Source organism: Ralstonia mannitolilytica, assembly GCF_905397375.1.
GTDB classification, from domain to species: domain Bacteria; phylum Pseudomonadota; class Gammaproteobacteria; order Burkholderiales; family Burkholderiaceae; genus Ralstonia; species Ralstonia mannitolilytica.
In genome coordinates this window covers 398,401-856,870 of sequence record NZ_CAJPVG010000001.1, presented here as the reverse complement: position 1 = coordinate 856,870, position 458,470 = coordinate 398,401, and the positions used below count along the sequence as shown (strand labels likewise).

Below are 458,470 nucleotides of genomic sequence, written 5' to 3'. Positions count from 1 at the left end.
GGCTCGCCACCTGATACCGCAGAAACTGCCCCACGCCGAGCCCCGCCACGCACGCGTCGATGGCCGGGGCGCCGTGGTTGCATTCGAGATTGCCGCCGATCACGATGCGCTGCTCCCGGCCGCGCTCCTGGAACAGCCACGTCGTGCGGCCGCTCCCGGAGAACCGGATGCAGTTTTTCTGCGCGAGATCCGCCGGTTTCTGCGGAATGCCTCGGCGCTGGAGGTACGCGGGGCTCGCCACGACGACCCGGCTGACACGGCTGACTTGCTGCGCGATCAGGTTGGAATCGTCGAGGTGGCCGATGCGTATGCCAACGTCGACACCCTCTTCCAGCAGGTTCACCACACGGTCGAGCAGCAGCAGACGGCATTGCACCTTCGGGTACCGCTCGAGAAACGGGATCACCGCGGGCGCCACATGCCGCTGGCCAAACAGGACCGGCGCGGTCATGGTGAGGAGGCCGCTGGGTTCTTCCTGGCGCGCCCGCAGGCGATGCTCGGCCTGGTCGACCGCGCCGAGGATGTCCCGGCACGACGCCAGATACATCCGTCCCTCGTCGGTCAACGACAGGCGGCGCGTTGTGCGGTTGAGCAGGCGCACGCCCAGGTCGGCTTCGAGCGTCGCGAGCGTGCGCACCGTGGACGGCAACGACGATCCGAGCGCGGCGGCTGCCTTGGACAGCGTCCCGTTGTCCACGATCGCCACGAAGGTCTGCATTGCGCGGAGCTTGTCCATCTTTGCCAGGCGGGTTGCACATGGGTCGACAGATTAGTCCATTTTTTGGATGAGTGAAGTTCGTGTCGAGCCATTTATCCGGCGACCGTATCAATCAAGAATGGGGCTCCCTTTCCTGAACGGAGCCGCCCCATGTCTTGCAAGCCGGCACAGCCCATCAAGCTCTACCGCCATGCCCTGTCGGGGCACTGCCACCGCGTCGAATTGCTGCTCAAGCTGCTGGAGCTGCCGTATGAACGGATCGACATCGACCTGCGCGCCCGGGAGCACAAAACGCCAGCGTTCCTGCAGTTGAACCGCTTTGGCCAAGTCCCTGTGATCGACGACGGCGGCACCGTCATCGCCGACTCCAATGCCATCCTCGTCTACCTGGCCAAGCGCTATGACGATGGCAGATGGCTGCCCGCCGACCCGGTCGGCGCCGCGCAGGTGCAGCGCTGGTTTTCGGTCGCCGCGGGGCCGCTTGCCTCGGGGCCGGCCGGGGCGCGCCGGGCCGCCGTTTTTGGCGCGCCGCTGGATGCGCAGGCGCTGATCGCGCAAAGCCATGCCCTGCTGGCGATCTTCGACGAGGAACTGGCCGAGCATGACTATCTGCTGGGCCCCACACCGACCCTGGCCGACATCGCGTGCTACAGCTACATCGCGCATGCACCGGAAGGCAACGTCTCGCTGGACAGCTACGCGCACGTGCGGGCCTGGCTTTCGCGCATCGAGCAATGGCCGAACTTTGTCGCCATGCAGGCGAGCGCCGTGGGGCTGGCCGCCTGAGGCGACACGTCAAGGGGCAACGCCATGGAGTTACCAGAACAGGCCTCGCCGTTTCACCGGGGCGAGCGCGCCGTGCAGGACCGGGCGGGCGTCCGGGACCGCGCAGAGGCGCACGGGCAACGCGGCATACGAACCTACCTGCTGGAACAGCACCAGGAGTTCTTCGGAAAGATCCCGTTTATCGTGCTCGGCGCCCTGGACGGCGACGGAAAGCCGTGTGCCAGCCTGCTGGCGGGCCACGCCGGTTTCATCCGTGTGCCCGACGCCTACAGCCTGCACATTGGCGCCCTGCCCGACCCCGAAGATCCGCTGGCGGGCGCGCTTCATGTGGGCAGCGACGTCGGCCTGCTCGGCATTGAAACGACGACGCGGCGAAGAAACCGGTTGAACGGCCCGGTGCTGTCTCTCGATGCTGCCGGCATGGTGATCGGCGTGCGGCAGAGCTTCGGCAACTGCCCGAAGTACATCCAGGTGCGCAGCCTCGCGCCGCGCCAGCGGGCAACGGCGCCTGCCGCGGCGCAATCGGTGCCGGCACTCGACGATGCGGCGGTGCGGCTCATCCGGTCTTCCGATACGTTCTTCATCGCTACGCATGCAGCGACGGCCGGGCCTGCCAGGGCGACGGGAGCGGATGTCTCGCACCGCGGCGGCAAGCCGGGGTTCGTCCGTGTCGATGACGACGCAACGCTGCTGTGGCCCGACTTTATCGGCAACAATTTCTTCAACACGCTGGGCAACCTGCATGTGAACCCCTCGGCGGGGCTGCTGTTTCCGGACTTCGAATCGGGCGACCTGCTCCATCTCGCGGGCACATGCGAGATCGTATGGGACGGGCACGATCTGCAGGCGTTCGAAGGCGCGCAGCGCCTCGTGCGGTTTCATGTCGAGCGCATGTATCGGCGGCCGCAAGCCTTGCCCTGGCGGTTCTCTGCGCCGGAACCGTCGCCGTTCCTCGCCGGGACCGGTGCGTGGCCGGCCCGCTAGCGCGCTGCCCGCAGCCGATCCACCTTCACACCACCACGCCACTGGACCGACCATGGAAACCCGCCCGCCTCTGCCTCCGTTCAATCGCGACACCGCCGTCCAGAAGATCCGCCTGGCCGAAGACGCCTGGAATTCGCGCGACCCGGCCCGCGTCGTCCTGGCCTACAGCCCCGATACCCGCTGGCGCAACCGTGCCGAGTTCCCGCTCGGGCGCGAACAGGCGCAGGCGTTCCTGGAGCGCAAGTGGCGGCGCGAACTCGACTACCGTCTCATCAAGGAGCTGTGGGCATTCGAGGGCAACCGTATTGCCGTGCGCTTCGCCTACGAGTGGCACGACGACGCCGGCCAGTGGTACCGCAGCTACGGCAACGAGAACTGGGCATTCAACGAGCACGGCCTGATGACCCACCGCCATGCCAGCATCAATGACCTGCCCATCAAGGAAGAGGACCGCAAGTTCTTCTGGCCGCTGGGCCGCCGCCCCGACGATCACCCTGGGTTGTCCGACCTGGGCCTCTGAGCCGGCGCCCGGCACCATGGACGCGCCCGCCGGTCAGCGCAGATCGCACCGCATGCAAAGCGGCGATGCCTGCCCGGCGTCCCTGAACGCCGCCGATGCCCTGACCTCGGCCGGCGCGTTCTCCACGGGAAAGAGATAAAACCCCCAACGCGCGAAGTAAAGCGGCGCCCGCGCAGAAAGCAGGTAAGCCTGTCGCACGCCGCTGGCACGCGCACGCACGAGCAGCGTGCCAATCAGGCGACTTGCGATACCTTGATCGCGATACATCGGGTCGACCACGACCGAACGAATCACGATGGATGCCCCTCCACGCTCAGCAGCAGCGCAGCCAATGACGCGGCCTTTGTCCAGTGCAACGTGAAATGCTTCGATGGTGTCCTGAATATCGATATCGTCAGCCGGCAGCCTGGCACTCTTCAGGAGCGCAGCGACTTGGCACCAATCGGCAAGAGAAGCCGGGCGCAATTGAACTTCGTGGCTGAGCATGGGGCTGTCTCTAGGGAGCATTATCGGGGCGACAAGAAAAACCCACGGCCCGCCTCATGATGTTATTGTCTCTTCGTCACTTCCTTTGTTTCGCGGTCCGCCGGAAGTGCGCTGAGAGATTAGCACCGCGCCAAAACAAAAAAATATCGCCCGTTAGGGCGATCCAAAACACAAGGGCAGTTGTATTGCTAGGCCGCGCATCGCCGGCGGCAGGCGACTGCCCCGCTCCCCCGCTCTTATTCTCAACGCCCGCCAATCTGCGCCCATGGCGCCGACGCAGAAGCGTACGAAAAACCGCCAGGAATTTCAGTAGCACAATCAGCCGAGTCCTCGTCCTACATGATTCCTACGACGCCGCTTACACCCTCGATAAAAGTCTTTTCACTATTTTGCCGTATATGCGCGCCGATTAACTTGAAGGATCAAAACTGTCTGCTTATCCTTTGCTCGCCCCAAAATACCCCGGCGAAATCGGCACGCCTTCGAGCAGGACGTTATGACAGCGCGATTAAAACCGCGCAGAAAAGAGATCACCGCGCTGAGCCCCCGCGACTTTGCGATTTCGCTCTTGCTCCCCAGTGATGGGGAACCCGATGAATTGGACCGCGCGGGGGTTGCGGCATGGGCAAGACACCTGTTGGCCTCGCTCGAGCGTCATCGCCCCGGACATATCCACCCCCGGGCGATACGCCAGCGGCGCGCGCTTCTCGCCGTTGTGCCGCCGGGCGCGCGGCGCACCTCGAACACCGCGCATTGATCGGGCGCCCCTAGGCGGCACAGCTTGGACGCCGCTGCAAGCGTGGGTTCAACGCCCGCCCGCACCCGATTCCGTGATCGCGCTGTACACCAGCGTGCGCAGCTGTCGGCGTACCGGGTAGGCGGACGACGGCAGAACCTGCGTGAGGAAGAGCCCGATCAGGTCTTCCTGCGGGTCCACCCAGAAGAAGGTACCGGCCGCGCCGCCCCAGAAGAAGTCGCCGGCGCTGCCGGGGATGAGCGTGGCCGCCGGCGATATCGTGGTGGCAAAACCCAGCCCGAAGCCAACGCCGTCGTAGGCCGCCTCGCTGAACATCGAGCGCGGCGACAAGGTCGAGATGTCGGCCCCACCCGGCAGGTGGTTCGCGGTCATCAGCGCCACCGTCTTCGGCCCCAGCAGGCGCACGCCGTCGAGTTCACCGCCTTGCAGCAGCATGCGCGAGAACCGCAGGTAATCGGCCGCCGTGGACACCAGGCCGCCGCCGCCCGACACGAAGCTCGGCGGCGCGAGGTACCGGCTGGTGCGCGGATCATCCTGCAGCGCGGGCCGGTCGGACACCAACGCCGAACCGAGCGCCCCCACGGCATAGCACGCGCAGAAGCGCGACGCCTTGTCCTCGGGCACGTAGAAGCCCGTATCGATCATGCCCAGCGGGTCGAAGATGCGCTCCTTCAGGAACGTCTCGAACGGCATGCCGCTGATCTTGCCGACGAGGTAGCCGAGCACATCGGTCGACACGGAGTAGTTCCACGCCTCGCCCGGCGAGAACTCCAGCGGCACACCGGCCAGCTTCTCGATCATCTCGTCGAGCGTGCCCTGCGTGGTGACGTCGCCGAGCTTCAACCGCCGATACGCCGCATCGACATTCGTGTTCTGGTGAAAGCCGTAGGTGAGGCCAGATGTGTGGCGCAGCAGATCGACCATCAGCATCGGGCGCTTCACCGGGCGCGTCTGGAAGCCCTCCATGAAGCCGCCGGCGAACACGCCCAGGTCCTTCCATGCCGGGATGAACTTGCTGACCGGGTCGTCGAGCGCAACCTCGCATGCTTCGACCAGCATCATGAACGCCACCGAGGTCACCGGCTTGGTCATCGAATAGATGCGGAAGATCGCGTCCTCGGCCAGCGGCACCTGCCGCTCCCGGTCGGCGAGGCCGAGCACAGAATTGAGGACGAGCTCGCCACGCCGCCATACCTGCGTGAGCGCGCCGGGCAGCTTGCCCGTGGCGATGTAAGCGTCGTCGATGAAGCGTTCGACCCGTGCGAGCCGGTCGCGGGACATCCCGTGCGGTTGCGTGGCTTGCCTGTCCATGCGGTCTCCTTGCGTTTGCGAAACGGCTTCCGGCGCGCGCGGCAGCGTTGGCGGCGTGGGCCGGTCCAGCCGACACTGTACAGCCGGGCGCGCGACGCGGGACAGGCCCCAGCTGTGCTTCAATCGCGGTTCTAACGCACCCTCGCCCCAACATGAAGCGCTTGGACGACCTGTATCTCTTTACCCGCGTGGTGGAAGCCGGCGGCTTTTCCGCCGCCGAGCGGGCCACGGGCATTCCCAAGTCGCGCCTGAGCCGGCGCATTGCCGAGCTCGAGGCGCAGCTCGGCACGCGGCTGCTGCATCGGTCCAGCCATCGTGTGTCGGTCACGCCGGTGGGCGAGGCGGTGTATCGGCATGCGCGCGACATGGCCGATGCGTCGGCCGCCATCGAGGCGCTTGCCGGTGCGGCGCGCAGCGAGCCCGCAGGTGTGCTGCGCGTGGGCACCTCGCCGCTGCTGGCCGAAACGCTCGTGGCCGGCTGGCTGGCAGCGTTTGCCGAGGCCCACCCGAAGCTGCGCGTCGAGCTCGATCTATCCAACACCTACGTCGACCTGGTCGAGCAGCGCATCGACGTGGCCATCCGCGCGGCTACCGGGCCGCTGCCGTCACGCGAGGTGGTGGCGCGGCACCTGGCCGTGTCGCCGCGCGTGCTGGTGGCAAGCCCGGCGCTGATCGCGCGGCTGGGCGAACCGGCCTCGCCCGCTGCGCTCGAAGACCTGCCCTGCCTCGGCCAGGGCACCCTCGCGCGCAGCCGCGACTGGGTGCTGCACGACGCGCGCGGACACCGCCTGGCGCTGCCGGTGCGGCCGCGCTTTGCGAGCGACAACATCATCGCCCTGCGCGAAGCGGCCATCGCGGGGCTGGGGCTGGCCGTGCTGCCGCTGCACTGTTGCCATGCCGCGCTGACCGAGGGGCGCCTGCGCACCGTGCTGCGGGAGTGGACGCCCGAGCCGGCCGACCTGCATGCGTTGTATCCGTCGCGCGCCGGCGTGCCGCCGTCGGTCAAGGCCCTGGTGGCATTTCTGCGCGATCGGTTCCAGCAGGAAACGACCATGAAGCCGCTTGCCGCGCGAGTTGGATGAAACCCGTAAATCGACATTTACGGAGTTACATGAAATTTTTCCATCGCACGCATGCCGATCTGTGATGCGAAACAGGACGGGCACACCGTCTTGCGTGCCCGCATGCGTGCGCGACGGCAGGTGTCAACGTTCAGCGCAGGCGTTCGAGCGCTTGGGCCGCAATGCGACGCGTGATCGCTTCGGCCGGCTCTTCCGCTGCGAACCGGCCCGCCTGACCGGACCACAAATTGATGAAGTCGCCCGAGCCCGTCGGCTCGGTCTTGGCGCGCAGCGGTGCAAGCGCCCCGCCTGCCGTCGGGAAGGCCGGTGCCAGCGGGTTCATCGGGCCGATCTCCCGCATCAGCCGGTTGACGATGCCGCGCGCCGGACGCCCGGTGAACAGATTCGTCAGCGCCGTATCGGCATCCGTCGCCTGCTTGAGCGCGGCACGGTGGATGGCGGAGGTCTTCGCCTCGGGCGAGAGCAGATACGCCGTGCCGATCTGCGCGGCAGACGCACCCAGGGCGAACGCGGCCGCCACGCCGCGCCCGTCGCCAATGCCGCCGGCCGCAATGACGGGCACCTTTACCGCGTCCACCACCTGCGGCACCAGCGCAAACGTACCGACCTGCGATTCGATGGTCGTCGCGAGAAACATGCCGCGATGCCCGCCCGCCTCGTTGCCCATGGCGATGACGGCGTCCACGCCGCGGGCCTCCAGCCAGCGCGCCTCTTCCACCGTCGTGGCGGCGGAGATCACCTTGGCCCCCGTGGCCTTCACACGCGCCAGCAGCTCGGGCGCCGGCAGGCCGAAGTGGAAACTCACGATCTCTGGCCTGAGGTCTTCCACCACCGCACACGTCGACTCATCAAACGGTGCGCGATTGGCCGCCGGTGCCTGCGCGTTCGGGTCGATGCCGAACTCGGCGTAGTACGGAGCCAGATGGGCGCGCCACCTGGCTTCACGCTCGGGGTCGGGCTGCGGCGGGGTGTGGCAGAAGAAGTTCAGGTTGATGGGCGCGCGCACGGCGGCACGAAACTGCTCGACCTGCTGGCGGATCTGCTCGGCATTCAGCATCGCGCACGGCAGCGAACCGAGGCCCCCGGCACGCGCCACCGCAATCGCCAGGTCCACGCCGGCGGCCCCGGCCATTGGCCCTAGCACGATCGGCACGTCGATGTTGAACAGCTCCAGGATGCGGGCATCGGGCCATGCGCTCATGATGGTCTCCAGCAAGATGATGACGATGCGCCCATGGTAATGCGGCGGACTTCTGCGGCGTTCCGAGGGGCACCGTACCGGCCGCGCTCGTAACCTGATTGAACCACATTCAGCGGTTACAATCGGCTCACTCGATCTGCTGCTGCCGCCATGCCTGCCAACACCCCACCGCTGATTGCCGACGACGCCGTACTGGACATGCTCAACACCGTGAACCACGTCCAGGGCCGGCCGCACGACTTCTGGCAATCCGACGACGATGTGTCGGACTGGCTCGTGCGTGCGGGCTGGTGGGCCGAACCGTTCGCCGGCCAATCTCCGCCCGGCGTTCTGCTGGCGGTGGCGCGGCATCTGCGCGAGGTGATCCGGCAGCTGGTGGAAGCGCGCAAGGCGGGGCGGCCCTGCAGTGCCGACGCCCTGAACACGTTCCTCCGACAAGCGCCGAGCCACCCGATCCTGATCTGGACGGCCGGCACGCCGCGTGTGGAGCGCGTGCGCCCCGCCGATTCCGTGGAGCAGCGCCTGGCCGCCCTGGCCGAAGCCGCCGCCCACCTGCTGGCCGAAGGCGACTTCCGCCACATCCGCCAATGCGAGCACCCCGACTGCGGCCGATGGTTCTACGACCGCACCAAGGCCCACACGCGCCGCTGGTGCAGCATGGCGCTCTGCGGCAACCGCCACAAGGTGGCGGCCCACCGCAAACGCCTACCGGGCTGAGCCGTCGTTCCAGCATTGCAACGCGGCGTCGCAGCGAGGGGCGCTGCGCACGCGCCGCCCGATTCGTAACCTGTTCTCCCGACACATTGCATTGCAGGAGAACAGCATGACGCAAACCCAGACAACCGCATCTGCGCCCCGACTGGGCGGACGCACCGCCATCGTGACCGGCGGCTCGCGGGGCATCGGCGCCGCCGTGGCGCGGCGCCTGGCAGCCGACGGCGCACGCGTGGCGGTCGTCTACCGCAGCAACAGCAAGGAAGCCGACGCGGTGGTGCAATCCATCCGCAACACCGGCGCAGAAGCGATTGCCGTGCAGGCCGACGTGGCCGACGCCAGTTCCATCAACGCCATGGTGAGCACCGTGCGCGAGGCCTTCGGCGCCATCGACATCCTCGTCAACAACGCCGGCATTCTGGAAAGCCAGGCGGTGGGCAGCATCGACGAGGCGTCGTTCACCGCGCAGTTCCGCACCAATGTGCTGTCGACGATTCTGGTGACGCAGGCCGTGCTCCCGCACGTGCCCGCGCGCGGCGGCCGCATCGTCAACGTATCGTCGAGCCTGGTGTACCGGCCGCGCGCAGGGCTGTCCGTCTATGCGGCAAGCAAGGCCGCCGTGGGCGCGCTCACCCATTCGTTTGCGGTCGAACTGGGCCCGCGCAACATCAGCGTCAATGCCGTGGCCCCCGCCATGACGCGCACCGACATGACCGCCCCGATCCCCGATGAAGTGAAAGCGCGCATGCGCGAATCAACCCCGATGGGCCGCCTGGCCGAGCCGGAAGACATCGCCGACGCCATCGCCTTCCTGGCCTCGGACGACGCCCGCTGGATCACCGGCCGCACCCTGATGACTGACGGCGGCTTCATCTGAGAAAGTAACCAGCCAAAACGCGTGCAACGCCGCCAACTCCCGCACGCAGAGGGTGTGGCCGTACCCTGCCCTAGATGGCGCCTTGGATTTTTGTCGCGGGGAGGAAAAAGAAGGGAGGCTGTCTGAGCGCAGCGAGTTTGCCTCCCCTCCCTCCCCGTGACACAAATCCAAGGGGAAGTCGCCATCTCGGGCGCGCCTTTCTTTGCTTGCTTTCTTTGGCAAGACAAAGAAAGTAAGTCGGCCCCGCCAGGGGCCGAAACCCAACAAAAACCAGCACGAACAAGCCGCGCCCAACAATTTACTCAGCCAACTGCTTCACCAGCCGATAAAGAAACTCCCTCCCGTCGTACAACCGCGCAATCTCGATCCGCTCATCCAGCCCGTGCGTGCGCAGATCCGCCGGCTCCGTAAACAACCCGGACACCCCATACATCGGAATCCCCGCATTGCGCATGAAGCGGCTGTCCGTCGCGCCCGTGCTCATCGCCGGGATTACCGGCACGCCCCACATCTGCTGCGTGAGCGCCTCCACCGTCTTCACCAGATCGCCATTGAGCGGCGAGGCGGGGCTCGCCAGCGGCTTGTTGACATAGCGCACGCTGATCTTGTCGTTGCCCAGCACCTGCTTGAGTTGGCGGTCGATATCGGCAGGATCATCGTGCGGCAGGATGCGGCAATTGACCGTCGCCTTGGCCGACTGCGGCAGCGCGTTCTCGGCATGGCCCGCGTTGACCATCGTCGCCACGCACGTGGTGCGCAGCTGCGCGTTGTAGAACGGATTGGCGGAAAGCCGGTCGATGGCCGCCTGGTCCGGCTTGCCGGTGCCGACGGCACGCATGTCTTGCGCCAGTTGCCCCGTCGCCAGCGGTGCGCTGCGCGCAAAGTAGGTCTGCGTCACGTCCGCCAGCCTGACGGGAAACTGATACGCCCCCAGCCTGTCCAGCGCGGCCGACAGCGCATAGATCGGGTTCGTCTTGGTCGGCACCGAGCTGTGTCCGCCTACGTCGCGCACCTCCAGCTCGTACGTCGTGTACATCTTCTCGGCCACCTGGATGCGGTGCAGCACCGGTTTGCCGTTGCGCAGCTCGCCACCGCCGCCTTCGTTGATGCCGAACTCCGCCTTCACCAGCTCGGGCTTGTTGTTGACGATCCAGTACGCGCCGTTGCTCGGCACGTCGCCGCGCTCCTCGTCGGTGGTCAGCGCGAGGATGATGTCGCGCGAGGGCTTGAAGCCTTCCTGTTTGAGCTGGCCCAGCACCGACACGAAGGCCGACGCCATCGCCTTGTCGTCAATGGCGCCACGCGCGGTGAAGTAGCCGTCGGTTTCCTGCAGCTTGAACGGATCGGTCTTCCAGTCTTCACGCTTGGCCTCCACCACGTCGATGTGACCGAGCAGCAGCATCGGCTTCTTGGCGCCGGTGCCCTTCCAGCGCAGCACGAGGTTGCCCTTCTTCGGGAAGGGCTCGATCACCTGCATGTCGCCGGCCGCAAAGCCGGCCTCGCGCAGGCGCTTTTCCATGGCATGCGCGGCCTGGGTGGTGTCACCGGCCGAATGCGTCGTGTTGATCTCGACCAGCTCCTTGTAGATGTCGTGATAGCGCTGCTGCTCGGGCGTGAGCGAGGTGGGCGCAGGCTTGCTGGCGGGAATGGTCTGGGCGAAGGCTCCGGCGCTGCATGCAAGCACGGCAGCAGACACCAAGGCTCGAACGGGAACACGACGACACTGGAAACGCATGACACCTCCGGATAATCGTTATGGGGGCCGCATCGAACAAAAAGCGGGGTCGACCCGAAGGCCGACCCCGCAGTGTAGCCCCGGCGCAGCCGCTTCGCTGCCGGAGCAATCGCAGTGCTGTGCCGCCGTGCGCTACATGGCCACGCGGAACACCGCCACCGCGCGGCGCAGTTCGTCGGCCTGTTCTTCCAGTGCCTGCGCGGCGGCGGCAGCTTGCTCGACCAGCGCGGCGTTCTGCTGCGTCACGTCGTCCATCTGCGTGACGGCTTCGTTGATCTGCTCGATGCCGCTGCTCTGTTCGGCCGAGCCCGCGCTGATCTCGCCCATGATGTCGGTCACGCGCTTCACGGCCACGACGATCTCTTCCATCGTCTTGCCGGCACGCGCCACCAGCGTGGAGCCCGACTCCACGCGCGCGGCGGAATCCTCGATCAACGACTTGATCTCCTTCGCCGCGCCCGCGCTGCGCTGGGCGAGCGTGCGCACTTCACCGGCCACCACGGCAAAGCCGCGGCCCTGTTCACCCGCACGCGCGGCTTCCACGGCGGCGTTCAGCGCCAGGATGTTGGTCTGGAACGCGATGCCCTCGATCACGGCAATGATGTCGGTGATCTTGCGCGACGACTCGCTGATCTCGCCCATCGTATTGACCACGTCCTGCACCACGGCACCGCCCTGCACGGCGATCTCCGATGCGCTCACCGCGAGCGTGCTGGCCTGGCGGGCGTTGTCGGCGTTCTGCTTGACGATGCTCGTGAGCTCTTCCATGCTCGACGCGGTTTCTTCCAGCGAGCTGGCCTGCTCCTCGGTGCGCTGCGACAGGTTCGTGTTGCCCGCCGCGATCTGCTGGGTGGCCGAAGCGATCGACTCGCTGCCCCGGCGCACCGTCACCACGGTCTCCTTGAGCTTGGCTTGCATCTGCTGCAGCCCTTCCATCAGCACGCCCATCTCGTCACGCGAGTGGATGCGGATGTCAGTCGTCAGGTTACCGCTGGAGATCTCGCGGAAATGCGCGAGCATCTCCTCCAGCGGGCGCGAAATGGCACGCGAGAGCACGACATAGCACCCCGCCGCCAGCGCCAGCCCCACCGCAATCACGATCAGGAACATCCAGACGAGGCGGTTGAAGAACGACTGCGCGTTGTTGTACGCCGAGGCCGCAATCTCGGCCTGGATGGCGTTCAGACGGTCCGCCTTCACCGCATACGCACAAACAGTTCGTACAGCTTGTCCAGGACCAGCGGGCGCGCTGCCGCGTAGTCGTGGCGGTCGAAGGCGGCCAGGACCGGCTCCATGCCTTCGCGAAAGAACGTGTCGCGCAGACGCTTGGCCTCGGTGGCGGTCTGCTCCTCTTCCGGCGTGGCGAACGGCAGGGCGTTGTAGGCCTTCCACCCCTCGTCGCTGGCGGCGATCTGCGCGCGAGCGGCCTTCACCAGGTCGGCGATCTTCGCGTCGTCGCTTTCATAGACGGCGCGGTCGAGCGCCGTGCGTGCCTGCACCAGCCGCGACACCGCCTGGCCGAGCGCCCGCGTGGACGCGAGCTGGTTGGCGTAGGTTTCCTTGAGCGCCGCGTTCGAGCGCAGGTTGCCGTATAGCCCCAGCGCGCCAACGCCTGCAAGGAATACAGCGAGAACGAACAGCACCAGCGCAAGCCGGGCCTTGATGGAAAGCGTCTTCATATCTGCCGTGCACTACTCGATGGGAAAGCGGGGGTGTTGCCCGGTGTGCTGGAAGCACCCGTTTGATATAAACGAAGCTAACGACAGATTCTCAGAGAGCTTTAACCGATCTGTGGCCCTGGCTGCCTGCGGGGCACGGCCTTGCGCCCCGCAAGGCCTTGCCCCGCAAGGGCTGGCTTGAAACGAAATTCAGAACTGCACGCAGGTTCCGAACACCGGCGCGTGAAATCACGAGCGCGGCATACGACCACCGGCGGAGCGCGGCTGCACCGCCGGCAGCACCCGCCAGGCCAGCAGCGCGCTACCCGCCGCCACGAGCCACACGACCGGCCATGACGACCACGCCAGCAGCTGCGGCAGGCACAACGACGTGAGGCCGAGCGCCGCAAACGCCCCCGTGTTTCCCAGGCCCAGCGCGGTGCCCGCCCGCTGCGCGCCGGCCAGCGTCGCGAGTTCCGTGTAGCCGACACCATGCCACGCCGACACACAGATGCCGCCGGCCACGATGACCGCCACCAGCGCCACGCGCATGACCGTCAGGTCCATCGACCACGCCCACGTCATCCAGGCCACCCCGGCCAGCGCGACAAACAGCGCCGCACTCCAGCGGGCGCAGGTCAGCAGATATGCGCGGCGATTGCCGTGCCGATCGGTCCTGCGGCCGCTCCAGACGCGCATGACGGCCGCACCGCCCTGCACCGAGGCCATCGTCAGGCTCAGCGTGAGGACGCCGGCATGCGCGAAATCGCGCAGGAACACCGTGGCAAACGCCACCACCGCGCCCTGCGGTACGCACAGCAGGCCAATGGCCAGCGCCATGCGCCACAGCACCGGATCGCGCAACGGTGCGGCGCCGGCCGCTTCGCCGGCCCCAGCCATGCTGGCCTGCGCGATGCCGGGCGCCTCGTGCACCCACAGCCACGTCAGCACCGCCGTCACAGCGCAGGCCGCGGCCAGCCCGCCGTAGACCGCGCCAAAGCCGGCATGCGCGGCCAGGCCCGGCAACACCAGCGCGCCAATGCCGCCACCCAGCGGCACGGCAGTCTGGCGGATGCTCATGGCGAGCCCGCGCTCCCCTTCGCGAAACCAGCCCATGACCGCGCGGCCGCTGGAGCCGTTCACGCTGCCGCCCAGCAGCCCGACGCTCAGCATGCCCGCCACCAGCCACGCCAGGGGCGGCGCGCTGCCATGCAGCGGCACCGCGCAGCACGCCATCACGAGCAACGCCAGCGCGGTCAGGCCGAGCCCCGCGAGCAGCACCGTGCGGTCGCCCCAGCGGTCGGTCAGCAGGCCCCATGGCAGTTCGCTGACGGCAATGCCCAGCCCCAGCGCCCCCAGCGCGACGCCCAGCTCCGCATTGCCCAGGTGATACGCAGAGCGCATGAACACGGCCGTCGTCGGGATGCCCGAGAACGCCGCCGAAAAACTCGCGTTGGCCGCCACGCCCACGCCGAGCACCTTCCAGCGGTGATGGCGTGAAACCTCGCCTGCGGCGGCCGGGGAACAGACTGCTGTCGTCATGGTGTGCTCCAGGAGTGCGTTTGACAGCGTCAGCATGGCGGAGCAACATCCGTCTTGAATGACGTTATTCCCTCATTTCAAGCCATCATGCGCAGAATCGGTTTTCTGGTGTTTCCCGGCTGCAGCCTGCTCGACTTCACCGGCCCACTGACGGCCTTTGACGTGGCGAACCGGCTCGCTGCGCAACCGGCGTATCGGATTGATGTCGTGTCCGAAGGGGGCGCGCAGGTGCAGAGCGCACCGGGCCTCGTCATGCAGACGCAGCCGCTGGACGACCCGGCCTTCGACACGCTGGTCATCTCGGGCGGCAACGGCCCGCGCGAAGATGCGTTTTCTGCCCGGCTGATCGCCTTCGTGCAGGAAGCGGCGCGGCACTCGCGGCGCATGACCAGCGTGTGCTCCGGCGCGTTTGCCCTGGCGGCGGCGGGGCTGCTCGACGGCCGCCGCGCGACCACGCACTGGCGCATGGCGGCGTTGCTGCAGCGGCGCTATCCGCGCGTGCAGGTGCAGAGCGACCATATCTTCATCCACGATGGGCCGGTGTGGACGTCGGCAGGGATCTCGTCGGGCATCGACCTGGCGCTGGCGCTCATCGAAGACGACCTGGGTGTCGACGTATCGCGCGCGGTGGCACGCGAATTGGTGGTGTATCACCGGCGCCCGGGCGGGCAATCGCAGTTCTCGGCGCTGCTGGAGCTGGATCCGGCATCGAGCCGCATCGCCCGGGCGCTGAGCTATGCACGCGAGCACCTGCATGAAGCGCTCGATGTCGACCGCCTGGCAGAGGTCGCGCACCTGAGCCGCCGCCAGTTCGACCGCGCCTTCGTGGCCGAGACGGGACAGACGCCCGCCAAGGCCATCGAAAAACTGCGTGCAGAAGCCGCGCGCCCGCGCGTAGAGGCGGGCGACGAATCGCTGGAGCAGGTGGCGCGCGCGGTCGGCTTTGCTGATCCGGAACGCATGCGGCGCGCGTTCATCCGCGTGTTCGGCCAGCCGCCGCAGTCCGTGCGGCGCTCAGGCCGCGCCGGGCATGCGCGCCTGGTCGCGTAGCAGCGCCGCTGCCCCGATTCCGTTACCCTGACGCGCCCGAATGTCCTGCACCGCCATCACGATGTCCGCCGACGCCACCCTGCCCCTGCTCTACAGCTATCGCCGCTGCCCCTATGCGATGCGCGCCCGCCTGGCGATGCTGCAAGCCCACCGCCGGTTCCAGACCTTCGAGATCGTGATGCGCGACAAGCCGGCCGAGCTGCTTGCGCTATCGCCCAAAGGCACCGTGCCGGTGCTGCGCCTGCCCGACGGCACCGTGCTGGAAGAAAGCCTGGACATCATGCGCTGGGCCTTCGAGCCGGACGACGCGCAAGGCTGGTGGCGCCGCGCCCAGGCCGACGACAACCTCGCGCTGCTGCGCACCAACGACGGCGAGTTCAAGCGCCTGCTCGATCGCTACAAATACCCCGAGCGCTATCCAAACGAAGCCGTCCCGCGCGAGACGGTGCGCGCACAGGCCGTTGAGGCCCTGCTGGCGCCGCTGGAATCGCGCTTGCAGCATCAGCGGTATCTGGGCGGGGCGCAGCCGTGTGCGGCCGACCTGGCGATCTTCCCGTTCGTGCGGCAGTTTGCGGCGGTGCAGCCCGATTGGTTCGCGGGCCAGCCGCTGCCCGCCGTGCAAGCGTGGCTGGCCGGGTGGCTCGCCAGCCGCCTGTTCGCGGTGTGCATGACAAAGCAGCCCGTGCAGGCCTTCGCGGTGTTTCCCGACTACGAGCCGTCGACCGACCGGATGGAGTGATCCTTGCCATGAACGACGCACACGATGCCGCCCCCGACAGCACCGCCGCCCGCGTCGCGTTGTGGCGCGCGTTGCACGTGCAGAGCGACGCTGCGCCCCACGTGCTGGAAGACGAGGTGGGCCTGAAGCTGCTCGCGCCTGAACCGGGCTGGCAGCAGCGCGGCGACATGCACCCCCAGTTCACGCGGCCGTTTCGCGCGTCCATCGTGGCGCGTGCGCGGTTCATCGAGGACCTCGTCATCGAACACGCGGCGCACGGGTTGCGCCAGTACGTGATCCTGGGGGCGGGGCTGGACAGCTTTGCGCAGCGCCGGCCCGACGTGGCCTCGCGCATGACGGTGTTTGAAGTGGACCCGCCCGGCCCGCAGGCCTGGAAGCGCCGGCGCCTGATGGAACTCGGCTATGGCGTTCCGGACTGGCTGCGCTTCGTGCCGGTGGATTTCGAGGCGCGGCAATCGTGGCAGGACGCCCTGGTCGATGCGGGCTTCGATGCCGGCAAGCCCGCCGTCGTGGTATCGACCGGCGTGAGCATGTACCTGACCAAGGAAACGAATGCGGCCACGCTGCGGCAAGTGGCATCGCTGGCGCCGGGCTCGATCTTTGCCATGACGTTCCTGCTGCCGCTGGAGATGGCGGACCCGGATGTCCGCCCAGGGCTTGAGATGGCCGAGAAAGGCGCGCGTGCGAGCGGCACGCCCTTCATCAGCTTCTTCACCCCGGCCGAGATGCTCGCGCTCGCGCGGGACAACGGCTTGCGCGAGGCGCAGCACATCTCGGCAGACGCATTGACGGCGCGCTACTTTGCCGGCCGCGCCGATGGCCTGCGCCCGCCACGCAATGCCGAAGAACTGCTGATCGCAACGGTCTGATCCGTGCAGCCCGCGCACAGGCGCTGTGTGCGTGCGCGGATTCTCGCGGCGGGGCGCCTCTCCTAGACTGGCCCGACTTCCACAGCCCTTTCAGGAGAAACCCATGATGTTGACCCCCCGACGTACCGGCGCACTCGTTGCCGCGGCCTTGCTCGGCTCACTCGTCGCCCAGGCCGGCCATGCCGCCGAGCAAAGTGTCGTGCCGCTGCCGCTCGTGTCGTTTCCGACCGCCAGGCTGCAGTGGCGCGAGTTGCCGGACACCGGCGGCATCCAGGTGGCCGACGTGCGCGGCAGCATCACCGGCAAGGGGCCGTACGAAGCGTTCGTCATCTTCCCGGCCGGCAAGGGCAATCCGTACCACGTGCATACGCAGAACCTGCCGACGGTGGTGCTCAAGGGAACGTTCTACGCCGTGATCGACGGCAAGCGCGTGGCGTATCCGGCGGGCTCGTTCTATCAGCTGCCCGCCGGCATGCCGCATTACAGCGGCTGCGAAAAGGGGGAGGACTGCCTGCTGTTCCAGTATCAGGCCGACCGCTTCGACCTGGTGCCCGTGGCAAAGAACTGAGCGCCGCGCGCTACTGATCGCGCAGCGGCCCGGGCAGCGCCTTGAGTCCGATCCACAGCACCGCGATCACCACGTTCACAGGCACGCTGAGCGCGCTCGGCACGTAGAACAGCACCGACAGGCGCGGCGTGCCGAGCCCCAGTTCCAGCGCGCCGCCCAGCGCATAGCACAGCAGCCCGCACCACGCCCATCGTCGCATGTAGGCGAGCAGCCAGTGCGCATGTGCCTTGTTGAAGCGCCACGCGGCCGACCGCTCGAACAGGTTGCCGCGGCTGGCGTCCTTGAACAGCCAGCCGAAGAAGAAGTAGCGGTACAGCAGGGTGCGAAAGGCGAGCTCTTGCATGACGACTCCTTCAGCCCACGGCCTCGGTCAAGCAAGTTTGGCGCCAAAAACACGTGCGCGCCACGCCCGCCGGCATCGAGTCGACGATGGCGCACCCCGGTGCCGCGTGTCAGCTCGCCAGCTTCTTGAACGTCTCCAGCACCGCCTCACCCTTGAACGGCTTGACGATCCAGCCTTTCACCCCGGCCGCCCGGCCGCGGTCTTTCATGGCGGTGCTGCTTTCGGTGGTGAGCATGATGACGTTGACCGTCTTGTTGCCGAGTTCACCGCGCACCTTTTCCACCATCGTGAGGCCGTCCATGTTCGGCATGTTGACGTCGCTGATGACGAGCTTCACGCCGGGGTTGGCCTTGATCTTGGCCAGGCCGTCCTTGCCGTCCACGGCGGTATCCACGGCGAGGCCGTGCTTCCTCAGAAAACCGGCCACCTCGTCACGCACGGTGCTCGAATCGTCGACCACCAGGATCCTTGTCATCGTCTTCTCTCCTTTTTCGTCAGAACAGTTCCAGCTCGCCGCTGGGCTGCACCTCGTCACGTACCTCGGCCACGAAATCGAGCGGTGCATGCGCGCACACGCAAACGGTCGCCGCCACGCGCACGTCGCCGTTGATGGTGACCGCATACGACGCTACATAGCCGGGTTTGAGCACATCGAGATACGACACGCAACGCGCACTCACCGCATACGGCGTCGACATGCCGAGGTCCGGAAACGCCTGCAGCAGCTCCTGGTTGATCGCGCCGCAGCACAGGTTGGCGATCTCCATGCACGCTTCGTCAAACGGGCGCCCGTTGCCTTCGCCGGCGAAGTACCGGCGCGTGGGCTCCGATGCATCGAAGCGCAGCACCAGCAGCAACCGGAACGCCACCGACGAGATGGTCAGCAGGACGGCCTGCTCGCCTGCAACGGCATCGTCATCCGAGGCGGCGGCCACGGCCACGCTGCATGCGTCCTCTGCGTGCAGTACGAGCCGCGTGCGCGCCGCCTTGCGGAAGATGCGGTCCAGGCTGTCCTGTGCGTTGGTGCCGATCACGTGCGGTCCGTCCACGATTCAAACGCGCTGGCCAGCGCCTCGACGCTCGACAGCGATGCGGTGATCATCTTGCCGCCCGCCTGGATGTCCTGGAACGTGGCGGTGGTGGTGAGGTCGTTCAGGTGCAGGCTGTCGCGGTAGCTCTTCGAGAGTTCCTCCGAGCGCGCCGCCAGCGTGCGGACCTCGCTGGCGACTACGGCAAAGCCGCGCCCCGCCTGGCCCGCACGCGCGGCCTCGATGGACGCATTGAGCGACACGATCACCACGTGCCGCACGATCGACTGCAGCTCCTGGTTCTTGGCATGCATGTCGTGGTTCTGCTCCATCAGCGAAATCATCTGCTCGTGCCAGCGCTCGAACGTGAGCGCCAGGCCGCGCAGGCGCGCTGCCTCCTGCGCAATCCGTCGGGCGCGGTCGGCCAACTGCGACTTGGCGTGCGCGGCCGACTGCAGCTCCGTGCGCAACTGCTCGATGACTTCCAGCTGGTCTGCCGCGGCATCGCGCATCTGCGCGACGGAGGTCTCCAGCGCGGCAACCTCGTTCGCGTGCCGCTGCGCGATGGCGGTTTGCCTGGCGACGGCTTCCGACAACTCGGAGGCCTGCTGCTGCGCATCGCGCAAGCTGCTCGCCAGCGCGTTCACGCGACGCTGCTGCACGAACCACGTCACCGCGCCCAGCACGATCCCCGCCGCCAGCGCGGCCAGCATGGTCGATTCCATCACGATGCTTCCTGATCCTCGGCCACACGCGTGGCACCGGCCGGGCCAACGGCGGCATGCACGCTGTCCACCGCCAATCGCTCGGGCAGGCAGATGACCATCTGGAACGGGCGGAATGCCGCGCCCCTGCGGTCGTCGGTGAAACGCAACTCGATGCGGCCCTGCTCGCGGCGCAGGAATTCCTGCACCGCGTCCATGCCGACCCCCCGGCCCGACACAGCCGTCACCTCGTCGGCCGTGGAGAACCCCGGGCGGAAGATGTACTGCGCGATGTCTTCGTCGCTGGGCCGATCGTCCGGTCCGATCCAGCCGCGCTCCACGGCAATCGCGCGGATGCGATCGAGTGCAAGGCCGCGGCCGTCGTCGCACAGCGTGATCTGCAGCATGCCCCGGTCGACGCCCACCTCGATGTCGAGGGAGCCGGCGGCGGGCTTGCCTTGTGCCATGCGCACGTCGGCGGTTTCGATGCCGTGGTCGACGGCGTTGCGCAGCAGATGGGTGAACACGTTCTGCAACACGCCGCGCGCCGCGGTCCGCATGCGGTAACCGTTGTCGTCGATGCGCACGCGGACGGGCTCCTTGCCAAGCTCGCGCGCAAGCGAGGGCAGCGACTGCAGCGTGCTGCCCAGCAACTCGCCAAGAGTCTCGCTGTCTGCCAGGCGCAATTGCTGGTACACCGTCTCGCGCATGGCGGCCAGTTCATCGAGGCTGGCCGGGTTGGCCGCTTCCAGTGCCCGCAGGCTCTCGTGAATGCGCGCCAGGACCGCTGGTGCGGCGTGTGCGGCCGCGCCGTGTGCCGGTTCCGACTTGCGGCCGAGCTTCACCTCGTTGATGCGTGCGTAGTTCTCGATGGCCTCGCGCACGCGCGTCAGCTCCGCCATCAGCCAATCCTGGTCCCACGCGTGCTCGCTGCCCGGCTCGCGCAGCGCATGGTAGGTCTGCTCCGTTTCGTGCACCACGTTGGTCAAGTACTGCAGGTTGTACGTGCGCGCGTTGCCCTTGATGGTGTGCATGTTGCGGAAGAGCGCGGCAATGGCGGCGCTGTCGGCCTGCGAGTACTGGCGGATGATGCGCTCGTTCTCGTGCACGAAGCTCGTGGAGCTCTCGATGAAGTGCTGGAACTTCTCCTGGCTGACCGCGAGGATCTCGCCGATGATCTCCAGGTTGCGGCGCTGCTCGCTCGCTTCAGCGGCCAGCTTGCGCAGTTCGGTCACGTCGCGCACGCACAGCATCAGGCGCAGGATCGTGTCGCTGTCGTCGGTAATGGCCGACCACGACAGGTCGAGCGTCTTCACACGGCCATCGGGCATGCGCTTCTCGACTTCGGTGGCCAGCAAGTGCTGGTTGAACGCGAAGTTGATGATGTCCTGCCCCAGGCACGCGTCCACGGCCGCCTCCACCTGCGACAGCGCATCGGGGCCGAGGTTGGTGTCGGCAAAGACGAGCGCCATGAGGCTGCGCCCGGCAATGTCCTGCGTCTCGAAGATCGATTCGAGATAGATGGAGTACTCCTCGTGCACCGTGCCGCTGCCCACCACGGTCAGGATGCCCTGTTGCATGTTCTGCAGCATCGCCTGGATATCGGCCGTCTTCTGCTTGAGCAGCGCGGCGTTCTCCTGGATCTTCTCGATCATCCGGTTGAATGCGACGACCGAATGGCCGATTTCATCCATGCGGCCCACAGGCACACGGCGCGTGAAATCCTGGCTGGCGGCGATCTCGCTCATCTCGGCCTGCATGCGCGTCAGCGGCCGGGTGATCTGCCGGTACAGCAGCATGCCGATGGCCGTCAGCACCACGATGGCAATGCCGCTCACCGCGCCAATGGCAGTGGCCGTGGTGGCGAGCTTGCCGTTGAGCACGGTGATGGCTGCGTCCTTCTCGCGGTTCTTCTCGATGCGCAGCGTCTCGACGATCTTCTCCAGCACGTCGCGGTAGCTCGCCACGTTGGCAAACAGGAAGGCCTGCGCCAACTCGTTCTTGCCCGCGAGCTTCATGTCGGTGGTCTGCCCGATTGCCTCGACATAGCTGTCGACGGCTTCCTTGGCCTGTGCAACCAGGCCTGCCTGGGCATGGCTGTTGGCGCGTGTGGCCTGCACCTGCAACGCAGCGCGCAGCGCGGCCTCCTTGGCCTGCAGATCGTCCCGGGCCTGCGCAACGATGTTGCCGTCGGGCGCATACACGAGCGTCATCGTGGCCAGTTGCACGTCCTTGACGAGCGCCACCAGATCGGCCGATGCCAGCGCACTCGGCACCACGCCCTCGGTCACCTTGCGCACCTCTGCGGCGCCGCTGCGCGTCTGGTAGACGGCATAGCCGCCAATGGCCGCCAGTGCAATGAACATCAGCACGACCAGCAACGTAATCCGCTGACGAATAGTCATTTTTCAATTCTCTCGATTCAATCGCCCCGCCTGAAAGCGAGGTACACGCCCGTTGATTTCCTGAACATCGGAGGCGCAATTATTGAAGTCGAAAGATGACCAATCGATGACTGCCATATTCATCATCCGGCTATTGCAATGCGCAGGCATTGCATACCGACATCCTTACCGTGCTTGGCTTGGCGGCAAACCGGTGCTTGCACCCTACTCACGTGGGGAATTTCAGCAAGCAGCTAAAGTTTCTCGCGTTGCCGCCGTTAAAAGTGCGCGGCTTTTTAAGCTCGATTTTTATTGCTGGAATTTCAAATCCAGCAAAAAGGCATTTCTCAGGTTTCCCATTCCGGAGAAACCGGCGGCTGCACGCGGGCGCGGCGCAGACGCGCACAGTGGCCGCCCGGCTGCGTTCCTGCCAGAATGCTCTGCGGATACATCCATTACGGAGCCAGCGTCATGACCAAGAACAGCGCGCCCGACAGCGCCGTGCCCGCATCCGAATTGATCGATGCCCGCATCGCGGAGCTCGGCGACTGGCGCGGGGCGATGCTTGCCCGCCTGCGTGCGCTCATCCATGCGGCCGACCCGGAGGTGGTCGAAGAATGGAAATGGAGCGTGCCCGTGTGGTCGCACGACGGCATCATCTGCACCGGCGAGGTCTACAAGCAGGCGGTGAAGATGACGTTTCCGAAGGGCGCGTCCGTGCCGGACCCGGCGGGCCTGTTCAATGCGAGCCTGGAAGGCAATGCGCGCCGCGCGATCGACTTCCGGGAGGGCGACAAGGTCAACGAGAAGGCGCTGAAGGCGCTCATCCTGGCGGCCGTTGCGGTCAACCAGTCCAAGACCCGCCGCTAGGCTCGCGTTGGCCGGGCCGAGCCGCTAACATACGGCCCGCCTGATCAACCAACGGAGCCATTGCAGTGATCCAGCCCACCCCCGTCTTCAAGGACAACCTCGCCCAGCTGCCCGCCATTGACGGCATCGAGCGCATCGATCTGATCGACGGCCAGGGCGCCGTGGTGGCCGACATCGAGAACAAGCCCGGCAAGCAGGGGTCGCTCGCGGTGTATCACTACCTGCAGCAGACGTTCGGCCAGCTCGACGCGCAGGCAGCCGAGCACGGACTGGCCGTGTTTGCCGAGCACACCGCCGACGCGCGAAACCGCCCGGGCGCGCACCCGAACGTCGACCGCCTGCTCGCCATCGCGGCGGGTGCACCGGCCCTGCGCATCCACGTCGTCAAGGCCTGACGCCGCTGCTGCTAGCGTGCCCGCGCGAGTGCAGCGTTCACCTTGACCGGCTCGCCGCTGCCCGCGGGCGGCGGCTCCACCAGAAACGACTCGATGACGTCGGGCTCGAAGAAGAGGCAGTACGTCGACCCGCCGTACTGGAAGAAGCCGAGCTCCTCGCCCTTGCGCACGCGCTGGCCGGGCGTGACGTCGATCATGCAGGACGACACCTCGCCCATGCCGATGAACACGCACGCCACGGTGCCCATGCCCGGGTCATCGCAGGCGATCGTGATGACGGCGCGCGCGGCCACCGCGGCGCTGTAACCCTGCGAATCGTTCAGTCCCTCCGGATCGGCGCCCTCCGATTCCACGCACGAGTAGTACGTGCCTTCCACGTGATACGTATCGACGATCGTGCCGCCGACGGGCGCGTGCCAGCGGTGGTAGTTGTACGCGCTCAGGAATGCCTGATAGACGCTCCCGCCGGCAAAGGTCTCCGCCAGGTTCGCCTTGCCCGGCCCGAAGATGTCGCGCAGCGAATACGGCTGCGCCTTGATCCAGAACGTATCTTCGTAGCGCGCATTGCGCGTGATGTTGTACGGCGCGGCCTCGCACGCGCTGACGACGAGTTTGGGGTCGTCCTCGCCCGCCACCGGACGCATGCCGGCACGGAAGCGCCGCGTGAAGAAATCGTTCCACGAGGCAAAGCCCCAGTACGGCTGCGTCGGGTCGCACAGAAACTGGTCCATGCCGACACGCCGCGTCGCTTCGGGGCAGAACCAGCCGTCGGGCGCATGCGTGTTCAGGTAGGCGCGCGAATGCGGCCCGCTGAGGAAGGCGCTCCAGCCGTTGAGCACGGCCTTGAGCGCGTCGTTCATGCGCCGGTCGCGGAACAGCGCGTAACCGGAAGGCATGCATATCGGCCAGTCGAGCAGCGCATTGATCGGACACACCACCATGCTCGATTCATTGAACCGCGGCGCCGTGGTCACGACGTGATCGATGGCAAGGAGCAGTTCGCGGGTGTCCCGATAGCCGAGCACGTAGCCGCGGTCCCGAGCCTCGTCGATCGCGCGGGCCATGTGCATGCGCAGCGCCGGTTCGCGGTCGATCAGGCTTGCCAGCGCGCGTACGGCGGAGACGGCCGGCGTCGTGGTCCGGCGGGATAACGCCTGCTCCACGAGTTCGCAGCGAAACGCGGCAAGTTTGTCTTCGCCCTCGGGCAGCCAGTCGCCCAGCCGGCGGCGGCGGTCCTGCGGGCCATTCGATGTTGCATTCAAGTTGAGCTCCTTTTTTTCAAACCCGGTGCCGTTCGGCCGCTGCGGTCGCAGGCCGGCGCTGGCGCAGGCATCGCACCAGTTCTTCGGCGTACGGCACGAGTTCCAGCAGCACGAACACGGCCAGCACACCGCCCACGTAAGCCCAGGGCAGCGGCGGATCCTTCAGGCGCAGACTGAAGTCGGGCGTGGCCGACCCCACGCCAAACAGCCCCAGCACCTCGTCCCAATGCAGCAGCGCCAGCACCGACAGCGCCATGAGCGGGATCATCTCGAGGAAGCTGTGCACGTGCTGCTCGAACGGCGTGACGTTGCGGCGCGAAACGGCATAGCTGACATCCCAGAGCGCCGTGGCTTCGTGCACCACGTAGGCCACGGCCATGATCACCAGCACGAGCGCGTTGACGTGCAGGAACAGCGCAGCCAGCACCGGCACGCCCATCTCGGCGAGCATGAGCAGATGCAGCACCGACTCCTTGGCGCCGGCCGTCTTCTCGATGTGCGTGGCGCGATGGCAGCACCAGTCGGCCACGCCCGCGACCACCCACAGCGGGATCAGGAAATACATCAGGTACAACTCGAAGAGCTGCTGCATCGCGTCTCCAACGGCACGCCGGCCCAGCCTGTGATCGACCTGTGCGACGACGCAACGTCCGTTCCACGCCTGCGCCGCGGCATCCCGCTTGCTGGGCGCTGCGCATCCTGCAAGGCGTTCCCGATGAAGACACCGAAGCCCCCTTCCCCTGCCGGCCCGCCGGACGAGACGGACCCGACCCAGCAACCCGAATCGCTCGATGCATGCCGGCGCTGCGACCTGTGGCGGCGTGCCACGCAGGCCGTCCCTGGCGAAGGCAAGCGGCGTGCACGCATCATGCTTGTCGGCGAGCAGCCCGGCGACGGCGAAGACCTGGCCGGAAAGCCGTTTGTCGGGCCCGCCGGCAAGCTGCTCGACCGGGCGCTGGCCGACGCCGGCATCCCGCGCGACGACGTGTTCATCACCAACGCGGTCAAGCATTTCAAATGGGAGTTGCGCGGCAAGCGCCGCCTGCACAAGACACCGGGGCAGCGCGAGGTGCAAGCGTGCATGTACTGGCTCGAGCGTGAACTCGAACAGGAGCAGCCCGCCGTGGTCGTGGCGCTGGGCGCAACGGCCCTGAAGGCGCTGCTCGACGATGCGCATGCGCGGCTGCAGGAGCACTTCAGCAAGGTCTCGCGTCACGCGGGCCGCATGGTGCTCGCGACGTGGCATCCGTCCTATGCACTGCGGGCGCCCGATACGGCCACCCGGGAGCGCGCTTATGCCGACATCGTCGCCGCGCTCAAGCACGCACGCACGCTGGCCTCGGACAAGTAGCGGCGCGGGCGCGCGAGTTGCGTCGCCATGGCGGACACACCATCAGGAGCGATCATGACCAGGCCATCACGACAACATCGCGCGCGAGGCGTCATCGTGCGGTCACTCTGCGTTGCCGCGGCGATGGCGGCGGCGGTCGTCAGCACCAACGCCTTTGCACAGGCCACAGGGGCGCAGTCGGGCAGCGGCAAGGGGACATCGGTGACATCGGACAGCACCACGGCTAGCGGCAGCACCAGCCGCACCGACAACCCCGTGGGCCGCGACGCCAGCCGCAACCGCAGCCGCATCGGGACCAAGCCCTCCGGCGAGTACGTGCCGCGCACGGGTTCAAGCTCGCATCAGGACAAGCACGGCAACGTGGTGAAGGACCAATCGACGGGCGGCAGCCCGCAGGGGCGTGAACGTCCGCCCGCGAGCCCGCCGAACATTCCGGCCACGCAGCCCTGAAGCGAAGCGCACAGGCGCTTGCCACAGCGTGCGTACGTCTGCCAGTACGCGCGCCGCCTCAACGGATCCAGGAGCGCATATGGCGAACGAACACTCCACGCCCGCAGCGAAGCCCGCCCCCGGCGATCAAGCCAGGCCCGGCACTCCCGGCACCGGCGAAGCCGTCTGCCCGGATTGCAATGGCACCGGCCGGCGCGGCGACGTGCCGTGCCCCACGTGCGAGGGCACCGGCAAGGTCATTCAGGGCATCGGGGGCGGATGACAGGGCGGGCTCAATGCGGCGCAGCCGCCACGCGGCGCGGCGCCGGTCGTCCATGGCCCGAAGCCTTCAGAAACGCATAGCCCTGCAGAGTCACACGGGCATAACAGCGGTCCGGGCCGCGGCGCTCCAACGTGACGAGCTCTTGCTCGATCAGCGCTTCCATATCGGCGCGGTCAAGGTCGTCCGAGGCGACGCCGTCGTTGACGAGAAGCAGCACGGCAAATTCATGGGGACTCAGCACAGTTGACTCCAGCTTGTTTGTGGGCCACGGCACGCCGCCGCGACGGTGGGCTTGGTTCACTGACACCATGAGCACTGCAAGGGCTGCCGGATACATCGAGAGAGGGCATGGGCGGCTTGCAGGAGAAGCCAGCATAGGCACAGCCGCCATGCCATTCAAGGCGCCAATTCGGCGCTTTCCGGCGCGATCTTTGACCTGCGCGCGAGCCACGGCGGCAACATACGTTTGCCGTGCAGCCGGGCGCATGTGCAACAACGATTGCGCGACGTGTGCGTCGCAGGAAAATCTCGCCCTCCCCCGTTCGCGTTAGAACGTTTGCCAAAAGAAAAGCGCTCCGGTGGTCACTCACCGGAGCGCACGGAGATGGCGTTGCCCGCGGTCAGACGTCGTCGGCGACGACGTTGCCTCGGCGGCCGAACCCATGCAGGGTGTCGATGCGCTCGGCGCGGGGCAGGCGCGCATAGGGGTCTTCGAGCTGCGCGTGCACCCCGAAGGCATGCAGCGCACGGTGGTGCTCGGTCACGCGATCTGCCGCCAGTGCCGCCGCGTGCCCGTGCACGACGGCTGTCACGCTGCCGTAGTGGCGTGCCATGCCGGGGCGCAGGCCATGCGGCGCAGGGGCCTCGGGCTCCACCCAGTCGCTGCGGCCGAGCCGGCCGCGATAGCCGAACCGATGGAAGCCCGCCGCATCGGCCGTGACGGTGTCTGCGGACGGGGCCACGTCGCGCGGCTGCGGAGCCTCGGTGCGGGCCAAAGACGGCTCGGCACGGTCGCCGCTCTCGGGCACGACGATCGCCTTGGAGGCGAGCACGGGCTCCTCGGGGTCGTATTCCGGGCTGCGCACGAACGGCTGCGGCGGTGTGGCGGTGCCTGCCGGCGCCGGGCGGCCGGTCCACTCCTGCCACGTCCGCACGTGCGTGATGTCGCCGTCGTCGTCGTGGTCGACCACGAGCAGGCGCGTGTTGTGCGGACGTTGCCAGGCCGGCTTGCGTGCCTGCATGGCAGCGCGCGAGGCCGCTGCGCTCGGGGTGAGCGCCGGCGGCTTGGTGCGCGCGATCTTGCGGCGGATGGTGCGGTCGAGCCGCGACAGGATCATCCACACCACGAGCACCCCGCCCATGCCGGCAATGATGTTGCCGTACATGCGCAACTGCTCGAACGGCAGGCCGCTCGGGCCCACGCTGCTGATGGAGTACCCGACGTACAGCCCCAGCAGCCCCCAGATCGAGATCACCAGGATCGGCCGGAAGATGCGGAACCACAGCACGTGGTGCAGCGTGCCGACGATCCCCTTGTCGGAAAACGACTGCCGGATCGAGTTGCGCGAGACATCAATGACGAGCATGGTCATGGCGAATTCCCCTGTTGTTGTATGCCCCGGTCAGGGCTTGTCCAGCGCGCGCGGGCACGCTGGCGCTGAAAGGCGACGGCCGGAAAGCCGACCACGGTGGTGATGAGGTTCAGGATCCAGAACGCGACCGGGTACCAGACGGTATCGATGAAGTAGCGCAGGATGCCGTCGTCGTAGCGGCGGTCGATGAAGCAGCCGATCAGCAGCTGCAGCACGCACGTGATGAACAGCAACGTGCCGTGCCAGCGCGGGAAGGCTTCCATGCGCCACTCCGGCGGCATGTCGACAACCAGGCCCAGCACCGACCATGTGATGACGAACAACATGTTGTAGGCCCACACGACCGACAGCGCGTACTCGAAGAAGATCGGCCACATCATCGACTGCCGCAGGCTCAGCATGGCGGGGGCGTACTTGATGAGCGCCTGGATGCCGCCCTTGGCCCAGCGCAAACGCTGCTTGTACAGGCCGCGGAAAGTCTCGGGCATCAGGATCCACGACAGCGCGCGCGGCTCGTAGCGGATGATCCAGCCGCCCACCTGCAGCTTCCAGCTGATGTCGATGTCTTCGGTGAGCATGTCATTGCTCCAGTAGCCCACCTCCTCGATGGCGTGCTTGCGGAACATCACCACTACGCCCGACACCGTCAGCAGCCGGCCGTACACCTGCTGCGTCCGCTTGATGAGCCCCACGATCGACGAGAACTCGCCCACCTGCATGCGACCCAGCAGCGTGGAGCGCGTGCGGATGCGCGGGTTGCCGGTGACGGCGCCCACGGTCGGGTTGTCGATCAGGTGGCGGATCATCCAGGCGATGGCGTCCACGTCGAGGATCGAATCGCCGTCGATGCACATCAGGTACTCGGCATCGGTCACCTGCGCGGCGGTGGTCAGCCCAATGGCCTTGCCCTGGTTGGACGACTGGTGGATCACGACCAACTGCGGGTACTGCGCCGCCAGTTCGTTCAGCCGCTCGCCGGTGCGGTCGGAGCTGCCGTCGTTCACGGCGATGATGTCGTAGTTCGGATACCGCATGCGCGCCAGGTGGCTGATCACCTCGCGCACATTGGCCTCTTCGTTGTAGCACGGCACGATGATCGACACCTTGGGGTAGCTCTTTACCCCCAGCAGCGCCAGGGGGTGCCGCACGTGGCTCGTCCCGCGCTCGAGCAGGAAGTAGTGCAGCAACCCGCCGATCATCCAGAAATACGACATGAAGAACGGGTAGTAGAAGACGAAGCCGGAGATCCAGCGCTTGACCAGAAGGGGGTCGAACATGTCAGCCTCCCGCCTTGTTGCTGGTGCTGGTGCTGGGGCCTGCCGGCGGGTTGGCCGCCTCCGTGACCGCCGGCTTGCGGTCCTGCGCGCCGTCGGGGGACTGGCCGGGCTGCAGCACCGGCACCGCGCCGTTGAGCTTCTCGGCGCTCGGCTGCGCCTTGCGCGTTTCGATGTAGGTCTTGAGCGACATCACCTCGCGCAGCACCTCGGTGTCTGGCCGGCCGGCGATGAAGTCGTCGGGGTAGTAGCCGTAGTTGAGCGCACCGGCGGCACGCAGCTGGCGCATCTGATCGCGCAGCACGGTCGTCGGGATCGGCTTGTCCTGGTTGCGCCAGTCCACGGCCTGCAGCTCGAAGATGGTCTTCTTCAGGCCGTCCTTGTGCTTGGCCACGGCGGCGGTCAGCTTCTTCATCCAGTCCTTCGGGTCCTTCGCTTCTTCCATGTACGGCATGGCTTCGAGCGCCACGTAGTCGTAGGCGTGCAGGAAGTCGTCAAAGTTCTGCGCGGTCCACTCCTCGGCCTTCGGGTCCAGCACGGGGCTGGCGAAGATGTTGCGCGCGGTCAGCATGTCGCGGCCGTTCTGGTAGCCCTGCGCCACGGTGATCAGCTCGTGCGAGAAATCGATCAGTGCCTTGGTCTTGGCGCGCGTCCACTTCTGCATCAGCTCGGGCGACTGGCGGATCTGGTTGATGTCGCCGGGCAGGCCCATGGCCTCGTAGGCCTTCAGCGCGGCGGGGCTGGCATCTTCGTAGTCGTCGAGCACGCCATCGTCGTGGAACAGCACGCCGTCGATGATCGAGTTCTTGGCCAGGTCTTCATAGATGTCGCGGATCACCTTGCGCGCTTCCGGATCGAACGGCGACAGGCGCGGCGGCTTGACCGTGCCCGGCCGCTGCGGTGCGCCCGGCACCGACTGCACGAAGTGCGTGGCCGCGGGTTCCTTCTCCGGCAGCTTGAAAGACAGCAACGGCAGCCACGCATACACCTCCACCTTCGCACGCGTCTTCAGCTGCCACGACACGCGCGAGAACAGGTCTGCGCGCATCGGCATGTGGCGGTTCGGGAAGTACACGGCATCCACCGCGCCGTTGCCCTTCGGGTCGGCAAAGGCCTGCAGGTAGACCACGCGCGGGGCGAGGTCCTTGATGCGGTCGATCAGCTTGCCGAGGTTGGCTTCCTGCTGCTTCGGGTCCGGGTCGTAGATGTAATCCATGTCGACCTGCACGACACGCTGCACGGGGTTGATCTCGCCGTGGTGCGTGACGGGCTCGCGCAGCGAACGCTCGAGGTCGCCCGTGTTGGTGTCGTAGCCCATCAGGCTGCGGCGGATGGCCGTGAGCGGCACGTCCGGCGTATTCGGGCCCGGCTCCAGCGTGAGCATGTACTTCAGGCCGACGTTGGCGGCTTCCTGGTCCAGGATCAGGTTGTGCGCGCCGTACGGCCACACCACGGTCTGCACCTTGGCGCCGATGTTCTTCTCGATGAGGTCGACACTGCGCTGCAGGTCGGAGCGCACGCGCTTGCGGTATTCCTCGTCGGTTTCATACCGGCCCAGCTTCGGCAGGTAGGCGTGCGTGCTGGCGGCGGGCATTTCGTTGCCCTGCGGGTTGCCCAGCGTGCCGTGGTGCATGTCGTGCGTGTGCGTGGCGAATTCGGCCAGGCCCGAGGCCTGCATCTCACGCACCTGGTTCCAGTTCATGAAGAAGTCGCGCGACACGATCTGCTTGTCCGACAGCTTGATCTTCGCGCCCGGCGGGGCGTTGGTCCACTCCGTCACCAGGCCGAACACGGCCGGAAAGCGGAACTGCTTGAGCAGGGGGAAGACCTTCGTGTAGTGGCTTTCATAGCCATCGTCGAAGGTCAGCAGGATGGGCCGCTTTGGCAGCGGCTTGCCGCCGTTGCGCGCAGCGTCGATCTGGGCCAGCGTCACGGGGTGATAGCCGTTGGCCTGGATCCAGCTGAACATGTTGGTCAGCATCTTGGTGTCGACGGCGAACCCGTCGGGCAACGTCTCGAAGCTGGCCCGCAGGTTGTCGCGGATGTCGTGAAAGCACAGCACGCGGAAGGTCTTGCCGTCGTCCGGGTCGGGCTTGGGCAGGAAATCCACCTGGATGGCGGCGGCCGGGCGCGCAGCCATGAGGGCGAGCGCCACGGCCAGTGCCATCCAGGCGAAGAGTCGTCGCAGCGACGGTTGTCGGAAAGCTTGCATGGGCATCACAGCGGAATGTTGAGGTTCAGATACAGGAACTTGCGGTTCTCGGGCTGGCCGTCGTAGCGATGGCGGCCATAGCCGATGCCGTAAGAGACCTGCGTCTTGCGATTGATCTGCCAGACGTGCTCCAGCCGCGCTTCATACATCGGGCTGGTGCCGAACGACTGCTGGTTGTAGACGCCGCCCGTCAGGTACACGCGCTGCGTGAACGACTTGTCGGCGTAGCGCCAGGGCGTCCACGACCAGATGGCGGTGGCCTGCCCGCTGTAGTCGCGCGAGGGGCTGAAGTAGTTCAGGCCCGTCATCGTGTTGCTGCTGGTGTCTGCGCCAAACAGCACGCCGAGCGTGTGGCGCGGCGAGACGAACACCTGCTGGTAGAAATTCGCGCCCCAGCGCTGGCGCAGGTTGTCGTCGGTGTAGCGCGACACGCCATATGTGAGCGATGCGTAGCGCGTCTCGTCCCATGTGTAGCGCACGTTGCCGCTGATCGTCTTGCCCGTCACGCCGACCTGGTACGCCTTGTAGGGCACTTCCAGGTCGTCGTTGGTAATCATCCCCGAGACCTTCCAGTGGTCGCTCGGGATCCACGTGGCATCGAGCGTGCCGCCCGTCTTGCCGGCCGAACCGACCGACTGGTGCACCTCGCCGTTCACTTCCACGCCCGTGTTGAACCACTGCACGCCCGCGCCATTGCGCACGCGGCTCTGCGACGTGCCGTCAAAATTCGCACGGCCCGAGAAGTTGTGGAAGAACAGCCGGTAGTGATCGGCAAACGGGCTGCTGTACGCCTTCGTGTCCACGCCAAACTCGTTGTTGGCGAACACCGAGTTGCCCTTGTCCGCGGTCGACTGGATGATCAGCTGCGGGCTCTGGTAGACGTCCAAGTCCTTGCGCAGCGCGCGCACCGAGCCATTCTCGGGAAAGCGTTCGTCCAGCCCGCTGGCGACATCCTTGGCGGTCTTCAAGTCGTCCACCGCCAGCGATGCACGGCCGTAGCCGGCCACCACGCTCAGGTCGTCCGGGTGTTCGGCGAGCGCGGTCCGGTACATCTCGCGCGAGCGGTACGGCTCGGCCTGCACCATGGCGCCGTCGGCGCGCGCGCTGACCAGCGAGGCCGCAAACGGCGCTTCGTGCCGCCATTTGTCCATCTCGGAAATCCCCTCGTGCGTGCGGCCCGTGAGGACGAGGTACTGTGCTTCCAGCCGCTTGACGCGCGAGTAGTCGGGGTTGGGCGTGCCGGCTTCGGGCGCGAGGCGCACGTACTCCGGGTTGTCGGCCTTCATCTTGTCGAGCAGCGCGCGGGCGTCTTCAAAGCGGCCGGTGTCGAGGTAGGCGTAGAACAGGCCTTCCTGCACGTCGCCCGTCTCGATCTCGCCGGGGCCGGCATCCTTGAGCGCCTGGGCGTATGCGGCGGCAGCCTTGTCGGGCGTATCCAGGTACGCATAGGCATCGCCGGCGGCCACACGCGTGTAGGCCGGGATCTTGCCCGTCTGTGACATCGCCTCATAACGCTTGACGGCATCCTTCATGCGCCCGCGCGAGGCCAGCGCCACCACCTCGTCGGCGACGATCGCCTGGCGGAATTCGGCGTTCTCGAGCGTGTCGGGCACCTTCTTGATCAGCGCCTCGATCTCGGCCACGGCCTGATCGATGATGACGAAACGCTCCGGCCCGTTGATGACCTTCAGCTGCTGGCGCCCCCAGCGGATGCGCTGCGCGGCGGCGGCATGGTCGACATGCCAGGACTCGGCCTCCGTGAACCAGTCCGGATGCTGGCGCAGGTGCTCCTGCGCCAGCGTGGCGGCACCCTCGCGGGTCTCGCGCATGACTTCGTCGTGAAAGGCTTGCCGGTCGGTCGGCATGGCGCCGGCCGGTGCGTTGTCCGGCGGGTTGCCGGCGGCGTGGGTTGCCGCGGCATTGGCCGCTTCGGGCGATACGGGCAGCGGTTCGAGCACGCCGGGGCCCTGGGCGCTCCGTCCCGCCGGCGCGGCGGCAGCGGCGTCCGGAGACGGCACGCCCGGCGGCAGGATCACCGTGGGCGACGGCGCGGGTGCTGCCTCGGCGGCAGGCATCTGCGCGGGGGCGGGCGCTGCCGTGGCCGGGGCGTCGGCCGGCGGCACGGGCTGCTGCGCCACCAGCAAGGCCGCGGCCGGCGGCTCGGGCAAGGCTGCGTCACCGGCCATCACCGTGGTGGAGGCCAGCGCGGCGGGGCCGCTCGATGCGGCATCGCTCAGTTGTGCGTCGATCAGGCGGCGTGTGGCCGCGTTGGCGCTGTCGTCGATCGCTGCGTGCGCAAACAGGGGCGCGGTGCCGACCACCACAACGGTGGCGGCGGCAATGGCGCAGCGGCGGGGATGCCATGACGCGGCCGCGCTCGTGCGCTCGGCCGGCAGGCTCCAAAGAGTGGGCTCGTGGTTTGTCATTGTTCTGGTGTCCAGTAAGCGGCGCGTGCATGGGCACGCTCTCCGCATTGCATGGAAAGCGGCTGCGGCCGGTCAGCCCAGGCGGGCCGTACCGTTGGCGGCACGCAGGGGCGCGCGCATCGGCTTGGCGGGTGCCACGCCGCCAAAGGCACGCGTCATGGCAGCCCAGCGCGATTCGGCGCCAAGGTCTGGCGCCCCGGCGGGCGCAGACGAAGACACCATCACGGCATCCCGTGCCGGCGTGCCAAGGGGAATGGCAGGTGCGCCCGTCTGGACAAACGGGGCAGAGTCTTCTGGCACACGGCTCGCCACGTGCGGCGTCGCCGTGCCTGCGGCGGCTTCATGCGAGGTGCCGCCCTGCAGTTCCAGCGGAATCCCGAGGCGCATGGCTGCGTACACGGCTTCGCTCTTGTTGCGCACATTCAGGCGGCGGTACAGCGTGCAGGCGTGCGTCTTGACGGTGGCTTCGGAAATGCCGAGCAGGCGCCCGACACCCTTGACCGAATGTCCGCGCGAGAGCAGCACCAGCACTTCGTACTGCCGCAGCGACACATTGAGCCGCTCCGCTGCTTGCGCCGCATCGAGCGCCAGCGGCGCCGCAGCGTGCGGTGCGCGCGGCATCAGCGGCGGGTACGACTGGCCGCCGGCCAGCACGAGTTGCAGGGTTGCCAGGAGGACTTCCGGCGATTGCGTCTTGGAGGCGTACGCGTCTGCCCCGCATGTCATAGCAACGTGCGCCTCTTCGGGCGACAGACTTGCTGCAAGCAGCACCACGTGGCGCGCCTCGCTGCGGGCGATGGTTTCGCGCAGCAGCGTCGCATCGATCGGCGCTTCGGCCTCCTCCAGGCCGATCACGAGCAGATCGGCCTGCACATCGACGGGCTGCAGCTCGCCAAGCGCGCGTGCGGGCAGTGCGGGAGCAACGACTTCCAGGCCCAGGGCGGGATGCGCGAGCAGCTGCGCAAGTCCGGCTCGCAACAACGGATGATTCTCCAGCAGGACTGCTTTCATGGTTTCCTCGTTTTCTTGTGAAGCGATTCCGGTCACACATGCGCAAGCGCCCGCCGCGGCAAGCGCGCGCGCAGATGACCGTCGAAACCCCGGGACCGTCCGAGAAAGCGCCCTGCCACGCGCCGGGCCAAAGCCGCCGGTGGAAAAGCGAAGTGCGAATGCCGTGGGGACACATCCGATTCCGGATTCGCTTATAGGAAGAGCGTGTTCTGCACGTGCCGCGTGTGATGCATACGCCCTGCACTTGCAGAGTGACCGCACGTCATGGAGCAAGCATTGGGCCAGGCGCGTGCAGCGCAACATCTGCTTACATTTCCGGCACAAAAGCCGGGGGCGGGAAAGCGGCCGAGACCCGCAGTGGCAAAGGATTGCCGGGCTGATGCAGTGATTGCTGCAATGCAGAAAATACGCCCGGTTTCTGTAACGAATCTGTTACGTCTGCCCGGTGTGCGACGTCGGCGTGCTCCTACCGGCGGACGTCGTCTGAACGTTTTTACAACCTGTTTTAAAACTTACCGAGGCGCCCGTCAGACGCCACATTGCATGGACCTGCGCTGTCCGGTTGACAGCCGGATGACGCCGCTGTTACGGCTTGCGGCGCATGACGAATAGAAACAGGCTGTCGATGGCTCCCACCATGAAGATCAGCGCCGCGGCGGTGTGCAGCATCCACGTGCCATCCGGGAACGGCAGCGGGATCGACGTATGCGGAATGGCCGCCACCACACACGCCGCGACCGAGGTGCGCACCACCGGCACCCACCATGTCCGCTGCGCGGGCGGTGGATCGTCGCGATGGCGCGGCGCCGGCTCGGAGTTCTTGGCACGTTCGTCGGGCGTCGGGCAGGACATGCGGCGGGAGGAAGAAGTGATGGCCATGCTGCATTGTTGAACACAACCGGCCGAAGCGAAACCGAGAACAGCCGCATCCGAGCCGTTCATTTCCCCCGACAGAAATCGCCTAGGCCGATTGCGTGGCCAGGGGGGCCAGGTTCTGCAGCATGTCGGTGGTGATTTCAGCCAGGCCGTATTCCGGCTTCCAGCCCCAGTCGCGGCGGGCCACGCTGTCGTCGATCGAGTTCGGCCAGCTTGCCGCAATCGCCTGGCGGAAGTCCGGCGCGTAGTCCACTTCGAATGCCGGACGGTGCTTGCGGATTTCCGCCGCCAGCTGCGCCGGCGTAAAGCTCACCCCCGCGAGGTTGTAGCTGCCGCGCTCGGTGATGCGCTCGGCCGGCGCTTCCATCAGCTCGATGGTGGCCCGGATCGCGTCGGGCATGTACATCATGGGCAGCGCCTCGTCGCGGTCGAGAAAGCACGTGTAGCGCTCGCCCTTCACGGCGGAATGGAAGATGTCGATGGCGTAGTCGGTCGTGCCGCCGCCGGGTGCGGTCTTGTACGAAATCAACCCCGGATAGCGCAGGCTGCGCACGTCGACGCCATGGTGCTCGAAATACCAGCGGCACCAGCCCTCCCCCGCCAGCTTGGAGATGCCGTAGACCGTCCTGGGCTCCATGATCGTGCTCTGCGGGGTGCTGTCCGGCGGGGTGGTCGGGCCGAACGCCGCAATCGAGCTGGGCCAGAAGATCCGCTCGAGTTGATGGTTGCGCGCGGCCTCGAGCACGTTCAGCAACCCGTTCATGTTGAGCTGCCAGGCCCAGGTGGGCGACTGCTCGCCGGCCGCCGACAGCGCCGCCGCGAGGTGATAGATCTGCGTGATGCCGTGGCGCTCGATGATCTCGCGCAGCTGGCCGCGATCGGTCACGTCGAGCGTCTCGTGGCGGATCTGCGCGTGCCGGCCGCGCGGCACCATGTCGCTCGTCACGACGTTGTTGTTGCCGTAGCGCTCGGCCAGCGCGGCCGCCAGTTCGGTGCCCAGCTGCCCGTTCGCGCCGATGATGAGGATGCGTGGCGCCGCGCCCGCGGTGCCGCTCGTTCCAGTCCCGCTGCTCATCAGATGATCCCCAGTTCCTTGCCGGCTGTCTCGAAGGCCTTGAGCGCCGCATCGAGCTGCTCGCGCTCGTGCACCGCGCTGATCTGCACACGGATGCGCGCCTGCCCTTTGGGCACCACGGGATAGAAGAAACCGATCACGTACACACCGAGTTCCAGCAGGCGCTTCGACAGGGCCTGCGCCTTTTGTGCGTCGTACACCATGATCGGCACGATGGGGTGGTCGCCCGGCTTGATGTCGAAACCGAGTTCGACGATCTTGCGGCGGAAATACAGCGCGCTGGCTTCGAGCTTGTCGCGCAGGGCGGTATCGGCCTCCAGCAGGTCGAGCACCTTGATCGTTGCCCCGACAATGGACGGCGCCACGGTATTCGAAAACAGATACGGACGCGAACGCTGGCGCAGCAGCGCCACGACTTCCTTGCGCGCGCTGGTGAAACCGCCCGACGCCCCGCCCAGGCCCTTGCCCAGCGTGCCGGTGATGATGTCGATCTTGCCGAACACGCCGCGGTGCTCGTGCGAGCCGCGCCCGCGCTTGCCGAGAAAGCCCGTGGCATGGCATTCATCGATGCCCAGCAGCGCGCCGAATTCATCGCAGATGGTGCGGATTTCATCCAGCCGCGCAATCGTGCCGTCCATCGAGAACACGCCGTCGGTAAAGACGAGCTTGAAGCGCGCGCCCGCTGCGTCGGCGGCCTGCAACTGGGCGCGCAGGTCCTCCAGATCGTTGTGCTTGTACCGATAGCGCTGCGCCTTGCACAGGCGGATGCCGTCGATGATGGACGCATGGTTCAGTTCATCGCTGATGACGGCGTCCTCCGCGCCGAGCAGCGTCTCGAACAGCCCGCCGTTGGCGTCGAACGCCGAGCCGTAGAGGATGGTGTCTTCGGTGCCGAGAAACTTCGCCAGCCGGGCTTCCAGCGTCTTGTGCAGATCCTGCGTGCCGCAGATGAAGCGCACCGAGCTCAGGCCAAAGCCGTGCGTCTGCAGCGCCTCATGCGCGGCCTTCAGCACCTCGGGGTGCGACGACAGGCCCAGGTAGTTGTTGGCGCAGAGGTTGATGACCTCCTTGCCGTCGTCCGTGCGGATCACGCTGCCCTGCGGCGACGTGATGATGCGCTCGGTCTTGTAGAGACCCGCTTCGTCGATCGCTTCGAGCTCGCGGCGGATGTGCGTGTAGAAGGCGTCGGCACAAGCGTTGGCTGTCGTTGTCCCCATGGGGCTCCTCCTGTAGACTGCGCTGATCGATAAATCGAACAAGTTCGATATATCGAATAATTTGTTCAATTTACAAGATACCCACCGATGGCACAAGCCCCTGCCACCGATGTACTCGCCGACGGCCCCCCCGCCGTGGGCGCCAAGCTGCAAGCGCTGCGCCAGGCGCGCAAGATGTCGCTCGACGAGCTGTCGCGCCGCGCCGGCGTTTCCAAATCCATGCTCTCGCAAGTGGAGCGCAACCTCGCCAACCCCACGGTTGCCGTGCTGTGGCGCCTGGCCACGGCGCTGGGCGTGGGGCTGGCGGATTTCCTCTCGCCAGACGGCGCGGCGGATGCGGCGCCTGCGGTGACGGTCATCCCTGCTCACTCCATCCCAGTCATCAAAAGCCCGGATGGCAAGTGCGAATTGAAGATTCTTGGCCCGGTGGAACTGGCCGCGCGCTTTGAATGGTATGAACTCGCGATCCAGCCGGGTGGCGTGCTGGCCTCCGAACCGCATGAGGCGGGCGCGAAGGAGCATCTGTCCGTGCTGAGCGGCACGTTGACGGTGCAGTCAGGCCCGAGCGAGAAGAAGGTGCGGCATGGGGAATCGGCGCGTTATCCGGTGGATGTGCAGCACGCGATTTCCAACGCCGGCAAGACGGTGGCGACGGCGCTGCTGGTGGTGGAGTATGCGCAGTAGCGCCGCAGATGAGCCGGCTACGCCGCCTGCAGCGGCGGCACCCGCCACACCCGCGGCAGCAGCATCCCGAGCATCAGCCCGCGCAACGCCATGAAGGCCAGCATGGCGACCCACAGCCCGTGGTTGCCCCACAACGGCTGCAGCGTGACCGACAACCCCCAGAACGCCACCGCCGCCACGGCCATCGTCACGAGCAGTTCGCGCGTGCGCGTCGCACCGATGAATACGCCGTCAAACTGGAAGCCCCACACCGACGCAACCGGCAGCAGCGCCGCCCACACGAGGTAATGGCGCGCGGCTTCGCGCACGGGCGGCTGGTCGGTCAGCACGCCGATGATGGCGGCGCCGGCAAGCGCATACACGGCCGCGAAGAGGCCCGCCCCGAGCACGGACCAGAACGTCGACACGCGGATCGCCATGCGCAGCGCAGCCCGATCCCGCGCGCCCAGCGCGGCGCCCACCAGGGCTTCCGCCGCATGCGCGAAGCCGTCCAGGCCATAGGCCATGAAGGTCAGGAAGTTGAGCAGCAGCGCGTTGGCGGCCAGCACCACGTCGCCCTGCCGGGCGCCCGCGTGGGCAAACCAGCCGAAGGCAGCCAGCAGGCAGAGCGTGCGCAGGAAGATGTCGGTGTTCAGGCCCATCAGGCGGCGCCACGCGTCGGGCGCCATCAATTCGGCGCGCGTGAGCGGCGGCAAGCCCGTCGGCCGCTGCAGCCACAGCAACAGCATGCCGAGCGCAAAGCCGGCCATGTCGGCCAGCGCCGTCGCCGCGCCAATGCCGCCGACGCCCATGCCGGCCCCAAGCACCAGACCCAGCACCGCAGCCATGTTGACCGCGTTGATGAACACCTGCAGCAGGAGCGCGCGCCGCACCTGCTGCCGCCCGAGCAGCGTGCCGAGAACCACGTAGTTGGCGAGCGCGAACGGCGCCGACCAGATCCGCGCGTGGCAATAGACGTCGGCCATGCGCGTGACGGATTCGCTTGCCCCCAGCAGCGCCAGGGTGATGCGGATGGCTGGCACCTGCAGCACGAGCAGCGCCGCGCCGATGGCCCACGCCAGCAACAGTGCGCGGACCACGCTCGCTCGCAGCGCACGCGTATCGCCGGCCCCGTGCGCCTGCGACACGAGACCCGTCGTCCCCATGCGCAGGAAGCCGAAGCCCCAGAATACGAAGTTGAAGAACACGCCACCCAGCGCCACGCCGCCGATGTATTCGGGCCCCGGCAGGTGCCCCGCCACGGCCGTATCCACGGCCGACAGGATGGGCTGGGTCAGGTTGGCGAGGACGATGGGAAAGGCCAGCATCAGCACGCGCCGGTGCCACTGCGCGGGTGATGCAGGTGCAACCGAAGTGACGGAAGAGGACTCCATGCGGGCAAAAAACTGGCGGAAACAGTGAAAAAGCGGTGCAACCGCCCTTGATTTCGCTATCATTGCGCCCCATTGCGAGCTCCGGCAATCGAGCGGCACGTGCGGCACCCCGCACAACGTCGCCGGTGACTATACGCGAATCCCCCCGGAGGGCAGGCATCGTGCCCCGCCCTTCATCGCGACCGGACTGGTGCGGTTGATGCTTCGCGTCAGCCGGCACCCGCATGTCCCAGGCTGGTGACACCCACCACACGGGACGGTGGGCGATGCCCAAACCGCATCGCCTCGTTAGAACGAAGCGGACTCCTCACCAAACCGCGATGCCCTGTCGAGCCTCCGACTCGCCGGGGTGGAGACTCCTCTTGGAAAAAAACGTACAACGCAACCTTGGCGCCTGGGCCCTGATGCTGACCGGTCTGGGCTCGATCATCGGTTCGGGCTGGCTCTTCGGTGCCGGCCATGCCGCGCAGGTGGCCGGCCCCGCGGCCATCTTCACGTGGGTCATCGGCGCCGTCGTCATCCTCGCCATCGCCCTGACGTACGCCGAACTGGGGGCTATGTTCCCCGAGTCGGGTGGCATGGTGCGCTACGCACGCTACTCGCATGGCTCGCTGGTCGGCTTCGTGGCGGCCTGGGCCAACTGGATCGCCATCGTCACCGTGATCCCCATCGAGGCCGAGGCCTCCATCCAGTACATGAGCTCGTGGCCATGGCCGTGGGCGCAAGGCCTGTTCCAGAACGGTGAGCTGACGCCGGTCGGACTGGCACTCTCGGCAGTGCTGGTCGTCGTGTACTTCCTTCTGAACTACTGGGGCGTGAAGGTGTTTGCCAAGGCCAACAACGCCATCACGATCTTCAAGTTCATCATCCCGGCGGCGACGGCCGTGGCGCTGGTGGCGGCGGGCTTCCATCCGGGCAACTTCGGCATGGGCGATGCCGCGAGCGGCACGGCGCAGGGCTTCGCACCGTACGGCTGGTCTGCCGTGCTGACGGCCATTGCCACCAGCGGCATCGTGTTCGCGTTCAACGGCTTCCAGAGCCCGATCAACCTCGCGGGCGAGGCGCGCAACCCGGGCCGCAACGTGCCCATCGCGGTGATCGGCTCGATCCTGCTGGCGGCGGTGATCTACGTGGCGCTGCAGGTCGCCTTCCTGGGCGCGGTGCCGCCGGAATCGCTGGCCGGCGGCTGGCACGGCATCGACTTCCACTCGCCGTTCGCCCAGCTGGCGATCGCGCTGAACCTGAACTGGCTTGCGCTGGTGCTGTACATCGACGCGTTCGTCAGCCCCTCGGGCACGGGCAGCACGTACATGGCCACCACCACGCGCATGATCTACGCCATGGAGCGCAACAACACCATGCCTGCCATCTTCGGCCGCGTGCATCCGGTGTTTGGCGTGTCGCGCCCGGCCATGTGGTTCAACCTCGCGGTGTCGTTCATCTTCCTGTTCTTCTTCCGCGGCTGGGGTGCGCTGGCGGCTGTCATTTCGGTGGCGACGGTCATCTCGTACCTGACGGGGCCGATCAGCGTGATGTCGCTGCGCCGCAGCTCGCCGCAGCTGCATCGTCCGCTGCGCCTGCCGGGCCTGTCGCTCATCGCGCCGTTCGCCTTCGTGTGTGCGTCGCTGATCCTGTACTGGGCCAAGTGGCCGCTGACAGGCGAGATCATCGTGCTGATGCTGGTGGCCCTGCCCGTGTACTTCTACTACCAGGCCAAGGCCGGCTGGCCCGACTTCAAGACCGAGCTCAAGGGCGCCTGGTGGATGATCGCCTACCTGCCGACCATCGCCGCGCTGTCGTACTGCGGCAGCACGCAGTTCGGCGGCCATGGCTACATCCCGTACGGCTGGGACATGGGCATCGTGGCGGCCATCTCGCTGGTCTTCTACCACTGGGGCGTGGCCAGCGGCTGGCACACGCGCTATCTGGAAGAAGTCGACAGCGTGCACGAAGAGGCCCGGCTGCACGGCGGCCAACGTGCGCCGCGCGGCGTGCCGCAGAGCATCTGAGCGGCGGCTCACCGCTGCACCGAAGACAACGCCCGACCGGCTCGCCGGCGGGCGTTTTTCTTTGCGCGCAAGCGCTTGCGTTCGGAGAACGTGTCATTGGGCCACGCCCCTCCGTGGTGGGGCATCCGGACCGCCAGCCCGCGCCGCTGCTGGCGTCACAAAAAGTTCATTCAACTCTATGTTCAGGGGACCGTTTAGCAGAATGTCCGATCCTGCGCTCGCTGCCCTGACCCATGACGTCCTCGCCGCTCCCCCTGCCTGCGGGCATCGCTCCCGAGATGCTGCGCACGGTGTTCCAGCCGATCTTTCGCCTTGCCACCGCGGAAGTGCTCGGTTATGAAGCGCTGCTGCGCGGGCCGGTCGGCTCGGCCATGGAGACACCCGCGGCGCTGTTCGCGGCGGCCCGCGACACGGCCGGCGCGATCGCGCTGGAGACCGCCGCCGCACGCCTGGCCATCGCCCGCTTCTCGGCCATGCGGCTGCCGGGCAAGCTGTTCCTGAACTTCAGCGCCCAGGGCGTGCGGCAGCTGCTGCAAGATCATGCCCGGCTGCTGCACGCGATTGCCGACCACGACCTCCACCCCTCGCGCATCGTCATCGAGCTGACCGAGCAGACGCCCATCGACGACCTGCCGAGCTTCGCGCAGGCGCTGTCGGTGGCGCGGGACTTCGGCCTGCAATGCGCGCTCGACGATTTCGGCACCGGCAATGCCAACCTCAACCTGCTCATCGAGCTCACGCCCGACTTCATCAAGCTCGACAAGTATTTCCTGCGCGACATCGCCAAGCATCCCGCCAAGCTCGACATCGCACGCTCCTTGCAGCAGACGCTCAAGGGCGGTGCCACCAGCATCATCGCCGAAGGGCTGGAGACCGAAGACGAGCTGGGCGTGGTGCGCGACCTAGGCATCCGGTTCGGGCAGGGCTTCTTCCTGGCGCGCCCGCACGACACACCGGCGAGCGACATGTCGAATCACGCGGCACGCGTGCTGCAGTCTTCGCAGATTGCGGTGTTTCCACAGGCCGTGCGCGTGGGGTGGCGTGCCATCACGGCCAGCAAGCTGCTGCGTGTGGCGCCCACCCTGCCCCTGCGCAGCAGCAATGACGACGTGCTCCAGCTGTTCAACCGCCACCCCGACCTGCACGCCGTGGCGCTCCTCGATGAAGACGAACGCCCGCTCGCGCTCATCGCGCGCCGCGCCTTCATCGACCGCTATGCGATGCCGTATCACCGCGAGCTGTACGGCAAGAAGCCGGCGCTGGCGTTTGCCAACCGGCAGCCGGTGCTGGTGGAAAAATCGGCCTCGCTCGAAGACATGTCGGCGCTGCTGATGAGCGAAGACCAGCGCTACCTGACCGACGGCTTCATCATCACCGAGAACGGCCGCTACCTGGGCCTGGGCACCGGCGAAGAACTCGTGCGCACCGTCACGGAAATCCGCATCGAGGCCGCGCGCTACGCTAATCCGCTCACGTTCCTGCCGGGCAACATCCCGCTGAACCTGCACATTGAACGTCTGCTGGAAGCGCGCGCGGAGTTCTACGCCTGCTACGTCGACCTCAATCACTTCAAGCCCTTCAACGACCAGTACGGCTACTGGCAGGGCGACGAGATGCTCAAGATGGCCGCCGCCGTGCTGGCCGCCGCGTGCGAGCCCACGCGCGATTTCCTGGGCCACGTGGGCGGCGACGATTTCCTGATCCTCTTCCAGAGCGCCGACTGGCGCGCGCGCATCGCGCAGGCGATGGCGGCATTCAACGCCAACGCCCTGGCCATGTATACGCAGGCCGACCGCGCGGCCGGCGGCATTCACGCAGAAGACCGCAAGGGCCTTCCCGCCTTCTTCCGCTTTGTGACGATGGCCGTGGGGGCCCTGCATGTCCATCCCGGCGCGGCGCGCAACAGCGACGACATCGGCACCGCGGCGGCGCTCGCCAAGCGGCGTGCAAAGCAGAGCGAGAGCGGGTTCCATCTCGAAGCGATGTACCCTGCACAGGCCTTCACCATGGCGTAGGAGAGCGCCGGCGAGCGTCAGCAAAGTTTGCACCGAGAAGCCGCGGCAAATAGCCGCGGTAAAAATGACAAAAACGTCCATGCACGTGCAGCGCGCTCAACGTTTTGCATTTTCTGCATGTCACATTTACACGGCCATGTGGCGACCTGCTCCCACCCCGGCGAATTAGGCCAAGAACGGCTTTCTTATTGGGGTTTCGGAGTGTCAGCGAAACCCTTACAGTCTCGCCCGCGATTCGCCTTTTCGATGTAGTCGAGACCCCGACAAGAAGCACGACGGTACGAAGCAACAGGGTTTTTTGGGCGCGTCTTCACGCCTCGTCACCTCCCCCGGCTTGTGGCGCTTTTTCAACTTGGGACACCCCGAGATTGGCGGAGCCTTGCCCAACGCCGGAGAAGTGGCGAGTGATCAACGCCGTGGCCCCCATGCCACTGCCCCACTTGCAAGGAAGTCCTGTTTCATGCGTACCCGTCTGTTCTCCCTGGGCTTGATCGCCGGCGCAACGTTTGCGCTTTTTTCGGCGCCCAGCCAAGCGTCCTGCGTTGCCAATCCGCCCACGCAATCCAACGCCACATTCCCCGCCAGCCTGACCGGCAAGCTCGCGTATCACAGCTATGTGAGCTACGGCGATGGCACCAGCCAGATCTTCATCTACGACTTCGCTGCGCGCACGCTCACGCAAGTCTCCAAGGCGACCTGGGGCATCCAGGATCCGATGAACGCCGTGTTCAGCCCGGATGGCAAGTGGCTCGCCTTCATGGGCATCAAGAACAACGCGTGGAACCTGTTCTTCTGGCAGATCGGCACGAGCAACATGCCGATCAACCTGACCAACAGCAGCGGCCAGACGCGCAATGAAGACCCGAAGTTCAGCGCGGACGGCAAGTCGCTGTACTTCAAGCAGAACGGCGACGTGATGCAGGCCGCGCTGTCGTACACGAGCTCTGGGCCGGTGTTCACCTCGGTAGTGAACCTGACCCGCACGGCGCCTTCGCAGGAAAACTCGATGCCGTTTGCCACGCCGGACGGCACGGCGATCTTCTACACCACGGGCACCGGCTCGGGCATGGGCCTGTACAAGCAGACCGTGGGCAGCACCGCGAAGGTGGCCTTCGACACGCCGGCGGGCCTCGCCACGTACTACCCGATCGTGCGGGCCGACGGCACCGTGTTCTACGCACGCTGGCACGACGCTGCCAGTCAGGCCGACCAGATCTACACCAAGGTCAACCCGGGCGACACGCCGAACCAGCTCTCGCTCAACGACTGCAACAGCAACAACTCCGACCCGGCCCCCGTCAACGGCACGAACTACGTGTTCTTCTCGTCGACGAGCGCGGGCGGCTACCAGCTCTACCTCGGCGACGTGACCACCGGCCAGCGCTGGAGCCTGTCGCAGTTTGGCGTGAACTCGGATACCAGCAAGGCGAAGCTCGGCTCGAACTACTACGCCGGCGGCGGCGCCGCGGCGGCGGCACCGGCCGTCACGCTGCTCTCGCAAGGCAAGCCGGCCAGCGCATCGTCGAGCTACAGCGCGAGCCTGGGTCCGGCCTATGCGTTTGACGGCAACACGACCAACACACGTTGGGATTCGATCGAAGGCAGTGCCGCCGGGACGCAATGGCTGATGGTTGACCTCGGCACGACGCGCACCATCACCGGCGTCGACCTGTACTGGGACGCGGGCGCCAAGGTGTATTCCATCCAGACCTCCAACGACGGCGTGAACTGGACCAACCTCTACTCGACCTCGAACGGGGCGTCCTGGGGTCACACGTCGCTGGCCAACCTGAAGGGCAGCGGCCGCTATGTGCGCATGTACGGCACGCAGCGGGCCACGCAATGGGGCTACTCGGTGAACGAGATGCAGGTGTGGGGCTACTGATCGGCAAGCCGCAGATCGGGCATCGCTGACCTGACAACGCCCCGGTGGCTTCGGCCATCGGGGCGTTTGTCATGGGCGGGCGGTTGAGGGCTAACCCGTAGATTGTCAAAACCTGAACATTCAGGCCGGCTCGGGCTGGGCACGATGGCGGCTCCGCACCCCGCCAGAGGATCGACGATGCCCTCCCGTACCCCGCCGCACACGACACCGCCGCACGGCATCAGCCGGCGCGACTTCCTGACGCTGGGCACCGCCGCCGCGGGCCTGGGCGCCCTGGGCCTGAGCCTGCCGGAAGCCGCGCACGCTGCCGATGCCAACTGGCATGCCGGCCAGCTCGTGCACCTGATTCCGGCGGCCAGCCACAACCGGTTCCTCATCAAGGCATCGTTCCAGGCGCCGCTGCCGCGTGCGCCGTGGCTGCTCGTCAACGGCAAGCGCATCGCCGGCGAGCAGACCGATACCGCTGGCCGCTTCTGGCGCTTCGACGCGCGCAGCCTGCAAGCGGATACGCCGTACACGCTGCGCATCGTCGATGCCGGCGGCAAACCGCTGGCCGATGCCTGGTCGCTCAAGACCTTCCCCGCGCCCGGCGCCACGCCGGCACGCCTGCGCATCCTGGCCTACACGTGTGCCGGCGGCTACGACGGCCCACCCCTGGCCGGCAAGACGGCGTGGCTCGACATGAACGCACGCCGCCGCCTGCTGGCGCGCGGCATGTCGTTCGCGCCCGACACCGTGATCGCCAACGGCGACCACATCTACTGGGATCTCCAGACCTCGCAGAACAAGCCGTTCGCGCGCCAGGTGCGCGAGCTCATGTGGGAAAAGTTCGGCGGCGCGCTCGACATGTCGGTGCCGATGTCGCATCCGAAGAACGAAGCCATCTTCACCCGCGTGTGCGACTACCAGATCGCCGGTCTGTACGGCACCACGCTGCGCTCCACACCCGCGTACTTCCTGACGGACGACCACGACACCTTCGAGAACGACGAGTTCGATGACAAGGTCGCCACGCTGCCGCCCGAACCGTACGGCCTGGTCGGCGCGGAGCTGACGCAGCACCGCTATTACCCCGAGTTCCTGCCCGATGCCAACCGCCCCGTGTGGCTGCCCGGCGGCGACAAGGCCGGCATGCCTGCCGACACGAACAGCGCCTTCGGCACGCTGCGCTATGGCGCCCTGCTCGAAGCCGTGCTGTACGACTGCCGCCGCTTTCTCGACAACAAGGGCATGCACGCGCGCGTGGTGCCGCAATGGGTGGAAGACTGGGTCGTGGCACGCACGCGCGCAGAAGACACCGCGCATTTCTTCCATGTGCCGTCGCTGCCGTTTGCGTATTCATCGGGCAAGCTCGGCGACTGGTATCCGGATCTGCTCGACAAGAAGAGCGGGCGGCTGGTCGGCAACGTGCCCAAGCCGGGCTGGCAGAGCGGCTGGCATGCGCAGCATCAGCGCCTGGTCGCTGCGCTGGCGCAGCAGAAGCGCCGCGCCGCAGTGATCGTGCAGGGAGACTTCCACGCATCGGCCGCCGGGTCGATGTCGCGCTCGGGCGAGCTCGCACTCGCGCAACCCGTCCACACGGTCATGACGGGCACGCTGGGCACGGGCGACCTGGCATTTCCGTCGGCCTTCCGCAGCATCGAGACGACGCCGGCGTTGTCGGTCGCCATGCAGGAAGCCCTGCGCCCGACCGAGAAGAACGGCTTCACCATCATCGACGTGGCGCCCGAGAAGATGACGTTCTCGCTGTTCACGTGGCGTCCGCCCGAGCCAGTGGAGGCCATCGACACGCTGCAGCCCGCGCTGGTGTACGAGGTGCCGCGCTTGGCCTGAGGGCGCGGCGTCAGTCGGCGCGCGTTGCGGTGGCGCTCACCAACAAGGCCATGTCGTCGATTTCGATATGGCCGTAGCGCAAGCGGATCGCGCCCAGCTTGACGAGCGCCTGCAGCTCCTTGCTCAGCGTCTGGCGGCTGATGCCGAGCATCATGGCCAGCGCGTCCTGCGAAGTGGAGATGGTCGTACGCCCTTCTGCCGACTGCGAGACGTCGCCATGGGCGAGCATCGCAATGCGCCTCGCCACGCGCGCCCGCGTGCCCTGCAGCGCCGCACCGGCGAGCGAACCATAGGCGAGCCGCAGGCGCGTGGCCACCAGCCGCGCCATCGCGCCGGCAAAGGCGGCATCGCGCATCAACGCGTCGAAGCGCTCCCCGCTGACGGCCAGCACTTCGGCGTCTTCCAGCGCAATCGCGCAATGGCCGCGCGGTTGCTGATCGAGCGTCGATACGCCGCCAAACCAGTTGCCCGGCTCGACAAGCGCGAGGATGGCCTCATCGCCGTCGGCATTGAAGACCGACAGTTTCAGCACGCCGCCGGCCACACCAAAGAACGCGTGTGAACCCGCGCCGACCGGATCGCCCTGACGGAACAGCAACCCGCCCGCCGCCACCGGCACCGGAACGGACGCCTCCAGCAGCGCATCGGCCGCATGCCGCGGCAGGCTGCTGAACCAGGCGTTGCTGTAGAAGACCGCGCTATCCACGGCGCCGCCCCAGCACCCAGCCCACCGACAGCACATAGCGGCTGCCGCCCTCCACCCGCGTGACACTGTGCTCACATGCATCGGGGCGGAACAGCTTGATGCGCCGCGTCTGGAAGATCGGGCTGGCGCAGACGAATTCCCCGCCCGAACGCGGCGACTTCAGCACGATGTTGAGCCGGTAGTGGCGGCCATCGGCGACCGGGTCGGTATGTGGGGGAATCTCCGCCCCGTCCGGATAGCGGATCAGGTAGCTGTCGAACGGGAGCGGCCACAGCGCGGTGGCCAGCAGCATCTTGTCGTAGCCCGTGCCCTGGCGGCCGCGCTGCCAGCGGAAGGCGGTCGTGAAGAATGCGCGCAAGGAAGACATGGCATCGGCAGGTAGGGGAACGCCGCCATCTTAGCCGCGAACACAACGTGCGGACAGATGCCCTTTTGGCCAATGCACGCGGCCACGCGGGTGCCCCGTGCCCACCCCGCCTTGCATGCCAGGCTGCATGGACTATCGTGTCAGAACAGCGTTGCGGGGGCTACATGCCCATCGAGCTCAACCACACCATCGTCTGGTGCCGCAACAAGGAGCGCTCCACACGCTTCCTGCGCGACATCCTCGACTTGCCCGAGCCGATTCCGTTCGGGCAGATGCTGGTCGTCCCGCTATCGAACGGCGTGTCGCTCGACTTCTTCGACAGCGACTCGCCGATCGCCATGCAGCACTATGCCTTTCTCGTGAGCGACGCCGAGTTCGACCGCGCGTTTGCGTCCATCCAGGCGCAGGGGCTGCCGTACTGGGCCGACCCCGGCAAGCACCGGGCCAATGAAACGTACGCGCACAACGGCGGGCGCGGCCTGTATTTCGACGATCCCGACGGACACCTTCTGGAAATCATGACCCGGCCCTATGACCTTGCCGGCTGAACCAGCCCGGACCCTGGCGTTACGCCCGCACCACCTCGTACCGCATCTCGACGAACGTGTCCTTGTACGGCAGCGCCGAGGTGAGCTTCAGCGGCGGCGTGACGATGCGGCGCGGCAGCAGCGGCAGGCCGCCACCCAACACCACCGGCATCACCTGCACGATCAGCTCGTCAAGCAGCCCCGCATCGAGAAACTGGCCGGCCAGCTCGCCGCCGCCGACGATCCATACGTTGCGGCCGCTGGCGGCGGCCAGCATGTCCCGATGGACTGGCGCCACATCGCCGTGTGCGAAGCGGATGTCAGCGCCTTCCACGCGCGGCAGCGTGCGCGACGTGAAGACCCACGCCGGCGCCGCATACGGCCACGGCTGCGCGTGCTCCGTGCCCGGCTTGACGAGCTCTCGCAGCAGCCATTCATACGTGGAGGCGCCCATCGCCAACGCGCCGACCTCGCGGATGAAGCCGTCGTAGCTCGTGCCCTCGAGCGAGCCGAACTGCATCAGCCAATCGAGCGAGTGGTCCGGCGTGGCGATGAACCCGTCGAGGCTGCTGGCGGCGTAGTACTGGGTCTTGGACATGGCATGCGCTCTCGTTGTTGTTCGGGGGACCGCAATGCTACGGGATCGGCAGCGCGCGAGTTTTAGATCGGCTGAGGCGCAACGGACGCCGTCGCCCCAGCGCATGCCTGGGCCGCTACAATCGGCGCCCCGCCTTTTCCAACGCCGGCACGGATGCCCTACGGACTCATCGCCTTTGACTTTGACGGCACACTGGCCGATTCCTTCGACGCGTTCGTCGATGCACTGAATGCGGCAGCAGCGAAACACGGATTCCACCGGCTCGAAGGTGCACGGCTGGCGCAGGCGCGCGGAGCATCGGCGCGCGACGTCATGCGCCTGCTGGATGTGCCGTTGTGGAAGGCCCCCGCCATCACCCTCGAGATGCGGCAGCAGATGCGTGAGCGCATCGCCCAGACCCGCCTGTTCGACGGCGTCGCGGACACGCTCGCAACACTCGCAGGGCGTGGTGTGCGTCTGGCCATCGCCACATCCAACGCCGAGGACAACGTGCGGGCCGTGCTGGGGCCGGCAACACGGTGGGTCCACCACTACAGCTGCGGCATCTCGGTATTCGGCAAGGCGCGCAAGCTGGCGGCGCTCACGGCCTCGACACGCGTGCGCCCGGAAGACGTGCTGTATGTGGGTGACGAAATGCGCGACGCCGATGCGGCGCGCGCCGCAGGCATCGCGTTCCGGGGAGTGGCCTGGGGATACACGGCGCCAGACGCGTTGCAGCAACACGCGGGGGCGCCGCTGCTCGGCCGGCCGGAGGATTTGCTGGCCTTGTAGCAGCGGCCGCAGCGCTGGCGGCAGTCCGGTGCCATCGCTGCACGCCGGCGCCGCCGCCCCGCTCTCAGCGCTCCGGGCCCAAGTCGTCGACGGCGCGCCCGCCGGCGGAGTGCAGCGCCGCTTCGGCGGCATCCACCTCCGAAGGCTCGGCTTCGATGGTCAGCAGGAAACGCCCGCCGATCACGACGTTCTGAAACTTGCGCTCGTACGTCTCGGCAATCTCGCCGCCGGGCTCGTAGTCGCCGCAGAGGAAGTTGCCGCACAAGGCGCCTGCCTCGTCAGCCTGATGCGACAGCGCCACGCGCTCGCGTGCGAGGCCCGTGCTCAGCACGGCGAGGCGGGCCGCTTCGGCGGCGGCGGAGTCTGTGAAGATGCGGACGATGGTGGGCATGGGGGTTCTCCTGGCTGGTGAACCCGAACATCGACGCATCGGCCGTGCCCGCCAATGTGCCCGGTGAGCGACTCAGAACAGCGCCATCTGGCGCATCCCGAACCCGATCGCTTCTTCCACGCGCATGCGCGCATGCGACAGCGAACCCTCGATGCCAGACAGCGTGCCGGCCAGCCAGCGGTAGACCAGCGGCAGCTGACCGCGCGGGCTGAGGTGGATTTCACCGAGCTTCTTGCCGCGCTTGTCGCGGTAGTAGTGGGAGCGATAGCCGCGTTCCCAATGCGTGATCGGGCCGCGCCATTGGCGCGGGCGACTCGGTTTGGCGGGGGGTGTTTCGGTGGGCGGCGCCGACACCGGTTCCTCCCAGCCGAATGCGGGTTTGGCGAACAGCGGCAAACCTTCCAGATCGGGGTCGAAATCCATCGTCGTACGCTCAAGCTAGCGCCGCCGCTGGCTTTGCAGACACTCACGGCGCGTAGCCCGCATGATACCTGGGTTTGTGGCCAACGGCACGTGCAAACGCAAGCGGGCCGGGCACCGGCGCAACGTTGCAGCGCGCGGGCCGTCCTTGCTTCGGTATCATGGCCGCTTCCTCCCTCAGGCCGGTAGCCGCATGAAGATCGACTGCAACGTTCCCAAAACCGCCCGACTCGCGTGCGCCCTGTTGTTGGCTGCCGCGTGCGCCCTTCCCGCCCATGCCGAAGAAGGCGCGCTTGCGCCGCTGATCCGCCATCTGGCCGATCGACTCGTCACCGCAGATCAGGTCGCCCTGAGCAAATGGGACAGCGGCCAACCCGTCTATGACGCGGCACGCGAAGCGCAGGTCATTGCCAATGTCTCGGGCGAAGCGCCGGCATACGGGCTGGCCCCCGTCGATGTGGGGAGCGTGTTTGCCGACCAGATCGAAGCCAACAAGGAAGTGCAGTACGCCCTGCTCAATGACTGGCGCCGGGCCGGGGCCGCACCCCAAGCGCAGCGGCAGAGCCTGCGCGACGTCATCCGGCCCAGGCTGGACGGCTTGCAGAAATCCATCCTGCAAGCGCTGCGCGACGCGGCCCCGGCACGCGGCCGCGCGGATTGCCCGGTGCAGGTGGCAAAGGAAGTCGAGCGCGTCACGCGGGAGCAGTCGCTCGACACGCTGCATCGCATTGCACTGGACCGCGCGACAGCGCGGCTGTGCGTGGCGCACTGAGCTGCGCTGCGGCGCCATGAAACAGCGGCGCGGCCCCTCGGCGGGGCGCGCCGCAACGTGCATGCTCAGGAGAGAGGCCGGGCCCCCATCGGCCCCGAATCAGCCCAGATCCACCGGCACGAAGATCTTCGTGTCGTCACGCTGCACGAGCAATGCGACATGCTTGCCGGCGCGATCCACCAGCGTGCGCAGCTCCTGCACCGACGACACCGGCGTACCGTTGAGCGACAGGATCACGTCGCCCGGCTGGATCCCGACCTTGGCCGCGGGGCCCGTCGCATCCATCACGACCAGGCCGCCGGCCAGACCGCTCTGCCGCTTCTCTTCCGGCTGCAGCGGCCGCACCGCCAGACCAAGGCGGCCCTGGTTGGGCGCAGCGTTGTCGCTGGAGGCCACCTTCGCGTCCTTGGCGGCGCCCACGGTTACCGACAACGTGACCGGCTTGCCCTGACGCATCACCTGCAGCGGTACCGTCGTCCCCGGCTTGATGTCGGCCACCTGCTCCGGCAGATCGCCCGATCGATCGATGTGCACGCCGTTGATCTGCAGGATGACGTCGCCGGGCTGCAAACCGGCCTTGGCCGCGGGGCCGCCGTCTTCCACGGAGTTGACGAGCGCGCCCTCGGGCCTGGGCAGCCTGAAGGAATCGGCCAGCGACTGGTCGACCTCCTGCACCGCAATGCCCAGGCGCCCGCGCGTGACCTTGCCCGTAGCGACGAGTTGCTGCTCCACCTTCATCGCCACGTCGATCGGCACGGCGAATGACAGGCCCTGGTAGCCGCCGGTCTGGCTGTAGATCTGCGAATTGATGCCGATGACCTCGCCACGCTGGTTGAACAGCGGGCCGCCCGAGTTGCCGGGGTTCACGGCCACATCGGTCTGGATGAACGGCACATAGGTGTCGTCGGGCAGCGAGCGCGACTTGGCGCTCACGATGCCAGCGGTGACGGTGTTCTCAAAGCCGTACGGCGAGCCGATCGCCACCACCGGCTCACCGACCTTGGTGTTGGCCGGGTTGCCGATCTGCACCACCGGCAGGTTCTTGGCCGAGATGCGCAGCACGGCCACGTCGGACTGCTTGTCCACGCCCAGCACCTTGGCCTTGAATTCGCGGCGGTCCGTCAGCTTGACGTTCACTTCTTGCGCGCCATCCACCACGTGGGCGTTGGTGAGGATCAGCCCATCGGCCGAGACGATGAAGCCCGAGCCCAGGCCGCGCACGATCTGGTCACCGCGCTGCTGCGGCATCTGCGGCATGAAACGCTTGAAGAATTCGGCGAACGGATCATCGGGGCTCATGCCGGGCGGCAGCCCCTGCATGCTGGTGCGCTGCGCATGCGCGGTGGTGCTGATGTTGACCACCGCGGGGCCATAGCGCTCGACGATGCCGGAAAAGTCCATCGGCGCCGGCACGGCCACCGGGGCCGTTGCAGCGGCGGGGGCTGTCACCGCGGCCACGGGAGCGGCCACGGCGCGCGTGATCATGTCTTTCTGCAGATACGCATAACCGCCTGCAACGGCGACCACGGCGGCCAGGCCGGCCGCGCTGCGTGCCAGGGTTTGACGTGTCATTGTCGTGTCCTCTCTTGCTGGTGCGAGGGCAACGGCGGGCGGACTCGCCTGCGGTGCCCATCGGTTGCAGGCATCGTAGGCGGCCAGACTTAAACGAGACTTAAACGCGGGGGCGGCACCTGGCGTCACATGCCGCCCGCCTGGCTATGCACGCGCCTGAAACGGAAAGCGCAGCACGACACGCAGGCCGCCTCCCTCGCGCTCCTCCAGAGCCAGCGTGGCGTCGTGCGCCTGGGCGATCTCGCGCACGATCGCGAGCCCCAGGCCGCTGCCGCCCGTGGGCGCCTGCGTGGGGCGGTAGAAGCGGTCCAGCACGCGCTCGCGCTCTTCGGCGGGAATGCCGGGGCCGTTGTCTTCCACCACGAGCTGCGCGCCGCCGTCGGGTGCATGGCCGGTGATCACGTCGACGCGCGCGCCGCGTGGGCAATAGCACAGCGCGTTGTCGACGAGATTCACGAGCAGCACGCGCAGCGCATCGGCATTGCCGATCACCGACGCGGGCTGCGACTCCACGGCGATGCCCAGGTCGATGCCCTTCTGCACCGCCGTTGCCGAGAGCTCGCCCACCACGTCGGCCGCCACCGCATCGATCGCAACCGGCGCACGCTGCGTATCGGCGGCGCCAGGCTCCTGCCGCGCCAGCGTCAGCAGCTGGCCGACGAGGCGGATCATGCGCTCCACACCGCGATGCAGATCGGCGTGCGCCGCGCGGCGTTCGTCCTCGTCCTGCGCGCGGTCGGCCACCTGCAGCTGCAGCTTGAGCGCGGCCAGCGGCGTGCGCAGCGCATGCGCCGCATCGGCGACGAACGCGCGCTGATGCGCGAGCGCTGTCCCGAGCCGCACCAGCAGGTCATTCAGCGCGTTGGTGAGCGGGCGAATCTCGGCAGGCAGCCCATGCGTGGGCAGCGGCGACAGCGCTGCCGCATCGCGCGTCTGCACTTGCTGGGCGACTGTCCCCAGCGGCGCGAGCCCCCGCCCCACCGCCAGCCATACGATCCAGGCGAGCAGCGGCAAGAGGATCAGCAGCGGGGCGACTGTCCGCAGCGCCATGCGCGCCGCCACCTCGTGCCGCGCGCTGTAGGGCTGCGCGATCTGCACCACGGCAGGCCCGAACGCGACGCTATACACGCGCCAGGCACCCTCTGGCGTGTTCACATCGGAAAAACCGAGCTCCGCGCGCTCCGGCAGATCCGGCCTCGCATGCGACAGATACAGGCTGCGGCCCGAGCCGTCCCAGATGCGGATGACGACGTCGTCATCGCGCGCGATGCCCGCCAGCGCGGGCGGGGGCGGGTCGATCCACTGGCTGGGCAACGCGGCGGCCACCTGCTGCATCTGGTAGTCGAACAGCGCGTTGGCCTCCTGGCGCGCCTGCGCATAGATGAGCCCAGTGGCAATGACGATGCCGGCGAGCAGCCCGCCGGCCAGCCACCACAGCAGCGTTTTTCGGATCGATTGCATGGGCTATTGGGCGTCTGCGCCGGTGGCAGGTTCCGCGGGCGGCGTGGGCGTCTCGCGCGGGATCACATACCCCACGCCGCGGATGTTCTGGATGAAGTGGCTGCCAAGCTTCTTGCGCAGCGCGTGGATGTAGACCTCGACCGTGTTGCTGCCGACTTCTTCGTCCCAGCCGTACAGGTTGTCCTGCAGCTGCGCGATCGACCACACCTTGCCGGGCCGCGCAAGCAGCGCATGCAGCACGGCAAACTCACGCCCCGACAGCTTGACCGGAATCCCGGCGCGCAGCACCTCGCGCGTCACGGGGTTGAGCAGCACTTCGCCATGGCGCAGGAGCGGATCGGCACGGCCGCCCTGGCGGCGCAGCAGCGCATGCATGCGCGCGGCAAGCTCCTGGAGGTCGAACGGCTTGACGAGGTAATCATCGGCGCCGGCGTTCAGGCCCGCCACGCGGTCTGCCACGGCATCGCGCGCGGTCAGGATCAGGATGGGGATGGCAATGCCGCGCTGACGGACCTCGCGCACCACCTCCAGTCCGTCGCGCTTGGGCAGGCCGAGGTCGAGCAGCATGAGGTCGAACATGGAACCGCCTGGCTCCGCGGCGTGGGCACCGGGCGCCGTCACGGCCTGCACGGCGGCCTCGCCGTCGCGCACCCAATCGATCGCAAAGCCGTCGTGGCGCAAACCCTTGCGCACGCTTTCGCCGATCATGTCGTCGTCTTCTACGAGAAGCACCCGCATGGCAGAAGAAATAAGGGGCCGGGAAAGGCTCATTGTAGAACTGTCCCGCAGGTGGGCTGTGCGGCGCTGCCGGCATGGCGTGCCGACATGCTGGCCGGACACGGCTGTCACACATGCCCGCATGGGCCGAACGTCCCGGCCGGCGGCCTCGCGCGCGATCGCCGCGGCGCAGCCGGAGCGCGCTGGATGACGCGGTTGCACCGCAGACGGCTTGCCTTTATCGTGACGCGATCCCTGTCACGAACATCGTGCGCACATGAGCGCCCAGCAAGCCACGCCCTCCGACGCCACCGAACCCGTCACCGACCTGCGCGCACGCATCCGCGCGGCACGCCCGTCGCTGTCTCCGGCCGAGCGCCAGGTGGCCGACTGGGTGCTGCGCCAAGCGGGCACGGTGCTCAGCCTGCCGGTGGCCGCCATTGCGCGCGAGGCCGGCGTCAGCCAGCCCACGGTGATCCGCTTCTGCCGCTCGATGGGCTGCCACGGGCTGTCCGACTTCAAGCTGCGGCTGGCACAAGGCAACGTCGGCCCCGAGGCCGCACGCCACACAGGCACGGCCCAGGCGCCCGCCCGTGCCGCACGCGCCGCACATGCAGCCGCGCCGTCCGGCACGCGCGTATTGCAGAACACCATCGACGCGCTCACCGCGTTGCAGGATCGTTTCGATGCGCGCGCGCTCGACGCCGCCGTCGCGCTGGTCGCCGGTGCGCAGCGCATCGACCTGTATGGCTTCGGCAGCTCCGGCGTCGTCGCTGCCGACGCGCAGACCAAGTTCTTCCGCTACGGCATCGCGGCCAACGCATATAGCGATCCGTATCTGGTGTCGATGTCGTTGAACGTACTGCAGGCCGGCGACGTGGTGATCGCCATTTCCAAGTCCGGCACGCTGCCCGAGCTCCAGACGGCAGTGGAACGCGTGCGCGAGCTCGGTGTGCAGGTGATTGCCGTCACGGCGCCGGGCAGCCCGCTGGCCGCCCTGGCCGACGTGGTGCTGCCCGCAGACGTGGACGATGCCGTGACCGACCGCTCCATGGTGGCGCGGCTGCTGCACCTTGCGCTGCTCGATGCGCTGGTGGTCGAGGTGGCGCTGCGCAAGGGCAACGCCGTCCCGCCCCGGCATCCGCTGCCGGAATAGCGCGGCGTCAGTGGCCCTGCGCCACGGCGTGGTCCATCGCCGCGCACAGGCCGATGAGGCCGGGATACGGCGAGTGGATGACATACACCGGCATCGCCGCCACGTACGCTGAAAAGCGCCCCTTGTCTTCAAAGCGCCGCCGGAAGGGCGAATTGGCAAAGGCCGGCCCGAGGCGCGGCACGATGCCGCCGCCGATATACACGCCGCCCCGCGCGCCCAGTGTGACAGCCAGGTTGGCCGCGATGGTGCCAAGGAACGCGCAGAACGTGTCGACGGCATAGCGGCAGCGCGCGTGGTCGCCGGCGGCATCTTCCATCTCGCCCAGGGCGATGGCGGTGATGTCGGCGGCGCGGCGCACGGCGGGGCCCTGCTGCCACAGGTCGAAGCACACGCCCAGCGCTTCGTAGATCAGCTCCAGGCCCATCCCCGAAATCAACCGTTCCGCCGAGACATGCCCGAAGCGCTCGCGCGCGAAGCGCCAGATGGCGACCTCCTCGTCGTTCATGGGCGGAAACGCGACATGCCCGCCTTCGCCTGCCACGGCGATGTAGCGGCCGTCCGCCGTCGGCAGCAGCGATGCCACGCCCAGGCCCGTGCCCGCGCCGAGCAGCGCGCGCGGTGCATCGGCCACGCTTGCGCCGCCGCCCACCTGCTCCAGCTCTTCGGCGGGCAGGAACGGCAGCGCATGGGCCAGCGCCGCAAAGTCGTTCAGCACGACGAAGGTGTCGAAGCCCAGCGACTGCCGCATGGCTTCGATGGAGAAGGCCCAGTCGCGGTTGGTCATGCGGATCTGGTCGCCGAGCACCGGGTTGGCGATGCCGATGGCCGCGTGGCGCACACCCGCTGCGGCAATCTCGGGCGGCAGCGATGCCAGGTACGCCCGCATGGCCGCCTCGAGCGAGGGGTAATCGTCGCCGGCGAGGACGCCGATGTGCGCAAGGCGCATGGGCGCCATCTCGAGTGCAAAACGCACGTTGGTGCCGCCCACGTCGGCCACCAGGCGCGGATAGGCCGTCACATCGGCCACGGTGCCCGCGCTCACTTCATGCAGTCCAATAGACATCGAGCGGTACCTCCCGCTGATGAATGACATAACTCACGGGTAGCGCGGGCTGTGCCACGTCCTGCGCCGCCGTGTCGAACACCGCGCGCTTGATCGGCCCCGCGATCGACAGGAACAGCCGCCGCGCCGCGCACAGCGCCGAGAGGTTGAGGCTGATGCGCCGGTGCGGTGCGGTGCCCGGCCGCACGGGCAGGTAGCCGGGCGGCTTCGTGCGGTCCACGCCGTCCGGCAACTCGGGCGCATCGGGAAACAGCGAGGCCGTGTGCCCGTCGTCGCCCATGCCGAGGATCACGACGTCGGGCTGCTGGAACGGCGCGTTGGCCGTAGCGACGCAGGCATCGACGTCCACGGAGCCGCCATGCACCTGCAGCGGCAGCACAAGCGGAAAGAATCGCGCCGCGGCGGCTGCGTCCTGCAGCAGGTGTTCGCGGACCAGGCGCGCGTTGCTGTCGGCATGGTCAGGCGGCACCGCGCGTTCGTCGACGAGCGTGATCGACACATCGGCCCAGCGCAGGGGCAGCACGCGCAACGCCGCAAACAGGGCAATCGGCGAGCGCCCGCCCGACACCGCCAGGCACGCGGTGCCCTGGTCTTCGATCACATGCGCGAGCGTACTGGCGATGGATGTGGCGAGCGCCTGAACCTGCGCCGCCGCGTCGGTGGCTGCGTGCCAGCGGGGTGCCATTACATCTCCTCGTGCCAGGCGGCGTTGTCGCGCGAGAGCAAGGCGCTCGATGCCGCGGGGCCCCAGCTGCCTGCCGTATACCCCTTGGGCGGCGTACGTGCCTCGTTCCACGCTTCGATGATGGGCTCGACCCAGCGCCACGCTTCGGCCTGCTCATCGCGGCGTACGAACAGGCCAAGCTTGCCGTTGACCGCATCCATCAGCAGGCGCTCATACGCGCCGGCATGGCGCACGCCGCCGTGGTCGGTGAAATCCAGATCGAGCGTGGACGGCTGCAGGCCCAGCGCCGCGCCCGGCGTCTTGGTCAGGAACTGCAGGCGGATGCTCTCTTCCGGCTGCAGTCGGATGACGAGCCTGTTCTCCGGAAACTGGATCAGCGGCTTCGGGAACAGCGCGTGTGGCACGTCATGGAAGCGCACCACGATCTCCGCCAGCCGCTGCGGCATGCGCTTGCCGGTGCGCAGGTAGAACGGCACGCCGGCCCAGCGCCAGTTGGCAATCTCGGCCTTGATGGCGACGAAGGTCTCGGTGCGGCTGTCCGGCGGAATGCCCTGCTCCTGCAGATAGCCCTGCACCGGCTGGCCCGCGATGGCGCCCTCCTGGTACTGCCCGCGCACGGTCTTGTCGGGCACCTCCTGCAGCGGGATCGGCTTGAGCGCCTTGAGGATCTTCAGCTTCTCGTCGCGGATGGCGTCCTGCGACAGGCTCGACGGCGGCTCCATGGCCACGATGCACAGCAGCTGCAGCAGGTGGTTCTGCACCATGTCCCGCAGCGCGCCGACGCCGTCGTAGAAATCGCCGCGCTTTTCCACGCCGAGCTGCTCTGCGATGGTGATCTGCACGTCCTTGATCCACTCGCGGCGCCACAGCGGCTCGAACAGCGCGTTGCCGAAGCGGATCGCCATCAGGTTCTGCACCGACTCCTTCCCGAGGTAGTGGTCGATGCGGTAGATCTGGTCTTCGGCAAAGTACTCCGCCACGGCGGAGTTGATGCGCTCGTTGGAGGCGAGGTCCGTGCCCAGCGGCTTTTCCAGCACGAGGCGCACGTTCGGCGTGTTCAGCCCGACACGGGCCAGTTGCTTGCAGATGTCGACAAAGATGCCCGGTGCGGTGGCGAGGTAGCACACCGTCACGGGGGCGCGGTCTTCGCCGAGGGCGGCGGCCAGCGCATCGAACTGCTCGGGTTTGCGGGCATCGACCTGCTGGTAGACGATGCGCTCGGCAAACGAGGCCCACGCGTCATCGGAGACCGGCGCCCCGGAGTACAGACGCATGGTCGGGCGCGTCTCGCGCTCCAGCAGCGCGAGATAACCGGCGGTTTCCAGCGGCTGCGTGCCGATGGCGAAGATGCGCCCGCGCGGGTGCAGTTCGCCGCCCTGGTGCGCATCGAACAAGGCCGGGATCAGCTTGCGGCGGGCCAGATCGCCCGTACCGCCAAACAACACCATGTCGAATGCGGGCACCGACATCGTCATCTCCTGTGTGTGAGCCATCGATTAGGCTAGCCTAGCTGACTGGAGCCTGTCATCCAATGAAACGGGCATGCGCCAGGGGGCATTGAGCTCGCATGGCGTCGTTGCGGCCCAGAGGCCCGGCTCAGGGCAACGCGCGCCCGCTCGATTGGACGACAGGTCCGGCCAGCACCTGTTTTGGCCTCATTTTGTAGTATTACTACATCGCGAGCAAGGTGCTGCAACGCTGCCCGAGCAGGGGTTTCCTGCCCGACTTGCGACGCGGATCGTGGCTCCTGGCGCGCCTTCTGGCACGCAATTCGCGTGCACGCCGTTGCGAGACGACGCATCCTTGTGGAAAACCCTGTCCCACAACGGGCGTGTTTGTAGGAAAATTACAGCACACCTCCCACCCCGGACCCCACTTCCTGGAGAACCCGCATGGCCCAGCACCGCCTGCATGACGTCGTGGCCGACGTCACCCAGCGCATCATCGACCGCAGCCGCGGCCCGCGCCAAGCCTATCTGGACGTCACCCGCATGAACGCCGGCCGCAAGGTCGAGCGCACGCTGCTCTCGTGCACGAACCTCGCCCACGGCTTCGCGGCCATGGAGGGCGAGACCAAGATCCGGCTCAAGGCACTGGAGCGGCCGAACATCGGCATCGTGTCGGCGTACAACGACATGCTCTCGGCCCACCAGCCGCTGGAGGCATTTCCGGCGTGGATCAAGCAGGCTGCGCTCGAAGCCGGCGGCACCGCGCAGTTTGCCGGCGGCGTGCCGGCCATGTGCGATGGCGTGACGCAGGGGCAGGACGGCATGGAGCTGTCGCTCTTCTCGCGCGACACCATTGCGCTGTCGACGGCCGTGGCGCTGTCGCACCAGATGTTCGACGCGGCGCTGTACCTCGGCGTGTGCGACAAGATCGTGCCGGGGCTGGTGATCGGGGCGCTGTCGTTCGGCCACCTGCCGGCCGTGTTCGTGCCGGCCGGCCCCATGACCACCGGCATCAGCAACGACGAGAAGGCCCGCACGCGCCAGCTCTACGCCGAAGGCAAGCTCTCGCGCGCCGACCTGCTCGAAGCCGAATCGAAGTCGTACCACGGCCCCGGCACCTGCACGTTCTACGGCACGGCCAACTCCAACCAGATGCTGATGGAGATCATGGGCCTGCACCTGCCGGGCACCGCTTTCATCAACCCGGGCACGCCGCTGCGCGAGGCGCTCACGCGCGAGGCCGCGCGCCAGGTGCTCAAGCTCGTCTACAGCGGCAACCAGTACACGCCCATCGCCGATGTGCTCGACGAGCGCGCGTTCGTCAACGGCATCGTCGGCCTGCTGGCCACGGGCGGCTCGACCAACCACACGCTGCACCTGATCGCGATGGCGCGTGCGGCGGGCATCCTGCTCACGTGGGACGACTTCAACGACCTGTCGGGCGTGATTCCGCTGCTGGCGCGTGTGTACCCGAACGGCAAGGCCGACGTGAACGAGTTCCAGGCCGCCGGCGGCCTGTCGATCGTGATCCGCGAACTGCTCGACGCCGGCCTGCTGCACGAGGACGTGACGACGATCATGGGCAAGGGCCTGCGCCGCCATACCCAGGAGCCTTTCCTGGAAGGCGACAAGCTGGTGTGGCGCGACGGCATAGCTGCGTCGCTCGACACGAACATCGTGCGCGGCGTGGCCGAGCCGTTCTCGCCGGACGGCGGCCTGCGCGTGCTCGAGGGCAACCTCGGACGCTCGGTCATCAAGGTGTCGGCGGTCAAGCCGGAGCATCGCTTCGTGGAAGCCCCGGCGCGCGTCTTCCATGCGCAGGACGACCTGATCGACGCTTTCAAGGCCGGCGAGCTGGAGCGCGACTTCGTCGCCGTGCTGCCGTACCAGGGCCCCGCCGCCAACGGCATGCCCGAGCTCCACAAGCTCACGCCGACGCTGTCGGTGCTGCAGGAGCGCGGCTTCAAGGTGGCGCTCGTGACGGACGGCCGCATGTCGGGGGCATCGGGCAAGGTGCCGGCGGCGATCCACGTCACGCCGGAAGCGCTCAACGGCGGGCCGCTGGCGCGCGTGCGCGATGGCGACATCGTCGTGCTGGATGCTGAGGCGGGCACGCTGTCCGTGCGCGTACCGGAGGCGGAGTGGAACGCCCGCAAGGTCAGCACGCCGGATCTTTCGCACTATCACGCGGGCGTCGGGCGCGACCTGTTCTCGGGCTTCCGCCGCAATGTGTCTGCCGCCGAGGAAGGCGCCTGCACGCTGTTCGTGTCGCCGGGCGCGTAGGCGGATGACGATGCGGCCGTCTTCGCTGCTGAGGCCGGCCGCGTTTACAGCACGGACTTGTCGACCGGGATGCCGAGCTCGCCGGCCATCTGCTCGACCAGCGCCTGAAGCCTTGCCACCTTGTCGGCCAACTGCTTGTGCTCGGCCTTCAGGGCTTCGAATTCGGAAGGCGGAATGGCTTCGTCGGGCGCATCCGCATCACGCGGCCGCACGTCGCTCTGGGCCACTTCACCGCAGAGCCGGTGCGTCCAGCGGCTTTCTCGCTCGCCGGCCGCGCGCGGCAGCCTCACGACGTAAGGCGGGTCGTTCTCGGCCAGTTCTTCCAGAAACGCTTCAACGGACGAGATGTCTGCAAACGCGTGCAACCGCGCGGCGTTCAGGCGCAGCTCGGCGGCCGTTTGCGGACCGCGCAACAGCAGCGCGGTCAGAAGCGCCACGGACTGGCTCGGCACGCCGAGCACGCGGCCCATGTTGTGCTCGAAGCGCGGCACGCGGCTGCTGCTGCCTTCCATCACGAGGCTCAGCGATTTCAATCCGTCGATGGCGGTGAGGATTTCCGCTTCAGTAACGTTCATCACCGGCGCGCGTGCGGTCTTCTGGTTGCAGCCGGCAACCAGCGCGTTGAGTGTGAGCGGATAAGTGTCGGGCACCGTGTGCTGCTTCTCGACCAGGACGCCGAGCACGCGGCCCTCGAGAGCGGTGAGCGCCCGGATGGCGCGGATGGGGGGACGTGACTGGGCGTCCGGATTGGCGTTCATGGCGGTGGCGACGGAGACTGTTGTGGCAAACAAGCCGCGAGCCTGCCAGCCCGCGACCCGAGATGCCCACATGATATCCGTCACGCGCAGGGGCAAACCCGGCCTGCGCGCGCAATCACCGCTGCTCAGCCCTTGGCCGGACCGCGCACCAGCAGCACCGGCGTGGTCGCCAGGCGGACGAACTTTTCGGCCACGCTGCCCAGCATGGCGTGCGCCAGGCCGCGGCGGCCGTGCGTGCCCATCACGACCACATCGGCGCCGCTCTGCAGGGCTTCGCGCTGCAGGGCACCGGCCACATCCTCGCCCACGCCTTCGGTTTCCACCAGCGTGGTTTCGTTTGCGAGGCCCGCCGCGGCCAGCGCGTCCGCGGTCTCCTTCAACAGCAGCGTGCCGGCTTCGATGAACGACTTGCGCAGCTCCGTCGGGTCGTAATAGCCGACGTCGAACAGCATCGCCGGGCTGTCGACGATGTAGACGGCGCGCACGATGCTCTGGAACGCCTTGGCCAGGCGGATGGCTTCGGCCAGGGCCAGCTTGCTCGTGTCGCTGCCATCAACGGCGACCAGGATCTTCTTGTACATGGTTCAAGCCTCGCAGGAGAGTGGTTGTCGGAACGGCGCTGGAGCAGCGTCCGCCCCCAGGCTATTCTGTGACATCGGCAGCCCTTTTTCGTTGCGCCAGATCAGATGGCCGTGTTCGCGCGGCACAACAATGCATCGGTCTCCACCCACACCCACGCCTGAACTCATTGCCGCCTACCAGCGTGCGCGCTATCGCGTGCGCGGGCCGCAAGGCGACGTGCTGCTGCGCCTGGATGCCGTCAACCCGTGCGTTGCGGGGCTGCTCGCGCAGGCCGACGCGCCGTGGGCGGTGTTCGTGACGGCGCACCAGCCGTTCTCGCGCCCGGTGTCCGCCGAGGAAAACACCGCCCGCCAGGCCGAACTGCTCGCCTGGGTGATCACACGCGGCATGGCCTGGCTGCCCGGCGAGGGCGGCCCGCCGGACGACATGCCCGCGCACGCATGGGCGCCGGAGCCGAGCCTGCTGCTGTTCATCGACGACCCCGCCGTCGCCGACACGCTGATGCTGACGTTCGAGCAGAACGCCGTGGTGCTGTGCGATGCGCAGGGTTTTTGTACCTTGCGTTGGCACCCGTATCTGCCATTCTGAATTCCATACGATTTGCACTTGCACGCAAAGTGGCGCGTGCGATCCATAAGTGCTGACGTTGATACACCGCAGGAGGTTCGTATGGAACTGCACATGCAATCGCATCATTGGGAGCGCCGCATGCCCGACTGGCTCGCCGCGAGCGTGGCAGGGATCGTGGGCGGCGCACTCGTCATCGTGCTGGAGTTCTTCTGGTCGACCATGGTGCTCAATGAAAGCCCGTGGCGCCCGACACACAAGATCGCGGCCATGGTGATGGGCCGCGGGGCGCTGGAAGACATGGCGCTGTTCAGCTTCAGCATCGTCGGCGTGGCGCTCGTGCTGCACTTCGTGCTCGGCGCCCTCATGGGGATGATGCTGGCGGCCATCATCGCGCCGTTCCACTTCGATTCGAGCCCGGGCATGCTCGCGGTCATCGGGGTGGCGTTCGGGATCGTCGCGTACGTGGTCAATTTCTACGGCATGACGGCGGTCTTCCCGTGGTTCGTGTCGGAGCGCGGGTCGGGACCGCTGCTGGCGAACCTGCTCTTTGGCGTGGTCGCCGCCATCGCGTACGGCATGCTGGAACGGCGCGGGCAGGAAACGATGCGCTGACGCACCGCATTTTTCCTGCGGCGCCGCAAGTCGAGCGGCGCCACCAAGAGACGGCCGCCTGCGGCAACGTGTGCCGAAGGCGGCCGTTTTGCATTGCAGCGCAACAGGCTGCGCGCGCATCGAGGCGATCCGCATGCCCGGTGCGCCTCGTCCTTACGTTGCCTTGCACGAACCCGGTGCGCGAACTAGCCTAGGGTCGAAGGAGTCCCTGCGCGGGAGGTGCCCATGGCCCTTGCGATTGCGCTCGTTCTGATCGTCGTGCTGGCGGTGGGGTTTCACGTTGCCAGCCCCTGGTGGATCACGCCAATCGCGTCCAACTGGGGCCGCATGGACGACACGCTGACGATCACCATCGTCATCACCGGCGTGCTGTTTGTCGCCATCAACCTTTTCGTGGTGGCCGCGCTGCTGCGCTACCGGCACAAGGACGGCCACCGCGCCAGTTACGAACCGCACAACAGGCGCCTGGAATGGTGGCTGATCGGCGTCACCACCGTGGGCGTGGCCGCACTGCTCGCGCCGGGCCTCTTCGTCTATGCCGATTACGTCCGCCCGCCGCCCAACGCGCTGCAGATGGAGGTGCTCGGCCAGCAGTGGCAATGGCGCTTCCGCTTTGCCGGCCCCGGCGGCAAGCTCGGCACGACCGACGTGCGCTACATGACGAACGACAACCCGTTCGGCATGAACCCGGCTGACCCGAACGGCCGCGACAACTACCTGATCGACACGCCGGAGCTGCACCTGCCGATCAACCGCCCGATCCAGGTACTGGCACGCTCGCGCGATGTGCTGCACGACTTCTATGTGCCGCCATTTCGTGCGCGCATGAACATGGTGCCCGGCATGGTCACCACCTTCTGGTTCACGCCGACCAAGGCGGGGCGATACGACATCCTGTGCGCGCAGCTCTGCGGCATCGGCCACGCCAACATGCGCGGCGTGGTCGTGGTGGAAGACGAGGCCGCGTTCGCCCGCTGGCTGGCACAGCAGACCACCTTCGAGCAACGCCAGAAAGCCAAGGCCCAGGCCGCTTCGGCATCGGCCGGCGGCCCGTCGCAGGCGTTGGCCGAGCAGGGCAGGACGCTGGCGCAGGCCAAGGGCTGCGTCGCATGCCACAGCGTGGACGGCAGCCCCGGCGTCGGCCCCACGTGGAAGGGCCTGTACGGCAAGACCGAAACCATGGCCGACGGCAGCACCGCGCATGTCGACGAGGCCTACCTGCGGGCATTCATTCGCGACCCGAAGGCACGCGTGGTGAAAGGCTTCGCGCCGATCATGCCGAGCTTCGACCTCAGCGAGCAGGAGCTCTCCGCACTGGTGGCGTACATCCAGGCGCAAGGCGGCGCGCCCGCAGCCACCACGGCGAAACCGTAGCGAGGAGACGCCATGTCCTACGGCAACAATGACCACGGCGATCCCAGCCATGCACCGCAAAGCTTCTGGACGCGCTACGTCTGGAGCCAGGACCACAAGGTCATCGCGGTGCAGTATTCGCTCACGGCCATCGCCATCGGGCTCGTGGGCCTCGTGCTGTCGAACCTGATGCGGCTGCAGCTCGGCTTTCCGGGCAAGTTCGCCTTCATCGACGCCAATCACTACTACCAGTTCGTCACCATGCACGGGATGATCATGGTGATCTACCTGCTCACGGCGCTGTTCCTCGGCGGCTTCGGCAACTACCTGATCCCCCTGATGCTCGGTGCGCGGGACATGGTGTTCCCGTTCCTCAACATGCTCAGCTACTGGGTCTACCTGCTGGCCGTGCTGGTGCTGGTGGCGAGCTTCTTCGTACCGGGCGGGCCGACAGGCGCGGGCTGGACGCTGTATCCGCCGCAGGCCATCCTGCCCGGCACACCGGGCACCGACTGGGGCATCGTGCTGATGCTGGTGTCGCTGGCGATCTTCATCGTCGCGGCCACCATGGGCGGCCTCAACTACGTGACCACCACGCTGCAGGCGCGCACGCGCGGCATGACGCTCATGCGCATGCCGCTCACCGTGTGGGGCATCTTCACGGCCACGGTGCTGGCGTTGCTGGCCTTTCCCGCGCTGTTCGTGTCGGCGCTCATGATGCTGCTCGACAAGACGCTCGGCACGAGCTTCTTCATGCCGGCCGTGGTTTCGATGGGGCAGCAGCTCAAGCACGCCGGCGGCAGCCCGCTGCTGTTCCAGCACCTGTTCTGGTTCTTCGGCCACCCGGAGGTGTACATCGTCGCGCTGCCTGCCTTTGGCATCGTGTCCGACCTCATCAGCACGCACGCGCGCAAGAACATCTTCGGCTACCGGATGATGGTGTGGGCCATCCTCATCATCGGCGCGCTGAGCTTCGTGGTGTGGGCCCACCACATGTTCGTCGCCGGCATGAACCCGTACTTCGGGTTCTTCTTTGCCACCACCACGCTCATCATCGCCATCCCGACGGCGCTGAAGGTCTACAACTGGGTGCTCACGCTGTGGCGCGGCGACATCCACCTGAGCGTGCCGATGCTGTTCGCCATCGGGTTCATCAGCACCTTCGTCATCGGCGGGCTGACGGGGCTCTTTCTCGGCAACGTGAGCGTGGACATCCCGCTGTCCAACACGTACTTCGTGGTTGCGCACTTCCACATGGTGATGGGGGTGTCGCCGATCCTCGTGGTGTTCGGCGGCATCTATCACTGGTACCCCAAGGTGACGGGCCGCATGCTGAACGACACGCTGGGCCGCGCGCATTTCTGGATCACCTTCATCGGCACATACCTGATCTACTTTCCGATGCACTACCTGGGCGTGCTCGGCATGCCGCGCCGGTATTACGCGTACGAGGGCTACAGCTTCATCCCGCCGTCCGCGCAGACGCTCAATGCGTTCATCACCGTCGTCGCCATCGTCGTGGGGGTGGCGCAGCTGCTGTTTCTCTTCAACCTCGCATGGAGCCTCGTGCGCGGCAGACAGGCCGGCAGCAACCCGTGGCACGCCACCACGCTCGAATGGCAGACGCCGCAGACGCCGCCCGGTCACGGCAACTGGGGGCCGGTGCTGCCGGTGGTCCACCGCTGGGCCTACGAGTACAGCCCGCCCGGCCGCAGCGATGATTTCGTGCCGCAGAACGAGCCGCCTTCCCGTACGCCCGATGCGCCGCCCACGGCAATGAGGTGCGCGCATGACGACCCTGCCCCGCCACTTCGTTCCCGACACCGGGCCGGCTCTGCCCAACGCCGGCCGCGTGGGCTTGCGCGTCTTCATGGCCGTGGCGACGGCGTTGTTTTCGTTGCTGATCCTGGCCTATGCGATGCGCATGCGCGAGCCGGATTGGATGCCCGTGCCCCACCCGATGCTGCTGTGGTGGAACACCGGCGCGCTGGTGCTGGCGAGCCTGGCGATGGCGCAGGCGCGGCGCACCGGGGCCCGCCAGGCCGCCTGGCTGCTGGCCGGCGGTGCGCTCGCGTCACTGTTCGTCTTCGGGCAATGGATGGCGTGGCAGCAACTGTCCGCCCATGGCGCAGGCGTGACGGCCAACCCGTCCAGCAGCTTCCTCTACGTCTTCACCGGCCTGCATGCAGCGCACGTGCTGGGGGGGCTCGTCGCATGGGCCATCACGGTCGCGCGCCTGAATGCACATCGCGTGCGCGCCCACCGCGCCGTCACGCTGTGTGCCACGTACTGGCACTTCCTGCTGGCCGTCTGGCTCGTGCTGCTCGCAGCGATGTGGTGGATCACCCCCGCATTCGTCGCCGCGATCTGCGGGCCGCTGTATGGAGCCGCGCCATGAGCATGCCCACGCTCCCCACTGATTCAGCCGACGCCGCCCCGCAAGGCTGGCGCGGCATCGTCGCCGACTGGTCCGCCGACCGCGAAGCCTTCAAGGTGCCGTGGGGCAAGGCCATGATGTGGATCTTCCTGCTGTCGGACACCTTCGTCTTCAGCAGCTTCCTGATCGGCTACATGACGGTGCGCATGTCGACCACCGTGCCGTGGCCCGACCCGTCCAAGGTGTTCGGCCTGTCGGTGGGCGGTGTGGAGGTGCCGCTGCTGCTGATCGCCATCATGACGTTCGTACTCATCAGCAGCAGCGGCACGATGGCCATGGCGGTGAACTTCGGCTACCGGCGCGACGCGCGGCGGGCCGCCCTGCTGATCCTGGCGACCGCGTTGATGGGCGCGATGTTCGTGTCGATGCAGGCGTTCGAATGGACCAAGTTGATCGTGCACGAGGGCATCCGCCCGTGGGGCAACCCGCTTGGCGCGGCGCAGTTTGGCGCGTGCTTTTTCATGATCACGGGCTTCCACGGCTTTCACGTGACCTGCGGCGTGATCTACCTGCTGGTGATTGCGCGCAAGATCGTGCAACCCGGCTTCACCGAACACGGCAAATTCCAGATCGTCGAGATCGCCGGCCTGTACTGGCACTTCGTCGATCTCGTCTGGGTGTTCATCTTTGCGCTGTTCTATCTGTGGTGAGGCATGTCATGGACCACACCGGACCCGCTGGCACCCACGCCCCGCACGGCCAGCATCATTCCATCGGGGTGTACCTCAAGATCTGGGGGCTGCTGTTCGTGCTCAGCACGCTGTCGTACCTGGTCGACTACTTTCGCGTGGCAGGGCTCACGCGCTGGGTGCTCATCGTCGTGCTGATGATCGCCAAGGCGGGGCTGATCGTCTCGGTGTTCATGCACATGATGTGGGAGCGGCTGGCGCTGGTGTACGCCATCCTGCTGCCGCCCCTGGCGCTGCTGGTGCTGATGGTGCTGATGGCCGCGGAAGCCGGCCACACCTTCGGCACGCGCCTGCTGTTCTTCCACTGAGCCGGGGCGCCGTCAGGCGATGGAGGTCGCGTCCAGCGCCTGCGTGAAGTCGGCCAGCAGGTCGGCCTCGTCTTCGATGCCGACCGACACGCGCACGAGCGAATCGGCAATGCCCATCGAGGCGCGACGCTCGGCGCCCATTTCCCAGTAGATCGTCGGCGCCACGGGGATCACCAGCGTGCGCGTATCGCCGAGGTGCGTGGCGCGCACGGCATAGCGAAGACGGTTGAGCATGTCGATGTAATCCGCGCCGTCCACGAGTTCGAAGCTGAGCAGGCCGCCGTAGCGGCGGAACAGTTCGGTGGCGCGGGTGTGCTCCGGGTGCTCAGGCAGGCCGGGGTAGTAGACGCGCGCCACCTTCGGATGGGCCGCCAGCGTGCGTGCCAACGCCAGCGCGTTGCTGCAGGTGCGGTCCACGCGCAGGGCCATCGTTTCGGCGCCCACGGCAATGCGGTGCGCCGCATCGGCAATCAGCGTGGCGCCCTGGTCGCGCAGGCCCTTCTTGCGGATCTGCTGGATGCCCTGCATCTCGGGCTTGACCTTGCGATACGCCGGGAAGATGTTCGGATACGCCGCCCAGTCGAACAGCCCCGTATCGACCACCGCGCCGCCCAGCGCGTTGCCGTGTCCGCCGATGTACTTCGACAGCGAATGCACAACGAGGCTCGCGTGCACATCGCGCCCGCGGAACAGCCACGGCGAGGTCATCGTGCTGTCCACCACATACAGCAGACCCCGCTCCTTGCAGAGCGCGCCGATGCCCTTGAGGTCGGCCACCTGCGTGCGCGGGTTGGCGATGGTCTCCACGAAGACGAGGCGCGTGTTCGGTTGCACGGCGTCGGCCACGGCCTGGGCAGACGTGGCATCGACAAACGTGACTTGCACGCCCAGGTTCCGCAATGTCTCGAACACGCTGTTGGTGTTGCCGAACAGGAAGGCGCTGGACACCACGTGGTCGCCCGCGCGCAGCAGCGTCGAGAACACCGCCGCGATGGCCGCCATGCCGGTGGCAAAGCAGGCGGTGGCCAGGCCCTCTTCCATCAGGGTGATCTTCGCCTCGAGGGCGGCGGTGGTCGGGTTGCCCTGGCGCGCGTAGGTATAGCCGGGCTTGCCCTGGAACACCTCGATCAGCTCTTGCGTGTTGGAGTAGCCGTACGTCGTCGACGTGTGCAGCGGCTTGTGGACGGCGTAGTGCTCGACGCCGGCTTCGCGGTCGGCGTGCAGGAGGGCGGTGGTCAGTCCGGTCATGGCGGGGGCAGCAGGAAACGGCAGAAAAGGCGGAAAGTCGGACATTATCGCGCGAATCGGGGGCCACCTGGGGCGCCGGGGCCTCGCGGCGTGGAACGTGGCTTGCGTCGCACGCTCGCGTTGCAAGAGTGTCCGGAGACTCACGACTGGTGACGAATGCATCGCCCCCCTCCCTGCCGAGCGCCAGCCTGCAGCAGCGCATTTTCGGCGCCCTGTGGCGGTCCATCTGGCGCTACCGCAAGCGAGTGCTCGCGGCGGTGGCGCTGCTGGTGCTGGCCAAGCTCTGCGCGGTGGGCGTGCCCATCGTGCTCAAGTGGATCGTCGACGGCTTTAGCGACGCCACGCGCGCGCGGGTGTTTCCCGCCTTCCTGCTGCTCGCCTATGCGGTGCTGCGCTTTGGCGGCACGCTGTTCGGCGAGTTGCGCGACATGGTCTTCTCGCGGGTGGCGCAGCCCACGGTGGCGGGCTTCATGGCGCAGGCGTTCGAGCACCTGCACCAGCTCGGACCGCGCTTTCATGCGAGCCGGCAGACCGGCGGGCTGATCCGCGACGTGGAGCGCGGCACCACCGGCATTGAATTCCTGCTCGGCGTGGCGCTTTTTACCATCCTGCCCACGCTGGTGGAAATCGGCTCCGTGCTCATCATCATGATGAGCCGCTACAGCGGGTGGTACCTCGTCACCATCCTGGTGACCTTCGCGGCCTACTGCACCGCCACCGTGCTCCTCACACGCCGGCGCGTGCGGCTGCAGCGGCAGATGAACGAGTTCGACTCGATGGCCGGCAGCCGCCTGCTCGACAGCATGCTCAACCACGAGGCGGTCAAGGTGTATACCAGCGAGCGCTTCGAGGCCCGCCGCTACCGCGACATCCTGCGCAAGCGCATCGACACGGCCGTGGCCAACCAGCGCGCGCTGTCCTTGCTGCACGTATCGCAGAGCGGCGTGATCGCGGGCGGGGTGGCCACCGTGATGCTGCTTGCCGGGCAGGACGTGACGCGCGGCGTGCTCTCCGTGGGCGACCTCGTGCTGATCAACGCGTACATCATCCAGGTCTGCCTGCCGCTCAATGCGCTCGGGTTCATGTTCCGCGAGGCGAAGGACGCCGCCATCAACGCCGAGCGCCTGTTCCACCTGCTCGACCAGCGCCCCGACGTGGCCGACATGCCGAACGCCGCCCCCTTGCGCGTGACGCATGGCGACGTGCACTTCGAGCACGTGGAATTCGGCTACGAGGCCGCGCGGCCGATCCTGCACGACCTGTCGCTGCACATCCCGGCCGGCCGCACGGTCGCAGTGGTGGGCGGCAGCGGCTCGGGCAAATCGACACTCGCGCGGCTGCTGCTGCGCTTCTACGACCCATGGTCCGGCCGCGTGTCGATCGACGGGCAGGACCTGCGCGTGGTCACGCAGGAGAGCGTGCGCCGCGCCATCGGCATCGTCCCCCAGGACACCATCCTCTTCAACGACACCATCGCCTACAACATTGCCTACGGCCGCGAAGGCGCCACCATGGCCGAGGTGATCGAGGCGGCACGGGCCGCTTACGTGCACGACTTCATCGCCGCGCTGCCCGAGGGCTACCAGACCATGGTCGGGGAGCGCGGACTCAAGCTCTCGGGCGGTGAAAAGCAGCGCATCGCCATTGCGCGCGCGCTCTTGAAGAACCCGTCGATCCTGATCTTCGACGAGGCCACCTCTGCGCTGGACACGCGCTCAGAGCGGGCCATCCAGCGCGAGCTCGACCGGCTGTCTGCGCACCGCACGACGCTGGTGATCGCGCACCGGCTGTCGACCGTGGTGGACGCGCACGAGATCGTGGTGCTCGAGAAAGGCCGCATCGTGGAACGCGGCCGCCACACCGACCTGCTCGCCGCCGGCGGCGTCTACGCGCAGCTCTGGACGCTGCAGCGCCAACAGTCCGACCTCGAACAGGCGCAGCACCGGCTCGCGCAGCAGCCGATCAACCTGGTGGCGCTGGTCGTCAGCGTGCTCGACGGGCTGCGCGAAGCTATCGACGCGCGCCGCATCACCGTGTATTCGGTCATCCGGTCGGAGACGCCAAGCATCACCGGCGACCCGAGCCGGCTGCAGGGCATCGTGGGCGATGTGCTGACCCACGCGGTGCTCGCCAGCCAGCCGGGCAGCCGTGTGGAAATCGTGCTCGAACGCGTGGAGGCCATGGCGCAACTGCGCGTGACCGACACGATCCCCGTCCCGGCGGCGGCGCAGGCAGCCATCCCGAGCGCGTCCCAACCCGGGCCACCCGAAGTGCCGGAGCCCGAAACTGCGCGCGTCGCCCTGGGCGGGCCCGCTGCGCCCACCCCCGAGCCCTTCGACATGCTGGACCCCGTCGAGCCGCTCGCGCCGCTGCGGCAGCCCGCCAGCCCGTTCGACACCGAACCCGGCGAAGCCACCGTCAAGACGGCCACCCCCACGCTCGACCCGCTGTGGATTCGCTCGGTGGTGGAACAGCACGGCGGGCGGTTTGCGGTGGTGCCGCTTTCGCATGGCGGTGGCACGACATACGTGATGGATTTCCCGATCCGCGCCGTTGCGCCGCTGCCTGCCCTGCCCGACGAAGCCGAAGTCATACCGGGGCTGGAGCGCCCGCCCGAGCCCGCACATGCGCCGCTGCCGTCGACCGACGCGCTGGCCGGCGTGCACGTGCTGATCGTCGACGACCAGGAAGACGCGCGCGAGATGCTGCAGCTGCTGCTGGAGGATTACGGCGCCACCGTCACCGCTTATGGCAGCGCAAGGCTGGCACTCTCCGCCCTGCGCGCGGCGCCGAGCAGTTCGTGGCCCGACGTGCTCGTCTCCGACATCGCCCTGGGCGACGACGAGGACGGCTACACCCTGCTGCGCGAGGTGCGCCTGCTCGAAACCCAGCGCGACATGCCGCTCGATGCACGGCTGCCTGCCGTCGCGCTGTCCGGCTATGCGCGGCCCGAAGACCGCACGCGCGCGCTGCTGGCCGGCTTCCAGCTTCACCTGGCCAAGCCGACGGAGCGCGGCGAACTGGTCACCGCCATCCTCAGTGTCGTCCGTGCGCGCCGCGCGCCCGCGCGTGTGGCGCATGCCCCCATCTCATCCCATCGTACGCAGGAGTCTTCATGAGCATGCTGGCCGATTTTGATCCTTCCACCGCTTCCGGCACCCGGGCCGATGCCCCAGCCGGCGCCCAGCCGCAGACGTCTTACTTTGCCGGACCCGACGCGGCACGCCGCGCCGTGGAGATGGCGCTGCCGCTCATCACGCAGGCCATGACACGGCCGCAGGAAGTGGGCGACAGCGGCTTCCTGCACATCGTGGTGATGGACCCGGCACGCTCGCCCGCCGATTGCAGCTTCGACGAGGCGGTGCTGCACGAACACTCGGTGGGCGACCGCACCCGCTGGGATGCGGACTACGCTGCATACGCGCGGGCCAAGGCGCGCCTGGCGTGGCAGCACGGCATGAGCACGCACGCCCTGCAGGCGCTGCGCCCGCATGTGCTGCGCGCCGGTGACACCAACCTGTGGGGCAGCGCGGTGCTCGACGGCATCGTGGTGGGGGTGAGCGGCGCGTTGCCGTTCTATGACGAAGCGTTCGCGCATGTGGTGGCCGCGTGCCTGCGCGCCATCGCCAAGCAGGCTGCCGCGGCCTCGGCCGGCACACTGCGCCTCGCGTGAGCCCCGCCTGCACCTGGCAAGCGTGATGCCGTCGCCGCTGCGATTCTCCTTGTCGGCCGCGTAAGAATTACGAGCACCGCGCGCCGGCCCCACGCGTCAAACACCGCAGCGGTGCGTCGCGCCCGTGCCCCTGCGGCGCCGCGCGGCACGCTGCAAACGCTTGTCCGGACAAGCGAAAAGCGGTTCTCCTCCTCGCCGTTCGCTTCCGGCATCGATGCACGCAGCAGCACAAGGTGGCGACCGTGGCACGCGGGCTGCTGAGGGCATCGCACGTGGCCTGGACCACCAGATCGCCCCCACATCGCCACGACATGAGGAGAACCGACATGCGTATCGCCATGGTCAGTGAACACGCTTCGCCACTCGCCGATCTGGGCGGCGTGGACTGCGGCGGACAGAACGTCTATGTGCGCCACGTGGCGCGGCAGCTGGCCCGGCTGGGCCACCAGGTCGACGTCTTCACACGGCGCGAACGGCCTTCGGAGCCCGAGATCGTGCCGTTCGACGCGGGATGCCGCGTCATCCACGTGCCGGCCGGCCCCGCCGCCGTCCTGCCCAAGGAAGCGCTGCTGCCGCACATGCACGCGTTTGGCCGCTACCTGCTGAATCAGTGCGCACGCGCCCACGCGGCCGGCAACGGCTATGACGTGATCCATGCCAACTTCTTCATGTCGGGGCTTGCGTCGCTGGCCGCCGCGGCGCGGCTGCGGCTGCCGCTCGTGATGACGTTCCACGCGCTGGGCCGCGTGCGCCGGCTGCACCAGGGCAGCGCGGACGGGTTCCCGGATGCGCGCTTCACGATCGAAGACACGCTCGTGCAGCGCGCCGAGCGCATCATTGCCGAGTGCCCGCAGGACCAGACCGACCTGGAAACGCTCTACCACGCACGGCCCGAGCGGATCGACGTGGTGCCGTGCGGCTTCGATGCGGCCGAGTTTGCGCCCATCGACCGCGCTCAGGCCCGGCACCAGCTCGGCGTGCCGGCCGACGCGTTCGTCGTCCTGCAGCTCGGCCGCATGGTGGCGCGCAAGGGCGTGGACAACGTCATCGAGGCCATCGGCAAGCTGCCGCCCGATGCGCGCAAGCGCGTGCGCCTGTACGTGGTGGGCGGCAACACCGTCACGCCCGACGTGGCCGCCACGCCGGAACTCGGCCGGCTGCAGGCCGTGGCCGCCGCAGCCGGCGTGACCGAGCAGACGGTATTCGTCGGCAAGCGCGGCCGTGCCGACCTGCGCGCGTGGTACAGCGCCTGCGATGTCTTCGTGAGCACGCCGTGGTACGAGCCGTTCGGCATCACGCCGGTGGAAGCCATGGCGTGCGGCCGCGCGGTGATCGGCGCCGACGTGGGCGGCATCCGTTCGACGGTGCGCCATGGCCGAACTGGCTTCCTCGTCCCGCCTAAAGACCCGCAGGCACTGGCCGCGCGGCTGCTGCAACTGATGGAACAGCCCGAGCTGTGCCGTGAGTTCGGCCAGGCCGGCCTGGTGCGCGCCCGCATGCTCTACACGTGGCTCGGGGTGGCCGGGCAACTGGAGAAGGCCTACCTGAAGGCCATCGACATGCGCGCCCGCGCCAACGCCCGGATGAACGGCACGCCTTCGGTCGCCAATGCCTCGGCGCTGGCGGGGCTTGCCGCCTGAACCGCCTTCCTCGCACTTCGCAATTCCTCGCACTTCGCAACACGCTCCCATGACCCAGACCGACTTGAATACCAACGCCAATACACCGCCCACGCTGCGCAACCACGTCATCGTCGTCACCGGCGCCGGACGCGGGCTGGGCGCCGCCATCAGCCGCGTGCTGTCTGCCGACGGCGCCACCGTAGTGGCCACCGACCTGGACGCCGCCAATGCCGAGCGCACCGCCACCGAGCTCATCGCCGAGGGCGGCCAGTCGCACGCCATTGCCCTGGATGTGGGCGACGAAGCGGCCGTGCGCGGCGCACTGGATGACGTGGTCGATCGCTTCGGGCGTATCGACGCGGTCATCAACAACGCGGCCATCGACATCACGCTGCCCATCGATGAACTGAACGTCGAAGACTGGGACCGCGTGGTGCGCACCAACCTGCGCGGCCCCTTCCTGCTCGCCAAGCACGCCAGCGCGCTGATGCGCAAGCGCGCCGGCGGGACCATCGTCAACATTGCGTCCACCGCCTCGCGCCGCGCGTGGCCCAATGCGTCGGTCTATCACGCCACCAAGTGGGGGCTGCTCGGGCTGTCGCACGCTCTGCACGCCGAACTGCGCCCGCACGGTATCAAGGTGTCGGCCGTGATTGCCGGCGGCATGCGCACGCCGTTCCTGCTGGACCGCTTTCCCGACATCGACGTCAACAACCTGCAGGACCCGGCCAACGTGGCGGCGGCCGTGCGCTTCGTGCTGCTGCAGCCGGCTGAAACGGTGATCCCGGAAGTGATGGTGCTGCCGATGCGGGAGACGTCATGGCCGTGATGCTGGCGCCAGCGCGGCGGACGTTGCCTGCATCGGGTGCGGCGGTCTTCCTGGACAAGGACGGCACGCTGCTGCAGGACGTGCCCTACAACGTCGACCCCGCCCGCATTGCGCTGGCACCGGGCGCAGGCGACGGGCTGCGCATGCTGGCCCGCACCGGCCTGCCGCTGATCGTGGTCAGCAACCAGCCCGGCGTCGCGCTGGGCTACTTCCACATCGAAGCGCTGGAGGCCGTGGCGCAACGCCTGGCCGAGCTGTTTGCGCAGCACGGCGCCACGCTTGGCGGCTTCTACTTCTGCCCGCACGCGCCGCTGCCCGATGGCAGCGCCGGCTGCGCATGCCGCAAGCCGCACGACGGGCTGCTGCGGCAGGCTGCCGATTCGCACGGCGTGACGCTCGAACACTCGTGGATGATCGGCGACATCCTCAACGACGTAGAGGCCGGCCGCCGCGCGGGCTGCCGCACCATCCTCATCGCCAACGGCAACGAAACGCACTGGCTGCCCGGGCCGATGCGCGTGCCCGACTACATCGTCGGGCGCTTCGACGAGGCCGCCGCCATTGTCATCGCCCAGCACGCGCGCCACGCGGAGGCCGTTGCATGAACGTGGCCGGTATCCCCGAGCGCCGCGCCGTGTGGGCCAACGCCGCCCGCATCCTGTGCGTGCGCCCCGACAACCTCGGCGACGTGGTGATGACCACGCCGGCCTTTCACGCGCTCAAGACGAGCGGCCCGGCCGACCGGCACCTCACGCTGCTGACCTCGCGCGCCGGGGCCATCGCCCAGCCGCACCTGAGCGACATCGACGACGTGATCGCCTGCGACGTGCCGTGGGCCAAGCATGCCAACGCCGCCGATGCCGAGCAGACGACCTCGCTCATCCGCACGCTGCGCGACGGTGCGTTCGACGCGGCCGTCATCTTTACGGTCCACACGCAGAACCCGCTGCCGGCCGCGATGCTGTGCTTCCTGGCGGGCATTCCGCTGCGCCTGGCGCACTGCCGCGAGAACCCGTATGCCCTGCTGACCGACTGGATTGCCGACGCCGATGCGCGCATCGCCGCCACGGCCCCCGGCGACGTGCGCCATGAAGTGCGCCGCCAGCTGGACCTCGTGGCGCAGGTCGTCGATACGCACGCGCACCTGCCGCAGCGCCTGCGCTTTACCGTGCGTGCGGCCGACCGCGATGCGGTGCGCGCCAAGCTTGCCGCCCATGGCATCGGCCCGCGGTCGCCGTGGATCGTGCTGCATCCCGGGGCGACCGCGGCATCGCGGCGGTATCCGCCCGAACGCTTTGCCCGCATCGCCAATGTGCTGGCGCAGCGCTACGACTGCCCGGTGCTCGTGACCGGCGCGCCGGGCGAGGCCGAGCTCGTGGCGCAGGTATGCGCACCGGGCCAGGCCGCTGGGCGGCGCGTGATCAACCTGGCCGGTGCGCTGGTGCTCGGCGAGCTGGCGGCGCTCATCGAAGGCGCGGCGCTGCTGGTGTCCAACAACAGCGGGCCGGTGCACCTGGCCGCCGCCACGCAGACGCCGGTGGTCGACCTCTACGCCCTCACCAACCCGCAGCACACGCCGTGGGCCGTGCCGCACGCGGTGCTCTCGCACGACGTGCCGTGCCGCTACTGCTACCGCAGCGTCTGCCCGCTCGGCCATCAGGCGTGCCTGACCGGCGTGACGGAAGACGAAGTCATCGCGGCAACGCACGCGCTGTGGCAGCCGACGCGCGTGGCGCAGGCCTTGTGGTCCGCACTTGCCTCACCGGGCTTGGCCGCACCCACACCGGTTGCCTGAGCCCTTTACCTTGTCCCACCACCGATTGCCGGAGCCCTGCATGGAAGCCAAACCGCTCTATACCCTCGGCATCAACGCGGCGTATCACGACTCGTCGGCCACGCTCGTGCGTGACGGCGTGGTGATCGCCGCGGCCGAAGACGAACGCTTCACGCACGTCAAGCACGCCAAGCGGCCGGTGCCGTTTTCCACCTGGCAGCTGCCGTATCACGCGATCGACTATTGCCTGGCCGAAGCCGGCATCGATCTGGCCCGTGTCGACCACGTCGCCTACTCGCTGGACCCGGCACTGCTGGCCGATCTGCAGGGGCAGACGCACATCGCCCTGCCGCTGCAGCCGTCGGCACAGACCGACCTGGCGCCCGGGACCGCGCCGTGGGACGCGCTGTTCCTGTCGTACGTGGTGAACGCGCCGCGCCAGCTGGCAGGCGGAGCACCGCACCACCTGCGCGCACGCTTCGCCAATGTCAGGCATGACGGGCCGTTCCGCTGGTCGTATGTCGAGCACCATCTCGCGCACGAGGCAAGCGCCTTCCTGGCCGCGCCGTTTGACGACTGCGCGGTGCTCACCATGGACGGCCGCGGCGAGCGCGCCACCACGTCGTACGGCCTGTTCCGCAACGGCGAGTACACGCGCCTGCAGCAGGTGGACCTGCCGCACTCGCTCGGTCTGCTCTATGAAGAGGTGACGGACTACCTCGGCTTCCTGCGCTCGTCCGACGAATACAAGGTGATGGCGCTGGCCTCGTACGGGCAGCCGCGCTACGTCGATGCCTTCCGCGAGATGGTGACGATCAGCGGCGACGGCCGCTACACCGTCGCGCCGCTGCGGCTGGAAGCGCGCTTCGGCCCGCCGCGCCAGCGTGGCGGCCCGATGGAGGCACGGCACTTCGACATCGCACGCTCGCTGCAGCAGGTGCTGGAAGAAACCGTGCTGACGATGACCCAGTGGCTGCATCAGGCCACCGGCGCGCGCAACCTCGCCATGGCGGGCGGCGTGGCGCTCAACTGCGTGATGAATGCGCGTGTGCGTGACCGCGGCCCGTTCGAGCAGGTATGGGTGCAACCCGCCGCCGGCGACGCGGGCACGTCGCTGGGTGCGGCGCTCTGGACCGACTACCAGGCGCGCGGCAACAAGCGGCGGCTCTGGAAGATGGACCACGCCTACCTCGGCCCCGCCTACAGCGACGAGGAGATCGAACAGTTCCTCACGTGGTCCAAGCTGCCGTTCGAGCGCCTGGACAACATCGCGGAACAGACCGCGGAGCTGCTCGCGCAGGGCCAGGTGATCGGCTGGTTCCAGGGCCGCATGGAGTTCGGCCCGCGTGCGCTGGGGGCGCGCTCCATCCTCGCCTCGCCCATCCCGCCCGACATGCAGGCACGCCTGAACGAGATCAAGGACCGTGAAGACTTCCGCCCTGTCGCCCCCGTGGTGATGGAAGAGCGCGCTGCCGACTGGTTTGTCGGTGCCCAGCAGCCCGCGCCCTTCATGCTGTTCGTCTTTGACGTGCGCGAAGACCGCGCCGCCCAGATCCCGGCCGTGCGCCACGTCGATGGCACCGCGCGCGTGCAGACGGTGAACCGCCGGCAGCATCCGCTGTATTACGACCTGCTCGCCGCCTTCGAAAAGCGCACCGGCGTGCCGATCCTCGTCAACACGTCGTTCAACACGCGCGGCGAGCCGATGGTCTGCAGCCCGCGCGATGCGGTGGAATCGTTCTGGACGTCGCCGCTCGATGCGCTGGTGATCGGCCCGTTCCTGCTGCGCAAGACACCGCGCGCAGGCGGCGCAGAGCAGGACGGCGCGGCCCGCGCCACTACCGGCGTGCGGCGCGTGCCCGGCCTGGCGGGGGTCGCATGAACCAGCCGTTGCCGTTTGATGTGTCGCAGGTGCCCTTGCGGCGGCGTGCGCCCGCCGTGTCGGTCGTCATTGCGACATGGCGGCGACCGCAGATGCTGCAGCGCTGCCTCGATGGCCTGCTGGCCCAGACCTTTGATGCGCACCAGCTGGAGCTCGTGGTTGCCGACGACGGGCCGGACGACGAAACGCGCGCGGTCGTCGAGGCCTTTGCCGCCGCCGCGCCGGCCTGGCGCGTGCGCTACGTGCCCGTGCGCGAAACGCAGGGCCCCGCCGCAGCCCGCAATCGCGGCTGGCAGGCCGCCAGCGGCGACATCATCGCCTTCACCGACGACGACACCATCCCGGCGCCCACGTGGCTGGCCGAAGGCTGGCGCGTCATGACGGCGGCCGACGGCGGCACCGCGCCCGATGCCGCCACGGGCGCCATCCGCATGCCGCTGCCCGCGCAGCCGACCGATTACGAACGCGACGCCAGCGGCCTCACGCGCGCCGAGTTCGTCACCGCCAACTGCTTCGTGCGGCGCGCGATGCTCGAGCGCATCGGTGGCTTTGACGAACGCTTCCGGCTGGCCTGGCGCGAAGACTCCGACCTGCAGTTCCGCATCCTCGATGCGGGCGGGCACATCGCACAGGCGCCGAACGCGCTGATGCACCACCCGGTGCGGCCGGCGCCGTGGGGCGTGAGCGTGTCGCAGCAACGCAAGGTGTTCTACGACGCGCTGCTCTACAAGAAGCATCCGCAGCGCTACCGCACGCGCATCCGGCCCGTGCCGCCGTGGCACTACTACGGCATGGGCGCCGCGGTGGTGGTGGCCGTTGCGGCGCTCGCGCTGGGACGGCCGTGGGTGGCGGCGGGGGCTGCGCTGCTCTGGCTGGCGCTCACGCTGCGCTTTGCAGCCATGCGCCTGCGGGGCACCACGCATTCGCCGCGGCACGTGCTGGAAATGCTGTGGACATCGATCGCCATCCCGCCGCTCGCGCTGTACTGGCGCCTGCGCGGTGCGTGGCACTTCCGGGTGTGGTTCCTATGACGCCGCCTGTCGAACTCCTGCGCGGCGCACGCCGCATCGCCGTGTTCCGGGCCTTGCAGCTTGGCGACATGCTGTGCGCGGTGCCCGCGCTGCGCGCGTTGCGGGCCGCTGCACCGCACGCGCACATCACGCTCGTCGGCCTGCCGTGGGCGCGGCAGTTCCAGCAGCGATATGCCGATCTGCTGGACGACTTCGTGCCCTTCCCCGGCGGCAACGCGTTTCCTGAAGCCGGCCCCGCCGACACCGATGCCACGCAGGCGTTCTACGCCGACATGCAGGCGCGCCGGCTGGACGTGGCCATCCAGCTGCACGGCAGCGGCCCGCAATCGACGGAAGTCGTCCGGCGCTTCGGCGCACGGCAGGTCTTCGGCTTTCAGCCCGATGCGGCGACCGCGCGCCAGGCCGATCCGGCACTGCTGCCGTGGCCGACGCAGTTGCCCGAGGCCGAGCGCCTGCTGGCGTTGCTGACCTACCTGGGCGCCCCTGCGGTACCGGCCATCCCGGACTTTCCCCTGCGGCGCGAGGACTACGCCGAGGCGCTTGCGCTGCTGCGCCATCGCGCGCTCGACCGCGACCGCCTCGTCTGCCTGCATGCCGGCGCCCGCATGCCGTCACGCCGCTGGTGGCCCGAGCGCTTTGCCGCGGTGGCAGACACCTTGATCGTCAGCGGGTTTCACGTGGTGATGACCGGCGCGCCGTCCGAAGCCGAGCTGGTGGACGCCGTGCGCAGCCGCATGCGCCAGCGCGCGGCATCGGTCGTGGGGCAGACGTCGCTGGGCGGCTTGGCGGCGTTGCTGCGGCTGGCCCGGCTGCTCATCTGCAACGATACGGGCGTCTCGCACGTGGCGGCGGCCGTGCGCGCGCCGAGCATCGTGGTCGCGTGCGGCAGCGATGTGGCGCGCTGGGCCCCGGCAGACCGCATCCTGCATCGCGTGCTGGCGGCCGCGCCGCCGTGCCGGCCGTGCATGCACTGGACGTGCCCGACCCAACATGAATGCGCGCGCGATGTGAGCGTGCGGCAGGTGCTCGACGCCGCCTATGGCGCGCTGTTCGACCCCGAGCTGGAACTGCGCACGTCGCCGCCGGCACCCACACGCGCCGCGTCGGCACCCATCCCGCCCTCCGCATCCAAGACATTCGGGAGCACCACGCCATGAAGCGGTCCACCGCACGACGCCTGCGCATTCTGACGTGGCATGTGCACGGCAACTACCTGTATTACCTCTCGCAGGTGCCGCACGATTTCTACCTCGTCACGCGTCCGCCTGACGCATCGGGCTGCGTGCCGCCCGGTTATGCCGGCAAGGTGGGCGCGCTGCCGTGGGGCGACAACGTTCATGAGGTGCCGTTCGATGCCGTGGCGGGCGAGCGGTTCGATGCCGTGCTGTTCCAGTCGCGGGTGCACTGGGAGCAGGACCGCCTCACGGTGCTGAGCCCCGCGCAGCGCGCCCTGCCGACGATCTATCTCGAACACGATCCGCCGCAGGAGCACCCCACCAACACGCGCCACTGGGTGCAGGATCCGAACGTGCTGCTGGTGCACGTGACGCCGTTCAACGCGCTGATGTGGGACAGCGGCATCACGCCCACGCGGGTGATCGAGCACGGCGTGCACCTGCCCGTGCCGGCGCGCTACAGCGGCGACCTGGCGCGCGGCATCGTGGTCGTCAACCACCTGGCCAGGCGCGGGCGCCGGCTCGGCGCCGACGTGTTCGACACGCTGCGCCGCCAGGTGCCGCTCGACCTGGTGGGCATGGGCGCCGAAGACGCCGGCGGCATCGGCGAGGTCGGCAACCTGCATCTGCCCGCGTTCTGCGCGCGCTACCGCTTCTTCTTCAACCCCATCCGCTACACCAGCCTGGGGCTGGCCGTGGTGGAGGCCATGACCATCGGCATGCCCATCGTGGGCCTGGCCACCACCGAGATGAGCACCGTCATCGACAGCGGCCACAACGGCTATGTCGACACGCGCCTCGATGCGCTGGCCGACGCCATGCACACGCTGCTGCACGATCCGGCTCTCGCCCGCCGCTGGGGCGACGCCGCACGCGACACCGCACGCCAGCGCTTCGGCATCGACCGCTTCGTGGCGGACTGGCTCGATGCGTTCGATGCGGTCATGGCGAATCGCCAGGAGGCAGCATGAGACACCACGGTGACCCGCACCATCCCGGCCATCCCGAGCCCCATCACCACTGGCGCGACCAGCGTCGCGTGCTGGTGACCGGCGGCGCGGGGTTCCTCGGCTCGCACCTGTGTGACCGCCTGCTGCGCGACGGGCATGACGTGCTGTGCGTCGACAACTTCTATACCGGCACCAAACGCAACATCGCGCACCTGCTCGGTCACCCGCGCTTCGAGGTGCTGCGCCACGATGTCACCTTCCCGCTCTACGTGGAAGTGGATGACATCTACAACCTCGCCTGCCCGGCCTCGCCCGTCCATTATCAGCACGACCCGGTGCAGACGACCAAGACCAGCGTGCACGGCGCCATCAACATGCTCGGGCTGGCCAAGCGGGTCGGCGCGCGCATCCTGCAGGCATCGACGAGCGAGGTGTATGGCGACCCGCGCGAACACCCGCAGACCGAGGCGTACTGGGGCAACGTCAACCCGATCGGCGTGCGCTCGTGCTACGACGAGGGCAAACGCTGCGCAGAGACGCTGTTCATGGACTACCGCCGCCAGCACGGCCTGGACGTGAAGGTGGCGCGCATCTTCAACACCTACGGCCCGCGCATGCACCCGAACGACGGGCGCGTCGTGTCCAACTTCATCATGCAGGCGCTCGCCGGCGAGCCCATCACGCTCTATGGCGACGGCCGCCAGACGCGGGCGTTCTGTTACGTCGATGACCTGATCGACGCCCTCGTCCGCCTCATGAACACGCCGCCCGACTTTGCCGGGCCGGTCAACCTCGGCAATCCGGTCGAGATGAGCATGCTGGAGATTGCGCGGCACATCGTGGCGTGCACGCGCTCGAATTCGGAACTCGTCTTCCGCCCGCTGCCGCAGGACGACCCCACGCAACGGTGCCCGGACATCACGCTCGCGCGTGAGAAGCTCGGCTGGGAGCCGTCTACCGCGCTGGAAGTGGGGCTCGCGCGCACGGTCGAATACTTCCGCCAGCAGTTCTTCCTGGCGCCGGCCCCCGTGCTTGCCTGAGACCTCGGGCGGGTCAGCCGATCGACAAGGTCGGGATGGCCTGGCGGCGCTGGCGGTCGGCGTCCATCTGCCGCCACAGCGCGGCCGTCGCGGGCTGCACGGTGTGCCGGCGCAGCAGCGCGCGCGGCAGGCGCACGAGCGCCGCTGGCAGCGCCTCGCCCAGCACACCCTGTTCGGCCATCGCACGCAGCGCCCGGCCGGTGACGCGCCAGGCGAGATCCTGCGGCAGCCGCAGCCATGCGGCCAGCAACTCGTTGCGCGTGAGCAGCGCGCGCCGCTGCATCACGTCGCGCACCGGCGAGGGGTTGTGGTGCGTGACCACCTCGCGGCAATAGACGATGCGCCAGCCGGCATCCACCAGGTCCAGCGCCAGCACGCTTTCCTCCCCGCCGATGAAGAGGTCGTGCCGGTACCCCCCTGCCTCGGTAAAGGCACGCGCGCGCACCACGCAGGCGCCTGCCATGAAACCGAGCAGCGCCGGGCCCGGCAGGCCTTCGGAGGGCAGCGTGCTGGCCGCCATCGGCTCGCACGCCGGATCGTCCCGCCGCGTGGGGCCCACCACGACGTGCGCCGCCACCACCGCCACCGAGGGATACCGCTGCAGGACGTCCACGGCACGCGCGATGGAGCCCGGCAGCCACACCGTGTCGTCATCGCAGAACGCCACGTACGGTGTGTCGACCGACGCGACACCGAGGTTGCGGCCGGCGGCGCCATAGTTGCGCGGCGCGCGCACGAGCGTCACACCCGGAAAGCGGGCCGCGATCTGGTCGGCCGTGCCGTCGGTGGAGCCGTTGTCGACCACGACGATGGGCCACGGCTCGGCCAGGGCCGTGAGCTTGCCGAGCGTTTCCAGCACGGTGGCCGCACGGTTGTACGTGAGCACGACGATGGAGCATGGCACAGGCGCCGTGCGGGCGTCATCCAGTGGTTGCATGATCGGAATCTCCTTGTTCCAGCAGCCAGAAGCGCTCCGGCTGGTAGACGTCTTCGATACCGCCGGGGCCGAACGCGCGCAACTGGCTTGCATAGCAGGCGACGGCGCGCCGCTTCTGGCGGCCGTCCACGGCGCAGACCGGCGAGACCGGCGTGGTGACGATGCCGCGCTCGGCCAGGGCGACCAGGCGCGACTGCACGGCGCCGCGCCCGCGCCGGTACAGCGCGTCTTCGTAGCCGATCCACAACCGCTTCGGCAGCTTGGGCAGCATCAGCAGCGCCGCTTCGTGCACGAGGACGTGGTCGCTATGGAACAGCCCGAGCGGCACGAACACCGCCTCGGCGGAGTGACGCGCGACCAACCGGTACAGTGCGCGCTCCAGCGCATCGAGGGCGGGCGTCTGCCCGTACTGGCTGTCGCAGAAGTCGAGGTGATGCACGGTGGCGCTCACCTGGGCGTGGGCCTGGGCATCCTCCTGCCGACGCACGGCGATGGCCTCGGTGGAATGGGCAAAGCCGGCCTGGGCGTCCCACTCCGTGGACATCGGGGTGCCGGGCGCGCCGCCGAACACCGTGGCGGTGTGGCTGCCATGGTGCGCGGCCAGGAGGTTGCCGCACGAGAAGATCGCGTCGTCAAAGTGCGGTGAGATCACCAGCACCGGCCCCAGACGCGCGACGCGATCGTGCAGTGCGCGGCTCATGCGCGGGACGCACCCGGTGCACGCGCGCCGTCGCCGGACTGCGGATCGAGCTTGACCTTGATCCACCCGGGCTGGCGCGTATCGAAAGCGCGGTAGGCGTCCAGCGCCGCGGCCATGGGCTCGCGCACCGACAGCACCGCCGCCGGGTCGATCGCGCCCCTGCGCACCAGCTCGACCAGCTTGGGCAGATAGCGGCGATGGTTGCAGTTGCCCATGCGCAGCGTGAGGTTCTTGTTCATCGCCATGCCGATCGGGAACGTCGTGTCGGTGGGCGGATACACGCCGATGATCGACAGCGTGCCCGCCTTGGCCAGCCCTTCCACGGCCCAGCGCAGCGCTTGCGACGGCGCATCGCCGGCCTGCCATGGCGCATTCTCGTTGGCGTCGGACACCGCGCCGGTGCCGCGCGCCTGCGGCGCGGTGGCCTTGCGTTCGGCGGCAAAGGCCTGCGTGGTCTTGTCGTCGGGCCGCGCCGGGCCGTGGTCGGCATGCTGAGCGTCCACGCCGACGGCGTCGATGGCGCAATCCACGCCGATGCCGCCGGTCAGCCGGCGCAGCGCCTGCACCGGGTCTTCACGCTCGAAGTCGATCACCTCGGCGCCCTGGGCGCGCGCCATGTCGAGCCGGTCCGGCACATGATCGATCGCGAAGATGCGCCCCGCCTGCATCAGCTTGGCCGAGGCGATCACGAACTGCCCCACCGGGCCCGCCCCGAACACGGCCACGGTGTGCCCCGGCTTGATGTTGGCCAGGTCGGCGCCGAAGTAGCCCGTGGGGAAGATGTCGGACAGCAGGATCGCCTGGTCGTCGCTCACCTCGTCGGGCAGCTTGACGAGGTTGACATGCGCGAAGGGCACGCGGGCCTTCTCGGCCTGCAGGCCGTCAAACCCGCCGGCGCCTTCGGGGCCACCGTAGAACGCCGTGCCGGCGAGGTGGCCGTGCGGATTGGCGACGTCACATTGCGCGGTGTAGCCCGCACGGCAGTACGCGCACGCCCCGCACGCAATGGTGGACGGAATCACCACACGGTCGCCCACCGACAGGTTGCGCACGTCCTCGCCGAGGGCCTCGACCACACCCACGCCCTCGTGGCCAAGGATGCGCCCTTCCTTCACATCGGACATCGTGCCGCGCACGAAATGCAGGTCCGTCCCGCAGATGGCGCTAGCCGTCAGGCGCACGATGGCGTCGGTCGGCTCGCGCAGTGTCGGCTCGGGCACGTCTTCCAGACGGATGTCTCCGACGCCGTGAAATACGACAGCTTTCATGATGGACCCCTCGTTGGATGATTGGACGCTCATGACACGCAACTGCAGTGCCCGCGTCGCCTCGGGCGCAGCGAGGGTGCGAAGGCCGTCAGTCCCCCAGTACCGCCAGTGCAAGGAACAGCAGCGTGCTGGCGCACATGCAGATCGTGGCGACCCACGCCGTACCGTGCAGCGCCGGGGAACTGCGAAACGGCCCCATCACGGTCTTGCGTCGCGACATGAGCTGCAGCATGACCATCACCGGGGTGGCGGCCAGCCCGTTGAGCACCGCGGCCCAATAGAGCAGCTTGAAGGGTTCCACCGGCAGGAACACCATGCCGGTGCCCATCAGCATCACCAGGGCCAGGAACAGATAGAACTTGGGCGCGCGGGCCGGCCGGTCTTCCAGGCTCCTGCGCCATCGGAACGCCTCTGCGGCGGCATATGCGGCGGAGCCCGCCAGCACCGGCACCGCAAGCAGGCCGGTGCCGACCACACCCAGTGCAAAGAGCATCTGCGCAAAGCGGCCCGCGACCGGCTTGAGCGCCTCGGCGGCCTGCGCGCAGGTCTCGATCTGCGTGACGCCGTGGGTGTGCAGCGCATAGGCGCCGGTGAGCATGATGCAGAACGCGATGAGCGCGGAGACCGCCATGCCGACCGTCGTATCGAGGCGGATGCGCGCCAGCTGAGCCTCGGCCTGCCACGGCGCCTTCTTCAACGGTTGCTCGCCGTCGGCCAGCCGCGTCTCCTCGACTTCCCCGGCGGCCTGCCAGACAAACAGGTACGGGCTGATGGTCGTGCCGAACACGGCAATCAGCGTCATCACGTAGTCCTTGGACCACCGCATCTTCGGCACCACCGTGTCGTGCAGCGCCTGCGCCCAGTCCACCTTGACCACGAACGCCGTTGCCACGTAAGCGAGCAGTGACAGCGCGACCCATTGCAGATAGCGCGCGTACCGGCGGTACGGCATCCACACCTGCAGCACGAGCGAGACAACGGCAAACCCGCACGCATACAAGGCAGTAGAGCCGCCCAGCAGCAGCCGGATGCTGTCGCCCATGGCTGCGATATCGGCGCCGACATTGATGACGTTGGCCAGCGTGACCAGCGCAACGAACGCATACGCAAGCCACGGCGAATGATGTCGGCGGATGTTCGCCACCACGCCGGAGCCCGACACCCGCCCGAGCCGCGCGCTGACGAGCTGGATCGCAATCATCAGCGGCAGCGTGAGCAGCAGCGTCCATAGCATGCTTGTCCCGGACTGCGCACCGGCCTGCGCATAGGTCGCAATGCCGCTCGGGTCGTCGTCAGCCGCCCCGGTAATGAAGCCGGGCCCCAGCCGGCGATACCACGGGGCGTCGTCCGCGTCCGGCACGATGGCGGTCAGCTGCGGTTGTCGGTGGGCGGCGCTTCGGGCGTCTGCCGGCCGGGGTCGTGGAGCTTGTCGCGCGTGACGCCCGGCGGCACTTCACCCTGGCGGATGCGCCGCGCTGTGTCGTGCACGCTCTCCGGTCTCGGCGCGGTGCTCCCCGGGCGGCCCAGCGCGGCGTCGGCGGGACGTTCGCCCGGCTTGCGGTGCGACTCGGCCTGTTCCCAATCGGCCTGGCGCTTCTCTGCGCCACGGTTTTCGGTCTGCTGCTTTTCTCGCATGGTGGCCTCCAGTGTCCAGTGGTGTGCGGGTTGTGCGGTCGTGCGGATCAACGGCGCTTGCGGATCAGGCTGACCTGGCCGTTGCGCTCCAGGATGGCGGCCTGCACGTCGTCGAGCGTGCGCGTGCCGAGCGTCTGGCGCACGGTCTCTTCGATGTCGCCAACGGTCAGCAGCGCCGCATCCATCTGGTCCTGCTGGAACCGGCCGTCGCGATAGACCTCCCGCTCGCGCCCCGCGATCATCCGGTCCAGCCCGGGCAGCCGCACGCACGCCCAGCCCAGCAGCCGATGCACCGCCACGAGGGCGAGCGACGCCGACAACGTCGCCACAAACGGCGACGCGCCCACGATCGCGCGGCTCAGCGTTGCACCCAGCAGCACGGCGACAACGAAATCGAACGGCGCACGCTGCCCGAAGGACCGCCGGCCCGACAGACGCACCAGCACCAGGCCGATGGCGAACACCACCACGGCACGCATGGCGGTCTGCAGCGGGTTGAGGTCCTTGCCCTCGCCAAACAGGAACAGCAGCGCGTCCATGGCACCTCCTGCCGTCGATGTGGATTGCTCTTCCACCGCCCAGCAAGCGGCGTGCCGGGCAGCACCCGCCACATGCGCCCGCCATGGCATGCGGTGTGCTGAAGATGGAGGACCGTTCCACCCACCGATCGAGAACCGCCATGCCTGACCAACCACAGCAGCAACCGCCACAGCATCAGGACCGCCAGCCCGGCACCGAAAGCGACATGACGCCGCGCCCGCGTGCGGAAATGGAACACTACGTCGGCAGCGGCAAGCTCACCGACAAGGTCGCCATCGTCACCGGCGGCGACAGCGGCATCGGCCGCGCGGTGGCCATCGGCTTTGCCAAGGAAGGCGCCGACGTGCTGATCGCGTACCTGGACGAACACGACGACGCCAACCAGACCTGCCGCCTCGTGCGTGCCACCGGCCGCCGCTGCGAAGCGATCGCCGGCGACCTCGGCGACGAAGCGCACGCCCGCGCCGTCGTCACGCAGGCGGTGGCCACGTTCGGCAAGATCGACATCGTGGTCAGCAACGCCGCCGAGCAGCACCCCCAGCAGAGCCTGGCCGACATCGACGCCGCGCAGCTCGAGCGCACGTTCCGCACCAACGTCTTTGCGATGTTTTACCTGCTGCGGGCCGCGCTGCCGCACCTGCACGAAGGCGCGCGCATCATCACCACCACGTCGGTCACCGCGTTCCGGGGCAGCGGGCACCTGGTCGACTACGCCGCCACCAAGGGCGCGATCCTGGCGTTCACGCGCTCGCTGGCCCAGCAACTCGCCGAGAAGGGCATCCTGGTAAACGCCGTGGCGCCGGGCCCGATCTGGACGCCGCTGATTCCGTCCACCTTCGATGCCGAGCATGTCGCCAAATTCGGCAGCAACGAACCGCTCGGCCGCGCCGGCCAGCCCGACGAGGTGGCGCCGTGCTACATCTTCCTGGCGTCGGCCGACGCCAGCTATATGACGGGCCAGACGCTGCATCCGAACGGGGGTGAGATCGTCAACGGCTGAGGGCTTCCTGCCCAAGCAGCGTTCAGCCCGTGCGCGCCGGTACGGGCTGGACTGCGGTGCGCTCAAGTTGCGGCGGCACAGGCCGTTATGCAATGTAATAAAGTCAGAACAAAGCGACATGCTGACCGATCGGCCCGGGCGATAGAATGACGGGTCGCCGCCGTTCGAGCGGCGTGCGCCCCTTAACGCCTCGCACCGCAGTTCTGAAACGCCTCCATGTGGATTGTCCAACTCGCGCTGCGAAGGCCGCTGACGTTCATCGTCCTCGCCCTGCTGATCCTGCTGGCGACGCCGTTTACGCTCATGCGTACGCCGACGGACATCTTTCCGGAAATCGACATTCCGGTCGCCAGCATCATCTGGAACTACAACGGGCTGCCTGCCAAGGAGATGGCCGACCGCATCGTGTCGGTCACGGAGCGCAGCCTGACGACCACCGTCAACGACATCGAGCACATCGAGTCGCAATCGTTGGGCGGCGTGTCGATCATCAAGGTCTTCTTCCAGCCCAACGCCAACATCCAGACCGCACTCGCGCAGATCGTGGCGAGCACGCAGGCGCAGGTGCGGCAGTTGCCGCCGGGCACCACGCCGCCGCTGGTGATCAAGTATTCGGCGTCGAGCATTCCGATCCTGCAACTGGGCCTGTCGAGCAACACGCTGTCGGAGCAGGAACTCAACGATGCGGCGGTGAACTTCCTGCGCCCGCGCCTGATCACGGTGCCGGGCATTGCCGTGCCGTTTCCGTATGGCGGCAAGAGCCGGCAGATCACGGTCGACCTCGACACGCAGAAGCTGCTGGCCCAGGGCCTGACGCCCGTGGATATCGTCAACGCCGTGGGCGCGCAGAACCTGATCCTGCCGGCCGGCACGCAAAAGATCGACGCCACCGAATACGGCGTCACGCTCAACGGCACGCCGGGCAGCATCGCCGCGCTCAATGCGATTCCGGTCAAGACGAGCAACGGCGCCACACTCTATCTGGGTGACGTGGCCAATGTGCGCGACGGCTTCTCGCCGCAGACAAATGTGGTGCGCCAGGACGGCCAGCGCGGCGTGCTGCTCTCCATCCTGAAGAACGGCGGCGCGTCGACGCTCGATATCGTCAACAACATCTACAAGCTCCTGCCGGCCGCGGCCGCCGTGTTGCCGCAAGACCTGAAGATCACGCCGCTGTTCGACCAGTCGCTGTTCGTGAAGGCGGCCATTGAAGGCGTGGTCCGCGAGGCGCTGATCGCCGCATGCCTGACGGCCGCGATGATCCTGCTGTTCCTGGGCAACTGGCGCAGCACGGCCATCATTGCGGTGTCGATTCCGCTGTCGATCCTGTCGTCGATCATCGTGCTGCACCTGATCGGCGAGACCATCAACCTGATGACGCTGGGCGGCCTGGCGCTGGCGGTCGGGATTCTCGTGGACGACGCCACCGTCACCATCGAGAACATCGAGCGCCACCTGCACGAAGGCAAGGAGCCGATCACCGCGATCCTCGACGGCGCCGCCGAGATCGCCGTGCCGGCCTTCGTGTCGACCCTCTGCATCTGCATCGTCTTCGTGCCGATGTTCTTCCTCACGGGCGTGGCGCGCTACCTGTTCGTGCCGATGGCCGAAGCAGTGATCTTTGCGATGCTGGCTTCCTACGTGCTTTCGCGCACGCTGGTGCCGACACTCGTGATGATGCTCATGACCGGCCACACGCAAGACGCCTGGAAAGCCGGCGCAAAACCGAGCACGTTCGGCCGCATCTACCGGGCATTCAACACGCAGTTCGAGCACATGCGCGGCAACTACGCCGCCATCCTCGGCGGGCTGCTGGAATACCGCCGCGTGTTCGCACTGTCGTTCCTGGGCTTCTGCGTGGCGTCGTGCGCCCTGTACCTCGTGCTCGGGCGCGACTTCTTCCCCGATGTGGATGCCGGCCAGATCCGCCTGCACATGCGCGCGCCGTCGGGCCTGCGGATTGAAGAAACCGCACGGCTGGCCGACGAAGTGGAAACCGCCATCCGCGAGATCATTCCCAAGCAGGAGCTGTCGACCATCCTCGACAACCTGGGCGTGCCGAACTCGGGGATCAACCTGTCGTACAGCAACGCGGGCACCATCGGCACGCTCGACGGTGAAATCCTCATCGCCCTGCACGAGGGCGAACGCAAACCCAGCGCGGAATACATCCGCCGCCTGCGCGAAGAATTACCGAAGCGCTTTCCGGGCGTGGAATTCGCCTTCCAGCCTGCAGACATCGTCAGCCAGATCCTGAACTTTGGTTTGCCGTCGGCCATCGACGTGCAGTTCTCCGGCGCCGACGTGGCGACCAACCAGCAGCTTGCGGGCATCCTGGCCAACCGCATCAAGCAGATTCCTGGCGCGGTGGATACGCATGTGCACCAGCGTTTCGACCAGCCCACGCTCGCCTTGAACATGGATCGCACGCGCATCCAGCAGGTCGGCCTGGAAGGGCGCGACGTGGCGCAGAACCTGCTCGTGTCGCTCAGCTCAAGCTTCCAGACCTCGCCCACCTTCTGGCTCAACCCGATCAACGGTGTGGTGTACCAGGTGGCCGTCACCAGCCCGCAGTACCGCGTCGATTCGCTCGACGCGCTGCTGCGCACGCCGGTGGCAAGCTCGCGCGGTGGCGCCGCACAGGCAGGCGGGCCGCAGTTGCTGGGCAACCTCGTGCAGGTGAGCCCCGCGGTGCAGCCGCAAGTGGTGTCGCACTACGACATCACGCCGGTGGTGGACGTCTATGCCGCCGTGCAGGGCCGCGACCTGGGCGCCGTCGCCAAGGAAGTGCAGAAGGTCGTCGACGACATCCGCCCAAAGCTGCCACGCGGCGCGCAGGTCACGGTGCGCGGTCAGGTCAACACGATGGAATCGTCGTTCCTTGGCCTGGGCGTCGGGCTCGTCATGGCCATCGTGCTGGTGTACCTGCTGATCGTGGTGAACTTCCAGTCGTGGATCGACCCGCTCATCATCGTGACCGCCCTGCCCGCCGCGCTGGCCGGCATTGCGTGGATGCTGTTCCTGGCAGGCACGACGCTGTCGGTGCCGTCGCTCACGGGGGCGATCATGACGATGGGCGTGGCAACCGCCAACTCGATTCTGTTGATCTCGTTCGCGCGCGAGCGATTGGCCGAAGGCATCGCGCCCGTGCAGGCCGCGCTCGAAGCCGGCGCCACCCGCCTGCGTCCGGTGCTGATGACGGCGCTGGCGATGATCATCGGCATGGTGCCCATGGCGCTGGGCCTCGGCGAGGGCGCAGAGCAGAACGCACCGCTGGGGCGCGCGGTGATCGGCGGTCTGCTGTTCGCAACCGTCTCGACCCTTTTCTTTGTTCCGGTGGTGTTTGCCAGCGTGCACAACAGATTGCAGCGGCGCGCCGCCCGGCGTAGTGACGATTTGCGGGGAAGCGAAGGACATGTCTGAGCAAACATCCAGTGCCCATCCTGGGGCGCATTCCGGGCATCCAGCGGACGGCCCGCCGCACCACGTCGTCACCGTCGACCCGATCGAACAGGTGGACCGCGCGCCGGCCATGCGTCGCGCACGCTGGGTCGTGATCGTCGTGGTGGTTCTGCTGGCGCTGGGCGCTGGGCGCACGCTGGTCAGCCGCTACTACAACGCGCATGCGCTGGAGCGTCAGGTGAGCGCGCAGACCAGCCGCTACGTCACCACCACTGCACCCAAACCGGCCAACGCCAGCCGCGAGCTGACGCTGCCGGGCACGCTGCAGGGCTACGTTGAATCGCCGATCTATGCCCGCACCAGCGGGTACGTGCTGCGCTGGTTCAAGGACATCGGCGCCCATGTGGACAAGGGCGAAGTGCTGGCGCTGCTCGACACGCCCGAAGTCGACCAGGAACTGAACCAGGCACAAGCCACACGCAACCAGGCCGCCGCACGCAAGGCGCTGGCGCAGACGTCGCTCACGCGCTGGCAGAACCTGCGCCAGAAAGACGCCGTCTCGCAACAGGAACTGGACGAGCGCACCAGCGCCGCCAACCAGGCCCAGGCCGACCTGGCCGCCGCCGAAGCCAACGTGCGCCGCCTGCAGGAGCTGCAAGGCTTCCGCCGCGTGGTGGCACCGTTTGCGGGTGTGGTGACCAAGCGCAACGTCGATGTCGGCACGCTGGTCAATGCCGGCAACGCGGGCGCCAACCGCGAGCTGTTCACGCTGGCGCAGACCGATCCGCTGCGCATCTACCTGTATGTGCCGCAGGCGTATTCGCAGCAGGTGAAGGTTGGGCAGGACGTGGCCGTCACGCTGTCGGAACTGCCGGGCCAGACCTTCCACGGCACCATCGCACGCGCCTCGGGCGCCATCGACGCCACGACCCGCACCATGCAGGTGGAAGTGCAGCTGCCCAACAAGGACGGCCGCCTGCTGCCGGGTGCGTACGTGCAGGTCGCCATCAAGGGCAAATCGTCCGGCGATAGTGCGAGCGCGAGCGCCAGCGCGCAGGGCACCTACCTCGTGCCGACGAACACGCTGCTCTTCCGCAAGGAAGGCCCGCGCATCGCCATCGCAGAAAACGGCCGCGTCGACCTGCGCCCCGTCACCATCGGGCGCGACTACGGCCGCACGGTGGAGATCGTCTCGGGCCTCAAGCCCAACGACGCGTTGATCCTCAACCCGGCCGATTCCATCGAGCAAGGCGAGGCGGTGACCATCGTCACGCCAGCGCCCGCTTCGGCACCGGCGGCATCGGCGCCGCGCGCATCATGATGGGTCGACCGCGGTTGCGCTCTGCCGCGCTGGCGGCTTGGCTGATCGTCTCGCTGGCCGGCTGTTCGCTGGCACCGACGTACGAGCGCCCCGCCATGGACGTGCCGGCGCACTGGCAGACCGAAGCACCGTGGCGCGCCGCGCAGCCCGCCGATGCAGCGCCCAAGGGACCGTGGTGGCAGCGCTTCAACGATCCACAGCTCGACAGGCTGATCACAAAGGCGCTTCAGGAAAACCAATCGCTCAAGGTTGCGCTGTCGAACCTGGAGCAGGCACAGGCGCAGACGCGCGTGGCACGCGCCAGCCTGCTGCCGACCATCACGGCCACCAACAACGACACGCGCACGCGCACCTCGTCGGAACGGCCGCTTTCGTCGTACACCAGCCCCACCATGTCGACCGTGCAAAGCGATTTCGTGGTGCGCGCCGAGGTAAGTTACGAAGCGGATCTGTTCGGCCGCGTGCGCAACACCGTCGCCAACGCGGCGGCGAGCGAAGCGCAGGCCGGCGCCAATGCCGAGAACTTCCGCCTGCTGCTGGCCGCGCAGGTCGCCACCACCTGGTACAACCTGCGCGAGACCGATGCGGAAATCGCCGTGGTGCAGGAAGGGCTGGCGCTGCAGCGCAAGGCGCTCGATTTCGTCACCTCGCGGCATCAGGACGGCGTGGCATCGGGGCTCGATCTGGCGCAGCAACAGGCGCTGGTCGACAGCACCGCCACGCAGGCCGAACTGCTGACCAAGCAGCGCGCGCAGTACGAACACGCGCTGGCCACATTGGTCGGCACACCGGCGCCTGCGTTCCATCTCGACCCGAACCCGCTCAAGGGCACGGCGCCACAGATTCCGGTGGCGCTGCCGTCCGACGTCATCGAACGCCGCCCCGACGTGGCGGCCGCTGAACGCGGCGCCGCTGCTGCCAACGCGCAGGTCGGCGTGGCGCGCGCTGCGTTCTTCCCGAGCGTGATGCTCAACGGCGGCGCCGGTTGGGAAAGCCGCGATCTGGCGCTGCTGTTTTCTGCGCCGACGCTGCTGTGGTCGTTCGGCACGCAGATCGCCCAGACGGTGTTTGACGCCGGCCGTACGCGGGCGCGCGTGGACATTGCCAACGCCGCCTACCAAGGTGCGATCGCGAACTACCGCCAGACGGTGCTGGGCGCGCTGCAGGAAGTCGAAGATGGTCTGGCCGGACTGCAATCGCTCGACCGTGCCGCAAGCCAGGCGAGCCACGCCGTGGAAAGCGCCCGCAAGGTCTACGACATTGCCAGCGCGCGCTATGAGGGCGGCCTGGCAACGTCGTTGGACGTGATCACCGCGCAGCAGTCGCTGTTGAACAACCAGCGCACGGCGGTGCAGATTCTCGGCCAGCAGATGACGACGAGCGTGTTTCTCGTCAAGGCGGTGGGCGGCGATTGGAACCACGTGATGGCCCCACCAACGCCCACGTCCACGCCAACGGCCAACCGTTAAGCCTCAGGCGCGCAGGAAGCGCGCGCCCACAAACAGCCCGGCCAGCCAGCTCAACGTCAGCGCCACGGCAACGAGCAACTCAAGCAGCGCGGTCGCCTCGCCCGGCACGCTCATCGCCAGCGCAATCACTGCGGCCATCAACGCAGCCGCTGCGAACAGGCTGACCAGCAGCGCGCCCAAACCCGATGCGAGTGTGCGTACGAGCGGCGGATGCACATGCGCCGGCGGACACAGCACAGCCATGCGCGCCCGCACATACGCCGTCGTGCGCGCCGCATCGGTGGCCTCCGCGTGATGGCGCATCACGTGCATCCAGGTTTGCGTGTCGAGCACGCCGGAACTGAGTTCCTGCGTCACGCGGCGCAGCGCAGCGCGTTCGCGCGCATGGTCGGTGGCGTCAGACGGCGTTTCGTTGGGGTTCAGCCTGTCGAACACGGCCGGCGCGGCGGCCGGATCGCTGGCGCGCACCTCGTGCCGATACGTCACGCGCACGCGGCGGGAGCGGGCGAGATATGCGAGCGTCCCGACCGGCACCAACACCTCCGCCGCGAGCAACAGCGCAAGCGGCCATCCCGCCGACGTCGCACCGGATGCCTGCGCGGCCCACGCCTTGAGCCCACCGCTCATGCCCAGCGTGGCGGCCAACTGCAGCAGGCAATATCCCAGCCAGACCCACGGAAACCAGCGCACACGCAAGAACGCCACCACCACCAGCCCCAACGGAAACGCCAGCACCGCCAGCGCCGGCAGCGACCGTGCCGCGCCGTCGCCCGTCTCGCCCGACATCAGGACCATGGCCATCGCCAGCACCGCCACCAGCGCGGGCAGCGTGTTCAGCCACAGCAGCGTCACCAGCCAGCCGCGAACGCCATACAGCCGATGCGCCCGCGCACGCGCCGCCGATATCGCAATCCAACTTCCTTGCATGAAGCTCCTCATCCGGGTCCGCCATGCGGCGCGCCGGGGCGCGGCATGGATTTCTGAATTTCGGCGATTGTGTCATTGGGGCAAAGCGGGCGCCCCCCTCTAGAGTGGGGGCGGCAGCACATTGTCGCCAATGACTGGGCCGATCCAATGCCGACAAGGGATTGCGGGTGATTAGTTGTTCTTAAATCAGATGTTGAAATCACTGAGTGTTGTATCGGCGCCTTATGTGGGCGCATTCGCCGGCAAGCGCCAGCATGTCCGCCGCGCATACCGGTCGGAACCATTTGCATGCGATGTGTGCGACGAGGCTCCTTACACTCGCTGCAACCTCACAGGAAGCCGATATGCGCCCACACCGTCTGCCGCAGTGAGGAGCGCTACCATCGACGCTTCTTTCGCTTTTTTTGTTCACACCCGAATCGACATGACCGACATCCAACGCCTCCACACCAACGCCCGCATGAGCCAGATCGTGATCGCCAACGGCATCGTGCATCTGGCCGGCCAAGTGCCTGACAGCGACTTCAAGTCGATCACCGAGCAGACCGAGAACATCCTCGCGCGCATCGACGCGTTGCTGGCTGAAGCGGGTGTCGACAAGACGCGTCTGATCTCCGCCAACATCTGGCTGACCGACGCCAAGCACTTCGCCGAGCTGAACGCCGCGTGGGAAGCCTGGGTGCCGGCCGGCCACGCGCCGACGCGCGCCTGCGTGCAGTCGGGCCTGATGCGCCCGGGCATCGATGTGGAGATCGCCGTCACGGCGCTGGCCAAGGGTTAAGGAGCCAACCGCCATGCGCTTTGACACCCTTGTGCTGGGCGCCGGCATTGTCGGCGTATCGGTGGCGGTGCATCTGCAGAAACGCGGGCACGCCGTCGCGCTTGTCGACCGCCGTGCGCCGGGCTTTGAGACGTCGTTCGGCAATGCCGGGCTGATTCAGCGCGAGGGTGTGTATCCGTATGCGTTCCCGCGCGACCTGTCGACGTTGTTGCGTTATGCGGGCAACACGTCGGCGGACGTGCATTACCACCCTGGCGACCTGCCCCGGTTGCTGCCGTTTCTGTGGCAGTACTGGCGCAACTCCCACCCCACGCGGCACGCGGCGATTGCGCGGGCGTATGCGCCGCTGATCGCGCACAGCGTGAGCGAGCACCGCGCTCTGGCCGAAGCCGCCGGCGCCACGCATCTGATCCGCCCCAGCGGCTGGATCAAGGTCTTCCGCAATGCCGCCACGCAAGACAAGGAAACGCGCAACGTCGAGCGCTGGCAACGCGAATACGGCGTCGCCTTTGAAGCGCTGGACCCAGCGCGCCTGCGCAGCGTTGAACCGCATCTGGACACATCGCTGCTCGGCGGCCTGCGTTATACGGAAGCGGATTCCGTGAGCGACCCGAACGCGCTGGTCACGGCCTACGCAAGGTATTTCGAGCAACTCGGCGGCCGCCTGTTTGAAGCCGATGCCAACACGCTCACGCCGAACGCCCCGTGGCTGTTGCAAACCAAGGAAGGCGAGCTGCGCGCAGACAACGTCGTCATCGCCATGGGCCCCTGGGCGGACGTCCTCACCTCGCGCCTGGGCTACAGCCTGCCGCTGGCCGTCAAGCGCGGGTACCACATGCACTACGCACCCGCGCAAGGTGCGCAGTTGAACCATCCCGTGCTCGATGCAGACGGCGGTTATGTGCTGGCACCGATGGCGCGCGGCATCCGGCTGACGACGGGCGCGGAACTCGCACACCGCGATGCTCCGAAGACGCCCGTGCAGCTCAATGCCGTCGAGCCCGTCGCGCGCAAGCTCTTCCCGCTGGCCGAGCGTGTGGATGCGGAACCCTGGATGGGCGCACGCCCCTGCACGCCCGACATGCTGCCGATCATCGGACCGGCGCCGCACCACGCAAACATGTGGTTCGCGTTCGGCCATGCACACCACGGCTTGACGTTGGGGCCCATCACCGGGCGCTTGATTGCGGAAATGATGCTGGGCGAAACACCGGCTGTGGATGCTCGCCCGTTCCGTGCTCAGCGGTTCTGGGATTCAGCGGGCTAGTTCCATCCGCGCGGGTGCGGGGCGGGTATTTGATCGGCAGGCCATCGTCACGCCGGTCCTTCGGCGCCCTCGCCCGCCTAAAACTCCATATCCAGCTCATCGATATCTGCCTGCTCAGCCTTCGCCCCGGCAATCCATTCGGCGACGTGCGGGTGCTCGAGCACGCGCAGGCAGTACTCGGCAATCTCCGGATCGAGCTTGACGTTATAGGTCAGGAATCGCATGACGACTGGCGCGTACATCGCGTCGGCCATGCTGATCTCGCCAAACAGCCAGGGGCCGCCGTACTGGGCGAGGCATTCGCGCCAGATCAGCGTGATGCGCTCGATGTCGTGCTGCGCGCGGGACCAGATGCGGAAGTTCGGAAAATGTGCGCGCAGGTTCATCGGCAGCGCCGAGCGCAGCGCGCTGAAGCCCGAATGCATCTCACCGCAGATCGATCGGCAATGCGCGCGGGCATGTCGGTCGGCGGGCAGCAGCTTGGCCTCGGGCGAGAGTTCGTTGAGGTATTCGGCAATCGCCAGCACGTCCCACACCTTGCGGCCTTCGTGCGTGAGGCACGGCACGAGAATCGACGGCGACAGCAGCAGCAATTCCGCCCGCGATGAGGCGTCGATCGGCACGCTCACCGTCTCGAAAGGCAGGCCGCTGAGCTTGGCGAGCAGCCAGCCGCGCATCGACCACGACGAATAGTTGCGACTGCTGATCGTCAGCGTTGTCAGGTCGACGGATTTCATGTCGGTCCCCGGTTGTCCCCGTTTTTCAATCAGGTGCATGACCGGCGTCAGGCACCTTGCCGGTGCGCTGGTTGCACCCGCGCGCTGCAAAGACGCGTGCCACGCCGCACCCTGCGTGGATGCCGCGCAAAGCCTGTGCCAGTCATCATCAGCGCGGATGCGGTTTGGCGCCCACCGGCATGTGAGTTGGCACATGTATTGCCTGCTTTGTTCCACCGGCCTTGACGTGTCTTGCGACGCCATCACGGAAGCTGCCATGAACCTGCTCGCGTATCCCCTCTACCAGTGGCTGTCCGAATGCCTGCGGCCCGCGCGTGCATGGGCCTCGTTCTCCCGGCTGGCGATGGCGCAGTGGCCACAGTCGACCGAGCATCCCACTGCCCGGGCAGTGGATGCGTGGCTCGAACTGCTGGAGTGCAGCGCGATCACGCACCGCCGCCCATCGTTCGGTATCGACAGCGTCGAGGTCGACGGCCGCGTGGTCCCGATCGTGGAAGAGACCGCGATGCAAACGCCGTTCGGAACCCTCGTGCACTTCCGCAAGACCGCGCCCACGCCGCAACCGCGCGTACTGGTTGCCGCGCCCTTGTCCGGGCACTTCGCCACGCTGCTGCGCGGCACGCTGCGCACGATGCTGGCCGATCACGATGTGTACGTGACGGACTGGCACAACGCGCGCGACATTCCGGTGTCAGCCGGGCGCTTCGGCTTCGATGAATACGTCGGCCACCTGATCGATTTCATCCGCCACATCGGCCCCGACGCACACGTGCTGGCCATCTGCCAGCCGACCGTGGCCGCGCTCTCGGCGGTCTCGCTCCTGGCCGCCGACAACGACCCCGCGCAGCCCGCCAGCCTCACACTCATGGCCGGCCCCATCGATTGCCGCGTGGGCCCCACCGCGGTGAATGCGTTGGCCAACAGCAAACCGATCGAATGGTTCGAGAAGAACCTGATCGGCGTTGTGCCGCCCGGCTTTGCTGGCGAGCAGCGCCGCGTGTATCCGGGCTTCGTGCAGTTGAGCGCGTTCATGTCGATGAATTCGGAACGCCACGTGCAGTCGTTTGAAGAGATGTATTACCAGCGCGCCAAGGGCGACCCGGCCAAGGCCGACACGATCCGCGCCTTCTACGACGAATACCTCGCCACGTGCGACCTCACCGCCGAGTTCTATCTGGAAACGGTCGAGAAGGTGTTTCAGCAATACGCATTGCCGCGCGGCGAGTTGATGGTCGGCGGTCGGCTGGTCGAACCGGCGGCGATCCATCGCACCGCGCTGCTGACGGTCGAGGGCGAGAAGGACGACATCTGCGCGGTCGGGCAGACCGTCGCCGCGCAGGATCTGTGCTCGGGGCTGCCGCCCTACCTGAAGACGCACCATGTGCAGGCCGGTGCGGGCCACTACGGCGTGTTCAACGGCAGCAAATGGGAAAAGCAGATCTACCCGATCGTGCGCGCCACCATCCACGACAACGAGCCCTTCGACGCCAGCACCACCGCCAGTGACGAAGACAACGCGCACCGCGTCACACTGCGCGCGCTGCTCGATGCGCGAGCGTCGAGCCAGGCCGTCACCCGCCGACGCTCGCGCAGGATGGCGCTCACACACTGACTGTCAGCGAGGCGTCATTCAGCAGGGCGAGGATCGAAGCGGGGCAGGTCGTTCTCCATCGATGTTGATCGATTCACGGAGGGTTGCGATGAACACGCACACCACGGAGTTCCAACGCGCTGCGAGCCTGTTGCATCCGGGCGGCAATCCCATCCGGCTCAATACAGGCGACTTCGTTGCGGTCGATCGCCGCCAGGATGCCAGGTACGAAGCGACCTATCGCCCGCAGGCGCTGTACAGCCGCGCCGACGAAGGCTTTGCCGCCAACAACGAAGCCTTCCTGCTGCATGAGGTCGCCACCAACCGGCCGATCTATCTGGAAGACACCGGCCCGACCGATTTCCATCTGCATCTGCCGCCGGGCGCGTTTCAGTTCGTGCTGGTCACCTCGGGCGTATTTACGTTCGACTATGATGGCCGGCTGCATTACGTCGGCCCGGGCTCGGTGATCCTGCAAAGCGCAATCGTGCATCGGCAGCTTTTTTACACGTGGTCGGGCCTGTCGACCGAAGACAACCTGAGCACGCCGCAAACCGTGGTGCCCGACGCACTTTCCATGGGGTGCTCGGGCAAGTTTCTCGAAGCGTTCATCACCGATCCGACGACGTTTCCCAACCCGACGATTGTGCCGTCGGCGCTGATCGACGAAGCCGAGACGCCGCGCATCGCCTGGAGTCATCCGGCACATGACCGGCCGGCCGGTGCAGACTTCTGGGTGCAAGACCCGCTGGAATTGCATGCGCTGTACAAGCCGCTTGCCGGCGACTCCATCCAATCGCCCGGACCGGTCTACGTGCGCGACACCGGCATCGAAGCACCCAGCGGCCAGCTTGTGACGGGACACATCATTGCCACCGACCCGCGTGGTCAGTCGAGCCTTCCCAAGAGCCAGGCAGGGGCAGTGGACGCGGCGTCCTTCTCGAAAGGCGAGGTGGTCGTTTACCGCGTCATTCGCGGCACGGCCGAATTCAAGGACGGCGCGGGCAATATGCTCGAGCTGGCCGCCGGCGACGTGGTCACGGCAGGCCAGCATTCGGTCAGGCTTGTCGGCATGGGCGAAGACACGCAGATCCTCCGCCTCGGCCTGCTGAGCAACATCGAAAAGCTGCGCAGCTGGACGCGCGCGCAATGCGACGAGATCGACGGCCTGGCGGGCCGCATCATCAACAGGACGGAGACGCGCCCGCAACGGACCGAGGGTAAGCCGGTCGGGTATCTCTACGAAACCGTCGCGGCATCCAACGGGAACACGGGCCGCTTGAGCGTGGCAAACGGAAAGCGGGTGTAGTCCGAACTCGTCACGCCGCCGCCGTCGCACTCCACCACGGCCCTGGCAATGGGCACGAACACGGGCCGGCAATACATGCGCGACTTCAGCAGCACGAAGCGCGCGGCATGCGGGTCCACGCCGATGTGCGTGAAGATGCCGAGGTCCCAATGCTCCTGCGGCGTCTCCGTGACGACGATCTGCGCCGCGCCGATGTCGAGCAGCGCCGTTCGCCCCATGCGGATGCGCTGGCCCGTATAGGTCGGCCCCGTGATGGTGTATTCGCCGTCGCTGATGGCGACGACCTTGCCCGTCAGCGCGCGCGGCACGGGGTAGATGCCGAGCTGCACGAGCGGCACCTTGTCGCCCACCGGCAGCGTGACCGTGGCCCCCTTGCCCGCCTCGATCATCGCCGCGACGGCTTCCGGGTCGCACACCGGCCCGACAGCGATGCCGGTCAAGCCTTGCCGCAACGCTTCGTGCAGGACGTGCATGTCGTCGCACGTGCCGCCCGACATGCAGTTGTCGCCATGATCGAGCAGCAGCACGGGGCCGCTGCCCGGGGCGTCGGCCAACTTGGCCGCACGCGCGATCGATTCGGTCAACGGTTCAGAGCGATAGACGAACCCTTCGCGATCAGCCCAGATGGCATCGGCAATGCGTTGCGCCGCAGCGTCGGCGGCATGTTTGTCGCCGTTGCCGACCACCACGACGGAAAGGCACGGCGCGGCAATGTCGGCCAGCCCGAATCCGGCCAGGACCGACACGGCCAGCATGCCGTCGTTCTCGGCCTGCTTGGCGAGCGCCACGGCGCGGTGCATCGCGCCTTCGTCGGTGCGGCTGCGCAGGGTGTGCGTGACCATCGGCAGGCGGCGCCACGCGAGCACGGGGTTCGCGCGGCCGGCCAGCTTGTCGAACAGCAGGCGGCCGGCGTGCTCGCCGGTTTCGTACATGTCAACGTGCGGATACGTCTTGAAACTGACTGCGATGTCGGCCAAGTCGATGAACTTCTGCGTGAGATTGCCGTGCAAGTCGAGCGCGACGGCAATCGGCACATCGGGCACCACCGCGCGCAGACGTTCGAGCAGATCGCCTTCGCCATCGTCGCTGTTCTCCGCGACCATCGCGCCGTGCAGGTCGAGCAACAGCGCATCGCACCCGGGCGCCGCCGCGACGATGGCGTCGCACAACGTGGTGTATGCCTCGGCAGCGACGCGTCCGCTGGGGTTCGCTCCGGCCACGACGGGCACGACGATTTCCGCGCCTGCCGCCTCCGCCAGATCGATGAACGCACCAGCCGCCGTGCGCGTGCCCTTGGCGGCACGGTACGCGTCGGCGCCGTAGTGCGGATGGAACGATGCCAGCGACGTCGGCACCGGCGAGAACGTATTCGTCTCGTGATTGAAGCGGGCGATCAGGATGCGCATGGGCGGTCGGGGGGTTGTGTCAAACGCGGCCAGCGGCCTGCAGCATTGCGTGCAGCAGCACGTTGGCCCCGGCTTCCAGATGTTCGGGGCGGGCGTCTTCGATCTCGTTGTGGCTGATCCCGTCCTTGCACGGCACGAAGATCATCGCGGTGGGGGCCACGCGCGCCAGGTAGACCGCGTCATGGCCTGCGCCGCTGATCACGTCCATCTCCGACAACCCCAACTGCCGCGCGCCGCTGCGCACCGCGTTCACCAACGTGGCGTCAAACGGCTGCGGCGGGAAGTAGACGACCTGGCGCAATGCGATGTCGATGCCGCTGCGGGTGCGCAACTCCGCCACTGCGTCATGCAGCGCCGCATCCATGTCGGACAACATCGCGTCGTCGGCCGCGCGAAAGTCGATCGTCATCGAAACCTGGCCCGGAATCACGTTGCGCGAATCCGGATGCACGCTCAGGCAGCCCACCGTGGCGCGCGCATGCGGCGGGCGCTCGAGCGCGATGCGGTTGGCAATGCCGACGAGTTCTGCGGCTGGCAGCAACGCATCGCGGCGCAGCTCCATCGGCGTGGGGCCGGCGTGCGCTTCCATGCCGGTCAAGACCACGTCGTACCAGCGCTGGCCGAGCGCGCCCGTCACCACGCCGATGGTCGTGGCGTGCGCCTCCAGCACCGGCCCCTGTTCGATATGCGCTTCGAAGTAGGCGCCGACGGCTCGGCCGCCAACAGGCTCACTCCCCGCGTAGCCGATACTGCGCAACGCCTCGCCCACGGCCACGCCGTCGCGGTCCTGCGCGGCCAGCACGGCGTCCAGCGCAAACTCGCCGATGAACGCGCCGGAGCCCATCATCACCGGCACGAAGCGCGAACCTTCTTCGTTGGTCCACACGGCCACTTCGATGGGCGCTTCCGTTTCGATGCCCGCATCGTTGAGCGCGCGCACGACCTCGATGCCCGCGAACACGCCGTAGTTGCCGTCGAACTTGCCGCCGGTCGGCTGCGTGTCGATGTGGCTGCCGGTCATGACGGGCGGCAGCGCGTTGTTGCGCCCTGGCCGGCGCGCGAAGAGGTTGCCGATGGCGTCCACACGCACGGTGCAGCCCGCGGCTTCGGCATGTGCAACGAAGAAATCGCGGCCTTGCCGGTCGAGATCGGTCAGTGCAAGGCGGCACACGCCGCCCTTGGGCGTGGCGCCGATGCGCGCCTGCTGCATGAGCGTGTTCCACAGGCGCGCGCCGTTGATGCGCAAAGTGGTGTCGAGTTGGGTGGTCGTCATGATGTGTACGTTTAAGCGGCCAGGCCGACGCCAAGGTAGCGGTCCTTGATGGCGTCGTCGGCGCGGAAGGCTTCGTTGGTGCCGGTGTAGACCACGCGGCCCTGTTCGATGATCACGTGGCGATCGGCGAGCTGCGTGCAGACTTCGAGGTTCTGTTCGACGAGCAGGATGGATACGCCCGCCTGCTTGATGACCTTCAGCTGCGCGACGATCTCTTCCACGATGACGGGCGCCAGACCTTCGACCGGTTCGTCGAGCATCAGCAGGCGCGGGTGGTTCATCAGCGCGCGCCCGATGGCGAGCATCTGCTGCTCGCCGCCGGAGAGGTTGGCGCCGCCGTTGCGCCGCCGCTCATGCAAGCGCGGGAAGATGCGATAGATGTCGGCCAGCTGCCACGGAGAATCCCGCCGCGCGCCGAGCTTCAGGTTTTCCTCCACCGTCAGCAGCTTGAAGATGCCGCGATGCTCCGGCACCAGGCACAGGCCCTGCGCGGCAATGCGATGCGGCGGCTGCCCAGCGATGTCCTTGCCGCGAAAACGCACCTGCCCGCCGCGCGGCGTCACCACGCCGGCAATCGTCTTCAGGGTGGTCGATTTTCCGGCGCCATTGCGGCCGAGCAGCGTCACGAGTTCGCCCTCTCCCACCGTGAGCACCACGCCCTGCAGCACGTGGCTCTTGCCGTAATAGCCGTGGAGGTCTGCAACGTCGAGAATCGCCGTCGTCGTCATTTCTTGCCTCCCGTGATCATGTTGCCGAGATACGCGGCGCGCACGCGCGGGTCCGACCGCACGGCGTCGGGCGTGCCCTCCATGAGCACCTTGCCCTGCTGCATGACGGTGATCGTGTCGGAGATGTCCATCACGATGTCCATGTTGTGTTCGATCAGAACGACGGTGTGGTCCTGCGCGAGGCCGCGAATGAGCGCCTTCATGGCGGGCAGATCGTCCACGCCCATGCCGGAGGTCGGCTCGTCGAGAAAGATCGCACGCGGGTTGGCGGCCAGGGCCATGCCGACTTCCAGCCGCCGCTGCTGGCCGTGCGAAAGCGCGGCGGCTGGCGTGTCGGCCAGGCGCGGCAACTCCAGCCGTTCGAGCACGCGGTCGACCGTATCGGTGCAGGCCAGATCGCCCTGCGGCAGGCGCCAGCCGTGCATGGCGCGACGCGGCGTGGTGCCGAGAGCGGCCAGGCGCAGGTTCTCGCGCACCGACAAGCTCGGGAACAGGCTCGTCACCTGGAACGAACGTGCGATGCCGCGCTGCACGCGCTGGTAGTCGGCTTCGCGCGTCACGTCGTGGCCATCGAAGACGATGGTGCCGCTGGTGATCATGCGCGTGCCCGTGAGCATGTGGAACAGCGTGGTCTTGCCCGCGCCATTGGGCCCGATGACGGAGTGGACCGTGCCGGGCATCACACGCAAGTCAACGCCGCCCAGTGCGGTGAACTTGCCGTACTGCTTGACGATGCCGGTGGCCTGGAGGATGGGCGTGGTGGTCATGCGCGCTCCTCCTGCACCGCCGGTGCGTGACGCGGCGCGCGCACGCGCTGCCACAGCTTCTGCGCGAGCCCGAACAGCCCGCGCTGCATGAACAGGCTCACCGCAATCAAGAGGAAGCCCAGCAGCATCAGCCAGCGCGGCCACAGGCTCGAGAGCCAGTCCGACAGCAACACATAGAACGCTGCGCCCAACACCGACGCAAACACGTTGCCCGTGCCGCCGATGACGGTCATCACCAGAATCATCTCGCTGACGTGGTAGTCGATATTGGCCAGCGGCGCGATGCCCGTGAGCATGGCGTGCAGGGCGCCAGCCAGCCCCGTCACCGCACCGGAGATGACAAACGCGAGCAGCTTGAAGGCGCGCACGTTGTAGCCGACGGCGAGCGCACGTTCTTCGTTGTCGCGAATCGCCAGCAGCGTGCGGCCAAACACCGATTCCGTCACACGCTGCACGAGGAAGAACACGACAAGGAACAGCACTGCCACGAACGCGTAGAACGCCCACGGCGACGCCGCAAACGCCGGACGCGGAATGTCCAGCAGGCCGTTGTCTCCGCCTGTGAGCGACGGCGTGGTGTAGGCCAGGAAATAGAACATCTGGGAGAAAGCCAGCGTCAGCATGACGAAGTACGTGCCGCGCTGGCGGATCGCAAACCAGCCGACCACCGCCGCCACGACCGCGCCCACCACCACGGCCAGGACAAGCGCCACCGGCATCGGCAGCGCCAGTTGTGTGAGGCCGATGCCCGCGGCGTAGCTGCCGAGCCCGAAGAAGATGCCTTGCCCGAACGACAGCAGCCCCGTGTAGCCGAGCAGCACGTTGCAGGCCATCACGGCCATCGCGTAGACGAGCACTTCGGTGGCCAACGTGCCTGACCTGAGCACCAGCGGCAGCAGCAACGTCACGCACAGCGCCAGCCACCAGAAGCGGTGTCGCGAAATTCCATGGAATGCGGCTTGCATCATCCCCTCCCCAGCAGGCCGTGCGGGCGCAGCAGCAGCACGGCCGCCATCGCCACGTAGATCATCAGCCGCGCGCCCTCGGGCCACAGCGTGCTCATCAGGCTCTGCACGATGCCGACCAGCAGGCCGCCGACCAGCGCCCCCGCAAAGCTGCCCATGCCGCCCACCACCACAACCACGAAGGCGACGCCGAGGGCCTCCACGCCCATGAACGGCTCCGCGCCGCGAATGGGCGCCGCCAGCACACCGGCCACCGCTGCCGTCGCCGCGCCCAGTGCAAACATCAAGCTGAACAGGCGGAACACGTTGATGCCGAGCAGCGAGACCATCTCGGTCGATTCACTGCCCGCGCGCACCGCGCTGCCCAGGCGCGTGCCCTCCAGCAGCCACCACAGCGCGAGCGCCAGCACGGCTGTAAAACCGATGACGAACAGGCGGTATTTCGGGTAGACGAAATCGCCCCACATCACCACGCCCTGCAAGGCATCGGGTGCCGGTACATCGACGCCCAGCGGCCCCCACGCCACGATGATGAGTTCCTGCACGACCAGGGCCAGACCCACGGTGACGAGGATGTGGAATTCGTGCGCCTGCGCGTAGACGTGGCGCAGCAGCACCTTCTCCGTCACCCACGCCAGCGCGCCGATGACGATGGGCGCAAGCACGAGCGCCAGCCAGAAATCCATGCCCATCTGCAAGGCCTGGAAGCAGAGATACGCGCCCAGCGCATAAAACGCGCCGTGGGCGAAATTGACGAAGCGCAACAGCCCGAAGATGATCGACAGCCCCACCGCCAGCAGGAAGTAGAGCATGCCGATCCCCACGCCGTTGACGACCTGGAGCAGGTAGACGTTCATTGCGTTGACCGAAATGGCACTCAGGAAGACAAGCGCCCGTGCTTCAACAGCTGAAGCCAGCCGGGCGTGCCGCAGATCAGACCCTCAGGCCATCTTGCACTGCGTCTGCTCCACCGGCAGGAAGGCCTTGCCGACGGCGACCACTTCGGCGAAGTCGTCCTTGTCCTTCATGCGGTTCTTGGGCTTGCCCTTGAGCAGGTAGTAGTTCTTGAGCACCTGGTGGTCGGCCGCGCGAATTTCTTCGGGGCCCGTCAGACCGTCGTACTTCATGCCCTGCAGCGCGGCAATCACGGCCTTCGGATCGGCGCTGCCGGCCTTGGCCATCGCGTCGAGCAGGATCTTGGTGCAGGTGTACGAGCCTGCCAGGCTGTAGTTCGGGTTGGTCTTGAACGCGGCCTGTGTGCGCTTGACCAGATCGCGGTTGGCAGGCGTATCGACGTCGTGCCAGTACTGCGCGCCGAAGTACACGCCATCGCACAGGTCGGCGCCGAGCGATTCGAACTGCTCCAGGCCAGACGCCCACGCCACCAGGATCGTCGTGTTCTTCTTCATGCCGAAGCTCACCGCCTGGCGCAGCGTGTCGGACGATTGCGAGCCGAAGTTCAGGATCAGCAGCACGTCGGGCTTGGCGGCCATCGCGTTGGTCAGGTAGCCGCTGAATTCCTTCTCGGTGAGCGCGTGATAGCTGTTGCCCACATGCTCGATACCCTTTTCCTTGAAGATGTTCTTGGCCGCCGAGAGCAACCCATCGCCAAACACGTATTGCGGCGTGATGGTGTACCAGCGCTTGGCCTTGGGCATCGATTCGATCAGCGGGCGCACGGTGCGCTCGATGGCGCCGTATGTGGGCACCGACCAGCGGAAGGTCGCACGGTTGCAGTCCTTGCCGGTAATTTCATCGGCGCCCGCGGTCGTGATGAACACCCCGCCGAACTTCTCCGCCTCCTTGCCCATCGCGAGCGACTCGGACGACAGGATGCCGCCCGCGAAGTAGCGCGCGTTCTTCTGCTGCGCGAGTTCCTGCATCTTGCGCACGGCCGTGGCCGGCTTGCCTTCGGTGTCGAGCACGCTGTACGCCAGCGGGCGCCCCAGCACCTTGCCGTATTGCTCCACGGCCAGTTTCATGCCCAGGTCGGCGAATTTGCCGTTGGCGGCAAACGCGCCGGACATCGGCACCGGGCAGCCGAGTTCGATGGCATCGGCGGCCAACGCGGAACGGGCCTGCAGCACCGACGCGGGCACGGCGGACAGCGCCGCCAGTTTGAGCAAATCTCGACGATTCAAAGCGCACTCCTTGGGGTCGTGTGGATACAGAACAGCGCTCGGAGCCACCACCGGCGGCAGCTTCCTCCAGGCCTTCACCGGCAAGGTCTTCGCCGGCCATCCCGTCGAGCAAGAACCAGACCAGTTTCTTATATTTGTTATGATAAATAGGCGAAATCATCATAGAAGCCGCCTCCACGCCGCGTCAACGACGACGAAGTCGGTGTTTACGCCAAGGTATGGACGATGAAGGCGCCGGGCGACGATGCGAAAACGCGGTGCGTGCGCACGATCGGAGGGCATGCATGCACCACGTCGGGCAAGCCCTGCAGCACAGCCCGGCAGTTAGAATGCGCGCAACAAGGAACGGACATCCATGGCCACACTCGGAGCAGGCAAGACACCGCCGATCGGCATCCGCAAGCAGAAACGCGCTGATCTCGTTGCCGAAGAACTCAAGCGGCTGATCACGCAGCGCAACCTCAAGCCCGGCGACAAGCTCCCGCAGGAGGTCAAGCTGCAGGAGACCTTCGGCGTGAGCAAGGGCACCATCCGCGAAGCCCTCAAATCATTGGAAGTGCAAGGCCTGGTGAGTGTGAGCACGGGGCCCGCCGGCGGCGGCACCATCGTCGAGGTGCCGCTGGACCGCACGTTCCAGCTCATGCAGAACTATCTGTTCTTCAAAGACATCGGCATTGCGGATGTCTACACCGTGCGGCGCCTGCTGGAGCCTGAACTGGCCGCCGGCGCCGTGCCGCATCTGACCGAAGACGACTTCCGCGCGCTCGAGCACACCATCGACCTGTGCGACCCAGCGTCGACCAAGGCTGCTGCGCCGCTCGACCAGCGCCAGGAAGACCTGAGCTTTCACGACATCCTGGCCGCTGCCAATCCCAATCCGATGCTGCGGTTCTGCTGCGAGCTGATCAACGAGATGATTCGGCAGCTTGTGGTGTTCGGCAACGAAACCTCGCCGAAGGACCACGCGAAGTTCGGCGCCTCCAACGTGAAGTTCCACCGGCAGATTCTGGATGCGGCCCGCGCGCGCGACGCCGACACCGTGCGTGCACTCATGAGTACGCACATGGAAGACTGCACGCACCACGTCACGCGCATGAAGGGCCGCGTGCATGGCCGCCTGGTGCTGGATTCGGAGATGCCGCGCCGCGGCCGCCCGCTCATCGACGGGCACGACGACGGCGACGAAGAGTAACTGGCCCGGCCGCTCGGCCGTCATTCGATGGGATCGAACGGCAGGCCGACGTAGTTTTCTGCGATGGTTCTCCGTCCGGCCTCGGAGTCGAGGAAGTAGGCGTAGTCGGTCTGCTGCATGCGCCTGTCGAACGCGTCGCGGCCAGGAAACTCGTGGAGCAGGTTGGTCATGAACCACGAGAACCGCTCGGCCTTCCAGATGCGGCCGAGCGCAATCGAAGAGTATTTCTGCAGCCAGTCCGTTCGCCCCTCGTGGTACACCCCGCGCAGGATCCGGTAGAGCGTGTTCACGTCGCTCGCGGCGAGGTTCAGCCCCTTGGCACCGGTCGGCGGAACAATGTGCGCCGCGTCGCCCACGAGGAAAAGCCTGCCGTACTGGATCGGCTCGACAACGTAGCTGCGCAGCGGCGCGATGCTCTTCTCGATCGACGGGCCCGTGACCACGTGGGCGGCCACGTCCTCGGGCAGACGCGTCCGCAGCTCCTTCCAGAAGCGATCGTCGGGCCAGGCTTCCACGCGCTCATCGAGCGGCACCTGCAGGTAGTACCGGCTGCGCGTGGTCGAGCGCTGGCTGCAAAGCGCAAAGCCGCGCGCATGGTATGCATAGATCAGCTCGTCACTGACGGGCGGCGTGTCGGAAAGCAGCCCCAGCCAGCCGAACGGATAGACGCGCTCATAGTGCGTCAGAAGATGTTCGGGAATGCTCTTGCGCGAAACGCCATGAAAGCCGTCGCATCCCGCGACGTAATCGCAGTCGACGCGCAACGATTCGCCGTGCGTCTGGAAGCTGACGTAGGGCTTGTCGGTGTCGAGGTCATGCAGGCGCACGTCGGCGGCTTCGTACACGGTCTGGGCGCCGCTGGCCTTGCGGGCGGCCATCAGGTCCCGCGTGACTTCGGTCTGCCCGTAGACCGTCACGGTCGAGCCGCCGGTCAGCGTTTTCAGGTCGATGCGGTCGCGTCGTCCGCCATAGATGAGTTCGATCCCCTCGTGAATCAGGCCTTCCCTGTCGAGGCGCTCGCTGACGCCCGCCTCGCGCATCAGTTCGACCGTGCCCTGCTCGAGCACGCCGGCACGGATCCGGCCAAGGACGTATTCCCCGGTTTGCCGCTCGAGCACGACGTTGTCAATGCCGGCCCTGCTGAGCAGTTGGCCGAGCAGCAGGCCCGACGGCCCCGCACCGATGATGGCGACGCAAGTCTTCATCGCGATGTCTCCTTGTGTTGCCGGGGGTTTTGGGGCCCTTGTGCGGGCGCGACAAAGCCGAAGGCGGCAACGATCGGGAAACGCAGCAGCAGGATGGGCCACCGGGACGGCGAGGAGGGGCACTCGGCAAGGAAGCGCTGCACGTGGAGTGCGGCTGTTGCGTGGGTCGTGCTCATTCGCCAACCCCGGCCGGTGGCGCGGAGCCGGAGAGCGTCGCACAGGCGTGATGCCTGCGCCGTGGGGCGCCAAATCATCTTGTCTCCTTGATCCTTCGGATCTGTCGCTGTTCGTCCGCGGCGGCAGCGGATGTTCTTGTTGCGAACATCCGTACGGATAACGGATCTGCGGTGGATCGTAGGAAGAGGAGCAAAATTTCACAACGCCATATTGGGAATACCCGGTATCTCGATTTCGGATAGTGCTTCACGTAGAGCGCGGAGCCGACACCGAAGCCCTCGCAGCGAGCGGATTGCCGCGCGATGGCGCACCGGCGCGGCAGGACGCTTCAATACGTCTTGTAGGGCAGGAACTTGCCGCTCATCACAATGCGAACGCGGTCGCCTTTCGGGTCCGGCTCGCGCGTGAGATCCATGTTGAAATCGATCGCGCTCATGATGCCGTCGCCAAACTCCTCGTGGATCAGCGCCTTGAACGTGGTGCCGTACACGCTGATGAGCTCGTAGAACCGATAGATCAGCGGATCGGTCGGCACGGCCGTCGGCAGCGAGCCCTTGTACGGCGGCACCTGCAGTAGCGCGATGGCCTCTTCAGGCAGGTCCAGCGCCGCACCAATGGCGTTCGCCTGCGCTTCGGTCAGCGTCATCTGGCCGAGCAGCGCTGCCGTGCTCCACTCCTTGCTGTGGCCGATCACCTCGGCCAACTGCGCCCACGTCAGTTGCTTTTTGATCTTCTGCAGGAAGATCAGGTCGGTCACATCTTCGCGTTGCATGGCGGCTCCTCGGGCGGTTCGGAAAACGGCGTGCAGCATGAGCAAGATCGATACCATGCAGAAAGCCGCGCACCCATGGCAGCGCTGGGCCTGTCGCCTGCGATTTCCGCACCGCAGCATCGCCGTCCATCGCCCTCGACACGGTGCATGGTCCCGAACGAACTAGGGCAAACCCCGAGATTGACAGCGCTGTCAATTGTGTCCATTCTTGCGTCCGTCGGCCCGCCACACTATTCAGAAGAGAACGCCGACACCGCTGTCATGCGACATGCGGTTCCAATATCAGGAGACAGTCCATGGAGCTCGAATTCGCGCGCCGCTCGACAGCACGTCCGGCCGCACGTCAGCAGTCCCGCAGCAAACGCATCGGCATGTCGGCCATCACCGCCGCGGTGCTCGCCCTGGGCGCGGCCGGCGCGCACGCGTATGACGTCACCACCAGCCCGTATCTGACCGGCGACTGGGGCGGCCTGCGCACCCGCCTGGCCGAACAGGGCGTGACCTTCAATCTCGGCTACGGCAGTGAAATCGCGCACAACTTCAGCGGCGGCACCGAACACCTCACGCGCTACACCGACCAGTGGGTCATCGGCACCGCGATGGACCTGCAGAAGCTCGTCGGCTGGCAGGGTGCAACGTTCCAGGCGACCGTGACGGACCGCAACGGCCGCAACCTCGGCAGCGATGCGAACATCGGCAACAACATGCTGATCCAGGAAGTCTATGGCCGCGGCCAGACGTGGCACCTGACGCAGTTCTGGCTGAACCAGAAGCTGCTCAACGATCGCCTGGAGATCAAGGCCGGCCGCGTGACGGTGGGCGAAGACTTCTTCTCGTTCTCGTGCGACTTCCAGAACCTGACGTTCTGCGGCTCGCAGCCGGGCAACCTGGTGGGTGGCTACTGGGTGAACTGGCCGACCAGCCAGTGGGGCGCGCGCGCCAAGGTGCACACCTCGGCCGACACCTACGCGCAGATCGGCGTGTACCAGGTCAACCCGAACTACGTGGATGACGGCTGGGCCCGCCGCAACGGCTGGAAGCTCAACAACCCGGGCGGCACCACCGGCGCCCTGATCCCGCTGGAATTCGGCTGGATGCCCAAGATCGAGGGCCGCCCCGGCACGTACCGCGTGGGCGTCTGGTACAACACGTCCGACGGCAAGGACCTCTACGAAGACGTGAACGGCAACCCGCGCGGCATCACCGGGCTGGATGCGCGCCAGCGCAACGGCCAATACGGCGCCTACCTGAACCTGCAGCAGCAGATCACCGGCGCGCCCGATGGCCGCGGCGCCACGGTGTTCCTGAACTTCTCGCAGGCGGACCGCAACACCGCGCAGACCGATCACCAGATCTCGGTCGGCGTGCAGTACAAGGGGCCGTTTGACCGCCTGCAGGACACCATCGGCTTTGCCGTGGGCGCCACGCACAACAACGGGCGCTTCGCCGACTACGTGCACCAGGTCAATGCCCGCACCGGCGCGAATACCGTGGTGGGCGACGGCTACGAGTACGTGAGCGAGCTCTACTACAGCTGGTCGCCGGTGAAATCGGTGTACTTCCGGCCGAATCTGCAGTACATCCTGCATCCGGGCGGCACCACGCAGAACAAGAATGCGTTCGTCGTCGGCCTGAAGACGGGCGTCACCTTCTAAAGCATCGACGCAAAACAGGAGACCTTCATGATTTCCCGCGTACTGAACACCCTGGCCGCAGCGGCCATCCTCACCTTTGCCGCAACGTCGGCGCACGCCAGCAAGGAAGCGCCGGTGATCGGCTTCTCGATCGACGACCTGCGCGTGGAGCGCTGGACGCACGACCGCGATTACTTTGTCGAATCGGCCAAGAAGCTGGGCGCGACTGTCAACGTGCAGTCGGCCAACGCCAACGAAGCCAAGCAGATCGCCCAGATCGAAAACCTGATCGCGCAGAACGTCGACGTGCTCGTGATCGTGCCGTTCAACTCCAAGGTGCTGGGCAACGCCATCGCCAGCGCCAAGAAGAAGGGCATCAAGGTCGTGTCGTATGACCGCCTGATCCTGAACGCCGATGTGGACGGCTACGTCACGTTCGACAACGTGAAGGTGGGCGAGCTGCAGGCACAGGGCGTGGTCAAGCTGGCCCCGAAGGGCAACTACTTCCTGCTCGGCGGGGCCTCGACCGACAACAACGCTCGCCTGCTGCGCGAAGGCCAGATGAAGGTGCTCAAGCCGCTGGTCGACAAGGGCGACATCAAGATCGTCGGTGAGCAGTGGACGCCCGAGTGGGACCCCGCCAAGGCGCAGAACATTGTTGAGAACGCGCTGACGGCGAACAACAACAATATCCAGGGCATCGTGGCGTCTAACGATGGCACGGCCGGCGGCGCGATCCAGGCGCTGGCGCGCCAGAAGCTGGCAGGCAAGGTGCCGGTGTCCGGTCAGGACGCCGACCTGGCTGCCGTGCGCCGGGTGGCCGAGGGCACCCAGGCCATGACGGTGTACAAGCCGATCAAGCAGATCGCCGCGACCGCTGCCGAAATGGCCGTCGACTTCGTCAAGGGCACCACGCCGAAGTTCAACACCAAGCTGAACAACGGCAAGAAAGACGTCGACACCATCCTGCTGACCCCGACGCTGCTGACCAAGGACAACCTGGACGTGGTCGTCAAGGACGGCTTCTATACGCGCCAGCAGGTCTTCGGCAAGTAAGCCGTCGATGCAGTGGTCAGTCGTAGTCAGTAGGAGAACGCCATGAGCAGTAGCGGCACCCTGTTCGAGATGCGCAACATCGTGAAGTCGTTCTCCGGTGTGCGCGCGCTCGACGGCGTCAGCCTGGCAGTGAAGCCGGGCGAGTGCGTCGGTTTGTGCGGGGAGAACGGCGCCGGAAAGTCGACCCTCATGAAGGTGCTGTCGGGGGTCTACCCGTACGGCACCTTCGAGGGCGAAATCCTCTGGGAGGGGCAACCACTGCACGCGCATTCCGTGCGCGACAGCGAGCGCGCCGGCATCGTGATCATCCATCAGGAGCTGATGCTGGTCCAGCAGCTCTCCGTGACGGAAAACATCTTCCTGGGCAACGAGATCACCAAGCCCGGGGGTCGCATGGACTACGACGCCATGCACGCCAAGGCCGAGGCATTGCTCGCGCGCCTGCGACTGACCGACGTGAACGTGGCCGCGCCCGTGATGAACTACGGCAGCGGCCACCAGCAGCTCTTCGAAATTGCCAAGGCGCTCGCCAAGAACGCGCGCCTGCTGATCCTGGACGAACCGACGTCGTCGCTGTCGGCCAAGGAAATCGAGGTGCTGCTGTCCATCATCGAAGACCTCAAGCGCAGCGGCGTGGCGTGTGTGTACATCTCGCACAAGCTCGACGAGGTCAAGCGCGTGTGCGACACCATCACCGTCATCCGCGACGGCAAGCACATCGGCACGCGCCCGGCCGCCGACATGCGCATCGATGACATCATCACCATGATGGTCGGCCGCGAGATGACGTCGCTGTTCCCCAAGATCGAACACACCGTGGGCGAGGTGGTGATGGAAGCACGCAACGTCACCTGCTGGGACGTCACCAACCCGAACCGCAAGCGCGCGGACAACGTGAGCTTTGCCGTGCGGCGCGGCGAGATTCTCGGCATTGCCGGCCTGGTCGGCGCGGGGCGTACGGAGATGGTGTCCGCGCTGTTTGGTGCCTACCCCGGCCGCTCCACCGCCGAGATCATCATGGAGGGCAAGCCGGTCAAGGTCGGTTCGCCGGCGGAAGCGATTGCCAACGGCATCTGCCTCGTCCCGGAAGACCGCAAGCGGCACGGCATCGTGCCGCTGATGGCCGTGGGCGAGAACATCACGCTGGCCACGCTCGCGCAGTACGCACGCGGTCTGCGCGTCGACAAGGGCGCCGAGCTGACCACCGTCGATCGCGAAATCAAGCGCCTGCGTATCAAGACCGCCAGCCCGGCGCTGTCGATCGCCAGCCTGTCCGGCGGCAATCAGCAGAAGGCCGTCGTCACGAAGATGGTGCTGGCGATGCCGAAGGTGCTGATCCTGGACGAACCGACGCGCGGTGTCGACGTCGGCTCCAAGTACGACATCTACAAGATGATTGCCGACCTGGCCGCCAGCGGCGTCGCGATCATCATGGTCTCGTCCGAGATGCCGGAGATCCTGGGCATGAGCGATCGTGTCCTCGTCATGGGCGAGGGCCAGGTGCGCGGCGACTTCGTCAATCAAGGCCTGACCCAGGAGCGCATCCTGGCCGCAGCCATCCATGCAGAACCGCAGCCCCAGGCTGCCTGAACAGAGCTTCGCCATGTCGAACATCCTGCAATCCCAACTCGCCCGCCAAGGCGGTAACGGCGGCCCCCGCCTCGACAGCCGCGCCATTCAGCAACTGTTCGTGCGCTACAAGGTGCTGGCCCTGCTGCTGGCCGTGGCGCTCATCTGGATCTTCTTCCAGGTCCAGACCAACGGCACGTTCCTCAAGCCCAACAGCATCTCCAACCTGTTCCTGCAGATGTCGGTGACCGGCATGCTGGCCTGCGGCATGGTGTTCGTCATCATCGCCGGGGAGATCGACCTGTCGGTCGGCTCGCTGCTCGGCCTGCTGGGCGGGCTGGTCGCCATCCTGACCGTCAACCTGGGGTGGAACACGTGGCTGGCGGTCATCACCGTGCTCGTGGCCGGTGCGGCCATCGGCGTGGTCAACGGCTTCATCACGACCAAGCTGCGCGTGCCATCGTTCATTGTTGGCCTGGGCGGCATGCTGGCCTTCCGTGGCCTGCTGCAATGGAGCACCGACAGCGTGACGATCGCGCCCGTGCCCGATGACCTCGGCAACCTGGCCCAGAGCTTTGTGCCGGCATCGCTGGCGTGGTCGCTGGCCGCTCTCATCGTCGCCGGTTCGGTCTTCCTGACCGTGCGCCGCCGCCGTGACCGCGCACGCCTGTCGCTCTCGTTGCCGCCGCTGTGGGCCGACGGCCTGAAACTGCTGGCCATCGCGGCGGCATCGTTCGGCTTCGTCGCCGTGCTCAACCAGGCCAACGGCGTGCCGCTGCCGGTGTTGATCCTGCTGGTGCTGCTGGCCATCTTCTCGTACGTGGCCACGCAAACCGTGTTCGGCCGCCACGTGTATGCGGTCGGCGGCAACATGGAAGCAACGCGCCTGTCGGGCGTGAACGTGGGCCGTGTGAAGCTGTTCGTGTTCGTGCTGATGGGTCTGATGTGCGCCTTCGCCGGCATCATCACCACGGCGCGCTCGGCGGCGGGTTCGCCGTCGGCCGGCGTGGGCGGCGAGCTCGACGCCATCTCCGCCTGCTTCATCGGCGGCACCTCGATGCGCGGCGGCTCGGGCACCGTGTACGGCGCGCTGATCGGCGCCCTCGTCATGGCAAGCCTCGACAACGGCATGCAGCAAATGAACGTCGACGCCTCGTGGCAGATGATCGTCAAGGGCGGCGTGCTCGTGCTCGCGGTGCTGATCGACGTGCTGTCCGGCTCCAACCGCGGCTGACAAGGCGAGCGGAACCCAGCCGGGCGCAACGCAAAGCACAGAGACGGTCTGGCTGTCCCTGCCCTGGATGGCGCCTTGGGTTTCTGTAAGCGGGCATCTCCGCCCGTTTCGGAAATCCGACGACGTTCTCGCCATCCCGGGGGTGCCTTTCTTTGCTGACTTACTCTGGCAAGACAAAGAAAGTCAGCCGGCCCCGGCAGGGACGAAAGCACGGGATGGACCACCACCGTCCAACCCCCGCCCCACCCCAACACCCAACCCAACTCCAACACCGTGGCTAACTACCAACCCCCCGCTCGCGTACTGGTCACCGGCGTAGCCGGCAACCTCGGCCGCAAGGTCGTCGAGGCACTGGCCTCCGCCCCATGGTGCACCGCCATCATCGGTATCGACTGGGTCGACCAGAACGTGTCGTTCTCTGCGCAGGCCACCCAGCGCCTCCAGTGGGTCAAAGCCGACCTCACGCAGGCCGACGGCGCATGGACCGGCGTGCGCGAGAACGTCGATGCCGTCATCCACCTGGCCGCCATCCATTCCACGCCAGATGCGACGTGGGAGCAGGCATTGGCCTCGTACGGCATGACGCTGAACGTGCTGCAGGCCGCCGCCACGCGCGGCGTGCGCCGCTTCGTGTTCGCCTCGTCCAACCACGCCATGGGCGCGTACAAGGATCAGCCGCTGGCCGCCACCATCGGCCCCGGCAAGCTCACCGCCGAGCTGCCGCCCGCGCCCGGCACGCGCTGGAACAACGGCACCGAAGACGTCTATTCGCTCGCCTACGGCACCTCCAAGGCGATGGGAGAACGGTTGTGCAAAGCCATCGCCGAAGTGTCTGCGGCCAACGGCGGCAAGCTGTCGATCGTGTCGCTGCGCATCGGCTGGGCCCTGCCCGACGAAAACGATCCCAACGACATCAACTATTCCGGCACCGCCGGCACGCCCGTGCCGGACGAACTGCCCGACGAAGCCAGCCGCATCGCCCTGCGCTGGTTCCGCAACATGTGGCTATCGAACGGCGACCTGCGCCGGCTGTTCCTCAGCGCCGTCACGGCAGACCCGGAAAGCTGGCCGGCACCGGCCATCGTCGTCAACGGGGTGTCGAACAACAGCGGGATGGACTGGGGGCTGGAGACCGGCCGGAAGCTGCTGGGTTATGACCCGCAGGATGACCTGTATGCGCTGGTCGGTGTATCGCAGTAGCCGCGCCGCCAGCAGCAAAAAAGGCCCGGCATGATAGCCGGGCCTTTTGCATTTGCAGCGTCTGGAGTCAGGCCACGTGGACGGGTCGCAGGACGTCTTCCGGGTCATCCTCCTGGCCGTGCGCTGCCTGGGGTGCACGCAGCTTATCGCGCGCCAGCACAACGGCGGCGCCGAGGCCGATCCCCCCGATCAACGACAGCAGCATCAACGCCAGCGGACCGGGGCCCGAGCGATACTCCGGCAACGTCGGGCCGGAAACAAACCGTGCTTCCGTGATGTGCTTGTTCCGCATCTGCTCGGCCACCAGCATGATCTGGTTATAGACTTCGCGAACCTTGTCATCCTGAAGATCCTTGTCAGCGAAGACTGCCTTCGCCGTCTTCACGAACTCAGCCAGCAGCGCGGCGCCTGTCTGCGGCTGAGCGCTGCGTTGTTGAATGCGGTCATAGAACTCCATACGCAGTGCATTCTGCGCACCATCGCGTTCGAGCAACGTCAACTGCGCCTTCAGGTCGGCAATCTCGGTTTCAATGCCGACCAGCTGCGCCATGGGCGACAGATAGCGTGAGGACTGGCTGTCGCTCCCGGTCGACAGCAACTGCCGCGCTTCCATCTTCGACGCTTCCGGATACTTGCCAGCGATCGCCCGCGCCGCTTCCAGCCGGCTGCCCGCCTGCGCCAATGCCACGCGCTTCTGAATGATCTGGTTGTCGATCGTCTGCTTCTTGGTTTTCGCCTCGCCGGCCTTGGTGTAGATCGTATCGACGAGGTCCTCGCTGAGCATGGTGTCCTTGATGTAGTCGCCCATCAATTGGACACGTGCCTGCGCATGCTCTGCGGATGGGTCTTTGAACGAGATCGAGAACCCGAGAATGCCGGCGGCATCGAGGACACCCTTTGCATCCACGATATACCGCAGATCCTCCTTGGACAACGGTAGAACAGGCTGCACGTGGGCCTGCACGAAATGTTCGCTCAGGTGTCCGAGCAGGTAGTTATCGTTTGCGTCGTTGGGCTTCTTGTTTTCTTCGAGATAGCGGCGCAGCGTCTCGCGGTCCCAGAATGCCGCCTTTTGCGCGTTGTACTCGGCAAACTTGCGGGGGGCACGCAGGAAACCCTCACTGGAATACTGCCGACCCATCCAGAAAGCTACGGCGAAAATCAGTGCGGCAAATGCAACGGAAAACAAAACGATCTGTCGCCGTAATTGCCAGCAGCGCGACATTAATGCTTGCCAATCCAGACCAAACTCGCCGTCTTCCGCATATACCGCGGCATTGCCGTTCTTCATCAATTCTTCCGTCCAAAAAATCGTTCAATTACTGCCGGCGAGTGGCCGCAATCGCGCCCTCGACTTGGTCCATTTCGCCAGAGTCGCGCGGGTAGCGGAGGGGGCATCGGGCCAAAGAGGCTCGCCAACCTTGCCATGAGGCCGTGCAGACATGACAGCTTGGTGACGAATTGCGCGAATAGAAGCGATGACGAAACGGAACAGACGTTTACGTTTTCGTAATCATTTCAGGAGGGCCCGGCCGGTCACCGGAAATCCCAATATAGGCGATCGGCAAACCGTTGTGCGAATAACCCGCACTGCAACATAACGTCCCGGTCAAGGTTCCACCACCCCCCGACCGGGTGGGTCAGTCAGTGGATTGGGGCGGCACAAGGGCGCCTGACGTCACTTTTTAATTTGCCTGGCTGCCATGGCCAGCCGCATTTTAAATCCGGGGTGGACAGGTGGACTCCCGGATTACCAGCTCGTATTGTAAATTTTCGTGCACCGAATGCGGTTTCAGCCCCGGTAAATGCGGGCGATGAATCGCGACGAGCTGTTCCACCGCCGCATGCGCCATCGCCTGGATCGGCTGGCGCACGGTGGTGAGGGCGGGCCACAGCTGGCGGGAGAGCGGCGTGTCGTCGTAGCCGCAGATGGACAGTTCTTCCGGCACCTTGATGCCACGCGCCTGCGCCACGCGCAGCACGCCGGCGGCCATGTCGTCGTTGCCGGCAAAGATCGCGGTCGGCCGCGGCTCGCGTGAGAGCAACCGCTCGGCGCAGGCGACGCCCGATTCAAACGAATGCTCGCCCTGCTCGACCAGGCGCTCGTCGACCTCGATGCCGGCTTGCGCCATCGCATCGCGGTAGCCGAACACGCGCTGGTATGCAGCGCCGTGGTGCGGGTCGCACACCACGAAGCCGATGCGGCGGTGGCCCAGGCCGATGAGGTGCAGCGTCATGTCGCGCGCGGCGGCGCGGTCTTCGGTGTTGACGGACAGGCCCTTGTGCTGGCGATCGGCCGGTGCGAGACGTACGTAATCGATGCCGGCTTCATCCAGCGCCGCAACCAATGACGACACGTCCGACACCGGCGGCGTGAGGATGACGCCGGCCAGTGCACGCTGGCGGGCGCTCTGGATGATCTGCGCGGCGAGGCCCGGATCGCGGTAGTTGCAGGGGGTGAGCAGCAGGCTGTAGTCGAGCGCCCGGCACGCTTCGAGCGCGCCGTGCTGGATGTTGACGATGTAGTTGTCCGACGGGTTGTCGTAGACCAGCGCGATGATGTCGGCGCGCTTGCTGGCCAGTCGCCGGGCGGCGGGGTTGGGCCGGTAATCCAGCGCCTGCATCGCCTCGACTACCTTGGCGCGCGTCTTTTCGCTAATGTTGGGCTCGTGGTTCAGCACGCGCGAGACGGTCTTGATCGACACGCCCGCATGCGCGGCAACATCATCGACGGTGACGGCTCCGGCGCTGCGTTTCATGGTCTGCGATTGGGGTTCTGGAAGACGCGGCGGGCGCCACTGGTGCGCCCGTCGTGCGGTCGATTTTACCGCCAACCACCGCGCCGCGCGGGGGGAAATCCGTGCGTGTTCAGGCGCGCGCGCCCCGTCCCAACGCGGGCAGGCGCACGATGCCCTGCGCCAGGCTCACACCCAGCAATACGAGACCGCCGCCGATCCAGTGATAACTGTGCACGGTCTCGCCGAGCATGACCGCGGCCAGGCCGGCCGTGAAGACCGGCATCAGGTTCATGAGCACCGCCGTGCGCTCGCTGCCGATGCGCTTGAGGCCGAGCATCCAGAGGTACGACGCGACAATCGACGAGGCAATGCCCGCAAACACGACCAGCCCGATGCCCTTGGCCGGAATGGCCAGGCTGTGCGCCGTCATGGCCACGGGCACGAGCATTACCACGGCCATCAGCACCTGCACATACAGGTTCAGCCACTGCCCGAACGGCAGCGCCCAGCGCCGATACAGGATGTTGTACAGCGCGTAGGCCGTGGCGCCGACGAGCACCAGCACGTCGCCGTGGTTGATGCCGCCGTCGAACAGGTTGGCCGGCTCTCCGCGGCCGAGCAGATACAGCACGCCCAGCAGCGAGACAACCACCCCCGCCACCGCCTGCGCGCCCACGGGCTGACGAAACACCGCCACGTTCAGGACCAGCCCCAGCAGCGGGATCAACGCGCCGATCACGCCCATGTTGGTCGCGCTCGTGCTGTGCGCCGCGTAATACGCGAGGCACTGGTACATCACCATGCCGAGCAGCGCGAGCACGGCAAAGCGCCGCCACTGCGCCGCGATCGCCTGGCGCTGGCGCCACAACGGCCGCGCACAGAACGGCGTCAGCACGATCGCCGCCACCACCCAGCGGTACAGCGAGATGGCCGCCGGGTCGACCACACCGGCCGCGGCCTTCGACACAATCGTATTGGCAGCCCAGATCAGCACTGCCAGCAAGGGATACAGCACAGGCACGAGGGCCTCCGTGGAACAATCGAAGAAGGCAGTGTAGTGATGTCCGGTTCAGAACATATACTGCAAACCGGACAACTTCACCGCTCGAAGACGACAACCGAGCGAGCCCCATGTACACCGCCTACCGCGAAGCCGATCTGCGGGTGCCCAAGGGCGCACCGTTCTACTTCCGCTACGACCATTTCGCGCCCGAAACCGACATCGAGCCGCACACGCATCCGTGGGGCCAGATCAACCGCATCAGCCTGGGGCTCATGGAAGTGGCCGTCGATGGCCGCCGGTTGACGGCGCCGGCGGAGTACCTGATCTGGGTGCCGGCCAACCAGCCGCATTCCGCGTCGATCCGGCAGGCGACGGATTTCCTCTCGGTGTACGTGGCCGAGCCGCTCGCGCAACGGCTGCCGCCCATGGCATGCCTGATTCCGCAGACGCCGCTGGTGCGGGCACTGATCGAGGATTTCGCCACGCGCCGCATCACCGCCATGGCCGACGACTGGGACCTCCGCCAGTTCGAACTGCTCGTCCAGGCCCTCGTGCGGGCCGGCCACGCCGACAGCTACCTGCCCGACAGCACCGATCGCCAGCTCGAGCCCATCCTGCAGGCCATCCGCCTCGACCCCGCCGACAACACCACCCTCAAGCAATGGGCCGACCGCGTGCACAGTACCGAGCGCACACTCGCTCGCCGCTTCCAGGCCGAACTGGGCATGACCTTCGTGCAATGGCGCAACCGCGTACGCCTGCTGCGCGCGCTGGTGTGGCTCAGGGAAGACCGGCCGGTGCAGGAGATTGCGCTTGCGCTCGGCTACGGGGCGCCCTCTGCGTTCATTGCGATGTTCCGCAAGCAGGTCGGGTTTTCACCGCAGCGCTATCGCCGCCAGATGTGCGGCGAGGGCGAGCGCCCCGCCGCCGGTCAGGCCGCGAGGTAGGCCGGCGTTGCGCCCGAGAGCGATTGCTTCACGTTGCGGCCCACGTCATCCACGAGGACTTCGTCGCGGCCGTCGGCCAGTGCGCGCAGCACTTCGGCCACGACGTGTTCGGGCGTCGACTTCGGCGCGGCCACGCCCGCCGTCATGTCGGTATCGATGTAGGCCGGGTGCACGCCGACCACGCGTGTCCCCTGGCTGCGCAACTCGTGCCGCAAGCCGTTGGTGAGCGCCCAGGCCGCGGCCTTCGATGCGCTGTAAGCCCCGCTCGTCGGGAGCGCCACCCAGCTCAGTACCGACAGCACGTTCACAACGGCGCCTCCGCCGTTGCGCTTGAGCACCGGCGCAAACGCCTGCGTGACGGCCAGCAGGCCCCACACGTTCACGTCAAAGGTCTGGTGGATCGCGCCGATGTCAGCGGGCGCGAGCAAGGACGCGGGCTGCATGATGCCTGCGTTGTTGACGACCACGTCAACGTCCGTGAGCGCCGCTGCTGCTGCGGCGATCGACTCGGCGTCGGTCACATCGAGGCGCACGGCCTGCACGCCCGGCTGCGTGACCGTCTGCGGGTCGCGGGCGCCTGCGTAGACCTTGGCGGCGCCAGCGGCCAGCAGCGCCTGCGTGAACTGCCGCCCCAGGCCGCGATTGGCGCCCGTCACCAGAATGGTCTTGCCTTTGATATCCATATCGATCTCCATGTGTGCATATGCACAGTTTTACCGCAAAAAAATGCGCCGTTGCCTGGCGCGGGTTCAAGCCGTGGTGAGTGCAAACAGGGCCTCGCGAAGCGCCCTGGCCCGGTCAACCCCGAACTTGTCGTCAATCTCCTGCTGCGCCGCCCGCCAGTGTGCCTCGGCGGCCTTGAGCAGCGCCCGCCCCCGCGACGTCAGGTGCAAGGCCGTAGCACGTCCTGTGGACGCCGGCTTCTGCACAAGCAAGCCATCGCGCTGCATCGGTTGCAGCGCGCGCACGAGGGTGGTCCGGTCCATCACCAGGGCTTCCGCCACCGAGGCCATCGTCGGTTCACCGGCGGCGGTGGCAATGGCCACCAGCACCGAAAACTGCGATGACGTCAGCCCGACCTCGCCCAGATGGCGGTCATAAAGCTGCGTGACATAACGCGCCGCCTGGCGGATGGCGAGCGCGGTGCACTTGGGGGTTCCGGGTGGCTGCGACATGGGCTGCAGTTTATCAGTGCATATGCACATGTCAAGCGGTTTCCTGCCGCGGACGATCGATTCAATCCGGCAGCGAGACCCCGTGCGCAGCTGCCACGCGCTGCGATCACGCATCCGCTCAACTCAAAACAATTGTGAGAAACCGCGCGGCATCGCCGTTTGCGGGCCGCCGTGTCCTTTAGAATGCGCCGTGTTGCAGATTTGGAAGCCCTCACATGCGCACACCTCGGTTCGCATCTGCCCGGCTGCTGGGCAGCGCGCTCGCCCTCGGCACGTTGACACTCAGCGGCTGCAGTTCACTGATGTCGGAGGGCACCACGGCCGCCGCCGGCGTCACCGGTGCGGCCATCGCCACCAAGGTGACCGACAACGCCGCCGTTGCCACCGGCATCGGCCTGGGCGTGCAGGCGGGGGCGCGGGCGGCGCTGCAGCATACGCAGCGCGTCGTGCATGCCGAGACCCAGGACCTGATCGCACAGGTGGCCGGCAGCTTGCCGGACAACACGGTCGGCACCTGGCAGGTCAAGCACCGCCTCCCGCTCGAGCCGAACGAGCAGGGGCGTGTGGTCGTCACGCGGTCGATCAGCGGGCCGCTCGTCCACTGCAAGGAAATCCTCTTCACGGTCGACACGGCCGATGGCAAGGCCACGCAGGTCGACTTCTTCATTGCCTCCATCTGCAACGACGGCAAGCAATGGAAATGGGCCACGGCGGAACCGGCCACCGCGCGCTGGGGTTCGCTGCAATGAGCGGCATGCGCTGGCTCCTGGCGGCCGGTGCCGCGTTCCTGGCCGGCTGCTCGTCGGTCGGCCCGCTCACCGGCGCTGCCGCGGGCATCGCTTCCGGCACGGTGACAGCCAACCCGGCGGTGGCCTATGGCGTGGCAGTGTCCGTCAACGCCGCCACCGATGCCTCCATCAAATATGCGACACGCAAATGGGCCGCGAGCGAGCAGGACGCGCTGGCCACCGCAGTGGGCCGCTTGAGCGACAGCACGCCGTCGCTGAACTGGTCCCTCGAACGGATGATGGGCGTGACCAAAGCGCACGGCCAGGTCGTGCTCGTGCGGACCTTCACCACGCCGCTGGCCACCTGCCGCGAAGCCATCCTCACCGTGCAGGAAGCCGGCGCGCCGAAGACCGCCCCGGGCGCCGGATACACCATCTACGCCTGCCAGAACGGCAACGCATGGCAATGGGCCAATGCGGAGCCGGCCGTACCGCGCTGGGGCAACCTCCACTGACATCCGGCTCGGCGGACGGCATCGCGCCGTCCTTACAACGAGCAGGGGTAGCGCTTGCCACTTGCAATGCGAATCATTATCATTTGCGTTCTTAATTCCATTGAAGACTGCCATGCACGGTATTGCCCTCCTGCTTGGGCTGCTGGCGGCGGGCTGCCTCTATGCGGCCGCGCCGAACCAGGTGCTGTTTGCGCCGCCAACGCGCGGGCGCGGGCGGCTGTTGTGCAGCGCCGCCGCTGCGCTGTGCGCCGTGGCCGTCGTGCTGTGGAATGACGTGCTGGGCTGGGCCGGTGCCGTTATCGCGGTGGTGCTCGTCATGACGGGCGCATTGTCGCTGTGGCCGCTGGCAGGCGCCTGGGTGCAGCGCCGGCGCGCCGGCGCCGAGCCGCAGCCATGACGGGCATGGGCACCAAGTGGCTGGCCGGGGCGGTGCTTGGCCTGCCATTGTCCATTGCGCTGTGCACGCTGGCCATCGTCTGGCTGCCGGGCGGATGGGAGAGCGGCGTCATCGGCGCGCTGCTCTTCTGCCTGCCGCTGTGGGCGGTGATCATCAGCCTGAGTGTGCTGTTTCCGACCAGCGCTCGCGCCTGGGCCGTGCTGGCTGCGGCCAACGCGGTGTCGTTCGGCGTGCTATGGCTGCCGCGCCTGATGGTGAGCTGACTCCGCGATGAAACCTGCAACCTTACGCCTGTATCAGACGCTGCATACCTGGGTCGGCCTGATGGCCGGCTGGGCACTGTTCATCGCCTTCTTTGCCGGCGCGCTGACAGTGTTCCATGAAGAACTGCACGCCTGGCAGAACCCGCTGCGGGCCAATCACGCGTCGGCAGCCATCGCACCGGCCGAGGTCGACCGCTTCGTCAACACGCTGGTGCGCACGCACCCGGCGGCGGCGGCCAGCACCTACGTCATCTTTCCCAATGAGGGCGAGCCGGACTTCTCCGCCTACTGGCAGAACAGCAAGGGCGAATGGCAGATGACCACCGGCAGCGGGCTTGCCGCGGGCAAGACGTCGCCGAAAGACCTGTCGATCGAACCGATGAAGGGCGAGCTGGCCAACTTCCTGAACCGGCTGCACTACTCGCTCGGGCTGGAAGAGCCGGGCATGTACTTCATGGGCGTGATCTCGGTGCTGTATTGCGTGGCGCTCATTTCCGGTGTGCTGCTGCATCTGCCGCGCCTGAAGAAGGATCTGCTGGCGGTGCGCCCGGGACGCAATCTCAAGCGCTTCTGGATGGACATGCACAACGTGCTGGGCCTGTTCAGCCTGCCCTTCCATCTGATCTTTGCGATCACGGCGCCGGTGCTGTGCCTGAGCATCCTGCTGATGACGGTGTTCAACACGGTCGCGCTCAACGGCAAGCTGTTCGACGCAGTGCCGCGCGTGACCACGGCAGCCGGCACGGTGACCGCCGCCCACCGCGCCGCGCCGCTGCTGCCCGCCGAGCAACTGCTGGCCCGCGCACGCGAAGCGGCCGGACCGGCCTTTACGGCAAAGTCGATCCACTATCAGCACATTGGCGACGCCAATGCCGTGGCGGAAGTGCGCGGTAGCAGCACACGCGCCGTGGGCGACTACGGCTCGGTGGCGATCCGCGCGGCGGCCGACCAGCCCGACAGCGGCAAGCTCGTCGGCAACCAGACGCCGGACGTGCGCGACACCAACCACGCCATCTACAGCCTCGTCTACGGGCTGCATTTCGGCACCTATGGCGATATCGCCCTGCGCCTGGCCTACCTCGTGATGGGCCTGGCCGGCGCGTTCGTGTTCTATTCCGGCAACCTGCTGTGGATCGAATCGCGGCGCAAGCAACGCCAGGCCGACCAGCCGCGCGTGCACCAACTGCTGGCGCGTGCGACGGTGGGCGTCTGCATCGGCTGCTGCGTGGGCGTGATGGCGACGTTTCCCGCAGCGCTGCTGTGGCCCGGGCAATCGGCTGGCGTGACGTACTACACCGTGTTCTTCGCGGCGATTACGTGGGCGATGCTGCGTCCGCCCGCACGGGGCGCGGTCGAGTTGCTGGGCGCTGCCGCCGTTGCGGCGGTACTCGCCCCCATCACCAATGCCGTCGTGACCGGAGACCACCTGCTGCGCACCATCGCGCGCGGCGACTGGATGGTCGCCGGTTTCGACATCGGCGCACTGGCGCTGGCGTGCGGCTTTATCGGCCTCGCGCGTGCCACGTTGCGCCGGGGGCGCCACGGTGCGCCCGATTCCGTCTGGGCCATGCCGGCGCGTGAATCGCACGCCCACCGCAGCCTGAGGAGCGTGGCCCGAGAGCCCTGACGCCCTAAAGAAAAACCATCCATCCGCAGAGGCCTCGCGCGTGCCGCCGTCGGCATGCGCGTGGTCACGCACATCCGTATCGACACATTGATCCCGGGGAGCTTGATCATGCGAGCCGCAGCACCACGCCATTCCACCGTCCACCTTCGTGCCACGCCGCTGGCACGGCAGCTTGCGCTGGCATTGAGCGCGATGAGCGCCGGCGCAGCGTTGGCACAACCGAGCACCGCGCAGGTCGAGCTGCCTGCCACGCAGGTGTCGGCGGGCAAATCGGTCGCGTACGGCGCCAAGCAGGCAAGTACCGGCGCGCTGGGCGACAGACCCCTGCTCGACACGCCCTTCTCCATCAACGTCGCCACGCAGGAACTCATCCAGAATCGCCAGGCGCAGACCATCGGGGAGGTGTTCAAGGGCGACCCGTCCGTCACGGCCAACAACGACGGCTACATCGGCGAAGCATCGAACATCACCATCCGCGGGCTGCAGCTCGACCTGCTGGAGGGCTACAAGATCGACGGGCTTGCCGTGCCGAACTGGGGCAGCGATTTCCCGCTCGAACACTTCGAGCGTGTCGAACTGCTCAAGGGCCTGTCCGGTTTCATGTATGGCTTTGGCACGCCGGGCGGCATTGCCAACTTCGTCACGAAGCGGCCAGCCAACACGTTTGGCGGCAGCGCCACATTCGGCTTCACCCGCGGCGGCACGCTGAAGGAATCGATAGACGTGGGCGGCCGCTTCGGGGAGGGCAAGGCGCTGGGCGCGCGTCTGGGCGTGGTGCATGAAGAAGGCGACACCTTTGTCGACGGCGGCCACATCAAGCGCGACTCCGCATCGCTCGCGCTCGATGCGCGCATCACGCCCGATCTGCAATGGTCGTTCGACGGGCTGTACATGCAGCGCAACGTACAGGGCGCGTACTACGGCATCATCCCCGGCCAGGACTTTGGCGTACCCGTGACGGAGTTCGTGCGCACGCCGCGCGCAATTGACGGCAGCCAGCGTGTGGCCTCGCGCGGGTCGTACTACGAAACCGAGATCAAGACCGTCGGCACGGAGCTGAACTGGGCCGCCACGCCCGACTGGAACGTGCGCGCCTCGTACCGCTACGCGCAGCAGAATCGCGGCAACGCCGACAGCGCGATCCAGCTCACCGACAACGCGGGCACGTTCACGGAACTGCAGTACGGCTCGTATCAGCGCTACCAGTACAGCCAGGCGCAGGTGATGGTCAACGGCCGAGTCCGCACCGGTCCGATCGAGCATGAGCTGGTGTTGGGCACGTCATGGCAGAGCCTCACGCAGGCCACCACGGGCTTCGGCGCCACGCTGCTCGGCACGGGCAACCTGTATGACACGTCGGCGTTCGTCTCTTCGGGCGCGACACCGATGCAGGTGCCATCGTCAGACGGCATGTACCGCACGTCGAAGATCAATCAGACCGCCGTGTTTGCGAGCGACACGGTCAAGTTCAACGAGCAGTGGTCGGTCCTCGGTGGCCTGCGCTACACGCGCTTCCGCCAGACCGGCTACAACGCCGACGGCACCACGTCCGCCAAGTACGATCGCGACCCGATCACGCCCACGCTGGCGGTGATGTTCAAGCCCGTGCAGCCCCTGACGCTGTACACGAGCTACGTGGAATCTCTGGAAGCCGGCAACAGCGCGCCCAACACCGCCGCCAATGCGGGCACGGTGTTCGGACCCCTCAAGAGCAAGCAGATGGAAATCGGCGCCAAGGCCGAGCTGCACGACTGGACGTTCGGTGCAGCGCTGTTCCAGGTGCAGCGGGGCCTGGCCTATCTGCGCCCGGACAACGTCTACACGCAAGACGGCGAGACGCGTTATCGCGGGCTGGAACTCAGTGCGCGCGGCAGGCTGGCGCGCGACTGGACGGTGCTCGGTGGCGTGCTCTTCATGGACGCGGAGAACACCCAGGCCGATGCGTCGGTGCAGGGCAAGCGGGCCTACGGCGCGCCACGCTTCAAGGCAACGGCGTACCTCGAATACGCCGTGCCCGCGATGCCGGGGCTGGTGTTGTCTGCGGGAGGGCAGTACGTTGGCAACTCGGCGCTCGAAGCGAACAACAGCAACATCGTGCCGGGGTATCACACGTTTGATGTGGGCGCGCGGTACAGCACCAAGGTCGGCGGCAAGCCGGTGACGTTGCGGTTCAACGTCGACAACCTGACCAACGAGAGGTACTGGCTGCCGAGCTGGGGTTTCATCCTGGTGCAGGGCGCGCCGCGAACGTATCGGGCCAGTGCGACGGTGTACTTCTGAGTGCCGGAAGTTGGCTCGGGCCCGGTGAGGCGCTGGGCTGGCCGCCGAGGCATTGGGGCGCAACGCGGCTGCATGGCGCCAGGGTCAACCAAAGCCATAAAGCCGCGCCGGATTGGAAACAAATACGCGCTCCAGCCAATCGGCGCGCCCGATCCACCGCGCCATCAAGTCCACCAGGGCGGCATCATCGGGCTTGTGTGTCTTCTCGGTCGGATGCGGCCAGTCGGTGCCCCAAAGCATCCGCTCGGGCGCCATGTCGATGAACGCCTTCGCCACGGGTTCCACATCGGCATAGGCGGGCGCGCCGGTCTGCGTGTCCACGTAGGGGCCGGACAGCGTGATCCACGTGTTGCCCTTGTCGACAAGGCGCTGTGCCGTGCGCATGGCGTCCGACTGCAGGCCGCCCGGCTGGGGGATATGCGCGATGTGGTCGATGACGAGGGGGCACGGCAGCGCGCGCAGGTGAGGCTCCAGTTCCGGCAGCTTTGCGCCGGGCACGACGAGTTCGATATGCCAGCCAAGCGTGGCCACGCGCGCTGCCAGCGGGGCCAGCATGTCGACGGTGGTGGCGCCTGGGTAGCTCAGGTTGAAGCGGATCGCGCGGACGCCCGCCGCGTGCATCTGCGCAAGCTGCGCGTCGGTCACCGACGTATCGACGACCGCAACGCCCCGCGCGTTGCCGCCAAACTGCGTGAGCGCGTCGAGCAGGCAGCGGTTGTCGGTGCCGTAGGTGGAAGGCGTGACCACCACATTGCGCTGCACGCCCAGGCGGGCTTGGACGTGACGGTACTGGGCAATGCTGGCGTTGGGCGGCCGCAGCGTGGTGTGGGGCGCGCTGGGGAAGCGGTCGTCGTAGATGTGCATGTGGCAGTCCACGGCGCCGGCGGGCAGCTTGAACGACGGCGCCGCCGAGCCGCTGGACCACACCTCCTCTGCATGGCCGAACGGCGCAGCGGCGGCAGCCAGGGCACCCGCGCCGGTCGCCAGCAGGAAGTGCCTTCGATTGAACGCGGCCATGGTCAGGCGGCCTCCGTCTTGCTCAGCACCTGCGCTTGCCGCCGGTTCCGGCTCAGGAGCAGCAGCGTCGCCACGCTCACAAGCGTCAACACGGCCAGGGGCATCAGCGCGAGTGCGTAGCTGCCGGTCGCCTGCTTGACCCAGCCGTACACATTCACCATGAGGCCGCCGCCGATGAGGTTGGCAATCGCATTGATGGTGGCCAGTCCGGCTGCTGCCGCGCTGTTCGACAGCATGCCCGATGCGAGCGCCCAGAACGGTCCCTTGAACGAATACGCGCCGACGAGCACCGCGCACAGCATCACCATGGTCGGCATGAGCGAGTCGCTGAGCGACGTGCCGAACAGGCCCAGGCCGATCAGCAGCATGGGGATGGCCGTGTGCCAGCGACGTTCTTTCCGGCGATCGGAACTGCGACCCCAGAGAACCATCAGGACCGATGCCAGCGCGTACGGCACCGAGTTCAGCAGCCCGGTCTGCATGACGGTCAGCCCGAACGACTTCAGCAGTTGCGGCTGCCACACCGAGAGCGTGCTGCCGGCCGCCGACGCGCACACATCCACCAGCGCGAGGCAGAGCACGTAGCGATTGCAGAACAGCTTGACCAGCGGCATCTGCGCCACCTTCTTCGGCCCACGTGCTTCGCCGGCCAGCGTGCTCGTCAGCCACTGGCGTTCTTCGTCGGACAGCCACTTCGCTTCTTCGGGCCGGTTCGTCAGCACGCGCAGGCACGCAAAGCCGAGCAGCACGGTGGGAATCCCTTCGAGAATGAACAGCCAGTGCCAGCCACGCAACCCGGCCACGCCGTCCATCTGCAGCAACGCGGCCGAGATGGGCGAGCCGATGAAGCTCGCTGCCGGAATTGCCACCATGAAAATCGCCACGATGCGCGCGCGGTGCGTGGCCGGAATCCAGTACGACAGATACAGCAGCACGCCGGGAAAGAAACCCGCCTCGGCCGCGCCGAGCAGAAAGCGCAGCGTGTAGAACGACGCGGGGCCACTGACCAGCGCGGTGGCGGCCGAGACCAGGCCCCACGTGATCATGATCCGCGCGATCCAGATGCGCGCGCCGTAGCGCTGCAGCGCCAGGTTGCTCGGCACCTCGAAGAAGAAGTACGACACGAAGAACAGGCTGCTGCCGAACCCGAACACCCGGGCCGTGAGCCCGAGGTCATGGTTCATCTGCAGCGAGGCCATGCCCACGTTGCCGCGATCAATGAAGGCCAGCAGGTAGCAGACCATGAGGAATGGCACGAGCCGCCAGACCACCTTGCGCAGGGTCCGCTGCTCGAGATCGGTGACACCGGTACTGCCCGTCACTTGCATGTGTGTCTCCTGGCGCCGTCGTGGATTTTGCGGCGCTGTCGATATGGGGTGTTCAGAAACAAGGGTAGGTACTGCGATGGGGCCGTCAATGGGCGGCCGCTTCCCCGGCATCTGCGCCCGGGTCGCCCAGCCAGGCGATGGCCAGCGCACCGATGAGCAGCACCGCAGACACCGCCATGAGCGGCGCCGTGAAGCCGTGGGAAAACTGCTTGATCGCGCCGATCATCGACGGCCCGACAAAGCCGCCGAGATTGCCCACCGATACGATCAGCGCCAGACCGCCCGCCGCCGCACGGCCCGTCAGGAAGCTCGACGGGATGGCCCAGTACGTGGCCTGGAATGCCAGGATGCCGCTCACCGTCACGCACAGGGCGACCAGCTTCAGCGCGGGTGCGTGCAACACCGTGCTGGCCGCCAGCGCCGCCGCCGCCACGACAAGCGCGCCGGCCACGTAAGGAATGCGGTTCTGCGCGCGGTTCGCCACACGCGCCCACCACAGCATGACCACAGCGCCCATTGCGTACGGAGTCGCCGTCAGCCACCCGACCACGGTGTGCTCGACGCCGAACTGCTTGATGATCTGCGGCATCCACAGGCCCACGCCGATGGAGCCGACGATGCCGCAGAAGTTGATGAACGCCAGCACGAAGACGCGCCAGTTCGTCATCGCATCGCGCAGGGTCGCGCCATGCTTGCTGGCGATGTCGCGCTGCTCCAGCGCGAGACGGCGTGCGAGGACGGCCTTCTCATCGTCGGTGAGCCATTTCGCCTTTTCCGGCCGATCCGCCAGCACGAACAGGCACGCGATACCGAGCAGCACGGCTGGCAACCCTTCGATCAGCAGCAGCCACTGCCAGCTGCGCAGGCCATGCAGGCCGCCGAGCTGCAGCAACGCACCGGAAATCGGCGAGCCGATCATGTTGGCCACCGGAATGCCCACCAGGAACGCCGCGGTCACCTTGGCGCGCCACTTGCCCGGAAACCAGTGCGTGAAATACAGGTAAATGCCGGGCGTGAAGCCCGCCTCGGCCAGCCCCAGGAGGAAGCGCGCGGCCGCAAAGCTCTTGGGTCCGACTACAAACGCCGTCGCCATCGAGAAGATGCCCCACGTGATCATGATCCGCGCGATCCAGACGCGCGCGCCCACCTTCTGCATGATGAGGTTGCTGGGAATCTCGAACAGGAAATACCCGATGAAGAACAGCCCCGCCCCGAACCCGAACTGCTCGGCGGTCAGGCCGATGTCCTGGTTCATGGTGAGCGCCGCAAAGCCCACGTTGGTGCGATCGAGATAGCTGATCACATAGCAGGCGAAGATGAAGGGCAGGATGCGCCGAAACGCCTTGGCCAGCGTGCGCTCGCTCGCCTGGTAGTGGGCATCCGGCAGGGTGGCCGCGACATGCGCACTCGCGTCTGTTGGCGGCGTGGCTGCACTCAAGGTCTGGGATAGTTGCATGGTCTCCTCCATCGCGCCTCTGTGGGCGCTCCGGGTTGCGTATCGATGCGCTAGGCTGGAGCCCTCGCGCGGTGCGGCAGCGGGCCGGCGATGTCCATCTCGGTCATGAGCACCGTGCCGGATATCGATTCCGTCATGAACAGCGTCTTCATCCCGGGCCCGCCAAAGCACAGGTTGGTCAGCGAGGCACCTTCGGGGCTCGTCACAATCACCTCCGGCTCCGCGCGATGGTTCAGCACCCACGCGCGGCCCAGGCCGGGGTTGGCCACGAACAGCCTGCCCGACGTGTCGATCGCCAGGCCATCCGGGCCGCTTGGGCCATACGACGAAAAGAACTGCCCCACCTTGCTGACCGAGCCGTCGGCCTGCAGCGGCACCCGCCACACGCAATTGCCGCGCGTCATGGCCACGTAGAGCACCTTCTCGTCCGGTGAGAGCACCAGCCCGTTGGGGCTGGGGCAGTTGTCCAGCAGCATGTCGAGCTTGCCCTCCGGCGAGAGCCGATAGACACGCCCCGTCGGATCGTGCAGCCCGGTCTGGCCCTGATCCGTGAAGTACAGGTTGCCGCGCGAATCGAACGTCAGGTCATTCACGCCCTTGAAGCGCTCTGAGTTGCGCCGCTCCAGGTACGGCACGACTACGCCACGCCGGATGTCGAGCAGCATCAGCCCGTTGCGGTAGTCGGTGATGAGCAGGTGCGCGTCGTCGAACCGCTTCATGCCGTTCGGCTCGCCGTCGTATTCGACGACAAGCTCCCATTCGCCCGCAGGCGAGATGCGGAAGATGCGGCCATGCGGGATGTCGGTCACGTACAGATGGCCGCGTCCTTGGCCATCGGGGCTCCACACCGGCCCTTCGAGGAAGGCGTCGGTGGGTTGGCCACCGCGGTTGGCGCGCGCCCACTCGGTCTGCACGTCGGGCCTGCGGAACGTGTCCGGCATGCGCGTAAAGACTTCCGCTTCACGCACGACAGCTGGCGAGAGCATGTACATGGCCATCACGCGGCAGTACGCGCGCGCTCCTCGATCACCGCGAGCACGTTGGCCGCCGCGCCCTTGCCCATGTTCACGTAGGCCGCATCGCTCACGCCGCCGATGTGCGGCGACAGGATGACGTTGCCGATGCCCTGGAACGGGTGCGGCGTCGTCATCGGCTCCACCTCGAAGCTGTCGAGCCCGGCCGCGCTCAGCTGGCCGCTGGCAAGTGCCTCGGCCAGCGCCGCCTCGTCGATGAGGCCGCCGCGCGCGGTGTTGACGAGAATCGCACCCGGCTTGAAGCGCTTGAGCGTGTCGCGGTTCAGCATCCTGCGGTTCTCGGCCGTCAGCGGGCAGTGCAGCGAGACCACGTCCGACTGCGCGTAGAGCGTGTCGAGGCTGACCAGCTGCACGCCGGCCGGTGCCTCCTTGGCATACGGATCGAACGCAAGCACCTTCATGCCGAACGCCAGCCCGATGGCGGCCGTGCGCCGTCCGATCGCGCCCAGGCCGACAAGGCCCAGCGTGCGGCCATCCAGCTCGACCGACTTGTGCGTCGCCTTGTCCCAATGTCCGGCGCGCATGCGCGCGTCGAGTTGCGGAACGGCCTTGGCGCACGCCAGGATGAGCGCCCACGCATGCTCGGCCACCGCCGCCGCATTGGCGCCGACCGCGGCGCGCACGGCGATGCCGCGCGCGGCAGCAGCCTCCTGGTCGATAACGTCGATGCCGCTGCCGTGCTTGGAGATGACCTGCAGGTTGCCGGCCGCATCCATGATGCGCGCATTGACCTTGCCGTAGCGCACGATGATCGCCACCGGCTTGTGCCGCCCGCACAGCGCGACGATGTCGTCTTCGGTCGGCTGCTTGCCGGCAAACACGACCTCGAAGTCGGCCAGCATGTCGAGCGCCTGCGGCGCCAGGTCGGCCGCCGTCACCAGGACGACAGGCTTGTGTACAGTCGCGCCCATCACAGTGCCTCGCCTTCGGCCAGCATGCCCACGGCGCGCAGTTCCTTCTCCAGCCAGCCTGGGCGCGTGTCGCCCTTGCGGATGGCGGCAATGCGGGCGGTTTCGGCATCGACCTTCTTCTGCGCCAGCACGAGAATGCGCTCGACATCGTCACGCGGGATGACGACCACGCCGTCCGCATCGCCGACGACGAGGTCGCCCGCATGCACGGTCGCGCCCGCCACGGATACCGGCAGGTTCACGCGCCCCGCCACGCTCTTGGTCGGGCCGCACGGGTTGAGGCCGGCAGAGAAGACCGGAAACGCGCCGGTCGCCAGCTCGTGCGAATCCCGCACCGCGCCGTCGATCACAAAGCCCGCAATGCCGGTGGCATGCGCCTGCGTGGCCATGATCTCGCCGATGAGCGCGCAGCTCTGGTCACCCTTGCCGTCCACCACGATCACGTCGCCGGGCTTGGCAACGGCCAGCGCCGCGTGGATGGCGAGGTTGTCGCCGGGCCGGACTTCCACTGTGACGGCGGGGCCGGCCAACTTCATCGTCGGCGACAGTGGCTTGACCCGGCCGTTCAGCGTGCCACGACGGCCTGCCACGTCGGCCAGGATGGCGGCCTGAAAGCGGGCAGCCGCCTCCACCAGGGCTGGAGAAACGCGCTCGATGTCGCGCACGATGGTGGAAGTGGAATGCAAAGGGGTACTCATGAAAAACCTGTCTCAGTGGATATCAGTTTTACTAGGTACAACACTGGTGTACCCAGTGAAACCACTATAACCACGACATCCCCGGCGATCCACTAGCGTTTACCCTTCCGCCACATAAAACGGCGTTGTACATAGTACAATCCTGCCGTCATTCGGTCCGGGGGGCGAGGAAATGGGGAACGACGGCGTCGCCGCAGTGGAAAAGGCGTTGGCCTTGCTGGATTGCTTCAAGCCGGGAGCGGAGTCGCTCTCACTTGCGGCACTGGCGCAAGTGTCCGGCATGCATAAGACGACGGTGTATCGGCTGATGAACTCGCTCGAGCGCATGCGCTATGTCATCCGCTCGGAGTCTGGCGCGTATTCGCTCGGGCCGCGCCTGCTGTACCTGGGCAAGCTGTATGAACAGTCGTTCCACCTGTCGTCGGTGGTGGAGCCGGTGCTGCATGCGCTGGCGGCCGCCACGCGCGAGAGCGCATCGTACTACGTGATCGACCACGGCCGGCGGCTCTGCCTGTTCCGCGCCGAGCCGTCGGAGGGCCTGCGCGAGACGCGGCTGCCCGGTACGTCGCTACCGCTGGACGACACCGCCATCAGCCACGTGCTGCGCTACTGGGGCCTGGGCGAACCGCTGTACGACACACCGCCCGCGCTGCCGCTCTTCACCTCCGGCGCGCGCGACCAGCACACGGCGGCGTTTGCGACGCCGGTGTTCGGCTCCGGCGACAAATTCATGGCAGCCCTGACGCTGTCGGGCGCGGCATCCAGGCTGGAAGCCGCGCGCGCATCGGGCGATTTCGTTGCGACGCAGTTGCAGGCGGCGTCCGAGTTGTCGCGCAAGCTCGGCGCGAGCGCGGGCTGGTGCGAACGGATTTACGGCGCCTGACGGCCCGGGTCTACGTTCGACCAGGCCGCCCCGCAGCCCGCGGCGCTCAGGCAGCGGCTCGCTGCATCGCCTCGCGCTGATCCCCGCCGAGGCTGTCGACCACATCCGCCAGCATCCGCGCCAACTCCCCTGTCATCAGGGCGAAGTCCGACGCGAAGCGTTCGTCGTCGTTCTGTGCGGTCGGGTCCGCGGCTTCCTTGATCACGTCGAGCGGCGTGACGCGCTTGATGGTCAGCGACGGCGTCAGCACGAACGAGATCTTGTTGTCCCACGTCATGCCCAGACGCGTGCATTGCTTGCCGGCTTCGATGTGCCGACGCATGTCGTCGGCCTCGAGCGCGTGGCCGACATACCGCACCGTGGCGCCGCCTTCGCCGGTCGAGCGCAATTCGGCGTCCAGATCCACGGTGAATCCGCCCGGGCCCTCGCCGGACAGCAGCCAATCGGTCATCGCAGCCACCGGTGAACGCGCCACCTGCACGGTGGTGAGCGGCAATGGGTCGATCGACTTCACGAGCAGGCTCCGGACGTCGTCCGCAATGGCCTGCGCAGCGGCATCGATGACGAGCCAGCCGTTGGCGGTGTCGATCCACACACGGGTATCCCGCCGGATGCTGAACGCGCGCGGCAGCAACTCGTCGGTCACCTGCTCCTTGAGTTCGCGCAGCTGCTTGCGGCCCGGCTTGTAGCCTTGCTGCTCCTCGATTTCAAGCGCGCGTTCCTTGGTGACCTGGTTGATGACCGAGGCGGGAAGCAGCTTCTTTTCGGCGCGGAACACGAGCAGCATCTGCCGGTTTGCCGCATACACGAGCGCGCCGTCGTCGCGCGGCGATGCCCATCCGAAGGTCTGCTTCTCGACGCTGTTGCCGGGCTGGAAGGCGTGGGGTGCCAGCCATTGTTCAAGCTGATCCGGGGCAACGGTCCAGGGGGCGGGAAGACGATGAAGCTGAAGGTTCTTGAACCACATGGGAATCCGGGCAAAGTCCGCGATTTTAAATGACCGCGGCGCTTTGCCCGGCTTTGCCGCCGTGCGGGTACCCGTCGCGCCGCGCCACGGCTGCAACGGTGCGCTTCAGCCGCCGATTTCCGCGTGGACGGCCCGCAGTGCGAGCCGATAGGTTTCGATGCCGAACCCGCAGATCCGCCCAGACTGGCAAGCGGCCCGATGCTGTCGAAGTGCTCCGCGATGGCGCTCGCCAACTCGAGCTCGAGCGCACCGGCCGCGCCCGCCCACGCAGCGTGCATGCGCTTGTCGGCAAGCGCAACGCAAACCCCTTGAGCGCGAAGGGCGCGGTGACCCAGTCACATCAGAGGGGGGGCACTGCGCTCCTGTTGCGACGATGCCAAGCGACAGAAGGCGGCTCGCTCCTCGAAAAAAATGCCGCGCTCTCTCGAGCACGGCCTTCTTTGCGCCAGGGCCGCCGTTTCCGGCGGCTCTTCATTCTGCATCGATCAGCCTGCCTGGCGCACCGCGGGCGTTTCTTCCCCGCGCTTGCCCAGCACCAGCTGCACCACCACCGCGACGATGATGTTGAAGGACAGCGCCGCGAGCCCCGTGTAGATGGAGAACTTGTCGCCGCCAATCACAAAGGTGTGCACGGGCTTGATGCCGTCGGAGAACGCCAACCAGCTGCCGGCGATCATGCCCGCCGCCCACCCGGTCAGCAGCGCCGGCGCACGGAAGCGGTTCGACACGTTGAACAGCCCGAACACCACCGACGGGAAGGTCTGCACGATCCACACGCCGCCCAGCAGCTGCAGGTCCAGTGCGAACTTCGTCGGCAGGAACAGGATGAACACCAGCGCGCCCGCCTTGACGATCAGCGAGATCACCTTGGCCACCTTTTCCTCGCCGGCGTGCGACAGGTCCGGCGCCACGTAGGGCTTCCAGAAGTTGCGCGTGAAGAGGTTGGCCGCGCCGATCGACATGACCGCCGCCGGCACCAGCGCACCGATGGCGATGGCCGAAAACGCAAAGCCCGTGAACCAGCTCGGGAACAGCGCGTTGAACAGCGCGGGCACCACGTCGTTGTTGTTCGTCACCTTGATGCCTGCAGCGTAGGCCATGAAGCCCAGCAGCGCGATCAGGCCCAGCAGCACCGTGTAGGCCGGCAGGAAGACGGCGTTCTTGCGGATGGTGTCTGCACTGCGCGCGGCAAAGATGCCCGTGAGCGTATGCGGATACATGAACGCGGCCAGTGCCGAGCCGATCGCCAGCGAGGCAAACGGCAGGAACTGCGCAGGCTTCAGCGTCAGCCCCGTGGCCCCGCCCTTGACGGCAAACGCGTCATGCGCCGAGGCAAACACCGCACCATAGCCGCCCAGCTTGGCCGGCACCAGCACCACGGCCACCAGCACCACGATGTAGATCATGATGTCCTTGACGAACGCGATGAGCGCCGGCGCCCGCAGGCCCGCGGAGTACGTGTACAGCGCCAGGATGATGAAGGCCGCCGCCAGCGGCAGCTCGCCCGTCAGGCCCAGCGCCTTGATCACGACCTCCATGCCGATGAGCTGCAGCGCGATGTACGGCATCGTCGCCACCACGCCGGTGAGCGCCACGGCAAACTCGAGTGCGCGCGAGCCGTAACGGCCGTACACCGCATCGGCCGCCGTCACGTGGCCATTGGCATGCGCCACCTTCCACAGCTTCGGCATGATCAGGAAGACGATCGGATACACCAGGATCGTGTACGGCAGCGCGAAGAAGCCATACGCGCCCACGGCATACACGAGCGCCGGCACGGCGATCACGGTGTAGGCGGTGTAGAAATCGCCGCCCACCAGGAACCACGTGATCCAGGTGCCGAAGTTGCGGCCGCCCAGGCCCCATTCGTCGATGTGCGCGCCCTTGTCGGATTGCCCGCGCTGCCAGCGCGAGGCGATGAAACCCAGCACCGTCACCAGCGCAAAGAAGAAGATGAAGATGCCCAGCGCAGTCCAGTTGATCTGTCCGTCCATCATTCTTCTCCCTTGCTCTGGCCGTTCTTGAAGACGATCCAGATCAGCAGCGAGGTGATCGGCACCCAGAGGAACTGATACCAGTAGAAGAACGGAAAGCCGAACAGCGTGGGCGTTTCCTGGTTGTAGAACGGCACCCACAGCAGGCCGATGAATGGCAGCGCGAGCAAGAACTTCATGGATCTGTCTCCTGATGCGGACTTCGGATGTTGTTTTGAACCGGTGAGGTGCCACGCGAAGCGCGTGACCGGACAGTCATCTGACGAAGTGCTTTCCGTCTCTGTTGTTATCGGGCGCACTGTGACCGCACCATCCTCGGAAAACCATCCGCACCTGTACGCACCCACCACACGTAGTACTACGTAGCAAGCGTAGACTTTTCGCGTGAAATAACCAATCGCTAAGGCTGGTGCGGGTTTCCTAGGGTTTTCACGAATTCCGGCAACGCGCGCTGATGGTGGGATACGCGAGGAAACGCGGAAGCGGCGCGCAAGTGCGGCTTGCCGCCAAGCAAAGCGGGGCGGACGGTGTTGGCCGCGGGGCGTTACGGATGCCGGCCCGCGGCACAGCAGAATCCCGGCTGCTGCCGGGGGTATTAGTCGGTTTGTCTCACGAATGGCGGCCGTCCCCATGCCGCCATGCCACGGCCGCGCAAAACCAGCTGCACCGCACCGCCGCACGGCATGGCGACGCGCAAGCCCGGCACCCCGCCGCCGCTGGCGGCATACGCCGCGCCGCGCATGGACACGCCCAGCGTCGCCCCGCTCATTCGCGCCACGTTGGCAAGCGCGGACGCCGTGCCCGAGCGCTCGGGTCCGATGGCGCCCACCGCCGCGCCCCATCTGCGACCCCGTGGCACAGCCCATGCCGAGGCCGATCAGGGCTTGGCGGCAGCCAGCACCTGCGGCAGGCGCGCCAGCATCGCGTCGCGCGAGCGGATGCCGCCCGAGGTGGGCTCGATCTTGTCGTCCTGGATCAGGTTCGCAAACACGTAGGTCCGGCCTCCTTTCTTCGCCCAGCCGACAAACCAGCCATAAGCGTGGGCCTGATCCCACGTGCCGTCGGCCGAGGTATTGCCCGGCGCCGGGCCCGCCGTGCCCGTCTTGCCCTGCACGGCCCAGCCGCCGGGCACCTGCCACGTCTGCACGGTGCGGTCGACCATCTCGTACGTCTGCGCCGACACGGGCAACTGCCGGTTGACGAGCCGGCGCAGAAAGCCGACCTGCTCCTCGGGCGAGATCTTCAGCGACGAGGTGATCCACGAGCGATCCAGGCCGTTGTTCTTGCCCGGGTCGCCGCTCACATCCATGTTGCCGTAGTCGAGCTTGCGCACGTACGAGGCGAACATCTGCGCGCCCATCGCGTGGGTGATGCGCTGGGAATACCAGACCACCGAATACTTGAGCCACAGCGTCGGGTCGACAGGCTGGCGCCACGGCCGGCCGCCCCAGTCGGGGTCGCCGCGCCTGAAGTGTTCGACCGGCGTGTGCGGGTCTTTCAGGAAGCCGGCGTCGTAGCCCATGACGGCCAGCGCCAGCTTGAAGGTGGACGCCGGCGTCACGCGCTCGTTGCACTTGCCCTCCTGCAGGACGACCTTGCCCGTGGCCGCGTCGGCAACGAGCGTGCAGACAGGGTGTTCGGCATGGGCGAAGGTGGCCAGGGCGGCAAGGAAGGCGCCGGTGGTGGCGTGGCGGAGTTTCGTCATCGGGCAAACCTCGTTAATGGACTGCAATGCACTGCGCGGCAGCGTAGCAGCGAGGTGGCGGCCCGGCAGATGGCCAGCGACGTAACGGGTGTAACCGCGGCGCCGCGCGGCAATGCCGGGCCTGCGCAAAAAAGGGGCTTGCAAATTCTGGAGCGGCCGGTAAAATGCGCCGCTCACCTAGCCCAGGTGGCGGAATTGGTAGACGCACTAGTTTCAGGTACTAGCGGGTAACTCCGTGGAGGTTCGAGTCCTCTCCTGGGCACCAGGATTCAGGCAAAAGCCCGCAGCAATGCGGGCTTTTTGCTTTTGCACAGTCGACAGCCCGGTCGATTACCAGCCATGGAAGCGCGCCCAGGTCTGCACCGCGCCGCATGACGGCACCGCCTGGTACGCCGGAAACTGCGCGCCCGTCGCGCACGCGTGGTTGGGCAGAACGCGCAGCTTCGTGCCCACCGGAAAACGCCCGACAAGATCGCTCGCCACCGTGCCGTCGGTGGCCCCCAGGATGCCGTGCTCCTGGTTCGCGCCGATCAGCGTGAGCCCGTCGAGGGGCATGCCGTCCAGCGTACACGGTTGCCCGTAGCCGTAGTCGTGCGCCTGTCTGGCGGTACCGCGGTCGCGGCTCATGGCCATCCACCCGGCATCGACGATCACCCAGCCTTTGTCAGGCTGATGGCCGATCACGGTCGTGAGCACGCTCAGCGCAATTTCATCCATCGCGCAGACACCCACGTTGTGCATCACGAGATCGAAGAAGACGTACACGCCCGCGCGCACCTCCGTCACGCCCGGCAGCCGCTCGGCGGCCAGCGCGGTGGGTGTCGAACCGACGCTGACGGCGGCGCACGGCACGCCGGCTTCGCGCAGGCGCTCGGCGGCGCGCACGCAGCCTGCACGCTCCTGCTCGGCCAGGGCAGCCAGCGCAGCACGGTCGCTGAGGTCGTAGCTGGAACCCGCGTGCGTCATCACGCCACCCACGTCGATGCCGCCGGCCTGCAGCGTGCGCCCCACGTCCAGCAGCGCATCCTGTTCGGGCGTGAGGCCGCAGCGGTGGCCATCGGTGTCGACCTCGATCCAGACTTCGCAGCGCTCGCCGTGCGTGCGGGCGTGGTCGACCACGGCCCGGGCGGCCTCGACATTGTCGACCACGAGCTTGAGGTCGCAGCCGCGCCTGCGCAGCGCCATGGCGCGCGGCAGCTTGCCCGCGACGATACCGACGGCATAGAGGATGTCCTTGATGCCTGCGGCAAAGAACGCCTCGGCCTCCTTCAACGTCGACACGGTGATGCCCTGCGCGCCGGCGGCCAGTTGCGCGCGCACGACGTCGAGGCACTTGGTGGTCTTCACGTGCGGGCGAAACTTCACGCCCAGCGCATTCATGCGGTGCTGCATGCGGGCGATGTTGTGCTGCATGCGCGGCAGGTCGATGAGCGCGGCGGGCGTGTCAAGCGCCTCCAGCGGGTGTGCGGTATCGGATGTCATGGTGGCCTCCTCAAACGGGTGCGGCAAAACGGCCGGCCCAGGGCAGCAGCCCGTCGAGCGTCGGCGAGGTGATTTCCGGCACCTGCGCACCTTGCACGGGCTTGAGCCCGATGCGGTTGTGCCAGTACGTGCGCAGGCCGACGGCGGCGGTGCCGAACATGTCGTAGCTGGAGCCCGCCACGAACGCGGCGTCGGCTGCATTCACGCCAAGCTGGTCCAGCGCCATCCGATACGGCCTCGGGTCGGGCTTGTAGACGCCCGCCTGCTCGGCCGTGACGACGACATCCCAACGGATGGGCAACAGCGCGGCGGCCTGCCGGCCCAGGCGCTCGGAGCAGTTCGTGACGACGGCCAGCCTGCAGTGTGGCTGCAGCGCGGTCAGCGCCTCCACCGCGCCGCTCCACGGCTGCAGCTCGAGCCAGTGGGCTTCCAGCGCATCGGGCGCCGCATCGGGCAGGCCGACGTTGCTGGCAGCCTGCCGCACCATCGCTTCATACGGCACATACGCGCCGCAGCCGTACGTGAGCCGCAGATACTCCGCGCGCCACGTGCGGCCTGCCGGCTCAGAGCCGGCGGCGCGGTTCCACAGCGACCACGAATCGAGCAGCGCGGTCAGCAGATCGAACAGGACGGCCTTGGGGTAACGGGAAGGAGCGGCAGCAAGGGGCATGCGTGTCACCTGCATATCGGCGGGAATCGATGCAGCCGATTGTAGGCATCACGCGCGGTCTTTCGGTGAAGCCGCTTTGATTCATAGATTCAGTTGCACTACATCATGCGCGCCACGGCGGCTGCGGTCTGAAGCGGCTTTGCAAGGCCTGCATGAAGTGGCGCGTGCGCTGCGGCAAACCGGCACGGCCGTGTGTGAGCGCGATCACGTTGGCGTCGGGCGCCTTCCAGCCGGGCAGCAGGCGCACCAGGTGGCCGGCGCGCAGATCGTCCGCCACGTCCCATTCGGAGCGCAGGATGACGCCGCGGCCCTCGCGCGCCCACTGGCGGATCACGTCGCCGTCGTTGCAGACGAGGTGGTTCCGCACGCGCACGCTGCGGCTCGTGCGGCCCTTGCTGAAGTGCCACAGCGTGACATCCTCCTTGTTCTCCCGCAGCACGATGCACGGCAGCGCGGCAAGGTCCTCCGGTGCTTGCGGCAGGCCGAAACGCTTCACCAGCGCGGGCGATGCGCAGACAAACCGCGCATTCGGCGCAATCGCGTAGCCCACGAGGTTCGATACCTGCAACGCGCCGATATGCACCACCACATCAAAGCGATCCGCCGCCTCGGTGAGCGGTGCATCGGACAGCGTCAGTTCGATGTCGACATCCGGGTGCTGCTGCTGAAACTCGGCAATGATCGGCGCCACATAACGCCGCCCGAACCCGAGCGGCGCGTTGACCTTCAGCGTCCCGACCAGGCCGCCGCGGCGCGTGTGCAGGTCTTCCGACAGCGCATCGAGCTGGCGGATCAGCTCCGCGCCGCGCTCGCACAGCAGTGCGCCCTCCTGCGTGAATCGCAGGCTGCGCGCGGTCCGGTCCACCAGCCGCGTGCCAAGCTTCTTCTCCAGCTGCTGCAGGCGCTGCGACACGGCCGACGGCGTCAGGCCGAGCGCGCGCGCCGTCGCCACCAGGCTGCCGTTGTCCTGGATGGCGAGCAGGAAGCGCAGGTCGACGGAGTCCGTCATCCGCTATTTGCCGGCAAAGCGGTCCGTGGCGGCAATGAGCTGGTCGAGGATGCCGGGCTCGGACCACGCATGGCCCGCGCCTTCGATCAGGTGGAAGTCCGAATCGGGCCACGCCTGGTGCAGCGCGTAGGCATAGCGCGCTGGGCACGGCATGTCGTAGCGGCCATGCACGATCACGCCGGGAATGCCGGCCAGCCTGTGCGCCTCGCGCAGCAGCTGGCCTTCTTCGAGCCAGCACTGGTGCGTGAAGTAGTGGTTCTCCAGACGTGCGAAGGCCAGCGCGAAATGGTCGTCGGCGTGCTTGGCGCTGTTGCCCGGGTCGGGCAGCAGCGTGATGGTCTCGCCCTCCCACACGCTCCACGCGCGGGCCGCCTCGATCTGCTTGGCGGTGTCGGTGCCGGTGAGGATCTTGCGGTAGGCCGCGATCATGTCGCCGCGCTCGTCTTCGGGGATGGGCGCCTGGAAGCGGGCCCATTTCTCCGGGAACATCTCCGACACGCCGTACTGGTAATACCAGCGCAGCTCGGCCTGCGTGACGGTGTAGACGCCGCGCAACACGAGTTCGCTCACGTGCTGCGGATACTTCTGAGCGTAGGCCAGGGCCAGCGTCGAACCCCAGGAGCCGCCGAAGACGAGCCAGCGCCCGGCGCCGGCAATCGCGCGCAGGCGCTCGATGTCGGCCACGAGGTGCCACGTGGTGTTGGCTTCGAGCCCCGCGTGCGGCGTCGATCGGCCGCAGCCGCGCTGGTCAAACAGCATGACGTCGTAGCGCGCGGGGTCGAACAGGCGGCGGTGGTCGGCCGAGATGCCGCCGCCCGGCCCGCCGTGCAGGAACACCGCCGGCTTGGCGCCGGGCGTGCCGACGCGTTCGTAGTAGATCGTGTGGCCATCGCCCACGTCCAGCATGCCGGTTTCGTACGGTTCGATGGCGGGATACAGCGTGCGCAGTGCGGTCATGGCAATCCGGGAAGTGCGTGAACGGTGCTTGAGTGTAGCGCCGTTGCCGTGCCCGCCGTGCTTCCTGGTGGTGGCCCCCTCAGTGCAGCAGCTTGAGCAGGATCGTGGCGCACACGACCATCGCGGCGCCGCCGATGCGTGTGCTGATCTGCGCGAATGGCATCAGGCCCATGCGGTTGGATGCCGAGAGGATCGCCACGTCTCCCGTGCCGCCCAGGCCGCTGTGGCACGCCGTCACGATGCCAGATTCCACCGGATGCATCCCCAGCCATCTGCCGACGAAGAAGCCCGATGCCACGAGCGCCAGCACCGTGGCCGCGCAGATCGCAAAGTAGCCAGGCGTGAACGCCACCACCAGTTCCTTCCAAGACACGAACAGCGCACCGAGCCCGACGAGGATCGCAAACGTGAGGTTGGTCGAGACAAACCGGTACATCTGGTAGGCGCCCAGCTCCATCTTCTCGGGCATGAGCTTCGTCACCTTCAGCACCGCCGCGCTAATGATCATGAGGATCGGCCCCGGAATGCCCGTGAACGGCGCCAGGAGCGCGCCGAAGATGAAGAACGCGCATGCGATCAGCAAGCCGGCGCCCATGAGCCCGAGCTGGATGGGGGCGTCCACATGATCGTTGCGCAGCAGGTCGGCATCGTCGCCGGCCTTGACGAGGTCGCCATTGCCGGTCAGATGCGGGCGCTTCTCGCCAAGCCACCTGAGCGCACCGCTCGACAGGATGGCGACCACGTTGCCGAGCAAGGCCGCCGGCACGAGCATGGCAACCAGCTCGGCTTGCGGCCGGCCCAGAATCTCTGCATAGCCGATCGAGAGCGGCAGGATGCCCTCCCCGATGCCGCCGCCCACAATGGGAATGACGATGAAGAAAAAGGTATGCATCGGGTCATGACCGAACAGCAGCCCGACCGACACGCCCGCCACGACGGCCGCCAGCGTGCCGACCAGCAGCGGCACGGACATCCGCATGAATCCCTGCACCAGCACGCGGTGGCGCATGCCGAGGATACTGCCCGCCACCAGGCAGGCGATGTAGAGATACTGGAGGTTGGCCGTCTTCATGGTGGTGGTCAGCGCCTTGACCATCTCGGGGTCGATCGCCTTGTAGCCGACCAGCGCCGACGGCACGAACAGGCACAGGATGGCCGCCCCGCCAACGTGCCGGAACACCGGAAGCCGCGCCCCGATCTCGCCCAACAGGAAGCCGAGCAGCATCAGCACGGCAAACCCGCCGATCATGTCGTTGGGCAGCTTCTTGCTGGCGGCCGCCAGGACCGTGACGGCGGCGATGACGACATAGAGCGGCAACGGCAACGGCCCGACGCGATAACGCGCGAGCGTGCGCCAGAACCCGGTGGGCGCGGCGTGATCCGCAGGCAGGGAGGCTTGCATGGTTTGTCTCCTGACAGGCGCGGCGTCGCCCCTCGTCTTGGGCGAGGTGACGATGCGCCGCTGTTGTGTGTGGTGGTGTAACGAAACGAGGAAGCGCTCAAGGCAGGCTGCCCGGTGGAGCCGCGGCAAGCCGCGCGCGCGTGGTGGCCGCAATGTCGCGCAACCACGGCCGCGCCTGCCAGTGCGCCCGCTGGAACGCGTCGATCTCGCTCCAGCGCGCCAGCGTCGCACCGATCATGTCCAGGCCATGCAGGAACATGTGTCGGTGCCGATCCGACAGGGCAAACGGCACTTCAACGCTGTGGCTGCGCACCGTCATCGCCTGCACATCAATGGCGATGCGGTGCGTGGCGGGGTCGGACACTTCGGCCAGGATGCGCGCCACATCGGCTGGCTCGAGCATCACGAGCAGCAGACGGTTGTTCATCGCGTTGCTGTAGAAGATCTCGCCAAAGCTCGGGGCGATGACAGCGCGAATGCCGAACTGCTGCAGCCCCCAGACCGCGTGCTCGCGGCTGGAGCCACATCCGAAGTTGCTCCCGCCGACGAGGATGGACGCTCCCTGGTACGCCGGCTGGTTCAGGACGCAGTCGCTGCGCGGCTCGTGGTTGGCGTCGTAACGCAGGTCGTACAGCACGCCGCGGTCGAGCCCGGCCTTATCGATGCCGCGCAGGAACTGCTTCGGCATGATCTGATCGGTATCGAGGTTGGGCGTGGGCAGCGGCGCGGCGATGCCTTCGATGTACGTGGTCTCAGGCATGTGCGGTCTCCAGGTGAGGTTGCGGCTCGGCTTGCAGCTTGCGGACGTCGGTGATGCGGCCCGTGATGGCGGCGGCCGCCGCCATGGCCGGACTCATCAGGTGCGTGATGCCACCGCGCCCCTGGCGGCCTTCGAAGTTGCGGTTCGTGGTGGAGGCGCAGCGCTCTCCCGGCGCGAGCACGTCGTCGTTCATCGCCAGGCACATCGAGCAGCCGGGCTGGCGCCATTCAAAACCGCTGGCGATCAGCACCTCGGCAATGCCCTCCTGCTCGGCTTGCCGGCGCACTGCGCCCGACCCCGGCACGACCATCGCCCGCACACCCGCGGCCACGCGCCGGCCGCGCACGACGGCTGCCACCTCGCGCAGATCTTCAATGCGCGCATTCGTGCACGAACCGATGAACACGCGCTGCACCGGCACGCCCTCGATGGCGCTGCCGGCCTCCAGCCCCACGTAGCGCAAGGCCCGCTCGGATGCCGCTTGCGCCGGCGGAATCGTGCCGGTCACGGGGATGGCCTCATCCGGGCTGGTGCCCCACGTCACGTAGGGCGCGACCTCGCTGGCATCGAAGTGGTACTCGGCATCGAACTGCGCATCGGCATCGCTGAAGAGCTGGCGCCAGTCGGCCAATGCCGCGTTCACGTGGGTGCCTGCGACATCCCGTGCGTGTTCGAGCACGTAGCGCGTGGCCTTGGCGTCGGGCGCGATCAGCGCGCCGCGCGCACCGGCTTCCACCGCCATGTTGCACAGGGTCATGCGTGCCTCCATCGAGAGCGCCTGGATGGCACTGCCGGCAAATTCGACCACATAGCCGCGCGCACCCTGCGCGCCGATGCGGCTGATGACGTGGAGGATCAGGTCCTTGGCGGTGGTGCCTGTCGGCAGTTGCCCGTCCACGCGGATGCGCATGTCCTGCGCGAGCCGGTACACCAGCGTCTGCGTCGCCAGCACGTGCTCGACTTCGGACGTGCCGATGCCAAAGCCCAGCGCGCCGAACGCGCCGTAGGTGGTGGTGTGGCTGTCGCCGCAGAGCACGACCATGCCGGGGCGGATCATGCCCAGCTCCGGCGCGATCACATGCTCGATGCCCTGCAGCGCATCGTTCGTGTCGAACAGGACGATGCCGTGTTCGGCACAGTTCTCCGCCAGGTTGGACGCCTGCAACGCCGAAGCAGCGTCTTCGATGACGCGCACGCGCACCGGGTGCGTCGGGATGATGTGGTCGACCACCGCCATGTGCTGGCCTGGCGCCGCCACTGCGCGGCCTGCTTCGCGCAAGCCCGCAAAGGCCTGCGGGCTGGTGTACTCGTTCATGATGTGCAGATCGGCGTACAGCAGCACGTTCTGCGCATCGAGCCGGGCGACGGTGTGCGAGTCGACCAGCTTCTGATACAGCGTTTTTGCCATGCGTTCTCCATTCGTTCGATGCGTCCGGCGCGCCGGGCTTCCTTTGCGAGATGGAGTCTATCCATGAAGATGCATTTTATAATTGTCCGACATCTTTATTTATTCTTTACTTCATTTGAATAATGGATCGCGTGTCCGATCTCGAGTTCTTTACCCGGCTGGTCAAGCAGGGCTCCCTGGCGGCGTTGGCGCGCGAGTTGGGCGTGACACCGCCGGCCGTGACGGCGCGGCTGGCGCAACTGGAAAGGCGCCTCGGCGTGCGCCTGCTCAACCGCACCACGCGGCGCCTGAGCGTCACGCATGAAGGCGAGATCTACCTGGCCACCGGCTCGCGGCTGCTGGAAGAACTCGAGGCGCTGGAGCAGGCGGTCTCCAGCAGCCGCGGCACACCGAAGGGCCTGTTGCGGGTGAATGCCACGTTCGGCTTCGGGCGCCGGCATATCGCGCCGGCCGTCGTCGAGTTCGCCCGGCGTTATCCCGAGGTGGAGGTGCAACTGGAGCTGACAGACCGCTCCGTCAACCTGGCCGACAACGCGTTCGACATCGGCATCTGGTTCGGCACGGTCCCCGATTCGCGCATGGTGGCGCGCAAGATCGTCAGCAATCGCCGGCTGCTGTGCGCGTCGCCCGAATATCTCGCACGCGCGGGCGCGCCCCAGGTGCCGCGCGATCTGCAATCGCATGCGTGCATCGTGCTGCGCGAGAGCGATGCCGCCTACGGCACGTGGTACCTCACACGCGGCAGCAAGCATGAAACCGTCAAGGTGCGCGGGCCGCTGAGCACCAACGACGGCGAGACCGGCGTGCTGTGGGCGCTGGCCGGCTACGGCATCCTCATGCGCTCGGAGTGGGACATCCACGCCCACGTGCGCGACGGCCGGCTGGTGCCCGTGCTGACCGATTGGACGCTGCCCGTGGCCGATGTTTTCGCGGTGTATCCGGAGCGCGCGAACCTGTCGGCCAAAGTCAGCGCGTTCATCGATTTCCTCTCGGAGTGGTTCCAGCGCGACGCCGGCTGGGCCGACCGCCGCTGACCCATCGCCGCGCAATCCCACGCCAGACTCGGGGGCGGCCCGACGTACGCCCGGCAATATTTTTGAACGACGTATAAAATTATGCATCGTCAAAAATTATGTGCCGATCATGCCGTCCATCCCGTTCCCCATCGGAACCGGCCGCCGGGAGCGCAAGCGCCTCCAGACGCTGGACCACCTCGCCGCCACGGCATTCGCGCTGTTCGAGCAGCACGGTTACGACGCGGTGACGATGGAGCAGATTGCAGCGCAGGCCGATGTCTCCAAAGGCACGCTGTACAACCACTTTCCGCTCAAGGAGGCGCTGCTGGCGCACCGCTTCCATGCCGAGCTGGCCGAGGGCGGTGCGCAGTTGCGCCCGCTGATTGAAGCGCAGGCGGATTTCGCGTCGCGGCTCTCGGTGCTGCTGTCTGCCTCGGCCGACTGGTGCAACGTCCGGCGTCCCTACCTGGCCGCGTACTTCCGCTACCGCTTCGCCAGTGCCGACCCCGCCGATCGCAGCCATGATGCGGACAAGCGCAGCGGGTTCGAAGCGGTGTTCATGGCGCTTATTGACGCGGCCCAACGCGCGGGCGAACTCGATACCCGGCTTGGGGCGGAGCATCTTGCCGGGCTGCTGGAGTACCTGTATCTCGGCGCGCTCATGCGCTGGCTGGCGCGCCCCGATACGGGCGCGCGCGACCTGCACGAAGGCTTTGCCGCCGTCATCGACCTGTTCCTGCACGGCGTCGCCCGCAAGGGGGCCTGATGGAAGCGCGCCTGGTCGACCACGCCGCGGCCGGCACCGGACTGCAGGCGGGCGACGTGCTCGTCGCGCCGAGCACCGACCCGGCCTGGACGCCGCTCTTCCTGAAAGCCAGCGCGCTGGTCATGGAAACCGGCGGCTATCTCTCCCACGGCGCGATCGTGGCGCGCGAATTCGGCATTCCGGCGGTGGTGAATCTGCCCGGCATTCGGGCGCAGCTGAAGAACGGCGACGCCCTCCGGGTGGACGGCAACGCCGGCGTCGTCTTTCGAGTGGAAGCGGAATCACGTTGATGTGGCGATGAGGCAACAACGGCACGCCTGGTTTGCTGCGATGCAATATTCGGACTAATATTCGGGTATTCCCTGTTAGGGTTATCCCTAGCCATCGCTCAGAAAGGAACCGCCATGAAAGCCGCCGTCCTCAATGCTGCCCCCACCTCCCGCTTCGCCCGCTTCTGGCAGATCGTCCGCCGTGAAGCCGCCCGAGCCGTCGCGCTGCACGTGGAAAGCTGCGGCATGATGGCCGAGCTGTATCGCCGTTCGGGCCGCTAAGCGCCGCTGACACAACCGGGCGCGGCGCGGCCATCACGGCTTGAAGCCGGCTCGGATCAGGTTTCGCTCCACTGCCGCATGAGGTTGTGATACACGCCGATCAGCGTGCGGCGCGCCGTCTCGTCGGCGCCGGTCTGGTTCAGCGTCTGGATGGCGTTGTCCAGGTCGAACAGCATGGCGCGCTGCGCGTCATCGCGGATCAGGCTCTGGATCCAGAAGAAGCTCGCCACGCGCACGCCGCGTGTGATGGGCGTGACCTGGTGCAGGCTCGTGGCCGGATAGATGACGAGGTCTCCGGCATTGAGCTTGACGCTGTGCATGCCATAGGTGTCTTCGATCTGCAGTTCGCCGCCGTCGTAGCTGGCAGGATCTGACAGGAACAGCGTGGCCGAGATGTCGGTGCGCAGCTTGCGCCCGTCGTGCGGGTGGATGCGCACACTGCCATCGACGTGCGCGCCGAAGGTCATGCCCTCGCCATAACGGTTGAACATCGGCGGGTACACCACATTCGGCAACGCTGCGCTGATGAAGCGCGGATGCCGCTCCAGCACGCTCAGGATGAGCTGCTGGCACTGGAGGGCCACTTCCGAGCCCTCATCGATCTGCTGGTTGTTCTTGACCGGCGCCCCGGAATAGCCGGCCGACACGCGGCCATCCACCCAGGCATCGCCCGCGTTGTCGAGCAGGTCGCGCAGCGCAGCCACCTGCGCGGCGTTGAAGACGTTTGGTATGCAGACCAGCATGGCGCTCAGGACAGAAGGATGAGCCCGAGGGCCCATCCCCCAAGCCATTACATGCGATACACCACGGACAGCATCGCCGCCCGGCCGGTCCCCGGCACGGCGCGACCGCCATCGGACGGAATCAGCGCATCGTAGTATGTCTTGTTGAACACGTTGAACAGGTTCAGGCGCACGTCGTACTTGGGCTGGTGGTAGGCCAGCATGGCGTCCCAGCGCACGAAGCCGCCCGCCTGCACGGTGTTGGTGTTGTTGGCGTAGCGCTGCGACATGTAGAACGCGCCGGCGCCCACCTCCCAGTTCGGCAGGAACGTGTAGCTCGTCCACACCGTGGCCGAGTGCTTGGGCGTGTTGGCCGGCACCATGCCCTGCGTACCGGCACCGATGCCGTTGACGATCTGCGCGTCGAGGTACGTGTAGCCCGCGAAGAGCTGCAGCTTGTCGGTCAGGCGGCCCGTCGCGCCGAGGCGTGCGCCGCGCACGCGGATCTTGCCCGCCAGCGTGTATGTCGTGCTGTCGACCTGCGTGCGGGCGTTGTCCTTGGTGATCTGGAAGAGCGCCGAGCTGACCGACAGGTCGCCGTTGAGCAGGTCCCACTTGCCGCCGGCCTCGTACGACTTGTTCTTCTCCGGGTCCAGGTTCTGCTGGCCCGTGGTACCTACGAGCTGCTCCAATGACGGGTTGAACGACGTGCCGTACGACACGTAGTACGACTGCCAGTCCGTCGGCTGCCAGATGCCGCCCAGGCGCGTACTGACAAAGTTCACGGTTTGCTGCGCGTACGGCAGCGCGGTGATCTTGGCCGACGCCGGCGTATTCGCCGCATTCAGCGAGTTCGAAATGCTCGCCACGTAGCGGTCATAGCGCAGGCCGGCGACGGCCTTCCATTGCTTGGTGAATTCGATCGAATCGTTGAAGTACGCCGCTACCGTGTTGGCCGAGCCGCCCTGCAGGTTGCCCAGGCTCGACGGCGTGCTCGCCGGCGACGTGGTGTAGCTGGGGCTGACCAGCGGCTCGCACGAGACAAAGCCGCTCGTCATGCTCGACTGCGCCAGCGGCGTGCCGTTGCACGAACCGTTGCGATAGTAATTCTGGTTGTCGTAGCCGTCGTGGCCGAACTCGGTGCCGACCAGCAGCGTGTGCTTGACCGAACCCGTATCGAACTTGGCCGTCAGCTCGGTCTGGTTGAACAACGAGTAGTCACGGATGCGGCGGTCGTGGCTTTGCAGGCGCACCGACAGCGCCGACAGCGGCAGATTGCTGTTGGTCAGGGCCGTGAACACGCCCGACGAATTGACCGTACCCACTGCGTTGGGCGCCGTCTCGCGCGCGTCGGTCTGCACGTAGTTGAACTGCGTCTGGTTGCGCAGGCGCAGGTTGGGCGAGAACTTGTGATCGATATTCGCCGAGAACGACGCCACATCTTGCGTGGTGCGGTCGTCGGTGTAGCCGTAGTACGTCTTGGGGCTGACGTTGACCGGGTGGCCGTTGAGGTTCGGCAGGCCGTAATCCGGCATGTCGCGGTTGTGCTGCAGCAGCGCGGAGAGCGTCACCTCGGTCGGCGTGCCAATGCCGAAACGCCACGACGGGGCGACGCCGAAATCCTGCGCGGTCATCTCGTCGCGCGTGCTCGTCTTGCCGTTCTGCGCCATCGCGGCGATGCGGAAAGCGGAAGTCTCGGACGTCGGCGTGTTGACGTCGGCAGTGGCGCGCACCAGGCCGTTGGTGGTGACCGAACCGGTGATTTCCGTGGCGGCCTTCAGCTTCGGCTTCTTCGTCACCTGGTTGATGACACCGCCCGTCGAACCGCGGCCGAACAGCATCGACGACGGGCCCATCAACACTTCCACCGAATCGAGGGCGAACAGGTCACGGTAGTACTGGCCGCGATCCCGGAAGCCGTCGAGGTAGATGTCGGTACGTGCAGAAAAACCGTTCAGGTTGATGTTGTTGCCGATCTGCCCGCCCTCGGCCGCACCGATGGTGATGCCGGGCACGTTGCGCAGCGCATCGGCCAGCGAGCTGCCGCCTTGCGCATCCGTCAGCGCCTTGGGCACGACCGTCACCGATTGCGGCACATCGCGCAGGTTCTCGGGCAGCTTGGAGATGGAGCTCTTGACGGCGTTGTAGTCGTCGCGCGGCGCGGTGCCCTTGACGACGGCTTCAGGCAGCGTGGTGGTGGCCGTGGCTGCCACCTGGGCGGGCGCGGCTTGTTGGGCAAGAGCAACGGCGGGCGTGGCAGACAACGCCAGCAGGGCGCTGGCGATCGGGGTACGGCGGTTCATTGTCGTGGTTTCTCCAGCGGCGCCCTTTTTCTGTGAATGCCGGCCGCTGCGGGCGCCCTCCTGCGCCCGTGCCGCCGTGCACGAGAGCGCACTACGAATGTCGAGCGCAAATATAAATGATAGTGATTCTCAACAGCAACAACTTGTCGCACTTTCTTCAAAAAGTTCCCGAACGCGCACACCAAGAAGCGATTTATAGATCGCTTTTTCTTCTTTTTTGCTGAGAATGGAGGGTTTTGTGGCGGCCGATAGGGCGCCGCGAGCGCGAAGCGTACCTATTTCTGCGTAGCGCCTGAGGCGGAGGAAGCGTGTTGCGTATCGTCACGATTGCGCGCCAGCGCGCGCGCATACACCGACGGCGCGCCCGCCGCATGCGCGGTCACATAACCCGCAATGCACGCGAGCATGAGGGGCAGCACAACCTGATAGGACAGGGTCATCTCGAAGATCATCAGGATCGACATGAGGGGCGCATGCGTGGTGGCCGCCAGCAGCGCGCCCATGCCAACCACCGCATAGCTGACGGGCACCGGGGCCGCACCGGGCAACAGCGCGTGCATGCCCGTACCGTACAACAGGCCAAGCGCGGCTCCACAGAAGAGCGTGGGCGTAAACACACCGCCCACGGCGCCGGACCCCGCACTGGACGCCGTCGCCGCGACCTTGCAGACGAGGACGAGCGCCACCGTCTGCCACAGCCACGGCTCGTGCAAGAAGCCGTTGACCACGCTGTAGCCGTTGCCCCAGACTTCGGGCACGCCAATGGAAAGCGCGCCGACGATCAGGCCGCCGGCCGCGAGCCGCAACGGGAGCGGCAAGCGGGTCCGCGCAAATGCATCGCGCACGCGGTCGATGAGCCCCAGCAGCAGCGGGCCCGCCATGCCCGCCGCGAGGCCCAGCCCAAGATACGTCAGCACCTCCCAGCCCGAGACGAAATCGAAGTGCGGCATCTCGTAGACCGCGCCGTAGCCGAAGAACTGGCGCACCACGATGTCGGCCGTGACGGCCGCCACCAGCAAGGGCCCAAGCGTTGCCGTCGTGATGACGCCAAACACGATTTCGCAGACGAACACCGCCCCGGAAATTGGCGCGTTATATGCCGACGTGATCCCCGCGGCTGCGCCGCACGCCACGAGCAGGCGCAACTGCTCGACCGACACAGGCGTCCAGCGCCCCAACACCCGGCCCAGCAACGAACCGCACATCGCCGCCAGTTGCACCATCGGCCCTTCACGCCCGATGGATGCCCCGCTGGCCACCGAGCACAGCGACGACGCGCTGCGAACCAGGCTCTGCCGCGCGCTGAGCACGCCGTCGCCCACGGCAATCGCTTCCATGTAGTCTTCCGACCCCTTGCGGGGGATCCACCTCAAGCCCACCTGCAGTGTGATGCCGGCCAGCACCCCCCCGGCCGCCGGCACCACCAGGCGCGCCCACCACGGCAGTGCACGGGCCGTGGCCACCAGCCCCTGGTCCGTGCCCGAGAGCCACCATTGCAGATGGCGCAGGCACTCGCGAAACACGATCGTCGACAACGCCCCCGCGCATCCGATCACCCCGGCAATGACGAACACGAGGTGTTCGCGGCCGAACGGCAGCCGCGCGAGTACGCGTTGCCACCATGGCATGTGAACAGGTGAAGTGGGTGAGCGTGGCGGCGTGTCGGGCATGACGGTCCGGGACATGGCAGATCGCCATGATAGCGGCCGTGCCGCGCGGCTTTATGTCGAGGTCGCAACGACAGCGTCGGGCAGCCATGCCGAGGGTGTATCGGCGCTGCGGCGGTTCGGGCCCCATGCGATCACGCGCGCCTGCACGAGGTTTTCGACGACGAACGGATCGCGCGCAACGATGGCGTCGATCTCTTCCCGGGAAGCCGCGCGCGCGAGGATGCCGCCGCCTTCACGCGGAAAGAACGGCCCCGACATCAGGAAATGGCCGCTGGCGTAGTGCGCATCCAGATGCGCCCGGTGAGCGGGCAACACGCGGTCGAGCTGCGCGAGCGGCGCGTTGTAGGTCAAGAGAATCAGGTACAGCATGCACGGCTCCTTGTAGGTGAGGTGACGGGTTGGCACAGCGGGACGCTTTCACCTCGCAAGGCGTCTCGCAGAAACGGGTACGCTCAGGGGCGCAGCAGCAGTGCGCCGGTCGTGTGGCCGGCCTCCAGCACGGCATGCGCGGCAGCAGCGTCTTCGAGCGGGTACGTACCGCCCAGCGGCACGCGCAGGCCTTCCAGCATGCGCTGCAACGCGGCCTGTGCGCCATCGCGGTAACGCGACAGATCGGCCATGTAGCGAAACACGCCGGGCCGCGCCAGCGCAATGGACCGCGAAGGCCCAAGCGCCGCAAGGTCCACCGTCTGCGTTTGCGCGTTCTCGACATCGCCGGCCTGCCCGATGCTCGCCACCATGCCGAACGGCCGCGCCACCGCCAATGCGGTGTGCAGCATCGGGCCGCCCACACCGTCGATGACGTAATCGACGCCCTCCCCGCCAGTGAGCTGCAACACGGCTTCGCGCATGTCGTGCTGTCGATACAGCACGACGTGGTCGGCGCCATGGGCAAGCGCGACGGCCGCCTTGGCCTCGTTGCCGACGGCGCCGATCACCCTGGTGCCGAGCCGCTTTGCCCATTGCACGAGCAGCGCCCCCAGCCCGCCGGCGGCCGCGTGCACCAGCACCGTATCGCCCGGCTGCACCCGCCGCACACGGGTCAGCAGCATGTGCGCCGTGATGCCGCGAACCAGCGTCGCCGCCACGGTGTCGTCATCGAGCGCACCGGGCAGTGCAATCGCCCGCTCGGCCGGGATGTTGCGATGGCTGGCATACCCGCCGGGCGCCCCGTCGATGAGCCCGGCCCATGCGACCCGCTGGCCGACCACAAAGCCGCGCACGTCCGAACCCAGGGCTTCGACCACGCCCACGCCTTCCACACCCAACACGGCCGGAAACGCGGGTACCGGATACAACCCGGTGCGGTGATACACGTCCACAAAGTTCACCCCGACGGCGGTGTGCCGCACCGTCATCGCATGGGGACCGGGCGGCGCGAGCATGACGCTGGCGGGCTGCAAACCCAATGCTGGTCCGGTTTCGCGGAGTTGAATGACCTTGGCAGGCATGGCAGGTGTCCTCGCAGAAATGGGTACGCTTTTCGATATCCGTGGTGTGGATGCCGCGTGTGTCACGTTGTGAAAGAAGCGTATTCCGTTCAGAATCGCCCGGGAATCCGGAAAAATTGACCACGTTCTGTGCAAAAACACACAGGTCGGGCTAAGCGTGCGCAGGCGCGCGCTGCGGCGGCCGAACCTTCTTCTTCGCTGCAGTGGGATGACGTGCGCTACTTTCTCGTGCTGGCGCGCGAGGGAAGCCTGTCGGCTGCGGCGCGGCGGCTCGGCGTGGAACACACCACGGTGGCACGGCGCGCCGATGCGCTCGAGCAATCGCTGGGGGTACGGCTGTTTGATCGGCTGCCGCGCGGTTGGCGCCTGACCGCGGAGGGCCATGCGCTGGCCGAACGCGCCGAACGCATGGAGCAGGAAGCCGCCGGCTTTGCGCGCGCAGCCGCGGGCGCGGGCAGCCTGCGCGGCACGGTCCGCATTTCGGCGCCGCCCACCATCGCCAGCCACGTCATCGCGCCCAACCTCACGGCACTGCGCAGGCAATGGCCGGGCATCGACGTGGTCCTGCTGGGCGAAAAGCGCAACGCCAACCTGATGGCGCACGAGGCCGATCTCGCCATCCGGCTGTCGCGCCCCACGGCCTCGACGCTGGCGACGCGGCCGCTCGGCAGCCTCGGCTACGGCCTGTACGCGACGGCTGAGGCAATCGCACGCCCCGAAGCCGAATGGGAATTCATCGGGTACGACGAAGGCCTGCGGCACGTGCCGCAGCAACGCTGGCTCGATGCATTCGCGGGCGAGCGGCGTGTGGTTCTACGCTGCAGCGATCTGCTGGCGATGCACGAGGCCGCGCTGGCCGGGTTGGGTGTGGCAGCGCTGCCGCACTTCCTGGGCGCGCCCGCAGAAACGGGTACGCCTTTGCGCCGGCTACCCATCGACGACCCTGCGCTGCACCGGGACATCTGGCTTGCCATCCACCCGGACGTGCGTCGATCGCCGCGTGTGCGCGCCGTGGCCGATGCCATGATCGCCTTGTTCGAGGCGCAGCGGCACGTATTGGCGGGGCATTGAGCGTACGCAGAAACGGGTACGCTTTGCAAAAAAAACCGGCGCCGAAGTGGGCGCCGGTGGTGTGCGATGTGAGTTCAGCCGCCCAGATAGGCTTCGAGCACGCGCGGATTGCCGAGCAGGTTCTGCCCGCTGTCGGCCAGCACGATCTGGCCGGTTTCGAGCACGTAGCCGTGCTGCGCGATCTTCAGCGCCTGGCGTACGTTCTGTTCGACCAGGAAGATCGTCAGCCCTTCGGCGTTGATCGTACGCAGGATGCGGAAGATCTCCTGCACGATGATCGGCGCCAGCCCCATCGACGGTTCATCGAGCAACAGCACGCGCGGGCGGGCCATCAGCGCCCGTCCGATGGCAAGCATCTGCTGCTCGCCGCCCGACAGGTTGCCGGCCATGCCGTCGATGCGCTCCTTCAGGCGAGGGAACAGATGGAACACGCGCTCCAGGTCGGACGCGATCTGGCCGCGGTCCTTGCGCGTGTAGGCGCCGAGCTCCAGGTTCTCGCGCACCGTCATGGTGGTGAGCGTGGCGCGGCCTTCGGCCACCTGCACGATGCCGCGCTCCACGCGCCTGTGGGCCGACCACTGCGTCACGTCTTCGCCCTCGAACAGGATCTGCCCGCGCACCTCACCCTGCGCCTTCGGGATCAGGCCGGAGAGCGCCAGCAGCGTGGTGGACTTGCCGGCACCGTTTGCACCGACCAGCGAGGTGATCTCGCCCGCCCTGAGTGCAAAGTCGATACCCTTGACGGCCGCGATGTGCCCGTACGACACCTGCAGCCCTTTGACTTCCAGCAGCGTCGTCATGCTGTCTCCTTCTCTGCGGCGCCGGAACCGTCGGCTTCGTCGTCATCGCGGCCCAGATACGCCTCGATGACTTGCGGATTGTTGCGGATCGCCTCCGGCGGCCCCTCGGCGATGATGCGGCCGAAGTTCAGCACGGCAATGCGTTCGCACAGGCCCATCACGAAGCGCATGTCGTGCTCGATCATGAAGATCGTGTAGCCGCGCGCCTTGATGTTCTCGATCTCGGCCATGAGGTCGACCTTCTCGCCGGTGTTCATGCCGGCGACGGGCTCGTCGAGCAGCAGCAGCTTCGGCTCGGTCGCCAGGGCACGCGCGAGCTCGAGCTTGCGCTGGTCGCCGTACGAGAGGTTGTCGGCAATGTCGTGCGCCTTGTGGTCGAGCTTGACCCACGAGAGCAGCTCCAGCGCCCGGTCGCGCGCGCGGCGCTCGGCAGCGCGGTACTTCGACAGCGAGAGCAGCAGCCCCGGCGCGCCGTAGTCCAGGTGGCGATGCATGCCCACCACGACGTTCTCGAGCAGCGTCATCTCCTTGAAGATGCGGATGTTCTGGAACGTGCGGGCGATGCCCATCTGCGTGATCTGGTGCGGCTTCCTGCCGACGAGGTCTTCGCCGTTGAACGTGAGAGAGCCGCCACTGGGTGCGAGCAGCCCCGTGATCAGGTTGAACACCGTCGTCTTGCCGGCGCCGTTCGGGCCGATCAAGCCGAAGATACTGCCCTGCGGCACTTCGATGTTGACGTCCTGCAGGACCGACAGGCCGCCAAAGCGCTTGGAAATGGATGTGAGCTTGAGCATGGGGGCCTCCTCAGTGCGATTCATTGGAAGCCGCCGACGCGCCGGGCATGGTGCCGCCGCGCTTGACGCCAAACCAGCGCGCGAAACGCGCAGGATCCCAGATGCCCTTGGGCAGGAACAGCACGATCACCATCAGGATCACGCCGTTGACGACCAGGCGGAAATCCTTGAACGCGCGCAGCAGTTCGGGCAGCAGCGACAGGATCACGCTGCCGAGCACCGGCCCCATCAGGCCGTTCGTGCCGCCCAGGATGGCCATGGTAAGGATTTCCACGCCGCGGTCGAAGCCGAATTCGTTCGGGCCGATGAAGAAGGTCAGGTGCGCATTGAGTGCGCCAGCCAGGCCGGCAATCACCGCACCGAGCACGAACGCCAGCAGCTTGGTGCCGGCCACGTTGATGCCCATCAGCCCGGCGGCGGTCTCGTCCTCCTTGATGGCCTCGAATGCGCGGCCGACCTTCGAGCGGCGCATGCGTGCCAGCACGAACAGCGTGGCCGCCACGGCCAGCGCCACGTGCCACCACTGGGTGAGCTGCGGAATGCCGTTCAGGCCCAGCGCGCCGCCGGTCCAGTCTTCGGTGTTCAGGATCAGCACGCGCACCACTTCGCCAAAGCCCAGCGTCGCCATGGCCAGGTACACGCCGGACAGGCGCAGCGTCGGCCCGCCGATGACGAACGCCACCACGGCCGGTGCCGCCATGCCGCCCAGCACCGCCACCGGGAAAGGCATCTCGGCATTCATCGTCAGCAGCGCAGACGTATACGCGCCGATGCCCATGAAGGCCGCGTTCGCCATCGCCAGCAAGCCGCACGAGAGCGTCAGGTAGATGGACAGCGCCAGCAGCGCGTTGATGCCCAGCGTCAGCACCAGGTTGCTGTAGACCGACCAGAAATTGTCGAACCACTCCATGTCGCCGGTCTCCTTATGCCCTGCGTTCCAGCACCTTGCCGAACAGCCCTTGGGGCCGCACCAGCAGGATCAGGAACAGCAGGCCGAACGCCACCGCATCGCGCATGGTCGAGCCGATGTAGGCCACCGACAGCACCTCCGCAAAGCCGAGGAAGAGGCCGCCCAGCATCGCGCCGCGAATGTCGCCCAGGCCGCCCAGGATGATGACGGCGATGCCCTTGTGCAGCATCGGCTGCCCCATCAGCGGGAACACCGCGTTGGAGTACAGGCCGATCAGCACGCCGGCAAGGCCGCCGAGCGCCGCCGCCGCGAACGACGTGAGCAGGAACAGCCCTTCCACGTTGATGCCGAGCAGCGCCGCCGCCTTGGGCGACTCCGCAATCGCCCGTAGCGCACGGCCGAGCTGCGTGCGCTTGAGCAGCAGCATGAGCCCGGCCATCAGCACAAACGACAGGACGATGATGCCCAGCTCCAGCGACGTGAGGTGAATGCCGCCAAGGTCCAGCGAGGCATCGGAGACGAGCCCGGACGGAAAGCGCAGGTTCTCGGCCCCGAACACGCCCTGCATGGCGTTGTTGATGGCGATGCCCGCGCCGATGGTGGCGATCATCGGGATCAGGTGAGGTGCGTTGCGGCGGCGCAAGGGGCGCAGCAGCAGCACATCGATGATGAGCCCGGCCACGCCGCTGACGACGAAGCCCACGAGCAGCGCCGCCCACAGCGGCAGTTCGAAATGCGTCACGACCTGCAGCGCTGCGTAGGCACCGAGCATGAAGACCGCGCCGTGCGACAGGTTGATCACGCCCAGGATGCCGAACACCAGCGTGAACCCCAGGGCGAACAACGCATACACGCAGCCAAGCGACAGCGCGTTGACGAGTTGCTGTTCCAGCATGATGAATCAGAGTGAGGTGTGGCCGCGTTTTGCAAAGCGGCCACAAAAAAAGCGATGGGGCGTAGGTTTCGCTACGCCCCGCTTGCCCGGTCCATAGAGAACCGAAGATTACTTCTCGATCGTGTACTTGCCGTTCTTGGTCACGCTCACGATCGGCGTCTGCACGGCGTCGTAGCCGGCCGGCTTGCCGCGCGCCGTCACCTGGCGGAACGCAAACGCGCCGGTTGCCCCGGTGTGCTTGACCGCCGGCAGCGCATCGCGGATGGCCTTGCGGTCCGCGGCGAGGTCACCGGTGAACTTCACCTTCTTCAGCGCGGCCGCCGCGATGTACATGGCGTCATACGCCTGCGCGGCAAACTGGTCCGGGGCGGCCTTGTACTTGGCCGTGTAGGCGGTGATGAACTTGCTGTTCTCGGGGGTGTGGTTCTCGATGGACCACGGGCTGCCCACCCACAGGTTGTCGGACTTGTCCTTGGCCAGGTCGAACACCTTGACCGAGTTCATGCCGTTGCCCCCGATGATGGGCACGTTCAGGCCGAGCTGGCGGGCCTGAACCATGATCGGACCGCCCTCGGCGATCAGCGCCGACAGCACGATGGCATCCGGATTCGTCGCCTTGATCTTGGTGAGCTGCGCCTTGAAATCCACGTCGCCCTTGGCGAAGGTCTCGGTGGTCGTGACGGGAATCTTCAGGTCTTCGAGCGCCTTCTTGAAGTTGTCGTAGCCGCTCTTGGTGAAGACGTCGTCGTTGCCGTACAGCACGGCGACCTTCTTCACGCCGGCCTTCTTGACCACGGTCTGGATCGTGGCCGGCAGCACGTCGGCTTCGGTCACGGAGTTGCGGAACACGTAGTCGCCGATGCTGGTGATGCCGTCCGCGGTGTTGGACGTGCCAAAGACGACCGTCTTGGCGCCTTGCGCGATCGGGTCAGCCGCCTGCGCGGAGTTCGACAGCGTGGGGCCGAACACCATCGTCACCTTGTCCTGGAAGATCAGCTTCTTGAAGACGTTGATGGCCTCTTCCTTCTTGCCCTGCTCGTCTTCGATCACCAGCGCGATCTTGCTGCCGTTGATGCCGCCGGCAGCGTTGATCTCGTCAGTCGCCAGCTGGAAGCCGTTGCGGATGGCCACGCCGTACTGGGCTGCGCCGCCCGACAGTGCTTCTGCCACGCCGATCTTGATGTCCTGGGCCGCGGTTGCCGCGCCCGTTGCGATTGCCGCCCCCGCAGCCACTGCCGTCAACAGCAGCCGTTTGATCGTGTTTTGCATGTGAACCTGCTCCTTGTTATCCGTCGCGATTGCGATGTTCCGAAGAGTGCGCTGGCCCAACACCGTCGCTCCTCCCCATGCGCCCTGCATCGCGTCCGGCCGCGCGCGCCGTGCACGGCGCCGTCGGGCTCGACGGGCAATGACATCGGCAAACCAGCCAGGCGCGCGGTGCCGGGTCGGGCATGCGCAGCCAGGAAGTGCGTCGGAGAGTGAAGCGAAGGCGCCTTGGGTGTAGCGCTCTCGTGCGGCGCGCCAGGGTGGCTGGCGCGCGCAGTCAGTCGCGGGACTTTACCGGAAACCGCACGGTCGTGCGATAGGGAATTGTCCGCCACCCAAGCCGGGAGGCCGATATTGCGCCGCAGCACGCGCCGGATTGCTCGGCCCGATGCTACCGGGCGTACCTGTTTCTGCGTGGTGTGCGGCGCCGCGGGGTCATCCGGTGGAAAGTTCATCCGCGCTGACGAACAGCCCCTTGCCGCGCGATTTGGCCTCGTACAACGCTTCGTCGGCCGCCTCGAAGACGGCGTTCTGCGCGAGCGTGCGCGCATCGAAAAGCGCCCCGCCGATGCTTGCCCCGACCCGCACCATCGCTTCGCCAAGCCGAAACGGCCTGTTGCATGCGCCAAGGATATTGGCCGCGACCGTTCTGGCGTCGTCCGGCTGCGAGAGATGCTCCAGGATCACGGCGAACTCGTCGCCGCCGAACCGCGCCACGCCGTCATACGGGCGCACCGCGCGCGCAAGCCGTTGCGCGAACGCACGCAGCAGCGCATCGCCGGTGGCATGACCGTAGGTATCGTTGATGGCCTTGAAGCCGTCGAGATCGATGAGCAGCAAGGCCCCTGCCGAGGCCGCCACGCGCGCCTGGTCGAGCGCCATGGCGAGCCGCGCTTCAAAGCCCGCGCGGTTCAGCAGACCGGTCAGGTGGTCGGTCGTGGTCAGCGCGCGCAGACGCAGCTCCTGCTTCTTGCGCTCCGTCACGTCCAGCGTGACGGCGTGCACGCCGCTCACACGGCCCTGCGCATCGAACTGCGGCAGGTACGTGATCTCTTCACAGCGATACACGTCGCGGCCGCGATGCTCGCGCTCGAAGACGACGGTCTCGCCGTTCAGCGCGCGGCGCAGGGCGGGCTGCATGGTGGCATAGGGCGCATCGCCCACGACCTCGCGCACGGTCTGCCCGAGCATGGTGGACGAAGGCCGCCCGTAGGTCTTTTCGTAAGCCGCGTTCAGAAAGCGGAAGCGCTCGTCGGTATCGATGAACGACACCAGCGCGGGAATGGCGTCGGTCACGGTCTGCAGCGTCTCGCGGCTGCGCTGCAGTGCCTCCTTGGCTGCCCGATCCCGCGTGATGTCGCGCATGATGGACGAGAAGTGCTCCATCGCACCGGCCGGATCGCGGTGCGCGATGATCATGTGATTGATCGGCACGTCCTTGCCCTGCGCGTTGCGTACGGTCGTCTCGCCGATCCACACACCGTCGCGTGCTGCCGCCGGCACGGCCACTTCGCGCAGCCACTGCATCGTTCCGGGCGGATAGAACGCCTCGACCGACATGCCTCGCACGTCGGCGTCCTCGGCGATGCCGGCAAACCGGCGGCCGGCCGGATTGATGTACGTGACGTTGCCGTCCACATCGCACTGCGCGACAAAGTCCGTGGTGGAGTCGAGAATCTTCGTGAGCACGCGCGAGGCCTGCTGCGCGCGCGCCCGGACGGTGATGTCCTCCATCGCGCCCACGTGGCCCACCACCTTGCCCGCCACGCGCACGGGCGCCGTGTTGACGACGAGCAGCCGTTCCCCCACTCCGGGCACGATCACGCGCTGCTCGGCGCTGTAGCCGACGCCACGCGTCACCGCATCGCGCCAGCCGGCCATGATGGTGTCGCGGTCGTGCGGATGCAGGCGCTGCAGCCACACGTCGGCCAGCGCTTCGTCGTGCGTTGCGCCCAGCAGGCGGCGGTACGCCTCGTTGGTATAGATGGTGCGGCCCGCTGTATCGGTACGGAACAGGCCGAGCGGCGAGGCATCGTTTACGGCTTCGAGTTCCGCGCGCTGGCGTGTCACCTCGCTCATCAGCTTGTGGAAGGCGGTCGATACGGCTTCGATCTCGGCCGAAGCGACCGGCAGTTACAGGGGCGGGGCATTGCGCAGGTCGGTCGTGGAGAGCTGCGTCATGGCGGCGTGCAGCCGGCCGAGCGGGCGCAGCAGCCACAGCATCGCGGCCCACACCGACACCCCGATCAACGCGGCCAGCGCCATCACCGACCACCGGAACCGCTGGCGCATGATGGAAAGCTGGCGATTGGCCTCGGCCCCCGGCAGCACGGCAGCCAGCGTCCACCCGACCGCTACCACGTCCTGCCTGGCGACCACGTCGGCGCCCGACTCGGGCGCGGCCCACGGATCGGCGCGGAAGGCCGCCGCCACGGCCGGATCCGAATCGAGCGGCGCCAGGACCTTGCCGGCGTCGGGGTGGACGATAAAGATCGGCTTCGGACCATGCGCAACCACGTAGACATGGCCGGTCTGGCCGACGCGCATGTCACGCAGCGCGCCCAGAAAGTTCGGCTTGAGCAGATACAGCGATGCGCCGATCAGCCCGACCGGCCGGCCCGCCTCATCATGCACGGGCGCGGCCAGGATGATGATGGGCTCGCCGCCCACGCGGTTGCTCAGCGGCGCGGAAACGGCAGGCTGATCGACCACCATGACCTGCTTGAAGTAGTCACGGTCGGCAATGTTGATGCCGACCACGCCCTCGCGGAACGGGCGCAGCGCCGTCACGTCGCCGCCCGCCGTGGCCAGAAACACGCTATCGAACAGGCCTGCCGCCGGCTCGATCGACGCGAAGAATGCCGCTTCCTGCTGCGGCGTATCGAACCGCACGGTCCGCATCTGCCGCGCGGTGCGTTCGAGCACACCCAGGTAGGTGTCCAACCGCTGCTGCAGGTCTTCGGCCGACACCTTCGCCAGGGCCGTCTGCTGCGCCTGGATCTGCGCCATCATCTCGCGGCGGATAGGCTCGCGCTGCGACCAGCCGAACAGGCTCACCAGCACCACGCTGATGACGGTCGCCATGATTGCCGCCTGCGATTTGAGGGTCAGTTTCATCGAAACGGTCGGCCGGCAGCGGCGCCTCGGAGCCGATGCCTTCTTGTTGTCGTGGGCCACACCATAGTGCTATGGCGGCCGGCCGTTGTCGAGCCGCGTGCGCGCAGCGCCGGGGCGATGCCGCGCTAGCGGCGGCCGCAGACGTACGCGGCGGAGCGGGCCGCGAGCGTGCCGGAGCGGATGCGCATCCAGTGCGCGCCGTCGGCGGTGTCGGTGTCGAGCGTGGCGCCGTCGGGGCCGCGCACGACGTAGTCGACGAGACGGATGCGGTGGCGGCGGCAATCGATCTCCTGGCGCGAGAGGATCACCGTGCCAGGCCGATAGCGGGCGCCATGCGCGCGGCGTTCACTGCGCTTGAGCACCGTCCGCGCGAGAAACGTCTTGTGGCCAGGGCGATTGGCGCGCAGGGAGGTCCGGTCGATGGAAGCCGAGACCGACGTGGTGGTGAGGTATTCATGCCAGCGGGACGCAGCCTGCGCCGGCATTGCCGCACCCACCGCGCCGATGCCGACGCCGCACATCCAGATCCACCGCCACATCATGCGTTTCACGACCGTCTGCCCTGCCCTATCAAGAATCGCGGCATCTGCTGCCATCCATGCATTGTAACAATCGATCCGCAAGACTCGGGCCCGTGGCGCTCAGGTAGGATGCGGCCCACCTACTCACGCGCCACATCTTCGCCATGCCCGTCGTTGCCCTGCCTGCCCTCCTTGCTCATGCCAGCGCGGCCTTGCTGCTCGCCTGCGTTCCCATCGTGGCGTGGTTCTGGCTGCGCCGGCGGTTCGACCTGGCGTGGCGCGACATTGGCGTCGGCGCGGCGGTGTTCGTGGTCGTTGCGCTGGTGCTGGAGCGCGCGCTGCACGTCTACCTGCTGCAGGTCAATCCGGCGACGGCGCAATGGCTGCGCGCTCCCGCGCTGTTCGTCGTCTATGGCGCGCTGATGGCGGGCGTGTTCGAGGAAACCGGCCGCTGGCTCGGTTTGCGGTTCCTGACGCGCAGACCCGGCGATGCTGCGACGCCCGTGGCCTATGCGCTCGGGCATGCCGGTATCGAGGCGTGGCTCGTCGGTACGGCGTCGCAGGCTCAGATGGTGGCCTTTGGCGTGGCCGCCAACCAGGGCCAGCTCGACGCGCGCCTGGCCGCCAGCGGCGCCGACGCCATGGCCGGCACGATCCACGCGATGCTCGCGCAGCTCTCGCCGTGGCTTGCGGCGGGGGCGGTGGCCGAACGCATGGCGGCGATGCTGATCCAGTTCACGCTCACGCTGGTGGTGTGGCATGCCGTGCGGCAGCGCCGCCTTGTGCTCGTCGTGGTGGCGATGCTGCTGCACGCGCTCGCCGATCTGCCCGCCGCGCTCTACCAGGTGCATGTGATGCCGCTGGCGGTGACGGAAGCGATCTACGCGGTCGTCGCGGTTCTGCTGGCGGCGACGTGCTGGCCGCCGCAGGGTGGCCGGAAGACCGGCGAATCGTCGCTGCGCTAGCGCGCGTCGACCTCCTCGCTAGCTGCTGCGGAACCGCTCCGGCTCGATGCCGTGCCGGTTGAGTTTGTCGTAGAGCGTCTTGCGCGGCACGGACAATAGATCGGCCGCGCGCGCCACGTTGCCCTCGGTGGCGCGCAGGGCCTCTTCGATGGTGGCGCGCTCGACCGCCATCATGCGGCCCGCCAGCGAGTGCTGGCTCGCTTCCGACGCGACCAGGCCGTCGTCGAGACCCAGGCAGAAGCGCTCGGCGACGTTTTTCAGTTCGCGCACATTGCCCGGCCAGTCGTGGTGCTGCCAGCGCATCATGTCCTGCGCAGACCAGTCAGGCGCGGCACGGTCGTAACGCACCGCCGCCTGCTGCAGGAAGTACGCCATCAGCAGCGGGATGTCCTCCGCCCGCTGGCGCAACGGCGGCAATGCGATCGATACGACGTTCAGGCGGTAGTACAAGTCGGCGCGAAATTCACCGCGGTCGGAGGCCTCTTTCAGATCCACCTTGGCGGCGGCCACCACGCGGCAGTTGACCGGCACGCTCGCGTTGCTGCCCAGCCGCTCGATGCTGCGCTCCTGCAGCGCGCGCAGCAGCTTGGCCTGCAGCGCCAGCGGCATCGATTCGATTTCATCCAGGAACAGCGTGCCGCCATCGGCGTATTCCATCTTGCCGACGCGGCGCCGGTTGGCACCCGTAAAGGCGCCGGCCTCGTGGCCGAACATTTCGCTCTCGAACACCGATTCGGGCAGCGCCGCGCAGTTCAGCGCAACGAAGGGCCCGCGCCGCCGGCTGCCCTCGTGGATGGCGCGCGCGAGCACTTCCTTGCCCGAGCCGGTCTCGCCGATGACGAGGATGTCGGCATCGGTGGGCGCCAGCGCCGTGACGAGTCGGCGCACATTCTGCATGGCGGCGCTCTGGCCGATGAGCGGGTACGCCTGCCGGCCCTGCAACGCCTCGCGCAGGCGCAGGTTTTCGGAAGTGAGCCGGCGTTTCTCCAGCGCGCGCCGCACCACGTCGACCAGGCGCTCGGAGTGGAACGGCTTTTCCATGAAGTCGTAGGCACCGGCGCGCATGGCGGCCACGGCCATCGTCACGTCGCCGTGGCCGGTGATGAGGATGACGGGCAGCTGGCGGTCGTGCTGCAGCATCTCGCGCAGCACGGCCAGGCCGTCGCGGCCGGGCAGGCGGACGTCGGTCACGACCACGGCGGGCGTTTGCGTGGCGAGCGCCGCCAGCGCGCTTTCGGCATCGGCAAAGGCCTGCACCGGCACGTCGGCCAGGGCGAGCGCTTGCTCGCAGCCCAGGCGCACCACATCGTCGTCTTCGATCAGGAAGACGGGCGCGTGGTCGACGGCAGCGAGGTCGGAAGAAACGTTTTCAGGCATGCGGTGGGTCAACGCGTTCAAGCTCGATGAGGAATTCTGCGCCACCTGCACCGTCTTCGGCATTGCGGCCGATGAGCCGGCCGCCGAAATCCTCCACGATGGCCAGCGAGATCGCCAGCCCGAGGCCCAGCCCCTGGCCGTCGTCCTTGGTGGTGAAGAACGGCTCGAACAGGCGCGGCAGCACCTCGTCCGGAATACCGGGGCGCGAAGTCGCGCACGGTGACGCGGACCCATTTGTCCACGGGTTCGACTCGTACGTGCACGGCCGCAGGCTCGGGCCGCGATGCCTCGGCGGTGGCGTCGATGGCGTTGCGGATCAGGTTGACCAGCACTTGCTCGAGCCGCACCGCATTGGCCCACACGGCAAGCTCGGCCGGCACGGGCGCGGCGATGATCGGCACAGCGGCCTGGCGGCGGCGCGTTTCGACCAGCATCAGCGCCTGGCGGATCGCCTCGTCGACCGACACAGCGGCGCGCGCGGCGTCGCCCTTGCGCGAGAACGCCTTGATGTGCGAAACGATGCGGCCCATGCGGTTGGCAAGCTGGCTGATGTGCGTGAGGTTGCTGCGCACTTCGTCGATGCGGCCGCGCTCGGCGAGCTGGTTGGCGTTGTCGGACAGCGTGGTCAGCGCGGTGAGCGGCTGATTCAGTTCATGCGTGATGCCGGCGGCCATCTGCCCCAGCACGGCGAGCTTGCCGGCCTGCACGGCGGCGTCGCGCGTCTCGCGCAGGATGCGCTGCGCGGCGTCGAGCGCCTCCACCTTGCTGGCGAGCGCGGTGTTGGCCGACGTCAACTCGGCGGTGCGCTGGGCGATGCGCGCCTCCAGGTCACGCTGCACCTCACGCAGTGCGGCGCGGGCGCGGCGCTGTTCTTCCCGGCGGCGCGCACGCAGGCGCAGCGCAACCAACACGGCAAACGCGAGCGCCATCGCAAACGCCGCGCTGGCGCCGGCCACGAGGGCGGTCCGTTGCTCGTCGCGCGGGTCGATCAGCACGGCGACTTGCCAGCCGAGCAGATCCACCGGGCGGTATTGCACGCGCAGCGTGGACGGCGATTTTCCGGGCAGCGCCACGTGCACCGTCTGCGGCGGCCGGTCCGCAGAAAAGGGTACGCTCGCACCGTGCGTGTCGAGCGGAGTCAACGCATGCGGCGCATATTGGCGGGTCGCATCGAGGGCGGCGCGCTGGTCGGCGTTCAATGTGCCGAGCGTGCGGTACTTCCATTCAGGAACCGAGCTCAGGAAGATCACCCCATGCCGATCGACCAGCAGTACGGTATCGCCGCTGCGCGAAAGCGTGGCTTCGAACGCATCCAGATTGATCTTGACGACCACGGCGCCGATCGGCTTGCCCGCCTCGCGCACCGGGGCCGCGAGGAAGTAGCCCGTTTCGCCCGTGGTGTTACCCACGCCGTAGAAGCGGCCCAGGCCTTCGCGCATGGCTTCGGCAAAGTACGGGCGGAATGCGTAGTTGCGGCCGACGAAGGAGGACGGGAGATCCCAGTTGCTGGCAGCGAGCGTGAGGCCCGTCGTGTCGAGCAGATAGGCCGCCGACAGATCGGTGGCGGCCTGCACTTCTTTCAGGTAGGCATTGGCGGCGCGCCGCATGGCGGCGTCACCGGCATGATGCTGCGCCTGCAGCGCCACGTGCAGCACATGCTCGAGTGCCGCCAGGCGCGGCAGCGACTCATAGCGGGCGAGCGTGCTGCGCAGGTTCTGCGCATAGAAGGTGGTGCGCTGGCCGGCTTCTTCGGCGCGCGTGGCCACGTAGCGCTGCAGGGCCATCGCATAAGCGCCCCACCCCGCTGCCGCGCAGCACGCGGCCATCGCCAGCGCGACGGCCAACCGCCAGCCGGGCCCGCGTACGGGGTGGGCAAGGTGATCGGCATGGCCGTCGGTGGCGGGCATGAGCTCAGTGTTCGATGCGGGAATGCTTGCGAGTATCGCGCATGAACACGTACACCATCAGAGAAATGAAGATGGTACCCGTCACGTACCAGTAGAACAGCGGCTCATGGCCGATCTGCTTGAGCCACAGCGCGATGTACTCCGCCGTGCCGCCAAAGATCGACACCGTGAGCGCATACGGCAGGCCTACGCCGAGCGCGCGCACTTCCGCCGGGAAAAGCTCGGCCTTCACCACGGCGTTGATCGACGTGTAACCCGAGACGATCACCAGCGCGGCCATGATCAGGAAGAAGGCCATCCACACGTTGGTGGTCTGGCTGATGCCGGTCATGATGGGCACCGTGAAGAGCGTACCCAGCACGCCAAACGCGATCAGGATCGGGCGACGGCCGATGCGGTCGGACAGGCCGCCCACGATCGGCTGCAGGATGGCGAACAGCAGCAGCGTGGCGCCGGACACCAGCGTTGCCTTGTCCTTCGTCAGCCCCACCGTGTTGGCCAGGAACTTCTGCATGTAGATCGAGTACGTGTAGAACGCCACCGTACCGCCGAGCGTGAGGCCGACCACGGTCGCAACGGCCCGCGGATGCTTGGCCAGCTCCGCCAGCGTGCCGCGCCTCTTGTTCTGCTTGGCGGCGGTGAAGGACTCCGTCTCTTCCATGTGCGAGCGCATGCGCATCGCCACCAGCGCACACAGCGCGCCGATGAAGAACGGAATGCGCCAGCCCCACGCCTCCAACTGCGCCGGCGAAAGCACGAACTGCTGCAGCACGATCAGCAGCGCCAGCGCCGTCAGTTGCCCGGCGATGAGCGTGACGTACTGGAAGCTCGAATAGAAACCGCGGTTTTCCTTGTTGGCGACCTCGCTGAGGTACGTGGCCGAGGTGCCGTATTCCCCGCCGACCGACAGGCCTTGCAGCAGGCGGGCGAGCACCAGCAGTACGGGCGCCGCGACGCCGATGGTCGCGTAGCTCGGCGTGAGCGCGATGATGAGCGAACCCAGGCACATCAGCACCACCGAGAAGAACAGCGCGCGCTTACGTCCATAGCGATCGGCATAGATGCCCATCAGCCAGCCGCCCACCGGACGCGCCAGGAAGCCGACGGCAAACACCGCGGCGGTGTTGAGCAACTGCGCCGTCTGGTCGCCCTTGGGAAAGAACGCCTTGGCAAAGTACAGCGCAAACGCCGAATAGACGTACCAGTCGTACCACTCGACCAGGTTGCCGACCGAACCGGAGAAGATGGAACGCAGCCGGCGGCGAACGTCCGCCGGGGTGTCTTTCGCGGGGGCTTGGGCGGGCGCAAAGTCGCCCGTGACCGCGCCAGCCTGGGGCTGAGTCATGATGTCTCCTTGGAGCGTGGCGGCCTTGCTCGTGGCACGTCACCGGGTGGTGTCGTGCGCCAGGTGCGGGGCGGTCCGCCGGTTTATGAGTGGTCGCTCTTACTCAAGAAGCATTCCATGCAGGAAGCAGGCGCGCGGGCGTCCCGCAAACGCCCGTGGTGTCAGGCTTTGCGGGAAAGTGGCCGAATGGCGGGAGACGGGAGGAGTGTGCGGATTCTCAGAATCGGCCGCGCGTGCCGTGCGAAAACCCGCACGGCCGATCCGAAGGCGGGCGATCGTCAGGCCGCCACGCCGAGCGGAATGGTGTCGCGAACCAGCGCGTCGACCTCGGCCTTGGCCTCTTCATGCGACAAGCCGAGGCGGTCGTACAGATACGCCTCGAAGTCGGCGCGCACTTCCGGATGGCGCAGCGCAAATTCAACGGTGGCCTGCAGATAGCCGAACTTGCTGCCGCAGTCGAAGCGCTGGCCACGGTAGCGGTAGGCCAGGATCTGCTCTTCGGCCAGCAGGCTCTGAATGGCGTCGGTCAATTGCAGCTCGCCGCCCGCGCCGGGCTTCAGGTTGCGCAGGTGGTCGAAGATGCGCGGCGTCAGGATGTACCGGCCGACCACGCCAAGATTCGACGGCGCATCCTTGGGCGCCGGCTTTTCGACGATGCCGTCGAGCTTGACGAGCCGGTCATCCCACTCGCGGCCTGCCACCACACCGTACGAACGCGTTGCTTCGGGCGCAATCGTTTCGACGCCGACGACGGAGCAACGGTAATGATCGTAGAGTTCCGTCATCTGCTGCATGACGGGCGGCTCGTTGTCGAGCAGGTCGTCCGCCAGGATCACGGCGAAGGGTTCGTCGCGTACCAGTTTCTGCGCGCACAGAACGGCGTGGCCAAGGCCCAGCGTCTCGGGCTGGCGCACATAGAAGCACTCGACACCGGGCGGCTTGATGGATTGCACCATCTCCAGCAGCGCCTGCTTGTTCTTGGCCGCGAGTTCGGTTTCGAGCTCGTAGGCCTTGTCGAAGTGGTCCTCGATGGCGCGTTTGGCGCGCCCGGTGATGAAGATCATCTCCGTGATGCCCGCGGCTGCCGCCTCTTCCACCGCGTACTGGATCAGCGGTTTGTCTACGATGGGCAACATTTCCTTGGGGCTGGCCTTGGTGGCGGGTAGAAAGCGCGTACCGAGCCCCGCCACGGGAAACACGGCCTTGGTGATCTTCTCGTTCATGACAGCTCCATTGGTGAGACGTAGCGTCATCAGCAAGTCATATGCCAGTGGCTCAACCCTTTGGTGGAGCGCGCTTCGCCAGGCGTCGAAAGAAGGCTGGGCGACGTGGCGCACGTGCGTTCCTACAACCGGTTGCAAGTCCGCCAGTCCACTTTCAGCGCCGAAAGTTGGACCGGGCGTACCCGATTCTGCGTGCACCGGCCCGCCAGAATGGGCAGGCTGGATCACAAAGACGGCTTGACCCAACCTCGGGAGACGGGCGCAGCACGTTCGGGTGCACGCCGGTAGGCGTCGATCTGCGCGCGCAATTGCGAGACCTCTGCCTCGAGCGCGCGGATTCGCTGGCGCAGCTGATCGGCCTCGTTCTGCGTCTGCTGGCGCACGGCATCGTTCTGCAGCCGTAGAAACCGCTCGGTACCAGCCAGCGCGCTCGCGGCCCCTTCCAGGCGGGCCACGGTCTCGATGGTCTGCTCAAGGCGTTCCAGCGTTGCGTCGGTCAGTTTGGGCGGCACGGCGGGGGCCGTGGCCAGGGCCTCACCGAGGCGGCGTTCAAGGTCCGCCATGGCGGCCTGCAGTTGGCGATTGCGGGCGGCCTCGTGCTCGAGCGCGCGCTCCGCCACTTCTGCCCGGATGCGGGCTTCCATCCATTCGGCCCCGGCCCCGGGTGCGCCAATGGCACGCGACGCCACGCGGTCGCGTTCAATGCGCATCGACACGCCAGAAATCGGCGCCTGCGTACCCGTTTCTGCGGGCGCCCACGGAATCGGCCACGGTTGCACGGCCTCCGCCGCCCCGCCCGAGACCGCACCGGCGCGCCCTCGCGCCCGATCGACCGCCTTCTGCAGCGTCGTATTGCTCGGCCGCCGACGCACTCCGGCTTCCGCCAGCCACCGGGCATAACGGCCCGCGCCGTAGATCCGCCGCGTCACCGCCTGTACCGCGTCGATGACTTCGTCCAGGAACACGGCGTTGTCATGCGGAAACGCAATGTCGAGCCGTTGGATCGCCTCGAGAATCCGCTGCTGTTGCTGGGGAGAGAAGTGAAGGCTGGGCCGCGCCATGTTGAGTACTGTTGATGTTCTTACAGTGTACATCAGATGTTAAAAACATCAATACATCTCTGTACTCGTACATTATTACAATAATGTAGCGATATAGTTGCAGTGGGCCGCAGCGGGACGGGAGACACCGCAGACGGTTCTCGGAGGGTGTGAACCGTCCCTTTGCAGAGGGAAAACGGATGAGGCGGCGCCGCCCGTCGCCCCGCAGAAACGGGTACGGCCCGGCCCCTTTCGGCACTGAAGAAAGGAGCAACAAAAAAAAATAGCGCCCGAACGGGCGCTTTCATCAGCGAACCGCGGAAAGTCCTATAGCAGCCTATAGCAGCGCCACGTCGAGGCCGAAACGGCTCTTCAGCGCCTCTACGAGGGATTCGCGCGCGGCGCGGTCTTCCAGCTTGACGTCCAGCATTACGCGGCCAGAATCCCATTCCTTAATTGTGCCTAGTAGATCACCTTCTGCGCTACGGATCTTGTACTGCCGGCTAACCTCCTTGACCTTCCGCGTGCGCCCTTCCTGGGCGACTTTGCGAATCTGTTCGACGTCGCGGCTGGACAGCCCTTCTTCCAACACGCGCTGCACCAGCTCACGCGTACGTTCCTCACCGGCACTCTTGAAGTACAGCGTGAGTTCGTAACCGGTCGCGATCCCGATGCCGGCGGGCCGTTCTTTCATGACTTCGAGCACCGACTCTGGCAGCTTCAACAGCGCAAGGGTTTTGTTGACCGTACCGGCTGAGACACCGGTAATTTCGCAAATATCTTCTTCTTTTTTTACTTTTCCTTCGTCGAGCAGCTGGCGCCACGCGATAGCGTTGTCGAGCACCGACTGCCCCGAGCGCTGCTCGTTCAGGACGAAGGACAGCCGGTAGAAATCGATGTCTGACAGACCGTCTTCGATAAAGCAGTCCATCTCGGTCTTGCCGGCGGCTGCCAGTGCGCGCTTGCGATAGTGACCATCGATGAGGACGTACCAACCCGGTTTGGCGGGATCGGGGGCGGCCAAGCCGGGCGTCTGCTGGCCATGCGTGGCGATCGAAGCGGCGCGCTCCTGAACGATCTGCGGATCATAGATCCGCCGTGCGTTCAGCGGGTTCTCCTGCAGCCGGTCCAGCGGGATCTTCACGACACGGCGCTCGGCCGGTGTCTCGTGCGCAGCGCTTTCAGCGCTGAAAGTGGAGGCGACCGGCTGACCCAGCAGCCCGCGTGGGTGCGAGGTGATCGCTTTCTCTGCCAAGGCGAATCGGTCCACGGGCGCGGTTTTCGTTTTTTCGGCCGCAATCCCGGCCAGCATTCCGTCCTTGAGCGATTTCAACTTCGCGCTCATACGCGTTCCTCCTGCAACAACAACTGCAATACTTCGTCGACCATGGCGTCGACCTCGCTGACAGCCTCCCGGGCCCCCGACACGCCGTGCACCGTTGCGCCGATTGCCTGGCACTCACGAAACGCGGATCGGGATCCGATCATCGAATCCATCAACGGAATATCCCCGTCATCTCCAAGGATCTCGATGGCTTGTTTGGCGAGCGAGACGCGGCGCTGCACCATGTTCGCCAGCACGCGAATTCGCAACGTTTCGTTCGTCACTTGCGCCTGCTGGGCCAATGCCTTGGCGGCCACCGCAGCCCACAGGTCAGGCGGCGAGGGCACTACGGGAATCAACGCGATGTCGGAAATAAGGAGTGCGCTTGAAGACGACGGGGAATGGACAGCCGGGGGGCAGTCGACCACGATGTAGTCGTAATCCGCCACAAACTTGCGAACCTCGCGGTGCATAGCGCCGCCGGAAGGCGCCAAACCGATCACCGAAGCGGGAAAGGGCTTGTCCTCGGGGGCTTGGGAAGCCCAACGGGTGGCGGTTCCCTGCTCGTCCATGTCGACCAGCAGTGTCTTGTTGCCCCGTAAGCCGAGCGTGCCGGCGATGTGCATGCTGACGGTGGTCTTGCCACAGCCGCCTTTTTGATTGAATACCGTTACGATCTTGGCGCTCACTGGTCCTCCACTTTCAGCGCTGAAAGTCAGTACCGCCCATCTTAGGGAAGAGAGGAGAAAAACACAAGATCGATAAAATTTAATTTATATAAATCCTCCAGAGCGGGGTCACGTTGCCGCGGCAACACATGCGGTTTTCAATACACTTGAATTGAGATGTAAATGCGGCCTTTAACGCATAACCCCATGCGTTCTTCGTCCGAATTGGCCATTTTCTAGGTGTTTACCATTGAGTGCATAAAAGCGACATTTCAGAAAAATGCCGCCCATCGACACCCCGCCACAAACTGGTTATGATGCCCAGACAGTCGTCTGAAGACTTTGTCTACGCAGGATTCGGAATCAGCCGGTTCTTCGTGCGATGTCCGGATCGGCTGGACGACCTGTTTTTTGTTTTTTAAAGGAATTTTTGCATGGCCACGGGTACTGTCAAATGGTTTAACGAAACCAAAGGCTTCGGCTTCATCACGCCGGACGAAGGCGGCGCAGATCTGTTTGCGCACTTCTCCGAAATTCAGGGTTCGGGCTTCAAGACCCTGAAGGACGGCCAGAAGGTGTCCTTCGAGGTGAAGCAAGGCCCGAAGGGTCTGCAAGCCTCGGGAATCAAGCCGGAATAAGCATTTCAGGCTGTTAGGCCCGAGATGAAAAAAGGGGAGCTTCGGCTCCCCTTTCTTTTTGTCTGGACGATGCGCTAGGCCAGCTTGCGTACGCTGGTGCGTGAGGGCTGCAGGATCAGCGCCTTCGAAGAATCCGCATCCACCTTGGCGTCCGGATAGACCACCAGCACGTCCTTCAACGCCTTGCGGAACAGCGCCCGGAACTTGCGCTCGCTTTCCGTTTCGGTACCAAACTGCATCTGCAGCGCTTCCCACGGAATCTCCGTCCGCTTCTGGATCGTGAAGAAGCGATAGGTGAGCCACGAGTAGACGTCGAGCGCAAACGGCGATTGCTTGAGCGCCTTCAACGCACGCATGTCGACGGGCACCGGCCGGTTCACGAGCTCGTTGAAGAACGGCTCGGACAGCACCACAAAGCTCTCGAACATCGAGCCTTGGCCAGGCTGCATGGGGTCCCACCAGGTCGACAGCTGGTCGGCGAGCAGGTAGCCGATGCGGTCGATCGACAGCGGCTCCTGGTTCTGGTTGGGGGCGGACTTGTTCTGGACGATGGCGATCGTCGCCGAGAACAGCCGGATCATCTGCTGGCGCACCAGCGTCATGGTGCCCCGCTTGCCGCCGGTCGCCATCGGAATGCCGAGGTTGTACATGAACTCGGACAGCGAATTGCCCAGCGAGATACGCCTGTCTTCGACCGTACCCTGGAATTCCCCGCGCTTCTTCTTCGCCATGATCTCCTTGCCGATCCAGGCGAGCATCAGGCGCGGATACGAGCCGTACGGGTAGCCGAAGGAGACCGTCTCCGAGACGATGCGCTGCCGCCCGTTGCTGGCCCGCTCCGAGCGCTGCTGGGTGAAGTACCCCGGCTGGATCATCAACGAAATATTGCCGCTGGAGCGCGTCCAGACCGGTGGCGAACCTTTGGGCGCACGGTAGGGCAGGGTAACCTGCACGCTTGCACGGCTGAGGAAGCCGACTTCGCCGCTTTGCCAGGCGTCTTCGCGCTCCATGGCCTGGGCTTCATCGAAGAGCCTCTGGAATTTCTCCGGCGCGGCGATGACTTGCCCTCCCGAGGGGACGATGATGCGGCCGGGCGCATTGTCGTCCGGCTTCCCATTGGGTGTGAGGCGTTTGGTGACCATATTGGGCAAGAATTGTTCAGAGCCTTTGTACTAAAACGCCTCCGGCTTGTCACGCAGAATTGGGTACGTTTTCCGATTTTTGCTCGTCGTCGCGGGAAGGGCGTCGGGGGGCAACCTGCAAGGTTGTCCCCGGAAGACCTTTCCTCACTACCAGTCATATATACCCCTTACGTTAACTACAGGTAAACCGTATACGCGACCCGCAAAGCCTTGGCGGGTCTGGGTTTGGGGGGCAAAACCGTACTCGATTCTGCGGACGTGCGAACCCGATTCTGCGAGACTGCGTACCCGCTTCTGCGCGAAACCGTACCTGCTTCTGCGCATCGGCCGTACCGGAATCTGCGGGGACAACATTGGGTTGTCCACAGTGTTATCCACAGAAAACGCCCTTCTCTGGCAGTCCTGGAGCGTCTTTCCTTGCCAGCGTACCCGTTTCTGCGTGGAAAGCGACCATCGGGGCGGCTGCAGCCGTTTCGGGAAAGCCTGTGCGTACCTGTTTCTGCGTGATTCTGTGATGCGGCGCCACGTGCGTGTGTACCCAAATCTGCGGGCTCGAACACAAGTGAGGTTTCGGCGTCCGCATACTCTTGCGGTTTGCAGAAGAGCGAGTACACGCTTCGGTGGAGTTCGATGAATCGTTGGCGTACCCATTTCTGCGGACGAGCGAAGCGGTACAAGGGCGATGCGGCATGGCCCAGTACGGCGTCGGCTCCGTCTTTACAACTTTCATCGCTGAAACTTCCCGGCGATGGCCCCGGCGCCAGACCGGTCCTGGACGGCCCGCGCAAACCGCCGTACCTGTTTCTGCGGGTAAAAACCCTTATTAGCCAAAGGCTTGCGCCGCACGCCTACAACGGGCGCGTACCCGTTTCTGCGCGCGACCCCGCAGAAACGGGTACGGCTCAGCGGCAAGCCGCTTCGCAGAAACGGGTTCGGTGCTTGCGCGCCGAAACGGCGAGGGGCCGCAGAAACGGGTACGGTGGAGCTGCGTGTGGATTCGCAGAAACGGGTACGGCCAAGCCCGGTTTCCAGCGTGTGGAAGCGGCCCTCGCCCCGTAGCTATTTCTGCGAGTTGCCGCGCAGAAACGGGTACGCATATCGACCCGCATGCGGCCTGGCATCGTGCTTTCGCAGAAACGGGTACGCAGCCGACGCCGCCGGCCCGCTGGCCACCGCGTGCACGTGCGTGGTGTTTCGGGCATCATGCGCATCCCGCGCGCCGGGCGGCCTCGTGCCTGGCCGGCGTGTTCTCCATCATTCCATTCGCATGAACAGTATTTCGATCGCGCGACCTTCGGGCGCCGGAATCTTGCTAAGAGTCGAATCGCCCGTACCGCGGGCGCGTAGCGGGGGCGTTCGGTCCGATGCACGGCCGAGCGGCGATCGCACTTCATAACAAGAGGAGACAAGACGCATGACGTGGCTCGCACGCTTTTTCAAGCTCGAGGAGCACCAGACCGACGTTCGCACCGAGGTGCTCGCCGGGCTGACAACCTTCCTCACGATGGCGTACATCATCTTCGTGAACCCGAACATACTCGCTGATGCGGGCATGCCGCACGATGCGGTGTTCGTCGCCACGTGTATTGCCGCGGCGATCGGCACGGTCATCATGGGGATGTACGCGAACTACCCCATCGCGATGGCGCCGGGCATGGGCCTGAACGCCTACTTTGCGTATGCGGTGGTCAAGGGCATGGGTTTCACGTGGCAGGCGGCGCTGGGCGCGGTATTCATCTCAGGCTGCCTGTTCCTGCTGGTGAGCGTGTTCCGCATCCGCGAGATGATCGTCAACGGGATCCCGCATTCGATCCGCGTGGCGATCACCGCGGGCATCGGGTTGTTCCTCGGTATCGTGTCGCTGCGCGGGGCGGGGTTGATCGTCGGGAATCCGGCGACGCTCGTTTCGCTCGGCGACGTGCATCAGCCGTCGGTGATCCTCGCGGTGATCGGCTTCTTCCTCATCGTGGCGCTGGATCACCTGCGCGTGAAGGGCGCCATCCTGATCGGCATCCTGGCGGTGACGGCGGCGAGCTTCTTCTTTGCCGGCAACACCTTCCACGGCGTGGTGTCGATGCCGCCGTCGCTGGCGCCGACGCTCATGCAGCTCGACATCATGAGCGCGCTGTCGGTGGGCATCCTGAACGTGGTGCTGGTGTTCTTCCTGGTCGAACTGTTCGATGCGACCGGCACGCTGATGGGCGTGGCGAACCGAGCGGGCCTGCTCAAGCAGGGCAAGATGGACCGCCTAAACAAGGCGCTGCTGGCCGACAGCACCGCCATCATGGCCGGGTCGCTGCTCGGCACGTCCTCCACCACGGCGTACATCGAGAGCGCCTCGGGCGTGCAGGCAGGCGGGCGCACGGGCCTGACTGCGCTGACGGTGGCGGTGCTGTTCCTGCTGTGCCTGTTCTTCTCGCCGCTGGCTGGTGTGGTGCCAGCGTATGCGACGGCGCCCGCGCTGCTGTACGTGTCGTGTCTGATGCTGCGCGAGCTGGTCGACCTCAACTGGGAAGACACCACCGAAGCGGTGCCGGCCGTGCTCACGGCGCTGATGATGCCGTTCACGTATTCGATTGCGAATGGCGTGGCGTTCGGCTTCATCGCGTATTCGGGCTTGAAGCTGTTCACGGGCCGCATGCGCGAAGTGCCGGTCATTGTGTGGATCATCTCGGCCGTGTTCCTGTTCCGCTTCTTCTATCTGTCCGGCGGACATTGAGCGATTGCATCGCAGACGAAAGACGCGGGCCGTGGGTCCGCGTTTTTTTTTGCCTGAAAGCGTACCCATTTCTGCGCACGATTTTCGAGCGGGGCGTACCCGTTTCTGCGAGACATCGTCGGTGATGCATGCCCCGCGCGAACCCAATTCTGCGGACGATGTGAGCGACAACTGTTGCGTAAAGCCGGACAACAATGGCGCGCGACAATGCATCGGCGCGCTGCCCGATGCATGCGATGCGTACCCGTTTCTGCGCGCTGTGTGGAGGAATGTCAGGCCGAAGGCCCGGCCAGTTTGCGCGCGGCGTCGGCGATGCTGGCTGCGAGGTCAGCTTCGCGCGCGCGTACGGCGACCGCCGGCAACGCCGCCAGGCCCAGCGCGTGCGCCACGTCGGCTGCGGCGTCGCCGGCGGCAAGACGCTCGCGCAGATGCGCACCCCGCAGCTCGCGCAACGACGTGTTCGCCAGACGCAGTGCCGCGTCGGTGTGGCCGATGGCGCGAGCGTAGTCAGCGGCTTCGTTCAGCATCGCCTTGACGATGAGCAGCAACTGCGAGCGTGAACCAATGCCCTTGCGCTCGCCAAAATCGCGGCGTAGGGCGGGCGAGTCGATGATGCTGCCGTCGGCCCGCCGCGGCGAGCGCTTGCGTATCGAGAGCAGCAGCGGTGTCGCTTCATCAGGCAGCGGCAGCGGCGACAGGCCAAAGGCGGTGCGGTACTCGCGCAGCGCGGGCATCAGCGCATCGCACGGCAGCCAGCGCCGCGCGCGCCCCGCGCCCACCGCAAGCAGCCACACGGACGCCGGCAACGGCGCATCCGGGGTGGCATGCTCGGCCGGCACGGCGTGCAGGGCCACGTCGCCCATCCGCGCATTCACCAGTTCTGACACGCGCATGCCTGCCTGTGACAGCAGCACGGCGAGGAAGTGGTCGCGCGCCTGTCGCAGGCGGGCTTCGCGCCCGAGGGCGACGCGGGCGCGCACGGCATCGGCCATCAACGCCATGTCGGCGGCGGTGGGTGCGGTGTAGGCTCCGGGCGCGGTTGCCGGTGTGGCACGGACTCGCGGTCCGGCATCCGGCACGGTGATGACCATCGCGTCGTCATCGAGAAACGGGTTCGTTTGCAGATAGCCGGTGCGCTGCAGCCAGCCGCAGAGGTTGGCCGCGATGATGCTGCTCTGCCGCGCCGAACGTGCGGAGAGCGGGCCACGCAGTGGCGTCCACCCCGGATCGTCACGCTCGATGCCGCGCGCGCTGACAGCCCAGGCGGGCGGTTCTTGCAAAAAGCGCAGATACGCGCGCGCGTCGTCGCGCTGCCAGCTTGCGATTGGCTGACCGAGCGTGCGCGCATACCAGCACACACGCTCGGCTTCGACGCGGTATTGCGACAGCGTGGACGCACTCACGGCGCGTGCGCCGGAGGCACGCGCTTGCAGCCACGCGTGCACCCGTTCGCGTTCGCGCGCGAAGGCCTGCGGATCGGCCGGAGAAGCGGTGTGGTCGGGCAGCGGCGCGGGGCTCGCCGGACGCGGTTCGGGCATGCGGATGAGCGGATGGCGCATGAGAAAACACGGATCGCGCAAGTATAGCGAGCCGCTTGTCTGCGCGGCCGCGCGCATAGCCCTCGAAGGACGGTTCAGGCGCGCGGGCACGCGCCATGCTCGTTGCCCGGGCGTCGGGTTGCATGTCGGAGTCTTCCGACAACACGATCGGAACCGTCTCGATAGGCGCGCCGGATGGGCGCGGTTATCGTCGGCTCCACATGTCGATGACAACCTACATGGGCGCGCGATGTCTGCGCCTGTCTTGAACACGCTTTCGTCCGAGGTGAACGATGAAGATACAGATCAGGAAGATTGCCGCCGTGCTGGCACTGGGTTCATTGGCCGTGCTGGCCGGATGTGGCGGTGGTGACGACGATATCGGGCAGATCATCGGCACGAGTTCGCCGCAGTACCGCACCGTGCATGCCAACCCGTTCATCCAGAACGTCGACTTCGGCGTGAACGGCACCGTGCGCATCGCCAACGTCGGCTTCAAGAACGTCAGCAACTACTTCGGCATCGATGCCACAGCGACCACCGCTACGGTGTCCAATGCAGGCAGCAACTCGCCGCTGGCGTCAGCCACCTTCAACCCCGTCAACGGTCACCGCTATACGGCGCTCGCCATTGTCGGTGCGAACGGCACGGCCACCAATCTGTCGATCATCGATGACCCGTACGACAAGTCCATCCTCTCTGACAAGGCCCGCGTGCGGACCTTCAACGCCTCGTACAACGCGCCCAACGTCGACGTGTACGTGACGGCGCCCAATGCCGACCTCACCAACGTCGCCCCGACCATGGGCGGCGCGGCCTACGGTGCTGCCTCGCCGGCCAGCACGCAGGATTCGATCTACGTGGACGGCGGCACGTATCAGATCCGCGTGACGACCGCCGGCACGAAGAATGTCATCTTCAGCTCGCAGCCGTTCAGCCTGGCCAACAATGCCGACTGGCTGATCACGACGCTGCCTGCCGGCGGCATCGGTGCCGTGACGCCGAACAATATCCGCGTGCTCGTGGCCCAGGCCAATGGTGCATCGCAAACGGCGTCGGAACTGCCGTCGCAGTAAAGTCACGGACGGATGATGCGGTGCCGCGGCACCGCATTTTTTTTTGCGGCCGGCTGGCCAGGAACAAAAACTGCTACGCATGGACGCAATGTCTGAATCCATAACGGACTGGCCGGCTGCGGTGCGCACCGAACGACAGAGGTGCGCAGAAGCAGGCGGCGGAAAGCGAGTCGATGTGTTCTGGGTGGATGATCCGTTGACGGGCACGCGTCTGCATGTGAGCGCCGCCGCGCTGACATGGGGTGTGCAGCCCGAGGCCCTGTGCGGCGTTCGCGAACGCTGGCTCGCGCACGTCCATCCCGAAGACCACAACGCGCTGCGTGCCGCCTGGGATGGCCTGGCGCATGGCCAGGATTTCGTACTGGAATACCGCTGGGTCTGCGATGGCCAGGCCGAGCGACGCGTGCGCGAGCGCGGGTTCATGATGCCGTCGGCGGTTGGCACGTCGGCCCACGCCGTCGGCATGGTCGAAGACGTGACACAGCCTCGGCAGACGCTGGCGGCGCTGGCCGAATCGGAGTTCCAGCTGCAATGGCTGATCGACAGCGTGCCGTTTCCGCTCGTGCAACTCGATCCCGATCGCCGCGTGCGCTTTGCCAACCGGGCCTTTGCCCAGCGGTTCGGCCTGCCGCACGAAGACGTGCACGGGCGCCTGGTCCGCGACGTGATGGGCGAGGAAGCCTATGCCTGCATCCTGTCGCACCTGGAGGAGGGATTCGCTGGCCGGCGCGTGAACTTCGAGATGGAGCTCCCGTATCCGAACGGGCTTGGCCGCCGCTTCGTGCATGGCGCGTACTCGCCGCAGCGCGGGGCTGATGGCAGCGTGCAGGCACTCGTCTGCGTGATCGAAGACATCACCGAGAGCAAGGAGGCCGAGCGCGAGCGGTTCCGGCATCAGCGTGAATTCGTCACGTTGGTTGAAAACGCGCCCGACGTCATCGCGCGGCTCGATCGCGAGCTGCGCTGCGTGTACGTCAACCGCGCCGTGAACGACGCCTTCGATGTCGCACCGGCTGCGCTGACGGGCCGCACGCTCACGGCCTCGCCGTTGTCCGCGGAGGTGGCGCAGGCGCTCGAGGGCGCCGCACAGCGGGCGTTCGACACGCGGGCCGAGCAGACGCTCACGCTGCATCTCGAAGACGGCCATGCGCTGCCTCGCATCGCGCATTACAACGCACGCGTGATCCCGGAAGCCGACCGGCACGGCGTGATGGAGTCCGCGCTGCTCATCGTCTATGACGTGACCGAGCGCACCGAGGCTGAGCGCGAGCGCGATGCGCTGCTGTTGCGCGAACAGGCCGCGCGTGCACAGGCCGAGGCCGCCGCGTTGGCGCGCGATCAGTTTCTGGCCGTGGTGTCCCATGAACTGCGCTCGCCGCTCAACGGCATCCAGAACTGGACGTACGTGCTGGAGAGCCAGCTTGCCGACGGCTCCCCGCTGGTGCAGCGCGCGCTGGCCGGCATCAAGACGGGCGTGGAGCAGCAGGTGCGGCTGATCGAAGACCTGCTCGACGCCACGCGCGTGATGAGCGGCAAGCTGCGGCTGACCCGTGAACCGTTCGTTCTGCGCAAGGCGCTCGAGAGCGCGCTGAACAGCGTGCGTGCACTCGCCACCGAGCGCCGCATCACGCTGCATACCCGCATCGCACTGGGCGAGCGCGAGATCGACGGCGACGCGGACCGCGTCCAGCAGCTCGTCTGGAATCTGCTCACCAACGCCATCAAGTTCACGCCCGAGGGGGCAGACGTCTGGCTGTCGGCCGACCTCGTCGGCGAGGTGGCGCGCATCGAGGTGCGCGACAACGGGCGTGGCATCGCACCGGCGTTCGTGCCGTACCTGTTCGATGCGTTCCGGCAGGCCGACGGCGCGCACACGCGGCGCACGGGGGGCCTCGGGCTGGGCCTGGCGCTCGTCAAGCGCCTGACGGAACTGCACGGCGGCCGCGTGCACGCGCACAGCGACGGCGAGCAGCGCGGCGCGACCTTCACCGTATATCTGCCGCTGCACGCCGGCGCCGAGCTGACGGCACCGCTGAGCGAGGACCCGGCGCGCAGCGGTCCGCTGCCATCGCTGGCGGGGCTGCGTGTGCTGCTCGTCGACGACCAGCAGGACGCGCGCGACGCGCTTGCGACGCTGCTCGCGCAGGTCGGTGCGGACGTCGGCAGCGTAGGCTCGGGCCGGGACGCGATCGCCCAGCTCGACGATTGGGGATCGAATGGCCACCCACAAGCCCTCGTCTGCGACATTGCGCTGCCCGATGAAGACGGCTACGCGATCCTGCAGAAGATACGTGCATGGGAGCATCGGCACCTTGCCGACGGCGCTGCGCCCATGGCAGCCATTGCGCTGACAGCGTTTGCCCAGCCTCACGACCGTGCGCGTGCACTGGCCAGCGGCTTCCAGCAGCATCTGGTCAAGCCGGTGTCGCCGCACGACCTGGTGCGCACGCTGCGGTCGCTGGCCATGACGTAGCTGGCGCGGCACGGCTCTTGCGCAGAGAAGGGTGCACCACATCCTTGCCATGCCGGAACCCCCCACACACGCTCCGATTCCGCCCGCCATTCCGCCTGCCACATCGCAGGGCAGTGTGATGGACGGTCTGCGCCAGCCAGCCTGGCGCGTTGCGATGGTGCTGGTCGCGATTGGCGGCACGCTGGTGTTTCTGCAGTGGGCGCGCGTGTTCCTGGTGCCGCTCACCATCGGGGTGGTGCTGGCCTTTGCCCTGAACCCACTGGTGGTGTGGCTGCAGCGCTGGTACGTGCCGCGCCCGATTGCGTCCGCGCTCGTCGTGCTCGGCCTGTGGATCGGCGGTGCGGCGATCGTCTTCGGCATGCAGGACGGCATCTCAGCCATGGCCGCGCGTATACCGATTGCCGCCGGGCGAGTGGCGGAATCGGTCGACCGCCTGCGCAACCACGTGGGCGGCGCGTTCGACACGATGCGCGAAGTGACGGTCGCGCTCGAGCACGCGGCCGAAGGCGTGCAGGGCAAGCCCCCGCCACCGCCGCCCAAGCGTGGGCCCGCAGGCCAGGGCGAACCGCCCAATGCGGCGCCGGTGCTGCCGGTGCGCGAGTTCCTGTGGACGGGTTCGGCCAACCTGTTCGCGCTGGCCGGGCAGATCGTCGTGGTCTCGTTCCTTGTCTACTTCCTGCTGGCATCGGGCCAGGCGCTCAAGCGCAAGTGGGTACGGGCCGTCGGACGCACGCTGAGCGAGAAGAAACGCGCGGTGCGCATGATGGCGGGCATCGGCACGCAAATCCAGTATTCGCTGCTGGTGCTGTTTGTCACGAACATCGTGCTGGGCGTGGTGACAGCCGTGGCCTTCGTGCTGCTCGGCATGGAGAACGCGGCCGTCTGGGGCCTGGCCAGCGCCATCCTGCATTTCGTGCCGTACCTCGGCTCGGCGGTCATCGCCGTGGCCAGCGGCGTCGGCGCGTACCTGCAGATGGGCGCGCTGTCGGATGCGCTGGTCGTGGCCGGCACCACGCTGCTGCTCGCCACGCTCATCGGCACGCTGCTGGTAACGTGGCTGCAGAGCCGGGCGTCCAAGCTCGATCCGTGCGTGGTCTATATCGGCCTGCTGCTGTGGGGATGGCTGTGGGGCGTGTGGGGGCTGCTGCTCGGCACGTCGGTCACGGCGATGATCAAGGTGGTCTGCGATCACGTCGAGCGCCTGCGCCCCCTCGGCACGCTGCTTGGCACCACCGATGCGCCGGCCGGTGTATCGCAGCGCGTGCTCGACCGCCTGCGCGGCCGTCCCACCCGGCGGCCCGAGCGCCCGCAGCCGCATTGACGCGGGCCTGCGCAGCAAGCGTTACAAGTGCCATGTAACCGTTACGCAACGGGCGCGATGGCTGCACCGGCAGCGGTCCGTCGCGCAGTGCCGGGCGTGCGGACGCAGCGATGCTCGAAGCGCGGCAGCGCCTGCAGAAGCGGTGCGGGCACGTCGGTTGCGGTGCCCAGGGCATCCAGATCATGTGCAGGAGCGCCTCATGACCCCGCAACCACGCGGCATCGTGTGCAGCCCGGACCGACGGGAGGCAGGAGGGCCGGGGGCCGGCAACGCCGAGCGCGTAGAAGCCGTGCTCGGACGGCCCGAGTCCGGCAAGCCCGTGACAAGCGCGCCCGACGGGCTGCCCCACGAGCGCGACCAGAAGCTCGAAGAGCAGCGTTCGGAGCCGCGCAGCAACGTCCAGCAAGCCGCGCGCGACATCGAAAGCGGGCAACTCGATACCGACCTGCACGACACGCCGGGCGTTGAACGCGTCGTGCGGGAGCGGCACGCCGCCAACCGCGAAGACACCGACCGCCAGGTCGCCAACCGCAGCGCGGACGACCTTGCCCACAAGCGCGGCCAGACCGGCAAGCCGTCGCGCAGCCACGACGACAGCCAGGGCTGAGCCGGCCATGCGCATCGCCTACGTGACCGAAACCTGGCCGCCGGAGCTCAATGGCGTGTCGCTGACGGCGGCGCGCACGGTGGCCTTTCTGCACGCGCGTGGCCACGATGTGCGTGTCGTGCGACCGCGCCAACGCGCCATCGACGCCGGCGAGCCGGCGCTTTCCGAAGACGCGCTGCGCGTGCCCGGCGTGCCGATCCCGCTGTATCCGGACTTGCGCATGGGGCTGCCGGCGCGCCGCCGTCTGCTGCGTGCGTGGCGCGGCGATCCGCCCGACCTCGTGCACGTGGCTACGGAAGGGCCCCTCGGCTGGTCCGCCATCCGCGCAGCGCGCGATCTCGGCGTGCCGGTCACCTCGGATTTCCGCACGCGCTTTGACGAGTACGGCCGCCACTACGCGTGGGAGGGCGCGGTCACGCTCGTGCGCGCCTACCTGCGCGCCTTTCATAACCGCACCGACCGCACCTTCGTCCCCACGCGCGAACTGTGCAAACAGCTCGGCGAGCTTGGCTTCGAGCGCCTGAGCGTCAGCACACGCGGCGTGGATGCGCGCCAGTTCGCGCCGCATCATCGCAGCGATGCACTGCGCGCCAAATGGGGCGCGGGCCGCGACACGCCTGTCGTTCTGACCGTCGGACGCCTCGCGCTGGAAAAGAACCTGGGTGTGGCGCTCGACGCCTTTGACGCCATTCGACAGCGCAGGCCCGATGCACGCCTGGTCATGGTCGGCGATGGGCCGCAGCGGAACGCCTTGCGGCGGCGCTGTCCCGATGCCGTGTTTGTCGGCACGCAGCATGGCCAGGCGCTGGCTGCCCACTATGCCTCGGCCGACGTGTTCCTGTTTCCGAGCCTGACCGAGACGTTCGGCAACGTGGTGGTCGAAGCCATGGCCAGCGGTCTGCCGGTGGTGGCGTTCGACACCGCGGCGGCGGGCATGCACGTGCGCACGGGGCAGAGCGGCTGCCTGGCCCCCGTGGGGGACGTTGCGGCCTTCACCGCTGCGGCCGTCGCACTGGCTGCCGACGGCGGCCTGCGCGAGCGCCTTGGCCGCGCCGCGCGCCAGACCGCACAGGCGCTCGATTGGCCGCAGGTGCTCGAGCGTTTCGAAGCGGCACTCCTGGCCGTCCATCAAGCGGCCACCACGGGCGAGGCCTACCATGGCGACGCACGTCTGGCCTGACTGGAAACGCTGGCGCGAGCGCGACCGGCAGCTCGCCGTCGCGCTGAACCACATTGCCGGCGACGTGGCGGCCATGCGGTTCTACCGTGGCGTCAGCCGTCTCGGCGACGGCATGCTGTGGTACGCGCTGATGGCGGCGCTGCCGGTGGTCGGCGGTGAGACGGGCTGGGAATGCGCCAAGCAGATGGGGCTCACGGGGCTGCTCTCGCTGGTGATCTACATCCTGCTCAAGCGTGGCGTGTGCCGCCCGCGGCCGTACCAGTCGTGCGAAGAGATCCGGCTGTGCGGGCGCGTGCTCGACCAGTTCAGTTTTCCGTCCGGCCATACGCTGCATGCCGTGTCGTTCAGCATCGTGATGGCGGCGTATTACCCCCGCATGGCGCTCGCGCTCGTCCCCTTCACGCTGATGGTGGCCCTCTCGCGCGTGGTGCTCGGCCTGCATTACCCGAGCGACGTGCTCGCGGGGGCGGGGCTCGGCATGCTGATCGGCGGGTTGTCGGTGTGGTTGTTCTGACGCTTTCGCTTGGCCGCGCATCGTGCCGGCCCGCTGATGCACGTCAATACGAGGTCTGCGCAGGCCCGGCGACAGCGGTTTCGGGGCCGCCGCCCATCCAGGCCTGGGCCAGCACCTGCGCAAAGCCGTTCTTGGTGACGGGGGTGCGCGTTTCCAGGCACGCCGCGAGCAGGTCCTGCCAGTGGCGGATGACGTCGGGGTAGGCGGCGTCCACCGGGTGCAGGCCGAGGCGCATCACGGGCGTATCGGCGTGGTGCTGGGCGAGCCAGCGCAGGTAGTAGCGCGACACCAGCCGGCGGGCCGGCGTGCGCACGCTGTAGGTCAGGCACGGCGCCTTCAGCGCACGCTTGGGGTGCAGCAGGTAGAAGCGGCGCAGCGTGGTCGTGTAGCGCAGCGGCAGGCCTTCCAGCGCTTCCCATGTGGCCGGGTTCATCAGCCAGGCCGGCGCGACAAAGCCATGCAGCGGCCAGCCGTTGGCCGCGAACCACGCGGCGCCGGCCTCGATGCGCGAGCGCGCCGTCGCCAGCGGAATCGCCGAGAACTCGCCCTCGCCGGCGGTGTAGCGCGTGCGGATCCACTGCTCGATCAGGCCGCCCGGCGGCTGGTCGTCGAGGTGCGCATAACCGTGCAGCACGAGCTCATCTCCTTCGGCCAGGCATTCGGTCATCAGGCGGCAGAAGCGCTCGCTGTTGCGCGCGGTGGGCCCACGGTAGAAGTTCGGGATCACGAGCAGCGATTTCGGCACGCGGCACACTTCATCCAGCGCCGAGAGCAACACCTTGCACGCCGGCCAGGTGGCGGGCGTGACGTCATGCATGGCAACAACGACGTAGCGCGACATGACAACCCTCTAGCGGCCGCGTGCGGCGCGCACGTGCTGGCGGGCCGTCGGCGATGGTTCGGCGGCGAGGCTGGCCTGTCGGCCCAGCAGCGCCAGATAACGGCGCAGCAGCTGCGGCAGCACCGCACGCCAATCGTACTGCAGGGCGTGGCGCCTCGCCGCGTGCGCCAGCGCAACCGGGTCGCGCCCGCGCAGTGCTTGCAGCGCCTGGGCGAAATCGTCGGCGCGGCAATGCGGCACCGCGTAGCCCACCCGCGCGTTGACGAGTTCCCCGAGCCCGCCGGCACTGCAGGTCACGACCGGCACGCCGCTGGCCATGGCTTCCAGCGCGACGAGGCCGAACGTTTCCTGGTCTCCTGCGTGGACGAACACATCGGCGCTGGCCATGGCGGCGGCCAGGTGTTGCGCATCGCCTTCATAGGGCAACGCGCGCACGTGCCTGCCGCGCGGCGGCGTCGGGCCGGAGCCGATGGTGACGAGCACACTGCCGTCATCGAGACGGTCCACCGCGTCGCACAGCACTTGCAGGTTCTTCTCGGGCGCGTACCGGCCCACGTACAGGAGCACGCGCGCATCGCGCGGCAGATCGAGCTGCTCGCGCCAGCGCAGCGAGCGACGCGCGGGATGGAACAGGCGCGTGTCGACGCCGAGCGGCTGCAGTTCGACGCGTTCCACGCCCAGGTCGGCCACCTTCTGCGCGATGTAGCGGCTCGGCACGAATACCGTATCGAAGTGGCGGTACAGCTTGCGTGCATATGCCGTAGCGGCCAGTTCCGCCGGTGGCCCGCCCAGGCGGCGAAAGAAGGCCGGCAGGTCGGAGTGGCAGAACGCCGCCACGGGCACCTGCAGGCGCGCACCCGCACGCAGTGCTGCCCACGACAGCCGGTACGGATCGCCGGCCTCGATCAGGTCTGGCGACAGCGCACACAGCGCCTGCTCGGCCGGCCCGCTGCGCAGCGGGATGCGATAGCCGTGCGACATTGGCAGCGGCACGCCCGGCACCACGGCGACCTCGTTGCTGGCGTCGTCTGGCGTGCCGGGCACCACCAGCGTGTGCCGCCAGTGCGTCGAGCGCAGGAAATCGTGCTTGGCGCGCAGGTAGCGCTTGACGCCGCCGCTTTCCGCCGCCCAGAACATCGTCACGTCGGCCAGATGCAGGGACACCCCGGTGGGGTCGCCGGCGGCGGTGAAGCGGTGGTCCAGGAGCTTGCGCACGGGCGTCGTGTCGGTGGTCGGCGTCAAACCTGGCGCCGCATTTCGGCCGGGGCGATGCGCATCAGGCCACGGTACTTGGCGACCGTGCGTCTTGCCACGATCACACCTTGCTCCGCCAGCATTTTCGCCAGCGAGACGTCGGAGAGCGGCGCTTCGGCGTCTTCGGCTTCGATCATCTCCTTGAGCAGCGCCCGCACCGACGCGGCCGAGCATGCGCCGCCCGTGTCCGTTGCCAGCTGGCGCGAGAAGAAGTACTTGAACTCGAAGATGCCGCGCGGCGTGGCCATGTACTTGTTGCCGGTGGCGCGCGAGATGGTGGATTCGTGCAGGCCGAGCTCTTCGGCCACGTCGCGCAGCACCAGCGGCTTCATCGCCACCTCGCCATATTCTAGGAAGTGCTTCTGGTGCGCGACGATGGCTTCGGCCACGCGCTGGATGGTGGCAAAGCGCTGCTGCGCGTTGCGGATCAGCCAGCGGGCCTCCTGCAACTGGTGCGCCAGCGGCGTGCGGTGGTGGCCGCGCGTCTGCGCAAACAGCTCGGCGTAGACCTTGTTGATGCGCGCACATGGCGCCACCGCCGGGTTGGTGACGGCCACCCACTTGCCCTTGACCTTGGCGACGAACACGTCGGGCACGATGTAGCCGGCATGCGCCTGCGAAAAGCGCAGCCCCGGGCGCGGATCGAGCATGCGGATCAGCGCACAGGCCTCGCGCAACTCGTCCTCCGTACAGCCGAGCGCACGGCGCATCTGCGTGAACTCGCGCTTGGCCAGGCGCGGCAGGTGGCTGCGCACGATGTCGTGCGCGATTTCCTGGATGCGTTCCTCGGCTTCCGTGTCAGCGGGGCGGGCCTCGATCTGCAGGCGCAGGCATTCCGACAGGTCGCGGGCGGCCACGCCCGGCGGGTCCAGGCTCTGCACCAGCGCCAGCGCGATCTGCATCTCCTTCTCGGTGGGTGCAGGGTCCACGGGCGCGAGCGGAATCAGTTCGGTCAGCAACTGGCGCAGGTAGCCGTCGTCGTCCAGCGCTTCGATCACCGTCTGCGCGAGCAGGCTGTCCCGCTCCGACAGCCGGTAGCTGCCCAACTCCTGATGCAGATGCTCACGCAGGCTCGGTGTGGCATGCACCCATTCCCCGATGTCGCTGTCTTCGCCATCGCCGTGGTGCGCACCGCCGTGGCTGTAATAGGTGCTGAAGTCGGCAGGAAAGTCTTCCGATGCCACAAGCGTCGGGTCGGTCTCGATGGCGCTGGTGGTGGTCTCCAGTGGGGCTTCGTCGGCGGATGCATGATCGGCCGCGCCATCCAGACCGGTCGCGGGCAACTCGCCCACGCCTGCCGTGTCGGCCTGCAGCCCAGCGCCTTGGGCTTCTTGTTCGACCTCCTCCAGGAACGGGTTGCTGGCGAGCGCTTCTTGCATTTCCTGCGCAAATTCGGTTGCAGACAACTGCAGCAGCTTCACGGACTGCTGCAGCCGCGGCGTCAGCGCGAGATGCTGCTTCGCACGCATTTCCAGAGCGGCCTTGACCATTCGCCTTGCCTCCTTGTGTGAGTGGACGCCGGCGTCCGCGCCGGCAGGTCACCGCACTCATGCAAAGGGTATGCCATGCCGGCAAACCGAGTTCTGACAAGGCTTTGCGGGGCGCTGGCACGCCGTTTCTACATGGTCGTGTTCCTTTTTATATGCACCGTGTTGCCCGTACGTGACAGTGCCCAGTGCCGGGCGACGCGTGGCGGCGCCGTGCGGACGTGGCAGCGCGGGTACATGCGTTGCTGCCACCAACGGTGTCGAAGATGCGCTGCGGCGCGTCTGCATGACATACCTGCACCGCATTACCCCTGCCCACATCCTTGGAGACATCACCATGCGAATTCGCTACCTGACTGCGGCGCTCGCCAGCGCCCTGCTGAGCCTCGGCATGACCGCCGCCATGGCGCAGACCACCACCGCGCCCGTCGACAACCAGGAATCCAGCAACCCGACCAAGGCGCCGGGCAAGCGCACCGATCCGCCGTCCTCGACCGCAGACCGCACCGCCAATACGCCGATGCCCGGCAACGACGCTGCCGCGGCCGCCGGCAGCAGCGACTCCACAAAGCCCATGCACAAGCAGCATCGTCAGCACAAGAAGTCGAAGTCGACCGTGCCGGGCGGCACGAACAGCGCCGGAGACATGTCGCATTCGGGCGTGCAGTCCGGTGGTAACGACGCCGCGACGACGACCGGCAACTCGCAGCCCGGCAGCTCGAAGCAAGGCCAGTGACGCACACACCGACGAGGGAGCCCGCTATGCCGATGTCCACCACTGCCGCCCTCCGCACGAGCCCGCGCACCCGGGCCGAGACGGACACCGCACCACGCCGGCCGGCCCGGCCGCCGCATGAGCGCCGGCGCCACGAGCATCCGGGCGAGCGCACGCAGGCGCATCCGCGCTAAGACGCGAGCGCGGATGCGTCAGGCAACACCAGGAAGGGAAAACGCAGCGCCGTCATGCCGCCATCGCGGCGGCCCCGGTGCTTTGGTAGAGATCGAGCCGGTTGTACAGCGTCTTCAGGCTCACGCCGAGAGCCTTGGCAGCCTGGCGCTTGTCGCCCTGGAAGTGCTCGAGCGTGGCGAGGATCATCGCGCGCTGTGCATCGGCCAGCGTGACGCCTACTGAGAGACTCAGCACGCCTTCCTTCACTGTCGGCCTGGCAGGGCCGCGTGCGGGCGTCAGCGGCGTCGCGAGTTCGACCGTCTTCTCGCCGAGGATGTAGCCGCGCTGCACGGCATTGCGCAGTTCGCGCACGTTGCCCGGCCACGTATGGCTGCGCAGCGCCGCCAGCGAGGCGCGTGAGAACACCTTGTCGGTCTGGTGCGCGGCGTTGAACTGGGCGAGGAAGTGCAGCGCCAGTTCTTCGATGTCGTCGCCGCGATCGCGCAGCGGCGGCACCTGCAGCGGCACGACGGCCAGGCGGTACATCAGGTCTTCGCGGAAGGCGCCTTCGGCCACCGCTTCGTGCAGGTTGCGGTTCGTGGCCGCGATGATGCGGGCGCGCGTCTGGATGGGCTCGGTGCCACCCACGCGCATGAACACGCCGGTTTCCAGCACACGCAGCAGCTTGACCTGCATGTCCACCGGCATCTCGGTGATCTCATCGAGGAAGATCGTGCCGCCGCACGCGTGCTCAAAATAGCCGATGTGGCGCTGCGTGGCGCCCGTGAAGCTGCCCTTTTCGTGGCCGAACAGTTCCGATTCGATCAGGTTCGGCGAAATGGCGCCGCAGTTGACCGCGATGAAGGCCTGGTCGGCGCGCGGGCTCATGTCGTGCACGGTGCGCGCGATCAACTCCTTGCCCGTTCCCGATTCGCCCATGATCAGTACCGTGGCCAGCGTGGTCGACACCTTGCCGATCTGCTTGTACAGGGCACGCATGACCGGCGACCGGCCGTACAGGTGGCCGAAATCGGGTGCGGCAACGGGTGGAGCAGGGGATGGGGTTTCGGCCGACACGGGCTCGGTGTCGTCAAAGTCGGCCAAGGTGGGCGGGCAGGGCATGCGCCCTGTGGTGACTGCGCGATCGTCGGCGAAGGCTTCGCTCAAGGACATGGCTCCCTCGTGGTCGGTCGCGACGGGGACGTCCCGGCAAGGGCCGCGTCAGCGATTCGGCCTCTGGAAGTCTTGGTACGTCGTCATCCCGTCACATCGTGTCGAAAAGTGAAATTATTATCAGGGCGCGCCGAGTGCGTTGTATGTCGGGCAGGCGCTGACGTTTTCGTTATCCTGTCGGTCAAACGCTGACAAGAAACGGGCCTGAAACCCAGACGGCGCCCCGCTTCCGCCTTTTGGCGCGGCGTAGCCTGTCCATTTGGCTGGATGGGTGGCGAAGCGTCGGCCTTCTCAACTATGCTGACTGCACTGCCTTGGTCCGCGGGGCCCCCGCGTGACGCATCCGGTCCTTAACTTGCATTGCCGCGTGTAAAAAATGCCCGACTGCCGCCCCCGGCGGTGGCGGGGCACGCCGCGGTCGGGATGGGCCCGGATGGAATGCTTCTTGCAGCACAGGTCCGTTTGCGCATGCATGTCGGGTGCGCACTGACTGCCGGCCCCTGCCGGCTCACTCAATCGAATCGAGATGCCACATATCCTGATTGTCGAAGACGATGCCAACGCACGCGCCGCGCTCGGTGAACTGGTGGGCGCCGAAGGCTTCACGACCGCGCTGGCCGGGTCGCTGCGCGATGCGCGCATTCAGATGTCGCGTCACAGCCCCGATGCGGTGCTCATCGATCTTGTCCTGCCCGATGGCAACGGCATGGACCTGATGGAAGACATTCCACCGCACTCGGGCACCGAGATCATAGTCATGACGGGGCACGCCAGCGTGGAAACCGCCGTCGAGGCGCTGCGCATGGGCGCTGCCGATTACCTGGTCAAGCCCGTCAATTTCCAACGTCTGAAATCGGTGCTCGCACGCATCCCGCGCCCGGGCGACCTGAAGGCCGAGATCGGCAACCTGCGCGGCGAGCTGCGCCGGCTCGGCCTGTTCGGCCAGATGCTCGGCAACTCGCCGGTCATGCAGACGCTGTACGACCAGGTCAGCCGCGTAGCGCCGACCGAGGCGACCGTGCTGCTCATCGGCGAATCGGGCACCGGCAAGGAACTGGCCGCGCAGACGATCCATGACCTGAGCCTGCGCCGCAAGCAACCGTTCCTGCCCGTCAACTGCGGGGCGATCTCGCCGAACCTGATCGAATCGGAAATGTTCGGGCACGAGCGCGGCAGTTTTACCGGCGCAGACCGCCAGCACAAGGGCTACTTCGAGCGCGCGAACGGCGGCACGCTGTTCCTCGATGAAATCACCGAGATGCCGATCGAGCTGCAGGTCAAGCTGCTGCGCGTGCTGGAAACCGGCGTGTTCATGCGCGTGGGCACCAACCGCGAGATCGATTCCGACGTGCGCGTGATTGCCGCCACCAACCGCGACCCCGAAGAAGCCGTGGCCGACGGCAAGCTGCGCGCCGACCTGTACCACCGGCTGAACGTGTTCCCGCTGCAACTGCCGCCGCTGCGTGAGCGCGGCAAGGACGTGGAGCTGCTCGCGCAGCATTTTCTCGACCAGCTCAACGCGCAGAACAACACCAAGAAGACGTTCCTGCCATCTGCGCTCGAAACGCTGCGCGCGTACAACTGGCCGGGCAACGTGCGCGAGCTGCGCAACTATGTGCAGCGTGCCTACATCCTCTCCGACGATGCGGGCATCGACACGGCCAACGTGCCCTTGCAGGTGTCGAGTACGCAGCCCTCATCGGGCTCCACGCTGACGATCTCGGTGGGTACGTCGCTCGCCAGCGCCGACAAGAAGCTCATCCTTGCCACGCTGGAGCAATGCGGCGGTGTGAAAAAACGCGCCGCGGAACTGCTCGGCATCAGCCTCAAGACGCTGTACAACCGCCTCGAGGAATACGGCAGCACGGGCGCCGAGAGCGGCGACGACAGCAGCGGCTCTGGCCGCACGCATGCCACGGAGGCATGACACCTGCACGTGGTGCGGTACGCGGCTTGCTGACCGTGGGTATCCGCCCTACGGCGGCAAGCCCACTCCACCACACAAGGAGGTTGCCATGCTGCGTTATGCAGTCGTCTTTTTCATCATCGCACTGATCGCGGCCGTGCTTGGTTTCGGCGGTATCGCCGCAGGCGCCGCCAGCATTGCCAAGATTCTGTTCATGATCTTCGTGGTGCTGTTCGTCGTCAGCCTCATCTGGGGCCTGGTGGCGGGACGAGGATGACGTCGTGCTCGCCCGAGTCCAGATCCCCCACACAGGAGCGCCGCACGATGGAACCATCCGAGACCAATCCGTTCCCGAAATCCGACGGGCACGGCAACCTGATTCGCGATGACGTGGCGCAAGCCGCGCAGCGCGTCAAGGCGACCACCGCCGAGGCGATCGACCGTACCGCCGACGCGGCCGCGACCGCACTCGACGAGGCGGCCGCACGGCGCGAGCAGTGGCGAGCATCGCAACAGCAGCTCATGCGGGATGCCGCCGAGTGCATGCGCACCCATCCGCTGGCCACGATCGGCCTGGCGTTCGGGGCCGGCTTCCTGATCAGCCGCCTGCTCGGGGGCCGCGCAGATTGAGGCCCCGCGCCGGTTTCACGCGCGGCCGCCACGCTTGCGCGTGCGCCGCGCCGTGACTACGCTCAAGGTCGGGCGCGGATGGCCGCGCCACGTTGCGAGGAATCCATGCGCCTGGCTGCCTGCCTCAACCGGGACGTGCTCAAGCGCGCTGCGCAGGTGCTGCTCGGCGCGGTGCGCCAGTGGTCCACCCACCGCGCGGCCAGCAAGGGCGCGGCGCTGTCGTTCTACACCCTGTTCTCGATGGCGCCCGTGCTTGTGCTGGTCATTTCGATTGCCGGCCTGTTCTTCGGCGAACAGGCCGCGCGCGGCGAGATCTTCGGCCAGATCGAGGGTCTCGTCGGCGCACAGGGGGCGGCCGCAGTCGAGGCCGTGCTCGCGGCCACGAAGCGGTCCGGCAATGGTGTCTTCGCGGCCGTCACAGCAGTCGCCTTGCTCATGGTTGGCGCCACGACCGCCTTCTCCGAACTCAAGGACAGCCTCGACGAACTCTGGGATGTGCCCCCGCGCCAGCAGTCGGGGCTGTGGGGCGTCCTGCGCTCACGGCTGCTCTCGTTCAGCCTGATCCTGGTTCTCGCCTTCCTGCTGCTCGTGTCGCTCATCATCAACGCCGCCCTGGCGGTGGTGGAGCGCTTCTGGGGGGCGCTGTGGTCAGGCTCGGGCGCCTTTGCCGTGGTGGCCGAAATCCTGTCGTCCGCATTTTCGTTTGCGGTGGTGTCGCTGCTATTCGGCACCATCTTCAAGATGCTGCCCGAGACTCGGGTGGCCTGGCGCGATGTGGCGCTGGGCGCGGTCGTGACGGCGCTGCTCTTCACGCTTGGCAAGCACCTGATCGGGCTGTATCTCGGTAACAGCGCGGTGGCGTCTTCGTATGGCGCGGCGGGCTCGGTCGTGGCGCTGATGCTGTGGATCTACTATTCGGCCCAGATCTTCTTCTTCGGGGCGCTCATCACGCGCCAATACGCGCTGCAGTTCGGCAGCCGCCAGCACGAGCAGGCCGGCCGCGCAGCGCAGGCGGCGCTGCTCAACCCCACGCTGGCGGCCAGCCTGTCGCGCGACAGCCGCTGACTCAGTCGCGCGTCAGCTGCTCCAGCAGCATGCCCGCCACGAAGGCCAGGCCGATCGTGATGACGGGGTGCTCGCGCACCGAGCCACTGGCCTGTTGCGACACGTTGGCGTGCAGGTTCTTCAACTGCTCCGTGCGCCGGTCGAACTGCGCCAGTGCGCTGGAGATGACGCCGGCAAGCCGGTCGATGCCGTCGGCGGTGGCATCCTTGACGCGCTGGGCGGTCTGATCGATCTGCGGATGGAGCGTCGTGACGGTGGAACCGTTCGTGCCGTTGCTTGACGTGGGGGTGGGGTTCAGTTCGGTCATGCGGGCCTCCGTAAAGTGCATCGGCGTGGAATTCCTCAGCCAACACGAAGCAACCGCCATGCCCTGCCGGAGCGTCACAAAGAACGCCGTGCAAAAGAAAAGGGCCACTTCTGTGGCCCTCGACACGGTGAGGAACTGCGCAACTAACCGACCGTCACCACGGTTTTCCGCGCGGCCCAGATTTCAGCTTGCAGGGCCAGTGCGGCGAGTGCCTGCAGGCTGTGCTGCGGCAGGGCCTTGATCCGCTTGCGGCGATTGGCGGCGCGTTGCTGACGCGCCGCGCGCACGCTTTGCTCGTCGAGTTCCCACGCCTTGCGCGTGGTCTCGATGATGCGTTGCACTGCCGGATCGACAGGGGTTCGACTACGCACGATTAGACTCCTTCTTGATGTCTTTCAGCATCGCCGGCACCACGCATGGGCGCCGTTTTTGCGACGGGCTCCACAATACGGGAGCTTCATGACAACTTCGATAACGCCATCTCCGAAAGGGTTGTCGGAGTATTCCGACAAGCGGTTGGTCTCCACCCATCGGGTGACGGTTCCTCCGGAGTTTCCCTCTCTTGCCGCCCGGGTCAGTTGATCCTAAGCAACTACGCCGATCGCGTACAATCTCGGCTGCCCTGGATCGCCCACCCGAACCCGGCATTCCATCGGCCGGCAGGATGACCCGCCGGCCCGCGCACCTGCCAGGTGCGCATTCGTCCGCATTGTTCACCCCCTCCCTTTCGGTTTTTTGCCCGTGAGTACGCTGCAGCAGGAGATCCGGCGCCGCCGGACGTTCGCCATCATTGCCCACCCGGATGCGGGTAAAACCACGCTGACGGAAAAACTGCTGTGGTTCGGCGGCGCCATCCAGATGGCCGGCGCCGTCCGCGCACGCAAGGCCAACCGTCACGCCACGTCCGACTGGATGGAGATGGAAAAGCAGCGCGGCATCTCCGTCACGTCCTCGGTGATGCAATTCCCGTACCGGAACGACGGCGGCGACTACATCGTCAACCTGCTCGACACACCGGGCCACGAAGACTTCTCGGAAGACACGTACCGCACGCTCACGGCCGTCGACTCCGCCGTGATGGTGATCGACTCCGTCAACGGCGTGGAAGCGCAGACCATCAAGCTGCTCAACGTCTGCCGGCTGCGCAGCACGCCCATCCTTACGTTCATCAACAAGCTCGACCGCGAAGGCCGCGCGCCCATCGAACTGCTCGATGAAATCGAAAGCGTGCTGCAGATCCAGTGCGCGCCGATGACGTGGCCGATCGGCATGGGTAAATCGTTCAAAGGGGTGTACCACCTCGTGAACGATACGGTGCAGCTGTTCGACCCCAACGCCGACAGCGAGAAGGGCGCCACCGCCGGCCTGATCCAGGGCTTGGACAACCCCGAGCTCGACCGCGTGCTGGGCGCGCAGGCCGAGGAGCTGCGCATCGACATCGAACTCGTGCGCGGCGCCTCGCACACGTTCGACAAAGAGGCGTTCCTGGCCGGCAAGCAGTGCCCGGTGTATTTCGGTTCGGCGGTGAACAACTTCGGCGTGCAGTCGCTGCTCGATGCGCTGGTCGATCAGTCCCCCGAGCCGCTGCCACGCCCCACCGAAACGCGCGAAGTCAAGCCGATGGAAGAGAAGTTCACCGGCTTCGTCTTCAAGATCCAGGCCAACATGGACCCGAAGCACCGCGACCGCATCGCCTTCGTGCGCGTGTGTTCGGGCCGCTTCGAGCGCGGCATGAAGCTGCTGCAGGTGTCGACCGGCAAGACGGTCGCCATCAACAACGCCATCACGTTCATGGCGCAGGACCGCAACACCACGGAAGAGGCCTTTGCCGGCGACATCATCGGCGTGCCGAACCACGGCACGATCCGCCTGGGCGATGCGTTTACCGAAGGCGAGCCGCTCAAGTTCACGGGCATCCCGTCGTTTGCGCCGGAGTTCTTCCGTCGCGCGCGCCTGAACAACCCGCTGCGCCTGAAGCAATTGCAGAAGGGGCTGCAGCAGCTGGCCGAAGAAGGCGCCACGCAGATGTTCCGACCGCTGGCATCCAACGACCTCGTGCTGGGCGCGGTCGGCATCCTGCAGTTCGACGTGGTGGCGCACCGCCTGGAGCACGAGTACGGCGTCGATGCGATTTTCGAGCCGCACGAATGCGCCACCGCCCGCTGGCTCAGGGGCAAGCCGGAAGACATTGAAAAGCTCATCGACAAGGCCGGCCACAACGTGGCGCTCGACGGCGCTGGCGACTACGTGTACCTGGCGCCGAGCCAGGTGAACCTGCGCCTGACGCAGGAGCGCTTTCCGGACATCCAGTTCATGGAAACGCGGGAAATCGTCTAGCGGGCGATGAGCAAGAAGAAACGGGGCCATGCGCCCCGTTTTTTATTGACCTGTTTGGTGCGCCACCGGGCAAACCGCTTCAAGCTGGCGGGCGCCGGTGTCGGCGTTTCGCGCTGAGAGCTGCAGAAGCTGCGGGTTGGCGCCGGCCACTTTGACCGTGATCGGCTTGCCTGTATGGAACAACGCGTAGAAGCGCGCGCGACTTCACGTCACCCACGGCATACGCTTCCATGTCGGACACTTGCAGGCGCGCCGGGATCGCTAAACGAAGAGGGCCGGAAGCGAATTGGAGGCGGAGGGCCGTACCGTTTTGCCGCGGTTGCGCACGCATGGATACCGCAACGTAGAGCCGCTTGAACTCGCAGTTGGCGTAAAAGCTCAGGCCTTCGGTTTCATAGCCGCCATACGTCAATGAGTGTGCGACGTAGTGCCAGCTTGCGAGTTCGTCTTCGGCGGTTTGCGTGCTGGCCGCCAATGCGGAGGAGGCGAACAAGGCGGCGATGGCGGCAAGGGGCAGGACGCGCACTTCGGGGCCTCTCACGAGCGATGAAATCCGGCGCGCAACGATGCCGGAATGCCGCTGAAAAGTCCATCGGGCAGACATTCAAACGCCATCCCCGCGGCGTTTTCGCCGTATCCGCACTCGCACCGCATCCAGCCCGGCGCCCGCATCCAACACGGCCTCTGCGGCAAACACACCCTGCGCCAGGCGCGCCAGAGCGCCGCCACCCGGCACCTCCACCGCCATGTTTGCGCCGCGTTCCAGCGCATGCCGTAGCGTGTCGTGCCACAACACCGGCCGCGCCATGTTCCAGGCGAGATCTTCGACGATGAGATTGGCGCGGAACAGCGCACGCGCGCGGCTGCTGCTGACGTAGGTGATCTGTGGCGCGTGGGCGGTGGCCTTTGCCGCGGCGGCCGCAAGCTCGGCGGCCTGCGCGCCCAGCAACGGGCAGTGCGACGGCACCGCCATGCACAACCGCGTCGCCTTCGACGCGCCGTGGGCCAGCGCACGCTCGGCGACGCGCGCGAGCGCTGCGTCGTTGCCGGCCACGACGATCTGCCGTTCCGCATTCACGTTGGCGACATAGGCCGGCGTGGCGGTGGCGTTGACTTGCGCAACGATGCCGCTGACCTCCGGTTCGGCGAGGCCGATGATGGCGACCATGCCGTAACCGCTGGGGTAAGCGTCTTCCATGAGCTGAGCCCGCAGGCGCACCAGGCGCAGCGCATCGCTGAACTCCAGCACGCCGGCTACAACCGCCGCAGGCCACGCGCCAATGGACAGGCCCGCCACCATGTCCGGTCCTGCGTACTGTCGAGTCAGCGTGCGGGCCACGGCCACGCAGGCAATCAGGAGACAAAGCTGTACGGCGACCGTCGACCGCAACGCCTCTGTGGTATCGAGCGTGAGCGGATCGACGCCGAGCACGTCGCCAGCTTCGGTCAACGTCTGCGCAACAGCGGGGTCATCAGGCAGCGCATGCAACATGCCCGCGCGCTGGCTGCCCTGGCCGGGAAACATGAACAGGATGCTCATGCCGCGTTGCTCCATGGGTCTGCGACGAGCCGGGGGCCGTGGTCGGTCTTGAGCAACGTTTGATGCGGCGACGCCAGCCAGTCGCGTAACGCGAAGCCGCCGCAGCCGGTGTCGATCTGCAAATCGACGCGGCACTCGGTATCGCTCAACAGGCGGACGAGCTGATCGCGTTGCGCAGTCGACGGGGCACGCGGCATGCGCACAACGAGGTCGAGATCGCTCTGCGCATGCAGCACAGGCAGCCCGCTGGCGAGCGCAAAGCCGGCGCCGCCCGTCGGCCCCCACGCCCAGCCGAGTGCGTTGAGTCCTGGTGCCAGCGCGCGCAAGGTGCGCAGCGCCGCGAATGGCGCGTCGTGTGCGATGGCGGCCGCTTCGGTTGCCAGCGCCTCGGGCGAGACGACACGCGTGATGCTGTTGGCAGCTGCCGTCGCCGCGCAGCGTTCATGCCGTGCGCCACCGCGCAGGCCGACCGGGACGGAACCATCGGCGCCGCGCGGTGCGCGTCGCACCACGACTGGCGCCCCTTGCCGGCATACCGTGATGGCCCAGTCCGGCAAGGGCGCGCCATCCGTCGCCACGGGTGTCTCAGACACCCACAGCAGATCGTGCGCGCGCAGCGGCGTGGCTGTCATCGCAGCAGCGCTTGGGTGGCCAGGAACAGGATCGACGGTCCGAGCAGGCAGCCGAGGCCCGTATGGAACGTCGCCACCAGTGAGCCGTACGGCACCAGCCGCCGATCCGTGGCGGCCAGGCCCGCCGACACCCCGCTGACCGTACCCGCCAATCCGCCGAACACCATGGCCGCGCGCGGGTTGTTCAGGCCGAGCGCCTTGGCCGCGAACGGCGTGCCGACCATCACCAGGATCGCCTTGACGAGGCCCGTCGCAATCGACAGCGCCATCACATCGGAGGTGGCGCCCAGCGCCGCACCAGTCACCGGTCCGACGATGTACGTGACGGCGCCTGCGCCGATGGTGGTGACGCTCACCGGATCGGTGTAACCGAAGGCGTAGGCAACGCAGGCGCCGACGATGAACGGCAGCACCGTTCCCAGCAGCAGCGAGATGGCGCCGATCATGCCGGCCTTGCGTGCCTCGGTCACCTGCACTTCAAAGGCCGTCGCCACGATGGCGAAGTCGCGCAGCATGGCCCCGCCCATCAGACCGATCCCGCCGAACAGCTTCAGGTCGGCCAGGCCACGCTCGCCGCCGGTCTGCATGCCGCCCCAATAGGCGAGCACCAGCCCGATCATGATGGCGATGGCCGAGCCGTGCACGCGCCCGAACGTCAGCTTCTTGGACACCCACATCGACAGACCCATGACGATGCCGACCAGCGCGAACGCCGCGACCAGCCCGTTGTGCTGCAGAACTTTCTCTAGCATTGACAGCATGGTGCGGCTCCTTAGGCGCGGGCTTGTTCGGATTCAGGCAGTGGCGGCAGGGGTTGTCGGTTTTCTGCCTTGCCTGTGCGGTTGATGACCGCGATGCACGCACCGCACACGATCACCGCGCCGATGGCACCGAGCAACGCAACGGGGCCGCCGCGCAGTGCCGTGACGACGTTCTGCGTGGCTGCCATGGCCACCACTACGGGGATGTACATCGCGCCCCAGAATGAGACGCCCGCCTCGGTGGCGGCGGGCATCAGGCCGCGCTTGTGCAGGTAGAGCCGCGCGAAGATGAGCAGCAGCATGGCGATGCCCACGCCGCCCACGTTGGCCTTCACGCCGATGGCCTGGCCGAGCAGGTCGCCCAGGAAGAGGCCGGCGATATGACAGAGCGCCAGCAGGGTTGTACCGTAGATGATCACGTCTTTGTCTCCTGAAGGAACGGCGATGGGTCGCCTGTTGTGGTGTTTGGGTGATCGAGGGTTGAGGACTGGTTGTTTGGCGTTGATTGCGTTGATTGCGTTGATTGCGTTGGTGGTGCATCCCTTGTTTCATCCCCTGCCGGGGCTGACCTACTTTCTTTGTCTTGCCAAAGAAAGTAGGCAAAGAAAGGCGCGCCCGAGATGGCGAAAGATTCCTTGAATTTCTGTCGCAGGGAGGGAGAGGAGGCAAACTCGCTTCGCTCAAACAGCCTCCTCTCTTTTTCCTCCCTCCAACAGAAATTCAAGGCGCCATCTAGGGCAGGGCACGGCCACACCATCTGGTGCTTTAGGTTCGCGCCGTGATGTGCTTCCTATTCGTTATGCGCCTTCTGGCTGGGCGTTCCATTGCTCGCGCAGGCGTTTGCGGACTTCCGACGATGCGTTGCGCAGCGGTGCGCCCAGGCGGCTTTCCAGGCCGCGTGATGGGTCGGCTGCGATGTCGGCCAGTGCTGCGGCGAGTGCGGTCTGCACGGTGTCGACGTCGCTGGCGTCGGGTGCGTCGGCGGATTGCACCTTCAGCAGTTTCCACAGCAACCCGAGCGACGCGAAGCTGGCGATGTCGTAGGCCATGGGCGGAATCTCTTGTGCGAGGCGTTCCAGGTCGGCCACGGAGCGCAGCGTTACGCGCGCGGCTGCGGCCTTGCCCATTGCGTGCACCATCACGTCGGCGTCGTCCAGTGCGAGCAGGCGATTGGCCTGGTAGCCGTGCGCGAGCAATGCGCCCGACATGGCGCGGCCGACGATGAGGCCGATGACGGGGTGGCCGGCCAGGCGTGCGGCAGCGTAGGCGTCCGCCGCTGCAGCCAGCGCGAGGTGGATGCCGTAGGCCTCCTCGCGGCGGCCGTAGGCTTGGCTTGCCACATCGATGACGGCGACGATGGCGCGCTTCTTTTCCTGCGCGGCATCTGCAGTCATGACATCGCGCACGGCACGCGCGAGCTGCCAGCCTTCGACGAGGCCGACTTCACCGTTGCGTGCGCGAGGGAAGCGGTTCTCGGCATCGGGCACGACGGCGATGTAGCGCGCGGGCTGGCCCGCGAGCGCGGCATCGACGACTTGCAGCGTGCTGCCGTAACCCGGCACCGGTGTGCCGACGGCGAGCGCGCGCATCCAGGTCGCGCCGCGCGTGGAAAGTTCGTTCTGGCTCATGCGACGTCCTTTGCGTAGTGCGCGCGTACATCCTCTGCCGTGGCTTGGCGCGACGTGTCGACAGCGGCGAGTTGTGCGAGGTAGTGGTCGATCTGCTCGCTGCGCTGGCGCGCGGGTGTGCCGGCACGCAGCCACTCGATCACTTGTGCGCGGATCGTGACGGAATCGTCTTCGATGCAGACATCGGCCAGGCCGGTGGCGGCGCGTTGCTCGCCGCCGGTGAGGCTCCAGATGAAGGGGCGGTCGCGCGAGTCGTATTCTTCGATGCCGGCTTCCTGTTCGATCACCTGCGGGCCGTTCAGGCCGAGGCGCGCCTCGCGCGTCATCAGCAGATAGCTGCACAGGCCCGCGGCGATGCTCATGCCGCCAAAGCAGCCGACCACGCCTGCGGTGATGCCGATCACTGGCCCGTACTCGCGCAGCGCACGGATGCCTGCATGGATTTCAGCAATGGCGGCAAGGCCCAGGTTGGCCTCCTGCAGCCGCACTCCGCCGGTCTCGAAGACGATGACCGCGCGCGTCGGCACGCCGTTGCGGTTGTCTTCCGCCGCCAGTTCGAGCGCGCCGGCAATCTTGGCCCCGGACACCTCGCCCATGCTGCCGCCCTGGAATGCACCCTCGATGGCGAGCACCACCGCGGGCTGCCCGCCCAGCGTGCCCCGCGCCACGACGACGCCATCATCGGCCTGCGTGACGATGCCCTGACGCGGCAGCCACGGCGAGGTCAATTGTTCGAACGGGTCCAGCAGCTCTCGGAAGGTGCCGGGGTCGAGCAGGGCAATGGCGCGTCGGCGCGCATCGCGTTCGATAAAGCTGTCGCGTTCAATCGGGTTGCGTGACATGGCTTCTCCTTATGACCCGAGCGCGTTAAGCGATTCAAGCGCCTGCTCAAGCCGCAACCGCACCACGGCCGGTGTCGCGCCGAAGTCGTTGATGATGATCTTGGCCGCCGGCCACGCGTGCGAGCCGAACACACGCGCAAGCTGCGCCTGCCACGTCGCGCTCATGCCATTGACGGACGTGGTGATGGCCACGTCGATCTGGCCGGCGTTGCCCGGCGTCAACAACACTTCGAGGTCGCCCGAGCCGACCACGCCGGCATACGCGCGGCGGCTGGCGGGGGCGCCGCCGGTGAATTGAAAGTCAAGACGCTCCATGTTCGGTTTCCTGATGAGCGGATTCGGTGTCGGACACTGCGGGCGTGCTTGCGGGCAGGCGGTCGAGAAAGAGGGCGGCGGCCAGCAAGTCGGCGGCGCCGCCGGGTGACACGTGCAGGGCCAGCATGTCGTGTTCGAGCGAGCGGAATGCGCGTCGGCCCTGCGGTGTTGCAAGGCCGCCTTCTGCACGCACGGCGGCCGCGCCCGCTTGCACAACGCGCAGTGCTTGGGCACCGCCGCGTGCGAGCACGCAGGTGTCGTCCAGCGCGGCCATGACGGCGAGCAATGCATCCACGCGGGCGTGGTCTTCACGGATGCCGGCCGCACGCGCTTCGCGCAGCGCAGGCAGTGCCACCTTGACGACATGCGGGAACCCCGCACAGGCTTGGCCCTTGGCGCCGCCGACGCCGTAGTCGTTGCAGGCGCGCTCGCCCTTGTGGCCGGTCGAGACGGGGGCGAAGCGGTCGGGGATGTTCGCCAGACGCGCGGCGCGATTCGCCACTGCCGCGGCGCCCAAGGCATGCGGCGCCTGCGCGGCGGCGGTCACCAGCAGGCCGAGCGCCCAGATGGCGCCGCGGTGCGTGTTGATGCCGCCGGTGGCATCGAGCATGGCCGCCTCGCCTTCACGGCCGAGGCGGCCGATGCGTTCGCGCAACGCAAGCGGTGCGTCGAGCTGTGCGCCGGCCAGCGCCATGGCTTCGAACGCCGGACGCAGGCTTTGCGCCGAATGCACCATCAGCGTCCAGTCCAGATCGTGATGCGCGCCGTTGCCGCGCACATCGACCAGGCCGGGCTTGGGCGACAGCGTCACCTCGTCGATGAGGGCAGATTCGACCAATGCGGCCAATCGCTTCGCGCGCGCTTTCGGGCTGGCGGGCAGGGGCCGGTTGAGGGTGTGTTCCATTACCAGCTCCGGAAGCGCGCAGGCGGATCGTACAGACCGCCGGACCATTCGACGAGGTCGGCGATGCTCTTGGCGGCGAGCAGCTCGCGTCTGGCATCGCTGCGGCGCACGTCGAGGTCTTCGGGCAGCGCGATCAGGCCGTCGCGGCGCATCTGTTCGGTCTTGGATGGGTCATGCCGCAGGCCGATCGACGTGACACCCGCCACCGCGGCAATCATGGCGCGCCGCTCTTCCAGCGAACGGGCCTTGTAGAGATACGCGATGCCGTCTTCGGTCAGCAGGTGGGTGACGTCGTCGCCGTAGATCATGATGGGCGCGAGCGGCATGCCGCTTTGCTTCGCCACGGCCACTGCATCCAGCGTGTCGACAAAGGTGGGCTTGCCGCCCTCCTGGAACGTTTCGACCATCTGTACGACGAGCTTCTTGCCGCGCTCGAGCATCGTCACCGGCTCGGTCATGTCGAGCCACGCGGGCGTGGCGTGACGGCGGCCGCGCGGGTCGTGGCCCATGTTGGGCGCGCCGCCAAAGCCGGCCAGCCGCCCGCGCGTGACGGTGGACGAATGCCCGTCGCCATCCACCTGCAGCGTCGCGCCAATGAAGAGGTCCACCGCATATTGGCCGGCGAGCTGGCACAGCATGCGGTTCGAGCGCAGCGAGCCGTCACGCCCGGTGAAGAACACATCGGGGCGTGCGGCCACGTAGCGCTCCATGCCCAGTTCGGTGCCGAAGCAATGCACGCTTTCCACCCAGCCGGATTCGATGGCGGGAATCAGCGTCGGATGCGGATTCAGCGTCCAGTTGCGGCAGATCTTGCCCTTGAGGCCCAGGCGCTCGCCGTAGGTCGGCAGGATCAGCTCGATGGCGGCTGTGTTGAAGCCGATGCCGTGGTTGAGCGACTGCACGTTGTGCCGCTGGTAGATGCCGCGAATGGCCATCATCGCCATCAGCACGTGCACGGGCTTGATCAGGCGCGGGTCGCGCGTGAAGAGCGGCTCGATGTAGAACGGCTTGTCGGCCTGCACGATGAAGTCGACCCACGAGCCGGGAATGTCGACGCGCGGCAGGTCGGCCGGGTCATCGACGATCTCGTTGACCTGCACGATCACGATGCCGTCGGAAAACGCGGTGGGCTCGACCAGCGCTGGCGTGTCTTCCGTGCTGGGGCCGGTGTAGATGTTGCCGTCGCGGTCGGCCTTGAAACCAGCCACCAGCGAGACATTCGGAATCAGGTCCACCACCAGCCGTGCATACAGCTCGATGTAGGTGTGGATGGCGCCGACTTCCAGCAGGCCGTCGGCCAGCAACTGGCTGATGCGCAGGCTCTGCGGCCCCGCAAACGAGAAGTCGAGTTTGTGCGCGATGCCGGCTTCGAAAATGTCGAGGTGTTCGGCGCGGCTCACGCTCGGCATGATCATGTGCAGATCGTGCAGGCGCTCGGGGTTCACCTTGGCGAGTGAGCGCGAGAGGAAATCCGCCTGCTTCTGGTTGTTGCCTTCCAGCACGACGCGGTCGCCGGGGGCGAGCAGCGTTTCGAGCGCGGCGACGATGTCGCCAGTCGGAATCACCTTGCCGTTTGCAATGCGGCGCGCTGCAGTCAGGCGGCGTTCCTTCTCATCGCGCCGCCGGCGCCACTGGGGCGGGATGGGTGCATTGGCCCCGTTTGCCGATTGGGTGGGCATCGGTTGCATGGGTGGCGTCTCCAGCCTTGTTGGATCGAATGCCCTGTACCGTATGCCGTAAAAAGGCGCACTTCAATCAACCTAGGCGCGGTTTCGTTAGCTTCAAGTTAATGAAACAATGGTGGGAAACCGATCGCAGCGCATCCACAGAACGTGCGCGGAGGAGACCCTGCCATGGCAATCGATGAAGACATCACCCTGAAGAAGCTCGAAGTCTTCCAGTCGTTCATGACGCTGGGCAACATGGCCCGCGTGTCGGAGGCGTTGGGGCAAAGCACGGTGAGCGTGCACCGCGCGCTGCACTCGCTGGAAGAGGGTTTGCGTTGCCCCCTGTTCAAACGCGATGGGCGCAAGCTGATTCCGCTGTCCACCGCCTACGTGTTTGCCGAGCACGTGGAACGGATCCTGGCCGAGTGCGAAGCCGGTGTGCGCCGCACGCGCGAAGCTGCAGGCTTTTCGTCAACGACGCTGAAGATCGGCGGGCTCTATTCGATGACCGTCGGCACGTTGCCGCGCATCTTTGCAGGCCTGAAAACGCGCCGCTCCGCGCTCGACATCGAACTGACCCTCGGCTCGAACCGCAGCCTGCTTGCCAAGCTGGAAGACGGGCAACTCGACGCCATCGTCATCGCGCTGGGCGAGCCGCTGCGCAATCCCGATCTGCTGACCGTGCCGATGTTCGACGATGAGATTCTGTTTGCCGCACCGCTTGGCTCCCCGTATGCCGCATCGGCCGAGATCGACTTGCAGACGGTGCGCAGCGAAAAGTTCGTCGCACTCGGCGATGACTTTGCGACGTACCACGACTTCATGGCCGCCTTCGACAAGGCCGGCTTTGCCCCGCAGATCGCGCTGCGCGTGGGCGACATCTTCTCGCTCATGAACCTTGTGAGCGGCGGTATCGGGTATGCGCTGCTGCCGCGCCGTGTGGCCGATTTCAGCCCCAAGGTGCAACTGATTCCGCTGGCCGCGCGCTATGCGATCAGCCAGCACATCGTGCTGGTGATGCAGCGCAATCGCGAGCGCGATCCGAATCTGTTGGCGTTGTCGGCGGAGTGTCGGTTGTTGGGGGCGCGGTGATCAGTGTGGCGTGCCGTGTGGCCGCTGAAGTCGCCCACTGGTCTGGCTTGGTACTGCTGCGCGCGTCTCGCGCCGGTCGGGGGTGGGGGGCGAGCGATGGATGGTAGCAACGCGAACCTATGGCGCTGTGGTTGCAATCCACAATGGCGCAGCCATCCCCGATGAGCACCGCGCCACACTCGGTCTCGTCCCCATGCGTGGCAACAGGCTCGCCGTCCACCTCCATATCGCAGCGCACCTTGATGATCCTGTTGGGCCCGTGAATCGGGCAGTCCACCCAGTCTGTGCGCCGCGCGATTGGTTTGCCATCGAGCAGGCTCTCTGGCGAGCCCGTTGTGACGTGGCCGCCATGGGAGTGGGGGCAACCCACTGTGATCATGCTTCCGTCCATGCTTGTGCTGTCCTTACTTCTTGTCTTTGATGTTCCCCTGGACGGTACTTTCAGGGAATAGGCTCTTAGGCGCGGCTGCCAATGCCTTGCTCAACGCAGCCAGAAACTCAATCTCAAATTGCTCCGACACATGCCATCGACCGAGTTGCCCCTTCTTTTCAAAGGTAAATTTCTCATCGATTTCAAGCACGCCATTTTCCGAGAGTTTTGCAAGTAGCGGGTCCTCGTATGCGATGCGCAAAGGGCATGACAGTTGGGTGGGCGATTTCTCGGTGCAATCGGCCGTGGGGCTCAAGGACATCACGCGCTGGCTCAATGTTTTTGAATGGCTGACGCCGAACCGGTCCTGCCGATTATTTGTCGGTGAGGCTGAAAGGTCTTTCTTTTGCAACACCTCCAGGCCGTCCATGAACGCTTTGCGGAGCCTCTCGTTTCCGATTGGCGCCCCCAGCGATTCGCTATGTTGGTCGCCACCGTATTGGGTCTGAACAAACTCCGCGGGCACCATAGCGACCTCAAAACCAGAGCCCCCCTCGGCCGCTGGGCGAATGACAAAACCAACGGTCGTCTTCAAATCACCGACCTTGACATCAACCGTGCATCCACGGGAGCGTGAAGTGTTTTCGTATCCGATTTCCCGAATGTTAGACAAATCAGGAGGTCCTGCCTGTATTGCATCGATCGATGACAAGTACGAACTCATCGATATATTGAATAAGGATGCGGATGCCCCCTTCGATTTACAGGCTGGCGTGGTGGGAGGGGCGAGGTAGAAGGCTGCTGCCGCCGCCACAACGCCAAGCCCTGTCGCCCACCCGCCAAAGCGCCACAGCCTTTTACGCCGATTCATCCGGATCGAAATCGGTCTGATTTTTTCCAGAAAACGATCTGGATCCAGCTCACAATAGGAAATTAGCCGGGTCTCGGCCACAAGGTCTTCGTCGCTTTCGGACGTCTTCAAGACCTTGGATGCAACCTCATCCAACATCTCGTCAGGCACGAGACCATGCTTGACCAGCCAATGCATGGCGCCCCCAGGGCTGGCAAACAGCGGGGCGTCAAGGAGAATGCGCTTCGTGCTGACGGCCTTCGTGTCTTGAAGCAATTGGATCGCTTGATCATGGACGGCTTCGGTGATGAAACCGTCCATCAGCAGCACGCTGAGCTTCCATTCGTCGGTGTGCTGGTCAATCTCGATTGCTCGCCAGGCCAACGGGCCCGTACTGGTTGTTGCGGAAGCGGTGGCGATCGTTTGTTCGTGAGTCATGTTGAATTTTTGACAGGTGAATCGAGCGTTGGCGCGATCATCGCGTTAAACACCGCCTGGGATTTCTGTTGCTTGAGGATGGCTTCTGCCTCGGATCGGGTCAGCGCGCCCTCTCGCCTGCGCTGGGGTTCCAGTGCCCACGCGCGTTCCAGGTCTGCCCGCGAGGGCCTGCCGCCTGGTCCGCTGGCGAAACCGATGTAGTCGTCGGCGTAGGGGCGGGCGTACGGGTCGTTGGGTTCGGGCTTGCAGGCTGCCTCAATCTCGGCGGGCCACACCGGGTCGCTACAGGTGGCAAGCACAAGCCAGCGTACCGTCGCGTCCAGCAGCATGAACGGGAAGAAGACGTAGTCGAAGAGCGAACTGAACAGGCTGGAGAGCTTGTCTTCGCGACAAATCTTGAAGCCTTCCCAGAACGATTCGCGGGGGTTCCAGAAGCGGTGCGGCTCGGGCAAATCGGCGGGGCCGTCTTGCATGTAGCGACGGTAGTACTCCCATTGTTGTTGGGCTTGCTCCAGCGTGAACATCAATCGCCCGAGCACGAAGCCGCGCACGACGTTGCCGTTTGCATCCAGTGTGTAGTGGCGGATGTCGTACATGGAATAGCTGGTGGATAAGCCGCCCACCCTACGCTTGCCGATGCAAAAGAACTCGTCGTTGCTCCAGGGCACTTCCCAAAGGCCCTCGCGGTCTTTGGTGCGCATGGCGTAGATGCGCCGCGTCTTGCGATTCAGGCGGATGGGACGGCGCTTGAGGGAAAGCAGATAGCGGCGGGCTGCGTCGCCTCCAATTAGGCCGAAGAATGCAGAAGATGCAAGCCCGAGGATCGTTCCAAATACAGTCGCAATCCAATTTCCATTCTCCCCCATCTCTTCGGCTGAGACATGAAATGGTGTCGATGCAAACATCGCCCCGAGGAAAAGTGAAAATCCGACCGCGACTGCACAGATCAAGAGCAGCATCCCGGCCAACTGCACACGCGTTTGCGATTCGTCGGTGATCTCCAGGCACGTCGAGTCGATACGGTAGACGTTACCAATCTCGAAAATCTCATCGCTCGCGGGTTGGTCAATGTGCAGCCGGTGTTCTCGCTCCCACTCTCCAAGTGGCTTGCCTCTTTGGTAAAAATAAATACGCTCATCTTTTGGCGCAAATCTCATTTCACGCCCTCGTCCTTGACTTCGATTCCCAATTGCACAAACTCCTTCCACTCGGCTTCCATCGAGTGATATTTGTCGGGGTCGGGCCGCTTGGCAAAGCGGCATTTCTGAACCCACTTGAGCGTGGCGGGATCATCCAGCATCGCCAAGCCAACGTTCACGCCAAACAGGATTACAAGGGCCGGCCAGACCGGGACCCCACCAAATATCAGAGGGAAAATATCGGCTGCGACCGGGAGCGCTGCTGCCGCGAGGCCAGAAGCGCTTGAGGTCATATACAAGACCGCGACGAGGCGATTTCCTTTCATGTACTCATCGCCCGCATGGTAAGCATCCCACCCAACAGCCACAGTTGCTCCCGCAAAGCCAATCCACCTTCCCCCGCGCGCCAGTCTTTCTCCCTTCGCCACCCATTCTTCTCGCGGCGTAGCCCGCATGGCTCTTGCCACCAGCGGATGCGTCGGCGCCTTGGACACTGCCACGCCCGCCTGCTCGGCCAGCGTCACTGTGCTCGATGTGCCAGGCGATGCCCCATTCCTGCGTCAGGCGCTGGAAGAATTCGAAGTCGGACTCGTTGTATTGGACTTGGTATTCGCGCTTGGGATAGCGGGCGATGTCGAGGCGGCGCTCGACGGGGAAGATGTAGCCTCCGAGCAGCGTGTCCAGAATCTCCACCACTGTCTGCTGCTGGAAGATGCGGGTGTCGCGGTTGAGCGTGGCGAGCCAAAGCCAGGGGCGCAGCGTGAGACGATATTTGAGTGGGCGGCCGCCGTTGACGGGGATGGGACCGACGATGTCGGTGACAAGCCCGCTGATTTCTCGGGTGCCGGCGTCGGTGCCGTCCAACGCGATGGTGACAGTGAGTTCCTGGCTGCGCAGGGCGTTGGTATCTAGGTCGGCACCGGGGCCGTAGAGGACGTTGCGTTCGTCGGGGGTCTTGAGTTCGATTTCGTACTCGAACAGTTCGCACAGCCGCTCGGTGCCGGAGAGCTTGGAGAACACCAACGCCGGTTCGCCGAGAATCTCGGGCAGGCCTTGGCCCGTGACGGAAACTGTGCGCGCATTCAGCAAGGCAGGACGGTGGCCCATCGACGGTGTTCCAACAGAAGTCATGGAACCCGCGTTTTGCAATGAGCCAACCAGCGGCCAACGCGGGGGAACTGGCAAGGCTAGCTTGCACAGGCCCCGACTTCTATCAGCCCAACAAGAATTCACATGTTGTTGGCGCGTCGAGCGACTCCTTGCGGTACAACGTTCAGTTAGCGGCGAATATCGACGTTACGTGCAATACGACCGCAGTCGTGGATGTATGACGTGCTCCACAGCGGGCAAAGGGCGGGCGAACCCAGGCAGGTTTGGAACACCGACACATAACAATCGGCACGGCCGAAGCCGTACAAGCCTGGCTCGCCCAATGAGGGAGACGAAGCCAAGCCATAGCGGTTGAGGACAAGCACCTATGCTCGGCGCTTGCCCGTTATGTGCGAGGGGTTCCAAGCCTCGATCGCTTTCTCTATGGCACGGAAACGATGGCGCAGAGTGTGCCGATGGCTGCTTCGTCTGAGCAGGGGCTATGGCCGGTCGGATGGTGTCTCGCCGCCCCACGCTCGTGGGAATCCGGCACGCTATTGCCGCACACCAAACAAACCATGCCAGAACGATTCGAACGCACGGCGCGGCGACGCTGGCTCGTCGGGCGCGGACGCTGGTTCTTCGGGCGTCGAGGCTGCGCACGTGTCGGACGCATCCGTTGCAGGCTCGGGCGAGCGGCGCGCTTCCTGCAAGGCCCACACGCTGTCGGCGATGCGCGCGGCCAGTTCTGCATCGCAGTCCCGACCGAGCAGCACGCCGAACAGGACGTCGCGATTGTGGCCATCCTCGGCAAAGCGCATGGCTGTCGCGACCATCGTTTCGTAGCGTTCCTGCGCAAGGCGTTCGCGCTCGCGTTGCGCTTCGCGCTCCTGTGCTTCCTGTGCGTCACGCTCCGCTTGCCAACGCTGCATTTCCTGCGCGAAGACCTCGTCGTAGACGCGCCGCTGCTCAGCGTCGGAGAGGATGGCGTAGGCCTCGCGGATCTCCTGGAACGCCGCATAGGCCTCGGCTTCGCGGCCGGGGTTGCGATCGGGGTGCCACTTCATTGCGGCGCGGCGGTAAGCGCGCTTGATTTCGTCCAGGGTCGCGTCCGGCTGCACGCCGAGGGTCGCGTAGATGGTCGTCATGTGCGGTGTGGCGGCTGCCGGGGGGAAAGTCATCCTAGCATGGGTATGTGGACACTTTTGCGGACCAATGTCGCGCATCGGCACGCGTCGTTGAGCGCGCTTGCATCGACGGATTCTCAAGCGTATAGTTAGCCAAATGGATAACAATGGAATTGCGCTAGACGCGGTATTTCACGCGCTGTCGGACCCAACGCGCAGGGCGGTTATTCAACGGCTCGGCGAAGGGCCCGCGACGGTCAGTGAACTGGCAGGGCCATTCGACATGGCGCTGCCGTCGTTCATGAAGCACATGCGGGTGCTGGAAGGCGTCGGGCTGGTCCGCTCGGAAAAGAGCGGACGAATCCGGACGTGCATGCTCGAGCGCAAGAAGCTGGCTGCCGCCGAGCGCTGGTTTGAGCAACAGCACGCGATCTGGGCGAGCAGGTACCGCAATCTGGACAACCTCTTAGAGAAACTCCAAGGAGAAGGCAGTGAAGGCTGATCTTCGGTTTGATTTCGTGGTCGACATGCAAAAGAGCAGCCTCACGGTGAGGCGAGAGTTCGCGGCGAAGCGCCAGCTTGTGTGGGATTGCCATACCAAGCGCGAACTGCTCGATCAGTGGTTTGCGCCCAAGCCGCTGACCACCAAGACCAAGCACATGGAATTCAAAGAGGGCGGCTACTGGCACTACGCCATGATCACCCCCGATGGACAGTCGTTCTGGAGCCGCCTGGACTATCAGAAGATCAATCCGATAGACGGCTATGCGGCACTTGATGCTTTTTCCGATGAAGCCGGCACGGTGAATCCTGATCTGCCTCGCGCGCGCTGGGATGTCACCTTTGCCGATGCGAACGAACGCACCCTCGTGACGACCGTGGTGTTGTACAACTCGCCGGAGGATGTGCAGAAGGTCATCGACATGGGGTTGAAGGACGGCATGACCTCCACCCTGGAGCGACTCGACGAACTGCTGCTGACCTTGGCCGAGCGCGACGCGCTGGCCTAAGACCGCGCTCGCAGATGAAAACGCCCCGACCTGTTCGGGGCGTTTTGCGTTGGGTATGCGGCGCTGCGCTTCAGGTGACGGTCAGCGTTCCATTCATCGTCTCGTGGCCCGAGCCGCAGAAGATGTCGCACAGGAAATCGAACGTGCCCGTCTTGTCGGGTGTGAGCGCCAGCCGCACGGTCTGCCCCGGCACCACATCGGCCCGTACGTTGAAATCCGGAATCGAAAAGCCCATCAGGATGTCTTGCCCGGTCAGCTCGAACACCACAGGCACGCCGCGCTTGAGCGTGATCTTGTCGGGCGTGAAAGTGAACTTGCGCGCGTGCACGCGGATGACCGCCGGGCCCTCGCCGTGCGCAATGCAGGCGAGGGCCGCGCCGGCCGCCAGCACGGTGAACTGACGCAGCGCCAGGCGGCGCTTGGGGTTGTGTGCGATGAAGGCGCGCATGTCAGGTGGTCTCCGGGGTCTTGGTGGCGGTGGCTTCGCTGGTGGGTTGGATCGGCTGCTCGGCCAGCGCCCAGGTGGCGGCGTCCTGCTTGCCGTGCTCGGCGATGCTGCGCCAGCCCAGGCCGCGATACGGTGCGGCGGCATCCCAAGGGATCGGGTTGCGTTTTGCCTGCGAGCCCGGCGCGGGCGGTGCGGGCAGCGGGAACATCAGCGAGCGCGCCGAGTGGTGCGCGATGTGCCCGGTCATGTGGTGATGCTCCTGGTGAATGTGGCCGTAGAACACCGTCACGTTGGGGTGCGGCATGAGCAAGTCGATGACCTGCTGGCCATCGCGCGTGGCCCAGTCCCATTGCGGGTACAGATCGAACAGCGGCCGGTGCGTGAACACGACGATGGGCGTGTGCGCCGGCACGGAGCGCACATCTGCCGCCAGCCACGCGAGCTGTGCATCGCCCACGCGCGCGGACGGGTCCGACACGTTGTCGATGGCGATGAAGTGCACGCCCTTGTGATCGAACGAATAGTGCGTGCGGCCGAAGAGTTCGATATAGGCCTCGCCGTTGTCCAGCGAAGCATCGTGCTCGCCGGGCATGGTCCGGACCACGGGCACGTTGAGCCCCGCGGCCAGGTCGCGGAATTCGGCAAGACGCTTGCGGCGCTCCGCCGGGTCGTCGCTGATGTGCGTCAGGTCGCCCGTGAAGATGACGAAATCCGGCGCGGGCGAGAGCGCATTCACGGCGGCAATCGCCTTGGGCAGCGTGCCACGTGCATCGGGGTTGGGTGCGCCCTTGAAGCCCCAGTGCGTGTCGGATAGCTGCACGAAGTAGAAGTCTTCCGGCGCGCGGCCGTTTGCGTGCGCAGTGGCGGCCATGGCCTGCCAGCCGCGCAGGCCGGAGGCGTAGACCGCACCGCCCACTGCCGCGAGTTGCAGGAACTGGCGTCGGCCGGGTGATTGGCTCATGAGGGTCCCCTGGGTTGGATGGTCGAGCCGGCGCGGTGACGGGTGCGCCGGTCCTGCCTGTCATACCGGGGGCGGATGCGGCGTATTCCGCCAAACGCGCGTTTGCCGCGAAATTTCTCGGGTGCGGGAATAAACTGGTTTGCGCCTTGGTATACCCAGGTCAACTGCCCCCAGGCTGCCATGTCCGACCCCGCCCTCGCGCCGTCCGCCGACGCCCAGCGTTTTGCGCTGGCCGTGCTGCCGCATGTCGATGCCGCCTACAACCTGGCGCGTTGGCTCGCCGGCAACACGCAGGACGCCGACGACATCGTCCAGGAAGCCTGCCTGCGCGCGTTCCGGCTGTTCGGCGGATTCCGCGGCGCAGACGGCCGTCCGTGGCTGCTCGCGATCGTGCGCAACACGTGGTACTCCGAATGCGCGCGCCGCAAGCAGGCGCCCGCCCAGCCCTGGGACGAGGCGTTCGATACCACCGACGACGACACCACCGGCTACGGCATCGACCCGGCCGCGCTGCTCGCTCGCGTGGATGATGTGCGCCGCGTGCAGGCCGCGCTGGCACGGCTTCCCGTGCCGTATCGCGAGGTGATCGTGCTGCGCGAGCTGGAGGAGCTGCCCTATCGTGATATCGCGGTGATCATCGAGGCGCCGATCGGGACGGTCATGTCGCGGCTGGCCCGTGCGCGGCAGCAGCTCGCGCGCCTGTTGACCGAAGACGGCGCGCCGCCGCGCACGAACGTGACGCCCATCCGCGCAACGGCGGGCAGCGGCAATCGCCCCAAGGGCACCAAGGAGGCCCGCCATGACCTGTGACGACATCCGCGCCCTGCTTGCTGCGCGCGCCGATGGCGAACTCGCTGCGGCCGACAGCCTGCGCATGGATGCGCACCTTGCCGCCTGCGCCGGCTGCGCGGAGGCGGCCGCGCGCCATGACGCCACCGTGGATGCGTTGCGCCAAGGTTTGCGCGCGCCGGCGCTGTATGCGAGGGCGCCGGCCGACCTGGCCGCCCGCGTGCGGTCCGCCGTGCAAGCCGAGGCGGGCGCGCAACCGGCCTCACCGTCGGCGGCGCGCCGCAGCGCAGGCTCGGCGTGGAAACGCTTGACCGGCTGGCTGGTGGCGCCCGGCACCGGCGTGGGCTGGGGTTTGAGCGCCGGCGCCGTTGCCGCCATGGCGCTTGGCGTGGGCGTACTCGTTGGCCGCCCCGACACCTCGGCGCTGACCGCCCGCGATATCACGGCCAGCCATGTACGGGCGCTGCTGGGCGCGCGCGAGACCGACGTCGTGTCGTCGGATCGCCATACCGTCAAGCCGTGGTTCAACGGCCGCATCGATTACGCGCCGCCGGTCGTGGATCTGGCCGCGCGCGGGTTTCCGCTGGTCGGGGGGCGGCTCGATTATGTGGACGGCCACCCGGTGGCGGTGCTCGTCTATCGCGCGGCCCAGCATCCGGTCGACCTGTACGTGCGGCCCGAAAGCGGCACCGACACGGCGCCCGTCCTGCGCACCGAGCGCGGCTACCAGTTGCTGCACTGGCGCCGTGCCGGTATGGGTTACTGGGCCATCACCGACGCCTCTGCCGATGTGGTGGAAGCCTTTGCCAACGCCCTGCGAGATTGAACCGCACGCGCATGGGCGCGAGGTTCAGGGCCGCAGCAGATCGAACCCGGCCAGCAGCACAATGCCTGCCAGGGCCATGGACGCCAGCGAGTGCTGGCCGAAATACAGCAACGCGGCGGCCAGCCAGCTGGCCGCAAAGAATGCACCCATGCGGTTCATGATTTGCCCCTGAAGTTTGGCCTGCCGTGCTGCGCGCCCACCTCACGCGTGCTGAAAGCGGTACTCCTGCGTCTTGCCGCCATAGCCGTAAGCCGCGGCCCGGACGTCCTGTATATAGATATAGGACTCCTCGTGCAGATTGCCGAGCAGTGCTGAGAAGGCCTCGAACGCCTCGGCGATGTACTGCGCCTTCTCTGCCTTGGTGTTGGTTTCGTCCGTCACCTTGATGTCGAAATAGACGCTGTTCTTGCCCTGCGCAGCCAACGTTTGCCCGCCGACGACCCAGTCCGCCGGGTCGATGTAGTCGATGGCGATGGCCGTCACCTTCGGGTCTTTACCGAGGATGCGCGAGGTGAGTTCGAGCAGCGTGGACGCGATCTTCTGCGTCATCTCGGCAGAACGCTGGGCACTGACTTTGACGTTGAGGATCGGCATGATGATTCTCCTTGTTAATTAGCAATGCAACTATATGTACCAAAAAAAACGCTCAGGTCAGGGTCGAGCGCACACCCCGGATCTTCGTCACCGTATCGGTGAACTCGGCGGTGCCCAGCACACGCTTCAACCGTGCCGTGACGGCGCCGCTCGCTTCATTGAGCGCGGCCCCGATCTTCACCGCTTCGCGCGTCGGAAAGATGGCAGTCTCGCGGCCATCGGCTTCCGTCTTGCGGCGCTCGATCAAGCCCTTGGCTTCCAGCCCATCCAGCGCGCGGGTTGCCGTGGGCCGCGTGATGGACATGGCTGCCGAAAGCTCGCTCTGCAGCATGCCCGGGCGGTCGACGATCGCGCGGAGCATGAAGCCCTGCGGAGGCGTCAGGCCGAACGGCGCAAAGGCGTCTGCCCAGACGCGGTCGAGCTTGCGTGCCAGGGCGGTGGTGTTGAAGTACAGGCAGTGGTCGAACATGGTGAGTTGCATGTTAGACGGTGATGGTTAGATATGCAACTTGTTTTTTCCAGGTGCCATGTCGAAGCTGTGTTGCCGCGGAAAGCTGGCGAGAAAGGCGCCCCAAGTTGGGAACTTCCTTCTCGGGGCGCGATATCGGGTGGGGCTCGGCCTGGGGGCTAGATCAGCGTCGAATCGTCGTCGGAATAGTCGCTGCCGACCAGGTCGCTGTCGTCGAGCAGGCCGAGGCTGTCGTCGCGCGAGGCCGTGGTGGTGGTGCCGGCGCTGTCCCCGTCGAAATAGTTGTTGATCACGGTTTCGGTGGGACCGCCCATCAGCGGCTGCTGGCCAAGGAAGCCGCCACCCCCGTTGTTGTGGTGCAGCAGGTTTTCAATCCCCTGGAACAGGAGCGCGCCGCCGGCCACGCCGGCCGCCGTGGTGGCGATGCTGCCAAGCGTGCTGCCGAGGCCGCCGCTCAAGAATCCTGGGCGCGCGGGCTGGGCCTGGGCCGCTTGCGGTTGAGGCGGCATGGGCGTTGGGGCGGCCTGCTGCGGTGCGTATCCCGGGGTGGACGCCGCGCCTGCGGTGTGGTTGCCCCAGTTGTTGGCCGGGTCCATGAACGCTGTGCTGCGGCCGGCCTGCGCCGCCTGCAGCTGATTCTGCAGAGCGGCAATCTGCGAGCGCGCTGCGGCCAGCGCCTGGTCGAGCAGCATCGCGCGCTGCACGAGCAGGTACGCGGCGTCGGGCTGCTGGGCAACGGCTTGCGTGATGCGCGCTTCGGCGTGCGGGTCCTTCGCCTCGGCGCGCGCCTGGACGAGCTGGGCAAGGAAGGTGTCCAGGGCTTGCATCTCTTGCGGTGTCATGATGGTGCCTTCGAACTGGTATGTGACGAGCCCACTCTAGAAAGCCAAACTTAAGCCAGTATTAAGAACGACGTGCCGCATCGCGCACGTGCCGCTGCATCGCCTGCCTTCGGACATTCCCTGAAATTACTTTACAACTAAACTATTCATGACTAAGGTACTACCGCATTGAACGCGGAGCCGTCATGAAGATCGTCTGTATTGGTGGTGGGCCGGCTGGCCTCTACTTCGCCCTGCTCATGAAGCTGCAGGATCCGTCACACGACATCACCGTGGTCGAGCGCAACCGGCCGTATGACACCTTCGGCTGGGGCGTGGTGTTCTCTGACCAGACGCTGAGCAACCTGCAGCGCGCCGACGCCAAGAGCGCCGCGCAGATCCTCGATGCCTTCAACCACTGGGACGACATTGAAGTCCACATCCGCGGCCAGGTGGTGCGTTCGGGCGGCCACGGCTTCTGCGGCATCGGGCGCAAGCGCCTGCTGAACATCCTGCAGGCGCGCTGCGAGGAAGAGGGCGTCAGGCTGGTCTTTGAAACCGACGTGCAAGATGACACCGCGTACGCCGATGCCGACCTCATCATCGCAAGCGACGGCCTGAACAGCCGCATCCGCACCAAGTACGCCGCCACGTTTCAACCCGATATCGACACGCGCCGCTGCCGCTTTGTGTGGCTGGGCACGCACAAACTGTTCGAGGCGTTCACGTTTGCATTCGAAGAGACCGAACACGGCTGGTTTCAGGCGCATGCCTACCGCTTCGATGACAACACCTCCACCTTCATCGTGGAGACGCCCGAAGAGGTCTGGCGCAAGGCCGGGCTCGACACGATGGAGAAGGAAGAGGCCATCGCCTTCTGCGAGCGCCTGTTCGCCAGGCACCTCGACGGCAACCCGCTGATCTCCAACGCGGCGCACCTGCGCGGTTCGGCACAGTGGATCCGGTTTCCGCGCGTGGTGTGCCGGGACTGGGTGCATGCCAATGCCAATGGCACGCCGGTGGTGCTGATGGGCGACGCGGCGCACACGGCACACTTCTCGATCGGCTCGGGCACCAAGCTGGCGCTGGAAGATGCGATCGAACTCGCACGCAGCATCGGCGAGCACCCGGGCGACCTTCGCGGCGCGCTGGAACACTACGAAGCCGTGCGCAGCGTGGAAGTGCTGCGTATCCAGAACGCGGCGCGCAACTCGACCGAGTGGTTCGAGAACGTCGCCCGCTATGCGAGCCTGCCGACCGAGCAGTTTGCGTATTCGCTGCTCACGCGCAGCCAGCGCATCAGCCACGAAAACCTGCGCCAGCGCGACAAGCGCTATCTCGAACAGTTTGAAGACTGGATTGCCGAGCAGGCAGGTGTCCGGCGCGGGCCGCAGCACGGCCCGGTGCCGCCGATGTTCACGCCGTTCACCGTGCGGGGTGTCACGCTCAAGAACCGCGTGGTGGTGTCGCCCATGGCGCAGTACTCGTGTGTCGACGGCCAGCCGGCGGACTACCACCTTGTGCATCTCGGCGCGCGTGCGATGGGCGGTGCTGGCCTCGTCATGGCCGAGATGACATGCGTGTCGCCCGATGCACGCATCACGCCGGGCTGCCCGGGCCTGTGGAACACGGCGCAGCGCGACGGCTGGGCGCGCATCGTCGAGTTCGTGCACGCCAACACCGACGCGAAGCTCGGCATCCAGCTGGGCCACGCCGGCGCCAAAGGCTCGACCCGTGTGGCGTGGGAGGGCATCGATCTGCCGCTGGACGAAGGGCAGAACTGGCCGCTCATCTCGGCATCGCCGCAGCAGTACCTGGACGGCGTGAGCCAGTGGTCGCGCGCCATGACGCGCGACGACATGGCCCGCGTGCGTGATGATTTCGTCCGTTCGGCGCGGCTGGCGGCGCAGGCGGGTTTCGACTGGCTCGAGCTGCACTGCGCACACGGCTATCTGCTGTCGTCGTTTATCTCCCCGCTGACGAACCAGCGCAATGACGAATACGGCGGTTCACTGGAGAACCGGCTGCGCTTCCCGCTGGAAGTGTTCCACGCGGTGCGCGAGGTGTGGCCGAAGAACAAGCCGATGTCGGTGCGCATCTCGGCGCACGACTGGGTGGAGGGCGGCATCACGCCGGACGATGCGGTGGAAATTGCGCGCGTCTTCAAGGCCGCAGGCGCGGACATGATCGATTGCTCGTCGGGCCAGGTCAGCAAGAAAGAGCAGCCCGTGTACGGCCGCATGTTCCAGACGCCGTTTGCCGACCGCGTGCGCAACGAGGCCGGCATCGCCACCATCGCGGTGGGCGCCATCTCCGAGGCAGACCACGTCAACAGCATCATCGCGGCGGGCCGTGCCGACCTGTGCGCCGTGGCGCGCCCGCACCTGGCCAACCCGGCCTGGACGCTGAACGAAGCCGCGCGCATCGGCTATCTCGACATGCCGTGGCCCAAGCAATATCGCGCAGGCAAGCTGCAGCTGGAGCGCAACCTGGAGCGCGAGCGCGCGATGGCGGCGCAGGCGGCGGGGCTGTCGCCGCTGGAGCAGGCCAACCGCATGCAGGGGGTTTGAGATGGCGACACCTGCAATGCTCAGCGGGCACCACGCCGTTGTTACCGGCGCGGGGCGCGGAATCGGCGCGGCGATTGCCGCGCAACTCGCGGCGCATGGCGCCACGCTCACGCTGATGGGCCGCAACGCCGATGTGCTGCACGCCACCGCCAAGACGTTGCCCGACAGCGCCCGCGCACAAGTCGTGACGTGCGACGTGACCGACGAGGCGAATGTGTCAGCCGCATTCGAATCCGCGCGCGCGGGGCTCGGCCCTATCTCCATTCTTGTCAACAACGCGGGCCAGGCGGAGAGCGCACCGTTTGCCAAGACCACGCTCGATCAATGGCAGCGCATGCTGGCCGTCAACCTGACGGGCACGTTCCTGTGCACGCAGGCGGCGCTGGCCGATGTGCAAGCCTCGGGCCGCGGCCGCATTGTCAACATTGCCAGCACGGCGGGGCAACGCGGTTATCCGTATGTGTCGGCGTATGTGGCGGCCAAGCATGGGGTGATCGGGCTCACGCGCTCGCTGGCGCTGGAGCTTGCGGCGCGCGGCGTCACCGTCAACGCAGTCTGCCCCGGCTATACGGAAACCGACATCGTGCGTGAGAGCATCGACCGCATCGTTGCCCGCACCGGCCGCAGCGCGGAAGAAGCGCGGGCCGAGCTGGTGAAGGGCAACCCGCAGGGTCGGTTGATCGCGCCCGACGAAGTGGCGAACGCCGTGGTGTGGCTGTGCTCCGAAGGCGCGTCGTCAATCACGGGGCAGGCCATCTCGGTATCCGGCGGGGAGGTGATGTGAGCACCGAACGCACCCGGCGCAAAACCGCACTCGCCACGCGCGCCTCAGGCCACCACGCCGTTGTGCATGCGCTGGGCGATGAACGTATCGGCCTGGAAGCCCGCGCGCATGTGGACGACCACATAGACGTCAAGATCTGGCTGCGCCTGTTGGCGTGCAGCACGCAGATCGAACAGCAGATCCGCCAGCGCCTGCGCACGCGCTTCAACACCACGCTGCCGCGCTTCGACTATCTGGCGCAACTCGATCGCCACCCGGACGGGCTGCGCATGAACGTGCTGTCGCGCTACCTGATGGTGACCGGCGGCAACGTCACCGGCCTGACCGACCAGCTGGAGAAGGAAGGGCTTGTCAAACGCGAGGCAGATCCGGATGATCGCCGGTCCTTTCGCGTGCTGCTGACGGATGCCGGCCGCCGCCACTTTGCCGAGATGGCCGCCGAACACGAACGCTGGCTGATCGAAATGTTCGACGGCCTTGGCATGGCCAACAAAGACGCGCTCTATGCGCAGCTCGGCCACCTGCGCGTCCACCTCGCGCAGCGCGAGCAAGAGCTGGACGCCCGCGAAGATCAACCTTGAACGAACCCGACCCAACCATGACCGACCCGAATCACCATGTGGACCCGGCCCTGCTGGCCGGCAACCGCCGACCGCTGGCGGGCTATCAAGCCAAGCACTTTCTGTGGAGCGTGGAAGGCGGCGTTGCCACCATCACGCTCAACCGGCCCGAGCGCAAGAACCCGCTCACGTTCGATTCGTATGCCGAGCTGCGTGACCTGTTTCATCAGCTCAAATGGGCGGATGACGTCAAGGCCATCGTGCTGGCCGGCGCGGGCGACAACTTCTGCTCCGGCGGCGATGTCCACGAGATCATCGGGCCGCTGGTGCAACTGAAGGCGCCCGAGTTGCTGATGTTCACGCGCATGACGGGCGAGCTGGTGAAGACGATGCGCGCGTGCCCGCAGCCCATCGTCGCTGCAGTTGACGGCGTGTGCGCCGGCGCGGGCGCCATCCTGGCGATGTCTTCCGACCTGCGCCTGGGCACGGCGCGCAGCAGGACGGCGTTCCTCTTCAACCGCGTTGGCCTGGCCGGCTGCGACATGGGCGCCTGCGCGATCCTGCCGCGCATCATCGGGCAGGGCCGCGCGAGCGAACTGCTCTACACCGGCCGCTCGATGAGCGGCGAAGAGGGCGAGCGCTGGGGCTTCTTCAACCGCCTGTGCGAACCGGCCGAAGTGCTGAGTCAAGCGCAAGCCCTGGCGGCCGACCTGGCCGCCGGCCCGACGTTCGCCAACGGCATCACCAAGACGATGCTGCACCAGGAATGGACGATGACGATCGAGCAGGCCATCGAGGCTGAGGCGCAGGCGCAGGCCATCTGCATGCTGACCGAAGACTTCTCGCGTGCGTACCACGCCTTTGTCGCCAAGCAGAAACCGGTGTTCGAGGGGAACTGAGATGAGCGACAAAGACTATCTGCAATGGCCCTTCTTTGACGACAAACACCGCCAGCTCGAAGCTGAACTCGACGCCTGGGCCACGAAGCATATTCCGCACGACCACGGCCCGGATGTGGATGCCGAGTGCCGCGCGCTGGTCAAATCGCTCGGCCAGGCCGGCTGGCTGCGCCACGCCGTGGGCGGCACCGCGCAAGGCGGTGCCGCCGAGACCATCGACACGCGCGCCATCTGCCTGATCCGAGAGACACTGGCGCGGCATTCCGGCTTGGCCGACTTTGCGTTTGCGATGCAGGGGCTGGGCTCCGGCGCCATCTCGTTGCACGGCACGCCGGAGCAGCGCGAACGCTATCTGACGAAGGTCGCGCGCGGCGAGGCCATCGCTGCATTTGCATTGTCCGAACCGGAGGCCGGCTCCGATGTGGCCGCCATGGCCTGCGCAGCGCGTGAAGACGGCACCGACTACGTGCTCGACGGCGAGAAGACGTGGATTTCCAACGGCGGCATCGCAGATTTCTACGTCGTGTTTGCCCGCACCGGTGAGGCGGGCTCGCGCGGCATCAGCGCGTTCATCGTCGACGCCGGTACGCCGGGCTTTGAGATTGCGGAGCGCATCGACGTGATTGCGCCGCACCCGCTGGCGCGCCTGCGCTTTACCAACTGCCGCATTCCGGCCAGCCAGCGCGTGGGCGCGGCAGGCGAGGGCTTCAAGGTGGCGATGCGAACGCTCGATGTGTTCCGCACGTCGGTGGCGGCAGCCGCGCTGGGTTTTGCGCGCCGCGCGCTGGACGAAGCGCTGGCGCGCGCCACCACCCGCAAGATGTTCAGCGGCGTGCTGGCCGATTTCCAGCTCACGCAGGCCAAGCTTGCGCAGATGGCCACCGCCATCGACAGCGCCGCGCTGTTGACGTACCGCGCCGCATGGCAGCGCGACCAGGGCCGCAACGTGACGCGCGAGGCTGCCATGGCGAAGTTGACCGCTACCGAGAACGCGCAGCAGGTGATCGACGCCGCCGTGCAGATGTGGGGCGGCCTGGGCGTGGTCAGCGAGCAGCCGGTGGAGCGCCTGTACCGCGAGATCCGGGCGCTGCGCATCTACGAAGGCGCGACCGAAGTGCAGCAACTCATCATCGCGCGCGAGCTTCTGCGTACCGCCACCCCTTCCCAGCCCGCAGCGCACTGACACGTTTATCGAGACGGAGAGCTCGCCATGCCCAGCGCCCATATCGACACCTTCGCCCGCGATCGCCTGCCTCCGGTGGAGCTGCAGCCGGTGTATCGCTTCGACCTGCCGGCATTGCAGTTTCCGGCGCAGCTGAACTGCGCGACGGAGCTGCTGGACCGTCGTGTGGCGGCGGGGGAGGGCGATCGCCTGTGCATCCAGGCGCCGGGCATCCGCTGGACGTATGCAGACCTGCAGGAGCACGCCAACCGCATCGCGAACGTGCTGGTGCACGAGATGGGCGTTGTGCCGGGCAACCGCGTGCTGCTGCGCTCGCCCAACAGCCCGATGCTGGCCGCGTGCTGGTTTGCGGTGATGAAGGTGGGCGCGATTGCCGTCACCACCATGCCGCTGCTGCGCGCCAAGGAGCTGGGGCAGATCATCGGCAAAGGCGAGATCGGCTTTGCGCTCTGCGATGCGCGCCTGATTGACGAGCTCAATGACGCGGTTGCGCAGGCCGCCAAGCCGGTCCAGGTGATGCGCTTTCACGATGACACGCCCGAGGGACTGGAAGCGGCCATGGCACGCCAGCCGGCCACGTTCGTCAACGTCGATACGGCGGCGGACGACACGTGCCTGCTCGCCTTCACGTCCGGCACCACCGGCGTGCCCAAGGCGACGATGCACTTTCACCGCGACATCATGGCCATCTGCGCGTGCTGGCCGCCCCATGTGCTCAAGCCGCGGGCCGATGACATCTTCATCGGCAGCCCGCCGATGGCGTTTACGTTCGGCCTTGGCGGCCTGCTGCTGTTTCCGATGAGCGTGGGGGCATCGACGGTGCTGCTGGAGAAGGCGTCGCCGAACGATCTCGTGGACGGCATCCGCACATTCGGCGCGACGGTGCTGTTCACCGCGCCCACCACGTACCGCAACATCGCAGCGCGCGGAGACGAGTTGCGCGCCACGCCGCTGCGCCGCTGTGTGTCGGCGGGCGAAGCGCTGCCGGTGGCCACGCGCACACTGTGGAAGAACGCCACCGGCATCGAGCTGATCGACGGCATCGGCGCGACGGAGATGCTGCACATCTTCATCTCCGCCGCCGATGCCGACGTGCGCCCGGGCGCCACCGGCAAGACCGTTCCCGGCTATGTCGCCCGCGTGGTGGATGACGCAGGCAACCCCGTGCCGCCCGGCACCGTCGGCCGGCTGGCCGTCCAGGGCCCGACCGGTTGCCGCTACCTGGCCGATGACCGCCAGCGCGCCTACGTGCGCAACGGCTGGAACCTCACGGGCGATGCCTACGTGATGGATGAGGAAGGCTACTTCCACTACCACTCGCGCACCGATGACATGATCATCTCGTCGGGTTACAACATCGCCGCGCCCGAGGTGGAAGACGCGCTGATGCAGCATCCGGCCGTGGCCGAGTGCGGCGTGATCGGCGTGCCCGATGAAGAGCGCGGCCAGATCGTCAAGGCCTTCGTGGTGCTGCATCCCGGCCACGCGCCCGGTCCGGAAATGGTGAAGGCGCTGCAGGATTTCGTGAAACAGACGGTGGCGCCGTACAAGTACCCGCGCGCCATCGAGTTCTGCGCGAGCCTGCCGCGCAGTGAAGTCGGCAAGCTGCTGCGCTATCGCCTGCGGGAGCACAACGCGGCATGAGCTACCACTTCGAGCGCGCCACGCGCATCCGCTTCGCCCACTGCGACCCGGCGGGCATCGTCTACTTTCCGCAGTACCTGGTGCTGTTCAACGGCCTGGTCGAAGACTGGTTCACCGATGGGCTGGGCATTTCGTATGCGCAGATGCTCGGCCCGCGCCGCATCGGCCTGCCCATCGTCAAGCTGCACTGCGAGTTCAGCGCCATCAGCCGCATGGGCGACGACGTGCAGTTCAAGCTGAAGGTGGAGCGGCTCGGCAATGCGTCGCTCACGCTGGGCCTCGATTGCTGGGCCGGCGACGAACAGCGCGTGCGCTCGCAGCAGGTGCTGGTATTTACCGATCTCAATACGCATCGCGCGATTGCCGTGCCGCCGGATGTGCGGCAGGCGATCGAGGCAAGCGTCCCACACTGGAACATCGAATAAGAAGGAATCGCATCATGCAAGTGCTTCTCCCCCCCGGCTGGCCGCGCCCGAAAGGCTATGCAAACGGCGTCTCTGCGCGCGGGCGCATGATCTTCGTGGCCGGCATGATCGGCTGGGATGCGCAAGGCGTCTTCCATACCGATGACCTCGCCGGCCAGGTGCGCCAGGCGCTGCAGAACATTGTCGAGGTGCTGGCCGAAGGTGGCGCCAAGCCCGAGCACATCGTGCGCATGACGTGGTATGTGACCGACAAGCAGGCCTACGTTGAGGCGTATCCGGAAATCGGCAAGGCATTCCGTGAGCTGATCGGAAGCTTCAGCATTGCGATGACGGCGGTGGAGGTGTCGGCGCTGGTGGAAGACCGAGCCAAAGTCGAGATTGAGGTGACGGCGGTGGTGCCGGACTGAGCGCAGAAGCTCGGCATACACAAGGCTTCGTACCTGAGAAAGAAGCCTGTATCGGACAGCGGTTCGAGCGCTGAGGAGGGCCGGCTGCCGGCCGGCCGCATGCACCGTGATGACGTGCGGCGGTCACACTGAAATGGCCCTCTAATATGAGAATTAAAATAATTTCACGACGAAAAAATCGCGGCCGGCGAAATACTGAATCCCAGATTTGGTGCGTTTTCATGCACGTGAATTCGGCCCGATGCACGCTGTTCTCATCGTATTGATTCCATTTCGTGCATGAGGTGCGCGCGATACGACGCGTGCGCCAAAAACGAGTCCCATGGCCGCATCTGGCCGCTGCTCAAGATTTGTCCTGCCATGCCGACAAGTCCGGTCGAAGGGGGCCGGAGAAACAGATCGGTAAATGGCGGCCGCATTTTCTTGCGCGGAATTCTTCTGCCTTCCTGCATGCACCTGAGTGCATCGCCGAATGGCCGGCAATGGTATTGCCCGGCCATGACGTCTCTCTCTTGAAGCGCTGAAACAGGAATGAAGCAAATGAGAATCTCGGATATGAAGATCGGCGTACGGCTAGGTGCGGCGTTCGCGCTCGTCGTGCTGCTGCTGATCGGGACCGCGACGGTCGGCATACAGCATCTGGACGACAACAACACGAAGATGAGCCGGATCGTCAGCGAGCGCTATTCGCTGATCGCGCTGAGCAACCAGATCAAGAACAACGGCTACAAGGCCAACGGCATTCTCAGCAACCTGTTGCTGGCCACTTCGCCTGAACAGAAGGCGAAGTACATGAACGACTACGCGGCCATCCGGCAGGCCAACGGGCAGGCGTACGGGCGGCTCGAGAAGCTGCTCAAGACCGACCAGGGAAAGGCACTGTTCAAGGAGCAGTTCGATGCGCGCTCGGCGTATGGCGCGAGCGTGCGCAAGTTCTTCGAGCTCGTCGATGCCAACAGGCCGGAAGACGCGCGCGTGCTCTACCAGGGCGAGATGAGCCGCCTGCAGGACCAGTACTACGTGCTGGTCGACAAGATGGTCGACCACCAGGCCGCCGAGATGGAACGCGACGTGGGCGAAGCGGCCGAGCAGGGGGCCAGCGCGAAGATCCAGATGATCGTGCTGAGCGTGGTGGCGGCGCTGCTGGCTATTGCCACCGGCGGCTTCATCACGCGCACGATCACGCGACCGATCAATCGCGCCGTGCAGCTGGCCGAAGCGGTGGCGCAGGGCAACCTGACGCATCACCTGGAGGTCGACACGCGCGACGAGATCGGCCGCCTGCTCGGTGCGCTCAAGCACATGACGGAAAACCTGCACCGCATTGTCGGGCGCGTGCGCGACGGCACCGACACCATTACCCGGGCGTCGCGCGAGGTGGCCAGCGGCAACCTCGACCTGTCCAGCCGCACCGAGCAGCAGGCGAGCTCCCTGGAGGAGACCGCGGCCGCGATGGAGCAGCTCACGTCCACCGTCAAGCAAAACGCCGACAACGCACAGGAAGCCAGCCGCCTGGCGTCGAATGCGTCGCAGGTCGCCACCAAGGGCGGTGACGCAGTGGGGGATGCGATCGAGACCATGAGCACGATCAACGCGTCGTCGCGCAAGATCGTCGACATCATCGGCGTGATCGACAGCATTGCCTTCCAGACCAACATCCTTGCGCTGAACGCCGCCGTGGAAGCCGCGCGCGCCGGCGAGCAGGGTCGCGGGTTTGCGGTCGTGGCCGGCGAGGTGCGCAGCCTCGCGCAGCGCAGCGCGGCTGCCGCCAAGGAGATCAAGGGGCTCATCGAGGATTCCGTCAGCCACGTCGGCGCCGGTACCGCCAAGGTCGAAGAGGCCGGCCAGATCATCCGCGACGTGGTGGCCGGCATCCAGAATGTGACGAACATCGTCTCGGAGATCAGCGCATCGAGCCGCGAGCAGAGCCAGGGCATCGAGCAGATCAACGAGGCCATCACCCAGATGGACAAGGTCACGCAGGAAAACGCCGCGCTGGTCGAGCAAAGCGCCGCGGCGGCCCAGGCCCTGCAGGACCAGGCCGATCAGCTGGCTCACATGGTCAGCGCGTTCCGGCTTCATGGCGATCTGTCGGATCGCACGCATGCCGTGCATGGCGGGGCCGCGGCCACGTTGCCCGCAGCGGCTGCGGCCTGGGGCGAGGTCCAGACGCTTTCGTAATCTGTCGTTGCAGTGCCGTCGTTGCAGTGATGTTGCTGTCAGCAGTCCAACGGAGGAGGCACGGGCCGTCGCCAGGCGGCTCGTAGAACAAGGAATCGACGTTGCGCCCGGGCGGTTGCCCGGTGTGGCGTTTCGAGCGGTCCCCGCCGTCTGCCGAACACGTGCCTGCTGACCGACCGCTGTGCCGGCTGGAGGGTTGCGCGCGGGAGCATGGCGTGCCGGTGGTGGGGGCAAACCACGGTGTCTCTTTTCTCGTGAACAACCATGTCTTCACACTCTCCGCAACTTGTCGAAGTGGGGCCGGACCCCACGCTTGCCCCGGTGGCTGCCGCCACCGCTGTCGGCGGCCTGATCGACGCATACCGCGAGCTCGGCTATCGCCGCGCGCGTCTCGATCCGCTTGCGCGCGTGCCGTTGCCCGACGTGCCCGAACTGCGTCCGGCGTTCCATGGCCTGGACCCGGCACAGCGCCGCGAACCGGATGGCACCGCCCTGCCGACAGCGACCACCGTGCAGGAGCTCGAGTGGCAGCTCAGGCGCGTGTATTGCGGATCGATCGGTCTCGATTGCAGCGGTGTGCGCAAGCGCCAGCGCCGTGCGTGGCTTCATGCCCGCATGGAAACCGAACTGCTTGCCCCGCCGCCGGCGCCCGAGCACAAGCGCTGGCTGCTGGGCCGGCTGCTGGCCGCTGAAATGTGGGAGCGGCTGGCTGGCAGCACGTTCGCGCACGCCAAGCGGTTCTCGCTGGAGGGCTGCGAGAGCCTGGTGCCGCTGCTCGACACGCTCATCGAAGAGGCCGGCAACTGCGGCGTACGCCAGATCTTTCTCGGCCTGCCGCACCGTGGGCGCCTGAACGCGCTGGTCAACGTGATGGGGGTGGATGCGCGCGGCATGCTCGAGCGGCTCGATCCGGATTCCGACGTCGCCATCGCGCAGCGCGACCTGCCGTATCACCTCGGGGGCGCGGCCCGGCGCACCGTTGCCGGCGGTGAAGTGTCTCTGGTGCTGGCGCCCAATCCATCGCATCTGCAAAGTGTGTATCCGGTCGTCTGCGGCATGGCCCGCGCGTACGTGGACGAACACCCCGATACACCGTGCGTGCCGATCATGGTGCACGGCGACGCGGCGTTCGCTGGGCAGGGCGTCGTCATGGAAACGCTGAACCTGACCCGCCGCAGCGGCTATACCGCTGGCGGCGTCGTGCACGTGATCGTCAACAACCAGATCGGCTTCACCACGCCCAACGCGATGGACGTGCGCGCGAACGACTACTGCACTGACGTCACCCGCATGGTCGATGCGCCGGTCCTTCACGTCAATGCGGACGATCCGGAAGCCGTCGTGCGCGCAGCACGGATCGCCATCGCATACCGCATGGAGCACGGTGCCGACATCGTCATCGACCTGATCGGCTACCGGCGCCTGGGCCATTCCGAGCACGACACGCCCGCCCTCACGCAGCCCGCATTGCATGCGGCCATTGCGGCGCATCCCACGGTCACCGAGCAGTATCACCCGGCCAGCGCGGCATCGACGCGCCTGGCCGACCTGCGCGAGCACGCGCTGCGGACGCTGGTGGCGGGGCATGCCGCAGCGGTGTCCGCCGCGGATGCGGTAGCTGGCCCCGCGTGCACGCGGCGACCGCTTCAGCCGCTGTCGTTGCGGCGCCTGCAGGCGCTCACGCAAACGTTGACCACACCGCCCGACGGTGTCCTGCTGCACGACGTGGTGCGCGGTCTGTGCGAGCGCTGGCGTACGGCGGTGTCGGACGGCGAGCAAGCGGCCGACTGGTGCATGGCCGAAAACCTGGCCTATGCCACCTTGCTCGAAGACGGCCACAGCGTACGGCTGTCCGGCATGGATGTGGGCCGCGGCACGTTCATGCACCGCCATGCGGTATGGCACTCGCAAGCGACGCAGCCTGCCGAGCGCAGTCCGTACGTCCCGCTGCAGCACCTGGCGCCACACCAAGGTGGGTTTGACGTCCTCAACTCGCCGCTGTCGGAAGAGGCTGCGCTCGGCTTCGAGTACGGCTATAGCGTGCAGACCCGTACGCGGCTCACGCTCTGGGAGGCGCAGTTCGGCGATTTCGTCAACGGCGCCCAGGTCTTCATCGACCAGTACATCGCATCGGGCGAGTACAAATGGGGTTGCCGGTCTGCGCTCGCGATGCTGCTGCCGCACGGCCATGAAGGCGTCGGCCCCGAGCATTCGAGCGGGTTCCTGGGCCGCTTCCTGCAACTGTGCGCGGACGGCAACCTGCGCGTCGTCATGCCGTCGACCTCCGGCCAGTGGTTCCACCTGCTGCGCGAGCAGGCCGCGCTGACCGAGCCCAAGCCGTTGATCGTCATGTCGCCCAAGGCGGAGCTGCTGGGTCATGCACGTTCGCATGCGCGCGTGCGCGACCTTGTCGAGGGCGCGTTCATGCCGGTCTTGCCCGACACCGCAACGCGCGATCCGGACGCCGTCACGCGGGCCGTGCTGTGCAGCGGCAAGTTCTTCTATGAACTGCTCGCACAGCGCGAGCGGGAGGGGCGCGCCGATGTCGCGCTGATCCGCGTGGAGCAGCTGTATCCGTTCCCCCAGCACGCGCTCAAGGCCGCGCTGGAGCGATTCCCGAACCTGGCGGAAATCGTCTGGGCGCAGGAGGAAGACGCCAACCAGGGGGCATGGCGCTCCGTGCGCGACGCACTGGAGGGGTCAGTACCGAAGGGCAGTCGCCTCGCCGCGGTGTGCCGTCGGGCTACGCCGTCGGGGGCGCATGCGTCGGTGCGTGCGCATCAGGCCGAGCAGCGCCGTCTGGTTGCGGCGGCGTTCGCGGCGCTGTCTTGATCGGCGCGGCGTGGGCACGCCGGGCTGCGGGTACCGTATTCGAGTGGAAACGTTACCCGCCGCTCGGACGTGCGCGAGGGCGTTGCCCGTTCAGCGGCAGCGCCCAAAAGAAAAGGGAGCCGAAGCTCCCTTGATGAGACGTCAGCCGTTCACGGCGGCGTCCTTGACCTTCTTCAGCGCCCGGACCTTCACCCGCACCGTTGCCGGCTTGGCCTCGAACCACTGTTCCAGGCCCGTAAACGGGTTCTTGCCGAAGCGGCGCTTGGTCGCCGGCACCTTCACCGACGTCACCTTGAACAGGCCCGGCAGCGTGAATTCGCCAGCGCCCTTCTTGTGCAGGGCGCCCAGGATGGTGTGCTCAAGGTGCTGAAGCACAGCCTTCACCGACTTGGCGTCGACGGCGGCCTGCTCGGCCAGATGGCTGACCAGGCTCGCCTTGGTGAACGTGTTCTTCAGCGGCTTGACGGCCGGTGCCGCGGCAGCGGCTTTCTTGGCCGGTGCGGTTTTCTTTGCCGGTGCGGCTTTCTTTGCTGCGGTCTTGGTTTTCGTCGCCATGGGATGCGTAGATTGGATTGAAATGGGCCATCCGGGATGGGCACGCAATGGCGTGCGGGGGCAAGCATAGCACCACGTTGGGAACGGCCGGGCAGAAAGGGGGGGCGGCCTCGTCTGCCTGTGGCGGCACGACGTTCCGCATAAATCCAACTCAAATCCTGTTCAATCGTACGAAAATGTGGCGTATCCCGCGACATTTCGTTGACGTTATCCCGTCCACCGCGTTTCATGTAAGCGAATCAGCGCTCGCATGGAGACGCATGTGCAACACGAAGACAACGCAACGCCACGGTATCGAAGCGGTACAGCCGCCCGCATGGCCCGGATGCCTGTGTCCACGCTCCGTGTGTGGGAACAGCGCTACGGCGTGATTTCGCCCGCCAAATCGGAGACAGGCCAGCGGTTGTATTCCGGCGAAGACGTCCGGCGCCTGGCGCTGCTCAGGACGCTGGTCAATCGCGGACACGCGATCGGCACGATTGCACGCATCAGCAGCGCCGAGCTTGAACAGCTTCTGGAAGCATCACAGGCCAGCGAAGAGCCGGGTCCGCCCGTGGCCGGGCACGCTGCAATCTCGCTCGCCGTTTGTGGCAGCCTGCTGGCCGAACGCGTGCGGCGCAGGAAAACCACGCTCGCCTCCCTCGGCGTTGACGCGGTCTCTGAACTCCCCGCCCTGGATGGACACGTGCCGCCTGCGGTACCGGCTGGTACGGACGTCCTGATCGTCGACGCGGCTTCCTTGCAGCCTGACACCGCGCAAGCCATCCTGGTGGCAGCCCGCAGCACGGGCACGCGTGCGGTGGGCGTGATCTACAGCTTTGGCACGGTCCGCGCCACCGACATGCTGCGCGCCGCCGGTGTGCGCCTGTATCGGGACCCCAACGCCCAGGCCGAACTGGACCAGATACTGAACGAGTTGACGCAGCTCGTGCGCGTCGACGTTGTCTACGGGAAGCTCGAGCCCCTGCGTCGGAATGCGCGCCGTTTCACCGACCGCCAACTGGACATCTTTGCCAATGCGTCACAGACGATTGCGTGCGAGTGCCCACGGCATCTTGTCGACCTGATCCGGCAGCTCGATGCCTTTGAGCGGTTCAGTGACGGCTGCGCGGTGCGCTCGACGCTCGATGAGCAACTGCACCGGCATCTGGGCGATGTCGCCAACCGCGCGCGGCTGATGCTGGAAGACGCGATGGAGTTCGCCATACGGGCCGAGTCGATGCATCCACCCGCCACTTAGCCGCGTATACGCAACAGAGCGCCGCCAGGGCGCTGTGCTGAGCCGGCATGGGCGGTGAGCGCCGCCCGCTTTTCGGAGGCATTTCAATGAAACTGACTTTGGATCCGCCCGGGTTTGCCGGGGCGGCTGGCAGCGTGCCGCTTTCTGTCCGGATTCGGGAGCGGCTGATGAGTGCCGGCCACCGTTTTCACGCCAACGACAACATCGCCGCCTACCTGCGCGAGGGTGAACTGGACCTGCTCCAGGCAGAGGTGGAGGAGCGCCTGCAGGCGGTGCTGCGCGCGCTGGTCATCGATGTGGAACAAGACCACAACAGCCGGGAAACCGCGCGCCGCGTCGCCAAGATGTTCGTGCGCGAGGTGTTTGCCGGCCGCTACGTCAAAGCCCCCGAAGTGACGGCGTTTCCGAATGCGGAGCGGCTCAACGAGCTGATGGTGGTCGGGCCGTTGCGGGTGCGCAGCGCCTGCTCGCACCACCTGTGTCCGGTGATGGGGCGCGCGTGGGTCGGCGTCATGCCGCGCCAGGACTCCCAGTTGATCGGGCTGTCCAAGTACGCCCGGCTGATCGACTGGGTCATGAGCCGTCCGCAGATCCAGGAAGAAGCCATCAAGCAGATCGCCGATTTGCTGGAAGACCGCATGGCGCCCGACGGCCTGGCCGTTGTGCTGGAGGCCGAGCACTACTGCATGCACTGGCGCGGTACGAAAGACGACGAGTCGCGCATGGTGAGCAGCGTGATGCGCGGCGTGTTTCTGACCGATCCCAGCCTGCGGCGCGAGTTTCTTGCGCTGCTGCCCGGCCGCCACGGCGGATGAGCGCCCAGCCAATCCAAGAGGCATCGCCTTGAACATTCTTCAGTTTCCTGCAAAGCGCATTGCCGTGGTCGGCTCCGGCATCTCGGGGCTGGCGGCGGCGCATTTTCTTGCGAAGCGGCACGCCGTGACGCTGTTCGAGGCCGCGCCACGGCTTGGCGGGCACACCAATACGGTCGACATCGAGGAGGGCGGGCAGGTCTTTGGAGTCGATACCGGTTTTCTCGTGTTCAATACCCGCACGTATCCGAACCTGATTGCGTTGTTCGATGAACTTGGCGTAGCGCATTGCGAGAGCGACATGTCGTTCAGCGTGTCGGTCGACGGCGGGGCGCTGGAATGGGCCGGCACCAGCCTCAGCACGGTCTTTGCGCAGCCGCGCAATCTGGTGTCGGCGCGGTTCCTGTCGATGCTGAGCGACATCCTGCGCTTCAACCGCCAGGCGCACGCCAATCTGGCCATGGCGCGCAACGAGCGCCACAGCCTCGGCACGCTGCTGGCGGCCGGCCGCTATGGCGAGCCATTCTGCGCCCACTATCTACTGCCGATGGCAGCCGCCATCTGGTCGACGCCGAGCCGCGAGATCCTGGCGTTTCCGGCCGAAACATTCCTTCGGTTCTGTCTGAACCACGGCTTGCTGCAGGTCTTCAACCGGCCGCGTTGGCGGACCGTCAAAGGCGGCGCGCGCAGCTATGTGCAGGCGATTGCCGGCCGGCTGGCCGATGTGCGTGTCGGCACGCCGGTGCGCGGCATCCGCCGGGCAGAGGCCCATGTCGATATCCGCACGGATGCGGGAAGCGAGCGATACGACGCCGTGGTGCTCGCCACGCATGCACCGCAGACGTTGCAGCTGCTCGACGATGCCACCGACGACGAGCGCGCCGTGCTGGGCGCTTTCCGGTATCAGCCCAACACCGCATTCCTGCATCGGGATACCCGCCTGTTGCCGCGTCGGCGGCGCGTGTGGTCGGCCTGGAACTATCTGGACGCGCCCCACGCCGGCGCAACGGCGGGCGCGCCGTGCGTCAGCTACCTGCTGAACCAGCTGCAACCGCTGCCGGTGACGACGCCCGTGGTGGTCACGCTCAATCCATCCGCGCCGCCCGCGCCCGAGCTTGAGTATCGGCGCTTCGAATACGAGCATCCGGTGTTCGACCAACCGGCCATCGACGCGCAGGCCCGCCTGCCGGCATTGCAGGGCCGCAGCCGCACCTGGTTTGCGGGCGCCTGGACCGGCTACGGATTCCACGAAGACGGCCTGAAGTCCGCGCTGCGCGTCGTGGCGGATTTCGGCTGCGCTCCGGCCTGGGCACAGGTGGCGCCATGAACGGCGACGCACAGCTTCTCGTCGGCCAGGTCATGCACCGTCGCCTGCGGCCGGTCGCCAATCGCTTCGTCTATCCGGTGTTTGCCGTGCGGGTGAAGCTCTCCGCGCTGGGTCGCCTGACCGGAGCGTGGTTCGGCGTCGACTGCCTCCGCCCGCTGTCCTTGCGCGTGCGTGACTACGGCCCGCGCGACGGCACGGATCTGCTCGCGTGGATACGTGGCGTGCTGAGCAGCGCGGGTTTGCCTGCCGATGGCGAGGTCTGGCTGCAGACCTTTCCGCGCATTGCCGGCTGGATGTTCAACCCCGTCTCGTTCTGGTATTGCCACGACGCGGCCGGCACGCTGCGCGCGGTCTTGGCCGAAGTCAACAACACCTTCGGGCAGCACCATCGATACCTGCTGTGCGCGCACGACGGCGGGGCCATCGACGCGCACACCGTGCTGACGTGCCGCAAGCAACTGCATGTCTCGCCGTTCTGCCGGGTCGAGGGCGGTTATCGGTTCCGCTTTGCCGAGGGCGCTGCAACGGCGCTGGTGCGCATCGACTATCACGACCGAGACGGCGCCTTGCTGCAGACCGCCATCGGTGGCCGGTTGCAGCCGTTCGATGCCGCCCACCTGCGACGCGCGCTGCTGCGCCAGCCTTTGCTTGCACTGCAGGTCATCGGCCGCATCCATTGGCAGGCCCTGCGCCTGTGGTTCAAGGGCGTGCCGTTTTTTGGCCGCGTCCCGCACGACAGATCTTCTCCGGAGAACTCCCGATGACAGCCTCGCGCTCCCTTGCCTGGGTGCCGCCCCATGTTCCTGCTGCCGGCCGGCTGTTTCTAGCGCTGGCCGGGCGGCTGCGGCACGGCGTCCTTCACCTTGTCACGCCTGATGGCGAGGTGCAGATCGGCGATGCCCCGTCGCCCCTCGTGGCAGATCTGCGCATCACCGACTGGCGCGCCTGCGGACGCATCCTGCGCAGCGGCGACGTGGGCTTTGCCGAAGCATATCGCGACGGATGGATCGACTCGGGCAACCTCACCAACCTGCTGCGGCTGGCCATCGTCAATGCGGCCACGCTGGACCAGGCGATCTTCGGGAATGCGCTGGCGCGCTCCGTCCTGCGCCTGCGCCACCTGCTGCGCCGGAACAGCCGCCGCGGCAGCCGTCGCAATATCCATCTGCATTACGACCTGGGTAACGATTTCTATCGCCTCTGGCTGGACGAAGGCATGGCGTATTCGTCGGCCTGGTTCAACGGCAATCTGCGGCATGGCCTTGCTGAGGCGCAAGCCGCCAAGTACCGGCGCGTGTGCGACCTGCTGAGGGTAGGGCCCGGCATGGATGTGCTGGAAATCGGCTGCGGATGGGGCGGCCTGATGGAGATGGCCTGCGCGCGCGGTGCACACGTGCACGGCATCACACTCTCGGAAGAACAGCGCCGCTATACGGCCGAGCGCCTGGCCGACGAGCCCCGGGCCCGCGTGGAGCTGCGTGACTATCGGGACCTGGACGGGGCGTACGACGCCATCGCCTCCATCGAGATGTTCGAGGCCGTGGGCGAGGCGTACTGGTCGAGCTACTTCCGGACGCTGGTGCGCTGCCTGCGGCATGGCGGCCGGGCGCTGGTGCAGAGCATCACCATCGACGAAGCGCATTTCGAGCGCTACCGCGCCGGCACCGATTTCATCCAGCAGTTCATCTTCCCGGGCGGCATGTTGCCCAGTCGCGAGCGCTTTATCCGGCTGGCGGAGCAACACGGTTTGCGTGTGGTCGACCGCCTCGACTTCGGCCGCGACTACGCAGAGACACTGCGCCGCTGGAGCCAGCGTTTCGAAGCCCGCCTGGAGGCCGTGCGCGCGCTCGGCTTCGACGAGCCCTTCATCCGCATCTGGCGGCTGTACTTCGCTTACTGCGAGGCCGGCTTTGACGAGGGGCGGATCGGCGTGTCGCAGTTTCTGCTGCAGCGGGGGTGACGATGTCGGCGATCGGCGTTGCACTGGTTGCGCTGGTGTTCCTGGTGGCGGTGTTCAGTGCCGTGTGGGCATGGCAGCTGAGCACCAGGAACGCCGGCATGGTCGATCCCGTCTGGGCGTTCTCGCTGGGCGTGGTGGCGTTGCTCTACGCGGCGCTGAGCACCGGTTCGTTGCCGGCACGCTTGCTGGTCGGGGCCGGCGGTGCGGTGTGGGGTGCGCGCCTTGGCTGGCACCTGTGGCGGCGCAACGCCGGCAAGCCGGAAGACGCGCGCTACCGCAAGTTGCGTGAGGAGTGGGGCCCGGCCGCATCGCGAAACATGTTTGGTTTCTTCCAGTTGCAGGCGGTGGTCTCGATGTTTCTGTCGATCGCGTTTGCCGTGCCGAGCTACCGGCAGGATTCCCCCAGCGCTTTCGCCATGGCGATTGCGGTGGCCCTGTGGTTGGTGGCTGTGGCGGGCGAGGCCGTGGCAGACGGGCAATTGCGCCGCTTTGCAGCCGACCCGGCCAACCGTGGCAAGACCTGCCAGGTGGGGCTGTGGCGCTATTCGCGGCATCCCAACTATTTTTTTGAATGCGTGCACTGGCTGGCCTATGTGCCCCTGGCGCTCGGGTCGCCCTGGGCATGGCTCACGCTGTTGCCGCCCGTGGCCATGGCGTGGTTGCTCGTCAAGGTTTCGGGCGTTCCGATGCTTGAGGCCCACATGCACGCCACGCGCGATGACTATGCCGAGTACGCCCGCACGACGAGCGTACTGATCCCCTGGCCGCCGCGCCACTGATACCAGACGTACAGATCCAAGGAGCCCACATGACTGCACTGTCCACGCCGACCCTACCGCCGCAGGCTGCGGCCGACGCCAGTGACGGCTGGCTCATCCAGTGCTGCGAGCGCGGATGGCTGCCGGATGGGCTCGTGCGCGCCGGCATGCGCGCCCTGATGCGCCAACGCCTGCGAGACGAAGGTCTGAACGACGGCGAACTGCGTTCGCGTCGTTTCAATGCACTGCTGGACGAGCTGCACGGCAGCCCCATCGCCATCGAGACAGATGCGGCCAACACGCAGCACTACGAATTGCCGCCCGCCTTTTTCGAGGCCCATCTGGGGCCGCAGTTGAAATACTCCTGCGCCCTGTACCCGACTGGCAACGAAACGCTGGCCGAGGCCGAAGAGGCAATGTTTGCCTGCTACGCCGAGCGCGCCAGCCTGGCTGACGGTCAGTGCATTCTGGATCTGGGTTGCGGCTGGGGGTCGTTGTCGCTGTGGATGGCCAAGCGCTATCCCAACGCACGCATCGTGGCGTTGTCGAATTCGCGGGGCCAGCGCAACTGGATCGAGGCTCGCGCCGCCGAGCGAGGCCTGACGAACCTGACCGTGCACACCGGAAACATCGTCGATTTCGAGTTTGCCGAGATGCCCAAGGGCGGCCGCTTTGACCGTGTTGTCTCGATCGAAATGTTCGAGCACATGAAGAACTACGGCCTGCTGTTGAGCAAGATCGCGCGATGGATGCGACCGGACGCGGTGCTGTTCGTGCACATCTTTGCGCATCGCACGCTGGCGTATCACTTTCAGGTGCAGGACGGCACCGACTGGATGTCGAAGTACTTCTTCACGGGCGGCACGATGCCATCGGAGGCGTTGCTGCTGGAATTCCAGGACGACCTGCGCATGGCGCGGCACTGGTGGGTCAGCGGCACGCACTACGCGCGCACCGCCGACCATTGGCTCGCCAACCTGGACGCGGCCCGTGATCGTTTGATGCCGGTGTTCGTCCAGACCTACGGCAAGGCCCAGGCGGCCGTGTGGTTTCAGCGCTGGCGCATGTTCTACCTGGCAGTCTCGACGTTGTTCGGTTATGCAAACGGCAACGAATGGGGCGTGGCGCATTACCGGTTCGTCAAGCGCTAGGCACCGCAGCGGTAGTCAGGGCGAAATGCCGGTGCCATCGGTGCGCTCGCCCATCCACACCAGCAGCGGCATCCATATCGCCCAACCGATGGCCAGTGTGCCGAGCGTGGCAGCCATCTCTGAAATGTGTGCGGCCCCAAGCGCTGCGCCCGCACGAAACGAGAGCGGGCCGGCAACGGCTCCCAGCAGCATCGCCAGCCACCATCTGCCGCGCAGCCAACGAAAGAGGACATTCACTTGGATCGCGAACAGCACCCACAGCGCCAGCAGCCAGGGCGGTGCGAATCCGGCCCACAACGTGCCGTGCGGATAGGCGATGAGGCCGGCACGTATCAGGGCGGTTTCCCACGGCGCCGCCAGCACCACGACCCACACCACCAGCCGCAACTCCCACCGCGGCTGGGGGGCTTGCCGCAAGTGCAGCGCCAGCAGTCCGGCGACGAAGACGATGCCGACCCACGCGGCGTCGCGCGCGGCACTCAGCACGCAGACAAACCAGCCGGCCTGTCCGGCCACCGCATAGAGGAGAGCACGATGAGAACGCATCAAAGAGGCCCTCGTGGGGTCATCCTGTCAGGTTGGGCACGTTGTCTGGCCGTCGTCACGCTGGCGCTGGCCAGCACGGCCTGCTCCGGCCCACCGCCGAATCCGAACCCGCTGGCGGCCGTGCCGCTGCAGACGGTTTCGGTCGACCTGCCGCGCTACATGGGGCGTTGGTATGTCATCGCCAACATTCCGTACTTTGGCGAGCGGGGCAACGTCGGCAGCTATGCCGAATGGTCGCTGCGGCCCGATGGCCGTATTGACGATGCGTACGTCTATCGGCCCGGCAGTTTCGACGCGCCGTTCAAACGCATGCAGTTCGTCGATTCGGTGGTGGACGGCAGTGGCGGCGGCGAATGGCGCGTGCGGTTGTTCTGGCCCATCTATGTGTCGCAACTGACGCTGTATGTCGACCCCGAATACCGCGTGACCCTGCTCGGCTATCCGGACAAAAGCCTCGGCTGGGTGTTCTCGCGCGAGCCCAACATGAGCGATGCGGACTATCGCGCGGCATTGGGCCGTTTCCAGGCCATGGGTTACGACATTTCGCGTTTCCGGCGCGTACCGCAGTTCCCGAGCCAGATCGGGCAACCGGGCTTCCAGTCGCCGGGAGACGCCAACTAGCCGTGCGCGCATCAACGTGACTTGCCCAGAAGGTGACGGCGCAAGGACGGAGCGCGCGTGCCGGGTGCCAGCCAGATATCGAAAAAGGCGCGCGCAAACGCGGGATCGTTCACCTCGGTCGTCAGTTGTCCATTTGCGTAGAAGCGTGCGCCGCGGCCGGGCAGATACACGCCGCACAAAGTGTCGCCCGGTTTGACATCGGGGAAGGCGGGCGTCATGGCGCGCTGCCATTGCGCGAGCGTGTCGTCTGGCGGCACGGGGCTCTGCAGCCGGCGAATTTCGTCGATGGCGGTTTCGATGAGGCGGCTTCGTTCGATTGCGCGCCGGTATGTCACTTCCAGCGCAAAGGGCGCGTCATAGCTGGGCGGGAGTTCAGCGCTCCACAACTGCGCGTCGTAGAGGCAGAACCCCAGCAGGCACAGCGCTCCCTTGCCTGACAGCTGCGGCGCGGGCACCGTGTCGCGGCAGTCGGCCCAGGCGCCGACGCTCATGATGGAAGACAGGACAAGCGCCAAGGCTCGGGCGGCGTGAACGCGTTTGGCAGGCATATTCCGAGGGCGTGCGTGGGGTCAAGCGTTGAACAGGCTGCTTTGAAAGTCTACTGACAGAGCCTCTGACGCGGAGGCGCCGGTGCGAAATTTTCTCGATGCAAATCGTGCTCATGGCTTACACCGATCTGCAACGGGATTCATCGGGTGTAGACGCATTTGCCAACGCAAAGCGTGTTCATTGGTTGGAATGCGCCGCGCGTTCTGCTGCATTTCGTTGACGCGCTGCGTGGTGCAGCGTTTCATGTCGCCATGGGCGGCATTCATGTAGGGAGGAGTTGAATGGCAGATGCGTTGACAACCGCGTTTCAACGCGCGAAGCGTGGCCTGCGTGCAGTGCGCGCGCGCTTGCAATGGTGGGCACTGGTGCCGGTGCTGGCAGGCACGATGCTTCTGGCAGGCTGTGTGCCGACGAGCCCGCCCGAAGGCATCACTGCTGTTACGCCGTTCGATCTTCAACGGTATCAGGGGCGCTGGTACGAGCAGGCACGGCTCGATCATTCGTTCGAGCGAGGCTTGACCGACGTATCGGCCACGTACCAGCCCCAACCTGACGGCAGCGTGCGTGTGGTCAATCGTGGCTTCGATCCGGCCAAGAATGAATGGCGCGAGGCGGTCGGCAAAGCGCTGTTCGTGGGCAGCCCCGATACGGGCTCGCTGAAGGTGTCCTTCTTCGGTCCGTTTTATGGTGGCTATCACGTGGCGGCGCTCGATCCGGGCTATCGCTGGGCGCTGGTTGTCGGGCCGGACCGCAGCTACTGCTGGGTGTTGACGCGGGACAGGCAACTCGATCCCGCGCAGCGGGAGGCGATCTTTACGCGTGCACGTGCGCTGGGCATTGATACGAATGCGCTCATCTTGGTATCCCATGAGCGGCAGGATCCGTCTCAGTAGCGCGAGGGCGTATGCACAAGACCGAAGGCGAGCACGCGGCGCAATGACATGAACCAACGCGCAAAGATTCTCCGGCTGGTGCTGGGCGATCAGCTCAACCCGCTGCATTCATGGTTTGCGGAGGTGGACGCGGACGTCGTCTACGTGCTGATGGAAGTGCGTCAGGAAACGGACTACGTCCTGCACCACGCGCAGAAGATCCTTGCCATCTTTGCGGCCATGCGCGACTTTGCGCGCGGTCTCCGGGCGGCGGGGCACCGCGTGCGGTATGTGGCGATCGACGATGAAAGCAACCGCCAGTCCGTGACCGAGAATCTCGCCGCGCTCGCCCGGCACTACGGCGCCGAGCGGGTCGAATGGCAATCCCCTGACGAGTGGCGCCTGGATGAACAGTTGCGTCGTTGGGCGCCAGCGCAGTCGCTGTCGACGTGCGAGGTCGATACGGAACACTTCCTGACGGGCAGGCATGAACTTGCCGCGATGTTTGACGGCCGCAAGCAATGGCTCATGGAGCGGTTCTATCGCGAGATGCGCCGCCGCTTTGGTGTGCTGCTCGACGGCACGGGGGCGCCGGAGGGCGGACAGTGGAATTTCGATCATGACAACCGCAAGCCGTGGCGCGGCTCGCCGCCGGAGCCCGCCGACGCGCGTCCTGTGCATGACCACCGGGCGTTGTGGGAGACCATCGAACGCAGCGGTGTGAAGTCGTTCGGCAACCCGCAGGCCGGGGCATTGCGGTGGCCCTTGAACCGCGCTGAAGCGCTGGCCTGCCTGGACGCGTTTGTCGGGCAGGTGCTGCCGCACTTTGGCGATTTTGAAGATGCCATGAGCAGCAGCCACCAGCGGTTGTTCCACTCGTTGCTGTCTTTTTCGCTCAACGTGAAGATGCTGAATCCGCGCGAGGTGATCGATCGCGCCGAGGCAGCGTATCGGCATGGCAAGGCACCATTGCCTGCCGTGGAGGGGTTTATCCGCCAGATCCTGGGCTGGCGCGAATATGTACGCGGCATCTACTGGGCGCAGATGCCCGGGTACGCTTCGAGCAACGTGCTGAACCACGATGCGCCGCTGCCGTCCTGGTTCTGGAGCGGAAAGACGCAGATGCGCTGCCTGCAACTCGCCATCGGCCAGTCGTTGCAAACCGCTCATGCCCATCACATTCAGCGCCTCATGGTGATCGGCAACTTCGCCTTGCTGGCGGGGCTCGCGCCGGACGAGGTGCACCGCTGGTACCTCGGCGTGTACATCGACGCATTCGAATGGGTGGAGCTGCCGAATACGGTGGGCATGAGCCAATGGGCAGACGGCGGCCGCATCGCCACCAAGCCGTATGTCAGTAGCGCCGCTTATCTTTCCCGCATGAGCGATTACTGCAAGGGCTGCCATTACGACAGCAAGCAGCGCGTCGGTGAGCGCGCATGTCCTTACAACGCGCTGTACTGGGATTTCTTTGCGCGCCACAGTGAAGTGTTCGGCCGTAACCCGCGGCTGTCGATGGTCTATCGGCAACTCGCCAAGATGGAACCCGAAGAGCGCGACGCCCTGCGCAAGCGCGCCGAAGACGTGCGCGCAAGGCTGGAGGCGTTATGACTGCGTTGAACCGCAATAAGGAGGTTGCCCCATCGTGCGCATCCTGCTGACTGGAGGCACCGGATTGATCGGGCGGGCACTGTGCCGCCACTGGCAGGCGCAGGGGCACGATCTGGTGGTCTGGAGCCGTACGCCTGAACGCGTCGCGCGGCTGTGTGCCGGTGCGCGCGGCATCGCAGCGCTGCGAGAGCTGGACGGTGCCGCGCCATTGGATGCAGTCATCAATCTGGCGGGCGCGCCGATTGCCGATCGCCCGTGGAGCGCGGCCCGACGAGAGCTTCTATGGCGCAGCCGCGTCGATCTGACCCGGGAACTCGTGGATTGGCTCGGCCGTTGCGAGCGGCCGCCTCGCGTGCTGGTTTCCGGATCTGCCACCGGCTGGTATGGCGATCGAGGGCAGGAACCCCTGGATGAAGACAGCGGCGCTGGCAACGGCGACTTTGGCAGTCAACTCTGCGTCGCGTGGGAGGAGGAAGCGCGCCGTGCCGAGGCGCTTGGCGTGCGGGTCGTGTTACTGCGCACGGCGCCCGTGTTTGCAAGCGAAGGCGGCATGTTGCCCAGGCTGCGTCTGCCGTTCAGCATGGGGCTTGGCGGTCGGCTTGGGAGTGGGCGTCAATGGATGCCGTGGATCCATCTTGACGACGTGGTCGGTCTGATCGATTTCCTTTTGCACCACGCCGATGGTTGGGGCGCTTTCAATGCGTGTGCACCGGACCTCGTCAGCAACGCAGACTTTGCCCGCACGTTGGCGGCGACGCTGCGCAGGCCGATGTTCCTGTCGGTGCCTGCCTGGGTATTGCGCATGGCGCTGGGCGAAATGTCCGTGTTGCTGCTCGGCAGCCAACGTGTGCAACCGCGACGGGCCTTGGAGGCCGGCTATCGGTTTCGCTTCCCGAATCTGGAGGAGGCGCTGGCGGGTCTGCTGGTGCAGGATCAGCATCCTGCGAGCCGGCAATCCGCAGATTGATGTTGAGCGGCGGGAGCCACCCCCGCCGCATAGCTGGGTACAGACCGGTGCCCGAAGGGCCCGGTCATGGGCGTCAGCCTTGCCGCTGCCCGCGCGACGCGACGGCCACCGTGGCGGGCGAATCCGCCAGCGGCACAAAGCGGCGCGTCGCGCCATCCAGGGCGTCGATGCTGCCCCGCTCGATGTCGTACACCCAGCCATGCAGGTTCAGGCGACCCTGCTCGAGCGCGAGCGCAACCGACGGGTGCGTGCGCAGGTTGGCAAGCTGGGCGATCACGTTTTCGCGCACGAGGCCGTCCAGCTTGGCGCGGGGCGAGTCGAACGTGTGCGCCGCGTTGATGACCTTGGCCGCGTCGGCATGGCGCAGCCAGCTCGCCACGGCCGGCAGGTGGTCGAGGCACGTGCAGCGCGAGATAGCGCCCATTGCGCCGCAATCGGAGTGGCCGCAGATCACGATGTCCTGCACGCCCAGCACCGCCACCGCATATTCCACTGTCGCCGATACGCCGCCCGGCTCAGGGCCATACGAAGGGACGATGTTGCCCGCGTTGCGGATGACGAACAGCTCGCCGGGTTCGCGCTGTGTCAGCAGCTCCGGAACGACGCGGCTGTCCGAGCACGTCACGAACAGCGCCTTGGGGTTCTGTGAGGTCGCAAGTTGTTTGAAAAGCTCTACCCGTTGCGGATAGACCTCGCGTTGAAAGCGCAGAAAACCGTCAATGATGTCGCGCATGGTGAATTCTCCTTGTTGCAATGTCGGCGCAGCGACGATGTTCAGCGTTGTCGCGGCGCCGCGCGGTCGCCATTATCGCGGACAACGGCGTCATCCGGGCCGTTGCCTGTCGGGCAGGCGGCCATCAGACGTTGCGCGGCCCGGCGCAGCGGCGGCCGGCCGCGCTTTGCCGCTCACGGCTCGTGCCGCAGATACCCTTCCTTGCTCGGATCGGGCATCCAGTACGTCACGACGAGCGACACCGCGCACAGCGCCGTCACATACCAGTAGAACGTCGATTCGGTACCCGCCTGCTTGAACCACAGCGCGACGTACTCGGCCGAGCCGCCAAACACGGCATTGGCGATGGCATACGACAGACCCACGCCCATCGCACGCACTTCCGGCGGGAACATCTCGGCCTTGATCAGGCCGCTGATCGACGTGTAGAAGCTCACGATGGCGAGCGCCAGCGTGACGAGGCCGAAGGCCTCCACCGGGCTCGACACCGTGGCCAATGCCTTCATGAGCGGCACCGTGCCGAGCACGGACAACACGCCGAAGCACAGCATGGAGTTGCGGCGGCCGATGCGGTCGGACAGCGCGCCAAATGCGGGCTGCAGCAGCATGTAGACGAACAGCGCACCGGTCATCACGTTGGAGGCCGTCTTGGCTTCCATGTGCGCCGTGTTGACGAGGTACTTCTGCATGTACGTCGTGAACGTATAGAAGATCAGCGAGCCGCCGGCGGTAAAGCCGATCACCCGCAGGAATGCGCCCTTGTGCTGCCACGCGCCGCGGATCGTGCCGGCGTGCTCGGCCTTGCGCGCTTCGGTGGTCTGCGTTTCATGCAGCGAGCGGCGCAGGTACAGCGCAATCAGCGCCGTCAGCGCACCCACCACGAACGGGATGCGCCAGCCCCAGGCCTTGAGCTCGGCCGTGGTCAGCAGCTGCTGCAGGATGACGAGCACGAGCACCGCGCACAGCTGGCCGCCGATCAGCGTGACGTACTGGAACGATGCAAAGAAGCCGCGCCGGCCCTTGAGCGCGACTTCGCTCATGTAGGTGGCGCTGGCGCCGTATTCTCCGCCGACCGACAGCCCCTGGAACAGCCGCGCCACGAGCAGCAGCAGCGGCGCCAGCGCACCGATCTGCGCGTAGGTGGGCAGCACTGCAATGAGCAGCGAGCCACCGCACATCATCAGCACCGAGATCATCATCGCGGTGCGTCGGCCGTGCTTGTCGGCAATGCGGCCGAACAGCCAGCCGCCGATCGGACGCATCAGGAAGCCCGCCGCGAACACGCCGGCGGTGTTCAGCAACTGCGTCGTGCGGTCGCCGCTGGGGAAGAACGCCGGCGCGAAGTACAGCGAACAGAACGCGTAGATGTAGAAGTCGAACCATTCGACGAGGTTGCCCGACGATGCACCGACGATGGCAAAGATGCGGCGGCGCGTGTCGTGCGGGTCGACCGCGTGCGGTGTGGCAGTGGTGTCCATGGGAGCGTCTCAGTGCGGATTGTTCTGATGGGCAGCGTAAGCTGATCCTCAGAATTGTAGCGACATGTCGCGCGTTGCCGCGCTCCGGAATCGCCCCGGCGGAAGCGATGCGGTGTTGCCAGGCCCGCAAGTGCGACGCAGAAACGGGTACGGCCGCCGGTGTGCGGCCGCACCGTTCCGACTCAACGCGGCCCTTGCCGCGCGTTGAACACCACGCGCAGTCCGAACGCCACCAGTGCCGACACCGTGCAGAACGCCATGAGGCCCGTCCAGCGGCCCGCATTCCACGCGAGGCTGGCGCCATACGCCCCCACCGACATGCCGATGAACAGCATCGTCATGAACACCGCGTTGACGCGGCTGCGCGCTTCGGGCGCGAGTGCGTAGATGATCGTCTGGTGCGAGACGAGTGCGGCCTGCACGCCCACATCAAAGATGAGCGTGCCGATCACGATGGCGACGAGCGCGTGCGGAAACAGCGCCATCGCCGCGAACGTGATCGCCATCAGCAGGGCGCCGCCCGCTGCGATGTGACCCGGCGCGACACGGCCCGAGAGCCGCCCGGCGATGCTCGCGCCGAGTGCGCCGGCAGCGCCTGCGAGGCCGAGCAGGCCGGCTTGCCCCGTCGACAGCCCGAGCGAACTTGTCAGGTGCAGCGCCACCGTCGACCAGAAGCCCGAGAACGCAATGCCGATGAACGCCTGCGTGATGGCCGACGCGCGCAGCCGCGGATGCTGCATGAACAGCGTGCCGAGCGAGCGCAGCAGCGTGAGGTAGGGCTGCCCCGCAGTCGCGGGGGAGGGCGCCCCGCCAAAGTGTGCGGCGCGCACAGCAATGGCCAGCCCGACAATCGCCACGGCGGACACGCCAAACGCGGCGCGCCACCCGAAGTGGTCGGCCACGATGCCGCTGAATACGCGCGAGCCGACGATGCCGATCAACAGCCCCGTCATCACCGTGCCGATGTTGCGATTGCGGTTCTGGTCGGTGCTGATGGCGGCGGCGCTGGGCACGAAGTCCTGCGCGATGGTGGCCGACAGCCCGACCGCAAAACCCGCCGCGGCCAGCAGCGGCATGTTCGGCGCGAGGCAGCTGCCGATGAGCGCGAGCGTGAGCAGCACCGCCTTCCACAGGATGACGAGGCGACGGTCGTACCGATCGCCGAGCGGGCCGAAGAAAAAGATGCCGCTGGCATAACCGGCCGCGGTGAGCGTCGGCAACACGCCCAGCGCGTGCGGCGTGATGGCGAGATCGCGGCTGATGAGTCCGAGCAGCGGGTGGTTCAGGTAGATGCACGCGACGCTGATGCCCGCACCGGCGGTGAGCAGGCGGATCAGCCCTTGCGTGTCGGGCGTGGTCGGGGTGGTGGAATTCGAGGCCGAAGCCGGAGCAGCAGGCGTTGGGGACGCTGGCGAGGTCGACATGGGAACCTCATGGAGGAATTGCTGCGTTGCAGCGAAGTGCCGATGCTAGCAACTTTCCGCGCGCCGTGCAGGCGGCCAATAACCCCGCCGGCCGTGGTGTCAGCGTCGCGTGCGGGCTGGGGTGGGCGCTTCTTCGACGTCTTCGCTGTGGCCGCCTTGGACATCGTGTCCGGCGTTGTCGATCCACAGGCGGGCGCGGTCTTCGCCCACGCGCGAGAGCTCCATGCGGTATTCGTAGCGGTCGGGCCGGTAGAGGCCCTGCAGCAGCTGGACGGGACGGCCGCTCATTTCGCGCACGATGCGCTGCACCGAGAGCAGCGGCGCGCCGACCGCCACATCCAGGTATTGCGCGGTCGCCACGTCGGCCAGCCGTGCCGACACCACTTGCGATGCGCGGTCGATGCGCACGCCCGAGCCCTCGATCAGCCGCAGCAGCGATTGGTTGGCCAGGCGGTCCAGCGTGAGCTTGCTCGTCACGTCCAGCGGCAGCCACGTGGTGATGAGCGCCATGGGCGTATCTTCCAGATGGCGCACGCGCACCAGTTTCTTGATCGGGGTGCCGGGCGCGACTTCGAGGCACTTGGCCTCGTCGGGCGGGGCCTGCACGTCTTCGAATTCCACGACGACGGCCGAGGTGCGCTCGCCCACGTCGATGATGTTCTGCAGCAGCGTCTGGTTGCCGCCGCCGACCGCTACCGGATCATCGGGTTTGACGACGAACGTGCCCATGCCGCGATGGCGGCGCACGAGACCTTCCTTGACGAGGTAGTCGAACACGCGCCGCATGGTGACGCGCGACGCCCCGAACTGGCGGGCCAGCTCGATCTCGCCGGGCATCGGACCCTCCCCGAACTTGCCTTCGAGAATCTGCTGACGCAGGACGACGTAGATCTGGTGGTAGAGCGGTACCACGGCATCAGGCATGGCAGGCGTGGGTCCGGGCGTGAGCGGCGAGGTCGGGGGTCGGGAAGGGCCGCCAACGGGCGGTGGCCGGGCACGGGGCGTTGCACATGAAAAGGCCGGCCGAAAGCCGCCATTCCCCCGTTCATCCGCGACGATAGGGGGTTTTCATGAACGTGTAAAGTTGTGCATTACCCGTCCACTTGCGGCTTGTTGTCGTCATCTGCAGCGCAATTGCTGCCATGACGATAACGCGGGTTGCGCTCGCGCATGGAATTCTGCGGCGCCACCGGTTGGCCCAGCGCGTTGACCAGCGCAACATGGATCGGGGTGCCGCTTTCGCGGTCGCGCAACAGCATCGGGCCTTCGCCGTCGGGCGTGAGGTAGCGGTCGCCCCATTGCATCAGCGCCACGATGGCGGGCAGCAGGTCGACGCCCGCCCGCGTGAGGCGATACGCGTCGCGCACCCGGTCGCCCGGTTCCTGATACGGGACACGGCGCAGGATGCCGTGCGCCACCAGCGCCTTCAGGCGCGACGACAGGATCGCCGACGAGCACCCCGTGCGGCGCAGAAACTCATCGAACCGCGTCACGCCCGAAAACGCCTCGCGCAGCACGAGCAGCGTCCATTTTTCGCCCACGATCGATACGGCGGCCGCGATCGAGCATGGCTCGTCCATCGACGTAACGAGCTCGGGGGCCGGCGGAACGGGTAGAGGCTCGGGGATCTTCATATCAGACAGGATAGTCCACTAACTTTATTTGCAAAAGCCAGGGTTTCTGCTAAGCTGGATTCAAATTGAAAAGTCAGGCGGTGATCCCGTGCTGGCGGTCCAGACAAGATCAACCAGATCCATCGCGTGAGGAGATCCCCATGCTGTACACCATCCATCGTTATCCCGCTGAATGGATCGACCGCTGGACCATGCACGACGGCTCCATCGCCACCGTGCGCCCGATTCTGCCGCAAGACGCGCCGCTGGAGGCAGCGCTGGTGGAAGGGCTGTCTTCCGAATCGCGCTATGCGCGATTCCTCGTCGGGGGCGGCCGGTTGAGCGACGAGATGCTCGCGGCCTACACGCAGATCGATTACGTCAACCACATGGCGCTGGTGGTGAGCGTGGCGCGCCCCGACGGCACGGGCGAAGACCTCATCGCCGATGGCCGCTTCGTGATGGAAGACGGTGCGGCCGAGTTCGCCATGCTGGTGGCCGACGCGTGGCAGGGCAAGGGTGTGGGCCGCCGCCTGTTTGCCACGCTGGTGCGTGCGGCCCGCGTGGCCGGCGCACGCGAGATCTTTGGCGAGGTGCTTTCCACCAACCGCCGCATGATCGGCCTGGCGCGCGATGCGGGCTTTCGCATCAGCAACGTGCCCGGCGACGCCACCGTTTGCATGGTCCGCCTGCCGCTGGCCAATGCCGCCGCAGCCATGACGCCGTTCGTGTTCGCCTGATCGCGCTTCGTTTTCGCGCGCCTGCCGTGCCTGCAGGCGCGCTCACCGTGTGTCTCTTTCGCCGCCGTTGGGCGGCTTCTTTTTGGTCGAACAATCGGAATATGCGGGGCTCAGTCCAAAAAAACATCGCTTTTTTTGGATGAATGGATGCGCATAGACTCACTGCGTGGCCTGGTGCGTGGGTGGCCCCCCCGTACCGGTGCCACCTGATCCAACTCTGCGGCCTGCCCTTCACCATGAGCGACGTGACACCTGTGCTTGCCCCGTTCCACCTGGCCTTTCCCGTGCACGACATCGCCGCCGCGCGCGCCTTCTACGGCGGCATCCTCGGCTGCCCGGAAGGCCGCAGCGCGCCGGACTGGGTGGATTTCAACTTCTACGGCCACCAGATCGTGGCGCACCTGGCGCCCGACGAAGTCGGCCACCGCAAGACCAGCGCCGTCGACGGCGACAACGTGCCCGTGCGCCACTTCGGCGTGGTGCTGTCCATGCCCGAGTGGGAAGCCGCCGCCGACAAGCTGCGCGCTGCCGGCATCGAGTTCATCATCGAGCCGCACATCCGCTTCAAGGGCGAGGTGGGCGAGCAGGCCACGATGTTCTTCCTGGACCCGTCGGGCAACGCGCTGGAGATCAAGGCGTTTGCCAACATGGCCTCGCTGTTTGCCAGGTAGGACGGTGCGGCGCGCGTATCCTTGCGTCTCTGCCCTGATCCGCGCGCCTCATGCTTCGAGAACTCAAGACCTTCATTGCCGTCGCCCGGCACGGCACGTTTGCGGGCGCCGGCGAGCGCATCGGGCTCACGCAGTCGGCGGTGAGCGCGCAGATCCAGCGGCTCGAAGCCTCGCTCGGCTTTTCGTTGTTCGACCGCACGGGCCGCTCGGCCACGCTCAATGCGGCCGGACGCGATGCGCTGGCGCTGGCCGAGCACATCGTCACGCTGTATGAGCGGCTGGGCGACCAGGCCGGCGGCAACGAGCAGCGCGGCCTCGTGCGTGTCGGGGCCATTGCCTCGGTGCACACGTCGTTCCTGGTCGATGCGCTGGTGCAGTTCCGCGCGGAATTCCCGCATTGCCGCGCGCGCGTGCTGCCCGGTGTCTCGCTCGACCTGCTCGGCCTGGTCGACGCTGGCGAGATCGACCTGGCCGTGCTCATCCGCCCGCCGTTTGCGGTGCCGGCCGACCTCGAATGGCGCACGCTGGTGGCCGAGCCGTTCGTGCTGCTGGTGCCCGCCAGCCTGTCCGGCGATGACTGGCGTGTCTTGCTCGAGCATCAGCCGTTCATCCGCTACGACCGCCGCTCGTTCGGCGGGCGCCGCGTCGACCAGTTCCTGCGCGACCGGCGCATCACCCCGCACGACGTGATCGAACTCGACGAGCTGCACGGCATGACGCAGCTCGTGGCGCGCGGGCAGGGCGTGGCTTTGGCGCCGCAGACCGCCGCGCAAGACGGTTGGCCGCCCGGCGTGCGCGCCATCGCGCTGGGCGATGACACGTTCTACCGCGAGATCGGCCTGATCGAACGCCCGCGTCACAGCCGCCAGCCGATTGCGGGGCGTCTTGCCGATTGCATCGACGAAGCGGCCCGAACCGCCATGGCCAGCGCGTGATGCCCGGCATTCCGCCAGGCTGCGTTGACCGGTCGTTATATCGACTCGTATATTACGGGCGGTCTTTCCCTTTACGAAGGCGGTGTCCTCATGCAAGGTTTGATGCTTCGCGCGCGGCTGCGCACCCTGGGTCTGGTGGCGGCGCTCTCGGTGGGGGCCGCCGCGCCGGCCCATGCGGCAGACCTGGTCGTCTCGGCCGCGGCCAGCCTGACGAATGCCTTCAAGGCGATCGCGCAGCAGTACGAAGCGCAGCATCCGGACACCAAGGTCGTGCTCAACTTCGGCGCGTCGGACATGCTGATGCAGCAGATCGTGAAAGGCGCGCCCGCCGACGTGTTTGCCTCCGCCGATCAGGAGGCGATGAACAAGGCGGTGGCCGAGCACGTCATCCAGACCGATACACGCAGGGATTTTGTGGCCAACCAGCTCGTCCTGATCGTGCCCGCGGCCGGCACGGTGCCCGTGCATGCGCTGAAGGATCTGGTCCGGCCGGAGGTGAAGCGCGTGGCGATCGGCAACCCGGCATCGGTGCCGGTGGGCCGCTATGCCCGGCACGCCCTGGAAAACGCCAGGCTGTGGGAGCCGGTGCAGGCCAAGGCGGTGCTGGCGCAGAACGTGCGCCAGGCGCTCGACTATGTGGCGCGCGGCGAGGTCGAAGCCGGCCTGGTGTTCTCGACCGATGCGGCCATCGCCGCGGACAAGGTGAAGGTGGCGAGCCCCGTGCCGCTGAATGTGCCGCTCACGTACCCCATCGCCGTGACGTCGGGCACGAAGCAGCCGCAGCAGGCGGCCGACTTCGTGGCGTTCGTGCTGTCGCCGGCAGGCCAGGCTGTGCTGGCCCGGTACGGTTTCCTGAAACCCTGACTACGCGGTCGCCGGCTGGCTGGCGCCTTCGGCATCGCGCTTGGGCGTGCGGTGAATGCGCAGCACCAGGAAGGCACCCGCTACGCACAGCCCGCCCGAGATCATCGACGCCAGCGTGTAGTTGCCGAGCGACGCGCGCATCATGCCCGCACCCAGCGTGGCAAACGCCGCGCCCAACTGATGCCCCGCCACGATCCAGCCGAAGACGATGGGCGCTGCGGCCTTGCCGAACACGTCGTTGGTCAGGCGCACGGTCGGCGGCACGGTGGCGATCCAGTCCAGCCCGTAGAAGATGGCAAACACGGGCAGGCCGAAGAACTCGAAGCCGAACGCATACGGCAGGTAAATCAGCGACAGCCCGCGCAGGCCGTAGTACCAGAACAGCAGCACGCGGCTGTTGTAGCGGTCGGACAGCCAGCCCGAGAGCGTCGTCCCGACCAGGTCGAAGATGCCCATGGCAGCCAGCAGGCTCGCGCCCTTGACCTCGGTGAGGCCGTGATCGGCGCACATGGCGATGAAGTGCGTGCCGATATAGCCGTTGGTGCTCGCCCCGCAGATGAAGAAGCTCGCAAACAGCAGCCAGAAATCGCGGCGGCGCATGGCCTGCAGCAGCGTCTGCATGGCCAGGGTGATGGGGTTGGCGCGCGGGCCCTGGGCCGCTTCCGGCGCATCGGCGGGTTCGCCATACGTGCGCAGGCCCACGCTCTTGGGCGATTCCGGCAGCAGCAGCGCAACGATGGGCAGCAGCAGCGCGAGCGCGCCGGCCACGATCAGCACCACCGGGCGCCAGCCGTAGCGCTCCACCACCGCCGCCATCATCGGCAGGAACACGAGCTGCCCCGTGGCCGAGCTGGCCGTGAGGATGCCCATGGCCAGCCCGCGGTGCGTGGTGAACCAGCGGTTGACCACCGTTGCACCGAGCGTGATGGCCGCCACGCCCGTGCCGCCGCCCACCATCACGCCCCACAGCAGCACCATCTGCCAGGGCTCGTGCATCATCGCCGAGAGCGCCGTGCCCGACACCAGCACCGCCAGCGCACCGAGCACCGTCGGGCGGATGCCGAAATACTGCATCGACGCCGCCGCGAACGGGCCCGTCAATCCGTACAGCGCAATGCCGATCGAAATGGCCAGCGAGATGGTGCTGCGGCTCCAGCCGAACTCGTGCTCAAGCGGCAGCATCATCACGCTGGGCGTGGCCCGCGTGCCGGCTGCGCACAGCAGGATCAGGAAAACCACGGCCAGGGCGATCCAGCTGTAGTGGAAACGGGGGGCAACTAGGCGGGCGAGGCGTTGCATGGAAGGGGCATCCGATTCTTGTGGGGGTGGCAATATCTTATTCGTTACCGACCGGTAACAACGTGGTTGCGATAGTAGGTACCGATCGGTAACATGTCAAGCCGCATCGAATGTCACCGGCGCCGGCAGGGGAACAGGGTCTTTGTGCCCCGCCGCGCCCGCAGGAGCATCACCATGGCAGCACGTGGGCCACGCGCCCTTCCCAATATCGACCCCCCGAAGCCGCGCCGCATCAGCCGTGAGGACGCACACGCAAGCCTGCTCGAAGCCGCACGTCAGCTGTTTTACTACGAAGGCGTGCGGGCCGTGGGTGTGGAAGCGGTGGTGGAGAAGGCCGGCGTCAACAAGATGAGCCTGTACCGCCAGTTCAAGTCGAAGGACGACCTCGTCCTCGCCTATCTGGAGCGCAGCGACCAGAGCTTCTGGGGCTACTTCGACGCCAGCATGGCGAAGCATCCCGACGATGCGCGCGCGCAGTTGCTGCAGTTCTTCATCGACGTCTCGGAGCGGGCATCGAGGCCCGGCTATCGCGGCTGCCCGTTCGTGAACGTGGCGGCGGAGTTTCCCGACCCGTCGCACGCTGCGCGCCAGTTCGTCCAGCGCAACAAGGCGACGCTGCTGGCGCGCCTGCGCGATCGCGCACAGGCCGCCGGCGCCACCGACCCCGACGCGCTGGCGGACGACCTCGCCTTCCTCATTGAAGGCGCCTATACCGCCAGCCAGACCTTCGGCACCGATGCGCCGCGCCTGATCCGGAGCCTGCCGCGCACGGCACGCGTGTTGCTCGACGCGGCTATCCCCGCGCGCAAACCGGACTGATGTGGTAGCGCGCACGCAGCCCCGGCCTGTTCCGTTGCTGATGTGAGCAGGGCCGGACACCGGGCGCGCGGGTGTCGTGCGATACCGCTACACTCGCTGGCATTGTTGCTCCGGCCGCACCCGCCCCGATGACGCCCAACCAAGCTCCCCTCTCTACCATCCGCACGCCGCAAGCGGCGCAGTTGCCGGCCGCCCTGTTGCAGGCGCAGCGCTCGCTCGAGCGCATCGTGCTCGGCAAGCCGCTGCAGATCCGGCTGGCGCTGGCGTGCCTGCTGGCGCGCGGCCACCTGCTGCTCGAAGACCTGCCGGGCGTGGGCAAGACCACGCTGGCGCACGCGCTGGCGCGCACGCTCGGGCTGCAGTACCAACGTGTGCAGTTCACCAGCGACTTGCTGCCGGCCGACCTCATCGGCGTGTCGATCTACGTGAAAGAGAAGGGCGCTTTCGAATTCCACCCGGGCCCCCTCTTCGCGCAGGTGGTGCTGGCCGACGAGATCAACCGCGCGAGCCCCAAGGCGCAGAGCGCGCTCCTCGAAGCGATGGCCGAAGGGCAGGTCACGCATGACGGCGCAACGTATCCGCTGCCCGCCCCGTTCTTCGTCATTGCGACACAGAACCCGTTGAACCAGATCGGCACGCACCCGCTGCCCGAATCGCAGCTCGATCGTTTCACGATGCGGCTGTCGCTCGGGTATCCCGATCAAGCGTCCGAGCGGGCGCTGTACCTCGGCGGTGGCGCGCCGCAGGACATCGAGTCGGTGCTGACGGCCGCGCAGGTGGTGGCGCTGCAGGCTGCCGCCGACGCGGTGCACGTGGCGCCCGCGCTGGTCGACTACGTGCTGGCCCTCGTGAACGCCACGCGCACCGATGCGCAGGTGCAGATGGGCCTGTCGCCGCGTGCGGGGCTGGCGCTGCTGGCAGCGGCGCGCGCATGGGCGTTGATCGACGGCCGCGACGCCGTGCTGCCCGAAGACGTACAGGCCGTTTTCAAGGCCGTGGCGGCGCACCGGCTGCTGCCCACGGGCGGCACGTTGTCGGCCACGGCGCTGGCGCAGCGGCTGCTCGATACGGTGGCCATCCCTTAAGGGCGCGGCGCCATGGCGCGTTTCATGCCCGCGTTGTCTGCGCCGCTGCGTGTGCTGGGCGCGGGCTTGGCAAGGCTGCCCGGCATCCGCTTCGTGCGCGGGCGTGTGCAGCGCTTTCTGCAGCGGCCGCGCACGCCGCGAGAAGGCCGCATCCGGCTGGACCGCAATCACGTCTACATCCTGCCCACCGCAGCCGGTGCGGGCTTCGCGCTGCTGCTGATCGTGATGCTGCTGACCTCGCTCAACTACAACGTCAGCCTCGGTTTCCTGCTGACCTTCGTGCTGGCCGGCGTGGTGGCCGCGGCCATGTGGCAGACGCATCGCAACCTGGTCGACCTGGAAGTGCGCGGCGCGGCGGGTGATGCCGTGTTTGCCGGGCACGCCGTCAACGTGAGCGTGGCGCTGGCGAACGTCACGCCGTGGGCGCGTGTGGGCATCGATGTGGGCGCGCGCGACGCGGCGGCGGTGGAGATGTCGCTCGACGCGCAGGACGCGGTGGTCGCGGTGCTGTCGTTTGCCGCGCAGCCGCGCGGCTGGTTTGCGCTGCCGCGGCTGACGGTGTCGACGCGCTTTCCGCTGGGGCTGTTCCGCGCGTGGAGCTATGCCGACGCGCCGCTGACGTTGCTCGTGTACCCCGAGCCGGAATCCTCGCCCCCACCGCTGCCCGCCAGCATGGCTCCCGACCCCGGCGAGGAAGATGACCTGCGCGCCGCCCGCAGCGCCCCCGAAGACGCCGCCGACCAGCTGCGCGCCTACCGCCCCGGCGACCCGCTGCGCAGCATTGCGTGGAAGCACAGTGCGCGGCTCGATACGTGGGTCAGCCGCACCGGGCAGCAGGTGCGCCGCGCCCAGTGCGTGCTGGCGTGGGATGCCTTGCCGCCGTGGATGAGCGTGGAGCAGCGCCTCTCGCGCCTGTGTGCCTGGGTACTGGCTGCCGAGCACGCGCCGGCTGCCGAGGCGCCCGACTACACCCTGAACCTGCCGGGCCTGTCGATCGGCCCCGCACGCGGGTCTGCGCATCGCGATGCGTGCCTGCAAGCCCTGGCCATGTGGGGCAGGCCTGCCATGCCCGAGGCGGCCTCCGCATGAGCCTGCCTTCGGAGACCCCCGTGTTCGGCCCGGCCCGCGCGCTCACGCACCGCGAGCACGGCTGGCTCATCGCGCAGCTGGCCGTGGTGCTGGCGCCGCTGCTGCGGGCGCTGCCGCTCGTCACCTGTGCCGTGTTTGGCGTGCTGCTGCTCTGGCGCACGCTGCTGTGGGTGCGCCGTGCGCCGTTGCCGGGCAAGTGGGTGCTCGGGCTGACCGGCGTGGCGACACTGCTCGTGACGCTGGTGCTGGCCATGCGCACGGGCGGCAATATCGGGCGCGACCTGTCGGTGGCGCTGCTCGGCGCGTTCCTCGTGCTCAAGCTGATGGAGTCGCACACGGTGCGCAATGGCGTTCTGGTCACGCAGCTGTGCTGCTTCCTGCTGCTCTCGCAAGTGCTGTTTGACCAGCCGCCATGGCTGGCCGCCAGCATGCTGGCCACCGTGGCACTGCTGCTGCGCAACTGGCTGGTGTTGCTGCATCCGCAGGCGCGCACGCGCGTGTCGCCCGCGCGCGTGTTGACGCGCCTGGTACTGATGGGTTTGCCGTGCGCGGCCGTACTCTTCTTGCTGTTCCCGCGCCTGGATCACCCGCTGTGGCGCCTGCCGCAAGCCGCCGACACCGCCACCAGCGGCCTGTCTGACCGCATGGCGCCGGGCTCGGTCGGCCAGCTGATCCTGTCGGATGACCTCGCCTTCCGCGCCGACTTTGCCGGCGCGCCGCCGCCGCCCGACACGCTCTACTGGCGCGGCCTGGTGCTGTGGCGTTTCGACGGCCAGGCGTGGACGGCCGCCTCGATGCGGCAGCGTCCCGCGCCCGAAGGCGTACCCGATTCTGCGGACGCTGCCGGCAGCGCAGCGGACTTGGTCGACTACAACATCACGCTCGAGCCGACACGCCAGCGCTGGCTCTTTGCGCTCGACCGCGGTGTGTCCATCGACGCGCGCGACGGCATCCGCCGCAGCCTCGACGGCGAATTCGTCAGCACCCAGGTGTTCGACCAGCGCATGCGCTATCACGCGCGCTCGCGTTTGCCCGGCCGCCGTGGCGCGGACGATGCCGGGCCGCTCGATCCGCTTACGCGGCAGTTGGCGCTGGCACTGCCGCCGGGCAACCCGCAGGCGCGTGCGCTCGCCGCGCAATGGGCTGGCCTGCCGCCTGCCGAGCGCATCTCGGCCGCGTTGAAGCTGTTTGGCCGCGCGCCGTTTGCCTACACGCTCGAGCCCGAACCGCTGCAGGATCCGCAGATCGACGACTTCCTCTTCCGCACGCGCCGCGGCTTCTGCGAGCACTACGCCGGCAGCTTCGTCTTCCTGATGCGTGCGGCGGGCATGCCGGCGCGCGTGGTGGTCGGCTACCTGGGGGGCGAGGTGAATGTCGTGAGCGGCGACATCATCGTGCGCCAGTCCGATGCGCACGCCTGGGCCGAGGTCTGGCTGGACGGGCGCGGCTGGGTGCGCGTGGACCCGACCGCCGCCGTCGCGCCGCAGCGGGTGGAACGGGGGCTTGCGGCAGCCGTGCCCGCCAGCGAATTCCGCTCGCGCCGCGCGCAAGAGCCCGCGTGGCTGCGCAACGTGCGCTGGGGGCTGGATGGCCTGGTCAGCGGGTGGAACCGCTGGGTGCTCGGCTATGACCGCAGCCGCCAGGCGCGTCTGTTCGCGTGGCTGGGGCTGGATGCGGCAGACCCGCGCGCCGTGCTGTGGGGCGTGTCGGGCCTCGTGCTGTTGGCCGCGCTGCCGCTGTTGTGGCAGCCGCGCAAGCCGAAGCCCGATCCGGTGCAGGCGCAGTGGCAGCGCCTGTGCGACAGGCTGGCGCGGCATGGCTGCCCGCGCGCACCGGCAGAAGGCCCGATGGCCTATGCCGAACGCGCCGCCGTGCACTTCCCCCAGGCCGCGCAGGCCATCCGCGAGGCCGCCGCCGGCTACGTCGCGCTGCGCTATGGCCGCGACGCTGCTGATCCGCAGGCACGGGCGCGCCAATTCGCACAGTGGCGGCAGCTTCTGGCGCAATTGCATCTGCGCAGCTGAAACCGGCCGAGAAAAAGCGTGTAATCCCGCACATTATTCATGGCGCCGCGGCCGATGTTCATGTGTCTTCACTCTGATCTTCCGATAATCACGCGCGATTAGGGATTTGTCCTTATCTGCCTGAGCAAAACTCTGTCGATAAGCAGGGTAAGAGCGGGTTATGCGATGTGACCCGACATCAACCGCATGCATTTGCAGACCGGCGCCCAGGCATGGCAGACATCACCCCATCCCAACTCTCCGACGCCATTGCGCAACTGGTGAGTTGCGGCGTGTTCTCGGTGGATCGGCACATGCGGATCCTGTCGTGGAACCGTTTCATGCAGTATCACAGCGGGCGTTCGGCCGACGAGGTGCTCGGCCAGGATATGTTCGCCCTGTTTCCCGAGCTGCCCGAAAAATGGCTGCGCAAGAAAATCGAGAGCGTTTTTGTATTGGGCGTCTCGGCATATACATCGTGGGAGCACCGGCCTTATCTGTTCCGTTTTCGGCATACCCGGCCCATTACCGACACGATCGAATGGATGCAGCAGAACTGCAGTTTCATTCCGATTGAGGATGAGCACGGCGTGGTGATTGCCGTCGGCATTACGCTGCTCGACGCGACCGATGTCTGCCTGGCCTATGGCGAGCTGAAAAAGCGCGAAAAGATCGTGACCGATGCGCTGCAGGAGCTGACCGTGCGCAACGCGCAGCTCTCGGCATTGAACGAAGAGCTGGCCCAGGCGCACCAGCAGTTGCTGCAATCGGAGAAGCTCGCCGCCATCGGGCAGTTGGCGGCCGGCATTGCGCATGAGATCAATAACCCCGTGGGCTTCGTGCTGTCGAATCTGAACAGCCTGCAACGCTACATGGGCACGCTGCTCGACTATGCGCGCGGCATGGAGCAACTGATCACGCAGGCGGCGCCTTCGCTGGACCCGCAGCTCGCCGCGCTCGCCCAGGCCGCCGATATCGACTACCTCACCGAAGACGCCCCGGCGCTCGTCGCAGAATCGAAAGAGGGCCTGGCCCGCGTGCGCGACATCGTGGTGGACCTGCGCGACTTCTCGCGCGTGGACAGCAAGCACCAGTGGGAACAGGTCGACATCCACCGCTGCATCGAATCCACGCTGAACATCGTCCACAATGAAATCAAGTACCAGGCCGATCTCGTGCGCGAGTACAGCACACTGCCACCCGTGATGTGCATCCCGTCGCAAATCAACCAGGTGGTGCTGAACCTGGTGGTGAACGCGGCGCAGGCGTACGCCAAGAAAGCCGAGTCTGGTGGCCAGCGTGGGGTGATCGCGGTGCGCACCGGGTGCGATGCGCCCGGCCCTGGCGAGGCGGATGCCAAGGCGTCGGTCTGGTTGGAGGTGGCCGATGCCGGTTGCGGTATTCCGCCCGAGAACCTCAAGCGCATCTTCGATCCGTTCTTCACCACCAAGCCGGTCGGCAAGGGCACGGGGCTCGGATTGTCGGTCACCTACGGCATCGTGCAGGCGCATGGCGGACGCATCGATGTATCGAGCACGGTCGGCAAGGGCACGACCTTTCGCGTGACGCTGCCCGTGGGCGGCCCCGCGCCCGCCCTCGCCTCAGAACCCGCGCCGGCCGTCAAGGCGGCGGCCCCCCTGAACCCCACGTCTTACGCCTGAAGGGAGACACACCATGGCGCTACCCGTGCTCGTTGCCGACGACTCGTCGCTGGCACGCAAGCTTCTGATCAACGCCTTGCCCGAGGACTGGGACGTCGAAGTCTCGCAGGCTTCCAACGGCGTGCAGGCGCTGGAGCTGTTCCGGGCGGGCAAGGGCACCGTCGTCTTTCTCGATCTCACCATGCCCGACATGGACGGCTTCCAGGTGCTCGAACACATTCGCCGGGCCGCCGCCGATGCCTTTGTGATCGTGGTGTCGGCTGACATCCAGTCCGGCGCGGTGGAGCGCGTCAAGGAACTCGGTGCCATCGGGTTCATACCGAAGCCGGTCTCGGCCGAGCGGATTGTTCCGATCCTGCGGGGGTATGGGCTCTATGCATGACCTGACGCTCAACGAAGAGCAGCGCGACGCGCTGCAGGAGATCGCCAACATCGGCATGGGCAAGGCCGGCGCTGCACTGGCCGAACTGCTGGGGGCGTTCGTGACGCTGTCGGTGCCGGGCATCAAGCTCGTCGACGCCGCACAGCTGCAGGCCAACCTGCTGGCCTGCGACATGGCAGGCGATGCGCCGTCGCCGGTGCGGCAGGCGTTCCAGTCGGACATTTCCGGCGAAGCCATCGTGCTCTTCGGCAAGGACGGCCGCGAAGAGCTCGAAGAACTGATGGGCTACGACGATGCCGACCTCCACGGCCAGAGCGAGGCGCTGTCCGACATTGCCAACCTGCTGGTGGGCGCGTGCGTGCGCAGCGTGTTCGAGCAGCTGGGGCGCAACCTGTCGTTCTCGCGCCCGAGCTTCGTGCCCGCGACCGCGTTGCAACAGGCCTTGTCGGGCGAACAGTTCCGTCGCTGGGACGTCGCGCTGCTGCTGGAGGTGCGCTTCACACTCGAGCGCGGCGGCTTTGTGGCGCAGCTCGTCATGCTGCTGCCCGAAACGGCCATCCGCACCATGAAGCGCGCGCTCGAGCAGTTTCTGCAGGCGCTCTGAACGCGCTTTGAACTCACAGAGGACCGGGCCATGCTCGCCTACGAAGAAGACACTGCACAAACCACCACGCCCGGTACCGCTCCCGGGCCGGCAGAGACGGCCCAGCCCGTGCCTGCAACGTCGGGCGCCGCCTCGGCTGCCGCCACACCGCTGATCCTGCTCGTCGACGACGAGGCGGGCGTGCTCGCATCGTTGCGTCGGCTGCTGCGGCCGACTGGCTACCGCGTGATCACGGCGGAGAGCGGGGCGGCTGGGCTCGAGATGCTGGCTGTATATCCGGTGGACCTGATCGTCTCGGACATGCGCATGCCCGGCATGAGCGGCGCCGAGTTTCTGGCCTGCGCGCGCGAGCGGTATCCCGACGTGATGCGCATCCTGCTGACCGGCTATTCCGAGATCGATTCGGCCGTGCGCGCCATCAACGAGGGCGGGGTCTACCGCTACCTCAACAAGCCGTGGGACGACCAGGATCTGCTGCTCACCGTGCGGCACGCGGTCGAGCAGCGCACGCTCGCGCGTGAAGCGCAACGCCTGAGCGACCTCACGCGCCAGCAGAACGACATGCTGCAGCGGCTCAACGCAGGCCTGGAGACCCAGGTGCAGGCGCGCACCGAAGAGATTCGTCAGACGGTGATGTTCCTGGAAGGCGCCCAGCGCGATCTGAAGACCAGCTTCACCAACATGGTTCAGGTGTGCGCCAGCATGATCGAGATGCGCTGCGGTGCCATGGCGCGCCAGTCGCTGCGGGTGGCCGATCTCGCGCGGCGCATCGCCATCGGGTGCGGGCTGACGGGGCTGCAGGTGCAGGACATCTTCCATGCCGGGCTGCTGCATGGCATCGGCAAGCTGTCGTTGCCCGATGTGCTGCTGAGCACGTCGCTCGACCGTCTGTCTGCGGAGCAGGCGCAGCAGTTCTACCAGCATCCGCTGCGGGCGCAGATGGTGCTCACGCCGGTGCCGCAGCTCGAGCAGGTGGCCCAGATCATCCGCCACCAGTACGAGCGTTTCAATGGCCGCGGCACGCCCGATCGCCTGGCAGGCCCGGCCATCCCCATCGGGGCGCGCATCGTGGCCGTGGCGCGCGATTTCGAGGGGCTGATGTCGGGCGAGATCGTCAAGCAGCGCACGTCGGCCGACCAGGCCATGGAGATGATCAAGGCGCAGTCCGGCCTGCGCTACGACCCCGATGTGGTGGTGCGCTTCGTTGCGGTGCTCAAGCAGCAGGGCGAAGTGATGCCCGTGCGCCAGATCACCTCGACGGAACTGCGCGAAGGCATGCGCCTGGCCGATGACCTGCTTACGCGCCGCGGGGTGCTGCTCATCACGCGCGACAGCGTGGTCAGTGCCCACCAGGTGCAGCAGATCAAGCATTTCGAAGCGCACGAAGACGTGCCGTTCGCCATCCTCGTCTACGCGGAAGCGGCACGCGCGTCGGGCGGCCCCGCGGCGACGGCGCCCGGCGCCCCGGACGCCGCTTGAACCTTCGCCTTTTGGGAGCGCCCATGGATTGGTGGACGGATGGCAGGCGCAGGCTGGCGGCTGCGTCATGTGCGTGTGGCCTGTTGAGCGCGCTCGCCCAAGGCGGGGCTGCACGGGCGGCCGAGGCGCTGCCCGACACGGTGCGCATGCAGCAGATCGTCGCGCGCGCCAGCGAACACGGCGCGCCTTGGGATGGTCCGGCGTCGGGCCCGCGCGCGCGGGCCGACATCACGCTTGCCATCGTGAGTGAAGACTTGCGTAACGGCGGCATCCTTGGCGTTGCCAAGGGCATCAAGGAAGCTGCGCGCGTGATCGGGTGGAAGGTGCACGTGTACGACGCAGGCGGTACGCCCGAGGGCCGGCGGCGCGCCGTGGCCTCCGCGCTGGCGCTGCAGCCCGGCGGCGTCGTGCTGGTAGGCGGCGATGCCGTCGAGATGCGCCCGGCGCTGGCCCCGTTCACGCAACGCGGCATCCCGGTGGTGGGCTGGCATGTGGCCGCCACCGCCGGGCCCATGGCCGATGGCCCTGTCGCGGTGAACGTATCGACCGACCCGCTCGCCGTCGCACGGCTCACCGCCATGGCAGCGGTGGCGGATTCCGCCGGCCACGCCAACGTGGTCATCTTTACCGATTCGAACTTCCAGATCGCCAAGGCCAAGGCCGCTGCCATGGCGGAGGTGATCCGCGCGTGCAGCGGCTGCCGGCTGCTGGCGCTGGAAGACGTGCCCATCTCGGGCAGCGCGCAAGCCATGCCTGGCGTCATGCGCCGTCTGCTGGAGCGGTACGGGCGGACGTGGACGTACGCGCTGGCCATCAACGACATCTACTTCGATTACGCCGGCGCCGAACTGACGCGGGCCGGCAGGTCCGAAGGGCTGCGCATGCTCTCTGCCGGCGACGGCAGCGCCGCGGCGTTCCTGCGCATCCAGGCCGGTGCCTTCCAGACCAGCACGGTGGCCGAGCCGCTGAACCTGCAGGGCTGGCAGCTGGTGGACGAGCTGAACCGGCTTCTGGCCGGTCAGCCGGTGAGCGGCTATGTGTCGCCGGTGCATCTTGTCACCGCGGGCAACATCGCGTTTGACGGTGGCCCGCTCGGGCAGTACGACCCCGACAGCGGGTATCGCGCCGTCTATCGGCGGATCTGGGGCCGCTGAATGCCAGGGGACGTCGCCGGTATCGCTCTCGTGCGCCTTCGTGTGCCGCTGCGCGGGGTGTGGCCGAGTTCGCTCGGTCGGCAGTTCGTGCTGGCCGTGGCCGTGCTGGCGCTGCTGATCTCGGCGGGCGGTTTTACCGCGGTGTATGCGCTGCGGACATCCGCGGAGGCGACACGGGCGCTGGCCAACGAACAGCTCACGCGACTGCGGCAGGCGCAGGAGCTCGTGCAGCGCACGCTGCTCATCGAGCGCGAATCGGCGCAGCTCGAGAAGACGGCCTCGGTGGAGGCGCTGCGCCGCCACTATGCGGAGATCCTGCAGAACCTGCAGGCGTTCGAACAGCTGTCCGAACATCTGGCCGCCGCCGATGACGACATTGAAGTGCTCGATCTGCACCAGTCGACCCAGCTGTTTCGCAATGCGGTCTACATCGTCGCGCAGTGGTGGGAAAGCGAGCTGCAGCGTGCGGGCGCTGGCGCCACGGCTTCTGCGGCAGCGTCGGCGCGCGCCCAGGCCGGGCGTCGATCTGCGGAGGCGCTGTACATGCAGGCCGGCGCCATGGTGCAGTCTGCGCAGCAGTTGTCGGCGCGGCATGCGCATGCGTTTCAGCAGGCCCTGGAGGCGCTGGCCGCCGTGTCGGAGCGCAACGAGCGCTGGGTGACCGCGCTGCTCGCCTGCAGCGTGGCGTTTGCCTGCCTTGCCGCGTACGCGCTGCTGGGACGTCGCGTGCTGCAGCGGCTGCTGCAGGTCAGCCGCAGCCTGCGCGATCAGCATGCCGACGGCGCTCCCGGGGCGGTGCCGGTCAGGGGCGACGACGAGATCGGCCAGATGGCGCGCGCCGTCGAGCAGTTCCAGCGTGACCGATGGCAGCTCGCGCTGGCGCACCAGGCGCTGCAGGCCGAGCGCGCACGCCAGGAGCAGTTGCTGCACGAGCTGGCGCAGGCACAGGGCCAGTTGCTGCAGTCGGAGAAGATGGCTTCGATCGGCCAACTGGCGGCCGGGGTGGCGCACGAGATCAACAACCCCGTCTCTTTCGTCAATGCCAACCTGGGCAGCCTGCAGCGCTACGTCGCAGCGCTGCTCGACACCGTCTCTGCGTATGAGTCGCACGAGGCGGAGTTGACGCCTGCCACACGCGCCACGCTGGCCGAGGTGCGGCAGCGGGCCGACCTGGACTACGTACGCGAAGACGTGCCGGCGCTGCTGGCCGAATCGCTGGATGGCCTGCAGCGCGTCAAGAGCATCGTGCACGGTCTCAAGGCGTTCTCGCATGTGGACGATGCGCAGCTGCAGCGCTGCAACCTCGAGACGTGCCTCGAGACCGCCGTCAAGATCGTCTGGAACGAGCTCAAGTACAAGGTGGACGTGGTGCGCGAGTACGGCGGGATTCCCGAGGTTGACTGCATGCCGTCGCAGCTGAGCCAGGTCTTCATGAACCTGCTCGTCAACGCCGGTCAGGCGATCCACGAGCATGGGCGCATCACGCTGCGCACGGGCCGCGACGCCGGCAGCGTCTGGGTCGAGGTGCAAGACACGGGCAGCGGCATCCGCCCCGAACACCTCAGCCGCATCTTCGACCCGTTCTTCACCACGAAGCCCGTGGGCCTCGGAACGGGGCTCGGTCTATCCATCTCCTACGGCATCGTGCGCAAGCATGGCGGCCACATCGAGGCTCGCAGCGAGGTTGGTCGCGGCACGTGCTTTCGCATGACCCTGCCGTTGCCCGCCGACGCCTGAGTTGCGCACAAGCTGTCGATCGGCTTAGAAAGCGCGCCCCAAATACGGGCAAAGCGGTGGCGTTGAAGGGTTCCGGTCATTCACTTGTGATGGAATATTTTCCAATCCCTGGTTTGAATATTCAGGATAGATAACTCGGCCATGCAATAACTGCACGCAGTTTCGCGCTTGCAGATAATCGTCGTGATTCGCTCTTGCAGATGTGTGCACATTATCAGTGCGTTCTCGCGCCGATATTGCATCGGGACCAGATTGGCACGGCGGGAACCTTTCTCGTACGATCGTTTCGTAGCTGTTTCGCTGCACTGCAACGTCAACGTAGAAGCCCTTCAGATCTGGGTTTACGGGTTTTTCAGCCTCGCAGCGGCCAAGCCGATTCCGCAGGAGTGTATTCAATGCATCGTCCGAAACGCATGCTCGTCGAGAATGTCGCGTGGGCGCACGAAACCGTCGCGCGCGATCCCGATTTCTTTTCACGGCTGGCACAAGGCCAGCAACCGCAAGTGTTATGGATCGGCTGTGCCGATAGCCGTGTCCCCGCTGAAACCATTACCCGTTCCAATCCGGGCGATTTATTCGTCCATCGGAATATCGCGAATCTCGTGTGTCCGGCCGACGACAACACGATGAGCGTGCTCGAATATGCCGTGCGCGTCCTGAAGGTTGCGCACGTGATCGTGTGCGGCCATGAGGGCTGCGGCGGCGTGCGCGCTTCCCTGCTGCCTCCGCCCGACGGGCTGCCGCATGTGGCGCGCCGCATCGGGCCGCTGTGCGCGCTGGCTGCCCGGCATCGCGGCGCGCTGTCGGCGGTGCCCGATCCGGACGATCGCGTGAACCGGCTCGCCGAACTCAACGTGCTCGAACAGGTGCGCTGCCTGCGCGAGAGCCCCATCGTGCGCGATGCCGACCCGCCGCCGCGCGTGCACGGCTGGATCTTCGGCCTCGCGGACGGGCGCATCCGCGTGCTGGCTTCGGGCGACCCCGATGCCGAACACGCGGCCCGCGGCGACATCCTGATGCCCGCCGAGGCCATCGCCTAGCCAGCGCGGCTGCCTTTGCGCGGCCGCATCTCCTGACGTTTTCTCCTCACGCATGCCGGCGCGGCGGTGCCACGCCCGCGGGCAGGCGTTCGCGCGTACGCATTTCCGACAACACCGATAGCCATGCAGACATCCACCTCACCGGCATTCTCCCCGCGCGACGTGCTCGCCGGGGTCATCGTGTTTTTCGTCGCCCTGCCGCTGTGCCTGGGCATTGCCAATGCTTCGGGCGTCGACCCGCTGGCGGGGCTCATCTCTGGCATGATCGGCGGCCTGGTCGTGGCGCTGCTCAGCGGCTCGCAACTGAGCGTGAGCGGTCCGGCGGCCGGGCTTGTGGTGATCGTGGTTGACGGCATCGCCAGGCTGGGCGGGTTCTCTACGTTTCTGGTGGCGGTGGGCCTGGCCGGCGCGCTGCAGTTTCTCTTCGGCACGCTGCGCGCCGGGCGCTTTGCCGCCTATGTGCCGTCTTCGGTCATCAAGGGCATGCTGGCGGCGATCGGACTGCTGCTCATCATCAAGCAGGTGCCGCTGGCGTTCGGGCTGGCGGAGGGGCCGGCTGCGGCGGGCCCGGGCATGCTCAGCACGCCGGTGGGCGCCGTGTCTGCCACGGCGACGCTGGTGGCGCTGCTTTCGGCCGCCGTGCTGATCGGCTGGGATACGCCGGCGCTGCGCCGCTTTGCACTCGTGCGGGCACTGCCGTCGCCGCTGGTGGTGGTGGCGCTCGGGATCGGCGTGACGGTGCTGCTCGATGCGGTGGCGCCGGGCATCGCGCCGTCGGGCGAGCAGCGGGTGAACCTGCCCGAACTGGCATCGTTCGGCGCGTTCCTGGATGCGATGGCGTCGCCGGCATTGGGCGCGCTCGGCAATCCAGACGTGTGGCGCGTGGCGGTGGCGCTGGCCATCGTGGCGAGCCTCGAAACGCTGCTGTGTCTCGAAGCCGTCGAGCAGCTCGATCCGAAGAAGCGCTGGGCGTCGCCTGACCGCGAACTCAAGGCGCAGGGCATCGGCAACCTGGTGGCCGGCGCGCTGGGCGGGCTGCCGATCACGTCTGTCATCGTGCGCAGTTCGGCCAACGTGCATGCCGGCGCGCAGAGCCGCTGGTCTGCCGTGGTGCACGGCGTGCTGTTGCTGGCGAGCGTGTTCGTGCTGACGGCCATCGTCAACCGCATTCCGCTGGCGTGCCTGGCCACCATCCTGATCTTCACGGGCTACAAATTGGCCAAGCCGTCCTTGTTCGCGTCGGTGGCGCGGCAGGGGGTCGACCGATTCGCCCCGTTCATTGCCACGGTCGTTGGCGTGCTGCTGACCGATCTGCTCGTCGGCATCCTCATCGGCATCGCGTTGAGCGTTGCGCTGGCGATCCGCGCCAACGTGCGCCGCACGATCGTCATGGCGCGCCACCAGGACCACTTCCTGCTGTCGTTTCGCAAGGACGTGTCGTTCATGGGCAAGGTGCCGCTCAAGCGCTATCTGGCGCAGGTGCCCAACGGCGCCACGCTCATCGTCGATGCCGCGCGCGCGGACTACATCGATGCCGATGTGCGCGAGCTGGTCGAGCGCTTCATCGAGGAGGCGCCGGCGCGCGGCATTGTCATCGAGCGCCACCATTTTGATCCGGCCATTCCGCCTCGCACTCCGGTTTTCCGGTTCCCGCGGCTGCCATTTGTGCGTCCGGCTGCCCGATAAGGCCGAATGGATTTAACCCAATCTGGGTAGTTTAGAGCCTGGCCTCCAAACATAATCGGCACACGATGCACCCGGAAAACACTGTTTCCTGTAGCTTGACCTCTACCGGCAGCGGGTGCATGTGCCGATGCCGCATCAGCAAAGGCTTTTCGGCGTTTGACAATGTTTGCAATCGCCCCGGGTCCAGTTAATAGACTCGGTTTGAACATGCCGCGTATTAATCGATGGCGGCATGCAGAAAAACACTTGGCAGGGCAGGGTCTCGCATTATTTCGAGCATGCATTTCAAACAGGAGGCGGACATGAACAAAATCCAACGAGGGACCTTGGTGTCGGCCCTTGTGGCCGGGTTGCTGGTGCTGGGCGGTTGCGCCAGTTCGGGCTCGGGCGACATGAGCGGCACCACGGACGGCGGCGGCAGCTCGGCCAATAACGGCGGTGGCGGTTCGGGGTCGAACGGCTCGGGCGGCACGGGCGGGACAGGCACCACCGCGTCCACCACACCCACCGGCACCATCGCCAACAAGAGCGGCGGCGTGCTGACAGCCACGGGCGATGCCGTCAGCAGCCTGGGCACCACCGTGGGCGGCACCAATGTGCCGAGCGCGTCGGCCCTGGGCAACGTCATCGACAAGGCCGGCAACACGGTGTCTGCGCTGGGCACGGGCGTGCAGTCCGGGCTGGGCAGCATCGGCACGAACCCGAACCCGATCGGCACCACGGTGTCGAGCACGGGCAACGTCGTCACGGAGGTCGGCAACACCGTCACGGCGACGGGTGGGCTGGTGAACAGCCTCGGCACGGGGCCGCTGCAGCCGCTGTCGCCGGTCACTTCGCCGGTGGGTGGCGCGGTGTCGCAGGTCGGCCAGGCGGTGGCCAAGGCGGGCGGCACGCTGGGCACGTCGCTGTCGACGGGGCCAGTGGAGCAGGTCACGCAGCAGTTGAGCTCGGCCGTGGTGCCGCTCACCTCGCAGGTGACCGACGCCACGCAGACGCTGGGCAACACCACGGGCCTGGGTGCGCCGGCCACCAACCTGCTGCAGACGGTGGGCGGCGGCGTGGCCAACGTCGGTACATCGCTCACGGCGACCAACGCGCCGGTGGTGTCGAACCTGGGGGGCGTGGTGACGGCCACGGGCAACACGGTGGCCGCCCTGGGCGGGCCGCTGTCGGGCGGCAGCACAACGGCCAGCCCGCTGGCGCCGATCACCGGTGCACTGGGCGGTGCCACGGGCGGCAGCAACCCGCTCGGGGCCGTGACCGGCGCGCTGGGCGGGACGACTCCCACCACCGGCGTCACCGCCCCCATCGGTTCGCTCGTGACGAGCGTCGGCTCGTCGGTCACGTCGACGGGGGCCACCACGCCGCTGTCACCCGTCACGGGTGCGGTGGGCGGTGCGTTGACCACCGTGGGCGGCGCGCTGTCGCGCTGAGCCGCATCCTGCGAAAAGGGCCAGCAATGGCTGGCCCTCTCCGAGCCGTTCATGCGTTGGCGCTGAACGGCGTTTTTGTCGGCAACGCTCAGCCCGGCACGCGCACCCACCCCTCCATCAGCACGCGCGCACTGCGGCTCATGATGGCCTTGGTGACGGTCCATTCCCCGTCGACGAGCTTGGCCTCCGCCCCGACGCGCAGCGTGCCCGACGGATGCCCGAAGCGCACGGCACCGCGTTCTCCACCGCCCGCTGCCAGGTTGACCAGCGTGCCCGGAATCGCCGCCGCCGTGCCGATGGCGACCGCTGCCGTCCCCATCATCGCGTGGTGCAGCTTGCCCATCGACAACGCACGCACCAGCAGGTCCACATCGCCTGCGCCGACCTTCTTGCCGCTCGATGCCACGTAGTCCTTCGGCGGTGCGACGAACGCCACCTTGGGCGTGTGCTGCCGCGTGGCGGCTTCTTCAATGCTGTTGATCAGCCCCATGCGCACCGCGCCGTGCGCGCGGATGGTCTCGAACATCGCCAGCGCCTTCGCATCGCCATTGATGGCGTCCTGCAGTTCGGTGCCGGTGTAGCCGATGGCCTCAGCGTTGACGAAGATGGTCGGGATGCCCGCGTTGATCATCGTCGCCTTGAGCGTGCCCACGCCGGGCACCTCCAGGTCATCGACGAGGTTGCCGGTAGGGAACATCGCGCCGCCGCCGTCGCCTTCCTCTTCGGCAGCCGGGTCCAGGAATTCAAGCTGCACTTCTGCCGCCGGAAAGGTCACGCCGTCCAGCTCGAAATCGCCCGTCTCCTGCACCGCGCCGTTGGTCATCGGCACGCGGGCAATGATCGTCTTGCCGATGTTGGCCTGCCAGATGCGGATGATGGCAGTGCCGTTTTCCGGCACGCGGCTTGGGTCCACCAGGCCGTTGCTGATGGCGAACGGCCCGACGGCCGCCGACAGGTTGCCGCAGTTGCCGGACCAGTCCACGAACGGCTTGTCGATCGAGACTTGGCCGAAGAGGTAATCCACGTCATGGTCGGGGCGGGTGCTCTTGCTCAGGATGACAGTCTTGCTGGTGCTCGACGTGGCGCCGCCCATGCCGTCGATCTGCTTGCCGTACGGGTCGGGGCTGCCGATCACGCGCATGAGCAACGCGTCGCGCGCGGCGCCGGGCTGTTGCGCGGCCGGCGGCAAGTCCTGCAGACGAAAGAACACGCCTTTGCTGGTGCCGCCACGCATGTAGGTGGCGGGAATCTTCACTTGCGCGGGGTGGCTCATGCTGCTTCCTTGTTCGATTCCAAAAAGTCCTGCGCAAAGCGCTGCAGCACACCGCCGGCTTCGTAGATCGACACTTCCTCGTCGCTGTCCAGGCGGCACGTGACGGGCACTTCCACGCGTTCGCCGTTCTTGCGGTGGATGACGAGCCTCAGGTCCGTGCGCGGTTTGCGCTCGCCGATCACGTCAAAGGTTTCGGTGCCGTCAATGCCGAGCGTGAGGCGCGTGGTGCCCGGCTTGAACTCCAGCGGGAGCACGCCCATGCCGATCAGGTTCGTGCGGTGGATGCGTTCGAAGCCTTCGGCCACGATGGCCTCCACGCCGGCCAGGCGCACGCCCTTGGCGGCCCAGTCGCGCGAGCTGCCCTGGCCGTAGTCGGCGCCAGCGATGACGATGAGCGGTTGCTTGCGCTCCATGTATGTCTCGATCGCTTCCCACATGCGCGTGACCTTGCCGTCGGGCTCGATGCGCGCGAGCGAACCCTTCTGCACCTTGCCGTCCACCACGGCCATCTCGTTGACGAGCGTGGGGTTGGCGAACGTCGCGCGCTGTGCGGTCAGGTGATCGCCGCGGTGCGTGGCGTACGAGTTGAAGTCTTCTTCCGGCAAGCCCATCCTGGCGAGGTATTCGCCCGCCGCGCTGTTGGGCAGGATGGCGTTGGACGGCGAGAGGTGGTCGGTCGTGATGTTGTCCCCCAGCACCGCCAGCGGGCGCAGGCCCTTGAGCGTGCGCTCGCCGGCCAAGGCGCCTTCCCAATACGGCGGGCGGCGGATGTACGTGCTTTGCGGGCGCCAGTCGTACAGCGGGCTCACCTTGGCGGCCGTTTCGCTGCGTTGCTCGAACATCGGGATGTACACCTGGCGGAACTGCTCCGGTTTGACCGAGGCGCGCACGATGGCGTCGATCTCTTCGTCGGTCGGCCACAGGTCTTTCAGCAGGATCGGCTTGCCGTTGGCATCGGTGCCGAAGCTGTCGCGCTCGATATCGAAACGCACGGTGCCCGCAATCGCATAGGCCACCACCAGCGGCGGCGATGCGAGGAACGCCTGCTTGGCATACGGGTGGATGCGGCCGTCGAAGTTGCGGTTGCCCGACAGCACGGCCGTGGCGTAGAGGTCTCGGTCGATGATCTCTTGCTGGATCTTCGGGTCCAGCGCGCCGCTCATGCCGTTGCAGGTGGTGCAGGCAAACGCGACGATGCCGAAGCCGAGCTTCTCGAGTTCTTCCTTCAGGCCCGACTCCTTCAGGTACAGCTCCACCGCCTTGGAGCCCGGCGCGAGCGAGGTCTTGACCCACGGCTTGCGCGTGAGGCCCAGGCGGTTGGCATTGCGTGCCAGCAGCCCGGCGGCGATCACGTTGCGCGGGTTGCTGGTGTTCGTGCAGCTCGTGATGGCGGCGATGATGACGGCCCCGTCGGGCATCTGGCCCGGTGTGTCTTCCCACTTGCCGGCGATGCCCCTGGCAGCGAGGTCGGTCGTGGCCACGCGCGCGTGCGGGTTCGACGGGCCGGCCATGTTGCGCACCACGCTGGAGAGGTCGAAGCGCAGCACGCGTTCGTATTCGGCGTTCTTGAGCGTGTCGGACCACAGGCCCGCGGTCTTGGCGTACGTTTCGACCAGCTTGACCTGCTCGTCGCTGCGGCCGGTCAGGCGCAGGTAGTCGAGCGTCTGCTGGTCGATCGAGAACATCGCCGCCGTGGCGCCGTATTCCGGTGCCATGTTCGAGATGGTGGCGCGGTCGCCCAGCGTCAGCTTGGACGCGCCTTCACCGTAGAACTCCAGGTACGCGCCCACGACCTTCTGCTTGCGCAGGAATTCGGTCAGCGCCAGCACGATGTCGGTGGCGGTGATGCCGGGCTGGCGCTGGCCGGTCAGCTCCACGCCGACGATGTCCGGCAGGCGCATCCACGAGGCGCGGCCGAGCATCACGTTTTCGGCTTCCAGCCCGCCCACGCCGATGGCGATCACGCCCAGCGCATCGACGTGCGGCGTGTGGCTGTCGGTGCCGACGCAGGTGTCGGGATAGGCCACGCCGTCGTGCGCCTGGATGACGGGCGACATCTTCTCCAGGTTGATCTGGTGCATGATCCCGTTGCCCGCGGGGATCACGTCGACGTTCTTGAACGCGTGCCTGGTCCAGTCGATGAAGTGGAAGCGGTCTTCGTTGCGGCGGTCTTCAATGGCGCGGTTCTTGGCGAACGCGTCGGGGTCGAAGCCGCCGCATTCGACGGCCAGCGAGTGGTCGACAATCAGCTGCACCGGCACGACCGGGTTGACCTTGGCCGGGTCGCCGCCCTGGTCGGCAATGGCATCGCGCAGGCCGGCGAGGTCCACCAATGCGGTCTGGCCGAGGATGTCGTGGCAGACCACGCGCGCCGGGAACCACGGGAAGTCGAGGTCGCGTTTGCGCTCGATCAGTTGCTTGAGCGAGGCGGTGAGGGTGGACGGGTCGCAGCGGCGTACCAAATTCTCGGCGAGGACGCGGGAGGTGTAGGGGAGCTTGTCGTAGGCGCCGGCTTGGATGGCTTCGACGGCTTCTCTCGCGTCGAAGTAGTCGAGGTGTGTGCCGGGGAGGGGTTTGCGGTGTGCTGTGTTCATGGTGTGGGTCCATCCCTTGTTTCTCCCCCTGCCGGGGGCGACTTACTTTCTTTGTCTTGCCAAAGAAAGCAAGCAAAGAAAGGCGCGCCCGAGATGGCGACTTCCCCTTGAATTTATGTAACCGTGCGGAGAAGGAGGCAAACTCGCTTCGCTCAGACAAGCCTCCTTCTTCTTTTCGCCCGCTTACAGAAACTCAAGGCGCCATCCAGGGCAGCAACGTCAACGGCCACACCGCCGGTGGGTGTGTGTTGACGCTCCTTTCTTCTTTCCTATTTCTTACGGGCGCTTGCCGATCGGTACGAACTTCAGGTCTTCGGGGCCGGTGTAGTTGGCGCTCGGGCGGATGATCTTGTTGTCGATGCGCTGTTCGATGATGTGCGCGGCCCAGCCCGAGGTGCGTGCGATGACGAACAGCGGGGTGAACATCGCGGTGGGCACGCCCATCATGTGGTACGACACGGCGCTGAACCAGTCGAGGTTCGGGAACATCTTCTTGATGTCCCACATGACGGTTTCGAGGCGTTCGGCAATGTCGAACATCTTCATGTTGCCGGCTTCCTTCGACAGCTTCTTCGCCACTTCCTTGATGACCTTGTTGCGCGGGTCGGACACGGTGTACACCGGGTGGCCGAAGCCGATCACGACTTCCTTGGCCTCCACGCGGCGGCGGATGTCGGCCTCGGCTTCGTCCGGCGTGTCGTAGCGCTTCTGGATCTCGAACGCCACTTCGTTTGCGCCGCCGTGCTTCGGGCCGCGCAGTGCGCCGATCGCGCCGGTGATGGCGGAGTAGATGTCCGAGCCCGTGCCGGCGATCACGCGGCCGGTGAAGGTCGAGGCGTTGAACTCGTGCTCGGCGTACAGGTTCAGCGACACGTGCATCGCATCGACCCACGACTTCGACGGCTCCACGCCGTGCAGCAGGTGCAGGAAGTGGCCGCCGATGGAGTCGTCGTCGGTTTCGACTTCGATGCGCTTGCCGTTGTGGCTGTAGTGGTACCAGTACAGCAGCATCGAGCCGAGGCTGGCCATCAGGCGGTCGGCGATGTCGCGGGCGCCGGGGATGTTGTGGTCGTCCTTCTCGGGCAGCACGGTGCCGAGCACCGACACGCCGGTGCGCATCACGTCCATTGGGTGGGCCGAGGCGGGCACCCATTCCAGTGCGGCCTTCACGTTGGCGGGCAGGCCGCGCAGCGCCTTGAGCTTGGCCTTGTAGGCGGCCAGTTCGGCCCTGTTCGGCAGCTTGCCGTGCACCAGCAGGTGGGCGACTTCCTCAAACTCGCACGCCGCGGCCAGGTCCAGGATGTCGTAGCCGCGGTAGTGCAGGTCGTTGCCGGTGCGGCCGACGGTACACAGCGCGGTGTTGCCGGCCGTCACGCCCGACAGGGCCACGGATTTCTTGGGCTTGAAGGCGCCGGTGTTCGGGGTGCTGTTGTCTGCTTCGCTCATGGTGCGGTGTCTCCTTGGATGCGTTGAATCTTCGGGCTTATTTCTGTGCGGCAAACAGCGCGTCGAGCTTGTCTTCGTACGCGTGGTAACCGAGATATTGATACAGATCGGCGCGGGTCTGCATGGTTTCGACGGCGGCCTTCTGCGTGCCGTCGCGCATGACGGTCTGGTAGAAGTTCAGCGCCGCGGCGTTCATCGCACGATACGCGCCGCAGCAATACAGGGCGATATCGACGTCCGCGCTGCGCAGCTCGTCCGTGGTGAACAGCGGCGTGTTGCCGAACTCGGTCAGGTTGGCCAGGATGGGCACCTTCACGGCGGCCTTGAAGCGGCGGTAGTCGTCCAGCGTCTTCATGGCTTCCGGAAAGATCATGTCGGCGCCGGCTTCCACGTAGGCCACGGCCCGCTCGATGGCGGCGTCGATGCCTTCGGAAGCGGCCGCATCGGTGCGGGCCATGATGACGAAGTCGTCGTCGGTGCGGGCGTCCACGGCGGCTTTGACGCGGTCGACCATCTCGTCGGTCGGCACGACTTCCTTGCCCGGGCGATGGCCGCAGCGCTTCTGGCCGACCTGGTCTTCCAGGTGCACGGCCGCCACGCCCGCCTTGATGAACGAGCGGATCGTGCGTGCGATGTTGAAGGCGCCGCCCCAGCCAGTGTCGATGTCCACCAGCAGCGGCACCTGCACGGCGTCGGTGATGCGGCGGGCGTCGATCAGCACGTCTTCCATCGTGCTGATGCCCAGGTCCGGAAGGCCCAGCGAGTTGGCGGCCACGCCGCCGCCCGAGAGGTACAGGGCCTTGAAGCCGGTCTGCTCGGCCATCTTGGCGGCGTAGGCGGTGATGGCGCCCACCACCTGCAGCGGTTGGGACTCCGCCACGGCCTGGCGGAACTTGGCGCCCGCGCTGGTGGGCTGTCGTTTGGTTGTGCTCATGCGTGCTCCAGAAGAATCGCCGTGTAGAGCAGGAAGCGGGCCATCGGCGCCGCGCCGCCTAAGCCGTTGATTTGTATGGGTGTGGCGTTGGCGCCCCGGATCACCTCATTTCAGAATTGAAATTTCCATTTCAATATGGAAATGGCGGGCGCATAATGCAGGGATCATGCATCCGACTGCCGACCATGCTGACCGCCCGCGCATCTGGGCGTGCGGCATCAGCCGCCTGAGCGACCTGTTCCTCGACATTGCCGCCGAGTACAACGACCGCGCCGAGCTGCGCGTCGTCACGCGCGGCTTTGAAGACATCGTGCGCGAGATCGACATGGCCGGACCCCAGCGCCCGGATGTGGTGGTCGCTGGCGGCTCGAACGGCGCGTACCTGAAGCCGCGGCTGTCTCTGCCGGTGGTCGTCATCAACCCGACGGGCTTTGACGTGATGCACGCGCTGGCCCGTGCACGCCGTGCGGTGGCCGATGCTGCGCAGCCGGTGGCGCTCGTCACGCATGGCGACACGCCCGAGGAGGTGCGCCGCTTTGTCGCTGCATACAACATGGACGTGGTGTTCGCGTCGTATGCGTCGCGGCAGGACGCGGAGAGCTGCGTGCTCGACCTGCGCGACCGCGGCGTCGGCGCTGTCGTCGGACCGGGCCTGGTGACGGACCTGGCCGCGCGCGCCGGCATGCAGGCCGTGTTCCTGTATTCGCGCGATTCCGTGCGCGCGGCGTTCGACACCGCGCTTGAAGTCGTGCAGGCCACGCGCCGCGAAGCGCAGCGCCGCCAGCGGCTCGACAACCTGCTGCAGCACCTGCGCGACGGTGTGGTGGCGCTCGATGCGCAAGGTCGCGTGGAAGCGATCAACGAGCGGCTGGCCACGGCGCTCGGCATCGACGCCAAGCAGGCCATCGGCCAGCCGCTGCTGAGCATCGCGCCGAACCTGCTGGGCCTGCTGCCCGATGCGGACGGCGACACGCTCGGCACCGTGCGCGGCGTGAGCTACGTCATCCACCGCGGCCCGCTGGCCGGCATGGGCGCCGCAGACGGTACCGTGTTCACGTTCCAGGAGTCGCGCGCCGTGGAGCGGCTCGACCGCACGCTGCGCTCGCGCCAGCGCCCGCAGCAGTTCAGCGCGCGCTACCGGCTCGATGATCTCGTGGGCGCATCACCGCCCATGGAGCGCGTGCGCACGCTCGTGCGCCGCTATGCCAGGTCGGATGCGACCGTGCTCGTGCTCGGCGAATCCGGCACCGGCAAGGAGATGGTCGCGCAGAGCATGCACGAGCTCAGCGCGCGGCGCGATTTTCCGTTCGTCGCCATCAACTGCGGCGCGTTTCCCGAGGCGCTGCTCGAGAGCGAGCTCTTCGGCTACGAAGAAGGCGCGTTCACCGGCGCACGCAAGGGCGGCAAGGCCGGGCTGATCGAGGCGGCGCATCGTGGCACGCTCTTCCTCGATGAGATCGGCGAGATGCCGCTGCCGCTGCAAAGCCGCCTGCTGCGCGTGCTGCAGGAGCGCGAAGTCGTGCGGCTTGGCTCGACCGAGCCCACGAGCGTGGACATCCGCGTCGTGGCGGCCACGCACCGTGCCCTGACCGACGCGGTGGAAGCCGGCGCCTTCCGTGCCGATCTGTACTACCGCCTCAACATCCTCAGCATCGCGCTGCCCCCGCTGCGCGAGCGCCCCGACGACGTGATGCCGCTGGCCGCCGAACTGCTCGTGCAGGCCGCACGCCGCGAGCCGCGCCTGCTGCTGCGCATTGCCGATACCGACGAGGCCGCGCATCTGCTGGCCGGCATTGCGGCGCCGCTGCAGCGCTACACGTGGCCCGGCAACGTGCGCGAGCTGCAAAGCGTGGTCGAGCGCATTGCGGTGGAACTGGCCGATAACGACGACGCCAGCCCCCTCACCCAAGACGTGCTGCGCATGATCGCGCCCGAGGTGTTTGCACAGACGGCGCGCGGCAGGGGCGGCGCGCAAACGCTGCGTGAGCGCAGCCGTGGCGTGGAAGCCGAAGCGATCCGGGCCGCGCTGGCCGCGCATGGCGGCGACCGCGACGCGGTGTGCGCGGCGCTCGGCATCAGCAAGACGACGCTGTGGCGGCGGTTGCAGGCCGGCTAGCCGATCGACGTGCCGCGCGATGGCGGTAAGATCGGCCCCTTCCCAATCGACAAGTCAGCGCAGGCACGTTATGCAAAGCAGGAGCAGGGCGACCCTCATCGGGCTCATCGCGGTGTTGTTGTGGGCCTCGATCGTCGGGCTGATCCGGGGCGTCAGCCAGAGCCTCGGGGCCGTGGGCGGTGCCGCCATGATGTACAGCGTGGCCTCGGTGCTGCTGCTCTTCACCGTCGGGTTCATCCGCTGGAAGGATTTTCCGCGCCGGTATCTCGTGTGGGGAAGCCTGCTGTTCGTGGCGTATGAGTTGTGCCTGTCGTTGTCGATCGGCTATGCCAACACCAGCCCGCAGGCCATTGAGGTCGGCATGGTCAACTACCTGTGGCCGTCGTTCACGATGCTGTGCGCGATCGTGTTCAACAAGCAGAGATCGAACTTGCTGATCGTGCCGGGGTTTCTCATTGCCATTCTCGGCATCTGCCTCGTACTGGGCGGCGACCAGGGGCTCGACATCGGCGGCATGGCCGCAAACGTGCGCGACAACCCGCTCAGCTATGGGCTGGCGTTTTCGGGCGCCGTGATCTGGGCCGCGTATTGCACCGTGACCGCCCGGATCGCCGAGGGCAAGAACGGCATCACGCTGTTCTTCATGCTGACGGCGCTGGCGCTGTGGATCAAATACTTCGCCACCGGCGGCGGCGCGATGCACTTCAGCGTCGAGGCGATTGTCTACCTGGCGATGGCCGCATCGGCCATGGGCTTCGGTTATGCAGCGTGGAACGTGGGCATCCTGCACGGCAACGTGACGGTGCTGGCCGGCGCGTCGTACTTCATTCCGGTGTTTTCTGCGGCGCTGGCCGCGGCGCTGCTGCGCACGCCGCTGTCGTTCGCGTTCTGGAAAGGCGCCTCGATGGTGTGTGCGGGCTCCATCCTCTGCTGGGTGGCAACGCGTGGGCAACGCGCGCGCGCCGCTGCCGCGCCCGAGCTGTCGTAACGGCGGGCCGCGTCCACCAGCGGCGCACGGCGCTGCCCGGCGCAATCCTTCGCTCGCCACCGCGCCTGGCGGCGTGTCTCGCCCGGGGATCACGGCGGACGCCTTTCCACAACAAACACCCACATACACCTTTTCGCGGCTTTTCGGTGCGGCGCGAACCATGGAGAATCGGTCTCCAATCCCGCTTGCCAACCTGTTGTATTAGGTATGACCGAAAAGAACCCATCGGAGACCGCGCGGCACGCTCTCCGGCTGCTGGCCTCACGCAGGTTGGCTCCCACGCCAGATAACTTTGCCGCGATCTATTACGAAATCGCAGGCAGCAAGCCCCATGAAGACGCCCCGGCAGAGCGCGCGGCGCTCGTGCGCGACCTGCGCGAGCATCTTGCGCGCACCGTCGAGTGCTGCCTGCCGGCCCTGGGCACCGACGATGCCCTGGTCGGCCCAGCGGCCTGGGCGCTCGTCAAGGCGTGCCGCTCCGACGCCGAAAGCCTCGCCAGCGTGAACAGCCGGCTCGCGGCGTTCAACCAGCGGCTGGCGCTGGCGGCCGCTGACCAGAACGACATCCGCCAGTCGCTGCTGGGCCTGCTGCAGCTCGTGTTCGAGAACATTAGCGAACTCTCGCTGGACGACCACTGGCTGCGCGGCCAGATCGACGCCCTGATGCGGGCCAGCGAAGCGCCCGTGAGCCTGCGCCGGCTGGACGATCTGCGGCGCCGCCTCAAGGAGGTCATCCACAAGCAGAGCTCGCTCAAGAGCAAGTCGATGGAGGCGCAGGAAGAGATGAAGCGGCTGCTGGCCGCCTTCATGGAGCGCCTGTCTGCCGCGGCCGCCACGTCGGACGCACACCACCGGCAGATGGAAGCCTGCGCGCGGCGCATCGAAGCGGCCCGGACCGTGGCGGACATTGCGCCCGTCATCCAGGACGCGCTGTCGGCCACGCGGTGGATGTCTTCGGAAGCCGCGCGCAATCGCGACGAGCTGTCGGCCATGCAGATGAAGGCCGAAGAAGCCGCCGCCGAAGTGGCCCGGCTGCGCAAGGCGCTGGACCTTGCTTCGGCGTCGGCGCGGCACGACCTGCTCACGGGTGCGCTCAACCGCAAGGGCCTGGAAGAGGCGCTGGAGCGCGAGGTGGCCCAGGCGATGCAGCAGGGCGCCGCGCTGTCGATCGCCTTCCTGGACATCGACAACTTCAAGGCCATCAACGACACGCACGGCCACACGTCGGGCGACGATGCCCTCGCGCACCTGGCGCAGGTGGCGCGCGAGTCGATGCGGCCGCAGGACACGCTGGCCCGCTTCGGCGGCGAGGAGTTCGTGGTGCTCATGCCGGACACGCGCCTGGAAGACGGCGTGAAGACCATCGTCCGGCTGCAGCGTGCACTGACCCAGCGCTTCTTCATGGCCGGCGACACGCGCCTGTTCATCACGTTTTCTGCCGGCGTGGCGGAGCTGGGCAAGGACGAACCGCCCATGGCGGCCATCCACCGCGCAGACCGCGGCATGTACCAGGCCAAGCGCGCGGGCAAGAACAAGGTCGTCAGCGTCTGAGGCGCCGCGCTGGGCGCGCTAGAACAACGGCCACACCTGGCCGTCTGCCACGCCATACAGGGCTTCACCGGGCGCGGCGGGGGCCGTCCACAAGCCCGTGAACTCACCAAATGCCGGCAGCAGCGCAGCGCCGGGGCCAAAGCGGAAGCACGGCAGCCGCAGCCGGTCGCGCCCGCGTCCGCTGATGACGATGCCGGGGTGCACATGCCCGGCGATCACGTAGTGGCCGGGCACCGTTTGCGGCGCGTGACACAGCGCGAAGGGGCCGAGCACCCACGGTTCTTCCACCACGTTGAAGCGCAGCGCGGCCGGCGGGTCGCCCGCGTGGCGGTCGTGATTGCCGCGCACCAGCGTGCACGCCACGTCGGCATGCCGGTCGCGCCATGCCGCCAGCGCTTCGAGGGCCGCCTGCGCCTCGCGTGCGTGCAGCAGGTCGCCGAGCCAGGCGATGTGCGCCACCGGCAGCCGCGCGAGCATGGCATCGAGCCGCGCCACGGCTTGCCCGGTGCTGCCGGCGGGCACCGGCACACCGCGCGCGCGGAACGTCGCCGCCTTGCCAAAATGCGCATCGGCCACCATCAGCATGCGCTGCGCCGGCCACCACAGCGCGCGCTCGGGCAGCAGCCAGACGGCTTCGCCCGCGCACTGGATGACGAGATCGTGCGGCCCGGTCATAGCAGCGGCAGCGGTTTCGACGTCTTGCGCGGACGGCGCGCACGGCGGCTGCCCTTGCCCGCCGTCTCAGGCGATTCCGTCATGCGCAGCGCGGCTTGCACGTCGGCATCGATGGCGGGGCGCGGCGCCGCATCGGGGTCGGTCGGCTCCGGGCCGGCCGCGCGTTCGGCGTCGGCCAGCATGCGGGCAATGCGGTCGGCCAGCTTCTCGGTGGACAGCTGCTCGCGAAAGCGCTCCACCATCAACGGAAACCCGAACGGCGATGGCCGCTGCAGCGCCCGCAGCTCCAGCCGCAGCGCGCGCATGCGTGTGAGGGCCGCGTCGATGCGGTCCAGATCGAGCTCCTGGCGCAGCACTTCGTTCTCGGCCTGCGTGAGCAGCAGGTTGCCCGGGTCGTGCCGCCGGAAGACTTCATAGAACAGGCCCGATGACGCCTGCAGCTGGCGCGTGCTCTTGTGCGCGCCGGGATAGCCCTGGAACACCAGCCCCGACACGCGCGCAATCTCGCGGAAGCGCCGCTGCGCGAGCTCGCCGGCGTTGAGGCTGGCCAGCACATCGTGCAGCAGCGTGTGGGTTGCAAACAGCTCGCCGCTGGCCAGCAGCGTGGGCCAGTCGATGGGCGTGGCAGACAGCAGCTCCAGCCCGTAGTCGTTGAACGCCATCGAGAACGTGGCCGGCGTGCGCTCGGCCGCGCGCCACGCCAGCAGGCTCGCCAGCCCCAGATGCGCATGCCGCCCGGCAAACGGATACAGGAACAGGTGCCAGCCCTCGCGCGAGTGCAAGGTCTCGGCAACGAGCGTGGCGGTGGTCGGCAGTGCAGACCAGCGCGCCTGCAACTCCAGCAGGGGGCGCGCAGCCAGCATCTCGGGGCCGTCGAAGCACCCGTGTGCCGCGGCATCGAGCTGTGCCACCACGGCATGCGCCAGCTCGGTGGACAGCGGCATGCGTCCGCCATTCCAGCGCGGCACGGCGGCCCGCTTGCCGCTGGCGCGGCGCACATAGGCGGTCATGTCCTGCACGCGCACCAGTTCAAGCAGCCGGCCCGCAAAGAGGAAGTTGTCGCCGGGGCGCAGGCGCGCGATGAACCCTTCCTCGATCGACCCGAGCGCACCGCCACCCGCCGCGCGCCACCAGCGCACGGTCATCGTGGCATCGCTGACGATGGTGCCGATGCTCATGCGGTGCCGGCGGGCCAGGCGCGCGTCGGGCACGCGCCAGATGCCGTGTTCGTCGGGCGCAACGCGGTGGTAGTCGGGGTAGGCCGTGAGCGAGTGGCCGCCCTGGCGCACGAAGTCGAGCGCCCATTGCCATTCGTCGTCGCGCAGATCCCGATACGCCCACGCGCGCCGCACTTCCTGCAGCAGCGCATCGGGCACGAAGCCGCCGCCCAGTGCCACCGTCACCAGATGCTGCACCAGCACGTCCAGCGGCTTGTGCGGCGAGGCGCGTGCCTCGACCTGGCCCGAGAGCGCGGCTGCACGCGCGGCCGCGCTCTCCACGAGTTCCAGGCTGTGCGTGGGCACTACCGTCACGCGTGACGGCCGCCCCGGCGCGTGGCCGGACCGCCCCGCACGCTGCAGCAGCCGCGCCACGCCCTTGGGCGAGCCGATCTGCAGCACGCGTTCCACCGGGAGGAAGTCCACGCCCAGGTCCAGGCTCGACGTGCAGAACACCGCCTTGAGCGCGCCTTGCTTGAGCCCCGCTTCCACCCAGTCGCGTGTGCCGCGATCGAGCGAGCCGTGATGCAGCGCAATCAGACCCGCCCATTCCGGCCGCGCGTTGATGGCGGCCTGGTACCACAGTTCCGCCTGCGAGCGCGTGTTCAGGAACACCAGCGCGGTGCGGGCGCTCTCCAGTTCTTCCAGCACGTGAGGCAGCATCGCCATGCCCAGATGCCCCGCCCACGGAAACCGCCCGACGCCATCGGGCAGCAGCGTGTCGATCTCCATGCGCTTGGGCAGGTGGCCCTGCACCAGCGTGCCGGCGGCGGGCGTGCCGGCGTCGCCCAGGGCTTGCATGGCTTCCGTCAGGTTGCCCAGCGTGGCCGAGAGCCCCCACACGATCAGCCCCGGCGACCACGCCCGCAGCCGTGCCAGCGCCAGCTGCACCTGCACGCCGCGCTTGTTGCCGACAAGCTCGTGCCATTCGTCCACCACCACCACGCGCACGGAGCCCAGCGCTTCGCGCGCATCGGCACGCGCCAGCATGAGCGACAGGCTCTCCGGCGTGGTGACCAGTGCCGTGGGCAAGCGGCGCGATTGCGCAGCGCGTTCGGCGCTGCCCGTGTCGCCGGTGCGCAGGCCCAGCGTCCAGTGCGGTGCCAGCGCCTGTGCCGCTTCCGAGATCGCACGCGTGGTGTCGGCGGCCAGCGCACGCATGGGCGTGAGCCAGAGCACCGACAGCGGCGGCGCACCGCCGCGCCCGCGTACGTCGGCCAGGCGCTGCAGCGCACCCAGCCACACGGCATACGTCTTGCCCGCGCCCGTGGTGGCATGCAGCAGGCCCGATTCGCCGCGCGCCATGGCGTCCCATACCGCGCGCTGAAACGGCATCGGCGTCCAGCCGCGCGCGGCAAACCATGCATCGACGGTGGGCAGCGCGGCTTCGCTCATGGCACGGGCAGCAGGCTTTCGAGGGTCTGCAGCGTATCGGCCTCGGCGACGGGCTTGTCGTGCCGCCAGCGCAGCATGCGCGGAAACCGCACCGCAATGCCGCTCTTGTGGCGCGCGCTGCGGGCGATGCCCTCAAAGCCGAGCTCGAACACCATCGTCGGGGTCACGCTGCGCACGGGCCCGAAGGTCTCCACCGTGGTCTTGCGGATGAGCGCATCCACCTGGCGGATCTCCGCATCGCTCAAGCCGGAATACGCCTTGGCAAACGGCACCAGCTTGCGCTCGGGCACGTCGGGCGGGGCATCCCACACGGCGAAGGTGTAGTCGGTGTACAGGCTCGCGCGGCGCCCGTGGCCACGCTGCGCGTAGATCAGCACCGCATCGACCGAGTACGGATCGATCTTCCACTTCCACCACACGCCCACGTCCTTGGTACGGCCCACGCCGTAATGCGCATCGCGCCGCTTGAGCATCAGCCCTTCCACACCGAGCTCGCGCGAGGCCTCGCGCTGGTGCGCAAGGTGCGGCCAGTCGTCGCCCTGAAGCAGCGGCGACAGCTCCAGCGCCGGGTGCACGCATTCGGCAATCACGCGTTCAAGCTGGGCGCGCCGCTCGGCTTGCGTGCGGCCGCGCCAATCCTCGCCCTGCCATTCGAGCAGGTCATACGCCAGCAGCACGGCGGGCGCATCGCGCAGCACGCGCGCATTCAGCGTCTTGCGGCCGATGCGTTGCTGCAGCAGTGCGAACGGCTGGACGCGGCCTTCGCGCCAGACCACGATTTCGCCGTCGAGCACCGTGCCGGCCGGCAGCACGCGCGCCATGTCGGCAAGTTCAGGAAAGCGCTCGGTGATGAGCTCCTCCCCGCGCGACCACAGCCACGCGCCATCGGCCCGGCGCACGAGTTGCGCGCGAATGCCATCCCACTTCCATTCGATCTGCCAATCGGCCGGCGGGCCCAGCAGCGTGTCGAAGACCTCCACGTCGGCCTGCAGCGGATGCGCCAGGAAGAACGGATACGGGTGGCCTGCGTCCAGCGCGTGGCCGTCGGCGCTCGCATCGGCCAGCAGCGCGCGATAGCGCTCGGCCGTGGGCGCCTGGGCGATATCCGTATAGCCCATCAGCCGCTGCGCCACATGCTTCGGGTCGGTGCCGCCCACCTCGGCCAGCGCGCGCGTGACAAGCAGTTTCGACACGCCCACACGAAACGCACCCGTCATCAGCTTCATCAGTACCAGCCGCGCGTGCAGCGGCAGGCCTCGGCACAACTCCGCCAGGCGCGGCAGCACCACCTCGGGCGGCAGGCCGCGCAGCGGCAGCAGCCGCGCTTCCATCCACTCGGCCAGGCTGGCGTCGTCCGTGTGGTCGGCATCGGGCAGGATCAGCGCGATGGTCTCGGCCAGGTCGCCCACGGCCTGGTAGCACTCGTCGAACAGCCATTCGGGCAGGCCGGAGGCTGACTGCGCGAAGTTGGCCAGCACGCGCACGGGCACGAGCTGCCTCGGCTTGCCGCCGGCCAGGAAGTACACGGCCCACGCCGCATCGGCGTCGGGCGCGGCGCGCAGATACGCCACCAGCGCGGCCAGCTTGGCGTTGCTCGACGTGGTGGCGTCCAGCTGCGCGTACAGGTCGGCAAAGGCTTTCATGGGGCGGACGGCTCCGTTGCAACCGGCGCGCTCTGCGCCGCGGCCGCTTCATCTTCGTCGCCGTACTCGGTGGCGAAGGCGCGCGCGTCCAAGCCTTGCTCGCACAGCCAGCGCACCATCGGAGGCACCTGCCCGTGCGTGACGTAGACGCGCGTGGCGCCCGTGGCCTCGATCGCCTGCAGCAGGCCCGGCCAGTCGGCATGGTCGGATAGCACGATACCGCGATCGACGCCGCGCCGCCGCCGCGCGCCACGCAACTGCATCCAGCCGCTGGCAAACGCATCGGCATAGTCGCCAAAGCGACGCATCCACGGCGTGCGTTGCGCCGATGGCGGCGCCAGCACCATGGCGCGCCGCAACGCCGCACGAGGCAGGTCGGTCACCAGTTGCGTCATCGGCAGCGCCACGCCTGCCGCGCGATACGCCGCGTCCATCTGCAGCATGGCGCCGTGCGAAACGATGGGCCCGATGCCGGCATCCAGCCCGGACAGGATGCGCTGCGCCTTGCCGAACGAATAACAGAACACGACGCTCGCGCGGCCCGCCTCCGCATTGGCGCGCCACCACGCGTTGAGCTGCGCAAAGATCTCGGCTTGCGGCCGCCAGCGGTAGATCGGCAGCCCAAAGGTTGATTCGGTGATGAACGTGTCGCAGCGCACGGGCTCGAACGGGGCACACGTGCGGTCGGCCTCGACCTTGTAGTCACCCGAGACCACCCAGACCTCGCCGCCGTATTCCAGCCGCACCTGCGCGGAGCCCAGCACATGCCCCGCCGGATGGAAACTCAGCCGCACCCCGTGGTGGACGACCGATTCGCCATACGCGAGCGTCTGCAGCGGAATGTCGCTGCCGAGCCGCGCGCGCAACACACCCGCGCCCGGCGCGGCCGCCAGGTAGTGGTGGTGCCCCACGCGGGCGTGGTCGCTATGCGCGTGCGTGATGACGGCGCGGTCCACCGGCCGCCATGGGTCTACATAGAAATCGCCCGCGGGGCAGTACAGCCCGCTGGGCGTGGTGACGATCAGATCGGCTGTTTGGGGCATGCTGTGTTGGCTCCATGCGCCGCGAGGGCCGCGCCCCGGCGCATGGAAGGCGGCCACACGCGCCGTCACCGCCGACGGCGTGCGACGGTGATGTCACTTCAGCACGGTTTGTGCCCGTGCCGCCCCGCGCGCGGTTCAACCGCGCCGCGCGGCGTCGATCCTGGCGATGTCGATCTTGCCCATCGTCATCATCGCGTCAAACGCGCGCTTGGCGGCTGCGCGGTCAGAGTCCGTCACGGCGGCGATCAGCGCGCGCGGCGTGATCTGCCACGACAGGCCCCATTTGTCCCGGCACTTGCTCGTCATGGCTGTCTCCTGAAGGGGCCGGCACCGCTTTTTAGCGGAGGCGCTCAGCTCGCGCCGCCCGTCGTCGAGCTGGCAGGCCCGGACGCAGGTGCCGGCCCCGCAGCCGGTGCGGGCGGCGTGGTCACCGCAGGGGCCGATGCCGGTGCCGCTTCCGCCGGTGCCTTCGGTGCCGGCGCAGCAGCCGGCGCCGCCACCGGCACAGGCGGCGCGGGCGGCGTCGGCACCACCGGTGTCGTCATCTTCATCGGCTCGCCCTGCGGCGTGGGCGCGGGTTCGGGCAGCGGAGCCACGGGTTCCTTTTCTGCGGCCTTGGCCACCTTGCGGTCGTGGCGCGCCGGGTCGATCTTCAGGAAGTGGTCGACCAGGTTGAAGTAGCGCTCGTAGAACACGCCGGCCGGAATCGTCTCGCTTGCCACCTTCACCATCGAGTCGTCGCCCGAGCCGATCGGCAGCGACAGCGAGCCCAGTACGCTCAGCCCCACGCTTGCCGACGTGCTTGTCTTCTTGAGCGCGTAGCGGTCTTGCACCGCGTTCACGTAGGCCGTGCTCGACGTGCCGTCTGACGTGGCATCGGCGCACACCACGTGGAACGAGATCACCACGTGCGAATCGTTGCTCGGCTGGAAGTTCTTGCTGCCGTCAATCGTGTCTGCGCGCGGTGAGCTCGCGACATAGCCCTGGCTCAGCAGCGCCCGGCGCGCGGCCTCGCACGTGGCGTCGGACCGTGCGTGGAACGTGCGGGCGTAGGGGCTCTTGTCCGCATCGAACTGTTCTTGCTGGTAGAGCGGCGTGGGAGAAGAGCTGCACGCCGACAGGGCAGACACGGCAACGGCAAGGGCGCACGAAGCAGACGACAGACGGAGGCGGATGGGCATGGTGTTGGGCAAAAGGGCTCGGCCGGACGATGTGCCCGATGCGTCATCAGGCAGCCGCCCGGCGGTGCCACTGCGTGGGCGGCGCAAGTTTTGTGCGCGGCCCGGGCACGTGGCGCGTGGGCTGGTGTGGCCGGGCGACATTATAAGTTTGTTGGGTGGCGCGGACAGCCTTCGGCAGCCGCATTCGTGCGTTCTGGGCCTAACCCCGCGAGCGCACCTTGCCAGTGCGCAGCGCAAACGCCCAATCCGGGCGGCCTCGTTCGTCCGCAAGCGCCGCTGCATCGTCCCACGCGTAGTCCACCGCACGGAATTCTGCGGTCCACTCTCCTTCCTGTTCAGTCAGGATGGCGTAGCGTGCATGCGGGCTGCCGGTTTCAATCGTATGGGGGAAAGGATAGGCGTCGCTGTAAGCCTGCAGGCCGACACTGCCGGGGTTGACGATAAAGCGGCCATCCAACAGTCGCATCGCGCGTGGCATATGGGTGTGCCCACAAAGCACGAGCCTCGCGTCGGCATCCTCTGCGCGGTAGAGCACTTCATCGTGGGTCGCCGCGCGACATCCTTGCTCGCAAAGCGATTCCAGAAAGTAGGTCTGGTCGTAGTGCACAGACCCGTGAACGAGGAGCACCTCGTCTTCGATGTACCGAAGCACGGGCAGGCGGGCAAGCCACGCGAGCTGGTCCCGCCTCAACTGCGCAAACGCGTACTGGTCCGACGGGCCCATGCTTGACGGGTCGCCGGCAAGAACCTGCCTTTCATGGTTGCCGCGAATGGTCGGCAGGTTCAGCGCCATCAAGCGATCGACCGTTTCGCGCGGTTGCAGCGGGCCCGACGCAATATCGCCGAGGTTCACGATCAGATCGACACTTTGCGCTTGAATGTCTTCCAACACGGCGTCCAGCGCGGCCAGGTTGCCGTGAATATCAGAGAGGGCGGCGATTCTCATGGCGGGGCGATGTTGGCAAAGCGCCTATCCTACCGGTGGCAATCAGGCGGCCGACGCCACGTCTGCCCGCGCCTCGTACAGCGCAACGCCCACCAGCACCAGTGCCCCCCACGCAATGCCCACCAGCGCGCTCACCCAAGCGCTGGCGTGCCACCCCAATAGCGGTGATACGCACAGCATCGTCAGCGCACTCACAAAGCTCGCACCCATAGCCCATGCGGTACTGCGCCCGCCGCCATAGCCAAGGAGCGTGGCCACCAAGGGCACTGCCACCGTGGCTAGAAACAGCGTGTTGATCGACACAATCAACCCAACCATGCTCGTGCCGATCTGAGCGATACCGATGCCGCCGAGCACGACGGCCAGCGAAACAACGCCGTCTGGCGCGCGGTGCCACGACAGCGCTTGCCGCATGGCGTGTGCTGCCGCCATGGCAACGGCGGCGCCGGAACCGAGCGCCGCCAGCAGCAGCGCACACAGAATGCCCTTGCCAACGCCGGTATGGCTGCCGCCGAACGGCTCTACCACCAGGAACGGAATTGTCTCCTTGGCGGCCAAGCCGTCGGGCAGATGGCCAGCCTGCATGGCAGCCAATACCGCCGTGGAAGGCAACGTGCTGATCAACATGACGAGCACACCGGCCAGCACACAGCCCAACACGGCCGCCCGCCGGGAACGCGCGAGGATGACGAACTGCTGGTAGTCCGCCCCCAGTACCACCAGCGCAATCGTGCTCAACATCGTGACCCCGATGTCCGACACCGACAGGTAGCGCGCCGCATCCGTGGCGAGCAAGGCCAGTGAGCGGCCATATAAGCCAATGCCGTTGTTCAGCACAATCACCACCACCAGCGATGCCGAGGCGGCGGCGAGGAATACTGAAAACACAGCCCCCAGCCGGCCCGGCCGCAGCCGCCCCAGCCCCCACACCAGCAACCCGGCAATGGCGTATTGCCACACTGGCGTCAGGCCGAAATTGAGCCCGAGTACCGCAGCAGCGCCCTGCAGTTGTACAGAGAAAATTCCAAGCAACCACACCGAAGACAACAGCGCGACACCGCTCTCAAGCGCTGCGTTCTTGCCTCTGAAAAGGCCCCAAATGGGCGTGCCCAGCCGCCAGAACGTGCCGGCCGCCACGGCCAGGAACAGCATGCCGATACCGGTGGCTGCGGCGTAGAGGCTGGAGGCCATGCCCACAGTTCGCGCCAGTTCACCGGTGCCGAATACAAAACCGATACCGTAGCTGGCCGACACCAGCAGGATCGCCACATTCCAAGGGCCCAGAGAACGCTTATTCATGGTGGTAGCCGCGTTTGATCCAGCAGTTCACGGCAGGCTGTTCGCCCGCAAAGTAACCCGTGCGTGCTCCGGTAGCGATAGAGCGATGCCAGTGATGGCAGCGCAATCCACCACTGCCCGATTGCATCGTTGAGGCGCGTATGAAGCTTGTCGGAACGCGTGGATGTCTGCCTGTGCCGAGCGCAGCGGCCCACTCGCGAGGGCGCCCGCGGGCACCACTGCAGCAGGGCGGGAGAGCAGTGTCATGACTTCCTTTTGGGAGACGGTAAGTGTTGCCGGACGCCGCTTGTGGCGGCCACGGAAAGTGCCCACGATCTTAGGAGGCGGCATACCCAGTCGCATCCCCCAAAAGAAGGTGCCAGTGATGCTTGTTATTGAATTCAGATATCAACTAAATATAAATCAGAGGCAGAGCTTGGATTTTCATTAGCAGAAAGCAAAAAACCCCCATAAAACCCCACCAATGGGGGCAGCGAAATCGCAACCCATCGTCTATGCTGTTTCCCGGCAAAAAACGGCGCCCTGATTTGCGTTGGGATTATCAGAGAAAGCGCCTAATCCAAAATATCTAAAAACAGCGGGCCGGGGGATGATGAATGGGGCGTAGGAGAAAACAACAACCGTCCACGAGCGATCTGCTTCTTGCGTTGCCGTGGTGGATGCTGGCGATCGGTTCGCTGGCGAGTTACCTGGTGTTGAGCCTCGCGCCGGCAATATTCCGCGGCAACCCGATCCTGGCGCCGCTCGCGATGCTCGTTCGCGGGCTGGCGTGGATGCCCGCCGTATTGCTGGCGTTCTTTGCCCTGTTGTCGTACCTGCGCGAGCGCAGCCATCAGGCCGATGCCCGGCTCGGCCCCGTGCGCGCTGAGCCTGCCACGCGCGGCCGGTCATCCCACGCGCCGCTGCGCACTGCCCACAACGCGGCAGACCACCAAGCGCGCAGCCCGGCAGGCGCCACTGCCACCCCAACCCAAACACCCACCCCCATAGAACCCGCCACGCCGCAGCGCTGGACGCTGGAAGCCATCCAGTCGCTCGAGTGGAAGCGGTTCGAGCTGCTGTGCGTCCAGTACTACGAACACATGGGGTTCACCGTGAAGACCGTGCCGCACGGCCCGGACGGCGGCATTGACGCCACGCTGTACATGGCCGGCCAGGACGCGCCCGTGGCGGTGGTCCAGTGCAAGGCGTGGTCCAAGCCCGTGAAGGTGGAACAGGTGCGGGCGCTGGGGGGCTCCATGCTGGCACACAAGGTCAAGCGTGGCGTGTTCTGGTCTTTGTCCGGTTATGTCGGCAACCCGGTGCAAGAGTATTCCGAGCTTGCCGGTATCCAGCTATTGGACGGGCCAGCGGTGCTTGAGCGCATTCGCGCGCTGGCCGAAGACAAGCAGGTCGCGCTGCTGGCGAAGGTGTTTGAGGGGGATTACCGGACGCCTTCGTGCCCGGCTTGTGGGGTGAAGCTGGTGGCGCGGAAGGGGAGGAGTGGGGCGTTTTGGGGGTGCAGTAATTACTGGAAGGGGTGTCGGTATACGTTGCAGATGGGGCGCGCCTTGAATACAAGCCCGTACCGGCAATGAATTGGTGGGGCATGCTGGTTTGCAAAGCCCTGTGTCTTGTTGTGTGGCACAGCCTGATGGCTCAGTTCGCAATAACAACCTACGGAAAATGAGAATGTTCGATTCACCCCTTGAAGGTGAGTTTACTCAAGGAACGGTGTTTTCCTGCGCGCATGCCGAAAACTATCCAATTGCTGGTGTACTCGGATTAGTGATTACCGCGAGATGTGACGCTGCGCAGGACAAAGTCCCTGTGTTTAGTTATGTTCCCGTTGTATCAATAAGTCGCTGGATGATGCATGATGGTGCCTTAATCGTTCTGGAGAGGATTGAGGCAGATCTAATAAATACGTTCGCGAACAATTTGAGGGATTTTTCATTATCCGATTCTCTTATTAAATCTCATGAGATGTCCGTTATATACGACGTCCATTTGAGGAAATATGAGGATGATCGTGGAAAGAAGAGTAAGTGCGAAAAAATCAAGGGCGTGATTGATAGCCTTGAAGAGTGCCGCTATATCAAGAGCAACCCCAAAGAGGTTGATCGTCTAACTTGCCTCCTTCGCAAGTTTGACGAAAAGGTTACCTCAGTGGTGCGAGATCTGACGGACAACAAGTTAAGTGGATATTACTTGCTTCGTGATTTGACTTCACTGAATGATGAGGATGGGACTGATTTCGTCGCCCTATTGCGTGAAGTTCATCACGTGGCGACGCCGATAGCAAAAAAAATTGCTCACGGGTTGCACAGAGAGGCTGTAGCAACTGCGCATGTTGTTTGTCCTGCGTTCTATGGTAATGATGAGTTGTCCATGCCGATAGCAAAGCTTAGGTCGCCGTGGATTGAGCATCTAATGCAGAATTTCACGCTTCTTTTTTCGCGTATTGGGGTTAAAAATAACAATTACATGGAAGTAAAGAGATCGCTTTACAAGATTGGAATTGGAGGTTAAATGAAATTTTTATATGTGGATCAGTTGGCTGCAAAAGAGCTCATCTCGGAGAGAACTTTGCAATCCGCTGAATTCGAAACCGGTGCGCTGTTGGTTGAATTTCTGAGGTCGACAGTTAAGACTATTGCACTCGGGCCTCAAGTGATTGGTATTCGACAAGGCGAAGGTTGTTATGTGATAAGTCAGCATGGGCAGAAGAGTAATTTCATAGTTTTTGACTATGAAGAGGCTCCTCTTCTAATCTCTAGGGATGGTAACAGTGTTTTGCTTGTCCTTCAGAAAACGCTGAGATTTGCAATTAAGCTGTGGGATAAATTGAAACCCAGCTCGCATGAGCGAATACTTAGTAACAACAAAGCCGTTGTATTTCCTTACCCAATTGGGATGCAGACGGAGTTACGGGTCGTTATTGAAAGAAATCCTGATGAGAAAAGGCGTTCAAAACGCGAAGACGGGTCTGCACTGTTGGTCTATAAGTTCTCTGATGCTGAGGGAGACGGCGTTTCGGAGGTGCCCAGGTTAACGAATTTTCGTAAGGCAAGCGAGGGCCGAGAAGATGCATACAAGGGAGCGATTGAACAGTTATCCCAGGTCCAACGCATTAATCAACCAGGAAGTAAGGCTCTCGCCGTGACTGAGTTGGAGAGCTCAGTTCTTCATAACCCCGTCCAGCAGGCAGGTGTTCAAAGTTGGCTTTCTTTCCTAACGAATAAGCAAAAAGCTTTCGTAGAAAGAAACCTTGATGTGCCACACCGTATTGAGGGCCCTGCGGGTACAGGAAAAACCCTTTGCCTCGTTTTGAAATGTCTTCACGCATTAGAGGCGAAAGCGAAGGAGCAGCAAGAGCATAAAACACTGTTTATTGCGCACAGCGAGGCGACGAAGCGAGCTATCGAGAATCTATTTGCCATGAACGATTTGTTCGGATTTTCCGATACAGAGCGTTCCCCATTTGGTAGATTGCAAACATTAAAAATATCGACTCTTCAGGAGTTGTGCGCCGAGTTGCTTCATCAGGATATCTCGGAGTCGGAGTTAGTTGATAGGGATGCCTATGAGTCGAAACAGATTCAAACCCTTTATGCACGGGAGGCGGTGGAATATGCGATGGCGAAGGAGTTTCCTTCCCACGAACCATTTTTGTCTGAAGGATTCAAGCAGTTTCTAAGAGAGTCCGATGGCTGGGTAATCGCGGACATGCTGCAGCACGAAATTAGTGTCCAGATAAAAGGTCGTGCAGATCAAGATCTAACAAAGTATCAGAAATTGCAGCGCCTGAAGGTAGGACTTCCAGTGGAGAATTCCGGGGATAAGGCTTTTGCATTTATAATGTATGAGCATTATCAAAAAGAGTTGGTTTCTGCTGGCCAGTTTGATACGGATGATGTTGTTCTGAGTGCGATATCTCAGATTAGTACGCCGATTTGGAAGCGTCGTCGACAAAGGGAGGGTTACGATAGCATCTATATTGATGAAACTCATCTTTTTAATCTGAATGAGCTATCCGTTTTTCATAGGCTGACTAGAAATGAAAATATGCAACCTATCGCATATTCGGTTGATAGGTCTCAAGCGTTAGGCGATCGAGGATGGACGGATGAATCCTTCGATCTTGCTTTTGATCCTGATGCTAATGCCGGAGAAATTGCTCCAACTCAAATAAAATCAGTTTTTCGGTGCTCTCCCGATATTGTCAATTTGGCATTTTCGGTTACTTCGTCAGGGGCGACGCTGTTTACCAATTTCCATAACCCTCTAACAGCGGCAGTAAGTGCGTTTACTCAGGAAGAGGAGCGGAAGTGTGAGCGGCCAATCCTTCTTCAGTACTCTTCAGACTCCACGATGTACGCGGGTGCATTTTCCCGGGCTGAGACTATAGCAAAGGAAATGAGTGCCGCGAAGGCGGATGTGGTAATCATTGCCTTCGGAGACGAGATTTTTGGTGAACTGCAAAAGCGGGCCCGAGAGCTAAACAAGCCAGTGGAGTTGGTGAAGAGTCGAGGTGATATTGAAGCAGTTAATAGAGCGCGCGTCTCGGGTCGATATGTGTTAACTGCACCAGAATTCGTTGGTGGGCTCGAATTTGGAGGGGCGATTTTGGTTGGTATCGATAACGGGCGGGTGCCGCCTCGCGGTATATCCTCCTACGAGGACAGTCAGAATTTCTTAAGCTACGCCTCGCACCAGCGAGTTTACGTGGCGCTTACGCGTGCACGCTTTCGAGTTGAAATTCTTGGCACAAAGGCCCGGGGTGTCAGTCCGCTTCTCAATAGCGCAATCGCGTCCGATTTGTTGGCTGTTGGGGAAGGTTTGTAAGAATTAAATATCTCGCATAACCCATATATCACCTTTTACGTGGAGACGGTTTGCCAACTGGTGCCAACTTGCATTGCCGCTTATCGACCGGCTAAACTCCCCCCGCTGCGGCAACAACCGCAGCCGAGACTGCAATCTCGATCGATCCGTCCGGAAGAAACATCAAGTTTCTACCGCTGCTGTCGTTCGCCCCTACGGGCGGGCCTCGGCAGGGAGGGCTTAGGCCCTGCCGTCTTGATGGATCGTCGGTATTGCAGACCTTGTCGTGTGCCCGCCCACCCTCCCAGGTGGGTGGCTCCTCACTCAACCAGAGGGCAAGACAATGGATCAACCGACCCAAGCCATACCCATCCCACGCGGGCATCGCCCCGCAATCTGTGACTTCCCACGCATCGCGCAACGTCCTCCGTCCGGAGGTGCCCGATGAGCCTGCAAACCAACCGCCAGTATCTGCAGGGCGCCATAGGCGGGCGAGAGTTTCTGCGGCGCACGCAAGCGAGTCTGCAACTGCATCGGCAGTTCGAGCCCAAGACGTTCCGCTGGGAATATCAGCTCTACGTCCAGGACAAGTCCCCTGAATATCAGGCCGGCTTTCTGGACGCGATTGGCGCCTACATGTTGATCACGCTGGAGGGGGTGTTGGTCGATCTGTACGGGTGGGAAGTGCTGCGCGTGCTGGAAAGCGCAAACCGCAAGAAATAAGAGAACAGCAGGAAAGGCGACCCCGAGACGGGCGGGGCACGCTATACCGGGGGACCTACCCAGTCCTTGACGTGCCGAGCCCAACGGCCCACGCACGATGCTCAACGGCCCGACCGCAGACGTCTGTGGCCCAATCGCCGAGCGCCAACGTCCAAGCGCCGCTCGCAGACATTCAAAATTTCGACCGCAAACACGCGCGCACCGAGCGCAGACACCCGCGTGCCGATCTCAAACAGTCGCACCGCGGTCAGCAGGCCAACCGCCGAGGTGTTAGGTCCGACAAATCGGAGCTTTGAGGGCCGAAGGTGCGGCTCAGAACTCCAACGGTGGAGTCCAGAACCCGGAGTCGCGTTCCGAACCCTGAAAGAGCCGCCGCAAGCCCCCGCGCCAACAGCGGTCGGCATTGTTCCCGGGAAGACACAGCCGCGGCCGTCGTGTAAGCGTCGCGTAATGTTATATCGCGCGCTATTTGTGATGACGGCCCGAAAGTGCGCCAGGCAGCCCAACGTTGCGCCTCGAAAACGTTCTCTATGGGCCCGATACGGAAAATTCATCGCTGGCGCGCTACCTTAAATGGAGTAGGTAGAGTCCCTCGCCGCTGCTCGTTGCACCGGTTTTGTGCCAAAAAAACCGCACTGGGCCCCCGCGCCAGAGGGGTGCAGGAAACGATGGCCCGGCCGTAGCGGCCACCGCAGATCGTTATAGAGCGCAACAAAACGTGCGTACGCGTTTTGGTTGTGTTCGGTTTTCGCAAGGATTAACTATTTCGGAGTAGACAACTTTGCCCGAACAACCATCACAGAAGCCCTTTACGCTCCAGCAAAACAAGCTTCATACAGAAGCACTTTTGAGCGGGGGGCTCCATGACGGTAAAGGCAAAACTCATCAGCGCATTCGGTGCGCTGGCATTCCTGGTGGCCGTGGTGGCCGGCATCAGTTGTTATCAGCTGAATGCCCTTGGCGGGCAGTTCGGAGATTTTGAAAGCGGCGTGTACCGCAGAACAATGCTGGCGCATTCGGTCAGGGCGGCGGTGGAGGCCCGTGCCGTTGCGGTGCGCAACTTGGTCTTGGCGTCCAACGAACAAGATCGATTGAAGGAAGCTGACGCCGCTGAAAAAGCGCATGCCGACGTTCAGCAACGGCTCGCGCAGCTGGAGTACGAAGCCAAGACCAGCGCCAGCTCCACGGATGAGACCCGGCGCTTTGTCGATAGCATCCGCGCGGTGGAAAACAAGTACGGCCCGGTTGCCGTTGACATCGTAAAACTCGGCCGTGCCGGGCAGCGCGACGCCGCTATCGACAAGATCAATCGCGATTGCGTGCCGCTGCTCGCCGCGCTTGTCGAGGCCGTTCGCGCATACGACGAGTTCGTCGTCAAGCGCTCAAGCGAAGCCGTGGAGAACGCGCGGTCCTATGCGGTGGCTGGCGTGCGGGTCGGCATTGGCGCGGGGCTGTTTGGCCTGGTGTTGGCCAGTGTGCTCGGGTTCGCCATTGCGCGCAGCCTGCTCCGCCAGCTCGGCGCAGAACCGGTGGCGCTGGCGGACGCTGCAACGCGCATCGCGGGCGGTGATTTCCGCGCAAAGGCGGGCTTTGAAGATGCGCATCCGGGCAGTGTGCTGGCCTCCATGAAGACGATCTGCGATGGGCTGGGCACGCTCATCGGCCAGATTGGCGAAGCGGCGCACTCCGTTTCCGCAGGCTCCACGCAGATTGCAAGCGGCAACGTCGATCTGTCAGGCCGAACGGAAGAGCAGGCCTCCGCGCTTGAAGAGATGGCTTCCAGCATGGAAGAACTGACCACCACCGTGCAACAGAATGCGGCCCACGCGCAGCAGGCGGCAGCGCTGGCAACCAACGCGTCGAGCATCGCGCAACAGGGCAGCGCAGACGTGGGCGATGTGGTCAGCGTCATCAACAAGATCAGCGACGGCTCTGCGCGCATTGGCGAGATCACGGGCCTCATCGAGGGCATTGCCTTCCAGACCAACATCCTCGCCTTGAACGCAGCGGTGGAAGCAGCGCGCGCTGGCGAGCAGGGGCGCGGCTTTGCCGTGGTGGCGAGCGAGGTGCGCGCCTTGGCGCAGCGCTCGTCCACGGCCGCCAAGGAAATCAAGGAACTCATTGAATCGTCGCGCGCGCACGTCAAGGAAGGCGCCATCGTGGCCGACCGCGCCGGCAAGACGATGGAATCGGTCACGACTTCCGTCGCTACCGTGACGACGCTGATCGAAGAAATTGCAGCGGCGTGCACGGAGCAAAGCCAGGGCATCGCACAGGTTCACATTGCCGTGTCGGAGATGGACGAAATGACACAGCGCAATGCCGCGCTTGTTGAGGAGGCTGCGGCCGCGTCGCAAGCGCTTGAAGAACAGGGTAAGGCGCTCGCCCAGTCGGTGCAGAGCTTCCAGGTCGCATAAGAGACCGCCTCCCCAGGAGACACGAATGACCGACCATTCAGCAGACGCACGTGAAAGCGCGCGCGTAGAAGCGGTGTTGGCCTGCGGCATTCTCGACACCGCGGACGACCCCAAATTCGACCGGCTCACGCGGCTTGCCTGCCATGCGTTGGGCGTACCGATGGCGCTGGTTTCGATTGTTGACGACCGGCGCCAGTGGTTCAAATCCCGCCACGGATTGGACGCACGGCAGACACCCCGCGAATGGGCGTTCTGCACCTATGCCATCCAGGGTACAGAGCCGTTCATCGTGGAAGACGCGGCGGCTGATCCGCTGTTTGCGGACAACCCATTGGTGACGGGCCACCCGTTCATCCGCTTCTATGCGGGCGCACCGTTGTTCGATCGATCCGGCTACGCGCTGGGCACGTTCTGTGTGCTCGATGTCGTGCCCCGGCGCATCGATGCCGCACAGATTGCTGTCCTTCAAGACCTCGCCCACTTCTGCTCGCACATCATCACGTCGGATGCGGACGCCAGCGCGTCGGCCATGGCGGCGCAGTGAGCGCGCCAGTGGAGGATCATCTGAGAGAGCGGGCAGCCAGGCGTTGATCGGGCGGCAAGCGATCGTGGACCGGGCGGGCGCATTGGTGGCCTATGAACTGCTTTTCCGGGGGGGCACACACGATACGGGTGCGGAGTTCTCCGACGGAACGCTGGCCACAAGCAACGTCATTCTCAACACGGTGAGCGAGTTTGGCGTCGACCGGGTTCTGGGTGATCTGTGCGGGTACGTGAATATCGGCCAGCAAGGCATCCATCTCGCGCTGCTCGAGATGCTGCCTCCGCAGCGCTTTACCCTCGAACTGCTGGAGAGCGTGCAGTTTGACGAGGCGACGATTGCCGAGTGCAGAGTGCTGAAGAAGCACGGTTATCGCCTCGCTCTGGATGACGTGACGGACATCGCATTGGTGCCGCGCCAGATGCTTGAACTGGCTGACGTCGTGAAGGTGGACGTGGGGGCGGCAACGCCGGCTGCCATTGACGACATTCTTGCCGCCGCACGTTGCTACCAGTTCAAGGTGCTGGCGGAGAAGGTGGAAACAGCGGCGCAACATCTGTTGTTGCGCGAGCTCGGCTTTGACCTGTTTCAGGGCTATTTCTTTGCACGCCCGGAAGTCTTGGCCCAGCGGCGGTTGCCGGAATCGACGAACAGCCTCTTTACGCTGCTGCAGCTGTTGACGCAGGCGCCATCGGTTGCGCAGCTTGAAAGCCTGGTCAAGAAAAGCCCGCTCCTGCTGACGCGGCTGATGAAGCTTGCGCAGTCCGCCGCCTACGGAGACAGGCGCGGCAGCACCATCACGATTCGCGACGCCATCATGCGGGTCGGCACGAAAACGCTGGGCCGTTGGGCGGAGTTGCTGCTGTTTGTCGGCGCGGCAGAGACGGACCTCGCCACCAACCCGCTCTTTCGGATGGTGGCGGTCAGGGCGCGGTTCATGGAGCTTTTGGCGAAGGCCGTCTCGCTGGGCAACGATGCGTTGGCAGACGCGGCCTATCAAACCGGCGTGTATTCGCTTCTGCATGTGCTGGCAGGGCAGACGCAGGACGAATTCATGGCCCAGACTTCTGTGCCCGAAGCGATACGCAAGGCGATTGCCGCCCGCGATGGCGTGCTCGGGCAGTTTCTTGGCGTGGCCGAAGCACTGGATCTCGACTGCAGCCCGCCGCCGCCCTTACTGCAGCTCGGGCTGTCCGAGCGCACGGTGATGGCGCTGCATTGCCAGGCGACGCTCGGTGTCGCACTGGATGTTCGGGCCTGATATTCCCCCTCGGCCCCCGGTAACACATTCCCGCGGTTCCATCGGCCCCACCGGTGCGGACTTTGCGCTCGCCAACGTTGCGAGCGTTTTTTTTTGGGGGGCACAGCCTTTTGTGGAACGCACCGAACTGGCCCAAAAGCTCGGGGCGCTGCTGCAGTCGGTCTCATGGCGCACTTGTCTATGCGGGGCTGGAGGCGAACGCAGCCATGTGCATCGCACCGCAGACCGGTTGCGGCACGCTGCGCTGCTCGATCTTCGGCGCGACCTTCAAGGATGCGCAGCGGGTGGGGGCGTCGTGGCCCATGGTCGCGGCCGCCGCCAAGGCATGTTGCGGGGGGGGGGGGGGGGCCGGGGGCGGCGCCCGCGGGGGGGGGGGGGGGGGGGGGGGGGGGGGGGGCGCCGAGCCGGGCCCGCGCTTCACCCGATATTCCACTGCGGCGCAATCGCCAGCAGTTGCCGCCGCAGGTTCTCGATCTCGTTGGCAAAACCGTCGGCCAGCGTGCTCTCCACGGTGGGCGTGCCGAGGGTGTGGCTGACGTCGGCGGAGTCGGCGGCGCGGGGGCGTGCCAGCCGCGCCAGCGTGCCAAACCGCAGCGCGCGCGACATGCCGATCAGCGTGTCGCGAATGCGGCGGGCGCCGGCACCGGCGGCGGGCAGTGCGGCTGGGCTCGGTTGGCCCGGCGCGCCGCGCGTGGCGTTGAGCAGTTCCAGCGTGCTGATGCAGATGCGCAGGCTGCGCTGGATGTTCTCCAGGCGCTCAAGGGGCACATCAATTTCTTTCGATACCGACGGCATGAGCGAGCGCAGCTGCACCAGCAGCGTGTTCAGCTTGCCGAGCTGCTTGCTGCGTTCTCCCTTCGCGCCTTCCGGCTGGCCGAGGCTGGCATACACGCGGGCGCATTCGCGCAGCGCATCGGCCAGCCGGTAGCGCCACGAATACGTGGCATACAGCGGCAGCGCAAACGAGAACAGCAGCGCAATCGCAATCCCCACCAGCACGTTGAGCGTGCGCCAGGCGCCGTCGAGCAGGTTGTTGTCGCCATGGCCGACCACGATGACGAGCGTGATGGCCGCCAGCAAGGCGATGTACCCGCCCTTGCCGATGGCGTGATACGCGCAGATGCCGCACGCGGCGGCCACCAGCGCATACGTGAGCGGCAGATGCCCGAGCCACGTCTGCTGGACGATGATCAACAGCCCGGCCACCGCGCCGATGAGCGTGCCCCAGGCGCGCTCGGCCGCGCGCTTGCGGATGTTGCCGTGGTGCTGCAGGCCCGCGATGACGATGAGCAGCGAGATGGTTGCCCATTCGCCATGCCGCCAGCCGAAGCCCGCCGTGATGGCGATGGACAGCAGCACCCCGAGCCCGACGCGCGTGGCGTGGATGTGCCGCGCATGGCGATAGCGCCGATGCGGGTCGCGCAGCAGCCGGAGCAGGGAGAGAAGCGGGGCCGGGAGTTTCAAGGTGCGTGGCGCACGAAGGGAAATCGACATGAGAGCAAGGCTTGTAGATTCTAGGGCGCGCCGCGCAGTGTGTGCGCGCCATCTTGGTGCCGATGTTCCGGTGCGGTGCGCAAGGGCCGGAAACCATCGGGGTTGCCCCTGGGCATTGCACGAACCTTGCCACGTGGGGGAGCATTTCTGGCGGGCAGGCGCTTCAGCCGGCCCCGGGCGTTGCCGTTTATGATGCGTAGCCCGATCGTCACGCCTTCGGCTCGTGGCATCGACCCGATCCACTACAAACAAGGTCCGACCGTATGACGACGCATGCGCCATCGCCCTGGCTCCGGTTGCTGAGCGCTGCACAGCGGGTGGAACGCATGCCGTATTTCATTGCCATCCGGCGCGGGCTGGCGTTGTCGTTGCCGCTCATCATGGCGGGCGCCCTTACGCTGCTGCTGCGCGATCCGCCGGTGGCCGGCGTGCGCGGGTTCCTGGTGGACGTGTTCGGTGCGCGGCTCGATGTCTTCTGCAACAGCGTGCTGGCCGGCACGTTCGGCATTGGCTCGCTCGTCGCGCTGTACGGCTTTGCCGATGTCCTGGCGCAGATGCACAACCAGCGCGTTGGGCATCGCGTGGTCAGCCCCGCCGTGGCGGCGGTCGTGGTGGTGTCGTGCTTCTTTACGCTCGTCGTGCCGGCTGCGAATGCCAGCGTCATGGCCTCGCTGTCGCTGGGGCAGGGGCTGTTTGCGGCGCTGGTGGTGGCGTCTCTGGGCGGGAGCCTGTTTCTGAAGCTGTGCAGCGTGCGGTGGCTGCGCATTCCATCGGCGCATCTCGGCAACGATCTGCTGGTGGGCGATGTGCTGGCGGTCTTGCCGGCCGGCATGCTGACGATCCTCACGTTTGCGGCGCTGAAGGTCGCGCTGACGTGGGCGTGGTGGCCGAACCTCGTGGCGATCTGGAACTCGCTGCTGGCGGCACCGGTTTCCGGGGTGGCCAACCGCCTGCTGTTTGGCCTCGGCTACGAGACCGCCGCGCAGGCGCTGTGGCTGTTGGGTGTGCATGGGCCCAACGCGCTGTACGCGGTGCAGCAGCACGTGCTGGAGCCGGCCGCACATGCCAACGTGGCGGCGGTGGCGCTGGGCGAGCCTGCCCGGTTCATCTTCACGTACGACTTCTTCTCGGTGTTTGCGCGCATGGGTGGCTCGGGCGGCACGCTCAGCCTGATCGTGGCGCTGCTGCTGTCGAGCAGCACGCTGCGCGGGCGCAAGATGGCGCTGCTCGTCATGCTGCCGGCGTTGTTCAACGTGAACGAGCCGCTGCTCTTCGGGCTGCCGCTCGTGCTGAACCCGGTGTATGCGATTCCGTTCATCCTCACGCCGCTGGTGCAGATCCTGATCGCCTATGCGGCCATCGTTGCCGACCTGATGCCCAAGACCGGCTACAGCGTTGTGTGGACCACGCCGGCGCTCTTCAGCGGTTACGCGGTCACGGGTTCGTGGGCGGGGGCGGTGGTCCAGCTCGTCTGCCTGGCGGCGGGCACGCTCATCTACATGCCGTTCGTTCGCATGGCCGATGCGGTGTCGAGCCGGCGGCGGCAGGCTGTGCTGGCGTCGCTGCAGCAGATTGCGGAATCGCCCGAGGTGAGCCTGAAGGGCAAGCGGTGCCTCGACCTGCCGGGCGACGAGGGCCGCATGGCCGTGGCGCTGGCGAGCGACCTGGAAGACGCGATCCGCAAGCCCGGGCAGATCTTCCTGGAGTTCCAGCCGCAGTTGGATTGCCGCACGGGCCGCGTGTTCGGCGCCGAGGCGCTGCTGCGCTGGCAGCACCCGGTGCTGGGCCGCGTGGCGCCGCCGCTGGTCGTGGCGCTGGCCGACGAGATCGGCCGCATGGATGCCCTGGGCCTGCGCATCCTGTCGCTCGCGTGCCGGCAGCGCGCCGCGTGGCGCAACGTGTTGCCCGACGATTTCGTGGTCGCCGTGAACCTGTCCCCCCGCCAACTGGAAGACCATGACTTCCATCACCGCGTGATCGACCTGCTGCGCGGCGAGGGTTTGCGGCCCGCCGTGCTCGAACTGGAGATCACCGAATCGACGGTGCTGCTGCCCGGCGCCAATGCCATCGACAACCTGAAGCGGCTGCGCGAAGCCGGCGTGAAGGTGGCGCTCGATGATTTCGGGATGGGCCACACGTCGCTGCACTACTTGCGCGAGCTGCCGCTGGACACCGTGAAGATCGACCGCTCATTGGCCGATGTGACGGCCGGCAGCGTCAACGAACACATCGTGCGCAGCATTGCCGGCCTGAGCCGCACGCTCAACATCTCGACGGTGGTGGAGGGTGTGGAGACCGAGCGGCAGCTCACGCGCCTGTTTGCGCTCGGCTGCGACCGGTTTCAGGGGTACTTCTTCAGCCGGCCGCTGGCGGCGCACGTGTGCGAGCAGTTTGTGCTCGGTGCCAACCTTCGGCCGTTCGTGCAGCCCGCCTGACTAGCGATACCGGCCGACAAACGCCTCGCACTTGCGCACGCGGGGGAGCCTGGCCGCCCATCGGTAGAGCGCTTCCACCAGGCCCTTGCTCGCCGTGACGGGTTGACCATTGATCTGCCCGAGCAGTTCCGCCTGGTTTGGGTAGGGCTTCTCGAACAGCAGCTTCAGCCCGCTGTCGCCGAGCGCCAGGTAGACGGCTTCGCGCGGCTCGAACTGCAGCGTGAACGAGTTGCTGCGCACGCTCGTGGCTTCCACCGCATCGGCAAAACTGGCGATGAGCGCGGCGTCTTCGGTGCGGTATTCGCAGCCCGTGTCTTTGAGCTGGGCTTCATCCACGGCCCTGAGCGACACCACGGCGGGGTCCATCAGGTACAGCGTGATCGCACGCGCCTTGCGCATGCGCGCGCTCAGGCCTTCGGCCGCCCAATAGCTTTGTTCGACCTTCACGACGGGTGCCGCCGTTGGCGCGGGCGCGGGTGCGGGCGCTTCCCGTTGGGGGCCTTCTGCCTGCTGCGTTCCGGCTGGCACGGCTTCGGCCTGAGGTGCGGGCGCCTGGAGCGCCCCGATCTGGACGACTTCCAGCTGAAGCGCCTCCGGTTCCGTCTGCCCGAATGCCGCTTGGCTCAGGCTGCAAACGCCGGCCAAGACCAGAGAGATGATCTTCTGCGACAACTCCTGCCCCTTGAAACATCTGTTGTAGTGCCGTGCATGCTAAGCGCAGGCCAGGCGGGCATCAAGCGCTTCGCCAGGCCCGCTGGTGGTTCGCGTTTGCTGCGCGCCACGCCGATGCGGGCCGCCAGGCTCGGGGCGTGGCGGCATTGCGTCCGCCGTTGATTGCGCTGGCCGCCGCGTGATCGTATCCGCAACGCTTCCGGCAGCGGCGTTGTGCCGTCCGCACGCTCGCGGGCAGCGACGGGCGACCTCACCGGCGGGAGCAGATGGACGATCCGGCATGCGCGCCACCTGCTGAAGACGATGGTGTGTGACACCAGCGACATCACCACCGCGCCATCGGCATGACATGCGTTGGCCGGGTGGGACAGGGCCTGCAGCGTCCTGTCGCCCAGACCCGCGCGCGGCAGACGGACGGTTTGCGCAACTGCATGAGTCCGCGTCAGCCACGCGCGGTGCCGAGCGGCGTCGGCGCGACTTCGCGAAAAATCGCTACTGGATCCCGTAGTCCGCCGCACGGAGCCGGGCGGCTCGCGCGTTTTTCTACGAATTTTCCGGATAGGCGGACTTGGCAAGCGCGGCAATCATGGGCGAGTGCTCGTAGTCTGCCCAGGAGAACCGTAATGCTCAGAGCCATCGACGGCGGTGGCGGCATCCCGACGCCGCCCAAGCCCATCCAACCGCCGCCGGCGCCCAGTGCGCGCGATGTGTCCGATGCGGAGACGGCGCTGCGCAATGCGCTCCAGGGCAAGGCTTGCGACGACACGGAGGCGCTGAAGGCCGCCGTCGAGAAAATCCAGCAGACGCAGCCCGGCATCAACCGGGAGGCCCTTGCGCGGGCCGCCATCCTGCTGCAAGCCGCGCACAACGGCCCCGCGCATGCGACAGCGCAACCGAAGGTGGACGCGCTTGAGCAGGCCGCCAGCCAGGTCGGCCTCACGCACGTGTTCGACAACACCACGCTGGATGGCGCCACGCATGCGCTGTCGGACAAGCCGCTGACCACCGACAAGGCGCCGCCCCCGCAGGCCGTGACGCTGCAAGACGCGCGGACCGCCATCCAGACCGGGCTCGACCGCGGCATGACCGAGGCCGAAGCCGTCAACGCGGCGCGCGCCCAGTTCGGCGGCAGCGAGCAGAACGAGACGGTGCTGAGCGAAGCCGCCCTGACTATCGCGGCCGAGAAAGCCGTGGCAGACGGCAAGGTCCCAGCCGACGCCGACCCGATCCAGGATGCCGCCAAGCAGGACGTCTGGCTCGGCATTTTCTCCAAGCCGACCATCGACAACGTCGTGAAGACGCTGCACGTCGAGCTCAAGCCGGCCGCCAACCTGGACGACACCGTCAGGGCGACCCAGACCGCCTTGGAGACCTGGCAGAAGGACAAGGCCGCCAATGCCGACGCGGCCACGCTGGCGCGCGACAAGCAGGCCTACCACACCGCGCTTTCCGACGAACTGAACGCCGCTGCGGGGCAGCCCGACAGCCAGTGGCGTGCCGATCCGCTGCAGACCGACCGGCGCCTGCTTGCCGAGCGCCTGGTCGCGCAACGCAATAGCGCCGCAAGCGGCGCGCAAGGCGTACCTTCGGCGGCCAGCGTGCTGAACGACCTGCAAGCCGCCCAGATCGTCGATGCCGCACAGGCCGCGCGTGCCTCGGGCGGCGCCGGCGGCAACCTCAAGGCAGCGCAGGCGCTTACGCAACACTTGCGCGGCGTGGCCGACACCGACCCGCTCTATACGAGCGTCATGGACGACGCACGCACGCAGGATATCCAGGCTGGCGCGCTGCAGGACATCACCCACGCCAGCGGCAAGGACCCGCACGACACATTGGTGGCCGAAGGCAACGCGCTGTCGCGCTACAAGGACACGGCGCTGTACAAGGGCCTCGTCCACTCGGTGCTGAACGCCGGCATCACGCACGACAACATCGCCAAGGTGGGCACGCCGGGTGAGCTGCGCGACATCGCGGCACTGCTCGAAGACGTGCAGCGCGCCTCGCCGGAGCTGGCACAGGCGCTCTACACGCAAAACCTGCAGGGCAAGATCGACAGCAAGATCAAGGCGGGCGACCCCGAGATCTACGCCCCCAGCATGAAGACGCTGGACGAGCGCGACGACTACTACGGCCCCATCAGCCGCATCGTCAACGCACTGGGCGGCCCCAAGAGCGACGGTGCGGCGCATGTCATGGGCAGCCTGCGGTCCTTCCTCTCCAATGCGCAGGCCGACCTGGACCGCTACAAGGAAAACGGCTACACGCCGCCCAACACACCGTTCGACACGCTGGGGCTGGCCAAGGCCAACAATGCGTCGATGGCGCCGTACCAGGCGATCATCGATGAAGACCCGAACGGTGCGCTGTCGAAAACGCTGCAGAAGCACACCGGCCTGAAGCCGTCGCCGACGACGGTGCAGGTGGGGCCGGACGATGCGGCCCACCTGTCCAAGGCCCAGGCGGCGCTGAACAAGGCGCTGGGCGGCGGCACGGCCGATGCGGCCGGCCTGCAGAAGGCGCTCGATGCCGCCCGCAACGACAAGGCCAACGCCGACATCAGCAACCGCACGTGGGCGCAGGCAGCGGTGCTGGCACGTGCCCAGGCCGTGACCGTGGCGCGGCAGCAGGACAAGACCGGCGACAAGTCAGGCGACAAGGCCGCGCAGCCCCCCAGCGACCCGATCGACCAGGCCACCAAGGATGTCGATGCCGCCCAGCTGTTTACCGAACAGGATCTGCAGGACGGCGTGAACGCCCTGCGCAAGGGCAACCTGGCGGCGACGCCCGATGCCAAGACGCCGGACACGCAGCGCGACGGCGCCCAGCCCGACACCACCGCCCATCTGAGCCAGCTGGTGGCCAGCGGCATGACGCTGCCCGAGGCGATTGCCGCCACGCGGGCCTGGCTCGGCGGCAACGAACAGAACGAGGCGATGCTGACGCAATCCGCACTGACTGTGGCGGCGCAGCAGCACCTGGAGGACTACTACAAGGACCCGACGCAGGACCCAGTGGAGGCCGGGGCCAAGGACCTTGCCAAGCTGAACGTGCTGGACCCGGACGTGCTGCGCGTGACGGCCGGCATCATGAAGCAGGACATCCAGCCCGACCAGAAGGCGCTCGACGGCGCGGTCACGCAGGCCCGAACCGATTACGCGGCGTGGCAGGACGCCAAGGCCAAGTCTGACAAGGCGCCCGACAACGCAGAGCTCAAGGCCGCTGCCGCACGCGCCCTGCAGGCGTATCACGACGATCTCGACAAGGCGCTGAACGTTGCCGCCGGCCGCAAGCCCGAGGATGGCGACTGGCAGCTCAGCCCCGACAACGTCGATACCCTGTGGAAGGCGCAGAACGCCGTCACCATGGCCGGCATCGCGCCCGAGATGGACGCGGCGCGCGGCACCGGCAAGAACTCGCCCGAGTTCAAGCAGTTGCTGACGAGCTTCCAGCAATGGCAGACGGCGCTGGGCGCGCAGCAGGCGCTGCACATTGCCGCGCACGCCCTGCAAACCAACGGCGGCCCAGGCAAGGGCGACGCGGCGGCGGCCAAGCGGCTCACCGGTCTGCTCGCGGGCATGCAGTCCGGCGACCCGCTGTTCGACCAGGTCATGGGCGACGCGAGCGTCTCGGGCCTGCAGCAGCGCGCGCTGCAATCCATCCTCGACCACGCGCCGATGATGTGCACGGCCGCCAACGACGGCAAGGATTCGCCGCAGGGCCGGCTCACTGCCATGGGCACGGCGCTCGATGTCTACAAGGGCACGATCTTCTACGCGCAACTGCTGGACGACACGATCCAGGCACCGCAGACGCAGTCGCTGTTTCAGCAGAGCGGCGCCCAGGTCTTCGGCAAGGACAAGAAAGACCAGGCCAACGCAGCAGCGGACCAGATGAACGGCGTCGCGCCGGACCTGGCCGCTGCGCTGTACCACAGCCAGTTCCGCGGCAAGCTGGACGTGACCGACCTGAAGGCCATGTCGCGCATCTACGCGGCCGCGGGCGGTGCACGCAACCAGGACATGACCGACCTGCGCAAGCAGATCGAAGGCCTGATGCTCAAGCCCATCGACAAGGGCGGGCTGGGCACGGAATCGGTCGATTCGCGGCTGAACACGACGTACTTCGTCGGCGGCGGTGGCATGGCCGTGGTCACCGGGCAGGATTTCGGGCTGGCGGATGTGAAGGACGACAACGTCCCGATGCAGCTCACGCAGGACATCCTCGGGGACAACATCGACGACGAGGTCAGCAAGGAGATCCGGCGCGAGACCGGCATCAAGGAGGCCTCCAGGCCGCCGGCGCCCGTCAGCACCGCGCCCCACGCCACCAATGCGAGCCCTCGGCTGCAGAACGATCTGAACTGGACCCCCGACACCGCAGGCGTGAGCTCAGGCACCACCGCCGGTGTCACGGCCAGCGGCAACACCGTCGGCCTGCCCTGGCAGGACGGCATGCACACGACCACCAGCCAGGCCCAGGTGTACAACGCCGTGGGTCAGGCATACGGGCTGGACCCGACCTACACGGCGCGCACGCTCGGCGAGCAGCAAGCCATGGCCGACGGCCAGTTCGCGGAATACAGCGGGAACGAAGTCGTCTACGACCACAAGGGCCACAAGACCACGCTGGCACAGGTGGCCGGCCAGCTCATGCGCGGCGAAGGCGTGACCACGCCCAGCGGCACCACGCCCGTGGTGCTCACCTCGCTGTCGATGCAGTGGTGGGACAACCGCGAGGGCAAGGGCGACGCCAAGCGCCTGGCCATCATGGAGGGCATCGGCACCGACGGGCGCTATATCGACGTGGGCCCGGCCGATACCACCGTGCGCAACGGCTATGGCGAGTGGGAATCGCACAGCGGGCTGGATCGCGGCCTGCTGATCGCGCAGCCGCACTGGGTGGTCGATGCCAACGGCAACCTGATGACCGGCGACGGTTACTGGAAGACCTACAAGCCCGACGATCACTGGTACAACTGGGAGCACCTGAAGACCGACCTGGAGATCGGCCTGACGGTGGCGGCCGGGATCATCACCACCGTCGTGCAGCCCGAGACCGCTGCGCTGTGGGCCGTGGTGCTGTCGAACCTGGCCGATGCGTACTTTGCGGTGACGGCCGTGGCAGGCGCGGCACACTCGATCAATGCGCTCTCCACCGCCGAGGGCCGTGAAGACCCGTGGAACTGGGTGGGCCTGGGTGCCAACGTGCTGGGCGGCGCCGCCGGTGTCGGCGGGCTCATCAACCGCACGGCCGTGGCTGTAGCGCGCGTGGGCGCCTACAACGCCGATCTCATGGAGGCGATCAACGCGGTGCGCATCTCGCGTGGCGCGAGCGCCGAAGAAGCCGCGCGCATCAGCCTGCTCAATGACAATCGCTGGGCATTGCGGCCGTTCCAGAACAACCTCACCAACGCCGTGCTCAGCCGCGCGCTGTACGGCTCGCCCGCGGCCACCGCCAACGCGGCGCGACGGCTGAATGCCGTGTTTGGCGTCACGCGCAACCCGGGTGTCGCTGCCGATCTCACGCTGGGCACGATGCGCCTGCAGCGCTTGAACGAGGCCATCCCGCTGCTCAACCGGGCCGACGTGCTCGCCAGGCTGCCGGCACGCCTGCGCCGGCTGGCGGGGCTGCAGTTCCTGGGCGGCGGCGCGCTGGCGTATCGGCTGATGGGCACCGGCGCGCTCAACACCAACCTTGCCGCGATGCTGCACCAGGGGCAGTCGCTGGCGGCATCCAACGGGCAGGCGACGGGTGAAGACTGGGTGCAGTTCTTCACCTCGGCCGGGCTCATGGGTGCCGGCATGGGCGTGGCGCGCCAGCATGGCGCGTCGCAACGGCGCGCCTACGCGGCCGCGGTGGCCGACCTGGCCGCATCGGGCGTGCGCATGCCGGGCGTGGCGCCCGCCCCGGGCAGCTCGCCGGCGCAGCGCGTGCTGCCGGAGCGGGGCCCGCGTGGCGCCGAATCGGCACTCGAGTCGCAGCAGGCGCTGCTGGCCCGCGTGCAGGCGGAAGGGGCAGACGCAGCCAACGGTGCGTTGAGCAACAAGGACGTGTACCGCCTGTACGCCCGCACGGGCGGCGTCACGGGGCCGGAAGACACCATGCCGGGCGAGTTCTATTTCCCGCGCCTGATCGCCCTGGCAGAGCAGCGCCCCGAAGGCGCCTACACCGTGTCGCAAGCCGACGGCGCCTTCGTTGACAGCACGATGCCGACGGAAGGCCGCGCGCGCACCACGTTCTATCACTTCATGCGCGAGGACGGCCTTGTCGACCCGAACGCCGTCACCGAGCGCGTCTATGTCAACGCCAAGACGCCGCACGTGCTGGACGTGCTCGACTTCCTGGTGCGCGGCGTGGTGGATCAGCCCGGCCGCTTCCCGGGCGTCTATGCAGCCAAGGCGGCCGGCCCCGACGCCGCCGGCCCGCGCGCTGACAACATCGTTGTGTATGCCACCGACCGCGCGGCTGTCGATCGCGTGGTGGAGGCGTTGCGGCATTACCAGCAGCAGCATCCGGACCACTTCCACGACACCGTGCCGTCGATGACGCAGGCGCAGTTGCGCGGCGTGTCCACCGCGGCGGAGCCCACGCCCGCGATGGTGGACCGGCTGCTCAGTGCCATCGACCGTTTTGCCGCCGGCAACACGCAGTTTGGCGCCTCCAACATCGGCCGCACGCCGGGCCCGGAACAGAGTTTTGGCAGCATCCGTGCCTATGCGATCTCCCTGGCGCAGCACGACACGGTGCTGGCGCAGCAGGCCGCCGCGCAATACGGCGTACCGTTCGACTACAGCGCCGCGCTGCAGAAGGCCACCAGCCGGCGCTTTGCCGAGATCGGCGTCGACCCCGCCAACCCGGCGCGAAACCTCGGCGGCCCCGTGGACCGGCCGGCCGGCTCGCCCGACTACAGCGGCACCGGCACGCAGTACCGCCCGCAGGATGCCACCTACCAGACCACGCCGGGCGATCGCGTGACGATGGCGTTTGGCGGCGCGCCGCTGCCGCCCGCGGCCCATGCCCTGATTGGCGCCTCCGACACGCTCACGCGCCAGTTGCGCCTGCTGCACGACGCCGGCTGGGCGGTGCGCTTCGGGCGCAGCAACCGCGGCTCTGCGGTCGATGCCGAGCGCAAGACCATCACGCTCGATGCCAACGCGCCCGACGCCGGGGCGCTCGTCTACACGCTGGGCCATGAGACCGATCACGCCGTGAAGGTCGAGCTCGATCTGCTGGGCCTGCAAGGCCAAAGCGAGGGCAGCTACGTGCAGACCGCGCTCGCCGCCGAGGCCAGCGCGCAGGGCAACGCGTTCAACGTGCGCGACGAGGTGCTGGCCGCAACGGGCGTGGACATCGGCGCCCGCGCGCAGATGCCGCAGCCCTTGGAACAGGCCTATGCCCAATGGGACGCCAACAACCCCGAGGCCTACCTGCGCCTGGCGCAGACCATGGGCAGCATGCGCACGTCCACGGCGCCGGACCAGACTTACGCGCAGTACTACGCCTCGCGCTGGAACGGCGCGGCGCCCGGCACACCGCACATGCCGGCACCGGCCTCGGCGGCGGCATCGAACGCTCAGAAGGCCGCCGCGAAGGCCGCCGAATGGCTCGACGTGAAAGACCTGCGCACGCTGCGGCACGTGCCCGGCGCCGAGGTGCCCAAGCTGAGCCAGCTGGCCACCAAGGCCGGCAGCAAGACCGTCCTGATCGCACTCAAGGACACCCGCCAGCCGGACGGCACGCCGGTCATCGTCGCCACCACGCAAGTGCGTGACGACGGCACCTTCGCGCCGCCCACGGCGGTGCGTGGCAGCAACGTGCCGAAGATCGTCAAGCGCGCCGTGCGCGGCGACAACTCGGCAATGCGCAGCGCACGCAAGGACGTCGACTTCTACATCAGCCCCGTGTCGTACGAGCGGTTGCAGGCATTTGGCGGGCCATCGCGCATCAATGGCGATGACGGCTCGCACGTGCTGTCACCGGCGGCCGACAAGATCGACGCGAAGGTCGTGGCCGATATACAGCAGCTTGGGCACGCCAAGCGCTACAAGAGCGTGAAAGACGCCACCGACGCCGCGAAGGACAGCGACATCATCTACGTGATCGACAGGAAGGGCGGTGCGCCCAAAGGCTATGCCAGGCGCGGCACCGACGGCACATGGACGTACCACGTGGATGCGCCGATGGACGGCGCCACCGTGCCCGGGCGCAGCCTCGAAGCCGCCTTTGCCCGGCAGCAGACGCACGGCGCGCGCACGCTGCGCAGCGTGCGCTTCGTGGTCAGCTCGATGCAGCCCGAGACGGTCAAGGAGCTGGGCGGCTTCCTCAAGCCGCGCACGCTGTGGAAGCAGGCCGAATACGGCATGCCGGCCTTCAAGCCGGGCGAGATTGCACAGGCCGCCACCACATTGAACCGGCGGGCCAACGGCGGCTTCCTGCGTGGGCGCGCGGCGCAGCTTCTGCAATGGCGGCAGCGCACGCTGGAGGCGCCCGTCACGACCGGCACGCCGCTGGAAGGCTCGGCTCTCGGCTACGCCGACGCGCGCATGCTGCCCGAGTCCGACGCCCATGCGCTCGACTACAGCGGGCCGAACATCGCCCACCTGCGCGACCTGGCGAAGCAAGGCTGGCTCGAAGCCGGCACGCACTACATCTACGTCTACGAGACGGCCGACCACGCGGGCAAGCTCGCCCGCCATACGCCCACGGGCCGCCTGGAGCCGGACGGCGATACCGGCAACTCGCTCACGTGGTATGCCGCCTGGAACAAGCCGGCCACGCCGCACAACGGCACCCCGGCCAAGGAATTGGCGATCGGGCACGACAGCTTTGGCGCGGATACCCACTTCCTGCTCACGCGCCTGCCGCCCGACCAGTTCGAGGCATGGCAGCGCAGCGGCAGCGGTCTGGAGATTGGCGTGTACCAGCCGGTGCTCTCCAGCACCACCACGGTGGCGCTGCCGCCCGACGCGCCCAAGCTGGGCAACCTGACGCGGCCTCTGGACGAGGTTGAACTGCTGGCCGGCAAGAAGGACGATCCCTACGCCAGCAATGTCGAATTCAAGCCCGTCAAGGACCATGCGCCCGAAGTGGTGATGGCCGATGCGCAGCTGTGGCGCAAGCTCAAGCTCAAGCTGCGCGTGGCGCGCGACGTTGCTGCCAACACCGTGTCGCGCCGCGTGCCGTTTGCGGGCAAGCGCATGGCACAGCGGTTCTCGGCGGCGGCCACGGCAGACCGGCACATGGTCAACACGTTTTTGCGCTCGGAATTCCCGCTCCAGGCGCGGCTGGCGCCGATGGGCCGGGCATACCGCCTGCGCGACGATCCCGCCAAGGCGCTGGCGTTCATCAAGAAAACCGGCGGCGCCATGCCGGTGATCTCGCTCGTGGTGGACCCGTATTCGCTGCGCGCTGCCGTGGGCAAGCGCCAGGACCCGAGCTTTGTGCAGGCCGCCAAGCAGATCGACGTGAACAACGCGACGATCGACCATGCCAACGCGCAGATCAAGTCCGGCAGCGGCGCCGACCAGAAGAAGCTGTTCCTCGACGATCTGCATCAGTCGCATCTCGACAAATGGCTCGACCTGTCGTCGCAGACCGGCGTGGTCATCCGGCTGGAGTTCGCGCCGTCGCGGCCGCTGATCGGCACCAACAACCACTTCACCGCACGCACCAATGACGCGTACGACAACCACGTGCGGCTGTTCTCGATGCTGGAGAAGTGGGGCGCCACCCATGCCGATGCGCCGGCGCCCCACGTGATGGTCAGCTTCCACGGCTGGGATACGGTGCTCGAGCCGGTGCCAGGCGGCGGCAATGCCAAGCTCGTCGAACAGGTGCTGGAGCGGCCCACGCTGCCCTGGGTGCACATGGGCGTGTCGTACGCCACCAATGGTGCTGATGCCATCGCCAACGAACGGCTGAACACCGCCGTCGCCGACATGGTGCTGCGCTTCGAGCAGGACGGCGCGCCCACCCAGGGCCGGCTGCATGGCGACGATGCCCTCACGCGTGTGTTCGAACGCCCGTCCAAGAGCCAGTACGACGCGCAGAACCAGGTGCTGCTGGCCGAGATCGCGCGGCTTGGCAGGCAGAAGTACAACCTCTCGGACAGCCAGGTCAACGCGATCATCGACCGCGTCTTCAACGGCAACACGACCGCACTCGTCAATCGTGCCCGCGCCACCGAGATCGCCTTTGCCAAACCGCTGTGGGACGCCAAGGGGCGCCTGAGTCCGAAGGAGGAACTCGCCAGTCAGTTTGCCAAGCAATGGACGGACGAGATGGGCGTGGCTGCGCGCCCCGCGGGCGCCAAGGCGCTGCCGGCATCGGCCCGCGACCCGGCCACACCGCTGCCCACCTGGAGGCAGATGGTGGAAAACGAGAAGGCCCTGTCGGTGGACGCGTCCGGCGAGCCGCAGAGCGCGGGGCGTGTCCAGACCACGCAGACCGCGCGCAAGGTGCTGCTCAAGCCGGAACAGGCATCCGCGGAACTCAATGCGCTGGGCGTGGAAGGCGCCAAGCCCAAGCTCGGCACGCGTGCGCGCGAAGTGATGACCGTGGGTGCCTCCTTGGCAGGGGGCGCCGGTGCGGTGCTGATCGGCATCCCGGGCACCGGGGCGAACACGGTTTCGCTGGCCAGCAACCCCTCCATGCTGCTGCTGCGGGTCGGACGCTCGGCGCAGGTGCTGCATCAGGCGACGATGGCGACCATCGAGCGGGCCGATCCGCGCGTCTTCAGCGAAGCCACGCAGACGATGGTCGACCGGCTCGTCAAGGCACTGCCGGACCACACGTCGGAGAAGACCGTGCCGGCCGACTTGGCCGACATCGAAACGCGGCTGCGCACCTTCGTGGCCGAAGCCAACTGGAGCGTGCACAACATCTACCAGCGCCTGGGCAATCGCGAAATCACGCGCACGCAGGCCACCGAGGCTACCCAGGCCGTGTCGGCCGACCTGGTCAAACAGATCCAGGCCATCTTCAGCGGCACCGGGCTGCAGCAGGTGCACCTGGGCCACCCGCGCACCAAGCTCGGCTATTGGGGCCGGCAGCTCGCCATCGGCGGTTACAGCGCGGGGCTGGCCTCGTATGCACACGCCATGGCGACCAAGGCCTGGACACTGGCCCACGATTCGGCCATCTGGTACGTGCTGCCCACGGGCGGCACGGTGGCGTCGATCGCGTACACCACCGGCGTGCTGCTCGGGCGCGGCCGCAACATCGACATTGAGCAGCGCAGCCGCACGGTGCGCGGGCTCGATATCTCGGCGGACACGCTGGCCGCCACCGGCGGCATGCTGCTCGGCGCCGCGCAGATGATGGGTGGCGACTACCTCAAGGGCGTGCCGATGCTGCTGTCGTCGGGCGCGCTCGGCCTCTCGCGCTTCAGCTCGCACTTCCCGAACGCGTCGGAGTTTGTGAGCAAGCACAAGATCGCCATCGCGCTGCTGCCGCTCTCGGCGTATGCATTCAACCTGATCAAGCCGCTGTTCATGCAGGACGACAAGAACAAGCGTCCGCCCGGCACACCGGCTGTCACGCAGTCGCCTGGCGCGGCACCGAGCGCAACACCGAGTGCATCGGCATCGCCTTCGGTGTCGCCGTCGCCAACCGTCTCGCCGTCCAGCTCGTCTTCGCCATCGGCCAGCGCGAGTGCGCCCTCAACCAGCCAGCCGCCCGGCACATCGGCCACCCCGCAGCCCACGCATTCCGAATACGTGGTGCAGCCGGGCGACACACTCAACGGCATTGCAGACCGGTATCGCACGCCGCTGCTGCACGAGGCACACGTCTCCGATGCGCAGCGCCAGGCGATGTCGCACGAGCAGCAGGTCGAGGCCGCCCTGGCGCAGCTGCTGCAGCTCAACCCGCAGTTCGCGCATCGCAATGTCGGGCTGATCCACCCTGACGAGCCGGTCGTGATCGTGCCCTGAGCCGCGTTGCCGTCATCGGGCCTTCAGCCGCCGCACCGACCGGTCGCCGACCCACTGCACGAGGCTGACCAGCCCGATGAGCAGCACGATGACCACCGCCATGACGGTCGTGTCGAACCGCTGGTAGCCGTAGCGGATGGCGATGTCGCCCAGGCCGCCGGCGCCCACGGCACCCGCCATGGCCGACGCCCCGATCAGCGAGACGATGGTCAGCGTGAAGCCGCCGATGATGCCGGGCAGCGCCTCGGGCAGCAGCACGTGCCAGACGATGTGGCGGCGCGTGCAGCCCATGGCCTGCGCGGCTTCCACCAGCCCGCGGTCCACCTCGCGCAGGCTGATCTCGGCAATGCGCGCGAAGAACGGCGTGGCGCTGATCGACAGCGGCACCACCGCTGCCCACACGCCGATGGTGGCGCCGACCACGAGCCGCGTGAACGGCAGCAGCGCGACGAGCAGGATGATGAACGGCGTGGCCCGGAAGCCGTTGATGACGGCACCCAGCACGCGGTGCACGCGCGGTGATTCCAGCGCGCTGCCCGGCGCCGTGAGCACCAGGATCAGCGCCAGCGGGATGCCCGCCAGCACGGCGATCAGTGCAGACGCCGACACCATCGTCAACGTGTCGAGCAGGCCCTGCCAGATGCGGTCAATCGTGAGCGGCGACATAGCCAAGGCTCCGGGTGTGTTGGGACAGCTGCAACGCGACGAGCGCGTCGTGCGACAGCGTGCTGCCCGCTGCGGCGACGAGCAGGCGCCCCTGCGTGCGGCCCTGGATGCGGTCGAGATCCGCCCGCAGCAGGCGGGTGGGATGGCGCAGCGCCTGGGCGATGTGCGCGAGGTCCGGCACGGGCGCCACGCCGGTGTAGGCGAGTTCGATCAGCTGCTCGAACGGCGCGCGGGCAGGCGGCGCGGGCTCCAGGCGCAAGGCCACGTCTTCGGGCAGGCCGCCGCGCAGCGGTGCGAGCAGGGCGCGCGTGGCGTCGTGCTGCGGATCGCCGAACACGCGCCACACGGGGCCCTGCTCGGCAATGCGGCCCGCTTCGAGCACCAGCACGTTGTCGCAGATATCGCGGATCACGCCCATCTCGTGCGTGATGAGCACGATGGTCAGGCCCAGGCGCCGGTTGATGTCGCGCAGCAGGGCAAGGATGGCGTCGGTGGTTTCCGGATCGAGCGCGGAGGTCGCCTCGTCGCACAGCAGGATCTCCGGCCGATGCACGAGCGCACGGGCGATGCCCACACGCTGCTTCTGCCCGCCCGACAGGCGCCCCGGATACACATGCTGCTTGCCCTCCAGCCCCACGAGCGTCAGCAGGGTGTCCACGCGCTCGGCGATTTCCGCTGGCGGCACGCCCGCAACCCTCAGCGGCAGCGCGACGTTTTCCCACACGGTCTTGGCCGAGAGCAGGTTGAAGTGCTGGAAGATCATGCCGATGCGCCGGCGCAGCGCCACCAGCGCGGCGGTGCCGAGCGTCCCGACGTCCACGCCGTCGACCAGCACCTGGCCGCTGGTCGGCTTCTCCAGCCCGTTGATGGTGCGCAGCAGGCTCGACTTGCCGGCGCCGCTGCGGCCGATGATGCCGAAGATGCCCCCGGCCGGAATGTCGAGGTCGATGCCTTGCAGCGCATGCACGTCACCGGCGGCTGCGCGGTACGTTTTGCCGACGTTGCGAAAGCGGATCGTGCCGGCACCCGGCGCAGCGATGGCTGCGTCGGCGTGCCGCGCGTGCGCCGCGGGGTCGGCCGGGGCGCCCGGCCAGGCGTGTGCGGGGTTGGAAGCGAGCGTGGTCATGGCATCACCGTTTGACCCAGGGCAGGGTGAAGAGCTTGTCGTCGTTGGCGTAGGACGTGCGCACCTGCTGGCGTACCGCGGGCGAGTCCTGGTACAGCTTGATGAAGCGCGCAATGCGCGGGTCGTTGGCGTTGTCGTTGCGCGCGACGAAGCGGATGGCGAAGTACTCGTCGTCGATGCCGGAATACAGCAGGCCGGCGCTCGCCACTTCCGGCTTGCCGGCGTTGACGAAGTGCGCGGGATAGCCCTGGGCGAGATCCACGTCGTCCAGCGCGCGCACGAGCTGCGGCCCTTCGATCTCGACGAACTTCAGCTTCTTCGGGTTGGCGATCACGTCGTTGAGCGTGCCGCGCGCCCCGACGCCGTCGCGCAGCTTGATGAGGCCGGCCTTCTGCAGCAACAGCAGCCCGCGGCCCTGATTGACGGGGTCGTTGGCGACGGCCACGCGCGCCCCGTCCTTCAGGTCGGACAGGCGCTTGATCTTGCTCGAATACAGGCCGATGTTGCCGAGCACGCCAATGCCCACGCTCTTGAACGCATAGCCGCGTTCCTTGATGGCGTTGTCCAGGAAGGCCTGGTGCTGGAAGTAATTGAGATCGAGATCGCCGGAGGCGAGTGCGACGTTGGGCGTGGTCCAGTCGGTCAGTTCGACGACCTTCACATCGAGCCCCTGCTTGCGCGCCTCGGCGGCGGCCACTTCAACGGAATCGGCAAGCGCCCCGGGCGTGACCCCGATGCGCAGCGGCGCGGCATGCGCGGCGGACATCAGCACCGGAACGAGGGCGGCAAACAGGATAGGGAGCAGGCGCGAGAGCTTCATGGTCGGTTGGGATGTGTCGGAAGAAGGCGGTCAGAGGTGGCGGAATCCGGCGGCGGCGTGGCGTGCGGGCAGGCGGTCTCCTTCGGCAAAGAGCTTGTGGCGCAGCGTTCCTTCGCCATACGCGGTCTTGTAGCGGCCCCGCTCCTGCAGCACCGGCACCACGAGGTCGACGAAATCCTCATAACTCTCGGGCACCACGGTGCGGCTCAGGTTGAAGCCGTCGATGCCCGTCTCGTCGATCCATTCGATGAGCGTGTCGGCCACCTGCCCCGGGTCGCCGACGATGGCGGGGTAGCGTCCGCCGAGCTCGAACAGCTCGAGCAGCTTGCGGCGCGTCCAGCCATGCCGGGCGGCGGTGGTGGTGGCCGATTCGATGGCGTTGCCGCCGCCGTAGTCGATGGGGTCGTCCAGGCCGTGGCGCGAGAAATCGACACCGGTGCTGGCGGCAAAGTGCGCAAGGCCGGCTTCACGGCTGGCGTAGGCGCGGTAGTCCGCATGCTTGGCATGGGCTTCGGCCTCGGTGCGTCCGGTGACCACGGCGGCGCCCATGAAGACCTTGATGTCGTCGGGGCGCCGGCCGGCCGCCAAGAGCTGCTCGCGCAGCGCGGCCACGGTCTGGCGCGCGGCTTCCTTGTTCGGCGGTGAGATGAACACGCACTCGGCATGGCGCGCGGCAAACCGCTGCCCGCGGCCCGAGCTGCCTGCCTGGAACAGCACCGGCGTGCGCTGCGGCGACGGCTCAGCGAGGTGATAGCCGTCCACCTTGTAGTAGCGGCCGCTGTGCTGGACCTTGCGCACCCTGGCCGGATCGGCAAACACGCGGGCGGCCTTGTCCCGCCGCACGGCGTCGTCGTCCCAGCTGCCTTCCCAGAGCTTGTAGAGCACCTCGAGGTATTCGTCGGCGCGGTCGTAGCGTTCGTCGTGGGCAAACTGTTTGTCGAGGCCCATGGCGCGGGCTGCGCTGTCCAGGTAGCCGGTGACGATGTTCCAGCCGATGCGCCCGCGCGTGAGGTGGTCCAGCGTCGAGAAACGCCGGGCAAGCAGGTAAGGCGGCTCGTACGTCAGGTTGACAGTGACGCCAAAGCCCAGATGCTGCGTCACGGCCGCCATGGCCGATACCAGCAGCAGCGGATCGTTGACCGGCAACTGGATCGATTCCTGCAGCGTGACATCGACATTGCCGCGATAGACGTCATACACGCCCACGATGTCGGCGATGAACAGCCCGTCGAACAGGCCGCGTTCGAGCGTGCGGGCCTGGTCGGTCCAGTATTCCAGCGTGTTGTAGTCGGCCGAGCGGTCGCGCGGGTGCGTCCACAGGCCGTGGTTGATGTGCCCGACGCAGTTCATGTTGAACGCGTTGAGCAGGATGCGCTTGCCCGCCATCAGATTGCTCCGTGCCGCGGCGGGAGCGTGTGGTTGAGGTGGAAGTTGCCGACCGCGTGGTACTTCCATCGCACGGGGTCGTGCAGCGTGTGCGTGCGCGCGTTGCGCCAGAAGCGGTCCAGCCCGCGGTGGTCAAGCGTGGCCGACGTGCCGCCGAGTTCGAACAGGCGCGTGCCCGCCAGCAGCGATGCCGTGGTGGTCAGCGCCCGGGCGGCCGCCACCGCGACCGACGCCTCGGCCACCGTGCGTTCATCGGGCGCCTGCTGCGCGGCATCGGTGATGCGGCCGGCGCGGCGCACGAGGGCCTCGGCGGCCCGCAGGCGCACGTGCACTTCGCCGAGGTGATGCAGCGTCAGCGGGTCGTCGGTGGCGCGCTCCACGCGGGCGTCGATCCAGGGCCGCGCATGGTCGCGCAGGAACGGCAGCGTCGCGGCCAGCGCACCGCGCCCGATACCGAGGTCGATGGCCGCGTGCATGAGCTGCGCGACCGGCCCGATGGTCGTCGGCCGCTCGAACGAGGCGAGGAAGGGGACGACCCATTCCGCCTCCACCCGCACGTTGTCGAAGCTGACCGAACCGCTGCCGGTGACGCGCTGGCCGAAGCCGTCCCAGTCGTCGGTCACGGTCACGCCGGCGGCCGCTCGTGGCACGAAGGCCAGCCACGTGACCTCCCGGCCCGCATCCTCGGCCACCACCAGGGTGGGGATCCAGTGCGCATACAGCGCGCCGGTGCAGTAGAACTTCTTGCCGTCGATGCGAAAGCCGTCGCCGTCCTGGGTGAGGCGCGTGCGCCGGCGGAAATCCTTGTGGCCGATCTCGGCCAGCGCATTGCCGAAGCGCTCACCGGCCAGCGCCCGCGCATAGAAGAACGCCTTCTGCGCCGCGGTGCCGCCCACGCGCAGCACTTCCAGCGCGTAGAAGTGGTTCTACGGAATCTGCCCCAGCGAGCCGTCGGCCGCGGCGATGATGGCGATCACCTCGGCCAGCGTGGTGTTGGACACGCCGGCGCCGCCGTACTCGCGCGGCACGGTGATGCCCCACAGGCCGCTGGCGCTGAACGCTTCCAGTTCGGCCCATGGCAGGCGGCGCTCGCGGTCGCGCAACGCGGCGTCGGGTGCGAAAACGGCCGCGAGCCGGTGGGCGATCTCGATGGCCTCGGCATCGTCGCGCACTACGTGCGGGGTTTGCTGCGGGGCAGGGGCCGGCGGCACGCGGCCGTCCTCGGGTGGCGGGGTGAAAAGCAGTGACATGTCAGTTCCAGGAGTGCCGGGGCGGGAAGGCCTGGTTGAGCTGGTAGTTGCCGATCAGGTGCAGCTTCCAGCGCACGGGGTCGTGCAGCGTGTGGGTGCGTGCGTTGCGCCAGTGGCGGTCGAGGTTGTGCCGGGCGCGCGTGGCGGAGGAGCCCGCGAGTTCGAACAGCTTTTCGCTGGCCTGCAGCGCCACCTCGGTGGTCAGCACCTTGGCTTCGGCCACGGCAACGGAGGCGCGGGCGCTGCCGGCATCGGTGATGGGCTGCGCGGCGATGGCATCGAGCGTTTGCGCGGCTTCCTGCAGGACGGCGCGCGCGGCTTCGATGTCGATGGCCAGACGGCCGACGTCGGCAATGATGTACGGGTCGTCGGCGGCGCGTTCGACCTTGGCGTCTGTCCACGGCCGCGCATGTTCGCGCACGAACGCCAGCGTGTCGTCAAACGCGGCCTGTGCAATGCCAAGGTCGATGGCGGCCTGGATCAGCTGCGAATTCGGACCGTACAGGCTGGGCCGCGCGGCGAGCTGCCAGATGGGCAGCACGTCGTCTTCGGAGACGGCCACGTTGTCGAAGATGACGGTGCCGCTGGCGGTGGTCCGCTGGCCGAACGAAGACCAGTCGTCCACCACCGTCAGGCCGGCGGCATTGCGCGGCACCCACACCTGCACGGCGCGGCCTTCATCGTCGAGCGCGCGCGTGGGCACGCGGTGCGCAAACAACGCGCCGGTCGAGTAATACCGCGTGCCGCTCAGCCGCAGCCCTTGCGGCGTGCGGCGCAGGCGCGTGGTGCCCTCGAGGATGGTGCGGCTGGCAGCGGAACGCCGCTCGGGGCCGGCGTTGCCGAGGCGCTGCCCGGCCAGGACTTCGGCGTAAAAACGACGCTTCTGGTCCTCCGAGCCGGCTTCACGCAGCACGCCCAGCAGGCCGAAGTGGTTCTGCGGGATCTGGCCCAGCGACGCATCGGCTGCGCTCAGAATGGCGAACACCTCGGCCAGCGTCGCGTACGACACCTCGGCGCCGCCGTAGGCTTTCGGCACCGTTATGCCGCCCAGGCCGCTGGCTGACCAGCGGTCCAGTTCGTCCCAGGGCAGCCGGCGCTCCCGGTCGCGGGCGGAAGCGCCCTGGCGGAATTCGCCGGCGAGCGCATGGGCTGCATCGATGGCCTCGGCGGCGTCGCGCAGGCGGCGCACCTTGGCGGGGTCGGGCAGTGCGGGCTCGCGTGCCGGCACGTCGGTCGGCGGGCGCAAGGCTTGCACGTCAGATAGGTTGGTCATGGCAAGTCAGCAAGGTAGGCGGGGCGCGCGGCGTGCGCGCCGCATGCGCCGGAAACGCATCGGCCCGCCGGCACGCCGGGATGCCGGCTGCCGTCCGGATGGGCGCAGGCGGAATGGGCCCGCACCCGTTGCCAAGGCGATGCGCCGCTAGGCGGCTTTCAGGGTCACGCGGCGGTGCGCGGCAAAGTGCGATGCAGCGCGGTCTGCCGCGAGCCGGATGCGGTCTTGCAGCGCGGGGCTGCGCACGGCGTAGCCGTCAAAGTCTGCGGTGGCCGCATACACGCCGATCGGCAGCGTCAGTGCCTGCAGGAAACTGAACAGCGGCCGCAGGTGATGTTCGAGCACGAGCGCATGGCGGTCGCTGCCCCCGGTGGCGGCGAGCAGCACGGGCTTGTCGACGAGTGCCTCCTGGCCCACCAAGTCGAACACGTGCTTGAAGTGCCCCGGATACGCCCCGCGATACACCGGCGACGCCGCAATCAGCAGGTCCGCACCTTCCACGGCCTGCAGCTCGGCTTCGATTTCCGGCGGCAGTTCCGTGCGCCAGAGCGCGGAGCCCAGCGGGCGCGCAATGTCGACGAGGTTGACGATGTGCGCGTCGACGTGAAGCCGTGCCTCGAGCTCGGCGATCAGCGCGCGTACCAGCGCGAATGTGCGCGACGGCTGTTGTGTGCTGCCATTGACGGCAACGATCTTCAGGGGGGTGGACACGACTCGGCTCCCGAAATGCGATGGCACTTTCGCTGTTGCGCAGATGCGAAGAGCGAAAGACGGTGATCAAACGATACCGTGGCGCAGCAGCCGAATGAACGACGCGTTTTTTCTATCCATAGGCAAACGGTCTGCATAAGCATCTATGCAACCGTTCGTTGGTTGAGGCCGTTGTGGTGACGCTGCGGGGGTGCCACCTGCCGGCGACGCGCCGGGCCGGGAAGAAGGGAGTGATGGCAGGGATGAGACGTTGTGCCGTCCGATTGCGGCACAGCGAGCTGTTACATCGATACGTTGACCCCGACATACGGGTCCGAAAAGGTGTAGACCACGCCCTGGAACGTGATGTACTGCGTGACCGTGGTGTACCCATAGTTCCCGGCGGTCGTGGGCGTGCCGGTGATTCTTCCCGTGGCGCTGTCGAACGACATGCCCGGCGGCAGGGCTGCGGCGTTGCTGATGGTGTACGCCTCGCCGAACGGCTTGCTGGTGGATGGCCGCGACGGTGCAAGGGTCGAGGACTTTCCGACGCTGGTGTAGTTGTCGCCGAAGTACCGGAGCGTGTAGTTGGCGACTTGGATGGGGCAGGTCGTGTCCAGAGAGCCCGAGTAGCCAGAGACCGTCAGGCGGATCGTCACGTTGTACATGCCGGCAGATGCCGTGACGGTGCCGCTGATGTCCCCCGTATCGCCGTTGAGTGTCAGGCCCGCCGGCAATTGGCCAGAAACGATCGAGAAATGCGGGGTGTTGCCGTTGAGGCCCTGCACCGTCGCCTTGGCGCTGTAGTCAGTGAAAGTCATGGGGATCGTGCCGCCCGGCATGCTGCATCCATAGGCGACATGCAAATCGCCGCTGCTGACGGCGCCATCGCCACCTCCGCAAGCAGTCACCATGGCGCTTAAGCCGAGCGCCAACGCGGTCCTTTCGATCTTTTTCTGCATGTGTTTTGTCGGATGTGTTGTCTGCGCATTTGCCCGCGCTGAATCCCGTTCAGTTGGGGCATCCGCATCCCCCCTGGGTGCGGCGCATGCTCGGAAAGCATGCGGCGCTCGATACTAAGAGAAGGGTTGTCGCGCGGACAAGACGCCCGAGGGAGGGGTAGCTCTCTGGTGCGCCGTCGCGGCGTCGTGCGAGTTGCGTGCCCGCTTGGGCGAAGAAGCTGATGCGCCTCCGGCAGGACGCTGGGCCGGCGCCCTGAACAGCGCCTCAGCCGCGCCCGTCTTGCCGATCATCCGCCGCCAGCCGCCTCAGTTCCGTCCGGGCAGCCGTCAGGCGGGAATACAACACGGTGTTCTCAATCAGCAGCAGCAAGAGCACGAAGCTCGCACCCATCAGGCCGAACACGCGGCCGGCGTAGAAGCCCAGGTCATACCGCCCGCCGTTGAAGACGGTGCTGAGCGCCACGTCGCAGATCCACACGCACAGCACCACCATCAGCCAGACGTCGAGCGTGAGGTGCGGGCGGCTGCGCCAGAGCACGGCCAGCGCCAGCATGCAGCAGCACCAGGTGGCGCCCGACACGATGGCCATGGTGGGGGTGTAGCGGTGGGCGGCCATGATGGCGGGCAGCACTGGCTCGCCGGCGGTGGCAAGCGCCACGCAGGCGGCCGATGCGCCCAGCACGGCAGCGACGGTGCCGAGCGCCGTTCTGCGCGTCAGGACATGGCCGGCAAAGCGGTCGGGTTCGCGCTCTTCGCGCGTTTTGAGCACCGCATACGCCATGACGAACAGCGGGAAGCCGGCATGCCAGAACATGTAGATCCACGCCGTGCTTTGCGGCCCTGCGCCGAGCAGGCCGCTCGCGGAAAACAGGCCCGGGAACGACAGCAGATGCCCCACCGCCGTGGCGGCCGTGAACAGGTAGCCGCAGGCGAGTGCCAGCATGGCGCGCGATCGCGTGATGGCGAACTGGCCGAACAGCAGCGCAGCGGTGATGAGGTCATTGAGGATGAGCGCCGATTCGTAAATCGGCACGAACAGCGGAAGCCGCGGCAGCTGCACCTTGGCGAACGGCAAGGCCGACACCAGCACGACCAGCGACAGCAGCGCCACGGCCTGGGCCATCCAGTACGTGCGCCGCCCGGGCGACAGGCTCAGCAGCAGGCCGCGCGGCATGTGTACCGTTTCCGATACCAAGATGGACCCCCTTTTTGCGGTGACCGTGTCACCCGTCCGGTTTGTGCGGCGCGGCACGGCGCCGCTGCCGATGTCTTATAGAACCGGTGATAGTCACCCGCGCCGCCGATGTCAACGCGAAGTGAGCGAACCTTTCATGGCGGCCACGGGCAATGCCCAAGTGCGGGGCGCCCGTGGTGGCGATAGACTGCTCTTCCCGCAGGTCATCGCCACAAGGACCGCACATGGAACGCCACCCCACCGCCTCCGCCGCTGCCACCACCACCGAGCCGCCCGTCCTGCGCGACGACCGCGACGGCGTCGTCACGCTGCGGCTGAACCGGCCGCAGCAGTTCAATGCCCTGTCCGAGGCGATGCTCGATGCGCTGCATGAGGCGCTTGCCGACATTGCCGCCGATGCCCGCGTGCGCTGCGTGGTACTCGGCGGCGAGGGCAGGGCCTTCTGCGCGGGCCATGACCTGCGCGAGATGCGCGGCACGCCTGAACTGGCGTACTACCAGGCGCTGTTTGCCCGCTGCAGCGTGGTGATGCAGGCGATCCAGGCCCTGCCGGTGCCCGTCATTGCGCGCGTGCATGGCATTGCGACGGCGGCGGGGTGCCAGCTGGTCGGCAGCTGCGACCTGGCCATCGCTTCCGAGGCGGCGCGGTTTGCGGTGTCGGGCATCAACGTGGGGCTGTTCTGCTCGACGCCTGCGGTGGCGCTGTCGCGCAACGTGCTGCCCAAGCGCGCGTTCGACATGCTGGTGACGGGTCGCTTCATTGATGCCGCCACGGCGGCGGACTGGGGCCTCGTCAACGAGGCTGTGCCCGATGCGGAGCTGGACGATGCCGTGGCCCGCAAGGTGGCGGAGATCGTCTCGAAGAGCCCGGCGGCCATCCGCTACGGCAAGGCGATGTTCTACCGCCAGCGCCAGATGCCGCTGGCCGACGCCTATGCGTACGCCGGTGACGTCATGGCCCGCAACATGATGGAAGAAGACGCCGCCGAGGGCATCGACGCCTTCCTCCAGAAGCGGCCCGCCCGTTGGAAGTCGTGAGGGCGGGCGCGCTCGTCGCGTGTCATGCCGGTCGCTGCGGCTTGCGAGTGTTGCGTGCGCCGCGACGGCGAGGCCGGGTGATGGAGGTCGGCGACCGCGGGCCGGGCATCCCCGAAGACAAGCTGGGTGCGGGGCTGCAGCCGTTCGTGCGGCTGGAGAATTCACGCAGCCGGGAGTCTGGCGGTACGGGGCTCGGGTTGGCGATTGCGCAGCAATTGGCGGAGGCGGCGGGCGGTGTGCTCAAGCTGTCCAACCGCGAGGGCGGCGGCCTGGTCGCAGCCGTGCGGCTCGGATAACGCCACGGGCGGTAGGGCAGCGTCCGCCTCACGTTGCCAGGGCCAGGCGCTCCCGCAACCGCCGCGCATCCGCGGGCGCCTGCACTTTCACGTCGTTATCGAAATAGCAGTACACGTCCCGGCCCGCGCGCCGCGGCCGCGCCGCACTGCCTGCGCGTTGTGCATCGGCCGGTTCGCGTCCGCTCGCCCACAGGTCGATGCGTTCGGCCCAGCGGTCGAGCGCCGCATCGGAATAGGCGCCGGTGTACAGCGCATCGGCGCCGTGCAGGCGCAGGTAGACGAAATCGCTCGTCACATCTTCGAGATATGGCCACTCCGCGATGGCGTGCGAGACCACCAACGCAGCACCGTGCCGGCGCAGCAGCGCGACGAACTCGGGCGTGCAGAAGCTTGCATGGCGGACTTCCACAGCATGGCGCAGCGCTTGTTGCCCGCGTGCGGCAAACCAGGGCGCCTTGACGCGCGCATCGTGCTGCCGGGCCAGGGCGCGCGCCGCGGCGGTGTCGTGCGGCAGCAGCGACAGAAAGCGCTCGAACCGCTGCGAATCAAAGCGATAGTTGGGCGGAAACTGCCACAGGAACGGCCCGAGCTTGTGTCGAAGCGCCAGCACGCCGGAGGCAAAGAAGTTGGCGATGGCCGGCACCGCCGTCTCGTCGCGAAAGCGCAGCATGTGCGTGAGGTAGCGCGGGCCCTTGACGGCAAAGACGAAGTCGTCGGGCACGGTGTCGTACCAGGCGCGCCAGCTGCCGATGGATTGCAGCGAGTAGTGCGATCCGTTGATCTCGATGGTGCTGAACTGCCGCGAGGCGTATTCGAGCTCGCGCCGCTGCGCCAGGTCTTCCGGATAGAACACGCCGCGCCAGCCGGCATAGCGCCACCCCGAGATGCCGATGCGGATCGTCATGGCGCGCGCCGCCGGCCGGGCCGCATGGCGGCACGCGCAGCCTCCACGGCGGCGCCCAGCGCCTGCAGCGCGTTCAACAGCGCGGCGTGGTCGGCCGCGGGTGCCTGATAGCGCAGCACGTGCAGGTTCAGCGCGTCTTCCAGCACGCTGGCCGTCAGGTCGGAGAACGTGTCGGCCGCCGCGACGAAGTAGTGGCGTTCCGCCTCGGGGTGCTCGGCGCCGTATGTCTCGAGCAGCGCGCGCATGTCGGAATCGTCGATGCCGCAGCCCACAAACAGGAAGGTATGCGTACGCAGCAGCGCCTCCACCAGGTCGTAGAAGGCGCGGTAGCGTGCCCGTGCACGGACGTAATCGCAGCGCGAGAAGATCAGCGAGGCCGGCTGCGTCATCGAGCCATGCGTCTTGATGATGAGGTTGCGGTCTTCGCGCACGCGCGCGGCGACGGTCGGGTCGCTGTAGTCGCACACGGCCACGGGCGGCATGCCGCGCGCCGTGGCCAGCGTTTCATACAGCGTATCGAAGTTGGGCGTGAGCGTGATGCGGAAGTCCAGCGCCAGCAACGCTTCGTGCACGGGCGCGGGCGCAAAGTCCGGCGCAACGAGCTGGCGGCGCAGCAGGGTGGTCAGCCGCCGCTGGCCGAGCGTGCGGCGCACGATCTCGGCGGCGGTGAGCACGTCGCCGCGCCCGACGAACGCGCGCACTTCCTCGGCCAGTTGCGGGCTATCCGCCGCGATGGTGTTGGCGGCCTCGCACAGCAGTTCGGCCCACGTGGGCGGGCGCCGCGAACCGTCGGCCGAACGCGCGTTGGCCGAAATGCCCGAGCCGAAGAAGAGCACCGCCCGGCGTCGGGCGATGTCTTCCACCAGCCGTGGCGGCCAGTCGATCAGCGTGGCGTTGCGGCGGCGTTTGCGCGCCATCCGCTTACTCGTGCGGCCCGTTCATGCGCGCATAGGTCTGGACGATGCTGTCATGCGGCGTGATGGCGCCCACCGGATCATCCGTCAGGTCGCGGGCGAGCGAATATGCCGTGATGACGGCCAGCGAGACCCCCACGATGGTCAGCAATTCGCGGATTGGCATGTGCGTCTCCTCTTCGATGTCTGCCGCCTCGGTCGGGCGGCGCGCATGCGCAGACGCAAGGTTCAGGCCTGCGACAGGCCAATCGCACAACGGCGCGGGTTTGGGCCGTGCTACCGGGCCCGCAATGCTGACGGCGGCATGCCCAGCAGACGCTGGAAACTGCGCCGCATGCGCTCGGTATCGCCAAAACCGCACTCCGTGGCAACGCGCTGCATCGAGGCCGCGCCGCTCTCGAGTGCCGCCCGGGCCGCTTCCACGCGCAGTTTTTCCACCGCCTTGGCGGGCGTGAGGCCGGTCTCGGCCTGGAATGCGCGGGCGAAATGGCGCGGGCTCATGCAGGCGCGGCCGGCCAGGTCGTCGACGCGGTGGGCATCGGCCAGGTTGCGGCGGACATGGTCGAGCAGCGGCTTGAAGCGGCCGCGCGCCGAGTCCATCTCGTTGAGCGCGGAGAACTGCGATTGCCCGCCGGGCCGCCGGTAATACACCACGAGCTGCCGCGCCACGGCCCGCGCCAGCCGCTCGCCCAGGTCTTCGGCGATGAGGGCGAGGGCCAGGTCGATGCCTGCGCTGATGCCGGCGCTCGTCCAGAAGCGGCCGTCGTTGACGTAGATGTGGTCGGCCTCGAGATGCACCTGCGGAAACTCGCGTGCGAACTGCGTGCTGCGACCCCAATGCGTGGTGGCGCGCCGGCCGTCCAGCAAGCCGGTGGCCGCCAGCAGCAGGCTGCCCGAGCACACGCTGGCCACACGCGCACCGCGGGCCGCGCAGCGCTGCACGAAGCGGCGCGTGCGTGCATCGGCCATGGCGGCATCCACGCCGTCGCCGCCGGCCACGAGCAGCGTATCGACCTGGCTGGCCGGGGGCAGCGGCTCGGCCGCCCAGCTTGCGCCGGAAGAACTGCGCACCAGGCCCGGCTGGGCGGCCACCGTGCGCACCGCGTAGTGGTCGTCCCGATAGCGGCTTGCGACCTCGAATGCGGCCACGGGCCCCGCGGCGTCGAGCACCTGGAAGTCGGGAAAGACCAGCACGGCAATACGATGGGTCATGGCAGAAAAAGTGGGATACACGACATTGCTGCCAACACGATAGAGCGCGATGCTACGAGGCGTCAACCACCCGAAACCCCGGAGAACCGGACCATGACCGCATCCCCGTTCATCGTTGTCTTTGCACTGTACGACCGCGTGACGCAGCTGGACTTCACCGGCCCGCACGAAGTGTTCTGGCGCCTGCCCGGCGCGCAATGCATCGTCGCCTCGGCACGCGGCGGCGAGATCCATGCCGACGGCGGCCTCACGATCTCGAACGTGCAGGGGCTGGCCGACATCGGACATGCCGATCTCATCTGCGTGCCGGGCGGCTTCGGCGTCATCGAAGCCATGGGCGACGCTGAGTTCGTGCGGCAGGTGCGCCGCCTGGCCGATGGCGCCCGCTATGTCACCTCGGTGTGCACTGGCTCGCTCGTGCTGGGTGCGGCGGGGCTGCTGCGCGGCAAGCGCGCGGCATGCCACTGGGCCTGGCGCGACCTGCTGCCCACGTTTGAAGCGACCGTCGACGAAGCCCGCGTCGTGCGCGACGGCAACCTCATCACCGGCGGCGGGGTGACGGCGGGCATCGACATGGCGCTCACCGTCATGGCCGACATTGCCGGCACCGACCACGCCCAGGCCGTGCAGCTCGGCATCGAGTACGCCCCCGCACCGCCGTTCGACTGCGGCCGCCCCGAACGTGCCGCCGCCCCGGTCCTGCACGCCGTGACGGAGCGCCTGAATCGCCTGCGCGCCGATCGCTACGCGGCCGTGCAGAAGGCGGCGCAGGCAATGTCAATGCGGGTGCCGGCCGATTGCGGCGACAATGGCGGGTTTTCGACGCCATCGCCGCACGCCGGCCCTGCCACCGCATGAACGCGCCTTCCGCCCAGCCTCACGCCAATGGCCCCATCGGCATCGTCGCCGCCCTGCACGAGGAGATCAGCGAGCTGTTGACGCTGTTGTCCGACGCGCAGCGCGTGCGCATCGGCAATCGGGACTTCTGGACGGGTGCGTTTGAGGGGCAGCCCGTGGTGGTGGTGCTCTCACGCGTCGGCAAGGTGGCGGCGGCCACCACGGCGGCGGTGCTGATCACGCATTTCGGGGTGCGGGCGGTGGTGTTTGCCGGTGTGGCCGGGGCCCTGGCACCGGGGGTGGCGGTGGGCGATGTGGTGGTGTCGTCCGAGCTGCTGCAGCACGACGTCGATGCCTCGCCGCTGTTCCCGCGCTGGGAAATTCCGCTGATGGGCGTGGCCCGCTTTGCCGCCGACGCGGCGCTGGCCGATGCCCTGCGGCAAAGCGCATGCGCGGCGCTCGCAGATCCGCATGCGCTGCTGGGGCCCGCGGTGATGCAGGCCTTTGGCATTGCGGCGCCGCAGGTGCACTCCGGCCTCATCGTCAGCGGCGATCGCTTCGTCTGCACGTCGGCCGAAAGCGCCGTGCTGCGCCATGCGTTGCCCGACACGCTGGCCGTGGAGATGGAAGGCGCCGCCGTCGCCCAGGTCTGCGACGAGTGGGGCGTGCCGTTTGCGGCCATCCGCACGATTTCCGACCGCGCGGACGACACGGCGAGCGTGGACTTTGCGCAGTTCATCGCACAGGTCGATTCGCGCTATAGCGTGGCGATCCTGCGCAACTGGCTCTCGGCGATGCACGCCGCCTGAGCACGGCCCGCAGCGTCATTGGCCCTTTGCGGCCAGGTATTTGTCCAGCGCATTCGCGCGTTCGCTCAGGCGGAAGATCGCGTTCTCGAGACGCTGCAGGTCGTTCAACGGGCTCTTGCCATAGAGCCTCGTCTCCAGGGCGGCGCTCTTGGCATGGAAGTCCTGCCACGCCTGTTGCGAGTTCACGAGCGCGTCCCTGGCGCTGCCATCGAGCTTGCCGAGCAGCGCCTTGTAGACCGTGGCCAGGCGTTCGTCCTGCGCCGCCTTCTCGGCAGACAGGCAGGCGCCGATGGCGTCGGCGTTCTCGCCCGCCTTGTCGACGCAGGCGTACATCCGCGTGGTGATGCCTTGCGGCGCGCGGCGCTTGATGCCGTTGGCCAGGCTTTCCGCCGCCAGGGCGCCGGTGCTGTGGGCCAGCACCGCCAGCGCGATGGGCAGCGCCAGCGTCTTCAATGTCGTCAGCGTGTTCAAGATGTGACTCCTGAGCAAGGCCTGCGAGGGTGAAGGGCTGGTCAGTCTATCGCCGTCGTGCCGCGCCGGGCATCAGCCAGGCAGGTGGGGTCCGAGGTGGCGCATGGCGTTGTCGACATACGCCTCTTTCTCGCCGACCGGCGCGACATAGTGCAGCGCGGCGGCGGCCGCCTCCATGCCTTCCGTGCGAGCGATCACCCACGCGGCCAGATACGGCGACGCCAAACACCCGCCCGCCGTGGCAACGTTGCCGCGGGCGTAGAACGCCTGGTTGAGCACCTCCACGCCGGCTTCCTGCACCCACGGCTTGGTGGTCAGGTCGGTGCAGGCCGGCACGCTGCCCAGCAGGCCGAGCCTGGCGAGCACCAACGTGCCCGAGCACTGCGCGCCGATCAGCTGGCGGGCGGGATCGAGCCCCAGACGCGCCATCAACGCCGCATCGGCCACCACCTCGCGCGTGCGGACGCCGCTGCCCACCAGCACGGCGTCGGCGGTGCGCGCCTCTTCGAGCATCGACTGCGCGCGCACGGTCACGCCGTTCATCGACGTGACTTCCGCCTGCGGGCAGCACAGGCTCACGTGCCAGCCCGGCTTCCGGATGCGGTTGAGCACGCCCAGGGCGATGAGCGAATCGAGTTCGTTGAACCCGTCGAAAGTCAGGATGGCGATGTGCATGGCGAAGCAGCGCAGGGTTGGGGGTTTGAGCATGCTAGGGGCTGCCGGCAATACAATCAAAAAATTGTCCTGAGTACACTGCCATGACCCAAACCCGTTATCAGCCGCTGGTGGAACGGCTCGCCGAGCAGATCCGCAGCGGCCGACTGCCGCCGGGCACGCGCCTGCCCACACACCGGCAACTTGCCCAGCGGCATGGCGTGGCGCTGGTCACGGCCACGCGTGTATATGCCGAGCTCGAAGCGATGGGGCTGGTGAGCGGCGAAGTCGGACGGGGCACCTTCGTGCGCGAGAACACGCTGCCGCGCGGTCTGGGCATCGACCAGCAGGCCGTGGCCGCCGGCGTGGTCGACCTGAACTTCAACTACCCGTCGGTGCCCGGGCAGGCCCGGCTGCTGAGCCGCGCATTGCGCGACCTGGCGGCCAGCGGCGATCTGGAGGCGCTGCTGCGCTACGCACCGCACGGCGGACGCGCGCATGAGCGCGCCTGCGTGGCGCGGCATCTGGCCGGGCGCGGCCTCGCCGTGGCGGCCGAGCAGGTGCTGATCGTGGACGGCGCGCAGCACGGCCTGGCGGTCGCGGCCATGGGTCTGCTCAAACCCGGCGACGTGGTCGCCGTCGATGCGCTGACGTATCCCGGCTTCAAGGTCCTTGCGCAGATGCTGCATCTGGAGCTCGCGCCGCTTCCTGCGGCCGGGCAGGGGCTCGACCCCGATGCGCTGGAGCGGCTATGCGCGCGTCGCCGCGTGCGGGCCGTCTACGTCATGCCCACGCTGCACAACCCGCTCGGCTGGGTGAGCGGCCTGGGCTGGCGCCGCCGCCTCGCGGCCAGCGTGCGCCGGCATGGGTTGATTGCGATTGAAGATGCCGCCTACGCATTCCTTGCCGGCGACGCGCCGGCGCCGCTGGCCGCGCTGGCGCCCGAATCGACGGTGTACGTGTCCGGCCTGTCGAAGAGCGTGGCCACGGGGCTGCGTTTGGGGTGGATGGCGGCGCCGGCCGCGTGGGTGCCGTCGCTCGAGCGGGCCATCCGGGCCACGACGTGGAATACGCCGGCCATCGTGACGAACCTCGCGTGCGCCTGGCTCCAAGACGGCACGGTCGCCCGCCTCGAGGCCGACAAGCGCCGGGACGCCGCCGCGCGCCAGGCGCTGGCCCGCAAGGCGCTGGCGGGGCTGACGCTGGTTGCGCATCCGGTGTCGTATTTCGTCTGGCTTGCCCTGCCGCCCGAAGTGCGCGCCGATCGCGTGGCGGCGTGCCTGCAGGAAGACGGCATTTCGGTCTCCACCGCCGAGCCCTTTGCGACGTCCAAGCCGGTGCCGCATGCGTTGCGGCTGGCGCTGGGCTCGGTCGCCCCGCAGCGGCTGGAGGCTGCCCTGCAGACCGTGAGGCAGCGCGTGCTTGAACAGTAATACCGATGAGGGCCATGCCAAACGGCGTGAGCTTGCCTACACTTGCGTCGCAACGCTCTCAAGGAGACTCCATGAAGCACTGGCTGATGACGATGGCGGGATGGGTGCTCGGCGCCTGCGCCATGCTTGGCGGCACGGCACACGCCGACGATGGCGCCGCGCTCACGGTCAATGTAGGCGGGCAATCGCGTACGTTGTCGCGCGACGCGCTGCTGCACGATCCGCACCTGCGCGATGTCACCGTGGAAGACCAGAACCTCAAGCGCCGCCTGACCTTCAAGGCGCTGCCCGTGACCGAGCTGTTCCGCGGGCAGTCGATCAGCCCCGACGCCAGCGCCACCACGGCCGCCAGCGACGGTTATGTCTCGCACCTGCCGACGCGCCTGCTGCTGGCCGACCGCGCCGATGGCCCGCGCGCATGGCTGGCCGTGGAAGACCCCAACGCGCCGTGGCCCACGCTCAAGGGCCAGGGCATCGGCCCGTTCCGGCTGATCTGGACAGCGCCGCCGGCCAAGTCCTCGCTCGTCAATGAAAGCCTGTGGACCTACAGCATCGTGCGCATCGACATTGCCGCATTGCCGGGCGAGCGCTTCGCGGCCATCCGCCCCGCCGCCGGGCAGCCCGCCGATGGCCCCGTCATGCGGGGCTTTGCCACGTTCCAGCGTGTCTGCTTTTCGTGCCACACGCTCAACCGCGCCGGCGATGCGACGCTCGGGCCGGATCTGAACGTGCCGTACAGCCCCGTCGAATACCTCGGCGACGAGAAGCTGCGCCACCTCATCCGCGATCCGCAATCGCTGCGCTGGTGGCCCAATGCACGCATGTCCGCCATCGACGAGAAGACGCTGTCCAACGCGCAGCTCAACGATCTGCTCGCGTATTTCCACCATATGGCGCAGCACAAGGCCGCCGCGCAGTGACGGCGCGCGGCGCGGCCGCCTGCATGGCTATTCCGTCGCCCATTTCACCAGCGTGGCGATAGTGTTCATGTTGCGCGCCGTGCCGGCCTTGGCGGCCGGGATCTTCAGCTTGGAATCGGCCATGCCGCTGCCGTAGTGCACGTAGATCTCGCGCGTGCCGAGCGCCATCTCTTCTGCCTGGCGGCCGGTGGCGGCGTTGAGCGCGTCGGCCGGCGGCGGCGCATCGAGAAAGATGGCGACCGTCCGGTTTGGCGCGGTCGTCTTGAACGGATTGGCTTCCAGTACCGCGGCGAGTTCGTCCCCCGTGCGCACCACCACCCCTACGGGTTTGCCGGCGTAGTCCTCCAGGCAGCGCTCGAGCTTGGCCTTGACCGAGGCCGCCGACAGGGGGCTCTGAAAGACCACGTTGCCGCTGGCAATGTAGGTGCGCACGTGGGTCAGGCCGATCGATTCGCACATCGCACGCAGTTCGGCCATGGGCAGCTTGCCGGTGCCGCCCACGTTGACGGCGCGCAGCAGGGCGATGTAGGCGGGCATGGGGTCTCCTGTTCCGGTTGTCTTTTGAATGGCTTAGAAGCGCGATCCTCACCCGCTGGACGTTGCGCCTCCTCGCCGCAGTGCGCGCACGCTGCGGGCGCTTGGGAGGCAGCTTTGCCGGCCGTGTCAGCACTTGTGGGCGGCCACGACGCGAGGATAGCGCGACGCCGTGTTTGCAACATTCTGTTACGAGATTGACCGGCCTGTTTAACCCCGGCGGGGGTGTGCCTTGTATGCTGCGCCGCGAACCCATCGAGCCCGGGTCGGGGCGCGCCAGCGCCTACCGCATCCGCATAGACGAATCAGGAGAACCTCATGTTGAAGAAGATTGCACCCGCCCTGGCAGTGGCCGCGCTTGCCGGCCTGACGGCCTTGCCTGCAGCCGCAGATGATCTGACGAACGCCCTCGGCGGGGCGCTCGGCGGTGCCGGTGGTGCCGCAGTGGGCGGCGCCCTCGGCGGCCAGACCGGCTCCGTCATCGGCGGTGCCATCGGCGGCGGCGCCGGCGGCGCGCTGACGGCCAATGGCCGCGAGCGCAAGGGCGCCATCGTGGGCGGCGCACTTGGGGGCGGCGTGGGTGCTGCCGCGGGCAACGCCATGGGTGGCCGCGCGGGCGGCATCGTCGGCGCGGGCCTGGGCGGCGGTGCCGGCGCGGCGCTGGGCGGCAACGTTCAGCGCAATTCGTATCACGACCACGACGACCACGGCCGCCACCGCCACGGCAAGCACCGTCACCGTCATTGATCTGATGTGACGCCGGGGCGCCAGCGCGTGAGCGTGAGGCGCCCCGGTCGCTTTCTTGCTCTCCTTCGGACGACGGGCGGCGCCGACTGCCCGGCGGGCTGTCGGACCCACCGTAGCCGCGTGGCCGACCTATCCTATCGGGACGGCCGCCCCGGCACGCTACGAAGGAGAGCGCCATGACGCAACGCTTTGACGCCATCATCATCGGCACGGGCCAGGCGGGCCCACCGCTGGCCGCGCGGCTGTCCGCGGCCGGCATGAAGGTTGCCATCATCGAGCGCGGCCGCTTTGGCGGCACCTGCGTCAATACCGGATGCATTCCCACCAAGGCCATGGTCGCCAGCGCGTACGTGGCGCACATGGCGCGGCGCGCGGCCGACTACGGTGTGGCCATCGACGGCCCCGTCAGGGTGGACATGCAGCGCGTGAAGGCCCGCAAGGACGACATCGCCGGGCGCTCCAACCGCAACGTCGAGCAATGGGTGCGCGGCCTCGAGCACGGCACCGTGTTCCAGGGCCACGCCCGCTTTGAAAGCCCGAAGACGGTGCGCGTGGGCGGCGAGCTGCTGGAAGCCCAGCGCATCTTCATCAACGTTGGCGGTCGTGCGCTGGTGCCGCCGATGCCGGGGCTCGACCAGGTGCCCTATCTCACCAACTCGACCATGATGGACGTCGACTTCCTGCCCGAGCACCTGATCGTGATCGGCGGAAGCTACGTCGGGCTGGAGTTCGGCCAGATGTTTCGCCGCTTCGGCTCGCGCGTGACGATCGTCGAGAAAGGCCCGCGCCTCATCGCGCGCGAAGATGAAGACGTCTCCGAGGCCGTGCACGAGATTCTGGCGGGCGAGGGCATCGACGTGCGGGTGAACGCCAACTGCCTGAGCGTGCGGCGCAACGGCGCCGGCGTCGTGGTCGGGCTGGATTGCGCAGGCGGCGGGCGTGAAGTGTCGGGCTCGCATCTGCTGATGGCGGTCGGGCGCGTGCCCAATACCGATGACCTTGGCCTGGACAAGGCCGGCGTGGAAATCGACGACCGCGGCAACATCCGCGTCGATGAGCAGTTGCGCACGAATGTGCCGGGCATCTGGGCCATGGGCGATTGCAACGGACGCGGCGCGTTCACGCACACGTCGTACAACGACTACGAGATCGTGGCGGCCAACCTGCTCGACAGCGACCCGCGCAAGGTCTCAGACCGCATCCAGGCGTACGCCATGTACATCGACCCGCCGCTGGCGCGCGTGGGCATGTCGCTCGCCGAGGCGAGGAAGTCGGGGCGCAGGCTGCTGGTTGGCAACCGCCCGATGACGCGTGTGGGCCGCGCCGTGGAGAAGGGAGAGAGCCGGGGCTTCATGCGCGTGGTGGCCGATGCGCAGACGCACGAGATTCTCGGTGCATGCATCCTCGGCGTGGGCGGCGACGAGGCCGTGCATTCGATTCTCGACGTGATGGCCGCGAAGGCGCCGTACAAGACCATCAGCCGCGCCATGCACATCCACCCGACGGTGTGCGAGCTGATTCCCACCTTGCTGCAGGGGATGGAGCCCGCCGAGTAAAGCGTAAAGCGTGCCAAACAAAAAGGGGTGCCGCTGGGCACCCCGACATGCTGGCTGCGGGCCCGCGCCTCAGGGCACGATCGAAAGAAACAGGTACGCCGCGAAGATCGCCAGGTGCACCACGCCTTGCAGGATCGTCGTGCGTCCCTTGCCGAGGGTGAGCGACGACACGATGAGCGTGAGGAACAGCAGGACCATTTCCTTGGGGCCCAGGCCCAGTTCGAGCGGACGGCCAATCCAGATGAACACCGCGGCGACCGTGGGAATGGTCAGCCCGATGCTCGCCAGCGCCGAACCCAACGCCAGGTTCAGGCTGGTCTGGATGCGGTCTGCGTTGGCGGCGCGCAGGGCGGCCAACCCTTCGGGCAGCAGCACCAGTGCGGCGATGACGATACCGACCGCGGCCGGCGGCGCACCGGCGTTCACGAGCGCGGCCTCCACCGACGGCGACAGTACCTTCGCAAGCCCCACGACGGCCACCAGCGACACCATCAGCAGCACCCCGCTCAGCATGGCCACGGGGGCCGGCGGTGGCGGCGCGTGCACGTCTTCGTTGGAGCCTTCGGCCAGGAAGTAGTCGCGGTGGCGGATGGTCTGCACGATCACGAAGCAGCCATACAGCACCAGCGACGTGACGCCGGCAAAGCCGAGCTGCGAGGGCGTGAGCACCGGGCCCGGCGTGGAACTTGTGTAATTGGGCAGCACCATCGTCAGCGTGACGAGCGCGGCCAGCACGGCGAGCGCGGCATTGGCGCCCGGCGCCTGGAAGGCCTGTTCGCGGTGGCGCAGGCCGCCCACGAACAGACACAGGCCCACGATGCCGTTGCAGATGATCATGACGGCGGCAAAGACGGTGTCGCGCGCCAGCCCTGCCTTTTCCGGCCCGGAAGACAGCATGACGGAGACGATCAGCGCCACCTCGATCACCGTCACCGCAATGGCCAGGACCAACGTGCCGAACGGCTCACCGACCTTGTGCGCGACCACCTCGGCATGGTGCACGGCGGCGAAGACGGCGCCGGCCAGTGCAAGCGCCATCAGCGCGATCAGCCAGCCGGGGGCGGCGGTCAACGTGCCGGCGACCAGCACCACCCACGCGATGGGCGGGGCGGCGATGGTCCACAGCGGCAGCTTGTTGGAAGAGAGGGCCACGATGTTCTCCTTGTTGTTGCCTCGACGCTGGCGGGCAGCGCGGGAATGGATTGGCGTGTGGCCCAATATAAAGCATGTGCCGGGCGCGCCTCGTCAGCGCCCGGCGTGTCGATCGTCCGCGCCTTACTTGGCGGCGGCCACGGCGGCCACCTCCTGGCTCCAGTAGCTGGGCAGCGCGCCGTACGGATTCGGCAGCGTTTTCGAGGTGATGTACACGCTGCCGGCGCCCTTGCTCGATGCGTGCTGGACGAAGTTCTGCATCTGCGTGGCCGACGCCGCGTACACGATGTGTGCGAACCGGCTCGTCGGGTAGCTGGCCTGCCACGCTTGCGGGGCATAGCTGGCGTAGTGCCTGGCGTTGTCTTCAAAGACGACGATCTGGTCGGCCACCGGCAGGCTGGCGTAGATTTCGGGCACGTTGGTGCCCGGGTTGCCCGTGACCGTGTAGTTGGCCGACAGGCCCTTGATGTAGTTGTAGACCGACTGATAGAACTGCACGTTGGCGGTCGTGCCGTCGGCCGTCATCTCGTCGATGAAGAAGCCGTCCACCTGGTACAGCGCCTGATAGGCATTGATGTCCTGCACCACGTCCGACAGCGGCCGCTGCCCATACGAGGTGTAGACATAGCCGATGACCTTGCCGCCCGCCGCACGCACCTTGGCGACGGCCGCGACGTAGTTCGGGTCCTGCGTGGTGCCCGGGCCGCTGTCGGGGTTGAGGATCACGGTGGTCGGGACGGCGCTCGCGTTGGCGGCGAGCGTGTTCCATTGCGTTGCACCGCGGCCCGATGGGTAGATGTAGGCCGGGACGAGCAGCCCTTCGGCGTTGGCATGCGGCGCAGCCGCCAGTGCGCCGCCCATCAGCGCGAACGCGGCGCACACCCTGCGTGCGAGCCTGCTTCCCCGGCCGGGCGTGCGGTCCTGCTTGCGGCCCGCCTGCACTGCGGCAGCGGGTTCCTTCCAGTGTGTCGTTTTCATGGTTTGCCTCGTGAGCACGCCGCGCGTGCGTGCTGCAATTGGCCCGCCGTTGTTTCCACCAACGGGCAGCTGGCTGACTCCCCCCGTTGGGAGTCCCTGTAGTTTTGCGTCGCCGGATCGCTCCGGTTTTGCCGAACCGTCTCTGGGCCGTGGCCCATTGGACGAAGACTCTACCGACGGTGCGCGTGCCCGGCAAACGGAGAATGTGCCGGCATCGTCGTGTGAGGCCGGAACGTTGCCGGAAACCGACGCGGGCACGGCTGCGGCCGAGCCTTGCTGCTGACGATCAGGTCGTGACGCGTCGCTACATCGCGCCAGCAATCGCGTCGCGCAGCCACTGATGCGCCGGGTCGCGGTGCACGCGTTCGTGCCATAGCATCGACATCTCATACCCGGGCACCTCCACGGGAGGTTCGACCACCTGCAAGGCGCTCGCCCCGCGCACCAGCCGCTCCGGCAGCATGGCGACGAGGTCGCTGCCGGCAACCGCCGTCATCACGAACAGGAAGTGCGGCACCGACAGGACGACGCGCCGCGCGGCGCCGGCGGCCTGGAGCACGTCATCGGTGACGCCGGAGAACCCGCCGCCGTCGGGCGACACGATCACGTGGTCCAGCGCGCAGAACTGCGCCAGCGTCGGCCGCCGCTTCAGGCGGGGGTGTCCGGCGCGGCCCACAAGCACGTAGCGTTCGGTAAAGAGCGCGCGCCGGCGCAAGCCCGGTGGAGCGCCGTCCGTGGTGTGGAAGGCGAGGTCGATGTCGCCTTGCTCGGCCTGCTTTTCGATGCGTGGCGGCACCAGCTCCAGGACGGCCAGCCGCGTGCCGGGTGCGCTCGCGCGCAGGGCGTTGAGCGCAGGCAGGACGATGGTCGATTCGCCGTAGTCGGTGGCGGCCACGCGCCAGGTGTTGCTCGCCTGCGCCGGGTCGAACGGGCTGGCCGGGGCCACCGCCTGTTCCAGCGCTTCGAGGGCTTGCCGCAACGGTTCGCGCAGCGCCACGGCACGCGCGGTGGGCCGCATGCCGCGCGGGCCGGGCAGCAGCAGCGGATCGCCCAGGATCTCGCGCAGCTTGGCCAGGTGCACGCTCACCGACGGCTGCGAGAAGTTGAGCCGCTGCGCCGCCCGGGTGACGTTGAGCTCGGTCAGCAGCACGTCGAGCGTCACCAGCAGGTTGAGGTCCAGTCGCCTGAGATTATTCATGGTGATACCTAGAATACTGACAATTCATTTCCAATATACCTGCGCGGCGCGCATTCTGTGGCCCTCTCATCGAGGAGTTCCCACCATGAATGTTCTGATCGTCTATGCGCATCCTGAACCGAGGTCGCTCAACGGCGCGCTGAAGGACTTTGCCGTTCACCGTCTCGAGGCCGCCGGGCACACGGTACAGGTCTCCGATCTGTACGCCATGCAATGGAAGGCCGTGCTCGATGCCAGCGACAGTACCGTTGCGCCGGTCGGTCCGCGCTTTGATCCGTCGCTCGATTCGAAGTACGCGTTTGAAAACGGCTTCCAGGCCCCGGACATTGCGGCCGAGCAAGCCAGGTTGCGTTGGGCCGACGCTGTGATCCTGCAGTTTCCGCTGTGGTGGTTTTCCATGCCGGCCATCCTCAAGGGCTGGGTCGAGCGCGTGTATGCGTACGGATTCGCCTATGGCGTGGGCGAGCACTCCGACACCCACTGGGGCGACCGCTACGGCGAAGGTACGCTGGTCGGCAAGCGGGCCATGCTCGTCGTCACCACGGGCGGCTGGGAATCGCACTACAGCGCGCGCGGCATCAACGGCCCGATCGACGACCTCCTGTTCCCGATCCAGCACGGCATCCTGTACTACCCCGGCTTTGATGTCCTGCCGCCGTTCGTGGCCTACCGCACGGGACGGATGGATGCGGCCCGCTTTGCGCGGCTGACCGACGCGCTCGGCCGTCGGCTTGACACCCTGTTCAGCGCTGCGCCGATTCCCTTCCGCAAGCAGAACGCCGGCGATTACGAGATCCCGGCCCTCACGCTGCGGCCCGACATCGCGCCAGCCGCATCCGGTTTTGCCGCGCACATCGCCTAGGGCGACTACAATTTCCCGTTCCCATTTCCGGCGGCGCGCTGTGCTGAGCATGGCGCGCCGCCGTGTTCGTTTCTCCTGCGCATCGCATCCGGGCATGACGTTCCACGCGGTTACCACCGGCCTCATCAATCTGCTGCTTGGCATGGGCCTGGGCGTGGCGGGCGGCTTGCTCGGCATCGGCGGCGGGCTGATCGCCATTCCGGTGCTCGGCTATCTGTACGGCATGGACCAGCACCTGGCCCAGGGCACCGCGCTCGTGATGATCGCGCCCAATGTGCTGATCGGTTTCCTGCGGTACCACCAGCGGCATCCGGTGCAGTTGCGGTCCGTGGCCCTGATCTGCGTGTTCTCGATGGTGGCGACGTACGTGGCGGCCCGCTTTGCAGCGGGGTTGGATGCCCACCTGCTGCATACGGCGTTTGCCGTGTTCCTGATCGCGCTGGCGGTGTACTTCGGCTCGCAGCCCAGAGAGAATCCGGGCCACGCATACGATGCCGCCGCTGCCACGCAGCACGCCATGCCTGCCGCTGCGCTGCCGCTGATGGGCCTGGCCAGCGGCGCCATGTCGGGCATCTTTACGGTGGGCGGCGGGCTGGTGGTGGTGCCCGCGCTCGTGACGTTCTTCGACATGCCGCAAACGCGTGCACAAGGCATGGCGCTGGCGCTGGTGGTGCCGGGCTCGCTCATCGCGCTGGGCACCTATGCGCATGCGGGCCACGTGGACTGGGGCACGGGCATTCCGCTCGCCGTGGGCGGAATGCTGAGCGTGTCGTGGGGCGTGGCGCTGGCGTACCGGTTTTCTGCGCGCCGACTGCGGCTTGCGTTCTGCGCTGTGCTGCTCGGCACGGCGTTGATGATGTTGTGCGTCAAGCCGGTGTAATGCGCATTTTTGAGCAAGGAGCAAGCATCGTGGCAGAACAGGACAAGGCAGCAGGGCGTGCGCGGCGCGCACAGGTGATGGGCGAGGCGTTTGTGGAACGCGCGATGAGCGGGCTCGATGCGTTTTCAGCGCCGTTGCAGGATTGGCTCAACGAGCACGCGTGGGGCAGCACGTGGCTGCGCGATGTGCCGGGCGGCATCGACCTCAAGACGCGCAGCCTGTGCACCTGCGCCATGCTCGCTGCGCTTGGCCGCAGCACGGAACTGAAAGGCCACGTGCGCGGCGCCATCAACAACGGGGCGACAGCCGTGGAGATCCGCGAAGTGCTGCTGCACAGCGCCCTCTATGCGGGAGCGCCGGCGGCCATCGAGGCGTTCCGGTCGGCGCGCGAGGTGCTCAACGAGCTGGGCATCACGATCGAAGAAGACCGCTGACAGACACAGCCGCGTACTTTGCGCAAACGCCGGGCCGGCGCGTTATCCACAGAAACAGTGGGTAAGCCTGTGGATAACGTTGCCGGATGGCGATACAACGCGGTGGGCACTGGCTTGCCAACGGCGCAGGCAGGCAGCGTTGGCGCCGTGTTGTTCTAGCTGACGGTATCCGATGTACCCGGGGTGCCATACGCGGCCTTGATGGCCTTGTGTCGGGCTTCCATTTCCTGGCGCAGCGCACGGCGTTGCTGGGCCGCTTCGAAGCGTTCCTTTTCTTCCGCGTTGGCAGGCACCAGCGGCGGCACGTCGGCGGGTTTGCCGTTGTCGTCCACGGCCACCATGGTGAAGTAGCAGCTGTTGGTGTGGCGCACGACCTGGTTGCGGATGTTCTCGGTCACCACCTTGATGCCGATCTCCATCGACGTGCGGCCCGTGTAGTTCACCGACGCCAGGAACGTCACCAGCTCGCCCACGTGGATCGGCTGGCGGAACACCACCTGATCCACGGACAGCGTCACCACGTAGCGCCCGGCATAGCGGCTGGCACACGCGTAGGCGACCTGGTCGAGCAGCTTGAGAATGTGGCCGCCATGCACATTGCCGGAAAAATTGGCCATGTCGGGCGTCATCAGCACGGTCATGCTGAGCTGGTGGGATAGGGTGTTCATGGAGCGTCGAAGCGGAACGATGAGAAAAGCGGCGCGCAGAAATGGGTACGCAATGGCCCGCCATTGTGCCGTGTCCGCCTCAGCTTGTGCTGCATTGCGCGTCATTTGATGGCATCGCGCTACACTATCGGCTTTCGTGCCCTGCCTTCCTGGCCGCACCGTTTCTTCCATGCACCGCTTCCTGACACGCCTTCTGCTTTGGCTGGTCGTCCTGGCACTGCCCCTGCAGGGCCTGGCCGCGACCACCATGATGGCGCGCGCCGGTGCGATGGACGCGGTTGTCGCTGCCGCGGCAATGCCTTCCGACGACGGTGCTTTCATGGCCGATGGCTGCCATGACCACGAAGAGGCGGGTACGAAGATGCCCGTCCCGTCGCACTGCAAGACCTGCCCGGTCTGTGCCGCGTGCTCGCTCGGCTCGGTCATTCCCCTGGCTGCCAGCCTTGGCGTGCCGCTCCTCGAGCTGCCGGCCGATGCGCCGCGCGGCCGCGCTGTTTTCTTCCGCAGCTTCATTCCTGAAGCGTTGCAACGTCCACCCTCGATTCGCGTTTGACGCCACCAGTCCGTCCATAGAACGGGCTGGCCTCTGGTTTGACGGCTCCATGCACCGCATGCGGCCGTACGTCATCACGCCTGAACGAGGTTTCTCATGCTTTTCACACGATGGTTCGTGGCCGCCGCGCTGCTGGCGCTGGCGCCGCCATGGGCAGTCGCGCAGGGCGCCGCATCTGCGCCGGCGGCATCTCCGCCTGATCCGCTGAACGCGGACGCCGCTGTGCCGGCCGTCGCCGTGCCGCGCACATTCGACAGTTACCACGCCTATCGCGATACCGGTCCTGCGCCCTGGCGCGAGACCAACGCAGCCGTGAGCCCTGAGCCGGGCGCGGCCGCGCATGGCGGCCACGCAGCGCACAGCATGCCCGCGAGCGCGCCGGCCGCCTCCTCCAACAAGCCTGCCGGCGAGCCCATGCCCGGCATGCACCACCACTGAGGCGGCGCCATGCTCAAACTCTCCAACCGCCGACTCGCCCTGTGCGCGCTGGCGGGCACGCTGCTGAGCGGCTGCGCCACCGTCACGCAAGACAGCGGCTTCAAGACCGTTGCCGATGTGGCGCGCGACCGGCTGGGCAAGGACGCCACCTGGCAACGTTCACCGGAAGCACGCGACAGCGCCGCGCAACGCACACGCGAGCTGCTGGCCCAGCCGCTGACGATGGACAGCGCCGTACAGATCGCGCTGCTGAACAACCGTGGCCTGCAGGCTTCGTATGCGGAGCTGGGGCTATCGGAAGCCGCGCTCGTGCAGGCCAGCCGCCTGCCGAATCCCGGCTTCAGTTTCAAGCGCACGCGCAGCGGCGACGACGTGTCGATCGAGCGCACGTTCTCGCTGGCGTTCCTGAACCTGCTGACGCTGCCAATGGCCACACGCATGGAAGGCCGTTACTTCGAGCAGACCAAGCTGCTGGTCGCCAACCAGATGCTGCAGGTGGCCGCAGAGACACGCCGCGCATACGTCAATGCCGTCGCTGCCGAGCAATCTGCACGCTATGCGGAGCAGGTTCAGCAAGCTGCCGAAGCCGGGGCCGAGTTCGCCAAGCGTCTGGCGTCTGCGGGCAACTTCAGCAAGCTGGATCGCGCGCGTGAGCACGCTTTCTATGCAGAGGCCACCGCCACCTTGGCCCGTTCGCGGCAGCAGGCGCAGGCCGAGCGCGAAGCGTTGATCCGCCTGCTGGGTGTGTGGGGCGCAGATACCGGTTTCAAGCTGCCGGAACGGCTGCCCGACCTGCCGAAGGATCGCCCTGAACTGCAGCAGATCGAGGCCTATGCGTTGCGCAACCGGCTCGATATCCTGGCGGGCAAGTTGCAGGTCGAGGGGTTGGCATCGTCGCTGGGGCTCACGCAGGCCACGCGCTTCATCAACGTGCTGGATCTCGGCTACGTGCGCAACAGCAAATCGAACGAGCCCCGTGAAACGGGCTACGAGATCAGCATCGAGATCCCGCTGTTTGACTGGGGCGGTGCCCGCGTGGCGCGCGCGCAGGCAATCTACATGCAGGCGGCCGACCAGCTTGCCGACACGGCCGTGCGTGCGCGTTCGGAAGTGCGCGAATCGTACGTGCGCTACCAGACGGCATATGACCTCACGCGCCACTACCGCGACGAGGTCGTGCCCGTGCGCAAGCGCATCTCCGACGAGATGCTGCTGCGCTACAACGGCATGCTCGTGAGCGTGTTCGAACTGCTGGCCGATGCGCGCGAGCAGGTGAATGCCGTGAACGGCTACATCGACGCGCTGCGCGGTTACTGGATTGCACAGACCGACTTGCAGATGGCGCTGGGCGGCAAGCTGCCGCCGGCTGAAGCGAATGCGGCCACCACAGCGCCGAACTCTCCTCAAGGACATTGAACATGGTTTCCCGACGTCAATTTCTCGGTGGCACGGGCGCGGCCATGCTCGGCGCAGCGATGGTCTCGCGCGCCGGCGCGGCCTCGCTGCCCGAAGCACCGCTGCAATCGAAGCCCGCCACGCAGCCGCCGCTTGCGCCGCCCACCGGCCGGCCGTACAACCCCGTCGTCACGCTCAACGGCTGGACGCTGCCGTGGCGCATGCGCGGTGGCTGGAAGGAGTTCCACCTCGTGGCCGAGCCCGTCGAGCGCGAATTCGCACCCGGTATGACGGGCCATCTCTGGGGCTACAACGGCCAGAGCCCTGGCCCGACGATCGAATGCGTGGAAGGCGATCGCGTGCGCATCTTCGTGACCAACAAGCTGCCCGAGCACACCACGGTGCACTGGCACGGCATGATCCTGCCCGCCGGCATGGACGGCGTGGGCGGCCTGTCGCAGCCGCACATTCCAACCGGCAAGACCTTCGTCTACGAGTTCGAGATGAAGAAGTCCGGCACCTTCATGTACCACCCGCATTCCGACGAGATGGTGCAGATGGCGATGGGCATGATGGGCTTTATCGTCGTGCATCCGAAAGACCCGGCGCAGCATCGCGTCGACCGCGACTTCGTCTTCCTGCTCGCCGCGTACGACATCGACCCCGGCTCCTACACCCCGCGCGTGGCCGAGATGACCAACTTCAACATGTGGACGTGGAACAGCCGCGTCTTTCCCGGCATCGACCCGTTGCCCGTGCGTCTGGGCGACCGCGTGCGCATCCGCATGGGCAACCTCACCATGACGAACCACCCGATGCATCTGCACGGCCATACGTTCGAAGTGGCGGGCACCGATGGCGGCTGGGTCCAGCCAAGCGCGCGCTGGCCGGAGGTGACGACGGACATTGCCGTGGGCCAGATGCGCGCCATCGAGTTCATTGCCGACAACCCCGGCGACTGGGCCTTCCACTGCCACAAGTCGCACCACACGATGAACGCGATGGGACACAACGTGCCGACCATGATCGGCGTGCAGCAGAAAGACCTCGCCAAGAAGATGAACGCGCTGGTGCCCGACTACATGGGCATGGGCCAGGCCGGCATGGCCGACATGGGCGAGATGGAAATGCCGCTGCCCGACAACACGCTGCCCATGATGACGGGGCAGGGCCCGTTCGGCGCCATCGAAATGGGCGGCATGTTCACCGTGATGAAGGTGCGCCGCGATCTGCCGCGCAACAGCTATGCCGACCCCGGTTGGTACAAGCACCCGAAGGGCACCGTCGCCTACGAATACACCGGCACCGGCATCGACGACTGATCGATCCTGAATCCACACCCCATACAAAACGTAGACCGAGACCAAACATGCAACGCAATCTGATCCGTTCCACCTTCCTGGCCGCGCTGATGTCGATGGCCGCCATCGCGCACGCATCTGGCGCTCACGTCGACGGGCATGACCATGGCGATGCCGCCATCGGTGAACCCGGCGACGCCGCCCGCATCACGCGCACGGTGCGCGTCGACATGACCGACACCATGCGCTTCACGCCCGCGCGGATTACCGTGGAGCGCGGCGAGACCATCCGCTTCGAAGTCGTCAACAGCGGCCAGGTACGGCACGAGATGACGCTGGGCACGCCGGCCGACCTCGTCGCCCACGCCGAGCAGATGCGTCGGCACCCCGAGATGGAGCATGCCGACGCCAACGCCGTCACCGTAGACCCAGGCCAGCGCGGCGAAATCGTGTGGCACTTCACGCGCCCCGGCTCGGTCGAGTTTGGCTGTCTGCAGCCCGGCCATTTCGAGGCCGGTATGCGCGGCGCCGTGCGCGTGCGCGGCCGCCAGTCCTGATCTCTCCAACCCCTTCATTCGACAAAGAGGCCGACATGATTCGTTATGCCCTGATGCTGGCCGCGCTGCTCCTCGGCGCGCCGTTCGTTCACGCAGCCGAGGATGCCGCTTCCGCTTCCGCGCCCGCGGCCACGACGGCCGTACCCATGTCCGAAGGCGAAATCAGGAAGGTCGATGCTGCTGCCGGCAAGCTGACCATCCAGCATGGCCCGCTCGTGAACCTCGGCATGGAGCCCATGACGATGGTCTTCCGCGTGCAGGACCCGGTCATGCTGTCCAAGGTGCGGCCGGGCAGCAAGGTCCGCTTTGTCGCCGAGAAGATCAACGGCGTGCTGACGGTGACAGCACTGGAAGTGGACTGAAGCTGGTTTGATCCTGCGCAGGCCGCGCGCGGTCTGGTACCGCGGCCGGCCTGCAAGCGACGGGGTGGCGCGCTACACTCACCATCTTTCGCCGCATATCGATTGCCGTATTCGTACGTTCGTCTCGCCATGACCGCGCCCGCTTCCACGACTTCCCATCCACAACCGCTCTCCGACGAGCAGCAAGCCTTCTTCCAGAAACACGGCTACGTCGTGCTGCGCGGTCTTGCGAGCCAGCAGGAATGCGCGGCCTTGCTCGCGGCGGCCCAGGAGGCGCTGGCCAACGCGGTGCCCCCGTTGGAGCTGGAAACCGATGTCGGCTATGCCGGCGCGCCCGCTTCGCGCGAAGCCGAAGGCGGCCAGACCGTGCGCCGCCTGCTCGATGCCGATTCACGGGGCACGCCCTACACCGAGTGGGCCCGCGACCGGCGCGTGGCCGGCGCGATTGCGCAGCTGATTGGAAGCCCCGTGCATCTTTCGCTCGCGCATCACAACTGCGTGATGACCAAGCATCCGGCATTCGGCACGGCCACGCACTGGCATCGTGACAGCCGCTACTGGTCGTTTGCACGCAACGAGCTGGTGTCGTCGTGGCTGGCGCTGGTGGAAGAAACGGTCGACAACGGCTGCCTCTGGGTGATCCCGGGCAGCCACACGCTGAACCTGCCCGCCGAGCGTTTCGACGAAAAACTGTTCCTGCGCCAGGACTTGCCGGAGAATCGGGAGCTCATCGACACCGCCCGCCCGGTGCCCCTTCTGCCGGGAGACGTGCTGCTCTTTCATTGCAACACCTTCCACGCTGCACGCGCGAACCAGACGGGGCAGGTCAAGTTCTCGGCGGTGTTCACGTATTACGGGCCCGGCAACCACCCGCTGCCCGGTACGCGCTCGTCTGCGCGGCCTGATCCGCTGGTCGGCTGAGCGGCCTACGCTCGATGCATCACCCGGCCTCACCCATTTGTAGGTGGGCGGCGGACAGATTTATGTCACATGCCTTTGCTATGGTGAATGCTCAACAATCATGAGCGGGGGAAACACCATGCCGATTCAGGAAGTGACACACGGAGCGCATGTCATCTTCATCGATCCGCTGCAGCGCGATGACCGTCGTTGGACGGCGCGTTTTCAGGTCTGCCGGGCCGGCCATGTCGTGTGTGACTGGGAAGATGTCGAGATGCCCGAGGGCTTCATCTCGCCCCAGCTCGCATTGAGCGCGAGTGTGCTGCTGGCAGAACACCGCCTGTCCAGCTTGCCGCACTAGCGCCAGGAACCGCAAACGCCCGCCACCCCGGCGGGTGTTTTCTTTGTACGGGGTGCGATCTCCGGTAGCGCCTGCCTGCCGCGTGCACCCGGCGGATCGTTTGCGAGGTGCGCCCGGCACCTTCCTCGTTGGCGCGCCGCGTGGCGCGCTGCCGTCACAGCGGATGCGTCATCAGGCCATGGATGGTGCGCACACCGCTTACGTAGTTGCCCATGCGCAGGTTTTCATTCGCGGCGTGCTGATTGTTGTCCGCGTTCACCAGCGGAACGATCGCGAAGGGCACCTGCAGCACGCGCACGATTTCCGCGGTGGGCACCGTCCCGCCCATCATGCGGATGCGCACCGGCGCGGGCTTGGCGCCAAACGTGTCCGCCAGCGACTGATAGGCCCACTTTCCCACGGCGGAATCGATTGGCGAGCCGGCGGCGTCCGCGCCTTCGCTCTGGTACCAGAAGCTTGCGAGCTTGTCATAGCGGCTGCGTTCCTCGTCCGTCGGCGCATTCTTCACAAGGTGATAGCCCTGGCGGACGATGTGCTGCTCGATCAGCTTGCCGAGGTAGTCTGCGGTGGAGTCGGGTGTGGTCCGCAGGTCGAGTTCGGCGACGGCCTTGTCGGGCACGATGTTGGCCACCTTGTCGCCCACCGCCGCGGCGCCCATGCCGCGCACGTTCAATGAGGGGTACTGCATCGCCTCCTGGTAGTTGGCGCCGACCTTGTCGGCGTGCGCAATGCCCAGGCGCTTGTTGAGCGCGGCTTCGTCATCCGGCACGGCCGCCATGATCTGGCGGTCGGCCTCGCTGATCTTCACGTGGTCGTAGTAGCCCGGGATGGTGACGCGGCCATCGTCGCTCTTCATCGATGCCAGCAGCGTTGCCAGGCGCTGCGCCGGGTTGGGCGCGTAGTTGCCGTAGTGCCCGCTGTGCAGCGGCACCTTGCCGCCGTAGACGGTGAGCCGCGCTTCGGCCGCACCGCGGTTGCCGAAGATCAGCGTCGGGAGGTTGGTCGCGTGCATCGGGCCATCGTGGATGACGATGGCGTCGCAGCGCAGCAGGTCACGGTTGGCCTGCATGATCTTGCTGATCGACGGCGAGCCTTTCTCTTCCTCGCTGTCGAGGATGACCTTGACGTTCACCGCCGGCTGCGCGCCCTGGGCCTTCAGCGCATCGATGGCGGCCAGCATCATCATGATCGGGCCCTTGTCGTCGGCGGATGCCCGGCCGAACACGCGCCACTCGGGGTCGAGCGGCCCGTTGAACAGTTGCGCCGGGTCGATCTCTTCCCAGCCGCCCTGCGCCGTCTTGCGCTTGAGTACGGGCGTCCACGGGCTCTTCTGCGCCCACTGCGCGGGAATCACCGGCTGCCCGTCGAGGTGCATGTAGAACAGCACGGTCTTGCGCGCGGGGTCCGCATTCGGCAGCTCGGCGAAGAGCATCGGCTTGCCGTCGTTTGCGAGCTGCCGTGTCGTGAAGCCGCGCTTGCGGAACGCCTGCTCGAGCCAGTCGACGTTCTTGCGGATGTCCTCCGGCGCGATGGCGTCGTTGGGCAGGGAGAGCACCTCGAAGTATTCACGGTAGGTGCCCTGCGCATAGCGTTCGGCGTCCGCGGTGGACAGGTCGGCCGCGCTGGCCGCACCGGCAGCGCCCAGCAGGAGCGCGGCAAGCCACGTGCAGCGCTGCGGGTTCTTGCGTGACAGCGTTTGCGAGGCGGCGTGCGGTGCCGGCATGTTCGTAGGGGCGGGGGTGGGTCAGCGAAACGCTGGCTCGTCGAAGCTGCGCAGCTTGCGCGAGTGCAGCGCTTCGACGCCGGTGGCGCGCAGCAGGCGCACGGCTTCCATGCCGATGTCCAGATGCTGGCTCACGCGCTGGCGGTAGAACAGGTTGGCCATGCCGCGCAGTTTCAGCTCGCCATGAAGCGGCTTGTCCGATACACAGAGCAGGGTGCCGTAGGGCACGCGCAGGCGGAAGCCGTTGGCGGCAATCGTGGCGCTTTCCATGTCGATGGCGATCGCGCGCGACTGGTTGAAGCGCGTGTACAGCGCCTGGTACTTCAGCTCCCAGTTGCGGTCGTCGGTGGACACGACCGTACCGGTGCGCATGCGCGATTTCATGTCGGCGCCCGAGAGCCCAGTGATGCGCGCCACCGCCTCTTGCAGCGCCACCTGGATCTCTGCGATGGGCGGCACGGGCACCCACGGCGGCAGGTCCTGGTCGAGCACGTGGTCGTCGCGCACATACGCGTGGGCGAGCACGTAATCGCCGAGCTGCTGCGAGCGGCGCAGCCCGCCGCAGTGGCCGATCATCATCCAGCAGTGCGGACGCAGCACGGCCAGGTGGTCGGTGATGGTCTTGGCGTTGGACGGGCCCACGCCGATGTTCACCAGCGTCACGCCCAGCTTGTCTTCGCGCACGAGGTGGTAGGCCGGCATCTGCGGCAGGCCCTTGATGCGGTGCGCGTCGTCGGGCGCGGGCATGCCGAGGTCGTGCTCGGTGTCGCCGGGTTCGACAAAGCGGATGTAGCCCTCGTCGTTGCCGTCTTCCATGAGCTTGCGGCCCAGCGCGGCAAATTCATCGACGTAGCGCTGGTAGTTCGTGAACAGCACGAAGCGCTGGAAGTGTTTGGGGTGCGTGGCGGTGTAGTGGTACAGGCGCTGCAGCGCCAGGTCGACGCGCTCGGCGGTGAACATCGACAGCGGCTGCGGCTCGTCGCCCATCGGCCGGTAGGTGCCGTTGGCGATGGAGTCATCGATCATCGACAGATCGGGCAGCGTGAACGCGCTGCCGAGCGCGCGCGCCTGTTCGGGCGTGATGTCGACGGTGGAGGCCTCCACCACGAAGGGCAGCGGAATCGGCCGGTTGCTCACGCCCACGACCACGGGGCTGTTGTGGTAGTGCAGCAGGCGCTCGATCTGCACGCGGTAGTAATCGCGGAAGAGATCCGGCCGCGTGAGCGTCGTGCCATAGACGCCCGGATATGCCACCGTGCCCCACGCCGGGCGCGCATCGCTCACCAGCGTTTTCGGGTCGACGGTGATGCCCAGGTACGGGTAGCACGCGGCAGCGGCCTCGCTGCAGTCTTCGCCTCGCGCAAATGCGTGGAAGCGATCGCGGACGGCCTGCGCCGAGCGTTCGTAGATGGCGGTGATGCGCTCGACGGCGGTGTTGGCATCGGTGCAGATGGCCAGGTCTTGCGCGGGATAGAGGTGAGTGGCGCGGGTATCGGTCATGTTTCGATGATACCGGCGTTTTGTGAACCTGAGATAGCGGCGTTGCCTAGGTGACGGCGTCGGATGCCGGACGCGCGCGCCAGCGCAAAAAGCGCTGCCAGGTCGACATGGGGGAGCGGTGCGCGACGGCCTTGCCCGTGTCCGCGCGCAGCCCATTGGGCAGCGCCTCGATGCCGCTGCACAGCAGGAAGTACAGCATCGCCACCGCGCCGAACACCTCGGCCGGATAGGCTACCGTGCGGCTGTTGACCTGGCTCGCGGCGGTGGATAGCTCGACCACACCCACGATGTAGGCCAGCGACGTGTCCTTGACCGTCGACACCCACTGGTTGGCGAGCGACGGCAGCATGATGCGCCACGCCTGCGGCAGCACGATCGTGAGCAGCGCCTGCGTCGGTCGCATGCCCAGCGCCAGCGCCGCGTTGCGCTGTCCCGTGCCGACGGCGTGCAGCCCGGCTGCCATGCTTTGTGCAATGTAGGCCGCGCCCACGGCGGCGAGTGCGGTGACCACCGTGGCGGTCTCAGGCACCGCCACACCCAGCGCCATCGGGATCAGGAAGTACGCCCAGAACATCAGCATGAGCACCGGAACGGCGCGCAGCGTTGCCAGCAGACCGCGCAGCAGGCGCGCCAGCCAGGCGAGGCCGGGGGCGGCATCGAGCCGGTCCAGCAGAAGCGCGGCGCCCACGCCTGCCGCCGTGGCGGCCAGGCAGGCCCACAAGGCCATCCAGAGGGTGAGTGCGGCGCCCGCGAGTGTCCCGTTCGGGTACGGGCCCACCAGCAGGTAGCGCAGGTGCAGCAGCACGGCGTCGATCGTCATGCGGGGGCGCCGGCCGGCGTTGCCGAGGCACGCGCCCATCCGAGTCGGTGCAGCAGCATCGGCGCCGCCCATTGCAGCAGCAGGATCGCGGCGGCATACAGCACCGTCGCCACGGCAAAGGCCTGGAACGCGAGCAGCGTGTCGGTTTCCACCTGCCGCGCGCTGTACGAAAGCTCCGCCAGCCCGATGCCCATGGCCAGCGACGTGTTCTTGATGGTGTTGGCGCACTGCCCGAGCAGCGGCAGGGCCGACACGCGCAACGCCTGCGGCAGCACCACGCGCAGGAAGGCGGCGCGCGGCGTAAAGCCGAGCGACAGGGCGGCCTCCCGCTGCCCCTGCGGCACGGCGCGCAGGCCGGCGCGCAACTCCTCCGAGAAGAATGCGCCCGCATACAGCGCAATGCCGAACGCCCCCGCCAGGAATTCAAACGATGGCGCAGGCAGCCGCCAATTGCCCAGCGCGATCCCGTTCCAGCCCGTGATGGCGCCGATCACGTGCTCGCCGAGCAGCTGCGCGGCTCCGAAATACCAGAAGAACAACTGCACCAGCAGCGGCGTCTTGCGCACGAAGGCCACCAGCGCGCGTGCCGGCAGATGCAGCCACGGCAGGGTGCTGGCCCGCAGCCCCGTCAGCAGCAGGCCGATGATCAATCCCCCCGCGATGGCGGCCGCCGACACCAGCAGCGTCATGCCAAAGCCCTCCAGCATCCAGCCGAGATAACGCGGCGGCAGGGGCTGGAGGAAGGCTGGCAGGCTCAAGCTCACTTCGTACTGCCGATGACGAAGTCGCGCGCAAGCGGTGCCGCGCTCTTCGGGCCGAACCAGCGGTCGTAGATGCGGGCGGCGGTGCCGTCCTTCTCGAGGCTGAGCAGGATCTGGTCGATGGTGGCGGTCAGCCGCGCTTCGCCTTTGGGAATGCCGATGCCCATGTACTCGCGTGTCAGCACGAACGGCGAGATCTCGAGTTCGTTGCGGTTGGGCAGCGTCGCGAGCAGCGCGCCGAGCTTCGCACCGTCCTGCGCAAACGCCTGGATGGCGCCGCTGCGCAGCGCGGTGAGCGCGAGCGGCGAATCGTCATACGCGATCACGCGGGCGTTCGGATAGCCGTCGCGCAGCGTGGTCTCCTGCGTGGTGCCCTTGTCGACGCCCAGGCGGATGCCGTCTTTCTTCAGGTCCTCCGGTTGCTTGAGGAAACCCTTCCTCGCGATGAACTGCAGGCCGCTGGCGAAGTACGGCGTGCTGAAATCGATCTGCTTCTTGCGCTCGTCCGTAATGGTGAAGTTGGCCGCCACGATGTCGACCTTGCCCGAGGTGAGCAGCGGTACGCGGTTGGCCGGGTTGGTGGCGCGCAGTTCCAGCTTCACGCCCAGCTTCCTGGCGATCTCCTGCGCGTAATCGACATCGAGGCCGACGGGCTGGCCAGTCCTGGCGTCGGCATAGCCGAAGGGCGGGTTGGCATCGAACACGCCCACGCGCAGCACGCCCGCGCGTCGGATGTCGTCCAGCCGGTCGGCGCGGGCGGCCGGCGCGTGCAGTACCGCGACCGCCAGCGCCGCCCCGATCACCATGCCCACCGCCTGCCGGGATGCGCGCGTCAGTCCCCGCAACAACAGCCGCCCTGAAAAGCCTGCCTGCATGACAACTCCCCTGAAGATTTTGAGGGGTCCAAGCGTAGGGCCGACGCCCGGCCGTGCAAACGAATTCGTTGGCAGATCGATATGCGCGGTGAACCACGGCGGCGTCTGGGGATGCGGCTGGCCCTTCAGTTTTTACATTTGCCGCCGATAATGCTTGACAGGGCATCTGGCGAGCTGTTTCGCCATCGATTCCCTGGGAAAAGAACAACACCGAACGGGGAGTGCAACGTGGATCGACCGGCTGGCCGGGCCTACCGCCGGTATCGCCGTGGGCGCGGGGAGTGCGGATCATGCTGATCGCCGCACTGGCTTGTGCTGCCCTCGTCTCGATCGCGCTGATCGGCCTGTCATGGTCACGCCGCGACGACGCCGAGGTTGCCTCGTTCATGCTGCTCGTCCTCGGCACCGCGCTATGGAGCGGCGCACGGCTCATGGAAGTCGTCACGTTGGACATGCCCGCGCGCGTGGGCTGGGCCAAGGTGGCCTACCTCGGCATCATGATCGTGCCGGCGGCGTGGCTGCGCATGGTGATCGGGCTGACGCGGCCAGAACTGAACGCCTTGCCGCTCGTGCGCGCGGGCTCGGTGCTGGCGCTGCTGGTAGGCGCCGGCTTCATGGGGCTGGTGGCGACCAATGAGCTGCACCACCTCGTGTGGCTCGATGCGCGGTTCGTCGTCATGGGCGGTGTGCAGCGCGCCGTGTTCGACCATGGGCCGATGTTCTGGATCGCCACGGCGTACAACTATGCGCTGCTCGCGGCCAGCCTCGTGCTGCTGACGCTTCCTGCCGGCGCCACCGCGACGGTGCTGCATGGGGCATCCGGCACGCGTGTGCGCCTTGCGCTCGTGATCGGGCAGTTGCTGCCGCTCGTTGCGCATCTGGCCTACCTGCAGCGCTGGACGGTTGCACTGGGCGGCGACCTCACGCCCGCCACCTTTGCCGCCAGCGCGGCGCTCGTGGGCGGCCTGGTGCTGCTGCCGCGCCTGCGAGATACCGCTGCCTATGCGCGCGGCAAGATCCTCGACGCCATGCGCGATGGCTGTCTCGTCCTCGCGCCAGACGGCACGATCGCCAGCATGAACGCCGCCGCACGGCACCTGTTGCCCACGGCGCGGCTATACGCGATGCCGCCGGCGGAGCTGGAGACCCCCGCGCTGCTGCGTGAGTTCGATCGCACGCGCGTGCCCAACCGTCACCAGGTCTGGCTGCCGGACGCGGGCCGCACGCTGGAGATCACCCTGGATGGCCTGAGCGACGCGCGGGGCAGGCGCGTCGGCGTTTTCCTGCTGCTGCGCGACGTGACGGCCGAACAACTGCAGCGTGCCGGCATGGCCAGCGCGCAGGACGCTCTGCGCGGCGAACTGCAGCGCACGCAGGCCAAGCTGAGCGTGCTCGAGAACGACGTCAACCGCGATGCGCTGACGCATCTGCACAACCGCCGCTTCTTCGAGACGCAGGCCCCGCGCCTGCTCGAACATGCGCGCCGCAATCGCCGCTCGGTCACGCTGGCGCTCTTCGACATCGACTGCTTCAAGCAATACAACGACACCTACGGGCACCTGCAGGGCGACGAGTGCCTGCGCATGGTGGCCGACGTGCTGGGCAAGGCGTGCCGCCACCCCGACGATTTCATCGCGCGCGTGGGCGGCGAGGAGTTTGTCGCCATGCTCTTCGACCTGACGCGGGACGAGGCGCGCCAGGCGGTGGCCCGCGCCGTCGCAAAGGTCGCGGAGCAGGCGCAGCCGCATGCCGCATCGCCGGTTGCGCCGTACGTGACGCTGTCAGCCGGCGCGGTGACGCTCACGCCCGACGCCGAGCGCCTCGATGGGCTGTTCGAGCGGGCAGACGCGGCGCTGTACGCGGCCAAGCGCGGCGGGCGGAATACGTTCCGGCTCGATGTGGCAGGGGTGGGGCTGCGCAGCGTGGCAGGGGGGGAATGACGCGGCCGGGAAGGCGATTGCATCGGATCGTGACGGAGTGATGCTGGCATCGGAAGAATGGATGCATGTGAGGGATTGACTTCACATGCGCGGCTGCCGCCAGCAGCTTTCCGTTCATGGAGTACACAAATGCCAGCAGGCAATCCGATTGAGTCGGTGATTTCCCAGTACATGCGCGCGGGCACGCAATCTGCCGCATTCTCGGCCGACCTGACGTTTCACCACACGTTCGATGTGTATTTGAAGGATTCCAACGCCTTCGCAAACACGTACTTTGCCCGGTATTTCGAGTGGCAGGGCGTGGCGCGCGAACGATGGTTTTACGAGTGTGTCGATGCAAACCTCGTGGGAGGGAACGTCATCTTCATTACCAAGCGAGCGCACCAGGAGTTCGTTGAAGAGACATTCCCGTTCCAGCGCATCGATTGCTACCTGAATACGTTCCAGGTCCGGCCGTGCTCGGCCTATCTGCTTTTCCGGTTCGAGTCGGCAGGGCAACTGGTGTCGCTGGGTTATCAGCAGATTGTGATTGCAGGTGCGGATCGCACGATTCAGCGGCTGCCAACACACATCATGGAGCGCGCCAAGGAGTATGAACTGAGGCCGCGCACGCCCGTTGTCGCGTAAATTGCGCTAATGCACTGACGGTTGGGGAAACCGCATGGAGAACAGCGTGTATTCCCCGACCACGGACTCACATTCAATATGGCCGCCAAATGCATGCATGACGCGGCGGCAGAAGGTCAGCCCCACACCTGCGCCCTTGCCGTGATGCTTGGTGGAGAAGAACGGATCGAAGATGCGGCGCAACACCCTTGGTGGAATTCCGGTTGCGTCGTCCCGGACCTCCAGCACGTAAGCGTCCCCATCGTCCCGCGCGGAGATGACGATCTGGCCCTTGCGTGCGAGCTGGATGGCGTGCAGCGCGTTCTTGATCAGGTTGAACAGCACGTACATGAGCAGCGTTTCCGAGCCGATGAATCGCCAGTTCGGATCAAACTCGCTGACTTTGATCCGCTCCCGTTCACCGGGGCGAAACGGGTACTGTTCCAGTGCCATGGTGACGCACTCCCGCAGCGAGTGAGCGCTGAAGGTACGCCGGTCCAGACGCTCCAGCGTGACGGAAGCCAATGCCATTTCGATGACGCTGTGGGCGCTCGACACCTCCGCGCTGATGGCCTGTGCCAGCTTGGAAACACGTTCCAGTACCGCCGGAGACAGCGGCTCGCGGTCGCTGCACAGGCCATGGTGCACGGCGAGCTGGTAGCCGTGGAACAGCTCAGGCCACGCGCGGGCGATCTCACTCGCTTGCAAGCGGATTGTCGTCAAAGGCGTGCGCACTTCATGCGCTACCGTGGCCGCCAACGCGTACGGGTGCATCAGATCGAACTTCACCACGCCAACAGCAATGATGCCCAGGCTTGCGGCAATGAACAGTACACCCGGCGGGTAGAACATCAAGCCGTAGTTCACCGCGTAGTCGGCGGCAGAAAGCGTGTAAAGACCGAGGCCCAGCAAACAGACCCACAATCGTTTGCGTTTTTCCGCTGTGGTGTGCTGTTGTGCTGCATACAGCAGCCATGCACTGCGCAGCGCGAGCAGCACGGTCTGGCTGATGTGTACTGCCTCGAGCGGACCGGCCTTGGGGTAGAACCCAAACGGAAAGTGCCATACGCCTGCAATCACCCAATCCGTGGTGAGCAGCAAAACGATCAGCACGCCATCGACCGCATAGGAGGCGACGATCCACCGCTGCTCTTCGGCGCGTTCGGAGATTTCGGCGATGAAATGGTAGAACGCCGTCGGCACGACCAGGATCGCGACCCACCCCAGTTTTGTGAGCAGGGTCGCGACGCTGCTATCGGCAGTCTGAAACAGAAACGCCCACAAGCCTTGCCACAGGCTGGTCAGCACCGCCATGCCGAAAAACGCCAGACTCGCCCGCGTGCGGCCGCGCGTACCGAGCACATAGATGCCGTAGAACAGAAACAGCGACGAGACGAATGCCGGAAGGAGTGCGTACATGGAATCGGAAGCTGGTCGCGGCCAATGGCGGTATTGCCGACGATGCGCGGACGACCTTCAAGGGTAAGGGCAATCTCGCCTGGCCCACACATGTTCCGATTTCACTTCTTTTTCATTCAGGATTAAGCGAAACCTGAAAAAGCGCTTCGCCGCGAGCTTCGCGCGGCACTCCCTCCAAAGAGGGGGGGCAAAAAGGATGAGACGGCTCAGGTGGCCTCGATCATCATTGCGTCAATCGCAAACGAATGATCGGGCGCCACGGCAAAGTAGGCACGTGCCTCGTCGGCGGCGTGGTCCAACAGGTGGCGGATGGCGTCGGCGCGCACCTGCGGCGTGCGGATGCGCGCGATCCAGGTGTCGAACGCCATCGTCAGCTTCCAGGTGCGCGGCGTGCCCGGATGGAAGCCGGCTTCGGCCAGCATCGCCTGCCATTCCGAGACGCGGTAGTCCCGTACGTGCGACGCATCGCGCAGCACTTCCGCCGTCTGCAGCAGCGTGTCGAGCAGCGGTACCTCCGGCGCGACGATATCGACGACGACGAGCTTGCCGCCGGGTTTGAGCACGCGCCGCGCCTCGGCCAGCCCGCGGCGCACGTCGTACCAGTGGTGGGCAGAAAAACGCGTGGCGACGATGTCGAAGGCGGCATCGTCGAACGGCAGCGCCTCCGCGCGCGCGGCTTGCGTGTGCAACTGCCGGAGGCCGCGGCGTGCGGCTTCGGCGGCCACCACGGCCAGCATGGCTTCAGACAGGTCGACCGCCACCATCGTGGCCACGTGCGGTGCCATGGCGAAGCTCACATGCCCGCCGCCGCAGCCGAGGTCGAGCACCTTGGCCTGCGGGATGGACTGCGCCAGCGCGGCCAGCGCGTCGAGGTCGGCGCCCTGTGCGTGCACGGCGCTGGTGAAGTAGGCCTGGGCGACCTGGCCGAATTGCCGGTCGACGAGTCGATGCTGCTGCATGGCGGCTCCTTTCTTGAGGTGGGGACGAGGAGCGGCCAGTGTAGGAGCGCGGTCCGCGCGGCGAAATTCGTGGTTGGCGAAGGCCGGTATCGCGGGTTCAGGCGAAGCGGAACAGCTGCGCCGGCGTATCCACCAACACCTGTTGGCGGTCCGCCGCGCTCGGCAGCAACACGCTGGCGAAGGCCCATGCCTTGTCGTAATCCATCTGCGATTCGAATTGCGTGTGCGGCCAGTCGCTGCCCCAGACGAGGCGGTCCAGGCCCAGCGCGTCTTTCAGGCGGGGCATGGCGGCTTGTGCGATGGCCTCGCCGCGCGGGTTGGCGCCGTTCCGGTAGGCGCCGGAAATCTTCACCCAGACGCGGCGCGTGCGGCCGGCGGCGAGCAATGCCGCGAAGCCAGGGTCGTCCACGCCGAGCGCCGGGTCCGGCCGGCCGAAGTGGTCCACCACCACATTGACCTGCGCTTCCAGCAGCGGCTGCAGCAGCGCAGGCAGGCGGCGGGCTTCCACGTGCAGTTCGACGTGCCACCCGAGCGCGTGCAGGCGGCCCAGCGCGGCCTGCCACACGGGCGATTTCAACTGCGGGTCCGGCGCGCCGATGAGGTTCAGCCGGATGCCGACGATGCCCTCGGCGTTCAGCTGCGTGAGGAAGGTGTCAGGCGCGGTCGGGTCGATGACCGCCACGCCGCGCAGCCGCTGCGAGGCCTGCCTGAGGGCGGCCAGCATGTAGCTGTTGTCGGTGCCCAGGAAGCTGGGCTGGATCAGCACACCGTGCGACACGCCGTGCGCATCGAGCTGCGCAAGATACGCCGACAGCGGCGCGTCATACGCAGGTGCATAGCGGCGCGCGTTGGCCAGCGGCAGGCCGCGCTCGAACACGTGCGCGTGTGTGTCGATGGCCGTGATGCGCGTGGTCTCGCGCATGCCGGTGCCTGCGCAGCCCGCAAGGGCAGTGGAACCTAGCATGGCGAGCAACCCGGTGTTGAAGGTGCGGCGCGATGGCATGGAGTCTCCTGGTGTGGTGTTGTGCGGGTCGTCATGGCAAAGCGGAACGGACGGATCAGGCGGTCACGGCGGCCAGGTCGCGGCCGCGTGTTTCGGGCAGCATCAGCACCGCCAGCGCGACGATCGAGTACGCGATGGCTGCGTCGATGCCGATGGCCGTGCCCAGCGACATCGACGCGCTCATCTTGCCCACCAGCACCGGGAACGCGGCCGACACGACGCGGCCGAAGTTGTAGCAGAAGCCCACGCCCGTGCCGCGCACGCCGTGCGGATACAGCTCGTTGAACAGCGCGCCCATGCTGGCCGGGATGCCCGCCGCGAAGAAGCCCAGCGGAAAGCCGAGCACCAGCATGGCGCCATCGGAGAGCGGCACGAGCAGGTACACGAGCACCGTGACCACGCAGCAGCACGAGAACAGCAGGATGTTGCCGCGCCGGCCGATGACGTCGAGCAGCCACGCGCTGGCCACGCAGCCGCACCAGAACGCAAAGATGATGACCGCCAGGTAGCCGCCGGTGCCCAGCACCGACAGGTGGCGTTCGGTCTTCAGGTACGTCGGCAGCCACGTCATCAGCGCGTAGTAGCCGCCGTGCGCGCCCACGCCGAGCAGCCCGCCGATGAGCGTCATGCGCAGCACCTGCGGACGGAAGATGTCGAGCAGCGGAAAGCGCGAGACCGGCATGTCCGATGCACTCGCGCTTGGCTTGACGGCCGGCACGGGCTCCTGCACGCCGCGGCGGATGTAGATGATGAGCAGCGCCGGCAGCAGGCCCGCCGCAAACATCACGCGCCACGCAAGGTCGGGCTCCACCAGCGAGTACGTGAGCGCATACAGCAGCACGGCGCCGCCCCAGCCCACGGCCCACGCGCTCTGTACGGTGCCCATGGCCTTGCCGCGATGGCTGGCGCGGATGCTCTCGGCCATCAGCACGGCGCCCGCCGCCCATTCGCCGCCGAAGCCGAAGCCCTGCAGGGCCTTGAGCACCAGGAACTGCTCAAAGTTCTGTGCAAATGCCGAGGCAAACGTGGCAATGGAAAACCACAGCACCGTGATCTGCAGCGTGCGCACGCGCCCAAAGCGGTCGGTCAGCGCGCCGGCAATCCAGCCGCCCAGTGCAGATGCGACGAGCGTGACGCCCGACACCAGCCCGGCCTCCGCCTTGCCGATGTGCCATGCCGCGATGATGGTGGGGATGACGAGGCTGAACATCTGCACGTCCAGCGCATCGAGCGCCCAGCCGCCGAAGCACGCCCAGAAGGTGCGCTTTTCCCCTTTCGAAATTTCTTTGAACCAGCCGAACATGCGGTCTCCTCCGGGCGACGCAAGCGATGTGCTCATCACACATTGCTCTAGTCATATATATGAATAGATGAATTGTAGAGCGCGCAAAAGGGCGACGCAGTCGGTGTTAACCCGTGAAGAGGCGTGGTGCGTCAGGTGTGCAGCAGGGCGACCGGCAACTGCGCCAGCACCTGTCCCAGCGCCAGGCGCGGCGTGCGCAGGATCTGGCCGTCGAACGCGCTATGCAGGGTGGCGTGGGCGAGCGCCGCCGGCAGGCAGACCGTGGTGTCGCGCCAGGCGCCGGAGGGAAAGGCCGGTGTGGCGGCGTGGCCCAGCAGCGCGGACGCGTGCAGGGGCACGATCACGACGATCGCCTGCCCTTCATGCTGCCGCGCGAATGCCAGCACGTGCTCCGCGCCGCTGCCCGTCACGGCCAGCGGCTGGTAGTCGCCCGAGCTGAACACCGCAGGCAGGGCGGCGCGCAGCGCCAGGGCCCGGGCCAGTACGGCCTGCTTGATGCGGCCGTCCGTCCAGTGGCCGAGCAGCGAGGCGAGGCTGTGTCCGGCATGCGCATGCAGCGCCCGCAACGCGCGATGCCGCGCCGCATAATCCACCGGCCGCCGGTTGTCGGGATCGACGAGGCTCGTGTCCCAGAAGTCGGCGCCCTGATACAGGTCGGGCACGCCGGGCGCGGTCGCGCGCAGCAGCGTCTGGGCGAGCCCGTTGACGGCCGCGGCGGGCGCCAGGCTCTCCACGAACGCGGCGAGCGATGGCAGGAACGTGGCCGCGGCCTCGCCCGTGAGCAGCGTGAAGACGAATGCGCGGCTGGCCGCCTCGTACTCGGCATCGGGGGCAAACCAGTCCGTGCGCTGCTTGGCTTCGCGTTGCGCCTTCTCCTGCCAGAGCGCGACGCGCTCGGCCAGGGTGTGGACGGCATCGGCGTCGCGCCAGTCCAATGCCGCGGGCCATACGCCCACCAGCGTCTGGTACAGCATCCATTGCGCGGAGGGCGAAGGCGCCGGGCCGCTGGCCAAGGGCTGCACCCACCGCGCGTGTTCGCTGCGCCACTGGCGCGCCGCGGCGAGCCACTGCGCTGGCCGCTCCGACAGCACGGCCAGCCGTGCCCGCACGTCTTCGCCGCGCTTGTGGTCATGCGTGGCGGTGGTCAGCATCGCACGCGGCCAGGTGTGGGCGCGCACCTGCATGGCGGCGTGGAAGGCAGCCGCGCTCATGGCGAATGCTCCGGGGTCTGCGCCGACCTCGTTGCGGGAAAGCAGCCGCCCGTAGCGGTAGCAGGCCGTGTCCTCCACCGCCTTGGCCGCCACGGGCGATGACAACTGCTGGCACCGCCTCAGTGCCAGCTGCCGCAACCGGTCCGGCCCTGCCGGCTGCGCGCCGAGCCAGGCATCGAGCCAATCGAGCACCGGCTGGTCCACGCGGCGCAGCCGCGCGGCGGCCCCGGCCATGGCGGTGCGCACGATGGCCGTGTCCTGCGCGTCGCGCCCCTGCGCATGCGCATACGTGCGGTACACCGGAAAATGGATGACCAGCTCGGCCAGCGCGCGGCGGATCGCATGCCACGTGATGTCGTGGCTGTCGCGCCGCTGCTGCGCCACGGCGTGCAGCGCGGTGGCTGCGGCATCGAGTTCCGCCGCAAAGTGCTCGTGCAGGATCTGCCGCCGCGCACGCAGCGCCGTGGCCGAGAACGGCGCCTCCGACGGCGGTGCGTCGATCCATTCGAGCCAGCCCAAGGTCAGCGCATGTTCGCCGCGTGCGTCGTGCAGCAGCGCGCCGACCTGGTTCATGAAGTCGTAGCCGCTGGTGCCGTCCACGCCCCAGTCGGTGCGCATGGCTTCGTCGTGCGCCAGGATCTTCTCGACGACGATCCACGGCTGCCCCGTGCGCCGGTCGGCAGGGCGGGCGGCGTGTTCGGCCTCCAGGCGCCGGCGCAGTTGCCGGCAATAGGCGGCCGGGTCGGCCAGCCCGTCCACGTGGTCGATGCGCACGCCGTCGATCCAGCCCTGGCGATAGAGCCGGAACAGCAGCGCATGCGTGGCTTCGAACACCTCCGGGCGCTCCATGCGCAGGCCGGCCAGCGAGCTGATGTCGAAGAAGCGGCGCCAGTTGATCTCGTCGTTGGCGGTGCGCCAGTAGCTCAGGCGCCAGTGCTGGCGCGCCATCAGCGCATCGAGCTGATCGGGCCGTGCGTTGATCGCGCGCACCGCTTCGGCGATGTGCGCGGCGCCGGCTTCGGTGGCGGCAAGGTGGCGCAGCGCTTCGCGGGCCTCTTCGGCGCGCTCGCGGCGCGTGCGCACGGAGCGCGGCGTGCCGACGGCGGCAAAGCGATCCGCCACCGCGTGCATGGCGGTGTCTGCGTTGCCGGTGCGCAGCAGCGCGGCGTAATCATCCAGGGCGATCGGGAACCGGTGGTCGTAATACGCCACCGCCAGCCGCGCGGCGGTGCGGTCGTACTCGAGCGTGAGCCGGCCGCCGGCAAGCGCATCGGCATAGGGCTCGCCGAGGAAGGGCGCGAGCACCTTGTTGCGCAGCGCCGGGTTGGCGGGTTGCCAGTCGATATCGAAGAAGTTGGCGTAGGCGCTGTCGGGCCCCGATTCGAGCACGTCGAGCCACCACGCGTTGTGCGCACCGCCCACGCCCATGTGGTTGGGCACGATGTCGACGATCAGCCCCATGCCGCGCGTATGCAGTGCCTCGACCAGTTGCTCGAGCGCGGCTTCACCGCCGAGTTCAGGGTTCACGCGCGTCGGGTCGGTCACGTCGTAGCCGTGCATCGAGCCCGGCTGCGCGGTGGTGATGGGCGACGTGTACAGATGCGAGATGCCGAGCGCGGCAAAGTCGTCGAGCAGTGCCCGCGCGTCGTCGAACGTGAAGCCCTGGTGCAATTGCAACCGCACGGTGGCGCGGGGGAAGGCTTGCGGTGTCGGCGCTGCGGTGGGCGTGGTCATGGCGTCTCGTTGCGTGCGGTTGCCAGCGCCGACATGCGTGCCTGCACGGCAGGCCCGTCCAGCAGTGCGTCCAGCGGACCGGGCAGGCGGCGGCGCCAGTTGGGATGCGTGTCCACCGTGCTGGGCAGGTTCGGCTGCTCGACGAGGCCGAGCAGGTCTTCCAGCGGAACGAGGGCCAGCGGCGTCGGCGCGGCGCTTGTGAAGATGCCGGCGGCCGTTACGAAGTCCTGCGCCGTGGCCTGGAGGATCGTTTCGGCCTCGGTGTCGTCGTCGGCCGCGCGTGCCTGTTCCAGCGCAGCGAGCAAGGGCGCCACCTCGATCACGGGCGTGCGGTCATCGGCGGAAGCCCCGCGGTTGTATTCCGCAAACGCGGCCACCAGCGCCGCGCGGTCTTCCATGCGCCGCGCCTTCGCCTCGCGCTCGCTCATGCCGATCGGCAGCAGGCCGAGCTTGCCCTGCCAGCGCAGATCGTTGCCGACCCACCAGCCGGCCAGCGGCGGAAGGTCGTGCGTGCTCGTCATCGCCACCGATGCCGGTGCCCAGGTGCCCGGCGCGCGGAAGGGTGCGTCTTCGCGCGTGTAGTCGCGCTCGAACCAGAGGATGCGCATGCCGAGCAGGCCCTCGTCGGCGAGCTGGTCCCTCAGGCCGGCGGGGACGGTGCCCAGGTCTTCGCCGATGACGATGCAGCGGTTGCGCCACGATTCCAGCGCCACGAGCCGCAGCAGGTCTTGCAGCGGATACCGCAGGTAGACGCCGTCGAGCGGGCGTGCGCCGTCCGGAATCACCCACAGCCGCATGAGGCCGAGCACGTGGTCGATGCGCACACCGCCGGGCACGGCCATCACCGCGCGCAGCATGTCGATGAACGCGGCAAAGCCCTGCGAGCGCATCGCGCGCGGGCTGAACGTGGTCAGACCCCAGCCCTGGCCGTGCGCATTGAATACGTCCGGCGGCGCACCAACCGTCACGCCGATCAGCAAGTCCTTCTGGCAGGCCCACGCGTGGCTGCCCGCGCTGTCCGTGCCCACGGCCAGATCGGCGATCAGGCCAATGGCCATGCCGGCCTCTTCGGCGGCACGCTGCGCCGCGGCCAGCTGCCGGGACGCGGCCCATTGCAGGAAGAGATGGAAATCCACCGCTTCCTGGTGCTGGCGCGCAAACGACTCGACGGCCAGGTACGCCGGGTGCTGGTATTGCACGGGCCATTGCTTCCAGTGCGCCGGGCCCAGGTGCGCGTGGAGCGTTTCAAAGTGCGCATGATCGAGCAGGCTGCGGCCGGCCGCGGCGCAGTGCGCGCGGTAGTCCTCCAGCAGGGCCTGTGCGGCATGGTCGCCCGACGCCGGCTGCCGCATGCGCCGATGCAATGCCCGCAGCACCGTCATGCGGGCGTGTCCGCTGGCCGGCCAGTCGATGAGCGGGGTGGCTTCCAGGCGGGCGTAGTCGTCGACGAGGTTGCAGTCGATCACCGTCTGGCGCACGGCTTGCTCGCCAAAGAGTGCGGCAGGGTCGATCATCCACGCGTTCAGGAACAGGCGGCTCGACGGCGAATACGGCGAGTAGCGATGCGGGTCGGCCGTGAACATCGCATGCACCGGGCTGAGCGCCAGCGCATCCGCCCCATGCCGGGCGAGATGGCGCGCCAGCGTGCCGGCAGCGGTGTAGTCGCCCAGGCCTGCGCTGCACGCCGCGTGTTCGCCGCCGCATCGCAGCCCATAGAGCTGGGCGGAGGCGCCCCACAGCCGCCGGTCTGCCGCCCGATCGTGCTGCCCGAGCGCGTCGGCCACGCCGTAGCAGCGTGGCGGCGCAATGGCGAGCGTCGCTTCCATGGCGGCGCCGGCCCCGGTATCGATGCACAGGCGGTGGTACCCCGCCACCTGCACGGGCGCGATCCGCAGCGTGGCGTGCTGCGTGTCGGCGCTCACGCCCAGCTTGCCTTCTGTGCGGCCCTCGTGCTCGAAATCGATGCGGTATGTCTGCCCACCGAGTCGTGCCGCGTGGGCGGCTGACGTGGGCACAACGATCGGCTGGCCCACCACGCCGGTGACGAGCGGCGGGATGGCGGACGCGTCCGTCTCGGCGCGCAGGCGCGCGCGGCTCTCTTCCACCTCGGCTGGTGTGCCGGCGGACAGGCCCAGCGCCTGCAGCACGGCGCGCAGCACGTCGTCGGCCACGCGCATCGGGCGGCTGGCCGCGTCTTCCCAGTCGACCATCAGGCCGGCATCGCTGGCCAGCTGCTGCAGCGGCGTGAACGGTGAACGGGGTGCGTGGGGGGTGCGATCCATGGTGCGTTGAACAGGTTCAGCTGTGCGACGGTGCCTGCAGCAGGGCCACGCACGCGCGTTCCGGCATGCGATGGCCGGCGAGGGCGGCGGCCGCGCCTTCGCGCGATTCATGCAGCAGATCGGCCGGGTTGCCCGCCAGCACCGTCGGCACGGCGACGGCCTGGTCGGCCAGGTTCAGCACGATTGTCAGCACGCTGCCGTCGCCCAGGCGCCACCGTGCGATGGCGCCCGCCTTGCCCAGCGGCACCGCATCGAGCGCGCGCGTGCCGGGCAGGCGCGGAATGATCTGCCCGTTGCGCAGCGTCAGCAACTGGCGCGTACGGTTGAGCCAGCCCAGCGATTCGGGATGGCTTTCATCGGCCTTGCCGGGGCACGACGCAAGATACGTGCGCTCGTCGTTCGGGTCCGGAATGCGCTCGCGCTGCTGCGGGTCGGCAAAGGCGGCGAACTTGGCGAACTCGCGGCGGCGTCCGTCCCGTACCGCTTCGGCCAGGGTGCCGTGGTGGCTGGTGAAGTACAGGAACGGGCACAGGCTGCCCCATTCCTCGCCCATGAACAGCATCGGGATCTGCGGACACAGCAGCAGCAACACCTGCGCCGCATGCAGGGCATCGGCGTTGGCGAGGTGGGTCAGGCGCTCGCCGAAGGCGCGGTTGCCGATCTGGTCGTGGTTCTGCAGGAACAGCACGAAGGCCGTGGGCGGCAGATGGGCGCTGGGCTCGCCGCGCGGCACGTTGTCGTGGATCGGCGACGGCTCGCCCTGGTAGCAGAAGCCTTCCTGCAGCACGCGTGCGAGATGCTGGGCGGGGGCGTCGGCGTAGGCGGCGTAGTACGCTTCGCGCTCGCCGGTGAGCAGCACGTGCAGCACGTTGTGGCCGTCGTCGTTCCACTGCGCTTCGAAATCGCCGTGGCGCTCGGTATCGCGCAGCAGCGAGGCGGCATTGTGCTCGTTCTCGAGCACCAGGTGCACATGGCGGCCGGGCTCCGTCGCCGTCCGGACGCGGCCGGCCAGCTCGCCCAGCCAGTCGCGCTCGGTGATGGCGTGCACCGCATCGAGCCGCAGCCCGTCGAAGCGATACTCCATCAGCCACATCAGCGCGTTCTGGATGAAGAATTCGCGCACCTCGGGCACGCGGAAATCGATGGCCACGCCCCACGGGGTCTGGACGTCGTCGCGGAAGAAGCGCCGCGCGTAGTGGTGCAGATAGTTGCCGTCGGGCCCGAAGTGGTTGTAGACCACGTCGAGGAAGACCATCATGCCGAGCCCATGCGCGGTATCGATCAGTGCCTTGAGATCGTCCGGCGTGCCGTAGCTGGCCTCCGGCGCGAAGGGCAGCACGCCGTCGTAGCCCCAGTTGCGCGCGCCGGGAAACTCCGCCACCGGCATCAGCTCGATGGCCGTGATGCCCAGCCGCGCAAGTTCCGGCAGCCGCGCACGCACGCCGTTGAAGCCGCCCAGCGCGCCGACGTGCAGTTCATACAGCACCGTTTCATGCCACGGGCGGCCCTGCCAGTCGGGGTGCTGCCAGCGGTAGCCTTGCGGATCGACGACGAGGCTGGGACCGGGCAGATCCTGCCACTGCGCGCGCGAGGCCGGGTCGGGCACCGAGAGCGTCACGCCCTCGCGGTTGGTGACGCGATAGTGGTAGCACGTGCCGGCGCCCACGGGCACCACGGCCGCATACCAGCCGCCGGGTTCGGCCTCCATGGGAAAGGCCACGTTGCCGTCGATGTTCTGGACGTCGATCCACACGTTGGCCGCATCGGGCGCCCAGAGCCGGAAGCGCGTGGTGCCGTCGGGCAGGACGGCGGCGCCGAACGGCATGTCGTGCGCAAACCGCGGGGCAGGTTCGTTCATGGTGTGGCGTCTCCGGTGGGTGCGTTGCCGGCGGTGGGCGTGGTGCGCTCGTCTTCGGCCGGCTGCGCCGGCGCTTCGCTCGGTGCGCTGCTGCCGGCTTCGGGAACATGCCCAACGGTTTCGCCACGGGCGTCGGCTTCGGGGTGGCCGGCAATCTGCGCGATGCTGGCGAGCTGCGTGGCGAGCAGCAGCACCACGCTGCGCCCGGCCACCTGCAGCGTGCTGCCGGCGTGCGGGCGGGCGTCACGCTCCGGCGCCGCGCTGTCGAGGGCCAGCAGCCAGTCCATGGCCGGTTCCGGCAGCGTGAAGGTCAGGTCGGTGGCAGCGCCGTTGATGAGCAGCAGCGCCACGTGCGGGCGTTGTTCCTCGCCTTGGCCGTCGAGGGTTTCGATGCAGGCGCGGCGCAGCGTCAGTGCGCGGGCTTCGCTGTCGTTCCAGGCCTCGGGCGAGAGCATCTGGCCGCGTTCGTCGAACCAGGCGATGTCCTGCACGCCGGGCAGGATCTCGGTGTTGCCGTGCACATAGTGGGGCCAGCGCAGGGCGGGGCTGGCCTTGCGCAGCGCGATCAGCCGCGTGGTATAGCGCGCCAGCGCCTGCCCCGCGTCTGTCTGCAGCAATGACCAGTCGAGCCACGACACGGGGTTGTCCTGGCAATACGCGTTGTTGTTGCCCGCCTGCGTGCGGCCGAATTCGTCGCCTGCCAGCAGCATCGGCGTGCCGTTGGAGAAGAACACCGTGGCGAGCATCGCGCGCATGACGCGTTCGCGCGTCTCGACGATGGCGGCGTCCTCGGTAGGGCCTTCGGTGCCCCAGTTGGCGCTGCAGTTGTCGTTGTGGCCGTCGCGATTGTCTTCGCCGTTGGCCTCGTTGTGCTTTTCGGCATAGGTGACGAGGTCGCGCAGCGTGAAGCCGTCGTGCGAGGCGACGTAGTTGACCGACGCCCACGGCCTGCGGTGCCGCCGGTCGAACAGGTCGCCGCTGCCGGTCAGGCGCGCGGCCAGATCGGGGCGCTGGCCGGAATCGCCGCGCCAGAAACGGCGGATGCCGTCGCGAAAGCGGTCATTCCACTCCGCAAAGCCCGGCGGATGGTTGCCGACCTGGTAGCCGTCGGGGCCCACGTCCCACGGCTCGGCAATGAGCTTGACCGTCGACAGCACCGGGTCCTGGCGGATGGCATCGAAGAAGCCCGCGCCCGGGTCGAACCCGCTGCCCTCGCGCCCGAGCGTGACGCCGAGGTCGAAGCGGAAGCCATCCACGTGGAACGCGTTGACCCAGTAGCGCAGCGAGTCCATCACCATCTGCAGCACGCGCGGGTGCGACAGGTTCAGCGTATTGCCGCAGCCGGTGTCGTTGATGTAGTAGCGCTCCTGGCCGGGCACGAGGCGGTAATAGCTCGCGTTGTCGAGCCCGCGGAACGACAGCGTCGGCCCCAGCTCGTTGCCCTCGCAGGTGTGGTTGTAGACCACGTCGAGAAACACCTCGATGCCCGCCGCATGCAGCCGCCGGATCGCCACCTTCAGCTCGTGCAGCGACGGCGTCGACAGGTAGGCCGGCTCGGGCGCGAAGAAGCTCAGCGTGTTGTAGCCCCAGTAGTTGCGCAGCCCGCGCTCCACCAGGAACTGGTCCTGCAGGAACGCATGGATGGGCAGCAGCTCGATGGCCGTCACGCCGAGCTTCTGCAGATGCTCGATGAACACGCTGTCGCCCAGCGCACTGAAGGTGCCGCGCTCGGGCGGCAGCAGGTCGTCGCGCAGCATCGACACCCCGCGCACGTGCGCTTCGTAGATGATCGTGCGCGACCACGGCGTGTTCGGCCGCACGTCGTTGCCCCAGTTGAACGATTCGTCGGTCACCACGGCCTTGGGCATGGCGGGTGCGCTGTCGCGGCGGTCGAAAGAGAGATCGCCGCGGTTGGAGTTCAGCCGATAGCCGAAGAGCGCATCGGACCAGCGCAAGCCGCCCACCAGCCGGCGCGCGTACGGATCGAGCAGCAGCTTGTGCGGATTGAAGCGATGGCCGTGATGCGGCTCCCAGGGGCCATAGGCGCGGTAGCCGTAGACGAGACCGGCCTCCACGCCGGGCAGATAGCCGTGCCAGACCTCGTCCGTGCATTCGGGCAGGGCGAAGCGGGTCAGCTCCTTGCGGCCGGTGGGGTCGAACAGACAGAGTTCGATCTTGCTCGCATGGGCCGAGAAGACAGCGAAGTTGATGCCAAGGCCATCCCAGTGGGCGCCTAAGGGGAAGGGTTTGCCGGGGGCTAGCGTGCTTGGTAGGCGGAGCATTGGTTGAGTGCGTGAGGCGTTGTTTTTTTCCTGGTGGTTTTGTCCCCTTTGGATTGCTCTGGTGGAGTGGAGCTATTTTTTTTGTGGTGCGTCCCTTGGTTCTCGCCCTTGCCGGGGCGGGTGCTTGTGGTGCATGCCTCGTATCGTCCCCTGCTGTGGCCGACCTGCTTCTCTTTGGCAAGACAAAGACAGTGAGTCAGCCGCGGCAGGGGGGGAAACAGAAATGCCCCAACAACAAAAACCCCCAACCCCAACCCCGACCAAAACCAACAACCCGAAAACCTCAAACCTTAAACACCACGACCCCCAACGGCGGCAACCTCAACACCAGCGACTGCCCCTGCCCATGCGACCCGACATGGTCCACATCCACCGCGCCGCCATTCCCGAGGTCGCTTCCGCCATACACGGCGGCATCGGTGTTCAGCACCTCGCGCCACTGCACGGCGCCGTCTGCCGGCGGCACGCCGATCCGGTAGCCTTCGCGCGGCACGGGCGTCATGTTGGCCACCACCAGCATCGGCCGCCCATCGCCGTCCAGCCGCAGGAACGCGAACACGCTGTTGGTGCGGTCATCGCCGATCACCCAGTTGAAGCCCTCCGGCGCGCAGTCGCGCGCATGCAGTGAAGGTTCACTGCGGTACAGCGCGTTGAGGTCGTGCACGAGCCGCTGTACGCCGCGGTGTCTCGGGTCGTCCAGCAGGTGCCATTCGGGCGAGGCATCGTGATTCCATTCGCCCACCTGCCCAAACTCGCATCCCATGAACAGCAGCTTCTTGCCGGGGTGCATCCACATGAAGGCGAGGTAGGCGCGCAGGTTGGCCAGGCGCTGCCATTCGTCGCCGGGCATCTTGCCGAGCAGCGAACCCTTGCCGTGGACGACCTCGTCGTGCGAGATCGGCAGGATGAAACGTTCGGAGAATGCATAGACGAGCCCGAACGTCATGCCGTCGTGATGGTGCTGGCGGTACACCGGGTCGCGCTGCATGTAGTGCAGCGTGTCGTGCATCCAGCCCATGTTCCACTTGTAGTCGAAGCCCAGGCCGTTGAACTCGACGGGCGCGGTCACGCCGGGCCACGCGGTGGATTCCTCCGCGATCGTGATGGCGCCGGGGCAGCGTTCGTGCACCAGCGTGTTCATCTGCTGCAGGAAGGCCACGGCTTCGAGGTTTTCGCGGCCGCCATAGCGGTTGGGTACCCATTCGCCGGCGCGGCGGGAGTAGTCGCGATACAGCATCGACGCCACGGCATCCACGCGCAGGCCGTCGATGTGGAAGCGCTCCAGCCACTCGAGCGCGCTGGCGATCAGGAAGCCGCGCACTTCATTGCGGCCGAAGTTGTAGATGAGCGTGTTCCAGTCCTGGTGAAACCCTTCGCGCGGGTCCTGGTGCTCGTAGAGGGCGGTGCCGTCAAAGCGGGCAAGGCCATGCGAGTCGGTGGGGAAGTGCGCGGGCACCCAGTCGACGATGACGCCGAGGTTGGCCTGATGGCATCGATCCACGAAGCGCGCGAACGCCTCCGGCGCGCCGAAGCGCGCAGATGGCGCAAAGAGCCCGAGCGGCTGGTAGCCCCAGCTGCCGCCAAAAGGGTGCTCGGCCACCGGCAGCAGTTCGATGTGCGTGAAGCCGAGGGCGCTTACGTACGGGATCAGCCGATCGGCCAGTTCGTCCCAGTGCAGGCTGCGGCGGCCGTCTTCCAGGTCACGCAGCCAGGAACCGGCGTGCACCTCGTAGATGGCGATGGGCGCCTCGGGCTGCTGGCGCTCGGCGCGCGTCTGCATCCATGCATCGTCGCCCCAGCGGAATGCCGACGGGTCCGCCACCACGGACGCCGTGGCCGGCGGCGGCTCGGTCTGGCGCGCAACGGGGTCTGCCTTGACCACGAGGTGGCCGTCGGCGCCGATCAGCTCGAACTTGTAGCGCGCACCGGGGCCGACACCAAGGCCGCTGGGCAGGAACAGCTCCCACACGCCGGCCTCGTGGCGCAGCCGCATCGGGTGGCGGCGGCCGTCCCACTGGTTGAAGTCGCCCACCACGGACACGCGTTGCGCGTTGGGGGCCCACACGGCAAAGCGCACGCCCGTCATGCCGTCCATCTTCACCGCGTGTGCGCCCAGGCAGTCGGCGAGGCGCCAGTGCGTGCCCTCGTTGATCTGCCGCAGGTCGTCGTCGCCGAGCAGCAGGCCGAAGGCATACGGGTCTTCGGTCTCCTGCACGGCCTCGTGGCCGGTGCCGGCGGGCCAGATGATGCGCAGCCGATAGGCCTCGGGGTGGCCGTACACGTCCTGTGCATCGGCCTGCAGCGGCCCGTGGAAGAGGCCCGTGCGCCCGACCTGTGTCATCTCGGTGATCGTCTGGCCGCGCGAATCGATGGTCTGCACGCGGCGCGCGCCGGGGTAGAAGGCGCGCACGACCCACCGCGGGCCCTCGCTGCCGTCCACGCGATGCGGCCCCAGGACGGAGAACGGATCGCCCAGGCGGCCGTGCGTGAGCGCGTCCACCTGCGCCTGGTCGACGCCGGGCGGCAGCACGACGGCCGGCTCAGGCGCGGCCGCCTTGGGCGGGTTGGCAAAGTCCAGCGCGGTCACGGTGGGCCTCCGGTCGAGTCTTCCGCAGCAGGTTGGGGTGGTTCGGCATGCAGCAGGCGGCGTGCCACGCGCGTGAGGCCGGCGAGCGGAATCGGTAGCCAGGCCGGCCGGTTGGCCGCTTCGTAGTTCACCTCGTACGCGGCCTTTTCCAGCAGGAACAGGTCGAGCAGATCGAGGTCCACCACGGGCGCGTGGAGGGTGTTCAGCTCGGGCCCGCGGATGGCCGCCGCATAGGCTTCCAGAAAGCGCTCGGTAGACGCGGAGCGGAACAGCTCCAGCAGGTGGTCGCGCCGTTCCTGTGCGGGCCCGGCCACGTGCTCGGGGCCTTGCCGCATGGCGCCGACCACGTAGTCGAGCGAACGCATGAGGCCGGCCACGTCACGCAGCGGGCTGGTCTTGCGGCGGCGCTCTTCCACCGGGCGCGACGGCTCGCCTTCAAAGTCGATCAGGAAGGCGTCGCCCTGCGCGACGAGCACCTGACCCAGGTGGAAATCTCCGTGGATGCGCGACAGCCTGGCGCCGATGCCCGCCTGCGCGCGCTCGCTGGCGGCGTCCAGCAGCGCCTGCCGTTCAGACAGCAGCCATTGCACGTCTGCATGCGGCGCGTTCTGTTGCTGCCACGCCGCCAGGTGGTCCAGCGCCCGCGTCAGGTGCTCGTGCACGCGGGCCGTCCAGTAGTTGGCGTCGTCGGGGTCGGCAAGGCGCGCCCCGAAGTTCGGATCTTCAGTGGGGGCGGCGAGAGCGGCATGCAGCTCGCCCAGTCGCGTGCCGATCGTGCCCATGAAAGCGACGTATCCGGCCAGCGCCTCGTCGGTGTCGGTGCGCGCTTCCGTCACGGCCACCGGAGAGGATTCGCCGTCGCCCCGCGTCACGCCTTCCGTGACGACCGCCAACTCGTCGATGGTGCGCCGCAGGTAGTCGAGCGCCCACGTCCAGGCGTCGCCCTGGTTCGGGACGAAGCTCTGCATGACGGCCAGCGTGGCGCGCTCTCCGTCGGCGCTCACGTGCGCGATTTCGCCGATCAGCGCCGCCGTGTTGGCGTAACCGACGCGCGTGAGGTGCCGCGTCATCTCGACCTCGGGGTGCACGCCCGGGGCGATGCGGCGGATCAGCTTGACGATCACCGATTCGCCGATCACCAGCGAGCTGTTCGACTGCTCGGCAGCCAGCCAATGGATGGGCGCATCCGGCGACAGCGGCAGCGCCGCGAGTGGCGTCGCGCCGGTCTCGGTGCTTTCGGGCGGCTGGTCCAGCTCGGCGATGTTCGGCTCCGGCTCGAAGCGCACCGCGCCGTCGTTGGCTTCGAGCGTGGTGCCGCGCACGAGGTTGGTCAGCAGCGCTCGCGCGAACGTCTCGGTGGTGAAGGCGTCGGTCAGGTAGCCGACATGGCGGCCGCGCCGCACGCGCGCAAGCGCAAGCTGGATCGGCAGCGCGGGCAGCGTGGCCGATTCCCAGGCGATCGACAGCGGCAGCAGGTAGCGCTCGACGCGCTCCGAGCCGTCGGGCCCGCCCAGCGTGACGGCCACTTCGTTGAAGAACACCTCGGGCCGTGTCGCGCCGGCCAGCGGACGGTTCGTGGACGCTGCATCGACCGGCACCGTCGCACCCCACGCGAACTTTGCACTGCGCAGCACGCTGTCCTTGGCGGCAAACCAGCGGCGCTTGGGCAGGTACGTCGGCAGGATCTCGCGCTCGATCAGCTGGCGGTGTGCTTCTCGCTGGCGCGTGTCGGCCAGCGTATCCAGCCCGGCGCGCAACACCAGCGTGGTGAACTCGGGCAACTGCTCGGCGGCCGGTTGCGCCCATGTGGGGCCGGGCTCGTTCTCGCGCAGCTCCAGCCAGTAGAACGCATACGGCGGAAGCGTGAGCAGGTACGACAGTTGCCCGATCGGCGGGAACGCCGTGCCGCCGATCAGCTCTACCGGCACGCGCTGTGCAAATGCCGAAAGATCGAGCTCCACCGCTTGTGAAGCGCGCGACAGGTTCGCCACGCACAGGATCGGCGCCTCCCCTTCGAGCGCGCGGATATACGCCAGCACCTTCCGGTTGGCCGGCTGCAGGAACTGGATCGAGCCGCGCCCGAACACGCGATGCCGCTTGCGCGTGGCGAGCAGCCGGCGTGTCCAGTTCAGCAGCGAATGCGCATCGCGGCTCTGCGCTTCCACGTTCACCGATTCATAGCCGTACAGCGAGCCCATGATGGCCGGCAGCACGAGCTGCTCGGGGTCGGCGCGCGAGAAACCGCCGTTGCGGTCGGGCGACCACTGCATGGGCGTGCGCACGCCGTCGCGGTCGCCCAGGTGGATGTTGTCGCCCATGCCGATCTCGTCGCCGTAGTACATGACGGGCGTGCCGGGCATCGAGAACAGCAGGCTGTTCATCAGCTCCACGCGGCGGCGGTCGCGCTCGAGCAGCGGCGCGAGGCGCCGGCGGATGCCGAGGTTCAGGCGCGCGCGGCGGTCGCTGGCGTAGACCTCCCACAGGTAGTCGCGCTCGGCGTCGGTCACCATCTCGAGCGTGAGCTCGTCGTGGTTGCGCAGGAAGATCGCCCACTGGCAGTTGGGCGGCACCTCGGGCGTCTGCCGCATGATGTCGGTGATCGGGAAGCGGTCTTCACGCGCGATCGCCATGTACATGCGCGGCATCAGCGGGAAGTGGAACGCCATGTGGCATTCGTCGCCGTTGCCGAAGTACTCCTGCGTGTCTTCCGGCCACTGGTTGGCTTCGGCCAGCAGCAGGCGGTTCTTGAATTCCGCATCCATTGCCGCGCGGATCTTGCGCAGCACGGCGTGTGTCTCGGGCAGGTTCTCGTTGGACGTGCCTTCGCGCTCGACGAGGTAGGGCACCGCATCCAGACGCAGGCCGTCCACACCGAGGTTCAGCCAGAACTTCATCACCCCCAGCACGGCCTTGAGCACGCGCGGGTTGTCGAAGTTGAGATCGGGCTGGTGCGAATAGAAGCGGTGCCAGTAGTACGCATTGGCCACCGGATCCCACGTCCAGTTGGACGGCTCGGTGTCGATGAAGATGATGCGCGTGCCGGCGTACTTCTTGTCGTTGTCCGACCAGACGTAGAAATCGCGCAGCGCCGAGCCCGGCTTGGCGCGTCGCGCGCGCTGGAACCACGGGTGCTGGTCCGACGTGTGGTTGATGACGAGTTCGGTGATGACCCGCAAGCCGCGCGCATGCGCCTCGGCAATGAAGCGCCGCACGTCGGCCATCGTGCCGTAGTCCGGATGCACGCCGCGGTATTCCGCAATGTCGTAGCCGTCGTCGCGGCGCGGCGATGGGTAGAACGGCAGCAGCCAGATCACATCCACGCCAAGCTCGGCAATGTAGTCGAGCTTGGAGATCAGGCCGGGGAAGTCGCCCACGCCGTCGTTGTTCGAATCGCAGAACGACTTGACGTGCAGTTGATAGATGACGGCGTCCTTGTACCAGAGCGGATCGTCCACCAGCAGCGCGGTCGGGTTGCGCGTCATGACGGTTGTTCCTCCGAGGGCAGTGCCGGACGTACGCGCCAGATCGCAAACGGCTGCTCGGGCTCCAGGCGGATGTGCTGCCACTTGCCGCGCCACACCGTGCGGTGGCCGGTGACGAGGTTCTCGGCCATCAGGGCGCCGTGATCGGGCAGGCCCCATTGCCACAGCGGCAGTTCGATGTCGGACTCATGCGCGTGGTGCGGGTCGAGGTTGATGGCCACGAACAGCGTGTTGTCGCCAAAGCGGTCCTGCTGCCCATGCTGCAACGCATTGGCGAGTTCCGCCGGGTTGGTCGGCAGCACGGGCGGCGTCGATTTGCTGAAGAACAGGATGTGCTCGCCCGATGCCGGCTGGAACGTCACGCCCAGGTGCGAGTGCAGGGCCGGGTTGGCGCGGCGGATGCGGTTGAGCAGCGCGATCTCCTTGACGATGTTGCCGGGGCGGTTGTGGTCCCACGCGCGCAGCTGATACTTCTCGGAGTCGAGGTATTCCTCCTTGCCCGGTATCGCGCGCCCCTCGCACAGCTCGAAGCCGTTGTAGACGCCCCAGAGGCCAGACAGCGTGGCCGCCAGCGCGGCACGAATGAGGAAGCCCGGCCGGCCGGAGGTCTGCAGGAACACCGGGTTGATGTCCGGTGTGTTGACGAAGAAATGGGGGCGGAAATATTCCCGCACCGGCGTGCGCGTGAGTTCGGTCAGGTAATCGATGAACTCCTGCTTGGTGTGCCGCCACGTGAAGTACGTGTACGACTGCGAAAACCCGACCTTGGCGAGGCGGTACATCACCTTCGGCCGCGTAAAGGCCTCGGAGAGGAACACCGCGTCGGGGTATCGCGCGCGCACCTCGCCGATCATCCATTCCCAGAACGGCAGCGGCTTGGTGTGCGGGTTGTCGACGCGGAACAGGCGGATGCCTTCGTCGGCCCAGAACATCACCACGTCGCGCAACGCCAGCCACAGCGCGGGTTTGGCGTCATTCGCGTAGAAGTCGACGTTGACGATGTCTTCGTATTTCTTGGGTGGGTTCTCTGCGTACTTGATGCTGCCGTCGGGCCGCCACGCAAACCAGCCCGGGTGTTCGCGCAGCCACGGGTGATCGGGCGAGCATTGAATGGCGAAGTCCAGCGCCAGTTCCAGGCCCTTCTCACGGGCAGCGTCGCGCAGGCGGCGGAAGTCTTCCAGCGTGCCGAGCTGCGGATGGATGGCATCGTGTCCGCCTTCCTCCGCGCCGATGGCGTACGGGCTGCCCGGGTCGTCCGGCGCGGCCTGCAGGCTGTTGTTGCGGCCCTTGCGGTTGGTGCGGCCGATCGGGTGGATGGGCGGGAAGTACAGTACGTCGAAGCCCATGCCGCGAATGGCGCCAAGCCGGCGGATGACGTCGTCGAAGGTGCCGTGCCGGTGCTCGTCGCCCGAGGCGGAACGCGGAAAGAGTTCGTACCAGCTCGCAAAGGCAGCGCCGCCGCGTTCGACCTCGAGCGGGTACGGCGCGGTCTCCACGTAGAACGGCCGATAGTGCGAGGCCTGCGCCATCACGTGCGCGGTGGGCGGATCCAGCAGCAGCTTGAGGCGATGCGCCGGATCGGCATCTGCGAGCAGTTGCGCCAGCTTGTGCAGCGCCCCGGCGGGCGCATCGGCGGGCGCATGCTCGGCCGCCTGCGCGACGAGCCGCGTGCCTTCTTCCAGCTCCAGCGTGACGTCTACCCCGGCCGCGTGCTTCTTCTCGAGCTCCGACCGGTACGTACCGAACGCATCGCGCCACGCAGCCACCGCATACACGTGCCGCCCCAGCCGTTCGGGCCGGAACACGCCGCGCCAGCGGTCATTGCCAAGCGGCACCATCGGCACCTGCTGCCAGGTGTCTTCATCCTGCGCGCGCCACAGCAGCTGCACCGCGAGCTGGTCGTGTCCGTCCATCAGCACATCGGCTTCGACGACGATGTCATCGCCCACCAGGCGCTTGACGGCAAAGCGGCCATCGTCGACGGCCGGCTGCACGTGTTCGATCCCGATGCGCGGCGCCGCAATGGCAGCGTTGACCGGTGCCTTTGCATCGTCGCCTTTCATGCGCGCGCGCTTCGCGGTCTTCTCTGCCGCCGGATAGCGTACGGGCGCGCTGCGGAACACACGCCAGACCTGCACGTCGCCGGGCAGCAGGTCGATCTCGGCCAGGGGCCGGGCCTTCGGGCGCAGTGCGTCGTCGCAACTGCCGATGGGTTCGGTGAGCAGGTCCAGCGCCACGCCACGGGTGAAACCGCCTGCCACGCCGGGCAGGAAGTGGTCTGCGTGCACCGAGACGCCCATGTGCAGGTCGGGGTTGATGACGACGAGGGTGGCTGCATCGCCGGCGCGCAGGTCGGGCCCGTCGGCACGCAGCATGGCCGTGGCCGGCGCATCGGGCCCGGTGAGCATGCGCAGCTCGGCGTGCGGCGCCACGGTGCCGGCATCGCGCGCCGCACGGATGGTCGCATTGACGTCGCGCACGGCATCGCTCAGGTCGAAGGCAGCGTGCGCGTCGATCCATTGCTGATCGGACGGATCGCCGCGGTCGGCCAGCATGGGCAGCAGCGCGCCGCGCTCGAAGCCGAGCGGCATCAGCCAGCCCGCATCGAGCGTGTCGGCCACATGCAGGATGCGGCGATACGCGCGTTCGCGCACCATCGCGTCGCCGAATGCCTGGCCGTAGCGCGTGCCGAACGGCGCTTCCACGGTGGCGATGGGCGGTGCCACGGCCGCCAGCCGTGCGTGTTCTTCCACCATCCAGCTGGCGCGGAAATCCCACCAGCGCAGCGACGAAAACGTGGCGTCAAAGCCGGCACCGGCCAAGGCGTCAACGGCTGCGGCGTCCATGCCGGGCGTCCAGGCCAGGAAGCGCAGGCCTGGGTCTGGCGGGGCCGCGGCACGGGTGTCGGCCATCAGCGCCTGCCATCGCTCGGCGGGCAGGCGCGCCGGTGCTTCGCAGCGGAAGCCGCCGATGCCGAGCGCGGCCCACGCACGCAGCTGTTGCGTCCACCACGCGAGGATGGCGTCGCCGCAGTGCGGGTTGTCGTGGCGGAAGCAGGCCACCTCGAGGTGCGAGGGCGGCAGGCGCGGGTCCAGCGCGTCGCCGTCTTCTGCGTGGCTGGCGAACCAGTCGGGGTGGTCGGCGCGCAAGGGCGCATCGGTCGCCACACGGTCGATCACGAGATCGAGCAGCAGCGTCAGGCCGCGCGCGCGGCACGCCTGCGCCAGCGTCGCCAGTGCGGCATCGGCCGGGCCGCCGCCCAGCGCGTCATGCAACTGCGCGTGGTCACGCGTGACGAACACGTTGCCCGCCGCGCCGGTCTGGAACGGCGGGGCCATCAACACGTGGTCGAACCCCAGCGACGCAATGCGGTCGAGCACGCCTTCCCAGCGGTCCAGCCGCCCCATCTGCAGCGGATGCAGATAGCAGATGGCAGGCGCGTAAAGCGGCGGCGCGGTGCGAGGCCGGTCCGCCGTCCGGGCCACCGCCCGGGCTTCGCTGCCCGGGGGCTTGGCAGCCTTGAGCGCTGCGGTGTTCTTGCGTGGTGCGGTGGTGTTGGGCTTCTTGGTCTGGGGCATGCGTGAAACCGGGGCGGGGCGCCGATACGATCAGGCGCGAATCTTTTCGGTGCTGGCTGCGCGTGCCACCGCGTGGGCGCGGACCTCATCGGACAAGCCCGTCGAACGCCGCCGTGCCGGCGCGCGCGCGGGCGCATCGGCGCGATGGGTCGGCAGCGGCTCCGGCGTGGCGGGGGCCTGCGCCAGCGCCACCGACGGCATGGGCGTGGCCGCGGGCGCCAGCGTGCGATACAGCGCGACGTACTCGCGTGCGGGCTGCGACCAGCCGAAGTCAGTCGTCATGCCGTTGTATTGCAGGACGCGCCACGCTTGCGGTTGTGCGAAGACGCGCAGCGCACGGTCCACCGCCGAAACCATCGCGTCGGCCGTCTCGCCGTCGAACAGGAAACCCGTGGCGCCATGCAGCGCCGCCTCCGGCGACCCAAGGTCTGTGATGGTGTCGATCAGGCCGCCCACGCGGGAGGCCACCGGCACCGTGCCGTAGCGCATGGAGTACAGCGGCGTCAGGCCGCATGGCTCGAAGCGGCTGCCGTGCAGCAGGATGTCGGCGCCCGCGTGCAGCAGGTGGGCATGGGCCTCGGTGTAGCCGATCTTCGCGGCCATCTGGCGCGGGTAGCGTGCCGCGAGTTCGGCCATGCCGCTCTCGTACTGGTGTTCGCCGCAGCCGAGCACCGCCACCTGCAGGCGCGGGTTCGATTCGAGCAGCTGCGGCAACGCCTGGAGCGTCACATCGGCCATCTTCTGATGCGTCAGGCGGCTGCCCACGGCGAGCAGGGGCGCCTGCGCATCCTCCGGCAAGCCGAAGCGCTGCTGCAGCACGCGCTTGGCGGTGTGCTTGCCGGTGAGGTTCGATGCCGCGAACGGCTGCGGCAGCAGGGGGTCCTTCGACGGGTTCCACACCTCGTTGTCGATGCCGTTGAGGATGGCGACGAGGTCTTGCTGGCGCGCGCGCAGCAGGTCTTCCATGCCGCAGCCGGCCGCCTCGGTCAGGATTTCGCGCGCATAGGCGTGGCTTACGGTGGTGATGCGGTCGGCCCACAGCAGGCCCGCCTTCAGGAAGCTGAACTGTCCCCAGAACTCGGCCTCGTGCGCCGCATCGGCCGGCACGCCGATCTGCGGCACCACGCTCATCGGGAAATTGCCCTGGAAGGCCAGGTTGTGCACGGTAAAGACCGTCCTGGCCCGCGCGCCCGCGCGCTTGACGAGCAGCGGCACGAGCCCGGTATGCCAGTCGTGCGCCTGCACGACGTCGAAGCGCCCCGCGCCCTGCACGCCCGCGGCCACCCGCGCTGCTGCATGGCTGAATGCAGCAAAGCGCAAGGCGTTGTCGTCGTACGGCTCGCCGTGGTGGTCCAGATACGGATTGCCCAGCCGCCCGAACAGCGCCGGCGCATCGAACAGCAGCACCGGAATCGCATGCGGACCCACGTGCCCGCTGAGCAGCCGCGCGGGCCCCCCGGGCAGGTCGGTCCATTCACATAGCGTGCGGGGTTGCTGCAGTTGGGCGATGGCGTCGGGATAGCCCGGCAGCATCGCGGTCACCTGCAGACCGGCCCGGCGCAGCGCGACGGCGCATGCGCCGACCATATCTGCAAGCCCGCCGGTCTTGGCCAGCGGCACAGCTTCCGAAGCGACAAAAAGGACGTTCAGCGACAAGGTCATGCTCCCGGGGGAACCGCCATCGCCGGATCGGCCAACTGCATGAGCAATGGCACGGCTCCGGTGCGTGACGGAGGTTTGCGATCTCCCCCTTCGCGCAAGACCTATGCCAGTCAGACAGACGCTGACAAGGCTGCGATCCGCTCCGCGCGGCGCCTTGCGGCTGCATGAAACGTGCCGCGGAGCCGGCACGTGCAGCGTGTGCAACCTGGGTATGCGTTGTGTAATTTCCTCCATGCCATGGCAACCGCGCTTGGGCGCGGAGGGCCAACGAGTCCGGGTGCCACGGTTGTCTTTTAATAGAAAAAAACAATCGGAAAAATAAGATCAATCAACTTGTGCAATTGACGGAACGGCGATACGATCACTCCCGTTGTCAACCAAGCAACCTACTGAAAACCACTATGTCGCTGATCAATACTCAAGTCCAACCGTTCAAGGCCCAAGCGTTCCACAACGGCAAGTTCATCGAAGTCACGGAAGAGTCGCTCAAGGGCAAGTGGTCCGTGCTGATCTTCATGCCGGCCGCATTCACCTTCAACTGCCCGACCGAAGTGGAAGACGCCGCCGACAACTACGCCGAGTTCCAGAAGGCCGGCGCCGAGGTCTACATCGTGACGACCGACACGCATTTCTCGCACAAGGTGTGGCACGAAACCTCGCCGGCCGTGGGTAAGGCTCAGTTCCCGCTGGTGGGCGACCCGACGCACCAACTGACCAACGCCTTCGGCGTGCACATCCCCGAAGAAGGCCTGGCCCTGCGCGGCACCTTCGTGATCGACCCGCAAGGCGTGATCAAGACGATGGAAGTGCATGACAACGCCATCGCCCGCGACGTGAAGGAAACCCTGCGCAAGCTCAAGGCTGCCCAGTTCGTCGCCAGCCACCCGGGCGAAGTGTGCCCGGCCAAGTGGAACGAAGGCGCGAAGACGATCAAGCCGTCGCTGGACCTGGTCGGCAAGATCTGAGTTGTGAGGCTGTTTGCTGCAGGAATGCAGCAGAAAAAACGGCCGGCTCTGCCGGCCGTTTGCTTAAGGGCGCAGGCATGTGCCGCGCCCTGTCACGGATTCAACGAAAAAAGGAAGTCGTCATGCTGGATGCTGATGTCAAGGCCCAACTGAAGGGCTACCTCGAACGCCTCGTGCAGCCCATTGAGCTGGTCGCCAACGTCGATGACAGCGAGGGCTCCCGCGACATGATGGAGCTGCTGCGCGACGTGGCCGAGCAGTCCGGCATGATCTCGCTCACCGAACAACGCGATGCCGCCGAGCGCGCGCCGTCGTTCCTGATCCGCCGCACCGGCGCCGACGTGAGCGTGCGCTTTGCGGCCGTGCCGACTGGCCACGAGTTCACCTCGCTCGTGCTGGCGCTGCTGCAGGTGGGAGGCTATGCGCCCAAGCTCGATGCCGACGTCATCGAGCAGATCCGCAACATCGAAGGCGATTTCCGCTTCGAGACGTACATGTCGCTCACGTGCCAGAACTGCCCGGACGTGGTCCAGGCGCTGAACGTGATGTCGGTCATCAACCCGCGTATCCAGCACGTCGCCATCGACGGCGCGCTGTATCAGGGCGAGATCGAGGCGCGCCAGATCATGGCCGTGCCGACCGTGTTCCTGAACGGCGAGATGTTCGGCACGGGCCGCATGGGCGTGGAAGAGATCCTGGCCAAGATCGACACCGGCGCCGCCGCGCGTGACGCTGAGAAGCTGGCTGCCAAGGAAGCGTTTGACGTGCTGATCGTCGGCGGTGGCCCGGCGGGTGCCGCTGCGGCCGTGTATGCGGCGCGCAAGGGCGTGCGCACCGGTGTGGTGGCCGAGCGCTTTGGCGGCCAGGTGCTCGACACGCTGGGCATCGAGAACTTCATCTCCGTGCAGGAGACCGAAGGGCCGAAGTTTGCCGCCGCGCTGGAGCAGCACGTGCGTCAGTACGAGGTCGACATCATGAACGCACAACGGGCGGTCAAGCTGACCCCTGCAGACAAGCCGGGCGGCCTTGCCAAGGTGACGCTGGCCAACGGTGCGGTGCTCAAGGGCCGTTCGGTCATCCTGTCGACCGGCGCGCGCTGGCGCAACGTCAACGTGCCGGGCGAGCAGGAATACAAGAACAAGGGCGTGGCGTACTGCCCGCACTGCGATGGCCCGCTGTTCAAGGGCAAGCGCGTGGCCGTCATCGGCGGCGGCAACTCCGGCGTGGAGGCGGCCATCGACCTGGCCGGCCTGGTCAGCCACGTCACGCTGCTCGAGTTTGCCGGCGAGCTGAAGGCGGACGCCGTGCTGGTGCGCAAGCTGCAAAGCCTGCCGAACGCGACCATCGTCACCAACGCGCAGACCACCGAGATCACGGGTGACGGCCAGAAGGTCAACGGCCTGCGTTACAAGAGCCGCGTGGACGGCGCCGAGCATGAGATCGCGCTCGAAGGCGTGTTCGTGCAGATCGGCCTGGTGCCCAACACCGAATGGCTGGATGGCGCGGTGGAGCGCAACCGCTTTGGCGAGATCGTCGTCGATGCGCGCGGCCAGACCAGCGCGGAAGGCGTGTTTGCCGCAGGCGATGCGACCACGACGCCGTACAAGCAGATCATCATCGCCACCGGCGATGGTGCGAAGGCCGCGCTGTCGGCATTCGACCACCTCATCCGCGTGCCGCTGGCCGAGGCGGCATAAGCCTGCGCCCAAGCCGTACGAAGCCGGACCTTGCGACAAGCGGGTCCGGCTTTTTCTTTGGCGTTCAGCCTGCGGCGCAGAGCAACGCCTGTGCGCGTGCGCTGCACATGTCGACCAGGCGATCGCGCAGCACGCGGCCCGCGCTGTCGAGGTCGGGCCGCGCAAACAGCGCAAGTTCCAGCCCGCCGATTTCCGGAAAGCCATCCGCCGCACCGAGCACGCGGTGCCCGGGCTGCACGCAGCTGGCCGGCAGCAGGCTTACGCCCAGGCCCGCGCTGACGGCCGCGCACAGGCTTGCCAGGCTCGGGCTCGAATACGTGATGCGCCACGCCTGCCCGATCGATTCCAGCGCGTGCAGCATCTCCTGCCGATACAGCGCGCCTACCGGAAACGCCACCAGCGGCAGCGACGGTTGCGATGGCCCGGGCAGCAGCATGTGCGGCCGCTCGGCGCTGTCGATCCAGCAGATCGGCTCGGCCCAGCGTGCATGACAGTCGCTGTCAGTGCCCCATTGCTTGACGAGCAGCAAGTCCAGATCGCCATTGCGGTACTGGCGCAGCAGGTGATGCGAGAGGCCGCTTTCCACTTCGAGGCGCAGCCGCGGGCGTTCGCGCGCAAAGCTGGCAATCAGCGGCATCAACGCACCGCTGCCGAGGTCTTCCGGCACGCCCAGGCGCAGCACCCCCTCGGTGTGCTCGGGGCTCAGCGCCTCACTGGCTTCGTCGGCCAGCCGCAGCAGCCGCCGGGCGTAGCCGAGCAGGCGGTCGCCCTCTTCCGTGGGCAGCACCTGGCGTTGGCTGCGGTCCAGCAGGCGGCAGTCCAGTTGCTGCTCGAGCCGCAGGATCTGCTGGCTGACGGTCGACTGCGTCAGGTGCAGGTGTTCGGCTGCGCGCGTGAAGTTGCCCGTATCCACCACGGTGACAAAGCTGCGCAGCAAGACCAGATCGATCATTTGGAAACCCACTGGGTGCGATTCAACTATTTAATTTGAACATATGTAGGGGCGCAACCATAATCGTCCGCTTGTTGACTACATGCGCGAGGCTGCAGCATGGCGTTGCATGTCTGGAAGCGATGGATCGTCCTGGCTTGCGCATGGGGCGCGGCCGCAGGCGGCGCGGCAGCCGGCGAGCCCGCATGGCTGCTCAAGGCCGCGGCACAGGGCGACACTGCCAAGGTGCTCGAGCAATTGAAGCAGGGCGTGCCCGTGGACGTGCGCGACGGTGGCGGCAACACGCTGCTGCTGGCCACGCAAGGCAACCACGTCGACACGGCGCGCGTGCTGATCGACGCCGGCGCCAACGTCAACGCGCAGAACACGCGGCTCGATAGCGCCTATTTGCTGGCTGGTGCGGAAGGGCGGCTTGACATCCTGCGCATGACGCTCGCACACGGCGCCAACCTCAAGAGCACCAACCGCTACGGCGGCACCGCACTGATCCCGGCGTGCGAGCGCGGCCACGTGGCGGTCGTCAGGGCGCTGCTCGACGCCGGCATCGACGTGAACCACGTCGACAACCTTGGCTGGACGGGCCTGCTCGAAGCCATCCTGTTCGGCGACGGCGGCCCGCGTCATCAGCAAATCGTGCGTCTGCTGTTCGAGCGCGGCGCCAACGTCAACCTCGCCGACGGCCGGGGCGTGACCCCCTGGAGCATGCACGCGCGCGCGGCCAGAAGGCGATCGCCGACATGCTGGTCCCTGCCAGCGCCCGATGACTTTTTGGAGAAACCCATGACCCATGAACAACACATGCGCGAGGCCGTCGCGCTGGCCCGCGCCAACGTCAACGAAGGTGGCCTGCCGTTTGGCGCGGTGCTGGTACGCAACGGCGAGATCGTCGCGCGCGCCGTCAACGAGGTGCACACGACCAACGACCCAACCGCGCATGCCGAAATGCAGGCGATTCGCCAGGGCAGCCACGCGCTGGCCACGCCCGACCTGACCGGCGCGGTGATGTACGCAAGCGGCCATCCGTGCCCGATGTGCTTCGCGGCCATGCACCGCTGCGGTATCCGCGCGGCGTACTTTGCGTACTCGAACGAAGACGGCGAGGCGTTCGGCATGTCGACCGCCGCCATGTACGCCGAGATCCGCCGTGCCCCGGAAGCAGGCGAGCTGCAGTTGCGCCCGCTGAAACCTGCGGGTGAGCACGGGCTTTACGACGCGTGGCAGGCGCGCCAGGCATGAGTGACGCGGCCGTACGGGGCGCGGCCTCGGCCGCATCGGCCGCGTCATCCGCGTGGGCCGATGCCGGATGGATCGGCATGGCGGTGGTGATTGCGCTCGGGCTGAACCTGCGGCCGATCCTCACGACCATCGGCCCGCTGCTGGCGGAGATTCGCTCAGGCACGGGCCTCGGCCTGCCGGGTGCGTCGCTGCTGACCGTGATCCCGGTGCTGTGCATGGGCAGCGTGGCGTTGTTCCTGCCGTGGCTCGCGCGCTGGCTGCCCGAACATCGCGGCGTGGCATGCAGCCTGCTCGCCATTGCAGGCGCATGCGCGTGGCGCCTGTGGGCGGGTGATGGCCTGTCGCTGATCGCCAGCGCAGCGCTGGCCGGCACCGGCGTCGCCATCGTGCAGGCCCTCGTGCCCGGCATCGTCAAACGATGGTTCCCGCGGCGCGTGCCGATGGCGCTGGGTTTGTATTCCGCGTCGCTGATGGCCGGCGGCGGTCTTGCCGCCACGCTGAGCCCGCGCATCGCCCACCTTGCCGACTGGCACGTCGGTTTGGGGGTGTGGGCCGTGCCTGCGCTGGCCGCCTTGATGCTGTGGACGACGGCGCGGCCCCGCGAGGCAGCTGCCGCCGTGCAGCGCGGGCCGGTGCTGAGCTTCTTCGGCAATCGCCGCGCATGGCTGCTGGCCGTCTACTTTGGCGTGACCAACGGCGGCTACACCAGCATGATCGCGTGGCTGCCGATGTTCTATCGTCAACTGGGCTGGAGCGCGCAGGATGCCGGCGGCCTGATCGGCGTGATGACGATGTTCCAGGTGTTGGGTGCCTTCACGGCGCCGGTGCTGGCGCGGCGCTGGCCAGACCGCCGCCCGTGGCTGTTGGCGATGCTGGTCCTGCAACTTGGGGGGATGCTGGGCTTGCTGCTCGCTCCAACGGCGGGGACCACGCTGTGGGTGGCGCTCATCGGGGGCGGGCTGGGCTCGATGTTCTCGCTGTGCCTGGCGCTCACGCTCGATCATCTGCCCGACGCGCGTGCCGCCGGCTACCTCGCCGCGTTCGTGCAGGGCATCGGCTTCATCATCACGGGCATCATTCCTTACGTCGTCGGCTGGCTGCGCGCGGCTACGGGAAGCTTCCAGACGCCGTGGCTGCTGCTGATCGGCGTCATCGTCGTGTCGATGGCCACCACGCTGCGCTTCTCGCCGACAGGCTATGCCCGCGCAATCGGGCCGGTGTAACTTGCGCGCGACCGGGTGACCCCACCCGGCGCATGGCCTTCCGCGGCCACCAAAAAATTCTTGAAATGCGAATCATTCGCATTTATAGTGTGTCCATCGACGGCGCTGCAGTCGGTGGAAACGTCTCTACGGCCTCTCCATCGCACGGCGCGTCGAGCCGAATTCCGCCGCGTGCGCCGTGCTCCATCAGGTGGGCGCACCCGGCAACCGATCTTTTGTGGGGACCGCTCTGACACACAGAGCGTTTGGCCGTAGCAAGCCGCCCGACAGTCGGGAAAGCACTCAGACCCCGCTTTCCCGACTGCGTCTTTCCCGGGCTGCCAGCCATGCCGTTTTTTTTCAGAACGCAGCGACTGCGCGTGAAGGATTGCGATCCCGCTGTTTCTGGTTCTGCCTGCAGTACCGCCCCCCGGTCGTACCTCATTCACGCCCCCAACGCCATGCCAAACTCGACCGACCTGCGCCGGGCCGGGCTCAAAGCCACGTCGCCGCGCGTCAAGATCCTGGAAATCCTCGCTGCCGGTACGGAGCACGGCCGCCACCTGAGCGCGGAAGATGTCTACCGCCAGTTGCTCACATCGGAGCTCGACATCGGTATCTCGACCGTGTATCGCGTGCTCAACCAGCTGGTGGATGCCGGCGTGCTGCTGCGCCACACGTTCGAGGCGGGTCATGCGGTCTACGAAGTCAATGAGGGCGCGCATCACGACCACCTCATCTGCATGTCGTGCGGCCGTGTCGAGGAGTTTCACGACGATGCCATCGAGGCCCGGCAAGAGCGCGTCGCCAACGAGCGCGGCTTCGTGCTGCGCGACCACGCGCTGGCGCTGTATGGCGTGTGTCCGGCCTGCCAGCCGCCGGCAGGCACTTCACACTGATGTGACGCGGTAACGCCCTGAAACATCATCGGGGCGATCGTGGCGAAACTCATCTGGCGGCAGCGGTTCCAACAGACCGTGTTACCCAGGAGATGCCGATGCGACGCCGTTTGAAGTCCGAAGACGAACTCAAGACCTTGCTGGCCCGCTGCGTTCAGCAACATCCGGAATGCGCGCAATGCGAGTTGCGCGCGATGTGCATCCATCGCCCCGACCATACCGGCTGCAACTGGAGCGCCGAGTTCGATGTCCGCACCGACGACGATGAAGCGGCTATCCGCGGACTGTCCGTTGCCAAGCGCTTGCTGATGCGGGCGCGCACGCAGTACAACGTCGCGCGCTGAGCCGCTATCCCCTTGCCTGCCGGGCGATCCGGTCGAGCAGTTCGCGCGCGGTCTCGGTGTGACCCTGCTGTGCCAGCAGGCGCGCATTCAACACGAGGTTTTCCAGCACAAGCTTGGCGATGCTGGCCGTGAGCGAGACGATCACCTCGTCCTGGCTGAAGTGGGCATCTTCCATTTGCGTCAGCTGGCGCGACACCAGCCTGCAGACCAGGTCGCGCAACATCTGCTCGTCGAAGGGCAGGTTGGCGAAATCCACCGGGTCTTCCTTCTCGACTTCCGCAATCAACTGGACCAGCAGTTCTTCGGTCATGACGCGTCCCCCGTTCAGGTTTGGACCAGTCTACGCCTGCGCTTTCCAAAAACACAACGGGCCCGCGTGATTCGGGCCCGTTGTGTTGTGATGTGGCGTCGACGCCAGCTATTTGCGGCGTACGAAGCGGATCGGCTGTTCGACGGTGGCTTGCGATGATGATTCGCCCGAGGCACAGCCGCTGCAGCCACTGCCGCACGCGCTGCCCGAGAGCGGGTCCGAATGGCACGATGGTGCCTCGCCGGGGGTCAGCAAGCGCTGGCCGAACGCACGCATCCATGCCGGCCTCGACGGACGGTCACACCAGCCAGCCATACGCGCCATCGTGCGGGCACGCATGTCCGCCGCATATCGGCCCGTCAATGACAGCGCACTGAGCGCCACGACGGTGGCGACGACGCCGGTTTCGACCACGTGATACACGCTCATGTCAGCACCCGTGCGATCTGGTAGGTGGCAAACGCGGCCAGATAGGCCAGCGCAAACAGATAGCCCGCCGTGCCCGCCATCACCTTCCAGGAGTTGGTCTCGCGGCGGATGGTGGCCAGCGTCGAGATGCACTGCGGCGCGTAGACGAACCACGCGAGGAACGCCAGCGCCGTGGCCAGCGACCATTGCTGCGCGATGACCGGGGCCAGCTGCGCGGCCGCATCTTCGTGCGTGGCCGACAGCGAGTACACCGTCGCCAGGGCGCTCACGGCGACTTCGCGCGCGGCCATGCCGGGAATGAGCGCGATGCACATCTCCCACGTAAAGCCGATCGGCGCGAACACGACTTCCATCGCGCGGCCGATGTAGCCGGCAAAGCTGTAGTCGATGGCCGGACCCGTTGCGCCGGCCGGCGGCGACGGGAACGTGGACAGGAACCACAGCAGCACCATCATCTTGAGGATGACCGTGCCGATGCGGCGCAGGAAGATGCGCGCACGCTCGATCAGCCCCACCGCCAGGTTGCGCACGCTGGGCAGCCGGTAGGACGGCAGCTCAAGAATGAGCGGATGCTCGCTGCGGTCGCGCTTGAGGTACTTCAGCACGTAGGCGACGATCAGCGCCGAGACGATGCCGGCCATGTACAGCCCGAACAGCACCAGCCCCTGCAGGTTGAACACGCCCCACACCTGGCGCACCGGAATGAACGCGCCAATCAGCAGTGCATACACCGGCAGCCGGGCCGAGCACGTCATCAGCGGCGCGACGAGGATCGTCACCAGACGGTCGCGCGGGTCCTGGATCGTCCGTGTCGCCATCACCCCCGGGATCGCGCATGCAAAGCTCGAGAGCAGGGGAATGAACGACCGGCCCGACAATCCCGCGCCCGCCATCAGCCGATCGAGCAGAAATGCAGCCCGCGGCAGGTAGCCCGATTCCTCGAGCGACAGGATGAAGAGGAACAGGATCAGGATCTGCGGCAGGAATACCAGCACGCTGCCCGTGCCGGCGATGATGCCGTCGACGAGCAGGCTCTTGAGCATGCCGTCTGGCATGACCGTGCCGACCCACGCGCCCACGGCTTCCACCGCGCGCTGGATGCCTTCCATGAGCGGTTGTGCCCACGAGAACACCGCCTGGAACATGAGGAACATCAGCACGGCAAGCAGCGCCAGGCCCAGCACCGGATGCAGCACGATGCGGTCGAGCCGGTCGTCCAGCTCGGCCGTGCTGCGCGGCATGCTGACGGCGGCGTCCAGCAGGCGCTTGACTTCGACGTGCGGGTCGGCGTCGGCGGGCAGCCCCACCGGCGCCGCCGGCAACTGCTCGTGATCGATGTGCGCGACGAGTTCGGCCGCGCCATTGCGCTTGATGGCCACCGTCTGCACGACGGGCACACCGAGCGCCGCTTCCAGCCTGGCGCGGTCGATGCGGATGCCGCGGCGCTCCGCCGCATCCACCATGTTCAGGGCCAGCACCATCGGCAGGCCAAGGCGCTGCAGTTCCAGCACGAAGCGCAGGTGCAGACGGAGGTTCGTGGCGTCGACCACGCAGACCAGCAGATCGGGGCGCGCTTCACCGCGGAACGTGCCCAGACAGATGTCGCGCGTGATGGCCTCATCCGGGCTGGTGGCGACCAGGCTGTAGGCCCCCGGCAGATCGAGAATCTGCACGTGCCTGCCCGAGGGCGCGGTGAAGCGGCCTTCCTTTCGCTCGACCGTCACGCCCGCGTAGTTGGCCACCTTCTGGCGGCTGCCCGTCAGCAGGTTGAACAGCGCGGTCTTGCCGCAATTCGGGTTGCCCACCAGCGCAACGCGCAATGCGGTCGAGGAAGAAGAGGAGGAGGAAGCGTGCATCTGCATGAAGCCGGATAAGCGGGCGGCGGGCGCGGCCAGTCGTGGGCGGCTCAGGCCGCCTCGCGCACCTTGGCGGGCGGCGCCGTCTCGGCGGCGGTGATCGATGGGGTGGCGGGCTGCGCGGCGGCCTCGGTGCGCAGGCGCACGCGATCGGCCTCCTGGCGGCGCAGCGCAAAACGCGTGAAGCCGACCTGCACGACCAGCGGGTCGCCGCCGAACGGTCCCACGGCCACCACGCGCACCGGTTCGCCCGTCACGAAGCCGAGTTCGCGCAGGCGTTGGCTGATGGGATCGGCGGGCTCACGGTCTTCAACGTGATCCACCACCGCCGTCGCCCGGCGGGAGAGCTCGGAAAGCCGCATCGTGCGTATCGTTAACGTGATAACTGGAAGGCAGCTGCGAGAGCCACGTAAATGCGAATCGTTTTCATTATATCGCAACCGGACTGTGGCGGGACTGCGGCACCCGGTCGCCGGGGTGGATATCCACGTGGGGTGGCGGCGTTGCGCCGAAGGCACACACACGGACCGATGTGTGGCGCAAACCCGCTGCGCAGGCAGGGTTTTTTCCAAATTACCCAATCCTAGGTATTGGCGCGGGTGAGGGCCATTGCCTATGCTTCAAACGCGCTGAACTTCCCCGTTCAAAGCGTATTCTTGAGGCCACCGGATACCGCTATCCGGTGGCTTTTTTCATGGCCGCTGCCGCTTGGCCCGGCTCGCCGCCGTCATATTGGCCGTGCGCTACTGGATGGCGTCGGACATCTCATCCTGCTCCTCGCCGAGGAAGCCGCCGCTCTGGTGGCGCCAGAGCCGCGCGTAGGTGCCGTTCCGGGCCAGCAGGGCAGCGTGCGTGCCCTCTTCGATGATGCGCCCCTGGTCCATGACGATCAGCCTGTCCATGGCAGCGATGGTCGACAGCCGGTGCGCGATGGCGATCACCGTCTTGCCCTCCATCATCGCGTCCAGGCTTTCCTGGATGGCGGCCTCGACTTCCGAATCCAGCGCGCTGGTGGCTTCGTCGAGCAGCAGGATCGGCGCGTTCTTCAGCATGACGCGCGCGATGGCGATGCGTTGGCGCTGGCCGCCCGAGAGCTTCACACCGCGCTCGCCGACCAGAGTGTCGTAACCCGTCCGGCCGTGCGGGTCGCTGAGCTGGCGGATGAACTCCTCGGCCTGCGCGTGGATGGCGGCGTTGCGGATCTCCGCGTCGGTGGCGTCCGGCCGGCCGTAGGCGATGTTGTCGCGGATGGACCGATGCAGCAGCGATGTGTCCTGCGTGACCATGCCGATCGCGCTGCGCAGGCTGTCCTGCGTCACCTGGGCGATGTCCTGGCCGTCGATGCGGATGTGGCCGCTGTCGACATCGTAGAAGCGCAGCAGCAGGTTGATCAGCGTCGATTTGCCGGCGCCCGAGCGGCCGACCAGGCCGATCTTCTCGCCGGGGCGCACCTTCAGGCTCAGGCCGTCGATCACCTGGCGTTCGCCGTTGTAGTTGAAGCTGACGTTGTCGAATTCCACCTCGCCGCGCGTGACATGGAGCGCGGGCGCGCCGGGTGCGTCCTGCACCTTTGCCACGCGCGTGAGTGTGGCCATGCCGTCCTGCACAGTACCGATGTTCTCGAACAACGAAGCCATTTGCCACATGATCCAGTGCGACATGCCGTTGACCCGCAGGGCCATGGCCGTCACGGCCGCCACCGCGCCGGTGCCGACTTCGCCCGCCCGCCAGAGCCACAGCGCATAACCGCCCGCCGCCGCGATCAGCGCCACCACCAGCGTCTGGTTGACGATCTCGAACTGGCTCACCAGCCGCATCTGGCGAAAACCGGTGTCCTTGAAATCCTCCATGGCCGCGCGGGCGAAATGGGCTTCGCGGCGCGTGTGCGAGAACAGCTTGACGGTGGTGATGTTGGTGTAGGCGTCGGTCACGCGCCCGGTCATGGACGAGCGCGCATGGGCCTGCTCCTGCCCGACCTTGCCAAGACGCGGCACGAAGTAGCGCATGGCCAGCCCGAACAGCACCACCCAGGCGATGAACGGCAGCATCAGGCGCAGATCGAAACCGCCCGCCAGCGCAATGATGGTGATGAAGTACACGCCGATGGCGAGCACGATCTCGATGAAGGTGAACAGCACCTCGCGCACGGCCAGCGCCGTCTGCATGACCTTGGTGGTCACCCGCCCGGCAAACTCGTCCGAAAAGAACGACAGGCTCTGGCGGAGCATGAGGCGGTGGAAATCCCACCGCAGCCGCAGCGGAAGATTGATGGCCAGCACCTGGTGCTGCACCATCGTGCGCAGCGCCACCAGGCCGACGCTGACCACCAGCACGATGCCGATGCCCCACAGCACGCGCTGCGCCTGCGCGGCGGCTTCGTGCCCGGCCTGCCATGCCGACAGCAGGTCGACCACCTGCCCAAGAAACGAAAACAGCCACGCCTCATAGACCGACACGCCGGCACTGAGCAACGCCAGTGCCGCGATGTAGCGGCGCGTGCCGCGGGTGCAGGCCCACAGGAAGGCGGCCAGGCCCTTGGGCGGCAGCGGCGGCTCATCGGGCGGGAAGGGGTCGAGCAGGTGTTCGAACGCGCGGAGCAAAGGAGCCTCCGAAGGCAGGGGAAAAACGCGGCAGACTGTGCCGGAGATCGGGGGAAAGGGTAACTCGTTCCCGGTTTCCGTGTCGGACGCTGCTCGGCAGCCGCCCGTCAGCACGGCCGCCAGCGAGGCTGTCGCAGGCGCCGCATCGACCGCCGAGCGCATCGTGTTCAAGATCCGGTGGGCCATCGACGCGCACGTTGACCCATCGGTCGCCGCACGGTTTTAACGATTCTGCGGCCAGCCGCCTGATGCCGCCGCCGCCCAGTACAGGGCCTGGCTGCCGGCGGTACGGGCACGGGGCTTGTTTGGCCCCGCCTTGCGGCGCTGGGGCACAGTTGTGTGCTGGCTATCCACAAGTTGCGTGCGATAGGAATTGCAAGCAAAATGCCTCCGCACTGCGTCAACCGTTTTTCGGCACGATGCCGCATCGGCATCGTGCGCTCGAACGGTCGTTGAGCCGCGCATCGTGCCAATGCAGGGTGCACACTCTCTCCATATCAGGCTCTACCGGTCATTCAAGTGCCGAAGCACGCTTTTTTTCCCACCACGCTGCGCGGCCGCTTGCTCGCTCTGGCCGCGGTGGCCGCATTGCCGGCCATCATCGTGGCGACGGCCGGCGTGGCGCTCTACCGTGACCGGCTCAATGACCATCTCGCCCAGCGCCTGACCCACGAGACCGAAGCCGCCGCCGCGCGTGTAGGCATGGTGCTGTCCAATGCCGACGCGCTGCTTTCCGTGCTGGTGGCCGACGATTCGGCGCTGCGCATGGAAGCCACGGAATGCAGCCGCTTCGTCAGCCGCGTCTTCCGCAATCAGGACACGCTCGCCGGACTGGGCATCGTCGATGCGAACGGCAAGGTCGTTTGCGCGCCCGATGCGTCCAGGCTTGGTCTCGATGTGTCCGACCGCCAGTACGTGCGAGACGTGCTGGCCAGCGGCAAGCCGGCGCTGTCGCCGTTTGTGACGGGGCATGTATCGCACCAGCCCGTTCTGGTCACCGCCCGTGCGCTGGTCGGAAGCGACGGCAAGGTACGTGGCGTGGCCTACGCGGCGGTGCACCAGCGTGCACTGATGGCCGCCGCCGTGGACGGCGAGCCGGGCGCACCGGTCTACCTCGTCGATGCAGCCGGCAACGTGCTCTCGCACCTGGGCGAACCCGCGCGCGCGGGCATGCCGCCGGTTGTGCGCGAGGCGCTGTCCGTCATGCCTGGTCCAGCCGGCCGGCCCCTGCTGACCAACGACGCCGACGGTGTGCCGCGCGCCTATGCCGCCATGGCGGTGCCGCCGCACGCAGCCGCCGGCCGCCTGCACGTCGTGCGCGGGTTGGATGCCAGCGATATCGTCCGCCAGCAGCGCAACATCACGCTGGCCGGCGGCGGCGCGATCCTGCTGATGGTGGCGCTGCTGCTTGCGCTGATCCAGGGCGCGATGCGCCGGCTCGTGATGCCCCGCATCGATGCGCTCGTCGACGCGGCGCGCCATTACACGCGCGGCGACTTCTCGGCGCGGGTCACCGAGCATGGCGATGCGCGCGATGAACTCTCGCTGCTCGAGCGCACCTTCAACGAGATGCGCGCCGCTATCGCGCGCCACGACGCCACCGTTCACCGCCTGACCGAGCGCTTCCAGCGTGTGGCGCGCGCCACCAACGACTGGATCTTCGACTGGGATATCGCCACCGGAGAGTCGTGGGCCAATGCCAGCCTGCACCGCCTGCTCGGCAGCGATGCGCTGCTCGGGCCCAGCGAGGGGGACGGCGTTTCGCGCACGCTGACGTTCCAGCAGTTCGTGCATCCGGACGATGTCGAGGCGTTTGGCGCTGCACTGCGCGCGGCACTGAATTCCGATCGCGACAGCTGGCACCAGGTCTGCCGAGTGATCGACGCCAATCGCACCACGCGCACGGTGGAAATTCGGGCGAGCCTGTATCGCGCAGAAGATGGCCGCGCCCTGCGCATGGTGGGCGGCGTGACGGACATCTCGCAGCGCTCCGCCATCGAGCAGGAGCTGCGCGCAAGCGAGGCGAACCTGCGCGTGGCCGAGCAGATCGCCCAGCTCGGCAGCTGGCGCTGGGACGTGCTGCGCGACTCCACCACGTGGTCTTCAGGCATGTACGTGCTGACGGGAACCCCGCCTGGCGCACCCCCGACCTTTGCGCAGCAGGCGCAGTTTTTCACCGCAGACAGCTACCACCGCCTGCGCGAGGCCGCGAGCCGCGCCGTTACCGAAGGCCAGCCGTACTCGCTGGAACTGGAGATGATCCGCCGCGATGGCGAGCGCCGCTGGGTGCTCTCGCGAGGCAACATCGAGCGCAACGAGCAGGGCGAAGTCGTCGCGCTGTTCGGCACCATGCAGGACATCACCGAGCGACGCGAATCAGACGAGCAGCTGCGTCTGCTGCGCCGTGTGGTCGAATCGGTGCCGTCCGGCATCACCGTGGCCGATGCCCAGCAGCCGGACCTTCCCGTCGTCTATGTGAACCCGGGCTTCGAGCGGATGACCGGCTATCGCGCTGAAGAGGTGCTCGGCCGCAATTGCCGCTTCCTGCATTCGTCCGAGCCAGGGCAGCCGGCGCTCAATGAAGTCCGCGCGGCGTTGCGCGACGCCAGTGAGATCCGCGTGCTGCTGCGCAACTTCCGCAAGGACGGGCACGCGTTCCTGAACAATTTCCTGCTCTCGCCCGTGCGTGATACGCAGGGTGTGGTGACGCACTACGTCGGCATTCAGGACGACGTGACCGAGCAGGAGATGACGCGCGCGCGCCTTGCGCAGCACGCCACGATCGATCCGCTCACCGGCCTGCCCAACCGCACGTTGCTGGCCGACCGCGTGCAGCAGGCGGTCGAGATGGCGGCGCGCCAGCGCAGCCGGTTCTACGTGGCGCTCGTCAACATCGATCGCTTCAAGGTTGTCAATGACAGCCTGGGCCACCTGCTGGGCGACGAAGTCCTGCGCCGCGTGGCCGAGCGCCTGCGCGACGCCGCCGATTCGGTGGACACCGTCGCGCGCTTTGGCGGCGATGTCTTTGCGCTGGTGATTTCGCATGCCGGTTCGCGCGGCGTGGATTTCGGCTTCGACCTGTTTGCCGAACCCATCCGGGCGGAAGGCCACGAGGTGTTCGTCACCGCCAGTATCGGGGTGGCGGAATATCCTGCCCACGGCCCCGATGCCGACACGCTGATCCGCCACGCAGAAATGGCGATGTACGCGGCCAAGCAGAACGGTCGCAACCGGCTGGAGTTCTTCGCGCCCGAGATGGACATTGGCGTGTCGTACCGCCTGAACCTCGAGCACCAGATCCGGGCCGCACTGGAGCACGGCCAGTTCCGGCTGCTGTATCAGCCGCAAGTCGATAGCCGGACCGGTCGCGTATGCGGTCTTGAAGCACTGATCCGCTGGGTCCACCCGACGCGCGGGCTGCTGCCGCCGGCCGCGTTCATTCCGGTGGCCGAAGAGAGCGGCCTGATTGTCGAGATCGGCAACTGGGTGCTGAGCGAGGCGGCGCGCCAGCGCGCGGAATGGCACTCACGCGGCCTGGCCGACGGGCTGACCGTGGCCGTGAACGTGTCGCCGCTGCAGTTCAAGCGGGGCACCGTGCTGCCGACGCTGCTCAGGCTGCAGCGCGAGTATGGCCTGAGCTCCGGTTTCCTGGAGCTGGAGGTGACCGAGTCGATGCTGATGGAGGGCACCGAGCGTACGATCGAAGACCTCACCGCGATCCGGCAACTGGGCGTGCGCATCGCCATCGACGATTTCGGGACCGGGTATTCGAGCCTGGCCTACCTCAAGCGCCTGCCGATCGACCTCATCAAGATCGACCGCGCCTTTGTCAAGGACATCGATCGCGACTCCAACGATGCGGCCATCTGCACGACGGTGGTGGTGCTGGCGCACAACCTCGGCGTGAAGGTGTGCGCCGAAGGCGTGGAGGACCCGGCGCAGTCGGCCTTCCTGGCCTCACACCAGTGCGACGTGCTGCAGGGCTATTACTTCAGCGAGCCGCTGCTGCCCGATGCGGTGACGGCGCTGCTCGAGCGCGATACGCGATTCGCCCTGTAGGCGCCGCCGCCACGGCGTCATGCGCGGAACACTGCCACGGCATGCTTCAGCGCTTCGGACTGGCGCGCCAGCATGGAGGCTGCCGCCGCCGCCTCTTCCACCAGCGTGGCGTTCTGCTGCGTCACCCCGTCGAGCTGCGAGACTGCCGCGTTGATCTGCGCGATACCGCTGCTCTGCTCGCGCGAACTGGCCGAGATTTCCGACATGAGCTGCGTGACGGTCTGCACCGACTGCACGATCTGCGTCATCGTGGCGCCGGCCTGGTGCACCAGCTCCACACCATCGCGCACGGACTGGTCGGACGCGCGAATGATCTCCTTGCTCTGCGCCGCGGCCTGGGCGCTGCGCTGGGCAAGGCTGCGCACCTCGCCGGCCACCACGGCAAAGCCGCGGCCTTCCTCGCCGGCGCGTGCGGCTTCCACGGCGGCATTGAGCGCCAGGATGTTGGTCTGGAACGCGATGCTCTCGATGGTGGCGATGATCTCGGTCACGCGCTGGCTGTCGGCGCGGATGGCGTCCATGGTCTGCACCACGCGCTGCACGAGCTGGCCGCCGTCGGCCGCGACCGTGGAGGCCTGCTCGGCCAGCGCGGTGGCCTCGCGGGCGTGGTCGGCATTGGCGGCCACCATCGAGGTGAGCTCATCCATGCTCGACGCGGTCTGCTCGAGTGCCGCCGCCTGCTGCTCGGTGCGCGACGACAGGTCATGGTTGCCGGCCGAGATCTGCAGCGTGCTGTGCGCAACGTTGGCGGCGCCATCCTGGATGTCGCGCACGATGGACGACAGGCTTGCGCGCATCGTGCCCATGGCGCGCATCACTTCGCCAAGTTCGCCCGTGGCGCGCACGTCCACCGCCGAGGTGAGATCGCCGGCCGCCAGGCGTGTGGCCAGCGTGGCCGCTTCTTCAAGTGGGCCGATCAGCGTGCGGGCCAGCAGCATGCCGGACAGCGTCGCCAACCCCGCGCAACCCACGCCGGTCAGCCACAGCCAGTCGCGGCTCAGCACAAGCCACGGCGTGCCGTGCAGGTCGGCCGCTTCCAGCGCGATGTGCGCCCACAGCGTACCGATCAGGATCGCAATGGCGATCAGGGTTTGCAGCCCGATCACCTTGAAGCGCAGGCTGTCGCGCTGGAACAGGTTCAGCGCACGCCGCCAGCCCGTGCGCTGGATGTGCCCTGCACGCACGGTGTACGACCGGTCGCCCGCGTTGATGGCCGCGTAGGCGCGTTCGGCACGGGCCACCTGCGCAGGCGTGGCCATGGAGCGCACCGACGTGTAGCCGACAATCGCGCCGTTCTGGAACACCGGCGTCACGTTGGCAAGCACCCAGTAGAAGCCGCCGTCCTTGCGTCGGTTCTTGACGAGACCGCGCCACGGCTTGCCGGCTTGCAGCGTGGCCCACAGATCGGCAAAGGCGGCTTCGGGCATGTCAGGGTGGCGCACGAGGTTGTGCGGCGCGCCGATCAGCTCTTCGTGTGCAAAGCCGCTGACACGCACGAACGCCGGGTTGGCGAAGACGATGCGGCCTTTGAGGTCGGTCCGGGAGATCAGGTAGTCCGTTGGGGTGAGGGCGGTTTCGGCCTGGGTGACGGGCAGGTTCTTGCGCATGGGATGCGGCGCTTCGGGGCGCGGAGCAATGGGAGGGAAAAATGGGATGTCCTCCCTTGCAACGGCACACTGCCGCTGCCCTAAAGGTGGCGGCGGCGACGCAGTTTGACCTGGATCAAGTACATGCGCACTCACCTGAAACGGGCACGGCCGTTGCTATGAAAAAACCGCGATGCGCCCGTCAAGGCGCGGGGAATGGAGGAACGAGGTGAACAAGATTTCCGGGGACGTCGAGATCGTCCCGCGCGTGACGCCGGCCGGTGTGCGCGGCTGGGAGGCACGTATCGACGTGGTGTTTCGCAGCGCGGAGGGCCAGTCGCTGACAGGTTCGCAGCCCGTGCGCCCGGGCTGCACGTTCGGTTCGCCGCGCGAGGCGATGGACGCGGCGCTGCTGCACGGTCAGCGGCTGCTGCGCGAGTGGGTCATCGGCGTGGCGCCAAACCCGGGCGCAAAAGCCGCGACCTGAAGGCGCGGCCGGTACGCGTCAGCGTGCTTCCTGCGCCTTGCGTTCTTCGCGCGACAGGCCCGCCGTCCAGTATCCCTTGGCGTCGATGACCTCGCGCGGCACGGCCCACGCGCCTTCCAGCAGCGTGCGCACCTGTTTGAGCAACGACGATTCGCCGGCCAGGAACACCTGCGGCGTGCCGGCAGGCATGGGCTGCGCCGTCAGTGCGCCGACCATCATGGCGCCCGCATGCGCGGTGTCGCTTTCCACCCAATGGATGTTGCGGCTGCGCGGGTGTGCCGCGAAGGGGCCGTCCAGTGGCAACCGTGCGCGGGCGTCGCCGATGGCGATGTAGGTCTGCACCTGCGCCGGTTCGGGCAGGTGCTCCAGGATGGCGAAGATGGCCGGCAGGGCGGTTTCGTCGCCGATCAGCAATGTCCACGGCGCGCTCGGGTCGGCAACGAACCCGCGTTTGGGGCCGGCAAACTCGACTTCGTCGCCGGGTGCCGCGCGCTCGAGCCAGCGCGCGGCGGGGCCGTGCCGTGCGACCGGTGTCTCGTCATGCACCACGAAATCGATGTCGAGTTCACCGCGCTCGGCGTGATAGTGGCGCACGGTGTAGGCGCGCCCGAGCGTGCGCGTCGCGCCGGCTGTGCCCTGCGGAAACATCAGCTTGATCGCCGCGCCCGGCGGGGCATTGGCGAGATCTGCAAGCTCGGTGGGGTGTGTGCCGGTAAAGACGACGCGCCGCATGCGTGGCGACAGCGTGTGGATGGCGCGAACGCGCATGCGGCGCGTGGCGGGCGGAGTGGAACTGAGCAGCTGCGACATGAGACCTTGTGTGCGATAGAAGGCAAACATAGATGGCTGCGGAAAAGGAAGGGCGGCTTAGCGCTCTCCGGTGATTTCCTTGAGGGCGCGTAGCAGGATGTCGGCCACGCGCTGCTGTTCTTCGCGCGAGGCGAAGCGTTTTTCCATGAGCGCAAACTTCAGGCGCCAGCGCGCGGTGCGCAGCGGGTCGTGGCCCGCGTCGGCCCATTCGGCCGCATTGTCGGTTTCGCGGTCGAAGGCCATGGCCTCGTTCATGCGCTTGACGCGTTCGCCCATGGCGCGCAACTGCGCCAGGATGGCGTCGGCACTGTGCTGCCGCTCGGCCAGCCACGCCTCTCCTTCGGGCGTGATGCCGTAGCGCTTCTTGTTACCCTCGGCGGTGACCGACGCAAAGCCGTGGTCTTCCAGGTACGACAGCGCCGGGTAGACCATGCCGGGGCTCGGCGTATAGAAACCGAGCGAATGCTCTTCGACGGCCTTGATCAGTTCGTAGCCATGGCGCGGCGCGTCCTTGAGCAGCGCCAGCAGCACGAGCTGCAGGTCGGCCGAACTCAATCGGCGGCCACGCCAGGGACTGCCGCCCTCATCATCGCCTTCACCATAGCCGCCGGGGCCGCCGAAGCCGCCCATGCCACGCCCGAAACCGCCGCGGCCATGACCGTGGCGACCCATCATGAAATGCTTTTCCAGCCACAGCTTGTGGTGGCGTCCGAACCATCCGTGCATCGTCGCTCTCCTGCAGTACATCATCAGATATATCGTAAGATACATCGGATGATAGTGGCCGCCCTGCAGAAGTCAAGGGCGATGACAGAAAAAAAAACGGAGCCCGCCTAGTCGTTGTCGCCGCCCAGCATGGCCACATGCACGAGCCAGCGCCGTACGACCTGTTCTTCTTCGGGTGAAAAGCCCGCCAGCAGTTCCCGTTCGATGCCGCCTGAGCGCTTGCGGCACGCGTCCAGCAGCGCGAGGCCTTCCGGTGTGACGTCGATGTGCTGGATGCGGCCGTGTACCGCGTGCGGCCGCCGCGCGATGGCGCCGCTGCGTTCCAGGTTGGCGACGATCACGCTCACCGTCTGCGGCGTGAGCAGCGCCAGGCGGGCGAGGTCGGCGTTGGAGATGCCGGGGTACGCGCGGATCATCGTCAGCACCAGGAATTGCGGGAGCGTCACGCCGACGTCAGCCATGGCGCGCTCCATGCGCAGGCGATGTGCCGCGCTGGCCTGCCGCAGCAGATAGCCAAGATAGCCTTGCTCGCCGCGCTTGCCCTGGCCAAGCGGGGGGATGGCGGGGGAAGAGGTGTCGTTGCCCACGTTGGCGGAGGTGGTGCGCTTGCCCATGATGTCAGAGTTCGAATAAGATGTTCGAGCACTGATATTACCACCAACGCTCCAATCAACCCTCAACCAGGAGTCAGGCATGGAAGATCTCTCTCCCCGCATGAATTACGCCGAGTTTGTCGACACCGCCGTCGGCGTGGCGCCGGCATTGCAGGCGCTGGGCAAGGCGGTGGACGCGTCGGGTCTGGAGAAACCGCTGACGGAGCTCGTCAAGCTGCGCGCCTCGCAAATCAACGGCTGCGCGTTCTGCGTGCAGTTCCACCTGAACCTCGCGCGCAAGCTCGGCGTGGCTTCGGCCAAGCTGGACCTGGCGGCCGTGTGGCGCGATACGCCAGCGGTCTTCACGCCGCGCGAGCGTGCCGCGCTGGCCTGGACGGAAGCGCTGACCACGCTGGCCAGGGCGGCCGACCATGGCGTGGAAGACCACGAATACGAAGCCGTGCGCCAGCATTTCTCCCGGATGGAGGTCGCCTTCCTCACGGCGGCCATCGCCAACATCCAGGCGTGGAACCGCATCGCCATTGCGATGCGCTTTGCGCCGCAGGTGCCGGCCCCCGCGCCGGCCGAGGCATGACCATGGAAGCCATCCGCCCCGTTGAAGGCGAAGCGGCGGTGCGCGCCTGCTTTGCCGTCATGCACCAGCTGCGGCCGCACCTGGCTGACGCCGATGAACTCGTCGCGCGCTGGCGCCGCCAGGTGGAAGACGGCTATCGCCTCATCGCCGTCTGGCGCGGCGGTGAGCCTGTCGCCTTGGCTGGCTACCGGCTGCAGGAGAACCTCGTCTACGGGCCATTCCTGTATGTCGACGATCTGGTGACCGACAACCGCCTGCGCAGCAGCGGCCTCGGCAACGTGCTGATGGACCACCTCAAGGCCGAGGCAGCGCGCATGGGCTGCACGCGGCTCGTGCTGGACACGCCGCTGTCCAACGTGCTCGGGCACCGCTTCTATTATCGAAACGGCCTGCTGGCCGGTGCCTTGCGCTTCGGATTCAACACCGGCGTCAAGGCGCAGTTCGGAGGCATGCAATGACGACGCTGCTGCATGTGGCAGTGAGCCCGCGCGAAGCACGCTCGCACAGCCGGCGCGGCGCGCAACTCGTGCTCGGGCAGCTCGCCGAGGCGGCCAGCGGCCTGCGCATCATCGAGCGCGACCTGGCTGCGACGCCGCTGCCGCATCCCGATGCCGGCTTCGTCGAGGCCAGCCTCATGCCCGACGCCAACCGCACCGACGCCCATCGCGCGGAACTGGTCCTGTCTGAAACGCTGATCGCCGAACTCGAAGCGGCCGATGCGGTACTGATCTCCACGCCGGTGCACAACTACACCGTGCCGTCGGTGCTCAAGGCGTGGATCGACCTCGTGGTGCGGCCCGGACGTACGTTCCGCGGCTCGCCGCAAGGGAAGGTCGGCATGCTGGCGGACCGCCCCGTGCTCGTGGTGTCGGCATCGGGCGGCAACTTTGACGGCGCCCACGCCCAGACCGACTTCCTGATGCCATATCTGCGCTATGTGTTTGCGACCATGGGCATCCGGCAGGTGGAAGGGATACGGCTGCAGAACATGGGCCGGCCCGACGTTGCCCCGCACGCATTCGATCGTTTTCGCCAAGAGCTGGCGGACCGGCTGCTGCTGATGCCGCTGGTGGCCTGAGGCGTCTTCATGTGGAGCCGGTGCACGTTCGGCATGCGAGCCCCTTGAGCGCCTGCACGAAGTAAGCCCGATCGTGCGGCGCGAGATCCAGCATCGCTTGCGACAGGCGATCCATGGCGGTGCGGGCGGCAACGTGGTCGCCATCGGCATGGGCAAACCATGCCAGTTCCAGCAGCAGCCCGCTGACTTGCACATGGCCATAGCGGTGCCGGCCGCTGTCATGCTCGCGCAGGCGCAGCGCGGCCACGTCGGTCCAGCGCGGCGGCCAGTAGCGCGTGTCGAAGGCTTCGGCAAACGGGCCAGCCTGCGTGCGGAGGTCGGCGAGTGTCAGCGGGGCGTCACGCGCGTCTGCACGGGCGATGCGCATCAGCGCGATGGCATTCCACGCCGATTGCAGCGGCCCGCCGTTGCGCAACGCCTGCCACTCGCTCATCGCGAGCCAGCGCACGGCATCGACCGTTCCGTCGGCGTCGGGGGCGGGGCTTAGCGCGTCCCGCAGCAGCCAGCACGTCATGCCGAGGTTGGCGGCGACCTGCTGTACGGCATCTGCCGCCTGGCTCTCGAGCGCGGCGGCCAGCGCGGTCTCGAACTGCGCGACGATGCGCTGCGCAGCCTGGGTTTGCGCGGCCGGGGCAATGCTGCCGGCTTCGGCGTAGAGCAGGCGGGCGCGCTCGATCAGGGCGCTCAGGTTGTTCCACTCAAAGCGGATCTGCGGGTGATAGCGCAGCAAGCTGCGACCGGGCTCGGCTTCTGCCAGCCGGGCCAACAGGCCGGCAGCGAGGTCGAGGTCGCGACGGTCATACGCGCACCATGCGGTGACGATGCGCTCCATGGCCGCGAGGTAGTCGTTGCCCAGCACGTGGCGCTGGCGGCGGTGCGCGCGCAACTGCGAGAGCAGGGCGCTGGCACGGGTGGAATCCCCCAGGCGGCGCGCGGCCATTGCCTCGCCGAGGGTGACGAGGGCGCGCTGGAAGTCGTTGTCGGCGGCATCGCTGGCGTGGCGCAACGCGAGCAGGGCGCCGCCGCGCTCGGTGTCGGACGCCGTTGCACCGGCACCGAGCGCATGCAGCAGGCGGCCCTCGCGCATGGCGTGGCGCGCCGTCAGGAAGGCGTGCCAGAACGCCGGGTTGGGCGTGCCCGCCGCCGGGCCGGACAACACGCTGGGGTGGGCGTCTGCGAGGTGGTCCGCGCCGCCCTCCGGTACCGTGATGCCGAGGAATGCGCGTATGTCGGCATCGTCGGCAATCCGCCCTTCGACGAGGCACAGCACGCGGGCCGCATCTTCGGGCGTGAGCCAGAACGGGCCCTGACTGCGCTTGTCGGCGTTGAGAAAGCGCGGCTCGCGGTCGCGCTGTTCGCCCCAGCCGGCCTGGATTCCCCAGTTCTGCCAGTCGCGGAATGCGCGGCTGATCATCATGCGCTGCGTGCTGGCGTCCGATACGGCGCCGCGCAGGTCGGCCAGGCGCACCACGGGCTGCTCCGGCGACAGCCGATGTGCATACGCCAGCCGCACCAGCAGCCACAGGCTCTGGAACGGCGCACGCCGCCCGTCGACGGTTTGCGGGGTGGTCAGTTCGACATGGAGGGAGGGCAAGGTGGGCGGCGTCATGCACAGGCCAGGCGAAGCAGAACGGGGTGTCATTGTGCGCCATGCCCGCCGTTACAGGCGTTACGCGCGTGACGTGCCGCGTGCGTCGCGCGCTGGCCAGCGCGCCGTGCACTCCCTACGATGCGCAGCGCCGGTACGGTCGAGACTGCCGGCAGCCACCCACAACGTTCAAGGAGTCATTGCATGTTCTCTCGTTGGTCGAAACCTCTCGTGCTTGCCGCCACGGTGTGCGCCATGGCGATGAGCGCCGCCACCGCCCACGCCGAACTCATCGTGCGCAACGATCTCAAGCGCGTGTTCGACGAGGCCGGCGTCTCCGGTACCTTCGTCCTGATGGATATCAGCGCCGACCGCACCTACGTCGTTGACCCGGCCCGCGCCGCGCGGCGCATTCATCCGGCCTCAACTTTCAAGATCCCGAACAGCCTCATCGCCTTCGACACGGGCGCGGTGCGTGACGATCATGAAGTGCTGCCATACGGCGGCAAGCCGCAGCCCTACAAGCAGTGGGAGCACGACATGGCGCTGCCCGAGGCGATCCGCCTGTCGGCCGTGCCGATCTACCAGGAAGTGGCGCGCCGCGTCGGCTTGGAGCGCATGCAGGCGTATGTCGATGCGTTCGACTATGGCAATCGCCAGCTTGGCAGCGTGATCGACCAGTTCTGGCTGCGCGGTCCGCTCGAAATCTCGGCGCTTGAAGAGGCGCGCTTCACCAGCCGCATGGCGCTCAAGCAGTTGCCGGTGAAGCCGCGCACGTGGGACATGGTTCACCGCATGCTGCTGATCGAGCAGCAAGGGGATGCCGCGCTGTACGCCAAGACCGGCGTCGCCACGGAATACCAGCCGGAGATCGGCTGGTGGGTCGGCTGGGTCGAGCGTGCCGGACGCGTCTATGCCTTTGCGCTGAACATCGACATGCCGCGCGAGGGCGACATGGCCAAGCGCATTCCGCTGGGCAAGCAGTTGATGCAGGCGCTGGACGTGTGGCCGGTACTCTGAGACGCGCTCTCCGTCCGACCCGCAATCCGGGATGCCCACAATCCCCACTGGGATGGAATCCCGAGGACGATGAAAATCGTCAAAAACTATTGAGGCAGTCGCCTGCAAGACGGGCAGACGCCACACATCGCCCAAGGGTCGGGCATCGGGGGTCTTATGTTGAGGGAGTGCAAGGCAATGGCCGTCGCCACGGTGACGGCCATCGGAGCGGGCAGCGCGCTTGCCGGCGGCAGCCAGGACGGCGTGATCTACTTCACGGGGGCCATCGTCGAGGCCGGGTTCCGCGTGCAGCCTGCGCTGCAGGCGACGGGCGCGGGCGAGGCGCTACGGGCGCGTTCGTCTGCGTCCGGCGATCGGGTGGTGCTGGACTTGCACTCGGCGGCGGTGCGGGTGGTGCCGGTCGACGTGTCGGTGCAAGCGCGGGCGGCATCGTCGCTCAGGCCTTTGCGGGTGGGCGACGCGCGAGACAAGCCAGACGTCCTGGTCGAATACGGCGGCTTCAAGGCCACCTTGCTGACGGCAAACAACGGCACGCTCACCGTGTCGCGCGCGCGGGGGGCGGAACCGGCGCTGGCGGTGGTGACGCTGTCCTACCAGTAACAAGAACAAACCAGGCGGGAACGTCCCGCCTTGTTTGGTGACCGCGGTGGCGGCGACTACGCCGCCACCGGCCCCACCGGTGACTGGAACGGGTGATATTGGTACAACCACGTCTCGGACAGCGGCTTGCCGTCGACACGCAGGAACAGACGCATGTCCACGGGCTCCTTGCCGTCGACCGTGAGGTCGAACTGTGCGCGCCAGTGGCCCGGCACGCCGTTCGGCACTGCTTCGGTAAACACGTACGAGAACGTGCCGCGCGAGGTGCTCAGCACCGCCTCCGGCTTCACGCCGAACGGCAGCTTTTCCAGCGGGCCGCCCTTGAACTCCACCATGAACTTGCGCACCCCGCGCGGACGCGGCTGGCCAGGCTGGCCGCCGTTGCCCAGGCGCGTGGCCACGCAGCGTGCCAGTTGCGTCGGGTACGGCTCATCGGCCAGCCAGTGCAGGCGGTACCGCAAGCGGTACTGGTTGCCCGCGCGCGCCGGCGCCTTCGGCACCCACATGGCGACGATGTTGTCGTGGATTTCGTCGTCGGTCGGGATCTCGACCAGCTGCACGGCACCTTCGCCCCAGCCCTCCAGCGGTTCCACCCACAGGCTCGGGCGGCGCTCGTAGTGCACGCCGTCCTGGTAGTTGTTGAAGTCGCGGTCCCGCTGGAGCAGGCCGAAGCCGCGCGGGTTGTTGTCGCCAAAGGCAGACGCCATCGTGCGCGGCGGATCGTTCAGCGGGCGCCAGATGCGTTCGCCGTTGCCGGTCCAGAGGGCCAGGCCGTCGGAGTCGTGCACTTCCGGGCGCCAGTCGGTGGCGGTGCCCTTGGCGGTTTCCGAGAACCAGTACATCGACGTGGCCGGTGCGATGCCGAAGCGCTCGACGTCCTTGCGCAGGAACAGCGCGGTATCGATGTCCATTACCACGCCCTTCGTGCGGTGCATCACGAAGCGGTACGCACCCGTGATGCTCGGGCCGTCGAGCAGCGTGTAGATCGTCACGGAATCAGCGTGGTTGTCTGCCGGCGTGTCGAACCACACGTGCGTGAAATTGGGAAACTCCTCCGGCTTGCCGGCCTGCGCCACGTCGATCGCGATGCCGCGTGCGGAAAGTCCGTACTGATACAGCTCGCCGATGGCGCGGAAGTACGACGCGCCCAGGAAGGCGACCCAGTCGTTCTTCTTCCAGTCGAGTTTTTTCTGGTCGCCCAGGCGGCTTTCCTGGAAGCGGAAACCGGCAAAGCCGCTGCCGCGCGGCAGTTTGCGCGCAGGGCTGTCGGCGGGCATGTCGAAGTACGACTCGTCGTAGACGATTTCGCGCGCGGCGCCTTTTTCGACCACGTGCATGCGCACCGGCGCGCGGAAAAACGTGCCGAGGTGGAAGAACGTCACCGGAAACTGGCCGGGGCCGTCGGCAAAGAGCGCATGCGCGGTGTCGAACTTGATCTTGCCGTGCGCCTCGTAGTCTATCTTCGACAGGATGTCGGCCGGTGCGGTGGGAGGCGGCGCGTACGGCTGGCCCGCCATTGCGCGGGCGCGCTCGATCAGGGAATCAAAAGAAAATGGTGCGGCATCGCCCAGTTTGACGCGGCTGGCCGCCAGGGCTTCGGGCGTGATGCCGAGCGCGGCGAGCGTGGCGGTGAGCGAAGCGGAGGCAAGAAGAGTTCGACGCGTGACCATAGGTGCCTATGACATAACTTGGAATCGGAACAGTCCGACATGGTAACGCGCGGCAGGGTTCCGCCGCGCCATGCGAACGGCGGAGGGTCCGGGGGCCGATGCACCCGGAATTCGACCGCTCGTCGCAATCTGGACGGCGCGGAGCCCCTGGTGGTGGATACTTCGGATCACATTGACGCATGGGGGGGGGTGGCGATGATCCGGAGAGGACTTTGCGCGCGCGGCGTGCTCCTGCTCGCATTGGCTTGCGCTGCGCGCACGGCCGGCGCCGCAGCGCCATGCGATGCCCCCGCGCCGTTGGCCGACGGCTGGCAGATCGCGGCCAGCCCCGGCGCTGCCGGCTTCGATGCCGACCGGCTCTGCACCGTACTGCGCGAAGTGGCCGGCGGCGACGTCAACTTCCACAGCCTGCTCGTCGTGCGCGGCGGCCGATTGGTTGCCGAACTGTACCGGACGGGCAAGGACGAGCGCGTCAAGGATCTGTTCCGCACCACGCGCACCTTTGACGCAAACACGCTCCACGACATCCGGTCGATCAGCAAATCGGTGACGAGCCTGTTGTGGGGCATCGCGCAGGGGCAGGGCAGGGTGCCGCCGCCCGATACGCCCGCGCTGCCGCTGTTTCCCGAACTGGCTCGCGACATGCCCAAGCTGAACCGCGACGGCCGCGAGGGCATCACGCTCGGGCAGATGCTGTCCATGTCGAGCGGCCTGGCGTGGAACGAATGGCGCGCCACGAGCGTGTTCAACAATGACGAGTTCGGGCTGTTCTGGCACACCTCCCAGGTGCGCTATGTATTCGACCGCCCCATGGCGGCCGCGGCCGGCACGCAGTTCAATTACAACGGCGGCAATACCGCGGTGCTTGCGCATTTGCTTGCACAGCGCGTGGGCATGCCGTTGCCGGAGTACGCGCGCCAGCAGCTCTTCGAGCCGCTGGGCATCACCGACTGGGAATGGGTGGACGACTACCGCGGCCGTGCGCTGGCATTTGCCGGCCTGCGCTTGCGCCCGCGCGACCTCGCGCGCATCGGCCAGCTCGTGCTGCAGCATGGCGAATGGCGTGGCCGGCAGGTGGTTCCGGCCGATTGGATTGCCGAATCCACACGCCCGCACGTCGACACGGGCATCGCACCGAACCTGCGATACGGCTACCAGTGGTGGCTCGGCGCTGTGCCCGTGAAGGGCACGGAGCACGCGTGGATCGGCGGCATCGGCAATGGCGGACAGCGCCTGTGGGTCATCCCCGCGCTGGACATGGTCGTCGTTACCACCGCGGGCGATTACAACGAGCGTGCGATCGGCACGCAGGCCGAAACGTTGCTCAAAAGCGTGGTGGCCGCACTGGCGCCCGCGCGCAGCGGTTCAGAGGAAGCGGTCGAGGATCTTGCGGCTGTGCTTGTCGAGCGCGAAATGGTCGCGGATCAGGTAGTGGATCCCGTGGCTGTCAGATATCAACAGCGTGGTGCCGCTCAGGCGGCGGATGTCTTCTTCGCCGCGCAGCACGAGATCGGTGTGGCCGCGATCGGTCTGCACTGTCCACGTGCTCGGGGTGGCGTAGGTCGATACGCCGACGATCTTGCGGATCTCGGGCATGAATTCGCGCGCGGCGAGTTCCGCCTCGATCAGCGCGCGCATGGCGGCGGGCAGGGTGTCGAGGTTGGCGATCCAGGCCAGTTCCTTGCCGTCGGCGCTCATCAGGCTCAGGCCCTCGCCGGCGGCGGAGATCGGGAAGGCGCGCACGGGCACCACGCCCGCATGCGAGGTGCCGTCGACCAGCGTCATGACGAGCTTGCCGAGGCTGTTGCGGCTGAGGGTGAAATCGGGCGTTTGCATCGCACTGTCCGGAGAAGAGGTTGGCTGCGCGCGCACGTCGGTCAGGCCGGCTCGGCGGCGTCCACGCGCTCGCCGTCGCTCGTCATGTCGGTGTCGGCATCGACGTTGCGCGCCTGCGCCTGGTAGAGCCTGAAGTACGCGCCTTCGCGTGCGAGCAACTCGTCGTGGCTGCCGACTTCGACGATCTGGCCGCGGTCCATGACGACCAGGCGATCTGCCTTGCGCAGCGTCGACAGCCGGTGCGCGATGGCGATCGTCGTGCGGCCCTGCACGAGGTTGTCGAGCGCCTTCTGGATTTCCTTCTCGGTGGTCGTGTCCACCGAAGACGTGGCCTCGTCCATGATCAGGATGCGCGGGTTGATGAGCAGCGCCCGCGCAATCGAGATGCGCTGGCGCTCCCCGCCCGACAGTGCCTGGCCGCGCTCGCCCACCAGGGAGTCGTAGCCGTGCGGCAGGCGCAGGATGAACTCGTGCGCATGCGCGGCGCGCGCGGCGGCGATGATCTCCTCGCGCGTGGCATCGGGCTTGCCGTAGGCGATGTTGTCGGCAATCGTGCCGAAGAACAGGAACGGCTCCTGCAGCACGAGGCCGATGTTGCGGCGGAATTCCGAAATGGGCAGCGAGCGGATGTCGACGCCGTCCACGCGGATCGCACCTTCGGACACGTCGTAGAACCGGCAGATGAGGTTGACCAGCGTGCTCTTGCCCGACCCGCTGTGTCCCACCAGGCCGATCATCTCGCCCGGCCGGATCGACAGGTTCAGGCCGCGGATGACCGCGCGGTTGCCGTAGCGGAAGCCCAGGTCGCGCAACTCGATCGCGCCGTTCACCTGCTCGATGTGCACGGGTTTGGCCGGCTCCGGCACGCTGGACACGTGGTCGAGAATGTCGAAGATGCGCTTGGCGCCCGCCGCGGCCTTCTGCGTGACCGACACGATGCGGCTCATCGAATCGAGCCGCGTATAGAACCGGCTGATATACGTCAGGAACGCCACCAGCACGCCCACGGTGATGGCGTTGTGGCTGACCTGGTAGATGCCGAAGATCCATACCACCAGCAGCCCGACCTCGGTCAGCAGCGTGACCGTGGGCGTGAACAGCGACCACACCGCATTGACGCGGTCGTTGATCGTCAGGTTGTGCTTGTTGGCTTCGCGAAACCGCGCCACTTCGCGCTTTTCCTGCGCAAACGCCTTGACCACGCGGATGCCCGGAATCGTATCGGCCAGGACGTTGGTGATCTCAGACCAGATGCGGTCGATCTTCTCGAAGCCGTGGCGCAGGCGATCGCGCACCAGGTGGATCATCCACGCGATGAAGGGCAGCGGCACCAGCGTGACGAGCGCCAGCCACGGGTCGATGGAGACGAGAATCACCGCCGTCATCGCAATCATCAGCACGTCGGTGGCGAAGTCGAGCAGGTGCAGCGACAGGAATACGCTGATGCGGTCGCTTTCGGAGCCGATGCGCGCCATCAGGTCGCCGGTGCGCTTGCCGCCGAAGTATTCGAGCGAGAGCTTGAGCAGGTGCTCGTAGGTGGTCGTGCGCAGGTCGGCGCTGATGCGCTCCGACACGCGCGCCAGCAGGTACGTGCGCGCCCACCCCAGCGCCCACGCCACCAGCGCCGCGCCGAACAGGCCCGACAGGTAGAGCGTGACCAGACCGTAGTCGACCGGCTTGCCGTTCTGATACGGGATCAGCACGTTGTCCATCAGCGGCATGGTCAGGTACGGCGGGACGAGCGTTGCGCCGGTGCCCAGCAGCAGCAGGGCGAAGCCCGCCAGCAACTCCCAGCGGTAGGGGCGCGCGAAGCGCCACAGCCGCAGCAGCGCCCAGGTGGAGGGCGGCTGCTCCAGCTCGCGGCTGCATTGCGGGCACGTGTCTTCGCCGGGCGGCAGCGGCGCCTTGCAGGTCGGGCAGACGTCGGTGTCGGGCCGCGCGGCCTGCGCGCCTTCGGTCAGCGCTGCGCGCTGGGCATCGAACGTGTCGGCCAGGCGCAAGGCTTCGGCATTGTGGCCCAGCGTATAGCGCCAGGCGGCGAGACGGCGCTGGCCGTCAGTCAGCTCCAGCGTGCCCACGCCGGCGTGGTCGGTGTGCGACAGCACCATGCCGGGCGCGATGTCCCAGCTTTGCGGGCCAGGGGCGCCGGGCGCCCGCCCGATCAGGCGGCGGTTCGTAACGACCAGCCAGCCTTGGGTAAAATGCAGCCTTTCGTCCAGATCCAGCTGCAGCCCGGCCAGGACGGCCTCTTCTGGCGCCAGACTCGTGAGCAGTTCGGCGCTCCAGGGGGCGGAAGCTGAGGCAGGAGCCAGGGTGGACGACGGGGAGGACTGGGTCATGATCGGCGCAGAGAATTCAAAAAGCGCGTCCCGACGACCCGAAAAACGGCCCAAAACGGAGAAAGGACGAACATAAATCAGAGCAAGAGTGCGGAGCCGCGCGTCTGCCGGTCCGCAAATTTTTGTTCGCAAGTATACATAGGGGAGCTGCCCGGGCGGGATTGTTGCGTTGCACAACGCGCGCCGCGCTCAAGAGGTCAACGCCGAAGCCGTTGTAACGTTATTGAAAGGTAACGGTTCGATTCCACGGGCCAATTTCACGGGCGCACCGCCCACTGCCTCAAGCAAATTTGATGAAGAAGAAGGACATTGAGATTCTCGATGTCATGTCGCTGCGCGGCCCGAATATGTGGACATATCGGCCGGTGCTCGAGGCATGGGTCGACATTGGTGAACTGGAGGATTTCCCCTCCAACACGATTCCGGGTTTCTACGAGCGCCTGTCGACGTGGCTCCCCACGCTGATCGAACACCGCTGCAGCCCCGGCGTGCGCGGCGGCTTCCTGATGCGCCTGAAGGAAGGCACGTGGCCGGGTCACATCCTCGAACACGTCACGCTGGAGCTGCAGAACCTGGCCGGCATGCCCGGCGGTTTCGGCAAGGCCCGCGAAACGCCCGTGCGCGGCGTCTACAAGGTGATCGTGCGCGCCTGGCACGAAGAGGTGACGCGCGCTGCCCTGGCGGCGGCGCGCGATCTGGTCATGGCGGCCATCGAAGACCGCCCGTATGACGTCGATGCGGCGGTCGGGCAGCTGCGCGAGATGGTCGACGAGCGCTGCCTCGGCCCGAGCACCGCCTGCATCGTCGACGCAGCGGACGACCGCAACATCCCGTCGATCCGCCTGTCGGACGGCAACCTCGTGCAGCTGGGCTACGGCGCGCGCCAGCGCCGCATCTGGACGGCGGAGACCGACCGCACCAGCGCCATTGCCGAGTCCATTTCGCGCGACAAGGATCTCACCAAGAGCCTGCTGCAATCGTGCGGCGTGCCTGTGCCCGAGGGCCGCATGGTCGACAGCGCCGAAGACGCCTGGGATGCCGCCGAAGATATCGGCGTGCCCGTGGTCGTCAAGCCGTATGACGGCAACCATGGCCGCGGCGTATTCACCAACCTGACCACGCGCGAAGAAGTGGAAACCGCCTATGCGGTAGCCATGGAAGAAGGCAGCGGCGTGATCGTCGAGCGCTTCATCCCGGGCAACGAGCACCGCCTGCTGGTGGTGGGCGGGCGTGTGGCCGCGGCGGCGATGGGCGAGACGGCGTCGGTGGTGGGCGATGGCAAGTCGACCATCGAAGAACTGATCGAATCGCAGATCAACTCCGACCCGCGCCGCGGCAGCACGGAAGACCATCCGCTGAACTTCGTGCGGCTCGATTCGGCCGCGCGCCTCGAGCTCAAGCGCCAAGGCTATGCCGATGGCAGCGCCGTGCCGCCCGCAGGTCGCAGCGTGCTCATCCAGCGCAACGGCAACGTCGCCTTCGACGTGACCGACCGCGTGCACCCGAGCGTGGCCGCGCATGCCGCGCTTGCCGCGCGCGTCGTCGGCCTGGACATCGCGGGCGTGGACCTGGTGGCCGAAGACATCTCCCGCCCACTCGACGAGCAGCGCGGCGCCATTGTGGAGGTCAACGCCGGGCCCGGGCTGCTGATGCACATCCGCCCTGCCGAGGGCACGCCGCGCCCCGTGGGCCGCGCCATCGTCGATCACCTGTTCTCAGACGAGGACGGCGTGCAGGACGACGGTCGCATTCCGGTCGTGGGCATTACTGGCACCAACGGCAAGACGGTCGTGGCGAAGATGGTCGCGCAACTGCTGCAGCTCTCCGGCAAGCACACGGGCCTGGGCTGCAGCGACGGCCTGTACCTGGATCGCCGACGCGTCGAAGCCGGTGGCCGCGGCGACCGTGCCGCGTGGGACGCCTGCCACCGCATCCTGATGAACCGTGCGGTCGAAGCCGCGGTGTTCGAAAACGATAGCGGCATGATCCTCTCGCAGGGTCTGCCGTATGACCGCTGCCAGGTCGGCGTGGTCACCAACTTCGGCAAGCCCGACCACCTGGGCGACTTCTACATCGAAGACGAAGACCGCATGTACAGCGTGCTGCGGACGCAGGTGGACGTGGTGCTCAGGAACGGCGTGGCCGTACTGAATGCAGCCGACGCGCGCCTGGTCGAGATGGCCGGGCTGTGCGACGGCGATGTGATCTTCTTCGCGCTGTCTGCCGACCTGCCGGCCCTGGCGGCGCACCGTGCGGCCGGCAAACGGGCCGTGTTCGTGCGTGACGGCAAGGTGGTGCTCGCCGCTGGCGCGACCGAGACCGCGCTGGTCGACGTGTCGGCCATTCCGCTGACATACGGCGCACGCGTGCCGTTCCAGGTGGAAAACGTGCTGGCTGCCGTGGCGACGGGCTGGGCGCTGGGCATTTCCAACGACCTGATCCGCGCCGGCATCGTCACGTTTGACGTGGGCCAGGTCGACGTGCCGGGCCGCTTCACCCTCATCCAGCACAACGGCGCCACGATCGTCGTGGACGATGCGCACAACACGTCGGCGCTCGAGGCGCTGGCGGCAGCGCTCGACAACTTCCCGGCGCAGCGGCGCACACTGGTGTTCGGCGCAGGCCTGAAGCGCCGCGACGAAGACCTGCTGGCGCAGGGCGCGGTCATCGGCAAGACGTTCGACCGCGTGCTGCTGTGTGAAGACACGAGCGTCAGGCATGACGATGCGCGCTTCGGCAGCCACGCGCGCGCGCTGCTCAAGCAAGGCCTGCAGCAAGGCGGCCGCGTCGCGGAGATCGTCGTGGAAGGCGGCGAACGACGCGAGGCGGTGGAAGCCGCGCTGTCGCAATTGAAGGCCGGCGATCTGCTGGTCCTGCAATGCGACGAATGCGCGATCGAGGGCACGGTCGAGCAAGTCCACCAGTGGATGGGCCGCGCCGAACGCGCAGCCTGAAGCCCCAAGCACAACGAAATCGACGGTATGGAAGTCTCTCGCATCCGGGCCCTGCGCGGCCCGAATCTCTGGTGTCGTCACACGGCCATCGAAGCCATCGTGGCGTGCTCGGACCAATCGCACCTGCTGGCCGAGCTGCCGGGCTTTGAAGACCGGTTGCGCGCACGGTTTCCGGCCATCGGGCCGCTGCGCCCCCATGACGAAGCCGGCGCGCCGTCGATGGCGCATGCGCTCGAAGCGGCGGCACTGGGCCTGCAGGCGGCCGCCGGCTGCCCGGTCACGTTCAGTCATACCGAGCCCACGCTCGAGCCGGGCACGTACCAGGTGGTGGTGGAGTACAGCGAAGAGGAAGTCGGCCGGCTGGCGTTTGAACTGGCCGGCCAGCTCTGCCTGGCCGCGCGCGACGACCAGCCGTTCGACCTGGACGACGCGCTGCACCGCCTGCGCGATCTCGATGAAGACGTGCGCCTCGGACCGAGCACCGGCTCCATCGTCCAGGCCGCCGTGGCGCGGGGCATTCCGTACCGGCGCCTCACGCAGGGCTCGATGGTGCAGTTCGGCTGGGGCAGCAAGCAGCGCCGCATCCAGGCCGCAGAAACCGACATGACGAGCGCCGTGGCGGAATCGATTGCGCAGGACAAGGAACTGACGAAGACGCTGCTGCATGCGGCCGGCGTGCCCGTACCGCTGGGCCGCTCGGTGGGCAGCGCCGAGGAAGCCTGGGCCGCCGCGCAGGAGATCGACGGCCCCGTGGTCGTCAAGCCGCGCGACGGCAACCAGGGCAAGGGTGTGGCCGTGCGCATCCGCACCCGCGAGGAAGTGATGACGGCCTACGAAGTGGCCGCCGAGATTTCCTCCGACGTGATCGTCGAGCGCTACATCCCCGGCCATGATTTCCGCCTGCTCGTCGTGGGCAAGCAGCTGGTGGCCGCCGCGCGCCGCGATCCGCCGCAGGTCATCGGCGACGGCAAGCACACGGTGCGCGAGCTCGTCGACGAGGTGAACCGCGACCCGCGCCGTGGCGAAGGCCATGCCACGTCGCTCACGAAGATCCGCTTTGACGACATCGCCCTGGCCACGCTGGCCAAGCAGGGCCTGACCGCCGATTCCGTGCCCCCCAAGGGCACGCGCGTGGTGTTGCGCAACAACGCGAACCTGTCCACCGGCGGCACCGCGACCGACGTGACCGACGACGTCCACCCCGCCATCGCCGCACGTGCGGTGGCCGCGGCGCAGATGGTCGGCCTCGACATCTGCGGCGTGGACGCTGTGTGCGAGACGATGCTCAAGCCGTTCGAGGACCAGGCGGGCGGCATCGTCGAAGTCAACGCCGCACCGGGTTTGCGCATGCACCTGCAGCCTTCCTACGGCAAGGGCCGCGCCGTTGGTGAGGCCATCATCTCGACGATGTTTGCCGACGGCGACGATGGCCGCATCCCCGTGGTGGCGGTGTCGGGTACCAACGGCAAGACCACGACGGTCCGCCTGATCACGCATCTGCTGGCCTGCAGCGGCCTGCGTATGGGCATGACGGGTACCGACGGCGTCTACATCCAGGGCCAGCGCATCGACACCGGCGATTGCTCCGGCCCGCGCAGCGCCCGCAATGTGCTGCTGCATCCGGACGTGGATGCCGCCGTGTTCGAAACCGCGCGCGGCGGGCTGCTGCGCGAGGGTCTGGCCTTTGACTGCTGCGACGTGGCCGTGGTGACCAATGTAGGCGAAGGCGACCACCTCGGGCTGAACTACATCAGCACCGTCGAAGACCTGGCGGTGCTCAAGAGCGTGATCGTGCGCAACGTGGCGCCGCGCGGCATGGCCGTGCTCAACGCCGCCGACCCGATGGTCGCCCGCATGGCCGACGGCTGCCCGGGCTCCGTGACGTTCTTCGCGCACGACCCCAGCCTGCCGACCATGGCGCTGCACCGTGCGCAGGGCAAGCGCGTGGTGTTCGTCGATGGCGCGGAGATCGTCGCTGCCGAAGGCGCAAGCGAAACGCGCATCGCCCTGGCGGACATCCCGCTCACGCGCAACGGCACGATCGGCTTCCAGGTCGAGAACGCAATGTCGTCGATCGCCGCCGCGTGGGCGCTCGGGATCGACTGGGCGATCATCCGGCGCGGCCTGGCCACGTTCGTGAACGACGCCGCCACGGCACCGGGCCGCTTCAACCTGTTCGATTACAAGGGCGCCACCCTGATCGCCGATTACGGCCACAACCCAGATGCCATCCAGGCGCTGTGCAACGCGGTGGCCACGATGCCGGCCAAGCGGCGGGTGGTGGTGATCAGCGGCGCGGGGGACCGGCGCGACGAAGACATCCGCAAGCAGACGCAGATTCTCGGCGGCGTGTTTGATGACGTGGTGCTGTATGAAGACCAGTGCCAGCGCGGGCGTGCGGATGGGGAAGTGCTGGCGCTACTGCGCGAGGGCCTGGAGGGTGCGCAGCGCACCCGCTACGTTGAAGAGATCCGCGGAGAATTTCTTGCGATCGATACGGCGCTCGGGCGGTTGCAGCCTGGCGACCTTTGCCTGATCTTGATTGATCAGGTGGAGGAGGCGTTGGAGCATATTGCCAAGCGTGTTGCTGAGTGAATTGGAACCCCAGTGAAGTTTGCTGGGGTTTTTGTTGGGATGGTTTTTTTGTCCCTGGGGGAGGCACCACCAACAAAAGAACAAGGCAAAAACCACTCCCAACACACCAAACACATCCTCGCCATCATGTCCACCCCCATCCCCCTGGCCCCAGTGGAACTGGCCAAGTCCTACCGCCTACTCAACCACGGTCCGACCACGCTGGTTACCACCGCCCACAACGGCGTGCGCAACATCATGGCCGCCGCGTGGGCGATGCCGCTCGACTTCGATCCGCCCAAGGTCGTGGTCGTCGTGGACAGCCGCACGCTCACGCGTGAACTGATCGAAGCTTCGGGCGTATTCGCGCTCAACATCCCCACCCGCGCAATTGCCGAGACCACGCTCACGGTGGGCACGCTGTCTGGCCGGGACGGCGACAAGTTCGATGCACTCGGCCTGGCCACGGTGCCCGCCCGCACGATCGACGTGCCACTCGTCGCGGGCTGCGCAGGGTGGCTGGAATGCCGCGTCATTCCCGAACCGCACAACGAGAAGCGCTACGACCTCTTCATTGCTGAAGTGACCGCCGCCTGGGCGGATCCGGCGCTGTTCAGCAACGGCCGCTGGCACTTTACCGATGCGGGCAGCAAGACCGTGCATTACCTCGCGGGCGGAGCGTTCTTCGAAACCGGCGATGCATTTACCGTGGAGGCCAAACAGCCATGAGCGACATCGCCATCCGCCCGTTGATCGATGAGGATGCTGCGGCGTTCAAGGCCCTGCGCCTGAAGGCCATTCAAGATGCGCCGACCGCCATCTGGCCGACGCACGATGAAGAGTCGGGCCGCACGCTGGAGGAAACCTGCAACCGCATCCGGGCGACCGAGCATCAGATCGTGTTCGGTGCATTTGCGGGGCCGGAGCTGATTGGCATTGCCGGACTGCGTCGCGAGCCGCTGGCGCAGGTCGCCCACAAGGCCGTGCTGTGGGGCGTGTTTGTTGACCCGGCGCATCGGCGGGGCGGTATTGCGGGCCGTCTGCTCGACGCCGCCATTGCGCATGCGCGTGCGGCGCGCGTGTTGCAGATCCACCTGTGTGTCAATGCCGAGAACCCGCGTGCGCAAACGCTGTATCGCAACGCGGGTTTCGAGACCTTCGGCGTCGAGCGCCGCGCCATGCGTGTCGGTGACCGCTTCTACGACGAAGAACACATGGCGCTGCGGCTAGATGTCTGAACCGTCAAGCACACGCCATCAGGTCGGCCACGCCCCGGCTGGCTTCGGCGCGGATGCTCGCCACATCGAGCCCGCACACCACACCTTCGTCCACCACAACGCGCCCGCCGATGATGCTGGTGCGCACGGTGATGGGCTCCCCGGCAACCACAGGCGCGAGCGCGGGGTCGTGGAAGCCGTAGAAGCGCGGGTGGTTGATGTTGTAGAGCACCAGATCGGCGGCTTGCCCGACCTGCAGCGTGCCGACCTCACTCAAGCCGAGCACGCGCGCACCGCCTGCGGTCGCCCAGTGAATGACGTCTTCGGCGGTCGTGGCGCCGGCACCTTGCGTGGCACGGTGGATGAGCCATGCAGTGTTGACCTCGCCGGTCATGCTGCCCGATTCGTTGGACGCCACGCCGTCCACGCCCAATGACACCGGCACGCCGGCCGCCGCCAGTTGCGGCACCGGTGCGATGCCGCTGCCCAGCCGGCTGTTGCTGACCGGGCAGTGCGCGATGCCGCTGCCCGTCTGGGCCAGCATGCGAATCTCCGACGGCTGCAGGTGCACGAGGTGGGCAAACCAGACGTCCGGGCCCAGCCACTCGTGCTCGGCCACGAACTCCACGGGCAGACAGTTGTATTTCTCGCGGCAGAAGCGCACGTAATTGTCGGTTTCCGACAAATGCGTATGCATGCGCAGGTGCATCCCGCGCGCGGCACGCGCCAGCTCGACCAGCAATGCCGGCGGCAACGAGAACGTCGGTGTGGTCGGCGCCACCACGACGCGGCGTATCGCATCGGGTGCGTCGTCGTGATAGCGGTGCTTGAGCCGCTCGATGTCGGCCAGCATCTGGTCGAGCGTTTCGGGCTGCAACGCCGTCTTCGAGAAGCCCGGGTGGCTGCTGGCCGATTCGATGGCGCCGCCACGGCAGAGCACGAGGCGCATGCCGAATTCATCGGCCACGTCGAACAGCATGTCGCCCGATTCGGTGCCGCCGCCTGCGTGATAGAGGTAGTGGTGATCGGCGCAGGTGGTGGCGCCCGACAGCAGCAGCTCCGCCATGCCCAGGCGCGCAGCCGTGCGCATCAGCTCCGGCGTGAACAGCGGCAGGCGCGGATACGGCACGCTGGCCAGCCACCCTTGCAGATCCTGGTTCATGCCTTCCGGCACGGCTTTGAGCAGGTTCTGGAACAGGTGGTGATGCGTGTTGATCCAGCCCGGGTAGACGATGCAGTCGCTGGCGTCGATGACGCGCTCGCCGGGGCGGGGCATGAGGTCGGGGCCCATCTCGGCGATGCGCCCGCCGGCGATGCGGATGTCGACCGCACCGGCGCGTGCTGCGTCACCACGCAGGCCGGTCATGACGGCCAAGGGGCGGCGGATGAGGATGTCTTGAGGCGTGTTGTGCATGGAGAGGTCCATTGGAAAATCAGGCGCGGCCCGCCGTGCGCACGACCGACGCGGGCACGTGCGCTTCTTCGGTACCGTTGAGCAGCAGGTTCAGCGCCACCGACACCAGGCAGGCGATGACCACACCGCTGTGCAGGAACGGTTGCGACCAGTCGGGCAACTGCTTGAACAGCGTCGGCGCCAGCACCGGTACCAGCGCGGCGGCAATCGTGAAACCGACGATGAGCACGTTGTGGCGGTTGTGCTCGTAGTCGACGCGCGCCAGGGTCTGGATGCCCGCCGCGGCCACCACGCCGAACATGGCGATGCCCGCGCCGCCCAATGCGGCTGTCGGCGTGGCCGCAATCACGGCGCCCGCCTTGGGCACCAGCGCCACGAGGCACATCAGCACGCCGCTCACGGCCACCACCCAGCGGCTGCGCACGCCGGTGAGCACCACGAGCCCGACGTTTTCCATGAAGGCGATAAAGGGGAATGCGGCGAACATGCCGGCGATGGCGCTGGCCAGCCCGTTGGCGCGCAGGCCGTTGATGGCTTCCTCTTCTTCGATCGGCTTTTCGACGATGTCGCCGATGGCCAGGAACAAGCCCATCGATTCCACCATCTGCACGATCATCACCACGATCATGGTCAGCGCGGGGACCACGGCGAATACAGGCACCCCAAAGTGGAACGGCACCGGCAGCGTGACCCACGGCGCGTCTGCCACGCCGTGGAAGTTGCCCATGCCCATGGCGCAGCCCAGCAACGTGCCGACGATCATGCCCACCAGCACAGCGAGGTTGCGCAGCAGCGGGCTGCCGAAGCGGTTGATGAGGAGGATGGTGGCGACCACCACCGCGGCCACCAGCAGAAACGATGGTGCACCGAAGTTGGCAGCGTTGCGTCCGCCGCCCACCCAGTCATAGGCGACGGGAAAGAGCTGCAGGCCGATGACGGTCACGATGCAGCCCGTGACCACCGGTGGAAAAAATCGCCGCAGCCGCCCCACCAGCGGTGCGGCGAGCAGCGTAAACAGCCCGGCCGCAATGACCGCACCGCACACGCCCGCGAAACCTACGGCAGGGTTGGTGCCGATGGCGATCACCGGCCCCACGCTGCTGAACGCCACCCCCTGCAGGATCGGCAGCCGTACCCCGAACTTCCAGAACCCGATGGTCTGTAACAGCGTGGCGATGCCCGAGCAGAACAACGTGGTGCTGATGAGCACAATGGTGTCCGCCTGCGACATCTTGAGCGCCGACGCGATGATCATCGGTACCGCGATGGCGCCGATGTACGACACCGCCATATGCTGCAAGCCCAACGTCAACATCTGTCGGGTCGACAGAATCTGGTCGACCGGGTGTACGGCTGTTGTCATGGTTGTCTCCTATCGTTGTCATGCCCGGGGCGTGCCAGGAGCCGCCCTCGGGTCAGGGGGATGTCATGTCATGGCATGCTCACGCCGCCAGACACGCGTTGAAACCGTCCTGCAGGGCCGCACGATCGAGGTTGCGGCCGATGAAGACGATCTTGCTGCTGCGCGCTTCGCTGCCCCACGGCTGCGTCGCGCGAAAGTCGATGAGGCTGTGCACGCCCTGCAGCACGTAGCGCTGCGGCTGACCTTTCACCGCCAGGATGCCCTTCATGCGGAACAGCGTTTCCGCCTGCTCGGTGCGCAGGGTGTCGATCCACGTGTGGAAGCGCACGAGATCCACGTCGGCCGGCACGTCAAAACCCACTGACGAGACGCTCGGATCGTGCTGGTGGTCGTGCTCATGGTCATGCTCGTGAGCGCCGGCGTGAGCATGTACATGTTCATGTTCGTGGTCATGTTCATGGTCGTGCGCGTCATGCTCGCCGTGGCCGGCGTCTGCGCCGATCTCCAGCAGCTTCTGCGTCGCCTCGAACGCGCCGACCCCGATGATCTTGTTCAGATCGACCTGGGCGTAGCTGGAGGTGACGATGTCGGCCGTGGCGTTCAAGCCGCGGATGCGCCCGCGCAGCGCGTCGATGTCGTCGCGGCCCACAAGGTCCACCTTGTTGATGACGATGCGGTCTGCACAGACGATCTGGTCGACGGCCTGGTTGTCGACACCGTCCAGCTGCAGGTCGTCCAGATGCGCGGCGATGTGCTTGGCGTCGACCATGGTCACGATGGCGTCAAGCTCCACATGTTCTGCAATCGGGTCGTCGATGAAGAACGACTGCGCCACCGGATACGGATCGGCCAGGCCGCTGGTTTCCACCAGGATGTGGTCCAGTCGCTCGGGCCGCGCGACGAGCTGGCGCACGATGCGCACGAGGTCTTCGCGGACCTCGGCCGTGCAACACACGCAGCCGTTGACCATCTCGTAGATCTCTTCGTTTTCGGAGGCCATGACCAGGCCCCCGTCGATGCCGACTTCACCAAACTCGTTTTCGATCACGGCGATCTTGCGGCCGTGGTTTTCGCGCAGGATGAAGTTCAGCAGCGTGGTTTTGCCGGCGCCGAGAAAGCCGGTGAGGATGGTGACCGGAATCTTGGTGTTCGGGCCGGGAAGCGTGGCGTGGGCCGTGGCTTGGGGTTTCATGTTGTCTCCTTGTCGAGCGTGGGTGGGGTACGGACTAAGGCAGGTAAGGCTTCTTCGCCCCAGCGCAGGGCGGTGCCGGCATCGAGCCCGAACAGGTCGAGCACGCGGCCGAGGGTGTGGTCGATCATGTCGTCCAACGTATTGGGCCGCGCATAGAAGGCCGGTACGGGCGGTGCGACGATGGCGCCCATCTCCGTGACGGCCTGCATGTTGCGCAGGTGTGCGAGCGTGAATGGCGTCTCGCGCGCCATCAGTACGAGCGGACGGCGCTCCTTGAGCGTGACGTCTGCCGCGCGTGTCAGCAGCGTCGACGAGACGCCCGTGGCAATCTCCGCCAAAGACTTCATCGAGCACGGCGCCACAATCATGCCCAGCGCGCGGAACGAGCCGCTGGCAATGCCGGCGGCCATGTCGTCCGCACGGTGGTAATGCGTGGCGCGATCGATCACGTCGGCCAGCTTGTACGGCGTTTCGTGCGCCATCGTCAGCAGCGCAGAACGTGTGACGACGAGGTGCGTCTCCACATCGAGCGCGCGCAGCAGTCCGAGCAGCCGCACGCCGTAGACGAAGCCCGATGCACCGCTGATGCCGACCACCATGCGCGGCCGGGCGGGAGCGCGAGGGTGGCGCGCGCTCATGGACGCGCTCCGGCCTGGCGGAGGATGTCGCCCGCGCGGGCAATCGCCTGCGGATCGATGCGTGCGCGGATGCCTTCGAAGCCGGCGCCGCGCGTGGCGTCGATGCCCATGCGCGAAGTCGTGCCGTGCACGGACGATGACGGATCGAGCGGGCTGCCGGGCAGGCCATCGACCATGAACACATCCTGGTGCGGCTGGAAGTGCGTGGCCATGGCCCACAGCACCTGCTCGTCCTGCTGCAGGTCGATATCGGAATCCACGGCAATCACGGTCTTGAGGTACGGATCCCAGCCGAGCAGCGCCAGCATGACCTGCCGCGCCTCGCCGTCGCGCGTCGGGTTGAGTGCCACGTAGCAATGGAAGTGCGTGCCTGAGTTCGGATAGTGCAGCGCCGTCACCGATGGGAAGCGCGCCTTGAGCTTTTCGCTCATCTCGGCCTCGCGCGGCAGGCGGGCCAGCGTCAGGTGCTCGGCGTACGGGCCGCCTACCACGTCGACCAGCCACGCGTCGCGCCGACGCATCAGGGCATCGATGCGCAGCACATTGTTGGTGGAGCGGTCGGACGAATAGCCGGTGAATTCACCGAACGGGCCTTCTTCTGCATAGGCGGCGGGGTCGATGGTGCCTTCGAGCACGAACTCCGCTGCCGCCGGCACGCCGATGCCGTAGCGCGGCGTGCGGACGATGTCGAGCGGCGCGCCGAGCAGGCCACCCGCCACGGCGCGTTCGTCGGCGCCAAAGGGCAGGCGGGCGGCGGCGGCCAGCATGAACAGCGGATGCGCGCCTACCACCATCGCCACGCGCAGCACGTCGCCGCGTTCGCGCGCGGTCTGCAGCATGCGCCACAGGTGGCCGCGCGAGTGCAGGCTCGTCGCCAGTGCGTTGCGTGCGTGGCGCATCGAGCGGTGATAGCTCATGTTGGCCACGCCCGTCACCGGATCCTCGGCCACGATGATGGCGTTGGTGATGTAGGGCGCGCGGTCGCTCTCGAAGTGCTTGATCATCGGCAGCAGCGCAACGTCGACCGCGTCGCCTTCGATCACCTCGTCGGTGATGGGGCCGTGCGAGACGACACGCGGTGCGATGGGTGCATTGGCGCGTGCCTGGAAGGCATCGTGCAATTGATGCGGCAACACGTCGAACAACCGTGCCAGCCGTGACCGCGAGGCAAAGACGTTGGTGACCAGCGGTACCTGCAGGCCGCTGACCTGCTCGCAGACCAGCATGGGGGTCTGGTTGCGCGCAGCAAGCTGATCGATGACGGCGGTGACGTCCTGGTCGGCGGAGATGCCGTGGCGCACCGTCAGCACATCTTCGGGATACAGCTCGCGGTAGAGATTGGCGAAGACGTGGAAATCCTGGCCTTCGCCAAGCCGGGTCATGCTCATGGCACACCTCGCTAGAGGCGGGCGCCGAACACCACAGAGGCACGGCGCCCGCGGGATCGGCGCTCAGGCCGCTTCTGCTGTCTGGACGTAGGTCGACTTCAGGCGAAGCTCCGCCTCGGCCAGGTCCTTGGGCGGCTTGGTGGGTTCGATGCCGACCAGTCGCGCAATGTTGTTGCCCAGATAGTCTTCGAGGTGGTCCTCATCGATGCCCAGCCCCTGCGGCGGCGCCGAGCACAGCACCTCCAGCTCGCGCAGCCACATGCCGGGCTCGTTGGGCGGCGAGTCGGTCCCGAAGACGATCTTGTCGCGCGGCAACTGCTTCGCAAACTCGACGATGCGCGACTGGAAGCACCAGCCGGATTCGCAGTACACGTTGGGCGTGTCCATTGCCATCCAGAACGCTTCGAACGAGTAGTTGCCGCCGGTCTGGATGCCGAAGTGGCCGATGATGAAGTTCACCATCGGGAACTCGCGGATGATCGGGTAGAACATCGTCGGGATGGTGTACGGGCCGTCGCCGGTGTGGATCAGCACCACGATGTTGTACTTGGCGCAGACCTTCATCGCGGGGCGCAGCCAGTCGAGCGCGCGGTCGGGCCGATAGCCGTGCATGTTGGCGTGCAGCTTGACCATCTTGAAGCCGTATTCCTTGATGTGGAATTCCAGCTCCGCCGCGCCGTTCTCCGGGCCCCAGCGCGGGTTGTAGGTGAAGTTGCCGATGAAGCGGTCCGGGTACTTCTGCGTGAGTTCGGCGATGTACGCCATGTAGTCGCGAATGCCTTCACGGCCGCGGCGGTTGCCGTCCCGGTAGCCGGTGTTGCCCGGCGGCGGCTGGATGAAGCCCATGTCGATGCGGCGCGGCTTGCCGTTGATCATGTACGGGCCGTCCATCAGCTGGATCATGCGCTCGCCATTGAACGGCGTGCCGGTGTGGCGCCAGGCCTCGTCGACGAGGTTGGTTGGGTGCAGATGGGTATCGATAATCATGTGTTGCGCTCCGTGCGGTCTGCGGTGGCTCAGGCGGCAGCCAGCGCGAGCTGCGCTTCGGCTTCGGCCACGGTCTTGGGCGGACGGGTCGGCTCCAGGCCGATCATGCGGGCGATGTTGTTGCCCAGGTAATCCTCGAGCGTGTCTTCATCGAGGTTCAGGCCCTGCGGCGGGTCCATGCACAAGACTTCCAGCAGACGCAGCCACATGCCGGGCTCGTTGGGCGGCGTGTCGGTGCCGAACAGGATCTTGTGCTTGGGCAGCACCTTGGCGAATTCGACGATGCGCGACTGCAGGCACCAGCCCGATTCGCAATACACGTTGGGCAGCTCCATCGCCCACTGCATCGGCTCGAACACGTAGACGCCGCCGGTCTGCACGCCGAAGTGCGCCATGATGAAATCGACATTCGGGAAGCGCTTGATCATCGGAATCCATTCCGACGGAATGCTGTAGGGGCCGTCGCCCGTATGCAGCTTGACGGGCACGCCCAGCTCGGCGCATTTCTCGAACGCGGGCATCACCCAGTCCAGCGCGCGGTCCGGCCGGTAGGCGTGCATGTTGGCCTGCATCTGGACCATCTTGAATCCGTGCTCCTTGACGTAGCGCTCGATGGCCTCCACGCCGTTCTGCACGCCGCAGCGCGGGTTGTAGACGAAGCACCCGATGAAGCGGTCGGGGTAGGTCTGCACCATCTTGAGCGTGTACGCCATGTAGGCGTCGATGGACTCGCGGCCCGAAAGCTCGCCGTCCGTCCACGTGTAGATGGTGTTGCCCTGCGGCGGCTGGATGAAGGCCTTGTCGATACGGCGCGGCTTGCCGTTGATCATGTAAGGGCCGTCCATCATTTCGAGCAGGCGCTCGCCGGTAAAGGGGTCGCCGTCGTGCCACCACGCGAGGTCCACCAGGTCGGTGGGGTAGCAGCTGATGTCGATGATCATCGTTGGATCTCCTGATGACTGGGAGGAAGCGCGTATGGCTTCCCGGTGAGGGCAGGCACGTCCTGCAGCGCGGCGCTCTTTGCTAGGCGTGTGCCTTCCCCTCGCCGGATCGCGTGATGCCGGATGCGTGCTGCTTGGGGCGCAGTATCGGAGTCAGGGCCGGGGGCCGGCCAATACTATTTGGCGGCGGTCTTGATACGTTGCCGATATCGGCAAGTCGGTCGGCAGGCGGCGGGTGCTCAGGCGCCGAGCGTGTTGCGCGCGAGTTGCTGCACTGCGTTCACCACCGCCTGTGCGCGCTCACCCTGGCCGCGCTGCCAGACGGCATACAGGTTGTAGTGCGCCGGGATGGCGACATCGGTCAGCCGCACGAGGCGCCCGTGTTGCAGTGCATCGGCCGCCAGCAGCCCACGCACCAGCGCCACGCCAATGCCGGCTTCGGCGGCCGCGACCATGTTGGCGGCGTTGTCGAACGCGGCCACCACGGCGGGCTCCAGCGGCTCCAGTACGGCGGCGTCCAGCCATGGAATCCACGAGCGCCGCGTGTAGCCCAGCAGCGGCAGCGTCATCGCGGCCGACGGCGCCAGCGGCGCCTGCACGCCATGCCGCTCCAGCAGCGCGGGCGCCGCCACAGCGGTGACGTGGTCGCCACAGACGAGCGCCATCTCGCAGTCATCCCATTCGCCATAGCCGTAGCGCAGCGAGACATCCACGCGCTCGAACGAGGGCCGCTCGCCGCGCGGGGTTGAGAGGAACATCACCTGGTAGCCGGGCAGGGCCGCGAGCAATTGCGGCAGCCTCGCATTGAGCCAGCCCTGCGCCAGTTCGCTGTCGACATCGACGATGAGCGTTTGCGGCACGTGCCGGTTGCGCACCGAAGACAGCGCCCGGTCCACCTGCCCGAAGCCGTCGGTCAGCATGCTGGCAAAGAGCTGGCCCGCATCGGTCAGCACGATGCCGCCCGCCTCTCGCACAAACAGCGGCTGGCCGATGAACTCCTCCAGCGAGCGGATCTGCTGGCTGATCGCGCTGTGCGTCAGGTCCAGTTGCTGCGCGGCCTTGGTAAAGCTGCCGGTGCGCGCCGCCTGCAGGAAGGCATGCATCGACTGGATCGACGGATAACGCTTGTACATGGCGGCGGTGGGTGAGCTGTTAGTTCGACTTACACGGGCTGGCAGAAATCGTCGCTGGCGGGGTGCCGGTGCGCGGCTTCATATTGCAGCCAGGCGCGGCCGCACAAGACGGCCCGATTCTGGAGGAGACAATGATGACCGAGATTATGGTCAATGGCGCGCCCCATGCGCTGGATGACGCCGATGCCGACATGCCCCTGCTGTGGGTGCTGCGCGATCGGCTGAAGCTGACGGGCACCAAGTTCGGCTGCGGCGGCGGCTTTTGCGGGGCGTGCACCGTTCATCTGGATGGCGCACCGATCCGCGCGTGCATCACGCCGGCATCGGCCGCGGCCGGGCACAGCGTGACCACCATCGAAGGCCTGTCGAAAGACGGCACGCACCCGCTGCAACGCGCCTGGGTGGCCGAAGACGTGCCGCAATGCGGCTACTGCCAATCGGGGCAGATCATGTCGGCCGCTGCGTTGTTGGCGGCAGGCGCGCCCGTCAACGACGAGACCATCACGAATGCCATGGCCGGCAACATCTGCCGCTGCGGCACCTACGGGCGTATCCGCCAGGCCATCAAGCGCGCCGCCGACGAGCGAGGCAAGGCATGAACGCGCCGCGTGACTTGCATGCACCGTCGCGCCGCCGCTTCCTGCAGCAGAGCGCGCTGCTGACGGCGGGGCTGGCGGTCGGCTTTCGCTTGCCCGATGCACTGGCCGCCGGCAAGGATGGCGCCGCGGGGGGATTCGAACCCAATGCGTGGGTGCGCGTGCTGGCCGACAACACCGTCAAGATCGTCGTCCACAAGCACGATTCGGGCACCGGCACGCAAACCGCGCTGGCCGCCTGCGTGGCCGAAGAGCTGGATGTGGACCCGATGCGCATTGCCGTCGTCACGCCGGAAGATCCGTTCTTCCAGGACTACATCCATCCGGTCTGGAAGGTGTATTCCACCGGCGGCAGCACCAGCGTGTCGCTCGAATATACGCGCCTGCGGCAAGCCGGCGCCACGGCGCGCGCGATGCTCATCAGCGCGGCGGCGCAACGTTGGGGCGTGCCCGTGGCCGCTTGCAGCACCGCAGACGGCACCGTCATCTGCAATGCCGACGGCCGCAAGGCCACCTACGGCGAACTGGCCGATGCGGCGGGCCGTCTGCCTGCGCCTGCCAACGTGACGTTGAAGGATCCAGCGGACTTCAAGTACATCGGCAAGCTCAGGCATAAGCGCGATGCGCTGGCCAAGGCGACGGGCCGGTTCCAGTACGGCATCGATGTGTCGTTGCCCGGCATGCTGGTGGCGGTCGTGCAGCGTGCGCCCATGCCCGGTGCACGTGTGCGCCGCATCGACAGCGCCGAGGCGTTGAAGGTGCGCGGCGTGCGCCAGGTCATGACCATCCCGATGCGCGCCGATGTGCTGGGCGGCAACCAGGAAGGCGTGGCCGTGCTGGCCGACGACTACTGGGCCGCCAACAAGGGCCGCGCGGCCCTCAAGGTCGAGTGGGACGACAGCGCCTTCGCCGATTTCGACAGCGGCCATGTCGCGCAGCACCAGGCCGCATGGCTTGCCAGCGGCAAGGCGCGCGTGGTGCACAGCGTGCAGACCGGCAACACGGACGTGGCGATGGCCCACGGCGCCAAGCGCATCGATGCGGCGTATCGCATGCCGTACAAGCAGCAGAATCCGCTGGAACCCGTCAACATCACCGCGTGGTTCAAGGACGGCGCCATTCAATACTGGGGTGGCATCCAGGTGCCATCCACGGCGATGGAAGCTGCCGAGGTGATCTGCGGCGTGCCGCGCGAAAAGGTGGTGCTGCACGAGATGGTGTCGGGCGGCAGCTTTGGCGCGCGCGAGAGCAAGTACTGGCTGTTCGAAGTCAGCTACCTTGCCAAAAAGACGGGCGTGCCCGTCAAGCTGATGAACAGCCGCGAAGACGAGATGCGCGCGCTGTACGGCCACCCCGCCACGTATCACCGCCTCGAAGGCGCGCTTGATGCGCAGGGCCGGCTCGATGCGCTGCGCATCCGCGCGGTGTCGCCCGCCTCGCCGGAACAGTGGGAGCCAGGCTACTTCGACCGCCCCGATCGCATGGACTACAGCACCACCGAGGCCCTCTCGAAGTGGGATTTTCCATATCGCGCCAACCACATGGACATCGGTTGGGTGCGGCACGAAACGGGCATCCCGACGGGCTGGTACCGCGCCGTCAGCTTCATCCCCAACGTCTTCGCCACCGAGAGCTTCATCGATGAACTCGCTGTGGCGGCCAGGCGCGATCCGGTTGATTTCCGCGTCGCTCACATGGCCGACCGGCCCCGGCATGTCGACGTGCTGCGCGCCGCCGCACAGCGTGCGGGGTGGGGAAACATGGCGCACGGCCACGCACTGGGCGTCGCCACGCATCAGGCGTACGACAGCTACATCGCCGTGGTGGCGCAGGTGGCGCGCAAGGACGGCCGCGTCGTTGTCGAAAAGCTCACCTGCGTGGCCGACGTTGGCCTTGCGGTCTCGCGCACGGGCGTGGAGGAGCAGCTGTACGGCGGGCTGATGTGGGGCCTCGGCCATGCGCTGTTCGATCGCATCGACATCCAGGGCGGCGCGGTGCAGCAGAGCAACTTCCACGACTACCCCGTGATGCGCATGTCGGACATGCCCGCCATCGACATCGTCATCGTCGATGGCAACCGCGACAAGCCCGGTGGTGTGGGCGAGCTGGCCAACCCGCCGGTGGCGCCCGCCATCGCCAATGCCATCTTCCGGTTGACCGGCAAGCGGCAGCGCGAAACGCCGTTCAACTTCGGTCTGAAGGCGTAGGGCATACCGTGGACATCCGCCTGCTGCGTTATTTCTCAGTGCTGGCCGACGAGCTGCACTTCGGCCGGGCGGCGGCGCGCCTGTTCATGTCGCAGCCGCCGCTGAGCCAGCAGATCCGGCTGCTGGAAGACGAGATCGGCACGCCGCTGTTTGTGCGCAGTCACCACCGCGTGGAACTGACGGCCGCCGGACGCACGCTCAAGGAGCAGGCGCCGCTGGTGTTCGCCCAGCTCAACCGCGCGCTGGACCTCACCCGGCAGGCGGGCCGCGGCCAGGTGGGCGAGCTGGAAATCGGCATGATCAGCTCGGTGATGGTGGGGCTGCTGCCCGAAGCGCTACGCCAGTTTCGCGAGCGCTACCCCGGCGTCGAATGGCATCTGCAGGAGATGACCCCCGCCGCGCAAGTGGCCGCGCTCAAGGAGCGCCGCATCGATGCATGCATCTTCCGGCTGGGGCAGGAAGACCCCGCCGTGTGCAGCGAACTGCTGCAGCACGAGCCGATCGTGATGGCACTGCCGGCCACACACCGTCTGGCCGGGCACACCAGCCTGGCCCTCGGCGACTTTGCCGGCGAGCCGTTTGTTGCGTTCGAATCCAAGCGATCGCGCTTTGCCGATCATCTGCTGCATCTGTGCATCCAGGCCGGCTTTGCGCCGCTCGTGCGCCAGCAGGTGACCGAAGTGCAGACGCTGTTGGCGCTGGTGAGCGCGGGCTTTGGTGTGGCGCTGCTGCCGGGCTCGACGGCGAACCTGGCGCCGCCCGGTGTGGTCTTCCGCCCGCTGGAGCCGGCGCTGCCTGCTGTGCCGCTGTACGTCCACTATCGTGTGGACGATCACTCGCCGGTGCTCAAGGCGTTTCTGGAGACGCTGCGGGAAGTGAGCGGCACGGCCGGGGACGCCGTCGCCGCGCAGCCTCAGCCCGCGCGGGCCGGCCGATAGTCGGTCGGTCGCATGCCCGTCCATTTGCGGAACGCGCGGTGAAAGGCGCTCGGTTCCGCAAAACCGACCGCGGCGGCAATGTCCGCAATCGTGCGCCGCGTGTCCTGCAGCAGGCCAATGGCGATGTCACGCCGCAGGTCGTCCTTGATGGATTGATACGTGTGGCCCTCGAGCTTCAGGCGCCGCCGCATGGTGGCCTCGGCCACGTTCAGTTTGAGCGCCATTGCGTCCGACGCGGGCCAGCTGGCCACGGGCAGATTGCGCAGCGTCTTGCGCACGCGCGCGGCGAAGGAATCGGGGTTGCGGTACTTGACGATGAAGTTGCCCGGCGCGTCGCGCAGGAACGTCTTGCTCGACGCGGCCGTCTGAATGACCGGCAGGTCCAGAAAATCGGGCGACAGGTCGACGTACGACGCATCGTGCCTGAACACCATGTCGTCGCAGAACATCAGGCGATATTCCTGCGCATCCTGCGGCGCCGCACAACGGAAGCGCGCGGCAATGAACGGAATGCGCCGCCCCACGAGCCAGCACACCAGCCCGTAGACCATGATGAGCCACGTGGCGTAGGTGAACATGGGCGGCACCCGCGTGCCCTTGCGGTGCACAAAGACGAGGCGCACACGCTGATCGTCTTCTTCAACGCGCACATGCAGATCGTCCAGCACCAGGCGCAGAAAACCCGTGGCCCGGGCGAGCGCCTGCCGGCCCGTGCGGGCGGTCAGCGCCGCCTGCGTCATCGCCACGAAGCTGCCCCAGCGCATGGGGTGCGCATCCTGCCCGAAGAACTCGTCGTCCATGGCCTGCGCAATGCCGGCCCACAGCGCACCGTACTGCGCCGATGACACGCGGCTGCGCGGCTGCGCCAGCATCTGCGGCGTGATGCCTGCGGCGGCCATGATGGGCTGCATGTCCACGCCATGCGCGCGGGCGCGCGTCACGGCCTCGTTGACGAGGCTGACAGAGACGGTTCCTTTTTCGTTGTTTTTCATCGGTATGGCAAATCCGCTCACGCAAGTTGATCGTGACGGGCATCGAAGCCGCCCAGCCGCGTGCCTACACTTTTTCCCCATCGAACCGGAGCGCCGCGGGCTGCACAGTGTAAGGCGCCTGCACAGGCAGCGTCACGCGGCACCGGTCAGCAAACAAGCAAGAGCCAAGCGATGGACGACCTCTATACCGAAGAGCAGCGGATGATCCAGGACGCCGCGCGCGATTTTGCCACCGAGCGCCTGGCGCCCAACGCCGCGCAGTGGGACCGTGACGGCGCCTTGCCCGACGAGGTGGTGCGCGAGATGGGTGAGTTGGGCCTGCTAGGCATGATCGTGCCCGCGGAGTGGGGCGGTTCGTACACGGACTACGTGGCCTATGCGCTCGCGCTGGAGGAGGTGGCCGCCGGTTGCGCTGCCAGCGCGACGATGATGAGCGTGCACAACTCGGTGGGCTGCGGCCCGATCCTCAAGTTCGGCACCGAGGCGCAGAAGGCGCGTTACCTGCCGGATCTGGCCACTGGCCGCGCGATTGGCGCGTTCTGCCTGACCGAGCCGCATGCCGGCTCCGAGGCCAACAACCTGCGCACGCGTGCGGTGCTGCGCGACGGCAAGTGGGTGCTCAACGGCAACAAGCAGTTCGTCACCAACGGTGCACGCGCGAACATCGCCATCGTCTTTGCCGTGACGGACCCTGAGGCGGGCAAGCGCGGCATCTCCGCCTTCATCGTGCCGACGGACACGCCGGGCTTTCACGTTGGGCGGCCCGAACACAAGCTCGGCATTCGCGCGTCTGACACCTGCCCGATCACGCTGGAAGACTGCGCCGTGCCCGAAGAGAACCTGCTGGGCGAACGTGGCGAGGGCTTGAAGATCGCGTTGTCGAACCTGGAAGGCGGACGCATCGGCATTGCCGCGCAGGCCGTGGGCATTGCGCGCGCTGCGTTCGATGCGGCACGCAACTACGCGAATGAGCGCATCCAGTTCGGCAAGGCGCTGCGCGAGCACCAGACCATCGCCAACATGCTGGCCGACATGGCCACGCGCCTGAATGCGGCGCGCCTGCTCGTTCACCACGCGGCGCGCCTGCGCAGTGCAGACAAACCGTGCCTGTCGGAGGCCTCGCAGGCCAAGCTCTACGCATCGGAACTGGCGGAAGAAATCTGCTCCAACGCCATCCAGATCCACGGCGGCTATGGCTACCTGGCCGACTACGCCGTCGAGCGCCACTACCGCGATGCACGCATCACCCAGATCTACGAAGGCACCAGCGAAGTCCAGCGGATGGTGATCGCGCGGCACGTGTAGCACGGCCCGCGCACATCGACCGCATACGAAAGAGCGCAAACGCGCCGACCAGGAGACGACGATGAACGAACCGGTATCTGCAGCACAGGGTTTTGTGGAAGCGCGCGATTTTCTGCTGCGCCATCGCACCGACTACGACCGGGCGTATCGCGAGTTTGCGTGGCCGACGCTGGACACGTTCAACTGGGCGCTCGACTACTTCGATGTGATGGCGCGCGGCAACGACAACCCGGCGCTGTGGATCGTCGATGACGCGCATGGCGAAGGGTTGAAGCTGTCGTTTGCGCAGATGTCGGAGCGCTCGTCGCGCATGGCGAACTTCCTGCGTGGGCTTGGCATCGTGCGGGGTGACCGTCTGCTGCTGATGCTGCCGAACCGTGTCGAACTGTGGGACGTGATGCTTGCGGCGATGAAGCTCGGTGCGGTGGTGCTGCCGGCCACGACGCAGCTTTCGCCGGATGACGTGCGCGACCGCGTTGAACTGGGCGGCGCGCACTGCGTGGTTGTCGACGCGGCGGAGCTGCACAAGTTCGACAGTGTGGATGCAAGCGTCAAGCGCATCGCCGTGGGCGCGCAGCGCGAAGGCTGGATCGACCTGGCAGCAGCATACGAGGCGCCCGCCCAGTTCGTGCCCGAGGGGCCGACCAAGGCGACCGATCCGTTGCTGCTGTACTTCACCTCGGGCACCACGTCCAAGCCGAAGCTGGTCGAGCACACGCACCAGAGCTATCCGGTCGGCCACCTGTCGACGATGTACTGGATCGGCCTGCAACCCGGCGACATCCACTGGAACATCAGCTCACCCGGCTGGGCGAAACACGCGTGGAGCTGTTTCTTTGCCCCGTGGAATGCGCAGGCCTGCGTGTTCGTTTACAACTACGCCCGCTTCGTGCCGAAGGACACGCTGGACGTGCTGGTGCGCTTCAACGTGACCACGCTGTGCGCGCCGCCCACCGTGTGGCGCATGCTGGTGCAGGAGCCGCTGGCCACCTACGCCGTCAAGCTGCGCGAGATCGTCGGTGCGGGCGAGCCGCTGAACCCCGAGATCATCGAGCGTGTGCGCAGCGCCTGGGGCGTGACCATTCGCGACGGCTTCGGCCAGACCGAGACCACCTGCCAGATCGGCAACACGCCGGGGCAGCCGGTCGTGCCGGGCTCGGTCGGGCGCCCGCTGCCCGGCTACCGCGTGGAACTGGTCGACCACGACGATCAGCCCGCCAGCGAAGGCGAAATCGTGCTGCCGCTCTCGCACCGCCCGCTCGGCTTGATGCAGGGCTACGCCAACAACGCCAAAGCCACGGCCGAGGCCATGCGCAACGGCTATTACCACACGTCCGATGTGGCGATGCGGCGCGACGACGGCTACTTCGTCTACGTGGGTCGCACCGACGACGTGTTCAAGTCGTCCGACTATCGGCTGAGCCCCTTTGAGCTGGAAAGCGTGCTGATCGAGCACGAGGCCATTGCCGAGGCCGCCGTGGTGCCGAGTTCCGATCCGCTGCGGCTGTCCGTGCCCAAGGCGTTCGTGACGGTGCGCCAGGGCTATGAGGCCGGCCCCGAACTGGCGCGCGCGGTGTTCCTGTTCTCGCGCGAAAAGCTGGCGCCCTACAAGCGGATCCGCCGGCTGCAGTTCAGCGAGCTGCCCAAGACCATCTCCGGAAAGATCCGCCGCGTGGAACTGCGTCGGCTGGAGCTTGAACGCACGCCGCAACCGGCTCGCCTGCCCGGCGAGTACTGGGAAGAAGACTTCGCCTGATTTGCCCGTCCCGCATTGAACCCATTACCGCTACCGCCACCGCAACCGATACCGAATCGCCAGGAGACTCCCATGAGCGCCGTTGCTTCCCTCGCTTCCGCCAAGCCTGCTGCACAGCAGGACACCCCGCCCACCGTCAAGCTGCTGATCGGCGGCGAATTTGTTGAATCGCAGTCGAAGGAATGGCGCGACATCGTGAACCCCGCCACGCAGGAAGTGCTGGCGCGCGTGCCGTTTGCCACGGCCGGCGAAGTGGACGCGGCCATCCGCTCCGCACACGCTGCGTTTGCCACGTGGAAGAACACGCCGGTCGGCGCGCGCATGCGCATCATGCTGAAGTTCCAGGCGCTGATTCGCGAGCACTCGCCGCGCATTGCCCGCACGCTGACGGCCGAGCAGGGCAAGACGCTGCCCGATGCAGAAGGCGACATCTTCCGCGGGCTGGAGGTGGTGGAGCATGCGTGCTCGGTGGGCTCGCTGCAGCAGGGCGAATTCCTGGAGAACGTGGCGGGCGCGGTCGACACCTACACGCTGCGCCAGCCGATTGGCGTGTGCGCGGGCATCACGCCGTTCAACTTCCCGGCCATGATTCCGCTGTGGATGTTTCCGATGGCCATCGTGTGCGGCAACACGTTCGTGCTCAAGCCTTCGGAGCAGGATCCGCTGTCGACCATGCAGCTCGTTGAGCTGGCGCTGGAAGCCGGGGTGCCGCCGGGCGTGCTGAACGTCGTGCACGGCGGCAAGGACGTGGTGGATGCGCTGTGCACGCACGAGCATGTGAAGGCGATTTCGTTTGTCGGGTCCACCGCGGTCGGCACGCATGTGTATCGCCTCGGCAGCGAGCACGGCAAGCGCGTGCAATCGATGATGGGCGCGAAGAACCACGCCGTGGTGCTGCCGGACGCGAATCGCGAGCAGGCCATCAATGCGCTGGTGGGTGCGGCCTTCGGCGCAGCGGGGCAACGCTGCATGGCGACCTCCGTCGTCGTGCTGGTGGGCGCCGCGCAGCAGTGGGTGCCGGATCTGATCGCCAAGGCAAAAACGCTCAAGGTGAATGCCGGTGTCGAGCCGGGTACCGATGTCGGCCCCGTCGTGTCACGCGCCGCCAAGCAACGCATTCTCGGGCTGATCGAATCGGGCGTGCAGCAGGGCGCCACGCTGGCGCTCGACGGCCGCAATGTGCGCGTCGCGGGTTACGAAGACGGCAACTTCATCGGTCCCACCGTCTTTACCGACGTGAAGACCGATATGGACATCTACACCAACGAAATCTTCGGGCCCGTGCTGCTGGTGCTGACCGCGCCTACGCTGGACGATGCGATTGCGCTGGTCAATGCCAACCCGTTCGGCAACGGCGTGGGCCTGTTCACGCAGAGCGGTGCGGCGGCGCGCAAGTTCCAGAGCGAGATCGACGTGGGGCAGGTCGGTATCAACATTCCCATTCCGGTGCCCGTGCCGTACTTCAGCTTTACCGGCTCACGCGGCTCCAAGCTGGGTGACCTGGGCCCGTACGGCAAGCAGGTCGTGCAGTTCCACACGCAAACGAAGACGGTCACGGCGCGCTGGTTTGACGACGCGGTCGATGCCGGCGGCGTAAATACCACCATCAGCCTGCGCTGATCGCACCGGGAGCGTTGACATGAAAATCGCATTCATCGGCCTGGGCAACATGGGTGCCCCGATGGCGCGCAACCTGCTCAAGGCGGGCCACGCGCTGACCGTCTTTGATCTGAATACGCAGGCCGTGGGCGCGCTGGTGGAAGCCGGTGCCATGGCCGCTGCATCTCCCAAGGACGCCGCGACGGGCGCGGAAACCGTGATCACCATGCTGCCCGCCGCCGCGCATGTACGCCACGTGCTGACGGCGGAAGACGGCGTGCTGGCGGGTATCGCCAAGGGCGTGCCCATCATCGATTCGAGCACCATCGACCCGGCCAGCGTGAAGGCGTTTGCCGCGCTGGCGGCCGAGCACGGCAACACCTTTGTCGATGCGCCGGTCTCGGGCGGCACGGGCGGCGCGGCAGCCGGCACGCTGACGTTCATGGTCGGTGGCACCGCACAGGCGTTCGAGCAGGTGCGTCCGGTGCTGTCCGCCATGGGCAAGAACCTCGTGCATTGCGGCGACACCGGCGCGGGCCAGGGCGCGAAGATCTGCAACAACCTCGTGCTCGGCATCACCATGGCCGGCGTGGCCGAAGCCATGTCGCTGGGCGAGGCGCTGGGCATTGACCCGAAGGTGCTGGGCGGCATCATCAACACGTCGACGGGCCGGTGCTGGAGTTCAGACACCTACAACCCGTTCCCGGGCGTGATCGAGACCGCGCCGTCGTCGCGCGGCTACACGGGCGGCTTTGGCACCGACCTCATGCTCAAGGATCTGGGCCTGGCCGGTGACGCAGCAAAGTCCGTCCGTCAGCCGGTCTACCTGGGCGCGTTGGCGCAGCAGCTCTATCAAACCGTGAGCAGCAAGGGCGATGGCAAGCTGGATTTCTCCGCCGTCATCAAGCTGTATCGGAAAGACGGAGCGGCGTGATGATCGAACTGGAAACGCTGCATGAGGGCACCGTCGCAGTGCTGACGCTCAAGCGTCCGCCGGCCAACGCGTTCACCCCGGAAGGTCTGCTGCAGCTGCAAGGCACCGTCGAGCGATTGAACGCCGATGCACGCGTGCGCGCCATCGTCGTCACCGGCGATGGGCCGAAGTTCTTCAGCGCGGGCGCCGACCTCAACACCTTTGCCGATGGCGATCGCGATGTCGCGCGCGAGGCCGCTGCACGTTTCGGTGCCGCGTTCGAGGCGCTGCAGAATGCGCGCCCGGTGGTGATCGCCGCCATCAACGGCTTTGCGATGGGCGGTGGCCTGGAGTGCGCGCTGGCATGCGACATCCGCATCGCCGAGGCCCATGCCAAGCTGGCCGTGCCGGAGACGGCCGTCGGCCTGCTGTGCTGCGGTTGCGGCACGCAGACGCTGCCCTGGCTCGTGGGTGAGGGCTGGGCCAAGCGCATGATCCTGACCGGCGAACGCGTCGATGCGCAGACCGCCCTGCGCATCGGCCTGGTGGAAGAGGTGGTGGAAACGGGCGCTGCTCGCGAAACCGCCATCGCCATGGCGCTGCGGGTGACGACGTTGAGCCCGCAGGCCGTCACCTTCAGCAAGCAGCTCATCCATCAGGCGCGCAATGGCGTGCCGCGCAGCGCGGCGCTGGCCGTGGAGCGCGAGCGCTTTGTCGATCTGTTCGACCACCCGGACCAGCGCGAGGGCGTGAATGCCTTTCTGGAGAAGCGCGCGCCGCGCTGGCATTCCTCACACGAATCGGAGACGCTGCAATGAGTGCCGTCCAACTGCAGGCGGCGACGCCCCAGGCCGCCGCTGCCGAGCCCGAGGTGTTGATGCGCGTGGTGAACCGCGTGGCCGTCATCACCTTGAACCGGCCGTCTGCGCTGAATGCGCTGTCGCACGGCATGGTGCGCCAGTTGGCCACGCTACTGGAGCAATGCCGCCATGACGACGGCATCGCCGCGCTGGTGCTGCGCGGCGCGGGCCAGAAAGGCTTCTGTGCCGGCGGCGATGTGCGGGCGCTCTATCAGCTGGCGCAACAGGGCCGCATGGACGGCGACGACGGCTGGCTGCAATTCTTCGTCGACGAATACCGGCTCGACTACGCGCTGCACCAGTTCCCGAAGCCCATCGTTGCGCTGATGGATGGCATCACCATGGGCGGCGGCATGGGCCTCGGGCAGGCCGCACGGCTGCGCGTCGTGACCGAGCGCACGAAGATGGCGATGCCGGAAACGCGGATCGGTTTTCTGCCCGACGTGGGCGCCACGCGCTTTCTGAGCGTGATGGCGCCCGAGCTTGAGCTGTATGTCGGCCTGACGGGCGTGACGCTCACCGGCGCCGATGCGCTGCATTGCCACCTGGCCGATATGTGCGTGCCTGCCGAATGGCTCGCCTCGTTCGAAGACCGCCTGCAGCGCATGCCGCACGATGGCGACCTCATGCAGGCGTTGCGCCGCGTATTCGAGCCGCCGTGCAACATCGTTCCGCACGCGCCGCTTGCACAGGCGATGCCGTGGGTGTTGCGCTATTTCGACCGGCGGTCTTCGGTCGATCGCATTGTGGCCACGCTGCGAGAGAGCCTCGAACGCGAACCGGCACGCGAGCCGCGCCAGTGGCTGCAGGCGACGCTTGACGCCATGACCACGCATTCGCCGACGATGCTGCATGTCACGCGCGAAGCGTTGCTGCGGGGCCGGCAGTTGTCACTGGCGGAATGCTTCCAAATGGAGCTGGGCATCGTTGCGCGCGGAATCCAGGAAGGCGATTTCTGCGAAGGCGTGCGCGCGCATCTGGTGGATAAGGATCACCGGCCCGGCTGGGCGCCGGCCACGCTGCCGCAGGTGCGGCCCGAGCGGGTGCGGCATTTTCTGACGTCGCCCTGGCGGGCGGAGGTACATCCGCTGGCGGGGCTTGGTTGAATCGCCGGGGGTCGGTATGCCCGAAAATGGCGGGTCGTCCACCTCCATGCTGGTCGATCCGCAGGCCAGAGCGAAGCCACCTTGACGTTGCCGCCTGCCAACCTGCATGGCGGCCAGGTTTCGGTGCCCGGCGTCAGATGGTTGTCACAATCGCGGTGCTAACTGGACGGATGCTCTGCCACCCCAGGAGGCTCCCATGGCGACATCCGTCGATTCATTTCAGGTGAAGGTGTATCAGGGCGACAGCGCCGTGCTGTTCGCCTTTGATGTGGCCGATGCCGATCGCGCCGATCTGGCCGGTTTTGCCATCCAGTGCACGCCGCAGGGCGGGGCACCTTACTGGGTGCCCAACCGGCTCACCTTCGACACGCCCATCCATGCAGATGCGCCGCTGAAGGCCGGCCACTATGCCGATTCCATCGACGCGCCGTTTCAGTCGTTCCACTGGGTCCACTTTCCGCCGCATGCCGCTGCGCAGCTGACTTACACCGTGCACGCGCGCTACTTCGCGTCGACGAACCCTGTGCAATTGGAGACGCGCGCCACGCGCACCGCCACTGTCACGCTGCAGCAGCCGATGAGCGATTGGGCCACCGTGGGCATGGTGCGTGGGTATGTGTCGTCGCAGGCGTTCATCGATCACTACGGCGGCAACACCGCGCTGGCGCCGGACAAGCGCGCGCAGACAAAATCGCCGCTGCTGTACGACACGCAGCCGTATCAGAACAAGTACGCCTACCTGGGCGCCACCGGCCGCCGTCTCATCATCGATCTGCTGAACCAGTGCCATGCGTCCGAGGGCTACGGCATCGACGTGCTGGCCTATGATCTGGACGAGCCCGACATCATCCGTGCGATTGCGTGGCTTGCGCAGAACGGCCGCAAGGTCCGCGTGATTCAGGACAACTACGTCGGCACTGGCGCCAGCCCGACGGGCCATGGCACCGCCAACGCGTTTGAGACGCAAGCGACTGACTACTTCCGGCAGGCCGGCGCCGATGTCCGCCGCACGCACCTGGCGCGGTTCCAGCACCACAAGGCCATCTTGCTGCGTGATGCGGCCGGCAAGCCGGTGCGCGTGCTGGCCGGTTCTGCCAACTTCTCGCTGCGCGGGTTGTATGTGCAGGCCAACAGCGTGCTCGTGTTCGAGCAAGACGCCGCGCAGCTATATGCGCAGGTGTTCGAGCGTCTGTGGGGATGGATCGGTCAATACGGTGAAGACGCCGCCGGCAGCCGCAAGGTGGCCGCAGCCTTCCGCGCCGACGCGCTGGCCGCCAGCTGGCAGGCGGTGCCGCAAGGCAGCACGCCGCGTGCGCGCTTCGGCTTCTCGCCGCATCAGACCGATGCGTTGCTGACGGAAGCGGCCGACCGCGTGAAGGGCGCGCTGTCGTCCGTGCTGTTTGCGGTGATGGCCACCGATGGCGGCGGCGAGATGCTGACCACGCTCGAACAGGTGGTGCCGCACAAGGCTGGGCTGCTCTCGCTGGGCGTGATCGACAAGCAGGGTGGTGTCGATGCCTTTGCGCCCGGCCGCGATGTGCCGTCGCAAACCGTGTCGTTCGCGTATTTGAAGGACGAAGCGCCTGCGCCGTTCAAGCAGGAAGTGGATGCCGGCACCGGCCAGCACATCCACCACAAGTTTGTCGTGTGCGATTTCAATGGCGATGAGCCGGTCGTGTTCTGCGGCTCGTCCAACCTGTCAAAGGGCGGCGAAGAGCAGAACGGCGACAGCCTGATCGCCATCTACGACCCGGCCATCGTCACGGCCTATGCGATCGAGGCCATCCGCCTGTTCGACCACTACCGCTTTCGCGCGGGGGAATCGAAGGCCACGGCCGACAAGCCGCTGGTGTTGAAGCCGACCGGCGCATGGGCCGACCCGTACTACGATCCGCAGAACATCAAGTTCACGGAGCGCACGCTGTTCGCCAAGTCGGGCACAGCGCAGGAGGCGGTAGTTGCGTGACCGATGCCGGCGGCGGTGCGTGCAGCCTTATACGCGTCGCTGCCGGTCGCCCCACCACGCATCGCGCAGCCGGCGCTTGGCGATCTTGCCGTTGTCGTCGCGCGGCAGTGCTGTGGTGAATTCAATCTGGCGCGGGATCTTGAAGCCTGCAATCTGCCCGCGCAGCCATTCGATCACGGGTTCGGCCTGCGGGTCTTTGCGTTCGGTCTGCACCACCGCGACGAGGCGCTCGCCGTATTCATCGCACGGCACGCCAAAGACGGCGCAGTCGACCACATCGGGGTGGCGCAGCAGCGCATGTTCGATCTCGGCCGGGTAGATGTTCACGCCGCCCGAGATGACCATGTCCGATGCGCGGTCGCACACATACAGGTAGCCGTCGGCATCGAGATAGCCCATGTCGCCGAGCGTGACGAGGCCGTCGCGCTCGATCTTGCGGCGCGCCTCGTCGTTGCCGCGGTAGGTGAAATCGGGGTAGGCGGGCTGGCGGCTGTAGATCAGGCCGATCTCGCCCGTCGCGCATGGCGTGCCGTCTTCGCGCAGGATGCGCACCTCGGCGTCGCACACCGGGCGGCCCGCGCTGCCGGGGCGGGCGGCTGCGTCGCGCGGGTCCATCACCGTGATCATGCCGGTTTCACTCGACGCATAGGTTTCATAGATGACGGGGCCGAGCCAGTCGATCATCTTGCGTTTGATCTCCGGCGCGCACGGTGCACCGGTGGACGCCACGAAGCGCAGCGAAGACAGGTCGTAGCGGCTGCGTTCTTCCTCCGTCAACTTGAGCAGGCGCACATACATGATCGGCACGAGGTAGACGGTGTCGATGCGGTAGCGCTCGATCTGCTCGAGCACGCGCAGCGCATCGAAACGCGCGTTCACCACCAGCAGCTCCGCCATCTGCGCGGCTTGCTGAGCGAAGAGGCTGGGTGCGCTGTGATAGAGCGGCGCCGGCACCAGCGCACGGCAGCCCGGCACGATACCGAACGTGGCCGCCACCACGGCACGGGCCTTCTGCAGATGCGCGTCGAGCTGGTCGAGCGGCACGGCCTGACGCACCACGCCCTTGGGCCGCCCGGTAGTGCCCGAGGTATAGGCCATGTGCCCGCGCGGCGATACCAGCGGCCCGTCGTACGGCGTCTGCAGCGCAAGCCAGTTGGCATAGCCGTCGGCACGGTCGGTGCCTTCGGCGTCCACGCGCAGCAGCTGCACATGGGCCGGCAGCAGCGGTTCCGCCGCGTCGACGAGATCGCGATGGCCGATCAATACCTTGGCGCCCGAATCGCGCACGAGGAATTCCACCTCGGCCGGCGTGAAGTGCCAGTTGATCGGGCAGAAGTAGCATCCCGCGATGCGGCAGGCGTGCATCACGTCGATGTAGGCCGGTGCATTGCGCAGCTGCACGCCGATCACGTCGCCCTCCTGCACGCCCATGCGGCGCAGACCGCCGGCAAGGGCGGCGCCGCGCGCGAGCAGCGTATCGGCGTCGGTGGGGCGATCGTCGAAGATCAGGTGGGCGGTCATGCGTGTCTCCGTGGTGACGGGCGCGAGGTCTCGGTGCCTCGGTCTGGCTGTGGTTCGAATCTACGCAGCATGCCGGATTGGACGGCGCTGAACAATCTGCTTGGGATTGCGCACACTGGTGAATGCCATTGAACAACGCCGAGCTGCTGTTCCTGCCCCGCCATGGAGCTCAAGCTCATCCACCTGTTGGTCGAGATCGTGGAGGCGCGCAGTTTTACCTCCGCCGCGCAAAAGCCCGCCATGACACGCTCGAACCTGAGCAGCCGTCTGAAGGCATTGGCGCGCGAAACCGGCGCGCAGTGGCAGCGCCGCTGCACGCGCGGCCTGGAGCTCACGCAGGCCGGCGAGCCGCTCTTTGAGCACGGACGCCGCACGTAGCAAATTCCTCTCCTGCGTCCGGCGTCACATCGGTAAGAGCCAACGCCCGTATCACTATTGCGCAGAGTCGCGCATAAGACGCTGGACACCCGTTTCGGCCGTTCGTATGGTCATTCACGGAAGGGCCATCCGAATGCGAGGCGGAGACCGGCGATGGCAACGGAGAAGAGCATGCAGACCACAGTGAGCGCGAACAAGGGGCGCGTGGAAGTGCGCGCAGATCGGGGCGAAGACGGCAGATGGCACAGCGAATTCCGGTTCATTCCCACAGACGGCGCACCGACGGGATGGACCGCCTCTGGGCTGCCGGAGGGTTTCATATCGCTTGGGATGGCGTTGAGCGCCGGCATCCTCCTCGGACGGATGTCGGCCGAAGGGTGGAAGACATAGCACGCATCCGGCCGCGCATCAGCGGTGGGGCGGCTCCAGCGCGAGCCACTGGGTGAGCCAGTCCACCGTGCGTGCTGCCGCGTCGATGCGGTACGACGGGCGGCCGTCCTCGAAGAAGTGGTGCCCGCCGCCAGGGTAGAGCACCAGTTCCGCCGGGGCTGCGTCGGTGGCGGCGAGCGCGGTGAAGAGCTGCTCGGCTTGCCCGCGCGGGCAGCGCTCGTCGTCCATGCCTTGCAGAAGCAGCATCGGCGTCACGGTATTCGCTGCACACGCAACCGGCGACAGGCGGTTGTACGTCTGCGGCGCGTCCCACGGGCTGCCGTCCAGCGCGTAGGGGTCGGCATACGGGCCCGAATCGGATGTGCCGAAATGGCTGCGCAGGTCGGCCACCGGCGCGGAGACGATCGCAGCGCGGAACCGGTCCGTCGTGCACGCCGCCCATGCGGCGAGATAGCCGCCATACGATTTGCCGGCAGCCGCGAGCATGCCGTTGTGCACGCCACTCGCGTGCAGCGTATCGGCCACCGCGAGGTGCTGCGGCAGGTCCAGCTCACCCCACCGGCCGCGCAGCCTGTCGCTGAATGCGCGGCCGAAGCTGCTCGAACCCACGGCGTTGACGGCCACGATCGTCCACCCGTGCGACCACAGGATGTTCCAGTACGGGTGTGATGCGAACGACAGCAGCACGTAGCTCGCCGGCCCGCCATGAAAGTCGATCAGCAACGGCCCCGGTGTGTGCGGCTGCGCACTGCGGATGACCCAGGCCCAGACCGTCTCCTCACCGCCCGCATCGCTCTTCACCACAAAGGGTTCGTAGCGCACCTCGGGCAGGCAGCGCTCGTACCACCATGCGTTGAGTGCCGTGAGTTGGCGCTCTTCACCGCTGCCGGCGTCCCAGACGTGCAGCTGCCCGGGCTCGCCGATCGACTCGGCCACGAAGTACAGCGTGTCGCCCGCGCGACTCATGGCCGAGATGTGCCTGAGGCCGGACAACACCGTCTCGGTGCGTCCGGACGCCGCGTCGATGCGCGCCACCTCCTGCAGGCCGTTGCGGGCGGCGATGGTCTCCACGGCATCGGACGCGGCAGACCAGTGCAGCGATTTGCCGGAAACCACTTCGATGTCCGCGCTGCCGAGCCCGCTGACGCTGCCCGTGCCGAGGTCGAGGCACCACAGCCGCGTCTGGGAATCTCCGCCGCACTCGCTGCCCGCAAAGGCGATGCGCTTGCCATCCGGCGAGGGCACCGGGTCTTGCACGATGGCCACTTCGTGCGTGAGCTGGCGCGCATCCGTGCCGTCGCGGCGCAGGGTCCAGATGTCGGTGCGGTGCGCCATCCTGCCTTCGCGCGTGCGTGTGTAGTACAGCGATTCGCCATCGGCACTCCACGTTGCGTGCCGGACTTCGTAGCGCCCCTGTGTGAGCTGCCGGTGCGCGCCGCTGCCGGCATCGACGGTAAACAGGTGCGTACGTTCATCGAGCGTGAAGCCGACACCGTCCAGCTTGTACGGCACTTCCGTGATGACCTGCACACCTTCTGCACAACGCTTGCCGTGCGTCGTGTCCGGCGGGTCGACGTGCGCGAGCGCGATGGCCAGCAGCGACCTTCCATCGGGCGCCCAGGCGAAGGTCTGCACGCCATTGGGCAGGTTCGTGAGCCGGCGCGCCTCGCCGCCGTGCGGGCGGATCGTGTAAATCTGCGGCGGTCCGCCGTCGCGGTCGGAAAGAAAGGCGATGGTGCGCGCATCGGGCGCCCATTGCGGGGCGCTGTCGAGCGCGGTGCCGCTGGTGAGCTGCCACGGCGGTTCGTCTTCGTTGCCGGCGATCCAGAGAGACGATCGGTATGCGTCGGCATGGGCGTCGATCGATTCCACGCAATAGACCGCGCGCTGTGCCGGGCACGCAGCCAGGCCGGTGATGCGCTCATGGTGGAGGATGTCGTCAACGGAGAAGGGGCGCGTCATGGCAGGTCTCACTGGGCGGGGCAAAAAAAAGGGCCCCGCAACGCATCGGCGAGGCCCGGGCCGGACGATGTTGCGGGCTTACTCCTGGCGACGCTGCTCTTCGTCGCGGCGCTCGCGGCGCTGTTCTTCATCGCGCCGGCTTTCGCGCTCGCGGT

General features: G+C 67.0%; 394 protein-coding genes, 1 tRNA gene, 10 pseudogenes and 1 riboswitch (2 of these 406 running past the window's edge). Of the genes and pseudogenes, 192 read left to right on the top strand and 213 right to left on the bottom strand.

The features are described 5' to 3' along the window. A protein-coding gene (locus tag KHN96_RS03755; protein ID WP_062738082.1) for a LysR family transcriptional regulator crosses the window boundary here: on the bottom strand, positions 1-736 show its 5' portion. It extends 173 nt beyond the left edge of the window; the window shows 736 of its 909 coding nt (coding positions 1-736); the start codon lies at positions 734-736; its stop codon lies off the left edge, out of view. Between the two features lie 132 nt (positions 737-868). On the opposite strand from KHN96_RS03755, the gene KHN96_RS03750 reads away from it, so the two are divergent. From KHN96_RS03750 to KHN96_RS03740, 3 genes are read left to right on the top strand one after another with little or no spacing between them, the layout of a single operon-like run. Next, positions 869-1,504, top strand: a complete 636-nt coding sequence (locus KHN96_RS03750) for a glutathione S-transferase family protein (RefSeq protein WP_062738081.1) — start codon at positions 869-871, stop codon at positions 1,502-1,504. A gap of 24 nt (positions 1,505-1,528) precedes the next feature. Further along, the gene (locus KHN96_RS03745; RefSeq protein ID WP_062738080.1) at positions 1,529-2,488 is read left to right on the top strand and encodes a pyridoxamine 5'-phosphate oxidase family protein; all 960 of its coding nucleotides are present in this window, start codon (positions 1,529-1,531) and stop codon (positions 2,486-2,488) included. Positions 2,489-2,540: 52 nt separating this feature from the next. Beyond that, a complete protein-coding gene (locus KHN96_RS03740; RefSeq protein WP_045218809.1) occupies positions 2,541-3,008 on the top strand; it encodes a nuclear transport factor 2 family protein in 468 nt (155 codons plus the stop codon). 33 nt (positions 3,009-3,041) lie between these two features. Here the strand turns inward: KHN96_RS03740 and KHN96_RS03735 are convergent, their stop codons facing one another. Continuing rightward, on the bottom strand, positions 3,042-3,494 hold the full coding sequence (locus KHN96_RS03735; protein WP_045220313.1) for a GNAT family N-acetyltransferase: 453 nt from the start codon (positions 3,492-3,494) through the stop codon (positions 3,042-3,044). A gap of 805 nt (positions 3,495-4,299) precedes the next feature. Beyond that, positions 4,300-5,562, bottom strand: a complete 1,263-nt coding sequence (locus KHN96_RS03730) for a serine hydrolase domain-containing protein (RefSeq protein ID WP_062738079.1) — start codon at positions 5,560-5,562, stop codon at positions 4,300-4,302. A 152-nt stretch (positions 5,563-5,714) separates the two neighbouring features. Here KHN96_RS03730 and KHN96_RS03725 point away from each other — a divergent pair, with 152 nt between their 5' ends. Then, a complete protein-coding gene (locus KHN96_RS03725; protein WP_045218814.1) occupies positions 5,715-6,644 on the top strand; it encodes a LysR family transcriptional regulator in 930 nt (309 codons plus the stop codon). Positions 6,645-6,774: 130 nt separating this feature from the next. Here the strand turns inward: KHN96_RS03725 and KHN96_RS03720 are convergent, their stop codons facing one another. Continuing rightward, complete coding sequence (locus KHN96_RS03720) at positions 6,775-7,845, bottom strand: NAD(P)H-dependent flavin oxidoreductase (RefSeq protein ID WP_062738078.1); 1,071 nt, start codon at positions 7,843-7,845, stop codon at positions 6,775-6,777. A 150-nt stretch (positions 7,846-7,995) separates the two neighbouring features. Between KHN96_RS03720 and KHN96_RS03715 the strand changes: the two genes are divergently transcribed. Further along, the gene (locus KHN96_RS03715) at positions 7,996-8,562 is read left to right on the top strand and encodes a CGNR zinc finger domain-containing protein (RefSeq protein ID WP_062738077.1); all 567 of its coding nucleotides are present in this window, start codon (positions 7,996-7,998) and stop codon (positions 8,560-8,562) included. A 106-nt stretch (positions 8,563-8,668) separates the two neighbouring features. Continuing rightward, a complete protein-coding gene (locus tag KHN96_RS03710; RefSeq protein ID WP_062738076.1) occupies positions 8,669-9,436 on the top strand; it encodes an SDR family NAD(P)-dependent oxidoreductase in 768 nt (255 codons plus the stop codon). A 298-nt stretch (positions 9,437-9,734) separates the two neighbouring features. Here the strand turns inward: KHN96_RS03710 and KHN96_RS03705 are convergent, their stop codons facing one another. From KHN96_RS03705 to KHN96_RS03695, 3 genes and pseudogenes are all read right to left on the bottom strand, one after another. Beyond that, entirely contained in the window at positions 9,735-11,171 is a 1,437-nt protein-coding gene (locus KHN96_RS03705) for a M20/M25/M40 family metallo-hydrolase (protein WP_062738075.1), read from the bottom strand. Between the two features lie 132 nt (positions 11,172-11,303). Further along, positions 11,304-12,850: pseudogene (locus KHN96_RS22740) on the bottom strand (methyl-accepting chemotaxis protein). A 228-nt stretch (positions 12,851-13,078) separates the two neighbouring features. Then, the gene (locus KHN96_RS03695) at positions 13,079-14,371 is read right to left on the bottom strand and encodes an MFS transporter (protein WP_062738254.1); all 1,293 of its coding nucleotides are present in this window, start codon (positions 14,369-14,371) and stop codon (positions 13,079-13,081) included. An 87-nt stretch (positions 14,372-14,458) separates the two neighbouring features. Between KHN96_RS03695 and KHN96_RS03690 the strand changes: the two genes are divergently transcribed. From KHN96_RS03690 to KHN96_RS03675, 4 genes are all read left to right on the top strand, one after another. Next, positions 14,459-15,421 carry a GlxA family transcriptional regulator gene (locus KHN96_RS03690; RefSeq protein ID WP_045218828.1) on the top strand — a complete coding sequence of 321 codons (963 nt, stop codon included), beginning with the start codon at positions 14,459-14,461 and terminating at the stop codon, positions 15,419-15,421. Positions 15,422-15,482: 61 nt separating this feature from the next. Beyond that, complete coding sequence (locus KHN96_RS03685) at positions 15,483-16,160, top strand: glutathione S-transferase (RefSeq protein ID WP_062738253.1); 678 nt, start codon at positions 15,483-15,485, stop codon at positions 16,158-16,160. 8 nt (positions 16,161-16,168) lie between these two features. After that, on the top strand, positions 16,169-17,029 hold the full coding sequence (locus tag KHN96_RS03680) for a class I SAM-dependent methyltransferase (RefSeq protein WP_045218830.1): 861 nt from the start codon (positions 16,169-16,171) through the stop codon (positions 17,027-17,029). A 103-nt stretch (positions 17,030-17,132) separates the two neighbouring features. Further along, a complete protein-coding gene (locus KHN96_RS03675; RefSeq protein WP_238587554.1) occupies positions 17,133-17,597 on the top strand; it encodes a cupin domain-containing protein in 465 nt (154 codons plus the stop codon). A 10-nt stretch (positions 17,598-17,607) separates the two neighbouring features. Here the strand turns inward: KHN96_RS03675 and KHN96_RS03670 are convergent, their stop codons facing one another. The 5 genes from KHN96_RS03670 to KHN96_RS03650 all read right to left on the bottom strand — a co-directional run bounded on the left by KHN96_RS03670 (position 17,608) and on the right by KHN96_RS03650 (position 22,077). Further along, positions 17,608-17,940 (bottom strand): hypothetical protein, encoded by a 333-nt coding sequence (locus KHN96_RS03670; protein WP_045218832.1) that lies wholly within the window; start codon positions 17,938-17,940, stop codon positions 17,608-17,610. A gap of 109 nt (positions 17,941-18,049) precedes the next feature. Further along, positions 18,050-18,415 carry a response regulator gene (locus tag KHN96_RS03665; protein WP_062738073.1) on the bottom strand — a complete coding sequence of 122 codons (366 nt, stop codon included), beginning with the start codon at positions 18,413-18,415 and terminating at the stop codon, positions 18,050-18,052. A 19-nt stretch (positions 18,416-18,434) separates the two neighbouring features. Further along, a complete protein-coding gene (locus tag KHN96_RS03660; protein WP_062738251.1) occupies positions 18,435-18,974 on the bottom strand; it encodes a hypothetical protein in 540 nt (179 codons plus the stop codon). Next, positions 18,971-19,693, bottom strand: a complete 723-nt coding sequence (locus tag KHN96_RS03655; RefSeq protein WP_045218836.1) for a methyl-accepting chemotaxis protein — start codon at positions 19,691-19,693, stop codon at positions 18,971-18,973. Before KHN96_RS03655 ends, KHN96_RS03660 begins: the two co-directional genes overlap by 4 nt. Then, positions 19,693-22,077 (bottom strand): HAMP domain-containing protein, encoded by a 2,385-nt coding sequence (locus KHN96_RS03650; RefSeq protein ID WP_062738072.1) that lies wholly within the window; start codon positions 22,075-22,077, stop codon positions 19,693-19,695. The genes KHN96_RS03655 and KHN96_RS03650 overlap by 1 nt, the downstream gene beginning before the upstream one ends. Positions 22,078-22,527: 450 nt before the next feature. Between KHN96_RS03650 and KHN96_RS03645 the strand changes: the two genes are divergently transcribed. Further along, complete coding sequence (locus KHN96_RS03645; RefSeq protein ID WP_045218840.1) at positions 22,528-22,926, top strand: DUF1801 domain-containing protein; 399 nt, start codon at positions 22,528-22,530, stop codon at positions 22,924-22,926. 65 nt (positions 22,927-22,991) lie between these two features. Continuing rightward, positions 22,992-23,321 carry a DUF2322 family protein gene (locus tag KHN96_RS03640; protein WP_045218842.1) on the top strand — a complete coding sequence of 110 codons (330 nt, stop codon included), beginning with the start codon at positions 22,992-22,994 and terminating at the stop codon, positions 23,319-23,321. An 11-nt stretch (positions 23,322-23,332) separates the two neighbouring features. Here the strand turns inward: KHN96_RS03640 and KHN96_RS03635 are convergent, their stop codons facing one another. Both KHN96_RS03635 and KHN96_RS03630 read right to left on the bottom strand, forming a co-directional pair. Further along, positions 23,333-24,583: a phosphatidylserine decarboxylase family protein gene (locus tag KHN96_RS03635; protein ID WP_062738071.1), complete on the bottom strand. Its 1,251-nt coding sequence runs from the start codon at positions 24,581-24,583 to the stop codon at positions 23,333-23,335. Between the two features lie 16 nt (positions 24,584-24,599). After that, positions 24,600-25,175 carry a hypothetical protein gene (locus KHN96_RS03630; RefSeq protein WP_045218845.1) on the bottom strand — a complete coding sequence of 192 codons (576 nt, stop codon included), beginning with the start codon at positions 25,173-25,175 and terminating at the stop codon, positions 24,600-24,602. 123 nt (positions 25,176-25,298) lie between these two features. Between KHN96_RS03630 and KHN96_RS03625 the strand changes: the two genes are divergently transcribed. Together KHN96_RS03625 and KHN96_RS03620 are read left to right on the top strand one after the other, a co-directional pair. Continuing rightward, positions 25,299-25,934 carry a UdgX family uracil-DNA binding protein gene (locus KHN96_RS03625; protein WP_062738070.1) on the top strand — a complete coding sequence of 212 codons (636 nt, stop codon included), beginning with the start codon at positions 25,299-25,301 and terminating at the stop codon, positions 25,932-25,934. Positions 25,935-26,030: 96 nt separating this feature from the next. After that, positions 26,031-26,384, top strand: a complete 354-nt coding sequence (locus KHN96_RS03620) for a hypothetical protein (RefSeq protein ID WP_147282556.1) — start codon at positions 26,031-26,033, stop codon at positions 26,382-26,384. Between the two features lie 272 nt (positions 26,385-26,656). Here KHN96_RS03620 and KHN96_RS03615 read toward each other — a convergent pair whose 3' ends face one another. The 9 genes from KHN96_RS03615 to kbl all read right to left on the bottom strand — a co-directional run bounded on the left by KHN96_RS03615 (position 26,657) and on the right by kbl (position 38,329). Beyond that, positions 26,657-26,887, bottom strand: coding sequence for a hypothetical protein (locus KHN96_RS03615; RefSeq protein ID WP_045220324.1), 231 nt, complete (start codon positions 26,885-26,887; stop codon positions 26,657-26,659). Between the two features lie 379 nt (positions 26,888-27,266). Beyond that, positions 27,267-28,238: a poly-beta-1,6-N-acetyl-D-glucosamine biosynthesis protein PgaD gene (pgaD, locus tag KHN96_RS03610; protein WP_062738068.1), complete on the bottom strand. Its 972-nt coding sequence runs from the start codon at positions 28,236-28,238 to the stop codon at positions 27,267-27,269. Then, positions 28,235-29,515 carry a poly-beta-1,6-N-acetyl-D-glucosamine synthase gene (gene pgaC / locus KHN96_RS03605; RefSeq protein WP_045218856.1) on the bottom strand — a complete coding sequence of 427 codons (1,281 nt, stop codon included), beginning with the start codon at positions 29,513-29,515 and terminating at the stop codon, positions 28,235-28,237. Before pgaC ends, pgaD begins: the two co-directional genes overlap by 4 nt. Position 29,516: 1 nt before the next feature. Further along, positions 29,517-31,724, bottom strand: a complete 2,208-nt coding sequence (gene pgaB, locus KHN96_RS03600; protein WP_373994671.1) for a poly-beta-1,6-N-acetyl-D-glucosamine N-deacetylase PgaB — start codon at positions 31,722-31,724, stop codon at positions 29,517-29,519. Between the two features lie 5 nt (positions 31,725-31,729). Then, positions 31,730-34,150, bottom strand: a complete 2,421-nt coding sequence (pgaA, locus tag KHN96_RS03595) for a poly-beta-1,6 N-acetyl-D-glucosamine export porin PgaA (RefSeq protein ID WP_062738066.1) — start codon at positions 34,148-34,150, stop codon at positions 31,730-31,732. A gap of 72 nt (positions 34,151-34,222) precedes the next feature. Continuing rightward, positions 34,223-35,161, bottom strand: coding sequence for a LuxR C-terminal-related transcriptional regulator (locus KHN96_RS03590; RefSeq protein ID WP_045218862.1), 939 nt, complete (start codon positions 35,159-35,161; stop codon positions 34,223-34,225). Between the two features lie 585 nt (positions 35,162-35,746). Beyond that, on the bottom strand, positions 35,747-36,040 hold the full coding sequence (locus KHN96_RS03585; protein WP_233902547.1) for a hypothetical protein: 294 nt from the start codon (positions 36,038-36,040) through the stop codon (positions 35,747-35,749). Between the two features lie 82 nt (positions 36,041-36,122). Continuing rightward, positions 36,123-37,112, bottom strand: coding sequence for an L-threonine 3-dehydrogenase (locus KHN96_RS03580; protein ID WP_062738065.1), 990 nt, complete (start codon positions 37,110-37,112; stop codon positions 36,123-36,125). Next, a complete protein-coding gene (kbl, locus tag KHN96_RS03575; protein WP_062738064.1) occupies positions 37,112-38,329 on the bottom strand; it encodes a glycine C-acetyltransferase in 1,218 nt (405 codons plus the stop codon). Before kbl ends, KHN96_RS03580 begins: the two co-directional genes overlap by 1 nt. Positions 38,330-38,416: 87 nt before the next feature. Between kbl and KHN96_RS03570 the strand changes: the two genes are divergently transcribed. Further along, on the top strand, positions 38,417-39,013 hold the full coding sequence (locus KHN96_RS03570; protein ID WP_045218871.1) for a helix-turn-helix domain-containing protein: 597 nt from the start codon (positions 38,417-38,419) through the stop codon (positions 39,011-39,013). A 17-nt stretch (positions 39,014-39,030) separates the two neighbouring features. Here the strand turns inward: KHN96_RS03570 and KHN96_RS03565 are convergent, their stop codons facing one another. Next, a complete protein-coding gene (locus tag KHN96_RS03565; protein ID WP_062738063.1) occupies positions 39,031-40,386 on the bottom strand; it encodes an MATE family efflux transporter in 1,356 nt (451 codons plus the stop codon). A 362-nt stretch (positions 40,387-40,748) separates the two neighbouring features. Here KHN96_RS03565 and KHN96_RS03560 point away from each other — a divergent pair, with 362 nt between their 5' ends. The 4 genes from KHN96_RS03560 (at position 40,749) to KHN96_RS03545 (ending at position 48,128) form a co-directional block, all read left to right on the top strand. Beyond that, entirely contained in the window at positions 40,749-42,395 is a 1,647-nt protein-coding gene (locus KHN96_RS03560; protein ID WP_062738062.1) for an APC family permease, read from the top strand. 233 nt (positions 42,396-42,628) lie between these two features. After that, a complete protein-coding gene (locus KHN96_RS03555; RefSeq protein ID WP_062738061.1) occupies positions 42,629-44,410 on the top strand; it encodes an EAL domain-containing protein in 1,782 nt (593 codons plus the stop codon). Between the two features lie 460 nt (positions 44,411-44,870). Further along, complete coding sequence (locus KHN96_RS03550; protein ID WP_045218879.1) at positions 44,871-46,295, top strand: discoidin domain-containing protein; 1,425 nt, start codon at positions 44,871-44,873, stop codon at positions 46,293-46,295. Between the two features lie 177 nt (positions 46,296-46,472). Further along, entirely contained in the window at positions 46,473-48,128 is a 1,656-nt protein-coding gene (locus tag KHN96_RS03545; protein ID WP_062738060.1) for a twin-arginine translocation signal domain-containing protein, read from the top strand. 10 nt (positions 48,129-48,138) lie between these two features. On the opposite strand, the gene KHN96_RS03540 is transcribed toward KHN96_RS03545, so the two are convergent. After that, complete coding sequence (locus tag KHN96_RS03540; protein WP_238587553.1) at positions 48,139-48,834, bottom strand: Crp/Fnr family transcriptional regulator; 696 nt, start codon at positions 48,832-48,834, stop codon at positions 48,139-48,141. Beyond that, on the bottom strand, positions 48,827-49,201 hold the full coding sequence (locus tag KHN96_RS03535) for a 2OG-Fe(II) oxygenase family protein (protein ID WP_062738058.1): 375 nt from the start codon (positions 49,199-49,201) through the stop codon (positions 48,827-48,829). Before KHN96_RS03535 ends, KHN96_RS03540 begins: the two co-directional genes overlap by 8 nt. Positions 49,202-49,365: 164 nt before the next feature. On the opposite strand from KHN96_RS03535, the gene KHN96_RS03530 reads away from it, so the two are divergent. Beyond that, entirely contained in the window at positions 49,366-49,749 is a 384-nt protein-coding gene (locus tag KHN96_RS03530) for a VOC family protein (protein ID WP_062738057.1), read from the top strand. Positions 49,750-49,768: 19 nt separating this feature from the next. On the opposite strand, the gene KHN96_RS03525 is transcribed toward KHN96_RS03530, so the two are convergent. Then, positions 49,769-50,326, bottom strand: coding sequence for a dihydrofolate reductase family protein (locus KHN96_RS03525; RefSeq protein WP_062738056.1), 558 nt, complete (start codon positions 50,324-50,326; stop codon positions 49,769-49,771). 153 nt (positions 50,327-50,479) lie between these two features. Between KHN96_RS03525 and KHN96_RS03520 the strand changes: the two genes are divergently transcribed. Continuing rightward, a complete protein-coding gene (locus tag KHN96_RS03520) occupies positions 50,480-51,097 on the top strand; it encodes an HAD-IA family hydrolase (RefSeq protein ID WP_062738055.1) in 618 nt (205 codons plus the stop codon). 64 nt (positions 51,098-51,161) lie between these two features. Here the strand turns inward: KHN96_RS03520 and KHN96_RS03515 are convergent, their stop codons facing one another. Both KHN96_RS03515 and KHN96_RS03510 read right to left on the bottom strand, forming a co-directional pair. Then, entirely contained in the window at positions 51,162-51,488 is a 327-nt protein-coding gene (locus KHN96_RS03515; protein ID WP_045218894.1) for a hypothetical protein, read from the bottom strand. Positions 51,489-51,560: 72 nt separating this feature from the next. Then, complete coding sequence (locus tag KHN96_RS03510; protein WP_045218896.1) at positions 51,561-51,911, bottom strand: hypothetical protein; 351 nt, start codon at positions 51,909-51,911, stop codon at positions 51,561-51,563. Between the two features lie 190 nt (positions 51,912-52,101). Here KHN96_RS03510 and KHN96_RS03505 point away from each other — a divergent pair, with 190 nt between their 5' ends. Further along, positions 52,102-52,680, top strand: a complete 579-nt coding sequence (locus KHN96_RS03505) for a chorismate mutase (protein WP_062738054.1) — start codon at positions 52,102-52,104, stop codon at positions 52,678-52,680. Between the two features lie 99 nt (positions 52,681-52,779). Here the strand turns inward: KHN96_RS03505 and KHN96_RS03500 are convergent, their stop codons facing one another. The 3 genes from KHN96_RS03500 to KHN96_RS03490 all read right to left on the bottom strand — a co-directional run bounded on the left by KHN96_RS03500 (position 52,780) and on the right by KHN96_RS03490 (position 56,451). Beyond that, on the bottom strand, positions 52,780-54,252 hold the full coding sequence (locus KHN96_RS03500; protein ID WP_045218900.1) for a DegQ family serine endoprotease: 1,473 nt from the start codon (positions 54,250-54,252) through the stop codon (positions 52,780-52,782). A gap of 144 nt (positions 54,253-54,396) precedes the next feature. Then, a complete protein-coding gene (locus KHN96_RS03495; RefSeq protein WP_062738053.1) occupies positions 54,397-55,713 on the bottom strand; it encodes an ATP-binding protein in 1,317 nt (438 codons plus the stop codon). A gap of 3 nt (positions 55,714-55,716) precedes the next feature. After that, complete coding sequence (locus tag KHN96_RS03490) at positions 55,717-56,451, bottom strand: response regulator transcription factor (protein ID WP_045218903.1); 735 nt, start codon at positions 56,449-56,451, stop codon at positions 55,717-55,719. A 256-nt stretch (positions 56,452-56,707) separates the two neighbouring features. Here KHN96_RS03490 and KHN96_RS03485 point away from each other — a divergent pair, with 256 nt between their 5' ends. Then, positions 56,708-57,586 carry a MurR/RpiR family transcriptional regulator gene (locus KHN96_RS03485; RefSeq protein ID WP_045218905.1) on the top strand — a complete coding sequence of 293 codons (879 nt, stop codon included), beginning with the start codon at positions 56,708-56,710 and terminating at the stop codon, positions 57,584-57,586. Between the two features lie 7 nt (positions 57,587-57,593). Here KHN96_RS03485 and KHN96_RS03480 read toward each other — a convergent pair whose 3' ends face one another. The 3 genes from KHN96_RS03480 to zwf are packed head-to-tail and all read right to left on the bottom strand — an operon-like array spanning position 57,594 to position 60,803. Continuing rightward, positions 57,594-58,649 (bottom strand): glucokinase, encoded by a 1,056-nt coding sequence (locus KHN96_RS03480; protein ID WP_045218907.1) that lies wholly within the window; start codon positions 58,647-58,649, stop codon positions 57,594-57,596. Next, positions 58,630-59,334 (bottom strand): 6-phosphogluconolactonase, encoded by a 705-nt coding sequence (pgl, locus tag KHN96_RS03475; protein WP_062738052.1) that lies wholly within the window; start codon positions 59,332-59,334, stop codon positions 58,630-58,632. The genes KHN96_RS03480 and pgl overlap by 20 nt, the downstream gene beginning before the upstream one ends. Continuing rightward, a complete protein-coding gene (zwf, locus tag KHN96_RS03470) occupies positions 59,334-60,803 on the bottom strand; it encodes a glucose-6-phosphate dehydrogenase (RefSeq protein WP_045218911.1) in 1,470 nt (489 codons plus the stop codon). The genes pgl and zwf overlap by 1 nt, the downstream gene beginning before the upstream one ends. A 423-nt stretch (positions 60,804-61,226) precedes the next feature. On the opposite strand from zwf, the gene edd reads away from it, so the two are divergent. Then, complete coding sequence (edd, locus tag KHN96_RS03465; protein ID WP_062738051.1) at positions 61,227-63,065, top strand: phosphogluconate dehydratase; 1,839 nt, start codon at positions 61,227-61,229, stop codon at positions 63,063-63,065. Positions 63,066-63,109: 44 nt separating this feature from the next. Here the strand turns inward: edd and KHN96_RS03460 are convergent, their stop codons facing one another. Beyond that, positions 63,110-63,823, bottom strand: coding sequence for a YceH family protein (locus KHN96_RS03460; protein WP_062738050.1), 714 nt, complete (start codon positions 63,821-63,823; stop codon positions 63,110-63,112). Positions 63,824-63,948: 125 nt separating this feature from the next. Then, positions 63,949-64,404: a universal stress protein gene (locus KHN96_RS03455; protein ID WP_045218917.1), complete on the bottom strand. Its 456-nt coding sequence runs from the start codon at positions 64,402-64,404 to the stop codon at positions 63,949-63,951. 130 nt (positions 64,405-64,534) lie between these two features. Here KHN96_RS03455 and KHN96_RS03450 point away from each other — a divergent pair, with 130 nt between their 5' ends. The 7 genes and pseudogenes from KHN96_RS03450 (at position 64,535) to KHN96_RS03420 (ending at position 70,374) form a co-directional block, all read left to right on the top strand. After that, entirely contained in the window at positions 64,535-64,993 is a 459-nt protein-coding gene (locus KHN96_RS03450; protein WP_062738049.1) for a DUF3293 domain-containing protein, read from the top strand. Positions 64,994-65,074: 81 nt separating this feature from the next. Beyond that, positions 65,075-65,587, top strand: a complete 513-nt coding sequence (locus tag KHN96_RS03445) for a hypothetical protein (RefSeq protein ID WP_062738048.1) — start codon at positions 65,075-65,077, stop codon at positions 65,585-65,587. A gap of 225 nt (positions 65,588-65,812) precedes the next feature. After that, positions 65,813-66,961, top strand: coding sequence for a c-type cytochrome (locus KHN96_RS03440; protein WP_062738047.1), 1,149 nt, complete (start codon positions 65,813-65,815; stop codon positions 66,959-66,961). Between the two features lie 12 nt (positions 66,962-66,973). Next, a pseudogene (gene ctaD / locus KHN96_RS03435) lies at positions 66,974-68,710 on the top strand (cytochrome c oxidase subunit I); the annotation flags it as partial. 19 nt (positions 68,711-68,729) lie between these two features. Then, positions 68,730-69,338: a cytochrome c oxidase subunit 3 gene (locus KHN96_RS22945; RefSeq protein WP_062738045.1), complete on the top strand. Its 609-nt coding sequence runs from the start codon at positions 68,730-68,732 to the stop codon at positions 69,336-69,338. Further along, positions 69,335-70,027, top strand: coding sequence for a heme-copper oxidase subunit III family protein (locus KHN96_RS22940; RefSeq protein ID WP_062738044.1), 693 nt, complete (start codon positions 69,335-69,337; stop codon positions 70,025-70,027). The genes KHN96_RS22945 and KHN96_RS22940 overlap by 4 nt, the downstream gene beginning before the upstream one ends. Before the next feature lie 8 nt (positions 70,028-70,035). After that, entirely contained in the window at positions 70,036-70,374 is a 339-nt protein-coding gene (locus KHN96_RS03420) for a cytochrome C oxidase subunit IV family protein (RefSeq protein WP_062738043.1), read from the top strand. A gap of 12 nt (positions 70,375-70,386) precedes the next feature. Here KHN96_RS03420 and KHN96_RS03415 read toward each other — a convergent pair whose 3' ends face one another. Beyond that, complete coding sequence (locus KHN96_RS03415) at positions 70,387-71,622, bottom strand: cystathionine gamma-synthase family protein (protein ID WP_062738250.1); 1,236 nt, start codon at positions 71,620-71,622, stop codon at positions 70,387-70,389. A gap of 149 nt (positions 71,623-71,771) precedes the next feature. Here KHN96_RS03415 and KHN96_RS03410 point away from each other — a divergent pair, with 149 nt between their 5' ends. The 11 genes from KHN96_RS03410 to KHN96_RS03360 all read left to right on the top strand — a co-directional run bounded on the left by KHN96_RS03410 (position 71,772) and on the right by KHN96_RS03360 (position 85,598). Further along, positions 71,772-74,741: an ABC transporter transmembrane domain-containing protein gene (locus tag KHN96_RS03410; protein WP_045218929.1), complete on the top strand. Its 2,970-nt coding sequence runs from the start codon at positions 71,772-71,774 to the stop codon at positions 74,739-74,741. A gap of 119 nt (positions 74,742-74,860) precedes the next feature. After that, the gene (locus KHN96_RS03405; protein ID WP_233902563.1) at positions 74,861-75,295 is read left to right on the top strand and encodes a hypothetical protein; all 435 of its coding nucleotides are present in this window, start codon (positions 74,861-74,863) and stop codon (positions 75,293-75,295) included. A gap of 326 nt (positions 75,296-75,621) precedes the next feature. Continuing rightward, a complete protein-coding gene (locus KHN96_RS03400; protein ID WP_062738040.1) occupies positions 75,622-76,935 on the top strand; it encodes a glycosyltransferase in 1,314 nt (437 codons plus the stop codon). A 49-nt stretch (positions 76,936-76,984) separates the two neighbouring features. After that, complete coding sequence (locus tag KHN96_RS03395; protein WP_062738039.1) at positions 76,985-77,746, top strand: SDR family oxidoreductase; 762 nt, start codon at positions 76,985-76,987, stop codon at positions 77,744-77,746. Next, the gene (locus KHN96_RS03390) at positions 77,737-78,351 is read left to right on the top strand and encodes a D-glycero-alpha-D-manno-heptose-1,7-bisphosphate 7-phosphatase (protein ID WP_062738038.1); all 615 of its coding nucleotides are present in this window, start codon (positions 77,737-77,739) and stop codon (positions 78,349-78,351) included. The genes KHN96_RS03395 and KHN96_RS03390 overlap by 10 nt, the downstream gene beginning before the upstream one ends. Then, the gene (waaF, locus tag KHN96_RS03385) at positions 78,348-79,541 is read left to right on the top strand and encodes a lipopolysaccharide heptosyltransferase II (RefSeq protein ID WP_062738037.1); all 1,194 of its coding nucleotides are present in this window, start codon (positions 78,348-78,350) and stop codon (positions 79,539-79,541) included. The genes KHN96_RS03390 and waaF overlap by 4 nt, the downstream gene beginning before the upstream one ends. Before the next feature lie 40 nt (positions 79,542-79,581). Next, positions 79,582-81,402, top strand: a complete 1,821-nt coding sequence (locus KHN96_RS03380; RefSeq protein WP_045218942.1) for a carbamoyltransferase family protein — start codon at positions 79,582-79,584, stop codon at positions 81,400-81,402. Continuing rightward, positions 81,399-82,433, top strand: a complete 1,035-nt coding sequence (locus tag KHN96_RS03375) for a glycosyltransferase family 2 protein (RefSeq protein WP_062738036.1) — start codon at positions 81,399-81,401, stop codon at positions 82,431-82,433. The genes KHN96_RS03380 and KHN96_RS03375 overlap by 4 nt, the downstream gene beginning before the upstream one ends. Further along, positions 82,430-83,590 carry a glycosyltransferase family 9 protein gene (locus KHN96_RS03370; protein WP_045218945.1) on the top strand — a complete coding sequence of 387 codons (1,161 nt, stop codon included), beginning with the start codon at positions 82,430-82,432 and terminating at the stop codon, positions 83,588-83,590. The genes KHN96_RS03375 and KHN96_RS03370 overlap by 4 nt, the downstream gene beginning before the upstream one ends. Further along, a complete protein-coding gene (locus tag KHN96_RS03365; RefSeq protein WP_045218948.1) occupies positions 83,587-84,579 on the top strand; it encodes a glycosyltransferase in 993 nt (330 codons plus the stop codon). Before KHN96_RS03370 ends, KHN96_RS03365 begins: the two co-directional genes overlap by 4 nt. After that, positions 84,576-85,598 (top strand): UDP-glucuronic acid decarboxylase family protein, encoded by a 1,023-nt coding sequence (locus KHN96_RS03360; protein WP_180964192.1) that lies wholly within the window; start codon positions 84,576-84,578, stop codon positions 85,596-85,598. The genes KHN96_RS03365 and KHN96_RS03360 overlap by 4 nt, the downstream gene beginning before the upstream one ends. Positions 85,599-85,611: 13 nt before the next feature. Here the strand turns inward: KHN96_RS03360 and KHN96_RS03355 are convergent, their stop codons facing one another. From KHN96_RS03355 to KHN96_RS03330, 6 genes are all read right to left on the bottom strand, one after another. Continuing rightward, positions 85,612-86,535 carry a glycosyltransferase family 2 protein gene (locus KHN96_RS03355; protein ID WP_045218950.1) on the bottom strand — a complete coding sequence of 308 codons (924 nt, stop codon included), beginning with the start codon at positions 86,533-86,535 and terminating at the stop codon, positions 85,612-85,614. Then, positions 86,519-87,235: a PIG-L deacetylase family protein gene (locus KHN96_RS03350; protein WP_062738035.1), complete on the bottom strand. Its 717-nt coding sequence runs from the start codon at positions 87,233-87,235 to the stop codon at positions 86,519-86,521. Before KHN96_RS03350 ends, KHN96_RS03355 begins: the two co-directional genes overlap by 17 nt. Continuing rightward, complete coding sequence (locus tag KHN96_RS03345) at positions 87,232-88,503, bottom strand: zinc-dependent alcohol dehydrogenase (RefSeq protein WP_062738248.1); 1,272 nt, start codon at positions 88,501-88,503, stop codon at positions 87,232-87,234. Before KHN96_RS03345 ends, KHN96_RS03350 begins: the two co-directional genes overlap by 4 nt. Before the next feature lie 88 nt (positions 88,504-88,591). Further along, a complete protein-coding gene (locus KHN96_RS03340) occupies positions 88,592-89,863 on the bottom strand; it encodes an Nramp family divalent metal transporter (protein WP_062738034.1) in 1,272 nt (423 codons plus the stop codon). An 8-nt stretch (positions 89,864-89,871) separates the two neighbouring features. Further along, positions 89,872-90,138 (bottom strand): hypothetical protein, encoded by a 267-nt coding sequence (locus tag KHN96_RS03335; protein ID WP_045218958.1) that lies wholly within the window; start codon positions 90,136-90,138, stop codon positions 89,872-89,874. 47 nt (positions 90,139-90,185) lie between these two features. Further along, the gene (locus KHN96_RS03330) at positions 90,186-90,677 is read right to left on the bottom strand and encodes a DUF421 domain-containing protein (RefSeq protein WP_062738033.1); all 492 of its coding nucleotides are present in this window, start codon (positions 90,675-90,677) and stop codon (positions 90,186-90,188) included. A 140-nt stretch (positions 90,678-90,817) separates the two neighbouring features. Here KHN96_RS03330 and KHN96_RS03325 point away from each other — a divergent pair, with 140 nt between their 5' ends. From KHN96_RS03325 to KHN96_RS03310, 4 genes are all read left to right on the top strand, one after another. After that, entirely contained in the window at positions 90,818-91,678 is an 861-nt protein-coding gene (locus KHN96_RS03325; protein ID WP_045218962.1) for an SDR family oxidoreductase, read from the top strand. Positions 91,679-91,894: 216 nt separating this feature from the next. Continuing rightward, positions 91,895-95,101, top strand: a complete 3,207-nt coding sequence (locus tag KHN96_RS03320; RefSeq protein WP_062738032.1) for an efflux RND transporter permease subunit — start codon at positions 91,895-91,897, stop codon at positions 95,099-95,101. Continuing rightward, a complete protein-coding gene (locus KHN96_RS03315; RefSeq protein WP_027679710.1) occupies positions 95,094-96,401 on the top strand; it encodes an efflux RND transporter periplasmic adaptor subunit in 1,308 nt (435 codons plus the stop codon). The genes KHN96_RS03320 and KHN96_RS03315 overlap by 8 nt, the downstream gene beginning before the upstream one ends. Next, the gene (locus KHN96_RS03310) at positions 96,401-97,870 is read left to right on the top strand and encodes an efflux transporter outer membrane subunit (RefSeq protein ID WP_181817444.1); all 1,470 of its coding nucleotides are present in this window, start codon (positions 96,401-96,403) and stop codon (positions 97,868-97,870) included. The genes KHN96_RS03315 and KHN96_RS03310 overlap by 1 nt, the downstream gene beginning before the upstream one ends. Positions 97,871-97,873: 3 nt before the next feature. Here KHN96_RS03310 and KHN96_RS03305 read toward each other — a convergent pair whose 3' ends face one another. Then, positions 97,874-98,797 (bottom strand): hypothetical protein, encoded by a 924-nt coding sequence (locus tag KHN96_RS03305; RefSeq protein WP_062738030.1) that lies wholly within the window; start codon positions 98,795-98,797, stop codon positions 97,874-97,876. 424 nt (positions 98,798-99,221) lie between these two features. On the opposite strand from KHN96_RS03305, the gene KHN96_RS03300 reads away from it, so the two are divergent. Next, positions 99,222-99,578 (top strand): RidA family protein, encoded by a 357-nt coding sequence (locus tag KHN96_RS03300; RefSeq protein ID WP_045218973.1) that lies wholly within the window; start codon positions 99,222-99,224, stop codon positions 99,576-99,578. A gap of 13 nt (positions 99,579-99,591) precedes the next feature. Beyond that, on the top strand, positions 99,592-100,845 hold the full coding sequence (locus tag KHN96_RS03295; protein ID WP_062738029.1) for an NAD(P)/FAD-dependent oxidoreductase: 1,254 nt from the start codon (positions 99,592-99,594) through the stop codon (positions 100,843-100,845). Positions 100,846-100,922: 77 nt separating this feature from the next. On the opposite strand, the gene KHN96_RS03290 is transcribed toward KHN96_RS03295, so the two are convergent. Then, complete coding sequence (locus KHN96_RS03290; protein ID WP_062738028.1) at positions 100,923-101,582, bottom strand: glutathione S-transferase family protein; 660 nt, start codon at positions 101,580-101,582, stop codon at positions 100,923-100,925. 256 nt (positions 101,583-101,838) lie between these two features. On the opposite strand from KHN96_RS03290, the gene KHN96_RS03285 reads away from it, so the two are divergent. Continuing rightward, positions 101,839-103,194 (top strand): polyhydroxyalkanoate depolymerase, encoded by a 1,356-nt coding sequence (locus KHN96_RS03285; RefSeq protein WP_062738247.1) that lies wholly within the window; start codon positions 101,839-101,841, stop codon positions 103,192-103,194. A gap of 88 nt (positions 103,195-103,282) precedes the next feature. Beyond that, positions 103,283-104,482 carry a cupin domain-containing protein gene (locus tag KHN96_RS03280; protein WP_202966845.1) on the top strand — a complete coding sequence of 400 codons (1,200 nt, stop codon included), beginning with the start codon at positions 103,283-103,285 and terminating at the stop codon, positions 104,480-104,482. Here KHN96_RS03280 and KHN96_RS03275 read toward each other — a convergent pair. The 7 genes from KHN96_RS03275 to KHN96_RS03245 all read right to left on the bottom strand — a co-directional run bounded on the left by KHN96_RS03275 (position 104,413) and on the right by KHN96_RS03245 (position 111,762). Beyond that, complete coding sequence (locus KHN96_RS03275; RefSeq protein ID WP_062738027.1) at positions 104,413-105,888, bottom strand: M81 family metallopeptidase; 1,476 nt, start codon at positions 105,886-105,888, stop codon at positions 104,413-104,415. The genes KHN96_RS03280 and KHN96_RS03275 overlap by 70 nt on opposite strands. A gap of 19 nt (positions 105,889-105,907) precedes the next feature. Further along, entirely contained in the window at positions 105,908-107,161 is a 1,254-nt protein-coding gene (locus tag KHN96_RS03270; RefSeq protein WP_062738026.1) for a Zn-dependent hydrolase, read from the bottom strand. Positions 107,162-107,172: 11 nt separating this feature from the next. Next, a complete protein-coding gene (locus tag KHN96_RS03265; RefSeq protein ID WP_062738025.1) occupies positions 107,173-107,889 on the bottom strand; it encodes an ABC transporter ATP-binding protein in 717 nt (238 codons plus the stop codon). Then, positions 107,886-108,656, bottom strand: a complete 771-nt coding sequence (locus KHN96_RS03260) for an ABC transporter ATP-binding protein (protein WP_062738024.1) — start codon at positions 108,654-108,656, stop codon at positions 107,886-107,888. Before KHN96_RS03260 ends, KHN96_RS03265 begins: the two co-directional genes overlap by 4 nt. After that, on the bottom strand, positions 108,653-109,621 hold the full coding sequence (locus KHN96_RS03255; protein WP_062738023.1) for a branched-chain amino acid ABC transporter permease: 969 nt from the start codon (positions 109,619-109,621) through the stop codon (positions 108,653-108,655). Before KHN96_RS03255 ends, KHN96_RS03260 begins: the two co-directional genes overlap by 4 nt. Continuing rightward, positions 109,621-110,478 (bottom strand): branched-chain amino acid ABC transporter permease, encoded by an 858-nt coding sequence (locus tag KHN96_RS03250; protein WP_009240143.1) that lies wholly within the window; start codon positions 110,476-110,478, stop codon positions 109,621-109,623. The genes KHN96_RS03255 and KHN96_RS03250 overlap by 1 nt, the downstream gene beginning before the upstream one ends. Positions 110,479-110,562: 84 nt before the next feature. Next, the gene (locus tag KHN96_RS03245; RefSeq protein WP_062738022.1) at positions 110,563-111,762 is read right to left on the bottom strand and encodes an ABC transporter substrate-binding protein; all 1,200 of its coding nucleotides are present in this window, start codon (positions 111,760-111,762) and stop codon (positions 110,563-110,565) included. Positions 111,763-112,117: 355 nt separating this feature from the next. Here KHN96_RS03245 and KHN96_RS03240 point away from each other — a divergent pair, with 355 nt between their 5' ends. After that, complete coding sequence (locus tag KHN96_RS03240) at positions 112,118-112,954, top strand: FadR/GntR family transcriptional regulator (protein WP_062738021.1); 837 nt, start codon at positions 112,118-112,120, stop codon at positions 112,952-112,954. A gap of 20 nt (positions 112,955-112,974) precedes the next feature. Here the strand turns inward: KHN96_RS03240 and pobA are convergent, their stop codons facing one another. Then, a complete protein-coding gene (gene pobA / locus KHN96_RS03235) occupies positions 112,975-114,159 on the bottom strand; it encodes a 4-hydroxybenzoate 3-monooxygenase (protein ID WP_062738020.1) in 1,185 nt (394 codons plus the stop codon). 505 nt (positions 114,160-114,664) lie between these two features. Further along, entirely contained in the window at positions 114,665-115,108 is a 444-nt protein-coding gene (gene cynS / locus KHN96_RS03230) for a cyanase (protein WP_062738019.1), read from the bottom strand. A gap of 296 nt (positions 115,109-115,404) precedes the next feature. Here cynS and KHN96_RS03225 point away from each other — a divergent pair, with 296 nt between their 5' ends. The 5 genes from KHN96_RS03225 (at position 115,405) to KHN96_RS03205 (ending at position 121,801) form a co-directional block, all read left to right on the top strand. Further along, the gene (locus KHN96_RS03225) at positions 115,405-116,763 is read left to right on the top strand and encodes a carbohydrate porin (protein ID WP_045219002.1); all 1,359 of its coding nucleotides are present in this window, start codon (positions 115,405-115,407) and stop codon (positions 116,761-116,763) included. A gap of 27 nt (positions 116,764-116,790) precedes the next feature. Next, positions 116,791-117,798 carry a D-xylose ABC transporter substrate-binding protein gene (gene xylF / locus KHN96_RS03220; RefSeq protein ID WP_045219003.1) on the top strand — a complete coding sequence of 336 codons (1,008 nt, stop codon included), beginning with the start codon at positions 116,791-116,793 and terminating at the stop codon, positions 117,796-117,798. A gap of 42 nt (positions 117,799-117,840) precedes the next feature. Then, positions 117,841-119,388 carry a xylose ABC transporter ATP-binding protein gene (locus KHN96_RS03215; RefSeq protein ID WP_045219005.1) on the top strand — a complete coding sequence of 516 codons (1,548 nt, stop codon included), beginning with the start codon at positions 117,841-117,843 and terminating at the stop codon, positions 119,386-119,388. 13 nt (positions 119,389-119,401) lie between these two features. Then, positions 119,402-120,601: a sugar ABC transporter permease gene (locus KHN96_RS03210; RefSeq protein ID WP_045220337.1), complete on the top strand. Its 1,200-nt coding sequence runs from the start codon at positions 119,402-119,404 to the stop codon at positions 120,599-120,601. A gap of 273 nt (positions 120,602-120,874) precedes the next feature. Then, positions 120,875-121,801 (top strand): NAD-dependent epimerase/dehydratase family protein, encoded by a 927-nt coding sequence (locus tag KHN96_RS03205; RefSeq protein ID WP_115044584.1) that lies wholly within the window; start codon positions 120,875-120,877, stop codon positions 121,799-121,801. A gap of 67 nt (positions 121,802-121,868) precedes the next feature. Here KHN96_RS03205 and KHN96_RS03200 read toward each other — a convergent pair whose 3' ends face one another. From KHN96_RS03200 to KHN96_RS03190, 3 genes are all read right to left on the bottom strand, one after another. Continuing rightward, positions 121,869-123,092 (bottom strand): GumC domain-containing protein, encoded by a 1,224-nt coding sequence (locus KHN96_RS03200; protein ID WP_045219009.1) that lies wholly within the window; start codon positions 123,090-123,092, stop codon positions 121,869-121,871. 427 nt (positions 123,093-123,519) lie between these two features. Beyond that, positions 123,520-124,560, bottom strand: coding sequence for a LacI family DNA-binding transcriptional regulator (locus KHN96_RS03195; RefSeq protein WP_062738558.1), 1,041 nt, complete (start codon positions 124,558-124,560; stop codon positions 123,520-123,522). Between the two features lie 109 nt (positions 124,561-124,669). Further along, positions 124,670-125,560 (bottom strand): DMT family transporter, encoded by an 891-nt coding sequence (locus KHN96_RS03190; RefSeq protein WP_062738559.1) that lies wholly within the window; start codon positions 125,558-125,560, stop codon positions 124,670-124,672. A gap of 110 nt (positions 125,561-125,670) precedes the next feature. Between KHN96_RS03190 and KHN96_RS03185 the strand changes: the two genes are divergently transcribed. Then, positions 125,671-126,489 (top strand): AraC family transcriptional regulator, encoded by an 819-nt coding sequence (locus KHN96_RS03185; RefSeq protein ID WP_062738560.1) that lies wholly within the window; start codon positions 125,671-125,673, stop codon positions 126,487-126,489. On the opposite strand, the gene KHN96_RS03180 is transcribed toward KHN96_RS03185, so the two are convergent. Continuing rightward, positions 126,474-127,172: an SDR family oxidoreductase gene (locus KHN96_RS03180; protein ID WP_062738561.1), complete on the bottom strand. Its 699-nt coding sequence runs from the start codon at positions 127,170-127,172 to the stop codon at positions 126,474-126,476. The genes KHN96_RS03185 and KHN96_RS03180 overlap by 16 nt on opposite strands. A gap of 66 nt (positions 127,173-127,238) precedes the next feature. Next, a complete protein-coding gene (locus KHN96_RS03175) occupies positions 127,239-127,664 on the bottom strand; it encodes a MarR family winged helix-turn-helix transcriptional regulator (RefSeq protein WP_045219020.1) in 426 nt (141 codons plus the stop codon). A gap of 215 nt (positions 127,665-127,879) precedes the next feature. Here KHN96_RS03175 and KHN96_RS03170 point away from each other — a divergent pair, with 215 nt between their 5' ends. The 6 genes from KHN96_RS03170 to KHN96_RS03145 all read left to right on the top strand — a co-directional run bounded on the left by KHN96_RS03170 (position 127,880) and on the right by KHN96_RS03145 (position 133,474). Beyond that, positions 127,880-128,413 carry a hypothetical protein gene (locus KHN96_RS03170; protein ID WP_181817441.1) on the top strand — a complete coding sequence of 178 codons (534 nt, stop codon included), beginning with the start codon at positions 127,880-127,882 and terminating at the stop codon, positions 128,411-128,413. 5 nt (positions 128,414-128,418) lie between these two features. Then, entirely contained in the window at positions 128,419-128,907 is a 489-nt protein-coding gene (locus KHN96_RS03165; RefSeq protein ID WP_226947021.1) for a hypothetical protein, read from the top strand. Positions 128,908-129,019: 112 nt separating this feature from the next. Further along, positions 129,020-129,304 (top strand): hypothetical protein, encoded by a 285-nt coding sequence (locus tag KHN96_RS03160; protein ID WP_045219027.1) that lies wholly within the window; start codon positions 129,020-129,022, stop codon positions 129,302-129,304. Then, the gene (locus tag KHN96_RS03155; protein ID WP_045219029.1) at positions 129,301-129,567 is read left to right on the top strand and encodes a hypothetical protein; all 267 of its coding nucleotides are present in this window, start codon (positions 129,301-129,303) and stop codon (positions 129,565-129,567) included. Before KHN96_RS03160 ends, KHN96_RS03155 begins: the two co-directional genes overlap by 4 nt. A 7-nt stretch (positions 129,568-129,574) precedes the next feature. Next, positions 129,575-131,194, top strand: a complete 1,620-nt coding sequence (locus tag KHN96_RS03150) for a PepSY-associated TM helix domain-containing protein (RefSeq protein ID WP_062738563.1) — start codon at positions 129,575-129,577, stop codon at positions 131,192-131,194. Between the two features lie 108 nt (positions 131,195-131,302). After that, on the top strand, positions 131,303-133,474 hold the full coding sequence (locus KHN96_RS03145; protein WP_181817440.1) for a TonB-dependent siderophore receptor: 2,172 nt from the start codon (positions 131,303-131,305) through the stop codon (positions 133,472-133,474). Between the two features lie 84 nt (positions 133,475-133,558). Here the strand turns inward: KHN96_RS03145 and KHN96_RS03140 are convergent, their stop codons facing one another. From KHN96_RS03140 to KHN96_RS03115, 6 genes are all read right to left on the bottom strand, one after another. Continuing rightward, entirely contained in the window at positions 133,559-134,491 is a 933-nt protein-coding gene (locus KHN96_RS03140; protein ID WP_062738565.1) for an amidohydrolase family protein, read from the bottom strand. Between the two features lie 2 nt (positions 134,492-134,493). After that, a complete protein-coding gene (locus tag KHN96_RS03135; protein WP_045219034.1) occupies positions 134,494-135,819 on the bottom strand; it encodes an MFS transporter in 1,326 nt (441 codons plus the stop codon). A gap of 85 nt (positions 135,820-135,904) precedes the next feature. After that, positions 135,905-137,275, bottom strand: coding sequence for an MFS transporter (locus KHN96_RS03130; protein ID WP_045220340.1), 1,371 nt, complete (start codon positions 137,273-137,275; stop codon positions 135,905-135,907). Between the two features lie 50 nt (positions 137,276-137,325). Next, positions 137,326-138,273 carry an SMP-30/gluconolactonase/LRE family protein gene (locus tag KHN96_RS03125; RefSeq protein ID WP_373271730.1) on the bottom strand — a complete coding sequence of 316 codons (948 nt, stop codon included), beginning with the start codon at positions 138,271-138,273 and terminating at the stop codon, positions 137,326-137,328. Next, a complete protein-coding gene (locus tag KHN96_RS03120) occupies positions 138,273-139,220 on the bottom strand; it encodes an NAD(P)-dependent oxidoreductase (RefSeq protein ID WP_062738566.1) in 948 nt (315 codons plus the stop codon). The genes KHN96_RS03125 and KHN96_RS03120 overlap by 1 nt, the downstream gene beginning before the upstream one ends. Next, positions 139,220-139,918 (bottom strand): RraA family protein, encoded by a 699-nt coding sequence (locus KHN96_RS03115; RefSeq protein WP_062738567.1) that lies wholly within the window; start codon positions 139,916-139,918, stop codon positions 139,220-139,222. Before KHN96_RS03115 ends, KHN96_RS03120 begins: the two co-directional genes overlap by 1 nt. Positions 139,919-140,090: 172 nt before the next feature. On the opposite strand from KHN96_RS03115, the gene KHN96_RS03110 reads away from it, so the two are divergent. Then, a complete protein-coding gene (locus KHN96_RS03110; protein ID WP_045219037.1) occupies positions 140,091-140,801 on the top strand; it encodes an IclR family transcriptional regulator in 711 nt (236 codons plus the stop codon). A 46-nt stretch (positions 140,802-140,847) separates the two neighbouring features. On the opposite strand, the gene KHN96_RS03105 is transcribed toward KHN96_RS03110, so the two are convergent. The 5 genes and pseudogenes from KHN96_RS03105 to KHN96_RS03085 all read right to left on the bottom strand — a co-directional run bounded on the left by KHN96_RS03105 (position 140,848) and on the right by KHN96_RS03085 (position 145,467). Beyond that, positions 140,848-141,768, bottom strand: coding sequence for a recombination-associated protein RdgC (locus KHN96_RS03105; protein WP_062738568.1), 921 nt, complete (start codon positions 141,766-141,768; stop codon positions 140,848-140,850). A gap of 485 nt (positions 141,769-142,253) precedes the next feature. Next, a complete protein-coding gene (gene mctP, locus KHN96_RS03100) occupies positions 142,254-143,762 on the bottom strand; it encodes a monocarboxylate uptake permease MctP (RefSeq protein WP_062738569.1) in 1,509 nt (502 codons plus the stop codon). Then, on the bottom strand, positions 143,762-143,941 hold the full coding sequence (locus KHN96_RS03095) for a DUF3311 domain-containing protein (protein ID WP_009240236.1): 180 nt from the start codon (positions 143,939-143,941) through the stop codon (positions 143,762-143,764). Before KHN96_RS03095 ends, mctP begins: the two co-directional genes overlap by 1 nt. Positions 143,942-144,371: 430 nt before the next feature. After that, positions 144,372-144,646, bottom strand: a pseudogene (locus KHN96_RS03090) (MFS transporter); the annotation flags it as partial. Continuing rightward, positions 144,640-145,467, bottom strand: coding sequence for an OXA-22 family class D beta-lactamase OXA-443 (locus KHN96_RS03085; protein WP_045219048.1), 828 nt, complete (start codon positions 145,465-145,467; stop codon positions 144,640-144,642). The pseudogene KHN96_RS03090 and the gene KHN96_RS03085, both read right to left, overlap by 7 nt. Positions 145,468-145,647: 180 nt before the next feature. On the opposite strand from KHN96_RS03085, the gene KHN96_RS03080 reads away from it, so the two are divergent. Beyond that, positions 145,648-145,732, top strand: a tRNA-Leu gene (locus KHN96_RS03080). A gap of 65 nt (positions 145,733-145,797) precedes the next feature. On the opposite strand, the gene KHN96_RS03075 is transcribed toward KHN96_RS03080, so the two are convergent. The 7 genes from KHN96_RS03075 to leuC all read right to left on the bottom strand — a co-directional run bounded on the left by KHN96_RS03075 (position 145,798) and on the right by leuC (position 153,155). Continuing rightward, a complete protein-coding gene (locus KHN96_RS03075) occupies positions 145,798-146,949 on the bottom strand; it encodes a DSD1 family PLP-dependent enzyme (RefSeq protein ID WP_062738571.1) in 1,152 nt (383 codons plus the stop codon). A 10-nt stretch (positions 146,950-146,959) separates the two neighbouring features. Continuing rightward, entirely contained in the window at positions 146,960-147,619 is a 660-nt protein-coding gene (locus KHN96_RS03070) for an HAD-IA family hydrolase (RefSeq protein ID WP_115044599.1), read from the bottom strand. A 103-nt stretch (positions 147,620-147,722) separates the two neighbouring features. Further along, positions 147,723-148,628 (bottom strand): LysR family transcriptional regulator, encoded by a 906-nt coding sequence (locus KHN96_RS03065; protein ID WP_045219053.1) that lies wholly within the window; start codon positions 148,626-148,628, stop codon positions 147,723-147,725. Between the two features lie 3 nt (positions 148,629-148,631). Then, positions 148,632-149,585: a prolyl aminopeptidase gene (pip, locus tag KHN96_RS03060; RefSeq protein WP_045219055.1), complete on the bottom strand. Its 954-nt coding sequence runs from the start codon at positions 149,583-149,585 to the stop codon at positions 148,632-148,634. Positions 149,586-149,664: 79 nt separating this feature from the next. Next, complete coding sequence (locus KHN96_RS03055; protein WP_062738573.1) at positions 149,665-150,987, bottom strand: 2-hydroxycarboxylate transporter family protein; 1,323 nt, start codon at positions 150,985-150,987, stop codon at positions 149,665-149,667. A 97-nt stretch (positions 150,988-151,084) separates the two neighbouring features. After that, a complete protein-coding gene (gene leuD, locus KHN96_RS03050; RefSeq protein ID WP_045219059.1) occupies positions 151,085-151,747 on the bottom strand; it encodes a 3-isopropylmalate dehydratase small subunit in 663 nt (220 codons plus the stop codon). Continuing rightward, positions 151,740-153,155 carry a 3-isopropylmalate dehydratase large subunit gene (gene leuC / locus KHN96_RS03045; RefSeq protein ID WP_062738574.1) on the bottom strand — a complete coding sequence of 472 codons (1,416 nt, stop codon included), beginning with the start codon at positions 153,153-153,155 and terminating at the stop codon, positions 151,740-151,742. Before leuC ends, leuD begins: the two co-directional genes overlap by 8 nt. Positions 153,156-153,277: 122 nt before the next feature. On the opposite strand from leuC, the gene KHN96_RS03040 reads away from it, so the two are divergent. The 4 genes from KHN96_RS03040 to KHN96_RS03025 all read left to right on the top strand — a co-directional run bounded on the left by KHN96_RS03040 (position 153,278) and on the right by KHN96_RS03025 (position 155,488). Further along, on the top strand, positions 153,278-154,189 hold the full coding sequence (locus tag KHN96_RS03040) for a LysR family transcriptional regulator (RefSeq protein ID WP_062738575.1): 912 nt from the start codon (positions 153,278-153,280) through the stop codon (positions 154,187-154,189). A gap of 109 nt (positions 154,190-154,298) precedes the next feature. After that, a complete protein-coding gene (locus KHN96_RS03035) occupies positions 154,299-154,937 on the top strand; it encodes a TetR/AcrR family transcriptional regulator (RefSeq protein WP_045220344.1) in 639 nt (212 codons plus the stop codon). Beyond that, entirely contained in the window at positions 154,937-155,227 is a 291-nt protein-coding gene (locus tag KHN96_RS03030; protein ID WP_045219064.1) for a PEP-utilizing enzyme, read from the top strand. Before KHN96_RS03035 ends, KHN96_RS03030 begins: the two co-directional genes overlap by 1 nt. 114 nt (positions 155,228-155,341) lie before the next feature. Further along, entirely contained in the window at positions 155,342-155,488 is a 147-nt protein-coding gene (locus KHN96_RS03025) for a hypothetical protein (RefSeq protein ID WP_164491387.1), read from the top strand. Between the two features lie 56 nt (positions 155,489-155,544). Here KHN96_RS03025 and KHN96_RS03020 read toward each other — a convergent pair whose 3' ends face one another. The 5 genes from KHN96_RS03020 to KHN96_RS03000 all read right to left on the bottom strand — a co-directional run bounded on the left by KHN96_RS03020 (position 155,545) and on the right by KHN96_RS03000 (position 161,634). Then, a complete protein-coding gene (locus KHN96_RS03020) occupies positions 155,545-156,231 on the bottom strand; it encodes a Fe2+-dependent dioxygenase (RefSeq protein WP_062738576.1) in 687 nt (228 codons plus the stop codon). Between the two features lie 47 nt (positions 156,232-156,278). Further along, on the bottom strand, positions 156,279-158,513 hold the full coding sequence (locus KHN96_RS03015; RefSeq protein ID WP_062738577.1) for a TonB-dependent receptor: 2,235 nt from the start codon (positions 158,511-158,513) through the stop codon (positions 156,279-156,281). 275 nt (positions 158,514-158,788) lie between these two features. Further along, positions 158,789-160,183, bottom strand: coding sequence for a ClcB-like voltage-gated chloride channel protein (locus KHN96_RS03010; RefSeq protein WP_062738644.1), 1,395 nt, complete (start codon positions 160,181-160,183; stop codon positions 158,789-158,791). A 51-nt stretch (positions 160,184-160,234) separates the two neighbouring features. Then, a complete protein-coding gene (locus KHN96_RS03005) occupies positions 160,235-160,552 on the bottom strand; it encodes a YciI family protein (RefSeq protein WP_062738578.1) in 318 nt (105 codons plus the stop codon). A gap of 83 nt (positions 160,553-160,635) precedes the next feature. Beyond that, positions 160,636-161,634 (bottom strand): quinone oxidoreductase family protein, encoded by a 999-nt coding sequence (locus KHN96_RS03000; RefSeq protein WP_062738579.1) that lies wholly within the window; start codon positions 161,632-161,634, stop codon positions 160,636-160,638. A gap of 198 nt (positions 161,635-161,832) precedes the next feature. Between KHN96_RS03000 and KHN96_RS02995 the strand changes: the two genes are divergently transcribed. Beyond that, positions 161,833-162,705 carry a LysR family transcriptional regulator gene (locus KHN96_RS02995; RefSeq protein ID WP_045220347.1) on the top strand — a complete coding sequence of 291 codons (873 nt, stop codon included), beginning with the start codon at positions 161,833-161,835 and terminating at the stop codon, positions 162,703-162,705. A gap of 74 nt (positions 162,706-162,779) precedes the next feature. Here KHN96_RS02995 and KHN96_RS02990 read toward each other — a convergent pair whose 3' ends face one another. From KHN96_RS02990 to KHN96_RS02960, 7 genes and pseudogenes are all read right to left on the bottom strand, one after another. Beyond that, positions 162,780-163,505 carry an ABC transporter ATP-binding protein gene (locus KHN96_RS02990; RefSeq protein ID WP_045219072.1) on the bottom strand — a complete coding sequence of 242 codons (726 nt, stop codon included), beginning with the start codon at positions 163,503-163,505 and terminating at the stop codon, positions 162,780-162,782. Continuing rightward, positions 163,502-164,299 carry an ABC transporter ATP-binding protein gene (locus KHN96_RS02985; RefSeq protein WP_062738580.1) on the bottom strand — a complete coding sequence of 266 codons (798 nt, stop codon included), beginning with the start codon at positions 164,297-164,299 and terminating at the stop codon, positions 163,502-163,504. Before KHN96_RS02985 ends, KHN96_RS02990 begins: the two co-directional genes overlap by 4 nt. Before the next feature lie 10 nt (positions 164,300-164,309). Further along, complete coding sequence (locus tag KHN96_RS02980; RefSeq protein ID WP_062738581.1) at positions 164,310-165,209, bottom strand: branched-chain amino acid ABC transporter permease; 900 nt, start codon at positions 165,207-165,209, stop codon at positions 164,310-164,312. Positions 165,210-165,222: 13 nt separating this feature from the next. Then, positions 165,223-166,104 carry a branched-chain amino acid ABC transporter permease gene (locus tag KHN96_RS02975; RefSeq protein ID WP_062738582.1) on the bottom strand — a complete coding sequence of 294 codons (882 nt, stop codon included), beginning with the start codon at positions 166,102-166,104 and terminating at the stop codon, positions 165,223-165,225. A 108-nt stretch (positions 166,105-166,212) separates the two neighbouring features. Beyond that, a complete protein-coding gene (locus KHN96_RS02970; RefSeq protein WP_045219080.1) occupies positions 166,213-167,373 on the bottom strand; it encodes an ABC transporter substrate-binding protein in 1,161 nt (386 codons plus the stop codon). A gap of 432 nt (positions 167,374-167,805) precedes the next feature. Then, a pseudogene (locus KHN96_RS02965) lies at positions 167,806-170,487 on the bottom strand (sensor domain-containing diguanylate cyclase). A 125-nt stretch (positions 170,488-170,612) separates the two neighbouring features. Beyond that, complete coding sequence (locus tag KHN96_RS02960) at positions 170,613-171,029, bottom strand: surface-adhesin E family protein (protein ID WP_233902564.1); 417 nt, start codon at positions 171,027-171,029, stop codon at positions 170,613-170,615. Positions 171,030-171,172: 143 nt separating this feature from the next. Between KHN96_RS02960 and KHN96_RS02955 the strand changes: the two genes are divergently transcribed. Further along, positions 171,173-171,973 carry a YhfC family intramembrane metalloprotease gene (locus KHN96_RS02955; protein ID WP_045219087.1) on the top strand — a complete coding sequence of 267 codons (801 nt, stop codon included), beginning with the start codon at positions 171,173-171,175 and terminating at the stop codon, positions 171,971-171,973. Positions 171,974-171,991: 18 nt separating this feature from the next. On the opposite strand, the gene KHN96_RS02950 is transcribed toward KHN96_RS02955, so the two are convergent. The 7 genes and pseudogenes from KHN96_RS02950 to KHN96_RS02920 all read right to left on the bottom strand — a co-directional run bounded on the left by KHN96_RS02950 (position 171,992) and on the right by KHN96_RS02920 (position 180,878). Next, positions 171,992-173,350, bottom strand: coding sequence for a sigma-54-dependent transcriptional regulator (locus tag KHN96_RS02950; protein WP_062738583.1), 1,359 nt, complete (start codon positions 173,348-173,350; stop codon positions 171,992-171,994). Further along, positions 173,343-175,257, bottom strand: a pseudogene (locus KHN96_RS02945) (sensor histidine kinase). The gene KHN96_RS02950 and the pseudogene KHN96_RS02945 overlap by 8 nt, the downstream one beginning before the upstream one ends. A 4-nt stretch (positions 175,258-175,261) precedes the next feature. Further along, positions 175,262-176,602, bottom strand: coding sequence for an MFS transporter (locus tag KHN96_RS02940; RefSeq protein WP_045219095.1), 1,341 nt, complete (start codon positions 176,600-176,602; stop codon positions 175,262-175,264). A 278-nt stretch (positions 176,603-176,880) separates the two neighbouring features. Continuing rightward, on the bottom strand, positions 176,881-177,825 hold the full coding sequence (galU, locus tag KHN96_RS02935; protein ID WP_082062903.1) for a UTP--glucose-1-phosphate uridylyltransferase GalU: 945 nt from the start codon (positions 177,823-177,825) through the stop codon (positions 176,881-176,883). Between the two features lie 224 nt (positions 177,826-178,049). Continuing rightward, the gene (locus KHN96_RS02930; RefSeq protein WP_062738584.1) at positions 178,050-178,886 is read right to left on the bottom strand and encodes a hypothetical protein; all 837 of its coding nucleotides are present in this window, start codon (positions 178,884-178,886) and stop codon (positions 178,050-178,052) included. Positions 178,887-179,202: 316 nt separating this feature from the next. After that, complete coding sequence (locus tag KHN96_RS02925) at positions 179,203-180,210, bottom strand: ParB/RepB/Spo0J family partition protein (RefSeq protein WP_045219099.1); 1,008 nt, start codon at positions 180,208-180,210, stop codon at positions 179,203-179,205. After that, a complete protein-coding gene (locus KHN96_RS02920) occupies positions 180,207-180,878 on the bottom strand; it encodes an AAA family ATPase (RefSeq protein WP_045219101.1) in 672 nt (223 codons plus the stop codon). The genes KHN96_RS02925 and KHN96_RS02920 overlap by 4 nt, the downstream gene beginning before the upstream one ends. Positions 180,879-181,291: 413 nt before the next feature. Here KHN96_RS02920 and KHN96_RS02915 point away from each other — a divergent pair, with 413 nt between their 5' ends. Then, positions 181,292-181,495: a cold-shock protein gene (locus KHN96_RS02915; RefSeq protein WP_045219103.1), complete on the top strand. Its 204-nt coding sequence runs from the start codon at positions 181,292-181,294 to the stop codon at positions 181,493-181,495. 74 nt (positions 181,496-181,569) lie between these two features. On the opposite strand, the gene KHN96_RS02910 is transcribed toward KHN96_RS02915, so the two are convergent. Further along, on the bottom strand, positions 181,570-182,637 hold the full coding sequence (locus KHN96_RS02910) for a replication protein RepA (RefSeq protein WP_045219105.1): 1,068 nt from the start codon (positions 182,635-182,637) through the stop codon (positions 181,570-181,572). A gap of 1,414 nt (positions 182,638-184,051) precedes the next feature. Between KHN96_RS02910 and KHN96_RS02905 the strand changes: the two genes are divergently transcribed. Further along, complete coding sequence (locus KHN96_RS02905; protein ID WP_045219107.1) at positions 184,052-185,356, top strand: NCS2 family permease; 1,305 nt, start codon at positions 184,052-184,054, stop codon at positions 185,354-185,356. A gap of 272 nt (positions 185,357-185,628) precedes the next feature. Here KHN96_RS02905 and KHN96_RS02900 read toward each other — a convergent pair whose 3' ends face one another. Then, positions 185,629-186,894, bottom strand: coding sequence for a hypothetical protein (locus KHN96_RS02900; protein WP_062738645.1), 1,266 nt, complete (start codon positions 186,892-186,894; stop codon positions 185,629-185,631). A 293-nt stretch (positions 186,895-187,187) separates the two neighbouring features. Between KHN96_RS02900 and KHN96_RS02895 the strand changes: the two genes are divergently transcribed. From KHN96_RS02895 to KHN96_RS02870, 6 genes are all read left to right on the top strand, one after another. Continuing rightward, a complete protein-coding gene (locus tag KHN96_RS02895) occupies positions 187,188-187,970 on the top strand; it encodes a DUF4397 domain-containing protein (RefSeq protein ID WP_045219109.1) in 783 nt (260 codons plus the stop codon). 88 nt (positions 187,971-188,058) lie between these two features. Next, positions 188,059-190,443 (top strand): hybrid sensor histidine kinase/response regulator, encoded by a 2,385-nt coding sequence (locus tag KHN96_RS02890; RefSeq protein ID WP_062738585.1) that lies wholly within the window; start codon positions 188,059-188,061, stop codon positions 190,441-190,443. Positions 190,444-190,492: 49 nt separating this feature from the next. Next, on the top strand, positions 190,493-191,764 hold the full coding sequence (locus KHN96_RS02885) for an AI-2E family transporter (protein WP_062738646.1): 1,272 nt from the start codon (positions 190,493-190,495) through the stop codon (positions 191,762-191,764). Between the two features lie 199 nt (positions 191,765-191,963). Then, positions 191,964-192,371 (top strand): hypothetical protein, encoded by a 408-nt coding sequence (locus tag KHN96_RS02880; protein ID WP_045219114.1) that lies wholly within the window; start codon positions 191,964-191,966, stop codon positions 192,369-192,371. Between the two features lie 7 nt (positions 192,372-192,378). Continuing rightward, positions 192,379-193,551 (top strand): glycosyltransferase family 4 protein, encoded by a 1,173-nt coding sequence (locus tag KHN96_RS02875; RefSeq protein WP_062738586.1) that lies wholly within the window; start codon positions 192,379-192,381, stop codon positions 193,549-193,551. Further along, positions 193,529-194,065, top strand: coding sequence for a phosphatase PAP2 family protein (locus KHN96_RS02870; protein WP_045219117.1), 537 nt, complete (start codon positions 193,529-193,531; stop codon positions 194,063-194,065). The genes KHN96_RS02875 and KHN96_RS02870 overlap by 23 nt, the downstream gene beginning before the upstream one ends. Positions 194,066-194,108: 43 nt before the next feature. Here KHN96_RS02870 and KHN96_RS02865 read toward each other — a convergent pair whose 3' ends face one another. From KHN96_RS02865 to KHN96_RS02855, 3 genes are read right to left on the bottom strand one after another with little or no spacing between them, the layout of a single operon-like run. Beyond that, positions 194,109-194,906: a DUF2334 domain-containing protein gene (locus KHN96_RS02865; RefSeq protein WP_045219119.1), complete on the bottom strand. Its 798-nt coding sequence runs from the start codon at positions 194,904-194,906 to the stop codon at positions 194,109-194,111. Between the two features lie 9 nt (positions 194,907-194,915). Further along, the gene (locus KHN96_RS02860; RefSeq protein WP_238587565.1) at positions 194,916-196,148 is read right to left on the bottom strand and encodes a glycosyltransferase family 4 protein; all 1,233 of its coding nucleotides are present in this window, start codon (positions 196,146-196,148) and stop codon (positions 194,916-194,918) included. Next, complete coding sequence (locus KHN96_RS02855; RefSeq protein ID WP_045219122.1) at positions 196,145-197,650, bottom strand: RNA polymerase factor sigma-54; 1,506 nt, start codon at positions 197,648-197,650, stop codon at positions 196,145-196,147. The genes KHN96_RS02860 and KHN96_RS02855 overlap by 4 nt, the downstream gene beginning before the upstream one ends. Positions 197,651-197,984: 334 nt before the next feature. Between KHN96_RS02855 and KHN96_RS02850 the strand changes: the two genes are divergently transcribed. Further along, positions 197,985-198,383, top strand: coding sequence for a hypothetical protein (locus tag KHN96_RS02850; protein ID WP_045219125.1), 399 nt, complete (start codon positions 197,985-197,987; stop codon positions 198,381-198,383). Between the two features lie 225 nt (positions 198,384-198,608). On the opposite strand, the gene KHN96_RS02845 is transcribed toward KHN96_RS02850, so the two are convergent. Then, complete coding sequence (locus KHN96_RS02845) at positions 198,609-199,709, bottom strand: sigma-54 interaction domain-containing protein (RefSeq protein ID WP_062738587.1); 1,101 nt, start codon at positions 199,707-199,709, stop codon at positions 198,609-198,611. 526 nt (positions 199,710-200,235) lie between these two features. On the opposite strand from KHN96_RS02845, the gene KHN96_RS02840 reads away from it, so the two are divergent. From KHN96_RS02840 to KHN96_RS02825, 4 genes are all read left to right on the top strand, one after another. Further along, the gene (locus KHN96_RS02840) at positions 200,236-201,636 is read left to right on the top strand and encodes a sigma-54-dependent transcriptional regulator (RefSeq protein WP_045219130.1); all 1,401 of its coding nucleotides are present in this window, start codon (positions 200,236-200,238) and stop codon (positions 201,634-201,636) included. A gap of 88 nt (positions 201,637-201,724) precedes the next feature. Then, complete coding sequence (locus KHN96_RS02835; protein WP_004632450.1) at positions 201,725-201,892, top strand: DUF1328 domain-containing protein; 168 nt, start codon at positions 201,725-201,727, stop codon at positions 201,890-201,892. A 47-nt stretch (positions 201,893-201,939) separates the two neighbouring features. Further along, positions 201,940-202,245 (top strand): membrane protein, encoded by a 306-nt coding sequence (locus KHN96_RS02830; RefSeq protein WP_045219132.1) that lies wholly within the window; start codon positions 201,940-201,942, stop codon positions 202,243-202,245. Between the two features lie 105 nt (positions 202,246-202,350). Further along, positions 202,351-203,310 (top strand): YihY/virulence factor BrkB family protein, encoded by a 960-nt coding sequence (locus tag KHN96_RS02825; protein ID WP_045219134.1) that lies wholly within the window; start codon positions 202,351-202,353, stop codon positions 203,308-203,310. Between the two features lies 1 nt (position 203,311). Here the strand turns inward: KHN96_RS02825 and KHN96_RS02820 are convergent, their stop codons facing one another. Both KHN96_RS02820 and KHN96_RS02815 read right to left on the bottom strand, forming a co-directional pair. After that, positions 203,312-203,617, bottom strand: a complete 306-nt coding sequence (locus KHN96_RS02820; protein ID WP_045220358.1) for a hypothetical protein — start codon at positions 203,615-203,617, stop codon at positions 203,312-203,314. A 143-nt stretch (positions 203,618-203,760) separates the two neighbouring features. Further along, a complete protein-coding gene (locus KHN96_RS02815) occupies positions 203,761-203,988 on the bottom strand; it encodes a hypothetical protein (protein WP_045219136.1) in 228 nt (75 codons plus the stop codon). A 370-nt stretch (positions 203,989-204,358) separates the two neighbouring features. Here KHN96_RS02815 and KHN96_RS02810 point away from each other — a divergent pair, with 370 nt between their 5' ends. Continuing rightward, positions 204,359-205,954, top strand: a complete 1,596-nt coding sequence (locus tag KHN96_RS02810) for a peptide chain release factor 3 (RefSeq protein WP_045219138.1) — start codon at positions 204,359-204,361, stop codon at positions 205,952-205,954. 79 nt (positions 205,955-206,033) lie between these two features. On the opposite strand, the gene KHN96_RS02805 is transcribed toward KHN96_RS02810, so the two are convergent. From KHN96_RS02805 to mdcA, 10 genes are all read right to left on the bottom strand, one after another. Next, positions 206,034-206,558 (bottom strand): hypothetical protein, encoded by a 525-nt coding sequence (locus tag KHN96_RS02805; RefSeq protein ID WP_238587566.1) that lies wholly within the window; start codon positions 206,556-206,558, stop codon positions 206,034-206,036. After that, a complete protein-coding gene (gene mdcH, locus KHN96_RS02800; RefSeq protein ID WP_062738648.1) occupies positions 206,559-207,494 on the bottom strand; it encodes a malonate decarboxylase subunit epsilon in 936 nt (311 codons plus the stop codon). After that, positions 207,491-208,126: a malonate decarboxylase holo-ACP synthase gene (locus KHN96_RS02795; RefSeq protein ID WP_062738588.1), complete on the bottom strand. Its 636-nt coding sequence runs from the start codon at positions 208,124-208,126 to the stop codon at positions 207,491-207,493. The genes mdcH and KHN96_RS02795 overlap by 4 nt, the downstream gene beginning before the upstream one ends. Next, the gene (gene madM, locus KHN96_RS02790; protein ID WP_009240185.1) at positions 208,123-208,887 is read right to left on the bottom strand and encodes a malonate transporter subunit MadM; all 765 of its coding nucleotides are present in this window, start codon (positions 208,885-208,887) and stop codon (positions 208,123-208,125) included. Before madM ends, KHN96_RS02795 begins: the two co-directional genes overlap by 4 nt. Positions 208,888-208,898: 11 nt before the next feature. Then, complete coding sequence (gene madL / locus KHN96_RS02785) at positions 208,899-209,306, bottom strand: malonate transporter subunit MadL (RefSeq protein WP_027679642.1); 408 nt, start codon at positions 209,304-209,306, stop codon at positions 208,899-208,901. 378 nt (positions 209,307-209,684) lie between these two features. After that, the gene (gene mdcE / locus KHN96_RS02780; protein WP_062738589.1) at positions 209,685-210,515 is read right to left on the bottom strand and encodes a biotin-independent malonate decarboxylase subunit gamma; all 831 of its coding nucleotides are present in this window, start codon (positions 210,513-210,515) and stop codon (positions 209,685-209,687) included. After that, entirely contained in the window at positions 210,512-211,357 is an 846-nt protein-coding gene (locus KHN96_RS02775; protein WP_062738590.1) for a biotin-independent malonate decarboxylase subunit beta, read from the bottom strand. The genes mdcE and KHN96_RS02775 overlap by 4 nt, the downstream gene beginning before the upstream one ends. Before the next feature lie 9 nt (positions 211,358-211,366). Next, a complete protein-coding gene (locus KHN96_RS02770) occupies positions 211,367-211,672 on the bottom strand; it encodes a malonate decarboxylase subunit delta (protein ID WP_062738591.1) in 306 nt (101 codons plus the stop codon). Continuing rightward, entirely contained in the window at positions 211,659-212,576 is a 918-nt protein-coding gene (locus KHN96_RS02765) for a triphosphoribosyl-dephospho-CoA synthase (RefSeq protein WP_062738592.1), read from the bottom strand. Before KHN96_RS02765 ends, KHN96_RS02770 begins: the two co-directional genes overlap by 14 nt. Further along, complete coding sequence (mdcA, locus tag KHN96_RS02760; RefSeq protein ID WP_062738593.1) at positions 212,576-214,264, bottom strand: malonate decarboxylase subunit alpha; 1,689 nt, start codon at positions 214,262-214,264, stop codon at positions 212,576-212,578. Before mdcA ends, KHN96_RS02765 begins: the two co-directional genes overlap by 1 nt. 165 nt (positions 214,265-214,429) lie before the next feature. Here mdcA and KHN96_RS02755 point away from each other — a divergent pair, with 165 nt between their 5' ends. Next, positions 214,430-215,335 (top strand): LysR substrate-binding domain-containing protein, encoded by a 906-nt coding sequence (locus KHN96_RS02755; RefSeq protein WP_045219157.1) that lies wholly within the window; start codon positions 214,430-214,432, stop codon positions 215,333-215,335. Here the strand turns inward: KHN96_RS02755 and KHN96_RS22970 are convergent. The 6 genes from KHN96_RS22970 to KHN96_RS02725 all read right to left on the bottom strand — a co-directional run bounded on the left by KHN96_RS22970 (position 215,238) and on the right by KHN96_RS02725 (position 220,369). Next, positions 215,238-215,714, bottom strand: coding sequence for a PAAR domain-containing protein (locus tag KHN96_RS22970; protein ID WP_373995182.1), 477 nt, complete (start codon positions 215,712-215,714; stop codon positions 215,238-215,240). The genes KHN96_RS02755 and KHN96_RS22970 overlap by 98 nt on opposite strands. Positions 215,715-215,739: 25 nt before the next feature. After that, the gene (locus tag KHN96_RS02745) at positions 215,740-216,993 is read right to left on the bottom strand and encodes a hypothetical protein (RefSeq protein ID WP_062738594.1); all 1,254 of its coding nucleotides are present in this window, start codon (positions 216,991-216,993) and stop codon (positions 215,740-215,742) included. Continuing rightward, on the bottom strand, positions 216,990-218,150 hold the full coding sequence (locus KHN96_RS02740) for a DUF6708 domain-containing protein (RefSeq protein WP_238587567.1): 1,161 nt from the start codon (positions 218,148-218,150) through the stop codon (positions 216,990-216,992). The genes KHN96_RS02745 and KHN96_RS02740 overlap by 4 nt, the downstream gene beginning before the upstream one ends. Continuing rightward, positions 218,147-218,458 carry a hypothetical protein gene (locus KHN96_RS02735; protein ID WP_062738595.1) on the bottom strand — a complete coding sequence of 104 codons (312 nt, stop codon included), beginning with the start codon at positions 218,456-218,458 and terminating at the stop codon, positions 218,147-218,149. Before KHN96_RS02735 ends, KHN96_RS02740 begins: the two co-directional genes overlap by 4 nt. 4 nt (positions 218,459-218,462) lie before the next feature. Further along, positions 218,463-219,263 (bottom strand): phage late control D family protein, encoded by an 801-nt coding sequence (locus KHN96_RS02730; protein WP_238587568.1) that lies wholly within the window; start codon positions 219,261-219,263, stop codon positions 218,463-218,465. Between the two features lie 512 nt (positions 219,264-219,775). Further along, positions 219,776-220,369: a J domain-containing protein gene (locus KHN96_RS02725; protein ID WP_180964199.1), complete on the bottom strand. Its 594-nt coding sequence runs from the start codon at positions 220,367-220,369 to the stop codon at positions 219,776-219,778. A gap of 136 nt (positions 220,370-220,505) precedes the next feature. On the opposite strand from KHN96_RS02725, the gene KHN96_RS02720 reads away from it, so the two are divergent. Both KHN96_RS02720 and KHN96_RS02715 read left to right on the top strand, forming a co-directional pair. Continuing rightward, positions 220,506-220,850: an ArsR/SmtB family transcription factor gene (locus KHN96_RS02720; RefSeq protein ID WP_062738598.1), complete on the top strand. Its 345-nt coding sequence runs from the start codon at positions 220,506-220,508 to the stop codon at positions 220,848-220,850. Continuing rightward, positions 220,840-221,358: an SRPBCC family protein gene (locus KHN96_RS02715; RefSeq protein WP_062738599.1), complete on the top strand. Its 519-nt coding sequence runs from the start codon at positions 220,840-220,842 to the stop codon at positions 221,356-221,358. The genes KHN96_RS02720 and KHN96_RS02715 overlap by 11 nt, the downstream gene beginning before the upstream one ends. Positions 221,359-221,428: 70 nt before the next feature. Here the strand turns inward: KHN96_RS02715 and KHN96_RS02710 are convergent, their stop codons facing one another. Then, on the bottom strand, positions 221,429-221,806 hold the full coding sequence (locus KHN96_RS02710) for a cupredoxin domain-containing protein (protein ID WP_062738600.1): 378 nt from the start codon (positions 221,804-221,806) through the stop codon (positions 221,429-221,431). A gap of 1 nt (position 221,807) precedes the next feature. Next, a complete protein-coding gene (locus tag KHN96_RS02705) occupies positions 221,808-222,767 on the bottom strand; it encodes a metallophosphoesterase family protein (RefSeq protein ID WP_062738601.1) in 960 nt (319 codons plus the stop codon). A 180-nt stretch (positions 222,768-222,947) separates the two neighbouring features. Between KHN96_RS02705 and KHN96_RS02700 the strand changes: the two genes are divergently transcribed. Together KHN96_RS02700 and KHN96_RS02695 are read left to right on the top strand one after the other, a co-directional pair. Then, positions 222,948-223,577 carry an RNA polymerase sigma factor gene (locus KHN96_RS02700; RefSeq protein ID WP_062738602.1) on the top strand — a complete coding sequence of 210 codons (630 nt, stop codon included), beginning with the start codon at positions 222,948-222,950 and terminating at the stop codon, positions 223,575-223,577. Beyond that, complete coding sequence (locus KHN96_RS02695; protein ID WP_062738603.1) at positions 223,567-224,382, top strand: anti-sigma factor family protein; 816 nt, start codon at positions 223,567-223,569, stop codon at positions 224,380-224,382. The genes KHN96_RS02700 and KHN96_RS02695 overlap by 11 nt, the downstream gene beginning before the upstream one ends. 24 nt (positions 224,383-224,406) lie before the next feature. Here KHN96_RS02695 and KHN96_RS22900 read toward each other — a convergent pair whose 3' ends face one another. The 4 genes from KHN96_RS22900 to KHN96_RS02680 all read right to left on the bottom strand — a co-directional run bounded on the left by KHN96_RS22900 (position 224,407) and on the right by KHN96_RS02680 (position 226,287). Beyond that, positions 224,407-224,541, bottom strand: coding sequence for a hypothetical protein (locus KHN96_RS22900; RefSeq protein ID WP_045219183.1), 135 nt, complete (start codon positions 224,539-224,541; stop codon positions 224,407-224,409). A gap of 42 nt (positions 224,542-224,583) precedes the next feature. Next, complete coding sequence (locus KHN96_RS02690) at positions 224,584-224,976, bottom strand: tautomerase family protein (protein WP_045219185.1); 393 nt, start codon at positions 224,974-224,976, stop codon at positions 224,584-224,586. 52 nt (positions 224,977-225,028) lie between these two features. Continuing rightward, positions 225,029-225,445 carry a MarR family winged helix-turn-helix transcriptional regulator gene (locus KHN96_RS02685; protein ID WP_045220362.1) on the bottom strand — a complete coding sequence of 139 codons (417 nt, stop codon included), beginning with the start codon at positions 225,443-225,445 and terminating at the stop codon, positions 225,029-225,031. A 158-nt stretch (positions 225,446-225,603) separates the two neighbouring features. Further along, positions 225,604-226,287, bottom strand: a complete 684-nt coding sequence (locus KHN96_RS02680; RefSeq protein WP_062738604.1) for a DUF2076 domain-containing protein — start codon at positions 226,285-226,287, stop codon at positions 225,604-225,606. A gap of 185 nt (positions 226,288-226,472) precedes the next feature. Here KHN96_RS02680 and KHN96_RS02675 point away from each other — a divergent pair, with 185 nt between their 5' ends. The 10 genes from KHN96_RS02675 (at position 226,473) to KHN96_RS02630 (ending at position 239,751) form a co-directional block, all read left to right on the top strand. Beyond that, the gene (locus tag KHN96_RS02675; protein WP_062738605.1) at positions 226,473-228,836 is read left to right on the top strand and encodes a bifunctional salicylyl-CoA 5-hydroxylase/oxidoreductase; all 2,364 of its coding nucleotides are present in this window, start codon (positions 226,473-226,475) and stop codon (positions 228,834-228,836) included. Position 228,837: 1 nt separating this feature from the next. After that, the gene (locus KHN96_RS02670; protein ID WP_062738606.1) at positions 228,838-229,620 is read left to right on the top strand and encodes an SDR family NAD(P)-dependent oxidoreductase; all 783 of its coding nucleotides are present in this window, start codon (positions 228,838-228,840) and stop codon (positions 229,618-229,620) included. Next, the gene (locus tag KHN96_RS02665; RefSeq protein ID WP_045219190.1) at positions 229,617-230,201 is read left to right on the top strand and encodes a MarR family winged helix-turn-helix transcriptional regulator; all 585 of its coding nucleotides are present in this window, start codon (positions 229,617-229,619) and stop codon (positions 230,199-230,201) included. Before KHN96_RS02670 ends, KHN96_RS02665 begins: the two co-directional genes overlap by 4 nt. Positions 230,202-230,218: 17 nt before the next feature. Then, the gene (locus KHN96_RS02660; RefSeq protein ID WP_045219192.1) at positions 230,219-231,079 is read left to right on the top strand and encodes an enoyl-CoA hydratase family protein; all 861 of its coding nucleotides are present in this window, start codon (positions 230,219-230,221) and stop codon (positions 231,077-231,079) included. Position 231,080: 1 nt separating this feature from the next. Further along, positions 231,081-232,262: an acyl-CoA dehydrogenase family protein gene (locus tag KHN96_RS02655; RefSeq protein WP_062738607.1), complete on the top strand. Its 1,182-nt coding sequence runs from the start codon at positions 231,081-231,083 to the stop codon at positions 232,260-232,262. A gap of 27 nt (positions 232,263-232,289) precedes the next feature. After that, complete coding sequence (locus tag KHN96_RS02650; protein ID WP_062738608.1) at positions 232,290-233,906, top strand: AMP-binding protein; 1,617 nt, start codon at positions 232,290-232,292, stop codon at positions 233,904-233,906. Continuing rightward, positions 233,903-234,331: an acyl-CoA thioesterase gene (locus tag KHN96_RS02645; protein WP_045219198.1), complete on the top strand. Its 429-nt coding sequence runs from the start codon at positions 233,903-233,905 to the stop codon at positions 234,329-234,331. Before KHN96_RS02650 ends, KHN96_RS02645 begins: the two co-directional genes overlap by 4 nt. A gap of 14 nt (positions 234,332-234,345) precedes the next feature. Next, complete coding sequence (locus KHN96_RS02640) at positions 234,346-234,738, top strand: RidA family protein (RefSeq protein WP_045219199.1); 393 nt, start codon at positions 234,346-234,348, stop codon at positions 234,736-234,738. A gap of 540 nt (positions 234,739-235,278) precedes the next feature. Then, entirely contained in the window at positions 235,279-236,919 is a 1,641-nt protein-coding gene (locus KHN96_RS02635) for a methyl-accepting chemotaxis protein (protein ID WP_045220366.1), read from the top strand. Positions 236,920-237,183: 264 nt separating this feature from the next. Further along, positions 237,184-239,751, top strand: a complete 2,568-nt coding sequence (locus KHN96_RS02630) for a 2-oxoglutarate dehydrogenase E1 component (protein ID WP_062738609.1) — start codon at positions 237,184-237,186, stop codon at positions 239,749-239,751. Positions 239,752-239,892: 141 nt separating this feature from the next. On the opposite strand, the gene KHN96_RS02625 is transcribed toward KHN96_RS02630, so the two are convergent. After that, positions 239,893-240,306 carry an HU family DNA-binding protein gene (locus KHN96_RS02625; protein ID WP_045219204.1) on the bottom strand — a complete coding sequence of 138 codons (414 nt, stop codon included), beginning with the start codon at positions 240,304-240,306 and terminating at the stop codon, positions 239,893-239,895. Between the two features lie 250 nt (positions 240,307-240,556). On the opposite strand from KHN96_RS02625, the gene KHN96_RS02620 reads away from it, so the two are divergent. From KHN96_RS02620 to KHN96_RS02590, 7 genes are all read left to right on the top strand, one after another. Beyond that, the gene (locus KHN96_RS02620; RefSeq protein ID WP_045219207.1) at positions 240,557-241,546 is read left to right on the top strand and encodes a MerR family transcriptional regulator; all 990 of its coding nucleotides are present in this window, start codon (positions 240,557-240,559) and stop codon (positions 241,544-241,546) included. Positions 241,547-241,632: 86 nt separating this feature from the next. After that, a complete protein-coding gene (gene folE, locus KHN96_RS02615; protein ID WP_062738610.1) occupies positions 241,633-242,361 on the top strand; it encodes a GTP cyclohydrolase I in 729 nt (242 codons plus the stop codon). A gap of 28 nt (positions 242,362-242,389) precedes the next feature. Then, entirely contained in the window at positions 242,390-243,685 is a 1,296-nt protein-coding gene (locus KHN96_RS02610) for an NAD(P)/FAD-dependent oxidoreductase (RefSeq protein ID WP_062738611.1), read from the top strand. Next, complete coding sequence (locus KHN96_RS02605; protein WP_062738612.1) at positions 243,682-244,449, top strand: DUF1365 domain-containing protein; 768 nt, start codon at positions 243,682-243,684, stop codon at positions 244,447-244,449. Before KHN96_RS02610 ends, KHN96_RS02605 begins: the two co-directional genes overlap by 4 nt. After that, positions 244,446-245,645 carry an SAM-dependent methyltransferase gene (locus KHN96_RS02600; RefSeq protein WP_062738613.1) on the top strand — a complete coding sequence of 400 codons (1,200 nt, stop codon included), beginning with the start codon at positions 244,446-244,448 and terminating at the stop codon, positions 245,643-245,645. Before KHN96_RS02605 ends, KHN96_RS02600 begins: the two co-directional genes overlap by 4 nt. A 2-nt stretch (positions 245,646-245,647) precedes the next feature. After that, positions 245,648-246,424 carry a DUF1295 domain-containing protein gene (locus KHN96_RS02595; protein ID WP_062738614.1) on the top strand — a complete coding sequence of 259 codons (777 nt, stop codon included), beginning with the start codon at positions 245,648-245,650 and terminating at the stop codon, positions 246,422-246,424. A 29-nt stretch (positions 246,425-246,453) separates the two neighbouring features. Next, positions 246,454-247,554 (top strand): SAM-dependent methyltransferase, encoded by a 1,101-nt coding sequence (locus tag KHN96_RS02590; protein WP_027680085.1) that lies wholly within the window; start codon positions 246,454-246,456, stop codon positions 247,552-247,554. A 15-nt stretch (positions 247,555-247,569) separates the two neighbouring features. On the opposite strand, the gene KHN96_RS02585 is transcribed toward KHN96_RS02590, so the two are convergent. After that, the gene (locus tag KHN96_RS02585) at positions 247,570-248,100 is read right to left on the bottom strand and encodes a DUF2878 domain-containing protein (protein ID WP_062738615.1); all 531 of its coding nucleotides are present in this window, start codon (positions 248,098-248,100) and stop codon (positions 247,570-247,572) included. Here KHN96_RS02585 and KHN96_RS02580 point away from each other — a divergent pair. Then, entirely contained in the window at positions 248,089-248,721 is a 633-nt protein-coding gene (locus tag KHN96_RS02580) for a lipocalin family protein (RefSeq protein ID WP_102079163.1), read from the top strand. The two genes, KHN96_RS02585 and KHN96_RS02580, sit on opposite strands and share 12 nt — an antisense overlap. An 11-nt stretch (positions 248,722-248,732) precedes the next feature. Here the strand turns inward: KHN96_RS02580 and KHN96_RS02575 are convergent, their stop codons facing one another. After that, a complete protein-coding gene (locus tag KHN96_RS02575; RefSeq protein ID WP_045219224.1) occupies positions 248,733-249,212 on the bottom strand; it encodes a chalcone isomerase family protein in 480 nt (159 codons plus the stop codon). A gap of 339 nt (positions 249,213-249,551) precedes the next feature. Here KHN96_RS02575 and KHN96_RS02570 point away from each other — a divergent pair, with 339 nt between their 5' ends. From KHN96_RS02570 to KHN96_RS02560, 3 genes are read left to right on the top strand one after another with little or no spacing between them, the layout of a single operon-like run. Beyond that, on the top strand, positions 249,552-250,163 hold the full coding sequence (locus KHN96_RS02570; protein ID WP_115044462.1) for a lipocalin family protein: 612 nt from the start codon (positions 249,552-249,554) through the stop codon (positions 250,161-250,163). 48 nt (positions 250,164-250,211) lie between these two features. Continuing rightward, entirely contained in the window at positions 250,212-251,753 is a 1,542-nt protein-coding gene (locus KHN96_RS02565; protein ID WP_062738616.1) for a cryptochrome/photolyase family protein, read from the top strand. Positions 251,754-251,787: 34 nt separating this feature from the next. Continuing rightward, entirely contained in the window at positions 251,788-252,720 is a 933-nt protein-coding gene (locus KHN96_RS02560; RefSeq protein WP_062738617.1) for a TIGR01777 family oxidoreductase, read from the top strand. 73 nt (positions 252,721-252,793) lie between these two features. Here KHN96_RS02560 and KHN96_RS02555 read toward each other — a convergent pair whose 3' ends face one another. The 5 genes from KHN96_RS02555 to KHN96_RS02535 form a co-directional block, all read right to left on the bottom strand. Beyond that, positions 252,794-253,453 (bottom strand): carbonic anhydrase, encoded by a 660-nt coding sequence (locus tag KHN96_RS02555; RefSeq protein WP_045219229.1) that lies wholly within the window; start codon positions 253,451-253,453, stop codon positions 252,794-252,796. Between the two features lie 173 nt (positions 253,454-253,626). Next, positions 253,627-254,931 (bottom strand): MFS family transporter, encoded by a 1,305-nt coding sequence (locus KHN96_RS02550; protein WP_062738618.1) that lies wholly within the window; start codon positions 254,929-254,931, stop codon positions 253,627-253,629. Between the two features lie 182 nt (positions 254,932-255,113). Then, positions 255,114-256,355, bottom strand: coding sequence for an MFS transporter (locus KHN96_RS02545; RefSeq protein WP_062738619.1), 1,242 nt, complete (start codon positions 256,353-256,355; stop codon positions 255,114-255,116). Between the two features lie 99 nt (positions 256,356-256,454). After that, positions 256,455-257,279, bottom strand: coding sequence for a GntR family transcriptional regulator (locus KHN96_RS02540; protein WP_045219234.1), 825 nt, complete (start codon positions 257,277-257,279; stop codon positions 256,455-256,457). A 167-nt stretch (positions 257,280-257,446) separates the two neighbouring features. Beyond that, a complete protein-coding gene (locus KHN96_RS02535) occupies positions 257,447-257,989 on the bottom strand; it encodes a winged helix-turn-helix transcriptional regulator (protein WP_045219237.1) in 543 nt (180 codons plus the stop codon). Between the two features lie 140 nt (positions 257,990-258,129). On the opposite strand from KHN96_RS02535, the gene KHN96_RS02530 reads away from it, so the two are divergent. The 4 genes from KHN96_RS02530 to modA all read left to right on the top strand — a co-directional run bounded on the left by KHN96_RS02530 (position 258,130) and on the right by modA (position 261,178). Continuing rightward, entirely contained in the window at positions 258,130-258,708 is a 579-nt protein-coding gene (locus tag KHN96_RS02530; RefSeq protein WP_045219239.1) for a GNAT family N-acetyltransferase, read from the top strand. A 236-nt stretch (positions 258,709-258,944) separates the two neighbouring features. After that, entirely contained in the window at positions 258,945-259,379 is a 435-nt protein-coding gene (locus tag KHN96_RS02525; RefSeq protein ID WP_045219241.1) for a VOC family protein, read from the top strand. Positions 259,380-259,429: 50 nt separating this feature from the next. Continuing rightward, positions 259,430-260,314, top strand: a complete 885-nt coding sequence (locus KHN96_RS02520) for a LysR family transcriptional regulator (RefSeq protein WP_062738621.1) — start codon at positions 259,430-259,432, stop codon at positions 260,312-260,314. 90 nt (positions 260,315-260,404) lie between these two features. After that, the gene (gene modA / locus KHN96_RS02515; RefSeq protein ID WP_045219245.1) at positions 260,405-261,178 is read left to right on the top strand and encodes a molybdate ABC transporter substrate-binding protein; all 774 of its coding nucleotides are present in this window, start codon (positions 260,405-260,407) and stop codon (positions 261,176-261,178) included. On the opposite strand, the gene KHN96_RS02510 is transcribed toward modA, so the two are convergent. Beyond that, positions 261,179-262,477, bottom strand: a complete 1,299-nt coding sequence (locus tag KHN96_RS02510; protein WP_062738622.1) for an MFS transporter — start codon at positions 262,475-262,477, stop codon at positions 261,179-261,181. A gap of 174 nt (positions 262,478-262,651) precedes the next feature. Here KHN96_RS02510 and KHN96_RS02505 point away from each other — a divergent pair, with 174 nt between their 5' ends. From KHN96_RS02505 to KHN96_RS02445, 13 genes are all read left to right on the top strand, one after another. Continuing rightward, positions 262,652-263,296 carry a TetR/AcrR family transcriptional regulator gene (locus tag KHN96_RS02505; protein WP_062738623.1) on the top strand — a complete coding sequence of 215 codons (645 nt, stop codon included), beginning with the start codon at positions 262,652-262,654 and terminating at the stop codon, positions 263,294-263,296. A 128-nt stretch (positions 263,297-263,424) separates the two neighbouring features. After that, entirely contained in the window at positions 263,425-264,381 is a 957-nt protein-coding gene (locus KHN96_RS02500) for an AAA family ATPase (RefSeq protein ID WP_062738624.1), read from the top strand. 24 nt (positions 264,382-264,405) lie between these two features. Next, entirely contained in the window at positions 264,406-265,470 is a 1,065-nt protein-coding gene (locus KHN96_RS02495; RefSeq protein WP_244855828.1) for a DUF58 domain-containing protein, read from the top strand. Continuing rightward, positions 265,467-267,494: a transglutaminase TgpA family protein gene (locus KHN96_RS02490; RefSeq protein ID WP_062738626.1), complete on the top strand. Its 2,028-nt coding sequence runs from the start codon at positions 265,467-265,469 to the stop codon at positions 267,492-267,494. Before KHN96_RS02495 ends, KHN96_RS02490 begins: the two co-directional genes overlap by 4 nt. Positions 267,495-267,706: 212 nt before the next feature. Next, positions 267,707-269,134, top strand: coding sequence for a PAS domain-containing sensor histidine kinase (locus KHN96_RS02485; protein WP_062738627.1), 1,428 nt, complete (start codon positions 267,707-267,709; stop codon positions 269,132-269,134). 13 nt (positions 269,135-269,147) lie between these two features. Beyond that, complete coding sequence (locus KHN96_RS02480; protein WP_045219260.1) at positions 269,148-269,516, top strand: response regulator; 369 nt, start codon at positions 269,148-269,150, stop codon at positions 269,514-269,516. Continuing rightward, on the top strand, positions 269,509-270,120 hold the full coding sequence (locus KHN96_RS02475; protein ID WP_045219262.1) for a chemotaxis protein CheC: 612 nt from the start codon (positions 269,509-269,511) through the stop codon (positions 270,118-270,120). The genes KHN96_RS02480 and KHN96_RS02475 overlap by 8 nt, the downstream gene beginning before the upstream one ends. A gap of 30 nt (positions 270,121-270,150) precedes the next feature. Beyond that, entirely contained in the window at positions 270,151-271,599 is a 1,449-nt protein-coding gene (gene nosR / locus KHN96_RS02470) for a response regulator c-di-GMP phosphodiesterase, NosR family (RefSeq protein ID WP_062738628.1), read from the top strand. Positions 271,600-271,622: 23 nt separating this feature from the next. Further along, a complete protein-coding gene (locus tag KHN96_RS02465) occupies positions 271,623-272,753 on the top strand; it encodes a substrate-binding domain-containing protein (protein ID WP_062738629.1) in 1,131 nt (376 codons plus the stop codon). Next, positions 272,754-274,490: an ATP-binding protein gene (locus KHN96_RS02460; protein WP_062738630.1), complete on the top strand. Its 1,737-nt coding sequence runs from the start codon at positions 272,754-272,756 to the stop codon at positions 274,488-274,490. 395 nt (positions 274,491-274,885) lie between these two features. After that, on the top strand, positions 274,886-275,530 hold the full coding sequence (locus KHN96_RS02455; RefSeq protein WP_045219269.1) for a carbonic anhydrase: 645 nt from the start codon (positions 274,886-274,888) through the stop codon (positions 275,528-275,530). Between the two features lie 123 nt (positions 275,531-275,653). Further along, on the top strand, positions 275,654-277,216 hold the full coding sequence (locus tag KHN96_RS02450) for a SulP family inorganic anion transporter (RefSeq protein ID WP_062738631.1): 1,563 nt from the start codon (positions 275,654-275,656) through the stop codon (positions 277,214-277,216). Between the two features lie 302 nt (positions 277,217-277,518). Further along, the gene (locus KHN96_RS02445; protein WP_062738632.1) at positions 277,519-278,649 is read left to right on the top strand and encodes a collagen-like triple helix repeat-containing protein; all 1,131 of its coding nucleotides are present in this window, start codon (positions 277,519-277,521) and stop codon (positions 278,647-278,649) included. Between the two features lie 88 nt (positions 278,650-278,737). Here the strand turns inward: KHN96_RS02445 and prpF are convergent, their stop codons facing one another. The 4 genes from prpF to prpB all read right to left on the bottom strand — a co-directional run bounded on the left by prpF (position 278,738) and on the right by prpB (position 284,896). Further along, positions 278,738-279,922, bottom strand: coding sequence for a 2-methylaconitate cis-trans isomerase PrpF (gene prpF / locus KHN96_RS02440; RefSeq protein WP_062738633.1), 1,185 nt, complete (start codon positions 279,920-279,922; stop codon positions 278,738-278,740). Further along, positions 279,919-282,516, bottom strand: coding sequence for a Fe/S-dependent 2-methylisocitrate dehydratase AcnD (gene acnD, locus KHN96_RS02435; protein ID WP_062738634.1), 2,598 nt, complete (start codon positions 282,514-282,516; stop codon positions 279,919-279,921). The genes prpF and acnD overlap by 4 nt, the downstream gene beginning before the upstream one ends. A 276-nt stretch (positions 282,517-282,792) precedes the next feature. Further along, positions 282,793-283,962 (bottom strand): bifunctional 2-methylcitrate synthase/citrate synthase, encoded by a 1,170-nt coding sequence (gene prpC / locus KHN96_RS02430; RefSeq protein WP_045219279.1) that lies wholly within the window; start codon positions 283,960-283,962, stop codon positions 282,793-282,795. Between the two features lie 37 nt (positions 283,963-283,999). Continuing rightward, positions 284,000-284,896, bottom strand: coding sequence for a methylisocitrate lyase (gene prpB, locus KHN96_RS02425; RefSeq protein ID WP_062738635.1), 897 nt, complete (start codon positions 284,894-284,896; stop codon positions 284,000-284,002). Positions 284,897-285,062: 166 nt separating this feature from the next. Between prpB and prpR the strand changes: the two genes are divergently transcribed. The 3 genes from prpR to KHN96_RS02410 all read left to right on the top strand — a co-directional run bounded on the left by prpR (position 285,063) and on the right by KHN96_RS02410 (position 289,551). Continuing rightward, positions 285,063-287,012: a propionate catabolism operon regulatory protein PrpR gene (gene prpR, locus KHN96_RS02420; RefSeq protein ID WP_115044466.1), complete on the top strand. Its 1,950-nt coding sequence runs from the start codon at positions 285,063-285,065 to the stop codon at positions 287,010-287,012. 70 nt (positions 287,013-287,082) lie between these two features. Then, positions 287,083-288,000 carry an aromatic amino acid DMT transporter YddG gene (gene yddG, locus KHN96_RS02415; RefSeq protein WP_062738637.1) on the top strand — a complete coding sequence of 306 codons (918 nt, stop codon included), beginning with the start codon at positions 287,083-287,085 and terminating at the stop codon, positions 287,998-288,000. 207 nt (positions 288,001-288,207) lie between these two features. Next, complete coding sequence (locus KHN96_RS02410) at positions 288,208-289,551, top strand: GGDEF domain-containing protein (protein WP_045219286.1); 1,344 nt, start codon at positions 288,208-288,210, stop codon at positions 289,549-289,551. An 18-nt stretch (positions 289,552-289,569) separates the two neighbouring features. Here KHN96_RS02410 and pdeM read toward each other — a convergent pair whose 3' ends face one another. From pdeM to KHN96_RS02370, 8 genes and pseudogenes are all read right to left on the bottom strand, one after another. After that, positions 289,570-290,226 (bottom strand): ligase-associated DNA damage response endonuclease PdeM, encoded by a 657-nt coding sequence (gene pdeM / locus KHN96_RS02405; protein WP_045219289.1) that lies wholly within the window; start codon positions 290,224-290,226, stop codon positions 289,570-289,572. Next, on the bottom strand, positions 290,223-292,838 hold the full coding sequence (locus tag KHN96_RS02400; protein WP_062738638.1) for a ligase-associated DNA damage response DEXH box helicase: 2,616 nt from the start codon (positions 292,836-292,838) through the stop codon (positions 290,223-290,225). The genes pdeM and KHN96_RS02400 overlap by 4 nt, the downstream gene beginning before the upstream one ends. Next, positions 292,835-294,481 (bottom strand): ATP-dependent DNA ligase, encoded by a 1,647-nt coding sequence (locus KHN96_RS02395; protein WP_045219292.1) that lies wholly within the window; start codon positions 294,479-294,481, stop codon positions 292,835-292,837. Before KHN96_RS02395 ends, KHN96_RS02400 begins: the two co-directional genes overlap by 4 nt. Continuing rightward, entirely contained in the window at positions 294,478-295,524 is a 1,047-nt protein-coding gene (locus KHN96_RS02390) for a ligase-associated DNA damage response exonuclease (RefSeq protein WP_115044468.1), read from the bottom strand. Before KHN96_RS02390 ends, KHN96_RS02395 begins: the two co-directional genes overlap by 4 nt. 135 nt (positions 295,525-295,659) lie before the next feature. Continuing rightward, a pseudogene (locus KHN96_RS02385) lies at positions 295,660-295,818 on the bottom strand (VOC family protein); the annotation flags it as partial. Between the two features lie 56 nt (positions 295,819-295,874). Then, entirely contained in the window at positions 295,875-296,705 is an 831-nt protein-coding gene (locus KHN96_RS02380; RefSeq protein ID WP_062738650.1) for a DUF2242 domain-containing protein, read from the bottom strand. Positions 296,706-296,904: 199 nt separating this feature from the next. Then, positions 296,905-297,651, bottom strand: a complete 747-nt coding sequence (locus tag KHN96_RS02375; protein ID WP_062738640.1) for a metallophosphoesterase family protein — start codon at positions 297,649-297,651, stop codon at positions 296,905-296,907. A 42-nt stretch (positions 297,652-297,693) separates the two neighbouring features. Further along, a complete protein-coding gene (locus KHN96_RS02370) occupies positions 297,694-298,950 on the bottom strand; it encodes an SLC5/6 family protein (protein ID WP_147282543.1) in 1,257 nt (418 codons plus the stop codon). Between the two features lie 659 nt (positions 298,951-299,609). Between KHN96_RS02370 and KHN96_RS02365 the strand changes: the two genes are divergently transcribed. From KHN96_RS02365 to KHN96_RS02335, 7 genes are all read left to right on the top strand, one after another. Continuing rightward, positions 299,610-300,527, top strand: coding sequence for a restriction endonuclease (locus tag KHN96_RS02365; RefSeq protein ID WP_425314429.1), 918 nt, complete (start codon positions 299,610-299,612; stop codon positions 300,525-300,527). A gap of 94 nt (positions 300,528-300,621) precedes the next feature. Then, positions 300,622-301,461, top strand: coding sequence for a hypothetical protein (locus tag KHN96_RS02360; RefSeq protein WP_082062905.1), 840 nt, complete (start codon positions 300,622-300,624; stop codon positions 301,459-301,461). Next, entirely contained in the window at positions 301,462-303,777 is a 2,316-nt protein-coding gene (locus tag KHN96_RS02355; protein ID WP_082062906.1) for a UvrD-helicase domain-containing protein, read from the top strand. It abuts the gene before it with no gap. A 423-nt stretch (positions 303,778-304,200) separates the two neighbouring features. Further along, complete coding sequence (locus KHN96_RS02350) at positions 304,201-304,479, top strand: hypothetical protein (protein ID WP_045219308.1); 279 nt, start codon at positions 304,201-304,203, stop codon at positions 304,477-304,479. 863 nt (positions 304,480-305,342) lie between these two features. Beyond that, positions 305,343-306,896, top strand: a complete 1,554-nt coding sequence (locus KHN96_RS02345) for a methyl-accepting chemotaxis protein (protein ID WP_062738720.1) — start codon at positions 305,343-305,345, stop codon at positions 306,894-306,896. Positions 306,897-306,921: 25 nt separating this feature from the next. Next, positions 306,922-307,440, top strand: coding sequence for a GAF domain-containing protein (locus KHN96_RS02340; protein ID WP_062738721.1), 519 nt, complete (start codon positions 306,922-306,924; stop codon positions 307,438-307,440). Positions 307,441-307,525: 85 nt separating this feature from the next. After that, positions 307,526-308,698, top strand: coding sequence for an EAL and HDOD domain-containing protein (locus KHN96_RS02335; RefSeq protein WP_181817439.1), 1,173 nt, complete (start codon positions 307,526-307,528; stop codon positions 308,696-308,698). A 417-nt stretch (positions 308,699-309,115) separates the two neighbouring features. On the opposite strand, the gene KHN96_RS02330 is transcribed toward KHN96_RS02335, so the two are convergent. Beyond that, complete coding sequence (locus KHN96_RS02330; RefSeq protein ID WP_045219312.1) at positions 309,116-310,192, bottom strand: FUSC family protein; 1,077 nt, start codon at positions 310,190-310,192, stop codon at positions 309,116-309,118. A 263-nt stretch (positions 310,193-310,455) separates the two neighbouring features. Between KHN96_RS02330 and KHN96_RS02325 the strand changes: the two genes are divergently transcribed. Further along, a complete protein-coding gene (locus KHN96_RS02325; RefSeq protein WP_062738724.1) occupies positions 310,456-312,627 on the top strand; it encodes a PTS sugar transporter subunit IIC/EAL domain-containing protein in 2,172 nt (723 codons plus the stop codon). Here the strand turns inward: KHN96_RS02325 and KHN96_RS02320 are convergent, their stop codons facing one another. Beyond that, complete coding sequence (locus tag KHN96_RS02320; RefSeq protein WP_238587572.1) at positions 312,628-313,299, bottom strand: hypothetical protein; 672 nt, start codon at positions 313,297-313,299, stop codon at positions 312,628-312,630. It abuts the gene before it with no gap. Positions 313,300-313,922: 623 nt separating this feature from the next. On the opposite strand from KHN96_RS02320, the gene KHN96_RS02315 reads away from it, so the two are divergent. Continuing rightward, positions 313,923-325,232 carry an LWXIA domain-containing protein gene (locus tag KHN96_RS02315; RefSeq protein ID WP_115044470.1) on the top strand — a complete coding sequence of 3,770 codons (11,310 nt, stop codon included), beginning with the start codon at positions 313,923-313,925 and terminating at the stop codon, positions 325,230-325,232. A 12-nt stretch (positions 325,233-325,244) separates the two neighbouring features. Here the strand turns inward: KHN96_RS02315 and KHN96_RS02310 are convergent, their stop codons facing one another. The 9 genes and pseudogenes from KHN96_RS02310 to KHN96_RS02270 all read right to left on the bottom strand — a co-directional run bounded on the left by KHN96_RS02310 (position 325,245) and on the right by KHN96_RS02270 (position 334,579). Next, a complete protein-coding gene (locus KHN96_RS02310) occupies positions 325,245-325,898 on the bottom strand; it encodes a methionine ABC transporter permease (protein WP_045219319.1) in 654 nt (217 codons plus the stop codon). Continuing rightward, positions 325,879-327,024 carry a methionine ABC transporter ATP-binding protein gene (locus KHN96_RS02305; RefSeq protein ID WP_045219321.1) on the bottom strand — a complete coding sequence of 382 codons (1,146 nt, stop codon included), beginning with the start codon at positions 327,022-327,024 and terminating at the stop codon, positions 325,879-325,881. The genes KHN96_RS02310 and KHN96_RS02305 overlap by 20 nt, the downstream gene beginning before the upstream one ends. A gap of 4 nt (positions 327,025-327,028) precedes the next feature. Beyond that, the gene (locus KHN96_RS02300) at positions 327,029-327,844 is read right to left on the bottom strand and encodes a MetQ/NlpA family ABC transporter substrate-binding protein (RefSeq protein WP_062738726.1); all 816 of its coding nucleotides are present in this window, start codon (positions 327,842-327,844) and stop codon (positions 327,029-327,031) included. Positions 327,845-327,874: 30 nt separating this feature from the next. After that, complete coding sequence (locus KHN96_RS02295; protein ID WP_062738727.1) at positions 327,875-329,230, bottom strand: LLM class flavin-dependent oxidoreductase; 1,356 nt, start codon at positions 329,228-329,230, stop codon at positions 327,875-327,877. Further along, positions 329,230-330,480, bottom strand: a pseudogene (locus tag KHN96_RS02290) (SfnB family sulfur acquisition oxidoreductase). Before KHN96_RS02290 ends, KHN96_RS02295 begins: the two are co-directional and overlap by 1 nt. A 1-nt stretch (position 330,481) precedes the next feature. After that, on the bottom strand, positions 330,482-331,753 hold the full coding sequence (locus tag KHN96_RS02285) for an SfnB family sulfur acquisition oxidoreductase (protein WP_062738729.1): 1,272 nt from the start codon (positions 331,751-331,753) through the stop codon (positions 330,482-330,484). Positions 331,754-331,900: 147 nt separating this feature from the next. Next, a complete protein-coding gene (gene msuE, locus KHN96_RS02280; protein WP_062738730.1) occupies positions 331,901-332,464 on the bottom strand; it encodes an FMN reductase in 564 nt (187 codons plus the stop codon). A gap of 281 nt (positions 332,465-332,745) precedes the next feature. Next, positions 332,746-333,264: a putative Ig domain-containing protein gene (locus KHN96_RS02275; protein ID WP_158656335.1), complete on the bottom strand. Its 519-nt coding sequence runs from the start codon at positions 333,262-333,264 to the stop codon at positions 332,746-332,748. Between the two features lie 406 nt (positions 333,265-333,670). Then, positions 333,671-334,579, bottom strand: a complete 909-nt coding sequence (locus tag KHN96_RS02270; protein ID WP_062738731.1) for an MASE4 domain-containing protein — start codon at positions 334,577-334,579, stop codon at positions 333,671-333,673. Positions 334,580-334,824: 245 nt separating this feature from the next. On the opposite strand from KHN96_RS02270, the gene KHN96_RS02265 reads away from it, so the two are divergent. Next, positions 334,825-335,637, top strand: a complete 813-nt coding sequence (locus KHN96_RS02265; protein ID WP_045219338.1) for an enoyl-CoA hydratase — start codon at positions 334,825-334,827, stop codon at positions 335,635-335,637. An 80-nt stretch (positions 335,638-335,717) separates the two neighbouring features. Then, positions 335,718-335,933, top strand: a pseudogene (locus KHN96_RS02260) (ATP-binding protein); the annotation flags it as partial. Between the two features lie 28 nt (positions 335,934-335,961). On the opposite strand, the gene KHN96_RS02255 reads toward KHN96_RS02260, so the two are convergent. The 4 genes from KHN96_RS02255 to KHN96_RS02240 form a co-directional block, all read right to left on the bottom strand. Continuing rightward, a complete protein-coding gene (locus KHN96_RS02255; protein ID WP_062738732.1) occupies positions 335,962-336,837 on the bottom strand; it encodes a DUF72 domain-containing protein in 876 nt (291 codons plus the stop codon). Then, positions 336,834-337,754: an SIR2 family protein gene (locus KHN96_RS02250; RefSeq protein WP_062738733.1), complete on the bottom strand. Its 921-nt coding sequence runs from the start codon at positions 337,752-337,754 to the stop codon at positions 336,834-336,836. Before KHN96_RS02250 ends, KHN96_RS02255 begins: the two co-directional genes overlap by 4 nt. Before the next feature lie 4 nt (positions 337,755-337,758). Continuing rightward, positions 337,759-337,917 carry a hypothetical protein gene (locus KHN96_RS02245; protein ID WP_157774023.1) on the bottom strand — a complete coding sequence of 53 codons (159 nt, stop codon included), beginning with the start codon at positions 337,915-337,917 and terminating at the stop codon, positions 337,759-337,761. A 110-nt stretch (positions 337,918-338,027) separates the two neighbouring features. Next, a complete protein-coding gene (locus KHN96_RS02240; protein ID WP_045219346.1) occupies positions 338,028-338,963 on the bottom strand; it encodes a GlxA family transcriptional regulator in 936 nt (311 codons plus the stop codon). Between the two features lie 93 nt (positions 338,964-339,056). On the opposite strand from KHN96_RS02240, the gene KHN96_RS02235 reads away from it, so the two are divergent. Together KHN96_RS02235 and KHN96_RS02230 are read left to right on the top strand one after the other, a co-directional pair. After that, positions 339,057-339,821, top strand: a complete 765-nt coding sequence (locus KHN96_RS02235) for a DJ-1/PfpI family protein (protein ID WP_082062913.1) — start codon at positions 339,057-339,059, stop codon at positions 339,819-339,821. Continuing rightward, positions 339,818-340,609, top strand: a complete 792-nt coding sequence (locus KHN96_RS02230; RefSeq protein WP_062738734.1) for a 5'-methylthioadenosine/adenosylhomocysteine nucleosidase — start codon at positions 339,818-339,820, stop codon at positions 340,607-340,609. Before KHN96_RS02235 ends, KHN96_RS02230 begins: the two co-directional genes overlap by 4 nt. A 15-nt stretch (positions 340,610-340,624) precedes the next feature. Here KHN96_RS02230 and KHN96_RS02225 read toward each other — a convergent pair whose 3' ends face one another. Beyond that, positions 340,625-341,080: a lysozyme inhibitor LprI family protein gene (locus tag KHN96_RS02225; protein WP_045219350.1), complete on the bottom strand. Its 456-nt coding sequence runs from the start codon at positions 341,078-341,080 to the stop codon at positions 340,625-340,627. Positions 341,081-341,152: 72 nt separating this feature from the next. Next, a complete protein-coding gene (locus KHN96_RS02220) occupies positions 341,153-341,755 on the bottom strand; it encodes a DJ-1/PfpI family protein (protein WP_062738735.1) in 603 nt (200 codons plus the stop codon). An 83-nt stretch (positions 341,756-341,838) separates the two neighbouring features. On the opposite strand from KHN96_RS02220, the gene KHN96_RS02215 reads away from it, so the two are divergent. Together KHN96_RS02215 and KHN96_RS02210 are read left to right on the top strand one after the other, a co-directional pair. After that, positions 341,839-343,167 (top strand): aminotransferase-like domain-containing protein, encoded by a 1,329-nt coding sequence (locus KHN96_RS02215; protein WP_062738736.1) that lies wholly within the window; start codon positions 341,839-341,841, stop codon positions 343,165-343,167. Positions 343,168-343,238: 71 nt separating this feature from the next. Continuing rightward, a complete protein-coding gene (locus KHN96_RS02210) occupies positions 343,239-344,087 on the top strand; it encodes a c-type cytochrome (RefSeq protein WP_062738737.1) in 849 nt (282 codons plus the stop codon). 27 nt (positions 344,088-344,114) lie between these two features. Here the strand turns inward: KHN96_RS02210 and KHN96_RS02205 are convergent, their stop codons facing one another. Next, positions 344,115-344,624, bottom strand: coding sequence for a DUF1697 domain-containing protein (locus KHN96_RS02205; protein WP_062738738.1), 510 nt, complete (start codon positions 344,622-344,624; stop codon positions 344,115-344,117). Between the two features lie 315 nt (positions 344,625-344,939). Here KHN96_RS02205 and KHN96_RS02200 point away from each other — a divergent pair, with 315 nt between their 5' ends. Both KHN96_RS02200 and KHN96_RS02195 read left to right on the top strand, forming a co-directional pair. Then, the gene (locus tag KHN96_RS02200) at positions 344,940-345,368 is read left to right on the top strand and encodes a hypothetical protein (RefSeq protein WP_045219360.1); all 429 of its coding nucleotides are present in this window, start codon (positions 344,940-344,942) and stop codon (positions 345,366-345,368) included. 176 nt (positions 345,369-345,544) lie between these two features. Beyond that, positions 345,545-346,924 carry an FAD-containing oxidoreductase gene (locus KHN96_RS02195; protein WP_062738739.1) on the top strand — a complete coding sequence of 460 codons (1,380 nt, stop codon included), beginning with the start codon at positions 345,545-345,547 and terminating at the stop codon, positions 346,922-346,924. A 69-nt stretch (positions 346,925-346,993) separates the two neighbouring features. Here the strand turns inward: KHN96_RS02195 and KHN96_RS02190 are convergent, their stop codons facing one another. From KHN96_RS02190 to KHN96_RS02180, 3 genes are all read right to left on the bottom strand, one after another. Beyond that, positions 346,994-348,076: a calcium:cation antiporter gene (locus KHN96_RS02190; protein ID WP_115044472.1), complete on the bottom strand. Its 1,083-nt coding sequence runs from the start codon at positions 348,074-348,076 to the stop codon at positions 346,994-346,996. A 123-nt stretch (positions 348,077-348,199) separates the two neighbouring features. Next, complete coding sequence (locus KHN96_RS02185; RefSeq protein ID WP_233902566.1) at positions 348,200-348,937, bottom strand: spherulation-specific family 4 protein; 738 nt, start codon at positions 348,935-348,937, stop codon at positions 348,200-348,202. A gap of 178 nt (positions 348,938-349,115) precedes the next feature. Continuing rightward, a riboswitch (cyclic di-GMP riboswitch) is annotated at positions 349,116-349,197 on the bottom strand. A 161-nt stretch (positions 349,198-349,358) separates the two neighbouring features. After that, positions 349,359-350,252 (bottom strand): LysR family transcriptional regulator, encoded by an 894-nt coding sequence (locus tag KHN96_RS02180; RefSeq protein WP_062738741.1) that lies wholly within the window; start codon positions 350,250-350,252, stop codon positions 349,359-349,361. Positions 350,253-350,337: 85 nt separating this feature from the next. Between KHN96_RS02180 and KHN96_RS02175 the strand changes: the two genes are divergently transcribed. From KHN96_RS02175 to KHN96_RS02165, 3 genes are all read left to right on the top strand, one after another. Continuing rightward, positions 350,338-351,114, top strand: coding sequence for an NAD(P)H-dependent oxidoreductase (locus KHN96_RS02175; RefSeq protein ID WP_045219372.1), 777 nt, complete (start codon positions 350,338-350,340; stop codon positions 351,112-351,114). Between the two features lie 94 nt (positions 351,115-351,208). Beyond that, positions 351,209-351,994, top strand: coding sequence for a sulfite exporter TauE/SafE family protein (locus KHN96_RS02170; protein WP_045219374.1), 786 nt, complete (start codon positions 351,209-351,211; stop codon positions 351,992-351,994). A gap of 29 nt (positions 351,995-352,023) precedes the next feature. Beyond that, complete coding sequence (locus KHN96_RS02165) at positions 352,024-352,428, top strand: carboxymuconolactone decarboxylase family protein (protein WP_045220392.1); 405 nt, start codon at positions 352,024-352,026, stop codon at positions 352,426-352,428. Positions 352,429-352,583: 155 nt separating this feature from the next. Here the strand turns inward: KHN96_RS02165 and KHN96_RS02160 are convergent, their stop codons facing one another. Further along, entirely contained in the window at positions 352,584-353,096 is a 513-nt protein-coding gene (locus KHN96_RS02160) for an acyl-CoA thioesterase (RefSeq protein WP_045220394.1), read from the bottom strand. 169 nt (positions 353,097-353,265) lie between these two features. Between KHN96_RS02160 and KHN96_RS02155 the strand changes: the two genes are divergently transcribed. The 8 genes from KHN96_RS02155 (at position 353,266) to KHN96_RS02120 (ending at position 358,963) form a co-directional block, all read left to right on the top strand. Further along, entirely contained in the window at positions 353,266-353,649 is a 384-nt protein-coding gene (locus tag KHN96_RS02155) for a hypothetical protein (RefSeq protein WP_062738742.1), read from the top strand. 96 nt (positions 353,650-353,745) lie between these two features. Further along, the gene (locus KHN96_RS02150; protein ID WP_045219378.1) at positions 353,746-354,087 is read left to right on the top strand and encodes a hypothetical protein; all 342 of its coding nucleotides are present in this window, start codon (positions 353,746-353,748) and stop codon (positions 354,085-354,087) included. 9 nt (positions 354,088-354,096) lie between these two features. Next, complete coding sequence (locus tag KHN96_RS02145) at positions 354,097-355,503, top strand: TolC family protein (RefSeq protein ID WP_062738743.1); 1,407 nt, start codon at positions 354,097-354,099, stop codon at positions 355,501-355,503. Between the two features lie 2 nt (positions 355,504-355,505). Further along, positions 355,506-356,804, top strand: coding sequence for a copper oxidase (locus KHN96_RS02140; protein ID WP_062738744.1), 1,299 nt, complete (start codon positions 355,506-355,508; stop codon positions 356,802-356,804). Between the two features lie 47 nt (positions 356,805-356,851). Then, positions 356,852-357,340 carry a cupredoxin domain-containing protein gene (locus tag KHN96_RS02135; RefSeq protein ID WP_062738745.1) on the top strand — a complete coding sequence of 163 codons (489 nt, stop codon included), beginning with the start codon at positions 356,852-356,854 and terminating at the stop codon, positions 357,338-357,340. A 35-nt stretch (positions 357,341-357,375) separates the two neighbouring features. Then, positions 357,376-357,702, top strand: a complete 327-nt coding sequence (locus tag KHN96_RS02130) for a copper-binding protein (protein WP_062738746.1) — start codon at positions 357,376-357,378, stop codon at positions 357,700-357,702. A 129-nt stretch (positions 357,703-357,831) separates the two neighbouring features. Further along, a complete protein-coding gene (locus tag KHN96_RS02125) occupies positions 357,832-358,623 on the top strand; it encodes a phytanoyl-CoA dioxygenase family protein (protein ID WP_045220397.1) in 792 nt (263 codons plus the stop codon). A 118-nt stretch (positions 358,624-358,741) separates the two neighbouring features. Continuing rightward, positions 358,742-358,963 carry a hypothetical protein gene (locus KHN96_RS02120; protein WP_045219387.1) on the top strand — a complete coding sequence of 74 codons (222 nt, stop codon included), beginning with the start codon at positions 358,742-358,744 and terminating at the stop codon, positions 358,961-358,963. A gap of 154 nt (positions 358,964-359,117) precedes the next feature. Here KHN96_RS02120 and KHN96_RS02115 read toward each other — a convergent pair whose 3' ends face one another. From KHN96_RS02115 to KHN96_RS02095, 5 genes are read right to left on the bottom strand one after another with little or no spacing between them, the layout of a single operon-like run. Further along, positions 359,118-360,686 carry a M20/M25/M40 family metallo-hydrolase gene (locus KHN96_RS02115; RefSeq protein ID WP_082062914.1) on the bottom strand — a complete coding sequence of 523 codons (1,569 nt, stop codon included), beginning with the start codon at positions 360,684-360,686 and terminating at the stop codon, positions 359,118-359,120. A gap of 21 nt (positions 360,687-360,707) precedes the next feature. Then, positions 360,708-362,186 (bottom strand): AMP nucleosidase, encoded by a 1,479-nt coding sequence (locus tag KHN96_RS02110; RefSeq protein WP_045219389.1) that lies wholly within the window; start codon positions 362,184-362,186, stop codon positions 360,708-360,710. A gap of 46 nt (positions 362,187-362,232) precedes the next feature. Next, complete coding sequence (locus tag KHN96_RS02105; protein WP_062738957.1) at positions 362,233-363,006, bottom strand: ABC transporter permease subunit; 774 nt, start codon at positions 363,004-363,006, stop codon at positions 362,233-362,235. After that, on the bottom strand, positions 363,003-363,713 hold the full coding sequence (locus KHN96_RS02100; protein WP_082062936.1) for an amino acid ABC transporter permease: 711 nt from the start codon (positions 363,711-363,713) through the stop codon (positions 363,003-363,005). The genes KHN96_RS02105 and KHN96_RS02100 overlap by 4 nt, the downstream gene beginning before the upstream one ends. A 53-nt stretch (positions 363,714-363,766) precedes the next feature. Next, complete coding sequence (locus KHN96_RS02095) at positions 363,767-364,642, bottom strand: ABC transporter substrate-binding protein (protein ID WP_062738747.1); 876 nt, start codon at positions 364,640-364,642, stop codon at positions 363,767-363,769. Between the two features lie 290 nt (positions 364,643-364,932). Between KHN96_RS02095 and KHN96_RS02090 the strand changes: the two genes are divergently transcribed. Both KHN96_RS02090 and KHN96_RS02085 read left to right on the top strand, forming a co-directional pair. Then, on the top strand, positions 364,933-366,582 hold the full coding sequence (locus KHN96_RS02090) for a diguanylate cyclase domain-containing protein (RefSeq protein WP_062738748.1): 1,650 nt from the start codon (positions 364,933-364,935) through the stop codon (positions 366,580-366,582). Positions 366,583-366,753: 171 nt separating this feature from the next. Continuing rightward, complete coding sequence (locus tag KHN96_RS02085; protein ID WP_082062937.1) at positions 366,754-367,209, top strand: acyl-CoA thioesterase; 456 nt, start codon at positions 366,754-366,756, stop codon at positions 367,207-367,209. 6 nt (positions 367,210-367,215) lie between these two features. Here KHN96_RS02085 and KHN96_RS02080 read toward each other — a convergent pair whose 3' ends face one another. The 12 genes from KHN96_RS02080 to glgA all read right to left on the bottom strand — a co-directional run bounded on the left by KHN96_RS02080 (position 367,216) and on the right by glgA (position 392,548). Next, positions 367,216-368,607 carry a sensor histidine kinase gene (locus tag KHN96_RS02080; protein WP_045219397.1) on the bottom strand — a complete coding sequence of 464 codons (1,392 nt, stop codon included), beginning with the start codon at positions 368,605-368,607 and terminating at the stop codon, positions 367,216-367,218. Between the two features lie 206 nt (positions 368,608-368,813). Continuing rightward, a complete protein-coding gene (locus KHN96_RS02075; RefSeq protein ID WP_062738749.1) occupies positions 368,814-369,566 on the bottom strand; it encodes a class I SAM-dependent methyltransferase in 753 nt (250 codons plus the stop codon). Between the two features lie 97 nt (positions 369,567-369,663). Beyond that, positions 369,664-370,569, bottom strand: coding sequence for an amidohydrolase family protein (locus KHN96_RS02070; protein ID WP_062738750.1), 906 nt, complete (start codon positions 370,567-370,569; stop codon positions 369,664-369,666). A 55-nt stretch (positions 370,570-370,624) separates the two neighbouring features. Beyond that, a complete protein-coding gene (locus KHN96_RS02065; RefSeq protein ID WP_045219404.1) occupies positions 370,625-371,872 on the bottom strand; it encodes an MFS transporter in 1,248 nt (415 codons plus the stop codon). 131 nt (positions 371,873-372,003) lie between these two features. Further along, positions 372,004-374,817, bottom strand: a complete 2,814-nt coding sequence (gene treY / locus KHN96_RS02060) for a malto-oligosyltrehalose synthase (protein ID WP_062738751.1) — start codon at positions 374,815-374,817, stop codon at positions 372,004-372,006. Continuing rightward, complete coding sequence (gene malQ / locus KHN96_RS02055) at positions 374,814-377,099, bottom strand: 4-alpha-glucanotransferase (RefSeq protein WP_045219409.1); 2,286 nt, start codon at positions 377,097-377,099, stop codon at positions 374,814-374,816. The genes treY and malQ overlap by 4 nt, the downstream gene beginning before the upstream one ends. Positions 377,100-377,115: 16 nt before the next feature. Continuing rightward, positions 377,116-378,957 carry a malto-oligosyltrehalose trehalohydrolase gene (gene treZ / locus KHN96_RS02050; RefSeq protein WP_062738752.1) on the bottom strand — a complete coding sequence of 614 codons (1,842 nt, stop codon included), beginning with the start codon at positions 378,955-378,957 and terminating at the stop codon, positions 377,116-377,118. After that, complete coding sequence (glgX, locus tag KHN96_RS02045) at positions 378,954-381,239, bottom strand: glycogen debranching protein GlgX (protein ID WP_062738753.1); 2,286 nt, start codon at positions 381,237-381,239, stop codon at positions 378,954-378,956. Before glgX ends, treZ begins: the two co-directional genes overlap by 4 nt. 283 nt (positions 381,240-381,522) lie before the next feature. After that, positions 381,523-383,826, bottom strand: a complete 2,304-nt coding sequence (gene glgB, locus KHN96_RS02040) for a 1,4-alpha-glucan branching protein GlgB (RefSeq protein ID WP_062738754.1) — start codon at positions 383,824-383,826, stop codon at positions 381,523-381,525. After that, a complete protein-coding gene (gene treS, locus KHN96_RS02035) occupies positions 383,823-387,308 on the bottom strand; it encodes a maltose alpha-D-glucosyltransferase (protein WP_062738755.1) in 3,486 nt (1,161 codons plus the stop codon). Before treS ends, glgB begins: the two co-directional genes overlap by 4 nt. Next, positions 387,305-390,886 carry a maltotransferase domain-containing protein gene (locus KHN96_RS02030; protein WP_062738756.1) on the bottom strand — a complete coding sequence of 1,194 codons (3,582 nt, stop codon included), beginning with the start codon at positions 390,884-390,886 and terminating at the stop codon, positions 387,305-387,307. Before KHN96_RS02030 ends, treS begins: the two co-directional genes overlap by 4 nt. Before the next feature lie 30 nt (positions 390,887-390,916). Next, on the bottom strand, positions 390,917-392,548 hold the full coding sequence (gene glgA / locus KHN96_RS02025; protein WP_062738757.1) for a glycogen synthase GlgA: 1,632 nt from the start codon (positions 392,546-392,548) through the stop codon (positions 390,917-390,919). A 401-nt stretch (positions 392,549-392,949) separates the two neighbouring features. On the opposite strand from glgA, the gene ahpC reads away from it, so the two are divergent. Beyond that, entirely contained in the window at positions 392,950-393,513 is a 564-nt protein-coding gene (gene ahpC / locus KHN96_RS02020) for an alkyl hydroperoxide reductase subunit C (RefSeq protein ID WP_045219422.1), read from the top strand. 122 nt (positions 393,514-393,635) lie between these two features. After that, positions 393,636-395,210 (top strand): alkyl hydroperoxide reductase subunit F, encoded by a 1,575-nt coding sequence (gene ahpF / locus KHN96_RS02015; protein ID WP_062738758.1) that lies wholly within the window; start codon positions 393,636-393,638, stop codon positions 395,208-395,210. A gap of 64 nt (positions 395,211-395,274) precedes the next feature. Here the strand turns inward: ahpF and KHN96_RS02010 are convergent, their stop codons facing one another. Next, positions 395,275-396,162 carry a LysR family transcriptional regulator gene (locus KHN96_RS02010; protein ID WP_045219425.1) on the bottom strand — a complete coding sequence of 296 codons (888 nt, stop codon included), beginning with the start codon at positions 396,160-396,162 and terminating at the stop codon, positions 395,275-395,277. 99 nt (positions 396,163-396,261) lie between these two features. On the opposite strand from KHN96_RS02010, the pseudogene KHN96_RS02005 reads away from it, so the two are divergent. The 5 genes and pseudogenes from KHN96_RS02005 (at position 396,262) to KHN96_RS01985 (ending at position 399,843) form a co-directional block, all read left to right on the top strand. Next, a pseudogene (locus KHN96_RS02005) lies at positions 396,262-396,926 on the top strand (ankyrin repeat domain-containing protein). Continuing rightward, on the top strand, positions 396,865-397,398 hold the full coding sequence (locus KHN96_RS02000; RefSeq protein WP_309473846.1) for a nucleoside deaminase: 534 nt from the start codon (positions 396,865-396,867) through the stop codon (positions 397,396-397,398). Before KHN96_RS02005 ends, KHN96_RS02000 begins: the two are co-directional and overlap by 62 nt. Continuing rightward, the gene (locus tag KHN96_RS01995) at positions 397,395-398,621 is read left to right on the top strand and encodes a CynX/NimT family MFS transporter (protein WP_115044474.1); all 1,227 of its coding nucleotides are present in this window, start codon (positions 397,395-397,397) and stop codon (positions 398,619-398,621) included. The genes KHN96_RS02000 and KHN96_RS01995 overlap by 4 nt, the downstream gene beginning before the upstream one ends. Positions 398,622-399,061: 440 nt before the next feature. Continuing rightward, positions 399,062-399,499: a ferric iron uptake transcriptional regulator gene (gene fur, locus KHN96_RS01990; protein WP_045219432.1), complete on the top strand. Its 438-nt coding sequence runs from the start codon at positions 399,062-399,064 to the stop codon at positions 399,497-399,499. Positions 399,500-399,597: 98 nt separating this feature from the next. After that, positions 399,598-399,843, top strand: a complete 246-nt coding sequence (locus KHN96_RS01985; protein WP_045219434.1) for a hypothetical protein — start codon at positions 399,598-399,600, stop codon at positions 399,841-399,843. A 4-nt stretch (positions 399,844-399,847) separates the two neighbouring features. Here KHN96_RS01985 and KHN96_RS01980 read toward each other — a convergent pair whose 3' ends face one another. The 5 genes from KHN96_RS01980 to KHN96_RS01960 all read right to left on the bottom strand — a co-directional run bounded on the left by KHN96_RS01980 (position 399,848) and on the right by KHN96_RS01960 (position 405,038). Further along, positions 399,848-400,153, bottom strand: a complete 306-nt coding sequence (locus KHN96_RS01980; protein ID WP_062738761.1) for a hypothetical protein — start codon at positions 400,151-400,153, stop codon at positions 399,848-399,850. 108 nt (positions 400,154-400,261) lie between these two features. After that, the gene (locus tag KHN96_RS01975) at positions 400,262-400,582 is read right to left on the bottom strand and encodes a DUF6587 family protein (protein ID WP_045219438.1); all 321 of its coding nucleotides are present in this window, start codon (positions 400,580-400,582) and stop codon (positions 400,262-400,264) included. Then, positions 400,579-402,444, bottom strand: a complete 1,866-nt coding sequence (feoB, locus tag KHN96_RS01970; RefSeq protein WP_045219440.1) for a ferrous iron transport protein B — start codon at positions 402,442-402,444, stop codon at positions 400,579-400,581. Before feoB ends, KHN96_RS01975 begins: the two co-directional genes overlap by 4 nt. A gap of 44 nt (positions 402,445-402,488) precedes the next feature. Further along, a complete protein-coding gene (locus KHN96_RS01965) occupies positions 402,489-402,800 on the bottom strand; it encodes a FeoA family protein (protein ID WP_045219442.1) in 312 nt (103 codons plus the stop codon). 381 nt (positions 402,801-403,181) lie between these two features. Then, a complete protein-coding gene (locus tag KHN96_RS01960; RefSeq protein WP_062738762.1) occupies positions 403,182-405,038 on the bottom strand; it encodes an ABC transporter ATP-binding protein in 1,857 nt (618 codons plus the stop codon). Positions 405,039-405,117: 79 nt separating this feature from the next. Between KHN96_RS01960 and KHN96_RS01955 the strand changes: the two genes are divergently transcribed. Both KHN96_RS01955 and KHN96_RS01950 read left to right on the top strand, forming a co-directional pair. Continuing rightward, complete coding sequence (locus KHN96_RS01955; RefSeq protein ID WP_157774024.1) at positions 405,118-405,264, top strand: hypothetical protein; 147 nt, start codon at positions 405,118-405,120, stop codon at positions 405,262-405,264. Positions 405,265-405,557: 293 nt separating this feature from the next. Beyond that, positions 405,558-409,097 (top strand): EAL domain-containing protein, encoded by a 3,540-nt coding sequence (locus KHN96_RS01950; RefSeq protein ID WP_115044476.1) that lies wholly within the window; start codon positions 405,558-405,560, stop codon positions 409,095-409,097. 17 nt (positions 409,098-409,114) lie between these two features. On the opposite strand, the gene KHN96_RS01945 is transcribed toward KHN96_RS01950, so the two are convergent. Then, positions 409,115-410,704, bottom strand: a complete 1,590-nt coding sequence (locus KHN96_RS01945) for a methyl-accepting chemotaxis protein (RefSeq protein ID WP_045219449.1) — start codon at positions 410,702-410,704, stop codon at positions 409,115-409,117. A 208-nt stretch (positions 410,705-410,912) separates the two neighbouring features. Here KHN96_RS01945 and KHN96_RS01940 point away from each other — a divergent pair, with 208 nt between their 5' ends. Beyond that, a complete protein-coding gene (locus tag KHN96_RS01940) occupies positions 410,913-411,170 on the top strand; it encodes a hypothetical protein (protein WP_045219451.1) in 258 nt (85 codons plus the stop codon). 18 nt (positions 411,171-411,188) lie between these two features. On the opposite strand, the gene KHN96_RS01935 is transcribed toward KHN96_RS01940, so the two are convergent. The 3 genes from KHN96_RS01935 to KHN96_RS01925 form a co-directional block, all read right to left on the bottom strand. Further along, complete coding sequence (locus KHN96_RS01935) at positions 411,189-412,010, bottom strand: siderophore-interacting protein (RefSeq protein ID WP_045219453.1); 822 nt, start codon at positions 412,008-412,010, stop codon at positions 411,189-411,191. 27 nt (positions 412,011-412,037) lie between these two features. Then, positions 412,038-412,706, bottom strand: coding sequence for a PadR family transcriptional regulator (locus tag KHN96_RS01930; RefSeq protein WP_045219455.1), 669 nt, complete (start codon positions 412,704-412,706; stop codon positions 412,038-412,040). Between the two features lie 107 nt (positions 412,707-412,813). After that, positions 412,814-413,320, bottom strand: coding sequence for a MarR family winged helix-turn-helix transcriptional regulator (locus KHN96_RS01925; protein ID WP_045219457.1), 507 nt, complete (start codon positions 413,318-413,320; stop codon positions 412,814-412,816). Between the two features lie 79 nt (positions 413,321-413,399). On the opposite strand from KHN96_RS01925, the gene KHN96_RS01920 reads away from it, so the two are divergent. From KHN96_RS01920 to KHN96_RS01910, 3 genes are read left to right on the top strand one after another with little or no spacing between them, the layout of a single operon-like run. Continuing rightward, the gene (locus KHN96_RS01920; protein WP_062738764.1) at positions 413,400-413,894 is read left to right on the top strand and encodes a carboxymuconolactone decarboxylase family protein; all 495 of its coding nucleotides are present in this window, start codon (positions 413,400-413,402) and stop codon (positions 413,892-413,894) included. Beyond that, a complete protein-coding gene (locus KHN96_RS01915) occupies positions 413,891-414,352 on the top strand; it encodes a GNAT family N-acetyltransferase (protein WP_045219461.1) in 462 nt (153 codons plus the stop codon). The genes KHN96_RS01920 and KHN96_RS01915 overlap by 4 nt, the downstream gene beginning before the upstream one ends. Further along, on the top strand, positions 414,349-414,972 hold the full coding sequence (locus KHN96_RS01910; protein WP_062738765.1) for an FMN-dependent NADH-azoreductase: 624 nt from the start codon (positions 414,349-414,351) through the stop codon (positions 414,970-414,972). The genes KHN96_RS01915 and KHN96_RS01910 overlap by 4 nt, the downstream gene beginning before the upstream one ends. A 7-nt stretch (positions 414,973-414,979) precedes the next feature. Here the strand turns inward: KHN96_RS01910 and KHN96_RS01905 are convergent, their stop codons facing one another. Beyond that, complete coding sequence (locus tag KHN96_RS01905; protein WP_062738766.1) at positions 414,980-416,581, bottom strand: hypothetical protein; 1,602 nt, start codon at positions 416,579-416,581, stop codon at positions 414,980-414,982. 183 nt (positions 416,582-416,764) lie between these two features. On the opposite strand from KHN96_RS01905, the gene KHN96_RS01900 reads away from it, so the two are divergent. Both KHN96_RS01900 and KHN96_RS01895 read left to right on the top strand, forming a co-directional pair. After that, positions 416,765-417,580 carry an OXA-60 family carbapenem-hydrolyzing class D beta-lactamase OXA-444 gene (locus tag KHN96_RS01900; protein ID WP_045219469.1) on the top strand — a complete coding sequence of 272 codons (816 nt, stop codon included), beginning with the start codon at positions 416,765-416,767 and terminating at the stop codon, positions 417,578-417,580. A 177-nt stretch (positions 417,581-417,757) separates the two neighbouring features. After that, on the top strand, positions 417,758-418,180 hold the full coding sequence (locus tag KHN96_RS01895) for a hypothetical protein (protein WP_238587573.1): 423 nt from the start codon (positions 417,758-417,760) through the stop codon (positions 418,178-418,180). Between the two features lie 56 nt (positions 418,181-418,236). Here the strand turns inward: KHN96_RS01895 and KHN96_RS01890 are convergent, their stop codons facing one another. Then, complete coding sequence (locus KHN96_RS01890; RefSeq protein ID WP_062738768.1) at positions 418,237-419,850, bottom strand: OpgD/OpgG family glucan biosynthesis protein; 1,614 nt, start codon at positions 419,848-419,850, stop codon at positions 418,237-418,239. Between the two features lie 39 nt (positions 419,851-419,889). On the opposite strand from KHN96_RS01890, the pseudogene KHN96_RS01885 reads away from it, so the two are divergent. Further along, a pseudogene (locus KHN96_RS01885) lies at positions 419,890-421,110 on the top strand (serine hydrolase domain-containing protein); the annotation flags it as partial. A 105-nt stretch (positions 421,111-421,215) separates the two neighbouring features. On the opposite strand, the gene KHN96_RS01880 reads toward KHN96_RS01885, so the two are convergent. Together KHN96_RS01880 and KHN96_RS01875 are read right to left on the bottom strand one after the other, a co-directional pair. Further along, positions 421,216-421,686, bottom strand: a complete 471-nt coding sequence (locus KHN96_RS01880; protein WP_045219477.1) for a cyanophycin metabolism-associated DUF1854 family protein — start codon at positions 421,684-421,686, stop codon at positions 421,216-421,218. 41 nt (positions 421,687-421,727) lie between these two features. Beyond that, positions 421,728-424,025, bottom strand: coding sequence for a cyanophycin metabolism-associated ABC transporter (locus KHN96_RS01875; RefSeq protein ID WP_062738769.1), 2,298 nt, complete (start codon positions 424,023-424,025; stop codon positions 421,728-421,730). Between the two features lie 293 nt (positions 424,026-424,318). Here KHN96_RS01875 and cphA (KHN96_RS01870) point away from each other — a divergent pair, with 293 nt between their 5' ends. The 4 genes from cphA (KHN96_RS01870) (at position 424,319) to KHN96_RS01855 (ending at position 430,791) form a co-directional block, all read left to right on the top strand. Further along, entirely contained in the window at positions 424,319-426,979 is a 2,661-nt protein-coding gene (gene cphA, locus KHN96_RS01870) for a cyanophycin synthetase (RefSeq protein ID WP_045219481.1), read from the top strand. Between the two features lie 27 nt (positions 426,980-427,006). Then, positions 427,007-429,574, top strand: coding sequence for a cyanophycin synthetase (cphA, locus tag KHN96_RS01865; protein ID WP_062738770.1), 2,568 nt, complete (start codon positions 427,007-427,009; stop codon positions 429,572-429,574). Positions 429,575-429,700: 126 nt separating this feature from the next. Next, positions 429,701-430,282: a flavin reductase family protein gene (locus KHN96_RS01860; RefSeq protein ID WP_045219485.1), complete on the top strand. Its 582-nt coding sequence runs from the start codon at positions 429,701-429,703 to the stop codon at positions 430,280-430,282. After that, entirely contained in the window at positions 430,279-430,791 is a 513-nt protein-coding gene (locus KHN96_RS01855; protein WP_062738771.1) for a GNAT family N-acetyltransferase, read from the top strand. Before KHN96_RS01860 ends, KHN96_RS01855 begins: the two co-directional genes overlap by 4 nt. 4 nt (positions 430,792-430,795) lie before the next feature. Here KHN96_RS01855 and KHN96_RS01850 read toward each other — a convergent pair whose 3' ends face one another. The 8 genes from KHN96_RS01850 to KHN96_RS01815 all read right to left on the bottom strand — a co-directional run bounded on the left by KHN96_RS01850 (position 430,796) and on the right by KHN96_RS01815 (position 439,826). Then, positions 430,796-432,184, bottom strand: a complete 1,389-nt coding sequence (locus KHN96_RS01850) for an amidohydrolase family protein (RefSeq protein ID WP_062738959.1) — start codon at positions 432,182-432,184, stop codon at positions 430,796-430,798. A 19-nt stretch (positions 432,185-432,203) separates the two neighbouring features. Continuing rightward, on the bottom strand, positions 432,204-433,547 hold the full coding sequence (locus tag KHN96_RS01845) for a nucleobase:cation symporter-2 family protein (RefSeq protein WP_062738772.1): 1,344 nt from the start codon (positions 433,545-433,547) through the stop codon (positions 432,204-432,206). 79 nt (positions 433,548-433,626) lie between these two features. Next, a complete protein-coding gene (locus tag KHN96_RS01840) occupies positions 433,627-434,739 on the bottom strand; it encodes a CobW family GTP-binding protein (protein ID WP_062738773.1) in 1,113 nt (370 codons plus the stop codon). Then, positions 434,736-435,377 (bottom strand): UbiX family flavin prenyltransferase, encoded by a 642-nt coding sequence (locus KHN96_RS01835; RefSeq protein ID WP_202966849.1) that lies wholly within the window; start codon positions 435,375-435,377, stop codon positions 434,736-434,738. Before KHN96_RS01835 ends, KHN96_RS01840 begins: the two co-directional genes overlap by 4 nt. After that, on the bottom strand, positions 435,374-436,765 hold the full coding sequence (locus KHN96_RS01830) for a UbiD family decarboxylase (RefSeq protein WP_062738775.1): 1,392 nt from the start codon (positions 436,763-436,765) through the stop codon (positions 435,374-435,376). The genes KHN96_RS01835 and KHN96_RS01830 overlap by 4 nt, the downstream gene beginning before the upstream one ends. Positions 436,766-436,828: 63 nt before the next feature. Then, the gene (locus KHN96_RS01825; RefSeq protein ID WP_027679411.1) at positions 436,829-437,752 is read right to left on the bottom strand and encodes an amidohydrolase family protein; all 924 of its coding nucleotides are present in this window, start codon (positions 437,750-437,752) and stop codon (positions 436,829-436,831) included. Between the two features lie 29 nt (positions 437,753-437,781). Continuing rightward, positions 437,782-438,693, bottom strand: coding sequence for an amidohydrolase family protein (locus tag KHN96_RS01820; RefSeq protein ID WP_045202142.1), 912 nt, complete (start codon positions 438,691-438,693; stop codon positions 437,782-437,784). A gap of 239 nt (positions 438,694-438,932) precedes the next feature. Beyond that, positions 438,933-439,826 carry a LysR family transcriptional regulator gene (locus KHN96_RS01815; RefSeq protein WP_062738776.1) on the bottom strand — a complete coding sequence of 298 codons (894 nt, stop codon included), beginning with the start codon at positions 439,824-439,826 and terminating at the stop codon, positions 438,933-438,935. Between the two features lie 134 nt (positions 439,827-439,960). Between KHN96_RS01815 and KHN96_RS01810 the strand changes: the two genes are divergently transcribed. The 3 genes from KHN96_RS01810 to KHN96_RS01800 are packed head-to-tail and all read left to right on the top strand — an operon-like array spanning position 439,961 to position 443,567. Beyond that, on the top strand, positions 439,961-440,425 hold the full coding sequence (locus tag KHN96_RS01810) for a (2Fe-2S)-binding protein (protein WP_062738777.1): 465 nt from the start codon (positions 439,961-439,963) through the stop codon (positions 440,423-440,425). Beyond that, the gene (locus tag KHN96_RS01805; RefSeq protein ID WP_062738778.1) at positions 440,422-442,629 is read left to right on the top strand and encodes a xanthine dehydrogenase family protein molybdopterin-binding subunit; all 2,208 of its coding nucleotides are present in this window, start codon (positions 440,422-440,424) and stop codon (positions 442,627-442,629) included. The genes KHN96_RS01810 and KHN96_RS01805 overlap by 4 nt, the downstream gene beginning before the upstream one ends. A gap of 8 nt (positions 442,630-442,637) precedes the next feature. Beyond that, positions 442,638-443,567: a LysR family transcriptional regulator gene (locus KHN96_RS01800; protein WP_062738779.1), complete on the top strand. Its 930-nt coding sequence runs from the start codon at positions 442,638-442,640 to the stop codon at positions 443,565-443,567. On the opposite strand, the gene KHN96_RS01795 is transcribed toward KHN96_RS01800, so the two are convergent. Further along, positions 443,543-444,559 (bottom strand): AraC family transcriptional regulator, encoded by a 1,017-nt coding sequence (locus KHN96_RS01795; protein ID WP_181817438.1) that lies wholly within the window; start codon positions 444,557-444,559, stop codon positions 443,543-443,545. The two genes, KHN96_RS01800 and KHN96_RS01795, sit on opposite strands and share 25 nt — an antisense overlap. 171 nt (positions 444,560-444,730) lie before the next feature. Here KHN96_RS01795 and KHN96_RS01790 point away from each other — a divergent pair, with 171 nt between their 5' ends. From KHN96_RS01790 to KHN96_RS01760, 7 genes are all read left to right on the top strand, one after another. Further along, positions 444,731-445,864 carry an acyl-CoA dehydrogenase gene (locus KHN96_RS01790; RefSeq protein WP_045219507.1) on the top strand — a complete coding sequence of 378 codons (1,134 nt, stop codon included), beginning with the start codon at positions 444,731-444,733 and terminating at the stop codon, positions 445,862-445,864. 61 nt (positions 445,865-445,925) lie between these two features. Continuing rightward, positions 445,926-447,620, top strand: coding sequence for an AMP-binding protein (locus tag KHN96_RS01785; protein ID WP_062738780.1), 1,695 nt, complete (start codon positions 445,926-445,928; stop codon positions 447,618-447,620). Between the two features lie 72 nt (positions 447,621-447,692). Continuing rightward, positions 447,693-449,240, top strand: a complete 1,548-nt coding sequence (locus KHN96_RS01780) for a CoA-acylating methylmalonate-semialdehyde dehydrogenase (protein WP_062738781.1) — start codon at positions 447,693-447,695, stop codon at positions 449,238-449,240. A gap of 19 nt (positions 449,241-449,259) precedes the next feature. After that, positions 449,260-450,153: a 3-hydroxyisobutyrate dehydrogenase gene (gene mmsB / locus KHN96_RS01775; RefSeq protein ID WP_062738782.1), complete on the top strand. Its 894-nt coding sequence runs from the start codon at positions 449,260-449,262 to the stop codon at positions 450,151-450,153. Then, positions 450,153-450,950 carry an enoyl-CoA hydratase gene (locus KHN96_RS01770; RefSeq protein WP_062738783.1) on the top strand — a complete coding sequence of 266 codons (798 nt, stop codon included), beginning with the start codon at positions 450,153-450,155 and terminating at the stop codon, positions 450,948-450,950. Before mmsB ends, KHN96_RS01770 begins: the two co-directional genes overlap by 1 nt. Next, positions 450,947-452,098 (top strand): enoyl-CoA hydratase/isomerase family protein, encoded by a 1,152-nt coding sequence (locus tag KHN96_RS01765; RefSeq protein WP_062738784.1) that lies wholly within the window; start codon positions 450,947-450,949, stop codon positions 452,096-452,098. Before KHN96_RS01770 ends, KHN96_RS01765 begins: the two co-directional genes overlap by 4 nt. A gap of 196 nt (positions 452,099-452,294) precedes the next feature. Further along, positions 452,295-454,064 (top strand): phospholipase D-like domain-containing protein, encoded by a 1,770-nt coding sequence (locus KHN96_RS01760; protein WP_062738785.1) that lies wholly within the window; start codon positions 452,295-452,297, stop codon positions 454,062-454,064. A gap of 27 nt (positions 454,065-454,091) precedes the next feature. On the opposite strand, the gene KHN96_RS01755 is transcribed toward KHN96_RS01760, so the two are convergent. After that, a complete protein-coding gene (locus KHN96_RS01755) occupies positions 454,092-455,585 on the bottom strand; it encodes an acyl-CoA synthetase (RefSeq protein WP_062738786.1) in 1,494 nt (497 codons plus the stop codon). Positions 455,586-455,747: 162 nt separating this feature from the next. On the opposite strand from KHN96_RS01755, the gene KHN96_RS01750 reads away from it, so the two are divergent. Then, positions 455,748-455,963, top strand: a complete 216-nt coding sequence (locus KHN96_RS01750) for a helix-turn-helix domain-containing protein (RefSeq protein ID WP_045219522.1) — start codon at positions 455,748-455,750, stop codon at positions 455,961-455,963. 408 nt (positions 455,964-456,371) lie between these two features. On the opposite strand, the gene KHN96_RS01745 is transcribed toward KHN96_RS01750, so the two are convergent. Both KHN96_RS01745 and KHN96_RS01740 read right to left on the bottom strand, forming a co-directional pair. Then, entirely contained in the window at positions 456,372-458,315 is a 1,944-nt protein-coding gene (locus tag KHN96_RS01745) for a S9 family peptidase (protein WP_062738787.1), read from the bottom strand. A gap of 78 nt (positions 458,316-458,393) precedes the next feature. Next, positions 458,394-458,470 carry the 3' end of a hypothetical protein gene (locus tag KHN96_RS01740; RefSeq protein ID WP_147282544.1) on the bottom strand. It continues 151 nt past the right edge of the window, so 77 of the gene's 228 nt are visible here — the last part of the coding sequence; its start codon lies beyond the right edge, outside the window — the gene reads right to left on this strand; it ends in the stop codon at positions 458,394-458,396.

Excerpts from the sequence above, each read along its gene's own strand:
- KHN96_RS02115 (WP_082062914.1), bottom strand. The coding sequence starts at position 360,686 with ATGCCGGCACCGCACGCCGCCTCGCAAACGCTGTCACGCAAGAACCCG.
- KHN96_RS03315 (WP_027679710.1), top strand. The coding sequence starts at position 95,094 with ATGTCTGAGCAAACATCCAGTGCCCATCCTGGGGCGCATTCCGGGCAT.
- KHN96_RS03400 (WP_062738040.1), top strand. The coding sequence starts at position 75,622 with ATGCGTATCGCCATGGTCAGTGAACACGCTTCGCCACTCGCCGATCTG.
- treZ (WP_062738752.1), bottom strand. The coding sequence starts at position 378,957 with ATGAACGAACCTGCCCCGCGGTTTGCGCACGACATGCCGTTCGGCGCC.
- KHN96_RS02310 (WP_045219319.1), bottom strand. The coding sequence starts at position 325,898 with ATGTCGCCGCTCACGATTGACCGCATCTGGCAGGGCCTGCTCGACACG.
- KHN96_RS02210 (WP_062738737.1), top strand. The coding sequence starts at position 343,239 with ATGAAGCACTGGCTGATGACGATGGCGGGATGGGTGCTCGGCGCCTGC.
- KHN96_RS01975 (WP_045219438.1), bottom strand. The coding sequence starts at position 400,582 with ATGAGCGTGTATCACGTGGTCGAAACCGGCGTCGTCGCCACCGTCGTG.
- KHN96_RS03175 (WP_045219020.1), bottom strand. The coding sequence starts at position 127,664 with ATGTCGCAGCCACCCGGAACCCCCAAGTGCACCGCGCTCGCCATCCGC.
- KHN96_RS03345 (WP_062738248.1), bottom strand. The coding sequence starts at position 88,503 with ATGAAAGCTGTCGTATTTCACGGCGTCGGAGACATCCGTCTGGAAGAC.
- KHN96_RS03490 (WP_045218903.1), bottom strand. The coding sequence starts at position 56,451 with ATGCGGGTGCTTCTCGTAGAAGACGACGACATGATCGGCGAAAGCGTG.
- malQ (WP_045219409.1), bottom strand. The coding sequence starts at position 377,099 with ATGGATCGCACCCCCCACGCACCCCGTTCACCGTTCACGCCGCTGCAG.
- KHN96_RS03725 (WP_045218814.1), top strand. The coding sequence starts at position 5,715 with ATGAAGCGCTTGGACGACCTGTATCTCTTTACCCGCGTGGTGGAAGCC.
- KHN96_RS01790 (WP_045219507.1), top strand. The coding sequence starts at position 444,731 with ATGGACGACCTCTATACCGAAGAGCAGCGGATGATCCAGGACGCCGCG.
- KHN96_RS03160 (WP_045219027.1), top strand. The coding sequence starts at position 129,020 with ATGCACGGTATTGCCCTCCTGCTTGGGCTGCTGGCGGCGGGCTGCCTC.
- KHN96_RS03365 (WP_045218948.1), top strand. The coding sequence starts at position 83,587 with ATGAAGCGGTCCACCGCACGACGCCTGCGCATTCTGACGTGGCATGTG.
- KHN96_RS02870 (WP_045219117.1), top strand. The coding sequence starts at position 193,529 with ATGGCGACGCACGTCTGGCCTGACTGGAAACGCTGGCGCGAGCGCGAC.
- KHN96_RS03040 (WP_062738575.1), top strand. The coding sequence starts at position 153,278 with ATGGATCGCGTGTCCGATCTCGAGTTCTTTACCCGGCTGGTCAAGCAG.
- KHN96_RS02500 (WP_062738624.1), top strand. The coding sequence starts at position 263,425 with ATGACGCCCAACCAAGCTCCCCTCTCTACCATCCGCACGCCGCAAGCG.
- yddG (WP_062738637.1), top strand. The coding sequence starts at position 287,083 with ATGCAAAGCAGGAGCAGGGCGACCCTCATCGGGCTCATCGCGGTGTTG.
- pdeM (WP_045219289.1), bottom strand. The coding sequence starts at position 290,226 with ATGACCGGGCCGCACGATCTCGTCATCCAGTGCGCGGGCGAAGCCGTC.
- KHN96_RS03280 (WP_202966845.1), top strand. The coding sequence starts at position 103,283 with ATGAACACGCACACCACGGAGTTCCAACGCGCTGCGAGCCTGTTGCAT.
- KHN96_RS03145 (WP_181817440.1), top strand. The coding sequence starts at position 131,303 with ATGCGAGCCGCAGCACCACGCCATTCCACCGTCCACCTTCGTGCCACG.
- KHN96_RS03115 (WP_062738567.1), bottom strand. The coding sequence starts at position 139,918 with ATGAGTACCCCTTTGCATTCCACTTCCACCATCGTGCGCGACATCGAG.
- KHN96_RS01980 (WP_062738761.1), bottom strand. The coding sequence starts at position 400,153 with ATGACCGAAGAACTGCTGGTCCAGTTGATTGCGGAAGTCGAGAAGGAA.
- KHN96_RS02345 (WP_062738720.1), top strand. The coding sequence starts at position 305,343 with ATGACGGTAAAGGCAAAACTCATCAGCGCATTCGGTGCGCTGGCATTC.
- KHN96_RS02120 (WP_045219387.1), top strand. The coding sequence starts at position 358,742 with ATGCCGATTCAGGAAGTGACACACGGAGCGCATGTCATCTTCATCGAT.
- KHN96_RS03305 (WP_062738030.1), bottom strand. The coding sequence starts at position 98,797 with ATGCAAGGAAGTTGGATTGCGATATCGGCGGCGCGTGCGCGGGCGCAT.
- KHN96_RS02605 (WP_062738612.1), top strand. The coding sequence starts at position 243,682 with ATGAACGGCGACGCACAGCTTCTCGTCGGCCAGGTCATGCACCGTCGC.
- KHN96_RS02150 (WP_045219378.1), top strand. The coding sequence starts at position 353,746 with ATGCTTTTCACACGATGGTTCGTGGCCGCCGCGCTGCTGGCGCTGGCG.
- KHN96_RS02375 (WP_062738640.1), bottom strand. The coding sequence starts at position 297,651 with ATGAGAATCGCCGCCCTCTCTGATATTCACGGCAACCTGGCCGCGCTG.
- prpF (WP_062738633.1), bottom strand. The coding sequence starts at position 279,922 with ATGAGCCACCCCGCGCAAGTGAAGATTCCCGCCACCTACATGCGTGGC.
- KHN96_RS02795 (WP_062738588.1), bottom strand. The coding sequence starts at position 208,126 with ATGACAGCCACGCCGCTGCGCGCGCACGATCTGCTGTGGGTGTCTGAG.
- KHN96_RS03750 (WP_062738081.1), top strand. The coding sequence starts at position 869 with ATGTCTTGCAAGCCGGCACAGCCCATCAAGCTCTACCGCCATGCCCTG.
- KHN96_RS02730 (WP_238587568.1), bottom strand. The coding sequence starts at position 219,263 with ATGACTTCTGTTGGAACACCGTCGATGGGCCACCGTCCTGCCTTGCTG.
- pgaA (WP_062738066.1), bottom strand. The coding sequence starts at position 34,150 with ATGACAAACCACGAGCCCACTCTTTGGAGCCTGCCGGCCGAGCGCACG.
- KHN96_RS02835 (WP_004632450.1), top strand. The coding sequence starts at position 201,725 with ATGCTGCGTTATGCAGTCGTCTTTTTCATCATCGCACTGATCGCGGCC.
- KHN96_RS02090 (WP_062738748.1), top strand. The coding sequence starts at position 364,933 with ATGCTGATCGCCGCACTGGCTTGTGCTGCCCTCGTCTCGATCGCGCTG.
- KHN96_RS03675 (WP_238587554.1), top strand. The coding sequence starts at position 17,133 with ATGATGTTGACCCCCCGACGTACCGGCGCACTCGTTGCCGCGGCCTTG.
- KHN96_RS01765 (WP_062738784.1), top strand. The coding sequence starts at position 450,947 with ATGAGTGCCGTCCAACTGCAGGCGGCGACGCCCCAGGCCGCCGCTGCC.
- KHN96_RS02270 (WP_062738731.1), bottom strand. The coding sequence starts at position 334,579 with ATGCCGCGCGGCCTGCTGCTGAGCCTGTCGCCCGGGCGGCGCACGTAC.
- KHN96_RS03515 (WP_045218894.1), bottom strand. The coding sequence starts at position 51,488 with ATGCCCACCATCGTCCGCATCTTCACAGACTCCGCCGCCGCCGAAGCG.
- KHN96_RS02340 (WP_062738721.1), top strand. The coding sequence starts at position 306,922 with ATGACCGACCATTCAGCAGACGCACGTGAAAGCGCGCGCGTAGAAGCG.
- KHN96_RS03520 (WP_062738055.1), top strand. The coding sequence starts at position 50,480 with ATGCCCTACGGACTCATCGCCTTTGACTTTGACGGCACACTGGCCGAT.
- KHN96_RS03355 (WP_045218950.1), bottom strand. The coding sequence starts at position 86,535 with ATGCAACCACTGGATGACGCCCGCACGGCGCCTGTGCCATGCTCCATC.
- KHN96_RS03000 (WP_062738579.1), bottom strand. The coding sequence starts at position 161,634 with ATGCCTGCCAAGGTCATTCAACTCCGCGAAACCGGACCAGCATTGGGT.
- KHN96_RS22970 (WP_373995182.1), bottom strand. The coding sequence starts at position 215,714 with ATGATCACAGTGGGTTGCCCCCACTCCCATGGCGGCCACGTCACAACG.
- KHN96_RS03530 (WP_062738057.1), top strand. The coding sequence starts at position 49,366 with ATGCCCATCGAGCTCAACCACACCATCGTCTGGTGCCGCAACAAGGAG.
- KHN96_RS01995 (WP_115044474.1), top strand. The coding sequence starts at position 397,395 with ATGAGTGACGCGGCCGTACGGGGCGCGGCCTCGGCCGCATCGGCCGCG.
- KHN96_RS02975 (WP_062738582.1), bottom strand. The coding sequence starts at position 166,104 with ATGCTGGAACAGCAACTCGTCAACGCGCTGTCGCTTGGCTGCGTGTAT.
- KHN96_RS02550 (WP_062738618.1), bottom strand. The coding sequence starts at position 254,931 with ATGGACACCACTGCCACACCGCACGCGGTCGACCCGCACGACACGCGC.
- KHN96_RS02240 (WP_045219346.1), bottom strand. The coding sequence starts at position 338,963 with ATGACCCATCGTATTGCCGTGCTGGTCTTTCCCGACTTCCAGGTGCTC.
- KHN96_RS03015 (WP_062738577.1), bottom strand. The coding sequence starts at position 158,513 with ATGAACCGCCGTACCCCGATCGCCAGCGCCCTGCTGGCGTTGTCTGCC.
- KHN96_RS03125 (WP_373271730.1), bottom strand. The coding sequence starts at position 138,273 with ATGGCCATGTACATGCTCTCGCCAGCTGTCGTGCGTGAAGCGGAAGTC.
- KHN96_RS02315 (WP_115044470.1), top strand. The coding sequence starts at position 313,923 with ATGCTCAGAGCCATCGACGGCGGTGGCGGCATCCCGACGCCGCCCAAG.
- KHN96_RS02720 (WP_062738598.1), top strand. The coding sequence starts at position 220,506 with ATGGATAACAATGGAATTGCGCTAGACGCGGTATTTCACGCGCTGTCG.
- KHN96_RS02200 (WP_045219360.1), top strand. The coding sequence starts at position 344,940 with ATGTTGAAGAAGATTGCACCCGCCCTGGCAGTGGCCGCGCTTGCCGGC.
- pobA (WP_062738020.1), bottom strand. The coding sequence starts at position 114,159 with ATGAAGACTTGCGTCGCCATCATCGGTGCGGGGCCGTCGGGCCTGCTG.
- KHN96_RS02125 (WP_045220397.1), top strand. The coding sequence starts at position 357,832 with ATGACCGCGCCCGCTTCCACGACTTCCCATCCACAACCGCTCTCCGAC.
- KHN96_RS03535 (WP_062738058.1), bottom strand. The coding sequence starts at position 49,201 with ATGTCTTCCTTGCGCGCATTCTTCACGACCGCCTTCCGCTGGCAGCGC.
- KHN96_RS03320 (WP_062738032.1), top strand. The coding sequence starts at position 91,895 with ATGTGGATTGTCCAACTCGCGCTGCGAAGGCCGCTGACGTTCATCGTC.
- KHN96_RS03510 (WP_045218896.1), bottom strand. The coding sequence starts at position 51,911 with ATGGATTTCGACCCCGATCTGGAAGGTTTGCCGCTGTTCGCCAAACCC.
- KHN96_RS02525 (WP_045219241.1), top strand. The coding sequence starts at position 258,945 with ATGAGCGACGTGACACCTGTGCTTGCCCCGTTCCACCTGGCCTTTCCC.
- KHN96_RS03715 (WP_062738077.1), top strand. The coding sequence starts at position 7,996 with ATGCCTGCCAACACCCCACCGCTGATTGCCGACGACGCCGTACTGGAC.
- KHN96_RS03480 (WP_045218907.1), bottom strand. The coding sequence starts at position 58,649 with ATGTCTATTGGACTGCATGAAGTGAGCGCGGGCACCGTGGCCGATGTG.
- nosR (WP_062738628.1), top strand. The coding sequence starts at position 270,151 with ATGCTCGCCTACGAAGAAGACACTGCACAAACCACCACGCCCGGTACC.
- KHN96_RS03170 (WP_181817441.1), top strand. The coding sequence starts at position 127,880 with ATGCGCACACCTCGGTTCGCATCTGCCCGGCTGCTGGGCAGCGCGCTC.
- KHN96_RS01860 (WP_045219485.1), top strand. The coding sequence starts at position 429,701 with ATGTCCACCCCCATCCCCCTGGCCCCAGTGGAACTGGCCAAGTCCTAC.
- KHN96_RS02370 (WP_147282543.1), bottom strand. The coding sequence starts at position 298,950 with ATGAATAAGCGTTCTCTGGGCCCTTGGAATGTGGCGATCCTGCTGGTG.
- KHN96_RS02710 (WP_062738600.1), bottom strand. The coding sequence starts at position 221,806 with ATGCGCGCCTTCATCGCACACAACCCCAAGCGCCGCCTGGCGCTGCGT.
- mdcH (WP_062738648.1), bottom strand. The coding sequence starts at position 207,494 with ATGAGCATCCTGTTCATGTTTCCCGGCCAGGGCAGCCAGCGCGCGGGC.
- KHN96_RS03665 (WP_062738073.1), bottom strand. The coding sequence starts at position 18,415 with ATGACAAGGATCCTGGTGGTCGACGATTCGAGCACCGTGCGTGACGAG.
- KHN96_RS03440 (WP_062738047.1), top strand. The coding sequence starts at position 65,813 with ATGGCCCTTGCGATTGCGCTCGTTCTGATCGTCGTGCTGGCGGTGGGG.
- KHN96_RS02220 (WP_062738735.1), bottom strand. The coding sequence starts at position 341,755 with ATGCACATCGCCATCCTGACTTTCGACGGGTTCAACGAACTCGATTCG.
- KHN96_RS02950 (WP_062738583.1), bottom strand. The coding sequence starts at position 173,350 with ATGCCTGAAAACGTTTCTTCCGACCTCGCTGCCGTCGACCACGCGCCC.
- KHN96_RS03460 (WP_062738050.1), bottom strand. The coding sequence starts at position 63,823 with ATGAACGCCAATCCGGACGCCCAGTCACGTCCCCCCATCCGCGCCATC.
- KHN96_RS03740 (WP_045218809.1), top strand. The coding sequence starts at position 2,541 with ATGGAAACCCGCCCGCCTCTGCCTCCGTTCAATCGCGACACCGCCGTC.
- KHN96_RS02475 (WP_045219262.1), top strand. The coding sequence starts at position 269,509 with ATGCATGACCTGACGCTCAACGAAGAGCAGCGCGACGCGCTGCAGGAG.
- KHN96_RS02655 (WP_062738607.1), top strand. The coding sequence starts at position 231,081 with ATGAGCGACAAAGACTATCTGCAATGGCCCTTCTTTGACGACAAACAC.
- KHN96_RS02330 (WP_045219312.1), bottom strand. The coding sequence starts at position 310,192 with ATGTCGATTTCCCTTCGTGCGCCACGCACCTTGAAACTCCCGGCCCCG.
- KHN96_RS03350 (WP_062738035.1), bottom strand. The coding sequence starts at position 87,235 with ATGAGCCGCGCACTGCACGATCGCGTCGCGCGTCTGGGGCCGGTGCTG.
- KHN96_RS02170 (WP_045219374.1), top strand. The coding sequence starts at position 351,209 with ATGACGTTCCACGCGGTTACCACCGGCCTCATCAATCTGCTGCTTGGC.
- KHN96_RS01925 (WP_045219457.1), bottom strand. The coding sequence starts at position 413,320 with ATGGGCAAGCGCACCACCTCCGCCAACGTGGGCAACGACACCTCTTCC.
- KHN96_RS01920 (WP_062738764.1), top strand. The coding sequence starts at position 413,400 with ATGGAAGATCTCTCTCCCCGCATGAATTACGCCGAGTTTGTCGACACC.
- KHN96_RS03670 (WP_045218832.1), bottom strand. The coding sequence starts at position 17,940 with ATGCAAGAGCTCGCCTTTCGCACCCTGCTGTACCGCTACTTCTTCTTC.
- KHN96_RS02805 (WP_238587566.1), bottom strand. The coding sequence starts at position 206,558 with ATGTCTGCCCGATGGACTTTTCAGCGGCATTCCGGCATCGTTGCGCGC.
- KHN96_RS03505 (WP_062738054.1), top strand. The coding sequence starts at position 52,102 with ATGAAGATCGACTGCAACGTTCCCAAAACCGCCCGACTCGCGTGCGCC.
- KHN96_RS03705 (WP_062738075.1), bottom strand. The coding sequence starts at position 11,171 with ATGCGTTTCCAGTGTCGTCGTGTTCCCGTTCGAGCCTTGGTGTCTGCT.
- KHN96_RS03630 (WP_045218845.1), bottom strand. The coding sequence starts at position 25,175 with ATGCAGCAGCTCTTCGAGTTGTACCTGATGTATTTCCTGATCCCGCTG.
- KHN96_RS01755 (WP_062738786.1), bottom strand. The coding sequence starts at position 455,585 with ATGACCGCCCACCTGATCTTCGACGATCGCCCCACCGACGCCGATACG.
- KHN96_RS03210 (WP_045220337.1), top strand. The coding sequence starts at position 119,402 with ATGTCGAACATCCTGCAATCCCAACTCGCCCGCCAAGGCGGTAACGGC.
- leuC (WP_062738574.1), bottom strand. The coding sequence starts at position 153,155 with ATGGCAAAAACGCTGTATCAGAAGCTGGTCGACTCGCACACCGTCGCC.
- KHN96_RS02940 (WP_045219095.1), bottom strand. The coding sequence starts at position 176,602 with ATGACTCAGCCCCAGGCTGGCGCGGTCACGGGCGACTTTGCGCCCGCC.
- KHN96_RS03590 (WP_045218862.1), bottom strand. The coding sequence starts at position 35,161 with ATGAAAGCAGTCCTGCTGGAGAATCATCCGTTGTTGCGAGCCGGACTT.
- KHN96_RS03420 (WP_062738043.1), top strand. The coding sequence starts at position 70,036 with ATGGACCACACCGGACCCGCTGGCACCCACGCCCCGCACGGCCAGCAT.
- KHN96_RS02660 (WP_045219192.1), top strand. The coding sequence starts at position 230,219 with ATGACCGACCCGAATCACCATGTGGACCCGGCCCTGCTGGCCGGCAAC.
- waaF (WP_062738037.1), top strand. The coding sequence starts at position 78,348 with ATGAACGTGGCCGGTATCCCCGAGCGCCGCGCCGTGTGGGCCAACGCC.
- KHN96_RS03095 (WP_009240236.1), bottom strand. The coding sequence starts at position 143,941 with ATGAAGTTCTTGCTCGCGCTGCCATTCATCGGCCTGCTGTGGGTGCCG.
- KHN96_RS02230 (WP_062738734.1), top strand. The coding sequence starts at position 339,818 with ATGAACGCGCCTTCCGCCCAGCCTCACGCCAATGGCCCCATCGGCATC.
- KHN96_RS02010 (WP_045219425.1), bottom strand. The coding sequence starts at position 396,162 with ATGATCGATCTGGTCTTGCTGCGCAGCTTTGTCACCGTGGTGGATACG.
- KHN96_RS02980 (WP_062738581.1), bottom strand. The coding sequence starts at position 165,209 with ATGGAGTGGTTCGACAATTTCTGGTCGGTCTACAGCAACCTGGTGCTG.
- KHN96_RS03335 (WP_045218958.1), bottom strand. The coding sequence starts at position 90,138 with ATGCGAGAAAAGCAGCAGACCGAAAACCGTGGCGCAGAGAAGCGCCAG.
- KHN96_RS02305 (WP_045219321.1), bottom strand. The coding sequence starts at position 327,024 with ATGACCACGCTCGCTTCCAACCCCGCACACGCCTGGCCGGGCGCCCCG.
- KHN96_RS03025 (WP_164491387.1), top strand. The coding sequence starts at position 155,342 with ATGAAAGCCGCCGTCCTCAATGCTGCCCCCACCTCCCGCTTCGCCCGC.
- KHN96_RS03360 (WP_180964192.1), top strand. The coding sequence starts at position 84,576 with ATGAGACACCACGGTGACCCGCACCATCCCGGCCATCCCGAGCCCCAT.
- KHN96_RS02930 (WP_062738584.1), bottom strand. The coding sequence starts at position 178,886 with ATGGCGCGGCCCAGCCTTCACTTCTCTCCCCAGCAACAGCAGCGGATT.
- KHN96_RS03645 (WP_045218840.1), top strand. The coding sequence starts at position 22,528 with ATGACCAAGAACAGCGCGCCCGACAGCGCCGTGCCCGCATCCGAATTG.
- KHN96_RS03380 (WP_045218942.1), top strand. The coding sequence starts at position 79,582 with ATGGAAGCCAAACCGCTCTATACCCTCGGCATCAACGCGGCGTATCAC.
- ahpC (WP_045219422.1), top strand. The coding sequence starts at position 392,950 with ATGTCGCTGATCAATACTCAAGTCCAACCGTTCAAGGCCCAAGCGTTC.
- KHN96_RS03710 (WP_062738076.1), top strand. The coding sequence starts at position 8,669 with ATGACGCAAACCCAGACAACCGCATCTGCGCCCCGACTGGGCGGACGC.
- KHN96_RS03450 (WP_062738049.1), top strand. The coding sequence starts at position 64,535 with ATGCATCGGTCTCCACCCACACCCACGCCTGAACTCATTGCCGCCTAC.
- KHN96_RS22940 (WP_062738044.1), top strand. The coding sequence starts at position 69,335 with ATGAGCATGCCCACGCTCCCCACTGATTCAGCCGACGCCGCCCCGCAA.
- KHN96_RS01875 (WP_062738769.1), bottom strand. The coding sequence starts at position 424,025 with ATGACCCAGTCCTCCCCGTCGTCCACCCTGGCTCCTGCCTCAGCTTCC.
- KHN96_RS02000 (WP_309473846.1), top strand. The coding sequence starts at position 396,865 with ATGCACGCGCGCGCGGCCAGAAGGCGATCGCCGACATGCTGGTCCCTG.
- KHN96_RS01760 (WP_062738785.1), top strand. The coding sequence starts at position 452,295 with ATGGCGACATCCGTCGATTCATTTCAGGTGAAGGTGTATCAGGGCGAC.
- KHN96_RS03255 (WP_062738023.1), bottom strand. The coding sequence starts at position 109,621 with ATGCAAGCCGCATTCCATGGAATTTCGCGACACCGCTTCTGGTGGCTG.
- KHN96_RS03130 (WP_045220340.1), bottom strand. The coding sequence starts at position 137,275 with ATGCAACTATCCCAGACCTTGAGTGCAGCCACGCCGCCAACAGACGCG.
- KHN96_RS02325 (WP_062738724.1), top strand. The coding sequence starts at position 310,456 with ATGACGACGCATGCGCCATCGCCCTGGCTCCGGTTGCTGAGCGCTGCA.
- KHN96_RS02690 (WP_045219185.1), bottom strand. The coding sequence starts at position 224,976 with ATGCCGATCCTCAACGTCAAAGTCAGTGCCCAGCGTTCTGCCGAGATG.
- KHN96_RS02970 (WP_045219080.1), bottom strand. The coding sequence starts at position 167,373 with ATGCAAAACACGATCAAACGGCTGCTGTTGACGGCAGTGGCTGCGGGG.
- KHN96_RS02725 (WP_180964199.1), bottom strand. The coding sequence starts at position 220,369 with ATGACGACCATCTACGCGACCCTCGGCGTGCAGCCGGACGCGACCCTG.
- KHN96_RS02910 (WP_045219105.1), bottom strand. The coding sequence starts at position 182,637 with ATGGTCACCAAACGCCTCACACCCAATGGGAAGCCGGACGACAATGCG.
- KHN96_RS02465 (WP_062738629.1), top strand. The coding sequence starts at position 271,623 with ATGGATTGGTGGACGGATGGCAGGCGCAGGCTGGCGGCTGCGTCATGT.
- KHN96_RS02585 (WP_062738615.1), bottom strand. The coding sequence starts at position 248,100 with ATGCGTTCTCATCGTGCTCTCCTCTATGCGGTGGCCGGACAGGCCGGC.
- KHN96_RS03215 (WP_045219005.1), top strand. The coding sequence starts at position 117,841 with ATGAGCAGTAGCGGCACCCTGTTCGAGATGCGCAACATCGTGAAGTCG.
- KHN96_RS02350 (WP_045219308.1), top strand. The coding sequence starts at position 304,201 with ATGAGCCTGCAAACCAACCGCCAGTATCTGCAGGGCGCCATAGGCGGG.
- mctP (WP_062738569.1), bottom strand. The coding sequence starts at position 143,762 with ATGGACGGACAGATCAACTGGACTGCGCTGGGCATCTTCATCTTCTTC.
- KHN96_RS02705 (WP_062738601.1), bottom strand. The coding sequence starts at position 222,767 with ATGAGCCAATCACCCGGCCGACGCCAGTTCCTGCAACTCGCGGCAGTG.
- KHN96_RS02545 (WP_062738619.1), bottom strand. The coding sequence starts at position 256,355 with ATGTCGACCTCGCCAGCGTCCCCAACGCCTGCTGCTCCGGCTTCGGCC.
- ahpF (WP_062738758.1), top strand. The coding sequence starts at position 393,636 with ATGCTGGATGCTGATGTCAAGGCCCAACTGAAGGGCTACCTCGAACGC.
- KHN96_RS02495 (WP_244855828.1), top strand. The coding sequence starts at position 264,406 with ATGCCCGCGTTGTCTGCGCCGCTGCGTGTGCTGGGCGCGGGCTTGGCA.
- KHN96_RS01935 (WP_045219453.1), bottom strand. The coding sequence starts at position 412,010 with ATGTTTGCCTTCTATCGCACACAAGGTCTCATGTCGCAGCTGCTCAGT.
- KHN96_RS01855 (WP_062738771.1), top strand. The coding sequence starts at position 430,279 with ATGAGCGACATCGCCATCCGCCCGTTGATCGATGAGGATGCTGCGGCG.
- KHN96_RS02735 (WP_062738595.1), bottom strand. The coding sequence starts at position 218,458 with ATGAAAGGAAATCGCCTCGTCGCGGTCTTGTATATGACCTCAAGCGCT.
- KHN96_RS01830 (WP_062738775.1), bottom strand. The coding sequence starts at position 436,765 with ATGAGCATGACCCGGCTTGGCGAAGGCCAGGATTTCCACGTCTTCGCC.
- KHN96_RS03395 (WP_062738039.1), top strand. The coding sequence starts at position 76,985 with ATGACCCAGACCGACTTGAATACCAACGCCAATACACCGCCCACGCTG.
- pip (WP_045219055.1), bottom strand. The coding sequence starts at position 149,585 with ATGACCGCACTGCGCACGCTGTATCCCGCCATCGAACCGTACGAAACC.
- KHN96_RS02285 (WP_062738729.1), bottom strand. The coding sequence starts at position 331,753 with ATGACCAACCTATCTGACGTGCAAGCCTTGCGCCCGCCGACCGACGTG.
- KHN96_RS03445 (WP_062738048.1), top strand. The coding sequence starts at position 65,075 with ATGGAACTGCACATGCAATCGCATCATTGGGAGCGCCGCATGCCCGAC.
- KHN96_RS02080 (WP_045219397.1), bottom strand. The coding sequence starts at position 368,607 with ATGTACGCACTCCTTCCGGCATTCGTCTCGTCGCTGTTTCTGTTCTAC.
- KHN96_RS01985 (WP_045219434.1), top strand. The coding sequence starts at position 399,598 with ATGCGACGCCGTTTGAAGTCCGAAGACGAACTCAAGACCTTGCTGGCC.
- KHN96_RS02110 (WP_045219389.1), bottom strand. The coding sequence starts at position 362,186 with ATGACCGATACCCGCGCCACTCACCTCTATCCCGCGCAAGACCTGGCC.
- KHN96_RS02295 (WP_062738727.1), bottom strand. The coding sequence starts at position 329,230 with ATGGCGGGCAAGCGCATCCTGCTCAACGCGTTCAACATGAACTGCGTC.
- KHN96_RS02700 (WP_062738602.1), top strand. The coding sequence starts at position 222,948 with ATGTCCGACCCCGCCCTCGCGCCGTCCGCCGACGCCCAGCGTTTTGCG.
- glgA (WP_062738757.1), bottom strand. The coding sequence starts at position 392,548 with ATGACCTTGTCGCTGAACGTCCTTTTTGTCGCTTCGGAAGCTGTGCCG.
- KHN96_RS02460 (WP_062738630.1), top strand. The coding sequence starts at position 272,754 with ATGCCAGGGGACGTCGCCGGTATCGCTCTCGTGCGCCTTCGTGTGCCG.
- KHN96_RS02680 (WP_062738604.1), bottom strand. The coding sequence starts at position 226,287 with ATGACACCGCAAGAGATGCAAGCCCTGGACACCTTCCTTGCCCAGCTC.
- KHN96_RS22900 (WP_045219183.1), bottom strand. The coding sequence starts at position 224,541 with ATGAACCGCATGGGTGCATTCTTTGCGGCCAGCTGGCTGGCCGCCGCG.
- KHN96_RS02520 (WP_062738621.1), top strand. The coding sequence starts at position 259,430 with ATGCTTCGAGAACTCAAGACCTTCATTGCCGTCGCCCGGCACGGCACG.
- KHN96_RS02895 (WP_045219109.1), top strand. The coding sequence starts at position 187,188 with ATGAAGATACAGATCAGGAAGATTGCCGCCGTGCTGGCACTGGGTTCA.
- KHN96_RS01850 (WP_062738959.1), bottom strand. The coding sequence starts at position 432,184 with ATGCACAACACGCCTCAAGACATCCTCATCCGCCGCCCCTTGGCCGTC.
- KHN96_RS03225 (WP_045219002.1), top strand. The coding sequence starts at position 115,405 with ATGGAGCTCGAATTCGCGCGCCGCTCGACAGCACGTCCGGCCGCACGT.
- KHN96_RS03155 (WP_045219029.1), top strand. The coding sequence starts at position 129,301 with ATGACGGGCATGGGCACCAAGTGGCTGGCCGGGGCGGTGCTTGGCCTG.
- KHN96_RS01745 (WP_062738787.1), bottom strand. The coding sequence starts at position 458,315 with ATGACGCGCCCCTTCTCCGTTGACGACATCCTCCACCATGAGCGCATC.
- mdcA (WP_062738593.1), bottom strand. The coding sequence starts at position 214,264 with ATGCAACCGATGCCCACCCAATCGGCAAACGGGGCCAATGCACCCATC.
- KHN96_RS01750 (WP_045219522.1), top strand. The coding sequence starts at position 455,748 with ATGGAGCTCAAGCTCATCCACCTGTTGGTCGAGATCGTGGAGGCGCGC.
- KHN96_RS01965 (WP_045219442.1), bottom strand. The coding sequence starts at position 402,800 with ATGCGGCTTTCCGAGCTCTCCCGCCGGGCGACGGCGGTGGTGGATCAC.
- KHN96_RS02265 (WP_045219338.1), top strand. The coding sequence starts at position 334,825 with ATGGAACGCCACCCCACCGCCTCCGCCGCTGCCACCACCACCGAGCCG.
- KHN96_RS02530 (WP_045219239.1), top strand. The coding sequence starts at position 258,130 with ATGCTGTACACCATCCATCGTTATCCCGCTGAATGGATCGACCGCTGG.
- KHN96_RS01785 (WP_062738780.1), top strand. The coding sequence starts at position 445,926 with ATGAACGAACCGGTATCTGCAGCACAGGGTTTTGTGGAAGCGCGCGAT.
- KHN96_RS02570 (WP_115044462.1), top strand. The coding sequence starts at position 249,552 with ATGGCAGATGCGTTGACAACCGCGTTTCAACGCGCGAAGCGTGGCCTG.
- KHN96_RS03650 (WP_062738072.1), bottom strand. The coding sequence starts at position 22,077 with ATGACTATTCGTCAGCGGATTACGTTGCTGGTCGTGCTGATGTTCATT.
- KHN96_RS02065 (WP_045219404.1), bottom strand. The coding sequence starts at position 371,872 with ATGTTCGGCTGGTTCAAAGAAATTTCGAAAGGGGAAAAGCGCACCTTC.
- KHN96_RS02445 (WP_062738632.1), top strand. The coding sequence starts at position 277,519 with ATGAACAAAATCCAACGAGGGACCTTGGTGTCGGCCCTTGTGGCCGGG.
- KHN96_RS03185 (WP_062738560.1), top strand. The coding sequence starts at position 125,671 with ATGTACACCGCCTACCGCGAAGCCGATCTGCGGGTGCCCAAGGGCGCA.
- KHN96_RS02185 (WP_233902566.1), bottom strand. The coding sequence starts at position 348,937 with ATGGGCGGCGCACTGGCGGCTGCGCCGCATGCCAACGCCGAAGGGCTG.
- KHN96_RS03265 (WP_062738025.1), bottom strand. The coding sequence starts at position 107,889 with ATGACGACGACGGCGATTCTCGACGTTGCAGACCTCCACGGCTATTAC.
- KHN96_RS03240 (WP_062738021.1), top strand. The coding sequence starts at position 112,118 with ATGGCCACACTCGGAGCAGGCAAGACACCGCCGATCGGCATCCGCAAG.
- KHN96_RS01895 (WP_238587573.1), top strand. The coding sequence starts at position 417,758 with ATGGCCGTCGCCACGGTGACGGCCATCGGAGCGGGCAGCGCGCTTGCC.
- feoB (WP_045219440.1), bottom strand. The coding sequence starts at position 402,444 with ATGCAGATGCACGCTTCCTCCTCCTCTTCTTCCTCGACCGCATTGCGC.
- KHN96_RS02085 (WP_082062937.1), top strand. The coding sequence starts at position 366,754 with ATGCGCGCGGGCACGCAATCTGCCGCATTCTCGGCCGACCTGACGTTT.
- glgX (WP_062738753.1), bottom strand. The coding sequence starts at position 381,239 with ATGCTCCGCCTACCAAGCACGCTAGCCCCCGGCAAACCCTTCCCCTTA.
- KHN96_RS03415 (WP_062738250.1), bottom strand. The coding sequence starts at position 71,622 with ATGACCGGACTGACCACCGCCCTCCTGCACGCCGACCGCGAAGCCGGC.
- KHN96_RS02360 (WP_082062905.1), top strand. The coding sequence starts at position 300,622 with ATGTTCGATTCACCCCTTGAAGGTGAGTTTACTCAAGGAACGGTGTTT.
- KHN96_RS01815 (WP_062738776.1), bottom strand. The coding sequence starts at position 439,826 with ATGTACAAGCGTTATCCGTCGATCCAGTCGATGCATGCCTTCCTGCAG.
- KHN96_RS01900 (WP_045219469.1), top strand. The coding sequence starts at position 416,765 with ATGTTCTCTCGTTGGTCGAAACCTCTCGTGCTTGCCGCCACGGTGTGC.
- KHN96_RS02885 (WP_062738646.1), top strand. The coding sequence starts at position 190,493 with ATGCCGGAACCCCCCACACACGCTCCGATTCCGCCCGCCATTCCGCCT.
- prpC (WP_045219279.1), bottom strand. The coding sequence starts at position 283,962 with ATGAGCGAAGCAGACAACAGCACCCCGAACACCGGCGCCTTCAAGCCC.
- KHN96_RS01820 (WP_045202142.1), bottom strand. The coding sequence starts at position 438,693 with ATGATCATCGACATCAGCTGCTACCCCACCGACCTGGTGGACCTCGCG.
- madM (WP_009240185.1), bottom strand. The coding sequence starts at position 208,887 with ATGCTGTCAATGCTAGAGAAAGTTCTGCAGCACAACGGGCTGGTCGCG.
- KHN96_RS02890 (WP_062738585.1), top strand. The coding sequence starts at position 188,059 with ATGTCTGAATCCATAACGGACTGGCCGGCTGCGGTGCGCACCGAACGA.
- KHN96_RS22945 (WP_062738045.1), top strand. The coding sequence starts at position 68,730 with ATGACGACCCTGCCCCGCCACTTCGTTCCCGACACCGGGCCGGCTCTG.
- KHN96_RS02380 (WP_062738650.1), bottom strand. The coding sequence starts at position 296,705 with ATGCCCATCCGCCTCCGTCTGTCGTCTGCTTCGTGCGCCCTTGCCGTT.
- modA (WP_045219245.1), top strand. The coding sequence starts at position 260,405 with ATGCAAGGTTTGATGCTTCGCGCGCGGCTGCGCACCCTGGGTCTGGTG.
- treS (WP_062738755.1), bottom strand. The coding sequence starts at position 387,308 with ATGACGCGCAACCCGACCGCGCTGCTGGTGGACGATCCGCTCTGGTAC.
- KHN96_RS02255 (WP_062738732.1), bottom strand. The coding sequence starts at position 336,837 with ATGACGATCCGCATCGGCATCTCGGGGTGGCGCTATGCCGGCTGGCGC.
- KHN96_RS03035 (WP_045220344.1), top strand. The coding sequence starts at position 154,299 with ATGCCGTCCATCCCGTTCCCCATCGGAACCGGCCGCCGGGAGCGCAAG.
- KHN96_RS03055 (WP_062738573.1), bottom strand. The coding sequence starts at position 150,987 with ATGCAAGCCTCCCTGCCTGCGGATCACGCCGCGCCCACCGGGTTCTGG.
- KHN96_RS03695 (WP_062738254.1), bottom strand. The coding sequence starts at position 14,371 with ATGACGACAGCAGTCTGTTCCCCGGCCGCCGCAGGCGAGGTTTCACGC.
- KHN96_RS02825 (WP_045219134.1), top strand. The coding sequence starts at position 202,351 with ATGCGCCTGGCTGCCTGCCTCAACCGGGACGTGCTCAAGCGCGCTGCG.
- cynS (WP_062738019.1), bottom strand. The coding sequence starts at position 115,108 with ATGCAACGCGAAGATGTGACCGACCTGATCTTCCTGCAGAAGATCAAA.
- KHN96_RS03655 (WP_045218836.1), bottom strand. The coding sequence starts at position 19,693 with ATGGAATCGACCATGCTGGCCGCGCTGGCGGCGGGGATCGTGCTGGGC.
- KHN96_RS02555 (WP_045219229.1), bottom strand. The coding sequence starts at position 253,453 with ATGCGCGACATCATTGACGGTTTTCTGCGCTTTCAACGCGAGGTCTAT.
- KHN96_RS02300 (WP_062738726.1), bottom strand. The coding sequence starts at position 327,844 with ATGAAGCTCTCGCGCCTGCTCCCTATCCTGTTTGCCGCCCTCGTTCCG.
- KHN96_RS02635 (WP_045220366.1), top strand. The coding sequence starts at position 235,279 with ATGAGAATCTCGGATATGAAGATCGGCGTACGGCTAGGTGCGGCGTTC.
- KHN96_RS03730 (WP_062738079.1), bottom strand. The coding sequence starts at position 5,562 with ATGGACAGGCAAGCCACGCAACCGCACGGGATGTCCCGCGACCGGCTC.
- KHN96_RS02595 (WP_062738614.1), top strand. The coding sequence starts at position 245,648 with ATGTCGGCGATCGGCGTTGCACTGGTTGCGCTGGTGTTCCTGGTGGCG.
- KHN96_RS02600 (WP_062738613.1), top strand. The coding sequence starts at position 244,446 with ATGACAGCCTCGCGCTCCCTTGCCTGGGTGCCGCCCCATGTTCCTGCT.
- KHN96_RS01945 (WP_045219449.1), bottom strand. The coding sequence starts at position 410,704 with ATGCGCAAGAACCTGCCCGTCACCCAGGCCGAAACCGCCCTCACCCCA.
- KHN96_RS02145 (WP_062738743.1), top strand. The coding sequence starts at position 354,097 with ATGCTCAAACTCTCCAACCGCCGACTCGCCCTGTGCGCGCTGGCGGGC.
- KHN96_RS02075 (WP_062738749.1), bottom strand. The coding sequence starts at position 369,566 with ATGCAGCAGCATCGACTCGTCGACCGGCAATTCGGCCAGGTCGCCCAG.
- KHN96_RS02250 (WP_062738733.1), bottom strand. The coding sequence starts at position 337,754 with ATGGCGCGCAAACGCCGCCGCAACGCCACGCTGATCGACTGGCCGCCA.
- fur (WP_045219432.1), top strand. The coding sequence starts at position 399,062 with ATGCCAAACTCGACCGACCTGCGCCGGGCCGGGCTCAAAGCCACGTCG.
- KHN96_RS02740 (WP_238587567.1), bottom strand. The coding sequence starts at position 218,150 with ATGAGATTTGCGCCAAAAGATGAGCGTATTTATTTTTACCAAAGAGGC.
- cphA (WP_045219481.1), top strand. The coding sequence starts at position 424,319 with ATGAAGAAGAAGGACATTGAGATTCTCGATGTCATGTCGCTGCGCGGC.
- KHN96_RS02745 (WP_062738594.1), bottom strand. The coding sequence starts at position 216,993 with ATGACTCACGAACAAACGATCGCCACCGCTTCCGCAACAACCAGTACG.
- xylF (WP_045219003.1), top strand. The coding sequence starts at position 116,791 with ATGATTTCCCGCGTACTGAACACCCTGGCCGCAGCGGCCATCCTCACC.
- KHN96_RS02535 (WP_045219237.1), bottom strand. The coding sequence starts at position 257,989 with ATGAAGATCCCCGAGCCTCTACCCGTTCCGCCGGCCCCCGAGCTCGTT.
- KHN96_RS02900 (WP_062738645.1), bottom strand. The coding sequence starts at position 186,894 with ATGCCCGAACCGCGTCCGGCGAGCCCCGCGCCGCTGCCCGACCACACC.
- KHN96_RS03375 (WP_062738036.1), top strand. The coding sequence starts at position 81,399 with ATGAACCAGCCGTTGCCGTTTGATGTGTCGCAGGTGCCCTTGCGGCGG.
- KHN96_RS03500 (WP_045218900.1), bottom strand. The coding sequence starts at position 54,252 with ATGACACGTCAAACCCTGGCACGCAGCGCGGCCGGCCTGGCCGCCGTG.
- KHN96_RS02850 (WP_045219125.1), top strand. The coding sequence starts at position 197,985 with ATGCGAATTCGCTACCTGACTGCGGCGCTCGCCAGCGCCCTGCTGAGC.
- pgaD (WP_062738068.1), bottom strand. The coding sequence starts at position 28,238 with ATGACCATGCTCGTCATTGATGTCTCGCGCAACTCGATCCGGCAGTCG.
- KHN96_RS02985 (WP_062738580.1), bottom strand. The coding sequence starts at position 164,299 with ATGCTCAAGCTCACATCCATTTCCAAGCGCTTTGGCGGCCTGTCGGTC.
- KHN96_RS03495 (WP_062738053.1), bottom strand. The coding sequence starts at position 55,713 with ATGCAATCGATCCGAAAAACGCTGCTGTGGTGGCTGGCCGGCGGGCTG.
- KHN96_RS01930 (WP_045219455.1), bottom strand. The coding sequence starts at position 412,706 with ATGCACGGATGGTTCGGACGCCACCACAAGCTGTGGCTGGAAAAGCAT.
- KHN96_RS02630 (WP_062738609.1), top strand. The coding sequence starts at position 237,184 with ATGTCTTCACACTCTCCGCAACTTGTCGAAGTGGGGCCGGACCCCACG.
- KHN96_RS02575 (WP_045219224.1), bottom strand. The coding sequence starts at position 249,212 with ATGAGCGTCGGCGCCTGGGCCGACTGCCGCGACACGGTGCCCGCGCCG.
- KHN96_RS02670 (WP_062738606.1), top strand. The coding sequence starts at position 228,838 with ATGGCGACACCTGCAATGCTCAGCGGGCACCACGCCGTTGTTACCGGC.
- KHN96_RS03075 (WP_062738571.1), bottom strand. The coding sequence starts at position 146,949 with ATGACATCCGATACCGCACACCCGCTGGAGGCGCTTGACACGCCCGCC.
- KHN96_RS01825 (WP_027679411.1), bottom strand. The coding sequence starts at position 437,752 with ATGATTATCGATACCCATCTGCACCCAACCAACCTCGTCGACGAGGCC.
- KHN96_RS03555 (WP_062738061.1), top strand. The coding sequence starts at position 42,629 with ATGACGTCCTCGCCGCTCCCCCTGCCTGCGGGCATCGCTCCCGAGATG.
- KHN96_RS02645 (WP_045219198.1), top strand. The coding sequence starts at position 233,903 with ATGAGCTACCACTTCGAGCGCGCCACGCGCATCCGCTTCGCCCACTGC.
- KHN96_RS03030 (WP_045219064.1), top strand. The coding sequence starts at position 154,937 with ATGGAAGCGCGCCTGGTCGACCACGCCGCGGCCGGCACCGGACTGCAG.
- edd (WP_062738051.1), top strand. The coding sequence starts at position 61,227 with ATGGCCCAGCACCGCCTGCATGACGTCGTGGCCGACGTCACCCAGCGC.
- KHN96_RS01890 (WP_062738768.1), bottom strand. The coding sequence starts at position 419,850 with ATGGTCACGCGTCGAACTCTTCTTGCCTCCGCTTCGCTCACCGCCACG.
- KHN96_RS02070 (WP_062738750.1), bottom strand. The coding sequence starts at position 370,569 with ATGCCATCGCGCCGCACCTTCAACACCGGGTTGCTCGCCATGCTAGGT.
- KHN96_RS03010 (WP_062738644.1), bottom strand. The coding sequence starts at position 160,183 with ATGCCCGACACGCCGCCACGCTCACCCACTTCACCTGTTCACATGCCA.
- KHN96_RS02845 (WP_062738587.1), bottom strand. The coding sequence starts at position 199,709 with ATGTCCTTGAGCGAAGCCTTCGCCGACGATCGCGCAGTCACCACAGGG.
- KHN96_RS03085 (WP_045219048.1), bottom strand. The coding sequence starts at position 145,467 with ATGACGAAACTCCGCCACGCCACCACCGGCGCCTTCCTTGCCGCCCTG.
- KHN96_RS02215 (WP_062738736.1), top strand. The coding sequence starts at position 341,839 with ATGACCCAAACCCGTTATCAGCCGCTGGTGGAACGGCTCGCCGAGCAG.
- KHN96_RS02755 (WP_045219157.1), top strand. The coding sequence starts at position 214,430 with ATGGCAATCGATGAAGACATCACCCTGAAGAAGCTCGAAGTCTTCCAG.
- zwf (WP_045218911.1), bottom strand. The coding sequence starts at position 60,803 with ATGTCGGTGCCCGCATTCGACATGGTGTTGTTTGGCGGTACGGGCGAT.
- KHN96_RS01810 (WP_062738777.1), top strand. The coding sequence starts at position 439,961 with ATGACCGAGATTATGGTCAATGGCGCGCCCCATGCGCTGGATGACGCC.
- KHN96_RS03260 (WP_062738024.1), bottom strand. The coding sequence starts at position 108,656 with ATGACCACCACGCCCATCCTCCAGGCCACCGGCATCGTCAAGCAGTAC.
- KHN96_RS03165 (WP_226947021.1), top strand. The coding sequence starts at position 128,419 with ATGCGCTGGCTCCTGGCGGCCGGTGCCGCGTTCCTGGCCGGCTGCTCG.
- KHN96_RS02275 (WP_158656335.1), bottom strand. The coding sequence starts at position 333,264 with ATGACTTTCACTGACTACAGCGCCAAGGCGACGGTGCAGGGCCTCAAC.
- KHN96_RS02105 (WP_062738957.1), bottom strand. The coding sequence starts at position 363,006 with ATGACGATCGACGCCGTGCTGCTGCACCTGCGCTACCTGCTGGTGGGC.
- KHN96_RS03195 (WP_062738558.1), bottom strand. The coding sequence starts at position 124,560 with ATGAAACGCAGCGCCGGAGCCGTCACCGTCGATGATGTTGCCGCGCAT.
- KHN96_RS02095 (WP_062738747.1), bottom strand. The coding sequence starts at position 364,642 with ATGCAGGCAGGCTTTTCAGGGCGGCTGTTGTTGCGGGGACTGACGCGC.
- KHN96_RS02100 (WP_082062936.1), bottom strand. The coding sequence starts at position 363,713 with ATGCTGGAGGGCTTTGGCATGACGCTGCTGGTGTCGGCGGCCGCCATC.
- KHN96_RS02505 (WP_062738623.1), top strand. The coding sequence starts at position 262,652 with ATGGCAGCACGTGGGCCACGCGCCCTTCCCAATATCGACCCCCCGAAG.
- KHN96_RS01835 (WP_202966849.1), bottom strand. The coding sequence starts at position 435,377 with ATGAGCGCGCGCCACCCTCGCGCTCCCGCCCGGCCGCGCATGGTGGTC.
- KHN96_RS01770 (WP_062738783.1), top strand. The coding sequence starts at position 450,153 with ATGATCGAACTGGAAACGCTGCATGAGGGCACCGTCGCAGTGCTGACG.
- KHN96_RS03120 (WP_062738566.1), bottom strand. The coding sequence starts at position 139,220 with ATGGGCGCGACTGTACACAAGCCTGTCGTCCTGGTGACGGCGGCCGAC.
- prpR (WP_115044466.1), top strand. The coding sequence starts at position 285,063 with ATGCATCCGACTGCCGACCATGCTGACCGCCCGCGCATCTGGGCGTGC.
- KHN96_RS02830 (WP_045219132.1), top strand. The coding sequence starts at position 201,940 with ATGGAACCATCCGAGACCAATCCGTTCCCGAAATCCGACGGGCACGGC.
- KHN96_RS03200 (WP_045219009.1), bottom strand. The coding sequence starts at position 123,092 with ATGAAGAACGGCAATGCCGCGGTATATGCGGAAGACGGCGAGTTTGGT.
- KHN96_RS03625 (WP_062738070.1), top strand. The coding sequence starts at position 25,299 with ATGAAGACACCGAAGCCCCCTTCCCCTGCCGGCCCGCCGGACGAGACG.
- KHN96_RS02765 (WP_062738592.1), bottom strand. The coding sequence starts at position 212,576 with ATGGAACACACCCTCAACCGGCCCCTGCCCGCCAGCCCGAAAGCGCGC.
- KHN96_RS03565 (WP_062738063.1), bottom strand. The coding sequence starts at position 40,386 with ATGGAGTCCTCTTCCGTCACTTCGGTTGCACCTGCATCACCCGCGCAG.
- KHN96_RS02820 (WP_045220358.1), bottom strand. The coding sequence starts at position 203,617 with ATGACCGAACTGAACCCCACCCCCACGTCAAGCAACGGCACGAACGGT.
- KHN96_RS03370 (WP_045218945.1), top strand. The coding sequence starts at position 82,430 with ATGACGCCGCCTGTCGAACTCCTGCGCGGCGCACGCCGCATCGCCGTG.
- cphA (WP_062738770.1), top strand. The coding sequence starts at position 427,007 with ATGGAAGTCTCTCGCATCCGGGCCCTGCGCGGCCCGAATCTCTGGTGT.
- KHN96_RS01845 (WP_062738772.1), bottom strand. The coding sequence starts at position 433,547 with ATGACAACAGCCGTACACCCGGTCGACCAGATTCTGTCGACCCGACAG.
- KHN96_RS03485 (WP_045218905.1), top strand. The coding sequence starts at position 56,708 with ATGAGCGCCCAGCAAGCCACGCCCTCCGACGCCACCGAACCCGTCACC.
- KHN96_RS03295 (WP_062738029.1), top strand. The coding sequence starts at position 99,592 with ATGCGCTTTGACACCCTTGTGCTGGGCGCCGGCATTGTCGGCGTATCG.
- KHN96_RS02480 (WP_045219260.1), top strand. The coding sequence starts at position 269,148 with ATGGCGCTACCCGTGCTCGTTGCCGACGACTCGTCGCTGGCACGCAAG.
- KHN96_RS03110 (WP_045219037.1), top strand. The coding sequence starts at position 140,091 with ATGGGGAACGACGGCGTCGCCGCAGTGGAAAAGGCGTTGGCCTTGCTG.
- mdcE (WP_062738589.1), bottom strand. The coding sequence starts at position 210,515 with ATGAGCCAGAACGAACTTTCCACGCGCGGCGCGACCTGGATGCGCGCG.
- KHN96_RS02625 (WP_045219204.1), bottom strand. The coding sequence starts at position 240,306 with ATGGCGACGAAAACCAAGACCGCAGCAAAGAAAGCCGCACCGGCAAAG.
- galU (WP_082062903.1), bottom strand. The coding sequence starts at position 177,825 with ATGAACGAGAAGATCACCAAGGCCGTGTTTCCCGTGGCGGGGCTCGGT.
- KHN96_RS01910 (WP_062738765.1), top strand. The coding sequence starts at position 414,349 with ATGACGACGCTGCTGCATGTGGCAGTGAGCCCGCGCGAAGCACGCTCG.
- KHN96_RS01880 (WP_045219477.1), bottom strand. The coding sequence starts at position 421,686 with ATGCAAACGCCCGATTTCACCCTCAGCCGCAACAGCCTCGGCAAGCTC.
- KHN96_RS03455 (WP_045218917.1), bottom strand. The coding sequence starts at position 64,404 with ATGTACAAGAAGATCCTGGTCGCCGTTGATGGCAGCGACACGAGCAAG.
- KHN96_RS01805 (WP_062738778.1), top strand. The coding sequence starts at position 440,422 with ATGAACGCGCCGCGTGACTTGCATGCACCGTCGCGCCGCCGCTTCCTG.
- KHN96_RS03735 (WP_045220313.1), bottom strand. The coding sequence starts at position 3,494 with ATGCTCAGCCACGAAGTTCAATTGCGCCCGGCTTCTCTTGCCGATTGG.
- KHN96_RS02770 (WP_062738591.1), bottom strand. The coding sequence starts at position 211,672 with ATGGAGCGTCTTGACTTTCAATTCACCGGCGGCGCCCCCGCCAGCCGC.
- KHN96_RS02855 (WP_045219122.1), bottom strand. The coding sequence starts at position 197,650 with ATGGTCAAGGCCGCTCTGGAAATGCGTGCGAAGCAGCATCTCGCGCTG.
- KHN96_RS02875 (WP_062738586.1), top strand. The coding sequence starts at position 192,379 with ATGCGCATCGCCTACGTGACCGAAACCTGGCCGCCGGAGCTCAATGGC.
- KHN96_RS03065 (WP_045219053.1), bottom strand. The coding sequence starts at position 148,628 with ATGACGGACTCCGTCGACCTGCGCTTCCTGCTCGCCATCCAGGACAAC.
- KHN96_RS02925 (WP_045219099.1), bottom strand. The coding sequence starts at position 180,210 with ATGAGCGCGAAGTTGAAATCGCTCAAGGACGGAATGCTGGCCGGGATT.
- KHN96_RS03405 (WP_233902563.1), top strand. The coding sequence starts at position 74,861 with ATGGCGCTGCCGCTCATCACGCAGGCCATGACACGGCCGCAGGAAGTG.
- KHN96_RS03105 (WP_062738568.1), bottom strand. The coding sequence starts at position 141,768 with ATGTGGTTCAAGAACCTTCAGCTTCATCGTCTTCCCGCCCCCTGGACC.
- KHN96_RS02130 (WP_062738746.1), top strand. The coding sequence starts at position 357,376 with ATGATTCGTTATGCCCTGATGCTGGCCGCGCTGCTCCTCGGCGCGCCG.
- KHN96_RS02955 (WP_045219087.1), top strand. The coding sequence starts at position 171,173 with ATGCCCGTCGTTGCCCTGCCTGCCCTCCTTGCTCATGCCAGCGCGGCC.
- KHN96_RS02355 (WP_082062906.1), top strand. The coding sequence starts at position 301,462 with ATGAAATTTTTATATGTGGATCAGTTGGCTGCAAAAGAGCTCATCTCG.
- KHN96_RS02410 (WP_045219286.1), top strand. The coding sequence starts at position 288,208 with ATGACCGAAAAGAACCCATCGGAGACCGCGCGGCACGCTCTCCGGCTG.
- KHN96_RS02960 (WP_233902564.1), bottom strand. The coding sequence starts at position 171,029 with ATGATGTGGCGGTGGATCTGGATGTGCGGCGTCGGCATCGGCGCGGTG.
- KHN96_RS03270 (WP_062738026.1), bottom strand. The coding sequence starts at position 107,161 with ATGACGACCACCCAACTCGACACCACTTTGCGCATCAACGGCGCGCGC.
- KHN96_RS03580 (WP_062738065.1), bottom strand. The coding sequence starts at position 37,112 with ATGAGCAGCGGGACTGGAACGAGCGGCACCGCGGGCGCGGCGCCACGC.
- KHN96_RS03585 (WP_233902547.1), bottom strand. The coding sequence starts at position 36,040 with ATGGCCATCACTTCTTCCTCCCGCCGCATGTCCTGCCCGACGCCCGAC.
- KHN96_RS02620 (WP_045219207.1), top strand. The coding sequence starts at position 240,557 with ATGGAGACGCATGTGCAACACGAAGACAACGCAACGCCACGGTATCGA.
- KHN96_RS02390 (WP_115044468.1), bottom strand. The coding sequence starts at position 295,524 with ATGCCCCAAACAGCCGATCTGATCGTCACCACGCCCAGCGGGCTGTAC.
- KHN96_RS03570 (WP_045218871.1), top strand. The coding sequence starts at position 38,417 with ATGGCACAAGCCCCTGCCACCGATGTACTCGCCGACGGCCCCCCCGCC.
- KHN96_RS02775 (WP_062738590.1), bottom strand. The coding sequence starts at position 211,357 with ATGTCACGCAACCCGATTGAACGCGACAGCTTTATCGAACGCGATGCG.
- KHN96_RS03545 (WP_062738060.1), top strand. The coding sequence starts at position 46,473 with ATGCCCTCCCGTACCCCGCCGCACACGACACCGCCGCACGGCATCAGC.
- KHN96_RS01905 (WP_062738766.1), bottom strand. The coding sequence starts at position 416,581 with ATGACGCCGCCCACCTTGCCCTCCCTCCATGTCGAACTGACCACCCCG.
- KHN96_RS02450 (WP_062738631.1), top strand. The coding sequence starts at position 275,654 with ATGCAGACATCCACCTCACCGGCATTCTCCCCGCGCGACGTGCTCGCC.
- KHN96_RS02915 (WP_045219103.1), top strand. The coding sequence starts at position 181,292 with ATGGCCACGGGTACTGTCAAATGGTTTAACGAAACCAAAGGCTTCGGC.
- KHN96_RS03135 (WP_045219034.1), bottom strand. The coding sequence starts at position 135,819 with ATGCAAGTGACGGGCAGTACCGGTGTCACCGATCTCGAGCAGCGGACC.
- KHN96_RS02135 (WP_062738745.1), top strand. The coding sequence starts at position 356,852 with ATGCAACGCAATCTGATCCGTTCCACCTTCCTGGCCGCGCTGATGTCG.
- KHN96_RS03720 (WP_062738078.1), bottom strand. The coding sequence starts at position 7,845 with ATGAGCGCATGGCCCGATGCCCGCATCCTGGAGCTGTTCAACATCGAC.
- KHN96_RS02205 (WP_062738738.1), bottom strand. The coding sequence starts at position 344,624 with ATGCCCGCCTACATCGCCCTGCTGCGCGCCGTCAACGTGGGCGGCACC.
- KHN96_RS02160 (WP_045220394.1), bottom strand. The coding sequence starts at position 353,096 with ATGAACACCCTATCCCACCAGCTCAGCATGACCGTGCTGATGACGCCC.
- KHN96_RS03285 (WP_062738247.1), top strand. The coding sequence starts at position 101,839 with ATGAACCTGCTCGCGTATCCCCTCTACCAGTGGCTGTCCGAATGCCTG.
- KHN96_RS03070 (WP_115044599.1), bottom strand. The coding sequence starts at position 147,619 with ATGCCCCTTGCTGCCGCTCCTTCCCGTTACCCCAAGGCCGTCCTGTTC.
- KHN96_RS02840 (WP_045219130.1), top strand. The coding sequence starts at position 200,236 with ATGCCACATATCCTGATTGTCGAAGACGATGCCAACGCACGCGCCGCG.
- KHN96_RS02365 (WP_425314429.1), top strand. The coding sequence starts at position 299,610 with ATGCTGGCGATCGGTTCGCTGGCGAGTTACCTGGTGTTGAGCCTCGCG.
- KHN96_RS02155 (WP_062738742.1), top strand. The coding sequence starts at position 353,266 with ATGCACCGCTTCCTGACACGCCTTCTGCTTTGGCTGGTCGTCCTGGCA.
- KHN96_RS02580 (WP_102079163.1), top strand. The coding sequence starts at position 248,089 with ATGAGAACGCATCAAAGAGGCCCTCGTGGGGTCATCCTGTCAGGTTGG.
- KHN96_RS03020 (WP_062738576.1), bottom strand. The coding sequence starts at position 156,231 with ATGCTGGTCTGCATACCAAACGTCTTCAACGCCGCGCAGGTGGCTGCG.
- mmsB (WP_062738782.1), top strand. The coding sequence starts at position 449,260 with ATGAAAATCGCATTCATCGGCCTGGGCAACATGGGTGCCCCGATGGCG.
- KHN96_RS03310 (WP_181817444.1), top strand. The coding sequence starts at position 96,401 with ATGGGTCGACCGCGGTTGCGCTCTGCCGCGCTGGCGGCTTGGCTGATC.
- KHN96_RS03525 (WP_062738056.1), bottom strand. The coding sequence starts at position 50,326 with ATGTCCAAGACCCAGTACTACGCCGCCAGCAGCCTCGACGGGTTCATC.
- pgl (WP_062738052.1), bottom strand. The coding sequence starts at position 59,334 with ATGGCACCCCGCTGGCACGCAGCCACCGACGCGGCGGCGCAGGTTCAG.
- KHN96_RS02905 (WP_045219107.1), top strand. The coding sequence starts at position 184,052 with ATGACGTGGCTCGCACGCTTTTTCAAGCTCGAGGAGCACCAGACCGAC.
- KHN96_RS03325 (WP_045218962.1), top strand. The coding sequence starts at position 90,818 with ATGCCTGACCAACCACAGCAGCAACCGCCACAGCATCAGGACCGCCAG.
- KHN96_RS02650 (WP_062738608.1), top strand. The coding sequence starts at position 232,290 with ATGCCCAGCGCCCATATCGACACCTTCGCCCGCGATCGCCTGCCTCCG.
- KHN96_RS01795 (WP_181817438.1), bottom strand. The coding sequence starts at position 444,559 with ATGAAAAACAACGAAAAAGGAACCGTCTCTGTCAGCCTCGTCAACGAG.
- KHN96_RS02695 (WP_062738603.1), top strand. The coding sequence starts at position 223,567 with ATGACCTGTGACGACATCCGCGCCCTGCTTGCTGCGCGCGCCGATGGC.
- KHN96_RS03140 (WP_062738565.1), bottom strand. The coding sequence starts at position 134,491 with ATGGCCGCGTTCAATCGAAGGCACTTCCTGCTGGCGACCGGCGCGGGT.
- KHN96_RS02395 (WP_045219292.1), bottom strand. The coding sequence starts at position 294,481 with ATGAAAGCCTTTGCCGACCTGTACGCGCAGCTGGACGCCACCACGTCG.
- KHN96_RS01840 (WP_062738773.1), bottom strand. The coding sequence starts at position 434,739 with ATGAAACCCCAAGCCACGGCCCACGCCACGCTTCCCGGCCCGAACACC.
- KHN96_RS01915 (WP_045219461.1), top strand. The coding sequence starts at position 413,891 with ATGACCATGGAAGCCATCCGCCCCGTTGAAGGCGAAGCGGCGGTGCGC.
- KHN96_RS02235 (WP_082062913.1), top strand. The coding sequence starts at position 339,057 with ATGACCGCATCCCCGTTCATCGTTGTCTTTGCACTGTACGACCGCGTG.
- prpB (WP_062738635.1), bottom strand. The coding sequence starts at position 284,896 with ATGAGCACAACCAAACGACAGCCCACCAGCGCGGGCGCCAAGTTCCGC.
- KHN96_RS02880 (WP_045219114.1), top strand. The coding sequence starts at position 191,964 with ATGACCCCGCAACCACGCGGCATCGTGTGCAGCCCGGACCGACGGGAG.
- KHN96_RS02485 (WP_062738627.1), top strand. The coding sequence starts at position 267,707 with ATGGCAGACATCACCCCATCCCAACTCTCCGACGCCATTGCGCAACTG.
- KHN96_RS03745 (WP_062738080.1), top strand. The coding sequence starts at position 1,529 with ATGGAGTTACCAGAACAGGCCTCGCCGTTTCACCGGGGCGAGCGCGCC.
- KHN96_RS03275 (WP_062738027.1), bottom strand. The coding sequence starts at position 105,888 with ATGCGCATCCTGATCGCCCGCTTCAATCACGAGACGAATACGTTCTCG.
- KHN96_RS02640 (WP_045219199.1), top strand. The coding sequence starts at position 234,346 with ATGCAAGTGCTTCTCCCCCCCGGCTGGCCGCGCCCGAAAGGCTATGCA.
- KHN96_RS03005 (WP_062738578.1), bottom strand. The coding sequence starts at position 160,552 with ATGCTGTACCTGATTCTCTTGACCTACAACGCGCCGCTCGCGCAGCTC.
- KHN96_RS03680 (WP_045218830.1), top strand. The coding sequence starts at position 16,169 with ATGAACGACGCACACGATGCCGCCCCCGACAGCACCGCCGCCCGCGTC.
- pgaB (WP_373994671.1), bottom strand. The coding sequence starts at position 31,724 with ATGCAAGCTTTCCGACAACCGTCGCTGCGACGACTCTTCGCCTGGATG.
- pgaC (WP_045218856.1), bottom strand. The coding sequence starts at position 29,515 with ATGTTCGACCCCCTTCTGGTCAAGCGCTGGATCTCCGGCTTCGTCTTC.
- KHN96_RS03390 (WP_062738038.1), top strand. The coding sequence starts at position 77,737 with ATGGCCGTGATGCTGGCGCCAGCGCGGCGGACGTTGCCTGCATCGGGT.
- KHN96_RS02455 (WP_045219269.1), top strand. The coding sequence starts at position 274,886 with ATGCATCGTCCGAAACGCATGCTCGTCGAGAATGTCGCGTGGGCGCAC.
- KHN96_RS02510 (WP_062738622.1), bottom strand. The coding sequence starts at position 262,477 with ATGCAACGCCTCGCCCGCCTAGTTGCCCCCCGTTTCCACTACAGCTGG.
- KHN96_RS03150 (WP_062738563.1), top strand. The coding sequence starts at position 129,575 with ATGAAACCTGCAACCTTACGCCTGTATCAGACGCTGCATACCTGGGTC.
- KHN96_RS03180 (WP_062738561.1), bottom strand. The coding sequence starts at position 127,172 with ATGGATATCAAAGGCAAGACCATTCTGGTGACGGGCGCCAATCGCGGC.
- KHN96_RS03290 (WP_062738028.1), bottom strand. The coding sequence starts at position 101,582 with ATGAAATCCGTCGACCTGACAACGCTGACGATCAGCAGTCGCAACTAT.
- KHN96_RS02195 (WP_062738739.1), top strand. The coding sequence starts at position 345,545 with ATGACGCAACGCTTTGACGCCATCATCATCGGCACGGGCCAGGCGGGC.
- KHN96_RS03330 (WP_062738033.1), bottom strand. The coding sequence starts at position 90,677 with ATGGACGCGCTGCTGTTCCTGTTTGGCGAGGGCAAGGACCTCAACCCG.
- KHN96_RS02865 (WP_045219119.1), bottom strand. The coding sequence starts at position 194,906 with ATGTCGCGCTACGTCGTTGTTGCCATGCATGACGTCACGCCCGCCACC.
- KHN96_RS03300 (WP_045218973.1), top strand. The coding sequence starts at position 99,222 with ATGACCGACATCCAACGCCTCCACACCAACGCCCGCATGAGCCAGATC.
- acnD (WP_062738634.1), bottom strand. The coding sequence starts at position 282,516 with ATGAACACAGCACACCGCAAACCCCTCCCCGGCACACACCTCGACTAC.
- KHN96_RS01780 (WP_062738781.1), top strand. The coding sequence starts at position 447,693 with ATGAGCGCCGTTGCTTCCCTCGCTTCCGCCAAGCCTGCTGCACAGCAG.
- KHN96_RS02685 (WP_045220362.1), bottom strand. The coding sequence starts at position 225,445 with ATGTTCGACCACTGCCTGTACTTCAACACCACCGCCCTGGCACGCAAG.
- KHN96_RS03550 (WP_045218879.1), top strand. The coding sequence starts at position 44,871 with ATGCGTACCCGTCTGTTCTCCCTGGGCTTGATCGCCGGCGCAACGTTT.
- KHN96_RS02540 (WP_045219234.1), bottom strand. The coding sequence starts at position 257,279 with ATGCCTGATGCCGTGGTACCGCTCTACCACCAGATCTACGTCGTCCTG.
- kbl (WP_062738064.1), bottom strand. The coding sequence starts at position 38,329 with ATGGGGACAACGACAGCCAACGCTTGTGCCGACGCCTTCTACACGCAC.
- KHN96_RS02590 (WP_027680085.1), top strand. The coding sequence starts at position 246,454 with ATGACTGCACTGTCCACGCCGACCCTACCGCCGCAGGCTGCGGCCGAC.
- KHN96_RS02180 (WP_062738741.1), bottom strand. The coding sequence starts at position 350,252 with ATGAATAATCTCAGGCGACTGGACCTCAACCTGCTGGTGACGCTCGAC.
- KHN96_RS02565 (WP_062738616.1), top strand. The coding sequence starts at position 250,212 with ATGAACCAACGCGCAAAGATTCTCCGGCTGGTGCTGGGCGATCAGCTC.
- folE (WP_062738610.1), top strand. The coding sequence starts at position 241,633 with ATGAAACTGACTTTGGATCCGCCCGGGTTTGCCGGGGCGGCTGGCAGC.
- leuD (WP_045219059.1), bottom strand. The coding sequence starts at position 151,747 with ATGCCTGAGACCACGTACATCGAAGGCATCGCCGCGCCGCTGCCCACG.
- KHN96_RS02175 (WP_045219372.1), top strand. The coding sequence starts at position 350,338 with ATGAATGTTCTGATCGTCTATGCGCATCCTGAACCGAGGTCGCTCAAC.
- treY (WP_062738751.1), bottom strand. The coding sequence starts at position 374,817 with ATGACCACGCCCACCGCAGCGCCGACACCGCAAGCCTTCCCCCGCGCC.
- KHN96_RS02030 (WP_062738756.1), bottom strand. The coding sequence starts at position 390,886 with ATGCCCCAGACCAAGAAGCCCAACACCACCGCACCACGCAAGAACACC.
- KHN96_RS03250 (WP_009240143.1), bottom strand. The coding sequence starts at position 110,478 with ATGAACGTCTACCTGCTCCAGGTCGTCAACGGCGTGGGGATCGGCATG.
- KHN96_RS02990 (WP_045219072.1), bottom strand. The coding sequence starts at position 163,505 with ATGACGACGCTGCTGGAAGTCAAAGGGCTGCAGGTGTCGTACGGGCAC.
- KHN96_RS02400 (WP_062738638.1), bottom strand. The coding sequence starts at position 292,838 with ATGAGCGAAGCCGCGCTGCCCACCGTCGATGCATGGTTTGCCGCGCGC.
- KHN96_RS02675 (WP_062738605.1), top strand. The coding sequence starts at position 226,473 with ATGAAGATCGTCTGTATTGGTGGTGGGCCGGCTGGCCTCTACTTCGCC.
- KHN96_RS02140 (WP_062738744.1), top strand. The coding sequence starts at position 355,506 with ATGGTTTCCCGACGTCAATTTCTCGGTGGCACGGGCGCGGCCATGCTC.
- KHN96_RS02245 (WP_157774023.1), bottom strand. The coding sequence starts at position 337,917 with ATGCCAATCCGCGAATTGCTGACCATCGTGGGGGTCTCGCTGGCCGTC.
- KHN96_RS03690 (WP_045218828.1), top strand. The coding sequence starts at position 14,459 with ATGCGCAGAATCGGTTTTCTGGTGTTTCCCGGCTGCAGCCTGCTCGAC.
- KHN96_RS02490 (WP_062738626.1), top strand. The coding sequence starts at position 265,467 with ATGAGCCTGCCTTCGGAGACCCCCGTGTTCGGCCCGGCCCGCGCGCTC.
- KHN96_RS03685 (WP_062738253.1), top strand. The coding sequence starts at position 15,483 with ATGTCCGCCGACGCCACCCTGCCCCTGCTCTACAGCTATCGCCGCTGC.